The sequence below is a fragment of the Mycolicibacter heraklionensis genome (genome assembly GCF_019645815.1).
Classification (GTDB): domain Bacteria; phylum Actinomycetota; class Actinomycetes; order Mycobacteriales; family Mycobacteriaceae; genus Mycobacterium; species Mycobacterium heraklionense.
Genome location: NZ_CP080997.1, coordinates 2,575,686 through 3,037,058, shown reverse-complemented (window position 1 = coordinate 3,037,058; position 461,373 = coordinate 2,575,686). Strand labels below are relative to the sequence as shown.

The 461,373-nt window shown below is 68.2% G+C and carries 420 protein-coding genes, 4 tRNA genes and 1 pseudogene (2 of these 425 running past the window's edge); 279 read left to right on the top strand and 146 right to left on the bottom strand.

Annotation, left to right across the window (positions count from 1 at the left end; translation table 11 throughout):
• A protein-coding gene (locus K3U94_RS14285) for a helix-turn-helix domain-containing protein (RefSeq protein WP_220694133.1) crosses the window boundary here: on the bottom strand, positions 1-1,149 show its 5' portion. 69 nt of this gene lie to the left of the window's left edge; the window shows 1,149 of its 1,218 coding nt (coding positions 1-1,149); it begins with the start codon at positions 1,147-1,149; its stop codon lies beyond the left edge, outside the window.
• Positions 1,136-1,492: a putative quinol monooxygenase gene (locus tag K3U94_RS14280; RefSeq protein ID WP_230987123.1), complete on the bottom strand. Its 357-nt coding sequence runs from the start codon at positions 1,490-1,492 to the stop codon at positions 1,136-1,138. The genes K3U94_RS14285 and K3U94_RS14280 overlap by 14 nt, the downstream gene beginning before the upstream one ends.
• Positions 1,493-1,751: 259 nt before the next feature.
• Between K3U94_RS14280 and K3U94_RS14275 the strand changes: the two genes are divergently transcribed.
• The 4 genes from K3U94_RS14275 (at position 1,752) to K3U94_RS14260 (ending at position 5,548) form a co-directional block, all read left to right on the top strand.
• A complete protein-coding gene (locus K3U94_RS14275; RefSeq protein WP_220694132.1) occupies positions 1,752-2,090 on the top strand; it encodes an SCO3933 family regulatory protein in 339 nt (112 codons plus the stop codon).
• Positions 2,091-2,188: 98 nt separating this feature from the next.
• Positions 2,189-3,604 (top strand): FtsK/SpoIIIE domain-containing protein, encoded by a 1,416-nt coding sequence (locus K3U94_RS14270; RefSeq protein ID WP_220694131.1) that lies wholly within the window; start codon positions 2,189-2,191, stop codon positions 3,602-3,604.
• Positions 3,605-3,690: 86 nt separating this feature from the next.
• Positions 3,691-5,271 carry a replication initiator gene (locus K3U94_RS14265; RefSeq protein ID WP_230987618.1) on the top strand — a complete coding sequence of 527 codons (1,581 nt, stop codon included), beginning with the start codon at positions 3,691-3,693 and terminating at the stop codon, positions 5,269-5,271.
• On the top strand, positions 5,264-5,548 hold the full coding sequence (locus K3U94_RS14260) for a hypothetical protein (RefSeq protein WP_220696934.1): 285 nt from the start codon (positions 5,264-5,266) through the stop codon (positions 5,546-5,548). Before K3U94_RS14265 ends, K3U94_RS14260 begins: the two co-directional genes overlap by 8 nt.
• On the opposite strand, the gene K3U94_RS14255 is transcribed toward K3U94_RS14260, so the two are convergent.
• Both K3U94_RS14255 and K3U94_RS14250 read right to left on the bottom strand, forming a co-directional pair.
• The gene (locus tag K3U94_RS14255) at positions 5,470-6,909 is read right to left on the bottom strand and encodes a recombinase family protein (RefSeq protein ID WP_220694129.1); all 1,440 of its coding nucleotides are present in this window, start codon (positions 6,907-6,909) and stop codon (positions 5,470-5,472) included. The genes K3U94_RS14260 and K3U94_RS14255 overlap by 79 nt on opposite strands.
• A 9-nt stretch (positions 6,910-6,918) precedes the next feature.
• Positions 6,919-8,094 carry an HNH endonuclease signature motif containing protein gene (locus K3U94_RS14250; RefSeq protein ID WP_220694128.1) on the bottom strand — a complete coding sequence of 392 codons (1,176 nt, stop codon included), beginning with the start codon at positions 8,092-8,094 and terminating at the stop codon, positions 6,919-6,921.
• A 55-nt stretch (positions 8,095-8,149) separates the two neighbouring features.
• Between K3U94_RS14250 and K3U94_RS14245 the strand changes: the two genes are divergently transcribed.
• Genes K3U94_RS14245 through K3U94_RS14200 form a run of 10 tightly spaced genes read left to right on the top strand, consistent with a single transcriptional unit; the run spans position 8,150 to position 17,883 of the window.
• Positions 8,150-8,578 (top strand): VOC family protein, encoded by a 429-nt coding sequence (locus tag K3U94_RS14245; protein ID WP_220694127.1) that lies wholly within the window; start codon positions 8,150-8,152, stop codon positions 8,576-8,578.
• Positions 8,579-8,623: 45 nt separating this feature from the next.
• Positions 8,624-9,073 (top strand): hypothetical protein, encoded by a 450-nt coding sequence (locus tag K3U94_RS14240; RefSeq protein WP_220694126.1) that lies wholly within the window; start codon positions 8,624-8,626, stop codon positions 9,071-9,073.
• A 10-nt stretch (positions 9,074-9,083) separates the two neighbouring features.
• Positions 9,084-10,616 (top strand): class I adenylate-forming enzyme family protein, encoded by a 1,533-nt coding sequence (locus K3U94_RS14235; RefSeq protein WP_220694125.1) that lies wholly within the window; start codon positions 9,084-9,086, stop codon positions 10,614-10,616.
• Positions 10,617-10,652: 36 nt separating this feature from the next.
• Complete coding sequence (locus K3U94_RS14230) at positions 10,653-11,900, top strand: DNA recombination protein RmuC (protein WP_220694124.1); 1,248 nt, start codon at positions 10,653-10,655, stop codon at positions 11,898-11,900.
• Between the two features lie 9 nt (positions 11,901-11,909).
• Positions 11,910-12,566: a TetR/AcrR family transcriptional regulator gene (locus K3U94_RS14225; RefSeq protein ID WP_220694123.1), complete on the top strand. Its 657-nt coding sequence runs from the start codon at positions 11,910-11,912 to the stop codon at positions 12,564-12,566.
• A gap of 56 nt (positions 12,567-12,622) precedes the next feature.
• On the top strand, positions 12,623-13,444 hold the full coding sequence (locus K3U94_RS14220) for an SDR family oxidoreductase (protein ID WP_220694122.1): 822 nt from the start codon (positions 12,623-12,625) through the stop codon (positions 13,442-13,444).
• Between the two features lie 13 nt (positions 13,445-13,457).
• Positions 13,458-14,678, top strand: a complete 1,221-nt coding sequence (locus tag K3U94_RS14215; RefSeq protein ID WP_220694121.1) for an acyl-CoA dehydrogenase family protein — start codon at positions 13,458-13,460, stop codon at positions 14,676-14,678.
• Positions 14,675-15,451, top strand: a complete 777-nt coding sequence (locus tag K3U94_RS14210) for an SDR family oxidoreductase (protein WP_220694120.1) — start codon at positions 14,675-14,677, stop codon at positions 15,449-15,451. Before K3U94_RS14215 ends, K3U94_RS14210 begins: the two co-directional genes overlap by 4 nt.
• Positions 15,444-16,472, top strand: a complete 1,029-nt coding sequence (locus K3U94_RS14205) for a phosphotransferase family protein (protein ID WP_220694119.1) — start codon at positions 15,444-15,446, stop codon at positions 16,470-16,472. The genes K3U94_RS14210 and K3U94_RS14205 overlap by 8 nt, the downstream gene beginning before the upstream one ends.
• Before the next feature lies 1 nt (position 16,473).
• Positions 16,474-17,883 carry an MFS transporter gene (locus K3U94_RS14200; protein WP_230987121.1) on the top strand — a complete coding sequence of 470 codons (1,410 nt, stop codon included), beginning with the start codon at positions 16,474-16,476 and terminating at the stop codon, positions 17,881-17,883.
• A 22-nt stretch (positions 17,884-17,905) separates the two neighbouring features.
• Here the strand turns inward: K3U94_RS14200 and K3U94_RS14195 are convergent, their stop codons facing one another.
• The 3 genes from K3U94_RS14195 to K3U94_RS14185 form a co-directional block, all read right to left on the bottom strand.
• Positions 17,906-19,444 (bottom strand): FAD-dependent monooxygenase, encoded by a 1,539-nt coding sequence (locus tag K3U94_RS14195; RefSeq protein WP_267878325.1) that lies wholly within the window; start codon positions 19,442-19,444, stop codon positions 17,906-17,908.
• Positions 19,441-20,070, bottom strand: a complete 630-nt coding sequence (locus K3U94_RS14190) for a TetR/AcrR family transcriptional regulator (protein WP_220694117.1) — start codon at positions 20,068-20,070, stop codon at positions 19,441-19,443. Before K3U94_RS14190 ends, K3U94_RS14195 begins: the two co-directional genes overlap by 4 nt.
• 66 nt (positions 20,071-20,136) lie before the next feature.
• Complete coding sequence (locus tag K3U94_RS14185; RefSeq protein WP_220694116.1) at positions 20,137-20,877, bottom strand: dienelactone hydrolase family protein; 741 nt, start codon at positions 20,875-20,877, stop codon at positions 20,137-20,139.
• Between the two features lie 42 nt (positions 20,878-20,919).
• Between K3U94_RS14185 and K3U94_RS14180 the strand changes: the two genes are divergently transcribed.
• From K3U94_RS14180 to K3U94_RS14170, 3 genes are read left to right on the top strand one after another with little or no spacing between them, the layout of a single operon-like run.
• The gene (locus K3U94_RS14180) at positions 20,920-21,720 is read left to right on the top strand and encodes a thymidylate synthase (protein ID WP_220694115.1); all 801 of its coding nucleotides are present in this window, start codon (positions 20,920-20,922) and stop codon (positions 21,718-21,720) included.
• Positions 21,717-22,211, top strand: coding sequence for a dihydrofolate reductase (locus tag K3U94_RS14175; protein WP_047318506.1), 495 nt, complete (start codon positions 21,717-21,719; stop codon positions 22,209-22,211). The genes K3U94_RS14180 and K3U94_RS14175 overlap by 4 nt, the downstream gene beginning before the upstream one ends.
• Entirely contained in the window at positions 22,199-23,413 is a 1,215-nt protein-coding gene (locus tag K3U94_RS14170; RefSeq protein ID WP_220694114.1) for a winged helix-turn-helix domain-containing protein, read from the top strand. Before K3U94_RS14175 ends, K3U94_RS14170 begins: the two co-directional genes overlap by 13 nt.
• On the opposite strand, the gene K3U94_RS14165 is transcribed toward K3U94_RS14170, so the two are convergent.
• Together K3U94_RS14165 and mbp1 are read right to left on the bottom strand one after the other, a co-directional pair.
• Positions 23,406-24,128 (bottom strand): DoxX family protein, encoded by a 723-nt coding sequence (locus K3U94_RS14165; protein WP_220694113.1) that lies wholly within the window; start codon positions 24,126-24,128, stop codon positions 23,406-23,408. The two genes, K3U94_RS14170 and K3U94_RS14165, sit on opposite strands and share 8 nt — an antisense overlap.
• Before the next feature lie 30 nt (positions 24,129-24,158).
• Entirely contained in the window at positions 24,159-24,395 is a 237-nt protein-coding gene (gene mbp1 / locus K3U94_RS14160) for a microaggregate-binding protein 1 (protein ID WP_047318503.1), read from the bottom strand.
• A 216-nt stretch (positions 24,396-24,611) separates the two neighbouring features.
• On the opposite strand from mbp1, the gene K3U94_RS14155 reads away from it, so the two are divergent.
• Positions 24,612-25,313 carry a sensor domain-containing protein gene (locus tag K3U94_RS14155; protein WP_220694112.1) on the top strand — a complete coding sequence of 234 codons (702 nt, stop codon included), beginning with the start codon at positions 24,612-24,614 and terminating at the stop codon, positions 25,311-25,313.
• Here the strand turns inward: K3U94_RS14155 and K3U94_RS14150 are convergent.
• From K3U94_RS14150 to K3U94_RS14135, 4 genes are read right to left on the bottom strand one after another with little or no spacing between them, the layout of a single operon-like run.
• Positions 25,310-27,388 (bottom strand): FAD-dependent oxidoreductase, encoded by a 2,079-nt coding sequence (locus K3U94_RS14150; protein WP_267878324.1) that lies wholly within the window; start codon positions 27,386-27,388, stop codon positions 25,310-25,312. The genes K3U94_RS14155 and K3U94_RS14150 overlap by 4 nt on opposite strands.
• Complete coding sequence (locus tag K3U94_RS14145; protein ID WP_220694111.1) at positions 27,385-30,588, bottom strand: adenylate/guanylate cyclase domain-containing protein; 3,204 nt, start codon at positions 30,586-30,588, stop codon at positions 27,385-27,387. The genes K3U94_RS14150 and K3U94_RS14145 overlap by 4 nt, the downstream gene beginning before the upstream one ends.
• On the bottom strand, positions 30,585-31,091 hold the full coding sequence (locus K3U94_RS14140) for a hypothetical protein (RefSeq protein WP_047318499.1): 507 nt from the start codon (positions 31,089-31,091) through the stop codon (positions 30,585-30,587). The genes K3U94_RS14145 and K3U94_RS14140 overlap by 4 nt, the downstream gene beginning before the upstream one ends.
• Positions 31,088-32,518: a hypothetical protein gene (locus tag K3U94_RS14135; RefSeq protein ID WP_220694110.1), complete on the bottom strand. Its 1,431-nt coding sequence runs from the start codon at positions 32,516-32,518 to the stop codon at positions 31,088-31,090. The genes K3U94_RS14140 and K3U94_RS14135 overlap by 4 nt, the downstream gene beginning before the upstream one ends.
• Positions 32,519-32,633: 115 nt before the next feature.
• Here K3U94_RS14135 and K3U94_RS14130 point away from each other — a divergent pair, with 115 nt between their 5' ends.
• The 5 genes from K3U94_RS14130 to K3U94_RS14110 are packed head-to-tail and all read left to right on the top strand — an operon-like array spanning position 32,634 to position 37,744.
• Positions 32,634-33,284, top strand: a complete 651-nt coding sequence (locus K3U94_RS14130) for a hypothetical protein (protein WP_220694109.1) — start codon at positions 32,634-32,636, stop codon at positions 33,282-33,284.
• A complete protein-coding gene (locus tag K3U94_RS14125) occupies positions 33,281-34,330 on the top strand; it encodes a polyprenyl synthetase family protein (protein ID WP_047318496.1) in 1,050 nt (349 codons plus the stop codon). Before K3U94_RS14130 ends, K3U94_RS14125 begins: the two co-directional genes overlap by 4 nt.
• A 31-nt stretch (positions 34,331-34,361) precedes the next feature.
• Positions 34,362-35,126, top strand: a complete 765-nt coding sequence (gene thyX, locus K3U94_RS14120; protein WP_220694108.1) for an FAD-dependent thymidylate synthase — start codon at positions 34,362-34,364, stop codon at positions 35,124-35,126.
• Positions 35,127-35,157: 31 nt separating this feature from the next.
• Complete coding sequence (gene dapA / locus K3U94_RS14115) at positions 35,158-36,060, top strand: 4-hydroxy-tetrahydrodipicolinate synthase (protein WP_047318495.1); 903 nt, start codon at positions 35,158-35,160, stop codon at positions 36,058-36,060.
• A 7-nt stretch (positions 36,061-36,067) separates the two neighbouring features.
• A complete protein-coding gene (locus K3U94_RS14110) occupies positions 36,068-37,744 on the top strand; it encodes a ribonuclease J (protein ID WP_220694107.1) in 1,677 nt (558 codons plus the stop codon).
• 12 nt (positions 37,745-37,756) lie between these two features.
• Here the strand turns inward: K3U94_RS14110 and K3U94_RS14105 are convergent, their stop codons facing one another.
• The 3 genes from K3U94_RS14105 to K3U94_RS14095 are packed head-to-tail and all read right to left on the bottom strand — an operon-like array spanning position 37,757 to position 39,759.
• The gene (locus K3U94_RS14105) at positions 37,757-38,623 is read right to left on the bottom strand and encodes an SAM-dependent methyltransferase (protein WP_220694106.1); all 867 of its coding nucleotides are present in this window, start codon (positions 38,621-38,623) and stop codon (positions 37,757-37,759) included.
• A gap of 3 nt (positions 38,624-38,626) precedes the next feature.
• Positions 38,627-39,448 carry a mycofactocin-coupled SDR family oxidoreductase gene (locus K3U94_RS14100; RefSeq protein WP_220694105.1) on the bottom strand — a complete coding sequence of 274 codons (822 nt, stop codon included), beginning with the start codon at positions 39,446-39,448 and terminating at the stop codon, positions 38,627-38,629.
• Complete coding sequence (locus tag K3U94_RS14095) at positions 39,445-39,759, bottom strand: putative quinol monooxygenase (RefSeq protein ID WP_047318493.1); 315 nt, start codon at positions 39,757-39,759, stop codon at positions 39,445-39,447. Before K3U94_RS14095 ends, K3U94_RS14100 begins: the two co-directional genes overlap by 4 nt.
• 132 nt (positions 39,760-39,891) lie before the next feature.
• Here K3U94_RS14095 and K3U94_RS14090 point away from each other — a divergent pair, with 132 nt between their 5' ends.
• A complete protein-coding gene (locus tag K3U94_RS14090; RefSeq protein ID WP_220694104.1) occupies positions 39,892-42,450 on the top strand; it encodes an FtsK/SpoIIIE family DNA translocase in 2,559 nt (852 codons plus the stop codon).
• A gap of 9 nt (positions 42,451-42,459) precedes the next feature.
• On the opposite strand, the gene K3U94_RS14085 is transcribed toward K3U94_RS14090, so the two are convergent.
• A complete protein-coding gene (locus K3U94_RS14085; protein WP_220694103.1) occupies positions 42,460-43,821 on the bottom strand; it encodes a wax ester/triacylglycerol synthase family O-acyltransferase in 1,362 nt (453 codons plus the stop codon).
• 183 nt (positions 43,822-44,004) lie between these two features.
• Between K3U94_RS14085 and K3U94_RS14080 the strand changes: the two genes are divergently transcribed.
• A complete protein-coding gene (locus K3U94_RS14080; protein WP_047318490.1) occupies positions 44,005-44,514 on the top strand; it encodes a DUF421 domain-containing protein in 510 nt (169 codons plus the stop codon).
• Here K3U94_RS14080 and K3U94_RS14075 read toward each other — a convergent pair.
• Positions 44,511-45,059 (bottom strand): amino-acid N-acetyltransferase, encoded by a 549-nt coding sequence (locus tag K3U94_RS14075; protein WP_047318489.1) that lies wholly within the window; start codon positions 45,057-45,059, stop codon positions 44,511-44,513. The genes K3U94_RS14080 and K3U94_RS14075 overlap by 4 nt on opposite strands.
• Positions 45,060-45,090: 31 nt before the next feature.
• On the opposite strand from K3U94_RS14075, the gene pgsA (K3U94_RS14070) reads away from it, so the two are divergent.
• The 4 genes from pgsA (K3U94_RS14070) (at position 45,091) to pspM (ending at position 48,025) form a co-directional block, all read left to right on the top strand.
• On the top strand, positions 45,091-45,687 hold the full coding sequence (gene pgsA / locus K3U94_RS14070; RefSeq protein WP_047318488.1) for a CDP-diacylglycerol--glycerol-3-phosphate 3-phosphatidyltransferase: 597 nt from the start codon (positions 45,091-45,093) through the stop codon (positions 45,685-45,687).
• Between the two features lie 215 nt (positions 45,688-45,902).
• Positions 45,903-46,253, top strand: a complete 351-nt coding sequence (gene clgR, locus K3U94_RS14065; protein ID WP_047318487.1) for a transcriptional regulator ClgR — start codon at positions 45,903-45,905, stop codon at positions 46,251-46,253.
• Positions 46,254-46,359: 106 nt separating this feature from the next.
• Positions 46,360-47,184, top strand: a complete 825-nt coding sequence (gene pspA / locus K3U94_RS14060) for a phage shock protein PspA (protein ID WP_047318486.1) — start codon at positions 46,360-46,362, stop codon at positions 47,182-47,184.
• A 4-nt stretch (positions 47,185-47,188) separates the two neighbouring features.
• On the top strand, positions 47,189-48,025 hold the full coding sequence (gene pspM / locus K3U94_RS14055) for a phage shock envelope stress response protein PspM (RefSeq protein ID WP_220694102.1): 837 nt from the start codon (positions 47,189-47,191) through the stop codon (positions 48,023-48,025).
• Here the strand turns inward: pspM and K3U94_RS14050 are convergent.
• Together K3U94_RS14050 and K3U94_RS14045 are read right to left on the bottom strand one after the other, a co-directional pair.
• A complete protein-coding gene (locus K3U94_RS14050) occupies positions 48,022-48,444 on the bottom strand; it encodes a DUF5313 domain-containing protein (RefSeq protein WP_220694101.1) in 423 nt (140 codons plus the stop codon). The two genes, pspM and K3U94_RS14050, sit on opposite strands and share 4 nt — an antisense overlap.
• 10 nt (positions 48,445-48,454) lie before the next feature.
• On the bottom strand, positions 48,455-48,901 hold the full coding sequence (locus tag K3U94_RS14045; protein WP_220694100.1) for a limonene-1,2-epoxide hydrolase family protein: 447 nt from the start codon (positions 48,899-48,901) through the stop codon (positions 48,455-48,457).
• A gap of 42 nt (positions 48,902-48,943) precedes the next feature.
• On the opposite strand from K3U94_RS14045, the gene K3U94_RS14040 reads away from it, so the two are divergent.
• Together K3U94_RS14040 and K3U94_RS14035 are read left to right on the top strand one after the other, a co-directional pair.
• Positions 48,944-50,116 (top strand): glycosyltransferase, encoded by a 1,173-nt coding sequence (locus K3U94_RS14040; RefSeq protein ID WP_220694099.1) that lies wholly within the window; start codon positions 48,944-48,946, stop codon positions 50,114-50,116.
• A gap of 9 nt (positions 50,117-50,125) precedes the next feature.
• On the top strand, positions 50,126-50,320 hold the full coding sequence (locus K3U94_RS14035) for a DUF3046 domain-containing protein (protein WP_047318483.1): 195 nt from the start codon (positions 50,126-50,128) through the stop codon (positions 50,318-50,320).
• Here the strand turns inward: K3U94_RS14035 and K3U94_RS14030 are convergent.
• Positions 50,311-50,961: a TetR/AcrR family transcriptional regulator gene (locus K3U94_RS14030; RefSeq protein WP_047318482.1), complete on the bottom strand. Its 651-nt coding sequence runs from the start codon at positions 50,959-50,961 to the stop codon at positions 50,311-50,313. The two genes, K3U94_RS14035 and K3U94_RS14030, sit on opposite strands and share 10 nt — an antisense overlap.
• 69 nt (positions 50,962-51,030) lie before the next feature.
• Here K3U94_RS14030 and K3U94_RS14025 point away from each other — a divergent pair, with 69 nt between their 5' ends.
• From K3U94_RS14025 to recX, 3 genes are all read left to right on the top strand, one after another.
• The gene (locus K3U94_RS14025) at positions 51,031-52,254 is read left to right on the top strand and encodes an oxygenase MpaB family protein (protein WP_220694098.1); all 1,224 of its coding nucleotides are present in this window, start codon (positions 51,031-51,033) and stop codon (positions 52,252-52,254) included.
• Between the two features lie 178 nt (positions 52,255-52,432).
• Complete coding sequence (gene recA, locus K3U94_RS14020; RefSeq protein WP_220694097.1) at positions 52,433-54,574, top strand: intein-containing recombinase RecA; 2,142 nt, start codon at positions 52,433-52,435, stop codon at positions 54,572-54,574.
• Entirely contained in the window at positions 54,543-55,079 is a 537-nt protein-coding gene (gene recX, locus K3U94_RS14015; protein WP_220694096.1) for a recombination regulator RecX, read from the top strand. Before recA ends, recX begins: the two co-directional genes overlap by 32 nt.
• Before the next feature lie 10 nt (positions 55,080-55,089).
• Here the strand turns inward: recX and K3U94_RS14010 are convergent, their stop codons facing one another.
• The 5 genes from K3U94_RS14010 to K3U94_RS13990 form a co-directional block, all read right to left on the bottom strand.
• Positions 55,090-55,329 carry an Rv1893 family protein gene (locus K3U94_RS14010; protein ID WP_047318478.1) on the bottom strand — a complete coding sequence of 80 codons (240 nt, stop codon included), beginning with the start codon at positions 55,327-55,329 and terminating at the stop codon, positions 55,090-55,092.
• Between the two features lie 62 nt (positions 55,330-55,391).
• A complete protein-coding gene (locus tag K3U94_RS14005) occupies positions 55,392-56,204 on the bottom strand; it encodes an amino acid ABC transporter permease (protein WP_220696802.1) in 813 nt (270 codons plus the stop codon).
• A 68-nt stretch (positions 56,205-56,272) separates the two neighbouring features.
• Positions 56,273-56,950, bottom strand: a complete 678-nt coding sequence (locus K3U94_RS14000) for an amino acid ABC transporter permease (protein ID WP_047318477.1) — start codon at positions 56,948-56,950, stop codon at positions 56,273-56,275.
• Positions 56,947-57,777 (bottom strand): glutamate ABC transporter substrate-binding protein, encoded by an 831-nt coding sequence (locus K3U94_RS13995; protein WP_082133992.1) that lies wholly within the window; start codon positions 57,775-57,777, stop codon positions 56,947-56,949. Before K3U94_RS13995 ends, K3U94_RS14000 begins: the two co-directional genes overlap by 4 nt.
• Positions 57,777-58,535, bottom strand: a complete 759-nt coding sequence (locus K3U94_RS13990) for an amino acid ABC transporter ATP-binding protein (protein WP_275564530.1) — start codon at positions 58,533-58,535, stop codon at positions 57,777-57,779. The genes K3U94_RS13995 and K3U94_RS13990 overlap by 1 nt, the downstream gene beginning before the upstream one ends.
• Before the next feature lie 126 nt (positions 58,536-58,661).
• Here K3U94_RS13990 and miaB point away from each other — a divergent pair, with 126 nt between their 5' ends.
• Both miaB and K3U94_RS13980 read left to right on the top strand, forming a co-directional pair.
• The gene (gene miaB, locus K3U94_RS13985; protein ID WP_220696800.1) at positions 58,662-60,101 is read left to right on the top strand and encodes a tRNA (N6-isopentenyl adenosine(37)-C2)-methylthiotransferase MiaB; all 1,440 of its coding nucleotides are present in this window, start codon (positions 58,662-58,664) and stop codon (positions 60,099-60,101) included.
• A complete protein-coding gene (locus K3U94_RS13980) occupies positions 60,098-60,694 on the top strand; it encodes an Rv2732c family membrane protein (RefSeq protein WP_047318474.1) in 597 nt (198 codons plus the stop codon). Before miaB ends, K3U94_RS13980 begins: the two co-directional genes overlap by 4 nt.
• A gap of 22 nt (positions 60,695-60,716) precedes the next feature.
• Here the strand turns inward: K3U94_RS13980 and K3U94_RS13975 are convergent, their stop codons facing one another.
• Together K3U94_RS13975 and K3U94_RS13970 are read right to left on the bottom strand one after the other, a co-directional pair.
• Positions 60,717-61,172 carry an SRPBCC family protein gene (locus K3U94_RS13975; protein WP_220694095.1) on the bottom strand — a complete coding sequence of 152 codons (456 nt, stop codon included), beginning with the start codon at positions 61,170-61,172 and terminating at the stop codon, positions 60,717-60,719.
• Between the two features lie 81 nt (positions 61,173-61,253).
• Positions 61,254-62,585 carry a DUF349 domain-containing protein gene (locus K3U94_RS13970; RefSeq protein ID WP_220694094.1) on the bottom strand — a complete coding sequence of 444 codons (1,332 nt, stop codon included), beginning with the start codon at positions 62,583-62,585 and terminating at the stop codon, positions 61,254-61,256.
• A 477-nt stretch (positions 62,586-63,062) separates the two neighbouring features.
• Between K3U94_RS13970 and K3U94_RS13965 the strand changes: the two genes are divergently transcribed.
• From K3U94_RS13965 to K3U94_RS13925, 9 genes are all read left to right on the top strand, one after another.
• Positions 63,063-63,944 (top strand): DMT family transporter, encoded by an 882-nt coding sequence (locus K3U94_RS13965; protein ID WP_220694093.1) that lies wholly within the window; start codon positions 63,063-63,065, stop codon positions 63,942-63,944.
• 57 nt (positions 63,945-64,001) lie between these two features.
• Positions 64,002-64,919: a DMT family transporter gene (locus tag K3U94_RS13960; protein WP_047318470.1), complete on the top strand. Its 918-nt coding sequence runs from the start codon at positions 64,002-64,004 to the stop codon at positions 64,917-64,919.
• A 10-nt stretch (positions 64,920-64,929) separates the two neighbouring features.
• Positions 64,930-65,598 (top strand): class III extradiol ring-cleavage dioxygenase family protein, encoded by a 669-nt coding sequence (locus K3U94_RS13955; protein WP_220694092.1) that lies wholly within the window; start codon positions 64,930-64,932, stop codon positions 65,596-65,598.
• On the top strand, positions 65,595-66,500 hold the full coding sequence (miaA, locus tag K3U94_RS13950) for a tRNA (adenosine(37)-N6)-dimethylallyltransferase MiaA (RefSeq protein ID WP_220694091.1): 906 nt from the start codon (positions 65,595-65,597) through the stop codon (positions 66,498-66,500). The genes K3U94_RS13955 and miaA overlap by 4 nt, the downstream gene beginning before the upstream one ends.
• A gap of 4 nt (positions 66,501-66,504) precedes the next feature.
• On the top strand, positions 66,505-67,383 hold the full coding sequence (dapF, locus tag K3U94_RS13945; RefSeq protein WP_220694090.1) for a diaminopimelate epimerase: 879 nt from the start codon (positions 66,505-66,507) through the stop codon (positions 67,381-67,383).
• On the top strand, positions 67,380-68,789 hold the full coding sequence (gene hflX, locus K3U94_RS13940; RefSeq protein ID WP_220694089.1) for a GTPase HflX: 1,410 nt from the start codon (positions 67,380-67,382) through the stop codon (positions 68,787-68,789). The genes dapF and hflX overlap by 4 nt, the downstream gene beginning before the upstream one ends.
• Positions 68,790-69,004: 215 nt before the next feature.
• Positions 69,005-70,357, top strand: coding sequence for a DEAD/DEAH box helicase (locus K3U94_RS13935; RefSeq protein WP_220694088.1), 1,353 nt, complete (start codon positions 69,005-69,007; stop codon positions 70,355-70,357).
• Positions 70,358-70,438: 81 nt separating this feature from the next.
• Positions 70,439-71,599, top strand: coding sequence for an acyl-CoA dehydrogenase family protein (locus K3U94_RS13930; RefSeq protein ID WP_047318467.1), 1,161 nt, complete (start codon positions 70,439-70,441; stop codon positions 71,597-71,599).
• A 238-nt stretch (positions 71,600-71,837) separates the two neighbouring features.
• Positions 71,838-73,829 carry an LGFP repeat-containing protein gene (locus K3U94_RS13925; RefSeq protein WP_230987118.1) on the top strand — a complete coding sequence of 664 codons (1,992 nt, stop codon included), beginning with the start codon at positions 71,838-71,840 and terminating at the stop codon, positions 73,827-73,829.
• A 79-nt stretch (positions 73,830-73,908) separates the two neighbouring features.
• Here the strand turns inward: K3U94_RS13925 and lexA are convergent, their stop codons facing one another.
• Positions 73,909-74,595 carry a transcriptional repressor LexA gene (gene lexA / locus K3U94_RS13920; protein ID WP_047318465.1) on the bottom strand — a complete coding sequence of 229 codons (687 nt, stop codon included), beginning with the start codon at positions 74,593-74,595 and terminating at the stop codon, positions 73,909-73,911.
• 213 nt (positions 74,596-74,808) lie between these two features.
• Between lexA and K3U94_RS13915 the strand changes: the two genes are divergently transcribed.
• From K3U94_RS13915 to K3U94_RS13905, 3 genes are all read left to right on the top strand, one after another.
• Positions 74,809-75,309 carry a LysM peptidoglycan-binding domain-containing protein gene (locus tag K3U94_RS13915; protein WP_220694087.1) on the top strand — a complete coding sequence of 167 codons (501 nt, stop codon included), beginning with the start codon at positions 74,809-74,811 and terminating at the stop codon, positions 75,307-75,309.
• 145 nt (positions 75,310-75,454) lie between these two features.
• Positions 75,455-75,919, top strand: coding sequence for a transcriptional regulator NrdR (nrdR, locus tag K3U94_RS13910; protein ID WP_047318463.1), 465 nt, complete (start codon positions 75,455-75,457; stop codon positions 75,917-75,919).
• A gap of 37 nt (positions 75,920-75,956) precedes the next feature.
• Positions 75,957-76,442, top strand: coding sequence for a peroxynitrite isomerase (locus K3U94_RS13905; RefSeq protein ID WP_047318462.1), 486 nt, complete (start codon positions 75,957-75,959; stop codon positions 76,440-76,442).
• A 15-nt stretch (positions 76,443-76,457) separates the two neighbouring features.
• Here the strand turns inward: K3U94_RS13905 and K3U94_RS13900 are convergent, their stop codons facing one another.
• Complete coding sequence (locus K3U94_RS13900) at positions 76,458-77,435, bottom strand: proteasome assembly chaperone family protein (protein ID WP_047318461.1); 978 nt, start codon at positions 77,433-77,435, stop codon at positions 76,458-76,460.
• A 177-nt stretch (positions 77,436-77,612) separates the two neighbouring features.
• Entirely contained in the window at positions 77,613-79,028 is a 1,416-nt protein-coding gene (sthA, locus tag K3U94_RS13895) for a Si-specific NAD(P)(+) transhydrogenase (protein WP_047318460.1), read from the bottom strand.
• Between the two features lie 140 nt (positions 79,029-79,168).
• Between sthA and K3U94_RS13890 the strand changes: the two genes are divergently transcribed.
• The gene (locus tag K3U94_RS13890; RefSeq protein WP_220694086.1) at positions 79,169-80,224 is read left to right on the top strand and encodes a DUF4192 domain-containing protein; all 1,056 of its coding nucleotides are present in this window, start codon (positions 79,169-79,171) and stop codon (positions 80,222-80,224) included.
• Positions 80,225-80,235: 11 nt separating this feature from the next.
• On the opposite strand, the gene K3U94_RS13885 is transcribed toward K3U94_RS13890, so the two are convergent.
• The 3 genes from K3U94_RS13885 to K3U94_RS13875 all read right to left on the bottom strand — a co-directional run bounded on the left by K3U94_RS13885 (position 80,236) and on the right by K3U94_RS13875 (position 82,616).
• The gene (locus tag K3U94_RS13885; protein ID WP_047318458.1) at positions 80,236-80,928 is read right to left on the bottom strand and encodes an iron-dependent transcriptional repressor DtxR; all 693 of its coding nucleotides are present in this window, start codon (positions 80,926-80,928) and stop codon (positions 80,236-80,238) included.
• 168 nt (positions 80,929-81,096) lie between these two features.
• The gene (sigB, locus tag K3U94_RS13880; RefSeq protein ID WP_047318457.1) at positions 81,097-82,062 is read right to left on the bottom strand and encodes a sigma-70 family RNA polymerase sigma factor SigB; all 966 of its coding nucleotides are present in this window, start codon (positions 82,060-82,062) and stop codon (positions 81,097-81,099) included.
• A gap of 128 nt (positions 82,063-82,190) precedes the next feature.
• Entirely contained in the window at positions 82,191-82,616 is a 426-nt protein-coding gene (locus tag K3U94_RS13875; RefSeq protein ID WP_220694085.1) for a DUF3099 domain-containing protein, read from the bottom strand.
• Positions 82,617-82,681: 65 nt separating this feature from the next.
• Between K3U94_RS13875 and K3U94_RS13870 the strand changes: the two genes are divergently transcribed.
• A complete protein-coding gene (locus K3U94_RS13870) occupies positions 82,682-82,921 on the top strand; it encodes a DUF3039 domain-containing protein (RefSeq protein ID WP_047318623.1) in 240 nt (79 codons plus the stop codon).
• Here K3U94_RS13870 and K3U94_RS13865 read toward each other — a convergent pair.
• Positions 82,908-83,864, bottom strand: a complete 957-nt coding sequence (locus K3U94_RS13865; RefSeq protein WP_220694084.1) for a YihY/virulence factor BrkB family protein — start codon at positions 83,862-83,864, stop codon at positions 82,908-82,910. The genes K3U94_RS13870 and K3U94_RS13865 overlap by 14 nt on opposite strands.
• Before the next feature lie 74 nt (positions 83,865-83,938).
• Positions 83,939-84,133 (bottom strand): DUF7455 domain-containing protein, encoded by a 195-nt coding sequence (locus K3U94_RS13860; RefSeq protein WP_047318454.1) that lies wholly within the window; start codon positions 84,131-84,133, stop codon positions 83,939-83,941.
• A 120-nt stretch (positions 84,134-84,253) separates the two neighbouring features.
• Between K3U94_RS13860 and K3U94_RS13855 the strand changes: the two genes are divergently transcribed.
• Positions 84,254-84,619 carry a DUF952 domain-containing protein gene (locus K3U94_RS13855; protein WP_220694083.1) on the top strand — a complete coding sequence of 122 codons (366 nt, stop codon included), beginning with the start codon at positions 84,254-84,256 and terminating at the stop codon, positions 84,617-84,619.
• Here the strand turns inward: K3U94_RS13855 and K3U94_RS13850 are convergent.
• The 5 genes from K3U94_RS13850 to cei all read right to left on the bottom strand — a co-directional run bounded on the left by K3U94_RS13850 (position 84,570) and on the right by cei (position 89,176).
• Entirely contained in the window at positions 84,570-84,857 is a 288-nt protein-coding gene (locus tag K3U94_RS13850; protein WP_047318452.1) for a hypothetical protein, read from the bottom strand. The two genes, K3U94_RS13855 and K3U94_RS13850, sit on opposite strands and share 50 nt — an antisense overlap.
• Before the next feature lie 38 nt (positions 84,858-84,895).
• A complete protein-coding gene (locus K3U94_RS13845) occupies positions 84,896-85,972 on the bottom strand; it encodes a methyltransferase (RefSeq protein WP_220694082.1) in 1,077 nt (358 codons plus the stop codon).
• An 11-nt stretch (positions 85,973-85,983) separates the two neighbouring features.
• Entirely contained in the window at positions 85,984-87,501 is a 1,518-nt protein-coding gene (locus K3U94_RS13840; RefSeq protein WP_220694081.1) for an RNA polymerase sigma factor, read from the bottom strand.
• A 186-nt stretch (positions 87,502-87,687) separates the two neighbouring features.
• Positions 87,688-88,500 (bottom strand): polyphosphate--glucose phosphotransferase, encoded by an 813-nt coding sequence (gene ppgK, locus K3U94_RS13835; protein WP_047318450.1) that lies wholly within the window; start codon positions 88,498-88,500, stop codon positions 87,688-87,690.
• Positions 88,501-88,525: 25 nt separating this feature from the next.
• The gene (cei, locus tag K3U94_RS13830) at positions 88,526-89,176 is read right to left on the bottom strand and encodes an envelope integrity protein Cei (protein WP_220694080.1); all 651 of its coding nucleotides are present in this window, start codon (positions 89,174-89,176) and stop codon (positions 88,526-88,528) included.
• 170 nt (positions 89,177-89,346) lie between these two features.
• On the opposite strand from cei, the gene K3U94_RS13825 reads away from it, so the two are divergent.
• Positions 89,347-89,649: a DUF4193 domain-containing protein gene (locus K3U94_RS13825; protein ID WP_013829371.1), complete on the top strand. Its 303-nt coding sequence runs from the start codon at positions 89,347-89,349 to the stop codon at positions 89,647-89,649.
• Positions 89,650-89,674: 25 nt separating this feature from the next.
• Here K3U94_RS13825 and K3U94_RS13820 read toward each other — a convergent pair whose 3' ends face one another.
• On the bottom strand, positions 89,675-90,160 hold the full coding sequence (locus K3U94_RS13820) for a DUF3093 domain-containing protein (RefSeq protein WP_220694079.1): 486 nt from the start codon (positions 90,158-90,160) through the stop codon (positions 89,675-89,677).
• 25 nt (positions 90,161-90,185) lie between these two features.
• Here K3U94_RS13820 and dut point away from each other — a divergent pair, with 25 nt between their 5' ends.
• Together dut and K3U94_RS13810 are read left to right on the top strand one after the other, a co-directional pair.
• Entirely contained in the window at positions 90,186-90,650 is a 465-nt protein-coding gene (gene dut, locus K3U94_RS13815) for a dUTP diphosphatase (protein WP_047318447.1), read from the top strand.
• 36 nt (positions 90,651-90,686) lie between these two features.
• A complete protein-coding gene (locus K3U94_RS13810) occupies positions 90,687-91,502 on the top strand; it encodes a DUF3710 domain-containing protein (protein ID WP_434084871.1) in 816 nt (271 codons plus the stop codon).
• A gap of 224 nt (positions 91,503-91,726) precedes the next feature.
• On the opposite strand, the gene K3U94_RS13805 is transcribed toward K3U94_RS13810, so the two are convergent.
• A complete protein-coding gene (locus tag K3U94_RS13805) occupies positions 91,727-92,437 on the bottom strand; it encodes an alpha/beta fold hydrolase (RefSeq protein WP_220694077.1) in 711 nt (236 codons plus the stop codon).
• A gap of 106 nt (positions 92,438-92,543) precedes the next feature.
• Between K3U94_RS13805 and K3U94_RS13800 the strand changes: the two genes are divergently transcribed.
• Positions 92,544-92,915 (top strand): OB-fold nucleic acid binding domain-containing protein, encoded by a 372-nt coding sequence (locus K3U94_RS13800; RefSeq protein WP_024441567.1) that lies wholly within the window; start codon positions 92,544-92,546, stop codon positions 92,913-92,915.
• A 28-nt stretch (positions 92,916-92,943) separates the two neighbouring features.
• Positions 92,944-93,618, top strand: coding sequence for a DUF3159 domain-containing protein (locus K3U94_RS13795; RefSeq protein WP_220694076.1), 675 nt, complete (start codon positions 92,944-92,946; stop codon positions 93,616-93,618).
• On the opposite strand, the gene K3U94_RS13790 is transcribed toward K3U94_RS13795, so the two are convergent.
• Entirely contained in the window at positions 93,604-94,266 is a 663-nt protein-coding gene (locus tag K3U94_RS13790; RefSeq protein WP_047318444.1) for a potassium channel family protein, read from the bottom strand. The genes K3U94_RS13795 and K3U94_RS13790 overlap by 15 nt on opposite strands.
• On the bottom strand, positions 94,263-94,934 hold the full coding sequence (locus K3U94_RS13785) for a potassium channel family protein (RefSeq protein ID WP_200900628.1): 672 nt from the start codon (positions 94,932-94,934) through the stop codon (positions 94,263-94,265). Before K3U94_RS13785 ends, K3U94_RS13790 begins: the two co-directional genes overlap by 4 nt.
• 114 nt (positions 94,935-95,048) lie before the next feature.
• Between K3U94_RS13785 and K3U94_RS13780 the strand changes: the two genes are divergently transcribed.
• Complete coding sequence (locus tag K3U94_RS13780; protein WP_220694075.1) at positions 95,049-97,046, top strand: APC family permease; 1,998 nt, start codon at positions 95,049-95,051, stop codon at positions 97,044-97,046.
• On the top strand, positions 97,043-98,227 hold the full coding sequence (locus tag K3U94_RS13775) for a class I SAM-dependent RNA methyltransferase (RefSeq protein ID WP_220694074.1): 1,185 nt from the start codon (positions 97,043-97,045) through the stop codon (positions 98,225-98,227). Before K3U94_RS13780 ends, K3U94_RS13775 begins: the two co-directional genes overlap by 4 nt.
• A 22-nt stretch (positions 98,228-98,249) precedes the next feature.
• On the opposite strand, the gene K3U94_RS13770 is transcribed toward K3U94_RS13775, so the two are convergent.
• The gene (locus K3U94_RS13770; protein WP_220694073.1) at positions 98,250-99,539 is read right to left on the bottom strand and encodes an ArsB/NhaD family transporter; all 1,290 of its coding nucleotides are present in this window, start codon (positions 99,537-99,539) and stop codon (positions 98,250-98,252) included.
• An 8-nt stretch (positions 99,540-99,547) separates the two neighbouring features.
• Positions 99,548-99,991, bottom strand: a complete 444-nt coding sequence (locus K3U94_RS13765; RefSeq protein WP_047318439.1) for a CBS domain-containing protein — start codon at positions 99,989-99,991, stop codon at positions 99,548-99,550.
• Between the two features lie 47 nt (positions 99,992-100,038).
• Between K3U94_RS13765 and dxs the strand changes: the two genes are divergently transcribed.
• Positions 100,039-101,952, top strand: a complete 1,914-nt coding sequence (gene dxs, locus K3U94_RS13760; protein WP_220694072.1) for a 1-deoxy-D-xylulose-5-phosphate synthase — start codon at positions 100,039-100,041, stop codon at positions 101,950-101,952.
• A 33-nt stretch (positions 101,953-101,985) separates the two neighbouring features.
• Here the strand turns inward: dxs and K3U94_RS13755 are convergent, their stop codons facing one another.
• Positions 101,986-103,236 carry an HRDC domain-containing protein gene (locus tag K3U94_RS13755; protein WP_047318437.1) on the bottom strand — a complete coding sequence of 417 codons (1,251 nt, stop codon included), beginning with the start codon at positions 103,234-103,236 and terminating at the stop codon, positions 101,986-101,988.
• A gap of 1 nt (position 103,237) precedes the next feature.
• A complete protein-coding gene (locus tag K3U94_RS13750) occupies positions 103,238-103,819 on the bottom strand; it encodes a DUF3000 domain-containing protein (protein WP_024441578.1) in 582 nt (193 codons plus the stop codon).
• Between the two features lie 222 nt (positions 103,820-104,041).
• Between K3U94_RS13750 and hemE the strand changes: the two genes are divergently transcribed.
• From hemE to K3U94_RS13730, 4 genes are all read left to right on the top strand, one after another.
• Positions 104,042-105,091, top strand: a complete 1,050-nt coding sequence (hemE, locus tag K3U94_RS13745; RefSeq protein ID WP_220694071.1) for a uroporphyrinogen decarboxylase — start codon at positions 104,042-104,044, stop codon at positions 105,089-105,091.
• Positions 105,085-106,449, top strand: coding sequence for a protoporphyrinogen oxidase (locus K3U94_RS13740; protein ID WP_220696799.1), 1,365 nt, complete (start codon positions 105,085-105,087; stop codon positions 106,447-106,449). The genes hemE and K3U94_RS13740 overlap by 7 nt, the downstream gene beginning before the upstream one ends.
• 35 nt (positions 106,450-106,484) lie before the next feature.
• A complete protein-coding gene (gene hemQ, locus K3U94_RS13735; protein ID WP_047318436.1) occupies positions 106,485-107,186 on the top strand; it encodes a hydrogen peroxide-dependent heme synthase in 702 nt (233 codons plus the stop codon).
• A gap of 117 nt (positions 107,187-107,303) precedes the next feature.
• Positions 107,304-108,380 (top strand): histidine phosphatase family protein, encoded by a 1,077-nt coding sequence (locus K3U94_RS13730; protein ID WP_220694070.1) that lies wholly within the window; start codon positions 107,304-107,306, stop codon positions 108,378-108,380.
• Positions 108,381-108,389: 9 nt separating this feature from the next.
• Here the strand turns inward: K3U94_RS13730 and msrB are convergent, their stop codons facing one another.
• The 4 genes from msrB to K3U94_RS13710 form a co-directional block, all read right to left on the bottom strand.
• A complete protein-coding gene (gene msrB, locus K3U94_RS13725; RefSeq protein WP_047318434.1) occupies positions 108,390-108,800 on the bottom strand; it encodes a peptide-methionine (R)-S-oxide reductase MsrB in 411 nt (136 codons plus the stop codon).
• Positions 108,797-110,071, bottom strand: coding sequence for an arabinofuranan 3-O-arabinosyltransferase (gene aftC / locus K3U94_RS13720; protein WP_220696798.1), 1,275 nt, complete (start codon positions 110,069-110,071; stop codon positions 108,797-108,799). Before aftC ends, msrB begins: the two co-directional genes overlap by 4 nt.
• Before the next feature lie 69 nt (positions 110,072-110,140).
• Positions 110,141-111,724, bottom strand: coding sequence for an alpha/beta hydrolase (locus tag K3U94_RS13715; protein WP_220694069.1), 1,584 nt, complete (start codon positions 111,722-111,724; stop codon positions 110,141-110,143).
• 10 nt (positions 111,725-111,734) lie between these two features.
• Positions 111,735-112,517 carry a pyrimidine reductase family protein gene (locus K3U94_RS13710; RefSeq protein WP_220694068.1) on the bottom strand — a complete coding sequence of 261 codons (783 nt, stop codon included), beginning with the start codon at positions 112,515-112,517 and terminating at the stop codon, positions 111,735-111,737.
• Here K3U94_RS13710 and zapE point away from each other — a divergent pair.
• Positions 112,516-113,595, top strand: a complete 1,080-nt coding sequence (gene zapE, locus K3U94_RS13705; RefSeq protein ID WP_220694067.1) for a cell division protein ZapE — start codon at positions 112,516-112,518, stop codon at positions 113,593-113,595. The genes K3U94_RS13710 and zapE overlap by 2 nt on opposite strands.
• A gap of 169 nt (positions 113,596-113,764) precedes the next feature.
• Here zapE and K3U94_RS13700 read toward each other — a convergent pair whose 3' ends face one another.
• From K3U94_RS13700 to K3U94_RS13690, 3 genes are all read right to left on the bottom strand, one after another.
• Positions 113,765-114,301: a hypothetical protein gene (locus tag K3U94_RS13700; protein WP_047318431.1), complete on the bottom strand. Its 537-nt coding sequence runs from the start codon at positions 114,299-114,301 to the stop codon at positions 113,765-113,767.
• A 77-nt stretch (positions 114,302-114,378) separates the two neighbouring features.
• On the bottom strand, positions 114,379-115,125 hold the full coding sequence (locus K3U94_RS13695) for a Clp protease N-terminal domain-containing protein (protein WP_047318430.1): 747 nt from the start codon (positions 115,123-115,125) through the stop codon (positions 114,379-114,381).
• 40 nt (positions 115,126-115,165) lie between these two features.
• Positions 115,166-115,756 carry a DUF4352 domain-containing protein gene (locus tag K3U94_RS13690; RefSeq protein ID WP_230987116.1) on the bottom strand — a complete coding sequence of 197 codons (591 nt, stop codon included), beginning with the start codon at positions 115,754-115,756 and terminating at the stop codon, positions 115,166-115,168.
• A gap of 192 nt (positions 115,757-115,948) precedes the next feature.
• Here K3U94_RS13690 and K3U94_RS13685 point away from each other — a divergent pair, with 192 nt between their 5' ends.
• Positions 115,949-116,227 (top strand): hypothetical protein, encoded by a 279-nt coding sequence (locus tag K3U94_RS13685; protein WP_047318428.1) that lies wholly within the window; start codon positions 115,949-115,951, stop codon positions 116,225-116,227.
• Between the two features lie 64 nt (positions 116,228-116,291).
• On the opposite strand, the gene K3U94_RS13680 is transcribed toward K3U94_RS13685, so the two are convergent.
• From K3U94_RS13680 to K3U94_RS13670, 3 genes are all read right to left on the bottom strand, one after another.
• Positions 116,292-116,366, bottom strand: a tRNA-Val gene (locus K3U94_RS13680).
• A 17-nt stretch (positions 116,367-116,383) separates the two neighbouring features.
• Positions 116,384-116,454 (bottom strand) — tRNA-Cys (locus K3U94_RS13675).
• A gap of 30 nt (positions 116,455-116,484) precedes the next feature.
• A tRNA-Gly gene (locus tag K3U94_RS13670) sits at positions 116,485-116,557 on the bottom strand.
• 159 nt (positions 116,558-116,716) lie between these two features.
• On the opposite strand from K3U94_RS13670, the gene K3U94_RS13665 reads away from it, so the two are divergent.
• Positions 116,717-116,788 (top strand) — tRNA-Val (locus tag K3U94_RS13665).
• 157 nt (positions 116,789-116,945) lie between these two features.
• On the opposite strand, the gene K3U94_RS13660 is transcribed toward K3U94_RS13665, so the two are convergent.
• Entirely contained in the window at positions 116,946-117,725 is a 780-nt protein-coding gene (locus K3U94_RS13660; RefSeq protein ID WP_220694066.1) for an esterase, read from the bottom strand.
• A gap of 71 nt (positions 117,726-117,796) precedes the next feature.
• Here K3U94_RS13660 and K3U94_RS13655 point away from each other — a divergent pair, with 71 nt between their 5' ends.
• A complete protein-coding gene (locus K3U94_RS13655; protein WP_220694065.1) occupies positions 117,797-120,550 on the top strand; it encodes an AAA family ATPase in 2,754 nt (917 codons plus the stop codon).
• Positions 120,551-120,572: 22 nt separating this feature from the next.
• On the opposite strand, the gene K3U94_RS13650 is transcribed toward K3U94_RS13655, so the two are convergent.
• The 3 genes from K3U94_RS13650 to K3U94_RS13640 form a co-directional block, all read right to left on the bottom strand.
• On the bottom strand, positions 120,573-121,454 hold the full coding sequence (locus K3U94_RS13650; RefSeq protein ID WP_220694064.1) for a metal-dependent hydrolase: 882 nt from the start codon (positions 121,452-121,454) through the stop codon (positions 120,573-120,575).
• A gap of 75 nt (positions 121,455-121,529) precedes the next feature.
• Positions 121,530-122,150: a hypothetical protein gene (locus tag K3U94_RS13645; RefSeq protein ID WP_047318426.1), complete on the bottom strand. Its 621-nt coding sequence runs from the start codon at positions 122,148-122,150 to the stop codon at positions 121,530-121,532.
• A gap of 109 nt (positions 122,151-122,259) precedes the next feature.
• Positions 122,260-122,916 carry a DedA family protein gene (locus K3U94_RS13640; RefSeq protein WP_047318614.1) on the bottom strand — a complete coding sequence of 219 codons (657 nt, stop codon included), beginning with the start codon at positions 122,914-122,916 and terminating at the stop codon, positions 122,260-122,262.
• A gap of 112 nt (positions 122,917-123,028) precedes the next feature.
• Here K3U94_RS13640 and K3U94_RS13635 point away from each other — a divergent pair, with 112 nt between their 5' ends.
• Complete coding sequence (locus K3U94_RS13635) at positions 123,029-124,696, top strand: acyl-CoA synthetase (RefSeq protein ID WP_220694063.1); 1,668 nt, start codon at positions 123,029-123,031, stop codon at positions 124,694-124,696.
• A gap of 18 nt (positions 124,697-124,714) precedes the next feature.
• On the opposite strand, the gene K3U94_RS13630 is transcribed toward K3U94_RS13635, so the two are convergent.
• Positions 124,715-125,521 (bottom strand): enoyl-CoA hydratase/isomerase family protein, encoded by an 807-nt coding sequence (locus K3U94_RS13630; protein WP_047318613.1) that lies wholly within the window; start codon positions 125,519-125,521, stop codon positions 124,715-124,717.
• 231 nt (positions 125,522-125,752) lie between these two features.
• Here K3U94_RS13630 and fdxA point away from each other — a divergent pair, with 231 nt between their 5' ends.
• The 5 genes from fdxA (at position 125,753) to K3U94_RS13605 (ending at position 128,591) form a co-directional block, all read left to right on the top strand.
• Positions 125,753-126,097, top strand: a complete 345-nt coding sequence (fdxA, locus tag K3U94_RS13625) for a ferredoxin (protein WP_047318424.1) — start codon at positions 125,753-125,755, stop codon at positions 126,095-126,097.
• The gene (locus tag K3U94_RS13620; protein ID WP_220694062.1) at positions 126,094-126,828 is read left to right on the top strand and encodes a helix-turn-helix transcriptional regulator; all 735 of its coding nucleotides are present in this window, start codon (positions 126,094-126,096) and stop codon (positions 126,826-126,828) included. The genes fdxA and K3U94_RS13620 overlap by 4 nt, the downstream gene beginning before the upstream one ends.
• The gene (locus K3U94_RS13615) at positions 126,825-127,250 is read left to right on the top strand and encodes a hypothetical protein (protein ID WP_220694061.1); all 426 of its coding nucleotides are present in this window, start codon (positions 126,825-126,827) and stop codon (positions 127,248-127,250) included. The genes K3U94_RS13620 and K3U94_RS13615 overlap by 4 nt, the downstream gene beginning before the upstream one ends.
• A 46-nt stretch (positions 127,251-127,296) precedes the next feature.
• Entirely contained in the window at positions 127,297-127,635 is a 339-nt protein-coding gene (locus K3U94_RS13610) for a cupin domain-containing protein (protein WP_220694060.1), read from the top strand.
• Between the two features lie 65 nt (positions 127,636-127,700).
• On the top strand, positions 127,701-128,591 hold the full coding sequence (locus tag K3U94_RS13605; protein WP_220696796.1) for an NAD(P)H-dependent flavin oxidoreductase: 891 nt from the start codon (positions 127,701-127,703) through the stop codon (positions 128,589-128,591).
• A gap of 12 nt (positions 128,592-128,603) precedes the next feature.
• On the opposite strand, the gene K3U94_RS13600 is transcribed toward K3U94_RS13605, so the two are convergent.
• Positions 128,604-129,107: a DUF1990 domain-containing protein gene (locus K3U94_RS13600; RefSeq protein WP_047318420.1), complete on the bottom strand. Its 504-nt coding sequence runs from the start codon at positions 129,105-129,107 to the stop codon at positions 128,604-128,606.
• 64 nt (positions 129,108-129,171) lie between these two features.
• Here K3U94_RS13600 and K3U94_RS13595 point away from each other — a divergent pair, with 64 nt between their 5' ends.
• The 8 genes from K3U94_RS13595 to K3U94_RS13560 all read left to right on the top strand — a co-directional run bounded on the left by K3U94_RS13595 (position 129,172) and on the right by K3U94_RS13560 (position 137,439).
• Positions 129,172-129,786, top strand: coding sequence for a PaaI family thioesterase (locus K3U94_RS13595; protein ID WP_220694059.1), 615 nt, complete (start codon positions 129,172-129,174; stop codon positions 129,784-129,786).
• 92 nt (positions 129,787-129,878) lie between these two features.
• Positions 129,879-131,945: a threonine--tRNA ligase gene (gene thrS / locus K3U94_RS13590; protein WP_220694058.1), complete on the top strand. Its 2,067-nt coding sequence runs from the start codon at positions 129,879-129,881 to the stop codon at positions 131,943-131,945.
• Positions 131,942-132,517 (top strand): ATP adenylyltransferase, encoded by a 576-nt coding sequence (locus K3U94_RS13585; protein WP_047318417.1) that lies wholly within the window; start codon positions 131,942-131,944, stop codon positions 132,515-132,517. The genes thrS and K3U94_RS13585 overlap by 4 nt, the downstream gene beginning before the upstream one ends.
• Positions 132,514-133,188: a phosphatidylinositol phosphate synthase gene (pgsA, locus tag K3U94_RS13580; protein WP_047318416.1), complete on the top strand. Its 675-nt coding sequence runs from the start codon at positions 132,514-132,516 to the stop codon at positions 133,186-133,188. Before K3U94_RS13585 ends, pgsA (K3U94_RS13580) begins: the two co-directional genes overlap by 4 nt.
• Before the next feature lie 17 nt (positions 133,189-133,205).
• Entirely contained in the window at positions 133,206-134,129 is a 924-nt protein-coding gene (locus K3U94_RS13575; protein WP_230987615.1) for a phosphatidylinositol mannoside acyltransferase, read from the top strand.
• On the top strand, positions 134,129-135,253 hold the full coding sequence (locus K3U94_RS13570) for a glycosyltransferase family 4 protein (RefSeq protein WP_220694056.1): 1,125 nt from the start codon (positions 134,129-134,131) through the stop codon (positions 135,251-135,253). The genes K3U94_RS13575 and K3U94_RS13570 overlap by 1 nt, the downstream gene beginning before the upstream one ends.
• Positions 135,253-136,299 (top strand): NUDIX hydrolase, encoded by a 1,047-nt coding sequence (locus K3U94_RS13565; protein ID WP_220694055.1) that lies wholly within the window; start codon positions 135,253-135,255, stop codon positions 136,297-136,299. The genes K3U94_RS13570 and K3U94_RS13565 overlap by 1 nt, the downstream gene beginning before the upstream one ends.
• Before the next feature lie 126 nt (positions 136,300-136,425).
• The gene (locus K3U94_RS13560; RefSeq protein ID WP_220694054.1) at positions 136,426-137,439 is read left to right on the top strand and encodes an alcohol dehydrogenase catalytic domain-containing protein; all 1,014 of its coding nucleotides are present in this window, start codon (positions 136,426-136,428) and stop codon (positions 137,437-137,439) included.
• A gap of 13 nt (positions 137,440-137,452) precedes the next feature.
• Here K3U94_RS13560 and K3U94_RS13555 read toward each other — a convergent pair whose 3' ends face one another.
• Positions 137,453-138,241, bottom strand: a complete 789-nt coding sequence (locus K3U94_RS13555) for a Coq4 family protein (RefSeq protein WP_220694053.1) — start codon at positions 138,239-138,241, stop codon at positions 137,453-137,455.
• A gap of 75 nt (positions 138,242-138,316) precedes the next feature.
• On the opposite strand from K3U94_RS13555, the gene K3U94_RS13550 reads away from it, so the two are divergent.
• The 6 genes from K3U94_RS13550 (at position 138,317) to K3U94_RS13525 (ending at position 143,665) form a co-directional block, all read left to right on the top strand.
• On the top strand, positions 138,317-138,982 hold the full coding sequence (locus tag K3U94_RS13550) for a TetR/AcrR family transcriptional regulator (protein WP_220694052.1): 666 nt from the start codon (positions 138,317-138,319) through the stop codon (positions 138,980-138,982).
• 69 nt (positions 138,983-139,051) lie between these two features.
• Positions 139,052-139,969, top strand: coding sequence for a pyridoxal 5'-phosphate synthase lyase subunit PdxS (pdxS, locus tag K3U94_RS13545; protein ID WP_082133986.1), 918 nt, complete (start codon positions 139,052-139,054; stop codon positions 139,967-139,969).
• Positions 139,970-139,981: 12 nt separating this feature from the next.
• Positions 139,982-140,827: an acyl-CoA thioesterase II gene (tesB, locus tag K3U94_RS13540; protein WP_220694051.1), complete on the top strand. Its 846-nt coding sequence runs from the start codon at positions 139,982-139,984 to the stop codon at positions 140,825-140,827.
• A complete protein-coding gene (gene pdxT / locus K3U94_RS13535; RefSeq protein ID WP_220694050.1) occupies positions 140,824-141,420 on the top strand; it encodes a pyridoxal 5'-phosphate synthase glutaminase subunit PdxT in 597 nt (198 codons plus the stop codon). Before tesB ends, pdxT begins: the two co-directional genes overlap by 4 nt.
• A gap of 76 nt (positions 141,421-141,496) precedes the next feature.
• Entirely contained in the window at positions 141,497-142,858 is a 1,362-nt protein-coding gene (locus tag K3U94_RS13530) for an ABC1 kinase family protein (RefSeq protein ID WP_220694049.1), read from the top strand.
• Positions 142,859-142,909: 51 nt separating this feature from the next.
• On the top strand, positions 142,910-143,665 hold the full coding sequence (locus K3U94_RS13525) for a YebC/PmpR family DNA-binding transcriptional regulator (protein WP_220694036.1): 756 nt from the start codon (positions 142,910-142,912) through the stop codon (positions 143,663-143,665).
• A gap of 22 nt (positions 143,666-143,687) precedes the next feature.
• On the opposite strand, the gene K3U94_RS13520 is transcribed toward K3U94_RS13525, so the two are convergent.
• Entirely contained in the window at positions 143,688-144,299 is a 612-nt protein-coding gene (locus tag K3U94_RS13520; protein WP_220694048.1) for a TetR/AcrR family transcriptional regulator, read from the bottom strand.
• A gap of 909 nt (positions 144,300-145,208) precedes the next feature.
• On the opposite strand from K3U94_RS13520, the gene K3U94_RS13515 reads away from it, so the two are divergent.
• The 13 genes from K3U94_RS13515 (at position 145,209) to K3U94_RS13455 (ending at position 162,843) form a co-directional block, all read left to right on the top strand.
• The gene (locus K3U94_RS13515) at positions 145,209-145,517 is read left to right on the top strand and encodes a PE family protein (RefSeq protein WP_047318403.1); all 309 of its coding nucleotides are present in this window, start codon (positions 145,209-145,211) and stop codon (positions 145,515-145,517) included.
• Between the two features lies 1 nt (position 145,518).
• Positions 145,519-147,105, top strand: coding sequence for a PPE family protein (locus K3U94_RS13510; RefSeq protein WP_220694047.1), 1,587 nt, complete (start codon positions 145,519-145,521; stop codon positions 147,103-147,105).
• A gap of 140 nt (positions 147,106-147,245) precedes the next feature.
• Positions 147,246-148,826, top strand: coding sequence for a PPE domain-containing protein (locus K3U94_RS13505; RefSeq protein WP_220694046.1), 1,581 nt, complete (start codon positions 147,246-147,248; stop codon positions 148,824-148,826).
• Between the two features lie 45 nt (positions 148,827-148,871).
• Positions 148,872-149,165 (top strand): type VII secretion protein EsxS, encoded by a 294-nt coding sequence (locus K3U94_RS13500; protein ID WP_220694045.1) that lies wholly within the window; start codon positions 148,872-148,874, stop codon positions 149,163-149,165.
• A 17-nt stretch (positions 149,166-149,182) separates the two neighbouring features.
• The gene (locus tag K3U94_RS13495; RefSeq protein ID WP_220694044.1) at positions 149,183-149,470 is read left to right on the top strand and encodes a WXG100 family type VII secretion target; all 288 of its coding nucleotides are present in this window, start codon (positions 149,183-149,185) and stop codon (positions 149,468-149,470) included.
• Between the two features lie 159 nt (positions 149,471-149,629).
• Positions 149,630-150,595, top strand: a complete 966-nt coding sequence (locus K3U94_RS13490) for a TauD/TfdA dioxygenase family protein (protein WP_047318398.1) — start codon at positions 149,630-149,632, stop codon at positions 150,593-150,595.
• 54 nt (positions 150,596-150,649) lie between these two features.
• On the top strand, positions 150,650-152,491 hold the full coding sequence (eccA, locus tag K3U94_RS13485) for a type VII secretion AAA-ATPase EccA (protein ID WP_220694043.1): 1,842 nt from the start codon (positions 150,650-150,652) through the stop codon (positions 152,489-152,491).
• On the top strand, positions 152,488-154,092 hold the full coding sequence (eccB, locus tag K3U94_RS13480) for a type VII secretion protein EccB (RefSeq protein ID WP_220694042.1): 1,605 nt from the start codon (positions 152,488-152,490) through the stop codon (positions 154,090-154,092). Before eccA ends, eccB begins: the two co-directional genes overlap by 4 nt.
• A complete protein-coding gene (gene eccCa / locus K3U94_RS13475; RefSeq protein ID WP_220694041.1) occupies positions 154,089-158,048 on the top strand; it encodes a type VII secretion protein EccCa in 3,960 nt (1,319 codons plus the stop codon). The genes eccB and eccCa overlap by 4 nt, the downstream gene beginning before the upstream one ends.
• A 40-nt stretch (positions 158,049-158,088) precedes the next feature.
• Entirely contained in the window at positions 158,089-159,480 is a 1,392-nt protein-coding gene (gene eccD / locus K3U94_RS13470; RefSeq protein WP_220694040.1) for a type VII secretion integral membrane protein EccD, read from the top strand.
• A complete protein-coding gene (gene mycP, locus K3U94_RS13465; protein WP_220694039.1) occupies positions 159,477-160,886 on the top strand; it encodes a type VII secretion-associated serine protease mycosin in 1,410 nt (469 codons plus the stop codon). Before eccD ends, mycP begins: the two co-directional genes overlap by 4 nt.
• Complete coding sequence (gene eccE / locus K3U94_RS13460; RefSeq protein ID WP_220694038.1) at positions 160,883-161,881, top strand: type VII secretion protein EccE; 999 nt, start codon at positions 160,883-160,885, stop codon at positions 161,879-161,881. The genes mycP and eccE overlap by 4 nt, the downstream gene beginning before the upstream one ends.
• 311 nt (positions 161,882-162,192) lie before the next feature.
• Positions 162,193-162,843, top strand: a complete 651-nt coding sequence (locus K3U94_RS13455) for an LpqN/LpqT family lipoprotein (protein WP_157864280.1) — start codon at positions 162,193-162,195, stop codon at positions 162,841-162,843.
• Here the strand turns inward: K3U94_RS13455 and K3U94_RS13450 are convergent.
• Positions 162,840-165,065, bottom strand: a complete 2,226-nt coding sequence (locus K3U94_RS13450) for an arylsulfatase (RefSeq protein ID WP_220694037.1) — start codon at positions 165,063-165,065, stop codon at positions 162,840-162,842. The two genes, K3U94_RS13455 and K3U94_RS13450, sit on opposite strands and share 4 nt — an antisense overlap.
• 141 nt (positions 165,066-165,206) lie before the next feature.
• Entirely contained in the window at positions 165,207-166,193 is a 987-nt protein-coding gene (locus K3U94_RS13445; protein WP_230987614.1) for a bile acid:sodium symporter family protein, read from the bottom strand.
• Between the two features lie 675 nt (positions 166,194-166,868).
• On the opposite strand from K3U94_RS13445, the gene K3U94_RS13440 reads away from it, so the two are divergent.
• From K3U94_RS13440 to ruvB, 6 genes are all read left to right on the top strand, one after another.
• Positions 166,869-167,624: a YebC/PmpR family DNA-binding transcriptional regulator gene (locus K3U94_RS13440; RefSeq protein WP_220694036.1), complete on the top strand. Its 756-nt coding sequence runs from the start codon at positions 166,869-166,871 to the stop codon at positions 167,622-167,624.
• Between the two features lie 13 nt (positions 167,625-167,637).
• Entirely contained in the window at positions 167,638-168,447 is an 810-nt protein-coding gene (locus tag K3U94_RS13435) for a sulfotransferase family protein (protein ID WP_220694035.1), read from the top strand.
• A gap of 26 nt (positions 168,448-168,473) precedes the next feature.
• Positions 168,474-169,838: a DUF2252 domain-containing protein gene (locus K3U94_RS13430; RefSeq protein ID WP_220694034.1), complete on the top strand. Its 1,365-nt coding sequence runs from the start codon at positions 168,474-168,476 to the stop codon at positions 169,836-169,838.
• Between the two features lie 76 nt (positions 169,839-169,914).
• Entirely contained in the window at positions 169,915-170,472 is a 558-nt protein-coding gene (ruvC, locus tag K3U94_RS13425) for a crossover junction endodeoxyribonuclease RuvC (RefSeq protein ID WP_047321314.1), read from the top strand.
• Complete coding sequence (ruvA, locus tag K3U94_RS13420) at positions 170,469-171,059, top strand: Holliday junction branch migration protein RuvA (protein ID WP_047321315.1); 591 nt, start codon at positions 170,469-170,471, stop codon at positions 171,057-171,059. The genes ruvC and ruvA overlap by 4 nt, the downstream gene beginning before the upstream one ends.
• Positions 171,056-172,108 (top strand): Holliday junction branch migration DNA helicase RuvB, encoded by a 1,053-nt coding sequence (gene ruvB, locus K3U94_RS13415; protein ID WP_220694033.1) that lies wholly within the window; start codon positions 171,056-171,058, stop codon positions 172,106-172,108. Before ruvA ends, ruvB begins: the two co-directional genes overlap by 4 nt.
• Positions 172,109-172,114: 6 nt before the next feature.
• Here the strand turns inward: ruvB and gabT are convergent, their stop codons facing one another.
• Together gabT and K3U94_RS13405 are read right to left on the bottom strand one after the other, a co-directional pair.
• Positions 172,115-173,464 carry a 4-aminobutyrate--2-oxoglutarate transaminase gene (gabT, locus tag K3U94_RS13410; protein WP_109519712.1) on the bottom strand — a complete coding sequence of 450 codons (1,350 nt, stop codon included), beginning with the start codon at positions 173,462-173,464 and terminating at the stop codon, positions 172,115-172,117.
• A 40-nt stretch (positions 173,465-173,504) separates the two neighbouring features.
• Positions 173,505-173,825: a hypothetical protein gene (locus tag K3U94_RS13405; protein WP_047321318.1), complete on the bottom strand. Its 321-nt coding sequence runs from the start codon at positions 173,823-173,825 to the stop codon at positions 173,505-173,507.
• A gap of 181 nt (positions 173,826-174,006) precedes the next feature.
• On the opposite strand from K3U94_RS13405, the gene yajC reads away from it, so the two are divergent.
• The 6 genes from yajC to K3U94_RS13375 all read left to right on the top strand — a co-directional run bounded on the left by yajC (position 174,007) and on the right by K3U94_RS13375 (position 182,570).
• On the top strand, positions 174,007-174,315 hold the full coding sequence (gene yajC, locus K3U94_RS13400) for a preprotein translocase subunit YajC (protein ID WP_047321319.1): 309 nt from the start codon (positions 174,007-174,009) through the stop codon (positions 174,313-174,315).
• 194 nt (positions 174,316-174,509) lie between these two features.
• Positions 174,510-176,594: a protein translocase subunit SecD gene (secD, locus tag K3U94_RS13395; protein WP_047321320.1), complete on the top strand. Its 2,085-nt coding sequence runs from the start codon at positions 174,510-174,512 to the stop codon at positions 176,592-176,594.
• A 4-nt stretch (positions 176,595-176,598) separates the two neighbouring features.
• A complete protein-coding gene (gene secF, locus K3U94_RS13390; protein WP_220694032.1) occupies positions 176,599-177,930 on the top strand; it encodes a protein translocase subunit SecF in 1,332 nt (443 codons plus the stop codon).
• A 6-nt stretch (positions 177,931-177,936) separates the two neighbouring features.
• Entirely contained in the window at positions 177,937-179,595 is a 1,659-nt protein-coding gene (locus tag K3U94_RS13385; protein ID WP_220694031.1) for an ABC transporter substrate-binding protein, read from the top strand.
• Complete coding sequence (locus K3U94_RS13380) at positions 179,592-180,134, top strand: adenine phosphoribosyltransferase (protein ID WP_047321323.1); 543 nt, start codon at positions 179,592-179,594, stop codon at positions 180,132-180,134. Before K3U94_RS13385 ends, K3U94_RS13380 begins: the two co-directional genes overlap by 4 nt.
• 111 nt (positions 180,135-180,245) lie before the next feature.
• Complete coding sequence (locus K3U94_RS13375; RefSeq protein WP_047321336.1) at positions 180,246-182,570, top strand: RelA/SpoT family protein; 2,325 nt, start codon at positions 180,246-180,248, stop codon at positions 182,568-182,570.
• Between the two features lie 105 nt (positions 182,571-182,675).
• Here K3U94_RS13375 and K3U94_RS13370 read toward each other — a convergent pair whose 3' ends face one another.
• Positions 182,676-183,560, bottom strand: coding sequence for a peptidylprolyl isomerase (locus K3U94_RS13370; protein WP_220694030.1), 885 nt, complete (start codon positions 183,558-183,560; stop codon positions 182,676-182,678).
• Positions 183,561-183,669: 109 nt separating this feature from the next.
• Between K3U94_RS13370 and K3U94_RS13365 the strand changes: the two genes are divergently transcribed.
• The 3 genes from K3U94_RS13365 to K3U94_RS13355 all read left to right on the top strand — a co-directional run bounded on the left by K3U94_RS13365 (position 183,670) and on the right by K3U94_RS13355 (position 186,236).
• Positions 183,670-184,347 (top strand): MBL fold metallo-hydrolase, encoded by a 678-nt coding sequence (locus K3U94_RS13365; RefSeq protein WP_220696794.1) that lies wholly within the window; start codon positions 183,670-183,672, stop codon positions 184,345-184,347.
• Positions 184,344-185,609, top strand: coding sequence for a histidine--tRNA ligase (gene hisS / locus K3U94_RS13360; RefSeq protein WP_220694029.1), 1,266 nt, complete (start codon positions 184,344-184,346; stop codon positions 185,607-185,609). The genes K3U94_RS13365 and hisS overlap by 4 nt, the downstream gene beginning before the upstream one ends.
• A 72-nt stretch (positions 185,610-185,681) precedes the next feature.
• On the top strand, positions 185,682-186,236 hold the full coding sequence (locus K3U94_RS13355; protein ID WP_220694028.1) for an Rv2576c family protein: 555 nt from the start codon (positions 185,682-185,684) through the stop codon (positions 186,234-186,236).
• Positions 186,237-186,246: 10 nt separating this feature from the next.
• Here K3U94_RS13355 and K3U94_RS13350 read toward each other — a convergent pair whose 3' ends face one another.
• Entirely contained in the window at positions 186,247-186,588 is a 342-nt protein-coding gene (locus tag K3U94_RS13350; RefSeq protein WP_047321327.1) for a gamma-glutamylcyclotransferase family protein, read from the bottom strand.
• On the bottom strand, positions 186,585-187,130 hold the full coding sequence (locus K3U94_RS13345; protein ID WP_047321328.1) for a helix-turn-helix domain-containing protein: 546 nt from the start codon (positions 187,128-187,130) through the stop codon (positions 186,585-186,587). The genes K3U94_RS13350 and K3U94_RS13345 overlap by 4 nt, the downstream gene beginning before the upstream one ends.
• An 83-nt stretch (positions 187,131-187,213) precedes the next feature.
• Here K3U94_RS13345 and K3U94_RS13340 point away from each other — a divergent pair, with 83 nt between their 5' ends.
• Complete coding sequence (locus K3U94_RS13340; RefSeq protein ID WP_220694027.1) at positions 187,214-187,999, top strand: aldolase; 786 nt, start codon at positions 187,214-187,216, stop codon at positions 187,997-187,999.
• Between the two features lie 14 nt (positions 188,000-188,013).
• Positions 188,014-188,886 (top strand): dihydrodipicolinate synthase family protein, encoded by an 873-nt coding sequence (locus tag K3U94_RS13335; RefSeq protein ID WP_220694026.1) that lies wholly within the window; start codon positions 188,014-188,016, stop codon positions 188,884-188,886.
• Here K3U94_RS13335 and ypfJ read toward each other — a convergent pair.
• Complete coding sequence (ypfJ, locus tag K3U94_RS13330) at positions 188,883-189,758, bottom strand: KPN_02809 family neutral zinc metallopeptidase (RefSeq protein ID WP_220694025.1); 876 nt, start codon at positions 189,756-189,758, stop codon at positions 188,883-188,885. The two genes, K3U94_RS13335 and ypfJ, sit on opposite strands and share 4 nt — an antisense overlap.
• A gap of 506 nt (positions 189,759-190,264) precedes the next feature.
• Here ypfJ and K3U94_RS13325 point away from each other — a divergent pair.
• From K3U94_RS13325 to K3U94_RS13310, 4 genes are all read left to right on the top strand, one after another.
• Positions 190,265-190,564, top strand: coding sequence for a PE family protein (locus tag K3U94_RS13325; RefSeq protein ID WP_047321332.1), 300 nt, complete (start codon positions 190,265-190,267; stop codon positions 190,562-190,564).
• A gap of 14 nt (positions 190,565-190,578) precedes the next feature.
• Complete coding sequence (locus K3U94_RS13320; RefSeq protein WP_220694024.1) at positions 190,579-191,787, top strand: PPE family protein; 1,209 nt, start codon at positions 190,579-190,581, stop codon at positions 191,785-191,787.
• An 80-nt stretch (positions 191,788-191,867) separates the two neighbouring features.
• The gene (locus K3U94_RS13315) at positions 191,868-192,164 is read left to right on the top strand and encodes a WXG100 family type VII secretion target (RefSeq protein WP_047317297.1); all 297 of its coding nucleotides are present in this window, start codon (positions 191,868-191,870) and stop codon (positions 192,162-192,164) included.
• A gap of 14 nt (positions 192,165-192,178) precedes the next feature.
• Complete coding sequence (locus K3U94_RS13310; protein WP_047317298.1) at positions 192,179-192,463, top strand: WXG100 family type VII secretion target; 285 nt, start codon at positions 192,179-192,181, stop codon at positions 192,461-192,463.
• Between the two features lie 160 nt (positions 192,464-192,623).
• Here the strand turns inward: K3U94_RS13310 and K3U94_RS13305 are convergent, their stop codons facing one another.
• Positions 192,624-193,727 (bottom strand): ESX-1 system-associated protein, encoded by a 1,104-nt coding sequence (locus tag K3U94_RS13305; protein WP_047318077.1) that lies wholly within the window; start codon positions 193,725-193,727, stop codon positions 192,624-192,626.
• A 107-nt stretch (positions 193,728-193,834) separates the two neighbouring features.
• Between K3U94_RS13305 and aspS the strand changes: the two genes are divergently transcribed.
• Both aspS and K3U94_RS13295 read left to right on the top strand, forming a co-directional pair.
• The gene (gene aspS / locus K3U94_RS13300) at positions 193,835-195,604 is read left to right on the top strand and encodes an aspartate--tRNA ligase (protein ID WP_047318076.1); all 1,770 of its coding nucleotides are present in this window, start codon (positions 193,835-193,837) and stop codon (positions 195,602-195,604) included.
• Positions 195,605-195,651: 47 nt separating this feature from the next.
• The gene (locus K3U94_RS13295) at positions 195,652-196,065 is read left to right on the top strand and encodes a PaaI family thioesterase (protein ID WP_047318075.1); all 414 of its coding nucleotides are present in this window, start codon (positions 195,652-195,654) and stop codon (positions 196,063-196,065) included.
• 6 nt (positions 196,066-196,071) lie between these two features.
• Here the strand turns inward: K3U94_RS13295 and K3U94_RS24370 are convergent, their stop codons facing one another.
• Positions 196,072-196,500, bottom strand: a complete 429-nt coding sequence (locus tag K3U94_RS24370; RefSeq protein ID WP_200900618.1) for a transglycosylase family protein — start codon at positions 196,498-196,500, stop codon at positions 196,072-196,074.
• Positions 196,501-196,862: 362 nt separating this feature from the next.
• Here K3U94_RS24370 and K3U94_RS13285 point away from each other — a divergent pair, with 362 nt between their 5' ends.
• The 3 genes from K3U94_RS13285 to K3U94_RS13275 all read left to right on the top strand — a co-directional run bounded on the left by K3U94_RS13285 (position 196,863) and on the right by K3U94_RS13275 (position 200,282).
• Positions 196,863-197,705 carry a DUF3097 domain-containing protein gene (locus K3U94_RS13285; RefSeq protein ID WP_220694023.1) on the top strand — a complete coding sequence of 281 codons (843 nt, stop codon included), beginning with the start codon at positions 196,863-196,865 and terminating at the stop codon, positions 197,703-197,705.
• 103 nt (positions 197,706-197,808) lie between these two features.
• Entirely contained in the window at positions 197,809-198,918 is a 1,110-nt protein-coding gene (locus tag K3U94_RS13280) for an NDMA-dependent alcohol dehydrogenase (RefSeq protein ID WP_220694022.1), read from the top strand.
• A gap of 26 nt (positions 198,919-198,944) precedes the next feature.
• Positions 198,945-200,282: a replication-associated recombination protein A gene (locus K3U94_RS13275; protein ID WP_220694021.1), complete on the top strand. Its 1,338-nt coding sequence runs from the start codon at positions 198,945-198,947 to the stop codon at positions 200,280-200,282.
• Between the two features lie 80 nt (positions 200,283-200,362).
• Here the strand turns inward: K3U94_RS13275 and K3U94_RS13270 are convergent, their stop codons facing one another.
• Together K3U94_RS13270 and K3U94_RS13265 are read right to left on the bottom strand one after the other, a co-directional pair.
• The gene (locus K3U94_RS13270; protein WP_220694020.1) at positions 200,363-201,331 is read right to left on the bottom strand and encodes a histidine phosphatase family protein; all 969 of its coding nucleotides are present in this window, start codon (positions 201,329-201,331) and stop codon (positions 200,363-200,365) included.
• 139 nt (positions 201,332-201,470) lie between these two features.
• A complete protein-coding gene (locus K3U94_RS13265; RefSeq protein ID WP_220694019.1) occupies positions 201,471-202,127 on the bottom strand; it encodes a GntR family transcriptional regulator in 657 nt (218 codons plus the stop codon).
• Between the two features lie 67 nt (positions 202,128-202,194).
• Between K3U94_RS13265 and K3U94_RS13260 the strand changes: the two genes are divergently transcribed.
• From K3U94_RS13260 to aroQ, 14 genes are all read left to right on the top strand, one after another.
• Complete coding sequence (locus tag K3U94_RS13260) at positions 202,195-203,553, top strand: LLM class flavin-dependent oxidoreductase (protein WP_220694018.1); 1,359 nt, start codon at positions 202,195-202,197, stop codon at positions 203,551-203,553.
• A gap of 8 nt (positions 203,554-203,561) precedes the next feature.
• Positions 203,562-204,746 carry a CaiB/BaiF CoA transferase family protein gene (locus tag K3U94_RS13255; RefSeq protein WP_220696793.1) on the top strand — a complete coding sequence of 395 codons (1,185 nt, stop codon included), beginning with the start codon at positions 203,562-203,564 and terminating at the stop codon, positions 204,744-204,746.
• A gap of 19 nt (positions 204,747-204,765) precedes the next feature.
• Complete coding sequence (locus K3U94_RS13250; protein ID WP_220694017.1) at positions 204,766-205,671, top strand: HpcH/HpaI aldolase/citrate lyase family protein; 906 nt, start codon at positions 204,766-204,768, stop codon at positions 205,669-205,671.
• Between the two features lie 25 nt (positions 205,672-205,696).
• The gene (locus K3U94_RS13245) at positions 205,697-206,107 is read left to right on the top strand and encodes a secondary thiamine-phosphate synthase enzyme YjbQ (RefSeq protein ID WP_220694016.1); all 411 of its coding nucleotides are present in this window, start codon (positions 205,697-205,699) and stop codon (positions 206,105-206,107) included.
• Positions 206,108-206,191: 84 nt separating this feature from the next.
• Positions 206,192-208,876, top strand: coding sequence for an alanine--tRNA ligase (gene alaS / locus K3U94_RS13240; RefSeq protein ID WP_220694015.1), 2,685 nt, complete (start codon positions 206,192-206,194; stop codon positions 208,874-208,876).
• Positions 208,873-209,406 carry a Holliday junction resolvase RuvX gene (gene ruvX / locus K3U94_RS13235; protein WP_220694014.1) on the top strand — a complete coding sequence of 178 codons (534 nt, stop codon included), beginning with the start codon at positions 208,873-208,875 and terminating at the stop codon, positions 209,404-209,406. The genes alaS and ruvX overlap by 4 nt, the downstream gene beginning before the upstream one ends.
• Positions 209,399-210,673 (top strand): endolytic transglycosylase MltG, encoded by a 1,275-nt coding sequence (locus tag K3U94_RS13230; RefSeq protein ID WP_230987113.1) that lies wholly within the window; start codon positions 209,399-209,401, stop codon positions 210,671-210,673. The genes ruvX and K3U94_RS13230 overlap by 8 nt, the downstream gene beginning before the upstream one ends.
• A complete protein-coding gene (locus K3U94_RS13225; RefSeq protein ID WP_220694013.1) occupies positions 210,651-211,478 on the top strand; it encodes a shikimate dehydrogenase in 828 nt (275 codons plus the stop codon). Before K3U94_RS13230 ends, K3U94_RS13225 begins: the two co-directional genes overlap by 23 nt.
• A 10-nt stretch (positions 211,479-211,488) precedes the next feature.
• Positions 211,489-211,911: a prepilin peptidase gene (locus tag K3U94_RS13220; RefSeq protein ID WP_220694012.1), complete on the top strand. Its 423-nt coding sequence runs from the start codon at positions 211,489-211,491 to the stop codon at positions 211,909-211,911.
• Between the two features lie 127 nt (positions 211,912-212,038).
• On the top strand, positions 212,039-212,443 hold the full coding sequence (locus tag K3U94_RS13215; RefSeq protein WP_230987111.1) for a hypothetical protein: 405 nt from the start codon (positions 212,039-212,041) through the stop codon (positions 212,441-212,443).
• A gap of 114 nt (positions 212,444-212,557) precedes the next feature.
• Positions 212,558-213,784, top strand: a complete 1,227-nt coding sequence (aroC, locus tag K3U94_RS13210; RefSeq protein WP_047318063.1) for a chorismate synthase — start codon at positions 212,558-212,560, stop codon at positions 213,782-213,784.
• 3 nt (positions 213,785-213,787) lie between these two features.
• Positions 213,788-214,399: a shikimate kinase gene (locus tag K3U94_RS13205; protein ID WP_220694011.1), complete on the top strand. Its 612-nt coding sequence runs from the start codon at positions 213,788-213,790 to the stop codon at positions 214,397-214,399.
• Positions 214,400-214,404: 5 nt separating this feature from the next.
• Positions 214,405-215,502, top strand: a complete 1,098-nt coding sequence (gene aroB / locus K3U94_RS13200; protein WP_047318149.1) for a 3-dehydroquinate synthase — start codon at positions 214,405-214,407, stop codon at positions 215,500-215,502.
• Positions 215,499-215,948 carry a type II 3-dehydroquinate dehydratase gene (gene aroQ / locus K3U94_RS13195; protein ID WP_047318061.1) on the top strand — a complete coding sequence of 150 codons (450 nt, stop codon included), beginning with the start codon at positions 215,499-215,501 and terminating at the stop codon, positions 215,946-215,948. Before aroB ends, aroQ begins: the two co-directional genes overlap by 4 nt.
• Here the strand turns inward: aroQ and K3U94_RS13190 are convergent.
• Positions 215,909-216,622 carry a B-4DMT family transporter gene (locus tag K3U94_RS13190; protein WP_082133961.1) on the bottom strand — a complete coding sequence of 238 codons (714 nt, stop codon included), beginning with the start codon at positions 216,620-216,622 and terminating at the stop codon, positions 215,909-215,911. The genes aroQ and K3U94_RS13190 overlap by 40 nt on opposite strands.
• Before the next feature lie 33 nt (positions 216,623-216,655).
• Between K3U94_RS13190 and K3U94_RS13185 the strand changes: the two genes are divergently transcribed.
• The 13 genes from K3U94_RS13185 (at position 216,656) to K3U94_RS13125 (ending at position 230,900) form a co-directional block, all read left to right on the top strand.
• The gene (locus K3U94_RS13185; RefSeq protein WP_220694010.1) at positions 216,656-217,759 is read left to right on the top strand and encodes a M24 family metallopeptidase; all 1,104 of its coding nucleotides are present in this window, start codon (positions 216,656-216,658) and stop codon (positions 217,757-217,759) included.
• A 15-nt stretch (positions 217,760-217,774) separates the two neighbouring features.
• Complete coding sequence (gene efp, locus K3U94_RS13180) at positions 217,775-218,338, top strand: elongation factor P (protein WP_024442176.1); 564 nt, start codon at positions 217,775-217,777, stop codon at positions 218,336-218,338.
• Between the two features lie 2 nt (positions 218,339-218,340).
• Positions 218,341-218,886 carry a transcription antitermination factor NusB gene (gene nusB / locus K3U94_RS13175; protein WP_230987107.1) on the top strand — a complete coding sequence of 182 codons (546 nt, stop codon included), beginning with the start codon at positions 218,341-218,343 and terminating at the stop codon, positions 218,884-218,886.
• A 39-nt stretch (positions 218,887-218,925) separates the two neighbouring features.
• Complete coding sequence (locus tag K3U94_RS13170) at positions 218,926-221,664, top strand: aminotransferase class I/II-fold pyridoxal phosphate-dependent enzyme (RefSeq protein ID WP_220694009.1); 2,739 nt, start codon at positions 218,926-218,928, stop codon at positions 221,662-221,664.
• A gap of 172 nt (positions 221,665-221,836) precedes the next feature.
• Positions 221,837-222,577: a GntR family transcriptional regulator gene (locus tag K3U94_RS13165; RefSeq protein WP_047318057.1), complete on the top strand. Its 741-nt coding sequence runs from the start codon at positions 221,837-221,839 to the stop codon at positions 222,575-222,577.
• Entirely contained in the window at positions 222,574-222,801 is a 228-nt protein-coding gene (locus tag K3U94_RS13160; RefSeq protein WP_047318056.1) for a 4Fe-4S dicluster domain-containing protein, read from the top strand. The genes K3U94_RS13165 and K3U94_RS13160 overlap by 4 nt, the downstream gene beginning before the upstream one ends.
• A gap of 24 nt (positions 222,802-222,825) precedes the next feature.
• On the top strand, positions 222,826-224,187 hold the full coding sequence (locus tag K3U94_RS13155; RefSeq protein ID WP_220694008.1) for an ABC transporter substrate-binding protein: 1,362 nt from the start codon (positions 222,826-222,828) through the stop codon (positions 224,185-224,187).
• A 47-nt stretch (positions 224,188-224,234) separates the two neighbouring features.
• Complete coding sequence (locus tag K3U94_RS13150; protein WP_230987611.1) at positions 224,235-225,035, top strand: ABC transporter permease; 801 nt, start codon at positions 224,235-224,237, stop codon at positions 225,033-225,035.
• Positions 225,032-225,766, top strand: coding sequence for an ABC transporter ATP-binding protein (locus K3U94_RS13145; RefSeq protein ID WP_047318053.1), 735 nt, complete (start codon positions 225,032-225,034; stop codon positions 225,764-225,766). The genes K3U94_RS13150 and K3U94_RS13145 overlap by 4 nt, the downstream gene beginning before the upstream one ends.
• On the top strand, positions 225,763-228,474 hold the full coding sequence (locus tag K3U94_RS13140; RefSeq protein ID WP_220694006.1) for a fumarate reductase/succinate dehydrogenase flavoprotein subunit: 2,712 nt from the start codon (positions 225,763-225,765) through the stop codon (positions 228,472-228,474). The genes K3U94_RS13145 and K3U94_RS13140 overlap by 4 nt, the downstream gene beginning before the upstream one ends.
• A 6-nt stretch (positions 228,475-228,480) precedes the next feature.
• A complete protein-coding gene (locus K3U94_RS13135; RefSeq protein WP_220694005.1) occupies positions 228,481-229,059 on the top strand; it encodes a TetR/AcrR family transcriptional regulator in 579 nt (192 codons plus the stop codon).
• A 33-nt stretch (positions 229,060-229,092) separates the two neighbouring features.
• The gene (locus K3U94_RS13130) at positions 229,093-230,253 is read left to right on the top strand and encodes an acyl-CoA dehydrogenase family protein (RefSeq protein WP_220694004.1); all 1,161 of its coding nucleotides are present in this window, start codon (positions 229,093-229,095) and stop codon (positions 230,251-230,253) included.
• An 8-nt stretch (positions 230,254-230,261) separates the two neighbouring features.
• A complete protein-coding gene (locus K3U94_RS13125; RefSeq protein WP_220694003.1) occupies positions 230,262-230,900 on the top strand; it encodes an FMN-dependent NADH-azoreductase in 639 nt (212 codons plus the stop codon).
• 110 nt (positions 230,901-231,010) lie between these two features.
• On the opposite strand, the gene K3U94_RS13120 is transcribed toward K3U94_RS13125, so the two are convergent.
• Positions 231,011-232,213 carry a serine hydrolase domain-containing protein gene (locus K3U94_RS13120; protein WP_220694002.1) on the bottom strand — a complete coding sequence of 401 codons (1,203 nt, stop codon included), beginning with the start codon at positions 232,211-232,213 and terminating at the stop codon, positions 231,011-231,013.
• Between the two features lie 186 nt (positions 232,214-232,399).
• Here K3U94_RS13120 and pyrR point away from each other — a divergent pair, with 186 nt between their 5' ends.
• The 7 genes from pyrR to pyrF all read left to right on the top strand — a co-directional run bounded on the left by pyrR (position 232,400) and on the right by pyrF (position 241,149).
• Complete coding sequence (pyrR, locus tag K3U94_RS13115) at positions 232,400-232,972, top strand: bifunctional pyr operon transcriptional regulator/uracil phosphoribosyltransferase PyrR (RefSeq protein WP_047318048.1); 573 nt, start codon at positions 232,400-232,402, stop codon at positions 232,970-232,972.
• Positions 232,969-233,958, top strand: a complete 990-nt coding sequence (locus K3U94_RS13110; protein ID WP_220694001.1) for an aspartate carbamoyltransferase catalytic subunit — start codon at positions 232,969-232,971, stop codon at positions 233,956-233,958. Before pyrR ends, K3U94_RS13110 begins: the two co-directional genes overlap by 4 nt.
• Entirely contained in the window at positions 233,955-235,247 is a 1,293-nt protein-coding gene (locus K3U94_RS13105) for a dihydroorotase (RefSeq protein ID WP_220694000.1), read from the top strand. The genes K3U94_RS13110 and K3U94_RS13105 overlap by 4 nt, the downstream gene beginning before the upstream one ends.
• Entirely contained in the window at positions 235,244-235,762 is a 519-nt protein-coding gene (locus tag K3U94_RS13100; protein ID WP_220693999.1) for a PH-like domain-containing protein, read from the top strand. Before K3U94_RS13105 ends, K3U94_RS13100 begins: the two co-directional genes overlap by 4 nt.
• Positions 235,759-236,880 (top strand): glutamine-hydrolyzing carbamoyl-phosphate synthase small subunit, encoded by a 1,122-nt coding sequence (gene carA, locus K3U94_RS13095; RefSeq protein ID WP_220693998.1) that lies wholly within the window; start codon positions 235,759-235,761, stop codon positions 236,878-236,880. Before K3U94_RS13100 ends, carA begins: the two co-directional genes overlap by 4 nt.
• Before the next feature lie 91 nt (positions 236,881-236,971).
• Positions 236,972-240,316, top strand: a complete 3,345-nt coding sequence (carB, locus tag K3U94_RS13090) for a carbamoyl-phosphate synthase large subunit (RefSeq protein ID WP_220693997.1) — start codon at positions 236,972-236,974, stop codon at positions 240,314-240,316.
• A 2-nt stretch (positions 240,317-240,318) separates the two neighbouring features.
• Positions 240,319-241,149 (top strand): orotidine-5'-phosphate decarboxylase, encoded by an 831-nt coding sequence (pyrF, locus tag K3U94_RS13085; RefSeq protein WP_220696790.1) that lies wholly within the window; start codon positions 240,319-240,321, stop codon positions 241,147-241,149.
• A gap of 85 nt (positions 241,150-241,234) precedes the next feature.
• On the opposite strand, the gene K3U94_RS13080 is transcribed toward pyrF, so the two are convergent.
• On the bottom strand, positions 241,235-241,663 hold the full coding sequence (locus K3U94_RS13080) for a hypothetical protein (protein WP_220693996.1): 429 nt from the start codon (positions 241,661-241,663) through the stop codon (positions 241,235-241,237).
• Positions 241,664-242,449: 786 nt separating this feature from the next.
• Here K3U94_RS13080 and mihF point away from each other — a divergent pair.
• The 7 genes from mihF (at position 242,450) to metK (ending at position 248,512) form a co-directional block, all read left to right on the top strand.
• Positions 242,450-242,767 (top strand): integration host factor, actinobacterial type, encoded by a 318-nt coding sequence (mihF, locus tag K3U94_RS13075; protein ID WP_003932123.1) that lies wholly within the window; start codon positions 242,450-242,452, stop codon positions 242,765-242,767.
• 7 nt (positions 242,768-242,774) lie between these two features.
• Entirely contained in the window at positions 242,775-243,377 is a 603-nt protein-coding gene (gene gmk / locus K3U94_RS13070) for a guanylate kinase (protein ID WP_047318042.1), read from the top strand.
• Positions 243,378-243,444: 67 nt separating this feature from the next.
• Positions 243,445-243,765: a DNA-directed RNA polymerase subunit omega gene (gene rpoZ, locus K3U94_RS13065; protein WP_047318041.1), complete on the top strand. Its 321-nt coding sequence runs from the start codon at positions 243,445-243,447 to the stop codon at positions 243,763-243,765.
• Between the two features lie 22 nt (positions 243,766-243,787).
• Positions 243,788-245,041, top strand: coding sequence for a bifunctional phosphopantothenoylcysteine decarboxylase/phosphopantothenate--cysteine ligase CoaBC (gene coaBC, locus K3U94_RS13060; protein ID WP_047318040.1), 1,254 nt, complete (start codon positions 243,788-243,790; stop codon positions 245,039-245,041).
• Between the two features lie 92 nt (positions 245,042-245,133).
• Complete coding sequence (hpnE, locus tag K3U94_RS13055; RefSeq protein ID WP_220693995.1) at positions 245,134-246,492, top strand: hydroxysqualene dehydroxylase HpnE; 1,359 nt, start codon at positions 245,134-245,136, stop codon at positions 246,490-246,492.
• Positions 246,489-247,103 (top strand): TetR/AcrR family transcriptional regulator, encoded by a 615-nt coding sequence (locus K3U94_RS13050; RefSeq protein WP_230987106.1) that lies wholly within the window; start codon positions 246,489-246,491, stop codon positions 247,101-247,103. The genes hpnE and K3U94_RS13050 overlap by 4 nt, the downstream gene beginning before the upstream one ends.
• 197 nt (positions 247,104-247,300) lie before the next feature.
• A complete protein-coding gene (metK, locus tag K3U94_RS13045; RefSeq protein WP_047318037.1) occupies positions 247,301-248,512 on the top strand; it encodes a methionine adenosyltransferase in 1,212 nt (403 codons plus the stop codon).
• A 75-nt stretch (positions 248,513-248,587) separates the two neighbouring features.
• Here metK and K3U94_RS13040 read toward each other — a convergent pair whose 3' ends face one another.
• The 3 genes from K3U94_RS13040 to K3U94_RS13030 form a co-directional block, all read right to left on the bottom strand.
• On the bottom strand, positions 248,588-250,072 hold the full coding sequence (locus tag K3U94_RS13040; RefSeq protein ID WP_220693994.1) for a flavin-containing monooxygenase: 1,485 nt from the start codon (positions 250,070-250,072) through the stop codon (positions 248,588-248,590).
• Between the two features lie 69 nt (positions 250,073-250,141).
• The gene (locus tag K3U94_RS13035; RefSeq protein WP_047318035.1) at positions 250,142-250,528 is read right to left on the bottom strand and encodes a VOC family protein; all 387 of its coding nucleotides are present in this window, start codon (positions 250,526-250,528) and stop codon (positions 250,142-250,144) included.
• Between the two features lie 4 nt (positions 250,529-250,532).
• Complete coding sequence (locus K3U94_RS13030) at positions 250,533-251,459, bottom strand: alpha/beta hydrolase (RefSeq protein WP_220693993.1); 927 nt, start codon at positions 251,457-251,459, stop codon at positions 250,533-250,535.
• On the opposite strand from K3U94_RS13030, the gene K3U94_RS13025 reads away from it, so the two are divergent.
• Entirely contained in the window at positions 251,458-252,180 is a 723-nt protein-coding gene (locus K3U94_RS13025; RefSeq protein WP_220696788.1) for a lysoplasmalogenase, read from the top strand. The genes K3U94_RS13030 and K3U94_RS13025 overlap by 2 nt on opposite strands.
• A gap of 14 nt (positions 252,181-252,194) precedes the next feature.
• Here K3U94_RS13025 and K3U94_RS13020 read toward each other — a convergent pair whose 3' ends face one another.
• A complete protein-coding gene (locus K3U94_RS13020; protein ID WP_220693992.1) occupies positions 252,195-253,553 on the bottom strand; it encodes an alpha/beta hydrolase in 1,359 nt (452 codons plus the stop codon).
• 176 nt (positions 253,554-253,729) lie between these two features.
• On the opposite strand from K3U94_RS13020, the gene K3U94_RS13015 reads away from it, so the two are divergent.
• The gene (locus K3U94_RS13015) at positions 253,730-255,682 is read left to right on the top strand and encodes a primosomal protein N' (RefSeq protein ID WP_220696787.1); all 1,953 of its coding nucleotides are present in this window, start codon (positions 253,730-253,732) and stop codon (positions 255,680-255,682) included.
• Here K3U94_RS13015 and K3U94_RS13010 read toward each other — a convergent pair.
• From K3U94_RS13010 to K3U94_RS13000, 3 genes are read right to left on the bottom strand one after another with little or no spacing between them, the layout of a single operon-like run.
• Positions 255,679-256,365 carry a response regulator gene (locus tag K3U94_RS13010; protein WP_220693991.1) on the bottom strand — a complete coding sequence of 229 codons (687 nt, stop codon included), beginning with the start codon at positions 256,363-256,365 and terminating at the stop codon, positions 255,679-255,681. The genes K3U94_RS13015 and K3U94_RS13010 overlap by 4 nt on opposite strands.
• Positions 256,362-257,180, bottom strand: coding sequence for a universal stress protein (locus K3U94_RS13005; RefSeq protein ID WP_220693990.1), 819 nt, complete (start codon positions 257,178-257,180; stop codon positions 256,362-256,364). The genes K3U94_RS13010 and K3U94_RS13005 overlap by 4 nt, the downstream gene beginning before the upstream one ends.
• A gap of 38 nt (positions 257,181-257,218) precedes the next feature.
• The gene (locus K3U94_RS13000) at positions 257,219-258,208 is read right to left on the bottom strand and encodes an Acg family FMN-binding oxidoreductase (RefSeq protein WP_220693989.1); all 990 of its coding nucleotides are present in this window, start codon (positions 258,206-258,208) and stop codon (positions 257,219-257,221) included.
• A gap of 317 nt (positions 258,209-258,525) precedes the next feature.
• Between K3U94_RS13000 and K3U94_RS12995 the strand changes: the two genes are divergently transcribed.
• From K3U94_RS12995 to K3U94_RS12975, 5 genes are read left to right on the top strand one after another with little or no spacing between them, the layout of a single operon-like run.
• On the top strand, positions 258,526-259,647 hold the full coding sequence (locus K3U94_RS12995; protein ID WP_230987105.1) for a 4Fe-4S dicluster domain-containing protein: 1,122 nt from the start codon (positions 258,526-258,528) through the stop codon (positions 259,645-259,647).
• Positions 259,640-260,497, top strand: a complete 858-nt coding sequence (locus K3U94_RS12990; RefSeq protein WP_220693987.1) for an FAD/NAD(P)-binding protein — start codon at positions 259,640-259,642, stop codon at positions 260,495-260,497. Before K3U94_RS12995 ends, K3U94_RS12990 begins: the two co-directional genes overlap by 8 nt.
• Positions 260,498-261,253, top strand: coding sequence for an NADH-quinone oxidoreductase subunit B family protein (locus K3U94_RS12985; protein WP_220693986.1), 756 nt, complete (start codon positions 260,498-260,500; stop codon positions 261,251-261,253).
• On the top strand, positions 261,253-262,545 hold the full coding sequence (locus tag K3U94_RS12980; protein ID WP_220693985.1) for a Ni/Fe hydrogenase subunit alpha: 1,293 nt from the start codon (positions 261,253-261,255) through the stop codon (positions 262,543-262,545). The genes K3U94_RS12985 and K3U94_RS12980 overlap by 1 nt, the downstream gene beginning before the upstream one ends.
• A complete protein-coding gene (locus tag K3U94_RS12975; RefSeq protein ID WP_220693984.1) occupies positions 262,542-263,015 on the top strand; it encodes a hydrogenase maturation protease in 474 nt (157 codons plus the stop codon). Before K3U94_RS12980 ends, K3U94_RS12975 begins: the two co-directional genes overlap by 4 nt.
• Here K3U94_RS12975 and K3U94_RS12970 read toward each other — a convergent pair.
• Genes K3U94_RS12970 through acsA form a run of 5 tightly spaced genes read right to left on the bottom strand, consistent with a single transcriptional unit; the run spans position 262,997 to position 268,201 of the window.
• Positions 262,997-263,266, bottom strand: a complete 270-nt coding sequence (locus K3U94_RS12970) for an acyl carrier protein (RefSeq protein ID WP_220693983.1) — start codon at positions 263,264-263,266, stop codon at positions 262,997-262,999. The genes K3U94_RS12975 and K3U94_RS12970 overlap by 19 nt on opposite strands.
• 6 nt (positions 263,267-263,272) lie before the next feature.
• Complete coding sequence (locus tag K3U94_RS12965; RefSeq protein ID WP_220693982.1) at positions 263,273-264,448, bottom strand: dihydrolipoamide acetyltransferase family protein; 1,176 nt, start codon at positions 264,446-264,448, stop codon at positions 263,273-263,275.
• Positions 264,445-265,422 carry an alpha-ketoacid dehydrogenase subunit beta gene (locus K3U94_RS12960; RefSeq protein WP_220693981.1) on the bottom strand — a complete coding sequence of 326 codons (978 nt, stop codon included), beginning with the start codon at positions 265,420-265,422 and terminating at the stop codon, positions 264,445-264,447. The genes K3U94_RS12965 and K3U94_RS12960 overlap by 4 nt, the downstream gene beginning before the upstream one ends.
• Positions 265,419-266,405: a pyruvate dehydrogenase (acetyl-transferring) E1 component subunit alpha gene (gene pdhA / locus K3U94_RS12955; RefSeq protein WP_220693980.1), complete on the bottom strand. Its 987-nt coding sequence runs from the start codon at positions 266,403-266,405 to the stop codon at positions 265,419-265,421. The genes K3U94_RS12960 and pdhA overlap by 4 nt, the downstream gene beginning before the upstream one ends.
• A complete protein-coding gene (gene acsA, locus K3U94_RS12950) occupies positions 266,402-268,201 on the bottom strand; it encodes an acetate--CoA ligase (protein ID WP_220693979.1) in 1,800 nt (599 codons plus the stop codon). Before acsA ends, pdhA begins: the two co-directional genes overlap by 4 nt.
• 204 nt (positions 268,202-268,405) lie before the next feature.
• Between acsA and K3U94_RS12945 the strand changes: the two genes are divergently transcribed.
• Positions 268,406-271,012, top strand: coding sequence for a cation-translocating P-type ATPase (locus tag K3U94_RS12945; protein WP_220693978.1), 2,607 nt, complete (start codon positions 268,406-268,408; stop codon positions 271,010-271,012).
• Positions 271,013-271,067: 55 nt separating this feature from the next.
• On the opposite strand, the gene K3U94_RS12940 is transcribed toward K3U94_RS12945, so the two are convergent.
• The 3 genes from K3U94_RS12940 to K3U94_RS12930 all read right to left on the bottom strand — a co-directional run bounded on the left by K3U94_RS12940 (position 271,068) and on the right by K3U94_RS12930 (position 272,989).
• Positions 271,068-271,730, bottom strand: coding sequence for an SRPBCC family protein (locus tag K3U94_RS12940; protein WP_220693977.1), 663 nt, complete (start codon positions 271,728-271,730; stop codon positions 271,068-271,070).
• 164 nt (positions 271,731-271,894) lie between these two features.
• A complete protein-coding gene (hypB, locus tag K3U94_RS12935) occupies positions 271,895-272,641 on the bottom strand; it encodes a hydrogenase nickel incorporation protein HypB (RefSeq protein ID WP_220693976.1) in 747 nt (248 codons plus the stop codon).
• Between the two features lie 12 nt (positions 272,642-272,653).
• On the bottom strand, positions 272,654-272,989 hold the full coding sequence (locus K3U94_RS12930; RefSeq protein ID WP_220693975.1) for a hydrogenase maturation nickel metallochaperone HypA: 336 nt from the start codon (positions 272,987-272,989) through the stop codon (positions 272,654-272,656).
• A 156-nt stretch (positions 272,990-273,145) separates the two neighbouring features.
• Here K3U94_RS12930 and hypF point away from each other — a divergent pair, with 156 nt between their 5' ends.
• Genes hypF through hypD form a run of 6 tightly spaced genes read left to right on the top strand, consistent with a single transcriptional unit; the run spans position 273,146 to position 279,447 of the window.
• The gene (gene hypF / locus K3U94_RS12925) at positions 273,146-275,503 is read left to right on the top strand and encodes a carbamoyltransferase HypF (RefSeq protein ID WP_220693974.1); all 2,358 of its coding nucleotides are present in this window, start codon (positions 273,146-273,148) and stop codon (positions 275,501-275,503) included.
• Positions 275,503-276,234, top strand: a complete 732-nt coding sequence (locus K3U94_RS12920) for a hydrogenase assembly protein HupF (RefSeq protein WP_220693973.1) — start codon at positions 275,503-275,505, stop codon at positions 276,232-276,234. Before hypF ends, K3U94_RS12920 begins: the two co-directional genes overlap by 1 nt.
• The gene (locus tag K3U94_RS12915; RefSeq protein ID WP_220693972.1) at positions 276,231-276,893 is read left to right on the top strand and encodes a D-sedoheptulose-7-phosphate isomerase; all 663 of its coding nucleotides are present in this window, start codon (positions 276,231-276,233) and stop codon (positions 276,891-276,893) included. Before K3U94_RS12920 ends, K3U94_RS12915 begins: the two co-directional genes overlap by 4 nt.
• Complete coding sequence (gene hypE, locus K3U94_RS12910) at positions 276,893-278,005, top strand: hydrogenase expression/formation protein HypE (RefSeq protein ID WP_220693971.1); 1,113 nt, start codon at positions 276,893-276,895, stop codon at positions 278,003-278,005. Before K3U94_RS12915 ends, hypE begins: the two co-directional genes overlap by 1 nt.
• 19 nt (positions 278,006-278,024) lie before the next feature.
• Positions 278,025-278,297: a HypC/HybG/HupF family hydrogenase formation chaperone gene (locus K3U94_RS12905; RefSeq protein WP_220693970.1), complete on the top strand. Its 273-nt coding sequence runs from the start codon at positions 278,025-278,027 to the stop codon at positions 278,295-278,297.
• A 13-nt stretch (positions 278,298-278,310) separates the two neighbouring features.
• Positions 278,311-279,447 (top strand): hydrogenase formation protein HypD, encoded by a 1,137-nt coding sequence (gene hypD / locus K3U94_RS12900; RefSeq protein WP_220693969.1) that lies wholly within the window; start codon positions 278,311-278,313, stop codon positions 279,445-279,447.
• A gap of 37 nt (positions 279,448-279,484) precedes the next feature.
• On the opposite strand, the gene K3U94_RS12895 is transcribed toward hypD, so the two are convergent.
• A complete protein-coding gene (locus K3U94_RS12895) occupies positions 279,485-280,594 on the bottom strand; it encodes a S1C family serine protease (RefSeq protein WP_220693968.1) in 1,110 nt (369 codons plus the stop codon).
• 426 nt (positions 280,595-281,020) lie between these two features.
• On the opposite strand from K3U94_RS12895, the gene K3U94_RS12890 reads away from it, so the two are divergent.
• The 4 genes from K3U94_RS12890 (at position 281,021) to K3U94_RS12875 (ending at position 286,468) form a co-directional block, all read left to right on the top strand.
• Positions 281,021-282,004 (top strand): 1-phosphofructokinase family hexose kinase, encoded by a 984-nt coding sequence (locus K3U94_RS12890; RefSeq protein WP_220696786.1) that lies wholly within the window; start codon positions 281,021-281,023, stop codon positions 282,002-282,004.
• 224 nt (positions 282,005-282,228) lie between these two features.
• The gene (locus tag K3U94_RS12885; RefSeq protein ID WP_230987610.1) at positions 282,229-283,884 is read left to right on the top strand and encodes a sensor histidine kinase; all 1,656 of its coding nucleotides are present in this window, start codon (positions 282,229-282,231) and stop codon (positions 283,882-283,884) included.
• A gap of 126 nt (positions 283,885-284,010) precedes the next feature.
• A complete protein-coding gene (locus K3U94_RS12880; protein ID WP_220693966.1) occupies positions 284,011-284,895 on the top strand; it encodes a universal stress protein in 885 nt (294 codons plus the stop codon).
• A 70-nt stretch (positions 284,896-284,965) separates the two neighbouring features.
• Positions 284,966-286,468 carry a bifunctional aminoglycoside phosphotransferase/ATP-binding protein gene (locus K3U94_RS12875; protein WP_220693965.1) on the top strand — a complete coding sequence of 501 codons (1,503 nt, stop codon included), beginning with the start codon at positions 284,966-284,968 and terminating at the stop codon, positions 286,466-286,468.
• Here K3U94_RS12875 and K3U94_RS12870 read toward each other — a convergent pair.
• Positions 286,465-286,959, bottom strand: coding sequence for a MarR family transcriptional regulator (locus K3U94_RS12870; RefSeq protein WP_220693964.1), 495 nt, complete (start codon positions 286,957-286,959; stop codon positions 286,465-286,467). The genes K3U94_RS12875 and K3U94_RS12870 overlap by 4 nt on opposite strands.
• A 159-nt stretch (positions 286,960-287,118) precedes the next feature.
• A complete protein-coding gene (locus tag K3U94_RS12865; RefSeq protein WP_220693963.1) occupies positions 287,119-287,937 on the bottom strand; it encodes a class I SAM-dependent methyltransferase in 819 nt (272 codons plus the stop codon).
• A 256-nt stretch (positions 287,938-288,193) separates the two neighbouring features.
• On the opposite strand from K3U94_RS12865, the gene fmt reads away from it, so the two are divergent.
• From fmt to ribD, 4 genes are read left to right on the top strand one after another with little or no spacing between them, the layout of a single operon-like run.
• Complete coding sequence (gene fmt / locus K3U94_RS12860) at positions 288,194-289,126, top strand: methionyl-tRNA formyltransferase (RefSeq protein ID WP_220693962.1); 933 nt, start codon at positions 288,194-288,196, stop codon at positions 289,124-289,126.
• Complete coding sequence (locus K3U94_RS12855; protein ID WP_220693961.1) at positions 289,123-290,529, top strand: RsmB/NOP family class I SAM-dependent RNA methyltransferase; 1,407 nt, start codon at positions 289,123-289,125, stop codon at positions 290,527-290,529. Before fmt ends, K3U94_RS12855 begins: the two co-directional genes overlap by 4 nt.
• Positions 290,530-290,533: 4 nt before the next feature.
• Positions 290,534-291,211, top strand: a complete 678-nt coding sequence (gene rpe, locus K3U94_RS12850; protein WP_200900616.1) for a ribulose-phosphate 3-epimerase — start codon at positions 290,534-290,536, stop codon at positions 291,209-291,211.
• The gene (gene ribD, locus K3U94_RS12845; RefSeq protein WP_220693960.1) at positions 291,208-292,239 is read left to right on the top strand and encodes a bifunctional diaminohydroxyphosphoribosylaminopyrimidine deaminase/5-amino-6-(5-phosphoribosylamino)uracil reductase RibD; all 1,032 of its coding nucleotides are present in this window, start codon (positions 291,208-291,210) and stop codon (positions 292,237-292,239) included. Before rpe ends, ribD begins: the two co-directional genes overlap by 4 nt.
• 13 nt (positions 292,240-292,252) lie before the next feature.
• Here the strand turns inward: ribD and K3U94_RS12840 are convergent, their stop codons facing one another.
• Positions 292,253-293,788: an MFS transporter gene (locus tag K3U94_RS12840; RefSeq protein ID WP_220693959.1), complete on the bottom strand. Its 1,536-nt coding sequence runs from the start codon at positions 293,786-293,788 to the stop codon at positions 292,253-292,255.
• On the bottom strand, positions 293,788-294,486 hold the full coding sequence (locus K3U94_RS12835; RefSeq protein ID WP_220693958.1) for an LppX_LprAFG lipoprotein: 699 nt from the start codon (positions 294,484-294,486) through the stop codon (positions 293,788-293,790). The genes K3U94_RS12840 and K3U94_RS12835 overlap by 1 nt, the downstream gene beginning before the upstream one ends.
• A 41-nt stretch (positions 294,487-294,527) precedes the next feature.
• Between K3U94_RS12835 and K3U94_RS12830 the strand changes: the two genes are divergently transcribed.
• The 13 genes from K3U94_RS12830 to secG all read left to right on the top strand — a co-directional run bounded on the left by K3U94_RS12830 (position 294,528) and on the right by secG (position 307,741).
• Positions 294,528-295,136, top strand: coding sequence for a riboflavin synthase (locus tag K3U94_RS12830; RefSeq protein WP_220693957.1), 609 nt, complete (start codon positions 294,528-294,530; stop codon positions 295,134-295,136).
• Between the two features lie 96 nt (positions 295,137-295,232).
• Entirely contained in the window at positions 295,233-296,510 is a 1,278-nt protein-coding gene (locus tag K3U94_RS12825; protein WP_220693956.1) for a bifunctional 3,4-dihydroxy-2-butanone-4-phosphate synthase/GTP cyclohydrolase II, read from the top strand.
• Positions 296,511-296,993: a 6,7-dimethyl-8-ribityllumazine synthase gene (gene ribH / locus K3U94_RS12820; RefSeq protein WP_047318018.1), complete on the top strand. Its 483-nt coding sequence runs from the start codon at positions 296,511-296,513 to the stop codon at positions 296,991-296,993.
• A gap of 47 nt (positions 296,994-297,040) precedes the next feature.
• Positions 297,041-297,460, top strand: a complete 420-nt coding sequence (locus K3U94_RS12815) for a PH domain-containing protein (RefSeq protein ID WP_047318017.1) — start codon at positions 297,041-297,043, stop codon at positions 297,458-297,460.
• A 68-nt stretch (positions 297,461-297,528) separates the two neighbouring features.
• On the top strand, positions 297,529-299,487 hold the full coding sequence (gene uvrC / locus K3U94_RS12810; protein ID WP_220693955.1) for an excinuclease ABC subunit UvrC: 1,959 nt from the start codon (positions 297,529-297,531) through the stop codon (positions 299,485-299,487).
• The gene (gene rapZ / locus K3U94_RS12805) at positions 299,484-300,419 is read left to right on the top strand and encodes an RNase adapter RapZ (RefSeq protein WP_047318015.1); all 936 of its coding nucleotides are present in this window, start codon (positions 299,484-299,486) and stop codon (positions 300,417-300,419) included. Before uvrC ends, rapZ begins: the two co-directional genes overlap by 4 nt.
• 58 nt (positions 300,420-300,477) lie before the next feature.
• Positions 300,478-301,557 (top strand): gluconeogenesis factor YvcK family protein, encoded by a 1,080-nt coding sequence (locus K3U94_RS12800; protein WP_047318014.1) that lies wholly within the window; start codon positions 300,478-300,480, stop codon positions 301,555-301,557.
• Positions 301,548-302,531: a DNA-binding protein WhiA gene (whiA, locus tag K3U94_RS12795; RefSeq protein ID WP_036458526.1), complete on the top strand. Its 984-nt coding sequence runs from the start codon at positions 301,548-301,550 to the stop codon at positions 302,529-302,531. Before K3U94_RS12800 ends, whiA begins: the two co-directional genes overlap by 10 nt.
• A gap of 75 nt (positions 302,532-302,606) precedes the next feature.
• Complete coding sequence (locus tag K3U94_RS12790; protein WP_220693954.1) at positions 302,607-304,367, top strand: DUF3556 domain-containing protein; 1,761 nt, start codon at positions 302,607-302,609, stop codon at positions 304,365-304,367.
• A 49-nt stretch (positions 304,368-304,416) separates the two neighbouring features.
• On the top strand, positions 304,417-305,439 hold the full coding sequence (gene gap / locus K3U94_RS12785) for a type I glyceraldehyde-3-phosphate dehydrogenase (protein WP_220693953.1): 1,023 nt from the start codon (positions 304,417-304,419) through the stop codon (positions 305,437-305,439).
• Between the two features lie 7 nt (positions 305,440-305,446).
• Positions 305,447-306,682, top strand: a complete 1,236-nt coding sequence (locus K3U94_RS12780; protein WP_220693952.1) for a phosphoglycerate kinase — start codon at positions 305,447-305,449, stop codon at positions 306,680-306,682.
• Positions 306,679-307,464 carry a triose-phosphate isomerase gene (gene tpiA / locus K3U94_RS12775; protein ID WP_220693951.1) on the top strand — a complete coding sequence of 262 codons (786 nt, stop codon included), beginning with the start codon at positions 306,679-306,681 and terminating at the stop codon, positions 307,462-307,464. Before K3U94_RS12780 ends, tpiA begins: the two co-directional genes overlap by 4 nt.
• A gap of 43 nt (positions 307,465-307,507) precedes the next feature.
• Positions 307,508-307,741, top strand: a complete 234-nt coding sequence (gene secG, locus K3U94_RS12770) for a preprotein translocase subunit SecG (RefSeq protein ID WP_047318009.1) — start codon at positions 307,508-307,510, stop codon at positions 307,739-307,741.
• Between the two features lie 27 nt (positions 307,742-307,768).
• Here the strand turns inward: secG and K3U94_RS12765 are convergent, their stop codons facing one another.
• A complete protein-coding gene (locus tag K3U94_RS12765; protein WP_220693950.1) occupies positions 307,769-308,671 on the bottom strand; it encodes a universal stress protein in 903 nt (300 codons plus the stop codon).
• Between the two features lie 24 nt (positions 308,672-308,695).
• Positions 308,696-309,130, bottom strand: coding sequence for an Hsp20/alpha crystallin family protein (locus tag K3U94_RS12760; protein ID WP_047318007.1), 435 nt, complete (start codon positions 309,128-309,130; stop codon positions 308,696-308,698).
• 245 nt (positions 309,131-309,375) lie between these two features.
• On the opposite strand from K3U94_RS12760, the gene K3U94_RS12755 reads away from it, so the two are divergent.
• Together K3U94_RS12755 and ppsA are read left to right on the top strand one after the other, a co-directional pair.
• The gene (locus K3U94_RS12755; RefSeq protein ID WP_220693949.1) at positions 309,376-311,412 is read left to right on the top strand and encodes an erythromycin esterase family protein; all 2,037 of its coding nucleotides are present in this window, start codon (positions 309,376-309,378) and stop codon (positions 311,410-311,412) included.
• Positions 311,413-311,440: 28 nt separating this feature from the next.
• Entirely contained in the window at positions 311,441-313,732 is a 2,292-nt protein-coding gene (ppsA, locus tag K3U94_RS12750; protein WP_220693948.1) for a phosphoenolpyruvate synthase, read from the top strand.
• A 6-nt stretch (positions 313,733-313,738) separates the two neighbouring features.
• Here ppsA and K3U94_RS12745 read toward each other — a convergent pair whose 3' ends face one another.
• Genes K3U94_RS12745 through tkt form a run of 6 tightly spaced genes read right to left on the bottom strand, consistent with a single transcriptional unit; the run spans position 313,739 to position 320,639 of the window.
• The gene (locus K3U94_RS12745) at positions 313,739-314,137 is read right to left on the bottom strand and encodes an ATPase (protein WP_047318004.1); all 399 of its coding nucleotides are present in this window, start codon (positions 314,135-314,137) and stop codon (positions 313,739-313,741) included.
• Positions 314,138-314,169: 32 nt separating this feature from the next.
• Positions 314,170-314,916: a 6-phosphogluconolactonase gene (gene pgl / locus K3U94_RS12740; protein ID WP_220693947.1), complete on the bottom strand. Its 747-nt coding sequence runs from the start codon at positions 314,914-314,916 to the stop codon at positions 314,170-314,172.
• Positions 314,913-315,824, bottom strand: a complete 912-nt coding sequence (gene opcA, locus K3U94_RS12735; protein WP_047318140.1) for a glucose-6-phosphate dehydrogenase assembly protein OpcA — start codon at positions 315,822-315,824, stop codon at positions 314,913-314,915. Before opcA ends, pgl begins: the two co-directional genes overlap by 4 nt.
• Positions 315,821-317,377, bottom strand: a complete 1,557-nt coding sequence (zwf, locus tag K3U94_RS12730) for a glucose-6-phosphate dehydrogenase (RefSeq protein ID WP_047318002.1) — start codon at positions 317,375-317,377, stop codon at positions 315,821-315,823. The genes opcA and zwf overlap by 4 nt, the downstream gene beginning before the upstream one ends.
• A gap of 4 nt (positions 317,378-317,381) precedes the next feature.
• Positions 317,382-318,494, bottom strand: a complete 1,113-nt coding sequence (gene tal / locus K3U94_RS12725; RefSeq protein WP_047318001.1) for a transaldolase — start codon at positions 318,492-318,494, stop codon at positions 317,382-317,384.
• A 45-nt stretch (positions 318,495-318,539) separates the two neighbouring features.
• Positions 318,540-320,639 carry a transketolase gene (gene tkt / locus K3U94_RS12720; protein ID WP_047318139.1) on the bottom strand — a complete coding sequence of 700 codons (2,100 nt, stop codon included), beginning with the start codon at positions 320,637-320,639 and terminating at the stop codon, positions 318,540-318,542.
• 207 nt (positions 320,640-320,846) lie between these two features.
• Between tkt and K3U94_RS12715 the strand changes: the two genes are divergently transcribed.
• The gene (locus tag K3U94_RS12715) at positions 320,847-321,770 is read left to right on the top strand and encodes a heme o synthase (protein ID WP_220693946.1); all 924 of its coding nucleotides are present in this window, start codon (positions 320,847-320,849) and stop codon (positions 321,768-321,770) included.
• Here K3U94_RS12715 and K3U94_RS12710 read toward each other — a convergent pair.
• Complete coding sequence (locus K3U94_RS12710) at positions 321,767-322,246, bottom strand: NUDIX hydrolase (RefSeq protein WP_220693945.1); 480 nt, start codon at positions 322,244-322,246, stop codon at positions 321,767-321,769. The two genes, K3U94_RS12715 and K3U94_RS12710, sit on opposite strands and share 4 nt — an antisense overlap.
• A gap of 169 nt (positions 322,247-322,415) precedes the next feature.
• Here K3U94_RS12710 and K3U94_RS12705 point away from each other — a divergent pair, with 169 nt between their 5' ends.
• Complete coding sequence (locus tag K3U94_RS12705; protein WP_220696785.1) at positions 322,416-323,966, top strand: PPE family protein; 1,551 nt, start codon at positions 322,416-322,418, stop codon at positions 323,964-323,966.
• A 44-nt stretch (positions 323,967-324,010) separates the two neighbouring features.
• On the top strand, positions 324,011-325,621 hold the full coding sequence (locus K3U94_RS12700) for a PPE family protein (RefSeq protein ID WP_230987104.1): 1,611 nt from the start codon (positions 324,011-324,013) through the stop codon (positions 325,619-325,621).
• 33 nt (positions 325,622-325,654) lie between these two features.
• Here the strand turns inward: K3U94_RS12700 and K3U94_RS12695 are convergent, their stop codons facing one another.
• Positions 325,655-326,638 carry a quinone oxidoreductase family protein gene (locus tag K3U94_RS12695; protein WP_220693944.1) on the bottom strand — a complete coding sequence of 328 codons (984 nt, stop codon included), beginning with the start codon at positions 326,636-326,638 and terminating at the stop codon, positions 325,655-325,657.
• A 31-nt stretch (positions 326,639-326,669) separates the two neighbouring features.
• On the opposite strand from K3U94_RS12695, the gene K3U94_RS12690 reads away from it, so the two are divergent.
• The gene (locus tag K3U94_RS12690; protein WP_047317997.1) at positions 326,670-327,383 is read left to right on the top strand and encodes a DcsG N-terminal domain-containing protein; all 714 of its coding nucleotides are present in this window, start codon (positions 326,670-326,672) and stop codon (positions 327,381-327,383) included.
• Here K3U94_RS12690 and K3U94_RS12685 read toward each other — a convergent pair.
• The 4 genes from K3U94_RS12685 to mptB form a co-directional block, all read right to left on the bottom strand.
• Complete coding sequence (locus K3U94_RS12685; protein WP_220696783.1) at positions 327,339-328,274, bottom strand: COX15/CtaA family protein; 936 nt, start codon at positions 328,272-328,274, stop codon at positions 327,339-327,341. The genes K3U94_RS12690 and K3U94_RS12685 overlap by 45 nt on opposite strands.
• A gap of 75 nt (positions 328,275-328,349) precedes the next feature.
• Positions 328,350-329,141 carry an ABC transporter permease gene (locus K3U94_RS12680; RefSeq protein ID WP_220693943.1) on the bottom strand — a complete coding sequence of 264 codons (792 nt, stop codon included), beginning with the start codon at positions 329,139-329,141 and terminating at the stop codon, positions 328,350-328,352.
• Positions 329,138-330,076 carry an ABC transporter ATP-binding protein gene (locus tag K3U94_RS12675; RefSeq protein ID WP_047317995.1) on the bottom strand — a complete coding sequence of 313 codons (939 nt, stop codon included), beginning with the start codon at positions 330,074-330,076 and terminating at the stop codon, positions 329,138-329,140. Before K3U94_RS12675 ends, K3U94_RS12680 begins: the two co-directional genes overlap by 4 nt.
• Positions 330,073-331,764, bottom strand: coding sequence for a polyprenol phosphomannose-dependent alpha 1,6 mannosyltransferase MptB (gene mptB, locus K3U94_RS12670; RefSeq protein ID WP_220693942.1), 1,692 nt, complete (start codon positions 331,762-331,764; stop codon positions 330,073-330,075). The genes K3U94_RS12675 and mptB overlap by 4 nt, the downstream gene beginning before the upstream one ends.
• Positions 331,765-331,942: 178 nt before the next feature.
• Here mptB and K3U94_RS12665 point away from each other — a divergent pair, with 178 nt between their 5' ends.
• The 9 genes from K3U94_RS12665 to K3U94_RS12625 all read left to right on the top strand — a co-directional run bounded on the left by K3U94_RS12665 (position 331,943) and on the right by K3U94_RS12625 (position 340,984).
• On the top strand, positions 331,943-332,683 hold the full coding sequence (locus tag K3U94_RS12665) for a helix-turn-helix transcriptional regulator (protein ID WP_230987103.1): 741 nt from the start codon (positions 331,943-331,945) through the stop codon (positions 332,681-332,683).
• Between the two features lie 67 nt (positions 332,684-332,750).
• Positions 332,751-334,199: a Fe-S cluster assembly protein SufB gene (gene sufB / locus K3U94_RS12660; RefSeq protein WP_047317993.1), complete on the top strand. Its 1,449-nt coding sequence runs from the start codon at positions 332,751-332,753 to the stop codon at positions 334,197-334,199.
• Between the two features lie 72 nt (positions 334,200-334,271).
• Positions 334,272-335,393, top strand: a complete 1,122-nt coding sequence (sufD, locus tag K3U94_RS12655; protein WP_220696781.1) for a Fe-S cluster assembly protein SufD — start codon at positions 334,272-334,274, stop codon at positions 335,391-335,393.
• A 34-nt stretch (positions 335,394-335,427) separates the two neighbouring features.
• Positions 335,428-336,216 (top strand): Fe-S cluster assembly ATPase SufC, encoded by a 789-nt coding sequence (sufC, locus tag K3U94_RS12650; RefSeq protein WP_220693941.1) that lies wholly within the window; start codon positions 335,428-335,430, stop codon positions 336,214-336,216.
• 2 nt (positions 336,217-336,218) lie between these two features.
• A complete protein-coding gene (locus tag K3U94_RS12645; RefSeq protein ID WP_220693940.1) occupies positions 336,219-337,481 on the top strand; it encodes a cysteine desulfurase in 1,263 nt (420 codons plus the stop codon).
• The gene (gene sufU / locus K3U94_RS12640; RefSeq protein ID WP_220693939.1) at positions 337,468-337,977 is read left to right on the top strand and encodes a Fe-S cluster assembly sulfur transfer protein SufU; all 510 of its coding nucleotides are present in this window, start codon (positions 337,468-337,470) and stop codon (positions 337,975-337,977) included. Before K3U94_RS12645 ends, sufU begins: the two co-directional genes overlap by 14 nt.
• A gap of 4 nt (positions 337,978-337,981) precedes the next feature.
• Positions 337,982-338,323, top strand: a complete 342-nt coding sequence (locus tag K3U94_RS12635; protein ID WP_047317989.1) for a metal-sulfur cluster assembly factor — start codon at positions 337,982-337,984, stop codon at positions 338,321-338,323.
• A 2-nt stretch (positions 338,324-338,325) separates the two neighbouring features.
• Positions 338,326-339,150 carry an MBL fold metallo-hydrolase gene (locus tag K3U94_RS12630; protein ID WP_082133958.1) on the top strand — a complete coding sequence of 275 codons (825 nt, stop codon included), beginning with the start codon at positions 338,326-338,328 and terminating at the stop codon, positions 339,148-339,150.
• Positions 339,151-339,250: 100 nt separating this feature from the next.
• Complete coding sequence (locus K3U94_RS12625) at positions 339,251-340,984, top strand: amidohydrolase (RefSeq protein ID WP_220693938.1); 1,734 nt, start codon at positions 339,251-339,253, stop codon at positions 340,982-340,984.
• 24 nt (positions 340,985-341,008) lie between these two features.
• Here the strand turns inward: K3U94_RS12625 and K3U94_RS12620 are convergent, their stop codons facing one another.
• Positions 341,009-341,662, bottom strand: coding sequence for a DUF5666 domain-containing protein (locus tag K3U94_RS12620; protein WP_220693937.1), 654 nt, complete (start codon positions 341,660-341,662; stop codon positions 341,009-341,011).
• Between the two features lie 166 nt (positions 341,663-341,828).
• Here K3U94_RS12620 and trxA point away from each other — a divergent pair, with 166 nt between their 5' ends.
• The 4 genes from trxA to K3U94_RS12600 all read left to right on the top strand — a co-directional run bounded on the left by trxA (position 341,829) and on the right by K3U94_RS12600 (position 345,003).
• Positions 341,829-342,203, top strand: a complete 375-nt coding sequence (gene trxA, locus K3U94_RS12615) for a thioredoxin (protein WP_047317986.1) — start codon at positions 341,829-341,831, stop codon at positions 342,201-342,203.
• 26 nt (positions 342,204-342,229) lie between these two features.
• The gene (locus tag K3U94_RS12610) at positions 342,230-343,051 is read left to right on the top strand and encodes an enoyl-CoA hydratase (RefSeq protein ID WP_047317985.1); all 822 of its coding nucleotides are present in this window, start codon (positions 342,230-342,232) and stop codon (positions 343,049-343,051) included.
• A 26-nt stretch (positions 343,052-343,077) separates the two neighbouring features.
• On the top strand, positions 343,078-344,724 hold the full coding sequence (locus tag K3U94_RS12605; protein ID WP_220693936.1) for an ABC-F family ATP-binding cassette domain-containing protein: 1,647 nt from the start codon (positions 343,078-343,080) through the stop codon (positions 344,722-344,724).
• A 78-nt stretch (positions 344,725-344,802) separates the two neighbouring features.
• The gene (locus K3U94_RS12600) at positions 344,803-345,003 is read left to right on the top strand and encodes a helix-turn-helix domain-containing protein (protein ID WP_047317983.1); all 201 of its coding nucleotides are present in this window, start codon (positions 344,803-344,805) and stop codon (positions 345,001-345,003) included.
• 94 nt (positions 345,004-345,097) lie between these two features.
• On the opposite strand, the gene K3U94_RS12595 is transcribed toward K3U94_RS12600, so the two are convergent.
• Positions 345,098-345,661, bottom strand: coding sequence for a TetR/AcrR family transcriptional regulator (locus tag K3U94_RS12595; protein ID WP_047317982.1), 564 nt, complete (start codon positions 345,659-345,661; stop codon positions 345,098-345,100).
• 14 nt (positions 345,662-345,675) lie between these two features.
• On the bottom strand, positions 345,676-348,534 hold the full coding sequence (gene acnA, locus K3U94_RS12590; protein ID WP_220693935.1) for an aconitate hydratase AcnA: 2,859 nt from the start codon (positions 348,532-348,534) through the stop codon (positions 345,676-345,678).
• A gap of 132 nt (positions 348,535-348,666) precedes the next feature.
• Between acnA and K3U94_RS12585 the strand changes: the two genes are divergently transcribed.
• The 9 genes from K3U94_RS12585 to K3U94_RS12545 all read left to right on the top strand — a co-directional run bounded on the left by K3U94_RS12585 (position 348,667) and on the right by K3U94_RS12545 (position 357,580).
• Positions 348,667-349,218 carry an Rv1476 family membrane protein gene (locus K3U94_RS12585; RefSeq protein ID WP_220693934.1) on the top strand — a complete coding sequence of 184 codons (552 nt, stop codon included), beginning with the start codon at positions 348,667-348,669 and terminating at the stop codon, positions 349,216-349,218.
• Positions 349,219-349,471: 253 nt separating this feature from the next.
• Positions 349,472-350,908: an NlpC/P60 family peptidoglycan endopeptidase RipA gene (gene ripA / locus K3U94_RS12580; protein WP_082133956.1), complete on the top strand. Its 1,437-nt coding sequence runs from the start codon at positions 349,472-349,474 to the stop codon at positions 350,906-350,908.
• 10 nt (positions 350,909-350,918) lie between these two features.
• Positions 350,919-351,620 carry an NlpC/P60 family peptidoglycan endopeptidase RipB gene (ripB, locus tag K3U94_RS12575; protein ID WP_047317979.1) on the top strand — a complete coding sequence of 234 codons (702 nt, stop codon included), beginning with the start codon at positions 350,919-350,921 and terminating at the stop codon, positions 351,618-351,620.
• A 132-nt stretch (positions 351,621-351,752) separates the two neighbouring features.
• Positions 351,753-352,871 (top strand): chaperone MoxR1, encoded by a 1,119-nt coding sequence (moxR1, locus tag K3U94_RS12570; RefSeq protein ID WP_047318131.1) that lies wholly within the window; start codon positions 351,753-351,755, stop codon positions 352,869-352,871.
• Between the two features lie 62 nt (positions 352,872-352,933).
• Complete coding sequence (locus K3U94_RS12565) at positions 352,934-353,845, top strand: DUF58 domain-containing protein (protein ID WP_047318130.1); 912 nt, start codon at positions 352,934-352,936, stop codon at positions 353,843-353,845.
• A gap of 28 nt (positions 353,846-353,873) precedes the next feature.
• Entirely contained in the window at positions 353,874-354,881 is a 1,008-nt protein-coding gene (locus K3U94_RS12560; protein ID WP_047317978.1) for a VWA domain-containing protein, read from the top strand.
• Positions 354,882-354,937: 56 nt separating this feature from the next.
• Positions 354,938-355,696 carry a 3-oxoacyl-ACP reductase FabG1 gene (gene fabG1, locus K3U94_RS12555; RefSeq protein WP_047317977.1) on the top strand — a complete coding sequence of 253 codons (759 nt, stop codon included), beginning with the start codon at positions 354,938-354,940 and terminating at the stop codon, positions 355,694-355,696.
• A 33-nt stretch (positions 355,697-355,729) separates the two neighbouring features.
• Positions 355,730-356,539, top strand: a complete 810-nt coding sequence (gene inhA / locus K3U94_RS12550) for an NADH-dependent enoyl-ACP reductase InhA (RefSeq protein WP_220693933.1) — start codon at positions 355,730-355,732, stop codon at positions 356,537-356,539.
• Entirely contained in the window at positions 356,540-357,580 is a 1,041-nt protein-coding gene (locus K3U94_RS12545; protein ID WP_220693932.1) for a ferrochelatase, read from the top strand.
• A gap of 222 nt (positions 357,581-357,802) precedes the next feature.
• On the opposite strand, the gene K3U94_RS12540 is transcribed toward K3U94_RS12545, so the two are convergent.
• Positions 357,803-358,642, bottom strand: coding sequence for an Rv1486c family protein (locus K3U94_RS12540; RefSeq protein ID WP_220693931.1), 840 nt, complete (start codon positions 358,640-358,642; stop codon positions 357,803-357,805).
• Positions 358,643-358,721: 79 nt separating this feature from the next.
• Between K3U94_RS12540 and K3U94_RS12535 the strand changes: the two genes are divergently transcribed.
• Genes K3U94_RS12535 through K3U94_RS12525 form a run of 3 tightly spaced genes read left to right on the top strand, consistent with a single transcriptional unit; the run spans position 358,722 to position 360,699 of the window.
• Positions 358,722-359,156, top strand: coding sequence for an NfeD family protein (locus tag K3U94_RS12535; protein ID WP_047317973.1), 435 nt, complete (start codon positions 358,722-358,724; stop codon positions 359,154-359,156).
• A 14-nt stretch (positions 359,157-359,170) separates the two neighbouring features.
• The gene (locus tag K3U94_RS12530) at positions 359,171-360,319 is read left to right on the top strand and encodes an SPFH domain-containing protein (protein ID WP_047317972.1); all 1,149 of its coding nucleotides are present in this window, start codon (positions 359,171-359,173) and stop codon (positions 360,317-360,319) included.
• Positions 360,316-360,699: a DoxX family protein gene (locus tag K3U94_RS12525; RefSeq protein ID WP_220693930.1), complete on the top strand. Its 384-nt coding sequence runs from the start codon at positions 360,316-360,318 to the stop codon at positions 360,697-360,699. The genes K3U94_RS12530 and K3U94_RS12525 overlap by 4 nt, the downstream gene beginning before the upstream one ends.
• 22 nt (positions 360,700-360,721) lie before the next feature.
• On the opposite strand, the gene K3U94_RS12520 is transcribed toward K3U94_RS12525, so the two are convergent.
• The 6 genes from K3U94_RS12520 to K3U94_RS12495 form a co-directional block, all read right to left on the bottom strand.
• Positions 360,722-361,402, bottom strand: a complete 681-nt coding sequence (locus K3U94_RS12520) for an MIP/aquaporin family protein (protein WP_047317970.1) — start codon at positions 361,400-361,402, stop codon at positions 360,722-360,724.
• A 213-nt stretch (positions 361,403-361,615) separates the two neighbouring features.
• Positions 361,616-362,086, bottom strand: a complete 471-nt coding sequence (locus K3U94_RS12515; protein WP_220693929.1) for a nitroreductase family deazaflavin-dependent oxidoreductase — start codon at positions 362,084-362,086, stop codon at positions 361,616-361,618.
• A 30-nt stretch (positions 362,087-362,116) separates the two neighbouring features.
• Positions 362,117-362,683, bottom strand: coding sequence for a NifU family protein (locus K3U94_RS12510; protein ID WP_220693928.1), 567 nt, complete (start codon positions 362,681-362,683; stop codon positions 362,117-362,119).
• Entirely contained in the window at positions 362,680-364,593 is a 1,914-nt protein-coding gene (gene feoB / locus K3U94_RS12505) for a ferrous iron transporter B (protein WP_220693927.1), read from the bottom strand. Before feoB ends, K3U94_RS12510 begins: the two co-directional genes overlap by 4 nt.
• Positions 364,590-364,889 (bottom strand): FeoA family protein, encoded by a 300-nt coding sequence (locus K3U94_RS12500; RefSeq protein ID WP_220693926.1) that lies wholly within the window; start codon positions 364,887-364,889, stop codon positions 364,590-364,592. Before K3U94_RS12500 ends, feoB begins: the two co-directional genes overlap by 4 nt.
• Positions 364,890-364,970: 81 nt before the next feature.
• Positions 364,971-365,732 carry a TVP38/TMEM64 family protein gene (locus K3U94_RS12495; RefSeq protein WP_220693925.1) on the bottom strand — a complete coding sequence of 254 codons (762 nt, stop codon included), beginning with the start codon at positions 365,730-365,732 and terminating at the stop codon, positions 364,971-364,973.
• Positions 365,733-365,900: 168 nt separating this feature from the next.
• On the opposite strand from K3U94_RS12495, the gene mutA reads away from it, so the two are divergent.
• The 12 genes from mutA to K3U94_RS12435 all read left to right on the top strand — a co-directional run bounded on the left by mutA (position 365,901) and on the right by K3U94_RS12435 (position 402,244).
• Positions 365,901-367,808 (top strand): methylmalonyl-CoA mutase small subunit, encoded by a 1,908-nt coding sequence (gene mutA, locus K3U94_RS12490; RefSeq protein WP_220693924.1) that lies wholly within the window; start codon positions 365,901-365,903, stop codon positions 367,806-367,808.
• A gap of 5 nt (positions 367,809-367,813) precedes the next feature.
• Positions 367,814-370,111: a methylmalonyl-CoA mutase gene (scpA, locus tag K3U94_RS12485; protein ID WP_220693923.1), complete on the top strand. Its 2,298-nt coding sequence runs from the start codon at positions 367,814-367,816 to the stop codon at positions 370,109-370,111.
• Positions 370,112-371,101: a methylmalonyl Co-A mutase-associated GTPase MeaB gene (gene meaB, locus K3U94_RS12480; protein ID WP_220693922.1), complete on the top strand. Its 990-nt coding sequence runs from the start codon at positions 370,112-370,114 to the stop codon at positions 371,099-371,101. It begins immediately after the preceding gene.
• A gap of 60 nt (positions 371,102-371,161) precedes the next feature.
• On the top strand, positions 371,162-372,427 hold the full coding sequence (lipL, locus tag K3U94_RS12475) for an esterase/beta-lactamase LipL (RefSeq protein ID WP_047317963.1): 1,266 nt from the start codon (positions 371,162-371,164) through the stop codon (positions 372,425-372,427).
• A 38-nt stretch (positions 372,428-372,465) separates the two neighbouring features.
• Positions 372,466-373,182: a thioesterase II family protein gene (locus K3U94_RS12470; protein WP_047317962.1), complete on the top strand. Its 717-nt coding sequence runs from the start codon at positions 372,466-372,468 to the stop codon at positions 373,180-373,182.
• A 566-nt stretch (positions 373,183-373,748) separates the two neighbouring features.
• Positions 373,749-375,506, top strand: a complete 1,758-nt coding sequence (locus K3U94_RS12465) for an AMP-binding protein (protein ID WP_047317961.1) — start codon at positions 373,749-373,751, stop codon at positions 375,504-375,506.
• A 40-nt stretch (positions 375,507-375,546) separates the two neighbouring features.
• Positions 375,547-380,874, top strand: coding sequence for a type I polyketide synthase (locus tag K3U94_RS12460; protein ID WP_220693921.1), 5,328 nt, complete (start codon positions 375,547-375,549; stop codon positions 380,872-380,874).
• Positions 380,875-380,893: 19 nt separating this feature from the next.
• Complete coding sequence (locus K3U94_RS12455; RefSeq protein ID WP_220693920.1) at positions 380,894-385,675, top strand: type I polyketide synthase; 4,782 nt, start codon at positions 380,894-380,896, stop codon at positions 385,673-385,675.
• Positions 385,672-391,125 carry a type I polyketide synthase gene (locus K3U94_RS12450; RefSeq protein ID WP_220693919.1) on the top strand — a complete coding sequence of 1,818 codons (5,454 nt, stop codon included), beginning with the start codon at positions 385,672-385,674 and terminating at the stop codon, positions 391,123-391,125. The genes K3U94_RS12455 and K3U94_RS12450 overlap by 4 nt, the downstream gene beginning before the upstream one ends.
• Positions 391,125-396,557, top strand: coding sequence for a type I polyketide synthase (locus K3U94_RS12445; protein WP_220693918.1), 5,433 nt, complete (start codon positions 391,125-391,127; stop codon positions 396,555-396,557). Before K3U94_RS12450 ends, K3U94_RS12445 begins: the two co-directional genes overlap by 1 nt.
• A complete protein-coding gene (locus tag K3U94_RS12440) occupies positions 396,554-400,960 on the top strand; it encodes a type I polyketide synthase (protein WP_267878322.1) in 4,407 nt (1,468 codons plus the stop codon). Before K3U94_RS12445 ends, K3U94_RS12440 begins: the two co-directional genes overlap by 4 nt.
• Before the next feature lie 27 nt (positions 400,961-400,987).
• Positions 400,988-402,244: a phthiocerol/phthiodiolone dimycocerosyl transferase family protein gene (locus K3U94_RS12435; RefSeq protein ID WP_220693917.1), complete on the top strand. Its 1,257-nt coding sequence runs from the start codon at positions 400,988-400,990 to the stop codon at positions 402,242-402,244.
• On the opposite strand, the gene K3U94_RS12430 is transcribed toward K3U94_RS12435, so the two are convergent.
• Entirely contained in the window at positions 402,237-403,067 is an 831-nt protein-coding gene (locus tag K3U94_RS12430) for a class I SAM-dependent methyltransferase (RefSeq protein ID WP_047317957.1), read from the bottom strand. The genes K3U94_RS12435 and K3U94_RS12430 overlap by 8 nt on opposite strands.
• Positions 403,068-403,302: 235 nt before the next feature.
• On the opposite strand from K3U94_RS12430, the gene K3U94_RS12425 reads away from it, so the two are divergent.
• The 5 genes from K3U94_RS12425 to K3U94_RS12405 all read left to right on the top strand — a co-directional run bounded on the left by K3U94_RS12425 (position 403,303) and on the right by K3U94_RS12405 (position 408,769).
• Positions 403,303-403,983, top strand: a complete 681-nt coding sequence (locus K3U94_RS12425) for a flavodoxin family protein (protein WP_434084870.1) — start codon at positions 403,303-403,305, stop codon at positions 403,981-403,983.
• Positions 403,984-404,005: 22 nt separating this feature from the next.
• Positions 404,006-404,509: a DUF2505 domain-containing protein gene (locus K3U94_RS12420; protein ID WP_047317956.1), complete on the top strand. Its 504-nt coding sequence runs from the start codon at positions 404,006-404,008 to the stop codon at positions 404,507-404,509.
• A 58-nt stretch (positions 404,510-404,567) separates the two neighbouring features.
• Complete coding sequence (locus K3U94_RS12415) at positions 404,568-405,221, top strand: nitroreductase family protein (RefSeq protein ID WP_230987608.1); 654 nt, start codon at positions 404,568-404,570, stop codon at positions 405,219-405,221.
• A gap of 209 nt (positions 405,222-405,430) precedes the next feature.
• Entirely contained in the window at positions 405,431-407,179 is a 1,749-nt protein-coding gene (locus K3U94_RS12410; protein WP_220693914.1) for a hypothetical protein, read from the top strand.
• Positions 407,180-407,419: 240 nt separating this feature from the next.
• Positions 407,420-408,769 (top strand): hypothetical protein, encoded by a 1,350-nt coding sequence (locus K3U94_RS12405; protein WP_220693913.1) that lies wholly within the window; start codon positions 407,420-407,422, stop codon positions 408,767-408,769.
• 91 nt (positions 408,770-408,860) lie between these two features.
• Here the strand turns inward: K3U94_RS12405 and K3U94_RS12400 are convergent, their stop codons facing one another.
• Positions 408,861-409,943: a PE-PPE domain-containing protein gene (locus tag K3U94_RS12400; protein ID WP_230987101.1), complete on the bottom strand. Its 1,083-nt coding sequence runs from the start codon at positions 409,941-409,943 to the stop codon at positions 408,861-408,863.
• A gap of 159 nt (positions 409,944-410,102) precedes the next feature.
• Between K3U94_RS12400 and K3U94_RS12395 the strand changes: the two are divergent.
• Both K3U94_RS12395 and K3U94_RS12390 read left to right on the top strand, forming a co-directional pair.
• Positions 410,103-410,903: pseudogene (locus tag K3U94_RS12395) on the top strand (SDR family NAD(P)-dependent oxidoreductase); the annotation flags it as partial.
• An 87-nt stretch (positions 410,904-410,990) separates the two neighbouring features.
• Complete coding sequence (locus K3U94_RS12390) at positions 410,991-411,776, top strand: alpha/beta hydrolase (RefSeq protein WP_047318122.1); 786 nt, start codon at positions 410,991-410,993, stop codon at positions 411,774-411,776.
• 55 nt (positions 411,777-411,831) lie between these two features.
• On the opposite strand, the gene K3U94_RS12385 is transcribed toward K3U94_RS12390, so the two are convergent.
• The 5 genes from K3U94_RS12385 to K3U94_RS12365 all read right to left on the bottom strand — a co-directional run bounded on the left by K3U94_RS12385 (position 411,832) and on the right by K3U94_RS12365 (position 417,033).
• Positions 411,832-412,644, bottom strand: a complete 813-nt coding sequence (locus K3U94_RS12385) for a phthiotriol/phenolphthiotriol dimycocerosates methyltransferase (RefSeq protein ID WP_047317952.1) — start codon at positions 412,642-412,644, stop codon at positions 411,832-411,834.
• 70 nt (positions 412,645-412,714) lie between these two features.
• Positions 412,715-413,545, bottom strand: coding sequence for an SDR family NAD(P)-dependent oxidoreductase (locus tag K3U94_RS12380; RefSeq protein ID WP_220693912.1), 831 nt, complete (start codon positions 413,543-413,545; stop codon positions 412,715-412,717).
• Entirely contained in the window at positions 413,542-414,900 is a 1,359-nt protein-coding gene (locus tag K3U94_RS12375; RefSeq protein ID WP_220693911.1) for a cytochrome P450, read from the bottom strand. The genes K3U94_RS12380 and K3U94_RS12375 overlap by 4 nt, the downstream gene beginning before the upstream one ends.
• A 176-nt stretch (positions 414,901-415,076) precedes the next feature.
• The gene (locus tag K3U94_RS12370; protein ID WP_047318121.1) at positions 415,077-415,844 is read right to left on the bottom strand and encodes a phthiotriol/phenolphthiotriol dimycocerosates methyltransferase; all 768 of its coding nucleotides are present in this window, start codon (positions 415,842-415,844) and stop codon (positions 415,077-415,079) included.
• Between the two features lie 97 nt (positions 415,845-415,941).
• Positions 415,942-417,033, bottom strand: a complete 1,092-nt coding sequence (locus K3U94_RS12365) for an AurF N-oxygenase family protein (protein ID WP_200900615.1) — start codon at positions 417,031-417,033, stop codon at positions 415,942-415,944.
• A gap of 248 nt (positions 417,034-417,281) precedes the next feature.
• On the opposite strand from K3U94_RS12365, the gene K3U94_RS12360 reads away from it, so the two are divergent.
• The 3 genes from K3U94_RS12360 (at position 417,282) to K3U94_RS12350 (ending at position 422,465) form a co-directional block, all read left to right on the top strand.
• The gene (locus K3U94_RS12360; protein ID WP_047317949.1) at positions 417,282-418,769 is read left to right on the top strand and encodes a flavin-containing monooxygenase; all 1,488 of its coding nucleotides are present in this window, start codon (positions 417,282-417,284) and stop codon (positions 418,767-418,769) included.
• Positions 418,770-418,844: 75 nt separating this feature from the next.
• Positions 418,845-421,844, top strand: coding sequence for an MMPL/RND family transporter (locus K3U94_RS12355; RefSeq protein ID WP_220693910.1), 3,000 nt, complete (start codon positions 418,845-418,847; stop codon positions 421,842-421,844).
• A 147-nt stretch (positions 421,845-421,991) separates the two neighbouring features.
• A complete protein-coding gene (locus K3U94_RS12350) occupies positions 421,992-422,465 on the top strand; it encodes a hemerythrin domain-containing protein (RefSeq protein ID WP_220693909.1) in 474 nt (157 codons plus the stop codon).
• Positions 422,466-422,469: 4 nt separating this feature from the next.
• Here K3U94_RS12350 and K3U94_RS12345 read toward each other — a convergent pair whose 3' ends face one another.
• Positions 422,470-423,228 (bottom strand): lipase family protein, encoded by a 759-nt coding sequence (locus K3U94_RS12345; RefSeq protein WP_220693908.1) that lies wholly within the window; start codon positions 423,226-423,228, stop codon positions 422,470-422,472.
• Positions 423,229-423,510: 282 nt separating this feature from the next.
• On the opposite strand from K3U94_RS12345, the gene ileS reads away from it, so the two are divergent.
• The 4 genes from ileS to K3U94_RS12325 all read left to right on the top strand — a co-directional run bounded on the left by ileS (position 423,511) and on the right by K3U94_RS12325 (position 430,017).
• Positions 423,511-426,666, top strand: coding sequence for an isoleucine--tRNA ligase (ileS, locus tag K3U94_RS12340; protein ID WP_220693907.1), 3,156 nt, complete (start codon positions 423,511-423,513; stop codon positions 426,664-426,666).
• Positions 426,667-427,052: 386 nt separating this feature from the next.
• On the top strand, positions 427,053-428,279 hold the full coding sequence (locus K3U94_RS12335) for a PPE family protein (RefSeq protein WP_220693906.1): 1,227 nt from the start codon (positions 427,053-427,055) through the stop codon (positions 428,277-428,279).
• Positions 428,280-428,297: 18 nt separating this feature from the next.
• Entirely contained in the window at positions 428,298-429,626 is a 1,329-nt protein-coding gene (locus K3U94_RS12330) for a PPE family protein (RefSeq protein ID WP_220693905.1), read from the top strand.
• Between the two features lie 46 nt (positions 429,627-429,672).
• Positions 429,673-430,017: a DUF732 domain-containing protein gene (locus tag K3U94_RS12325; protein WP_220693904.1), complete on the top strand. Its 345-nt coding sequence runs from the start codon at positions 429,673-429,675 to the stop codon at positions 430,015-430,017.
• A gap of 7 nt (positions 430,018-430,024) precedes the next feature.
• On the opposite strand, the gene K3U94_RS12320 is transcribed toward K3U94_RS12325, so the two are convergent.
• Positions 430,025-430,591: a class I SAM-dependent methyltransferase gene (locus K3U94_RS12320; RefSeq protein ID WP_047317942.1), complete on the bottom strand. Its 567-nt coding sequence runs from the start codon at positions 430,589-430,591 to the stop codon at positions 430,025-430,027.
• Positions 430,592-430,648: 57 nt separating this feature from the next.
• Between K3U94_RS12320 and K3U94_RS12315 the strand changes: the two genes are divergently transcribed.
• A complete protein-coding gene (locus K3U94_RS12315) occupies positions 430,649-432,004 on the top strand; it encodes a DNA polymerase IV (protein ID WP_220693903.1) in 1,356 nt (451 codons plus the stop codon).
• Between the two features lie 12 nt (positions 432,005-432,016).
• On the opposite strand, the gene K3U94_RS12310 is transcribed toward K3U94_RS12315, so the two are convergent.
• Complete coding sequence (locus K3U94_RS12310; protein ID WP_047318117.1) at positions 432,017-432,478, bottom strand: hypothetical protein; 462 nt, start codon at positions 432,476-432,478, stop codon at positions 432,017-432,019.
• A gap of 2 nt (positions 432,479-432,480) precedes the next feature.
• A complete protein-coding gene (locus K3U94_RS12305) occupies positions 432,481-433,419 on the bottom strand; it encodes an asparaginase (protein WP_220693902.1) in 939 nt (312 codons plus the stop codon).
• A 33-nt stretch (positions 433,420-433,452) separates the two neighbouring features.
• Here K3U94_RS12305 and lspA point away from each other — a divergent pair, with 33 nt between their 5' ends.
• Together lspA and K3U94_RS12295 are read left to right on the top strand one after the other, a co-directional pair.
• Positions 433,453-434,043, top strand: coding sequence for a signal peptidase II (lspA, locus tag K3U94_RS12300; protein ID WP_412178176.1), 591 nt, complete (start codon positions 433,453-433,455; stop codon positions 434,041-434,043).
• Between the two features lie 22 nt (positions 434,044-434,065).
• Positions 434,066-434,971, top strand: coding sequence for an RluA family pseudouridine synthase (locus K3U94_RS12295; RefSeq protein WP_220696779.1), 906 nt, complete (start codon positions 434,066-434,068; stop codon positions 434,969-434,971).
• Positions 434,972-435,014: 43 nt separating this feature from the next.
• Here K3U94_RS12295 and K3U94_RS12290 read toward each other — a convergent pair whose 3' ends face one another.
• Positions 435,015-435,251 (bottom strand): dodecin family protein, encoded by a 237-nt coding sequence (locus tag K3U94_RS12290; protein ID WP_047317939.1) that lies wholly within the window; start codon positions 435,249-435,251, stop codon positions 435,015-435,017.
• Between the two features lie 136 nt (positions 435,252-435,387).
• Between K3U94_RS12290 and dnaE the strand changes: the two genes are divergently transcribed.
• Positions 435,388-438,939 carry a DNA polymerase III subunit alpha gene (gene dnaE, locus K3U94_RS12285; protein WP_047317938.1) on the top strand — a complete coding sequence of 1,184 codons (3,552 nt, stop codon included), beginning with the start codon at positions 435,388-435,390 and terminating at the stop codon, positions 438,937-438,939.
• Positions 438,940-438,971: 32 nt separating this feature from the next.
• Here dnaE and K3U94_RS12280 read toward each other — a convergent pair whose 3' ends face one another.
• The gene (locus K3U94_RS12280; protein WP_220693901.1) at positions 438,972-439,424 is read right to left on the bottom strand and encodes a PPOX class F420-dependent oxidoreductase; all 453 of its coding nucleotides are present in this window, start codon (positions 439,422-439,424) and stop codon (positions 438,972-438,974) included.
• Between the two features lie 54 nt (positions 439,425-439,478).
• On the opposite strand from K3U94_RS12280, the gene K3U94_RS12275 reads away from it, so the two are divergent.
• Both K3U94_RS12275 and K3U94_RS12270 read left to right on the top strand, forming a co-directional pair.
• Positions 439,479-439,865, top strand: coding sequence for a MerR family transcriptional regulator (locus tag K3U94_RS12275; protein WP_047318115.1), 387 nt, complete (start codon positions 439,479-439,481; stop codon positions 439,863-439,865).
• A gap of 272 nt (positions 439,866-440,137) precedes the next feature.
• The gene (locus K3U94_RS12270) at positions 440,138-440,863 is read left to right on the top strand and encodes a hypothetical protein (protein ID WP_220693900.1); all 726 of its coding nucleotides are present in this window, start codon (positions 440,138-440,140) and stop codon (positions 440,861-440,863) included.
• 10 nt (positions 440,864-440,873) lie between these two features.
• Here the strand turns inward: K3U94_RS12270 and K3U94_RS12265 are convergent, their stop codons facing one another.
• Positions 440,874-441,707 carry a class I SAM-dependent methyltransferase gene (locus K3U94_RS12265; RefSeq protein ID WP_220693899.1) on the bottom strand — a complete coding sequence of 278 codons (834 nt, stop codon included), beginning with the start codon at positions 441,705-441,707 and terminating at the stop codon, positions 440,874-440,876.
• A gap of 86 nt (positions 441,708-441,793) precedes the next feature.
• Here K3U94_RS12265 and K3U94_RS12260 point away from each other — a divergent pair, with 86 nt between their 5' ends.
• From K3U94_RS12260 to K3U94_RS12250, 3 genes are all read left to right on the top strand, one after another.
• Positions 441,794-442,591 (top strand): enoyl-CoA hydratase/isomerase family protein, encoded by a 798-nt coding sequence (locus K3U94_RS12260; protein ID WP_220693898.1) that lies wholly within the window; start codon positions 441,794-441,796, stop codon positions 442,589-442,591.
• A gap of 24 nt (positions 442,592-442,615) precedes the next feature.
• A complete protein-coding gene (fadD11, locus tag K3U94_RS12255) occupies positions 442,616-444,451 on the top strand; it encodes a fatty acid--CoA ligase FadD11 (protein ID WP_220693897.1) in 1,836 nt (611 codons plus the stop codon).
• A 63-nt stretch (positions 444,452-444,514) separates the two neighbouring features.
• Positions 444,515-445,003 carry a DUF488 domain-containing protein gene (locus tag K3U94_RS12250; RefSeq protein WP_220696778.1) on the top strand — a complete coding sequence of 163 codons (489 nt, stop codon included), beginning with the start codon at positions 444,515-444,517 and terminating at the stop codon, positions 445,001-445,003.
• Between the two features lie 7 nt (positions 445,004-445,010).
• Here K3U94_RS12250 and K3U94_RS12245 read toward each other — a convergent pair whose 3' ends face one another.
• Positions 445,011-445,229, bottom strand: a complete 219-nt coding sequence (locus tag K3U94_RS12245) for a hypothetical protein (RefSeq protein ID WP_220693896.1) — start codon at positions 445,227-445,229, stop codon at positions 445,011-445,013.
• Between the two features lie 90 nt (positions 445,230-445,319).
• Between K3U94_RS12245 and K3U94_RS12240 the strand changes: the two genes are divergently transcribed.
• The 3 genes from K3U94_RS12240 to K3U94_RS12230 all read left to right on the top strand — a co-directional run bounded on the left by K3U94_RS12240 (position 445,320) and on the right by K3U94_RS12230 (position 448,531).
• Complete coding sequence (locus K3U94_RS12240; protein WP_047317931.1) at positions 445,320-445,757, top strand: nitroreductase family deazaflavin-dependent oxidoreductase; 438 nt, start codon at positions 445,320-445,322, stop codon at positions 445,755-445,757.
• Positions 445,758-445,785: 28 nt separating this feature from the next.
• Positions 445,786-447,099, top strand: a complete 1,314-nt coding sequence (gene ilvA / locus K3U94_RS12235; protein ID WP_434084869.1) for a threonine ammonia-lyase IlvA — start codon at positions 445,786-445,788, stop codon at positions 447,097-447,099.
• A gap of 82 nt (positions 447,100-447,181) precedes the next feature.
• Positions 447,182-448,531: a threonine/serine exporter family protein gene (locus K3U94_RS12230; RefSeq protein ID WP_220693895.1), complete on the top strand. Its 1,350-nt coding sequence runs from the start codon at positions 447,182-447,184 to the stop codon at positions 448,529-448,531.
• A 1-nt stretch (position 448,532) separates the two neighbouring features.
• Here K3U94_RS12230 and glgX read toward each other — a convergent pair whose 3' ends face one another.
• The 3 genes from glgX to ripD form a co-directional block, all read right to left on the bottom strand.
• Positions 448,533-450,701: a glycogen debranching protein GlgX gene (gene glgX, locus K3U94_RS12225; RefSeq protein ID WP_220693894.1), complete on the bottom strand. Its 2,169-nt coding sequence runs from the start codon at positions 450,699-450,701 to the stop codon at positions 448,533-448,535.
• A gap of 50 nt (positions 450,702-450,751) precedes the next feature.
• Complete coding sequence (gene sucT / locus K3U94_RS12220; protein ID WP_220693893.1) at positions 450,752-452,962, bottom strand: acetyltransferase SucT; 2,211 nt, start codon at positions 452,960-452,962, stop codon at positions 450,752-450,754.
• Positions 452,963-453,034: 72 nt separating this feature from the next.
• Complete coding sequence (gene ripD / locus K3U94_RS12215; RefSeq protein WP_220693892.1) at positions 453,035-453,673, bottom strand: NlpC/P60 family peptidoglycan-binding protein RipD; 639 nt, start codon at positions 453,671-453,673, stop codon at positions 453,035-453,037.
• 159 nt (positions 453,674-453,832) lie between these two features.
• On the opposite strand from ripD, the gene bioA reads away from it, so the two are divergent.
• Genes bioA through K3U94_RS12195 form a run of 4 tightly spaced genes read left to right on the top strand, consistent with a single transcriptional unit; the run spans position 453,833 to position 457,511 of the window.
• On the top strand, positions 453,833-455,125 hold the full coding sequence (gene bioA, locus K3U94_RS12210) for an adenosylmethionine--8-amino-7-oxononanoate transaminase (RefSeq protein WP_220693891.1): 1,293 nt from the start codon (positions 453,833-453,835) through the stop codon (positions 455,123-455,125).
• A gap of 41 nt (positions 455,126-455,166) precedes the next feature.
• Complete coding sequence (bioF, locus tag K3U94_RS12205) at positions 455,167-456,324, top strand: 8-amino-7-oxononanoate synthase (protein WP_220693890.1); 1,158 nt, start codon at positions 455,167-455,169, stop codon at positions 456,322-456,324.
• The gene (gene bioD / locus K3U94_RS12200) at positions 456,321-457,001 is read left to right on the top strand and encodes a dethiobiotin synthase (protein ID WP_220693889.1); all 681 of its coding nucleotides are present in this window, start codon (positions 456,321-456,323) and stop codon (positions 456,999-457,001) included. Before bioF ends, bioD begins: the two co-directional genes overlap by 4 nt.
• Positions 457,002-457,004: 3 nt before the next feature.
• Positions 457,005-457,511, top strand: a complete 507-nt coding sequence (locus K3U94_RS12195; protein WP_220693888.1) for a 2'-5' RNA ligase family protein — start codon at positions 457,005-457,007, stop codon at positions 457,509-457,511.
• Here K3U94_RS12195 and K3U94_RS12190 read toward each other — a convergent pair.
• On the bottom strand, positions 457,504-458,079 hold the full coding sequence (locus K3U94_RS12190) for a TetR/AcrR family transcriptional regulator C-terminal domain-containing protein (RefSeq protein WP_220693887.1): 576 nt from the start codon (positions 458,077-458,079) through the stop codon (positions 457,504-457,506). The genes K3U94_RS12195 and K3U94_RS12190 overlap by 8 nt on opposite strands.
• Before the next feature lie 47 nt (positions 458,080-458,126).
• On the opposite strand from K3U94_RS12190, the gene bioB reads away from it, so the two are divergent.
• The 3 genes from bioB (at position 458,127) to K3U94_RS12175 (ending at position 460,048) form a co-directional block, all read left to right on the top strand.
• Positions 458,127-459,125, top strand: a complete 999-nt coding sequence (gene bioB / locus K3U94_RS12185; RefSeq protein WP_167344258.1) for a biotin synthase BioB — start codon at positions 458,127-458,129, stop codon at positions 459,123-459,125.
• Positions 459,125-459,364 (top strand): biotin synthase auxiliary protein BsaP, encoded by a 240-nt coding sequence (gene bsaP, locus K3U94_RS12180; RefSeq protein WP_220693886.1) that lies wholly within the window; start codon positions 459,125-459,127, stop codon positions 459,362-459,364. Before bioB ends, bsaP begins: the two co-directional genes overlap by 1 nt.
• Before the next feature lie 123 nt (positions 459,365-459,487).
• A complete protein-coding gene (locus K3U94_RS12175) occupies positions 459,488-460,048 on the top strand; it encodes a hypothetical protein (protein ID WP_220693885.1) in 561 nt (186 codons plus the stop codon).
• A gap of 59 nt (positions 460,049-460,107) precedes the next feature.
• On the opposite strand, the gene K3U94_RS12170 is transcribed toward K3U94_RS12175, so the two are convergent.
• Positions 460,108-460,644, bottom strand: a complete 537-nt coding sequence (locus tag K3U94_RS12170; RefSeq protein ID WP_220693884.1) for a hypothetical protein — start codon at positions 460,642-460,644, stop codon at positions 460,108-460,110.
• Between the two features lie 125 nt (positions 460,645-460,769).
• Here K3U94_RS12170 and K3U94_RS12165 point away from each other — a divergent pair, with 125 nt between their 5' ends.
• A protein-coding gene (locus K3U94_RS12165; RefSeq protein ID WP_047317918.1) for a DUF2567 domain-containing protein crosses the window boundary here: on the top strand, positions 460,770-461,373 show its 5' portion. 59 nt of this gene lie beyond the right edge of the window; 604 of the gene's 663 nt are visible here — the first part of the coding sequence; it begins with the start codon at positions 460,770-460,772; its stop codon lies off the right edge, out of view.

Below are 461,373 nucleotides of genomic sequence, written 5' to 3'. Positions count from 1 at the left end.
GTCGTCGATGAGTTCGGCGACGCGGGGGGATTCGGCGAGTTCTTCGGGGGCGATCTGCTCGGCTTTGACCAGGGCCAGCAGTGCGCCGCGCCCGGAGCGGGTGAGCAGGTGAGCGCGGGCGATGTCGATCAGGTAGCGGGCTTGGCGTTCCGGAGATAGATGCTCGGGGTGGCGGACGGCGGCGGCGCGGTCGAGGGCTTGCTGGCCGTTGCCGAGTTCGACGGCGACACCCACGGCGTGCATGGCGACGTTGGTGGGGCCGAATTCGGTGTCGTGGTGGTTGTGGTCGCCGCCCAGGACGCCGGCAAGTCGCCGTGCCACGGTCAGGCATTGTTCGCCCGCGTTGGTGTTGGCGTCGCGGGCGTGCAGGATCGCCAGCAGCAGGGCGCTGGAGCCCACCAGTGAGATCAGGGCGGGGTCGCCGCCGGCGATGATGGTGTCATGGTGTCGTGTTGCTTGGGTCAACACGTGGCGGGCCAAGGCTTGTTCGCTGGAGTCGAGCAGGGTGCGGGCCATGCGTAGTTGCCCGGCCAGGATCAGGGCGGGGTCGTGGGCTTGTTCGGCGGCGGTGATGGCACGGTCGGCGGCCACCCATCCAGCGCCGCGGTCGCCGACTTTGACCAGCATCGCCGCAGCGGCTTGGTAGGTCTGGGCGAGCAGCGGAAGAAGTTCGGGCCGTTGGGTTTTCGCAGCGGTGCGGGTGGCGTTTTCCAGGTCGCCGATGAGGGCGGCGATTGCTGGCCCCATGTCGCGGTAGGCGCTGGCGTGGATGCGCACCCAGATGGTTTCGGTGCGGTCCCGTAGTGATTGCACATCGCAGGGCGGGCCGTCGATGTTCGGCGTGATGATGTTGTCGGGGGCGGGGTGCCCGGCGATGGCCAGACGCAGCTGCTCCACATAGGGCCGGTTGCGGACGGTTTCGGTGTCGGGTCCCAGCGCGGCGTCGATGAACTCCTGGAGCGGGGCGCCCAGCAGCGCCGCGAGCTGACCCAGCACGGTGATGTCGACCAGCGCCAGTTCGTTGCGTTCGATCTGGGCGACCCAGCTGACCGATTTGTGTATCTGGCCGGCCAGCCGCTCGCGTGACCAGTTGCGCTCTTTGCGATAGCGGGCGACCAGCTCGCCGGCGGTGGGGTCAGCGCGGGGCACCGTCGCCTCGAAGCGGAGTGCCGGTGACGGCGCCGGCAATCGGGGTCAATGTCCACACCTCGGGCGGGCCGGCCAGGTGTTGGATCCGCTCGTACAGGAAACGACGGGTGTGCGGCGCGGCTTCGTGGGCCTGGAACGCCTCGGGGCTGCGGTAGCACTCGTAGAACACCCGCACCCTGGGCTGGCCGTCTTGGATGTGGCTCGCGTAGATGATCGTGTCGGGTTCCTCGGTGGTGATCGCGGCCAGCGTTTGCGCGACGAGTGCGTCGAAGGCATCCTCGTGTCCTGCGCGAACGCTGAACCTCACCAGCAGTGCGAACATCTGTCCCCCCAAGAGCGACACGGGCCTGGAACACCGTTGTCGCCTCGTTTGCGCGGTTGCCGCACACCTTACCCGGCGTCCTCGCCGGGGGTGACGACGATCAGCGCAGGAACCGATAGGGCGGTGGCGGCCCGCCGCGGGGTTGGTGGGCGCACAGTTCTGCACAGCCGCACTGTGTGTTTTCGTCCTCCGTTGCCGCCCGTGGCGGGTGTCGGGTTGCACTCGGTGGTGAGTCCAACAACACCGTTGGGTCGCTCACCGAAAAGAGGACACGACCATCATGAAACTGCGAATCGACACGACCGGTGTGACGTTTTTGTGCACCCGGATTCCCGAGCAGCGCACCAATTTCGACACCGGTGCCCCACGGACCGACAAGGCCACCGGGCAGGTGTTGTGGCAGGTGCAGCTGATCGCCCTGGACGCCACCGGCGGCGAAGTGCTGGCGGTCACCGTAGTCGGGGAACCGAAAGTCACTGTCGGTCAGCCGGTGGCGGTGGCCGGTCTGGTGGCTCTGCCGTGGTCCCAAGATGGGCGCTCCGGCATCGCGTACCGGGCCGAAACCATCACCGCCACCGAGCCCGGTGCAGCCGTCAAGGCGAGCCAGCCCGCCCGGTAACCGAGTGCTGGCCCGGCAGCCACCCACGACCAGTGCGTGCGTGTTGCTGCCGGGCCAGCCCCCCGACCATCTATCCGTCGCAGCGAAAGCAGACCGTCATGTCGAACACCCCAAACCGTAAGAGTCACAACAACAATCAATCATCCGACGAAGATTGGATCGGCGAGCTGATCTGGGCGGTGGTCAAAGCCGCCGGGCAACTGCTGTGGTGGGCGATCCTGTTCCCCATCGTCAGCATCCCCACCACGGTCGCGATCTGGGTCGGTGTCAGTCACGGCACCCGCGCCGGCGTGCTGACCGCCGCCATCGCGATCGGGGCATACCTTGGCTGGTCAGTGCTGGAACCGGACTCGTTCACCGCATGGGTGACCTCCCCGGTGCGGCAGCGGTGGCTGGCCTGGTGGCGTTATCACCGCACCTGGGAATCGGTCTGTGCCCTGCACGGGTTGACCGCCACACTGGGGCCACGCACCCTGGTTCCGGCCGTGCAATCGGTGCGCATTGGGCGTCACGCCGACGTGCTGACGGTGAAGGTGGTGACTGGCCAGTCGATCACCGACTGGCAGAAACGCGGCCCGGCGCTGGCGGCGGCCTGGCGCGCCGATCGGTTGACGATCCGTGCCGGCGCACCGGGGCAGGTGCGGATCGTCATCGGTCGCGGTGATGTGCTCAGCCAGCCGATCGCCCTGCCGATGCCGAAACCGGGGTCGGCGGTCGATCTGGGTGCGGTGCGAGTAGGGATCACCGAATCACGGCATTGGTGGACGCTGCCCGTGTTGGGCCAGCACCTGCTGGTCGCCGGTGCCACCGGCGCGGGCAAAGGTTCGGTGCTGTGGTCGCTGATCGCCGGGCTGGCACCCCAGGTGAGGACCGGGCGGGTGCGGTTGTGGGTGATCGACCCCAAAGGCGGCATGGAACTCGGTGCCGGCGCACCGCTGTTCACCCGGTTCTGCCACCACACCGGCCAACCCACCGCGGCACTGCTGGGTGAGCTGGTGGAGCTGATGGGCACCCGCGCCAACCGGTTACGCGGTCACACCCGCCTACACACCCCCACCATCACGGAACCGCTGATGGTGTTGATCGTTGACGAGATCGCCGCGCTGACGGCCTACGTCAGTGATCGCAAACTGCGCACCGAGATCGAACACCTGCTCGGCCTGCTGCTCTCCCAGGGGCGAGCGGTCGGCATCTGCGTGGTGGCCGCGGTGCAAGACCCCGCCAAAGACACCCTGCCGGTGCGGCAGCTGTTCACCGTGCGGATCGGGTTGCGCATGACCGAGGCCACCCAGACCGCGATGGTGCTCGGCCAAGGAGCACGTGATGTCGGCGCCGAATGCGACCTGATCGCCGATACCACCCCCGGAGTCGGGTACGTGATGATCGACGGCACCGCCGAACCGGTGCGGGTGCGGGCATTCCAGGTCACCGACCGCGACATCACCACGCTGGCGAGCACGTTTCGGGCACCGCGCAACGGCGGTGAGCATTCGCAGGGCCGGGGACCGCAGTGAACGTTGCCGCCGGTGTGGTGGGTGGCCCGGTGATCGCCCTGCCGGGCCTGCCCACCACCATCGACCCCGCACCCGTGATCACCGAAATGGTTCGCCGCGCATCCTCGCCCCGGTTCGAGGCGTGGTGGCGGCGGGTGGAATCGGTCGGCTACTGCGCCCATCCGATCCAGCTGGTCGGCGCCGACATCAGCGGGGGCCGTCATCAGGTGTGGACACGCTGCAACAACCGCCGCGCCACCGTCTGCCCGTCGTGTTCGGACCTCTACGCCCGCGACACCTGGCAGCTGGTGCACGCCGGGGCCGCCGGCGGCCACCACAATGTGCCGATCGAGGTCGCCGCCCGCCCACAAGTGTTCACCACGCTCACCGCGCCGGGCTACGGGGCAGTGCACAACGCCACCGGCACCGTCTGCCACCTCCGACCCGGCGGGTCGGGCGCCAAGTGTCGGCATGGAAACACCATGCACTGTAACGCTATTCATGCTGCCGATGATCCGGTTGTGGGGCAACCGCTCTGCGGTGACTGCTATGACTACCTCGGGCATGTGTTGTTCGCCTGGCATCTGCCGGAGTTGTGGCGGCGCTTCACGATCGCACTCCGCCGTGCCGTCGCAACGCAGTTGAAAGCCATTGGCGTGTCCTCTAAATCGGTGCGGGTGAGTTTCGTCAAGGTCGTCGAGCTGCAAGCGCGTGCCATCCCGCACATTCACGCCCTGATCCGCCTGGACCCGCCCGACGATCCCGCCACTGCATCGGGTGACCACGACAATGACGGCCCCGCCGCCGCGTGCGGTGGTGGGGAGCCCCGTTGCATAGCCGACCATGATGGCCGCTGGTCGTCACCGATCACCGCCGGCGAACTGGCCGCACTCATCCAGCACGCGGCTCGCCACGTCCACATCGATGCGCCCGCCGACGGCAGTAACAACAGGAACGGGAACAGAAACAGGTACAGGAACAGGAACAGGAACAGGAACGGTGATTGTGGGTCAGATGGTGCGCGGGTGGTGCGGTTCGGCACCCAGATCGACAGCCAACCCCTGACACCCGAAACACACACAGTCACAGGCGATCCCGTCGGTGCTGCGATATCTCGGCTGTCGCCGCGTCGGGTGGCGGGCTACCTGGCGAAATACGTCACCAAGTCATTGCACGACTTCGGCATTACCGCCCGACGCCTGTCAGCAGAAGCAATCCGCGACCTGGAGGTCAGCGAGCATGTGCGCGCGATTCTGTCCACCATCGCCGAACTGGCTGAGCACCCCGGCGCGGCGGTGGCGGGGATCGGGCGCTGGCTGCACACCCTGGGCTATCGCGGGCACATCACCACGAAATCCCGGCACTACTCGACCACCCTGGGCGCCTTGCGGACCACCCGCGCCACCTGGACCCGCCAGCAGGTGAGGCAAGCGATAACGGAACGGAATGCACCGCAACCCGTCGATAGGGCAACCGGCACCGGGCGGGACACCGCCGACGTGATCGACCCCGATGCAGTGGCATGGGAGTTCGACCAGGCCGGACACACCAGCGCCGGGGATTGCGTCCTGGTCATCTCCGCAGCCCTGCGCCACATCACCGCCCGCATCACCGCCCTGACAGAAACCCGCACCCGTGCCCGAACCGGCCGCTTGTGGTTGGCACCGCCTGGAGCCGGTGATGGCTGAGGTCACAACCGGCACCACGGCCAGCGACACCGGCAACAAGAGCAACCGGGTGGTGCCGTTGCATGAGCGAGCCGAGTTCGTCGCTTGGCTGATGGCCTCCTGTCAGGAGCAGCAGGTGCCGGTCACCGTGACCGATCCGGCCGTCATCGCACGCATCGCTGTCCTGCTCGGGCCGGCATCCCCGCCGCGGGCAGCCGGTCATACCCGCCAGACGGGCCGTACCCGGTCGATGTCCAAGCTGCGTGCACCGGGGGTGCCCGGGGCGATCACCGCGTGATCGAGCACCGCTTTGACGATCACCTGCTGGCGACCCACATCCAGATCAGCCCACTGCTCGCGCAGGACACCACCGGTACCGGCCAGCTCGAAGACGGCGGTGGTATCGGTCGCCGCTGCGATGTCCCGGCGAGCCGCAGTAATGCGCTCGGTGATCGGATCACGCGCAGCAATCCACTCTCGGGCGGTGATCGCCCCCTGGGCATACAATCCGGCCAACTCATCCAGGCGCCCCTGATCGGCTTCCACCTGCGCAGCCAGGGCAGCCACATCGGCATCGGTGCTGGCTTTGCCCGCCAGCGCATCGGCCAACTGTGCCGAATCCAACCGGGCCAGCACCGCCTCGGTCAACAGTTCCTCGACCGGGGCGGCGACCACCGTCAACCGGCCACACCCACCATGATCCGGGCCGCGCAAACACACATAACGCCGAGTGCGATTATCCGGATTACGATGCCGCGCTTGCGAATACAGGCGGTTGCCGCAACGCCCGCACCGCAGCATCCCCGACAACACATACGTGCGTGCTGATCTGGTCTTGGTCACCGACCGTGCCGCCATCCGTGCCAACACCCGATCCCGCTCCGCTGGCGTGATGATCGCCGGCCACACCGCCGCACCGATCACCTCCCCGCGATGCTCCCGCAACCCCGCAATACGCCCCGAACACAACACCTGCCGCACCGCCCCGGTATGCCAGGACTTCGCGACCGCCGGGGTGACACCGGTCTCGTTGAGCCACACCGTCAACGACCGCAACGACTGACCGGCCAGGTAGCGGTCCACCATCTGGCGCACCACAGCGGCCTCGGACTCGCGCAGCGTGATCTTGTCGTCCTCATAGCCGAACGGGCGCACCGACCCGTGCGGCAACCCCGCCTCGGCATTGGCCAACATCTTCCGCCGGATGCGCGCCGACTTGCGGCCTGATTCCTTGGCGGCGAACGCAGCGAAGATACGGGCCATGAACAACCCATCGTCATTGCCCAGGTCGATGTCGGCGGTCACCGTCGCCACCTGCGACACCCCGACCGATTCACACAGGGCGACGAACTCCTCCAACTCCACCGGACGCCGATGCAGCCGGTCCAGGTTGTAGACGATCACCGCATCCCGCAAACCGGCTTTCAGATCAGCCAGCATCCGGGCGTACTGCTGACGGGGCTTACCCGAAAACGCTGACACATCGTTATCCACGTACTCATCGCCGACCGACCACCCCCGATCCGCGGCCAGCTTGCGGCAATCATCCAACTGCCGCGCCACCCCCAACCCCGTACCCTCGGCATCCGCTGAAATCCGGGCATAAATCGCCGCCGACCCCACCCCAACCCGCTGACCAGTGGTTTTCCTCGTAGACATGGGGGTAGTTTAACGAAATCTGACCTTGGCCGGGTGGGTGGCCCCCCGCGGGTGGGCCACGGCGTGGTCGATGTCGCAGTGGGTCGCAGGCCGGTCGCAGCCCGGGAATCGGCAGGTGAGGTCGCGGGCGCGAATGAAGGCAGCCATCGCTCGTGAGGGACGGTACTGGGGCTCGGCAGGCAGATCAGAAGGGTCTCGGAGGGGTTTGACGCCGGCGCCCCGGTTGACCAGGTGCGCCAGTAGCTGCGGGGGAACGGTGCCCCCGCCGATGATGTGCCCGGAGGCTGCTGGGCGTGTCTGAGATGTCGGAGCCAGGGGTCCTTCGCCGTCGCCGAAACGCGAGTCGGCCACGGTGTCCAGTGCGGCTTGGTCGGCGAGGACGTAGACGGTGACGTTGGTCGCGCGGGCGTCGACGCCGGCTGCCGGGCAGTCGCTGTTGCCGCAGGCGCAGGCCAGGTTGTCGGCACCGGTGGCCAGGGCACCGAGGGCGTCGGCGCGGCGTTGGGCGAGAGTGCGAGGATCGTCGTCGCAGACGGTATGGGCCAGTTGTGTCAGGCGCCGGTCGAGTGCGGCGCCATCAGTGGAGAGCAACCGGCCCCACAGCGCAGTGGTGCCGTTTTCGCTGTTGCGGGTATCGACAACCACTTCGCGGCCGCGGGCGCCTCGCTGGTAACGCCGAATGGCTTCGGGGTCGTGCCGGTCGATGAGGGCATCGATGGCGGCAGCAGTTTTGGCCGCGGACAGCGGTCCTAGGCCGGTGGCGATCTCGGCGAGTTCGGTGTCGATGACATGCAGCACGTAGGGGTCGGTGATCAAGGTCGTGCGCCAGACCATCGTGGCGACGAGGCGGGTGCTGATCGCCCCGTCGAGAAACAATGCGGCGACCTTCGGCAGGCGGTCCCGCAATGCCGAGGCGAGATACATCTGCGAGGACGCCATACCGTGGCTGATCTGCTCGGCGGCGGCGACCTCGGCGGCTGCGGCATCCCAGTAGTCGCATGACCAGCGTGACCGGTTCACCGCATCGACCCCGCGGGTGCGCCGTGCCACCAATTCGCCGATGACGGCCAGCCGGCGCGCAGCTGCGGCGGCCTCCAGTCGGGCCCAACGCGAGATGGCCGCCACCAGGGCCTTGTCGTCGGCCTCGGCCAACGACTCCGGCTCCAGCGCCTTCGATTCGAACATACGTGCGATTCTAGCGAGGGGGTCCGACACGGCGCTGAGTCTTAGGCTCGGCCGCATGGAGCAACAGGTGCACTTCGTCACCATCGCGGCCACCGATCTGGCCGCGACCAGGAATTTCTACGCTGCGCTGGGCTGGCAGCCCCTGTTGGACGTCGAGGGCGAGATCGTCTTCTACCAGGCGGCGCCGGGCCAGGTGCTGGGCTTTTTCGACGCCGACAAGTTCAACGAAGACTTGGCGCTGCCCGGCGATCATTTCCGGGTCTCGGGGATCACCGTGGCGCACAACGTCGGCAGTCCCGACGCCGTCATCGCGCTGGCCGACGCCATGGCCGCCGCGGGCGGTGTCGTCATCAAACCGCCGCAACCCGGCCAGTTCGGCGAGGTATTCCACGCCCACGTCCAAGACCCCAACGGACTCATCTGGGAGATCGCCCACAACCCCGGCTGGCGGATCGCGCCCGATGGCACGGTAAGTCTCGGCTGACGTCGTAGGGTGGCCGGGAGCAACGGGAAAGGAACCCCCACGACGATGCCCTCACTGCTGAGTACGGCGCTGGGCGCGGCACCGATCTTCGGCGGAGCTCTGCTGACGGCGGCGGCCGGGCAGCTCAAAGGCCCGGACGTACGCGCGCTGATCAAACAGGACCTCGATCTGCTTGACCGGCTTCCCGCGGAGCAGACGCAGCGGCGAGCGGATTTGCAGCGCACCATCGATGAGCGCATCGACGACTTGGTAGCCGCCTCCGATCGCGCCAGGGCGCTGCGGGAGGCGGCGCTGTCCTATCAGGGCAACTGGCGCGACGTGGTCTTCTTCGTGTCCTCGCTGCTGTTCACCTATGTCTGGTGGCACGTCAACCATGACCGCGGCAATTGGCTGCCGATGTTCGTCGTGCTGATCCTCGCGTGCATCGTGTCCGCGGCCTACGCACTGCGCGGGACGTTCCGGGTGGTGACGCACGGCTGGCGGCGTCGGCGATGACGGGCTGCTCATGACACACGTCGTCGAAATAACGCGGAGCCACAACCCTTTTCCGGCGGCCGGGCTGATTCGCGACCACAACGGTGTCGCGCACTACCAACAGCTGCCGGCGACGCTGCTCCATGTGCTGGCCGAGCAGGCCGAGCAGCGGCCCGACAGTGAAGCCGTGGTCGAACTCGGGGGTGACCGGCTGACCTACCGGCAGTTGTGGCAGCGGGCCGCGCGGGTGGCCGGCGGGCTGCGTGCCGACGGCCTGACGCGCGGTGACCGGGTCGCGTTGCGCTACCCGGCGGGGCTGGACTGGGTGCTGGCGTTTTGGGGCACGCTGATGGCCGGCGGAATACCGGTGGCCGTCAATACCCGCTCGGCCGCACCGGAAGTCGAGTTTGTGCTCACCGATGCCGGAGTCAGCGTGGACCTGGCGCCCGGCACCGCACTGCCCGACGGCCAACCGTATGTGGTGGACGGGCTCGAAGCGGGCGACACCGCTGCGCTGTTCTACACCTCCGGCACCACCGGCAGCCCCAAGGGAGTGCCCACCACCCACGAGGCGTTTGTGACCAACGCCGAGAACATGATGCGCACCTTGGGCCGGCCCCGGGCGCTGGGCGAGGAATACCGCACGCTGATCTCGGTCCCGCTGTTCCATGTGACCGGCTGCAACTCTCAACTGCTGGTCGCGGCCTACACCGGCGGTACGGCGGTCATCATGGGATCGCTGAATCTTCCCGAGTTGATCGCAACGCTTCCCGCACAACGGATCTCATCGATGGTGACGGTACCGGCGATCTACTCACTGCTGCTTCGGCATCCCGAATTCGCCGCGGTCGACGTGAGCGGGGTGCGGTGGGTCGGCTACGGCGGGGCGCCGACGGCACCGGCGCTGGTGCGGTCGCTGCGCGAGGCATTCGGCGCGGCAACGGTGTTCAACGGCTACGGCATGACCGAGACCGCCTCGCTGATGACGGTGCTGCCGGACTCCGACGCGGTGGCGCACGCGGACTCGGTCGGCTACGCCGTGCCCTCGGGAGACATCGGCATCGTCCCGCTCGGTGATGACCCGAGCACCGGTGAACTGGTGGTGCGCGGGGCGAATGTGATGCGGGGCTACTGGAACCGGCCGGAGGCGACCGCCGCCACGATCATCGACGGCTGGCTGCACACCGGCGATGTGGTGCGCGTCGACGAGGCCGGCCGGGTGCACATCATCGACCGGCTCAAAGACATCATCAACCGCGGCGGCGAGAACGTCTCCAGCGTCGAGGTGGAAGCCGCACTGTTGTCGGCGCCCGGCGTGGCCGACGCGTGTGTGCTCGCGGTGCCCGACGAGGTGATGGGGGAGAAGGTCGGCGCGGTGCTGCTCGGCGACCAGCACGAGATCGACGTGGGCGCGGTACTGGAGTACTGCCGCGGCCAACTGGCGGACTTCAAGGTGCCGCAGTACATCAGCGTGGTGACCGAGGCGCTGCCACGCACCGCCAGCGGCAAACTGCTCAAGGCGCAGCTGCGCGAGCAGGTGCGATGGGGCTCGCCGCTGCGGTAACCGGGAAATGTCGGTGGGGCGCGTTACCTTGCCGGCATGGACACAGCACTGCTGATCCTCCTCACCTCACTGGCGCTACTGGCGGTGATCCTGCAGGTGGTGGTGCTCGTGCGCCCCGCCGGCGGGGCGATCTCGCCGGAACAGCTCGCCGCGCTGCGCGGTGACAGTGAACGCGTGGAGCGAACCCTGCGCGAAGAGCAGCATGCCGGGCGTGCCGAACTCGCGCAGGCATTCCACCAATGGCAGCTGACCCTGCACCGCTTCGGATCGACTCTGCAGGGAACACAAGACAAGCTGGGCGCCACGCTGGATCGCCAGCTGCGGAGCCTGCAGACCGAGAACACCGCGCAACTGGAGAAGATGCGCGCCACGGTGGACGAAAAGTTGCAGGCCACGCTGGAAACCCGCTTGGCGCAGTCGTTTACGCAGATCTCGGAGCGCCTGGAAGCCGTGCAACGGGGCCTGGGCGAAATGCAGACGCTGGCCACCGGGGTGGGTGATCTGAAGCGGGTGCTGACCAATGTCAAAACCCGCGGCATCTTCGGCGAGACGCAATTGGCCGCGCTGCTGGCCGAGACGCTGACGCCCGAGCAGTACGCCACCAACGTCATCACCGTGCCGGGTTCGAACGCCCGGGTGGAGTTCGCGATCCGATTGCCCGGCGCCACCGGCGCTCGCGAGGTGTTGTTGCCGATCGACGCCAAGTTTCCGCGTGAGGACTTCGAGCGCCTACTCGACGCACAGGAGCACGCCGACATCGCCGGGGAGGCCGCCGCGCGTCAGGCGCTGATCCGGCGGATCGAAGCCGAGGCCGGCGATATCTGTGACAAGTACCTCGAGCCGCCGCACACCACGGACTTCGCGATCCTGTTCCTGGCCACCGAGAGTCTGTACGCCGAGGTGCTGCGTCAGCCTGGGCTGTTCGAGCAGATTCAGGCCAAGTACAACGTCACGCTGGCCGGACCGACCACCTTGGCCGCGCTGCTCAACAGCCTGCGGATGGGCTTTCGCACCCTGGCGATCGAACAGCGCAGCAGCGAGGTCTGGCAGGTGCTCGGAGCGGTCAAGACCGAATTCGGCAAGTTCGCGGCGGTGCTGGAGAAGACCCGCAAGCAACTCGACACCGCTCGTAACACCATCGACACCGCCGGAGTCCGCACCCGCGCCATCGAACGCAAGCTGCGCGGGGTGGAGTCGCTGCCCGAACGAGAGGTCGAAGCCTTGCTCGGTGAACTCGGCAACGACTCGGAAGAAGTCAGTGAAGTTGACATCGAATTCAGTTAGTCTGCCCGGATGGATGCCGTCCCGGCCGCCCCGGCCCGCCAGTTGCCGGCCACGGTACGCGGGGCACGCACCCGGGCGGGGCTGGTCGCCGCGGCGCGCAAGGTCTTCGAGCGCGACGGCTACCTCGACGCCAAGCTGACCGACATCACCAAGGCTGCCGGTTGTGCGACCGGGTCGTTCTACACCTACTTCGCGAACAAAGAAGAGATTTTCGCCGCGGTCCTCGAGCAGGCCCAGCAGGACATGATGCATCCGGGCATGGGCCGCGTCAGTGACTCCGACGACCCCTATGCGGTGCTGGAAGCGAGCAATCGCGCCTATTTGGAGGCGTATCGGCGCAATGCACAGTTGATGGGGCTGCTCGAGCAGGTGGCCCAGATCGATCCGAAATTCCGTGCCTTCCGCGCGCGGCGAGCCGACGCGTTCGTCCAACGCAATGCCGCCGGCATCGCCGATCTGCAGGAACGCGGAATCGCCGCCGCCGATGTCGATCCGCTGCTGGCGTCGCGGGCACTGTCGGGGATGGTCAGCCGACTGGCATACGGCACCTTCGTGGGTGAGGAGGCCGCGCACAGTTCGGGCACCGACTTTGAGGCCTTGGTCGCGACCGTCACCCGGCTGTGGGCCAATGCCCTGCAATTCCAAACCACCAAAAGTCGAACATGAGATCGGATTCAACTAGTGTCACTGCCGCTGCGCACTGAAGAACGGGGTCGTTGCTTATGAAGGTTGCCGAGCGGGTCGCGATCGTCACCGGTGGCGGTGGCGGCATCGGTGGAGCGCTGGCCGCGGCGCTGGTCCAGGCCGGGGCGAAAGTGGTGGTCGCCGACCTCGACGCGGACGCCGCGGCGGCGGTAGCCGAGGCGATCAACGCCGAGCATCCCGGCGCTGTGGTCGCTCGCGGCGGCGACGTTTCCGACACCGAGACCATTCGCGAGCTGATCGCGTTGGCGCAGGAGCGGTACGGCCCGGTCGACTTCTACTTCGCCAACGCCGGGATCACCGGTGCCCCCGGCCTGCCCGGCGAAGCCGACTGGGACCAGGCCATCGACGTCAACCTGCGCTCGCACATCCGCGCCGCGCAGCTGCTGATTCCCGACTGGGTAAGCCGCGGGGAGGGATACTTCGTCTCGACTGCATCCGCCGCCGGACTGCTCACCCAACTCGGCGCCGCCACCTACTCGGTGACCAAGCACGCGGCGGTCGGATTCGCCGAATGGCTCAACATCACCTACGGCGACCAGGGCGTGCGGGTCAGCTGCCTGTGCCCGATGGGTGTCAACACCAAGTTGCTCTACGCCGGTGAACAATCCGGCGACCGGCTGGGCGATCTGGCCACCCGTGCGGTCACCACCGCCGGTGAGGTGCTGGAGCCCGCCGACGTCGCCGCGGAGGTGCTCGCCGCCATCGACGACGAGCGTTTTCTGATCCTGCCGCACCCGGTGGTGCTGGAGATGTTCCGGCACAAGGCAGGCGATTACGACCGTTGGCTGCGCGGCATGCGCCGCTACCAGCGCGGCCTGCTCGACTCCGAAGTGTCCTAGGTGAGGAGCCTGTATGTCCCTGTTTGAAATGTCTGAGCGCGCAACGAAATACCAGACGGATCTGCTGGAGTTCATGGACGAGTGCGTCTATCCGGCCGAGTCGGTCTACGAGACGCAGATGGCCGAATCCGGCAATCCGCACTTTCAGCCGCCGATCCTGGAGGAGCTGAAGGCGCAGGCGCGCCAGCGCGGTCTGTGGAATCTGTTTCACCCCCACCCGGAATGGGGTCCGGGCCTGACCAATCTGGAATACGCGCCGCTGGCCGAGATCATGGGCCGCAGCCCGCATCTGGCTCCCGAAGCCTGTAACTGTAGCGCGCCGGACACCGGCAACATGGAGGTGTTAACGCTGTTCGGCAGCGACGAGCACAAGGAGCGCTACCTCAAGCCGTTGCTGGAGGGCACCATCCGGTCGGCATTTGCGATGACCGAGCCGCAGGTGGCCAGCTCGGACGCCACCAATGTGCAGCTGTCGATGGTGCGCGACGGCGACGGCTACGTGCTTAACGGCCGGAAATGGTTCGCCTCCAACGCCTTGCATCAGAACTGCAAGGTGATGATCGTGATGGGCAAGACCGATCCCGACACCAATGTCTACCAGCAGCAGTCCATGATGGTGGTCCCCATCGACGCCCCGGGCGTTACCGTCATGCGCGGGCTGCCGGTCTTCGGCTACCAGGACCGCGAAGGCCACGCCGAGATCGACTTCAAAGACGTTCGGGTGCCCGCCAAAGACGTGCTGAAGGGTGAGGGTGAGGGGTTCGCGATTGCCCAGGCCCGGCTCGGCCCCGGCCGCATCCACCACTGCATGCGGGCCATCGGCATGGCCGAGCGGGCCCTGGAGCTGCTGTGCAGGCGGGCACGGTCACGGGTCGCGTTCGGCCGGCCGATCTCCGACAACGCCAACATCCGCGACTGGATCGCCGAGGCGCGCATCGACATCGAGATGATCCGGCTGCTGACGCTCAAGACCGCCTACCTGATGGACACCGTCGGCAACAAGGCGGCACAGGTCGAGATCGCGGCGATCAAGGTCGCGGCGCCCAACATCGCGCTCAAGATCGTCGACCGGGCCATCCAGGTGCACGGCGGCGGCGGGGTCACCGAAGACTTCCCGCTGGCCGGGTTCTGGGCCCACCTGCGCACCCTGCGGCTGGCCGACGGCCCCGATGAGGTGCACAAGCGTGCCATTGCCCGCCAGGAGCTGCACAAGTACCGCGAGGACGCCCGATGACGACACAGGATTTCGCGGGGCGCACCGCGGTCATCACCGGCGGCTCGCGGGGGATCGGGCTGGCGATCGGGCAGCGGCTCGCCGAGGCGGGCGCCAACGTGGTCCTGACCTCACGCGACCAGGAGAGTGCCGACGCGGCGGCGGCCCAGGTCCAAGGCAACGCGCTGGGTGTGGCCGCCCATGTCGCCGACGACGACGCCGCCCAGCGCTGCATCGACCTGACCCTGGAACGGTTCGGCAGCATCGATGTCCTGGTCAACAACGCCGGCACGAACCCGGCATTCGGACCGCTGATCGACCAGGACCACGCCCGGTTCGCCAAGATCTTCGACATCAACCTGTGGGGGCCACTGTTGTGGACGTCCTGCGCGGTCAAGGCGTGGATGGGCGAGCACAGTGGCGTCGTGGTGAACACGGCCTCCATCGGCGGGATGAGTTTCGCGCCGCTGATGGGCATGTACAACGCCACCAAGGCGGCGCTCATCCATGTCACCAAACAGCTTGCGCTGGAGCTTTCGCCCGGCATCCGGGTCAACGCGATCTGTCCGGGCGTGGTGCGCACCAAGCTGGCCGAGGTGCTCTGGAAGGAACACGAGCAGGGGCTCTCGGGTGCCATACCGCTGGGCCGGATCGGTGAGCCGGGTGACGTGGCCGACGCGGTGTTGTTCCTGGCATCGGACGCGGCGAGCTGGATCACCGGACAGACCCTGGTCATGGACGGTGGCCAGATCCTCGGCGACGCAACCGGATTCCGGGCAGGTCTCGGTGGCTGAGGAGCCACTGGGGATCGACCCGGCGGCTGCGACCGCGTGGATCACCGAGCTAGGCCTGCCGGTGCGCGGGCCGCTGAGCTTCGAGCGGATCGGGATCGGACAGTCGAATCTGACCTACCGGGTGTCCGACGGCGCCGGCCACAGCTGGGTGCTGCGCCGGCCCCCGCTGGGAACATTGCTGGCCTCGGCCCACGACGTGGCCCGCGAAGCCCGGATCCTCGCGGCGCTGGACGACACCGACGTCCCCACCCCGAAGGTGTACGGGCTGACGCGGGACGCAGAAGACACGCCGTTGCTGCTGATGGAGTTCATAGACGGCGTGGTGGCCGACCGGATGTCGGTGGCGCAGTCGCTTTCTCCCGAGCGGCGTCGGCAGATCGGGCTGTCGATGCCCAAGACGCTGGCCAAGATTCACGCCGTCGACATCACCGCGGTGGGCCTCGATGATCTGGCCAGCCACAAGCCCTACGCCCAGCGTCAGCTCAGACGCTGGGCCGGGCAGTGGGAGAAGTCCAAGACGCGAGAGCTGCCCGCACTCGATGACCTGACCCGGCGTCTGACCGCCGCTGTTCCGCCTCAGCAGGAACTGACTCTGGTGCACGGGGACTTTCACCTGCGCAACGTGATCACCTCACCGGAGAGCGGCGAGGTGATCGCGGTGCTCGACTGGGAGTTGTCCACTCTCGGCGACCCGCTGGCCGACATGGGCAGCCTGCTCGCGTACTGGCCGCAGGTCGGCGAAGAGCACATCGCCGGGGAATTCATCATCAGCACCCTGGAGGGCTTCCCGGACCGGGCCGAGTTGGCCCGGGTCTATCTGGAAGAGACCGGACGTGACGCGGCGTCGCTGCAGTACTGGCATGCGCTGGGGCTGTGGAAGGTCGCGATCATCGCCGAGGGCATCGTGCGGCGGGTGCTGGACAACCCGGCGAACAAGGCCGCCGCGGGCACCCCGATCACCGCGTGGATCGATGCCCTGGCGGACAAGGCGTGTGAGGTCGCCGACGAGGCGGGTATCTGAGGTGAGCACGTCGTATCGCGCCGGCGCCGCCGCCGGCGGGGCCGACCTCGTCGACGGTGTCCCGCGCCGGAGAATCGCGGTGGCGGCGATGGTCGGCACCACGATCGAGTTCTACGACTTCTACGTCTACGCGGCGGCCGCGGTCACCGTCTTCCCGCAGCTGTTCTTTCCGAAGGGCAACCCCACTGCGGCGCTGTTGGCCTCGTTGGCGACGTTCGGCTTGGCGTTCGTGGCCCGACCGCTGGGCTCGATCCTGTTCGGGCACTTCGGTGATCGGCTGGGCCGCAAATCCACCCTGGTCGCCTCGTTGTTGCTCATGGGTGTCGCCACATTCCTGATCGGTGTGCTGCCCACCTACCACCACATCGGTCTGCTGGCCCCGGTGCTGCTGGCTGCCCTGCGGTTCTGCCAGGGCTTGGCGCTCGGCGGTGAATGGAGCGGTGCCGCGCTGCTGGCCACCGAGACCGCCAAACCGGGCCGCCGGGCGACGGCGGGCATCTGGCCGCAACTGGGTGCGCCCCTGGGCTATCTGATCGCCACCGCGATCTTCCTGATCCTGTTCGCGTGGCTGGGACCGGTCGCCGGCGGCGCGGCCCCGGACGGTGCCTTTCTCACCTGGGGCTGGCGCATTCCGTTTCTGCTGAGCGCCGTCATGGTGGCCGTCGGACTGTATGTCCGTCTGCGGCTCACCGAAACCCCGGTCTTCGCGCAGGCGATCGCCACCGGCGCGCCGGTGAACGCTCCGATCGCCCAGTTGCTGCGGAGGAGCTGGCGCCGGCTGATCATCGGCACGTTGGTGATGGTGGTGCCCTACACGCTCTTCTACACCGTGACCACCTGGAGTCTGAGCTACGGCACCGCCAAACGCCCACCCGAGGGCTTCGGACTGGGCTACGGCTACGCCGACTTCCTCGGACTCCAGCTGATCGCCGTGCTGTTCTTCGTCTGCGTGCTGCCCATCGTCGGCAGGCTGGCCGACCACTTCGGCCGGCGCCCGTTGCTGCTGATCTTCACCGCCGGAATCATGGTGTACGGGACCACTTTCGGCGCATTCTTGAAGCCGACCGCGTCCACCGGCGCGATGCTGGCCTTCCTGATCATCGGGATGACATTGATGGGGTTGGCGTTCGGTCCGATGAGTGCGGTGCTGCCCGAACTGTTCCCGACCAATGTTCGCTACACCGGTTCCGGCGTCGCCTACAACGCGGCGAGCATTCTGGGGGCGGCGGTGGCGCCGTTCATCACCACCTGGCTGGCCGCCAGCCACGGCGTGGCCTGGGTGGGCGGCTATCTGTCGACGGCGGCCGCCCTATCGTTCGTCGCGCTGCTGGCGATGCATGAGACTCGGGATACCGAGCTGCATGACGTCGGAGTCGCCGACCACGTCGGTGACGCCCTGCACCCCGGCTGATCTTCGCGGATGCCTGGCGAGGTCAGGGGCGTGGCGCGCCGAACCAACGGCTCAGCGCGGCCTCCAGGGAAGGCCGCCGGCTGGAGTCGAAGTCATCGGTCGCCCAGGCGACGTAGCCATCGGGACGGATGAGCATGGCCGCAGCCGGGGGCTCGGACATCGCAGCCGTGGTGGCGTCGACCCGATCGGCCCACGGCCGTGCGGCAGCTGCTGCGGTGCCGTCGGACAGGTCGAGCAGCACCGCACGACCACGGTGCAAAAGTTCGGCGACCCGGCTGCCGTCGTCGAAGGTGAGGCCGGGGACATGCCAACCGGACAATCGGTGGTCGTCGCCGACGTCGTAACGGACATCGCTGCCGGCGAGCAGTTCAGCAAGATGTGCCGACACCGCCGGGATCGCGGTCAGTTCACCGAAAAGCTCCCGCAGCGCGGCGACATGCGGTCCGGGAGATATCAGTGCGGTCTGGGCCATCGAGTGCATCATCACCCGCTGTCCCAGCGGCTGACGCTCGGACTCGTAGGTGTCCAGCAACCCGTCGGGCGCCCAACCGTTGATCTGAGCGGCCAGCTTCCAGCCGAGGTTGGCAGTGTCCTGCAATCCCAGATTCAGACCCGGGCCACCCATTGCGCTGTGGACATGAGCGGCGTCGCCCAGGAGCAGCACCCGTCCAGCGCGGTAGCGCTCGGCCTGGCGGCTGTTCTGCCCGTCGATCCGGCGCAACGCGTGCGGGCCGGGCCCGGGCGGCTCGGCGAACGCGACGTCGACGCCCAGGATGCGCTGCAGGCTTTGCCGGAGCTCGGCAAGCGTCATCGGGCCGGTGTCCCCCGACCGGCCGAACTCCAGTGTGCCCAACAGTGACCGATCGGGTTCGAGCTCGCCGAAGATCACCATTCCGTTGTCAAACCGGTTGTGGCCATGGGCGATCCGACCGAATCCCGGTATCCGAAGGCTGCGATCGGCGGCGCGCAGGCGCTCCGGGATGTGCACATGGGCCAACCGGGAAACCGTCGGCGCCGTGGTCCCAGGAAAGGCGATTCCGGCCGTCTTGCGCACGATGCTGTGGCCGCCGTCGGCGCCCACCAGATAGCCGGCGCGCAGGACGTAGTCGCCGTCGGGGGAGCTGACCTTAGCCACCACTGCGTCGTCCCGGGTGGCCAGGCCGGTGAGCCGGTGGTCCCAGCGAACGTCGACGCCGAGCTCGCCGGCCCGCTCCAGGAGGCGGCGCACCAACTGCGGCTGGGCCACCGGGAGTAGATGCATCGGGTTGGGCCGGGCGCCGGTGAAGCTCATCGACAGATCCAGGGCCATCCCGGAGAACATCCACGCGGGGACGGGCTGTGGGGGACCGGCTACGCCGCTGAACCTGTTGTAGAGCCCTCGCAGGTCGAGCATCCGAACCACTTGCCCGACAAGGCCATTAGCCTTGGGTTCCGAGCTGGGGCCGGGCAGCTGGTCGAGCACCACGGGGTGGACTCCGGCCAGGGCGAGCTCGCACCCCAACATCAGCCCGTTGGGCCCGGCGCCGGCGACGACCACGGGGTGCTCTGCTGCAGCGGTCACGCTTCGGCCTTCCTGTCGGCGGGTGCGGGAAGCCCCGCGGCGACGTCGGCGAACGCGGCGCGCAGCAACCGCGGGTAGGCGACCGGCGGGTCCAGCATCACGTAGCTGTCCATGGTGGCCTCGACGACCGCGTGGACCACCGCTGCGGCGAGGCGCGGAAAGGTGTCACGCTCCGAATCGGTGCCGGTGCGCTCGGCGATCGCCGTGGCGAAGTCGTCGAACAGGGTGCGGGGAAAGGTGTTACGGAGGTCGCTGTTCGCCAGCATCGTGCGGAGCGCGGCAAGTTCGACGCGGTTCGGTGGCCTGTTCGCGTCACCGGTTGCGGCGGCGAAGTCGTCTTGGATCGGCCCGAGGATGGCTTCGGTGATCGATGTCCACAGCGGCTCGTGATCGGGACGCTCACGTAGCAGGGCGACACTGCGGCGCAGACGCTCGGTCTGCCGGTAGGCCAGCGCTTCGTACTTGGTGGAGAAGTAATTGCTGAACGTCCGCAGTGACACTCCGGCGAGACCTGCGATGTCTTCCCGGGTCACGTTCTCCAGACCGCGATCGAGGGCCAGTTGGAGGGTGGCGTCGGAGAGGGCACGACGGGTGTCGGCTTTCTTGCGTTCACGCAACCCGGTCATGCCGCCAGCGTACAGAAATATTGCCCACTAGGCAAAAATGCCTTTAAGGCAAATAATGGACCGGATCTATCCGGTCAGCGTGGCGCCGAACACCTGCCGCATCGCCGCCCAGTGCCGGGCCGCGGCGTCGGCGTCATAGGGCGCGTTGTCGGGCACCGCGAAACCGTGCGCGGCCGGATAGAACTCCACGGTGTGCGTGACGCCCGCGGCGCTGAGCGCCTCGTCCAGGGTCGCGGCATGCGCCTGCGTGAACGACGCGTCGTTCTCGGCGCCGGCCACATAGACGGTGGCCGTCATCCGGTCGGCCAGCAGGTGGGGACTGTCCGCGGCGTCGGTGACCAAGCCGCCGCCATGGAACGACGCCGCCGCTGCCACCCGGTCGGGCACGTGCCCGGCGACCACGACCGACGTGCGTCCGCCCATGCAGTAGCCGCACACGCCGAACTTCTCCCCGCGCACTTCGGGCCGGCCGGACAGATAGTCGAAGAACGCCTGGGCGTCGGTGGCCATCCGGTCCGGGGTCACCTGCCCGATCATCGAGAACAGCCGACCGCGCTCCTTGGCGTCGGCGAACACCGTGGCCATGTCGAACGGCGCCCAGCCGGGCTGCCGGTAATACACATCGGGAAGCAGCACGGCGTAGCCGTAGCCGGCCAGTTCGGCGGCCATCTGGTCGAAGGCCGCCCGGACCCCGCCGGCGTCGGGATACATCACGACGCCGGGCCAGGGCCCGGGCCCCTCCGGCGTGAACAGGTGAACGGGGCAGTCGCCGTCGGGCGTGGTGATGGTGTCGGTGATCGTGGGCATGGCCTCCGTTGTACTCCGACCGATCGCCGCTAAGCTGGCGGCGTGCCGATCGCGACCCCGTACGAGGATCTGCTGCGGTTGGTGCTTGAGAGCGGAACCCCGAAGGCGGACCGTACCGGCACCGGCACCCGCAGCCTGTTCGGCCACCAGTTGCGCTACGACCTGGCCGCCGGATTCCCGCTGATCACCACCAAGAAGGTGCACCTGAAGTCGGTGATCTACGAGCTGCTGTGGTTTCTGCGCGGTGACTCCAACATCGCCTGGCTTAACGAGCACGGGGTCACCATTTGGGACGAATGGGCTAGCGCGACCGGTGATCTCGGGCCGGTCTACGGCGTGCAGTGGCGGTCTTGGCCGACCCCATCCGGAGAACACATCGATCAGATCGCGCGCGCGGTGGAGTTGCTGCGCACCGACCCGGATTCGCGCCGCATCATCGTCTCGGCGTGGAACGTCAGCGAACTGGACAAGATGGCGCTGGCGCCCTGCCACGCCCTGTTCCAGTTCTACGTCGCCGACGGGAAGCTGTCCTGCCAGCTCTATCAGCGCAGCGCCGACCTGTTCCTCGGCGTGCCGTTCAACATCGCCAGCTACGCGCTGCTCACCCACATGATGGCCGCGCAGGCCGGGCTGGGCGTCGGTGAGTTCGTCTGGACCGGCGGGGACTGTCACATCTATGACAATCACGTCGATCAGGTGCGCGAGCAGCTGTCCCGGCAGCCCCGGGCATACCCCAAACTGGTTCTGGGGAAACGTGATTCGATCTTCGATTACACCTACGACGACATCGAGATCTGCGACTATGATCCGCACCCGGCGATCAAGGCGCCCGTGGCGGTATGACGATCAGTCTGATCTGGGCTCAGTCGAAGTCCGGGGTGATCGGCCGTGCCGGTGGCATCCCCTGGCGGGTGCCTGAGGATCAGGCCCGCTACAAGCAGCTCACCGTGGGCCACACCGTGGTGATGGGGCGGCTGACCTGGGAATCGCTGCCCGCCAAGGTCCGGCCGTTGCCGGACCGGCGCAATGTCGTGCTCACGCGACAGCCGGACTATGTCGCCGACGGCGCCACCGTCGTGCCGACCCTGGAGCAAGCCCTCGACGGCGACGACATCTGGGTGGTGGGCGGCGCGGAGATCTACGCGCTGGCGTTGCCGCTGGCCAGCCGCTGCGAAGTGACCGAGGTCGATATCGACCTGCCGGTGCAGGACGGCGACACCGTGGCGCCCGTGCTCGACCAGTCCTGGCAGGCCAGCACCGGGGAGTGGTTGACCAGCCGAACCGGTCTGCGCTACCGCTATCTGACCTATCACCGGACTTCGTGCCGGTCCTGACCGTAGCGCAGGCGCGCCGAATCGCCGTTGCGGCACAGGGTTTCACGCAGACCAAGCCCGCTGCGACTGTCGCCAGGGCGCACCTGAAGCGGCTGGTCTCCCGCATTCAGGTACTGCAACTCGACTCGGTGTCGGTGGCGGTACGTGCCCACTACGCGCCGGTGTTCAGCCGGCTCGGCCCCTATGACCGGACCGTGCTGGACCGTGCCGCGTGGAGCCACAGCGCTCGCTCGCCGCGGTTGTTGGTCGAGTACTGGGCACACGAGGCGGCGCTGATGGCCGTCGAGGACTGGCCGCTGTTGCGGTGGCGGATGCGGCAGTACACCCACGGCCGGTGGGGCAACGTACGACCCAACCCTGAGCTGGCCGACGGCATCGTCGCAGCGATCTCCGAGTTGGGCCCGGCCACCGCCGGCGAGATCGAGGAGCACCTGGCCGCCGGCTCGGGTCGGGCGGGCAGTGGGCCCTGGTGGAACCGCAGTGACACCAAGTGGGTGGCCGAGGCGCTGTTCGCCGCCGGAGTGCTCACCACCGCCACCCGGGTCGGGTTCGCCCGGCACTACGACCTGGTGGAGAACGTGCTGCCGGCCCAGGTGCTGGCGCGAGAGGTCGACGACGACGAAGCGGTACAAGAGCTGGTCCGCCGCGCCGCCGGCGCGCTGGGGGTGGGGACCGAGGCCGACCTGCGCGACTACTTCCGGCTGTCGGCCGCCCAGGTGAAACCGGCGATCGCGAAGCTGGTGGCCGCCGGCGAACTGGAACCCGTACAGGTGGATGGCTGGAACGCTGCCGCTTATCTGCTTTCCGGGCAGTCGATTCCGCGAACCGACCGCGGCACCGCGCTGCTCTGCCCGTTCGATCCGCTGATCTTCTTCCGGCCGCGGGTGCAGCGGCTGTTCAATTTCTTTTATCGCATCGAGATCTATACCCCGGCGCCCAAACGCCAGTACGGCTATTACGTGTGGCCGTTCCTGCTGGACGGGGAGCTGGTGGGCCGGGTGGACCTCAAGGCCGACCGGCAACACGATGCCCTGCACGTGGTCGGGGCGTTCGCCGAAGAGGGCCGGTCGCGCGGCCGGGTGGCCGAGGCGCTGATCGGCGAGCTGACGTCGATGGCGTCCTGGCTCGGGCTGAGCCAGGTGAGCGTGGGGGAGCGCGGGGACCTGGCAGCCGAGCTGCGCCGGCGGGTGCTCGTCAACTGAACAGGCGCCGCCGGGCGCTGCCAGCCAGTGTGGTCGCGCCTTCTCGGGCCGCCTGCGCCAGCTCGGTTCCGCGGTCGGCGGCGACTTCGGCGAGCTGTGCTCCCCGTTCGCCGGCCGACTCGAGCAACGGTCCGGCCTTCGCACTCACCCGCTCGGCGAGTTCGCGACTGTGTTCCAGGCCGGTCAGCAAGCCTGCGCTCACCTTGTCGCCGACTGCCTCCAGCGCGGTATCACCGGACGTGGTGGGCAAGGCGGTGGCGGCCCGCCGATAGGTGCGCCGCGCGGCCCGACGGGCCCGCCAGCCCAGCGAAGGTTTTCCTTCGGTGTCGGCGGCGGCGATCATCAGTCCGCCGATCAGGCTGACGTCGGTCAGGAACGCTTGGCGCTGCTCGGTCCTGCGGTGCGCGTCGGACTCCGCCCAGAACATGTGCCCCCCTGCGCTGCCCGGGACGACCGTGCATGCCAGCACCGCGGCCGCAACCCGCGGCAGCCTGCCGCTGGCCAGCAAAGCGCCACCGCCGATCTGCACCAGCGCGTTGGCTTTGGCGAATGCTTCGACGTCGGTGGGCACCTTCGCCGCTATCTCGTCGGGCAGCTGTTTGAGTCCGTCGAACGCCGGACGGGCCGTCTGCCCGGCTTGCTGCGGCCGGCGCAACGCGTCCACGCCTTGACCGATAAACGCTGCCGCGAGCAGTGGACGGGCGATCTTTCGCATCAACACGGGAGCCCCTTGTCGCCGGTGGGATTACTGTTCGGCACGCTCGCGTGCCTCGTCCGCAGCGGCCTTGGCGCGGGCCTTTTCGGCCTCCGCTTCCTTGGCCGCAACCTCGCGTTGAGCTTCGGCCTTGTCCTGCTGCGCTTGGCCTTCCCGCTTCAGTGAGTCGTCACCGGTCACTGTGCCTAGAGCTTCTTTGGCTTTGCCCTTGACATCTTCGACAACGCCTTTGATGCCGGCCTCGGGCCCACTGTCCTGGTCGCTCATGGGGTGTGTCTCCCTCCTTCGGCGGGCCGGGGTGGCCGCCGATTGGCTCGGGATACCCGCCGATGCTTACGACGTAAACTTCGATCGTCCGGGGCCGTCGCCCCGGCGGTGAGACCGGCGAAGCGTCCCGGACGGCGCTAGGGTGGCGACGGGAGCTGATCGGCGACGCTGATGACTGGCGCGCTGATCCGGGGGTCGGGATGTCGGGGTGATCGCATGCGGGTTTCTTCTGCGTGGGTACTTGTTGTCGCGGGCGCTGTGCTGGCCGCCGGGTGTGGCCGCCCGGGGGGCGTCTTGAAACCGGCCGCCACCACCCCTACGTCGCCGACGACGACCCATGCCGTCGCGCCCGTCGCCGAGGACGCCCTGCGCGCTCTGCTGCTCACCCCCGAGCAGATCAATCCGATCATGGCGGCGACCGACATGGCCGTCACTCGCACCCACACCGCCCTGTCCGATGACAGCGCCACCATGCAACCGCAAGAATGCCTGGCCATCGACGGTGCGGCCCAGGCCCCGGTATACGCCGACAGCGGCTACACCGGGGTGCGGGAGCAGGCGCTCAGTGAGGGCGACGACTTCGAGCACTTCGTCGAGCAGGCCGTCGTCGCGTTTCCGTCAGCCCAGCAGGCCGCCGCATTCTTCGCCGACGCCGCCCGACAATGGCCGGCCTGCCACGAATACAGCCACCTGCAGAGCGGCACCACCTGGACCGCCGGGCCCATCGTCAACGCCGACGGCATGCTGAGCACCGTCGCGACCCAGGACAACGCGGGCAACGACGTGAGCTGGGCCTGCGGGCGGGCGTTGACCGTGGCCAACAACGTCGTGGTTGATGTCAACACCTGCAGCGCGGACCCCAAGGACTCCGCGGTGGTCATCGCCGGGCAGATCGCGGCGAAAGTACCGAACGGCTAGGGCAGGTACAGGCCGCGAATGCGGTGGTACCGGTGCCGTCCCGCCAGGGCGTTCGCGGCCTGCAGGCCCGACATGACGGCCGCCTCGATGCACCCGGCGTTCATTCCGGAGTCGGTCCAATCGCCGGCCAGAACCAGGTTGTCGTAGCCGCTCTCGTCCGCGCGCAGCCGGTATCGGTCGGTGCCGGGGATCGACTGCACATACCGGTCCGAGGGGTCGACGTTGACGCTGACATGCTGGGTTTCCACTGCGGCGCAGCCGGTTTCGCCGTCGGCGCCGCTGAGCAACCGCCAGTCGAATCCGTCTTCACCGGCCGCGCCGGGAAGGAACCGGTGCAGGTGCTTGTCGAGGTGGTCGGCGACCTGCCGATGGACCCGCTGCTGGTGTCGGTGCAGGTAACCCGGCCCGACCTCGTCGGTGGGCCAGGCCGCATCCAGGGTGCCGCAGAAATAGGCCACCGTTGCGGGGCGATCCTGCTCGGGCCAGTCTTCGGCCCACAGAGTCTGCGGCATGGACGCCCAGGTCTCGAACGGGGGAACGTAGGCACTGAGCGTCACGCCCGGATCGTTCCAGCCCAGCGCCGGTTCGCACGCGCGCAACCAGATCTGGAAGGCCTGGGTGGCGACGGTTTGTATCTTCGTGGTCATCTGCCGCCACTCCGGCTGGTCTTCGATCAGCTCCGCAGCGACCACCGGCAGCATGCCCAGGGACACGGCCAGGACGATGTGGTCGAAGTCGACACCTCGCCGCAGCACCCGGGACTCGGCGTCGGGGCTGTCCGACCAATGGGTTTCCAAGGCATGCCAACCGCCCTCGGGGATCTGGTCGGGCGTGGCGAGTTGGTTGGTCAGCGGAGCGCTGGGGAACACCGGCAAGCCGTGCACCGTGGTCAACGGCTGGTAGCCGGTGAGGCCGTCGGCGAGCCGCACCTGCCGGCCAAACGTGATGGTGTCGACCGCTTGTCGCGCGGCGTCCAGCTGCAGCGCGTCGAGTCGGTGGAAGAACTCGAACTCCACACCGCGCCGCCGCAACGCCTGGTACAGCGGAGCGATGACGACGTCACCCATCCCGGCGGTCATCTTCCAGAAGATCGACCCCTGGTAGCCGAACAGCACCTGACCGGTCAGAAAGACCGCCAGCCCGGCGGCGAACGCCGGCTGGCCGGGATCGGCGTCGCGGTACCCGAAGACCAGGTCGTACATGCCGCGCACCAGCGCGAATTCGGTGACGTCGGGGTGTGCACCGTGGCGCAGGATCCAGTCGTTGAAATCTTCGTCGTTGATGGCCCGCATCCCGCGTGGGTCGGTCACCAGGTGGTCGGCAAGGATTCCGCGGATCACCGCGGTCATCAGAGACAGCAGCAGCCACGACCGTCGATGGTCGGGCCGCCGCTCGTAGTCCAGCGCGGCGCGCGCCGCCGCCACCGCGCCGTCGATCACCGCGGACAGGCCGCTGCGGGCCGTCTGCGGATCGCCCAGCGCAAGCAGTGCTGCCAGCGTCGCGTCGATGACCGCGTCGATCCATCGCTCGGTGGGCGGCGGGTCCGGGTGGATGGACAACGTGAGTCCGGGAACGACGGTGCCGCGCAGGGATTCGGCGAAATCGCGGACCAGTCGCAGCGCCCGGACGGTGAATTCCACCACCGTCATCTCCAGGCCGGTGCCGTCCGGGTCGCCGGGCAGTCCGTCGGTGCGGGTGAAGCTGCCCAGCCAGACCAACCAATCGCTGCCGACCCGGTCGGCCAGCCCCACGTTGTCCGCCGGAATCAGGGCCTGGTCCCAGGTGCTGATCGGCGCTGCCGGATCGGTTGTGGCCCGGTCGAGTTCGGCATAGCACTCACGAAGCAGAGTGAAGGCGTTCTGGTAGGAGCCCAGCCAGATGTGCAGGCCGTGCTCTTCGATGCGGCCGTGCCGGCCACGGCTGGAAGCGCCTTTGCCGCCGAGACGCCAACCGCGCTGGTAGACGGTGATGGAGTCGAAGCGGTCTCGCCAGCCGGGTTCGCTCAGCCGCCAGGCGGCGCTCAGCCCCGCCATACCGCCGCCGAGGATGGCTACCTTGCCACCCGGCCGATTCACCCGAGTAGCGTTCTGGCTCGATCCAGCTGCGGCCAGTCGCTGCCGGCTGGGAAGCGTGCCACCGTCTCGGCCAGCAGTTCGCGTGCGGAATCGCCCTGCAGATCGACCAGGTCCATCGCCGCTTGCAGTTCGTAAACGTGCGCCGCCTGCCGGCGTGCCGTTTCGATGGCGCAGTGCAGGTCGGTGGCGCGGGCCTGCGCGTCCCCGGAGGTGTGAGAGCGCAATCGCAGCAACTCGGCGCGGTAGAAGTTCACCGCGGTCTCGTCGGCCAGTGCCAGCGCGCCGTCGAGGCATTCGCGTGCCCTGCTGGTGTCGCCGGCGGCCAGCAGCAGCCGGGCCAGCACGCCGTCGTAGTAGGTGGAGAACAGTTTGACCTCGGCTGTCCGCAGCGCCGCCCCGAGCGCGGTCATGGTCGCGATGTGCGGTGCCAGCCGGTCAGGGCCGGTGTCCTGGCCCGAAAGCGCCGACAATGCGTCGATAGCACCCTGTTGAGTGGTGGCGATCATCGTCCAGTACTCGAAGCCGTGCCGTTCGGCCTGCGCACGCAGGGCTGCGACCACGTCGCCGGCGCGGTCGAGCAGGCCGGCTTCCATACACATGAAGACTTCGGTGAACCGCTGATAGCAGTGGCTGAACGGTCCCTGCGGAAACCCGATATCCCTTGCCCGCCGGACGGTTTCGGTGAACTGCTCGTCGGCGCCGGCAAGATCGCCTTGGATGAATCGCGCCATCGCCAGGTGCATGTGCATCGACGCGAGCGCATCGCTGGGGATGAACCACAGGGATTCGAAATCGGGCAGCTGCGCGTCTTTCATTGCCGCGACGGCTTCCTCCAACAGCGCCCGGGCTTTGCCGAAGTCACCGAGAAACCAGGCGACCATGCCGAATGCGGCGGCATTGGTCGGCCCGAACAACTTCTGCTCGTTGGGTCGCTTCGATCGGGCGTACTCGGCCACCCGCAGGGCGCGGCGCAGATCACCTCGCGGCAGGTAATAGGCCCACAACGCGGTCATGGTCGACAGGAAGCCGTCTTGGCGCGGGTCGGTGGCGCCGAGCTTCAGGCAGCGTTCGAAGTCCTTGGCGGCCTTGGGGCTGGCAGTTCCCTCCACGGCCGAGGTGAGGAAGCCGCGCCGAAGCCGGCACAGCACTTCGCGGCGATCGCGGGACGCTCCGACCGGGGCTCGGCGCAGCTGCTCGATGGCCTGGGTGAGGCAGACGCGGGCCTCGTCGAGGGCGCCGCGCTGCCGGGCGTCATGCGCCGCCTTCTGGTGGGCGTCGGCGGCGGCCTCGAATCGCTCCGCCACCCGGTAGTGCAGAGCGACCAGATGCCAATCCGGATTGTCCGAATCGCCGACCAGGGTGTCGGCGACCCGGCCGTGCAGTTGGTGCCGGACACTCGGCGGCGGCAGCTCGTAGGCGACCTCGCGGAGCAGTTCATGTCGGAAACGCCAGCAGTCCTTGGTTATCGGCTGGAAGACCCGCGCGGCCACCAGCGCCGCAACGGCGTCATCGAGATCGGCCTCGGTCATGTCCAGGACGGCTTTGAGCATGGCCCGATCGAATTCCCGGCCGATGGTGGCGGCCGCTTCGACGACCTGGATCGTGTTGCTGCTGGCCCGAAGCCGCGAGAACAGCGGCTCATACAGGGCGTCCGGAACCCGCGCCCACCCCGCTGCGTCGTGCGGCTGCTCGTGCAGCTTGGCGACCACCTCTTCGATGTACAGCGGCACGCCGTCGCAGCGTCGCCGGACCTCGGTGTGTTCCGCGCCGGACAAGGCGGGATTCAGCGCGGTGATCAACTCGTCGGTCTGTGCTGCCGTCAACGGTGCGAGCTCGAAGGCCTTGAGCTGGGGGAGGTCCGGCAGCGAGCTGAGCTCGCGGGCGGTCAACACCACCAGCAGCGTGCCCGGGTCGGCTGCGAGCAGCGAGGCGACCACGTCACGCGTCGACGGGTCGAACCACTGCAGATCTTCGGCCAACAGGACCGCCGGGCCCTGGCCTGCGCAGGCGAGCAGGTAACGGACGACGGCATCGATGATCTGCCCGTAGAGCTTGGCGCCCTCGACACGGGTGGGCTGATAGCCGCCTTCGGCCGGGATCTCCAACGCGGCCGCCAGCAACGGCACCGTCGCGACCGGATCGAGTCCGCGCGCGGCGACCTCGTCTTCGAGCAGCCGCAGCCGGTCGGCCGGTGCCGTCGTCCGCTCGATCCCGGCCCGCTGTTCCAGCAGCGTACGAACGGGGTGGAGCCCGGCGTCGGCGTGAAACGGCGATCCGATCAGGGCGAGCACCGGCCTGCCGGACTGCTCGGCCAGATCCGCTGCGGCGGTGGCCAACCGGCTCTTGCCCATGCCCGCCTCGCCGCTGAAGCAGACCCCCGGAACACTCAGCGTGCCGTGCCGGGCGTGATTCCAGGCCTCGTGCAGGTGAGCGAGCTCGACGTCGCGGCCGACCAACTGCCCCAGCGGGACCCGCGAGCGGCCGACGTGCTCCTTGACGACCCGGTAGTGTTCGACCGGCTCGTCGATGCCTTTGACCGGTTGGGCGGGTTGGGCTTCGAGCTCGAAGTGGCCGGCCACCAGCGGCGCCACCGCCGCAGACACCACGACACCTCCAGGGGGCGCCAGGCCCGATACCCGAGAGGCCAGGTTGGCGCCCAGGCCGTACACGTCGTCCTGCGCCACATCGAGATACACCATGCCCCGATGCACGCCCACCCGTACTGAGATGTCGAAGCCGAAGCGCGCTCGCACCCGATCGCTGAGCCGGTCCACTTCGCGGGTGATGTCCAGGCCGGCCTGCACCGCTCGCCGGACGTCGTTCTCATGGGCGCTGGGGTGGCCGAACACGGCGAGCAGACCGTCGCCCTTGGTGGAGAAGACGTGGCCTTCATAGCGGTTGACGATCTCATCCACCTGCTGGCGGTAACGACCGATCACCGTCCGGTAGATCTCCGGCTCGATGCGGGTCGACAACGCGGTCGAGTTCACCACGTCAGCGAAAAGTATTGTCAGCCGCCGTAGTTCACCAGAGCCGGCGAGCGGCGCGCAGAGCAGGTCTTCGGCGTCCTGATTGCCGGTGTCGACGGTGAGCACCTGCTCGGCGAGCGCGCTGGCGGTGGCACGGTCGCCGCTGTTCGCCGCCTGAATCGCTTGATCCAGCAGGTCGTCGATCTCGTCGGGCTCGTCGGTGATGCTCATAGGTCGACGACGACGTCCATTTCCTGGGCCTGCCCGGATCCGGCCGGCAAGCAGGTCAACCGAATTCGGCCGCGGTAGGTGCCGCTGACGTAATCGGGTCCGCGTACCCCCACCCGGAATCGGGTGGCGAAGGTCCGCAGCACGCCCGGCACCAACACCATCGCCTGCGGGGGAATGGCGTACGAGGTTCCGATGGCGACGAACGGTGCGGTGATCGACAGCATCCGCTCGCATCCGGTGCCGGGGGGAGCCTCGAGGAAGTCGGAGAGTTCGACGTCGTCGGCGCACTGCGAGCCGCACTGCGACATCAGCGCGTCGGACACCTCATAACCTGCGGTGGCCGCGAGGTTGATCAGCCGGCGAACCGCCTGTGCCCATTGCGCGGAACCGAACGCGCCCTCGCCGATCCGGTGGTCGGCGTCGAGCACGATCGCGCCGGCCTCATCGACCAGCTGCCGAGACGCCTGGGCGTACCGGTGGATGCCTTCGTTGATGTCTCTCATGTGCCGCCGCCCTGGGGTGGTGTGCGCAGCCGCTGCAGGTAGCGCCACGGGTCGGTCGCCAGCCGGGCGGACAGATCGGCGGCGAACGCGATGGACTCCTCAACCGGCCGCACGCCGCCCGCACATTTGGCGGCCAATGCTGCACTGCGCTGCGACATCTCGTCGATGCATTCATTGAGCATCTCGATCGCCACTGCGACAGCCCGCTGCGTCGGGTCCGGTTGGGCCGGCGGGGCCGGGATCTTCGGCTGGCCGGCAGCCGGCGTAGACGGTTCCCACGCTGTCCAGCCCACTGGACCGTCCTTGGCCCGTTTGGCCACTCCGCCGAGCAGCATCTCGACGCCTTGGTCGCCGTAGCCCAGCACGCAGGCGAACAAGGCGGTGGGGAACCAGCCCAGGTCGCGGAAGCCGACGACTTTCCTGGTGCGCACCTGCACACCGTGCAGCGTCGGATCGCCGGCCGTCGACGTCATCCTGATGAAGCCTTCATCGATCACCATGGCGCCGTCGCCGTGTTCCCCGGGCGCCGGGTCGTCGTCGAGCATGTAGTTGACCCACGCCGTGGGTGGGGACACCGGCTCGCCGACCCCCGGCCCCTTCCAGTACTTCAGCGGCGTCAGCATCTGAGGCATCCCGACGATCCCGCACGTGGTGCTGAAGTGCTCGAGGACCCGGCTCCAGCCGTCCGGGCGGATCGGCATCGCGTCCATCGAGCAGAAGAACGGCAGGCAACGCGCCCAGTTCAGCGGGTCGATGACGTCCTTCAAATCATTGAGCGACACCTTCGTGCTGGTGAAGTCGGTGGTCAGCACGACGCACAGCCGGCCCCGCACCCACTTGGGTTTGGCGTTGCACAGCGGGACCATGGCGATGTCGGCCTTTACCGACCCAGACAGCACCACCTGCGACCAGTCGCTGCGGCCGTTGAAGTCGTGCCGCAGCAGATCGAGCAGCTCGCCGCCGTCAGTCCCGGCCAGGGCGAGGGTCTGGCTGAAGGCCGCGTCCCACTCGCTGGGCGGGTAGTAGGCGGGCAGATGACTCAGCGCACCGATCGCATACACCATGCGGGACAACACAACCGGTGTCAGCTGCGCGGCCCCTGGTGCGTCGGCGGCAGCGGCTTGGCCGGCGTCTGTCATCCGCCGGGACAGTGCCGGCGTCGACCCCTGGTTCCGCAGTACGGTCAGCGCCTCGCCCAAATCGGGCACGGCCGGTGATTCCGGCCGCTCGGGATCGGTCGGGTCCGACCGGCGCAGGAAGCCGAGCAATTCGTCGTACCAGCCCGCATTAGCACCGGTGCTGCCCGGAAGATAACGCTCGACGATAGCTTCGATTTCCGGGTCTGAGGTGTTGATGACCGCTTGATCGAGAGCGCCGTAAAGCGCCAGCAGAGATTGCGCCGCAGTTGCCATATCGGTTGCCGCCATTGCGTCTCCGATCACCCAAGTAAGCAGGTAGTATACGGCGGTCGGGTTGATTCTCGGCAGCCCCGAAAGTGAATTCTTTTGCAGAGCACAGCTGATTTCCTTAAGGAGGGAATCGGTGTCGGACAAAGCGCTCGGTGACGGCACCATCGACGACTTACCCTGGGCATCAATTTTTGATCCCGCCGCGAATGCGCGAGCACTCAATGCGATCCAGGCCGAGGGCTTCCGTGCTGCCCGCCGAATCATCGACGAATTCGCTCAGGCAGTTGCGGCGCCGCGCGACGGTGCCGCCGCCGCGGATCCCACCGGTCCGCCGGACCTCGAACGGTTCACCCGAGCCTGGTGGTCGACGGCCGGGCAGTTCCTGCTGCGGTCGTCTCCGGCGCGGCCGCAGGGTGACGCGGGGACCGTGACACTGGACGTCAATGACCCGGCGTCGAAGGACGCCGTCAGACTGGAAGTCACCGGCCCGGGCTCGGCCACCGGCGAGGTCTGGTTGCACAACCGCGGGACCGACGACCGCGCGGCGGTCCGGCTGCGCTGTAGTGAGTTGCTCGGCCACGGCGGCCAGGTGATCGGGGCCGGCGCGGTGCGGCTGGACCCCGCCGCGGTGCCGATGCCGCGCCGGTCCAGCCGTGGCGTGCAGATCACCGTCGACGTCGGCCCTCAAGTGTGTCCCGGCACCTATCGCGGCACCCTGCTGGCGGTCGGGTATCCCGATCTGTGGCTGCCCGTGGTGCTCACCGTCGCGGCGCGGGAATCGTGACTGACATCGCCGACCGCGCATCGGTGGCCGCGGTCGATGAGCGACTGGGTGAGGTCGCCAGGATGGTCCGCCGTTCGATGCTCGACGCGCTGCCCGACGGTGAGCCTGCCAAGTGGCTATACGCACCGCTGCGGGCTTATCCGCAGCGGCCGGGTAAGGCGCTGCGGCCCGCGCTGTGCCTGTCGGCCGGCCGGGCCTTCGGCGCGGACACCGACGCCTTACTCGGTATCGCCGTGGCGATCGAGTTGCTGCACAACGCTTTCCTGGTGCACGACGACATCGCCGATGGCAGCGAAATGCGCCGCGGCAGGCCGACCTTGGGAGCCCTGTACGGCATGGCGACGGCGATCAACACCGGTGATGCGTTGGCGTTGGTCGCCGGGCAGGTGCTGCGGCGCGCGACCCGGCAGCTCGACCGAGACCTGGCCGAATTGGTGTGGGCCGAGTTCGACACGATGGCGTTGCGGACCCTGGAGGGACAGGCGATCGAAGTCGGCTGGCAGGCCGACCAGGTGGACGACCTGCGGCCCGAGGACTACCTGAACCTGATCCTGCACAAGACCTGCTGGTACACCACCATCCATCCGCTGCGGGTCGGGGCGATGGTGGGGTCGCGAGGCACCGCGGAACTGGGGACGCTGGTGCGGTTCGGGTTTCATTTCGGTGCGGCGTTTCAGATCCGCGATGATCTGCTGAACCTGGTCGGCGACGAACGGGTCTACGGCAAAGAGATCCTGGGCGATCTTTACGAAGGGAAGCGCACACTGCCGCTGGTCCATCTGCTGTCGGTGGCGCGGACACCCGACCGGGACCTGCTGGCGGACTACCTGCGCCGCAGTCGATCGCAGCGCTCAGCCGAGCTGGTGGCGCGGGTGCGCACCATGATGGACGACTACGGCAGCATCGCGTTCACCCGTGAGTACGCCGAGGGCATTCTGCTGGCGGCCCAGGAGTACTTCGAGCAGGCGTTCGCCGATGCCCGCCCCGGCCCGGATCTGGACTTCCTGCGCTCGCTGGTGCCTTACGTGTGGGCGCGGTGGCGCTGACACCGGCCCGGCACGCCTTAAGGTGAGTGCCGTGGCCGAGATGGCGCCGCTGCGCGTGCAACTGATTGCCAAGACCGAGTTCACTCCGCCGCCGGACGTGCCGTGGAGCACCGACGCCGACGGCGGTCAGGCCCTGCTGGAATTCGCCGGCCGGGCCTGCTATCAGAGCTGGTCAAAACCCAACCCGCGAACCGCCACCAACGCGGCCTACCTCAAGCACATCATCGACGTCGGGCATTTCTCGGTGCTCGAGCACGCCTCGGTGACCTTCTACATCACCGGCATCTCGCGGTCGGCCACCCACGAGCTGATCCGGCACCGGCATTTCTCGTTCTCCCAGCTGTCGCAGCGCTACGTGCCGGAACCGGACTCGCGGGTCGTGGTGCCGCCCGGCATGGAGGACGACCCGGAGCTGCAGCGGATCCTCACCGAAGCCGCCGACGCCAGTCACGCCGCCTACGCCGAGCTGCTGGCCCGCCTGGAAGCCAAATTCGCTGCGGGCCAGCCGACCGAGACCATGGGTGCGCTGCGGCGCAAGCAGGCCCGGCAGGCCGCTCGTGCCGTGCTGCCCAACGCCACCGAGACCCGCATCGTGGTGACGGGCAATTACCGGGCGTGGCGGCATTTCATCGCGATGCGGGCCAGCGAGCACGCCGATGTCGAGATCCGCAGGCTGGCCGTCGAGTGTCTGCGACAGCTCACCGACGTGGCCCCCGCGGCGTTCGGGGACTTCCAGATCAGCGCGCTGGCCGACGGCACCGAAGTCGCGACCAGTCCGCTCGCCACCGAGGTCTGAGCAACTCCAGGGGCCAGGTAATCTTAGGGCCGTGAGCAGCAGCGGATTCGACGCCAAGGCGCAGTTCGGCACCGTGCTGACCGCCATGGTGACCCCCTTCGGCGCGGACGGCTCGGTGGACACCGACGCCGCCGTACGCCTGGCCAATCGCCTCATCGACGCCGGTTGCGACGGTTTGGTGATCTCGGGCACCACCGGCGAGTCGCCGACCACCGCGGATTACGAGAAGCTCACGCTGCTGCGTGCGGTGGTCGAGGCGGTCGGTGACCGCGCTCGCATCATCGCGGGCGCCGGCAGCAACGACACCGAGCACAGTGTGCGCCTGGCTGAGGCCTGCGCCGGGGTCGGCGCGCACGGCCTGCTGGTGGTGACGCCGTACTACTCGCGGCCGTCGCAGGCCGGCCTGTTGGCGCATTTCACCGCTGTTGCCGACGCCAGCGCGCTGCCGGTGATGCTCTACGACATCCCGGCCCGTTCGGTGGTGCCGATCGCGCCGGACACCATCTTCGAATTGGCCGAACACCCCAACATCGTCGCGATCAAGGACGCCAAGGGGGACCTGCACGCCGGAGCGCAGATTATGGCCGAGACTGACTTGGCCTACTACTCCGGCGATGATGCCCTCAACCTGCCGTGGCTGGCTATGGGCGCCACCGGATTCGTCAGCGTGATCTCGCACTTCGCGGCCGGCCAGCTGCGCGACATGCTGACCGCCTTCGCCGCCGGCGACGTCGAGACCGCCCGCAAGATCAACGTCTCGATCGCGTCGCTGTCCAACGCGATGGGTCGCGTCGGCGGGGTGACCTTCGTCAAGGCCGGTCTGAGGTTGCAGGGTTTCGAGGCGGGCGACCCCCGGTTGCCGATGGTGCCGGCAACGGCCGCCGAGGTCGACGAACTTGCCATCGACATGCGCGCCGCGTCCGTTCTCGGGTGAGGTGCGGGTGACTGAGGATCTCACCCCGCCGGGGCCGCTGACCGAAGGAGGGCTTCGCGTCACCGCGCTCGGCGGTATCAGCGAAATCGGCCGCAACATGACCGTTTTCGAGCACCTCGGCCGGCTGCTGATCATCGACTGCGGCGTGCTGTTCCCGGGCCACGACGAGCCCGGCGTCGACCTGATCCTGCCGGACATCCGCCATATCCAAGACCGGCTCGACGACGTCGAGGCGCTGGTGCTGACCCACGCCCACGAGGACCACATCGGCGCGATCCCGTTCCTGCTCAAGCTGCGGGCCGACATCCCGGTGGTCGGCTCGAAGTTCACCCTGGCCCTGGTCGCCGCCAAGTGCCGGGAACACCGCATCAAGCCGGTCTTCGTCCAGGTTGCCGAAGGTCAGCGCAGCACCCACGGGGTGTTCGAATGCGAGTACTTCGCGGTGAACCACTCCATCCCGGATGCACTGGCGATCGCGGTGCACACCGGCGCGGGCACCGTGCTGCACACCGGCGACATCAAGCTCGACCAGCTGCCTCCGGACGGACGTCCGACGGATCTGCCCGGGATGTCGCGCCTGGGCGACAAGGGCGTGGACCTGTTCCTGTGCGACTCGACCAACGCCGAGATTCCCGGTGTCGGTCCGAGCGAGAGCGAAGTCGGCCCCACCCTGCACCGGCTGATCCGCGGCGCCGAGGGCCGGGTGATCGTGGCCTGCTTTGCCTCCAACGTGGACCGAGTGCAGCAGATCGTCGACGCCGCGGTCGCACTGGGCCGCCGGGTGGCCTTCGTCGGGCGATCGATGGTCCGCAACATGAGCATTGCCAAGGATTTGGGCTTCCTGCGGGTGTCGGACTCGGACCTGGTGGACATCGGGGCGGCCGAGATGATGCCGCCGGAGAAGGTGGTGCTGGTCACCACCGGGACCCAGGGCGAACCGCTGTCAGCGCTGTCGCGGATGTCGCGCGGTGAGCACCGGTCCATCACGCTGACCGCCGGTGATCTGGTGGTGCTGTCGTCGTCGCTGATACCCGGCAACGAGGAAGCCATCTACGGCGTGATGGACGCACTCGCCAAAATCGGTGCCCGAGTGGTCACCAACGCCGCCGCCCGGGTGCACGTCTCCGGGCACGCCTACTCCGGCGAGCTGCTGTTCCTCTACAACGGGATTCGGCCCCGCAATGTGATGCCGGTGCACGGCACCTGGCGGATGCTGCGGGCCAACGCCGCGCTGGCCGTCCGTACCGGGGTGCCGGCGGAGTCGATCCTGTTGGCCGAGAACGGGGTCAGCGTCGACCTGATTGCCGGACAAGCCCGCATCGCCGGGGCGGTGCCGGTGGGCAAGATGTTCGTCGACGGTCTCGTCGACGGCGACGTCGGCGATGCGACGCTGGGGGAGCGGTTGATCTTGTCCAGCGGGTTCGTCGCGATAACGGTGGTGGTGCGCCGCGGGACCGGCAAGCCGGTGGCCCCGCCGCACCTGCATTCCCGCGGTTTCTCCGAAGACCCCAAGGCGCTGGAGCCGGCAGCGCGCAAAGTCGAGGCGGAGTTGGAATCCCTTGCCGCAGAACAGGTTACCGATCCGGTCCGGATCGCCCAGGCGGTGCGCCGCACGGTGGGTAAGTGGGTGGGCGAGGTCTACCGGCGTCAGCCGATGATCGTGCCGACGGTGATCGAGATCTGAGCCGGCCCGGCCTCAGAGCTTCTCGGCGTACACCGACCATTCCAGGTCGCTGGCGTCCAGGTCGCGGCCGGTGGGCTCGACGTAGCGCTGGAGAAGTTGTTCGGGTCCGGCCTGCTCGATCAGTCGCCAGCCGTATTCGGCGAGAAAATCCGCCACCTGATCGGGCTGCAGCCCGAAGTGCCACAGCTTCTTGACCACCCTGCGATACAACCGCTGCGAGCCGTACAGATTCTTACCGTCGATGAAGTCGCGGCGGACGTAGGTGAACACCAGTCGGCTGCCCGGTGCCGCCGGGCGCAGGCCCTCCATGGTCCGGCGGACTCCGGCCTCGGTCAGGTACTGAGTCACCCCCTCACAGACGAAGAACGTCCGAAACGCCGTTCGATAACCGTGCTCGACCAGTGTGGTCAACAGATCGTCACGCTCGAAATCCAGTGCCACCAACCGAACCGACAGCGGTAGGGCGCCCAACGCCCGGCGCACCGTGGCGGCCTTGCGGGCGATATTGACCGCCTGGTCCACCTCGAACACCGGAATGCGGGTCCGCCGGGCGAGTCGATAGGCCAGGGTGTCCAGGCCGGCACCGAGGATCACCACGGCGTCGATGTTCTCGCCGGCCTCATCGATCCGGTCGGCGATGAACCGCTTGCGGCAGGTCAGGTTGACCCACAGGCCCGGCCCGGAGCGATCCATCGCGGCGATGACCCACTTGCGCAGCAACGCGGGCCGCGTCGCCGCCACCAGCCAGCGGATTCGGGCAGGCAGGAACGCCGCCGCGAGGTCGTCGTCGACCAGCCGGCGGCTCGGCGGCTCGTGCTGTTCGACGGCTGCCAGCAGCATCGGGCCGTAGGCCGTCTGTGCTGCCGGGTTGCGTGCCACGGGTTACCTCTTGTTGATGAAGCCGGCGTCCACGGGCAAGGTGATGCCGGTGACGTAGCGGGCCGCATCCGATACCAGCCAGGCCACCGCATTGGCGATGTCCTCCGGTTGCAGCACCGCTACCGGCAGCGCATTGCCCATGTCCGGGGGCGTCCCGGTTTCGGCGGTGAGCCGGGCCAGCCAGCCCCGGACGTAGTCGTTGTTGATCATGGGCGTGTCGACACCCGCCGGGTGCACCGAGTTCACCCGAATGCTGTGCTGCGCCAGCAGGTTCGCGTACACCCGCATCAACCCGACCAGGCCGTGCTTGGCTGCGGCGTAACCGATGGCCCCCGCGTCGTGACTGCCGATGCCGGCCAGGCCCGCGGCCGAACTGATCAGCACGATCGACCCTCCGTCGCCTTGGTCGATCATCGTCGGGATCGCCGCCTCGATGGTGTGGTAGACACCGGTCAGGTTGACGTCGATGACGTCACGCCAGCCGTCGGCCGCGGCCATCGGGGCGATGCCGGCGTTGGCCACCACGACGTCCACCCGGCCCAGCTCATCGAGGCCGGCCTGCAGGGCGGCGCCCAGCGCCGCCTGGTCACGCACATCGGCCTGCCGGGCCACGATGCGCGCACCGGTGTCTTCGACCAGCTTGACCGTGGCCGCCAAGTCCTCGGCGTCCGCCAGCGGATAGGGCACGCTGGCGATCTGCCCACACAGGTCGACGGCGATGATGTCGGCGCCATCGGCGGCCAGCCGCAGGGCATGGGCGCGGCCCTGGCCGCGGGCCGCGCCGGTGATCAGCGCGACTTTCCCCTGCAGGGGCCGGGCTGTCACGGTCGCAACTGGCCCTTGGCCGGGTCGCCTGCGGGCACCGGGGCGAGCATCTTGATATCGGGCGCGCCGACCAGGTGCTCACTGAGGCTGCCGAACAGCGTGCCGATCGCCGGGGCCGTCGAGTGCGCCTTCAGCGCGTCGGCGTCGGCCCACTGCTCCACGAACACGAAAGCGCCGTCGGCTTCGTGCAGGGAGTACAGCTGGCAGCCCGGTTCGTCGTGCACCTCTGCCACCGCCTTGGTGCAGATCTCACGGACGGCCTCGACCGATTCCGGCTTGACGGCGAAGGTGGCGACGACGACCACGGGCATATGCGGCTCCTTGGATGAAAGGGATTCACCGGCCACCCTACCCAGCCCCCAGCCGGATGCGCGGTGAACCGATCGGCCGGGGCCAGTGTGGCTTATGGTGCAGATGGGGTAATTGCGACTAGGCTTGCCGACATGGCTAGTAAGACCGCTACTAGTAGGGCCCCCGCGCGTTCCGGCGCCCGAACGACCAGGGCCAAAGCCGGTCCCAAGGCCGCCAAAGGTGGATCGCGGCCCGCCCGGTCCCGCTCGGCGGCCAAGCCCCGCCGCGCCACCCGGCAGCATTCGGGTCCCGTGGCGCTCGGGATGGCCTGCGGGCGCCTCGCCCGCGCCACCTGGCTGATGGTGGCCAAGGGCGCCGGCAGCGCGGCACGCTCGGTGGGCCGTGCCCACGACATCGACCCCGGCCATCGCCGCGACGGCATAGCACTGGCTTTGCTGGGATTTGCCGTGGTGACCGCCGCCAGTTGCTGGTTGGACGCCGCCCGGCCGCTCGGTGCGTGGGTCGACACCGGCCTGCGCACCGTGATCGGCGGCGCGGTGGTGTTGCTTCCGGTGCTGGCCGCGGCCGGCGCCGTGCTGCTGATGCGCACCGAACCCGCCCCGGAGAACCGGCCCCGGCTGATCCTCGGGTCGGCCATGATCGGGCTGCCGATCCTGGGTCTGTGGCACCTGTGGTCGGGTTCCCCGCAGAGCCCCGACGGCCGTCTGCATGGCGCCGGTTTTGTCGGGTTCGCGATCGGTGGGCCACTGGCCGACGGACTCACGGCGTGGATCGCCGCACCGCTGTTGTGCATCGGCGTGCTGTTCGGCGTCCTGTTGCTGACCGGGACCACGCTGCGCGAGGCGCCCGAAACCTTGCGCACCATGTTCCGCGGTGACTACGGCGACGACTACTACGACGATTACGACGACTACGACGATCAGGCGTACTACGACGACGAGCCCTACGAGGACGCCGATTTGGGTGCGTCGGCCGGCGGCACCAGCCGGTTCGGAGCCCTCGAGCCAGACGTCACCGACGACACCCCGGACTGGCAGTCGCGCACCCCGCTGGACAACTACCCGCTCGACGAAGAGCCCGCTGCTGCGCCGCCCCCGGTGAAACCCGCTCGCCGCAAGACGCCCAAGGAACCCAAGACCGCCAAACCCACCGACACCACCGTCGTGCTCGACCGGGTGGTGGAGGGCCCCTACACGCTGCCGGCGCTGAGCCTGCTGGTCGCCGGCGACCCACCGAAGACCCGCACCGCCGCCAACGACCAGATGGCCGACGCCATCACCTCGGTGCTGGAGCAGTTCAAGGTCGACGCGGCGGTCACTGGCTGCACCCGCGGTCCCACCGTCACCCGCTACGAGGTGGAGCTGGGTCCCGGGGTGAAGGTCGAGAAGATCACCGCCCTGCAGCGCAATATCGCCTACGCGGTGGCCACCGAGAGCGTGCGGATGCTCGCCCCGATCCCGGGCAAGTCCGCCGTCGGTATCGAGGTGCCCAACACCGACCGCGAACTGGTGCGGCTGGCCGACGTGCTGACCGCGCCGTCCACCCGCGGCGACCACCACCCGCTGGTGATCGGGCTGGGCAAGGACATCGAGGGCGACTTCATCTGCGCCAACCTGTCCAAGATGCCGCACTTGCTGGTGGCCGGCTCCACCGGCTCGGGTAAGTCCAGCTTCGTCAACTCGATGCTGGTGTCGCTGCTGGCGCGGGCCACCCCGGAAGAGGTCAGGATGATCCTGATCGACCCGAAGATGGTGGAACTCACTCCCTACGAAGGTATTCCGCACCTGATCACCCCGATCATCACCGAGCCGAAGAAGGCCGCGGCCGCGCTGGCCTGGCTGGTCGAGGAGATGGAGCAGCGTTACCAGGACATGAAGGCGTCCCGGGTGCGCCACATCAACGACTTCAACGCCAAGGTGCGCTCCGGGGAGATCACCACACCGCTGGGCAGCGAACGGGTCTACCGGCCCTACCCCTACATCCTGGCGGTCGTCGACGAGCTCGCCGACCTGATGATGACCGCCCCCCGCGACGTCGAAGACGCGATCGTGCGGATCACCCAGAAGGCCCGCGCTGCCGGCATCCATCTGGTGCTGGCCACCCAGCGGCCGTCGGTGGACGTCGTCACCGGCCTGATCAAGACCAACGTGCCGTCCCGGCTGGCGTTCGCCACCTCGTCGCTGACCGATTCCCGAGTCATCCTGGACCAGCCGGGCGCGGAGAAGCTGATCGGCATGGGCGACGGCCTGTTCCTGCCGATGGGCGCCAACAAGCCGATCCGGCTGCAGGGTGCGTTCATCTCCGACGAGGAGATCCAGGCCGTCGTCAGCGCCTGCAAGGACCAGGCCGAACCCGAGTACACCGAGGGCGTCACCGCGGTGAAGCCCAGTGGGGATCGGGCTGACGTCGACCCCGACATCGGCGACGACATGGAGGTCTTCCTGCAGGCCGTCGAGCTGGTGGTGTCCAGCCAGTTCGGCTCCACCTCGATGCTGCAGCGCAAGCTGCGGGTGGGCTTCGCCAAGGCCGGGCGGCTGATGGACCTGATGGAGACCCGCAGCATCGTCGGCCCCTCCGAGGGCTCCAAGGCCCGGCAGGTGCTGGTCAAACCGGATGAGCTGGCGGCGACGCTGATGGCCATCCGCGGTGGCGGCTCACCCGACGACGATGGCGGCGACGACGAGTTCTAGGCGGGCCGGCTACGCGCTGTGTACCAGGGTGAGCCCATGCCAGTCGCGCAGTGGCTTGCGGCGTTTGCTGCGCGCCACCAGCCGGGCCACCGCGGATTCCAGCCCGCGGGCCAGCTCGTCGACACCGGCGAACTCGAAGTCGGCCAGCACCCCGATGAAGAGGTTCCCGGCGTAACTGAGGATCGACACGCCGGTGCGAAGCTGCATCGCGATCGGTGGCACCGGCAGCACTTGAACCACGTCGCAGCCCATGATCTGCAACGGCTCCACCGGGCCGGGGACACTGGTCGCCAACGCCACGACGCCGCGCTGGGGGAACCGGCCGAGCAACCGCGCCGCCCAGGACGACAACGAGACAGGGAAGAGCCCGGCCGCCGACATGACCGCGCGCCCGGCGTAGCGCTGCCCGCCGACCTTGGCCTGCGACAGTCGGTAGCGCACGGTCAGCAGCCGCTGAACCGGGTTCGACTCCTCGATCGGCAGACTCGGCAACAGCAACGAGACCCGGTTGTCGGGCTCGGGTGCTTCCGCAGACCTCATCGATACCGGCACCAGGGTGCGCAGCGAATCGGGTTGGGGCACTTCACCGCGCCGGATCATGAAGTCGCGGTAGCTGTCGGTCAGAGCCGCCAACACCACGTCGTTGACGGTCACGCCGAAACGTTGGCAGATCTGCTGGACATCGTCGAGCGAGACCCGCGCGGCGCTATAGCGGCGCCGGCTGGTGATCGGCCCGTTCGGTGACGACGCGGCCGGTTGCAGCACACCGGCTGCGAGCTCAACGACGCCGCGCAGGTTGTAGAGCCAATGCACCGGGTTGAGGTCCAGCAGCGGTCGGCCGTGCGCCGGTCGCGCCGTATCGTGCGGCGCTCCGGCGGCCGGTGCACGGTGGTGGGTGACGCCGTTGTCCGATAGGCCGGTGAGCATGTGTGCGGTGGCGCTGGCGTCGGCAATGCAGTGGTGGACCTTCATCAGCAGCGCCCAGCGGTCACCGCTGAGCCCGCCGATCACCCAGATCTCCCACAGCGGACGGTCGCGGTCCAGCCGCCAGGACATCACGTCGGCGACCACCCCGTGTAGCTCGGCGTCCCCGCCTGGAGTCGGCACCGCGACCCGACCGATGTGGTGGGCGATGTCGAAGTGGGGGTCGTCCACCCATTCCGGTGCGCCCAGATCCAAGGCATGGCGCACCAGCCGCTGCCCGAACCGGGGGCACCCGCGCAGACGTTCGGCCAGTGTCGCCACCAGCTCGGAGTGCTCCGGCAGCGGCCCGTCCAACACCGCCAGTGTTCCGGTGGCCATGCTGACGTTGTGGTCGGAATCCTCAACGCCCAGGAAGCCGGCGTCCAAGGGGGTCAGGTGCTCGGCCATGGCTACCTCCAGTTATCTGCAACTGTCAGTATCACTATCGCTTGTCCGGGCGGTGCCGCGGCAGGGCCGGAAGTCCCCAGCTGGGCGCGCTCGACGTGCGCCGGACACGGACCGGACACGGACCGGCCACACACCAGACACCGGTGGTTTTCCCGGGCCGGGTTGTGCGCGTAATCTCGCCACGTGGATTGGGCACGACTTTTCTCTTTCGACACACCTCCGTCGGAGATCTTTATCCGCGGAACTGTCATCTACATCGCGATTTACGCATTGCTGCGGGTGGTATTGAAACGTGAGGCGGGCACCAACGGCATCACCGATCTGATCGTTGTCGTGCTGATCGCCGACGCGGCGCAGAACGGCATGGCCGGCGGCTACCGATCGATCAGCGACGGCATCCTGCTCGTCGGGGTGATCATCGGCTGGTCCTACCTGCTGAACTGGATGGCGCACCGCTGGCCGTCGGTGGCGAGGCTGCTGCGGCCGGGGCCGCTGCTGGTGATCTACGAGGGCGCGTTCCTCTACGCCAATATGCGCAAAGAGATGATCACCGAGGAGCAGGTTCGCGAGCAGGCTCGCAAACAGGGGATTGCGGACCTTTCCGTCGTCCGTGAGGGCCGGATGGAATCCGACGGGCAGTTCAGCTTTCTCGTCGGCGCGACACGCCGGATCCGCGACATGGTCGCCGACTAAAGGATCAGCAACATCCGGGTGTTGCCCAGGGTGTTCGGCTTGACGTAGCTCAGGTCCAGGAACTCGGCCACGCCGACGTCGTAGGAGCGTTGCATCTCCTCGAACACCTCGGCAGTGACCGGCGTTCCGTCGATCTCGGTGAAGCCGTGCCGGGCGAAGAACTCGGTCTCGAAGGTCAGCACGAACAGCCGCTGCAACTCGAGCTCGCGGGCGACCTGCAGCAGGCGGTCGACGATGGCGTGTCCGATACCGCGACCGGTCAGGGTCGGGTCCACCGCGATCGTGCGTACCTCGCCGAGGTCCGACCACAACACGTGCAGGGCACCGCAGCCCACCACCTGCCGATCGGCGTCTTCTGCCACCCAGAATTCCTGGACCGCCTCATACAGCGTGACCAGGTTCTTTTCCAACAGGATCTTGCCGGCGTAGATGTCCACCAACTTCTTGATCGCCGGAACATCCGAGGTGCGCGCGCGCCGAACCAGGGGCTGCCCCGCCGGTCGATCCGCCGCAAGATTCACAGCTGCACAGTATCGGTTTCTCATTTCGGGCTGGGCAACAGATAGTCTGACTGCCGTGTCGGGGCAGCCTAAAACCGGTCCAACGGTGACGCATGTCCCGGTGGTCAATCTTGCGAACGCGTTGACCGTCCTGCGGTTGGGACTTGTTCCGGTCTTCTTGCTGGCGCTGTTCGCCGAGGACGGCCACGATCCGAAGACCCGTATCGCGGCGTTCGTCATCTTTGCCGTTGCCATCATCACCGACCGGCTGGACGGCACTCTGGCGCGCAACTACGGCATGGTCACCGAGTTCGGCACGCTGGCCGACCCGATCGCCGACAAGGCGCTGATCGGCGCAGCGCTGATCGGTCTGTCGATGCTGGGTGACCTGTGGTGGTGGGTGACGGTGCTGATTCTGGTCCGGGAGATCGGGATCACCCTGCTGAGGTTCGCCGTGCTGCACCGTGGCGTGATCCCAGCCAGCCGCGGCGGCAAGCTCAAGACACTGGTGCAGGCCATCGGTATCGGGCTGCTCATCTTGCCGATGGAAGGCCCCTGGCTGGTGACCGCCTGGACGGTGATGGCCGCGGCGGTGATCCTGACGGTGCTGACCGGCGTGGACTACGTGGTTTCGGCGGTCACTGACCTGCGCAGCGGATCGGGCGCAAGCTGACCCGAATGAAACCGGCGGTTCAGCGACGCTCGACGGAGGAGAGGCGAAGCTGGGACCGCCGAATGAAACCGGCGGTTCAGCGAGGCTCGACGGAGGAGAGGCGAAGCTGGGACCGCCGAATGAAACCGCCGTTTCGGGAACCCTTACGGGCGTAGCGCGCGTTGACCTTGGTGACTGTCAGATTTCCAGGGTTGACCCGTAAGGGGGAGTGCACGATGACGACATTGCTGCGGGAGTCGGTCGGCGAGGTGCTGCGCCAAGCCCGGACTGCCCAGGGCCGCACGCTGCGTGAGGTGTCGGACTCGGCGCGGGTCAGCCTCGGTTACCTCTCCGAGGTCGAACGGGGCCGCAAGGAAGCGTCCAGTGAGCTGCTCAACGCGATCTGCGCGGCGTTGCGGATCCCGTTGTCGACGGTGCTCTTCGACGCCGGAACCCGGCTTGCTCAGGCGGAGCGGGCCGAACTGAGCGCGCGGTCCGCCCGCAGCGGCGCAGTGACCCGCATCGATGCCGGCACCAAGGTGGTGATCCCGCCGATTCGTACGCTGGCATCGGTGGCCTCGGCGTGACGCGCCCGGCCTGAACACCCACCCGAGCACCGTTGACCCGATAAATTGATCACCGGTACCGGCGGTAGTGCGACAACACTGGAAAACAAGCAGACGGAGCTGACTGATGGCCAACCCGTTCGTCAAGGCGTGGAAGTACCTGATGGCGCTGTTCAACTCGAAGATCGACGAGCACGCCGATCCCAAGGTGCAGATCCAGCAGGCGATCGAAGAGGCGCAGCGCCAGCACCAGGCTCTGACCCAGCAGGCCGCGCAGGTGATCGGCAACCAGCGGCAGTTGGAGATGCGGCTGAACCGGCAACTGGCCGACATCGAGAAGCTTCAGGTCAACGTGCGCCAGGCCCTGACCTTGGCCGACCAGGCCACGGCCGCCGGGGACGCCGCGAAAGCCACCGAGTACACCAACGCCGCGGAGGCGTTCGCGGCCCAGCTGGTCACCGCCGAACAGAGCGTCGAAGACCTCAAGGCGCTGCACGACCAGGCGCTGTCGGCGGCGATGCAGGCCAAGAAGGCCGTCGAGCAGAACGCCATGGTGTTGCAGCAGAAGATCGCCGAGCGCACCAAACTGCTCAGCCAACTCGAGCAGGCCAAGATGCAGGAGCAGGTCAGCGCCTCACTGCGCTCGATGAGCGAGATCGCCGCTCCCGGAACCACTCCCAGCCTCGACGAGGTGCGTGACAAGATCGAACGGCGCTACGCCAACGCGATCGGAGCGGCCGAGCTGGCGCAGGGTTCGGTGCAGGGCCGGATGCTCGAGGTCGAGCAGGCCGGTGTGCAGATGGCCGGCCACTCCCGGCTGGAGCAGATCCGGGCGTCCATGAGGGGCGAGTCGCTGCCCGCGGGTGGAGCCGCCACCGCCCCCGGCCAGGCCACCCCGGCCACTCCGCAGTCCGGCGCCAATCCCACTCCCGAGAACCCGCTGGGACGCTAGTCAGGTGGCCGCCGTGCTCCGAGGCAGCGCTCGGCACCCACTGCTGCAGCGCGCCGTAGACCGTGCCAGCGAGGCTGCCGACATCCTCGCCGACAAGCTGGGTGCGATCGCCGACCCGCGGGCCAGGATGCTGCGCAAGCGCCGGTGGGCGCTGCGGCTGGGCCTGTTCTTCGCTGCCACCTGCGGATTCTGGACGCTGGTGACGGCCGTGCTGGCATCGTGGTCGACGCCGGTGTGGGTGCTGCTGATCACCGGGCTGGTGGCCGCGGGGGCGGCGGCGCCGGCGACGCTGTTGTTGCTGCGCTACCGCTGGCTGCGCGCGGCGCCGTTGCCGGCCGTGCGGTCCACCGCCGCGCGGCGCCTGCCGCCGCCCGGCTCGGCGGCACGACCGGCGATGTACGCCCTGGGCGCCTCCGAGCGCGGGATGATCTCGCTGCTGGGCGTGCTCGAGCGCGGCCGGCTGCTGCCCGCCGACGAGATCACCGAACTGACGGCCGCGGTCAACCGCGCCGCGTCGACCATGGCCGCCACCGCGGCTGAGGTGGTGTCCATGGAGCGCGCCGTGCAGCACAGCGCCCAGTCACGTCAGTACCTGGTGCCGACCATTAACGCGTTCACCGCTCAGCTCAGTGCCGGTGTTCGCCAGTACAACGAGATGGTCACCGCCGCAGCGCAATTGGTGGCCTCGGCCAACGACGGCGCGTCGACGTCTACCGGCGATCCGGCGAACTCTCCGATGTCGCAGCGGCGCTACCGTGAGGAGCTGGTCGGCGCGACCGAGAAGATGCTGGGCTGGGCGCAGGCATTCGACGAACTGGCTGAGTTGCCGCGGGTCGTCTAGATATCGTCGCTGCGCTGATCGACCGATTCCGGCCGCGGACCGTAGCGTTCGACGTAGGACCGGTGAATGTGGGCGTCGCGCTGGCGCTTGCGTGCGTTGGCCAGCTCCGGGTCCAGACCGTGCATCCGCAGCATGTGCGTGCGCCATACCTTGTTGAGCGCGTGCGCGAACAGAATCACCATGAACCAGATCGGAAACGTCATGCTGAAACGCGTCATGAAGTCTGTCGGAAAGAACCAGAACGGGATCAGGATGAGCGTCGTCGGCACGGCGGCGCGCAGGATCATCCGGACCGTGGCACCCGGGCCGGCCAGGTCGTTGCGGACCCAGTCCAGCAGCTCTGGGGGCAACGGGCGTCCGTAGCAGTACCGGAGGTACTGGATCGGGCTTGGGCGCGCAGGCTTCGGACTTTGACGCACAGAGCTGACCCTAGAACGTCGGTCGCAGCGCCGGGAACACGGTGGCCGCGACCGCCCGCAGCGTCGCCTTGAACATGTCGAAGAAGTCGAAGTAGTCGCGCCACAACGTGATACGTCCGTGGTGGACCTCGAAGACCCCGCACACCCAGAACTGCAGCCGCAGCGGTCCGAATGTCAGCGCGTCGGTGCGCTCGGTGAGCACCGCCGAGCCGTCGGCGGCGATGCGGTGGGTCTTCACGTCGAATGTCCCCCGGCCAGACAAGCGCCGGAACACCGCGACGGTGGCGCTGCGGCCGTAGATGGTCGGCATCCCGACGTTCTGGTACACCACGTCCTCGGCGAGTGCCGCGGCCGCCGTGTCGAGATCGTCGTCGCGCAGGGCGTCGAGGAAGGTCTCTACGGTGCGGATGTTGGCGGCGGCCTCGACAGCGCTGGGCTGGCCAGTCAGTTCGGTCATGCCTGCCACCCTAGGCCTGTGGGGCTGTGGCACGGTAGGCCGATGCGAGTCGTAGTGGTAGCCGGCCCAGATCCCGGTCACGCGTTCCCGGCGATCGCGCTGTGCAAGCGCTTCGTGGCGGCCGGGGACACGCCGACGCTGCTGACCGGGGTGCAGTGGCTCGACACCGCGCGTGCTGCCGGGGTGGACGCCGCGGAGCTGCTGGGACTCGATCCCACCGCGGCCGATGACGACGCGGACGACGGGGCAAAGCTGCATCACCGCGCGGCGCGGATGGCGGTGCAGAACCGCGATCAGCTGAGGGCTCTGGCGCCCGATCTGGTGGTCTCCGACGTGATCACGGCCTGTGGGGGAATGGCCGCCGAGCTGCTCGGCATCGGCTGGGTCGAACTCAGCCCGCACCCGCTGTACCTGCCGTCGAAGGGACTGCCGCCGATCGGCAGCGGGCTGGCGCCGGGAACCGGGGTGCGCGGCCGGCTGCGGGATGCGGTGATGCGCTCGCTGACGGCACGCTCGGTGCGCAGCGGTCTGCGCCAGCGCGCCGAGGCGCGGGTCGGTATCGGCCTGCCGGGTCACGACCCCGGGCCGCTGCGGCGCCTGATCGCCACCCTGCCCGCACTCGAGGTGCCGCGGCCGGACTGGCCCGCCGAGGCCGTCGTCGTCGGGCCGCTGCACTTCGAGCCCACCGAACAGGTGCTGGCCGTGCCGCCGGGTTCCGGCCCGCTGGTGGTGGTGGCGCCGTCCACCGCATCGACCGGGGCCGCCGGGCTGGCCGAGCTCGCCCTGGAGCATCTGGTGCCCGGTGCCGGACTGCCCGACGGCGCCCGGCTGGCGGTGTCGCGCCTGGGTGGCCCGCCGCTGGAGCTGCCGTCGTGGGCCGTCGCCGGGCTGGGTCGCCAGGACGAACTGTTGACGCACGCCGATGTGGTGGTCTGCGGCGGCGGGCACGGGATGGTGGCCAAGACGCTGCTGAGCGGGGTGCCGCTGGTGGTGGTGCCCGGTGGCGGCGATCAGTGGGAGATCGCCAATCGCGTGGTGCGCCAGGGCAGCGGGCGGCTGATCCGGCCGTTGACCGGGCCGGCCCTGGCCGAGGCGGTGGGCGCCGTCTTGGCGTCGCCGAGCTACCGCGACGCCGCGCGGCGGGCCGCAAGCACTGCCACCGACGTCGCGGATCCGGTACGGGTGTGCCACGACGCACTGTCGGGCACTGGGTAGGTTGGGTGAGTGCGCCTGACCGAATTCCACGAACGGGTCACGGCGCGTTTCGGTGCCGCTTACGGCACCTCGGTGCTGGCAGACCACGTGCTGGCCGCGGTGGGCGGACGCACCGCGGCGCAGGCCATCGAGGACGGTGTGGAGCCGCGTGATGTCTGGTGGGCGCTGTGTTCCGACTTCGACGTGCCGCGCGATCAGTGGTGAGGCTGATCGCTGCGCGCCACGATGCTGCGGACCAGGGCGACGGACAGGTCTGAGCAGACCGCGGCCAGTTCGGTCGTGCTCTCGACCGGGTTCGCGAGCCAGGTTTCGATGATCTGGTTGACGCCGCCGACGATGAACAGCGCACCGCGGCGTAACTCCTCGGGCGCGAGGTCCTGACCGTCGAGAACTCCCGGGGCATGTTCGACGATGGCGTCGGTGATCATGTCGAGGATGCCCGCACGATGCTCGTTGAGCCCCGGGATCGCGGACAGGTCGCTGGTGGCGATGCGGTGGATGCAGGGGTCGGCGGCGATGAGGTCGAGAAAGGCCGTCAGCGCGGACCGGAGTTTGTCCGAGAGCGTGCCGGGGTCGCCGACGCCGGCGGTGACCATCGCTTCGAGCAGCTGGTCGCGGACGTCGTCGGAGACCGCAAAGAACAGCGCGTCCCGACTGGGAAACTGCTCGTAGAAATAGCGCGGGGTGAGCCCCGCGGCCGTGCACACGCCGCGGACCGTGACCTCGCCGATGCCCGATTCGCCCCAGATCTGGCGGCCGGCAGCCAGCAGCTTGCTACGGCGCTCGGCGCGGCGGTCCACCGCGCTGATGCCGCCGTAGTCACGCACCACCTCAGGGCGTTTCATTGACATCACCCTACTCGCGGCCCTAAATTCGGAATACGGATGTTATCCAAAATAGCTGGAGGCCGCCCGATGAACGCACCCGCACCGGTCATCCCTACCCGCCATCCGGTGAGCCCGGGCCCGATTCCGTCCGGTATTCGGATGATCGCGACGGCGATGGGTATCGCCAAGCCCACGGCCGAGCAGTGGGATCGGATCGGTGCTGCGCTGACCGTCGGCGACGAGCCGATGGCGCGGCTGGTCGAGTGGATGTCGAGTGCCGGCACCAACGAGACCCGCCCGATCTTCGAGCGGGTACTTGCCGACGGCCTGGCCGCCGTGCCGGACGCGCCCGAGCCGCTGCGGGAGTTCTTCGGCGAGTTCGAGCCGATCCCGGACTGGGTGGATCTGGACCGGGTGCGACGCGGCCAGCGGGTGCTGTGCCGGGGCGGCGCCGACGGCACCTACATCGCGCGGGACGTCTCGTTCCTGGGCGGCTACCAGTTCTCCTCGTTCAACCAGACCCTGCTGCGCACCGGTGTGCTGGAGAAGGGCTCGAACAAGCGATTCGCCGAGACCCTGCAATGGGCACTGGACATCACCGCCGAAGGGGGCCTGGACCCGCTCGGCGTGGGCTATCAGGCCACCATCCGGGTGCGTCTGATCCACGAGTACGTCCGCCGGCACGTGGCCGCGCTGCCGGACTGGCGCGCTGACGAATGGGGCCTGCCGGTCAACCAGACCGACATGGCCGCCACCCTGGTGGGAGCCCTGATCGCGCCACCCATCGGCGGGGTGGGATTCGGACTGCTGCTGTCTCGGCGCGACTGTGACGACATCGCGCATATGGCCCGCTATGTCGGCTGGCTGATGGGGCTTCAAGACGAGTGGCTGCCCCGCAACTTCCGGGACGGGGTGCGCATCCTCTACCACACCCTCGGTGCGCTCTCGAGACCCGACGAGACCACCAGGCAGCTGGCGGTGCCGATGGCCGACGACCCGCTGGCCTGGCATTACCGCCGATTGCCCGGATTGCGTCGGCGCATCGCGCGAGCTCAGCATCTGTCGGTGACGAGCGGCTTTCTGGGGCCGCGGACGATGCGCGAGCTGGGTCTGCCGCCCTACGTGCCGCCGTGGTACCAGTTGGTGCGTATGCCGGTCAACCTGGTCCGCAGCGCGGCCCTGCTGCTGCCGGGTGGGGCGCGGCGCGCGGCCGTTCGCGGCCGGCGCGAGCAGGAGGCGTTCATGCGCACCATGATGGGTGCCGACGACACCACCATCGGAGCTTCCGCGCACGTCATGGCGGTGGCCTAACCTCGCGTGGAAAGTCGGCACGCCGACACGCCGCGTGTCTGACTTGATTCGAACATTCGTTCGCCTACTGTGGAAGCAGTTCGTTCGGCCTGACGGGTCTGTCAGACCCCGTCGCTAGCGTCACGGCCAACCGACCGAGAACCGGTCAACCGAACTACCGAACCACAGGAGAGGCATCATGGCGCAAGCGCCCGATCGCGAAAAAGCACTCGAACTGGCGATGGCCCAGATCGACAAGAACTTCGGCAAAGGCTCGGTGATGCGCCTCGGGGACGAGGTGCGTCAGCCGATCTCGGTCATCCCGACCGGCTCGATCGCCCTGGACGTGGCTCTGGGCATCGGCGGCCTGCCCCGGGGCCGGGTCGTCGAGATCTACGGCCCGGAGTCCTCCGGCAAGACCACCGTGGCGCTGCACGCGGTGGCCAACGCCCAGGCGGCCGGCGGGATCGCGGCGTTCATCGACGCCGAGCACGCACTGGATCCCGAATACGCCAAGAAGCTCGGCGTGGACACCGATTCGCTGCTGGTGTCCCAGCCCGACACCGGCGAGCAGGCGCTGGAGATCGCCGACACGCTGATCCGCTCCGGCGCACTGGACATCCTGGTCATCGACTCGGTGGCCGCCCTGGTGCCGCGCGCGGAGATCGAAGGCGAGATGGGGGACAGCCACGTCGGCCTGCAGGCCCGGCTGATGAGCCAGGCGCTGCGCAAGATGACCGGCGCGCTGAACAATTCGGGCACCACCGCCATCTTCATCAACCAGCTGCGGGAGAAGATCGGGGTGATGTTCGGGTGCATGAACTACAGCACCCGCGTGACTCTCGCCGACGGAACGACAGAGAAGATCGGCAAGATCGTCAACAACAAGATGGACGTCGAGGTGCTGTCCTACGACCCCGACACCGATCGCGTGGTTCCGCGCAAGGTGGTCAACTGGTTCGACAACGGACCCACCGAGCAGTTCTTGCAGTTCACGGTTGAGAAGTCCGGTGGGAACGGCAAATCGCAGTTCGCCGCGACGTCCAACCACCTCATTCGCACTCCGGGGGGCTGGACCGAAGCCGGTGAGATCATCGCCGGCGACCGGGTTCTGACCGCGGAACCGCACCTGCTCAGCGACCAGCAATTCCAGGTTGTGCTTGGTTCGCTGATGGGCGATGGGAGCCTCTCGCCCAATCGACGCGACCGCAACGGCGTCCGGTTCCGGCTGGGGCACGGCGCCAAGCAGATCGAGTACCTGCAGTGGAAGACCGCGCTGATGGGCAACATCGGCCACTCGGTGCGGGAGAACGCCAAGGGGGCGACTTTCGTCGACTTCAAGCCACTGCCCGAGCTGGGGGAATTACAGCGCGCGGTGTATCTCGGGGACGGCAAGAAGTTCCTCTCCGAGGACTATCTCAAGGCGCTCACTCCGCTGGCGCTGGCCATCTGGTATATGGACGACGGTTCATTCTCCCTGCGTTCCAAGGGATTGCAGGAACGCACCGCCGGCGGCAGCGGGCGCATCGAGATCTGCGTCGAGGCGATGACGGAAGGCACCCGGACCCGGTTGTGCGACTATCTGCGCGACACCCATGGCCTGGATGTGCGCCTGCGTTCGTCGGGCTCGGCAGGTAAAGCGGTGCTGGTGTTCTCGACTGCGGCGACCACCCAGTTCCAGGAGATGGTGGCGCCTTACATGGCCCCGTCGATGGAGTACAAGCTGTTGCCGCGATTCCGGGGTCAAAGTGCCGTGACACCGCAGTTCATCGAGCCCACCCAACGGCTGGTGCCGTCTCGGGTGCTGGATGTGCACGTCAAACCGCCCACTCGCTCGATGCACCGCTTCGACATCGAAGTGGAGGGCAATCACAATTACTTCGTCGACGGGGTGATGGTGCACAACTCGCCCGAAACCACCACGGGTGGAAAGGCTTTGAAGTTCTACGCCTCGGTGCGCCTGGATGTTCGGCGGATCGAGACCCTCAAGGACGGCACCGACGCGGTCGGCAACCGCACCCGGGTCAAGGTGGTCAAGAACAAGGTCTCGCCGCCGTTCAAGCAGGCTGAGTTCGACATCCTCTACGGCCGGGGCATCAGCCGTGAGGGCTCACTGATCGACATGGGTGTGGACCAGGGCTTCATCCGTAAGTCCGGCTCCTGGTTCACCTACGACGGCGAACAGCTGGGGCAGGGCAAGGAGAACGCCCGCAACTACCTGCTGACCAACGTCGACGTGGCCAACGAGATCGAGAAGAAGATCAAGGAGAAGCTCGGTATCGGCGCCGTGCTGACCGATGAGCTGGCCGATGAAGTCCTGCCCGCCCCCGTCGACTTCTGAGCCGGTCGAGGCAGCAGGGCCCAAACGCGAGGAGCAGGCGAAGTCACTGTGCCTTCGCCTGCTCACCGCCCGGGCCCGCACCCGCGCCGAGCTCGCCGGCCAGCTGGCCCAGCGCGGCTACCCCGACGACGTCAGTGACCGGGTGCTGGACCGGCTGGCCACCGCCGGCTTGATCGATGACGCCGATTTCGCCGAACAATGGGTGCGGTCCCGGCGCGAGCACGCGGGCAAAGGGCGCAAGGCGCTGGCCGCCGAGCTGCGCACCAAAGGCGTCGACGAGGACGTGATCGCCGGAGCGCTGGACGGCATCGACGCCGCCGCCGAGCGTGACCGGGCCGAGCAACTGGTGCATGCCAAGCTTCGCCGGGAGACGCTCGGCGACGACGACGTGAAGATCACCCGCCGGCTGGTGGCTATGCTCGCCCGGCGCGGTTACAGCCCGTCGATGTCCTATGACGTGGTCAGCACCGAATTGGCCGCTGAACGAGAACGTCGCCGGGTGTGAGGGGTCTCCGCTAGGCGTCTTCCTCGGCCTCGGCTGCTTCGGCCTCGTCCTTGCCGGTGAAGGCTTCCCGGGTCCGCTCCACGGCGTGCGTGGCGATCTCCATGGAGTCCGCGACGATCGCGTTCACGCCGCCGGAGACGTCGCCGCGAATGATGTCGCTGGCGTCCTCGACGATGTCCGAGGCCTTCTCTACGGCGTGAGCGGCGATGTCGCGTGCGGCGTTGAATGCGTCCTTGGGGGTGATGGCCATCCGAGTCTCCTGTCGTAGCTGTCGAGTCTGACTCTAGACGCCGGGCACCGTGCGCGCAGTGTCTAAACGACCCGGGCGCCGGGGGTGCCCTCCGGCTCGATTGTGGCCGCCTCCAAGGCGGAGTGGCGGGCCCGGCGCAGCCGGCGCTCCAGCCCGATGGCGCCGGCCGACAGCACCAGGTTTCCGCTGATCATCAGTGCCGCGATCACCAGCAGTGCGGGCAGGTAATTGCTGTACTGGGAGCCGACGACGGTGCCTTGGCGCACCATCTCGACAAACGTGATCTGGTAACCGATGGCGGTGTCCTTGAGCACCACCACCAGTTGCGAGACCAGCACCGGCAGCATTGCGGTGACGGCCTGCGGCAGCAGGACCAGCCGCATCGACTGGCCCCAGCCCAGCCCCAGTGCGGCGGCCGCCTCGCCCTGCCCGCCGGGCAGGGCGTTCACTCCGGCTCGCACGATCTCGGCGATGACGGCTCCGTTGTAGAGGGTCAGGCCGGTGACCACCCCGGCCAGTGCGATCTGCTGCGGCGGGAATGCGTTGAGCAGGCCATAGACGAAGTAGGCGAAGATCATCATGATCAGCACGGGAATCGCCCGGAAGAATTCCACCACCACCGCACAACTCCAGCGAACCGGCCTGGCCTGCGACAGCCGGCCGACTCCGAGGCCGACCCCGAGGATCAGCGCGAGACCGATGGACCAGGCCGCCGCGGTCAGCGTGCCCACCACCCCGGGCAGCACATAGGTCCGCCACAGGTCCGCGGTCAGAAACGGCGTCCACTTCTCCGCGGCCAGTTGGCCTTTGGCTGACATCCGCGAGTACAGCACCCAGCCCAGCAGTCCGGCCGCCAGGACCGTCGCCACTGACATGGCGCGGTAGCGGGCGCGGGCCCGCGGCCCCGGAGTGTCGAACAGCACCGTCGCGCGGGGTGCGGGCCTCACCGCGACACCGCCCAGCGCCGGCCCAGATATCCGAACAACAGGCCCAGCGGCAGGGTGAGCACGACGAAGCCGGCGGCGAACACCGCACCCACCCCGAGCAACGCCGCGGTGTTCTCGGTCATCGACTTCATCAGCAGCGCCGCCTCGGCGACCCCGATCGCTGAGGCCAGCGTGGTGTTTTTCGTCAACGCGATCAGCACCGAGCCCAGCGGGATGATCACAGCCCGAAAAGCCTGGGGAAGCAAGATGATCCGCAGATTCTGGGTGAAGCTCAGTCCCAGCGAGCGGGCGGCCTCGGCCTGCCCGATCCCCACGGTGTTGACACCGGAGCGCACCGCCTCGCAGACGAATGATGCCGTGTACACGCTCAGCCCGAGCACCGCCAGCCGAAAGTTGCTGTCGTCGATCGACGTTGGCGACTGCGGGTCGGTCAGGGTGACTCCCAGTGTCTGGGCCAGGCCGAACGAGCACAGCAGCAACAGCAGGGTCAGCGGGGTGTTGCGCACCAGATGGACGTAGCCGCCGCCGAGCCACCGCAGCACCGGCACCGGAGCCAGTCGCATCGCAGCCAATCCGGTGCCCAAGACCAGCGCGAGAGTGCCGGACAACACCGCCAACTCGACAGTGACGGTGAAGGATTGGAGGATCTGGCCCCGATACTCGTCGAACATCATCGGCTGATCGGGGGAGGCTCGGGCACCGCGAACCCGGCGGGGCCGAAGTTGTCCACGAACGCCGCCCGCCACGAACCGTCGCGTTCCATCTCTTCGAGGGCGTCGTTGATCCGCTGCCGCAACCCGTCGTTGCCCTTTTGCACGCCTATCCCGTAGAGCTCTTCGGAAAATCGCTCGCCCACCAGCTTGAAGGCTCCGGGGCTCTGGGCGGCGTAGCCGGCCAGGATCACATCATCGGTGGTCACCGCGTCGATCGCACCGTTGCGCAGGGCCTCCACACAAGCCGAGTAGGTGTCGTAGCGCTGCAGCTGCACGCCCGGGTAGCGGTCCTTGATCCGCTGGGCCGGGGTCGAGCCCGACACCGAACACAGTTTCTTGTGTCGCTGCAGCGACGCGGTACCGGCGATGTCGGTGTTGTCGGCGCGCACCAACAGCGACTGCCCGGTCAGCAGGTAGGGACCGGCGAAGTCGACCTTCTGGCGCCGGGAATCGGTGATCGAATAGGTGGCCACCAGGAAATCGACCTGGCCGTTGCGCAGCAGCATCTCGCGCTGGCCGGACGGGGCTTCGATCCAGGTGATGCGGTCGGGCGGGTAACCCAGCCGGGCTGCCACGTAGCGGGCCACGTCGACATCGAATCCGCTGAGCGTGCCGTCGGGCCTCTTGACGCTCAATCCGGGCTGGTCGAACTTGACGCCGACGGTGATCTTGCCGCTGTCATGGGGCGCACACGCACCGCAGAGCGCAGCCAGTGCCGACGCCAGAAGTGACGCCAGAAGTACGGCACAGACCCGTGCCAGCACGTGCAGGGTTCGCGCCGTCAGCATCAGTGGTCGAGGACCTTGGCGAGAAAGTCTTGGGCGCGTGCGGATTTCGGAGCGCCGAAGAACTCCGCGGGGGCGGATTCCTCGACGATGGCACCGTCGGCCATGAACACCACCCGATCGGCTGCGCGGCGGGCGAAGCCCATTTCGTGGGTGACCACCACCATGGTCATCCCGTCGTCGGCCAGCGTGGTCATCACATCGAGCACTTCGCTGATCATCTCCGGGTCCAGGGCGCTGGTCGGCTCGTCGAACAGCATCACTTTCGGGTTCATCGCCAGTGAACGTGCGATCGCCACCCGCTGCTGCTGTCCGCCGGACAACTGGGCCGGGTGTTTGCCGGCCTGATCGGCCACCCCGACCCGCTCCAGCAGGGCCATCGCCTGGCGCTGCGCCTGGACCCGGGACATCTTGTGCACCTTCATCGGTGCCAGTGTGACGTTGTCCAGGATGGTCTTGTGCGGAAACAGGTTGAACGACTGGAACACCATGCCGACCTGGGCCCGCAGCCGGGCCAGCGCCGCGCCTTCAGCCGGCAGCGGCTGCCCGTCGACGGCTATCGCGCCGGAGTCGACGACTTCGAGTCGGTTGATGGTGCGGCACAGGGTGGACTTGCCCGAGCCCGACGGGCCGAGGATCGCCACCACCTCGCCGCGGGCGACCTCGAGGTTGATGTCTTTGAGCACATGCAGGCCGCCGAAGTACTTGTTGACGTCTCGGATGGCGATCATCGGCACCGGATCCGGTCCGCCGCTGGTCATGGGATCTGACCCTACCCAGGAAGCCACCGCGGAGACGCCGCTATCGGCCGGGTCACTCCCACCGACTCGGGCGTCACCCGCCGCCGTACCATAGACCGGGTGAGTTCGCCGGCGATTTCCGAACAGATGCGCACCTACGAGGTGCGTACCTACGGCTGTCAGATGAATGTTCACGACTCCGAACGCATTGCCGGCATGCTGGAGGCGGCCGGTTACCGCCGCGCCTCCGCCGACGCCGACGCCGACCTGGTGGTGTTCAACACCTGCGCGGTGCGGGAGAACGCCGACAACAAGCTCTACGGCAACCTGAGCCACCTGGCCCCCAACAAGCGCAGCAACCCCGACATGCAGATCGCTGTCGGCGGCTGCCTGGCGCAAAAAGACAAGGACAGCGTGCTGAGTCGCGCGCCGTGGGTGGACGTCGTCTTCGGCACCCACAACCTGGGGTCGTTGCCGGCGCTGCTGGAGCGTGCCCGGCACAACCGGAGCGCCCAGGTCGAGATCGTCGAATCGCTGCGGGAGTTCCCGTCGTCGCTGCCCGCCGCCCGGGACTCGGCCTATTCAGCCTGGGTGTCCATCTCCGTCGGCTGCAACAACAGCTGCACCTTCTGCATCGTGCCGTCGCTGCGTGGCCGCGAGGTGGACCGCAGCCCCGACGACATCCTCGCCGAAGTACGGGCGCTGGCCGCCGAAGGCGTCCTGGAGGTGACCCTGCTGGGCCAGAACGTCAACGCTTACGGTGTCTCGTTCGCCGACCCGGACCTGCCGCGCGACCGCGGTGCGTTCGCGTCGCTGCTGCGGGCCTGCGGGGACATCGACGGCCTGGAGCGGGTCCGCTTCACCTCCCCGCATCCCGCCGAGTTCACCGACGACGTCATCGAGGCGATGGCGCAGACCCCGAACGTCTGTCCCACACTGCACATGCCGCTGCAGTCCGGCTCGGACCGGGTGCTGCGGGCGATGCGCCGCTCCTACCGGGCCGAGCGCTACCTGGGCATCCTCGACCGGGTCCGGGCCGCCATCCCGGACGCGGCCATCACCACCGACCTGATCGTCGGGTTCCCCGGTGAGACCGAGCAGGACTTCGCCGAGACCCTCGAGGTGGTGGCCGCGGCCCGGTTCTCGGCCGCGTTCACCTTCCAGTACTCCAAGCGGCCCGGAACCCCGGCCGCCGAGCTTCCCGATCAACTGCCCAAAGAGGTTGTCCAGCAACGCTACGACCGGCTGATCGAGCTGCAGGAACAGATCTCGTGGGACGAGAATCGGGCCCAGATCGGGCGCACCGTCGAACTGCTGGTGGCGGTCGGTGAGGGCCGCAAGGACGCCCAGACGGCGCGGATGAGCGGCCGAGCGCGCGACGGCCGGCTGGTGCACTTCGCTCCGGGAACCGCGCAGGTGCGTCCCGGCGACGTGGTGACCACGACGGTGACCGGTGCGGCGCCGCACCATCTGCTGGCCGACGGCGCTCTGCTGAGCCACCGGCGCACCAGGGCCGGTGACAGTCATGCCCAACCAGCGCCCGGTGTCGGACTGGGCATGCCCAAGATGCCGGAGGTGGCGCGATGAGCGGCCGCGGGGACAACCAGCACGACTTGGAGGCCTACCGCGCCGACATGGAAGCCGCCGAACGGCGCGTCGCCGGGGAAATCGACCCCGGCGGCCGAGGGCTGGTCGTCGCGATCTGCGTATTCGTGCTGCTGGGGTCGTTCCTGTTGCCGCACACCGGCTCGGTCCGCGGCTGGGACGTCCTGTTCCCCGGCGACGGCACCGACGAAGCCCTGGTGACGCTGCCGTCGCAGCTGTTCATGTGGTTGGCGTTGGTGTTCGGGGTGGGGTTTTCGCTGCTGGCCTTGGTGACCCGGCGCTGGACGGTGGCCTGGGTGGCGCTGGCGGGCTCGGCGGTGGCCAGCGCCGTGGGGCTGCTGGCCGTGTGGGCCCGGCAAACCGCCGTACAAGGCCACCCGGGCCCGGGCTTCGGACTGATCCTGGCCTGGATCACGCTGATCGTGCTGACGTTTCACTGGGCGCGCGTGGTCTGGTCACGCACCGCGCTGCAGCTCGCCGCCGAGGCCGAGCGCAGGCAGAGCACCGCGCAGCTGCAGTCACGAAACCTGTTGGACGACCTCAGCCGTCCCGAGGACCAGCCGCCGGGCGAGTAGGCCCGTCCTCGGCACGGCTTGATCAGCGTCGGGGCACGTCTCCGCGCCAGGCACCGGTTTCGGCGGGCTGGTTCTCGATGAAGTCCTTGAACCGCTTGAGATCCGCATGGACCCGGTGGTCGAGGATGTTCAGCTTGTCGGCCACGTTCTCCAGGACGCCATCGGGGTCGATGTCCATCTGAGTGGTCACCCGGGTGGTGCCGTCATCGATCTTGTGGAACGTGACCACGCCGCCGTGGCTCGGCCCGGTGTCGGATCGCCACGCGACCCGTTCTTCGGGATGTTGCTCGGTGATGGTCGCGTCGAACTCGCGCGACGCGGGACCCACCTTGATCTTCCAGTGCAAGTGGGTGGGGTCGCGCTGTTGTACCTGTTCGACGCCCTCCATGAACTTCGGGAACGACTCGAACTGCGTCCACTGGTTGTAGACCGTCCGGATTGGGCGCTTGACGTCGAGTGCTGCGGTGATATTGCTCATCTGCCACCTCCAGTGAGTTGGTTGTTGCCGTCACTGGGGGTGGTAGCCCGAGGTCGCCGATGCTCAAACATCGGCCGGTCGTCAGCGCCGGTTGAGCGCCTGCTCGGCGGCCTGGGCCCATTGCCGCCACTGCTCGGCGTTGGCGCTGGCCTCGGCGGCCTCCTTGGCGCGGCCCGCAGCCTGTGCCTTGAGTGCCTGACGTTCGAACTGTTCGGCGCGGATACGGAACTGCGCGGCCCGCGCTTCGGCTTCGGGGTCCACCACGGCTGCCTCGGCGGCGGCACCGGCGTCGCGCACCTTTTTCTCCACCGCCCGCAGTCGCCGTTCCAGCTCGGCGGAACGTTCCCGGGGCGCCTTGCCGAGGGCATCCCACTTGGTGACGATCGAGCGCAGGGCGGCACGCGCGGCGTTCTGGTTGGACGGGTCGATCCGCTCCGCCTCGGCCAGCAGGGCCTCCTTGGCGGTGGCATTGGCTTCCAGCTCGGCGTCACGTTCGGCGTTCGCGGCGTTCCGGGCGGAGAAGAACGTGTCCTGGGCGGCCTTGAACCGCTGCCACAGTGCCTCGTCGACGTCCTTCGAGGCCCGCCCGGTCGTCTTCCAGGTGGCGAGCAGCTGCCGGAACGTGGCGCTGGTCGCTGCCCAGTCGGTGGAACCGGACAGTTCTTCGGCGCGCTTGCACAGCCGTTCCTTCTCCTCGCGCGCCCCGGCCCGGCCGCGGTCGAGGTCGGCGAAGTGCGAGCCGCGCCGCCGGTTGAAGCCGTCCCGCGCCGCGGCGTAGCGCTTCCACAGCGCGTCATCGACCTTGCGGTCCAGGCCGGTGATCGTGCGCCACTCGTCGAGAATGGCCCGCAGCCGGTCGCCGGTGGCCTTCCACTGCGTCGAGTTCGCGGCCAATTCCTCGGCTTCGGCCGCCAGCGCCTCCTTGCGTGCGGTCGCCGCCGCCCGCTGCTCATCGCGCTGCGCGCGCCCGGCTGCGGCGACGGTGTCGGCGTGGTCGCTGACCGCCGCGATCCGCGCCGCCAGCGCCTCGATGTCACCGAGCACGCTGGCCGTCGGCAACTGCTCGGCCAGTGCCGCCGCGGATGCCTTGATCTTGCGGGCGTCACCGCTGCCGGATGTCAACCGCTCCTCGAGCAGGGTCACTTCGGTGCTCAGGTCGTCGTAGCGGCGGCCGAAGTGGGCGAACGCGGCCTCAGGGTCACCGGCCTGCCAGGAGCCGATCTGCCGCTCGCCGGTCGAGGTGATGAGCCACACCGTGCCGTCATCGTCGACCCGCCCGAATCGATGCGGATCAGCGGTGCGCGGCCCGATGACGACCGGGGCAGGCCGGGCACCCGGTTTGGGTCCGGGGCGGGGCCCTGGACGCGGACCCGGGCGTGGGGCGGGGGCGGACGAACCGCTGTCAGTGGTCATCGCTGTCGTCACCTAACCCTTCGCGGGATAACCCGCGCATCTGCCGCGCACCGCGGCGCCTTCGATCTGCCTAGAAGCATTCAAGAGTATTGAAGCAGTTGCCCGCCACACTGCGCCGCCAACTCGGCGGTTCAGCGAGGCTCGACGGAGGAGAGGCGAAGCTGGGACCGCCGCATGAGCACCGCGGTTCAGCGAGGCTCGACGGAGGAGAGGCGAAGCTGGGACCGCCGCATGAGCACCGCGGTTCAGCGAGGCTCGACGGAGGAGAGGCGAAGCTGGGACCGCCGCATGAGCACCGCGGTTCAGCGAGGCTCGACGGAGGAGGGGCGAAGCTGGGAGCGCCGCTTGGACTGGGCGGTTCAGCGAGGCTCGACGGAGGAGAGGCGAAGCTGGGACCGCCGCATGAGCCGGGCGGTAGCCTGTCCGATCGCCACCGGTGTAATCCGCGGCACCCGCAGACTCCCGAGGAGGCCGGCAATGGCGAAAGAGACCGTCGCCGTGCTGCTTGCACTGGGGGCGGCGCTGTTCAGCGCGATCAGCGACGTGATCCAGCAGCGCAGCGCCCACCGGGTTGGTGACCAGGGGATCGGAGCCGCAGCGCTGTTCGCCCGGCTGTTGACCGACCGGCGGTGGTGGGTCGGCACCATGTCAGGCCTGGTGGGTTTGGGTCTGCAGGCCGTGGCTCTGGGACTCGGGTCGGTACTGCTGGTGGAGTCGGTGCTCGTCACGTCGCTGTTGTTCGCGCTGCCGCTCGGGGCCCGCCAAGCCGGTCGCCGCCTGGGGCGTTCGGTCTGGCTGTGGTCGGCGCTGCTGGTGGCGGCCGAGTCCATCATCATCACCGTCGGTCATCCCACTGCCGGACAGGCTCGGGCCTCGCTGGAGTCCTGGGTCTGGGTCATCGCGGTGCTGGCGCCGACCGTGTTGCTGTGCCTGATCGGGGCGCGGGCCTACGCGGGACGCGCGGCGGCGGCCGTGCTGCTGGCGGCGGTGTCGGCGATCTCGTGGGGCATCTTCGCGGTGCTGACCAAGGGAGTGGTCGACTTGATCGGCCACGGCCCGCGCGCGTTGCTCGCGGCACCGGAGCTGTACGCATGGGGAGCCGTCGCCCTGGCCGGCGCGGTATATCAGCAATCGTCGTTTCGGGCCGGCTCCCTGACAGCCTCGTTGCCGACGATCACGGTGTTGGAGCCCATGGTGGCCGCGACGCTGGGCATGGTCCTGCTCGGCGAGGTGCTCAAGCCCGGCCGCGATGCCGTGTTCACCCTGGCGTTGGCGGTGGCCACGCTGGTCGCCGCGGTCGCGGCGCTCTCGCGTGACCAGGCGGCCACCGCGGGCGACCCGGCCGTCGCTGCGGCCTAGCGGTTACCCGGCGGGAAGGTGAACAGCGGGTATCGTTGCCCCTCTGAGGAGGGGGTCATGTCGACAGGAAACGTCCTAGCGGCGTTGCTCGCGCTGTGCGCTGCATTGGCGTCCGCGATCGGCGACGTGATCCGCCAGCGGTCGGCCCAGGAGATCACCGACCAGCAGGTAGGCCACCTGGAGCTGTTCTGGCTGTCGCTGCGCGACCCGCGGTGGTGGGGTGGCGGTGCTGCGGCGGTGGCCAACTACGCCCTGCAGGCGGTGGCGCTGGCGGTCGGTTCGGTGATGCTGGTCACCGGTTTGCAGGTGACCGCGCTGCTGTTCGCGCTGCCGATGTATGCCTGGCTGACCCATCGCCGGGTGACCAACTGGGAATGGATCTGGGCCATCCTGCTGGCGTCGGCGCTGGCGGTGGTGGTGGTCGTCGGCGACCCGACCGAAGGCAAGCGCCACGCGCCGGCGATCACCTGGATCATCGTGTCGGTGGTGCTGGCGGCGGTGCTCGTGGGCTGTGTGCTGGCCGCCCGGATCTACAAGGGCCGGCCGGCCGCGGCGGTACTGCTGGCGGTGGTGGCCGGTACCTCGCTGGCGGTGTTCGCCTTGCTGACGAAGGTTCTGGTAGAGGTGCTCAAGGCCGACGGCGTCGCCGCGGTGCTGCGGGCACCCGCCCTGGCGCCCTGGCTGGTGGCGACGCTGGCCGGGATGATCTTCCAGCAGTCGGCGTTTCGGGCCGGTGCGCTGACCGCGTCCATGCCGACCATGACCGTGGCCAAACCGCTGGTGGCCAGTGCGCTGGGCGTACTGCTGCTCAACGAGACCATTCAGGCCGGCGGCGCAGAGGACGTTGCGGTCATCATCGGGGTGGTGCTGATCGTGATCGCCACGGCGGCACTGGCCCGCGGTGAGGCAGCCACTATCGTCGCCGATGCCGGCGCCGACCTGGCCGAGCCGGTGGCTGCGCCGACCAGCAGCTAGCTTGGGTGCCGTGCTGGGACCGATCGCGATCATGCCGTCGGCGCCGGTGCTGGTGCCCGAGCTGGCCGGCGCCGCCGCCGAGGCCGCCGAGTTGCGGGCCGCAGCGCTGGTCGCTGCCCGGTCGCTGCCGGCCCGCTGGGTGGCCGTCGGTGCCGGACCGGATGCGGTGTACGGGCCCGACAGTGCCGGCAGTTTCGCCGGATTCGGCGCCGACGTCGCGGTGCGGTTGTCACCGGGCGCCCAGCACCCCGTCGATCTGCCGTTGTGTGCACTGGTCGCCGGATGGGTGCGCGGTCAGGTCTGTCCGGACGCCGAGGTGGTGGTGCACTGCTGCGCCGATCCGGGCGCGGCGTTGGCCACCGGTGGGCGGCTGCGCGCCGAGATTGACCGAGGTGGCGAGCTCACCGGCGTGCTGGTGCTTGCCGACGGCGCCAACACCGTGACCCCGGCAGCCCCGGGCGGGCACCACCCGGCCGACGTCGAGTGCCAGCGCGCCCTGGACGACGCGCTGGCTGGTGGCGACGTCGCCGCACTGACCGGGTTGCCGCCGCAGGTCGTCGGGCGGGCGGGGTTCGCGGCCCTGGCCGGGCTGGTCGGCACCGCACCGCGCGGTGTCACACAGCTCTACCGCGACGCCCCGTACGGAGTCGGCTACTTCGTGGGGGTGTGGCAGCCGTGAGGCCGATCGCGGTCGTCGGGCCGACCGGCACCGGCAAATCACAACTGGCGCTGGACCTGGCCGCGCGGTTGGGCGGCGAGATCGTGAACGCCGACGCCATGCAGCTCTACCGCGGCATGGACATCGGCACCGCGAAACTGCCGCCGGCCGAGCGGGGTGGCATCCCGCATCATCAACTCGATGTGCTCGACGTCGTACAGACGGCGACGGTGGCCCGCTATCAGCAGGCCGCGGCGGCGGATGTCGAGGCGATCATGGACCGCGGCGCGGTGCCGATCATCGTCGGCGGGTCGATGCTCTATCTGCAGGCCCTGCTCGACGACTGGTCCTTCCCGGCCACCGATCCGGTGGTGCGAGCCCGCTACGAGCAGCGGTTGGCCGAGGTCGGGGTCGCCGCGATGCATGCCGAACTGGCCGGCGCCGACCCCGCTGCCGCCGCGGCAATCCTGCCCACCGACGGCAGGCGGATCGTGCGGGCGCTGGAGGTGGTGGAGCTGACCGGGCAGCCGTTCGCCGCCTCCGCACCCACTATCGGCGCGCCGCGCTGGGACACCGTGATTCTCGGATTGGACTGCGACACAGTCATTCTCGATGAGCGATTGGCGGCCCGCACCGACACCATGTTCGCTCAGGGGCTGGTCGCCGAAGTCCAGGGACTGCTGGAGTCGGGGTTGCGGGACGGGGTCACCGCCGCCAGAGCATTGGGCTACGCCCAGGTGATCGCCGACCTCGACGCCGGGGGCGACGGCGCCGGCGCCCGGGAACCGACGTTCATCGGCACTCGCCGCTACGTACGCCGGCAACGATCCTGGTTCCGCCGCGACCACCGCATCCAGTGGCTCGATGCCGCGGCCGGCGGCCTGCTGGACGCCGCGCTGGCCGCGGTGCGGCACGTATCCTGAGCACATGCTTTTCGCCAAGGGCCACGGCACCCAGAACGACTTCGTGTTGCTGCCGGACCTCGACGCGGCACTGGAGCTGACTCCTGCCGCGGTGGCCGCGCTGTGCGACCGCCGCCGTGGGCTGGGCGCCGACGGTCTGTTGCGGGTGACCACCGCCGGCGCGGCGTCGGCCGCGGGGGTGCTCGACCAGCTGCCCGAAGGGGTGGCGCCCGGCGACTGGTTCATGGACTACCGCAACGCCGACGGCTCGGTGGCCGAGATGTGCGGCAACGGCGTCCGGGTCTTCGCGCACTACCTACGCGCCGCCGGCCTGGAATCCCGCGATGAGTTCGTCGTCGGCTCGCTGGCCGGGCCGCGACCGGTGATCGTGCACCACGCCGACGACGTGCGTGCCGACGTGACCGTCGACATGGGCAAGCCGAACCTGCTCGGGAGTTCCGGCCCGGCATTCGAGGTACTGGTCGGCGGGCGGCGGTTCGCGGGTCTGGGCGTCGACGTCGGCAACCCGCACCTGGCCTGTGTGGCTCCGGAGTTGTCCGAGGCCGAGCTGGCCGCCCTGGATGTCGGGGCGCCGGTGTCGTTCGACACCGCCCAGTTCCCGAACGGGGTGAACGTGGAGATCCTGACCGCGCCGCGGGACGGCGCGGTAGCGATGCGGGTGCATGAGCGCGGCGTCGGCGAGACCCGCTCGTGCGGCACCGGCACGGTGGCCGCCGTCGTGGCGGCCCTGGCCCATACCGGAGCCTCGACCGGCACGCTGCGGGTCAACATCCCCGGCGGGCAGGTCAGCGTCACCGTCACCGAGGCCGGCAGCTACCTGCGCGGTCCGTCGGAACTGGTGGCGCGTGGCGACATCGCTCCGAGGTGGTGGGCGGCGCAGTGAGCCACCCCGACTCGAGGCAACAGCCCAGCACCGGTGAGCTGAACCTCGACGACCGCGCTGCGCTGCGCCGGGTCGCCGGGCTGTCCACCGAACTCGCCGACATCTCCGAGGTCGAATACCGCCAACTGCGCCTGGAGCGGGTGGTGCTGGTCGGGGTGTGGACCGAGGGCACCGCCGCCGAGGCCGACGCCAGCATGGTGGAACTGGCGGCGTTGGCCGAAACCGCCGGCTCAGAAGTGCTCGAGGGTCTGATCCAGCGTCGCGAACGGCCCGACCCGGCCACCTACATCGGCTCCGGCAAGGCCCAGGAGTTGCGGGAGATGGTGCTGGCCACCGGCGCCGACACCGTCATCTGCGATGGTGAGCTGTCCCCGGCGCAGCTGACCGCACTGGAAAAGGCGGTCAAGGTCAAGGTGATCGACCGCACCGCGCTGATTCTCGACATCTTCGCCCAGCACGCCACCAGCGCCGAAGGCAAGGCGCAGGTGGCGCTCGCGCAGATGCAGTACATGCTGCCGCGGTTGCGCGGCTGGGGTGAGTCGATGTCGCGGCAGGCCGGTGGGCGGGCCGGCGGCGCCGGCGGCGGGGTCGGCACCCGCGGTCCGGGTGAGACCAAGATCGAAACCGACCGGCGCCGGATCCGGGAACGGATGTCCAAGCTGCGCCGCGAGATCAAGGCGATGAAGCAGGTGCGCGACACCCAGCGTAGCCGCCGCCGGCACAGTGACGTCCCTTCGGTGGCGATCGTCGGCTACACCAACGCCGGCAAGTCCAGCTTGCTCAACGCACTGACCGGTGCCGGAGTGCTGGTTCAGGATGCACTGTTCGCCACATTGGAACCCACTACGCGCCGTGGGCAATTCGACGACGAGCGGCCGTTTGTGTTGACCGACACAGTCGGGTTCGTGCGGCATCTGCCCACCCAGTTGGTGGAGGCGTTCCGTTCCACGCTGGAGGAGGTCGCCGACGCCGATCTGCTGGTGCATGTGGTCGACGGCTCCGACCCCGCGCCGCTCGCGCAGATCAGCGCGGTGCGCGAGGTGATCTCCGAAGTTATCGCCGAACATGATGGTCGGTCTGCCCCGGAACTTTTGGTGGTCAACAAGATTGATGCCGCCGGAGATCTCGCGTTGGCCCAGTTGCGCCGCGCCCTGCCGGAAGCGGTGTTCGTCTCAGCGCACACCGGCGAGGGCATCGACGCGTTGCGCCAACGGATGGGCCAGCTGGTGGCGCCGGTCGACACCGCGGTCGATGTCGTCATCCCTTACGGTCGTGGTGATTTGGTGGCCAGGGTGCATGAACAGGGCCGGGTGCAGCAGGCCGAGCACGGCGAGGGCGGTACCCGCATCCGCGCGCGGGTTCCCGCCGCGCTGGCGGCCAGTCTGCGGGAATTCGCCGCGTTTTAGGCATTCTCGCGCCGGTGCGATAGGCTGGTGCTCACGCGTCGTGGAACGCTTACTCACCGCCGTCGCGGCCCCCTGGTGCCGATTCAGCTGGCGTGTGGAGCTCTTCTCGCGGCGAAAGTTATTGCCAGCAGGCAATTTCGCCAACCCCTGTGTTGCAGACAGATCGGCGCCGTCGTGGCGCCTCTGCCGCACAGCCGATGCCGGAAAGGCATGTCATGACTACCAATTCCTTCGCCGACCTCGGCGTGCCCGCCGCACTTGTCGGTGTGCTCGCCGACCGCGGCATTGCTGCTCCTTTTCCCATCCAGGTCGCGACCCTGCCCGACAGTCTGGCCGGCCGTGACGTGCTCGGCCGGGGCAAGACCGGCAGCGGCAAGACGCTGGCCTTCTCGCTGCCGCTGGTAGTTCGGCTGGCCGGCGAGAAGCGGCGCCCAGCCCGGCCGAGCGGTCTGGTGCTGGCCCCCACCCGCGAACTGGCCACCCAGATCGCCGCAACGCTGGAACCGTTGGCGGCGGCCAGTGGGCTGAAGGTGACAACCATCTTCGGCGGGGTGGCGCAGAGCCGGCAGGTGGCTGCGCTCAACGCAGGCGCCGACATCGTGGTGGCCTGCCCGGGCCGGCTCGAGGACCTGATGAAGCAGCGGCTGATCACCCTGGACGCGGTACGTATCAGCGTGCTGGATGAAGCCGACCACATGGCCGACCTCGGCTTCCTGCCCGGGGTCACCCGTATTCTGGCCGCCACCTCCGAAACCGGTCAGCGACTGCTGTTTTCGGCGACCCTGGACAACGGCGTCGACAAGCTGGTACGGCGTTTCTTGCGGAATCCGGTGTCGCACTCCGTCGATGAACTCGACGCGCCTCCTCCGGCGATGACCCATCACGTGTTCCACGTCTCCGGGCTGCAGGACAAGAAGGACCTGGTACAGCTGCTGGCATCGGGCACCGGTCGACGAATCCTGTTCCTGCGTACCAAACATCAGGCCCGCAAGCTTGCTCGGCAGCTCACCGAGTCCGGCGTGCCGTCGGTCGATCTGCACGGCAACCTGTCGCAGCCGGCCCGCGAGCGCAATCTCGCGGCTTTCGCCGACGGGGACGTCCGGGTGCTGGTGGCCACCGACATCGCCGCGCGTGGTGTCCACGTCGATGAGGTCGAATTGGTGGTGCACGTGGATCCGCCCGCCGAGCACAAGGCTTACTTGCACCGTTCCGGGCGCACGGCGCGGGCCGGCAGCGCCGGAGACGTCGTCACCGTCGTCCTGCCCGAGCAGCGCAGGGAGACCCAGGTGCTGTTGCGTCGCGCGGGTATCTCCGTCGCTCCGCAACAGGTGGCCGCCGATTCGGTTTCGGTACTCGAGTTGGTGGGGGAGGTCGCGCCGTTGCGGGCGCCGGCCCCGGTGGCCCCGAAGGCCCCGCCGGGCCGTGCCAAGACGTCGCCGGGCCAACCCGGCCGCCCGCGGCGCCGCCGTGGCGGTGGCGGTGCTCAGCAGCCGGCTGGCCAGGTCGACGCCCGGCGCCGGCAGCGGGGCGGTGGCCGGGCCTCGGCGGCCACCACGGCCGGGCGCTAGCGCCGACACCCACCACTGAGCTGCCCAACCATCCGGTTGGTCTATTCTCGTCGGAAAGATCCGTCGACCGGAGGTCAGGCAATGAGTGCCGCAGTGAAGTACCAGCGAACCCTGTTCGAGCCCGAGCACGAGCTGTTCCGGGAGTCGTTCCGCGCCTTCCTGGACCGGCACGCTGCTCCCTACCAGGAGGAGTGGGAGAAGGCCAAGATCGTCGACCGCTCCGTGTGGCTCGAAGCCGGCAAACAGGGCTTCCTGGGCATGGCCGTCCCGGAGGAGTACGGCGGCGGCGGCAACCCGGACTTCCGGTACAACACGATCATCACCGAGGAAGTCACCGCGGGCCGCTACAGCGGCCTGGGATTCAGCCTGCACAACGACGTCTGCGCGCCGTACTTGCTGGAACTGTGCAACGAGGAGCAGAAGCAGCGCTGGCTGCCCAAGTTCTGCACCGGTGAGCTGATCACCGCGATCGCGATGACCGAGCCGGGCACCGGCAGCGACCTGCAGGGCATCAAGACCCGCGCCGTCAAGCAGGGCGACCACTACGTGCTCAACGGCTCCAAGACGTTCATCACCAACGGCATCCACTCCGACCTGGTGATCGTGGTCGCCCAGACCGACCCCGACAAGGGCGCGCAGGGGTTCTCCCTGCTGGTGGTCGAGCGCGGGATGGAGGGCTTCGAACGGGGCCGGCACCTGGACAAGATCGGTTTGGACGCCCAGGACACCGCCGAGCTGTCGTTCACCGACGTGCACGTCCCGGTGGAGAACCTGCTCGGCCAGGAGGGCATGGGCTTCATCTACCTGATGCAGAACCTGCCGCAGGAACGGATCTCGATCGCGATCATGGCCGCCGGCGCCATGGAGGCGGTCTTGGAGCAGACGATCCAGTACACCAAGGAACGTAAAGCGTTCGGCAAGCCGATCGGCAGCTTCCAGAACAGCCGGTTCCTGCTGGCCGAGCTGGCCACCGAGGCAACCGTGGTGCGGATGATGGTCGACGAGTTCATCAAGCTGCACCTGGATAAGAAGCTGACGGTGGAGCAGGCAGCGATGGCCAAGTGGTACTCCACCGAGAAGCAGGTGCACCTGATCGACCGCTGCCTGCAGCTGCACGGCGGATACGGCTACATGCGCGAATACCCGGTCGCGCGGGCTTATCTGGATGCCCGCGTTCAGACCATTTACGGCGGCACCACCGAGATCATGAAAGAGATCATCGGCCGCAGCCTCGGCGTCTAGCCGAGGCAACCGGGAACGATTACGGCGCCCAACTGGGTGCTGCAAGGGGCGCTACCTGCAGGTTTGGTAGCGCCCCTCGTTCCGTTCCGGGCGCCGGCTTTCGCATCATTTCAGCATCGGGTGGGTATCTGTTTCCGCAATATCGATGACTTGGCTTCGAAACACGGGCCGATTGCGGGAAAGTCTATGCCGGAAACATTTGCGTCGATAACGTCGATAATGATGCCTGGGAGGGCTGGTGACTAGTCGGAAAGATCGGTTCGGCAAGACGGCGGTGCGCATGGCGCTCGGCCTGGCAGCGACGGTCACCGTGCTCTTGTCGGTGCAGACCGCCGCGGCGACGCCCGACAGCGATGCCCACGACGCCATCACGGCGGCATGGCAGGCGGCCGGCGGCGACGGATCGCCGCTGGGCGCCCCCAAGGGGGATGTGCACCCGGCCGGCGTCGGGTTCGCCCAGGACTTCGCCGGTGGCACCGTCTTCTTCACGCCCGAAACCGGCGCCAAGGCGCTCTACGGCGCGATCCTGGACAAGTACGAGGCGCTGGGCGGCGCGGCGGACAACGGCCTCGGATTCCCCAGCAGCGACGAAGTGCCCGGGCTGGTCCCCGGCAGTCGGGTGGCCATCCTGTCCGGCGCCGACAACCCGGTGATCTTCTGGACGCCCGAGCACGGCGCTCATGTGGTGCGCGGACCGATCAACGCCGGCTGGGACAAGCTGGGCAGCTCTACCGGTGCGCTCGGCGTGCCGGTCGAGGACGAGAGCTACGACGGCGCCGTCGTCACCCAGAAGTTCAGCGCCGGGACACTGTCCTTCGACAGCGCGACCAGGACTTTCACCACGGTTCCGCCCGAGCTGGCGGCGCAGCTGGCCGATCTACAGGCCCAGGTCGACCCGACAGCGGCCATCGACCAGACCTGGCGAACCGCCGGCGGTCCCGCCGGAGCGCTGGGGGCCAAGCAGGGCGGCCAGTACGCGATAGGCGACAACGGCGGCGCGGGCCAGGACTTCGCCCACGGCAAGGTCTATTTCAGCCCGGTCACCGGAGCCAACGCGGTCGAAGGCGACGTGCTGGCCAAATACGAGTCGCTGGGCGGGCCGGCCGGCAGCGATCTGGGCTTCCCGATCACCAGCACGGCTGACGGAGCCATCGCAGGCAGCAAGTTCAACTCGTTCGCCGCCGACGACGAGCCGGTGATCTTCTTCAGCCCCGACAACGGCGCCTTCGTGGTGCGCAGCGCGATGAAGGCGGCCTGGGACAAGCTCGACGGCGCGTCTGGAAAGCTGGGCGCCCCGGTGGGTGACCAGACCGTCGACGGTGACGTGGTGTCGCAGAAGTTCACCGGCGGATCGATCGCCTGGAACCAGGCCACCAACACGTTCAGCACGGAACCGGCCGACCTGGCGCAATCGCTGTCGGGCCTGCAGATTCCCGGGACCAACCTGCCTGACGGCAGTAAGGCCACATCGACCGGCGTCGCCAAAGAGACGCACTGGAACTGGCTGTGGGTGCTGATCCCGGTCGTGGTACTGGCGGTGCTGGGCGCGCTCGCCGGGGCCGCGATGTGGTGGCAGCGGCGCCGGCCGGCCGCGGTGCTGCCGGGCGCTCCGGTCGCGGTGCCGGCTCCGGTCGCCGACGACTACGACGACGATGACGAGCAGTGGGCCCACCACGACCGGCGCGAGGACCACCGCGAGCACGAGGGCACGGTCCGGTTGCCGAGCCGCTATGGCGCGTCGCCGTATGCGTCCGAGCCCGAGCTGCCGGTTTCGTCGATCCCGGATGCGCCGTGGCTGCACTACGGCGAGCACGAGTCCGAGCCGGAAGCCGACGACGATGACGACGCCGACACCGCGCCCACCCGGGTGGTGACCGAAGAAGATTTCGGCACCGGTCGGCATGCCGTGGGCCACGGCGGTGCCGGGCCGGACCCGCGCGGGTTCGGCTCTGTCGCGGAGCCCCGCAGGTTCGGCGGTGGTGCGGACACGCGCACCTTCGGCGGTAGTGCGGACACGCGCACGTTCGGCATGGACGAATCGGTACATCCGGTGATGCACCTGCCGCTGGACGACCCGTACCAGCAGCCGACCGGCTACCCGATCAAGGCGAACATCGGCTCGGGGCTCTACTACACGCCGCAGAACGCCCTGTATGACGACACCCTCGCCGAGATCTGGTTCGCCACCGAGGACGCGGCGCGGCTCAACGGCTTCACCAGGGCCGGCTGAGCGCCGCGGCGCGGCACTCGTACTGACAGCCGCGGAAAAACCTTGATCCCCGTGTAGGCCAGCGGATCTCCGGTGTTGGTCAGATCTTGCGGATGACGGTCACGACCTTGCCCAGCACCACCGCGTCGTTACCGGGAATGGGATCGAAAATGGGGTTGTGCGGCATCAGCCAGACCTGGCCGCCGGTGCGTTTGAACGTCTTGACAGTCGCCTCGCCATCGATCATGGCGGCCACGATGTCGCCGTTGTCGGCGACGTTCTGCTGGCGCACCACGACCCAGTCGCCGTCGCAGATCGCGGCGTCCACCATCGATTCGCCGACCACCTTCAGCAAGAACAGTTCACCTTCACCGACCAGCTCGCGGGGGAGCGGGAAGATATCCTCGACGGCTTCCTCGGCCAGGATCGGCCCGCCGGCCGCGATCCGGCCCAGAACCGGAACGAAAGTGGGCTCCGGCAGTGCGTCGGATCCGGCGAATTCCGTCCGCTGCGCGGCCTCAGCGGCGCCGGCCGCGTCCTCCTGGCTACGGACATCGACAGCGCGGGGACGGTTGGGGTCACGGCGCAGGTAGCCCTTGCGCTCGAGCGTGCGCAGCTGGTGAGCGACCGAGGAGGTCGAGGTCAGTCCGACGGCGTCGCCGATCTCGCGGATGCTCGGCGGATAACCCCGCTCGTTCACCGAAGCGCGGATCACGTTCAGGATCGTGCGTTGCCGGGCGGTGAGCGCTGAGTCCGGGCTCGCCGGGTTACTGCTGCTGTCACTCATAGGGGCGAATCTAGTCGCATCGCTGCGATTAATCAAACATGTGTTCGAGGTGTGTCGCGCGGACGTTCGAAACGGTCGGCGACTTGTCGGACCCTTTCGCTAATGTTTTCGACAACGATTCGATCACATGTTCGGACATCGAACATACAATCGATTAGTATTCGAACAGTCGAGCGAACAGGGTCGCCGACGCCGAGTGAGGGAGAACCGCACATGATGCTCATCGACACGATCGCTCCGACGTTCGAGCCGGCCGGGTACGAGCGAGCCCGGCAGCCGCGCGGTCCCCGGACGCCGGGTCGCGCGTACCCGATCCGCACCCAACCGGCACGGCTGGTCCGGCAGCGCCCGGGAGGCGCCCCGCTACGCCACCGCGGTTCCGGGGTGCTGATGTCACGTGCTCCGCACCGGCCGCAGCCAGTCAAGGCCATCACCCCGGCGACCACCGTCGTGCTGGCCCTTCTCGCGGCCGGGATCACGGTGTGGCTCGGGCTGATCGCGCAGTTCGGCGCGGCAGCGGCCGGCAGCGCCTCCGCCGTGCCCGACCAGCTCGGTGTGGTGCGCGTCCAGAGCGGGGAGAGCTTGGCGCACCTGGCGGCCCGCGTCGCACCGGACGCGCCGGCCGGACAGGTCATCGAGCGCATCCGCGAGCTCAACAGCCTGGAGTCGGTGGCCCTGGACGCCGGCCAGACGCTGATCGCGCCGTTGGGCTGAGGTCGAAGTGTCGGTTCGGTCGCCGCTTGCAGCCACTGCGGGGCGCCGCGGGCAACCCGCGCAGGTACGCTCGCAGTTGTCCCAGTGGTCCACGGTGCCTCAGCTGTCTGAGGGCCTGGGTTCCCGGCACGGCGAAGGAGCGGCAATGCACTGCCCGTTTTGCCGCCATCCAGACTCCCGGGTGGTGGATTCCCGCGAAGCCGATGAAGGACAGGCCATCCGCCGCCGTCGTTCCTGTCCGGAATGCGGCCGCCGTTTCTCCACCGTGGAAACCGCGGTGCTGGCGGTGGTCAAACGCAGTGGCGTCACCGAGCCGTTCAGCCGTGAGAAGGTCATGCGCGGGGTGCGCCGGGCCTGCCAGGGTCGCCAGGTCGATGACGACGCGCTGAACCTGCTGGCGCAGCAGGTGGAAGACGCTGTGCGAGCGGCGGGTTCGCCGGAGATTCCCAGCCACGAGGTGGGCCTGGCGATTCTGGGTCCGCTGCGCGAGCTCGACGAAGTGGCCTATCTGCGATTCGCCTCGGTGTACCGGTCGTTTTCCTCGGCCGCCGACTTCGAGCGAGAGATCGCGGCCCTGCGCGAACACCGCGAGATGCCCAGCACCAGTTGAGCGGTGCGGGCCGACCCCCGCGCACTAGGCTGGCGGCATGGCACCCGAGTTGCATCCCAACCTTGTGGAGCTGGCCCCGCTGTTGGGCACCTGGTCAGGCCGAGGATCCGGGGTGTATCCCACGATCGCGTCATTCGACTACCTCGAAGAGGTGGTGTTCTCACACGTCGGCAAGCCGTTCCTGGTCTACGGCCAGAAGACCAAGTCACCCGTCGAGGGCCTGCCTCTGCATGCTGAAGCCGGCTACCTGCGGGTGCCGCAACTGGGCCAGATCGAGTGGGTGCTGGCGCACCCCAGCGGCATCACGGAGATCGAGGTCGGCAGCTACACGGTCACCGCCAATGGCGTGGAACTGCAAATGTCGGCACCGACGATCGGGCTGGCGCCGACCGCCAAAGAAGTGACCGTGCTTCGCCGCCACTATCGCCTCGACGGCGACGAGTTGTCTTACACGCTGGACATGGGGGCAGTTGGCCAGCCCGCGCAGAACCACCTCACCGCCACGCTGCGTCGAACCGGGTAGCGCGCGGCACGGACCTCAGTCGTCGCCGTCGAGGTTTTTCTTCGCCTCCTGCGCCAGGAAGCGCTCGAACTCGGCGCCGAGCTCGTCGGCGCTGGGCAGTTCCTCGTCGCGCGACAGCAGCGACCGGTTCTCCTGGGCGGTGATGAACGCGTCGTACTGGCGTTCCAGGGCCGTGACCACCTGGGCCACTTCGGCGCTCGCCTCGACCTGCTGGTCGATCTTGGCGCGGATCTCGGCCGCGGCGTCGCGGAGCTCGGTCAGCGGCAGCTCCAGGGCGCCGGTCTGGGCGGCCTGCTTGAGCAGCGCCTCGGCGGCCTCGGGGTAGTCGGTCTGGGCCACGTAATGCGGCACATGCACGGTGAAGCCGACGACCTCATGGCCGTGCTGCGCCATCCGGTACTCCAACAAGTTGGACGCGCTGCCCGGAACCTGAACCTCGGTGATCCAGGGGGTGAATTCGCTGATCAACTCACGGTTGTTGGAATGCGCGGTCAGGGTCACCGGCCGGGTGTGCGGAACGGCCATCGGGATCGTGCCCAAGCCGATGGTCCGGCGCACCCCGAGCTGTTCGGCCAGCAGCCGCACCGCGGTGATGAAGCGCTCCCACTTCAGGTCGGGCTCCATGCCCGCCAGCAGCAGAAACGGGGTGCCCGCACTGTCCCGCAACGCGTGCAGGCTGAGCTCGGGCTCGGTGTAGTGGGTGAAGTGGTCGGACTTGAACGTCATCAGCGGCCGGCGCGACCGGTAGTCGAGCAGGTCGTCGATCGCGAACGACGCCACCAACTCGCTGTCCAGCTTGCTCTTGAGGTGCTTGGCGGCCAGCCGGATCGCGTGGCCGGCGTCGGAGAAACCCTCCAGCGCGTGAATCAGGACCGGCCCCTCGCCGTCCGCCGACATCAGCTGCGGCGCCGGAACCTCCAGCTCGTACATGCCGCTCTGGTCGGCCTGGTAGTGCCGGCCCCGGTCGGGACCGTTGTCCGGGTAGTCGGCCATGGTCTTCTGCCTCCTCATTGTGCGGACCGCAATGGGTCGCACCGTCTATTTTCCCCCACCGGGGGCCGCGCGCCGAAAACGGTGCGCGCATGTGGTGGACAACGTACGTGGGTACCGCGGGCATTCCGTGGCGCCGGCGGCGTTCGCTGAGCGATGAAAAAGTCTGCCGATGGTGCCTCAACTGCGGAATTGCTGCAAGGCCCGCATTTTATTCATCACGTCCAGTGCGGCGTTCTTGTATGCCTCGGAGAACGTCGGATAGTTGAACACCGCGTCCACCAGGTATTCCACCGTGCCGCCGCATCCCATGACGGCCTGGCCGATGTGCACCATCTCGGTCGCATTGGTGCCGAAGATGTGCACGCCGAGCAGCGACAGGTCGGTCGTCGACACCAGCAGCTTGAGCATTCCGTAGGAGTCACCGGCGATCTGGCCGCGGGCCAGCTCCCGGTATCGCGCCACCCCCACCTCGTAGGGGATCGCGCTTCGGGTCAGCTCCAATTCGGTCGCCCCCACATAGGAGACCTCGGGGATCGAGTAGATCCCGATCGGCTGCAGGTCGGTGATCCCGTCGGTCGGTTCGCCGAACGCGTGGTAGGCGGCCAGCCGGCCCTGCTCCATCGACGTTGCCGCCAGCGCCGGGAAACCGATCACGTCACCGACCGCGTAGATGTGGTCGACCGAGGTCTGGAACATCTCGTCGACGACGATGCGGCCCCGTTTGTCGGCCGCCAGGCCGGCGTTGGCCAGGTCGAGGTGGGCGGTGTGGCCTTGGCGCCCGGCCGAGTACATCACCGTCTCGGCGGGAATCTGTTTGCCGCTGGCCAACGTGGTGACGGTGCCGCTCGAACTGACGTCGACAGCGGTCACCTCCTCACCGAACCGGAAAGTGACGGCGAGGTCGCGCAGGTGAAAACGCAGCGCCTCGACGACCTCCGGGTCGCAGAATTCCAGCATCGAGTCCCGTTTCTCCACCACCGTCACGCGGGTGCCCAGCGCAGCGAACATCGAGGCGTACTCGATCCCGATCACGCCGGCGCCCACGACCACCATCGACGCCGGGATGAATCGCAGGTCGAGGATCCCGTCGGAGTCCAGCACCCGTTCCTCGTCGAACGTGACGCCGGCGGGGCGGACCGGCTTGGTTCCGGTGGCGATGACGATGTAATCGCCTGTGATAGTGGTCTTTTCGGCGCCACCGTGACCGTCGACGACAATGGTGTGCGGGTCGATGAACCGGCCGTGTCCCAGCAGCAGATCGACCCGGTTACGCATCAGCTGGTTGCGCACCACCTCGGTTTCCTTGCCGATCACATGCTGGGTGCGCGCCAGCAGATCCGCGGGAGTGATCTTGTCCTTGACCCGGTAGCTGGCGCCGTAGAGGTCACGCTGATTCATCCCGGTCAGGTACAGCACCGCCTCGCGCAGTGTCTTGGACGGGATGGTGCCGGTGTTCACGCAGACGCCACCGATCATTCGGCCGCGTTCGACCACCGCGACCGACTTACCGAGTTTGGCCGATGCGATGGCCGCCTTCTGCCCCCCTGGACCTGAACCGATCACGATGATGTCGTACTCGCGCTTCGAATCCATGACACTGACACTTACGCTCATTCGTCCGGTCATGCATCTCGAACACCATCTGTTCACAGTTGCCGGTTCATCCCCAACCTGGTGGGCGGCGAGGCGCGGACGCGCCCCCGATGACGGGGGAGGTCGTCAACGTTGCTGCCATGACAACGAAGCAACCGGAATTCACGCTGAATCGGCCCGGAGCCCTTATCGCTGCGCTGCCGGCCATCCTCGGCTTCGTGCCGGAGAAATCCCTGATCCTGGTGGCGGTCGACGGGGGTGAACTGGGCTCGGTGCTGCGAGTCGACCTGTCCGACGCGCTCGTCGACACCATCGGCCGGCTCGCCGACGTCGCCGCGGCCGCCGCTCCGGCAGCGGCCATCGCGGTGATCGTCGACGCCGCGGGCGCGTGCTGCCCGGTCTGCAACGACCAGCACCGCCGGCTGATCGCTGCGCTGACCGAGGAGTTGTCCGGCCACGGCATCGTGCTGCTCAGCGCGCACGTGGTGGACCAGGTGGCCCACGGCGGACGGTGGCACTGCGCGGACGGCTGCGGTGCCGGTGGACCGGTCGACGACCCGGAGGCGTCGCCGCTGGCGGCCGCCGCCGTGCTGGAAGGCAGGCGGCTCTATGCCCGGCGTGCGGACCTGCAGGCGGTGATCACCCCCGATGACCCGGCACGCTGTGCCGCGGTGTCCGCAATGATCGGGGACTGTGCGGCGCAGTGGGCGGCGGGGGAGGGCGACACCCGGGATCGGGCCCGCCGCGACGTCGAGCAGGTGCTGGCCGCCATCGTTGCGCTGGCGGGCGGCCGGGAGCCGACCGCCGCGGAGCTGGCCCGGCTCGGCTGCCCGCTCACCGATGTACTGGTCCGGGACACCCTGTGTGCGTTGGCAATCGGCGATCACGCTGTCGAAGCCGAGCGGCTCTGGTCGGCGTTGGCCCGGGCACTGCCCGAGCCGTGGCGGGCCGAGGCGCTGGTTCTGCTGGCGTTCAGCGCCTACGCACGCGGCGACGGGCCGCTGGCCGGGGTGTCACTGGAGGCCGCCTTGCGCGGCGAACCAGGGCATCGGATGGCGGGCCTGCTCGACACCGCGTTGCAGTCGGGGCTGCGGCCCGAGCGCATCCGCGGACTGGCGGACACCGGTTATCGACTGGCGAAGCAGATCGGGGTGAAACTGCCTGGGCGGCAGGGGTTCGGCCAGCAAGCCGGCTGAAGCGGCGGTGCTCAGACCTTCTGGACCTTCACGGCATGGGCCATCTCGTAGGGCAGGCTCACGTCGGTGTGGCCGGGAATCACGATGGTCACGCCGTCGTCGCCATCGGTCTGGACGGTCACCCTGGCGTTGGGCACCACACCGGCTTCCTTCAGCCGGGTGATCAGGTCGATGTCGCCCTGGACGTGCTCGGTGAGCTGGCGGACCACCACCGCCACCGGGGAGCCGGCCGGCAATTCAGTCAGCCGTACCAGGTCGGAATCCCAACCGGCGGAGCCCGCGCCGAATCCGAGGTCCGGCAGGCCGGGGATGGGGTTGCCGAACGGCGACGTGGTCGGGTTGTCGAGCACCTGAACCAGGCGTCGCTCGACGTCCTCGCTCATTACGTGCTCCCAGCGACATGCCTCGGCATGCACCTCTTCCAGCGGCAGCCCGATGATGTCGACGAGCAGGCGCTCGGCCAGCCGGTGCTTGCGCATCACGGAGACGGCCAGCGTGCGGCCCTTCTCGGTGAGCTCGAGGTGACGGTCGCCGGCCACCTTCAGCAGACCGTCGCGTTCCATCCGGGACACCGTCTGGCTGACGGTCGGCCCACTTTGTTCCAGCCGCTCGGCTATCCGCGCGCGCAGCGGGGTGACACCCTCTTCCTCAAGGTCGTAGATCGTCCTGAGGTACATCTCGGTGGTATCAACCAGGTCATTCATTCGGCACCTTCCGTCGCAGCTGAGTCTACTTCGACAGCCAAGTACACGGTGAGCAAGCGACGCCCGGCGCTCCGGCGATAACGCACGTCCGGCGGGCCACCGAGATCGGCGGCCCGCCGGAGCGCGGGACAGACGGGCCGGGGCCGCCCACGGCGGACCCGGCCTGCGTCAGCTGGCGTACGAGCGCAGCCGGTCGGCGCGCTCGCCATGGCGCAGCTTGGCCATCACCTCGCGCTCGATCTGGCGGACCCGCTCGCGGGACAGACCGAACAGCTTGCCGATCTGGTCCAGCGTGCGGGGCTGGCCGTCGTCGAGGCCGAACCGCAGCCGGATCACCTGGTGTTCGCGCTCATCGAGGGTGGCCAGCACACTGCGGATGTCGGTGTGCAGCAGCTCGGAGATCACCGCGTTCTCCGCCGACATCGCCTCGGAGTCCTCGATGAAGTCACCCAGCGGGGCCTCCTCGTCGGAGCCGACCGGCATGTCGAGGCTGACCGGGTCGCGGCTGTGCTCGAGCAGGTCGTTGATCTTCTCCGCCGGAATACCGGATTCGGCGGCGAGCTCCTCATCGGTGGCCTCCCGGCCCAGCTGCTGGTGCATTTCCCGCTTGATCCGGGCCAGCTTGTTGACCTGTTCAACCAGGTGGACCGGCAGCCGGATGGTGCGGCTCTGATCCGCCATCCCCCGGGTGATGGCCTGGCGGATCCACCAGGTCGCGTAGGTGGAGAACTTGAAACCCTTTGCGTAGTCGAACTTCTCCATCGCGCGGATCAACCCCAGGTTGCCCTCCTGGATCAGGTCCAGAAGCGGCATACCCCGGCCGGTGTAGCGCTTGGCCAGCGAGACCACCAGGCGCAGGTTGGCTTCCAGCAGGTGCCGGCGGGCGGCCTCACCATCGCGTACCACCGCGGCGAGTTCACGCTTGCGCTTCTCGCCGAAGCGCTTGCGGGTCTCGAGCAGATGCTGGGCGTACAGCCCGGCCTCGATCCGTTTGGCGAGTTCCACCTCGTCGGCGGCATTGAGCAATGCTGTCTTGCCGATCCCGTTGAGGTACACCCGCACCAGATCTGCGGCTGGGCTCTGCGCGTCCAGATCGCCGTCGATCCGACTGGTGGTGGCATCTGCCTTTGCCATTGCGGCCTCCCGTTGATCGGCTTCAGCTGTCACACGTGTCAACGCCCGACACGAGTGCAGAGTTCCCGGCCGATCGCTTTTCCACACCACTTGACGTGCGGAAATACGGCGATGACTTTGAGAATGTGCTAAGAACCGGTACCGTACGGCGCTTCGCCGGTGGCGCTGCCGCCCGATTCCGGGCGCTCCGGCCGTTCCAGGGCGGGGCGGGTGCCGGTGGGGAAAAGCGGAGTTCTCGTGGGTGCCGCGTCATACCGGCGGGGCTCTTCGGCGCTGCGGGGCGGCCGGTCGTTGGCGATCAGCACTGCCATCCACGGCAGCGGTATCGACGCCACCAGGATCAGCAGGGAAACCAGGCCGTTGTGCCATATTCCGTAGGCGATCGCGGCGAGGATCAGCGCAGGCACCCGGAACGCCATCAAGGTCAGGTACTTGCGTACCCGCTCGCGGTGCTGCTGCTCGTAGGACGGGGCGGCCGCAGTGATCAGGACCGGTCGACCGTCGTCGTCGAAACCCAGCTCGGGGCCGTGCTTCATTACTCCACTGTCCCACACGACGGATTTGGTGGCACGTGGGGTTTTGGATCATCTCCAGTTCTGGGCACAATGGGGACATGGGCATAGAGACCGACACCCTCGAACGCACCGATTCCGAGGAACGCGTCGACGACGGGACCGGCGGCGACACCCCGAAGTACTTCCACTACGTCAAGAAGGACAAGATCGCCGAGAGCGCGGTCATGGGCACCCACGTGGTGGCGCTGTGCGGTGAGGTCTTCCCGGTGACCAAGTCGGCCAAGCCGGGCTCCCCGGTCTGCCCGGACTGCAAGCGGATCTACGCGACTCTCAAGCAGGGTTGACCGGGTCGGCGGCGCCATTGTCGGGGTCGGTACGCCCCCGTCCTGACACCACCCAGGTACGCAGCTGGTGCAGGTGGGTGGCCTGCGCCGGCCACTCCTCTTGGACCGCCGCGTTCAGTTCCGCGCCCAGCATGATGGCGAAGCCCAGCAGGAACGCGAACAACAGGAAGGCGATCGGCGTCGCCAGCGCCCCGTAGGTGTAGCCGGTGCTGGTGATGTAGCGCAGGTAGATCCGCAAGCCCATGGTCGCCACGACGAACACCGTGGTGGCCAGCAATGCGCCGAACACCAAGCGATGCGAGGGCAGGGGTTTGGGCAGCGACACCCGGTAGAGCACGGTGACCGCCAGCAGCAGGCCCAACACCAGCGCCGGGTAGTAGCCGAACCGCAGCAGGTCGGTCCACCGCTCCGGCAGGTGCTCGGCCACCGCATGCGGGCCCAGCGCCAAGAACGGGGCCGCAGCAACGGCGATCACCAGCATCGCGACATAGAGGCCCAGCGCAAAGAAGCGTTGCCGCACCGGATGGCGCAGCGGGGTCTGATCGTGGGCCTCGACCACCGAGTCGACGAACGCCGAGATCGCCGACGACCCGGCCCACAGCGAAATCACGAATCCCAGCGAGACCACCTCGCCGCGGGCATTGGCCACGATGTCCCGCACGGTCGGCTCGATGATCTCCACCACGACGTTCTTGGAGAAGAAGCTGCTGGCCATGCCGATCAGGCGATCCTGGATGGTGGCCAGCGTGTCCGGTCCGAACAGCGGCGCCACGTAGGACAGGCTGCCCAGCATCCCCAGCAGCAGTGGTGGCAGCGACAACACCGACCAGAACCCCGCCTGTGCCGATTCGGAGAAGATCGAATCGTCCCAGCTCTTGACCAGGGTGCGACGCGCGATGCGGAGCAGGTGATGACGGGAAGGTTTGGGGATCTGGTCACTCATGACCAGCCCAGCATTCCTGACGGGCGCTGCTATTGCACAATCGGCGCAGACGGTGTGTTGCCTGCCGGCTCTGGTTACGCCTCAGCGGCTGCGCTGACCTGAATCACGGCGGCCAGCTCGATCAGCTTGGCTTCGTGTTCGTTGGCGTGGTGCTGGCAGAAGAGAAGTTCGGCACCGGAGGGCAGCGTGGCTCGTACCCGTGCGGCGGCGCCGCACCGGTCGCATCGATCAGCCCGAGTGAGTTCGGGACTGGTCAGAGTCGCGTTCATGGGCTCCTCCGTTTCTCGCGGTTGTCCTCAAGTGTGTCAGACGCTTGCACGTTCGGCGTTGTTCCCCGGTTCGGCTGTGTCGTGTCTCACCTCGCGACGGGGTGCGGCAGGATGGGTGACATGACGCAGTCCGCGAACCCGCACGGTGTCTTGGTCCACCTGTGCAGTGCCGGCGACTGGGCGCAGGCGCAGGTGACTGGGGCGCTGCGTCCGGAGTCGTTGAACAGTGTGGGATTCGTGCACATGTCGACGCCCCAGCAGGTGCACCTGCCCGCCAACCGGCTGTATCGAGGCTGCACGGATCTGGTTTTGCTGCAGGTGGATCCGGCCAAAGTCGGTGCGCCGGTGCGCTGGGAGCCGGGCGTGCCAAGCGATCCGGAGGCGATGCTGTTCCCGCATCTGTACGGGCCGTTGCCGGTTGACGCCGTGATCGGTGTCAGTGATTATCGGCCCGGTCCGGACGGCGTGTTCGGCCCGGCTGGTTGAGGTTGATCGGGGTGGTCGGCTTGGCCGCGGACGCCCGAGTGAGTTCGCTACGGGCGAACGTCGTTTGCGCCTTGTTGATCAAAACTGCGGGCACGCGCGGCCAGGCGGCGGCGACCGCGTTGATCGCGTCGAGCACAGCGGGATTCAGATCGGCCTCGGGCGGCACCCGGTGGCCATGGGTGGCCGCGCGCTTCAACAACGCGGCGAAAGTCGCCGGCGACGCGTCATCGGTCGGCATGCTGGGCGATCCTACGCCGCGGTGCCGGCCTCGGCGTCTCAGACAGCCCGGGCCTCGACGATCGCCAGCGGGCTGGTGGTGGGCACCACGCGCTGCAGCTCGAATCCCGCCTGGGACAGCAACTCGGCGTACTCGCGCCGGGTGCGTTCCTGTCCGCCGGCGGCAACCAGCATCTCCAGGTCGAGCACCAGGCCCAAGTGGGCGGGCGCTCCCTCGGGCAGCACCATCTCGAACAGCAGCACCTTGCCGCCGGGCGCGATGGCGGCCCGGACATTGCGCAGAATTGCCAGGGACTGTTCGTCGTCCCAGTCGTGGATGACGGTCTTGAGCAGATAGGTGTCGCCGCCGGCGGGGACCGAGGAGAAGAACGATCCGCCCTGGATGTCGCAGCGTGACGCCACGTCCGCCACCGTCGCGTCGGCGGCGGCCACCACCTGCGGCAGGTCGAACAGCACACCGCGAGCGTCGGGCGCCTGACGCAGTACCGCGGCAAGCAGTGCGCCATGGCCGCCACCCACATCCACGATCAGCTTGCTGGCGCTGAAATCATATGCGGGGACAGCGCTTTCGATCGCCACGGCCGACGCCCCGGTCATCGCGTCGTTGAACACCTGCGCCAGTTCGGGATCGGTGTCCAGGTAGGAGAAGAAGGGCATGCCGCGAACCTTGCCGACGGCGGTCTCGCCGGTGCGCACGGAGTGTTCCAGGTGCGACCAATGTTCCCGGTGCGCCGGGTGGCCGACGAACGCGATCATCGGGGCCACACTGGCCGGATTGTCAGAGACCAGGGCGCGCCCGGTGCGGGTCAGCGCGAACCGGCCGTCGCGGCGCAGCTTGAGCACCGAGTTGCTGGCCAAGGCGCGCATCAACCGGTAGGTGGCGCGGGGGTCGGTGCCCACTCGGTGGGCGACCTCGTCGGCGGTCAGCGGACCGGCGGCGAGCGCATCGGCGATCCCGAGTCGCACCGCGGCACTGAGCGCCTGGGTCAGCCATCCGCCGAACCCCAGCTCCACGACGGCGACAGAGGCGGGGACGGTCGCCTGGCGCAGGCGCTGCAGACCGCCACGAAACGCGTTGACGGCACTGAGTACTGCCGCCGGGGGTGTCTTGGCCATGTCGCTGCAGGCTAGTCGAGGTAGTCGCGCAGGACCTGAGACCGGCTGGGGTGCCGGAGTTTCGACATCGTCTTCGACTCGATCTGACGGATGCGCTCCCGGGTGACGCCGTAGACCTGACCGATCTCGTCGAGGGTGCGCGGCTGGCCGTCGGTGAGGCCGAACCGCAGCCGCACCACACCGGCCTCGCGCTCGGAGAGCGTCTCGAGCACCGACTGCAGTTGGTCCTGGAGCAGGGTGAACGAGACCGCGTCGACGGCGACCACGGCCTCACTGTCTTCGATGAAGTCGCCCAGCTGCGAGTCGCCCTCGTCGCCGATGGTCTGGTCCAGCGAGATGGGCTCGCGGGCATACTGCTGGATCTCCAGCACCTTCTCCGGGGTGATGTCCATCTCCCGGGCCAATTCCTCGGGGGTGGGCTCGCGGCCCAGGTCCTGCAGCAGCTCGCGTTGGATGCGGCCGAGCTTGTTGATCACCTCGACCATGTGGACCGGGATGCGGATGGTGCGTGCCTGGTCGGCCATGGCCCGGGTGATCGCCTGGCGGATCCACCAGGTGGCGTAGGTGGAGAACTTGTAGCCCTTGGTGTAGTCGAACTTCTCCACCGCGCGGATCAGACCGAGGTTGCCCTCCTGGATCAGGTCCAGGAAAGCCATTCCGCGGCCGGTATAGCGCTTGGCCAGCGACACCACCAAGCGCAGGTTGGCTTCGAGCAGGTGATTCTTGGCGCGATCGCCGTCCCGACAGATCCATGCCATGTCACGCCGGTAGGCGACCGCCAGCTTGTCGCCCTTTTCGGCGTGCTCGGCCATCTTCTGCGTGGCGAACAGGCCGGCTTCGATCCGCTTGGCCAGCTCGACTTCCTCTTCGGCGTTGAGCAGCGCCACCTTGCCGATCTGCTTGAGGTAGGCGCGGACCGAGTCGGCCGACGCGGTGAGCTCGGCGTCCTTGCGGGCCTGCCGCAGCGCTTCGGACTCCTCTTCGTCCCAGACGAAGTCGCCTGAGGCCTTGTCCTTCTCGCTGGGCTCGGTGATCTCGTCGTCGTCGCCTTCCTCGCCCTCGTCGGCCGAGTCGGCGGGCGCGGTCGCCGCGGTGTCGTCGCCGTCGGCAGCCGCCTCGGTGTCGTCGTCGAGTTCGTCCAGGCTCAGGTCGGCCTCGTCGATGTCGTCCACACCGGGCTCGCCGTCCAGCTCGACATCGGTGTCGAGATCCTCGGGCGCCAAGTCGGCATCGGCGTTCTTCGCGCCTGCCTTGGTGGCTTTGGCGGCCTTCTTCGCCGGGCCCCGGGTCGACCGGGTCGCGGGCTTGGCCTCGCCGTCGGCGCCGGCGCCGCGCGCCGTCGACTTGGTGGCCTTCTTGGCGGGCGCTGCTGCCTTGGTGGCCTTGGCCGCGGTCCGCTTGGCGGGTGCTGCAGCGGCAGACTTGGCGGGAGCCTTGGCAGGCGACTTCACGGCGGCTTTGGCGGGCGCCTTGGTGGCGCTGCCCTTCTTGGGCTCCTCAGTCGCCGGCTGTGCCTTGCTCGCTGCCACGTCCACCCCTTCGGTCGGACTGACTTCCGGGTTGCAGCGTTGTGCGCAACCGAAAGTGTCGGGTATGTCGAATGTCGGCTCTATTTCAGTTGGTGATCAACTGGGATAGTCGCCGCTATCGGTTAGGCGGCCGCCGTCGACCATTGTAACGACAGGGCGAGGCGGTAATCGCCGAGCGGGCGTTATTCAGCGGGTCACGTCGGCCGACGACGCCATCGCGGCCCCGACAATCCCCGCGGTGTTCTGCAGTGTCGCGGCGACCACCGGAGTCCGGTTGGCCAGCAGTGGCACCCACCGATCGGCTTTGCGGCTGATACCGCCGCCGACGATGATCAGATCCGGGCAGAGTGCGTCCTCGATCGCCATCAGCACCATGGTCACCTGTTTGGCCCACTTCTCCATGGACCAGTTCTTCCGCTCCTTGACCGACGCGGCGGCCCGGTGCTCGGCTTCTTTACCGCCCACCTCGATATGTCCGAGTTCGGTGTTGGGCAGCAGCTTTCCGTTGTGGATCACCGCCGAGCCGATCCCGGTCCCGAAGGTGAGCAATACGACCACGCCGCTGTTGTTCTTGCCTGCCCCGAAGCGCTCCTCGGCGAGCCCGGCGGCGTCGGCGTCGTTGAGGATGACGATCTGCTGGCCGTCGAGTTCGGCGGCGATCGTGTCCTGCGCGTTCAGTCCGATCCAGGACTTGTCCACGTTGGCGGCCGTCTGCACGACGCCGTTGACCACCACGCCCGGATAGGTGACGCCCAGCGGGCCGGTCCAACCGAAGTCCCGGACCACAGCGGCGACGGTCTGGGCGACCAAGGCGGGAGTGGCGGGGCTCGGCGTGGGCAGCTTGAACCGCTCACCGATCAGCGCACCGGTGTCCAGATCGACGACGCCGCCCTTGATACCGCTGCCGCCCACGTCGACGCCGAAGCCGCGTCGTTGCCGCCGTGCGCCGGCAGTCGGACGGTCCTCAGTCGGGGAAGGGGCGGGGTCGGTGCCGGTCATGGATCTCCTCTTCGGCGATCGGTCGTCAGCAGGTGCCGGAGTGAATCTTGGTCAGCAGCGCAGGGTCGGGCAACCCGGTGGCGTCGGGGCGCAGGCCGGCCAGCGCGGCCTCGATGTCATCGCTGTGGGCCAGGCTGACGAAGTCGCTGCCGACCGCCAGATCCACCGAATCGTCGGCGCGGTCGTCGCGGAACAGCTCTGTGCAAGGCGCCACCAGCCAGAGCGCCGCCGCGGCGGCTTGGCCCGCCGGGCCGAAGCGGATCTGGCCCTGGCAGTCCAGCCGGTCCTCGATGTAGATGGGGTCGTTGGCGGCGGTCGGCTGGGCGAAGCCGTCGTCGCGTAACGCATCGGCGACGTCGGCGGCCTGTCCGGCGCGGCCGCTGGCGTTGAGGACCCGGGCCTTGATGTCGGCCAGCTTGGCCGGGGTGGTGCTGATCATCGCGGCGCGCGGCACCTGGGTGCCCAGCCGCGGCTGGGCCGGCTCGGTCGGCGCCGGTGGGGCATTGCAGACCGCGACCTCATGGATGTCGGCCGGCCGGGTGAGCGCCACCGCCCATGCCACCGCGGTCAGCAGCGCCAGCGCCGCCAAGGCGTAGGCTGCCGGTCGGTTGTTGCGTCGCCGGAACGGCCGACCGTGTTTGTCGAACTCGGTACCGGTAGTGATTTGCGCGACCACGTACGCACTCTAGAGGGCGCGCGCGCGGACGATGACCGTGGTCAGCAATGCAATGTGACGCAAATCACACTTGATCCGACCGCGATCCGGGCACGAATCATTTGGTGGATGCGTTCGACGCTGGTACAAAGCTCGCGCAGGCTTTCGAGGGGACTTGAGGGGAGAAGACCATGGCTACCGATTACGACGCCCCGCGTCGCACCGAGACCGACGACGTTTCCGAGGATTCGTTGGAGGAACTCAAGGCGCGGCGCAACGAGGCGCAGTCCGCCGTGGTCGACGTCGACGAGTCCGAATCGGCCGAGTCGTTCGAGCTGCCCGGCGCCGACCTGTCCGGTGAAGAGCTGTCGGTGCGTGTCGTTCCGAAGCAGGCCGACGAGTTCACCTGCTCGAGCTGTTTCCTGGTGCAGCACCGCAGCCGTCTGGCCAGTGAGAAGAACGGTGTGATGATCTGCACCGATTGCGCGGCCTGACCAGGCCTGTCCCGCTCAATCCTGCTTAGGTGCGCAAAGCCGCCAGCATCCGCTGTGGGTTGCGGCAGCTGACCAGCCAGTACGGCGTCGGGTCGTCGGGATCGTTGAGGACGACCAAGATCATGGGCCCCACCCAGCCGCGATGTAGGACGTATGCCGCCGGATCGAGCTGGCGGCCCAGTGCTGCGGACTTGGCCGTCCGCGGGACCTCGGCGGAGCGTGCGATCACGGTCGCGGGCAGGTGCGCGTCACCGGCCCACAGCTGCGTTTCCCCGCCGTTCTCGATGACCTGCACCTTGATGCGCCCCAGCCACAGCAGGGCGGCGACGGTGACCGCGAAGAACACCGCGAACGGCAGCCAGCCGGGCAGCGTGCGCAGGCCCAAGCGGACTTCGTAGGCCATCAGGCCGTTGCCCAAGAACCCCAGTGGCCACCACCACCACGGCACCCACAGCTGTTCGCTGTAGCGCACTGTCTGCGATGCCCGATGGTTCAGGCGCGATCCCGACATCCGGCTAAGAGTAGTCTTGCGCCTCGTGTCACCCAGTCTTGCGGTTGTTCGCTTGGATCCGGATCTTCCACTGCCGAGCCGTGCTCACGCCGGCGATGCCGGCGTCGACCTCTTCAGTGCGGTCGACGTCGAGTTGGGCCCGGGGCAGCGCGCCCTGGTGCCCACCGGGATCGCGGTGGCAATTCCTTTCGGCATGGTCGGCCTTATCCACCCTCGGTCGGGTTTGGCTGCGCGGGTGGGCCTTTCGATCGTCAACAGTCCCGGAACCGTCGACGCGGGCTATCGTGGTGAGATAAAGGTCTCGTTGATCAACCTGGACCCGGCGACGCCGATCGAGATCCACCGCGGCGACCGGATTGCGCAGTTGCTGGTGCAGCGAGTCGAGCTTCCGGAGCTGGTGGAGGTGGCGTCGTTCGACGAGGCCGGGCTGGCCCCGACGACCCGCGGCGCCGGTGGTCACGGCTCCTCAGGGGGGCACGCGAGTTTGTGACGGCTAGTGATGACGAAGTGACGAAGATGGGCGGCTGTGATGGCATTCGGTAGGGGTAAAGGCAAAGGCGAGGCCGACGAGCCGATGAGCGCCGGGCCGGAAGCCTACGGAGAAGGGGACGAGTTCGTATCCGAGTCGGAAGAGCTGGAGGGCCCCTTCGACATCGAGGACTTCGACGACCCTGCGGCGGCGACGACGGCCCGGCTCGACTTGGGCTCGGTGCTGGTGCCGATGCCGCCGGGCGCTCAGGTCCAGGTCGAGTTGAGCGAGGCGGGTGTCCCCAGCGCGGTGTGGCTGGTGACGTCCCACGGCCGGTTCAACATCGCGGCCTACGCCGCACCCAAGTCGGCGGGTCTGTGGCGTGAGGTGGCCGGTGAGCTGGCCGAGGCGCTGCGCAGGGACAACGCGAACGTCAGCATCGTCGACGGCCCGTGGGGCCGGGAGGTGCTCGGTTCGGCGACCGGGGCGGTCCGGTTCATCGGGGTCGACGGCTACCGCTGGATGGTGCGCTGCGTGATCAACGGTCGGCCCGAGACCATGGAGGTGCTCGCCCAGCAGGCGCGAGAGGCGCTGGCCGACACCGTCGTCCGCCGCGGCGACACGCCGCTGCCGGTGCGTACCCCGTTGCCGGTACGACTGCCCGAGCCGATGGCCGAGCAGTTGCGAGCGGCTGCGGCGCAGCAGGCCGCGGCGCAGCAGGCGGCGGCCGAGCAGGCCGCCGTGCAGCAGGCAGCCGCGCTGCAGGAGGCCACCATGTTCGGTGGAGGCGGAGACATACCGCCCGCGCCGGCCGCTCGCCGCAGCGTGGAGGGTTCCGCGATGCAGCAGTTGCGCACTATTACCGGCGGTTAGCGAGGCTCGACGCAGGAGAGCCGAAGCTGGACCGCCGAATCAACACCGGCGGTTAGCGAGGCTCGACGCAGGAGAGCCGAAGCTGGACCGCCGAATCAACACCGGCGGTTAGCGAGGCTCGACGCAGGAGAGCCGAAGCTGGACCGCCGAATCAACACCGGCGGTTAGCGAGGCTCGACGCAGGAGAGCCGAAGCTGGACCGCCGAATCAACACCGGCGGTTAGTCAATCCGCCAGCGCCATCGTCAGCGCGGTCACGCAGGCGGTGCCCAAGGCGGTCGGGTCGGCGCCGATCTGGTCCAGGGTGACGGTGCATAGCGCCGCGCGCGGCACGGCGGCGGCCCATTCGGAGGCCGTCTGCAACGGATGGACCGCGTCGTCGACCGCGGCGGTCACTCCCATCGGCACGGTCAGGGCCGCCAGCTCGGCGTGCGTCGGCGCGACATAGGCCGCGGCCTCCTCTAAAGCGTCGGGCAGCTGCGGCCACTGAGCGGTCCACGAGCGGGTCAACTCGTCGCCGAGCCACCCCGGGCTCGATGCCAGCATCTGGGCCACCACCACCGCCAGACCGTCGTTGCGCAACTGCTCGGCGCTGTAGCGCGCGGCGTGGGCGGCGGGTGCGTCATCGGGGGCGCCGGTCCAGGCCGGCAGCGCGGCCAGCACTCCGACCACTCGCTCGGGATGGCGCAGTGCCCACGCGGTGGCCACCGCCGCGCCGATCGAGACACCACCGGCGAGGATCGGGCCGGATTGCGCGGCCGCCGCATCCAGCGCCTCCAGATAACCCTCGATGAGTCGGCCCGGCTGCGGGCGATGCGTCACCAATTCGGCACCCACCTGCTGCAACGGACGCCGAAACGCCCGGCCGATGTAGTCGTCGTCGGATCCGGTCCCCGGCAGCAGAACGGCCGTCACGCCGCGCAGAACCAATGCCACCTCTTGATCGTCTCGGGCGTTGTCAGCCACCCCGTGGGCAGGTCATGTGGCATTAGGTAATCAACAGGTCTACCGTAGCGTGCGCATACGGATGAGGGAGAGGGCAATGGCTGCTCCGAAAGGGTACCTGCGCCGGCTGACTCGGCGATTGACAGAAGATCCCGAGCTGCGTGACGTCGAAGAGTTGTCCGATGAGGCGCTCAATACCGGCGCGCAGCGCGCGATCGACTGCCAACGCGGCCAAGAGGTCACCATGGTCGGGGTACTGCGCAGCGTCGAAGCCAACGCCAAGGGCTGCGTGGGCGGCGTCCGCGCCGAGCTGTTCGACGGCACCGACACCGTGACGCTGGTGTGGCTGGGGCAGCGACGGATCCCCGGAATCGACTCCGGCCGCACGCTGCGGGTGCACGGCCGGCTGGGCAAACTCGAAAGCGGCTGCAAGGCCATCTACAACCCCCACTACGAAATCCAGCAGTGATCGCGCCTCCGGTCGGGCCGGCGCAGCGATGAGCGAGGACTACAGCGCCGAGGGCGCCCAGGGACCGCAGCGGCTCCTGGAGCAGATCGGTGGGCTGGCCGGAGTGATCTACTCCTCGTTGCCGATCGTGGTGTTCGTGCCGGCCTCCAGTCTCTTCGGACTGCGCGTCGCAGTCCTGGCGGCGTTGGGGGTGGCCGCGGCCGTGTTGGTGTGGCGCCTCATCCGGCGCCAATCCAGCCAGCCGGCGGTATCCGGCTTCCTCGGGGTGGCCGTCTGCGCCCTGATCGCCTATCGGATGGGCGACTCGAAGGCCTATTTCCTGCTCGGAATCTGGATGTCGCTGGTGTGGGCGGTGGTGTTCGCCGCGTCGATGGTGATCCGCCGCCCGGTGGTCGGCTACATCTGGTCGTGGGCCAGCGGCCAGCCCCAGACCTGGCGCGAGCTGCGGGTGGCGATCTACGCCTACGATCTCGCCACGCTGACCTGGGTGCTGGTGTTCGGCTCTCGTTTCGTGGTCCAGCGACTGCTGTACAACGCCGATCAGACCGGCTGGCTCGGAGTGGCCCGCATCGCCATGGGCTGGCCGCTGACCGCGGTGGCGGCGGTGGCCACCTACCTGGCGGTCAAGTACGTGCAGCGCGCACTGGACGAACGGCCTGTCGCGGGCGAGCCCGAGCGCGAACCCCGGTCAGTGGGCCGGTAGCAACAGCGCGCGCAGTTCGGTCTCGACGCCGCTGGACGCGACGAACAGCAGCTCGTCGCCGCCCTCGAGGGGCTCGTCGTCCTGCGGCACGATCACCCGTGTCCCGCGCAGGATCGTCACGAGCGCAGCGTCGCGAGGCAGGGTCAGCTTGCGCACCGGCTTGCCGCCCCACGGGGTGTCGTCGGGCAGCGTGATCTCCAGCAGATTGGCCTGACCCTTGCGGAACTCCATGAGCCGCACCAGGTCTCCGACCGCGACGGCCTCCTCGACCAGCGACGCCAGCATGCGTGGCGTGGACACCGCGACGTCCACCCCCCAAGCGTCGGTGAACAGCCATTCGTTGCGGGGATCATTGACCCGGGCCACCACCCGGGGCACCGCGAACTCGGTTTTGGCCAGCAGCGACAGCACCACATTGGCCTTGTCGTCGCCGGTTGCCGCGATCACCACATCGAAGGTCTCCAGGTGCACGGTCTCCAGCAGGCTCAGCTCGCAGGCGTCGCCCAGATGCCACTGCGCATCGGCGATGTCCTCGGTGTCGACGTGTTCCGGGTTGCGCTCGATCAACGTCACCTGGTGGTCGCTGTCGAGCAACTCGCGTGCAATGGATCGCCCGACCGCGCCGGCCCCGGCTATCACGACCTTCATTTGTCCAGGTCTTCGCTGGGCGGCAGGGCGGTGATGGCGATCGCTTCGGCGACCCGGCCGGACACCGCCACGATGTACACCTGGTCGCTGGCCTGAATCACCGTCTTGGGCTCGGGCAGGATGCCGGTGCCGAATCGGATCAAGAACGCCACCCGGGCATTGGTAGCAGCCTCCAGATCGGTGACGGGGCGACCGATCCAGTCCTCGTGCAGGACGACCTCGGCCACCGCGACCGTGCCGGTGGGATCACGCCACTTCGTGGTCACGCTTTCCCGGGTCAGGGCGTCGAGCAGCCGGTCGGTGGTCCACGGCACGGTGGCGATGGTCGGAATGCCCAGGCGTTCGTAGACCGCGGCCCGCTTGGCGTCGTAGATACGGGCGACCACCCGCGAGACGCCGAACGTCTCCCGGGCCAGCCGCGCGGCGATGATGTTGGAGTTGTCACCCGAGGACACCGCGGCAAACGCAGCGGCCTCCTCGATGCCCGCTCGCAGCAGTACGTCGCGGTCGAAGCCCATGCCGAGCACTCGCTCACCGTTGAACTCCGGGCTGAGCCGGTTGAACGCGGTGCTGTCTCGGTCGATGATGGCGACCTCGTGGCCGATCCGGGACAGCCCGTCGGCGACCGAGGCGCCCACCCGGCCGCAACCCATCACAACTACCCGCACGTGCTGTGTCCCTTCAGGTCCTCTGGGCCGACTTTCGGCTGGTTATCGACTGCAGTAGTGCCCGTATTCGGTGAACGCTACCGCCAGTGCCCGGCTGGCTTACCCTTGGCTCTCGTGTCGAAGATTTCCACCGCTGCTCGGCGCTTGGTTCTGGGCCGGCCCTTTCGCAGTGATCGGCTGAGCCACACGCTGCTGCCCAAGCGCATCGCCCTGCCGGTATTCGCCTCCGACGCGCTGTCCTCGGTGGCCTACGGACCCGAAGAAGTCTTTCTGGTGTTGTCGGTGGCGGGACTCGCGGCCTATCGGATGACCCCGTGGGTCGGCCTGGCTGTCTCCTTCGTGTTCATCACGGTGGTGGCCTCCTACCGCCAGAATGTGCATGCCTACCCCTCCGGCGGCGGCGACTACGAGGTGGTCACCACCAACCTGGGCGCTACCGCGGGTTTGACCGTGGCCAGCGCGTTGATGGTGGATTACGTTCTGACGGTTGCGGTCTCGATCTCGGCGGGAATAGCCAACATCGGCTCGGCGATACCGTTCATCGCCGACCACAAGGTCGTGTTCGCGGTGGGCACCGTTGTGTTGGTGGCGGCGGCCAATCTGCGCGGCATCCGCGAATCGGGCACCGCGTTCGCCTTCCCGACGTACGCGTTCATGATCGGTGTCTTTGCGATGCTGGGCTGGGGGCTGTTCCAGATCTTCGTGCTGGGCCACCCGCTGCAGGCCGAGTCGGCGGCGTTCAAGATCCACTCCACTCATGGTGAGGTGGTCGGCGTGGCCCTGGTGTTCCTGGTGGCGAAATCGTTCTCCTCGGGGTGTGCCGCACTGACGGGGGTGGAAGCGATCAGCAACGGCGTGCCCGCCTTCCGCAAGCCCAAGTCGCGCAACGCCGCCACCACGCTGCTGATGTTGGGTGTGATCGCGGTGACACTGATGATGGGCATCATCGTGCTGGCCCGCGAGACCGGGGTGAAGATCGCCGCGCGCCCGCACGAACAGCTGATCGGGGCGCCGGCGGACTACGAGCAGAAGACCCTGCTGGCTCAGCTGGCCGAGACGGTGTTCCGGGGCTTTCCGCCCGGTCTGTGGATCATCGCCGGGGTGACTGCGCTGATCCTGGCGCTGGCCGCCAACACCGCGTTCAACGGTTTCCCGGTGCTGGGCTCGATCCTGGCGCAGGACCGCTATCTCCCGCGTCAGCTGCACACCCGCGGTGACCGGCTGGCGTTCTCCAACGGCATCGTGTTCTTGGCGGTGGTGGCCATCGCCTTCATCGTGGCATTCGGGGCGGAGGTGACCGCGCTGATCCAGCTCTACATCGTTGGGGTGTTCGTCTCCTTCACGCTGAGTCAGATCGGCATGGTGCGGCACTGGAACCGGTTGCTGCGCAACGAAACCGACCGAGCGGCCCGCGTCAAGATGATGCGCTCCCGGGTGGTCAACACCATCGGCTTCATCGCTACCGGGACGGTGTTGGTCGTGGTGATCATCACCAAGTTCGTGGCCGGCGCGTGGATCGCGATCGTCGCCATGTCGGTGCTGTTCGCCATGATGAAGATGATCCGCCGGCACTACGACACCGTCAGCCAGGAGCTGGCCGAACAGTCCGCCGTGCTGGACGACCAGGCGGTGCTGCCCAGCCGCAACCACGCCCTGGTGCTGGTGTCCAAGCTGCATCTGCCGACCCGCCGCGCGCTGGCCTACGCGCGGGCGACGCGTCCGGACGCCCTGGAGGCGATCACCGTCAACGTCGATGACACCGAGACCCGGGCCCTGGTGCGGGAGTGGGAGGATAGCGAGATCACCGTTCCACTCAAGGTGATCGCATCGCCGTACCGGGAGGTCACCCGGCCGGTGCTCGAATACGTCAAACGCATCAGCAAGGAGTCGCCGCGCACCGTGGTGACCGTCTACATCCCCGAATACGTGGTGGGCCACTGGTGGGAGCAGTTGCTGCACAACCAGAGTGCGTTGCGGCTCAAGACCCGGCTGTTGTTCATGCCGCAGGTCATGGTCACCTCGGTGCCCTGGCAGCTGAACTCCTCGGAGCGGCGCAAAGTCTTGGAGCCGCACCACGCTCCCGGCGACACCCGGAGAGGTTTCCTAGAGTGATCGACCAGGAATTGGTCTTGACAACCGGGGCGCCGGCGAATGGCGGCAGTTGTGTGGCCCGCCCCCCGGACTCCGGCGGTCGGGTGGTTTTCGTGCGGTACGCGCTGCCCGGCGAGCGGGTGCGGGTGCGGATCACCGCCGAGCGGGGCTCGTACTGGCACGGTGAATGTGTCGAGGTGCTCGAACCCGCGACCGGCCGCATCGACTCGCTCTGCCCGATCGCGGGGGTCGACGGTGCCGGCTGCTGCGATCTGGCGTTCGCCGACCCGGCCGCGGTGCGCGCCCTCAAGGGTGAGGTGGTGTCCAACCAGCTGGCCCGGCTCGGTGGCCACGAGTGGCAGGGCGAGGCCGAACCGCTCGGCGATGACGGCCCGACGGGCTGGCGCAGCCGGGTTCGCCTGGAGGTGGGCGCCGACGGGCAGGCCGGCTTTCACCGCTACCACAGCGATGAGCTGGTCACCGACCTGCGATGCGGTCAGCTGCCGACCGGCATGACCAAAGGACTGGCCGAGCAGAGTTGGCGGCCCGGCGACCACGTGCACGTGGTCGCCGACGACGACGGTGTCCGTCACGTGGTGAGCACCGGCCGTGACCATCGGCCGGAGGTCGTCGAAGGCGACTATCACGCCACTCAGTGGGTGGGCCGGCGCCGCTGGCAGATCCCGGTGACCGCGTTCTGGCAGGCGCACCGCCGCGCGGCCTCGCTGTACAGCGCGCTGATCGCCGAATGGGCGCAGCCTGACCCCGGCAGCACCGCCTGGGACCTCTACGGCGGAGCGGGAATCTTCGCCGCAGCGCTGGCCGAGCAGGTGGGGGAGTCCGGCCGGGTGATCAGCGTCGACACCTCACGGGCCGCTACGGGCGCCGCACGGGCGGCGCTGGCCGATCTGCCGCAGGTATCGGTACGCACCGACTCGGTGCGCCGGGTGCTCGGCGCCGAGCGTGCGGCGGCCGGAGTCGCGGTGTTGGATCCGCCGCGCGCCGGTGCCGGTCGCGAGGTCATCGACCTGCTGGCGGCCGCGGACGTGCCGCGTGTGGTGCATATCGGTTGTGAGGCGGCGGCTTTCGCCCGCGACATCGGCCTGTATCGCGGGCACGGCTACACCGTCGAGCAGATCCGGGTGTTCGACGCGTTCCCCTTGACCCATCACGTGGAGTGCGTGGCGTTGTTGACGCGCTGACTGCCCGGCTCGCGCGCCGGCCTCAGCCGAACACGAAATAGCGCAACCACAGATACACCGCAGACAGTGTCACCGAGACGGCGGTGACCAGAATCCCTTTGCGGGTGAACTCCCAGAACGAGATGGGATTGCCGGCGCGCCGGGCGATCCCGAGCATCACCACGTTGGCGCTGGCCCCGACCGCGGTCAGGTTGCCGCCGAAGTCGGCGCCCAGCGCCAACGCCCACCACAGCGCGTCGGGGTGCAGGTTGGTGGGCAGGGTGGTGCTGAGCTCGGCCACGATCGGCGTCATGGTCGCGACGTAGGGGATGTTGTCGATGATCCCAGACACCGGCGCGGACACACCCAGGATTCCCATCGTGGTCAACAGCGCGTTGCCGCCGGTCACCTCGGTGGCGGCCTTGGCCAGGGCGGCGATTGCGCCGGTGTCCACCAGGGCGCCGACCATTACGAACAGGCCGGCGAAGAACAGCAGCGTCTCCCACTCGACGCCGGACAGGTAGTCCGAGCGCTCCAACTTCGAGACCACGATCAGCACCCCGGCGCCCAGCAACGCCACCACCGACGGCTCCAGGTGCAGCGCCGAATGCCCGATGAACCCGGCGAACACCGCGGCGAGCACCAGGCCGCACTTGATCAGCAGGCTCCGGTCGCGGATCGCCTCGCCCTCTTCCAGTGCCATCACGTCGGCGACCCGCTCGGCTTCGACGACGAACGATCCCGGAAACAGCCGGGGCAGCATGGCGATGAATACGACGATCACGATGGCGACGATCGGCGCCAGGTGTAGCAGGAAGGAGTTGAACGACAACCCCGCTCGGCTGGCGATGATGATGTTGGGTGGGTCGCCGACCAGGGTGGCGGCGCCGCCGATGTTGGAGGCGAACACCTCGGCCATCAGAAAGGGCGCGGCGTTGATGTCGAGGCGGTCGCAGACCAGCAGGGTGACCGGGGCGATCAACAGCACCGTGGTGACGTTGTCCAGCAGCGCCGACGCCCCCGCGGTCACCAACACCAGCAGGACCATGATCCGCAGCGGGGAACCCTTGGCGCGCTTGGCAGCCCAGATCGCGATGTACTCGAACACACCGGTCTGGCGCAGCACGCTGACGATGATCATCATGCCCAGCAGCAGGAAGATGACATCCCAGTCGATTCCGGTCTCGCGGGAGTAAAAGATGTCGTCCGACGAGATGACCGGCAGGATGACGACGGCCGCCGCGCCGGTCAACGCCACCAGGGTCTTGTTGAGCCGGTCTGCGGCGATGAACGCGTAGGCGATCAGGAACACCGCGACCGCGATGAATGCCATCCGCGGGATCAGACTTTCAGCGCCGCGGCAAGCAGCCGCGATGCGGTGATCACGCCCGTCAGCTCGCCGTCCTTGACGACGGCCAGCAGGGGGCTGCGAAAGCGGGCCATGGTGGCGGCGACTTCGATGATGGTCTCGTCGGCGTGGACGGCCGGCACGTCGCTCAGGTGCTCGGGCAGCACGTCGCGCACCGTCTTGCCCCGCAGCTTCTCGGCCGCACGGTCCGCCGCGTTCTCACTGAGTACACCCGCCAGGGCGGGGTCGTCCTGGATGTAGCCCGGCACGATGAAGCGCACCACCTGGGAGGCCGGCAACACCGCATAAGGCTTGCCCGCAGCGTCGGTGACGACGAGGCCGGGCAGCCGGTGCTCAGCGAGCAACCGGGCCGCGTCCAAGGCGTCGGAGTCGATGGCCACCACCGGGAATTCCTCGGCGATCTGTTCGGCGTGCACACGACGACGATACGGTGGCCACCTCCGGCCATGCGTAGACTGGCCGGATGCTTGAAGGGATCCGCGGCCCCGCCGATCTGCAGCACCTTTCGCAGGCTCAGCTGACCGATCTGGCGGCGGAAATCCGTGAGTTCCTGATCCACAAGGTCGCCGCGACCGGCGGGCATCTGGGCCCCAACCTGGGTGTGGTGGAGCTGACCCTGGCGCTGCACCGGGTGTTCGACTCGCCCCACGACCCGATCATCTTCGACACCGGGCACCAGGCCTACGTGCACAAGATGCTGACCGGGCGCAGTCGCGAGTTCGACACTCTGCGCAAGAAGGGCGGGCTGTCGGGTTACCCGTCGCGCGCCGAGAGCGAGCACGACTGGGTGGAGTCCAGCCACGCCAGCTCGGCGCTGTCCTACGCCGACGGCCTGGCCAAAGCCTTCGAGCTGACTGGGCACCGCAACCGGCATGTGGTGGCCGTCGTCGGTGACGGCGCGCTGACCGGCGGGATGTGCTGGGAGGCGCTGAACAACATCGCCGCGGGCAACCGCCCGGTGGTGATCGTGGTCAACGACAACGGCCGCAGCTACGCGCCCACCATCGGTGGCTTCGCCGACCACCTGGCCGCACTGCGGCTGCAGCCCGCCTACGAGCGCCTGCTGGAGCGGGGCCGAACCGCGATCCGCGGGATGCCGGTCGTCGGCGAACTCGGCTACCAGGTGATCCACAGTTTCAAGGCGGGGCTCAAGGATGCGCTGGCACCGCAGGCGCTCTTCACCGACCTGGGCCTGAAGTACCTGGGCCCGATCGACGGTCATGACGAGGCCGCGGTGGAGTCCGCGCTGCGCCGCGCCCGGGGCTTCGGCGGGCCGGTGATCGTGCACGTGGTCACCCGCAAGGGCAAGGGCTATGGCCCGGCCGAGAACGACGAGGCCGAGCAGATGCACGCCTGCGGGGTGATCGATCCGCTGACCGGCTACGCCACCGAAACCGCTGGGCGCGGCTGGACGGCGGTGTTCTCCGACGCGCTCATCGAGTACGGCACCAAGCGCCGTGATGTCGTCGCCATCACTGCCGCTATGCCCGGCCCCACCGGGCTCGCGCCGTTCGGGCAGCGCTTCCCGGACCGGATGTTCGACGTCGGGATCGCCGAGCAGCACGCACTGACTTCCGCGGCCGGGCTGGCGATGGGCGGCCTGCACCCGGTGGTGGCGGTGTATTCGACGTTCCTCAACCGCGCCTTCGACCAGCTTGTGATGGACGTCGCGCTGCACAAGCTGCCGGTCACGCTGGTGTTGGATCGGTCCGGGATCACCGGGCCCGACGGTGCGAGTCACAACGGTATGTGGGATCTGTCGGTGCTGGGGATCGTGCCCGGCATCCGGGTGGCCGCGCCTCGCGACGGCGTCCGACTGCGCGAGGAGCTCGGCGAAGCGCTCGACGTCAACGACGGCCCCACCGCCCTGCGATTCCCGAAGGGGGATGTGGGCGAAGACATTCCCGCCATCGAGCGGCGCTCCGGGGTGGACGTGCTCGCGGTCCCGGCCGACGGGTTGCCCCAAGACGTCCTGCTGGTCGCGGTCGGCGCCTTCGCGCCCATGGCGCTGGCGGTGGCCGACCGGCTGCACAACCAGGGCATCGGGGTGACGGTCGTCGACCCGCGGTGGGTGCTCCCGGTGCCGGAGGTGCTCGTCGAGATGGCCGGTGCGCACAAGCTGGTGGTCACCTGCGAGGACAACGGCGTGGCCGGCGGTATCGGCTCGGCGGTGTCGGCGGCGCTGCGGCGTGCCGAGGTCGACCTGCCCTGCCGCGATGTCGGTCTGCCGCAGCGTTTCTACGACCACGCCTCGCGCGGTCAGCTGCTGGCCGAGGTCGGCCTGACCGCACAGGATGTGGCTCGCCAGATCACCGGCTGGGTGGCGGCGATGGGCGCCTCCAACTGCGTCGACGAGGTCAGCGAGCGGCTGGAGTAGCCGGCCCGACCGGGCGCGCAGAACCCGGCCCGGCTACGGGTGGCCGAGAGCCGCCGTCAGCACCGGCACCGTCAGCTCACGTTGCCAGGGGCGTGCGCCGCCGGCGGCCAGGAACTCCTCGATCACCACCGCGGTGTTTGGTGTCGCCGGTTTGAAGTCCCAGCACAGTCGGCGCACCAGGTCGGGGGTGAGCAGGTTCTCGGTCGGCACCTGCACCTGTTCGGACACGGCAGTCAGGGCGGCGCGGGACGCCTCCAACCGCGCGGCCGCCTCGGGTTTGCGCCGCGCCCAGCGCGACGGCGGCGGTGGACCGCTGGTGGACTCCCCGGCTTCCGGCGGCTCGGGGTTGTCGCGGGCCGCGGCCAGCGCCGCCAGCCAGGTCGCCGCGCTGCGACGTTGTTTGGGCCCGCCGAAGACCGGCAGGGCGAGCAGCTCGTCAACGGTGGTCGGGTTGGCGACGGCCGCGGCGATGATCGCCGAGTCGGGCAGGATGCGTCCGGGCGCGATGTCTCGGCGCGCTGCGATCTGGTCGCGCACCGTCCACAGCTCACGGACGGCGGCTAGGCCGCGCCGATCGCGCACCTTGTGGATGCCCGACGTGCGCCGCCAGCGGTCCCGGCGCGTCGTGGTGGTGAAGTCGGTGACTCGAAGGTGATTGAACTCCTGTGCCGCCCAATCGGTTTTGCCCTGCTCGGACAGCACCTCAGCGATCGCCTGGCGCAGTTCGATGAGCACCTCGACGTCGAGCGCCGCATAGTTGAGCCAATCCGCCGGCAGCGGCCGCTTCGACCAGTCCGCGGCGCCGTGCCCCTTGGCCAGACCCAGCCCCAACAGTCGCTGAACCATCGCGGCCAGGTTCACCCGGTCGAAGCCGGCCAGTCGCCCGGCCAGCTCGGTGTCGTACAACGCTTTGGGCCACATGCCGACCTCGGCCAGGCAGGCCAGGTCCTGGTCGGCGGCGTGCAGAATCCACTCGTCGTCGTCGAGTACCTCGGCAACCGGGCGCAGCAGGGCAGCCGGATCCTCGCCGGCGCCGACCGGATCGATCAGCACCGTCCCGGCACCGGCACGGCGGATCTGGATGAGGTAGGCCCGGTTGGAGTAGCGGAAGCCTGATGCCCGCTCGGCATCCACCGCGAACGGGCCGTGACCGCCGGCCAGGAGATCGGCGGCGGCACCGATCTGCGTGCGGGTGACCGACACCTCCGGCACCCCCTCCGCAGGATGCGGCAGCGGTGTCGGCTCGGGCTCTTCGGTGGCCGGTTCGGTGGTCTGCTCGGACATCTCAGACGCGGGTTCGCGAGCTCAGATCAGTGATTCCGACCGGCGGTAGGCCCGCGGCGTGTTCCAGCACCTCGCAGAACGCCTGGACATGGGTGCCCAGCTCCGGGGTGGTCGCGGTCCACGATGCACGCAGTTCCAACTGGTGTCCCCGCGGCGGCCCGGAGATGTCGCCGTACCGAACTGAGGTGGTGGCGGTGACGGTCCCGCCCAATGCGGTGACGTGCTCGGTGCGGGCGCCCAGCGCCTCGACCAGCCAACTCCACGCGACTTCGGGGAGTAGCGGGTCGATCGCCTCGTGCGGATCCAGGTCGGCCTGGATGAAGGCCACCATCCGCATGGTGCCGTCCCAGGCGTCGGTGCCGTCGGGGTCATACAGCAGGATCAGCCGGCCGAAGGCATCGCCGTCGGAGTCCTCCGGGACGAAGTCGGTCTCGGGATGCTTGACCTCGGCGCCCAGCGCGTAGCTGTAGGGCGCCAGGCGCTGCGGCGGACGGATCGGGCCCAATTCGATTTCCGACCGCACGGTTGCGGCGTGCATCGTCGCCACCGCTTCCCGGAATGGGGCAGGCTCGGCTGATGTCACGGGTGCCGCTCCTTAACTGGTCGCTGTGCGCCGCGTCGCCAGCGGCCGGCACCCAGGATTCTGTTGTGCACCGCCGCGACGCGGGTCACCGAATCTCACGCTAACCCCCGGCGCCGGTCGGCGCAGACAGGCGCGCCGAATTGGCAAGCGGAAGCCGGGGGACCGCCGCATGAAACGGCACGGTTCGGCCTGCCGCAATCGGGCGTGGCAGCATTGAGCACGATGAGTGCCCGTCGTGAACTGCCTGATTCCCCGTACCTGACCGCCGCTGCCGGCCGGCAACCCAGCCGGGTGCCGGTCTGGTTCATGCGCCAGGCCGGCCGATCCCTGCCCGAATACCGTGAGCTGCGCGCGCAGCACAGCATGCTGGCGGCCTGTTTCGACCCCGAACTGGTCTGCGAGATCACCCTGCAGCCGGTGCGCCGCCACGACGTCGACGCGGCGATCCTGTTCTCCGACATCGTGGTGCCGCTGCGCGGCGCCGGGGTGGATCTGGACATCGTGCCCGATGTCGGTCCGGTGATCGCCAACCCGGTGCGCAGTGCGGCCGATGTCGCAGCCCTGCGGCCGTTGGACCCGCAGCAGGTGACGGCCGTCGCCGCGGCGGTATCACTGCTGGTGGACGCGCTTGGCACGGTGCCGCTGATCGGCTTTGCCGGCGCGCCGTTCACCATGGCCTCCTACCTGGTCGAGGGCGGGCCCAGCCGGACTCACGCCCGCACCAAGGCGATGATGCTGGCCGACCCGGACAGCTGGCACGAGCTGATGACCCGTCTCACGGACCTGACCATCGCGTTTCTGACGGTGCAACTCGACCACGGTGTGGACGCGATCCAATTGTTCGACTCCTGGGCCGGCACGCTGTGCCTGGCTGACTACCAGCGTTTCGTAGCACCGCACAGTGCCCGGGTGTTCGCCACCCTGGCCGACCGGGACGTGCCGATGACGCACTTCGGGGTGCAGACCGGCGAGCTGCTGGGCGCCATGGCCGACGCGGGTGCCACGGTGGTGGGTGTGGACTGGCGTACCTCGCTGACCGACGCCGCCGCCCGCGTGGGTGCCGGCACCGCCCTGCAGGGCAACCTGGACCCGGCGGTGCTGCTGGCGGGCTGGCCGGTAGTGGAGCGTGCCGCACGGGCCGTCGTCGCCGACGGCCGCGCCGCTGTGGCCGCCGGAGCGTCGGGGCACGTGTTCAACCTCGGCCACGGCGTGCTGCCGGAAACGGACCCCGGGGTGCTGACCGACCTGGTATCGCTGGTTCATTCATTGTGACCACGTCGTACTGCGTCGTCGGGGGCGGCATCTCCGGTCTGGCCGCCGCCCACCGGCTGCGGGCGACGCTCGGCGACGCAGTCGACATCACCGTGTTCGATCCGGCCGACCGGCTCGGCGGGCTGTTGCGCACCGAGACCCTGGGCGGGATCGGCGTGGACGTGGGCGCCGAGGCCTTCGTCGCCCGCCGGCCCGAAGTGCCCGCCCTGCTGGCCGAGCTCGGTTTGGCCGATCGGCAGCGCGGTACCACCGGGGTGCGGCCGTTGCTGTACAGCCGCCGGCTGCTGCATCGGTTGCCGCCGGACACGCTCAGCGGGATTCCGTCGTCGCCGGAGTCGATGGCCGGGCTGGTCGACTCGGAGACCCTTGCCCGGATCGCCGGTGAGCCCACCCGCCCGTTGGCGTTCGAACCGGGCAGTGATCCGGCGCTGGGTGCGCTGGTGGCCGACCGGTTCGGTGCACAGGTGGTGGCCTGCTCGGTGGATCCGCTGATCGGCGGGGTGTACGCGGGTTCGGCGGCGACGGTCGGGCTGCGCTCGGCGGTGCCCGGCCTGGCCACCCTGCTCGATGAAGGCGTGCCCAGCCTGACCGAGGCGGTGCGGCGGGCACTGCCCACGACGACCGGCGTACCGGTCTTCGGCGCAGTCACCGGCGGATATCAGGTGCTGGTCAACGCGCTGGTGCGCAGCGCCCGGCTGCGCTGGGTGCAGGCGGCGGTGACCCAGATCGACCCGGTCGGCGACGGATGGCTGTTGCGGGACACCAGTGGCGGCCACCACCGCGCCGACCGGGTAGTCGTCGCGGTGCCCGCCCCCGTGCTGGCCCGGCTGGCCACCGGGTTCGCTCCGCGTGCCGCGGCGGCGGCCAGCCGGATCGGCAACGCGTCGTCGGTGGTGGTGGCGATGGCGGTACCCGCCGGCGCGGCGTTCCCGAACAACTCCGGGGTGCTGGTTGCCACCGGGGAGCGGTTGCACGCCAAGGCGATCACCCTGACCTCGCGCAAATGGGGCGACCGCGGCTACGGCGGCAGGGTCGAGGTGTTGCGGTTGTCCTTCGGCCGGTTCGGCGATTCCCGCACCAGCGCCTCCGACGCGGAGCTGGTGGGGTGGTCGGTGCAGGACCTGGAGGCCGTCTTCGGCGTCACGGTGGACCCGATCGACGTGCGCGTGCAGCGCTGGCCTGCGGCGATGCCGCAATATCGGTCCGGCCATGCCAGCCTGGTCGCCGGGCTGCGCGCCGCGCTGCCACCGACCGTGGCGGTCGCCGGCAACTATCTCGACGGCATCGGAGTACCGGCCTGCATCGCTGCGGCTGATCGGGCAGTGGCGGCCGTGATCAGCGCCACCCCGGCGCCCTAGCGACCTTCACAGCGCATCGTGGCAGCATATGGGCCATGGCGCACCTCGACTACGACAAGCTGAACTCCACCCTCCGCTACGTGATGTTCTCGGTGTTCTCGGTGAATCCGGGTGGACTCGACGCAGGTACTGAGACCCGCGAGGCGATCGCCGACCAGGCCGCCACCTACTTCAAGCAGCAAGAAGAGCGCGGCGTGGTGGTCCGCGGTATCTACGACGTCGCCGGTCTGCGTGCGGACGCCGACTTCATGATCTGGACCCACGCCGAGCGCATCGAGGACCTGCAGGCCACCTACTCCGGGTTCCGCCGCACCGCGCTGGGCCGGCTCTGCGAGCCGGTGTGGAGCAGCGTGGCGTTGCACCGGCCGGCCGAGTTCAACCGGAGTCATGTCCCGGCGTTCATCGCCGGTGAACCGGCAGGCGCCTACGTCTGCGTGTACCCCTTCGTGCGGTCGCTCGAGTGGTACGTCCTGCCCGAAGAGGACCGTCGCAGGATGCTGGCCGAGCACGGGATGGCGGCCCGGGAGTACAAGGATGTCCGGGCCAACACCGTGCCCGCGTTCGCGCTCGGTGACTACGAGTGGATCCTGGCGTTCGAGGCGCCCGAACTCGACCGGATCGTCGACCTGATGCGCGACCTGCGTAACACCGAGGCCCGCTTGCACGCGCGGGAGGAAACGCCGTTCTTCACCGGCCCCCGGGTCGAGGTCGAGCAGCTGGTGGCCGCACTTCCATAACAGCCGACGCGACAGCTGTCGCCATCTTGTGTAGATAGCAAACATAAGATATCTTCCGGGACGCTAATTATTTTCTAAGGCTGCGCCTTGGTCCCGTCCTCACGGAGGTGTCGAACGATGCTCGGTCGATCCCAGACAGCTAGCTCGACACCCCGCTTCGCGGCCGCCGGCACCGCGCTGCTGACCGCCGGCCTGCTCGCCGCGAACCCGGCGGCAGTCCAGCTCCCCGCGGTCCAGCTCGCCGATATTCTGCTGGCCGCCCAAGACATCGTCATGGACATCGTGCGGCATGCCGAAGACGCGCCGCCGGGCAACGAGCGGGTCACGTTCGCCCCGAGTTTTCCCGGGGCCGGAATCAGTGCCAATGGAGAACAGGAAGCGCTCGACACGGCGCAGAAACTCCTCGACGAGATCGGCCTGGGCAAGGTCGCCGGAATCTTCTCCGGTCCCGACACCGACGCGCAGGAAACCGCCTACCCGTTTGCCGACCTCATGGGCATCTCGCACGACGACATCAGAATCTTGTACGGGCTGACCGAGGTCGACGGTGGCATCTACTCCGACCTGCCCAACCTCAGCCCCGCCGGGATCCTCTACGCCCTGTCCAGCGCGCTGTGGACGTTGGCCCTGCCGTCGGTGCTGCCTATCCCGGGCGCCCTGGACTACAACGGCCTGATCGTGCTCGAGAAATACAACGAAGCGATCGACGCCGTGTACAACCACGCGATGGACAACCCCGTCATCGGCGACAACGGGGCGATCAACGAGGCCGTCTTCAGCAGCTCCGCGGTCACCATGATCTGGGTGATGAACACCGTCAAGAACCCCGACATCGAAGTGCTGCTCAAGGGCCTGTTCGACGTCTCCTCGACCGGCGTGCCGCAGCCGCTGCCCAACGCGGGCATCGTCGAGCTGACCGGCAACCCCGAGGACGGCTGGACGCTGGTCAACTGGGCCGGACAACCCGTCTCGACGGACATGGGCCTGCTGGGCGACGGATTCCTGCTCTGGCGCGAGCTGGTCCTGCCGCCGCAGCTCGCCGCGTACAACCTCCTCGAGGCGACCCTGTCCGGGGACCCGACCAGCATCGGAAACGCCTTCGTGGACGGCGCGGAGAACATCGGTGCATCGCTTGAGCAGGTTCCGCTGTTGACCTACAACGTTTTCGAGGACATCTTCACCGGGCAGTGGTGAGCCCGGCGGCTATGACGACGGCACCAGCCGCAGGCAGATGCTGTTTATGCAGTAGCGCTGGTCGGTGGGGGTGGGGTAGCCCTCGCCGGTGAACACGTGGCCCAGATGGCTGTGGCAGGACGCGCACAACACCTCGGTGCGCTGCCTCCCCAGCGAGTTGTCGGCGCGCAGGATCACCGCGTCGGAGTCGGCCGGGTCGAAGAACGACGGCCAGCCGCAGTGCGAGTGGAATTTCTCTGTGCTGCGGAACAATTCGGCACCGCACGCCCGGCACTCGTAGACACCTTCGGTGGTGGTGTCGGTGTATTCACCGGTGTTCGGCGGCTCGGTTCCGGCGCGGCGCAGTACGGCGAATTCCTCGGGGGTCAGTTTCGCGCGCCACTCGTCGTCGGTGAGTGACACCGTCGGTTCGGGGGTCATGCTTCCACGGTAGCCTTCGCCGGCCCGGCCGCTAGCCATGCCGGATCGATCCCGTCGTCCAGGCGGCCCTGTTCGCGGGCGTCGAGGTAGCGGTAGCACAGCACGGTGCACACCACGATCAACAGCAGCGACCAGCCGTAGGTGATCTTGAGGTAGTCCAGCGGCCGCCCGATGTTCATCCACCGGAAGATCAGCCACTTGTCCAGGGTCATGAACCCGTAGACCCCCAGCCACGCCGGCCAGTTGCGCAGCACCGAGTTCGGCAGCACCACGGTCATCAGGAACGGGAACAGCACGATCGAGTAGTAGCCCTGTCCCAGCGACAGCACCAGGAACGACGCGGTCAGCAGCACCCCCGAAGAAGTCAGCATCCAGAACCGCGGGTCGCGGGTGCGGTAGTAGCGGTAGAGCAACCAGAGGCTGACGGCGGCCAGAACGGTGAACAGCACCCGCATGAACAGGATCAGACCCGAGGGCAGCCCGAAGAACACCCCGTTGCCCAGGATCGAGGAGTTGAAGTAGTCGCGGGTGCCCAGGATGTAGGGCACCGTCTGGGTGAAGTAACTGCGCGGATCGCTGGTCAGCGGGAACGCCGCCACGTTGAACAGCACCGGCACCCCGATCGCCCCGACGAACGGCCGCCACTGCCGGCTCAGCAGCGGTAAGAGCAGTAGCGGCGCCAACACCGGTTTGACCACCAGGGTCAGCCCGACCGCGACACCGGCCCACCACTGGCGGCTCTCCCGGCCGTCGAGCAGCCAGCGGAAGAACAGCACTTCGGCCAGCAGGATGACGCCGTTGATGTTGGTGAACACCAGTGTGCTGCTGACACTTTCGGTGAGGAACATCGCCGCCAGCAGGGCCGGGGCCGCCACCGAGGTCAGGCGCAAGCCGAACATCCGCAGCAGCAGGTAGGCGGCCAGGACGATCGCGATCGTGTTGGTGGCGATGAAGGTGTACCGCGACAGGGTTTCCGGCAGGTACCCGAACGGGGACATCAGCAGGGTGCCCCCGGGGGAGTACAGGTAGTGCGGATCGACGTAGTCGAAGTGCTCGTTGTAGATGTCCAAGCCGTGCCGGAAGTTCAGCACCGCCCGGTACACCGGTTTGAAGTCGTCGGTGATGTTGCCGTTCAGCGGCAGTATCACGGCGCGGTGGATCAACGACATGATGGCCACCGGCCACAGCACCGAACGCAGTACCGTCGCGGTGCTCGGCGGGGACGTGGGGGGCCGGAATGCGGCCAGCAGGGCGGTGTTCGCCCGGTGCATCAAGGAGTCGGCTGCCGTCACCAGCGAACCGTACCCCGGACCGGGCTCGGGGGCCCGGATCAGGTTGGGTCAGGCCGGGCAGTACACATCGGTGTCGGGCAGCTTGCCGCTGTCGAGGTAGCCGATCAGCGGCGGCAACGTGCACGCCGAGTACACCGCGGCGCCGTGGCCGATGCCCTGCCACATCACCCGCTTGCTGGCCGACCCGGCGTTGATGACGGCCGCGGCGGTGGCCGCCACGCCCTCCTCTCCGACGATCGGATCGTTTTGCGCGCCGAGCAGCAGCACGTCGATCTTGAGTTCCTTCGGCAGGTCGGGGGTGCTGCTGCTGGGCCAGCTCAGGCACTGTGCCATCGCCAGCGCGCCGACCGCGCCGAACTGTGGGTACTCCTTGCCCCAGGCGACCACCAGCTCCCGGACCCGATCGGGCGTGGGCCGGTTGAGCGCGTCGGCGCACGAGTTGATGAAGTGCCCGTCGCTGCCGGTGGTGCCTTGGGCCCGGTTGATCAAGTTGTTCAACAGATTGGCGTCGCCGGAGTTGGCCGAGGCCAGTGCCTTGGCCAACTCGTTGGTGGTGTTGACCCGATCGCCGGTGGGATAGCCCAGGGCCGTGACGATCGCGTTGGTCACCGCGGCCACCGAGGCGCCGCCCGGACCATGCCCGGAGCGCGCCGCGCCCAGCAGCGCGTCGACGGCCCCCTTCGGGTCCGGGCCCAGCGCACAGCTGACCGCGACGCACTGCGCGGCGAACGCCTCGAAGGCCGCCTGCTGGCCCTTGACCCGTTCCTCGGCCGCGGCCTCGGCGGCGACTCCGAGGGGGATGGGGGAGTCCAGCGCCAGCCGGGCCACCTTCCCCGGATGAGAGCCGGCGTACGCCAAGGCGATCTGGGCGCCGTTGCCGATACCGAGCAGCGACAGCGCGGGAATGTCCCAGATGCTGCGCAGTCGTTCGAGATCCGTGGCGGCGTGGGTGTTGTCGTAGGAGGACTCACCCGGCGAGATGGAGTCGGTGCAGTCGGTGGTGGCCTCCTGAGTGACCGTGCCCAGGCTGGCCACCGGGTCGTCGCCGGGGGTGAACTGCGCCTGGTTCCACATTTCGTCGCGCTGGCTGCGATTGCGGCAGTCCACCGGGCTCGACATTCCGATGCCGCGCCGGTCCACGGCGACGACCGGGTGGCTCTTGAGCACGTCCGCGCCGGCCCGCGCCAGCCAGATCGGCAGCTGCAGCGACGACGGCAGATCCCAGCCGGTGGTGAACACCACGGGGCCGGCGTCGCCCGGGGTCTGCACGGACCGGGCCCGCACCACCCCGATGCTGATCGCCCCGGAGCCGCCGCCGAGGGGGTCGATGTCGGCGTCGTAGCTGGCGCAGTCCAGCCGCACACCGGGCGTGGCGGGCACCGCGGCGTCGCCGAAGACCCGGGCGGTGCAGTCATGCCACGGCAGGTCGTTCTTGGGCACCTCCACCGGAGGGGGTCCGGCGTGGTCCGAGGTGGACTCGGGTTGGCCCTGGGCCCCAGCGCCGGAGTTGGTTGCAAACCGCGGGTTGGCGGCCAGCCCGGGCGCGCATCCGGCCAGCAGGGGCGCGGACCCGGCCAGTACGGCCGCAGCCGTCACCACCGCGATCCGGGCGAACCTCGAAGAGCTGGTCATGCCTGTCACCTTATAGGCGCGCGCTTTTGACGTAGCGGCCGTAGAGGTAGCCGGATTCGTCGGCGAGCAGATGCGCGCAGCGCATCGGCGTGGTCAGCTCGCCCGGACCGGTGGCGATACGGCGGGCCAGGCCGCCGACCAGATAGGGGGCCAAGGTCAGGCAGAGCTCGTCAAGCAGCTCGCGTTCGATGAACGACCCCAGCAGGGTCGGTCCGCCTTCGGTGAGCACTCGAAACTGCTCGCGCTGCGCCAACGCGGCCAGCAGCACGGCCTCGTCCACCCGCCCGGGGTCATCACCGGAGCAGTCCAGGACGTCGGCGTGCCCGGCCAGCCGCCGCCGAGTGTCGTCGGCGACCGCGGAGCAGGTCAACACCAGCGGTGCCAGTTCGGTGTCGTTGAACACCCGCAGGTTGCGGTCCAGCTGTCCCGACTGGGTCACGATCGCCAGCCGGGGTACCTCGGACTGTCCGCGGTCGCGGCGGCCCTGGCGCTGCGCGACGCTCAGCCGCGCTCCGCCGTAATTCTCAACCCGTACGGTGCCCGCGCCGACCACGACGACGTCGGCCAGCGCCCGCAGCAGCATGAACAGGGACCGGTCGCCGGGCCCGGCCAGTCCACCGGACGTGCCGGCGACCGTCGCGCCGCCGTCGATGCTGCCGATGAAATTGGCCCGCACCCACACGCGCGGCTCGCTGGTTTCGGGATAGGCGTACAGCCGGCCCAGTTCGGCGTCGTCGACGGGCGCCGTGGAGCCCAGCAGGGTGAATCCGGGGTCTGCGCTGAGGTCGGACATGGCCTCGATTGCACCATGTGACTACAGTTCGTGCGTGCCCAATCCAGCCGCCGAGTCGATCGACCACCTGGTGGACAGGCAGCCGGCGGTCTCTCCGGAACGGTTGATCGCGCAGCTCAAACCGCCCCCGACGTTCGCCGGGGCCAGCTTCGCCAGCTACCGCCCGGACCCGGCGCAACCCAGCCAGGCCGCCGCGGTGACGGCGTGCACCGCGTTCTGCACGCAGGCGGTCACCCGGCGCGCCGGACGGCGCAAGCTGCTGGGCAAGCGCGAGGTGTTGCCGGGCGTGGGTATCTACCTCGACGGTGGTTTCGGTGTCGGCAAGACGCACCTGCTGGCCTCGGTCTACCACGCGATCACCGACACCGCGGCCGCTGAGCCGCCTGGCACGGCGTTCGCGACGTTCATGGAGCTGACCCAGTTGGCCGGGGTGTTCGGCTTCACCGAGTGCATCGAATTGCTCGGCGGCTACACCGTGGTGTGCATCGACGAGTTCGAACTCGACGATCCCGGCAACACCACCTTGGTGTCGCGGCTGCTGTCCGAACTGGTGGCGCGCGGGGTCTCGATTGCCGCGACATCGAACACGTTGCCCGAGCAGCTCGGCGAAGGCCGCTTCGCTGTGCAGGACTTTCTGCGCGAGATCAGTGCGCTGGCAAGCATTTTCACCCCGGTTCGGGTTGACGGCCCCGACTATCGGCACCGGGACCTGCCGCCGGCGCCCGAACCGCCCTCAGCGCAACAGGTCACGCAGCGCGCCGCGGCGCGGCCGGGAGCGACGCTGGACGACTTCGACGGGCTGTGCGCCCACCTGGCCACCATGCATCCGTCGCGCTACCTGACGCTGATCGAGGGCGTCACCGCGGTGTTCCTCACCGGTGCGCACGCCATTGAGGACCAGAACGTGGCGCTGCGGTTGGTGGCACTCACCGATCGCCTGTATGACGCGGGCATCCCGGTGGTGGCTTCCGGCGCCAAACTCGACCAGATTTTCAGCGCCGAGATGCTGGCCGGCGGTTACCGCAAGAAGTACCTGCGGGCCACCTCGCGACTGCTCGCGTTGAGCAGCGGGGGTTAGCGAGGCTCGACGAAGGAGAGCCGAAGCTGGACCACCGCATCAAACCCGGGGGTTAGCGAGGCTCGATGAAGGAGAGCCGAAGCTGGACCACCGCATCAAACCCGGGGGTTAGCGAGGCTCGACGGAGGAGAGCCGAAGCTGGACCACCGCATCAAACCCGCGGGTTAGCTCACAGATTCCACTGCGCCAGGCGCAGTCCGGTGTTGCGCGACAGCATCACCACGTGGGTGACCAAGCCGCGGTAGACATCCCAGTAGACACCGCCGTTGACGGTGGAGCCCGCGGGAGCGTTGGTGAGCACCGCATCCAGGGTGGTGGGGTCGTCGGTGTGCTTGGACACGTAGGCGTCGCCGCCGGGCGTGACACCGTCGAAGGTGACTGAGGCCGCCATGATGTAGGGGTTGGGCACCGCGATCGGGTGGATGGTCACGTTCGCCCGCCACGGACCGCCCTGGTTGCGCCAGCGCGGCGTGCCGTTCGCGCCCCAGCCCGGGGGGATCTCGCTGGGCACCACGTCGTGGACGGTGACATCGGCGACGATCGGGCCGAACGCCTCGTCGTGGTATTGGATGCGCAGCGTGTCGCCGAGGCGCCCGATCGGCGCCTCCGCGGTGGTGGTCGGCGTGGCGTGTCCGGCGGCGGGCGTCAGCAGGGCAGCCAACGCGGTGACGACGGAAGTGACCAGGGCCAGAATCCAGCGATGCATCTGGGCATGATGGCACATCGGGATCGCGGGTGCAGCAGCCTTGGCCTGGCGGGTTCGCAGACCGGCGGTTTCGCCGGTCAGTTCGTGGTTTCCGTGCCGGGAGCGGCCAGGTTCGCGGTGATCGCCTCCAGGGCTTTGGCCAGGTCGGCTTCGGCCCGCTCGCGGTCGACCCCGGCGCGATGCAGGGGACCGGTGTCATCCTCTGCTTCCAGCAGCGCCAACAGGAGGTGCTCGGTGCCGATGTAGTTGTGGCCGAGGCGAAGTGCGGTGCGGAAAGTCAACTCCAGGGCCTTGCGGGCCGGACCGCTGAACGGAATCAAGGCGGGTGATTCGGCACCGCCGGGCGGCAGGGTGACCGAGGCCGCGAGGGCGTCGGGGTCGACGCGCTGGGCGGTGAGCAATGCGGTGGCCAGGGCGTTGGGATCGTGCAGCAGCCCCAGCACCAGATGGTCGGGGGTGATCTCGGCGTTGCGTGCCCGGTGGGCGGCGTTCTGGGCCGCCACCACCGCACTGCGTGCCCGTGGGGTGAAGCGAGCGAAGCCCTGTTCGGGATCGAGCGTGGCGGCCTCGGGGCGCGGGACGAACTTCTTCTGCGCCGCTTGCTTGGTGACGCCCATGCACTTGCCGATATCGGTCCATGACGCTCCGGATCGGCGTGCCTGGTCGACGAAGTGCCCGATCAGATGGTCAGCGACTTCGCCGAGGTGCTCGGCGGCCAGCACGGCATCGGTCAACCGCTCGAGCGGGTTGTCGTGCACGCCGGTGATGGCGTTGATGAGGTCGTCGAGACGGACCGACTGGGTGAGCGGGGTGGGATCGACCATGCCGTCAACACTAGGTTGACGGGATGGTTTGCGTCAACCGTTAGTTGACGTTGGGGGCCGGCGTGGCTCGGGTGGGGGAGGGAAGAAGCCATTCCCCGAAGCCTTCGGCGAATCCCGACGACGGCGCGTACCTGACTTTCGCCGGGCTCACACCGGCCGGCAGCGCGAAGACCACGCAACCGGTCGCGGACTCGCCCGGGGCGATGTGGAACATGCCGGAGTCGAAGTTCGTGCATTCGCCGACATCTTTCAGATCCGGCGCGTAGCGCCGGCCGTCGGAACCGAACGCCCAGACGTTGGTGTTGACGTCGCCGTTCATGGTTGCGGTTCCCGGGTTGGCGATCGTGAACTGCGTCGCGACATAGGTGACGCCCGGATCGCCGGGGCCGGGCTTGACGGTCGCGGGGTTGATCACCTTCTCCAAGGTGACGGTGACGGTGCTGCCGTCGACGCGGGTGAGGGTCAGGGCGTCGCCGGCGTGCCCGGCGGGTTTCGGCGTTGCCGTACCCGATTCGCCGGATGTGGCGGCCGAGGGAGGCCCGCTCGTCTGATCGGTGTGGCCCGAACACGCCGCCGACAAAGCGGAGGCTGCCAGGGCGAACACCGACAGGGCGACGATGGGTCGATTCATGGGACCACCTTTCGCGACTTTTCCCGGTTCGTGCGGTGCTACCGATTGTGGTGCCTGCCGGCTCGTGGTCTCGGCCCGGCCCAGAATTCCGGTAGATCTGCGCAAATGCAGCTTCGCGAAGTGTGATCTTCGTTATAACTGATCTGTAGGCGCAGCTAACAAAGCGGCGCACCGTTCACAAAGGGGTACACCATGCTCGAATCGCTGATCGCAGGGGCTATCGGGGGCGCGCTCGGGGGCAAAGGGGCCGACATGTCGGCAAAGATCCCCAGTCCGGGCGGGCTCGGGAGCTTGATCAGTGGTGGCCTCGGTGGCTTGGCCGGCGGTGGCCTCTTGAACAGCATTCTCACCAGCGGTGCTGCCGGTGGGTTCGACCTCGCCAACGCGGCCGGCAGCCTGGTCGGCGGCGGGGTGCTGGGCACCATCGTCACCGCGCTCGTCGGCATGGTGGTCAAGGCCAACAAGAGCTAGTCCGCCGAACCGAAAAACCCCTGTCGTCACGCGGTGGCGGCAGGGGTTTTTGCTGTGTTGAGCCTGGTGCGCGGTACTGGGATTGAACCAGCGACCTCTTCCGTGTCAGGGAAGCGCTCTCCCGCTGAGCTAACCGCGCTTAGAGCCTTGGGACGGAGGTGGAGACGGGAATCGAACCCGTGTGCACGGCTTTGCAGGCCGTTGCCTCACCACTCGGCCACTCCACCGCAAGGGGTTGATGCCACTTGACACCCTCGAGCGGATGACGGGATTCGAACCCGCGACCCTCACCTTGGCAAGGTGATGCGCTACCAACTGCGCTACATCCGCGTGCCACGGGCGAGATCGTCGCCCGTCGCGATGCAGAACATTAGCGGACACATGTGAGACAACACAACTTTGCATGTCAGAGCGGCGAGTCGCGCGAAAGTGGGCCTGCGCATTGATGCTTAGCGGGCACGGCGTGCTAGTGTTCGTCCTCGTTCATCCGGTCTCGTAGCTCAGGGGGAGAGCGTCCGCCTCACACGCGGAAGGTCGCTGGTTCGATCCCAGCCGGGACCACAAAAGAGCCGCCTGCAAGCAGGTGGCTTTTCTTGTTTTCGGGGCGTGTGCCAGGTGCCGCAAAGTTGACGCAACGTGACACATCAGCTTCGTAATCCGCCTGCGCCGGAGGTTGATACGGTTCGTGTCCGTTCCGGCAAACCCGAGTCCGGAGCTGTCAGGCGATCATCGGGTCGATCGCCGACCGGGGCACCAGCACGTGTAACGCCCCCGACGAAGCGGGCAACAAGACGCCCTGGTCGAAGAAGAAGATCACCCCGTCGTTGACCACCGCGAAATTCTGATAGTTGGCGGGGTCATACAGCGCGGCTTGCGCGAACGGCAACGGTGGTGGCGCCGTGGTGGACGTGGACGTGGACGTGGAGGTAGTCGACTGTCCTGATTGCGTGGGCGCCGGTGCCAGCTGCTGCTGCAGTTCCGCCTGGACGATCGGCGCGACGGTCTTCAGCGGATCATCCACCTGCCACAACGGCGCATGTTCCTTGTCGTCCGATGCGGCCGCGAAGGTGATCGCCTTGCGATAGGTCTGGTCCCAGTTGAACGCCTTGTACGTCGTCTGTGGCTGGGCCCCGCCGACGTTTTGGTCCACCGTGAACACCACCGCTTGCGTGCCGCGCGGGGGAATCGACGAGGTGTACTCCGTCGGCTTGATGCTCAACTTGGCTGGTGCGCTGCCGGGCGCGCCAGACTTGGCCGAGTTGAGGAACGCGTCGCGTGTCTGGGCGATGTACTCGGCAACCGACTTCTGATCCGGGTAGTTCAGCGGCATGCTGATGTCGACGCTGTACCCGGCGTCGGAGAGCTGGATCTCACACGTGCGGCCGGTATTGCCGCCTTTGAGCTCGGCGCAGTAATCCTTCGGGGCCGCCACAGCCACGGCCACGCAACCGAACATGACGGCAACCGTGACGACCACGGCCAGGCTGAAAGAGCGCATGGGTGATACCTCCTAGCAAACGCGGCAACGCGCCGTGCCCAAAGATTAACCCGCGGTGCGAGGATGAAACGGTGTCAACGACGGTGCCGCGCGCGGAGACGCGGGCAGTGTCGGATTTGCTGGCACGTGCTCGACCGGGGCCTGCGGCGTTGGTGGTCGAGGGACAGGCCGGCATCGGCAAGACCACGCTGATGCTGAGCGCCACCGAAGCAGCTCGCTCTCAAGGATTTTCGGTGCTGTCGGCGCAGGGATCAGTGACGGAGGTCGAGTATGCGTTCGCCGCGGTTGCTGATTTGCTCGACGGGATCGACGACACGGTGCTGGGTGAACTGCCCAGTCAGCAGCGCCTTGCGCTGGACCGGGCACGAGGCGACCTGACCCCGGGTGTGCCGGCCATCGATGAACGGGCGCTCGCCGCTGCGTTCTGCGCGGCCGTCGAGCGCCTCAGCGCGAGATCGCCGGTGTTGCTGGCGGTCGACGACGTCCAGTGGCTCGACCCTTCCAGTCGTGCGGTAATCGGGTTCACCGCCCGGCGTCTGTCGAAGGGGGCGGCGCTTCTGGTCACGGTCCGCGTCGGTGAGTCCAATCTCGCTGACTTGGCTCAGTGGTTGACCTTTCGCAACCCCGCGGTCGCCACGCGTGTCCGGATGGGCCCGTTGGATCTGGACGGCGTGCACGATCTGATCGCCGCACGGTGGGGCCGCACGCTGCCGCGCCCGGCACTTAAGCGGGTCCATGGCATCTCAGGCGGCAACCCGATGTTTGCGCTCGAACTGGCCCGCGCCGAGCTGGACATGCCAGGAGCCGCGGCCGATCTGCCGGACAGTCTGGCCGCCCTGGTGTGCCGCCGCCTCGAACGCTTAGGCGACGACGCGCACGCGGTGCTGTTGGCCGCGGCCTGCTCTGCATCGCCGACAGCGGAGGAGCTGAGTCGGGTCACCACGCTGTCACCCGAACGTGTGGTGGAGTCGATCGAAGTCTGCGAGAAACTCGGTGTGGTCACCCTTGACGGTCACCACGTCCGATTCGCCCATCCGCTCTACGCCAATGGCGTGTCCGCCAACGCTTCTCCGGCGCGCCGTCGCGCCACCCATCGAGCCCTGGCTGGTGTCGTCGCCGACTCCGGGCTACGGGCACGTCACCTGGCGTTGGCGGCGACAATCAATGACGCGGGCACCCTGGCTGAGATAGACGCGGCTACCGACACCTTGACGGCGCGGGGCGCGCTGGCCGCCGCTGCCGAGCTGATCGACTTGGTCCTGGACCGCGGTGGTGATAGTCCGCAGCGTCGTATCCGCTCGGCGGAACTGCACTTTCGCTCGGGATCGATAGTGCTGGCGCGCACCCATCTGCAGTCCGTACTCGCCGATCAGCCACCTGGGCCGTTGCGTGCCTTGGCGCTGGCGCACCTGGGCGCGGTAAAGGCTTACGACGACGACTTGTCCGGCGCTATCGAGGCGCTGTCGGCGGCCGCCGATGAGGCTGCCGATGCGCCCATGCTGAGACTCGTGTGCCTCTTGCGTTTGTCCTTGGCGCTGGCCATCGCCGGCCGGATGAGCGCGACGATCGAACACGCTCAGCGCGCCATCGCGTTGGCTGAGGAACTCGACGCGCCCGGGCTGCGCAGCCAGGCATTGGCGATTTGGGTGACGGCGACGTTCATCTGGGGCGGGGGTGTCGACCGTCAGGCGTTGCAGCTGGCCGTGCAGCTCGAAGACCCCCGCAGCGGTGCCACCACGTTCTTGCGCGCGCGAGCCACCGAAGCGGTGATCTCGGCGTACGTCGGTGACCTCGAGACCGCCGACGCCCAGATACACGCGGTTCGCCACGGCATGACTACCGACGGCAGCGAGGTGGATCTCGTCTGGGTCGACAATCGCATTGCCGCGGTGGCGATCTGGGCGGGCCGGTACGACGACGCGGGCCGCGCCGCGCACGCGGCTGTGCAGCGTGCCGAACAACTCGGTGGGCGGCTGTCCTGCGCTACCGCATGGACCAAACGCGCGGCCGTCGCGGCATTCCAGGGGCGCGCTGCCGATGCCCGCGCCGACGCCGGCGCTGCGATCGAGGCGGCCCGCGCCGTCGGCGCGCTTCGCCAACTCAAGGAACCGACCAGAGTCCTGGCCTTCCTCGAGGTATCCCTTGGTGACTACGCTGCGGCGCTGGCCGTCCTACGGCCGCTGCTCGACGAATTCGATCCGCCCCACGAACTGGAGATCGAGGGCGGCGAACATCTTCCCGACGCCATCGAAGCGCTCACCTCACTCGAACACGTCGCAGAGGCCGAAGTGCTGGTCGACGCACTCGAGACGCACGGCGCGGACCGTGATCGTCCCTGGATGCTGGCGGTCGGGGCACGCGGGCGGGCCGCGGTGCTGGCCGCTCGTGGCGACCTTGCCGCAGCACTCCGCGCCCTGGAGCGCGCCATGGCGCACCACCAGCGGCTTCCGATGCCCTTCGAGCAAGCGCGCACGCAGCTGCTGTTGGGCCAACTTCAACGCCGCCGGCGCCAACGGGGGAGCGCGGCCACGACTCTCACCGCCGCGCTCCATGCCTTTGAGGAGCTCGGCGCGCCGTTCTGGGCGGAGCGGGCGCGGGCGGAGTTAGCTCGACTGAGCGGCGCGCGCGGTGATGGCCAGCGACTGACTCCCGCCGAAAGACGCGCCGCCGTTCTCGCGGCTCACGGTTTGACCAACCGCGAGATCGCCGCCGAACTGTTTCTGTCAGAGAAGACCATCGAGAGCACGCTGTCGAGTGTGTACCGCAAACTCGGCATCCGCTCGCGCGCCAGACTGGCTGCGGCGCTGAAAGCGAACGACGGCTAGCGACGCAGGCCGCCATGAGCTTTCAGCGCAAATGGTCGTTGAGGGTGCCCCCGGCGCCGAACAGGCGCGAGCGCCAATGGTCAAGTAGTGCAACGGTATCCACGTCTTCGGGGTGAAATCCCGGGCGCAGGTACACCGCCGCGTCCCGCAGAAATCCACGGAAGAACGGCCCGCGGTACAGGTCGGCGATTCCCCGCAACGCCCGCCGCGGTTGCCGGCGTGCCACCGGGTCGCGGCCCAGCGAGACAAGCAGTCCAAGTGCGATGAGCGGAACCGTGGCGGCGATCACCACCGCCATCGCCGCGATCCGGATCGTCTCGGAACCCCCGACGGCGCGATAGAGGTCAAAGGCCACCGACTTGTGCTCGAGTTCTTCCACCGCATGCCAATTCAGCAGGTTCCATACCTCGGGCGTCCCCGGGATGGCCTGGATCTCGTCAGTGGAAAGAATGCGCTCCGCCAGGACCGCGGTGTAGTGCTCCAGCGCCGCGGTCTGGGCCAGGTGCACCATGGCCGGGGTGCGTTCTTCGGCGCGAATCCGCCAGCGGTGCACCGCCTCCGAGTCCTGCCAGCGGATCGGATAGCCCTTGGCCGCGAGCACCGCGTTGAGCCGGCGGTGCTCCTGGCCGTGTATGGACTCCTGACCGATGAACCCTGCCACCTGCTTTTTCAGCACCGGGTCGGTGACGCGATCGGCAAAGCGGCGCACCGATCGGATGAAAGATTCCTCGCCCGCCGGAAAGCCACCGGACAACCCGGCCAGGAAGTGGCTGAGCACCATGTCGTCGTCGGCGAAATACTTGCCGTAGCCGTCGCTGCTGTCGAAGCCGTCGTCGAAGCGGAAACGGATCCGCCGAGTCTTCGGATAACTCGGGGCCGGGCGCGGTCGCCGTCGGCGTGTCATGAGGCCGAGCGTAGCCAGCGCCACGCGTTCGGGCGTGCCGAAGTTTCGCGGGTCAGTCCTCGCGCCTGATGGGGCCTACGCCATCTCGGGCACGTTCAGGTGGGCGATCGCCAGATCGAATTCGGCGACTTCCAGTATCTCTGCGCCGGCATCGTTGACGGCCCGGGCCCAGATCGCCTGCTCGCCGCTGCGACTGGCCACCAGCGCCGCCCGGTCGTCGAAGCTGACCGATGACACCGCGCGGCCCGAATGGCGGTCCACCAGCAGGGTGGTGCTGCAGAAGCCGTTCAGATCCTCCAGCTCAGGCATCAGCGCCAGCTTGTAAGTGTCGATCATCCGCTCGCAGCCCGCCGGGTCGGTCCGCAGCCAGGTGACGCGCACGCCCGCATGCCGCCGAGACCGATGATCGCGGCGCGCCGCGGCGATCTCCCAGCGGGTGATCTCGGCGGTGGCGTGGAAGATCTCGGCGGCGCGGTCGCACATCTGCTGAGCGGCGGCCTCGCTTGCTCGCAGGGTGTCTTCATCCAGCCAGGATGAGGTGACGATGCACCGGCCGGCGTCGCGGTCGACCAGCATGGACATTCCCGCGCAGCCGTCCATATCGGCCAGGGCCGGCATCACCACGCCGCGGACGTGGGTGATCCCCTCATCGAGGAAGGAAGGATGGGCGTGAATGGTGGTTGCACGCGCGAACATAGGGGCCTCCGAGTGATCGGGGCGACGCCCCGGCGGCGCCGCCGGTCTCCCTTCCACCATGCTCTCGCTTCGGTGCGGGGACAACCCTTATTCGCCCCCAATTCGCTGGCTATTCGGTGACCGGGTCCGGCTCGGCCCGATGTTGGGCGTCCAGTTCTGCGATCCGGGCGCCGACGCGGCCCCTCAGCGCGAGGGCCGCGATCAGCCCGGCGAGCAGCGCGATCAGCAGCGCAACCCAGGAGAACCGGGACAGCCAGTGCTCGGCCGCGACCCCGGCGTAGTACACCAGCGCGGTGGTCCCCCCGGCCCAGAAGATCGCGCCGGTCACATTGGCGACCAGGAAATGCGGGTAACGCATCTTCAACGCTCCGGCCAGCGGGCCGGCCAGGATGCGCAGCAGTGCCACGAATCGGCCGAAGAACACCGCACTGGCGCCCCAGCGGCCGAAGGACTGTTCGGCGAAAGCGATGTGGCCGGGACCGAAGTGATTCGGAAATCGCCGGCCCAGGCGGTCGAAGAGCGGCATACCGAATCGCCGGCCGATCGAATAGCCGATCGAGTCACCGATCACCGCGCCGATCACCGCCGCCACCGCGACCCCGACCGGGTCGACCGCCAACTCATGCCGTGACGACAACAGCGCCGCTCCGACCAGCATGAGCTCGCCCGGCAACGGGACGCCCAGGCTCTCTATCCCGATAACCGCGCCGACGAGCAGATAGACCAGCACGGGCGGGATCGAGTACAGCAGGACATCCACCGACATGCGGCCAAGCATGCCTGACGTCGGGCGGGAAAGCCCGTCGCGACCGTCGGCGGTCGAATAGGCGTCACCTAGTAGCGTTACCCAGGCGTTGCGATCGAATCGAGGAGCGGCAGTGGAATTCAACCTCGCCCAAGTGTTCTCGGCCGTGGCGGCGGCCGTGCCAGAGCGGGATTGCATCGTCTTCGGCGACCGTCGATTCAGCTACCAGCAGATCGAGGACCGGTCCCGCCGGCTGGCGCGGGCCCTGCACGAGCGTGGCCTGGGGGTGCGCCACGAACGCTCCGAGCTGGCCGGCCACGAATCCGGGCAGAGCCACCTCGCGCTGTACCTGGCCAACGGCAACGAGTATCTGGAAGGCATGCTCGGCGCCTACCACGCCCGGGTCGCGCCGTTCAACGTCAACTACCGCTACGTCGCCGACGAACTGGTCTACCTGCTGACCAATGCCTCCGCCGAGGCGATCATGTACCACGCCCGGTACGCGCCCACGCTGGCCGAAGCGTTGCAGCAGGCCGGTGACCGGCTGCCCGCGATGCCGCTGATCCACGTCGAGGACGACTCCGGCAACGAGCCGCTGCCCGGTGCGGTCCGCTACGAGGAGCTGCTGGACGCCACTTCCGCCGAACCGTTGGGCCTGGCGCTGTCCCCGGACGACCTATATCTGCTCTACACCGGCGGCACCACCGGCATGCCCAAGGGCGTGTTGTGGCGTCAGCACGACATCTTCGTCGGCGCCATGGGCGGCCGGGAGTTCGGCACCGGTGCCGTGCCCACCACGGTGGAGGAGATCGTCGACCGCGCCTGCGCCGCCGTGCCGGCAGGCTCGATGACAGTGGCGCCGTTGATGCACGGCGCCGCCCAGTGGGCCGCCTTCATCACGCTGCTGGGCGGGCGGCCGTTCGTGATGTCGGCGACCACCGACCGGTTCGACCCGGTGCGCACGTGGGAACTGGCGGCCAAGGAGCGAGTCATCTCGCTGTCGATCGTCGGCGATGCCTTCGCACGTCCGCTCGCCGACGCGCTGGCAGCCGGTGGCCCCCAGCTGGCTGAGGCGCTGTCGGGACTGTTCGTGCTGGCCAGCGGCGGTGCATCGCTCACCGTCCCGGTCAAGCAGCGGATGGTGGATCTGCTGCCGCAGCTGTCGATCCTGGACGCCGGCGGTTCTTCGGAGACCGGGGCGCAGATGGGACAGACCACCAGCCGCGATGTGGCCTCCACCGGCCGATTCACCCCGAACCCGGGCGCGGTGGTGGTCAGCGAGGACATGACCCGCATTCTCAAGCCCGGCGACGACGAGATCGGCTGGCTGGCGCAGCAGGGACATGTGCCGCTGGGGTACCTGGGCGACCCGGAGAAATCCGCGCGCACCTTCCCGGTCATCGAGGGGATCCGGCACTCGGTTCCCGGTGACCGGGCTCGCTGGGACGCCGACGGTGGGATTGAGCTGCTGGGCCGCGACTCGGTGACGATCAACTCCGGCGGCGAAAAGATCTTCGCCGAGGAGGTCGAAGCCGCGATTGCGCACCATCCGGCCGTCTACGACGTCGTGGTGGTGGGCCGGCCCAGCGAGCGGTGGGGCAACGAGGTGGTCGCGGTGGTGCAGTTGGCGCCCGGCGCCGACGCCGGGGCTGAGGACATCGTCACCGAGGCGGCGAACCACATCGCGCGCTACAAGCTGCCCAAAGACGTGGTGTTCTGCGCCCAGGTGCAGCGCTCGCCGTCGGGCAAGGCCGACTACCGCTGGGCCAAGGAGCAGGCGCTCGCCGCGCAACGAGTCTGAGCGGCGGCGCCGGCTGACTCAGCCGAACTGCGGCTTGCGCTTCTCCCGGATGGCGGCCAGGCCCTCGTGCACGTCCGGACCGGAGAAACCGAGGAACTCCAGCCCCAACGCGGTCTCGAAGGCCGGCGCGAACTGCCGATACCAGTAGTTGAGGCTGTGCTTGGTGAAGCGGATCGCGTCTTGGGCGCCGTGCGCCAGGTCGTCGGCGATGCGGGTCGCGGTGGCCAGCACCTCGTCGTCGTCGACGCACGTGGAGACCAGGCCGATCCGCTCGGCCTCCTCACCGTGCAGGGTCTCGCAGGTCAGCAGGTAGTACTTGGCCTTGGCCATGCCCACCAGCAACGGCCAGCAGATCGCCGCGTGATCCCCGGCGGCCACCCCGAGCTTGGTGTGGCCGTCGATCAACCTGGCGGTGCGCCCGGCCACCGAAATGTCCGAGAGCAGTGCCACCACCAGGCCCGCGCCCACGGCGGGCCCGTTGATCGCCGAGATCACCGGCTTGGAGAAGTTGACCATGTTCAGCACCAGGTCGCGGGCCTCCCGCAGCACCTGCATCCGTCCGGCGTGATCGCCGACGATCTTCTCGATCAGCTCGAAGCTGCCGCCGGCGGAGAACGCCTTGCCCTCACCGCGGACCAGTACCGCGCGCACGTCGTCGTCGCGGTCGATCACCGGCCACACATCGGCGAGGTCGCGGTGCATCTGCGGGCCCACCGAATTGAGTCCGGGCGCGTCCAGCACCAGCTGCAGCACGCCGTTGTCGCCGGGCTCGAACCGAAGACTGGGGAAGTCGGAGGAGGCACGGTAGCGGGGTGCATCAGTCATCATTCGTTTCTACTCGACGGCCTGCGCGCCGCCCCCGCCAGGTCTCGCCTGTCGCGCTCGGGGAACCGTTCCGCCGGAGCTGCTGATTTGTGTGAATCCTCAACGAACGCAATGGTTCTCGTGTTGGTAGGGCAGCTGCTGCGGGGCGGCGTCGAGGTGTCGCCTTCGGCCCTTGAGATTTAGGTTCGCCTTTCTAGTTTCTACAAAATCCCTTGTGTAAACTCTGTGCCCATGGCATATGTGATCGGGAAGCCGTGCGTTGACGTGATGGACCGGGCCTGCGTGGAGGAGTGCCCGGTTGACTGCATCTACGAAGGCGGTCGAGCCCTTTACATCCACCCGGATGAGTGTGTGGACTGCGGAGCCTGCGAGCCGGTGTGCCCGGTCGAGGCCATCTACTACGAAGATGACCTCCCGGACGAGCTCCAACCGCACCAGGCCGACAACGCGGCGTTCTTCGCCGAGGCCCTGCCGGGACGCGACGAGGCGCTCGGCTCACCCGGTGGCGCCGCCAAGATCGGTCCGCTCGGCATCGACACCCCGCTGGTGGCCAGCTTTCCTCCCCAGGGGGAGTGACCGACATCGCCAAGCCGCCTGTGCCACCTGGAGGACGTCGCCTCGACGTTCTGCGGCTGGTACAGGCCGCCGACGAACCACTGAGCATCGCGCAGATCGCCGACCAGTTGGGGGTGCACCCGAACACGGTGCGTTTTCACCTGGACACCCTGGTTGAGGAAGGCCGGGTCGAGCACACCGAACCCGACCACAAGGGGCGGGGACGGCCGGCGCTGATGTTCCGGGCCATTCGGCAGATGGACCGGGGCGGAACCCGCCGGTTCCGGCTGCTCGCCGAGATCCTCACCATCGGTTTGGCCGCTGACTCCGATCCCAGCGGCAAGGCGTTGGCTGCCGGCCGGGCATGGGGTCATCGGCTGCGGCCGCTGCATCCGCCGTCCGGGCCGGTGGACGCCGAGGAATCCACCGGCCATCTGCTCGAGATGCTCGATGAGTTGGGTTTCGAACCCGAACGCCTGGAACCCGATGCCACCGGAGCAGAGCAACTCGGGTTGCGGCACTGCCCGTTCCTGGAGCTCGCCGAGAACGCCGCCGACGTAATCTGCCCGATCCATCTGGGGCTGATGCAGGGTGCGCTGGAGGCTTGGGAGGCGCCGGTGACCGTCGACCGACTCGACCCGTTCGCCAAACCCGATCTGTGTGTGGCGCATCTGAAATCGGCGACCCTCAACGGAATCCCGGTGGACCCGTCACCTCCCACCGCGGTGCGTGCGGAAGGGGCCACCGGGTGAGTGTCGGCGCCTCGGTTGCGATCGCAGCGACATTCGTCTGGCTGGGGATGGTGACCGCGATTTCGTTCATGGAGGCGCCGCTGAAATTCCGGGCGCCCAACGCGACCGTCCCGATCTGCCTCAGCATCGGCCGGTTGGTGTTTCGGGCGCTCAACACCGCCGAATTCGTGCTGGCCGCGGTCATCGCGGTCGCGTTCGTGAGCGAGCGGCCGACGGCCGGCATCGCTGTGACGTACGCGGTCGCCCTGGCGATGCTGGTGGCGCAGGTGTTCGCGGTGCGCCCGGCTCTGGGCCGCCGCGCTGATCAGGTGCTGTCCGGGTTGGAAGCGCCCCGCTCGCGTGCGCACTACGCCTATGTCGCACTGGAGCTGATCAAGGTCGCCGCGCTGGTGCCGTTGGGCATCCTGCTGCTGTCTCGCTGAACTGTCCCACACCGTTTCACCCGCTCACCGAGCCGAAGGAGTACCGATGGAATCGACCTCGCTGAATGTGTTGGCCGACGAGAAGCTCGCCGAGGCCATTCAGCACCACAGCGGTCGCGCGGCCCACACCGTCTACGGCGGTTCGGTGCATCACCTGCGCCAGACCCTGGTCGCACTGCAGGCCGGCCAGTCGTTGGCCGAACACGACAGCCCGGGGGAGTCGACCCTGCAGGTGTTGCGCGGTCGGGTGCGGCTGACCGCCGGCGACGACAGCTGGGAGGGCGCGGCCGGCGAGTTCGTCACCCTGCCGCGCACCCGCCACGCGCTGGAGTCGCTGGAAGATTCGGTGGTGCTGCTGACTGTCGCCAAGAGCGCCTCGCACTGAGCGTGCCGCTGAGCACACCCTGGTCGCAGGGGACCGGTCTGCGGCTGCCCATCCTGAATGCCCCGATGGGCGGGGTGGCCGGTGGTCGGCTGGCCGCCGCCGTCACTGCGGCGGGCGGGCTGGGCATGATCGGGATGGGCAGCACCGCCACGGCGGCATCGCTGGCCACCGAGCTGGCCGCGCTCGGGGACGTACCGCGGTTCGGGATCGGCCTGGTGGACTGGGTGATCCGCGATCGGCCTGACCTGCTCGAGGCGGCACTGGCTGCCCGCCCGACGCTGCTCTCGGTCAGCTTCGGGGCCGACCTGTCCTGGGTTCAGCGCGCCCACGCGGCCGGGATCCTGGCTGCCACTCAGGTCTATGACCCCGAGACCGCCCGACGTGCCCGGGACGCCGGTCTGGACGTGCTGGTGGCGCGCGGAGCCGAGGGCGGCGGCCATGGCGAGATCCGGCTGGCCACGCTGCCACTGCTCGACGCGGTCCTGGACACCGTCGAGGTTCCGGTGCTGGCCGCCGGCGGGATCGCCGGGCCGCGCAGCCTGGCGGCCGTGTTGGCCGCCGGTGCCGCCGGGGCGTGGCTGGGCACGGTCCTCTCGGCATGCCCCGAGGCCCTGACCGGCGACAGTGCCCGAAACGCGCTGATCGCGGCCGCCGGCACCGACACCATGACCACTCGGGTCTTCGACGTCGGACAGCGGCTGCACTGGCCGGCGCGGTTCCCGTCGCGGGTGCTGCGCAACGACTTCGCCGGGCGCTGGACCGGCCGCGAGGACGCGCTGGCCGGTGATCGGGAGGCGGGTGCGGAACTGGCCGCCGGGATTGCCACCGGCGATCAGCGCGTCGCCCCGGTCGATGCGGGTCAGGGCGTGGGCATGCTCACCGGCAGCCGTCCGGTGGCAGTGGTCCTCGACGAGTTGTGCTCTGGAGCGCAACGCCTGCTGTCGCGCTGGAACTGACCCACCGGAGCGTCACACCGCTCGCAGATAGCGTTTGGCGATGGTGCGCTGCGCCAGCCGTCCGAGCGGTCCGGCCGCCCTGATCCACCAGGTGGCGGGCCGGGAAAACGCCCGTACCTGCGCGTACACCGTCTCATCGGCCGGGTCGTAGCGCACCGAGAACAGCTCCTCGCCGGATTCGGGATGCCCGGCCAGCGTGCCGTAGGCGAAGCCGCGCCGGTCGGGCTCGGACACGACGTAGACCACCCGGCACGGCGCGCTCAGCACACCCAGCCGAACCCGCGCCACCGCATCCACTGCGGCGATATCGCTGTCGGCGTCCACCCGCACACCCAGCCCGGCGCCGCGCAGCATGCCCCAGCGCAGCACCGCGTCGCCGGCCTGCTCGAAACGCCGCCGTCCCTTACCGATCGGGGCGGTCAGGTCGAGGTGGTGATACCCGGCGGGCAGTGTTGTCGCGGTGGCGCCCACTTCGGCGTAGGTGAGCGGCAAGTCACGCAGCGTGCTCAAGTCCACGGCCCAACCATGCCATCGCGGGCGCGCCGCCGGCACCGCAATCGCCGGAACGTTAAATAGGGGGGTGAGTGCCCCACACGCCGGCGGTGGCTTCAACCCGCCCGAACCGACCGACAAGGGCGGGCCGGACTACGGCCGGTTCCTGGACAATGTGCGCGCCCTGCAGGACCACGCGCGCGCCGCTGACGCCCCCGCCGAGGTGATCAGCCGGGCCGCCGACGCGCTGCAAGAGGTGTGCGACCTGCTGGCCCCGTTCGACACCGACGAATGGTCCTCACCGTCCGGGCGGCGGCTGGACCTGCCGATGCGCGGCAACCTGCTGGCGGTGCCGATGAAGCTGAAGAAGGACGGCGACGGACGGTTGCGCGGCTGGGCCCGGTTCCGGCGATTCCACCTGGGGCGCAACGGCGCCGCGCACGGCGGGGCCATCGGGCTGTTGTTCGACTCGGTGCTGGGAACCGCATCCTGGCTGCTCACCGGCGGCCCCTATCAGCGCACCGCCTACCTGCACCTCAACTACCGCCAGATCGTCCCGATCGACAAGGAGCTGCAGGTCGAGGCGTGGGTCAGCCGGACGGAGGGACGCAAGATCTTCGTCGAGACCAGGCTGTGCGACGGCGACACCGTGCTGACCGACGGGGAAGCGTTGTTCGTGGTGCTCAAACCCGGCCAACCATGACGCCGGTGTACTCCCGAACGGTTCGCCACCAGCGCCCCGATAGCATGGTCGCGGACGTTTCTACCCCCTAGCACCCCCTTGGAGACCACGTCATGAGCGCGCCCGCCATCCCCGCCCCGGCAAGCCCGATCCGGGTTCCCGCCGGGACCACCGCGGCCGCAGCGGTGCGCGCGGCGGGCCTGCCCGACCGGGGCGCGCCGGATGCCATCGTGGTGGTGCGCGACGCCCAGGGCCGGCTGCGCGACCTGAGCTGGATTCCCGAGGTCGACGTCGAGGTGACCCCGGTGGCGGCCGACACCGACGACGGCCGCAGCGTGATCCGGCACTCCTGCGCCCACGTGCTGGCCCAGGCGGTCCAAGACCTGTTCCCGGCCGCCAAACTCGGCATCGGCCCGCCGATCACCGACGGCTTCTACTACGACTTCGACGTACCCGAGGCGTTCACTCCCGAGGATCTGGCCAAGCTGGAGAAGCGGATGCGCGCCATCATCAAAGACGGGCAGCTGTTCTCCCGGCGGGTCTATGAGTCCAAGGACGCCGCCCGCGCCGAGTTGGCCGGCGAGCCCTACAAGCTGGAGCTGGTGGACGACAAGTCCGGCGACAGCGACATCATGGAAGTCGGCGGCGACGAGCTCACCGCCTACGACAACCTGAATCCCCGCACCCGGGAACGGGTTTGGGGTGATCTGTGCCGTGGCCCGCACATTCCGACCACCCGGTTCATCCCGGCTTTCAAACTCACCCGGTCCTCGGCCGCCTACTGGCGCGGTGACCAGAAGAACGCCAGCCTGCAGCGCGTCTATGGCACCGCGTGGGAATCGCAGGAGGCTCTCGACCACCACCTCGAAGTGATCGAGGAGGCGCTGCGCCGCGACCACCGCAAGCTCGGCGTCGAGTTGGACCTGTTCAGCTTCCCCGACGAGATCGGTTCGGGCCTACCGGTTTTCCACCCCAAGGGCGGGATCATCCGCCGGGAGCTGGAAGAGTACTCGAGGCGCAAGCACATCGAGGCCGGCTACCAGTTCGTCAATACCCCGCACATCACCAAGTCCGAACTCTACGAGACCTCCGGGCACCTTGAGTGGTACCGCGAGGGGATGTACCCGGCGATGCACATCGACGCGGAATTCGCCGAGGACGGCACCCTGCGCAAACCCGGCCAGGACTACTACCTCAAGCCGATGAACTGCCCGATGCACCACCTGATCTTCCGGTCGCGTGGGCGCTCATACCGGGAACTTCCGTTGCGGCTCTTCGAGTTCGGCAGCGTCTACCGCTACGAGCGTTCCGGCGTGGTGCACGGGCTGACCCGGGTGCGCGGGATGACCCAGGACGACGCGCACATCTACTGCACCCGGGAGAGCATGCGCGACGAGCTGACCTCCCTGCTGCGCTTCGTGCTGGACCTGCTCGCCGACTACGGCCTGGACGACTACTTCCTGGAGCTGTCCACCAAAGACCCGGAGAAGTACGTCGGCTCCGACGAGGTGTGGGAGGAGGCGACCGACACGCTGCGCGAGGTCGCCGAGGCGTCCGGGCTGACCCTGGTGCCCGACCCGGGCGGTGCGGCGTTCTACGGGCCGAAGATCTCGGTGCAGGTCAAGGATGCCCTCGGCCGCAGCTGGCAGATGTCGACCATCCAGCTCGACTTCAACATGCCCGATCGCTTCGAGCTGGAGTACACCGCCTCCGACGGCACCCGCCAGCGGCCGGTCCTGATCCACCGGGCGCTGTTCGGCTCGATCGAACGCTTCTTCGGTGTGCTGACCGAGCATTACGCCGGTGCTTTCCCGGCCTGGCTGGCGCCGGTTCAGGTGGTCGGCATCCCGGTCGCCGACCAGCACATCACCTACCTGGAAGACGTTGCCGCGCAACTGCGCAGCCACGGGGTACGGGTCGAGGTGGACGCCAGCGACGACCGGATGCCCAAGAAGATCGTCAATCACACCAACCAGAAGGTCCCGTTCATGCTGCTGGCCGGCGACCGCGACGTCGAGGCGGGTGCGGTCAGCTTCCGGTTCGGTGACCGCACCCAGATCAACGGGGTGCCGCGCGACGAGGCGGTGGCCGCCATCGCCGGCTGGATCGCGGCACGAGACAACACCGTGCCGACCGCGGAGACGCTCAAGGTGGGTCTCGGGGAGGGTGAGGCCCAATGAGCGGCGACCAGCCGGGCGAGGAGACGATCGTCGACACCGGGGCCGGTGAGCCCGACCGGCTGGAGCGGCTGTGGACGCCGTACCGGATGAACTATCTGGCCGAGGCGCCGCTGAAGCGTGCGGATTCCGGGTCGTCGGCCCGATCCACTCAACCGTTCACCGATATCCCCACGTTGTCCGATGAGGACGGGCTGGTGGTGGCACGCGGCGAGCACGTCTACGCGGTGCTCAACCTCTACCCGTACAACCCGGGACATCTGATGGTGGTGCCCTACCGACGGTTCTCCGAGTTCGAAGACCTCACCGATGATGAGGGCAGTGAGCTGATGGCGTTCATCCAGAAGGCGATCCGCGTCATCAAGGCCGTCTCACGCCCACACGGCTTCAATGTCGGGATGAACCTCGGTGAGTCGGCCGGCGGGTCGCTGGCCGAACACCTGCACGTGCACGTGGTGCCCCGCTGGGGCGGTGACGCGAACTTCATCACGATCGTCGGCGGCTCCAAGGTGATCCCGCAACTGCTGCGCGACACCCGCCGGCTGCTCGCCGACGAGTGGGCCAGACAGCAATGAGCAGACTGCCGTTCCTGTCGCGGGCAACGTTCGCCGGCATCACCACGCCAGTGGCGCGCGTCCTGTTGCGCGCCGGCCTGACCGCCGACATCGTCACCATGGTGGGCACCGCCGGCGCGGTGCTGGCAGCGCTGACGCTGTTCCCGACCGGTCAGCTGTTCGCCGGCACCCTGGTGGTCTGGTTCTTCGTGCATTTCGACATGGTCGACGGGGCGATGGCCCGGCAAAGCGGCGGCGGCAGCGCGTTCGGCGCCGTCCTGGATGCCACCTGCGACCGGATCAGCGACGGCGCGGTGTTCTGCGGGCTGGCCTGGTGGGCGGCGTTCGGTCTGGACGACCCGCCACTGGTGGTGGCGACCCTGATCTGCCTGGTCACCTCGCAGGTGATCTCCTACATCAAGGCCCGCGCGGAGGCCAGCGGGCTGCGCGGTGACGGCGGCTACATCGAACGTCCCGAACGGCTGATCATCGTGCTGGTCGGCGCCGGCTTGTCCGGCCTGCCGGTCTTCCCGCTGCCGTGGGCGCTGCCCGTGGCGATGTGGCTGCTGGCGGTGGCCAGCCTGATCACCTGCGCCCAGCGGCTGCACACCGTGCGGACCTCGCCGGGCGCCGTGGAGCCGTTGCCACCGGTGGCCGACGGCTCCGATGGTCAGGAAACCACGGGACCGTGACCTTCATCCCGAGCGGGTTGCGAGTTCCCGGGCTCAGTCAGCTGGACGCCTGGGCCACCGACGCCGGTTTCGCCGCGGGCTGGATGTTGGTGCGTGCGATGCCGGAATTCCTCGCCCGCAACGCGTTCGACGCGGGCGCCCTCTTCGCGGCCCGCGGCGGGGGTCCCGAGCAGCTGCGCAAGAACCTGGCCCGGGTGATCGGGACGGCGCCCGACGACGTGCCGTCGGAGCTGATGCGGGCCTCGCTGGCGTCCTACGCCCGGTACTGGCGGGAGGCGTTCCGGCTGCCGACCATGGACCATGCGGCGCTGGCGGTGCAGCTGCACGAGTCGGTGCGTGGCCGTGACAACGTGACAGCGGCGCTGGCGGCCGGTCGCGGGGCCGTGCTGGCACTGCCGCACAGTGGCAACTGGGACATGGCCGGGGTGTGGCTGGCCCAGACCCACGGCGGATTCACCACCGTCGCCGAGCGTCTCAAACCCGAGTCGCTGTATCGGCGGTTCCTCGCCTTCCGGGAGAGCCTGGGCTTCGAGGTGCTGCCGCTGTCCGGTGGACCCCGGCCGCCGTTCGAGATCCTCGCCGAGCGACTCTGCGACAACGGCCTGGTGTGTCTGATGGCCGACCGCGACCTGACGCGCAGCGGCGTACCGGTCGACTTCTTCGGTGAGTCCACCCGGATGCCGGCCGGGCCGGCCAAACTCGCTCTTGCGACCGGTGCGGCGCTGTTGCCGGCGCACTGCTGGTTCGAGGGCGCCGGGTGGGCGGTGCGGATCGGGCCGCCGCTGGACTGCTCCAGCGGCGATGTCGGTGTCATCACCCAGGCGCTGGCCGACACCTTCGCCGAGGGCATCGCGGCGTACCCGCAGGACTGGCACATGATGCAGCCGCAGTGGATGGCAGATCTTCCCGAATCGCGACGGGCGCGCTTGGGGGAGACCTGATGCGCATCGGCATGGTCTGCCCCTACTCGTTCGACGTACCGGGCGGGGTGCAGGCCCATGTGCTGCAGCTGGCGGAGGTGCTGCGCGCCCGCGGACATGAGGTCAGCGTGCTGGCGCCGGCATCGCCGGACGTCGCACTTCCCGACTACGTGGTGTCGGCCGGTAAGTCCGTCGCGATCCCGTACAACGGCTCGGTGGCCCGACTACAGTTCAGCCCGGCCGCGCATCGCAAGGTCAAGAAATGGTTGGCCAAGGGCGATTTCGACGTATTGCACCTGCACGAGCCCAACGCCCCGAGCCTGTCGATGATGGCGCTGAACATAGCCGAGGGGCCCATCGTGGCCACCTTTCACACCTCGACGACAAAATCGTTGACGCTGAGCGTGGTGCAGGGCCTACTGCGGCCGATGCACGAAAAGATCATCGGCCGCATCGCGGTCTCGGATTTGGCCCGGCGCTGGCAGATGGAGGCCCTGGGGTCTGACGCGGTGGAGATCCCCAACGGGGTCGACGTGGCCGCGTTCGCCACGGCGCAGCCCCTGCCGGGTTATCCGCGAGCGGGGCGGACGGTGCTGTTTCTCGGCCGCTACGACGAGCCGCGCAAGGGAATGGCGGTGCTGCTGGGAGCACTTCCGGCGCTGGTCGAGAAGTTCCCCGATGCCCAGGTGCTGATAGTCGGCCGCGGCGACGAAGACGAATTACGCCGTAACGCAGGGAAACTGGCAAGCCATCTGCGCTTCTTGGGGCAGGTCGACGACGCCGAGAAGGCGTCGGCGCTGCGCAGCGCCGACGTGTACTGCGCGCCCAACACCGGCGGCGAGAGCTTCGGCATCGTGTTGGCCGAGGCGATGGCCGCCGGCACCGCGGTGGTCGCCAGTGACTTGGACGCCTTCCGCCGGGTGCTCAACGACGGGGCGGCCGGCCGGCTGGTGCCGGTCGACGACTCCGCGGCACTGGCCGCCGCCCTGATCGAGGTACTCGACGACGACACGCTGCGGGCGTCGTATGTGGCGGCGGGCACCGAGGCGGTGCGCCGCTTCGACTGGCCGGTGGTGGCCGATCAGATCATCCGGGTCTACGAGACGGTCGCCGGGGTCGGCAGCAAGGTGACGGTGGGCGACTGATGGGGCTGACCATCGTGGCGACCGTATTGGTGCTGGTCGGGGTGGCGGTGCTGGCCGCCGCGGTGGCCTGGGCATACCAGACCGCCAGCCGGCTCAACCGGCTGCACGTGCGCTGCGAGCTGTCGTGGCAGGCGCTGGACGGGGCGCTGGCTCGTCGCGCGGTGGTCGCCCGGGCCGTCGCGATCGACGCCTACGGGGATGCGGTGGCCGGCCGCCGACTGGCTGCCCTGGCCGATGTTGCCGAGCGGGCACCGCGCGACGCGCGGGAGGCCGCCGAGAATGCGCTGTCGGCCGAGCTGGCGATGGTCGATGCCGAGTCGCTGCCGCATGTGATGGTTGCCGAGTTGGCCGACGCCGAAGCTCGGGTTCTGTTGGCACGCCGGTTCCACAACGACGCGGTCCGCGACACCGTGGCACTGCGTGAACGTCCGCTGGTCAGAGCCCTGCACCTGGGTGGAACAGCGCCGATGCCAACGTATTTCGAGATCGTCGAGCGGGCGGGAATGGTTGCCCACGGTGGTCGCGGCGTGCTGGACCCGCGCGTCTCGGCGCGGGTGGTGCTGCTCGACGAAGCCGGATCGGTGCTGCTGCTGTGCGGTCACGATCCGGCGCTGCCGGATGATGCGGCAAGCCCCGCGCCACGTTGGTGGTTCACCGTCGGCGGGCAGGTGTTGCCTGACGAGCCGCTCGCCGACGCGGCGGCCCGCGAACTGGCCGAGGAGACCGGTCTGCAGGTCGACCCGGCCGAGCTGATCGGACCGATCTGGCGCCGCGACGCGGTGTTCGAGTTCAACGGTGAGCGCATTGACAGCCAGGAGTTCTTCTTCGTCTACCGCACGGCGCGGTTCGAGCCGTCTGGGGTCGGCCGGACCGGGCTGGAGCATCGCTACCTGCACGGTCACCGCTGGTGCGGTGCCGCAGAGATCGCGGCGCTGGCGGCCGGCGGTCAGAAGGTCTACCCGCTGCAACTGGGCGATCGCCTCGCCGAGGCCGCTCAGTCGGCCGACGGCGCAGACCGGCAACCGGTGCTGCGCCGCATTTCCTGACCGCGGGCCGGCCACCGCGAGCGGGTGGGAGGGTGCCCCCGCACCAGCGCCACCGTGTCCGAATACGGGGCTTTTGTGTCTGCTCGCGCCGTGGATGGGCGTCCGGTCGCGGCATAGGATCCGGCCATGGCCTCTCACCGCGTTGTCCAGGTAGCGTCCGCGGGCGCACCGCTGACTCTGGTCGATGTCGACACCTCCCAGCCGGGCCCCGGCCAGGTCCGTATCGCCGTCGCCGCCTGCGGTGTCTGCGGCACCGACCACGCCTTCGTCAACGGTGACTTCCCCGGAATCACCTGGCCGCTGACGCTCGGGCACGAAATTGCCGGCACGATCGCCGAACTGGGGTCCGGCGTGACCGACTGGCAGGTCGGCGAGCGGGTTGCGGTCGGCTGGTTCGGGGGGCACTGCAATCACTGCATCCCTTGCCGCAAAGGCGATTTCATCCACTGCGCCAATGGTAAGGTGCCCAGCTGGCACTACCCGGGCGGCTACGCCGAATCGGTGACGGTTCCGGCCAACGCACTGGCCCGAATACCCGATGAGTTGTCCTTCGTCGACGCCGCACCCATGGGCTGCGCCGGAGTCACCACCTACCACGCGCTGCGATCGACCCGGGCGCGGCCGGGGGACCGGGTCGCGGTGCTCGGCCTGGGTGGATTGGGGCACCTGGGCGTGCAGTTCGCCCGGGCGATGGGCTTCGAGACGATCTCGATCGCGCGTGGAGCCGCCAAGGAAGCCGACGCCCTCGCGCTCGGCGCCCATCACTACATCGACTCGACCGCCGGGGACGTCGCGCAGGCGATGGCGGCACTCGGGGGTGTGTCGGTGGTGCTGGCCACGGCGGCCAATTCACGAGCGATGGCTGACACCCTCGGCGGGCTGGCGCCGCGGGGGGAACTCGTGATCATCGGGGTCACTCCCGAACCGCTACCGATCGCGCCCGTGCAGCTGATCACCCCGGGGCTCAGCGTCACCGGCCACCCGTCGGGCACCGCTCGCGATATCGAGGAGACCATGCGCTTCGCGGTGTTGTCCGGGGTGCGGGCCCGCATCGAAGAACGGCCGCTGGCCCAGGCCGCCGAGGCCTACGCCGCCATGGCGGAGGGGCGGGCGCGCTACCGCATGGTTCTGACGGTCTGACCGACGGCCGGGTTCAGGCGGCGGGCAGCGTCGCGTCGTAGTCCCAGCGGGTGGGCGGTTTCATGCCCGGCGGCATCCAGCCGATGAACATGTGACCGGCCGGGTGGGCGCGCCGCGTCGGCATGACGCCCAACGCCTCCCGAACCTCGTTGATCGGCTGGTCCAGCAGCTCCTCGTAGGGGGCCGCCATCAAGTTGTCGGCGCGCTGGCCGCGCCGGACCGCTTCGCGGAAGTAACGGATCTTGCGCCCCGGCGAAGCGGGGATAAGGGGTCCGAGCAGCCCCAGGGTCAGCGTTTTCAGGGCACCGGAGGGTTCCATCTGGCCGCAGTGGAACCCGAGATTGCCGAACTCTCCGCCCATATCCGGGCCGTAACCGCCCAAGGTGTGGAACATGTCGTGCAGGGCGGTGCCGCGCCGCATCATGAAAAAGAAATCGTCGTCCCAGCCGCGGCGCTCGGCGATCGGCCGGATCACGGTGTCCACGTCGAACACGCCGGCGTCCAACCGGTTGGTGCGCAGGAACGACCGGTAGGCGTGGCCGAGCGAGCCTTCCGGCAGTGAGGCCAGGTAGTCGTCATCACCGAGCAGCGCCAACAGATCCGGCTTCTCGGCGAGCAGCCGCCGGCCATTGGGATGTGCCCGCAATTGGTGATAGCTACGGGCCAGGATCGGAGCCGCCAGGCCGACGATCAGTTCGAAGGCGGATCCGCCGTTCTTGCCGGGATTGGCCAGCAGACGCCAGGAGCCGAACACGGCCCGCCAGTCGCGTTGCTCGGGAACACCGGTGATCGTTGCAGCCATGCCGAATCCCCTCATCGGAAATGCGCCGGAATGCACTGGGGCTAATAATAGACATATGGGTAAGAATGTCCATATATGCGGGGCGGGGCCGGGATGACGGGCCGGCGACGGGGTCGACCGCCCGGCGGAGGCAATCCTCCCGAGCACGCCCGAGAACTGCTCTTGGACGCTGCGGAGCGGTCCTTCGCCCGCCGTGGCTACCGAGCCTCGACGATGCAGGCCATCGCACGGGAAGCGGGTTACACCCGCGCGGTGATCTACCGCCACTTCGCCACCCGTGACGAGCTGCTGGACGCTCTGGTGGTGAGGGTGGCCGGACGCAAGATCGCCGAGATCACCGCCCGGCTGCAGGCGGCGACAGATCCCGCCACGCTGGTGACGGAGTCGCTGGTCATCGTGGCCACCGAAGTTGGCCATGACCCACTGCTCCGGGTCATTTCCGAGCACACCGACGAGGGCAACGTCGCCGCCCTGATCGCCCGGTCGGCAACGCTGGGCGAGTTGCTGGCCGGACTCTACGAGATGGGATTCCGGCAGGCCGGCCCGCAACTGCGAGCCGGCCTGCATTCGGGCGACGCGGCCCGGTTCGTGCTGTCGACCGCACTCGGATTGCTACTGGGCCTTATCCCCGGCGTCCATGACGCCGACCAGGTCCGCCGCTATGTGCGGGTGTTCGTATTACCCGCGCTGCTCGCCGATCCGCCGCCGGCGGGGCCGGTGTTCACCGCGCAGCGGTACTGAGCGGGAAAACGGCTGCCGTCGGCCCACTACACTGAGCGGGTATTACAGGCCAGCAAGGAGAAGCATTCAGTGGACAGCGCGGCGCAGAACGGTTCGGCACCCGACGGACAAACGGGTACTGCGCGAGTAAAACGCGGCATGGCCGAGATGCTCAAGGGCGGCGTCATCATGGACGTCGTCACCCCGGATCAGGCCCGCATCGCCGAGGCCGCCGGCGCCGTCGCGGTGATGGCATTGGAGCGGGTGCCCGCCGACATCCGTGCCCAGGGCGGGGTTTCGCGGATGAGCGACCCGGACATGATCGAGGGCATCATCGCCGCGGTCACCATCCCGGTGATGGCCAAAGTGCGCATCGGGCACTTCGTCGAGGCGCAGATCCTGCAGAGCCTCGGCGTGGACTACATCGACGAGTCGGAGGTGCTCACCCCCGCCGACTACACCCACCACATCGACAAGTGGCAGTTCACCGTGCCGTTCGTGTGCGGGGCGACCAACCTGGGTGAGGCGCTGCGCCGGATCACCGAAGGTGCGGCCATGATTCGTTCCAAGGGCGAGGCCGGCACCGGCGACGTGTCCAACGCCACCACGCACATGCGGTCCATCGGTGGCGAGATTCGCCGGCTCTCATCGCTGTCGCAAGACGAATTGTTCGTCGCCGCAAAGGAACTGCAGGCGCCCTACGAGCTGGTGGCGGAGGTGGCCCGGGCCGGCAAGCTGCCGGTGACGCTGTTCACCGCCGGCGGCATCGCCACCCCCGCGGATGCGGCGATGATGATGCAGCTCGGCGCCGAGGGCGTGTTCGTCGGCTCCGGCATCTTCAAGTCCGGAGACCCGGCGGCGCGCGCCGCGGCCATCGTCAAGGCCACCACCTTCTACGACGACCCCGATGTGCTGGCCAAGGTGTCGCGCGGGCTGGGCGAGGCGATGGTCGGCATCAATGTGGAGGACATCGCGCAACCGCACCGGCTTGCCGAACGCGGCTGGTAGAAGTTTCATAGCGTGGCGATCGAAGAGATCCTCGATCTGGAGCAACTCGAGGTCAACATCTACCGCGGCAGCGTGTTCAGCCCGCTCTCCGCGGACAACCAGCGCACCTTCGGCGGGCACGTCGCCGGTCAAGCACTGGTGTCGGCGGTGCGCACCGTGGACCCGCGTTACCGGGTCCACTCGCTGCACGGATATTTTCTGCGTCCAGGGGATGCCAAGGCGCCCACGGTGTTCCTGGTGGAGCGGGTCCGCGACGGCGGTTCGTTCTGCACTCGGCGGGTCAACGCCATCCAGCACGGCGAAACCATCTTCAACATGTCGGCGTCCTTCCAGACGGAGCAACGGGGCATCGAGCACCAAGATGTGATGCCGGACGCACCCGACCCGAGGGATCTGCCCGACATCGGTGCGATGAAGGCCTTCGACGACGAAGGCTTCAAGGCGTTCGCCGAGTGGGATCTGCGCAAGGTGCCCCGCGAGCAGTTGCCGCACATACCCGGCAAGGTCGCCGAGCAGCAGGTCTGGTTTCGCCACCGCGACCCGCTGCCCGACGACCCGGTACTGCACATCTGCGCCCTGGCCTACATGAGTGACCTGACCCTGCTGGGCACCTCCTGGGCGATCCACCCGGGCGAGCGCGACCACCTGCAGGTGGCGTCGCTAGATCACGCGATGTGGTTCATGCGCCCGTTCCGGGCCGACGAATGGCTGCTGTATGACCAGTCGTCGCCGTCGGCGGGAGCCGGTCGGTCGTTGACTCAGGGCAAGATCTACAACCGATCCGGGGACATGGTGGCCGCCGTCATGCAGGAGGGGCTGACCAGATACCCGTCCGGATACCAGCCGACCGGCCAGTGAGCGGCCCGCACATCGGCGTGCTCGCACTGCAGGGCGACGTCCGGGAACACCTCGCCGCCCTGAGCGCGGTGGGTGCCGATCCGGTGCCGGTACGCCGCCGCGGCGAACTGGACGCGGTCGACGCGCTGCTGATTCCCGGCGGCGAGTCGACCACCATCAGTCATCTGTTGCGCGAGCTGGAGCTGGTGGACCCGCTGCGGGCCCGGCTGGCCGACGGGATGCCGGCCTACGGGTCCTGCGCGGGAATGATCCTGCTGGCCAGCGAGATCATCGATGCCGGTGCGCCGGGGCGCGCCGCCATTCCGTTGTCAGGGATCGAGATGGCCGTGCGGCGCAACGCTTTCGGCCGCCAGGTCGATTCTTTCGAGGGTGACGTTGCCTTCGACGGTTTGGAGGAGCCAGTGCACGCGGTGTTCATCCGGGCCCCCTGGGTGGAGCGGATCGGCCCCGGTGTTGCGGTGCTCGCCGAGGCCGCCGGGCATCCGGTTGCGGTGCGGCAAGGTCGCGTATTGGCCACCTCGTTTCACCCGGAGGTGACCGGCGACCGGCGTATTCACCGGCTCTTCGTCGACATTGTCGCCGGCCAGGCCTGACCGTCGCACCCCGCAGCCGGCCGCCATGGGGCGACCGGGAATACCGTTGCCGGGACCGGCCAGGCATGATGTGCGCATGGCAGATCTCGCGCGGGGCGGATTTCGCCGCGCAGTAAAACTGGCGAGCCTCCCGGCCGGAGTAGCAGGTCGCGCGGCGCTCGGTGTGGGCAAACGGATGACCGGCAAGACCAAAGACGAGGTCAACGCCGAACTCCTGGAGAAGGCCGCCGACGAGATGTTCAAGGTGCTCGGCGAGCTCAAGGGCGGCGCCATGAAGGTCGGCCAGGCGCTGTCGGTGATGGAGGCCGCGATTCCTCCGCAGTTCGCCGAGCCATTCCGCGAGGCATTGGTCAAGTTGCAGAGCGAGGCCCCACCGCTGCCGGCCGCCAAGGTGCATCGGGTGCTCGACGCGCAGCTCGGGACCAAATGGCGTGAGCGGTTCGCGTCCTTCGACGACACCCCCGCCGCCTCGGCGAGCATCGGGCAGGTGCACCGGGCGGTCTGGAAGGACGGGCGCGACGTCGCCGTGAAGATCCAGTATCCCGGTGCCGACGAGGCGCTGCGCGCCGACCTCAAACTGATTCAGCGGTTCAACTGGGTCGCCAAGCAAGTCGTTCCCGGCGCGGACGTGGACCGGCTGGTCTCGGAGATCAACGACACCCTGGAAGCCGAACTCGAATACCGTCAGGAGGCCGACAACCAGCGGGCCTTCGCCAAGGCCTTCGCCGGGGACCCGAAGTTCTTCGTGCCGGCGGTGATCGCCAGCGCGCCGAAAGTGATCGTGTCAGAGTGGATCGAAGGCCGGCGCCTGTCGGCGATCATCAGCAGTGGCACCAAGGAAGAGCGGGACTCCGCGTGCGCGCTGCTGCTGGAGTTCACCTTGAGCTCACCGGCGCGGGTCGGGCTGGTGCATGCCGACCCGCACCCGGGCAACTTCATGGTGCTGCCCGACGGTCGGCTGGGCGTGATCGACTTCGGCGCGGTGGCCGAACATCAGGGCGGCATCCCCCCGGGATTCGCCGAACTGCTGTGCTGGGCGCGTGACGAGCAGTGGGACGAGGCGATCCGGCTGCTCAAGCAACTCGGGTTCATGCCGGCCGACTATGACCTGACCGCCGAGCAGCTGGTGGAGTACATCCAGCCGCTGTGGCCCTACATCGACCCGCTGCGCTCGGGGGAGTTCCATTTCACCCGCAAGTGGTTCCAGAAATCCGCGCTCGTCACCACCGACCCGATGGCGGAAGGCTTCGCCGACCGATTCAAGATGGCTCGCCGGTTGACCATTCCGGCCGGTTACGTCATGTTGCTGCGCACCCTGGGAGGCTTACTGGGGGTCGCGGTGCAGCTCGACGCGCACGTCGACTACGCCGCCCTGATCGAGCGATGGGCGCCCGGGTTCTTCCCGCCCGGTCAGCCCCCGGCGCGCGACCAGGACTGACACGTAGACTCGTCGCGCAAAGTTTTGACGCAACAGTGAGGTAGGCAACCGATGAGTGGCCATTCCAAGTGGGCTACCACGAAGCATAAGAAGGCTGTGATTGATGCTCGTCGTGGCAAGAATTTTGCGCGGTTGATCAAGAATATCGAGGTTGCGGCGCGGGTTGGTGGTGGGGATCCGTCGGGGAATCCGACGTTGTATGACGCCATTCAGAAGGCGAAGAAGAGTTCGGTGCCCAATGACAATATTGAGCGGGCGCGGAAGCGTGGTGCGGGTGAGGAAGCTGGTGGGGCTGATTATCAGACCATCACGTATGAGGGGTATGGGCCCAACGGGGTGGCGGTGTTGATTGAGTGTTTGACCGACAATCGCAATCGGGCTGCCAGTGAGGTGCGGGTGGCGATGACGCGTAATGGCGGTCAGATGGCTGATCCTGGCTCGGTCGCCTATTTGTTCAGTCGTAAGGGCACGGTGACCCTGGACAAGAATGGGTTGACCGAGGATGACGTGTTGGCGGCGGTGTTGGATGCCGGTGCTGAGGATGTCAATGATTTGGGGGAGAGCTTCGAGGTGATCTCCGAGCCGGGGGATCTGGTGGCGGTGCGCAGTGCGCTGGTGGAGGCGGGGATCGACTACGACTCTGCCGAGGCCAGTTTCCAGCCGTCGGTCAGCGTCCCGGTCGATGTCGAGGGGGCCCGCAAGGTGTTCAAGTTGGTCGAGGCACTTGAGGACAGTGACGACGTGCAGAACGTGTGGACCAACGTCGATTTGTCCGACGAAGTGCTCGCCGCCCTCGAAACCGAATAAGCGATCCCGGGGCACGCCGGTTTTAGCTCACCGGGAATGCAATCCGGTACACGTCTTTGGGGCTGGCTTTCAGCATTCGCGCGATCTCACCGTTGAGGCTTTGCCGTAGCTCGGCCGGCGATAGGTCTTCGATCCCCGCTGCCGAGCGCAGGAACGGCTCGAACAACTGCCAACCCAGCTGGAGCGCTATCACATTGGCGGCGGCAAGACGACCCGTGAGTTCCTCGTCATAGCTGTGTCGGACGTGCTTCACCAGATTTGCTGCGATGGGGAATCGCTCCTGGAGCTGCCCGACCGGGAAACCGTCGAGGATGGCGCGGGCCAGCACTCGCCACTGCAGCTCGGCCTTAGCCGCGATCACCTCCGCCGACGCGCCGGCCTGCGCCGCTGCAGAAACCTCGTCGGCCAGATGATTCAGAACCGCCTTGACCAGCTGATCTTTCGTTCCCAGGTACCGGAACACCAGTCCATGGTTGACCCCCGACCGAGTGCCGATGTCGCGAATCGACGTGGCCGCCGGCCCACGTTCGGCGAACAGGTCGGCCGCATGGATCAGCACCGCGGCAACGGCTTCTTCGCGCGCCGCCGAAGCGTTCTCGTCGACTCGGGCACCTGTTGCATTCTTGTCAGCCACATAGCTACGCTAGTCGCACTACATCGGTGTAGTCGATTGACTAGCGAGCGCGCGTCGCGGCGAGCCGCAGCGGGCTCGCCATTGATCCGCCAATTCATGGAGGTCCTGATGGCCGCTCCGAGGCGGGCCGCCGGCCGAGTCCTGCCGGACGGCCAGGAATCGCGGGATCGTCAGCTGAACCGCCAGGGGCGATGTCGCCGCTGCTTTCCGTGACGTCACGGGGCGGGTACAGGTTGACCGCAAGCGGGCACCCATACCAATATCGCCGTATCCGGCACCCCGCACCCTGACTGCGCTGCCAATTCTCCGGGCCTTTCGCGGCCCTTACTTTCGATGCCCATCTTCGCGGTCTGCCCGACGGGTCTGATAGCGAAGGCGGCCGGATCTTCTTGCTCGCCGCTGAGATCGGCGGCGCCGCGCAGCTCCTTGGCGGGCACCCTCATGCCGTCGAGGGCATCACGCTGTCCGCGAACCTGACATACCGATCGACATGCGACAGATAGTCGCGTGACGGCGCTAAAGCGTTGCGGAACAGCGTAATTCGTTACATCATTCTCCCCGATGTTCATCCACCAGTTCGACTAAGGCTGCCCTGACATGGGGATCGGCACGAAGAGCGCCGCGCTCATCGCGCCCGATCGCCAAGTGCCGGTGGGCCTTTCGGAGACTGCTGATTCAAACTCAACGCAAGTTGCTTCCAGGGATTAACATAACCGTGTTGGATGATGAAAACGCTTCTACAGCAACATAATTCGTTAGACTGACGCAATTGACGTATGTCGGGTGTCTGGCGCCGACAGGTAGGCCGCCTCGCGTCGGTGGTCGACACGTATTCGGCGCTGGTGGTCGTATGAGTACCCACGAGGCAGTTGCCAAGGATTTGTCACCCAGTTCGGAAGGAGATTGGTCATGCCGCTACATGTCGTCCCCGAAGGACTGGCCGCCGCCTGCGCACGGGTAGAGGCGCTCACCGCGAGGCTCGCCGCAGCGCATGCCGGTGCGGTGCCCGTGATCACCGCGGTGGTGCCCCCGGCCGCTGACCCGGTATCGCTGCAGAGCGCGGCCACGTTGAGCACCTTCGGTGGGCGGCATGCTGCGGTCGCGGCCCAGGGCACAGCGGAGCTCGGGCTTTCCGGTCTCGGCGTCGGCGAGGCGGGCGTCAACTACGCCGTCGGTGACGCCGCAGCGGCGTCTGTCTATCCGAACTGGGGCGGTTGACATGACCGCGCCCGCTTTCATGGCGTTGCCGCCGGAGGTGCACTCCGCATTGCTGAGCAGTGGGCCGGGCCCGGGTCCGGTGCTGGCGGCGGCCGGGACATGGAATGCGCTCAGCGCCGAATATGCCTCGGTGGCCGCAGAACTCAGCGAGGTGCTGACAGCGGTACAAGCCGGTGCCTGGCAAGGCCCCAGCGCGGAATCGTACGAGGCTGCCAATGCGCCCTACCTGGCGTGGCTGGCGCAGGCCAGCGCCGACAGTGCCACGGTGGCCGCCCAGCATGAGACCGTGGCCGCCGCCTACACCGCCGCCTTGGCGGCGATGCCGACACTGGCGGAATTGACCACCAACCACACGGTTCACGGAGTATTGCTGGCGACGAACTTCTTCGGGGTCAACACCGTCCCGATCGCCCTCAACGAGGCCGACTACGCGCGGATGTGGGTTCAGGCCGCCACCACGATGAGCACCTACCAAGCGGTCGCGGGTTCCGCTGCGGCCTCAACGCCGGAGACCCCTGCGGCGCCGGCGATCCTCAAGTCGGCGGCGTCGGCGGAGACCTCGGATCCGGCGGACCCATGGGGCCCCGCCCATACCTGGAACGATCCCTTCCTGGAAGGTATCGCGCAGGTGCTGCGGTACGTGGGGGTCAACTGGGAGCCTGGGTCCGGCACTATCAACGGGCTGCCTTACTCCACATTCACCAACCCACTGACCGGCTTGTATTGGGTTAAGAACACCGTGACCCTCATCCAAGAGGTCGACTACGTCATTGCGAATGTGGGGGCTCACCCGGAAGTCGCCCTGCTCCTGCTCAACCCGGCGACCCTCTCGTCGTTCCTGATCGCGCACCCGCTGGTAGCCATCGAACTGGGTGCCGCAATATCCTCTAGCCTCACCGCTCCCTTGGGGAGTCTGAGCGCGTTCGCGGCACTGGCAGCTCTGCCATGGCTGTCCGACGTACCCATTCTGGTCGACGCGGTTCCCGACGCCGTCGCGGCGCCCGTCCCGTCGGTCACGACGGTCTCCAACCTGCACGTGGTGAGCGTGGCGGGGTCGGTGCCCGCTACGGGATCCCCCGCGGCCGGGCTCCCGGCGAGCGCTTCCGCCGGCGCAGGGGCGCCGGCACCGGCGCCTGCGGCAGTCGGGGGAGCGGGAGCCGCGTTGCCCTACTTGATCGGCTTCGGTGGCGGTCCTGGGATTGGCTTCGATTCGAGCAACAAGACCGGAAGCGGCACCGGCGCACGAGCCAAAAGCCCGGCATCAGACTCCGCGGCAGAGGAATCCGCCGCACGCCGGCAGGCACGGAGGCGCCGCCGCCGGCGAACGCAGTTGCACGACCACGGCGACCAGTTCGCCGACATGAACGTGGACCCCGAATGGGCGTCGCCGGACGACAGCCCGAATGCCTCGCACGGCAGCGCAGGACAGCTCGGGTTCGGAGGCAGCGTGGTCAAACACGATGTGCGAGAAGCGGGTTTGACCACCCTCGCCGGTGATTCGTTCAGTGGTCTTCCGACTGAACCGTTGATGCCGAGCACCTGGACCGGTCAGTCGGGCGAAGGGGTGGATCACCGACCCGACCACTGATCGTCGGTGAACGCAAGGCAATCGATGTCGAAATGGAGATGGACCGTGAGTTTGTTGGGTGCGCCTGTTCCGCGGTTGGTGGCGGAATCGGCGTTTGGGGCCAAGGGCCGCGCTGAGCTAGCCGAACCGGGGTGGCCAGCATGACCGCGCCGGCGTGGATGGCGTTGCCGCCGGAGGTCCATTCAACATTGTTGAGCAGTGGGCCGGGCCCGGGCTCGGTGCTGGCGGCGGCCGGGACCTGGAACACACTGAGCGCCGAGTACTCCGCGGTGGCCGCGGAACTCAGCGAGGTGCTGACAGCGGTACAAGCCGGTGCCTGGCAAGGACCGAGCGCGGAATCCTACGTGGCCGCCAACGCGCCCTACCTGGCGTGGCTGACGCAGGCCGGCGCCGACAGTGCCACGGCGGCCGCCCAGCATGAGACCGTGGCGGCCGCCTACGTCACCGCGTTGGCGGCGATGCCGACGATGGCTGAATTGGCTGCCAATCACGCCGTTCACGGGGTGCTGCTGGCGACGAACTTCTTCGGGGTCAACACCGTCCCGATTGCACTCAACGAGGCTGACTACGCACGGATGTGGGTCCAGGCCGCTACCACGATGAGCACCTACCAGGCGGTCGCGGGCTTGGCTGCCGCGTCAATCCCGCCGACCCCGGCAGCGCCGGCAGTCCTGAAGTCCGAGGCTTCGGCGGGGCCCGCGGATTCGTCGGACCCGTGGGGCCCTGCCCACACCTGGAATGACCCATTCTTGGAAAGCGTCGCGGATGTGGTGCGTTCGGTCTTCGGTCTCAGCTGGGATCCGGTGACGGGCACCATCGACGGGCTGCCCTATAGCAGCTACACCAACCCGTTGTCGCTGGCTTGGTGGCTTAAGAACACGTTGACCCAGATCCAGGAGATCGACTACATCGTCGCCAATCTTTCGACGAACCCGGAAGTGGGCCTGCTGCTCCTGAACCCGGTGACCCTCGCGCCGTGGTTGCTCGCGCATCCGCTGACCCTCATCGAGGTGAGTGTCGCGGTCTCCTCCAGCCTTGCCGCGCCGTTGGCCAGCATGAGCGCGCTTGCGGCACTGGCAGCGCTGCCACGGCCGTTCGACCTGCCCATGGTGATCGACGCGGTTCCCGAAGCCGTCGCGGCGCCTACCGCACCGGCCACGACCGCGTCGAACCTGCACGCGGTGAGTGTTGCCGGGTCAGTGCCGGCCACCGGATCTCCCGCAGCCGGCCCGCCGGCCAGCGTGCCCGGCGGTGCGTCACCTCCGGCGCCGCCGGCGCCTGCCACCGCCCCGGGATTCGCCTTTCCGTACATGATCGGATTCGGCGGCGGTCCCGGTACCGGATTCGATTCGAGCAACAAGACCGGCAGCGGCACCGGCTCACAGGCGAAGAGCCCGGCAGCGGCATCTGCCTCGGAGGAATCGGCCGCGCGACGGGCGTCGCGGACGCGGCGCCGGCGGCGGACACAGATTCGCGAGCACGGCGAGCAGTACGCCGACATGAACGTCGACGTGGACGCCGAATGGGGCGGCCCGATCGCCTCGCAGGGCAGCGCGGGCGGGCTCGGGTTCGGAGGAAACGTCGTCAAACACGGTGTGCGAGAAGCGGGATTGGCCACCCTGGCCGGCGACTCGTTCAATGGCGTTCCGAGTGAGCCGCTGCTGCCGGCCAGCTGGACCGGCCAGTCGACCGAAGGAGTGGATCACAACGCAGAGAGCTGATCGTCGTTGAACACAAGGCAATCGATCTGGATAGGGAGATAAGCGATGAGTTTGTTGGATGCGCATATTCCGCAGTTGGTGGCGTCGGAGTCGGCGTTTGGTGCCAAGGCGGCGTTGATGCGGTCGACGATGGCGCAGGCGGAGCAGGCGGCGTTGTCGGCGCAGGCGTTTCATGTGGGTGAGGCGGCTGCGGCGTTTCAGGGGTCGCATGCGCGGTTTGTGGCGATGGCGGCGCGGGTGAATGCGTTGCTGGATATGGCGCAGGTCAATCTGGCGGATGCCGGTTCGACGTATGTGGCGGCCGACGCGGCCGCGGCGAGCACCTACACCGGATTCTGACGAGAAGGGATGATCTGATGTCACAGATTCTGTACAACTACCCGGCGATGCTGGCGCATGCCGCGGAGATGAATGGCTATGCGGGCACGTTGCAGGCGGTGGGTGCCGATATCGCCAGTGAGCAGGCGGCGTTGCATGCCGCGTGGCAGGGCGATACCGGTCTGACGTATCAGGCGTGGCAGGCGCAGTGGAATCAGGCGATGGAGGAGTTGGTGCGGGCCTATCACGCGATGGCCACCACACACGAGACCAACACCCTGGGGATGCTCGCCCGCGACACCGCCGAAGCCGCCAAGTGGGGCTGACGTAGGGCCGGGCGCATCGAAGACGCCCGCCACCGAACATTCATCTGACCGAAAAGAACTTTGCCGCAACAAACTCGGCAGGCTGGCGTGCTGGATTCCACATCCGCACGTCGGCTTCAACCTCTCAAAAACTAGCTAGACCAACAAAGGAGAAGTCTCATGTCCAGCCAATCGCTGTCCGCCCGTTCCGACTTGGATGTGGTGAAACTCGGTGAATACATCGGCGCCCGAGTCGACGGAGTCCAGCTGGGCGGTGACTTGGACAACGAGACCGTCACCGCGATCAACGACGCGTTGGTCACCCACAAGGTCATCTTCTTCCGCGGGCAGCATCATTTGGACGATGTCAGCCAGTTCGAGTTCGCCCAGCTCCTGGGTACCCCGACGGCCCCGCACCCGCTGCTGAAGGGCGAGGGCGCCATTCTTCCGATCGACTCGTTCGGCGGCACCAGCGCGAACAGCTGGCACACCGACGTCACGTTCGTGGATCGGGTTCCCAAGGCGTCGCTGTTGCGGGCCGTGGAGCTGCCGTCCTACGGCGGAACCACCCTCTGGGCGAACACCGTCACCGCCTACGAGCAGCTGCCCGACCCGCTGGCTCGGCTGGCGGAAGAGCTTTGGGCGGTGCACAGCAACGCCTTCGACTACACGCAGCTCGACTTGACGGACTCCAAGCAGCTCGAGAAATACGCCGATCTGCTGCAGTCGGAGGAGTTCCAGGCATACGTCCAGACGTTCAACTCCACCACGTACGAGACGCAGCACCCCGTGGTGCGCGTGCACCCAGAGAGCGGGGAACGCTCCTTGCTTCTGGGCAACTTCGTGCAACGCATCGCCGACGTCAAGCACTCCGAGTCACGCCTGCTCTTCCAGCTGTTCCAGGAGCGGATCACTCGGCCGGAGAACACCATCCGGTGGAACTGGCAGCTTGGCGACCTGGCGATCTGGGACAACCGGGCCACCCAGCACTACGGAGTCGCCGACTTCGGGCAGGAGCACCGGCGGCTGCACCGAATCACCCTCGCCGGCGACATTCCGGTCAGCGTCCACGGTGAACACAGCCGCGTCATCCAAGGCGACGCTTCGGCGTACTCCGTCATCGGGGAGCCTCGAGCGGTGGCGTAAGCCGCCACCAAATCGTTTCGGGCCGTACAGCTTTGAGTGGGAAGTGATTCGAGGATGAGTAATCGAGACGTGGGTGTGCTGGAGGCACGCACCCTCACACCCAGGGTGGATGGCGACATCGTCAGCCGGTTCGCCACCTGCAGTCGGGCGCTGGGCATCGCGGTCCATGGTCGGAAACGGCCCGCCGACCTGGCCGCGGCCCGTACCGGCTTCGCCGCGCTGACCCGTATCGCACACGAACAATGCGATGCGTGGATCGGCCTGGCGGCCGCTGGTGACACGTCGCCACGAGTGATCGAGGAAGTCTGGCGAACCGTGCCGACGGTGGGTGCTCTGCAGCGGCAGCTCGACCTGAAGCCGGGCGCGCTCGGCTTCCATTACGACTCGGGACTTTACTTGCAGTTCCGTGCCACCGAACCCGATGACTTTCGGCTGGCATACGCCAGTGCGCTGGTTGCGGCCGGCCGATATGGCGAAGCGAATCGGATCGTCATCGAAATCGCCGAGCGCAGGCCTGGCTTCCGCGACGCGCGCTGGATCGCCACGGTGATCCACTATCGCGCCGAGCGGTGGTCGGATGTGGTGAAGCTGCTGACTCCGATCGTCAACGACCCCGAGCTGGACGAGTTGTTCGCCCACGCCGCCAAGATCGCCCTGGGAACTGCGCTGGCGCGGCTGGGCATGTATGCCCCGGCGTTGTCCTACCTGGAGGAGCCCGAGGGCCCCATCGCGGCGGCCGCCACCGACGGGGCGCTGGCCAAGGGGCTGATCCTGCGGGCTCAGGACGATGAGGAGACCGCGGCCGAGGTCTTGCAGGATCTCTATGCCGCCAACCCGGAGAACGAGCAGGTTCAACAGGCCTTGTTGGACCACAGCTTCGGGATCGTCACCACCACCGCGGATCGGATCGCCGCGCGCACCGACCCCTGGGACCGCGGCACCGAGCCGACCGAAGCCGACTTCATCGATCCCGGTGCGCATGAGCGTAAGGCCGAACTGCTGGCCGAGGCCGAACGTGAGCTCGGCGAATTCATCGGCCTCGACGAGGTCAAGGATCAGGTGCAGCGGCTGAAAAGCTCGGTGGCGATGGCTATCCGGCGTGAGCAGCACGGTCTGGCGGTAGCCCAGCGCGCCCACCATCTGGTGTTCGCCGGTCCGCCCGGGACCGGTAAGACCACCATTGCCCGCGTGGTGGCCAAGATCTACTGCGGCCTGGGGCTGCTGAAGAAGGAAAATGTGCGCGAGGTGCACCGTGCCGACCTGATCGGCCAGCACATCGGAGAGACCGAAGCCAAGACCAACGCGGTCATCGACAGTGCTCTTGATGGTGTGCTGTTCCTCGATGAGGCCTACGCGTTGGTGGCCACCGGCGCCAAGAACGATTTCGGACTGATCGCCATCGACACGCTGCTGGCACGGATGGAGAACGACCGTGACCGGCTGGTGGTGATCATCGCCGGTTACCGCGCCGACCTGGACCGGTTCTTGGACACCAACGAAGGTCTGCGGTCGCGCTTTACCCGCAGCATCGACTTCCCGTCCTACACAGCGGCCGAGTTGGTCGAGATCGCCACGGTGATGGCGGAGCACCGGGACAGTGTCTTCGAGCCGAGTGCGCGAGAAGACTTGCAGGCGCTGTTCGGTCAGCTGGCCGAGGCGTCGCATCCCGACGCCAACGGCATCGCCCGGCGCAGCCTGGACATCGCCGGCAACGGCCGGTTCGTGCGAAATCTCGTCGAACGCTCCGAGGAGGAGCGCGAATTCCGGCTTGACCATTCCGAACAAGCCGGCACCGAGGCATTCACCGATGAGGAGCTCATGACCATTACTGCCGAAGATGTTCGTAACTCGGTGGCGCCGTTGCTGCGTGGCCTGGGCCTGGAGGCCAAGGTATGAGCGCACAGCCGGACCGGTCCGATTTCGCAGAGGACGGGCGGCGCTCGTTCGCGTCGCGCACCCCGGTCAACGAGAACCCGGATCGGGTCGAGTACCGGCGCGGGTTTGTCACCAAGCATCAGGTCAGCGGTTGGCGGTTCGTGATGCGGCGCATCGCGGCGGGTCTTGCCCTGCACGACACCCGGATGTTGGTGGAACCGCTGCGATCCCAGTCCCGTGCGGTGCTGATGGGGGTGGTGCTGCTGGCCACCGGGCTGGCCGGCAGCTTTGCCCTGTCTCTGATTCGCCCGGGAGGATCAGCCGGCAACGACCCGGTGCTGGCTGACCGTTCCACCTCGGCGCTGTATGTGCGGGTCGGAGACCAGCTGCACCCGGTGCTGAACCTGACCTCCGCGCGGCTGGTTGCGGGCCGCGCGGTGAACCCCACAGCAGTGAGAGCTGCTGTGTTGGACAACTTCCCGCGGGGCAACCTCCTGGGCATTCCGGGTGCGCCGGAACGGTTGGTGCAAAGCGCCGACACCGACGCGAACTGGACGGTGTGCGACGCGGTGTCCGGCAGTGCCACGGGCGTGACGTTGATCGCCGGGCGATTGGACACCGACGGAAGTCGCGCTGACGCCTTAGGTGCGCAGCATGCGGTGCTGGTCGATAATGGTTCCGGCGCATGGCTGTTGTGGGACGGCAAGCGCAGCCGAGTCGACCTCGGCGACCGGGCCGTCACTGGCGCACTGGGCTTGGACACGGCTGCGTCGAAGCCGCGGCCGATCGCTCCCGGACTGTTCAACGTGATTCCGGAGGCGCCGGCATTGGTGGCGCCGGTGATCCCCGGTGCGGGGACCCCGCTGCCGTTCGCATTGCCGGTGCCGGTACCCGTCGGCTCGGTGGTCGTCGCGCATGAGATCGACGGCAGTTCCGACAGCGCGTTGCGCTATTACGCGGTGTTGGAGGATGGGTTGCAGCCGATTTCGGGTGTGGTTGCGGCGGTGTTGCGTAATACGGATTCGCAGGGTTTGGAGCGGCCGCCGGTGTTGGGTGCGGATGATGTTGCGCGGTTGCCGGTTTCGCGGCAGTTGGATGTGTCGCGTTTTCCTGAGCAGCCGGTGAAGGTGGTGGATGCGGTGTCGGCGCCGGTGACGTGTGCGCATTGGAGTAAGCCTGCGGGGGCGAGTACGAGTTCGTTGACGTTGTTGTCGGGTTCGACGTTGCCGTTGCGTGAGGGTGTGCGGACCTTGGATCTGGTGGGTGCTGGTGTGGGCGGGACCGCCGCCCGGGTCGCCTTGGCCCCGGGCAGTGGCTATGTCGCGCAAAGCGTGGGGCAAAGCCCAGCATCGTCGCCGGCTGGGTCGTTGTTTTGGATTTCGGATACCGGTGTGCGCTACGGAATCAGTAGCGAGAGTGGTGGTGACACGGTTTCCGCTCTGGGTTTGAGTGAGCCGGCTGTGCCGATTCCGTGGTCGGTGTTGTCGCAGTTTGCTGTGGGTCCTGCGTTGTCGCGGTCGGATGCGTTGTTGGCGCATGACGGGTTGGCGCCGGATGGGCGTCCGGGTCGTCGTGGCACCGCTGAGTTGGGTGGGGTTTCTAGTGTTGGAGAGTCGCGATGAGTCGTTTGATTTTTGAGGCCCGTCGTCGGTTGCCGGTGCCGCCTGTGGATCGGGGCACGATCACGGTTGAGCCGCCGCCGGAGTTGCCGCGGTTGGTTCCGGCGTCGTTTTTGCAGCGGGCGTTGCCGGTGGTGATTGTGATTTTGATTGTGGGCATGGTGATTGCCATGGTCGCTACGGGGATGCGGTTGGTGTCTCCGGTGATGTTGTTCTTCCCGTTTGCGTTGTTGGTGGCGGCGGCCGGGATTTATCGGGGTGGGGATAAGAAGGCCCGCACGGTGGAGGTGGATGCTGAGCGGGCGGATTATCTGCGGTATTTGTCGGTGGTCCGGGACAATATTCGGGGGTCGGCGGCTAAGCAGCGGGCGGCGGCGGAGTGGTCGCATCCCGATCCGGCGGATTTGGTGGCGGTGCCGGGTTCGCGGCGCCAATGGGAACGTGATCCGCATGATGAGGATTTTTGGTGGTGCGTACCGGCTAAGCATGCGGTGGGGTTGGCCAGTGCGGTGCGGGTGGCTGATACCGCTGATGAGATTGATTTGGAGCCGGTGTCGCACAGTGCGTTGCGCGGTCTGTTGGACACCCAGCGCACGGTGCGCGATGTGCCGGTGGGTGTGGATCTGACGAAGGTGTCGCGGGTCACGGTGCTCGGTGAGGGCGCCGATGCTGCCGCCGATGTCCGGGGTGCGGTGCGGGCGTGGGTCGCTCAGGCGGTGACGTGGCATGACCCGACGGTGTTGGGGGTGGCGTTGGCGTCGCCGGAGTTGGAGAGCCCGGCGTGGTCGTGGTGCAAGTGGTTGCCGCACGTCGATATTGCTGGTCAGGCCGATGGGGTGGGCCCGGCCCGGTATTTGGCGGGCAGCGCGGAGGAGCTGTCGGTGTTGTTGGCGCCGGTGTTGGCGGCCCGCCCGGCGTTTAGCGGTGAGGCCGGTGAGACGAGCCGGCATTTGTTGGTGATCATCGATGACCCGGATTTTGATGTGGCGGCTTCGGTGTTGGGGGCGGCGCGGGCCGGGGTGACGATTGTGCAGCGCGGCGTGGTGGCGCCGAGTCGGGAGCAGTATCCCGATCCTGAGCGCCCGATCCTGCGGATCAGCGCGGGTGGGGGTGCGATTGATCGCTGGCAGACCGGGGGTTGGCAGCGTTATGTCGATGCCGCGGACTCTTTGGGGGCGGCGGAGGCTGCGCATCTGGCGCGACGGTTGTCGCGGTGGGATTCCAACCCGACGCATGCCGGGTTGCGCTCGGCCGGCACCCGGGGGGCGACGTTCACCACGTTGTTGGGGATCAGCGATGCCTCGCAGTTGGATGTGCCGGCGTTGTGGGCGCCGCGGCCCCGCGAGGAGGAGTTGCGGGTGCCGATTGGGGTGACCGCGACCGGGGAGCCGTTGATTTTTGATCTCAAGGATGAGGCCGAGGGCGGGATGGGCCCGCACGGGTTGATGATCGGTATGACCGGCTCGGGTAAGTCGCAGACCTTGATGGCGATCCTGCTGTCGTTGTTGACGACGCATTCGGCGGATCGGTTGATCGTGATTTACGCCGACTTCAAGGGCGAGGCCGGCGCCGATATTTTCCGGCACTTCCCGCAGGTGGTGGCGGTCATCTCCAACATGGCCGAGAAGCGCTCGCTGGCGGATCGGTTCGCTGACACCCTGCGCGGGGAAGTCGCGCGGCGGGAGTTGTTGTTGCGTGAGGCGGGCCGGCGGGTGCAGGGCAGTGCGTTTAACTCGGTGACCGAGTATGAGGCGGCGATCGCCGCCGGGCATGATTTGGCGCCGATCCCGACACTGTTCATCGTCGCTGATGAGTTCACCCTGATGTTGGCTGATCACCCCGAGTACGCCGAGCTGTTCGACTATGTGGCGCGTAAGGGGCGGTCGTTCCGGATCCATATTCTGTTCGCGTCGCAGACGTTGGATGTGGGCAAGATCAAGGACATCGACAAGAACACCTCGTATCGGATCGGGTTGAAGGTCGCCAGCCCGAGTGTGTCGCGCCAGATCATCGGCGTCGAGGACGCCTATCACATCGAGTCGGGTAAAGAGCACAAGGGTGAGGGGTTTTTGGTGCCCGCTCCGGGGGCGGCGCCGATCAAGTTCCGCTCCACCTATGTTGACGGGATTTATGACCCGCCACGCCAATCGCGGGCGGTGGTGATGCATGCCCTGCCGGAGCCGAAGTTGTTCACCGCGGGGGCGGTGGATTCGGGGGCCGACAGCACGGTGGTGCAGGTCGAGGAGGAGACCCTGGGACCGCCACGCAAGCTGATCGCCACCATCGGGGATCAGTTGGCCAACTACGGGCCCCAGGCCCCGGCACTGTGGTTGCCGCCGCTGGACGAGCCGATCCCGCTGGCCGCCGCCCTGGCCCGGGCCGGGATCGGGGAGCGGCAACTGCGGTGGCCGTTGGGGGAGATCGACAAACCCTTCGACATGCGCCGCGATCCGCTGGTGTTCGACGCCCGCTCCGCGAGCGGGAACATGCTCATTCACGGTGGCCCCAAGTCGGGCAAGACCACGGCGTTGCAGACGTTCATCCTCTCGGCGGCCAACCTGCACTCACCGCGGGAGGTGAGCTTCTACTGCCTGGACTACGGCGGCGGGCAGCTGCGGGCCTTGGAGGACCTGGCCCATGTCGGCAGTGTCGCCTCGGGGCTGGAGCCGGAGAAGATCCGCCGCACCTTCGGGGAACTCGAACAACTGCTGACCGCGCGTCAGCAGCGCGAAGCGTTCCGTGATGGCAGCATCGGCTCGCTCAACGACGGCTACGGTGAAGTGTTCTTGGTCATCGACAACCTGTATGCGTTCAGCCGGGACAACACCGACCAATTCAATACCCGTAACCCGTTGCTGGCCAAGGTCACCGAACTGGTCAACGTCGGGCTGGCCTACGGCATCCACGTCATCGTGACCACCCCCAGCTGGCTGGAAGTCCCGCTGGCCATGCGGGACGGGCTCGGATTGCGCCTGGAGCTCAAACTGCACGACCCGCGCGACAGCAACGTCCGTGTTGCCGGGGCGCTCACGCGTCCGGCCGAAGCGGTGCCGGCCAACCAGCCCGGTCGTGGTCTGACGATGGCCGCCGAGCACTTCCTGATCGCCCAACCCGATCTAGGCCAGATCGCCGAGCTCAACGCCCGCCACCCCGGGCTGGCCGCACCGCCGGTGCGGTTGTTGCCCACCAACCTGGCCCCCGAAGAGGTCGGGGCGCTCTACCCGGCACCCGAACACATCGTGATCGGGGTGCGTGAAGAGGACCTGGCCCCGGTCGAGGTGGACTTCACCGCCAACCCACTGCTGCTGGTGCTCGGCGACGCCAAGTCCGGCAAAACCACCCTGCTGCGCCACCTCATCCGCACCGTGCGCGACAACAACACCGCCGATCAGGTGGCGTTCACCGTGATCGATCGCCGCCTGCACCTCGTCGACGAACCCCTCTACCCGGACAACGAGTACACCGCCAACGTCGACCGGGTCATCCCCGCCATGCTCGGCCTGTCGGCGTTGATCGGCTCCCGACGCCCCCCCGCGGGCCTGTCGGCGGCGGACCTGGCCGCCTGGCGCTACGACGGGCACACCCACTACCTGATCATCGACGACGTCGACGCCATCCCCGACACCCCCGCACTATCAGGGCCCTACGCCGGGCAACGGCCCTGGACCACCCTGATCGAGTTGCTCTCCCAAGCCGGCGATCTGGGCCTGCGGGTCATCGTCACCGCACGAGCCACCGGCTCAGCACACGCCCTGATGACCAACCCACTGCTCCGACGACTCAACGACCTACAAGCCACCACCCTCATGCTCTCCGGCAACCCCGCCGACAGCGGCAAAATCCGCGGCCAACGCTTCAGCCGCCTCCCCGCAGGACGAGCAATCCTGCTAGCCGACAACGACGAACCCACCTACCTCCAACTAGTCAACCCAACATTCAGCCAAACCTTGACGCGCTAGGAGAAGAACCCATGTCCCTTCTGAAGCTGAGGACCTCGTGATGGCCAACGCTGTGATACCGATCGTGCGGATAGCTGTCCTGGCCGAGAGCCGGCTGACGGAGATTGCTCTGCCCGCGGACCTACCGCTGCGCGAAATCCTGCCCACCGTCCAGCGTTTGGTGGTGCCAACCGCCTCCGATGAGGCCCAAGACAGTGCCGGCGACACCAACCGGCTCAGCCTCGCGCCGATCGGTGGCGCACCGTTCAGCTTGGACGCCAGCCTGGACACCGTCGGCGTGGTCGACGGAGATCTGCTGGCCCTGCAACCGGTGCCTTCCGGCCCGACGGCGCCCGGCATCGTCGAAGACATCGCGGATGCCGCGGTGATCTTCTCGGCCTCTCGGCGCACGCCGTGGGGACCGGGGCACATCCAGCGCGGGGCAGTGGCGGCCGTCGTTGGACTGGTCTTGGCGGCGACATCGTTGGCGGTTGTCTATCGGGTGGCGACCGGGGCGCCGGCAGGACTCTTCGCGGCCGGAGCGATCGCCGTGCTCACCGCCCTTACCGCCTTGGTCGCACGTCCACCGCATGACGGGGTGTTGTCGATCGCCGCACTGGCGCCGATTGCCGCTGCGCTGACTCTCGCGGTGCCGGGGCAATTCGGGCCGGCGCAGGTGACGCTGGGAGCCGCCGGGGTTGCCGCGTGGTCGCTGATCCGTATCGTCGGTTCGCACCGCCAACTCGGATTCTTCACCGCCACAACCGTGCTCGGTGCGGGGGTCGCACTGGCGGCCGCGGTCGAGACGGTGTGGCAGCTGCCGCTGAGCACGCTCGGCGGCGGTCTGATCGTCGCGGCGTTGCTGGTCACGGTCTCGGCGCCGCAACTGTCCGCGCTGTGGGCACGGTTCCCGCTGCCCGTGATCCCCGCGCCGGGTGATCCGACCCCGGCGGCGCCGTCGCTGCGGGTGCTGGAAGACCTGCCCCGGCGGGTACAGGCCGGTGACGCCTTCCAAACCGGATTCATCGCCGGTGCTGCGCTGCTGAGCGCTCTCGGCTCGGTTGCCATTGCCGCTCAACCCGAAACGGTTCCGGCAGGGGGGTGGTACGTGGTGGTGGCGGCCGCTGCGGCGGCCGCGCTGCGGGCACGGGTGTGGGATTCGTCGGCGAGCAAACTGTGGTTGCTGGCTCAGCCTTACCTGGTGACAGCGGGATTGTTCGTGCTCTACGCCGCAACGGGCCGCTACCCGGCTGCGCTGATCGCTGTGGCGGTGCTCGCCGTCCTGACGTCGGCATGGGTGTTGGCCTCGGCGTTTCCGGCCGTCGCCGACCCGCACAGCTATTCGTTGCCGGTGCGCCGACTGGTCGGCTTCCTCGCTTCGGGTCTGGACGCGTCACTGATACCGGTGATCGCCTACTTGGTCGGCATTTTCGCCTGGGTGCTCAATCGATGATCGGTTCCCGAATCGCTCAGGGCTGCAGGGCGATCCGGCTCGGCGGTCTGGCTGGGGTGCTCGCCGTGGCGCTGTGGTCGGCGCCGCCGGTCTTGGCGATCACCCCGCCGACCGTCGACGTCGACGCGGTACCGCCGAGCGGGACGCCGGGACCGGTGCAGGCCACCCAGCAGAACGGTGAGTGCAGTATCACCGGGCTCATCGGCGGGACTGATGTGAGTGATCCCTCTCCTGGGCAGCGGCAGCTTGATCTTCCTGCGGCATGGCAGTTCTCGCGCGGCGACGGCCAGACGGTGGCCGTCATCGACACCGGGGTGCGGCCCGGCCCACGGCTGCCGGCCGTCGATGCGGGTGGCGACTACATCGGTACCACCGACGGTCTCACCGACTGCGACGGGCACGGAACACTGATCGCCGGACTCATCGCCGGCCAGCCCGGCGACGACGGCTTCGCCGGTGTCGCCCCGGCGGCACGGCTGCTGTCCTTACGGGCGATATCGGCAAAGATCACGCCGACAGCCTCGCACGGTGATCCCGAGCTGACGCGCGCGTCCGCCGACGTCACGGCGCTGAGCCGCGCGATTGTGCACGCGGCCGATCTCGGTGCCGGGGTGATCGTCGTTTCGGCAGTGCACTGCCTGGCCGCCGACCGCGCCATCGACCAGTCCGAACTCGGTGCGGCGATCCGCTACGCGGCAGTCGACAAAGACGCTGTCGTGGTCGCCGCCGCCGGTGACAGCGGCGCCACCGGTTCCGTCGCGGGCGGAAGTGCCTGCCAATCCAACCCGCTGACGGATCTGAGCCGGCCGAACGACCCGCGCAACTGGGCTGGCGTCACTTCGGTGTCGATCCCGTCGTCCTGGCAGCCCTATGTCCTCTCGGTTGCCTCGGCCACGCCAAGCGGCCAGCCCTCGAAATTCACGATGTCCGGACCGTGGGTGGGACTTGCCGCGCCGGGCGAGAACATCGTGTCGGTGAGTAACCGCGACGACGGCGGTCTTGCCAACGGGCTGCCCGGTGCCCGGCAACAGTTGGTGCCGCTCAACGGCACCGGCTATGCGTCCGGTTACGTGGCCGGTATCGCGGCGCTGGTCCGCAGCCGGTACCCGGAACTGAGTGCAGCGCAGGTGATCCACCGGATCACTGCGACCGCGCACAACACCGCCCGGGCGCCGTCCAACCTCCTTGGTGCCGGATCCGTTGACCCCGTGGCCGCACTGACCTGGCAGCTGCCCGCCGGATCCGCCCCGGGCTCGGAGCCGGCGAAGCGGGCGGTTCTGCCGCCGGAGCCGGCACCGAAGAACTACACGCCGCAACTCGTCGCACTCGGCGGCGTGGCGGCGCTGGCATTGGCCGTCGGGGGCGCCGCAATCGTGGCGCGCCGGAGAAAGGAGAGCACCCTGTGAGCACCCACCGATCACCGCTGCCCGGTACGGGGCGAATCACCCTGGTGCTGTTGGCCACTGCGGCCGCAACCACGGCCTATCCCTGGCAGTCGGCGCGCGAGCGCTGGGTGCTGGGCATCGGAATCGCCGTCGCGGTCGCGTTGTTGGCGCAGTGGCGCGGTTTGCCGCTGCCCACGATTCTGCGACGCCGCGCATCGATCAACCGCCCCAAACAAGGGGAACGCCGAGCAGGCAGAACCGTCACCGACCCGCGGGTCACCGTGCTGCTGAGGGTCGCAGCGCCGCAGGAAGACACCGACTCGCTTCCGCTGCCGCTGATCGCTCGCTATCTGGACCGTTACGGCCTGCGGGCCGACGCGATCCGGGTCACCAGCCGAGACGTCGGTGATCATGCCGGTGCGCGCGAGCGGACCACGTGGATCGGCCTGACGTTCGCCGCTGTCGACAATCTCGCGGCGCTGCAGGCACGTTCCCCGGGCATTCCCCTGCACCAGACCGCTGTGGTGGTGGCACGGCGCCTCGCCGATCACCTCCGCGAATCCGGCTGGGCGGCCAACGTGGTCGAGCCCGACGACATCCCAGAGCTGGACACCGCAGGCTCCCGCGAGACCTGGCACAGCGTTGTCCAGGAGGACGGGGATCACCTAGCCGCATACCGGGCTGCGCCCCGCCAAGACGTGCCGGAGCTGCTCGCGAAGGTCTGGTCTTACCCGGCGCCTGAAACATGGACGGCCCTGGAGATCGCCGGCATCGGCGACGATCAGACACTGGCCTTCGCTGCCGCATTCCGCACCGGCGCCCAACCCGGCGGTGGTGGACCGCTGCCCGGGCTCAGCCCGCAACCGGGAAACCAGCGGGCATCGCTGGCGGCGCTGAATCCGTCGTCGGTCCATCGCCTGGACGGCCATGCCGTCGTGGCCCGCGACTGGCTGACTCGGCTCCGGTGGCCCAGCAGCACCGCGCGGCGGTCGCCGACTGATGCCGCTGTGGGCTGAACAGCAGCTGGCCTTGACCGCGGCTGGCCGTCGAATGCATTGGTGACTCTGCCGATTCAACCCGAATGCCGAGGCCGAATTGCCGCGAAGGTGCACTATTGGCTACGGCTGATTCCTCACCTGAGCGGGCCATCGAGCGATACCGCCGAGCGGCCACCGAGTCGGTCGGCCCTGGCCTGGCGGCAAACGGGGGTGGCTATTCTTTGCCGATGGACAGCCAAACAGCCGGCAGCCAAGGGCCATCCTCCGAGGAACCGCCAGAGCAGCCGGTAAGTGACGCTGCCACCCAGCCTGCACGACCGTGGCTCCCAGTGGCCATTGGTGCCGCCGCCCTCGTTATGGTCATTGCCCTGATCGCCGCTGCGCTGGTCGCCGCTGCGCTGATTGTGAGTCGCCGCGGCCATGAGCCCGAGTCACTTCATCCACCAAAGAGTGGCGTGTCTGACAGCTCGTTGTCGAGCAGATGCAGCCCCAGCACGGTGCCGCTCGCCAGCCTCGATCACCGCACTGCCGACGAGCCCAGGCTGGCGCTGCCCCAACCGCCCGGCTGGCACTTGGACCCCGCACAGAGACCGCCGGCAGTTCGGGCGGTGATGCAAGGTCCGGGAAGTGAGGCCAACCGCTACCAGCCGAACGCCGTTGTGACACTGGAGAACCTCACCGGGACAGCCGGAACTCCACAAGAAGCACTCGATTGGGAAATCGAGGGGTTATCCAAGATCGGCGTTCTTCTTGACCGCATCCCCAGCACTGTTTGCGGCTACCCCGCCGTGACGCTGACCTACGACATGGGGCTGGCCAATCACGAGGCTACCTGCCTGATCGTTGCGGGTCGGGACAGCGACGACAAGCTCTGGGCGGCCGTAGTCACCGTTCAGGCTTTCGGTCCAGATCATCCGGCCTACGTGAGTGAAAAGTACGCGATACTCACTGGCTTCCAGTTCGCCTTCGCCGGCGACTAATCGGACTGCAGGGCGACGCGCAGCGCGTCGATCTGGTCGAGTTCGGCTTGCCCAGCCTGCACGTGGACTGCATGCAGAGAGCCGTTCCAGGCGAACGGCGGCTGATAGTCATCGGCTACCGGCAGGCCGCGGTCGTAGCCGAGGGTGAGGTGTGTGCCCCCGTGCTGCCAGATGAACGGAAGCGCATGGTCGGTCGCCGCGGTCGCGACAACGGCGCCGTCCACGACGGCGTCGATCGCGGCGCCGCCGGACACCAGGCGCAGTACGCAACCGACGAGGTGGCGCCCCGGCGGCAGTGGCCGGTCCGATTGAAGCTTCACGGTTCCGCTGGGCAATGCGACGGCGACCTGGAGCCGGCCGTCGATGACGTAGCCGGCCAGGCCTCCGTTGCGATCGCCGATGGCGAACAACACCCCGCTCGGAATATCTTGCGGAACATCGACATCGGCCAGGATGTGTCCTCCGCCGGCCAGCATGGGCAGTGCCTCGTCGAGCACTGGACCGGCTTGCGGGTACAGCGTGGTCTTGAGGCCGATCGGATATGGCGGCTGTGCTGCGGCGGCCAGCCGCCCGATCAGCGAGTCAAGCAGCGGTAAAACGTTGTTCACCGCAGCTTCGTTCGACCACTGTTCCTTGAGCTGCTCGACGACGTCGGGATGGTGGTCTGCGAGATCGTGAGACTCCGAGAAGTCGTCGTCGAGGCGGAACAGCGACCACCGATCGGTGTCGAAGTCACGGCTTCCGGTGAGCAGCAAGTCTTCATCCATGACGCCGACCGGAACGTGGTCGGTGGTGGCTTTCCAGCCGTCGGCGAAGATCGCCCGCGAACCCATCATTTCGAAGTACTGCACCGAACGCGGGTTGGGTGCAGCGGGATCGGTGAACGACGGCAGCAGGCTGGCGCCCTGAACGGGCTGTTGTGCAATCCCGTCGACGGACTCCGGGACGGTCACCCCGCACGCCTCGAGCACGGTCGGAAGGACGTCGATCGCATGGGCGAACTGTCCACGGACGCCACCACCCTCACGAATCTTCTTGGGCCAGTGCGCGATGAACGGCACTCGGGTACCGCCGAGCCAGGTGTAGCGCTTCCACAGCCGAAAGGGCGTATTACCGGCCCACGCCCATCCCCATGCGTAGTGCGGGTAGGTCAGTGGTCCGCCCCAGTCATCGAGCTGCGCGAGGTTCTCGGCGAGGTCGTCGCGCACCCGATGGGTGAACCGATGCTCGTTGACGGTTCCGGATACGCCGCCCTCGGCGCTGGCGCCGTTGTCGGACATCAACAGGATCAGCGTGTTGTCAAGTACCCCAAGGCGTTCGAGGGCATCAACCACCCGGCCGATCTGCGCGTCGGTGTGGCTGAGGAAGCCGGCGTAAACCTCGTGCATTCGGGCATACAGCCGTCGTTCGTCCGCGCTGAGGTCATCCCAGGCAGGCACCCAAGGCGGTCGGGGGGTCAAGGCGGTCGTGGCCGGGATGACGCCGGACTCCACTTGACGAGCGAACAGTTGGTCTCGCCAGCGGTCCCACCCGACGTCGAACCTGCCGGCGTAGGCGTCGGCCCACGACCGCTCCACGTGGTGAGGTGAGTGCATGGCACCCGGGGTGAAGTAGAGGAAGAACGGCTTGCCCGGGGCGCTGGCCTGTTGGCTGAGCACCATCCGGATCGCTTCGTCGGCGAGGTCTTCGGTCAGGTGGTATCCCTCATCGGGCCGGGCGGGTGGCTCGACGAACGAATTGTCGCGAACCAGTTCCGGCGCCCATTGATTGGCGTCGCCCCGCAGAAAGCCGTAATAGCGTTCGAATCCCAATCCCAGCGGCCATTGGTCGTAAGGTCCCGCCCCGCCACGTTCACCGCGCGGCACCAGATGCCATTTGCCGGTGGCCAGAGTGCTCCAGCCCGCGTCGCGCAGGATGCGTGGCAGCGTTGCTGCCGAGCGGGGAATGTGCGCGGTGTAGCCCGGATGCGTGGTGGGCAGATCGGCGAGGAACCCCATTCCGACTGCGTGGTGGTTACGGCCGGTCAGCAGCGCCGCCCGAGTCGGCGAGCACAGGGCGGTCACATGAAACCGGTTGTATCGCAGGCCGCCGGCAGCCAGGCGGTCGATCGCCGGCGTCGCGATATCCGAACCGTAGCAGCCGAATTGAGCGAATCCGAGGTCGTCGAGCAGGATCACCACGACATTGGGTGCATCCTGTGGTGGGCGCTGGGCCTGACTCATCTCGGTGTCGCCTTTCACTTTGACCTGCCAGTAGTCAAGTGACTACTTTTGTCGAGAACATTATTGAGTGCTACCGCGGATCGCAAGGTGCAGTGGGAAATTCGCTGGACCAAACGCCGTTCGCGGCGCTGCCGGAGCGTTCTAGCCGGCTACCGCTTCGGACGCCGGCCGCGCATCGTCACCGGGCTTCGGCGACAGCGCCTGGCCCGTTGCGTCGACGGCGCCGGATTGGGGCACCTTACGGTAGGCGGGATCGAGGCCGCGCACCGTGGCGACAAGCAGCAGAGCGATAACCGGCGCTATGACGCCGTACAGCGCCGGCACCGTACCGATTTCTGCGCTGTCGAGGAGCTGCGGGCTCAGCGCTATCGCGGTGGCCACCATCGCGTTGTGCATCCCGATTTCGAGACTGATGGCGATAGCCTGCCGCGGGGCGAGTTTCATCCACCGCGGCACGAGATAACCAACAGTCAGGCTGACGGTGGCGAACGACACCACGGCGCCGGTGAGGGCGCCCAGGTTGGTCAGCAGTGTCGTTCGACCACCAGCGATCGCCGCCACAGAGACGGCTACCAGCAGCGTGGCGGCGGCGACGCGGACCGGCCGCTTCAAGCGACGGGCCAGGTCGGGGAAGCGTTCGCGAATCGCGACACCGACTGCGGTGGGGACGATCACCAGTCCGACCACTGCGACGAACTTGTCCAGCTGAAGGGGGATACTCCTGCCCTCCCCGGTGAACCAGGTGATTGAAAACGCCAGGATCGCCGGTAGGGAGGCGATCGAGATGACGGCGTTGATCGCGGTGAGCGTGAGATTGAGTGCAAGGTCGCCATTGACCAAGTGGCTGAAGACGTTGGCCAACAGGCCGCCGGGTACGGCGGATATCAGCATCAGCCCCACCGCGAGCTTCGGCGGGAGGTTGAATGCTTCGGCGATCAGCAGGCAGAACGACGGCAGCACAATCGCCTGGCAGATCAAGGCGACCGCGAGCGGGCGCCTCAGTGCGGCGGCCCGCCGGAAGTCGGCGACGGTGAGGGTCATTCCCAGGGCGAGCATGGCCGTCACGACGACCAATGGGAAAAACCGGTTATCCATGGGCGCTCCGCGATGTTCGTGCGCAGCCGCCATGACGGTCAAGCGGTCCTCGGCGTCGGCGCGATGATGCAGTGATTGCCCAGCTTGCCGCAACCGGCCGAACTCGGGACCGCAGAACGAGGCGCCGGAAGGGCTGGATGCAACGACGACGCGACGCGCTGAGCAAATGGATCCAGGGCTTTCCCCGCACCTTCGGGGCAGCTGCGGGACGCTTCGGTTTACTTGCGACGTCCCGATCGCCGACGGTCTGCGCGTCATCGCACCCCGCGTCCCATGATCGCCGCTGAGACTGCGCCTCACATCGCGGCCACCAGCTTCGGATGCAGTGTATTCCTCAGTGCGCCAAAGCAATACCAGCGCTTAGGCAGGTCAGGCGGGAGATGGCCACCGCACAGCGGCCCCGCACGGGCGCGCTGCGGTAACCGCATTGCGTTGGCTCGCCGGCTCGGAGCGGCGGCTCCAGAATGACGATGTCCGCGGCCCCGGCCTCTTCCGTCCCGATGGCCACGGCCGTCGGCTGGCTACACCCGGTTGGCATCGTGAACAGGCTGGAATCCTTTTGAGCGGAATCAGTAGCCGAACCGCCTAGTCGTGCCACCGAAGCCGGGCCGAGATCTGCGCTGCGACGTTGTGTGCAGTTGCTGCCGGACCGCGCGCGTAGACTCACCGGGCGAACTTTTGATCAGGAACAGTGAGGTGGGGCGGGTTATGAGTGGCCATTCCAAGTGGGCTACCACGAAGCATAAGAAGGCTGTGATTGATGCTCGTCGTGGGAAGAATTTTGCGCGGTTGATCAAGAATATTGAGGTTGCGGCGCGGGTTGGTGGTGGGGATCCGTCGGGGAATCCGACGTTGTATGACGCCATTCAGAAGGCGAAGAAGAGTTCGGTGCCCAATGACAATATTGAGCGGGCGCGGAAGCGTGGTGCGGGTGAGGAAGCCGGTGGGGCTGATTATCAGACCATCACCTATGAGGGTTACGGGCCTAATGGGGTGGCGGTGTTGATTGAGTGTTTGACCGATAACCGTAATCGTGCCGCCAGTGAGGTGCGGGTGGCGATGACGCGTAATGGCGGTCAGATGGCCGACCCGGGTTCGGTCGCCTATTTGTTCAGCCGTAAGGGCACGGTGACCCTGGACAAGAATGGGTTGACCGAGGATGACGTGTTGGCGGCGGTGTTGGATGCCGGTGCTGAGGATGTGAACGATTTGGGGGAGAGCTTCGAGGTGATCTCCGAGCCGGGGGATCTGGTGGCGGTGCGCAGTGCGCTGGTGGAGGCGGGGATCGACTATGACTCTGCCGAGGCGAGCTTTCAGCCGTCGGTCAGCGTCCCGGTCGATGTGGAGGGGGCCCGCAAGGTGTTCAAGTTGGTCGAGGCGCTTGAGGACAGTGACGACGTGCAGAACGTGTGGACCAACGTCGATTTGTCCGACGAAGTGCTCGCCGCTCTCGAAACCGAATAAGTAGGCCACACCGGTGCCCGCCATTCATTTCATCTCGGGGCTGCCGCGCTCGGGTTCGACCCTGCTGGCCGCGTTGCTGCGGCAGAATCCGAGGTTTGAGGCCGGGATGTCGGGCCCGCTGGCCGGGCTGTTCGGCGCACTGCTCGGCGAGATGAGCGCCCGCAACGAATTCTCGGTGTTCATCGACGACGCGAAGCGGGAGCGGATCCTGCACGGGCTGTTCGACAGCTTCTACGCCGATTGCGACGCCGAAGTGATCTTCGATACCAACAGGGGCTGGTGCGGCTGGATGACGGCGATCTCGCGACTGTTCCCAGACGCCAAGGTGATCGCCTGTGTGCGCGAGCTGCAGTGGGTCGTCGACAGCATCGAACGGCTGATCCAGCGCAATGTCTTCACACCGTCGTCGATCTTCGGTTTCAATCCCGGCGGCACCGTTTACACCCGCGCCAACGGCGTGGTGGCGCAGGACGGGCTGGTCGGGGCGCCCTACGACATGCTCAAGCAGGCCTGTTACGGGGCGCAGCGGGACCGGCTACTGCTGGTGCAGTACGAGACCCTGACGACCGACCCGCAACGCACGATGCGCGCCGTCTACGAGTTCATCGGCGAGCCGATGTTCGAGCACAACTTCCACGACATCGACTTCGACGTCACCGACTTCGACGAACGCGCCGGCACCCCGGGGCTGCACACCGTGCACAGCGAGGTCCAGGCCCGGCCGCGCGAGACGATCTTGCCGCCGGACCTGTTCAACCGCTTCCTCCGCGACGCGTTCTGGCGCGATCCGGCGGCCGTGCCCGCGGGTTTACGGGTGGTGTAGCCGAACGACGGTCCTACACTGACGCCGTGTCGGCGAAGGAGCGGCGGGAGTACGGCAGATCCCGGCGGACGGTGCTTCCACGATCCGCGCTCGGGGGATACGAGCCGTCCTCGCGACGCGCCGACCCGATAGCGCTGCTGGAGGCGCAATCCCGGTCCCGCGTGCCGGAGCTGGTGCCCATCCGGTACGCCCGCATGGCGGCGTCGCCGTATGCGTTCTTCCGGGGCTCGGCGGTGATCATGGCCGCCGATCTCGCCACCGGCCCGCACACCGGATTGCGTGCACAGCTGTGCGGGGACGCGCACCTGTCGAACTTCGGGTTGTTCGCCTCCCCGGAGCGGCAGCTGATGTTCGACCTCAACGATTTCGATGAGACGCTGCCCGGACCGTGGGAGTGGGACGTCAAACGGTTGGTGGCCAGTGCAGCCGTCCTTTGCCGCAGCAGGGGATTCGGCCCCGCCAAGCAGGAATCGGTCGTGACCGCGTGCGCCGGGGCCTACCGCAATCAGATGCGGGAACTGGCCCGCCTCGGCGAGCTCGATGTGTGGTACGCGCAATCGGTCATCGACTCCGTACTGCTCGGCACCGTCCAACCGGTCTACGCCAAGGAAATCCGGCGCACCGCGGTCGGTGCCCTTTCCCGCGGCCGACAGCAGGCCGTCGACAAACTCACCCGATCGCACGACGGCCGCCGGCGCCTGATCAGCGATCCGCCCCTGATCGTGCCGGCCGGTGACTTGGTGAGTGACGCCGTGGCGCGGCTCTACGACAAATACATGCGGAAGCTGTTCCGGGACTACGTATCCAGCCTTCCCGACGATCGGCGGGTGCTCGCGCGGCGGTACCGCTACATCGAGACGGGCCGCAAGGTTGTCGGCGTGGGCAGCGTCGGAACCCGCACCTGGATCGTGTTGCTCGAGGGCCGCGGCAGCGGAGACCCGCTGCTCATGCAGGTCAAGGAGGCCCGCCCCTCGGTGCTGGAACCCCACCTCAAGCGCAGCCGCTACCCGAACGCGGGAGAGCGGGTGGTGGCCGGGCAGCGGCTGATGCAGGCCACCAGCGACATCCTGCTGGGCTGGCTGCACGCCATCGGCCCCGACGGTCACCATGGCGACTACTACGTGCGTCAACTGTGGGACATGAAGGGGTCCGCCGACGTCGAGTCGATGAGGCCCAAGGTGCTGACCGCCTACGTGCAGGCGTGTGGGCAGGCACTTGCCCGGGCGCACAGCCGTTCTGGCGACCGGGTCGCGATCGCGGCCTATCTCGGCAAGGGCGATAACGCCGACCGGGCACTGACCCGGTTCGCCATGGCGTACGCCGAACAGAACGAACGCGATTACCAGGCGCTGCGGGCCGCCGCGGACAGCGGCCGCATCGCCGTGGCATGAGGCGTGTCGCAGCCCATTGGTGTCACCGGACCCCACTAGACTGTCGAACAGTTGTTCGGTGCTGGAGAGGAATCGGATGCGGGTGATGGGCGTCGACCCTGGGCTGACGCGGTGCGGGCTGTCAGTGGTCGAAGGCGGACAGGGCCGTCAGGTCACCGCTTTGGATGTCGACGTGGTGCGCACTCCGGCCGATCAGCCGCTGCCGCAGCGGCTGCTGACCATCAGTGACACCGCCGAGCACTGGCTTGACACCCACCGCCCCGACGTCATCGCGATCGAGCGGGTGTTCTCCCAGCAGAACGTCTCCACCGTGATGGGCACCGCGCAGGCCGGCGGGGTGATCGCGCTGCAGGCCGCCCGACGCGGCATCACCGTGCATTTCCACACCCCCAGCGAGGTCAAAGCCGCGGTGACCGGCAACGGTTCGGCCGACAAGGCGCAGGTGACGACGATGATCACCCGAATCCTGGGGCTGCAGCAAAAGCCGACTCCCGCCGACGCCGCGGATGCGCTGGCGCTGGCGATCTGTCACTGCTGGCGGGCCCCGATGATTGCCCGGATGGCTGCCGCCGAGGCACTGGCCGCCGAACAGCGGCGTAAGTACACCGCCAAGCTCAAGGCGGCCCGGGCATGATCGCGTCGGTACGCGGCGAGGTCATCGACATCGCCCTGGACCACGCCGTGGTCGAAGCGGCCGGCGTCGGTTACAAGCTGATGGCCACCCCGGCGACCCTGTCGACGCTGCGCCGCGGCAGCGAAATCCGGTTGATCACCGCGATGATCGTGCGTGAAGACTCGATGACCCTCTACGGATTCCCCGACGGGGAGGCCCGCGATCTGTTCCTCACGCTGATCGGGGTTTCGGGTATCGGGCCCAAGATCGCGTTGGCCACCCTGGCGGTCTACGACGCCGCTGCACTGCGCCGGGCGCTCGCCGAAGGGGACGTCCCCGCATTGACCCGGGTGCCCGGGATCGGCAAGCGCGGCGCCGAGCGGCTGGTGCTGGAACTGCGCGACAAGATCGGTGCGGTGGCGACGTCGGACGGCGCCGTGTTCAGCGGTCACGCGGTGCGCGCCCCGGTGATCGAAGCCCTGATCGGGCTTGGCTTTGCCGCCAAGCAGGCCGAAGAGACCACCGACAAGGTACTGGCCGACGCCCCCGACGCGACCACCTCCGAGGTGCTGCGGACCGCGCTGAGCCGGCTGGGGAAGACCAAGTGAGCGAACCGGCCGAACCGGACGAGCGCGAGGTGTCCCCGGCGCTGACGGTCGGGGAGGGCGACATCGACGCCGGCCTACGTCCGCGCAGTCTGGCCGAGTTCATCGGGCAGCCCCGGGTACGCGAGCAACTGCAACTGGTGATCGAGGGCGCCAAGAACCGCGGCGGCACACCCGATCACATCTTGCTGTCCGGCCCGCCGGGGCTGGGCAAGACGTCACTGGCGATGATCATCGCCAGTGAACTGGGCAGTTCGTTGCGGGTGACCTCCGGGCCGGCGCTGGAACGTGCCGGCGACCTTGCCGCGATGCTGTCGAACCTGGTCGAGCATGACGTGCTGTTCATCGACGAGATCCACCGCATCGCCCGGCCCGCCGAGGAAATGCTGTACCTGGCGATGGAGGACTTCCGCGTCGACGTCGTGGTCGGTAAGGGCCCCGGCGCCACCTCGATACCGCTGGAAGTGGCGCCGTTCACCCTGGTCGGCGCGACCACCCGATCCGGTGCACTGACCGGTCCGCTGCGCGACCGGTTCGGGTTCACCGCGCACATGGATTTCTACGAGCCGGCCGAACTGCAGCGGGTGCTGGCACGCTCAGCGAAGATCCTCGGGATCGAACTGGGGGCCGAAGCGGCGGCAGAGGTCGCGCGGCGCTCCCGCGGCACGCCGCGGATCGCCAACCGGCTGCTGCGCCGGGTGCGTGACTACGCCGAAGTGCGTGCCGACGGGGTGATCACCCGCGACGTGGCCAAGGCCGCCTTGGCGGTCTACGACGTCGACGAGCTGGGCCTGGACCGCCTCGACCGCGCGGTGCTCTCCGCGCTGACCCGAAGCTTCGGCGGCGGCCCGGTCGGGGTCTCCACGCTGGCGGTTGCGGTGGGCGAGGAGGCCGCCACCGTCGAAGAGGTCTGCGAGCCGTTCCTGGTGCGCGCCGGAATGGTGGCGCGCACTCCCCGGGGCCGCGTCGCGACGCCGGCGGCCTGGACGCACCTGGGCATGGTTCCCCCGGCGGGGGCCGGTGGGCTGGGGCAGCCGGGGTTGTTCGAGTAGGTGCGGCTAGAGCTTGCCCAGTTCGGCGGCCAGCACGTCCAAGCCCTCCGACAGCAGTGCGTCGCTGATGGTCAGCGGCGGTAGCAGACGCACCACATTGCCGAAGGTTCCGCAGGTCAACACGATCACACCCGCCCGATGACATGCTGCCGCCAGGGCGCTGGTCAGGGCCGGGTCGGGTTCGGTCGTGTCGGGTCGCACCAGCTCGACGGCGATCATGGCGCCGCGGCCGCGAACGTCACCGATGCGGTCGTCGTCGGCCTGTAACCGGCCCAGCCGCTCGAAGATCAGCCGCTCGATCTGCCGGGCCCGGCCCACCAGGTCGTCGGCCTCGACGGTGGCCAACGCCCCCAGCGCCGCAGCGCAGGCCACCGGGTTGCCACCGAATGTGCCGCCCAGGCCGCTGACGTGCGGGGCGTCCATAATGTCGGCGCGGCCGGTGACCGCTGCCAACGGCAGGCCCCCGCCGATGCCCTTGGCGGTGCAGATCAGGTCCGGCGCCATCCCGGCCGGGCCTTCGTGGTCACAGGCGAACATCGCCCCGGTGCGCGCGAAACCGGTCTGTACCTCGTCGGCGATGAACACCACGTCGTTGTCGCGGCACCACGCCAGCAGCGCGGGCAGAAAGCCCGGCGCCGGGACGATGAACCCGCCCTCGCCTTGGATCGGTTCGATGACCAGAGCCGCCAGATTGTGGGCGCCGATCTGGTTCTCCAGGATGCCGATGGCCCGGTCGGCGGCTCGTTCCCCGTCGCTGCCCAGCTCTTTGTCGATCAGGCTGTCACGGTAGGGGTAGGACGCCGGCGCACGGTAGATGTCGGGCGCGAACGGGCCGAATCCGCTCTTGTACGGCATCGACTTGGCGGTCAGGGCCATGGTCAGGTTGGTGCGGCCGTGGTAGCCGTGGTCGAACGCCGCCACCGCGGTCTTGCGGGTGTAGGACCGGGCGATCTTGACGGCGTTCTCCAGGGCTTCGGCACCGGAGTTGAGCAGCACCGAACGCTTCTCGAAGTCGCCCGGGGTGATCCGGTTCAGTGCTTCGGCGACGGCCACATATCCCTCGTAAGGCGTGACCATGAAACAGGTGTGGGTGAACTCGGCGACCTGCTGCTGCGCCGCCTCCACCACGCGGGGCGCGGCGTTACCGACCGTGGTCACCGCGATTCCCGAACCCAGGTCGATCAGCCGGTTGCCGTCGACGTCCTCCACGATGCCCCCGCCGGCCCGGGCCGCGTACACCGGCAGCGTGCTGCCCACCCCCCGTGCCACGGCCATCGCGCGGCGCCGCGCCAGCTGCACCGAGCCGGGGCCGGGGATCTCGGTGGCCAGGTGACGACTCTGCAGCAGCGGCGGCACTGACATGGGGCGGGGCCTCCTTAGCGGTCCTTGCCGCGGGTCAGATCTGGCCGAGCGGCCGGCAGGCGTTGCCGAATGGTTGCCAATATTCGCCGGGCGGGCAGGCCAGCGGTGTCGGTCCCTGGCCCAGCGGCATGCAGGTGTTGGTGCTCGGCTCCCAGTACTGGCCGCCGGGGCAGGCCAGTGGTGTCGGTCCCTGGCCCAGCGGCATGCAGGTGTTGGTGCTCGGCTCCCAGTACTGGCCGGCCGGACAGTTCAGCGGCTCCGCGGATCCGATGGCGGGCATGGCGATCGCTCCCACTGCCAGGGGAGCCGCTGCGAAGGCAACGGCGGTCGCCAGACCACACGCGAAGTTTTTCATCGGCCAACCTTCCCTCGAGAATCCTGACCCCCTGTCACCGACAGCCTAGGGGGTGGACGGCGGTACCGACGCGCGGTCGCCGGACACAGTGGCACACTGTTGTCATCACAGTGGCCCGCCACACCTCGGGTGGTCCGGTGCCGGAGACTCATTCGAACAAGTCGAAAGATCGGTTGTCGTCATGGAAAACATGGTTGCCTTCCTGCCGCTGCTCCTCGTCATGGGCGCGTTTATGTTCTTCGCCTCGCGGCGGCAGAAGCGCGCTATGCAGGCCACCATCGACCTGCACGAGTCGCTGCGGGTCGGCGACCGGGTGCACACCACGTCGGGACTGCAGGGCACCATCACCCGCATCACCGAGGACGACGTCGACCTGGAGATCGCAGACGGTGTGGTGACCACCTGGATGAAGCTGGCCGTTCGGGACAAGATCGAGCCGGAGGAGTTGACGGCCGAGGCCGCAGTCGAAGAGGCCGTAGAGGGCGCTTAAACAGCTCGCCGCCATCTGGCCAGCCGTCTGACACCCCCGACGCGCGGAACGCCCGCCCAACGATCGTCCCGGCCAGCCGGGCACGTACCCTTTTGCGGGTGCAGTGGTACTGATCGCTGCGGGCGGTCCGGGCATGGGCCAGCCCCGACGATCACGACAGCGCATTGCGCAATGAGCGAAGGAGACTCAACAACGTGGCATCGCCTTCGGCGCCGGTGCACCCTGCCCGCAACCTGGCGGTGTTCCTGGCATTGCTCATCGGCGTCTACCTGCTGGTATTCCTGACCGGAAACAAGCTCGCCGAACCCAAGCTCGGTATCGACCTGCAGGGCGGCACTCGTGTGACGCTCACCGCGCGCACCCCGGACGGCTCCACGCCGACCCGTGACGCGCTCAACCAGGCGCAACAGATCATCAGCGCCCGGGTCAACGGGCTCGGTGTGTCGGGCTCTGAGGTCATCATCGACGGCAACAACCTGGTCATCACGGTGCCGGGCAGCGACGGCAACGAGGCCCGCACTCTCGGCCAGACGGCCCGGCTCTACATCCGGCCGGTGATCAACGGCGTGTCGGTGCAGGAAGCTCAGGCAGCTGGCCGGATGCCCGGTCTCGGCGGTGGCGGCATGCCCGGCGTCCCGGGCCTGCCGCCCGGCGCCGGTGGTGGTGCTCCTGGCTTGCCCCCGGGCCTTGGCGGTGGTGGTGCTCCCGGTCTGCCTCCGGGCCTTGGCGGTGGTGGTGTTCCTGGCCTGCCTCCGGGCGCCGGCGGCGGTGCCCCTGGCCTGCCTCCGGGCTTCGGCGCGGGCGGGCAGGGCTTGTTCGGCGGGAACGGCGGGGCCGTCCCGCAGCAGCCGCTGACTCCGCCGGCCCAGCCGCGGCCGTACCCCCAGGAGCCGACCCCGACCCCGGGCACCACCACGGCGAGCCCCGAACCTGAAAGCCCCAGCGAGACCGCCACTCCCGGCACTTCGGGCGTTCCGGAGCCCACGGCACCGGGATCGTCGGCCGAAACGCCGGCACCTGGTGCGCAGATGCCCGCCTTGCCGGGGCTGCCCGGACTGCCGGGTCTGCCAGGTATGCCCGGCCAGGGTGATCAGGCCCAGGGCCTGGCAGCCCGTATCGCCGCGGAGAAGCGGCTGCGGCAGAGCGACAACAAAGTGGTGCAGGCGCTGGCCCTGCAGATCCAGGCCGGACGGTGCGACAAGGAAGACATCCTTGCCGGCAACGACGACCCGGACCTGCCCTTGGTGACCTGTTCGCAGGACCACCAGACGGCCTACCTGCTGGCGCCCTCGATCATCAGCGGCGACCAGATCGCCGACGCCAGCTCGGGCATGGACCAGCGCAGCGGCTCCAACATCGTCCAGGTGCAGTTCAAGAGCGGCGCGGCCGACGTCTGGGCCGACTACACCGCCGCGCACATCGGCACCCAGACCGCGTTCACGCTGGACTCACAGGTGGTCAGTGCACCGCAGATCCAGGAAGCCATCCCCGGTGGCCGCACCCAGATCACCGGCGGCTCACCGGGATTCACCCCGGATGCGGCGCGCCAGCTGGCCAACGTCTTGAAGTACGGGTCGCTGCCGCTGTCGTTCGAAGCCTCCGAAGCTGAAACCGTCTCGGCCACACTGGGAATGACGTCGCTGAAGGCGGGTCTGATTGCCGGCTCGATCGGTCTGGCGCTGGTGCTGGTCTATTCGCTGCTCTACTACCGAGTTCTCGGCGTGCTGACCGCACTGTCACTGGTGGTGGCCGGTGCCATGGTGTACGCGATCCTGGTGTTGTTGGGCCGGTACATCAACTACACGCTCGACCTGGCCGGTATCGCCGGTCTGATCATCGGTATCGGCACCACCGCGGACTCGTTCGTGGTGTTCTTCGAACGCATCAAGGACGAGATCCGCGAGGGCCGGTCGTTCCGATCGGCGGTGCCGCGCGGGTGGGCGCGGGCCCGCAAGACGATCGTGTCCGGCAACGCGGTCACCTTCCTGGCTGCGGCGGTGCTCTACTTCCTGGCGATCGGCCAGGTGAAGGGCTTCGCATTCACGCTGGGGCTGACCACGATCCTCGACCTGGTGGTGGTGTTCCTGGTGACCTGGCCACTGGTCTACCTGGCATCCAAGTCGCCGACGCTGGCCAAGCCGTCCTACAACGGTCTCGGTGCGATTCAGCAGGTCGCACGCGAACGGCGGGCGGTAGCCAGATCGGGAGGCGCAACGGGCGGCAAGTCCGGAGCCAAAGCGCGCACGCGGGTAACCGCCCAGTCGACGGAACAGGGATAGCCAGATGGCCAAACCGAACACCAGTAGCGGCACGAAGCGCGCGACGAAGTCCGCGAAAGGCGACGCCGCAGCCGTCGAGCTCACCAAGAGTCGGACCGCCGTCGATGAAGGCGCCCGCAAGAAGGCAACCTCGACCAAGGCGCCGAAGCACGGTTTCCTGTCGCGGCTCTACACCGGCACCGGTGCTTTCGAGGTCATCGGTAAGCGGCGGATGTGGTACGCGATCAGCGGCGCGATGGTCGCGATCGCGATCGTCAGCATTCTGGTCCGCGGCTTCACCTTCGGCATCGACTTCGCCGGCGGCACCAAGGTGTCCTTCCCGCGCGGAGACACCAGCGTCACCCAGGTCGAAGAGGTGTTCCGCAAGAGCGTCGGCAACAGCCCTGAGTCGGTGGTCGTGGTCGGCAACGGCAACTCGGCGACGGTGCAGATCCGCGCCGAGACGCTCACCAACGAGCAGACCGAGAAGTTGCGCGACGACCTGTTCGACGCCTTCCAGCCCGTCGGCCCCAACGGTGAGCCGAGCAAGCAGGCGATCAGTGACTCGGCGGTGTCGGAGACCTGGGGCGGGCAGATCACCCAGAAGGCCGTGATCGCCCTGGTGGTGTTCCTGCTGCTGGCGTCGCTGTACATCACCGTGCGCTACGAGTGGTACATGACCCTGTCGGCCATGATCTCGATGGTCTTCGACATTCTCGTCACCGCCGGGGTCTATTCGCTGGTCGGATTCGAGGTCACACCGGCCACCGTCATCGGCCTGTTGACCATTCTCGGGTTCTCGATCTACGACACCGTCATCGTGTTCGACAAGGTCGAGGAGAACACCCACGATTTCGAGCACAAACCCAAGCTGACCTACGCCGAGCAGGCCAACCTGGCCATCAACCAGACCTTCATGCGGTCGATCAACACCAGCCTGATCTCGGCGTTGCCGATCATCTCGCTGATGGTGGTCGCCGTGTGGCTGCTGGGAGTGGGCACGCTGCAGGACCTCGCGCTGGTGCAGTTGGTCGGCGTCGTCGTCGGCACTTATTCATCGATCTACCTGGCCACACCGCTGCTGGTCACGCTGCGGGAACGCACCGAGCTGGTGCAGAACCACACCCGCCGGGTGATGCGGCGACGCAATGCCGCGGCCGGTTCGAAAGTGGCACCGGCCGGCAGCGAAGGCACGGGCGGCACCGAGGACACCGGAGACGACGAGGACACCACTGGCGGCGGAGACGAAGCTGCGGTGGCGACGGCGCCGAGCGCCCCGGCTCCCGGTGCAAAGCCGGTCCGCCCCACCAGCCGGCGCAGCCAGCGTCCGACCGGCAAGCCGGGCGCCGGTCGGTAACCGGCGATGGCGGCCCGCTGTCGGCACGCTGCGGCCTTGCTGGTGGCGATCGTCACCGGCCTTGGCGTCTGGTCGGTCCCGGCGTGCACCAGTGCCACCGTCGACCAGATCGACTACGCCGTCGACGGCGGTCTGATCACCTACAACAGCACTACGGTGGCCGGTGCGGCGTCGGCGGGGCCCCAGGCGTTCTCCCGCACCCTGATCGGCTTCGGCTACCACGGGCCGGACGGCCAGATCGTCACCGACCACGACTTCGGCAGCATCTCCGTGGTGGGCCGCGCCCCGCTGGTGCTGGACTATCAGATCGCCGACGCGGCCGTGTACTCCGACGGCAAGCCCATCACCTGCGACGACCTGGTGCTGGCGTGGGCGGCCCAGTCCGGCCGGTTCCCGGGGTTCGATGCCGCAAGCCGGGCCGGCTACCTCGACATCGAGAACATCGAATGCCAGCCCGGTGCCAAGAAGGCCCGGGTGTCGTTCTTCGCGGACCGCAACATCGTCGACTACGAGGAACTGTTCACCGCGACCTCGATGATGCCGTCGCACATCATCGCCGACAAGCTCGGTGTGAACACCACCGACGCCGTGCTGGGCAAGCTGGGTCCCGCCGAGGAGGTCATCGCCAAGATCGCCGACGCCTGGAACACCACCTGGCAGCTCGACCGCGGCGCTGACCTGCGGCACTTCCCGTCGTCGGGGCCCTACAAGATCGACTCGGTGCTCGACGGAGGCGCCGTGGTGCTGGTGGCCAACGACCTGTGGTGGGGCGCCAAGCCGGTCACCAAGCGGATCACGGTATGGCCGCAGACCAACGACATCGCCGACCGGGTCAACAAACGCGTCATCGAGGTCGTCGACGTCGCAACCGGGTCCGCCGGGTCGCTGATAACCCCGGATGACTACCAGAGCAGCGACAGCCCCTCGGGCGGCATCGAGCAGCTCATCTTCGCCCCGTCCGGCCCGCTGTCGGAGACTCCCGCGCGCCGGGCGGTGGCCTTGTGCACCCCGCGCGACGTCATCGCCCACGACGCCGGCGTTCCGGTGGTGAACTCCCGGCTCAACACCGCCATGGACGACGCCTTCGACCAGGCCGAGAACGTGCCCGAGGCCGAACAGTTCACCCACGCAAACCCCGACGCAGCTCGTGACGCCCTGGGCGGCAAGCCGCTGACGGTGCGCATCGGCTACCGCGGTCCCAACACCCGGCTGGCCGCGGTGATCGGGGCGATCAGCAGTTCGTGCGCGCCCGCCGGCATCACCGTCACCGAGGTGGCCTCCGATGCCATCGGCCCGCTGGCTCTGCGCGAAGGGCAGATCGACGTGTTGCTCGCCAGCACCGGGGGATCCACCGGCAGCGGGTCGAGCGGATCGTCGGTGGTGGACGCCTACGAGTTGTTCAGCGGCAACGGCAACAACCTGTCCGGTTACCACAACGATCAGATCGACGGCGTGGTCTCCGCGCTGGCCGTCACCGCCGACCCCGCGGAGATGGTCCGGCTGCTCGCCGAGAGCGCCCCGGTGCTGTGGGCCGATATGCCGACGCTGCCGCTGTACCGACAGCAGCGCACCCTGCTGTCGTCGAAGAAGACCTACGGTGTGGCCGCCAACCCCACCCGGTGGGGCGCGGGCTGGAATATGGACCGCTGGGAGCTGCAACAGTGAACCAGGCCGGGCCTGCGGCAGGCCCCGGTCAGATCATCGCGTCGCTGATCCGTGAGGTGGCGGACTTTCCCACACCGGGAATCGCCTTCAAGGACCTGACTCCGGTCTTCGCCGACGCCGCCGGACTGGCCGTGGTCACCGATGCGCTGGCTCGAGCCGCTGCCGGCGCTGATCTGGTGGCCGGTATCGACGCACGCGGGTTTCTGCTGGCCGGGGCGGTCGCCGACCGGCTCGGGGTGGGCGCGCTGGCGGTCCGCAAGGGCGGCAAGCTGCCACCGCCGGTGCTCTCGGAGCACTATCAGCTCGAGTATGGAACCGCTGTGTTGGAGATTCCGGCCGACGGAATCGAGTTGGCCGGGCGGCGGGTGGTGATCCTCGACGACGTGCTGGCCACCGGCGGTACCCTGGCCGCTACACGGCGATTGTTGTGTCGGGCGGGAGCCGAGGTGGTTGCGGCGGCGGTGGTGCTGGAGCTGGCGGGGCTGGGCGGACGCGCCGCCGTGGCACCGTTGCAGCTGGCCAGCCTGCACCGGATTTAGTCGATATTCTCGTGATCGGAGGTGAGCACAGTGGGCCCTGAACAAGGCTTAGCGCAAGGCTCCGAGCCGGGCTCCGACGAAGCTCGGCACAACGCCGACACCAGCCAACCGGTGGCGGTGTCGGAGGCCATCGCCCAGGACTCGCCCACCGAGCGCACCGACCTGCTCAAGGTCCCGACCAGCGCCTCCCGGCGGGTGCGGGCCCGAATTGCCCGACGCATCACCGCCCAACGTGGCGCGCTCAGCCCGGTGCTGGAGCCGCTGGTGGCGGTGCACCGGCAGTACTATCCGAAAGCCAATCTGGCGCTGCTCCAACGCGCCTACGAGGTCGCCGAGCAGCGGCACGCCACCCAGCTGCGCCACTCGGGGGACCCCTACATCACCCACCCGGTGGCTGTTGCCACCATCCTGGCCGAGCTGGGCATGGACACCATCACGTTGGTGGCCGCGCTGCTGCACGACACCGTCGAGGACACCGGCTACACCTTGGAGGCGCTGGCCGGTGAGTTCGGCGACGAGGTCGCTCACCTGGTCGACGGGGTGACCAAGCTGGACAAGGTGGTGCTGGGCACGGCCGCCGAGGCCGAGACCATCCGCAAGATGGTCATCGCGATGGCGCGTGACCCGCGGGTGCTGGTGATCAAGGTGGCCGACCGGCTGCACAACATGCGCACCATCCGCTTCCTGGCGCCCGAGAAACAAGCCCGCAAGGCACGCGAGACACTGGAAGTCATTGCGCCGCTGGCACATCGGCTGGGCATGGCCACCGTCAAGTGGGAGCTCGAGGATCTGTCGTTCGCGATCCTGCACCCCAAGCGCTATGAGGAGATCGTGCGGCTGGTGGCCGACCGCGCGCCGTCACGCGACACCTACTTGGCCAAGGTGCGCGCCGAGATCGTCAACACGCTGGCGAAGTCGAAGATCACCGCGACCGTCGAAGGCCGGCCGAAGCACTACTGGTCGATCTATCAGAAGATGATTGTCCGCGGCCGCGACTTCGACGACATCTACGACCTGGTGGGGCTGCGGATTCTCTGCGACGAGATCCGGGACTGCTACGCCGCCGTCGGCGTCGTGCACTCGCTGTGGCAGCCGATGGCCGGCCGGTTCAAGGACTACATCGCCCAACCGCGCTACGGGGTCTACCAGTCGCTGCACACCACCGTGATCGGTCCGGAGGGCAAACCGCTGGAGATCCAGATCCGCACCCGGGAGATGCACCGCACCGCCGAATACGGGATCGCCGCCCACTGGCGTTACAAAGAGGCCAAGGGCCGCAACGGTGTTCCGCACCTGGGCACCGCCGCCGAGATCGACGACATGGCCTGGATGCGCCAGCTGCTGGACTGGCAGCGGGAGGCGGCCGACCCGGGTGAGTTCCTCGAGTCGCTGCGCTATGACCTGGCCGTCAAAGAGATCTTCGTGTTCACGCCCAAGGGTGACGTCATCACCCTGCCCACCGGCTCCACACCCGTCGACTTCGCCTATGCGGTGCACACCGAGGTCGGTCACCGCTGTATCGGTGCCCGCGTCAACGGCCGGCTGGTGGCGCTGGAGCGCAAGCTCGAAAACGGGGAAGTGGTCGAGGTTTTCACCTCGAAGGCGCAGAACGCCGGGCCGTCGCGGGACTGGCAGCAGTTCGTGGTGTCGCCGCGGGCCAAGGCCAAGATCCGCCAGTGGTTCGCCAAGGAGCGTCGCGAGGAGGCCCTGGAGTCCGGCAAGGACGCGATGGCCCGCGAGGTGCGCCGGGCCGGTCTGCCGCTGCAACGACTGGTCAACGGCGAGTCGATGGCGGCGGTGGCCCGCGAACTGCATTACAGCGATGTGTCCGCGCTCTACACCGCCGTCGGCGAGAACCACATCTCGGCGCACCACGTGGTGCAGCGGCTGGTGGCCCAGCTCGGTGGGGTGGACCAGGCCGAGGAGGATCTGGCCGAACGCTCCACGCCGCTGACCATTTCGCGCCGCGAGCGTCACACCGACGACGTCGGTGTTGCGGTTCCCGGCGCCACCGGCGTGTTGACCAAGCTGGCCAAGTGCTGCACCCCGGTGCCCGGCGACGAGATCATGGGTTTCGTCACCCGCGGCGGCGGGGTGAGCGTACATCGCACCGACTGCACCAATGCCGACGCGCTGCGCCAACAAGACGAACGGATCATCGAGGTCAAGTGGGCGCCGTCGCCCTCGTCGGTGTTCCTGGTCGCCATCCAGGTCGAGGCGCTGGACCGGCACCGGCTGCTGTCGGACATCACCAAGGTGCTCGCCGACGAGAAGGTCAACATCTTGTCGGCCTCGGTCACCACCTCACGGGACCGGGTGGCGATCAGCCGGTTCACCTTCGAGATGGGCGACCCCAAGCATCTGGGCCACCTGCTCAACGTGGTCCGCAATGTCGAGGGCGTCTACGACGTCTACCGGGTGACGTCGGCGGCTTGATTTCTTCTTTCTTCCGCGAGTGTGCGTGTCCCCGGCCCGACACGCCGGTCGGCAACCGGGAATACGCACGCTCGCGCAAGACGGGCAGTGCCCGCTCGGTCACGCTTAGTCGGGCAGCACCGACTTGACGGTCACCTTGGTCGCCGGCGGGCCGTCTTCACCGCCGCCCTGCACGCCGGCCGCGGCGATCTTGTCCAGGGTGGCCAGGCCGTCGTCCTGAATCTTGCCGAACACCGTGTACTGCGGCGGCAGCATCGAATCCTTGTAGACCAGGAAGAACTGGCTGCCGTTGGTGCCGGGTCCGGCGTTGGCCATCGCCACCGTGCCACGAGGATAGGTGACCGGCTGCTGGGCTGCGGGGTCGCCCAAGGAGTACTGGTCGGTGGGGTACTCGTTGTCGAACTCATAGCCCGGGCCGCCGGTGCCGTCGCCGGCCGGATCCCCACATTGCAGCACGCTGAGCATCGGCGATGTGGTCAGCCGGTGGCACTGGGTGTCTTTGAAGAAGTCCTTGGCCGCCAGGCTGATGAAACTGTTGACGGTGCAAGGGGATTGGGCGTTGTTGAGCATCAACCCGATGGGGCCCTGGTCGGTCATCATCGACACGCTGACCTCGGCCGGGTCGGTCGGGACCTTGCCGGACCGCGGCGGCTCGACGGCCTTGGTGGCCGGACGCGCCTTGGGGTACTGGCAGTCGGCGCCCAGCTGCGGCGATGCGGTGAACTTCGGCAGCTGCCCCGCCGCCCCCGGCGTCGCGGAGGATTCCGCGGACTCCGAGGTGCTCGAGTCCGAGGAGCCGCTCGCGTTGACGTTGCCCGGATCGTTGTCGCGCAGCACCACGAACACCACCCCGGCGATCAGCAGTACCGCCGCCGCGGCGCCGAGGATCATCAGCAGCCGGCGCTGCTTGCGGGCTGCCTCGGCACGCTGCTGCACCTGTTGGTCCAGATTGCGCTTGGCGGCGGCACGCCGCTCTGAGTTCGTGGGCACCGGCGGTAACCTCCTGGCTCGCGGACTGAGTCGGGCCTCAAGTCTGCCAGAGCGCGCCTGCGCCGACCGCGTCACCGCCGGCCGGGCGCGCAATGGGAAACTGGTCGGCGTGTTGGTCACCGGATTCCCCGCTGGAATGCTGGCGTGCAACTGCTATGTGTTGGCGCGGCGGCAGGGCTCTGACGCGATCGTCGTCGACCCCGGGCAGCGCGCGATGGCCAGGCTGCGGCGTGTTCTTGACGAGAATCGACTGACGCCGTCCGCGGTGTTGCTCACGCACGGCCACATCGACCACATCTGGTCGGCGCAGAAGGTGTCCGACACCTACGGCTGTCCCACCTACATTCACCCCGAGGACCGATTCATGCTCACCGACCCGCTGCGCTCCTTCGGCACGGTGCCCGGGCAGGCGTTGTTCGGCGTGTTGAGCAAAGCGATGTTCGCCGAGCCCAAGCAGCTGATCGAACTGGATCGCGATGGCGACAAGATCGGGCTGGGCGACACCACGGTGACTGTCGACCACACGCCCGGGCACACCCGCGGCTCGGTGGTCTTCCGGGTCGAAGGTGATGCCGCGGAGGTGGTGTTCAGCGGGGACACTCTGTTTCAGAACTCGGTCGGCCGCACCGACCTGCCCGGAGGCAGCGGCCGTGATCTGCTGACCTCGATCGTCGACAAGCTGCTGATCCTCGACGACGCGACCGTGGTGCTGCCCGGCCACGGACCCAAGACCACCATCGGCGCGGAGCGCCGTTACAACCCGTTCCTAGAAGGGCTGAGTGCGTGAGCACCTTTGCCGCACCCAAAGGGGTGCCCGACTACGTTCCGCCGGCCTCGGCCGGTTTCGTCGCGGTCCGCGACGGACTGCTGACGGTTGCTCGCCGCGCCGGTTACGGCGACATCGAGCTGCCGATCTTCGAGGACACCGCACTGTTCGCCCGCGGGGTGGGGGAGTCCACCGATGTGGTCTCCAAAGAGATGTACACGTTTGCCGATCGCGGCGACCGGTCGGTGACGCTACGGCCCGAGGGCACGGCAGGCGTGATGCGCGCGGTGATCGAGCACGGCCTGGACCGCGGTCAGTTGCCGGCCAAGCTCTGCTATGCGGGGCCGTTCTTCCGTTACGAGCGCCCGCAGGCCGGCCGTTATCGGCAGCTGCAACAGGTCGGGGTCGAGGCGATCGGGGTGGACGATCCGGCGCTGGACGCCGAGGTGATCGCGGTCGCCGACGCCGGCTTCCGCTCGCTGGGCCTGGACGGCTTCCGGCTCGAGATCACCTCGCTGGGTGACGACACCTGCCGACCGGCTTATCGAGAGTTGTTGCAGCAGTTCCTGTTCGGGCTCGATCTCGACGAGGAGACCCGCCAGCGCGCACAGCTGAACCCACTGCGGGTGCTCGACGACAAGCGCCCGCACGTGCGTGAGATGACCGCTGACGCCCCGGTCATGCTCGACCACCTCTCCAATGCGGCCAAGGCACACTTCGACACCGTGTTGGCGCACCTGGACGCGCTCGGGGTGCCCTACGTGATCAACCCGCGGATGGTGCGTGGCCTGGACTACTACACCAAGACCACCTTCGAATTCGTGCACGACGGATTGGGCGCGCAGTCGGGGATCGGCGGCGGCGGCCGCTACGACGGGCTGATGCGTCAGCTCGGGGGACAGGACCTGTCTGGGATCGGCTTCGGGCTCGGCGTGGACCGCACCCTGCTCGCGCTGGCCGCCGAGGGCAAGGCCGTGGGGCAGACCACCCGATGCGATGTGTTCGGAGTGGGCCTGTCCGAGGCGGCCAAACTGCGGCTGGCCGTGATCGGCGCGCAGTTGCGGGCCGCCGGGGTACGAGTGGACCTGGCTTACGGGGACCGCGGCCTCAAAGGAGCGATGCGCGCCGCCGACCGCTCCGGGGCGGTCATCGCCCTGGTTGCCGGGGACCGCGACCTGGAGGCCGGCACAGTCGGCGTGAAGAATCTCGCCACCGGGGAGCAGGTCGACGTGCCGATCGACGGCGTTGTCGCCGAGGTGCGCAGGCGGTTGAGCAGCGCCTGACAGCGTGGGTGCGGGCGTGCGGGGCAGCTGCTGGACCTCGTCGGAGCCGGCCCTCCGGTAGCGTGGCGCGGTATGACGATCATGCGGAACGTGACAGTCAAGTTCGGCACGGTGTTGCTGATGGCCGCCGCCGGAGTGGCAGCCAGCCATGCGACGTCACTTGCGGACCCGGAGACCAGCCCAGCATCGCCGACCGAGAACCCGGCGGCATCGCCCACCGAGAATGCGGCGCCGTCCCCGACGCCCGCCCCGACCGAGAATGCGTCGGAGCCGTCGGCCGACGCCCCGAAGAAGTCCACGACGGGCGGCCACGAGGTCACCTACACCATCACCGCCACCAGTGACCTGACCGGCAACATCTCCTACATCAAGACCGACCCGCCCAGCATGGCCGCCTACAACGCCAACTCCTCGGAGTACCTCGAGACGGTGCGGGTGCCGATCGGCGGGGGACAGCCGGTGGTCTACACCACCACGCTGGCCGATCCGAGCCAGTGGGCGCTGGTGACCGCCAGCGGAGGCTTGCGCACCAACCCGGAGTTCCACTGTGAGATCGCGGTCGACGGCGAAGTGGTGGTGTCACAGCAGGGCGGCAGCGGAGTGTCCTGCGCTACCCGGCCCTGGTGAGCGATCCGGCTCAGCCGGCGAACACGTACACCCAGGCTCGCGCACCGGAGCGCAGGGGCACCGAAATCCGCCGGTAGGCGTCGACTTCGTACTCGTCGGCGGCCGCCAGCTGGGCGGCGCTGATCGCGAACACCGTGCCGGGGACACAGGCGTCATGCGCCTCCGACGGACGCAGGATCGGATGACGGTCGCTGCCACTGACGGCCACCACGTGCGGGTCGGTGATCGTCACGTAGTCCAGGTCATAGCCGACGATCGCATCGGGCCGGCCATCGAGCTCGTGCCCGAACGTGCTGCGCTGCACCTCGGGTAGCTGCAGCGTGCCGTAGGAGAACAGCAGCTCTGTGCTCATTGCGAACTCGTCTCGGCAACGACGAGCACCTCGGCGGGCTGGCTTCCGACGGTGCGGATGCGATGGCTGATCGACGCGTCGAAGTAGGCGCTGTCGCCGGCGGCCAGGGTCCAGGTGGCGTCGCCGTACTCCAGCTCCACAGTCCCGGCATGGACGAATACGAACTCCTGGCCCTGATGGAGCGTGTGCAGCGGATCGACTTCACCGTCTCCGCGGCGGTCGGCGTGCCCGGAGGGGCGAACCACGAACGGGGACATCGACTTTCCCAGCATGTTCGCGGCTATCGCGCGGTAGCGCTGCCGATCCTGGCCGCGGTCCGCGGCCCGGTCTACGGCGATCATGTCCTGGTGCCCGCGCTCGGAGAACAGTTGCGCCACATCGACGTCCAGGGCCCGCGCCACCTTGATAGCCGTCGCGATGGACGGCGTACTGCGACTGCGTTCGATCTTGGACAGGTAGCTCTTGGTCAGTCCCGTGCGCTCGGCGAGTCCTTCGAGGGTGAGGCCTCGCTGCTTGCGAACGGTGCGCAGCAGTTCCGTCATGGACCCATGATGACACAGCAGATGACACAAGGTGTCCTATCGCATATAGTCGTGTCATCATCTCCCGTGACCGAGGAGCTGCCATGGGCACCACATTCGACCATTCCAAATCCGATCTCATGCAACGCGCGGAGCAACGCTTCGCGGAGAACTTCGCCGGAACCCAGTGGTCCACTCGCCAAAAGCTGGCGCTGACCTGCCGGGCGCTGTCCGACCGTGGACATGACTCCGGCCTGGCCGGGCAGATCACCGCCCGGGCCGAGGCCCCGGGCACCTACTACACCCAGCGGCTCGGTCTCGGGTTCGACGAGATCACCGACGCTAATCTGCTGCTTGTCGACGAAGACCTGAATGTCATCGAGGGCGAGGGTATGGCCAACCCCGCCAACCGTTTCCACAGCTGGATCTACCGGGCCCGCCCGGATGTGCAGTGCATCGTGCACACCCATCCGTTTCACGTCGCAGCGCTCTCCATGCTGGAAACCCCGCTGGTCGTCTCGCACATGGACACCACACCGCTCTACGACGACTGCGCCTTTCTGCCGCTCTGGCCGGGGGTTCCGGTCGGAAACGAGGAGGGCGAGATCATCTCCGCGGCCCTCGGCGACAAGAAGGCGATCCTGCTGGCGCACCACGGCCAGATCGTGGCCGGCGCCAGCGTGGAGGAGGCCTGCTCACTGGCGGTGCTGATCGAGCGCGCCGCCGCACTGCAACTGGCTGCCATGGCCGCCGGGACCATCAAGGAGCTCCCCGAGAAGCTGGCCCGCGAAGCCCACGACTGGACGCTGCTGCCCAACCGCAGCCAGGCCAACTTCGCCTACTACGCCCGCCGCGCACTGGCCGGGCACCCCGACGCGATCACCCGATAAGCAAGGAGTCCCTCGTGGCAGCACAGTTGCACGGCGTTATCGGCTATCCGGTGACACCGTTCCGTGACGGCGGCATCGACACCGTGGTCCTGGCCACCGTCATCGACCGGCTGATCGAGGCCGGGGTGCACGCCATCGCCCCATTGGGCAGCACCGGCGAGCTCGCCTACCTCGACGAGGGTGAATTCGACACCTGCGTCGACGCCTCGATCGACGCAGTCGCCGGACGGCTGCCCGTGCTGGTGGGGGTGTCGGACCTGACCACCGCAGGTACCGTGCGCCGCGCCCGCTATGCCGCGCGGGCCGGCGCCGACGCGGTGATGGTCGCACCGGTGTCGTACTGGAAACTCTCCGAACGCGAGATCATCGCGCACTACGCGGCCATCTCGGACGCCATCGACATCGACATCGTGGCGTACAACAACCCGGCGACCTCCGGGGTCGACATGAGTCCGGAACTGCTGGTCGGCATGTTCGAGAGCATCGAGCACGTCACGATGGTCAAGGAGTCCACCGGCGACCTGAGCCGGATGCAGCGGATCGCCGAGCTGACCGGCGGGCGGCTGCCGTTCTTCAACGGCAGCAACCCGCTGGTGCTCGACGCGCTGCGTGCCGGCGCCGCCGGCTGGTGCACCGCGGCGCCCAATCTGCGTCCGCAGCCGTGCCTGGAGCTCTACACCGCGGTCACGGCCGGTGAGCTGGACCGGGCCCAGGCGCTTTACCACGAACTCAAGCCGCTGCTGGAGTTCATCGTGGCCGGCGGCCTGCCCACCACGGTCAAGGCCGGCCTGGACATGCTCGGGGTACCGGCTGGCGAACCGCGCCGCCCACTGTTGCCGCTCGACGAGGCCGGCCGTGCCGAGCTGCGCGGGCTACTCGCGGTTTAGCCCAAGTCGCTGGCGGCGAAGGTGTCGCACTGGTTGGGGTCTCCGGTCTGATAGCCGACGGTGAACCAGTGCTGACGCTGCGCCGACGCGCCGTGGGTCCAGGACTCCGGATTGACCCGGCCGGTGGCGGCCTCCTGGATGCGGTCGTCACCCACCGACGACGCCGCCGACAACGCATCGCTGATGTCCTGGTCAGTGAGCGGCTTCAGGAACGGCACCCCGGTGCCCTCCTGCTTGGTCACCGACGCATAGTGCGCCCACACCCCGGCGTAGCAGTCGGCCTGCAGCTCGGTGCGCACGCCGGCACCGGACGCGCCCTGGGCTCCGGTTTGAGCCCGGCCGAGCACGCCGAGCAGGTTCTGCACGTGGTGGCCGAACTCGTGGGCGACCACGTACTCCTGCGCGAGCGGCCCGCTGCTGGAGCCGAACCGGTCGACCAGCACCTTGAAGAAGTCGGTATCGAAGTAGGCGGTCTGGTCCGCGGGGCAGTAGAACGGTCCGACGGCACTGCTGGCCGCCCCACAGGCGGTGGACGTCTGTCCGCTGAACAGCTGCACGCGCGGACGGGTGTACCCGCGCAGCAGGTCTGACCACACCGCATCCACCGAGTTGGCCGTGGCGACCACCCGGCACTGCACGTATTTGTTGGCGTCTTGGCCGGTCCGGCACTTATCGAGGTCGAAACCCGGTGCCGTGTACTGGCCCGGATCCACGGGCTGTTGGCTGAGCACATCGCCGGGATCGGCCCCCAGCAACAGCGCCACCACCAGGATCACCAGGCCGGCCACGCCGCCACCGATCGCCATCCCACGGCCGCCGCCGCCTGAGGAGGTGGTGCTGGTATCGATCTGCATACCCTCGTTGAAGGTCATCGCACGCTCCGTGGGGTTGTCCGTAGGTTGATGGGGGCCTGCCGGCCGATTTGGGCACCTTAGCTTCGCACACCGGCCCCCGCCCCCAGGCCCGGTTCAGCCCGGTTCGACGCCACAAATCCGCGCCTTGGCTAAGTGAATAGAGCGTTGTCTGACCAGATCCCAAACCTTTACTGAATGTTTGTCGCGCCGCTGTACCGCGTGGTCGCGGCGGTGTTACGTTCTGCATCCGGCCGCAATCGGACTCTTCCCGCGACGGCCGCCGCAGCTATCTGCCCTAACTTGCAAGAGAGGTTGTCTGCTCGGTGAACGTGTCAACTCGTGCTTCCAGGGACCGGTGGTGCGCCGGCCGCGAGTTCTCGTTCGTCTCGGCAGCCCCAGCTTTATCAGACCGTTATTACAACTGTCCGCTAGAGTGATCTACGTCAAGTATTGACGCAGACTTCGAATACCCAACACTCCCACCCACACTTCAACTAGACGCTTGCACGCCCCCAGGAGGAACAATGTCGTTCGTAACCGCTCAGCCAGAGATTCTGACGGCGGCCGCCGGAAGCCTTTCCGGTATCGGCGACTCGATGACCGCGGGGGTCTCCGCCGCTGCTGCTCCCACCACGGGTGTCACGGCGCCCGCCGCCGACCTGGTGTCGGCGATGACGGCTGCCCAGTTCTCGGCCCACGGGTCCCTGTTCCAGGAGCTCAGTGCGCAGGCGGCGGCGGTGCACCAGCAGATCGCGGCCACCTTGGGTAGCAACGCGAACGCTTACGCCCTCGCCGAGGCTGTCAACGCCGCGGCCGCCGGCTGAAGCGGGGCGTATCGATGAGCTTCAGTATCTTTCCACCGGAGATCAACTCCGGGTTGATCTATACCGGGCCCGGTTCGGGTCCACTGCTGGAGGCCGCGGCAGCGTGGACCCAGCTCTCGAGCGAGTTGATGACGTCGGCAACAGCGACGCACTCGGTGATCGCGAACCTGGACTCGACCTGGACCGGGGTCGGCTCGGCTGCGGCGACAGCCTCGACCGCCCCCTATGTGGCCTGGCTGGAGCAGGCCTCGGCCACTGCCGCAACGAACGCCGCACTGGCCACCCAGGCGGCCGGGCTGTTCGAGGCGGCGCGGGCCGCGTCGGTGCCGCCCGCCGTGATCGCGGCTAACCGGGCGATGCTGCTGGCCTTGATCTCGACCAACTTCTTCGGCCAGAACACCCCGCTGATCCAGGCCACCGAGCACCAGTACGAAGTGATGTGGGCGACCGACGGCGCCGCGATGGACACCTACAGCGCCTCGGCCGAGGCCAATAACAACGCGCTGCAGCAGCCCTCGGCGGTGCCGCAGTCCGCACAGGCGACCACGCCGGGGTCGGCCGAAGGAGGTCCGCAGCCCGGTACCGGAGTCCCTGGCAACTCGGGCTACGACTTCACCACAGTGGGTAGTTACCTCAACGCGCTCGGGCTCGACACCAGCGTCTTGCCGTCCAGCATGGACACCTTGATGGCCACCCCGATGAGCCAGCTGAACTCCGCGATTTCACCGCTCACCGGGGCTTCCTCCATCGGCATGATGGGCGTGCGTTTCCTGATGATGCTGCCGCAGCTCGCCCGGATGGGGGCAGTAGGCGGTACGGCGGGCGCCTTGGCGGGACAGACCGCCGGCGCGAGCGGTGCCGGCACTTTGATGACCCAGATCGGCGACTTCGTCAACGACAAGCTGCAAGGCGCCGTCGGCGTGCTCGCCGGCCACTTCAGCTCGGCCACCAACGCGATCTCCGCCAAGCTCGGCCAGGCCGCCTCCATGGGCGCACTGAAGGTGCCGGGAGCCTGGGCGACGGCCGCCGACGGCATGGTCCGCGCCGCCCCGGTGCTGCCCGCCACCACGGTCAGTGCCCCGATCCAGACCATGTCGGCGGCCTCCGGGCTGCCGGGCGGCCCGTTCGGCCACGCCATGATGGGCGCGATGGCCGGGCGTGGAATGGGCGCGATAGCCGCCAAGGCCCCCAAAGTTATGCCCCGTTCGCCGGCTGGCGGGTAGCGGAAGGGGCCTGAACACACACGTGTCCGCCGGGTCGGCGCCCGGCATCACAACGAATTCCGAGCAAGAGGGAGAAAAACATGGCAACACGTTTTATGACTGATCCGGACGCGATGCGTTCGATGGCGGGCCGTTTTGATGTGCATGCGCAGACGGTGGAGGACGAGGCGCGTCGGATGTGGGCGTCGTCGACCAACATCTCCGGTGCGGGTTGGGGTGGTCTGGCGGAGCGGACGTCGATGGACACCATGGGTCAGATGCAGACCGCGTTTCGCAACATCGTGAACATGCTGCACGGGGTGCGGGATGGGCTGATTCGCGACGCTAACCACTACGAGCAGCAGGAAGCTGCTTCTCAGCAGATCCTGTCGAGCTAGAAGGAGAACCGCAGATGTCGATTAACTACCAGTTCGGTGATGTGGATGCCCACGGTGCGTTGATTCGTGCCCAGGCGGCGTCGTTGGAGGCTGAGCACCAGGCGATCGTGCACGATGTGCTGGCTGCCGGTGACTTCTGGGGTGGTGCGGGTTCGGTGGCGTGCCAGGAGTTTGTGGCGCAGTTGGGCCGCAACTTCGCGGTGATCTACGAGCAGGCCAACTCTCACGGTCAGAAGGTGCAGTCGGCGGGCAACAACATGGCCAACACCGACGCCTCGGTGGGCTCCAGCTGGGCCTGATCCAAGCCAGTTTCGATCAAGAAACCGGCGCAGCCCGCAGGCTGCGCCGGTTTCTTGCGTTCTAGGGGGAGAGCGAACGGGCGCCGGGTTTGATGGGCCGGACCGAAAGTGGCCGGGGCGGATTCGCCCCGGCCACTTTCGGCGTGTTACTGCACTGTCGTTACCCCGTCGTCGCTGCCGCCGAGCAGGCGCCCAGCACCGTGGTGGACAGGAATGTCGCGGCATTGGCCAGATAGTTGTCGGTCGGGTCGTAGGTCGGCAGCGCCAACACGAACGCCCGCCGGTACTGGGCGGACAGCTCCGCGAAGTCCTGCAGGGTGGGGTTGTTGCTGCGGCGGCCCAGCTGCTGCATCTTGTTGGCCAAGCTGATCATGATGGGCCCGACGGCCAGGTTGATCGCCTTCTGCTGCGGGTTCCAGTAGGTCCCGGGGATGCTGGGGTCGATCCCGTGCCATTCGGCGGCATCGACACCGAACTTTTCCAGCGTGGCCTTCCAGTCCGCGCACACCGGATTGGACCCGGTCAAATAGCGCTGCGGGTTGGCGGGGTTGCCCGGCGAGGCGGTCTTGGTGGGTGAGGCCTGCGCTTCGACCAGCGGCGCGCGGGTCGCTGCCGATCCGTTGTTGGCGGCTGCGCAGATCGCGGCCAGCGCCGAAGCGGCGCTGTGCGCGGTACCGGCCAGAGCAGCGTCCCGCTCGGTGTAGGTGGGAATGTGCTCGACGAAGGTCCGGGCATAAGCGATGAACTGCTCGTAGAGTTCTCGCATCACCCGGTGCGGAGTCAGCTTCACCAGACCCACGGTCTGGGCGGCAGCGTTGCGCACCACCTGGCCGGCGGCCAGGTACTGCTTCTTCTGCTCGTCGTTCCACGCCGACGCCGGAATCGACTGATCGCGCTCGTTCCACTTGCCCTGTCCGAGCATCGACAGCGTGCTGGACAAATTGCCGCTGATCGATATCCACGCGGTGCAACTGGGGTCATTCATGATGATCGAGACCGGGCCGGTGTCGTCCGCGCTGGCGATGCCCGAAGCCGCCGCGTTGCGGCTGGAGGCCGAGCCGTCCAGCGAACCCTTACCGGGGTCGCCGCCCATCAGCACCACCGCGACCAACACCAGCGCAACCACCGCCAGCACGACTACCGCGGCCAACCCCCATTTGAGGCTCTTGTTCTGCTTAGGGGCAGCGACTTCGTCGTCGTCGTAGTCCTCGTCCTCGTCCTCGTCGTCGTAATCAAAGTCGAGGTCATCACTGCCATTGGTCACAGTGAGCCAGCTTAAAGCACCGACCGGCGCGGGGCAGTGCCACGAAGGGCCTCTAGACTTGGCGACCGTCAAACCGTTATCGAACCATCCGCACCAAGGGGGTATTTGTGCTGCGCAGCCACGACGCCGGCTCACTGCGGGCCACCGACGCCGGGCGCAGCGTCACGCTTGCCGGTTGGGTGGCGCGCCGACGTGACCACGGCGGTGTCATCTTCATCGACCTGCGCGACGCCTCCGGGGTGGCGCAGGTGGTATTCCGCGACGCCGCTGTTCTGGAGCAGGCGCATCGGTTGCGGGCGGAGTTCTGCGTAGCGGTCACCGGTGGTGTCGAGGTCCGCCCCGAGGGCAATGAGAACCCGGACCTGCCCACCGGGGCCATCGAGGTCAACGCGACCGAACTGACGGTGCTCAACGAGGCCGCGCCGTTGCCGTTCCAGCTCGACGAGTCGGCCGGCGAGGAGGCCCGGCTGCGCTACCGATACCTGGATCTGCGTCGTGAAGACGGCCCCGGTGCTGCGCTGCGGCTGCGCTCCAAGGTGAGCGCGGCCGCCCGCGCCGTGCTGGCCGCCCACGACTTCGTGGAGATCGAAACCCCCACGCTGACCCGCTCTACCCCCGAGGGGGCGCGCGACTTCCTGGTTCCGGCGCGGCTGCAGCCCGGTTCGTTCTACGCGTTGCCGCAGAGCCCGCAGCTGTTCAAGCAGCTGCTGATGGTGGCCGGTATGGAGCGCTACTACCAGATCGCCCGCTGCTACCGCGACGAGGACTTCCGCGCCGACCGTCAGCCGGAGTTCACCCAGCTGGACCTGGAGATGAGCTTCGTCGACGCCGAGGACGTGATCGGCGTCGCCGAACAGGTGCTCAAGGCGCTGTGGGCACTGATCGGCTACGACCTGCCGTTGCCGCTGCCCCGGATGACCTACGCCGACGCGATGCGCCGGTTCGGCTCTGACAAGCCCGACCTGCGGTTCGGTTTGGAGCTGGTGGAGTGTACGGAGTTCTTCTCCGACACCACGTTCCGGGTGTTTCAGGCCCCCTATGTGGGCGCGGTGGTTATGCCGGGCGGGGCGTCGCAGCCGCGCCGTACCCTCGACGGCTGGCAGGAGTGGGCCAAACAGCGCGGCGCCAAGGGCTTGGCGTACGTGCTGGTCGGCGAGGACGGAGAGCTGTCCGGACCGGTGGCCAAGAACCTGACCGACGCTGAGCGCGCCGGGCTGGCCGGGCACGTCGGTGCCGCACCGGGGGACTGCATCTTCTTTGCGGCCGGACCGGCTAAGCCGTCTCGGGCCTTGCTGGGGGCCGCTCGTGGCGAGATCGCCCGGCGTCTGGGCCTGATCGATGAAGGAGCCTGGGCGTTCACCTGGGTGGTCGACCCGCCGCTGTTCGAGCCCGCCGGGGACGCCACCGCGGCCGGTGACGTCGCGGTCGGCGCGGGCGCCTGGACCGCGGTGCACCACGCGTTTACCGCGCCCAAGCCGGGGCACGCCGACAGCGTCGAGTCCGATCCCGGCGCGGTGCTCGCCGACGCCTACGACGTGGTCTGCAATGGCAACGAGATCGGCGGCGGCTCGATCCGTATCCACCGCCGCGACATCCAGCAGCAGGTCTTCAAGGTGATGGGGATCGATGAGGCGGCGGCGCAGGAGAAGTTCGGATTCCTGTTGGACGCCTTCAGTTTCGGCGCGCCTCCGCACGGCGGCCTGGCGTTCGGCTGGGATCGGGTGGTGGCGTTGCTGGCCGGAGTCGACTCGATCCGCGAGGTCATCGCGTTCCCGAAGTCCGGCGGCGGCATCGATCCGCTGACCGACGCACCGGCGCCGATCACCGCGGCTCAGCGCAAGGAAGCCGGCATCGACGCGGTGCCCCACCAGCGCTGAGGCGCAGGCGCTAGACAGCGGCCTGACGGTCGGCAAGGCTGACGGGTATGGATTCGGCCGAGTTCGCCCGATTGGTGGTCGCCAACATGCCGTTCGCGGCGGCGCTGCAGATCGAGATCGCTGAGCTGTCACCGCAAGAGGTTCGCGCGACCATGGCGTGGGCGCCGGAGCGCTGCACCACCGGCGGGATGCTGCACGGGGGAGCGTTGATGGCGTTCGCCGACACCGCAGGGGCGGTGTGCGCGGTGGTCAACCTGCCGCAGGGCGCCAGCACGTCGACCATCGAGTCGAAGACCAACTTCTTCCGCGCGGTGCGTGACGGCGCTGTGACGGCGACCAGCATTCCGCTGCACGTCGGGCGCACGACGATCGTCGTGCAGACCGACCTGAGCGACGACAACGGCAAACTGGTCGCCAGGGTCACCCAGACCCAGGCGGTGCTGTCGCCGAAGCCGCAGTAGCCGGACTCACCAGAACGGTTTGAGCAGCTGGCGCATCGCCGGCGGCACCCAGCCTTTCACCGACGACGGGAATACCCGTCCCGGTCCGCATTTCGGCCACGCATACGGGCCCTGCTCGTCGAGAACCCGAGTGGCGACGGCGATCTGTTCTTCCCGCGATGCCTTCGCCGGCGATCCCACACCGCCGAATGCACGCCAGGTCGACGGTTTGAACTGCAGCCCGCCATAGAAACCATTGCCGGTATCGGCGGCCCAGTTGCCGCCCGATTCGCATTGTGCGACCGCATCCCAGCCCATCGCCACGTTATCCGCGTGGGCCACTCCTGCCGAGGACAGCAGCGTGCCCACAATCCCCCCGGTGATCAGCCCGGACGTGGCCCAAGTCAGCTGCCGCCGTCCGAACTGCACGACACGCCGTGCCGTGTTCCGGTACATATCACAACCTCCGTGATAGGTGTCTATCAGTGAGGTTTCCGAGCATAACGCGATAAATGATGAAATTGCACATTTTGGTCACCTAAAGATGCAAATGAGTTTGTTGTTATAAGTTGAGGTAAAAGTAAACAACAGTTGTTTGAGTTAATGAAGTTGTGATTGTTACGTATGTTGCGAGAGATCTCTTAGAAATTAAGAGAATTTTGAGTTACTAATGTTGCTGAAGTGACTATTGAGGTCAGAGTGGTAGTTGGGCGATCCCGGCGCGCGGGCGCCCCGAGCTGACCCAGCCGAGAAAAAATCGCTGGAATCGCGCGCCCGGTTCCCCGGGGGCATGGCCAGACGCCCCTAGGCTGCCTCGGGTGGCCGACCGCTATGGAACCGACATCCTCTCCAACAACCCGCACGCCGCCCGCAAAGTCCGCTCGGTGGAGGTGCCGGTGGAACGCGGCATGGTGGTCGAAGACGCCCAGAGCGGCTACGTCGGGGCCGTCGTGCGGATCGCCTACGGTCGGATGGACCTCGAGGACCGGCACGGACGCACCCGTGGATTCCCGGTCGGCCCGGGCTACCTGATCGACGGCAAGCCGGTGATTCTGACCGAGGCCAGGCCCACGGCGCCGGCGGCACCCGCCCGAACGGCGTCGGGTTCGGTGGCGGTGCGGGGCACCCGCGCCAAGGTCGCACTGGCCAGTCGGATCTACGTGGAGGGCCGCCACGACGCCGAACTCGTCGAGCAGGTCTGGGGTGAGGACCTGCGCATCGAGGGTGTGGTGGTCGAGTACCTCGGCGGCATCGACGACCTGGCCGGCATCGTCGCCGAATTCCAGCCCGGGCCGGGCCGACGCCTCGGGGTGCTGGTCGACCACCTGGTCGCCGGCTCCAAGGAGACCCGCATCGCGGAGGCGGTGCGCCGTGGGCCGGGCGGTGCGCACACCCTGATCGTGGGACATCCCTACGTCGATATCTGGCAGGCCGTGAAGCCGGGGCGGCTGGGATTGGAGGTGTGGCCGAAGATCCCGCGCAACGTGGAGTGGAAGCACGGGATCTGTGCTGCACTGGGCTGGCCGCACACCGGCCAGGCCGACATCGCCGCTGCCTGGCAGCGCATCCGGGGCCGGGTGCGGGACTGGACCGACCTGGAGCCCGAGCTGATCGGCCGGGTCGAGGAGCTGATCGACTTCGTGACCCAATCCGGCGGTTAGCGAGCCTCGACGCAGGAGAGGCGAAGCTGGACCGGCGTGACGATCCGGTTGAATCCGGCTGAATCGGGCCACCGGGGCCGCCTGAGCGAGTTGGATGGCGGGCATGAAAACAATTGCCGCCGTGGCCCATGCGCCCAACCAGCCTTTCGAGATCATGGAGTTGGACCTCGACGGGCCCGGCCCGGGCGAGGTGCTGATCAAGTTCACCGCCGCCGGGCTGTGCCATTCGGACTTGCACCTGGCCGACGGCGACTGGCCGGCGCGGTTCCCGATCGTCGGCGGGCACGAGGGCTCCGGGATCATCGAGGACGTCGGCCCCGGGGTCACCAAGGTCAAACCGGGCGATCACGTGGTGTGCTGCTTCATCCCCAGCTGCGGCACCTGCCGGTACTGCTCGACCGGACGGCAGAACCTGTGCGACATGGGCGCCACCATCCTGGAGGGCTGTATGCCCGACGGCACGTTCCGATTCCACTCGGGTGGAACCGATTACGGCGGGTTCTGCATGCTGGGCACCTTTGCCGAGCGTGCGACCGTCCCCCAGCAGTCGGTGGTCAAGGTCGACGACTGGCTGCCGCTGGAGACCGCGGTGCTGGTCGGCTGCGGGGTGCCGACCGGCTGGGCCACGGCCAACTACGACGGTGGGGTGCGCGCCGGGGACACCGTGGTGATCTACGGCATCGGCGGGGTCGGCATCAACGCCGTGCAGGGCGCCGCGCATGCCGGCGCCAAGTACGTGGTGGCGGTCGACCCGGTGGCGTTCAAACGCGAGACGGCCTTGAAGCTGGGTGCCACGCATGCGTTCGCCACCGCCGACGAGGCGATGGTCAAGATCGCCGAACTCACCTGGGGGCAGATGGCCGACCAGGCGCTGATCACCGTCGGCGACCTGGACGAGGCCGTGACGACGGCGGCGTTCAACACGGTCGGTAAGGGCGGCACCGTCGTCGTCGCCGCCCTGGGCCGCATGGACGACCTCAACGTGCAGGTCTCCGGCACCCAGCTGGCACTGTTCGGCAAAACCATCAAGGGCACCCTGTTCGGCGGGGCCAACCCGCAGTACGACATCGTGCGGCTGTTGCGCCTTTATGACGCCGGCCAGCTCAAGCTCGACGAGCTGGTCACCCGCCGCTACACCTTGGAGCAGGTCAACGAGGGTTACCAGGACCTGCGCGACGGCAAGAACATCCGCGGGGTGATCGTGCACCGCTGACGTCACGGTGCTCAGGCGGGAATGGTATGCCTGAAGGCGTGTCCGATGGACTGTTCGACCTGACCGGCGCCCCGGCGCATGAGCCGCATGAGTCCGGTGCCACCTCCACGCCGCTGGCGGTGCGGATGCGTCCGGCGTCCCTCGACGAGGTGGTCGGCCAGGATCACCTGCTGGGGCCGGGCTCGCCGCTGCGCCGGCTGGTCGACGGCTCCGGGGCGGCGTCGGTCATTCTCTACGGTCCGCCGGGCACCGGTAAGACCACGCTGGCCTCGCTGATCTCCGGCGCCACCGGGCGGCGCTTCGAAGCGTTGTCGGCGCTGAGTGCCGGGGTCAAAGAGGTGCGCGCCGTGATCGACACCGCCCGGCGCGCGGCGGCGTACGGCGAGCAGACGGTGTTGTTCATCGATGAGGTGCACCGGTTCTCCAAGACCCAGCAGGACGCGTTGCTGGCCGCGGTGGAGAACCGGGTGGTGCTGCTGGTGGCAGCCACCACCGAGAACCCGTCGTTCTCGGTGGTCGCCCCGCTGCTGAGCCGGTCGCTGATCCTGCAGCTGCGTCCGCTCGGCCCGGAGGACATCGCCACGGTGGTGCGTCGCGCCATCGACGACGAACGCGGCCTGGGCGGACGCGTCGAGGTGGCGCCCGACGCCGTCGATCTGCTGGTCCGGCTGGCCGCCGGGGACGCCCGCCGGGCCTTGACCGCACTGGAAGTGGCGGCTGAGGCGGGCGGGCGGGTGACCGTCGAGATCGTCGAGGGATCCCTGGATCAGGCCGCGGTTCGCTACGACCGCGACGGCGACCAGCACTACGACGTCATCAGCGCGTTCATCAAGTCGGTGCGCGGCTCCGACGTCGATGCCGCACTGCACTACTTGGCCCGGATGCTGGTGGCGGGGGAGGATCCGCGGTTCATCGCCCGCCGGCTGATGATCCTGGCCAGCGAGGACATCGGGATGGGCGACCCGACCGCGCTGCAGACCGCGGTGGCCGCTGCGCAGACCGTCGCGCTGATCGGTATGCCCGAGGCGCAGCTGACGCTGGCGCACGCCACCGTGCACCTGGCAACCGCGCCGAAGTCCAACGCGGTGACCACCGCGCTGGGCGCGGCGATGGCCGACATCCGGGCCGGCAAGGCTGGGGCGGTTCCGGCGCACCTGCGCGACGGGCACTATGCGGGCGCGCAGTCGCTGGGCAATGCGGTCGGCTACCGCTACGCCCACGATCATCCGGACGGCGTTGTGCCGCAACAGTATCCACCCGACGATCTGGTCGGTGTGGACTACTATCAGCCCACCGGCCGGGGAGCTGAGCGCGAGATCGGCGGGCGGTTGGCGCGGTTGCGGGCGATCATCCGTCGCCGCTGATCACCAGGTGCCGGCGGCGAGGTCGGCGAACAGGTTGTTCAGCGTGTCGGGCATTGCTTCCAGCGCCGCGGAGATGCCGGTCAGCCCGTCCTGGAATGCCGCGGCGAGCGCCGCCGAGTCCCGGACACCAGGGCGTCCAGGACGTGGTCGACCGCCACCTGCGGCGGCAGCACCAGGTCACGCCAGATCAGGAAAAGATCACCCAGCACGCCCGGATTCTCCGGGACCTGCTGTCCGGCCCAGCTCAGCAGCGTCCAGCCGTCCTCGGGGTTGCCCGCGAGCTGGATCAGTCCGGCGTTCGGGACCAGTCCGGGCGACCCGCCGTTTTGCAACGACGAGATCAGCTCGTTGACCAGCGCCGTCGGATCGGGGTTCTTCACATTGAGCATGGTCCAGATCATCATCGAGGCTTCGCTGGTGTAGCCCACGGCGGTGATATTGCCGTCGTCTCCGACGACCGGATTGGCCAGCGCGGCGGCGTACATCGCGTTGACGGCCTCGGTGTAGTTGTCGTTGACGACCACTCCGTTGTATTCGTCGGCACCCGGAATCGGAAAGGCGTTGACCAGACCCAACATCCATAGCACCACGGCCACGTCGTAGTAGATGCCGCCGAGGCTCAGCACCGGCTGGTTGGCGAAGATTCCGCCGTCGACCTCGACCAACCCGTTGAGGATCTGCGGCTGCAGGTCCTGCAGCGCGGCGAATGGCACCGCGGTTTCCTGGGCGTCGGTGTCCGGCCCGGAAAACAGCCCGGCTACGTGGCCGGGACCGCCGACCTGGCCGAAGATCTGGTTGGCGGTGTCGATCGCCTGCTGCTTGCCCAGGTCGCTGATCCCTGCCCCGGGGAACTCGGGGGAGAACGGGATCCGCGAGTTGGCGGGCGCCAGGTCCTCGGCGTGCCGGACGACGTCGATGACGATGTCCTGGGCGGTCAGCGCGATGTCGGCGATCACGGATGCCGGCAGCAGGGGCGGCGGCGCTGCGATCGGGGCGATGAGGCCGGCGCCGATCAGCGCGATTCCCGCGGCGGTGCAGCTAGAGCGCATCTCCGGCATTTTGGGCCCCCAGTCGTCAGCTATGGCACGGCATCGGCTAATGAAAAACCCAGGTGACGGTAGCAATGCGAGTCGGGGACGACCGCAGCTTTCAGTGGCCGCGGCGGGTATTGCCAGCAAACGCGCAGGGTCAGCCTGCGCCGCCCTGGCCCAGCCAGTCGGCGAGTGAGCGTCCGGCGTCCAGCACGTGTCGCTCGGCAATGGCGCGCGCGGCTTCGGCGTCGCGTTCGGCCAGCGCCCGCACCAGCTTCTGATGGTCTTCCAGCGAATGGTGCTCGTGTTCGGGGAACACCGTGAGGAAGTTCGTCGGGACCACCCGCGCCGCGTGCCGAATCTGGATGAGCAGCTGGGGGGATTGGGCGGCGCGGTGAATCTCTTGGTGGAACTGCCAGTTGGCGTCGCCGATACCGTCCGAGCCGCGCAGCGCCTCGACGTCGGCGGCCAGCGTGCGCAGGCGATCGACCTCGGCGGGGGAAATCCGCTCGGCGGCCCAGGCCGCGGCTTGACCGGTCAATACCCCAAGGATGGTGAAGCTGTCCAGCACGTCCTCGGGGCGGATCCCGATCACCGTGACACCGCTGCGCGGTGCGACCTCCACCAGGCCCTCATAGGAGAGTTCGAGCAGCGCCTCGCGCACGGGCGTACGGCTGGTGGCGAACTCCGTGGTGATGGCGTCCAGATCCAGGCGGGTGCCGGGCGCCAGCTCGCCGGTGAGGATGCGGTTGCGCAGCTCGCGGGCGGCACGCTCGCGCACCGTGCCCCCGATGTCGACATTGTTGGCCGCCACAGGCGAATCGTACACGCTTTGAAATCCAATAGTTGATATCTGATATATCAGATGGTAGGTATTGGGCATGACGAAACGGACCGACAAGATGGCGCTGGTCGCCTTCATGCAAGCCGGCAACGCCTCGGTGTACGCCGGATCGTGGCGCCACCCGGCCAGCGAGCACGGCTATCTCGACGCCTCCTACTACGCCAAGATCGGCCGCCAGCTCGAAGAGGGCTGCTTCGATCTGATGTTCTTCGACGACCGGCTGGCGATGCCGGGCATCTACGGTGGTTCGGTCGCCGAAGCGGTTCGCTACGGGGCGCGGCCGGTGAAGCTCGATCTGTCCGTCGTGCTCGGCGTTCTCGCCCAGGCCACCTCGAAGATCGGCCTGGGTGCCACGTACTCCACCAGCTATTACCCGCCGTTCCACGTGGCCCGCACCTTCGCCAGCCTCGACCACCTCTCCGGCGGCCGGGCGGCGTGGAACGTGGTGACCTCGGTCAATGACAGTGAGGCCCAGAACTACGGCCTGGAAAGCCACCTCAGTCACGACGAACGCTACGACCGAGCCGATGAGTTCCTCGATGTCGTCGCCGGGCTCTGGGACACCTGGGAAGACGGCGCGATCGTGGCCGACCGGGAGGCCGGCATCTTCGCCAACCCGTCCAAGGTGCACGAACTCAACCACATCGGTGATTACTTCTCCTCGCGCGGCCCGCTGACGGTGCCGCGTACCCCGCAGGGCCGGCCGGTGATCCTGCAGGCCGGGTCGTCCGGTCGAGGCCGCGACTTCGCGTCACGCTGGGCGGATCTGATCTTCACCGGAGATCCGGGCATCGAGGTGGCGCGCAGCCACTACGCCGATCAGAAGGAACGCATCGGTGACTCCGGTCGTGATCCCGCCACGGTGAAGCTCTGCCCGATGGCCTACGCGGTGGTCGGCGAGACCGAGGCCCAGGCCAAGGACCGCGAACAGATCCTGCTCAACGACCTGGTGCACCCGATGGCGTCGTTGACGCTGCTCTCCGAGCTGATGAACTACGACTTCGCGCAGCACAACCTCGATGACCCGATCACCGACGAGCTGATCGCGTCGGCGTCGGGAATCCGCGGTCTGGTGCAGAATCTGCGCACCCACATCGGCGGTGACACCGTCACGCTGCGCGACCTGGCCGGACATCGGGCCACGCTGCTGCAGGGCCCGCGCTTCGTCGGCACCGGAGCCCAGGTCGCCGACCAGATGGCGGAGTGGTTCCACAGCGGCGCCTGCGACGGCTTCGTCTTGGCCGCAACGCATTCGCCGGGATCCTACGAAGACGTGGTCCGGATGGTGGTCCCCGAGCTACAGCGTCGCGGACTGTTCCGCACCCACTATGAGGGCAACACCTTGCGCGATCATCTGGGCCTGCCCCGGCCCGCCGCGACCGCCGTACCGGCATGACCGGCGCGATGCTCGAAGGCGTCCGGGTGCTCGACCTGGCCACCCTGGCGGCGGCGCCGCTGGTGGCCACCTACCTCGGTGAGTTCGGTGCCGACGTCATCAAAGTCGAGCAACCCGGGACCGGCGACCCGATCCGCAGCTGGGGCAACCAGCGCGATGGCGTCGGGCTGATGTGGAAGTCGGTGTCGCGCAACAAACGCTCCATCACCTGCAACCTGCGGGTGCCCGAAGGCCAGGGGTTAGTGCGCAAGCTGGTGGCCCATGCCGATGTGGTGATCGTCAACACCCGCCCGCAGACGCTGCGCGGCTGGGGGTTGGACTACGAGGCGCTGCGCGCGGTCAACGACCGCATCGTGATGCTGCACATCACCGGCTTCGGGCTCTCCGGTCCGAAAAGCGAGCGGCCCGGCTTCGGCACCCTCGGTGAGGCCATGAGCGGGTTCGCCAACATCACCGGTGAAGCCGACGGCCCGCCCACGCTGCCGCCGTTCATGCTGGCCGACGGTGTCGCGTCGCTCAACGCCGCCTACGCGGTGATGATGGCGCTGTATCACCGGGACGTGCACGGTGCTTCGGGTCAGCTGATTGACGTCAACCTCATCGACCCGCTGGCCCGCCTGCTGGAGCAGACCCTGCTCGGCTACGACCAGCTCGGGCTGGTGCCGACCCGGGCCGGCAACCGCTGGGATATCTCGGCGCCGCGCAACACCTACCGCACCGCGGACGGCCGCTGGCTGGCGATGTCGGGCAGCTCACCGGCGCTGGCGCTGCGGGTGTTTCGGGCGATCGGGCGGGCCGACCTGGTCGACGACGCCGATTTCTCCGACCCGCAACGCCGGTTGGCCCGTGCCCGAGAAGTCGACCAGGTGGTCGCCGATTGGGTGGCGAGCAAAACCCTGGCCGAGGCGATGGCCGTCTTCGACGCCGAACAGGTCGCGGCCGCAGCGGTGTACGACATCACCGACCTGGTCGCCGACGAGCAGCTGGCGCATCGCGAGGTGTTCGTGAAGGTCGGTGACGACGAACTCGGCGCCATGACCGTCCAAGCACCGGTGCCGCGCTTCTCCGCGGTGACCGGGCGCGTCGAACACCTGGGCCCGCGCCTGGGAGAGCACAACACCGAGGTTTATCGCGAACTGCTCGACCTCACCCCGTCCGACATCGACGACCTGCACGCCCGCGGCGTGCTCTGACACCGAGGAGAAGACACCCATGCTGTTGCGCCGTTCCGAGTTGGCCGTGCCCGCTGCCAACGACCACATGTTCGCGCGTGCGGCCGCCGCGCAGGCCGACCTGGTCTTCCTCGACCTCGAGGACGCGACCGCGCCCGCCGAGAAAGTCGGCGCCCGCGCCAAGGTGATCACCGCGCTGAACGAACTGGACTGGGGACGCACCGCGCGCGCCATCCGGATCAACGGTCTGGACACGCAGTGGTGCCACGACGACATCATCGAGGTCGTCACCGCTGCCGGGGCCAACCTGGACACGATCGTCGTCCCCAAGGCCTGCACCGCCCGCGACGTCTGGTGGGTCGACCTGCTGCTCACCCAGCTGGAGGCCAAACTCGGTCTGGAACGCCAGATCCGCCTCGAAGTGCTGATCGAGGAGGTCGAGGGACTGGCCAACGCCGAGGAGATCGCCACGGCCAGCCCGCGGATCGATGCGCTGATCTTCGGGGTCGGCGACTTCTCGCTGTCCCAGGGCGCGCGGGTGGACACCAACTTCGTGCCGATCTGGGACTACCCGGGCGACTTCTGGCATTACGCCCGCAACAAGGTGCTGGTCGCGGCCCGCATTGCCGGCATCGAGGCCATCGACTCGCCCTACCCCGACTACGCGAACCTGGACGGCTACGAGTCGGAAGCCCGCCGGTCTGCGCTGTATGGCTACACCGGCAAGTGGGCGATCCATCCCACCCAGATCCCGGTCGCCAACACGGTGTTCTCGCCGACCGCCGAGGAGGTCGCGCTGGCCGAACGCAACATGGCCGCCTACCGCGAGGGCGAGGCGAGAGGGCTGGGCGCGGTCGGGGTCGATGGCGTACTGGTCGACGCCGCGCACGTGAAGATGGCGCAGAACACCCTGGCGCGGGTGGCGCTGATCGACGGCAAGCGCTAAGCGGGTTGGCTCCTACCCTGGAGCTATGAACACCGAAGTGCTCGACATCGACACGGCCCGGCGTCGCACCGTCGATCTCACCGAGCAGGTGCGGTCGTTCTGCGCCGGCCACGGCGACGGGTTGTGCAACGTCTTCGTACCGCATGCCACGGCCGGGGTGGCGATCATCGAGACGGGTGCCGGGTCCGACGCCGACCTGGTCGACACGCTGGAGCGGCTGCTGCCACGCGATGACCGCTACCGGCACGCACACGGCTCGCCGGGACACGGGGCCGATCACGTGCTGCCGGCGATCGTCGCGCCGTCGATCACGGTTCCGGTCGCTGACGGGGAGCCGCTGCTGGGCATCTGGCAGTCGGTCGTCCTGGTCGACCTGAACCGCGACAACCCTCGTCGCAGCGTGCGACTGAGCTTTGTCGGCGCCGGCGCCACCTGAGGATCCTTGCCTGCAGAGAACGCGATCGGCAGCCCGGTACTGTAGTGCCGTCTAAACGGGCGAGACGGCGGGAAGCGATAGATAGTGCAGACACACGAGATCAGGAAACGCTTCCTCGATCACTTCGTGAAAGCGGGCCACACCGAGGTGCCGAGCGCTTCGGTGATCCTTGATGACCCCAACTTGTTGTTCATCAACGCCGGCATGGTGCAGTTCGTGCCGTTCTTCCTGGGCCAGCGCACTCCGCCGTACGCCACCGCCACGAGCATCCAGAAGTGCATCCGTACCCCGGATATCGACGAGGTGGGCATCACCACCCGGCACAACACCTTCTTCCAGATGGCCGGCAACTTCTCGTTCGGCGACTACTTCAAGCGCGGGGCGATCGAGCTGGCCTGGACGCTGCTGACCAACAGCGTCTCCGACGGCGGCTACGGACTGGACCCCGAACGGCTTTGGGCCACCGTCTATCTCGACGACGACGAGGCCATCGCGTTGTGGCAGGAGATCGCGGGATTGCCGCTGGAGCGGATCCAGCGCCGCGGCATGGCCGACAACTACTGGTCGATGGGCATCCCCGGACCCTGCGGACCCTCGTCGGAGATCTACTACGACCGCGGCCCGGAGTTCGGTGTCGACGGCGGCCCGGTCGCCAACGAGGACCGCTACATCGAGATCTGGAACCTCGTGTTCATGCAGAACGAGCGCGGCGAGGGCACCTCCAAGGAGGACTTCGAGATCCTCGGGCCGCTGCCGCGTCAGAACATCGACACCGGGATGGGCATCGAGCGGGTGGCCTTCCTGCTCCAGGGCGTACACAACGTCTACGAGACCGACCTGGTAAGGCCGGTTATTGATCTGGTCGCCACCCGCGCGCCGCGTGGCTATAACACCGGCAACGACGCCGACGATGTGCGTTACCGGATCATCGCCGACCACTCCCGCACCGCGGCCATCCTGATCGGCGACGGCGTGAGCCCCGGCAACGACGGCCGCGGCTACGTGCTGCGCCGGCTGCTGCGCCGGGTGATCCGCTCGGCCAAGCTGCTGGGCATCGAAGGGCCGATAGTCGGTGACCTGATGGCAACCGTGCGTGACGCCATGGGCCCGTCGTATCCGGAACTGGTCACCGACTTCGACCGGATCAACCGGATCGCGGTAGCCGAGGAGACCGCGTTCAACCGCACCCTGACCTCGGGCTCGAAGCTGTTCGAGGAGGCGGCAGCAGCCACCCGATCCGCCGGGATCACCGTGCTGTCCGGCAGCGACGCCTTCGCTTTGCACGACACCTACGGGTTCCCGATCGAGCTCACCCTGGAGATGGCCTCGGAGGCCGGACTGCAGGTCGACGAGGCGGGGTTCCGGACGCTGATGGCCGAGCAGCGACAGCGCGCCAAGGCCGACGCCGCCGCGCGCAAGCACGCCCACGCCGACTTGAGCGCCTACCGGGACCTGATCGACGCCGGACCCACCGAGTTCACCGGGTTCGACGAGCTCACCACCGACGCCCGCATCCTGGGCATTTTCGTCGACGGCAAGCGAGTGCCGGTGGTGTCCCACGAAGACGTCGCCGCAGATCGTGTCGAGCTGGTGTTGGACCGCACCCCGCTCTATGCCGAAGCCGGTGGGCAGATCGCCGACGCCGGAACGATAAGGGCCGGAACTGCCCAGGCCACGGTCACCGACGTGCAGAAGATCGCCCAGACGCTGTTCGTGCACCGGGTCGCCGTCGAGTCCGGCGAATTCGTCGAGGGTGACACGGTCACCGCCGCGGTGGACCCGGCCTGGCGCAAGGGCGCCACCCAGGGCCACTCGGGCACCCATATGGTGCACGCCGCGCTGCGGCAAGTATTGGGGCCCAACGCGGTTCAGGCCGGCTCGCTGAACCGGCCGGGCTATCTGCGGTTCGACTTCAACTGGCAGGGCGCGCTCAGCGATGAGCAACGCCGCCAGGTCGAGGAGGTCACCAACGAGGCCGTGCAGGCCGACTTCGAGGTGCACACGTTCACCGAAGAACTCGAGAAGGCCAAGGCGATGGGCGCCATGGCCATGTTCGGCGAGAAGTACCCCGAGAAGGTGCGGGTCGTCGAGATCGGCGGGCCGTTCTCGCTGGAGCTGTGTGGCGGCACGCACGTGCACAACTCGGCGCAGATCGGCCCGGTCACCATCCTGGGCGAATCGTCGGTGGGTTCCGGGGTGCGCCGCGTCGAGGCCTACGTCGGGCTGGACTCGTTCCGGCACTTGGCGAAGGAGCGGGCGCTGATGGCCGGGCTGGCCTCCTCGCTGAAGGTGCCCTCGGAGGAAGTTCCCGCCCGGGTGGCCAACTTGGTGGAGCGGCTGCGCGCCGCCGAGAAGGAACTGGACCGCGCCCGGTTGGCGAGTGCGCGAGCGGCTGCCTCGAATGCCGCCGCCGGCGCTGAACAAATCGGTAACGTGCGCCTGGTGGCGCAGCGGATGTCGGGTGGTGTCGGCGGTGGCGACCTGCGTTCGCTGGTCGGCGACATTCGCGGCAAACTGGGCGAGGAGCCGGCAGTGGTGGCGCTGATCGCCGACGGCCCAGACAGCGTGCCCTATGTGGTGTCCGCCAACGCCGCCGCGCAAGACCTCGGGTTGCGAGCAGATGACCTGGTCAAAGACCTGGCGGCGGCGGTCTCCGGCCGCGGCGGCGGCAAGGCCGATCTGGCGCAGGGCTCGGGTAAGGACTCCACCGGGATCGATGCCGCGCTCGCGGCGGTGCGCGCGGCGGTCGCCCGGAGCGCGCCGGCGTGACCCCACCCCACCATCGCACCCCGGACCGGCCCGGCGGGCGGGACGATCCCGGCCGCGGAAGACGGCTCGGGGTGGATGTGGGCAGTGTGCGTATCGGGGTGTCATGTAGCGACCCCGATGGACTGTTGGCGACCCCGGTGGAGACCGTGCGACGACACGCATCCGGTTCGCACTTGCGCCGGCTGGCCGACCTGGCCGACGAATACGACGTCGTCGAAGTGGTGGTGGGGTTGCCCCGCACCCTGGCCGACCGGGCGGGCTCGGCCGCCGAGGACGCCATCGCGGTTGCCGACGCCCTGGCCCGGGTGCTGGCCCAACGCCGTCGGCCCGCCCCGGTGCGGCTGGCCGACGAGCGCCTGAGCACCGTCAGCGCGGCGAGGTCCCTGCACGCGGCCGGGGTGCGCTCCAAACGTCAGCGTTCGGTGATCGACCAGGCTGCCGCGGTGACGATCCTGCAGAGCTGGCTCGACCAGCGCCGGGCTCTGGCCGCACCGGCCCCGGGAGTGCCGACGGAGGACAACAGTGCCTGATGAAGAGCCCGGGGCGGCTCACGACCAGCCCGGGAAGAAGGCCAAGCCGGTGGCGGTCGGGCCGCCGCGGCGGCGGATGAGCCGGACCGAGCGGGCCCGTGAGACCCGGCGCCGGCGCCAGCACAACCGGCACCGCCGGGTGGCCCGCGGCCTCGGCGTCGCGTTGGTGGTGCTGGTCGCGATCGCCGGCGTTTTCCTGGGCTCCAAGTTCTGGCACTCCAGCGGTCCCGTCCTCGACTACACCGGCGACGGCGGCCAGCAGGTGCTGATCGAGGTGCACGAGGGCGACTTCACCACCGCGATCGCCGAAACGATGCTGGACGCGGGGGTGATCGCCAACGTCGGAACGTTCCTCAACGCCGCGCAGGGCAACGCCGCCATCGCGGCGATCCAGCCCGGCTTCTACCGGTTGCGGGCCGAGATCCCGGCCGCCACCGCGGTGCAGCAGCTCGCCGACCCGGACAATCGAGTGGGCAAGCTGGTGATCCCGGAGGGCCGTCAACTCGACGACACCACCGACATGAAGACCGACCGGGTGACCCCGGGGGTGTTCACGCTCATCGCCGAGGCCAGCTGCCTGGACCTCAACGGCGATCGCACCTGTCTCAAAGCCCCAGATCTGCGTCGGGCCGCGGAGACCGAGACGCCGCAGGCACTGTCCGTGCCGGAGTGGGCCCTCGGGCCGGTCACCAAGATGGGTCGCGACCACCGCCGCATCGAGGGCCTGATCACGGCGGGCACCTGGAACGTCGACCCGACCGCACCGGCACCCACCGTGCTCTCGAAACTGATCAGCCAGAGCAGCGCGCAGCTGGACAAGTCCGGCCTGCCCGGCACCGCCGAACAGTTGGGCATGACTCCCTACGAAATGCTGGTGGTGGCTTCGCTGGTACAACGCGAAGCCCTGCCGCACGACTTCGCCAAGGTAGCCAGGGTTATCGACAACCGGCTGGGTGAGCCGCAGCGGCTGGAGTTCGACTCGACGGTCAACTACCCGCTGGACCGCCAGGAGGTGGCCACCACCGACGCCGACCGGGCCAAGGTCACGCCGTGGAACACCTACGCCTCCGACGGTCTGCCGGCCACCCCGATCTGCTCACCGGGAATGGACGCCCTGCATGCCGCCGAGCATCCCGAGCCCGGCGACTGGCTGTACTTCGTGACGATCGACAAGGACGGCACCACTCTGTTCACCCACAACTACCAGCAGCACCTGAACAACATCGAGATGGCGCTGGACAACGGTGTCCTCGACAGCTCCCGCTGACCCCGGGCCACGCCGGGCCGCGGTGCTGGGCTCGCCGATCGCCCACTCGCGGTCACCCCAGCTGCACCTGGCGGCCTACCGGGCGCTCGGCCTGCAGGACTGGACCTATGAGCGCATCGAGTGCGGCGCCGAGGAGTTGCCGGCGCTGGTCGCCGGTTTGGGGCCGGAATGGGTCGGCGTCTCGGTCACCATGCCGGGTAAATTCGCGGCCCTGGCGTTCGCCGACGAACGCACCCGGCGCGCCGAGCGCATCGGCTCGGCGAACACGCTGGTACGCACCGCAACCGGGTGGCTGGCCGACAACACCGACGTCGACGGGGTGAGCGGGGCGCTCGGTTCGGTGTCGGGGTCAGCGATCGTGCTGGGCTCCGGCGGCACCGCCCCGGCCGCGGTGGTGGCGCTGACCGAACTGGGCGCCAGCCACATCACGGTGGCCGCCCGCAACGCCGACAACGCCGCCCGGGTGGCGGCGTTGGCCGCCGAAGTCGGTGTGCCGGCGCGCGTCTGCACGCTCGACGACCCCGACCTGGCCGCCGCAGCCGCCGACGCCGCGGTGCTGGTCAACACGCTTCCGGCCGATGTCGCCGCCGGATATGCGCCGGTCCTGGCCCGCGTGCCGGTGCTGCTGGACGCCATCTACGACCCGTGGCCGACGCCGCTGGCAGCTGCGGTGAGCGCCGCCGGCGGCACGGTGATCAGCGGACTGCAGATGCTGCTGCACCAGGCGTTCACTCAGGTCGAGTTGTTCACCGGTCGGCCCGCGCCCCGCGCGGAGATGACTTGCGCGGTCGCCGACCTCGCCTGAGCATGGCGCCATGGTGGTCGCGGGCCTGGTGGTGGCGTGGCTGTCACTGCTGAGCGGTTACGACATCCGGCAGCGCCGGCTGCCGAACTGGTTGACACTGCCTGCGGCGGTGCTGGTCCCGGCGGTGGCGGCCGCGGCGGGCCGGGGGCCCGCGGCGCTGGCCGGCGCGGCGGCTCTGACCGGGGTCTATCTGGTCGTTCACCTGATCGCACCGGCCGGATTGGGGGCCGGCGACGTCAAGTTGGCCGCCGCGCTCGGGGCGCTGACGGGTTCCTTCGGAGCTGACGTGTGGCTGCTGGCCGCGGTGTCCGCGCCGCTGCTGACCGGGCTGTGGGGGCTGTCGGTGGCCATGGCGGGTGGCGGGCGGACGGTGCCGCACGGACCGTCGATGTGCCTTGCCAGCGCGGTGGCGGCGGGTCTGGGGATGCTGTGAAGCTCAGGGAACACAAATTAACGTCGAGTGTGACCTTGTCAGGAAACGTTTGCCGCTCAGCCCATTATTAGGTAACATTGACCGTATTGAACTGCTGCTGACCGGTGCGTAGCCAGAGGGGGTGACCGTGAAGCGAGCTGTGATTGGGGGCGCGGCGGCTGCCGCGGTTATCGTCGGCGGCACCGTACTCGCCAGCAACATGGCGTCACCGTCCCTGCCTGACGTGCAGGTTCCGGCGATCCAGCTGTCCAGCGCCGAAGGAAACGACGCCACCGTGCAGTGGCTGGACCTGTTCGCGCAGACCTCGGCCGCCAACGCGGACTCCTTCGGCGGCTACCTGCTGGACCCGAGTGCCGCTGTCCCACCCGGTGAATCGCCCCTGGTGCTGATCGACCCGGAGGCCTCCGCGGAGGACTTCGACCAGATCCTCGACGGCATCGTCGGCAATGCCGGCAGTCAGCTCAACGCGGTGACCTCGCCGAGCAACGGACCCGACGCCGTCACCTACCTGATCCTCAAAAACGGTTCCTGAACCCGGCCAAGCCGTGGCGGGCGGGACCGAATCCCGGTTGTCGCTGCCCTGAGCGGCCGGTGTGCGCAACCGTTAACTCCTCCAAGCCCGGGCGGGCCTGACCGGCATGGGAAGATGGGACACGTGTTGCGTTGGATAACCGCCGGGGAATCGCACGGTCGCGCGTTGGTGGCCATGGTCGAGGGCATGGTCGCCGGAGTGGCCGTCACCTCGGCTGACATCGCGGACCAGCTCGCCCGCCGGCGCCTGGGCTACGGCCGCGGGGCCCGGATGAAGTTCGAGGCCGATGCGGTCACCGTCCTGTCGGGTGTGCGGCACGGTGTGACCCTGGGCGGCCCGATCGCAGTCGAGATCGGCAACACCGAATGGCCCAAGTGGGAGACGGTGATGTCGACCGATCCCGTCGACCCGGCCGTGCTGGACAGCGAGGGCGGTGCCCGCAACGCGCCGCTGACTCGGCCACGGCCCGGCCACGCCGACTTCGCCGGCATGCTCAAGTACGGCTTCGACGACGCCCGCCCGGTGCTCGAACGTGCCAGCGCGCGGGAGACGGCCGCCCGGGTGACCGCGGGCACCATCGCGCGGGCGTTCCTGGACCAGGCTCTGGGTGTTCAGGTGATCTCCCACGTCATTTCGATCGGCGCGTCCGATCCCTACGACGGTCCGGTGCCGCAACCGGCCGACCTGGCCGCCATCGATGCCAGCCCGGTGCGTGCCTTCGACGCCGGCGCCCAGGAGTCCATGATCGCCGAGATCGAGGCGGCCAAGGCCGACGGCGACACCCTGGGCGGCGTGGTCGAGGTGGTCGTGTCGGGCCTGCCGATCGGCCTGGGGTCGTTCATCAGCGGTGATGACCGACTCGACAGTCAACTGGCTGCCGCGATCATGGGCATCCAGGCGATCAAGGGCGTCGAGATCGGCGACGGTTTCACCACCGCCCGCCGGCGCGGCAGCGCGGCCCATGACGAGATGTACCCGGGTCCCGACGGGGTGGTGCGTTCCACCAACCGGGCCGGCGGGCTCGAAGGGGGCATGACCAACGGCCTGCCGTTGCGGGTGCGTGCGGCGATGAAGCCGATCTCCACGGTGCCGCGGGCACTGGCCACCGTCGACATGGCCACCGGAGAGGAAGCCGTGGCGATCCATCAACGCTCCGACGTGTGCGCGGTGCCGGCCGCCGGTGTGGTGGCCGAAGCCATGGTGGCGTTGGTGCTGGCCCGCGCCGCGCTGAACAAGTTCGGCGGAGACTCGCTGACCGAAACCCGGCGCAACATCGAGGCCTACCGGCGTTCGGTGGCCGATCGCGTGCCGGCGGGCGACCAGGAACGGGCATCGGGATAGCCCATGGCACCCAAGGCGGTTCTGGTGGGATTGCCCGGGGCGGGCAAGTCCACGATAGGACGGCGCCTGGCCAAGGCCCTCGACGTGGAGATGCTCGACACCGATGCCGCCATTGAGGCCCGCACCGGTCGCACCATCGCCGACATCTTCGCCACCGACGGCGAACCGGAATTCCGTCGCATTGAAGAAGAGGTGATTCGGGAAGCGCTCGCCGAGCATTCCGGTGTGTTGTCGCTCGGCGGGGGAGCCGTCACCACCCCCGGCGTGCGCGAGGCGCTGGCCGGACACACCGTGGTGTTCCTGGAGATCAGTGCCGCCGAAGGCGTGCGGCGCACCAGTGGCAGTACGGTACGGCCCCTGCTCGCCGGTCCCGGCCGGGCCGAGAAGTTCCGCGAGCTGATGTCGCAGCGGGTGCCGCTGTACCGGAGGCTCGCGACCATCCGGGTCAACACCAACCGGCGTAACCCGGGTGCGGTGGTGCGCTATATCGTGTCTCGGCTGGAGGTCGGCGCACCCGCCGGCCGGACGCACCCGCGACCGGCGGCACCGACACCCGCCGACTCGCCGCCCACACCCGCCACCCTGGCCGCCCGACAGACCGGAGGACGCAAGTGACCGACATTCCCGAGCCGATCACCGTGACGGTGGCCACCGACCCGCCGTACCCGGTGGTGATCGGTAAAGGCCTGCTCGGTGATCTCGCCGGGTTGCTCGCCGGGCGCAACAAGGTCGCGATCCTGCACCAGCCCACGTTGGAAGCCACCGCCGAGGGAATCCGAACGTACCTGTCCGACAAGGGGATCGAGGCGCACCGCATCGAGATCCCGGACGCCGAGGACGGCAAGTCGCTGCAGGTGCTCGGTTTCATCTGGGACGTGCTAGGCCGCATCGGTCTGGACCGCCGCGACGCGCTGGTCAGTCTCGGCGGCGGCGCCGCCACCGACGTCGCGGGATTCGCCGCGGCGACTTGGTTGCGCGGCATCTCGATCGTGCATGTGCCCACCACCTTGCTGGCCATGGTGGACGCCGCAGTCGGCGGCAAGACCGGCATCAACACCGAAGCCGGCAAGAACCTGGTCGGTGCGTTTCACCAGCCCGCCGCCGTCGTCGTCGACCTGGCCACCCTGGAGACGTTGCCGCAGCGCGAGATCGTCGCGGGAATGCCGGAGATCGTCAAGGCCGGCTTCATCGCCGATCCGGTGATCCTGGACCTGATCGAGGCTGATCCGGTGGCGGCGATGGATCCGGCGGGGGAGGTGCTCGGCGAGCTGATCAGGCGTGCCATCACCGTCAAGGCCGAAGTGGTCGCCGCCGACGAGAAAGAGTCGGATCTGCGCGAAATCCTCAACTACGGCCACACTTTGGCGCACGCCATCGAAGCGCTGGAGCACTACCAATGGCGCCACGGCGACGCGGTGTCCGTCGGGCTGGTGTTCGCCGCCGAGCTGGCCCGCATCACCGGGCGTCTCGACGACGCGACCGCGGACCGGCATCGCTCGATCCTGCTGTCGCTCGGGTTGCCGGTCAGCTACTACGAAGACGCGCTGCCGGCGCTGCTGGAATACATGATGGGGGACAAGAAGACTCGGGCCGGGGTGCTGCGGTTCGTGGTGCTTGACGGTCTGGCCAAGCCGGGACGGCTGGAAGGGCCCGACCCGATGCTGCTGGCGGCCGCCTACGACGAGGTGGGGCGGCGATTCCGATTGGAGCGGCGATGAACCGGATCAACGTCATCAACGGCCCCAACCTGCAGCGGTTGGGCCGGCGTGAGCCTGATGTCTACGGCAGCACCAGTTATGCGGACCTACAGGCGCTGATCGAGCGGGAAGCGGCCGAACTCGGGGTCGACGTCGTGGTGCGCCAGAGCGACAGCGAAGCCGAGCTGCTGGAGTGGATTCACTCCGCAGCCGACGCCGCCGAACCGGTGATCCTCAACGCCGGTGGCCTGACCCACACCTCGGTGGCCCTGCGGGACGCCTGCGCCGAGCTGCCCGCCCCGCTCATCGAGCTGCACATCTCCAATGTGCATGCCCGCGAAGACTTTCGGCGACACTCCTACCTGAGCCCGATCGCCAATGGCGTGATCGTCGGCTTCGGGGTGCGCGGTTACCTGCTGGCGCTGCGCTACTTGGCCGAGTCGTCGGGCGCCGAGTCTTCGGACTGAACCTCGGTGCCGCCGTTGTCCTCGATCACGGGGATTTCGGTAGTGGCGTCGGCATCGGCGGGGAACTCTTCGGTGGTGAAGCCCGCCGAGGGGCCGGCCAGGGTCGCGTCGGCGGCGGGTGCGGCGGCCTCGGTCTGCACGGCGCCGGTCTCCTCGGCGGCCACCACGGGAGCGCCGACGGTGGCGAACACGTCGGTCGCCGGCTGGCTCTCCTCGGCGGCGGCCGGGACCGGGCGACGTTCCGGATGCTTCTCGTACTCCTTGTCGACGGCGCGGCGCCCGAGCGCCACGCCGGCCACCGCCACCACGAACACCAGCAGCGCGGTGAAGGCCGCGAAGCTGGTCAGCTCGTTGAAGAAGCTGCTGATGTAGAGCGCCTTGTCGAACTGGCCGATGACCCACGAGACGAACCCACTGAGCAGCCCGGCGACCAGTCCCGCACCCAGCCAGGTCATCGCGAGGTCATCGCGCCGGTCCGGGTCGGCGTGGGCCTTGGCGTCCTCACGGCCGTCCGAACGGCCCCAGATGAACACGCCGATCGCGAACAAGATCATCAACACCAGGCTGATCAGACCTGCCTGCGCCTCGAAGGCGTTGATCAGCACCCCCTGGATGAGGCGGATCACGACCATCAGTGCAGCGAAGACCAGCCCGCGCAGAAACCACTTGCTCATGGGGCCACAGCGTAGCGAGTACCGTCACACCGCGTGACACATTCCTCCCGTCGGGCGCGTCTGAGTGCCGAGATCTGCGCCGCAGACCTGGACGCGATGCTGGTCACCGACCTGATCAACGTGCGTTATCTGTCCGGGTTCACCGGGTCGGCCGGGGCGCTGCTGGTCTATGCCGACGACCGGCCGGCGGTGCTGGCGACCGATGGCCGCTACCGCACCCAGGCCGCCCGGCAGGCCCCCGACCTGCAGGTCGCGATCGAACGCAGCGGGCCCCGCCACCTCGTCACGCAGGCCGCGGCGGCCGGCGCGCGCCGCATCGGCTTCGAGGCTCACGTGGTGACCGTGGACGGCTTCGACGCGCTGTCGGCGGCGCTGTGCGGGGTCGACGACGCCGTTGAGCTGGTCCGGGCGTCGAACACCGTGGAGGCGCTGCGCGAGGTCAAAGACGCCGGCGAAGTGGCCCTGCTGCGGCTGGCCTGCGAGGCCGCCGACGCGGCCCTGAGTGATCTGGTGGAGCGCGGCGGCCTGCGGCCGGGGCGCACCGAACGTGAGGTCCGCCGGGAACTGGAAGCCCTGATGCTCGACCACGGCGCCGACGCCGCGTCGTTCGAGACGATCGTGGCCGCGGGCCCCAACTCGGCGATCCCGCATCACCGACCCACCGACGCCGTGCTGGCCGCCGGCGACTTCGTCAAGATCGACTTCGGCGCACTGGTGGCCGGCTACCACTCCGATATGACCCGCACCTTCGTGCTGGGGCCGCCCGCCGACTGGCAACGCGAGATCTACCAAGTGGTGCGGGCCGCGCAGCGGGCGGGTCGAGAGGCGTTGCAACCGGGTGCGGACCTGCGTGCGGTCGACGCGGCCGCGCGCACGGTGATCGCGGAGGCCGGCTACGCCGAGACCTTCGGCCACGGCCTCGGCCACGGGGTCGGGTTGCGGATTCACGAAGCGCCCGGAATCAATGCGGCGGCCGACGGTACACTGCTTGCCGGTGCTGTGGTGACCGTAGAGCCCGGCGTCTATCTGGCTGATCGTGGCGGGGTCCGTATCGAGGACACGCTCGTGGTCGCTGATACTGCCGGGCAGGCCCCGGACCTGCTGACTCGGTTCCCCAAGGAACTGACCATTCTCTAGGAGACGTGAACGACCGTGGCTTCAACTGCTGACTTCAAAAACGGGCTGGTGCTGGTGATCGACGGCCAGTTGTGGCAGATCACCGAGTTTCAGCACGTCAAGCCGGGCAAGGGTCCGGCCTTCGTGCGCACCAAGCTCAAGAACGTGGTCTCGGGCAAGGTCGTGGACAAGACCTACAACGCCGGCGTGAAGGTGGAGACCGCCACCGTGGACCGCCGCGACGCCACCTACCTGTACCGCGACGGCAACGACTTCGTCTTCATGGACAGCGAGGACTACGAGCAGCACCCGCTGCCCGAATCGCTGGTCGGCGACTCGGCGAACTACCTGCTGGAGAGCATGCTGGTGCAGATCGCCTTCCACAACGGGGTGCCGCTGTACCTGGAGCTGCCGGTCAGCGTCGAGCTGGAGGTCACCCACACCGAGCCCGGCCTGCAGGGCGATCGGTCCAGCGCGGGCACCAAGCCGGCCACCATGGAGACCGGCGCCCAGATCAACGTGCCGTTGTTCATCAACACCGGAGACAAGCTGAAGGTCGACACTCGCGACGGCAGCTACCTGGGACGGGTCAACTCCTGACCATGCCTGCTGGCAAGCCGGTTAAAGGCCGGCACCAGGCCCGTAAACGCGCCGTCGACGTGCTCTTTGAGGCCGAGGCCCGGGGACTGACCCCGGCCCAGGGCGCGGAGCTGCGAACGGCACTGGCGAGTGAGCAGCCCGATGTGTCGCCGCTGCCCCCGTACACCGTCACGGTGGCCCGCGGGGTGACCGAGCACGCCGCCCATATCGACGACCTGATCACCTCGCACCTGCAGGGCTGGAAGCTGGAGCGGCTGCCGGCCGTGGACCGGGCGATTCTGCGGGTGGCGATCTGGGAGTTGCTGCACGCCGACGACGTGCCGGAGCCGGTCGCCGTGGACGAAGCGGTGAAACTGGCCAAGGAGCTGTCCACCGACGAGTCGCCCGGGTTCGTCAACGGCGTGCTCGGCCAGGTGATGCTGGTGACACCGCAGTTGCGGGCCGCCTCACTGGCGGTGCGGGGGGCGACAGCGTCTCTCGACCCCGACCCCGACCCCGACCCCGACGCCGACGTCGACGCGGAGCCGGACCCCGACTCAGCGGACTGAACCCGCCCCGCGCCGCCGCAGCACGGGCACACTTGCCCTATGGGCGAGGGCTGGGACGCACCGAATCGGAGACTGCGGGTATCGGCGTTGGCGGCGGTGGCCAACCCGTCGTATTCGCGTCTCGATACCTGGAACCTGCTCGACGACGCCTGCCGGCAACTGGCCGAGGTCAACCGGGCCGGCCTGGACACCACCCACGAAGCCGCGCGGGTGAAACGCCTGCTCGACCGGCTCGGCGCCTACGAGCGGTACTGGCTGTTCCCCGGCGCGGCCAACCTGGCGGCCTTCCGCGGCTACCTGGAGTCGATGGCGACGGTGTCGCTGTCCGAGCGGGTGTCGCTGGTGGTGCGGTTGCTGTCGGACTACGGTGACCGGGCGGCGCTGTTCGATCTCGGCTTGCCGCTGTCTGAACAGGAACTGGTGGCCCAGGCTCGGCAACAGCAGTTCTATACCGTGCTGCTGGCCGACGACTCGCCGGCGGATGTGCCCGAGAGCCTGGTGGAAAGCCTGCGCCGGCTGCGCAGCCCCGATGACGACGTGCAGATCGAACTGCTCGTGGTGTCCAGCGTCGAGGACGCCGTCACCGCCGTCGCGCTCAACGGTGAGATTCAGGCCGCGATCGTGCGGCACGACCTGCCGCTGCGGTCACGCGACCGGGTGCCGCTGATGACCACCCTGTTGGGTGCCGACGACGACCCGACGAACGTCGGCAGCGGCCGCGACGCCATCGAATGCGGCGAGTGGATGCGTCTGCTGCGACCGCACATCGACCTCTACCTGCTCACCGACGAATCGATCGCCGCCGACACCGCAGACGAGCCGGACGTCTATGACCGAAGTTTCTATCGGCTCAACGACGTCACCGACCTGCACAGCACCGTGCTGGCCGGTATCCGGAAGCGCTACGCCACACCGTTCTTCGATGCGCTGCGCGCCTACGCGGCCGAGCCGGTGGGGCAGTTTCACGCGCTTCCGGTGGCGCGCGGCGCCAGCATCTTCAACTCCCGTTCGCTGCAAGACATGGGAGAGTTCTACGGCCGCAACATCTTTATGGCCGAGACCTCGTCCACGTCCGGCGGCCTCGACTCGTTGCTCGACCCGCACGGCACCATCCGAGTGGCGATGAACAAGGCCGCCAAGACCTGGAACGCCGACCACACCTATTTCGTCACCAACGGCACCTCGACTGCCAACAAGATCGTCGTGCAGGCCCTGACCCGGCCCGGCGACATCGTGCTGATCGACCGGAACTGCCACAAGTCGCACCACTACGGGCTGGTGCTGGCCGGTGCCTACCCGCTGTACCTGGATGCCTACCCACTGGCGCCGTTCGCGATCTACGGGGCGGTGGCACTGCGCACCATCAAACGTGCCCTGCTCGACCTGGAGGCCGCCGGCCAGCTGCACCGGGTCCGGATGCTGTTGCTGACCAACTGCACATTCGACGGAGTCGTCTACAACCCCCGCCGGGTCATGGAGGAAATCCTGGCGATCAAGCCGGACATCTGCTTTTTGTGGGATGAGGCGTGGTACGCGTTTGCGACCGCGGTGCCGTGGGCCCGGCAGCGCACCGCGATGGTCGCGGCCGAAGGGCTGGAGGCCACGCTGGGCTCGGCCCACTATGCCCAGGAATATCAGGCGTGGCACGACAGCATGGAAGGCATCGATCGCGACCAGTGGAGCGAGCACCGCCTGCTGCCGCACCCGTCGGCGCGGGTGCGGGTGTATGCCACTCACTCGACCCACAAGTCGCTGTCGGCGCTGCGGCAGGCCTCGATGATCCACGTCCGGGATCAGGACTTCAACGCGCTGGCCCGGGAGTCGTTCGCCGAGGCGTTTCTGACCCACACCTCGACCTCGCCGAACCAGCAGCTGCTCGCCTCCCTGGACCTGGCCCGCCGGCAGGTGGACATCGAAGGCTTCGACATGGTCCGGCGGGTCTACGACATGGCCTTGGTGTTTCGCCACCGGGTCCGCAAGGACCGGCTGATCGGCAAGTGGTTCCACATCCTCGACGAGAGCGATCTGGTGCCCGACCGATTCCGGGAGTCGACGGTCAGCTCCTACCGGGAGGTGCGTCAGGGCGCGCTGGAGGAGTGGAACGAGGCCTGGCGGTCCGACGAGTTCGTGCTCGACCCGACCCGGGTCACCCTGTATGTCGGTAAGACCGGGATGAGCGGCTACGACTTCCGCGAGAAGATCTTGATGCAGCGGTTCGGAATTCAGATCAACAAGACGTCGATCAACTCGGTGCTGTTGATATTCACCATCGGCGTCACCTGGTCCAGCGTGCACTACCTGCTCGACGCGCTGCGCCGGGTCGCCGGCGAACTGGACCGCGCCTGGAATGCGGCCAGCACCGACGACCGCGCGCTGCAGCGCCGCCGGGTCACCGAGATCACCGAGGACCTGCCGCCGCTGCCCGACTTCAGCGCGTTCGCGCCGGCGTTCCGTCCGGGCGGCACCAGCCCGATCGGCGACATGCGTGCCGCGTTCTACGGCGGTTACGAGGAGGCCGACCGCGAGCACGTGCTGCTGGGGGACGCCGGCCGCCGGGTCGCCGACGGTAAGACCCTGGTCTCGACCACCTTCGTCGTGCCATACCCGCCCGGCTTCCCGGTGCTGGTTCCCGGTCAGGTGATCTCCAAGGAGATCTTGTACTTCCTGGCCGAACTCGACGTGAAAGAGATCCACGGCTACAACCCCGAACTGGGGCTGGCCGTGTTCACTCCGGAGGCCCTGGCCCGCTATGCCCGGGAACCCGGCGTCGCCGATTAGCCTCACCGCGATTGTTACCCGGGCCGTGGGCGCCGCGGCGGCGCAATGTGCCCGCACCGAGCGGTTTCCGCTGGCAGCCCGCAGCGCTTGGGTGGCGCAATGAGTTTCGCCCCCCGATCAGCGGAATTCCCAGGTCTGGGGTGGCCGAGGCGGCGGCCTTTAGCGTGTCTGCATGGCCGAAGCCCGCGTCGCATCGCAGCCGATTCGCCGCGCGGACCGGGCGCGGCAGGTCGCCGACGTGCTGCGCCATCAGATCCACGCCGGCGCCTACGACGAGGGATTGCCCGGCGAACCGGAACTGGCCACTGAGTTCGTCGTCTCCCGCAATATCGTTCGCGAGGCACTGGCCGCCCTGAAGGCCGAAGGGCTGATCCACCGCGGGCCGAGAACGGGCACCCATGTGGCGCAGCACAAATACGACCACGGACTTGACGCCCTGCGCGGCCTGCAGGAGACCTTCGATGCTCAAGAAGTGCGCAACGAAGTGCGGGTGGCGACGACGGTGGGCGCCCCGCCGTCGGTCGCCCGGCGGCTGGGACTCGGTGTCGGCGCCCAGGTGGTCTTCGTCGAACGGCTGCGCTACCTGGGTGATGTGCCGCTGAGCCTGGACCAGACCTATCTGGCGCCCGATATCGGTGCGGCCGTACTTGCCCATCCGCTGGAGTCCACCGACGTGTTTCCGTTGATCGAACAGATCAGCGGGCAACGCCTGGGCGACGCGACTTTGGCGCTGGAGGCGATTCCGGCCGACCCGCACACCGCGGCGATCCTGCAGCTTCCCGGCGGCGCGGCGCTGCTGATGCTGGAACGGCTCACCAGCCTGGAGGACGGCCGGCCCGTGGATCTCGAATACATCCGGATGCGCGGTGACCGCGTCACCATGCGCGGCACCCTGACAAGGAGCTATCCATGACACTGGTCAACGGCCGTGCCGACGTCCCCGTGACGATCGACGAATCACTGTGCATCTCCGGCTGCACGCTGTGCGTCGACATCTGTCCGCTGGATTCCCTGGCGATCAACCCGGACAACGGCAAGGCCTTCATGCACGTCGACGAATGCTGGTACTGCGGACCGTGCGCCGCACGCTGTCCGACCGGTGCTGTCACCGTCAACATGCCCTATCTCATTCGCTGAATGCGTTGACCATCAAGGTTTTTCATGAAGAGATCCCTCGTCCTGCTGACCAGCGTCGTCCTCGCCGCGGCCGGATGCTCGCTGGACTCCACGACGGCGGGTGATTCCGTCGACGTGGTGGTGGGCTACCAGTCCAAGACCATCAACACCGCGACCGCCGGTACGCTGCTGCGCGCCCGCGGCTACCTGGAGCGTCGGCTCGCCGACATCACCGACCGGACCGGAACCCGGTACCGGGTCGACTGGCAGGACTACGACACCGGGGCGCCGATCACCGCCCAGATGCTCGCCGAGAAGATCGACATCGGCTCGATGGGCGACTACCCCATGCTGGTCAACGGCGTCCGGACCCGGGCCAACGAACAGGCCCGCACCGAGATCGTTTCGGTGACCGGTTACCACCCCGCCGGTGCGCTGAACATGGTGGTGGTGGCGCCCGACTCCGATGCGGCCACGCTGGCCGATCTGGCCGGCGCCAAGGTGTCGGCCAGCGTGGGTTCGGCCGGCCACGGCACCCTGTTGCGGGCTCTGGCGCGCACCGGAACGGGCGTCGAGGTGCTCAACCAGCAGCCGCAGGTCGGCGCCTCAGCACTGGAATCCGGTCAGGTCCAAGGCCTGTCACAATTCGTGGCCTGGCCCGGCCTGCTGGTGTACCAGGACCGGGCCCGCCTGCTCTACGACGGCGCCGAACTCAACTACCCGACCCTGCACGGGGTGGTCGTGCGCCGCAGCTATGCGCGGGCCCACCCGGAGGTGCTCGACGCGTTCCTGCAAGCCCAGCTGGACGCCACCGACTTCCTGAAACGCAAACCGTTGGAGGCGGCCCGGATCGTCGCCGAGGGCAGCGGGCTGCCGCAGGAGGTCGTCTACCTCTACAACGGGCCGGGCGGCACCTCGTTCGACGCCACTCTCAAACCGCAGCTGGTCGCTGCGTTGAAGAACGACGTGCCCTACCTCAAGTCGATCGGTGACTTCGCCGAGCTGGCCGACTTCGACGTGGACGGGTTCGTCAATGACCAGCCGCTGCGGGCTGCGTTCGCCGCGCGAAAGCTGGACTACGACAAGGTGCTCGCCGCGATCGACAAACCCACGACGGTCGGCGGCGAGCTGTGGCTGGACGGATCCGAAACGACCGTGACCGTGCCGGACGCTGACACCCTGCTGGACGCCGTGCGGGCCGCGACCGCCCGCGGCGATCACCTTCGGGCGGCCTATGTCCACGACGCCGAACTGGGCACCCGCTGGTTCGCCGACAAATCCGCGTGGGTTCGCGACGGTGCGCACTACCTGCCCTTCGACACGACCGCGGGGGCGCAACGCTATGTCGCCGCGCATCCGGGCGGCATCGTGCTGGACTACCGGCAGGCCCTGGCGGGTGCGGCGTGACCGCGGTCCTGACCGGTGCCCCGGCCGCGACTGCTCCGGTCGACGCAGTGCCGCCGCGCCGGGCACGGAAACCACGGTGGTCATGGTTGCTGCGGCTGGCGTCGGTGGCGGCCGCCCTGGGGCTGTGGCAGTTGCTGACCGTCGCCGACGTGCGGTGGTGGCTGCGGTTCGACACGCTGCCCACCGTCGATGAGGTCTTCACCACGCTGGTGCGCCGGCTGGCCACCGAGGCGTACTGGCTCGATCTGGCCCAGTCGCTGATCCGGATCCTCACCGGATTCGGCCTAGCGGCGACGGTCGGCGTCGCCACCGGCATCCTGCTGGGCAGATCGCGGGTGGCCGCAGATGTCGTTGGCCCGCTCACCGAACTGATCCGGCCCATCCCGGCCATCGCGCTGGTTCCGGTCGCGATCCTGCTGTTCCCGGCCAGTGAACAGGGCATCGTGTTCATCACGTTCCTGGCCGCCTTCTTCCCGATCTTGGTCAGCACCCGCCACGCGGTGCGTGCCCTGCCCACGCTGTGGGAGGACTCGGTCCGCACCCTGGGCGGCGGACGCTGGGATGTGTTGAGCCAGGTGGTGATTCCGGGCATCGCGCCGGGCGTGTTCGGCGGCCTGTCGGTCGGCATGGGGGTGTCGTGGATCTGCGTGATCTCCGCGGAGATGATCTCCGGGCGCCTCGGAATCGGATATCGCACCTGGCAGGCCTACACCGTGCTGGCCTACCCGGACGTGTTCGTCGGCATCATCACCATCGGCGTGCTGGGGTTCGCCACCTCGGCTGCGGTGGAGACGGTCGGGCGCCGGCTTACCCGCTGGCTGCCGCGCAGCGAGGAGAACCGGCGATGACGGTTGGCATGAGCCTGACCCTGGACCGGGTCCGGCTGTCCTACACCGACTCTCCGGTGATCGACGAGCTCAGCTTGGCCGTGCGCCCCGGCGAGATCCTGGTGTTGACCGGTCCCTCCGGCTGCGGCAAGTCGACGGTGCTGCGCGCACTGGCCGGATTGCTGCTCCCCGAGCAGGGGCGGGTGCTGGCAGACGACGCCGCGGTGAGGACCACCTCGCGAGACCGTGGCGTGGTGTTCCAGGACAACGCGCTGCTGCCGTGGCGTTCGGTGCGCTCCAACATCGAGCTCGCGCTGCGGCTGCGCGGCGTGCCGCGCACCGGGCGACGGACCGAGGCCGACCGGTGGATCGCCGAGTTGGGGCTGACCGGCTTCGGCGACTACCTGCCGAAAAGCCTCTCCGGCGGGATGCGGCAACGGGTTCAGTTGGCCCGCGGCCTGGCCGGCGCACCCCGGGCGGTGATGATGGACGAACCCTTCGGGGCGCTGGACAGCGCCACCCGAGCTGCCATGCAGGCGCTGCTGATCGACACCTGGCGATCCCACCCGACCACGATCGTGTTCGTCACCCACGATGTCGACGAGGCACTGGCGCTCGGCGACCGGGTGGCGGTGCTGGGGCGCGCCGGACAGCCGTTGCGGGCGCTCATCGAGGTCCCCGAACCACGCAGCGGCCGAGCCGAACCCGGACTGCGTGCCGCCGTTCTCGCCGCATTGGAGCACTCATCATGACGCAGACGTCCTTGCAGATGCCGGATGTCGCGACACCGCTGCGGCTGGACTGCGATGTGCTGGTGATCGGCGGGGGCACCGCCGGCACCATGGCTGCGCTCACCGCCGCCGAACACGGCGCGCAGGTGCTGCTGCTGGAGAAGGCTCACGTACGGCACTCCGGGGCGCTGGCGATGGGCATGGACGGCGTCAACAACGCGGTGATCCCCGGCAAGGCCGAACCCGAGGACTACGTCGCCGAGATCACCCGTGCCAACGACGGAATCGTCAACCAGCGCACCATTTATCAGACCGCCACCCGGGGCTTCGCCATGGTGCAGCGGCTGGAACGCTACGGGGTGAAGTTCGAAAAGGACGAGCACGGCGAGTACGCGGTGCGCCGCGTGCACCGCTCCGGGTCCTACGTGCTGCCGATGCCCGAGGGCAAGGACGTCAAGAAGGCGCTTTACCGGGTGCTGCGGCAACGCGCGATGCGCGAGAAGATCCGCATCGAAAACCGGCTGATGCCGGTGCGGGTGCTCACCCGGGACGGCCGGGCGGTGGGGGCCGCGGCATTGCACACCCGCACCGGCGAATTCGTGGCCGTCGGCGCCAAGGCGGTGATCCTGGCCACTGGGCCGTGCGGGCGACTCGGGCTGCCCGCCTCGGGGTACCTCTACGGCACGTATGAGAACCCGACCAATGCCGGCGACGGCTACTCGATGGCCTATCACGCCGGCGCCGAGCTGTCCGGCATCGAATGCTTCCAGGTCAACCCGCTGATCAAGGACTACAACGGCCCGGCCTGCGCCTACGTGGCCAATCCGTTCGGCGGCTATCAGGTGAACGCGCTGGGGGAGCGATTCGTCGACTCCGACTACTGGTCCGGGCAGATGATGGCCGAGGTCAAGTCCGAGGTCGACTCCGCGCGCGGGCCGATTTACCTCAAGGTGTCGCACTTGCCGGACGAGACGCTGTCGGCACTGGAGAACATCCTGCACACCACCGAGCGGCCCACCCGCGGCACCTTCCACGCCAACCGTGGCCATGATTACCGCACCCACGACATCGAGATGCACATCTCCGAGATCGGTTTGTGCTCGGGGCATTCCGCATCGGGAGTGTGGGTCGACGAGCATGCCCGCACCACGGTGCCCGGGCTGTACGCGGCCGGAGATCTGGCCTGCGTGCCGCACAACTACATGATCGGGGCCTTCGTGTTCGGCGATCTGGCCGGTGCGCACGCGGCCTCTACGCTGGCCGAAATCACGGCACCGCAGGAGCTTCCGGCTGATCAGCTCGCCGAGGCACACGAGCTGATCTATCGCCCGTTGCGTCACCCCGACGGCCCACCGCAGCCGCAGGTGGAATACAAGCTGCGCCGGTTCGTCAACGACTATGTGGCGCCGCCCAAGACGGCTGCCAAGCTGTCGCTGGCGGTGCAGACCTTCGAGCGGATGCGCGGGGAGATCGCCGAGATGGGTGCGCGCAGTCCGCACGAGCTGATGCGCGCGGTCGAGGTGTCCTTCATCCGGGACTGCGCGGAGTTGGCGGCCCGCTCGTCGCTGACCCGCACCGAGTCACGCTGGGGCCTCTACCACGACCGCGCCGACCTGCCCGGCCGTGACGACGCGCAGTGGGGTTATCACCTCAACGTGCGCAAACGTGCCGACGGCGCAATGGAATTCCTCAAGCGGCCGGTCGCCCCCTACTTCGTGGCCGTCCCCGAACTGGACGGACTGCCGCCGGCCGACCAGTCAGTGCATGCGGTGTCGCAGCCGCCGCTGCTGGGTGGCCAGGCCCCCACGACCGCGGGGTCGCGGGTTGCGGCACCGGCCGCGGCGCACCCGCCGTCGCCCCGGATCGCGGCGGTCGTCGCGCTGGAGGAGCCGACACTGGCCGATCTGGCGGGCTTCCTCGCCGATTCCGATCCGCCGGTGCGGCGGACCGCGGTCGCCGCGTTGAGTGAGCACACTCCCGACGGCTACGCCGCTGCGCTGTTCGGCGCGCTCGCCGACGCTGACGCCGCGGTACGCCGGACCGCCGCCGACGGGGTGCGTGAACTGGTCGAGGTGATACCCGACCCGTCGGCGGCCGGTCCGCGGCTGAACTCGCCGGACCCGGTGGTGCGGGCCTGCGTGGTGTACCTGCTGTCCAGCCGCCGTAGCGGAGACCCGGCGGACTACCGGGCCGCACTGGCCGACCCCGACCACCGGGTGCGCATCGAGGCGGTGCGTGCGTTGGTCTCGGTCGACGATGCCGCGACGGTGGCGGTCGCCGCCGGCGACGGCAACCGCGAAGTGCGCATCGCAGCGGCCAACGCGTTGGCGACGTTGCGTGCCGGGGCCGATACCGTGCGGGTCCTGATCGGCGACTCCGACCCGCTGGTGCGTGCGGCGGCACTGGCCGCGCTCGGTGAGATCGGCTGTGGGCCGCAGGACCTGGCCGTCGTCACACCGGCGCTGCGCGAGTCGGCGTGGCAGGTGCGGGTCGGGGCGGCCCGCGCCCTGGCCGGCGCGCACGCCGAGGCGGCGGTGCCGCTGCTGACGGTCGCGCTCGAGGACCCGCATCTCGACGTGCGCAAAGCCGCGGTGCTGGGGCTGACCCGCTGGGCCGAATCCGACGTCGCTGCCCGCGATGCGCTGCGGATCGCGGTCAAGGACAACGACGCCGACGTGCGCGCCTACGCGCGGCGGGCCTTGCAGGAAGCGGCCAGGTCAGTACGCTGACTGGCCATGGCCACGTCCGACGCTGTTGGCGGGCCGGGTGGCAATCCCCGGCTGTCCGTGCAGGACTGGGTGCAGGCCGGCTTCCGGATTCTGGCCGAGGACGGGGTCAAGGCGCTGACCATCGACCGGCTCTGCAAGCGGCTCGGGGTCACCAAAGGCAGCTTCTACTGGCACTTCGCCGATATGAAGACCTACCGGCAAGCCCTGACCGACACCTGGGCGGCTGCGCGTGACTCCGACCGCGACGACTTCGATGCGCTGGCCGCGCTACCACCCCGGGAGCGGTTGTCCCGCATGATGACCTCGCTGGTCGGGCCCGCCCATTGGATGCTCGAACGGGCGATGCGGGAGTGGGCGCGCTCGGAGGACAACGTTGCCGCGGCGGTGCGCAGCTCGGATCTGCGGGTGCTCAAGGCGGTCCGGCAGGTCTTTCTCGACGACGGTTTCGACGCGGACGAGGCAGAAATGCGGGCCAACGCCACGTTCGCCACCGGGATCGGGATCCTGCACCTGTCCGGTTCGCGGCCGAGCCCGCGTGCGGTGGGCTGGCGGGAGCAGTTCCTGGACGTGATGCTTCGGCACTGACTTCCATACCAAAAGGTATGGTACGGTCCGGACATGACGACCGCTGCGGACTCGCGTGTGACGGAGGAATTCATCGCCGGCCTGGCCGAACGTGCCGCGGAAGCCGAAGAACTGCGCCGGCTTCCGGCCGACACCATCAGCGACTATCGCAAGTCCGGGCTGGCCGGCCTGCTGCTGCCCGCGCGCTACGGCGGCCAACAGGCCGACTTCCCGCAGATCTTCGACCCGGTTCGCCGGATGGCGCACGGCTGCGCATCGAGCGCCTGGACGCTGGCGTTCTACACGCTGCACAACTGGATGCTGGCGCTCTTCGGCGAGCAGGCCCAGGACGAGGTGTTCGCCGACGGGCCGGTGCTGTGCCCGGCGCCGCTGGCCCCCACCGGCCGCGGTGTGCCCGACGGCGACGGGATCCGGCTTTCCGGGCGGTGGTCCTGGGCCACCGGGGTGATGGATGCCGACTGGATCATGGTCGGAGCGATCTGCGGGCCCGACGACGCTCCCTACCCGGCGCTGGCTCTACTGCCGGCAAGCGACATCGTCGTCGAGGATGTCTGGCACACCGCCGGGATGCGGGCGACCGGATCCAACGACGTGGTGATCAGCGATGCCTGGGTGCCGCAGCACCGCCTGGTCACGGTGGTCGACATCTACTCGGGAACGGCGCCGGGCGCCGCGCTGCACGACTCCTCGGCCTATCGGTGGCCGATGGTTCCGGCGCTGGCGCTGGTCGCCGCGATGCCCGCCCTCGGCGCGGCCGAACGGGTGGCCGATCTGTTCGCGAAGCGCCTGGGGGAGCGGGTTATGGCGTATTCCGGTGCCGCGCAGAAGAATCAGCCTGCCGCGCAGATCCGGCTCGGTGATGCGCGGGTCAGGCTGCGTGCCCTGCACGGGTTGTTCGACAACACCGTCAGCGGGATCCAGGATGCGGTGGACGCACGTGAACGGATCAGCCGCTCCATGCGTGCCGACGCCCGGGCGGCGGCCGCTCACATCGTGCACGAATCCCGCGCCGTGATCGCCGATCTGCTCGAAGCCTCCGGCGCCAGCGTGCACTTCCTGACCAACCCGATGCAGCGCGCCAAGCGTGACGTCGACATCATCTGCGGGCATGTCGTTTACGACTACGACACCGCACGCGAACTGTCCGGGGCACTGGAAGTCGGCGTCAAGATCTCGCCGATCTCGATGATCTAATGGCCGCCATGAAAACCCTGTGGGTCCAGGCGAGCCCGAAGGGAGAACATTCGCTGTCGTCGGCGCTGGCCGAGGCGTTCCTGCAGGCCGCGCCCGTGGCCGCGGTCGGCGACGTCGAACGGTTCTCGGTGTGGACCGATGAGATGGTGATCTTCGGGCGGGATGCCGCCTTCGCCAAGTTCGCGCCGCTCTACGGCGAACGCCGGACACCGGAGCAGAAGCAGATCTGGTCGAAAGTGCTGGCCGAGATTGAGCGGGTGCGCTCATTCGACCGGCTGGTGGTGTCGTCGCCGATGTGGAATTGGCATGTGCCGCATGCGTTGAAGGCCTGGATCGACGTCATCGTGCAACCGATGGCCAGCTTCACGGTCAACGAACGCGGGGAACACGTGGGCACGTTGGGCGACGGCAAACCGGTGCAGCTCATCTTGACCCGTTCCAGCGCCTACGACGGCACCCGTCACGACCTGCAGGACTTCCAGCGGCCCTACCTGGAGTACGTATTCACCATGTTGGGCTACACGGTGCAGACCCTGGTGTTCGAGCCGACCACGCGCTGGACCGCCGAGGAGCGCGAACAGATGCGCGAGGCCGCCCTTGAGAGGGCGCGCCTGGCCGGGAAGAGCCTCGCGGGGGAGAGCCGCTAGCGCAGAAACGTGCCGAGTGTGCGGTTTGGTCGGCGAAATCGCGTTCTGGCCTACCAAACCGCACACTCGATGCACGCCTGAGGCTCAACGGGTTTGCCGTCGGCCCAGACTCACAAGCCCAGGGCCGCGTAGGTCCGGCGGACGAACTTCGGCTGCGCGACCCGCAGTTTGGCGATCGAGGTATTGCCGGCAACCGCGACGGCCATGTCGGTGGACAGCGTCGGGGAGTTCTGCACCAGATAGATCAGGATCAGGTCTGCGGCCGGATCGGCCTGCCACCAGGTCCCGTAGGCTCCCGGCCAGCCGAACGCGCCCGCACCGCCCGGCCCGAACAGCGGCTGGGACTTCGCCGGGTCCGTCACCACCGACAGGTTGAGCCCGAACCCGCGTCCCATCCAGAACGGGGCTCCCAGGAACGGGTGCCGCTTCTGGTCGTCGGTGAGCTGATCGGTGCGCATTGCTCGGGCCGACTCGGCTGAGAGCACCCGGGTGCCGTCGAACATGCCGTCGGCCAGCAACATCCGGGCGAACGCCAGGTAGTCGTCGGCGGTGGACATCAAGCCGCCCCCGGCGTTGGGAAACGCGGGCATCGCGATCGGCACGGGCCCCATCGCATCGTCGCGCAGGGTGTCTCCGTCGACGCGATACATGGTGGCGCTGCGCCCGCGTGCCTGCGGAGTGACACAGAAACCGGTGTCGGTCATCCCCAGGGGGCCAAGGATCCGTTCCTCGAGCACCTGTGGCAGCGGCTTGCCCTCGATCCGCGACAGCAGCACGCCCAGCACGTCGGTGCCGTGGCCGTAGGTGACTCGCTCACCGGGCTGGTCCACCAGGGGAAGCGCCGCCAGCGCGGTCAGCCAGGCGTCGGGCCCACGGCCGAAGGGCAGCCGCTGGTACTCCCGCGCGATCGGACCGGGTACGGAAAAGCCGTAGCCGATGCCACAGCGGTGCGTCATCAGATCGTCGACCGTGAGCGCCCGCCGCGCCGCGGTGGTGGCCTCCAGTGATCCGGCTGCGTCGAGGAGCACCCGCGGTGCGGCGAACTCCGGCAGCCAGTGCGCGATCGGGTCGGTGAGCCGCAGCCGGCCTTCGTCGACCAGGGTCATCGCGGCGGCGATGGTGACCGGCTTGGTCATGGAGGCGATCCGGAACACCGTGTCGCGGGTCATCGGCAGGCCGGCGCCGACATCGCGATGGCCGATCTCGTTGACCTGCAGCACCGAGCCGCGCTGCCAGACAAGTGTCACCACGCCGGCGAGCAGGCCGGTGTCGCAGGCTTCGCGCAGCGGCGCCTGGTTGGGGTCGAGGTTCACCCGCTCAGGCTAACGGCGGGCCTCATGTGCCGAGAGTGCGTGTCCGGGGTCGACACGCCGCGGTCGACCGCGATTCTGCGCACACTCGCGCCGGACCAGCGGCTGGCGGATGCTAGGCTACGCGGCAGTTCGACATCCTTTAACGATCCGTCCTGCGAGGCGGAGAAGGAGGTCCTGCGGTTTCGCATGGGCGCTGCCGGTAATTCCAGCACCGACCGGGAATTGATGTCCTCGGCGGATGTGGGTCGCACTGTTTCTCGTATCGCACATCAGATCATCGAGAAGACCGCTTTAGACGACCCCGACAGAACCAACGCCCCGCGAGTCGTGCTGCTGGGCATCCCCACCCGCGGCGTCACCCTGGCCCAGCGGCTGGCCGGCAAGATCAGCGAATTCTGCGGCGTGGACGTCGCGCACGGCGCACTGGACATCACCCTCTACCGCGACGACCTGATGCGTCAGCCCCCGCGGCCCCTGGAGCCCACCTCTATCCCAGCCGGCGGCATCGACGACGCGTGCGTGATCCTGGTCGACGACGTGCTCTTCGCGGGCCGGTCGGTGCGCGCGGCGCTGGACGCGCTGCGCGACGTGGGGCGGCCCCGGATCGTGCAGCTGGCCGTCCTGGTGGACCGCGGCCACCGCGAGCTGCCGATACGCGCCGACTACGTCGGCAAGAACGTGCCGACATCTCGCGGCGAAAGCGTGCATGTCCTGCTGGCTGAACATGACGGTCGCGACCAGGTGGTGATTACCCGATGAGCACCAGGCATCTGCTGGCGGCCGGCGACTTGAGCCGTGATGAGGCCACCGCGATCCTCGACGACGCCGACCGCTTCGCTCAGGCGCTGGTGGGGCGCGAGGTCAAAAAGCTGCCCACTCTGCGCGGGCGCACCGTGATCACGATGTTCTACGAGAACTCCACCCGGACCCGGGTGTCGTTCGAGGTGGCCGGCAAGTGGATGAGCGCCGACGTGATCAATGTGTCCGCGTCGGGATCTTCGGTCAGCAAGGGCGAGTCGCTGCGCGACACCGCGCTGACGTTGCGGGCCGCCGGTGCCGACGCGCTGATCATCCGCCACCCGTCGTCGGGCGCGGCGCACCTGCTCTCGGAGTGGACCGGTGCCGCCGATGCGACCGGCCCGTCGGTGATCAACGCCGGTGACGGTACCCACGAGCACCCCACCCAGGCGTTGCTGGACGCGCTGACGCTGCGGCAGCGCCTGGGCGGCATCGAGGGCCGCCGCGTCGTCATCGTCGGCGACATCGTGCACAGCCGGGTGGCCCGCTCCAACGTGAGCCTGCTGGCGACGCTGGGCGCCGAGGTGGTGCTGGTGGCGCCGCCGACCCTGCTGCCGGTCGGGGTCGCCGAGTGGCCGGTGACGGTCTCGCATGACTTCGACGCCGAGCTGCCGGCCGCCGATGCGGTCCTGATGTTGCGGGTGCAGGCCGAACGGATGACCGGCGGGTTCTTCCCGTCGACGCGGGAGTACTCGGTGCGCTACGGGCTGAGCGAGAAGCGCCGGGCGATGCTGGCCGACCACGCGGTGGTGCTGCATCCGGGCCCGATGTTGCGCGGCATGGAGATCTCCTCGTCGGTGGCGGACTCGTCTCAATCCGCGGTGCTGCAACAGGTTTCCAACGGGGTACATGTGCGCATGGCGGTGCTGTTCCATCTGCTGGTGGGTAGCGAGTCCGCGGGGCCGGCGACGGATTCGGGGTCGGCGGGAGAGGAAGCAGCGCTGTGAGCGTGCTGATTCGCGGAGTGCGGTGTTACGGCGAAGGCGACCAGGTCGATGTCCTGGTACAGGGCGGCCAGATCGCCCAGATCGGTGCGGGCCTGTCCGTCCCGGACGACTGCGAGATCGTCGACGCGCCCGGGCAGGTGTTGTTGCCGGGCTTTGTCGACCTGCACACCCATCTGCGTGAACCGGGACGCGAATACGCCGAGGACATCGAAACCGGCTCGGCGGCAGCGGCTCTGGGCGGCTACACCGCGGTGTTCGCGATGGCCAACACCGATCCCGTCGCCGACTCCCCGGTGGTCACCGACCATGTCTGGCAGCGCGGACAGCAGATCGGCCTGGTCGACGTGCACCCGGTCGGCGCGGTCACCGTCGGATTGGGCGGCACCCAGCTGACCGAGATGGGCATGATGGCCGCCGGTACCGCGGGCGTTCGGATGTTCTCCGACGACGGTGTCTGTGTGGACCACCCCCTGGTGATGCGTCGCGCGCTGGAGTACGCCACCGGCCTGGGGGTGTTGATCGCCCAGCACGCCGAGGAGCCGCGGCTGACCGTCGGGTCGGTCGCCCACGAGGGGCCCAACGCCGCCCGGCTGGGCCTGGCCGGCTGGCCGCGCGCCGCCGAAGAGTCGATCGTGGCCCGGGACGTCCTGCTGGCCCGCGACGCGGGCGCCCGCCTGCACATCTGCCATGCGTCCACGGCCGGAACGGTCGAACTCCTCAAATGGGCTAAAGAGCAAGGGATCTCGGTCACCGCCGAGGTCACCCCGCACCACCTGATGCTCGACGACAGCCGGCTCGCCGGCTACGACGGCCGCAACCGGGTCAACCCGCCGCTGCGGGAGGCGTCCGACGCGCAGGCGCTGCGCCAGGCATTGGCCGACGGTGTCATCGACTGCGTGGCCACCGACCACGCCCCGCACGCCGAACACGAGAAGACCTGCGAGTTCGCCGCCGCCCGGCCCGGGATGCTCGGCCTGCAGACCGCACTGTCGGTGGTGGTGGCCACGATGGTGCAGACCGGCCTGCTGACCTGGCGCGACGTGGCCCGCGTGATGAGCGAGCGGCCGGCGCAGATCGTCGGTCTGCCCGATCAGGGCCGCCCGCTGGAGGTGGGCGAGCCGGCCAACCTGACCGTGGTCGATCCCGACACGACCTGGGTGGTCACCGGCGGGCAGCTGGCCAGCCGCTCGGACAACACCCCCTATGAGGAGATGACGCTGCCGGCGACCGTCACCGCGACCCTGCTGCGTGGTCGGATCACCGCCCGGGACGGGAAGAGTCCGGCATGAACACCCCCACGTTGATCGGCTCGCTGGTCTTCGCTTTTCTGCTGGCGGTGCTGATCGGCGTGGTGATCCGGCTGATGATGCGCGGCTGGCGCCGCCGCGGCCAGCTGCAGGACGCGCTGATCGGCACGCTGCCGACAGTGCCCGACACGGTGGGTTCGCCCACCGTGGAGGCCACCCGCGGGCAGTACCTGGGTTGCACGCTGGCCCCGAAGTGGAACGACCGGGTGGTGGTCGGCGACCTGGGCTATCGGACCAAAGCGGTGCTGACCCGCTACCCCGAGGGAATCATGGTGCAGCGCAGCGGCGCCCGGCCGATCTGGATTCCTCAGGAGGCGGTGATCGCGGTTCGCGCCGAACGCGGCATCGCCGGGCGTGCCATCCCGACCCGAAATCAGAACGGAGTGCTGGCCATCCGATGGCGACTGCCGTCGGGCACCGAGATAGACACCGGCTTCCGCGCGGACGACCGCGCCGAGCACAGCCGCTGGTTAGAAGAAGAGGAAGACGACAGATGAACGCGCGTGCGGTGCTGGTTCTCGAGGACGGCCGGACGTTCACCGGAACACCGTTCGGGGCCCTCGGACAGACCCTGGGTGAGGCGGTGTTCTCCACCGGGATGTCCGGCTACCAGGAGACCCTGACCGACCCCAGTTACCACCGGCAGATCGTGGTGGCCACCGCCCCGCAGATCGGCAACACCGGCTGGAATCGCGAGGACGGCGAGAGCCGCGACGAAAAGATCTGGGTGGCTGGCTATGTGGTGCGCGACCCGTCGCCGCGGGCGTCGAACTGGCGGGCCACCGGCACGCTCGACGACGAGCTGGTCCGTCAGGGGATCGTCGGTATCGCCGGTGTTGACACCCGCACCGTGGTGCGCCACCTGCGCAATCACGGCTCGATGAAGGCCGGGGTGTTCTCCGGTGACGCGCTGGCATCACCGGAGGAGTTGGTGACCCGGGTCCGCGAGCAGCCGTCGATGCTCGGCGCCGACCTGGCCGGGCAGGTCAGCACTGACGCGGAATACGTGGTGGAACCCGAGGGGGCCCACCGGTTCACCATCGCCGCGCTGGACCTGGGTATCAAGACCAACACGCCACGCAACTTCGCCCGCCGCGGAATCCGCAGCCACGTGCTGCCGTCATCGGTGGATTTCGCGCAGATCGCCGAGTTGAAGCCCGACGGGGTGTTCCTGTCCAACGGACCCGGGGACCCGGCCACCGCAGCGGCGATGGTGGCGTTGACTCGCGAGGTGCTCGGCGCCGGAATCCCGCTGTTCGGAATCTGTTTCGGCAACCAGATCCTGGGGCGTGCGCTGGGGCTGAACACCTACAAGATGACGTTCGGCCACCGCGGCATCAACATCCCGGTGATCGACCACGCCACCGGCCGGGTGGCGGTGACCGCGCAGAATCACGGATTCGCACTCGAAGGCGAAGCGGGCCAGCGCTTTGACACCGACTTCGGTCCGGCGGTGGTCAGCCACACCTGCGCCAACGACGGCGTGGTCGAGGGCGTCAAGCTCGCCAACGGCCGGGCGTTCTCGGTGCAGTACCACCCCGAGGCCGCGGCCGGACCGCACGACGCGGAATACCTGTTCGACCAGTTCGTCGACCTGATGGAGACCGGGCAGTGAACAACATTGCCGCGAGTGTGCGTGTTTGCACACGACACGCCGCGGGCGAGCGCACATCTGCGCACGCTCGCGCAACACGAGGAGAGAGCTAGTGCCGCGCCGTACCGACCTGCGCCATGTTCTGGTGATCGGCTCCGGGCCGATCGTGATCGGCCAGGCCTGTGAGTTCGACTACTCCGGAACCCAGGCCTGCCGGGTGCTCAAGGCCGAGGGCCTGCAGGTCAGCCTGGTCAACTCCAACCCGGCCACCATCATGACCGACCCCGAGTACGCCGACAACACCTACGTCGAGCCGATCACCTGGGAGTTCGTCGAAAAGGTCCTGGCCCAGCAGGCCGAGCGGGGCAACAAGGTCGACGCCCTGCTGGCCACCCTGGGCGGGCAGACCGCGCTCAACACCGCGGTGGCCCTGCATGAGCACGGGGTGCTGGAGCGCTACGGCGTCGAGCTGATCGGCGCCGACTTCGAGGCCATCCAGCGCGGCGAGGACCGCCAGCAGTTCAAGGACATCGTCGCCAAAGTCGGCGGCGAGTCGGCCCGTTCCCGGGTCTGCTACACCATGGCCGAGGTCACCGAGACCGTCGCCGAACTCGGGTTACCGGTCGTCGTTCGGCCCTCCTTCACCATGGGCGGCCTGGGCTCCGGTCTGGCGGCCAGCCTCGACGAGGTCGAGCGGATGGCCGGCGACGGACTGGCCGCCTCGCCGACGGCCAATGTCCTGATCGAGGAATCCATCTACGGGTGGAAGGAATTCGAACTCGAGCTGATGCGCGACGGCAACGACAACGTCGTGGTGGTCTGCTCGATCGAGAACGTCGACCCGATGGGCGTGCACACCGGTGACTCGGTGACCGTCGCACCGGCCATGACGCTGACCGACCGGGAATACCAGCGGATGCGTGATCTGGGGATCGCGATCCTGCGCGAGGTCGGGGTGGACACCGGCGGCTGCAACATCCAGTTCGCGGTCAATCCGCATGACGGCCGGCTCATCGTGATCGAGATGAACCCGCGGGTGTCGCGATCGAGTGCGCTGGCCTCGAAGGCCACCGGCTTCCCGATCGCCAAGATCGCCGCCAAGCTCGCGATCGGCTACACCCTCGACGAGATCATCAACGACATCACCAAAGAGACCCCGGCCTGTTTCGAGCCGGCGCTGGACTACGTCGTGGTCAAAGCACCGCGCTTCGCGTTCGAGAAGTTCCCCGGCGCCGACCCGCGGCTGACCACCACCATGAAATCGGTGGGCGAAGCGATGTCGTTGGGCCGCAACTTCATCGAGTCGCTCGGCAAGGTGATGCGCTCGCTGGAGACCGATCGCGCCGGGTTCTGGACCAAACCCGACCCCGAGGAAGACTCGCCCGCCGCCGCCCTGGAGCGGCTGCGCACGCCCACCGAGGGCCGGCTCTACGACATCGAGCTGGCACTGCGGCTGGGCGCCACCGTGGAACAGGTTGCCGAGGCCTCCGGGGTGGACCCGTGGTTCGTCGAGCAGATCAACGGCCTGGTGGCGCTGCGCACCGAGGTCGTCGACACCCCGGTGCTCGACGCGGACCTGCTTCGGCGCTGCAAGTACAGCGGCCTGTCGGATCATCAGATAGCTGTACTGCGCCCGGAACTGGCCGGCGAGGACGGGGTGCGGCTGTTGCGGAACCGGCTGGGCATCCACCCGGTGTTCAAGACCGTCGACACCTGTGCCGCGGAGTTCGAGTCCAAGACGCCGTACCACTACAGCACTTTCGAGCTCGACCCCGCCGCCGAGACCGAGGTGGCCGCGCAGGACACCAAACCCAAGGTGCTCATCCTGGGTTCGGGGCCCAACCGGATCGGTCAGGGCATCGAGTTCGACTACAGCTGCGTGCATGCCGCGATCACCTTGAGCCAGGCCGGGTTCGAGACGGTGATGGTCAACTGCAACCCGGAGACGGTGTCCACCGACTACGACACCGCCGACCGGCTCTACTTCGAACCGTTGACGTTCGAGGACGTGCTCGAGGTGTACTACGCCGAACAGCAGTCCGGGCAGGGCGGCCCCGGGGTGGTCGGGGTGATCGTGCAGCTGGGCGGGCAGACCCCGCTGCGGCTGGCCCAGCGGCTGGCCGACGCCGGGGTGCCGATCGTCGGAACCAGCCCGGAAGCCATCGATCTGGCCGAGGACCGCGGTGCGTTCGGTGACGTGCTGACCACCGCCGGGCTGCCGGCGCCGCGCTACGGCACCGCGACGACGTTCGAGCAGGCCAAGCGGATCGCCGCCGACATCGGTTACCCGGTCCTGGTGCGCCCGTCGTACGTGCTGGGCGGGCGGGGCATGGAGATCGTCTACGACGAAGAGACCCTGCAGGGCTACATCACCCGGGCCACCCAGCTGTCACCGGAGCACCCGGTGCTGGTCGACCGGTTCCTGGAAGACGCCATCGAGATCGACGTCGACGCGCTGTGCGACGGCACCGAGGTCTACATCGGCGGCATCATGGAGCACATCGAGGAAGCCGGCATCCACTCCGGTGACTCGGCGTGCGCGCTGCCGCCGGTGACGCTGGGGCGCAGCGACATCGAAAAGGTGCGTCGTGCCACCGAGGCGATCGCCCACGGTGTCGGGGTGGTGGGGCTGCTCAACGTTCAGTTCGCCCTCAAGGACGACGTGCTCTACGTCCTGGAGGCCAATCCGCGGGCCAGCCGCACCGTCCCGTTCGTGTCCAAGGCCACCGCGGTACCGCTGGCCAAGGCCTGCGCGCGCGTCATGCTGGGCGCCACCATCGCCGAACTGCGGTCTGAGGGCCTGTTGGCGGCCACCGGGGACGGCGCCACCGTCGGCCAGAACGCCCCCATCGCGGTCAAGGAGGCCGTGTTGCCGTTCCACCGGTTCCGTCGCGCGGACGGCTCCGGCATCGACTCGTTGCTCGGCCCGGAGATGAAGTCCACCGGTGAGGTGATGGGCATCGACCGCGACTTCGGCACCGCGTTCGCCAAGAGCCAGACCGCGGCCTATGGATCGCTGCCCGCCCAGGGCACGGTCTTCGTGTCGGTGGCCAACCACGACAAGCGTTCCCTGGTGTTTCCGGTCAAACGGCTCGCCGACTTGGGCTTCCGGGTTCTGGCCACCGAGGGCACCGCGGAGATGCTGCGCCGCAACGGGATTCCGTGCGATGTGGTGCGCAAGAACTTCGAGGAGCCCAGTCCCGACCGGCCGGTCCTGTCCGCGGTGGACGCGATCCGGGCCGGTGAGGTGGATCTGGTGATCAACACCCCGTACGGAAACTCCGGTCCTCGGGTGGACGGCTATGAGATCCGCTCTGCCGCGGTCGGTGTGAACATCCCGTGCATCACCACGGTTCAAGGTGCGGCCGCGGCGGTGCAGGGCATCGAGGCCGGCATCCGGGGCGATATCGGGGTGCGTTCCCTGCAGGAGCTGCACAGCACCCTCGGCGGGCAGTAGTGATACCGGGGTTCGGTGCACGGCTGGCCGAGGCGACGGCGGCCCGCGGGCCGCTGTGCCTGGGCATCGACCCGCACCCCGAATTGCTGGCCTCGTGGGGCCTGCCCGCCACGCCGGACGGGCTGGCGGCGTTCAGCGAGACCTGCGTGACGGCGTTCGCCGGGTTCGCGGTTGTCAAGCCGCAGGTGGCGTTCTTCGAGGCGTACGGGTCGGCCGGGTTCGTCGTGCTGGAGCGCACCATCGCGGCGCTGCGCGAGGCCGGTGTGCTGGTGCTGGCCGACGCCAAGCGCGGTGACATCGGCTCGACCATGGCCGCCTACGCAACCGCCTGGGCGGGCGAGTCGCCGCTGGCCGCCGATGCGGTGACGGCCTCGCCCTACCTGGGTTTCGGGTCACTGCAGCCGCTGCTGGAGACCGCGGCGGCCCATGGGCGGGGTGTCTTCGTGCTGGCGGCCACCTCCAACCCGGAGGGGGCGAGCGTGCAGCGAGCCCAGGGCGAGGACGGCCGCACGGTGGCTCAGGCGGTCGTCGACGCGGCCGCGGCAGCGAATCGGGCCGAGAGCGTGGCGGGACTGGGCTCAGTCGGGGTCGTGGTGGGCGCCACGCTGCGCGAGGTGCCCGATCTGAGCGCACTGGGCGGTCCGGTGCTGGTGCCGGGCGTTGGGGCCCAGGGCGGACGCCCAGAGGCCCTTGCCGGGCTGGGAGGGGCCGCCAAGGGCACTTTGCTGCCGGCAGTCTCGCGGGAGGTGCTGCGTGTCGGCCCGCAGACTGGCGCGCTGCGTGCCGCGGCCGAACGGTTGCGGGACGCCGTGGCCTACTTGGCTGCGGGATAGCTCCGGAGACCCAGCGAGGCTCGACGCACCAGGGCCTGCGGGGGCGCCCGTTCGGGGGGCGCCGCCGCAGGCCCTGGATTGTCAGCTACCGGCCGCCGAAGTTGACTCCGCCACCGGCGTTCGTGCTGTAACCGCCGCCGAAGGGCCCCATGTTGACGTTGGCGTTGTTGTTCTGTCCGCCGCCGGCGCCGATTCCGTTGGGGCCGAAGTTGAAGCCGCCGTTTCTGCCGACATTCATGCCGCCGCCGAAGGGCCCCATGTTGACGTTGGCGTTGTTGTTCTGTCCGCCGCCGGCGCCGATTCCGTTGGGGCCGAAGTTGAAGCCGCCGTTTCTGCCGACATTCATGCCGCCGCCGAACGGCCCCATATTCACATTCACGCCGCCGTTGTTGCCGGCGCCACCGGTGATTCCGTCATTGGGTTCGGCGCTGGCTGCGCCAATCCCAAAAGCGCCGAGGGTCAACACCGCGGCCGTTGCAAGAGCCCACCGGCCAGCACGGCCAACTGTCGTCATTGTCATTGTCATGAATTCCCACTTTCTCTACCGAAACGGTATTCAGCGGAAATGTTCATAGTCATACCCCCCATAAACACCCCCGGGTGGACCACCCACCTGGCCGGAACATTAGGTAGCCAACCCACGACTTCGGCCGTTTAAGTGTAAAAACTCCCTGAATTGTTGCTGTTAGTCCATCGGGTTCCCGGTTTTTCGGGTTCTTGCTGCGCCACTTACGCCTTCGCATAGCAATAACGGGCTGCGGGCTTACGGGGTATTCAGCTGCCAGCGAATGGCGGGGTCCGCGAGAGGCTGGCATGCGAATTCGGTCGCCAAACCCCCTCCCGGACGTGGTCCCCGGGTGGCCGATGGATCAAGCCGGCGCCGGCGTTCGTCGCGATGGATCCCCCGGTAGGTGGCCGAAGCCGCCCTCGACACGCCCGACACGCCGCGAGGTGCGAAGTCAATGGCATGAATGTCCGGTCCCATCCCGAAGTCCACCGCCGTGCCCACGGCGCGGCGTCCCATCCGGCCGGCGAGAAGAAGCAAAAGGCTAGTTCAGAGTGGTTTTTCGGGTCGCGCCGCCGGGGATCGCGCTTCACCCCGGGAGGGCAGACCGATCGTGGCTGACTCGGGTAGATGGCGCGCGCCCGGACCCCATACGCTGGGCATTTGTAGCCGGAAACGGGGGGGTGGGGTTAGATTTCGTCAGACGGCGTGGGTACGGTCGTCGTCTCTGGCCGAAGTACCTGGCCGGGACAAGGAAAACATCGACGTTGTCGATGATGACGAGACGGAGGAATCGTGGCCCTTCCCCAGTTGACCGACGAGCAGCGCGCCGCCGCGTTGGAGAAGGCGGCGGCCGCGCGTCGGGCCCGAGCGGAGCTCAAGGACCGGCTCAAGCGTGGCGGCACCAATCTCAAGCAGGTGCTCAAGGACGCCGAGACCGACGAGGTCCTTGGCAAGATGAAGGTGTCTGCGCTGCTGGAGGCGTTGCCGAAGGTCGGCAAGGTCAAGGCGCAGGAGATCATGACCGAGCTGGAGATCGCCCCCACGCGCCGGCTGCGTGGCCTGGGCGACCGGCAGCGCAAGGCGCTGCTGGAGAAGTTCGACTTCTCCTGACCCGGCAGTGAATACCGGTGGAGGGCCGGGCAGCGGGCACGCGGGACGCGTCGTGGTGCTGTCCGGCCCATCCGCGGTCGGTAAGTCGAGCGTGGTCCGGTGCCTGCGAGAGCGGGTTCCGGACCTGTATTTCAGTGTGTCGGCCACCACCCGGGCACCCAGGCCGGGGGAGGTGGACGGCGTCGACTACCGATTTGTTACGCCGGCGGAGTTTGACCGGCTGGTTGAGCAAAATGAGCTCCTGGAGTGGGCCGACATTCACGGCGGGCTGCAGCGGTCAGGTACTCCGGCGGCCCCCGTCCTAGCCGCCACCCGCTCCGGCCGGCCCGTTCTGATCGAGGTCGACCTGGCCGGGGCCCGGGCCATCAAGAAGGCCCTGCCGGAGGCGGTCACGGTGTTTCTGGCCCCGCCGGATTGGGAGACGCTGCAGGCCAGACTGGCCGGCCGCGGCACCGAATCCGCGGACGTCATGCAACGCCGGTTGGCCACCGCACGCACCGAGTTGGCGGCACAAGGAGACTTCGACGCGGTCGTGGTCAACGGTCGATTGGAAACCGCCTGCTCAGAATTGGTATCCTTGCTGGTGGATACCGCATCGGGCGCGGTCTGATTTGCCCGGACGACAACCAGCAGGCGCGACCCGCCCCCAGCCAAAGAGCTTCAGGAGATTGTCTTAAGTGAGTACCTCGCAGACCGACTCGGCCGTGGTGACCGACGCCGACGAGTTCGACCCGGCGTTGATCGGCGGTTACGACACGCCCCTCGGTATCACCAACCCGCCCATCGACGAGCTGTTGCAGCGGGCGTCGAGCAAGTACGCGCTGGTGATCTACGCGGCCAAGCGGGCGCGGCAGATCAACGACTACTACAACCAGCTCGGCGAGGGCATCCTCGAATACGTCGGACCGCTGGTCGAGCCCGGCCTGCAGGAGAAGCCGCTGTCGATCGCGCTGCGTGAGATCCACGCCGACCTGCTCGAATACACCGAAGGCGAGTAGCCGGAGCCGGGCAGGACGGGTCATGCCGGTGGGCCAGAAACGGGTCGTCGTCGGTGTCTCCGGAGGCATCGCCGCATACAAGGCGTGCACCGTGGTCCGCCAGCTGGCCGAGGCCGGCCATTCGGTTCGCGTCGTCCCGACGGAGGGCGCCCTGCGGTTCGTCGGGGCAGCCACCTTCGAGGCGCTGTCCGGCCAGCCGGTGCACACCGGGGTCTTCGACGACGTCCCCGGCGTACCCCATGTGGCCATCGGTCAGCAGGCTGACTTGGTGGTAGTAGCCCCGGCCACCGCCGACCTCTTGGCCCGTGCGGTTGCCGGCCGCGCCGACGACCTGCTGACCGCCACCCTGCTCACCGCCCGATGCCCGGTGCTGTTCGCCCCGGCCATGCACACCGAGATGTGGCAGCATCCGGCCACCGTCGCCAATGTGACGACGCTGCGGGAACGCGGCGCGGTCGTCCTGGAGCCCGCATCGGGCCGACTGACCGGCACCGACACCGGCCCCGGCCGGCTGCCCGAGGCCGAGGAGATCAACACCTTCGCGTCGCTGCTGCTGGAGCGGGCCGATGCGTTGCCCTACGACCTGGCCGGGCAGAAGGTGCTGGTGACCGCGGGGGGCACTCGCGAGCCGATCGACCCCGTCCGCTTCATCGGCAACCGCAGTTCGGGCAAGCAGGGCTACGCGGTGGCCCGGGTGGCCGCCCAGCGCGGCGCCGAGGTCACCCTGATCGCCGCGCACACCGCGGGCCTGATCGATCCGGCCGGGGTCCACGTGGTGCACGTCAGCTCCGCCCAGCAGCTCCATGACGCGGTGTCCAAGCACGCCCCCGAGGCGCACGTGCTGGTGATGGCTGCTGCCGTCGCCGACTTCCGCCCGGTGCGGGTGGCGCAGGCCAAGATCAAGAAGGGCCCCGACAGTGCGGGGGAGCCGACCATAGAACTGGTCCGCAACGATGACGTGCTGGCCGGCGCGGTACGTGCCCGCGCCGACGGGCAGCTGCCCAATATGCGGGCCATTGTCGGCTTCGCGGCGGAGACCGGCGACGAGAACGGCGACGTGCTGTTCCACGCCCGGGCAAAGCTGCGCCGCAAGGGATGTGACCTGTTGGTGGTCAACGCGGTCGGGGACGGCCGGGCATTCGAGGTCGACCACAACGACGGGTGGCTGCTGGCTGCGGACGGAACGGAGTCCGCCCTGGAGTCGGGCTCCAAGACGTTGATGGCCAGCCGCATTGTGGACGCGGTCGTGGCGTTCCTCGGCGGCAGCCGCGACTGACGCGCCCCACCACCGCAGGGCTGTCGGACCGTTGACCCCGCGTCCCTCCTGAGCTAACTTTCGAGCCGTAAGTTAGTCGAGAGGGGCCGGGCATGGACGATCGACGCTACGTGGTGATCGGCGGTGGCCTGGCTGGACTGGCCGCGGCGGTCTGGTTGGCCGAGGCGGGTAAGAAGGTCACGCTGCTGGAGCGGCGCGGCCGGCTCGGCGGGCGCACCCAGGCGATGCAGGTGCCGGGCATCGCGGACCTCGCGGACAACGGCCAGCACGTGATCGCCAGCGGATACGACCACCTGTTTCGCTACCTGACCAGCGTCGGGACCCGGTCGATGGTCGAGTTTCCGACCGGCGGAACGCTGCGCTGGCCCGGCGGGGCCACCACCACCCTGGTGACTCGCGGACTGGGCGCGGTGCGAACGCTGTTCGGGCCGCACCCCGACGCGAGCCTGCTCGACCGGCTGCGGACCGCTGCTGCGACGGTGCGCCTGGCGGGCGAGGCGCTGTTTCAACCCGCCGACTTGCCCGATCTCAGCACCGACCAGTGGCTCCGACGCGTCGGGATGCCCGCCCGGGCCCGCGAGGCGGTGTGGGACTGGCTCGCGCTCGGAATCGCCGCCGAGCCGGTGGACCGCGGTTCGGCCAAAGTCTTCGCCGATGTTCTGGCGACCGGCATCCGACTCGGGCTGCGCCACCGCAGTGCGGTGACGATCGGTTATCCCACCACCGATCTCGACACGCTCTATATCTCCGGCGCGCTCGCCGTTTTCGACCGGCTCGGCGTCGACGTGCGCTACCGCGCAGTGGCCCGGCGAATCGTTGTGGAGGACAACGCCGTTCGCGCCGTGCAGTTGGCGGACGGCACCGAAGTGGCGGCGGATGCGGTGGTGTGCGCGGTGCCGAACTCGAATATCGCCGGCTTGCTCGACGATCTGCCCGAGCATGCCGAAATTTACGCGGCTGCAGAAAAATTGCATTACACACCGATCGTGAGCACCAACCTCTACCTGGACCGGCCGCTGGGCACCGAAGCGGCGATGGAGTCGGTGATCGGCGGCACCGGCGTCATCGACGAGGTGTTCGACCGGCAGCGGATGCAGCGCCGCGATCCAAACGGCGCCTGGCTGTATTGCCTGACCACCAGCGGCGCCTACGAGCAGATTCACCGGTCCAACGAGCAGATCGTGGCCGAGCAGATGGAGATGCTACGCCGCTACTATCCGGCCGCGGCCGAGGCGAATGTCGTTGCTGCACAGGTGGTCAAAATGCCCAAAGCCACCTTCTCGCAGGTGGTGGGCACCGATGGGCTGCGCCCGGATCAGCGCACCTCGGTGCCCAGCCTGGTGCTCGCCGGCGACTGGACCCGTACCGATTGGTCGGCGACCATGGAGAGCGCCGCGCAGAGTGCGGCCCGCGCCGTGGAGTTGCTGCTCGAGCTGCCGGAATCCCCATGAGCGCGCGCCCGGAACCGAAGCGGCGGATGTCGGCACAAGCCCGGCGGATGCAACTGCTGGACCACGCCCGCGACATCGTCGCCGCCGAAGGTTTCGCCGCAGTGACCATCGAACGGGTGGCCCGCGCCGCGCAGGTGACCCGGACCGTCGTGTATCAGAACTTCGGCGATCTGGCCGGACTGATGACGGCGCTGCTCGACCGCGAATCGGCGATCGCGTTCGCCGGAATGCGCAGCGTGGACGGTCCGCTCGGAGACGACCCGGATGCGCTCGGCCGCGGCATCCTGGCCTATCTCCATGCGGCGCCCACCAGTTGGCGCATCATCCTCAGCCCGCCGGCCGGCGCCCCGCCGCAGTTGGGGGCCCGCACGGAAGCGGGTCGTCGCTATGCACGGACCATTGCCGCCGGGCGGCTGTCCCGGTTAGCGGGCCACCCGATCGACGCCGACGGTGTGACGATGCGGCTGTTGTTGTCCGCATTGGAAGAGCTGGCGCTGCTCCATCTCACCGACCCGCGGGCACACCCGGACGAATTGGTACTGAGTTATCTGCGGTCACTGGTCGGCTGGGCGGTCCGGGTCGAGACGGCGACGCCGGCGCCAGGACGGTAGAGTAGGCGCTCGCAGGGCCGAGTCGTTCGGGATTCTCGTCGTGGGGGATGTTGTCGAGAATTGGACGCGGGGGCAGCGCAACCAGCAACCGCCCCGTGGCACGGGGGGTGGGCAGCGGGCTGCCAGGCTCTCCCGAGGACCGCACGGCTATATTAGCCCGAGCTAACTTTTGGATCGATTACCCGGAAGGCGACATTGTGAGCGAAAAGGGACGGCTGTTCACCAGTGAGTCGGTGACGGAGGGCCACCCCGACAAGATCTGTGACGCCATCAGCGACTCGGTGCTCGACGCACTGCTCGCCGATGACCCTCGTTCACGTGTTGCGGTGGAAACCCTGGTCACCACCGGCCAGGTGCACGTGGTCGGTGAGGTGACGACCAGCGCCCGCGAGGCGTTCGCCAACATCACCAACACCGTGCGCGAGCGCATCCTGGAGATCGGCTACGACTCGTCGGACAAGGGCTTCGACGGTGTGACCTGCGGGGTCAACATCGGGATCGGCGCACAGTCGCCCGATATCGCCCAGGGCGTCGACACCGCCCACGAAGCCCGCGTCGAGGGCGCGGCCGACCCGCTGGACTCCCAGGGCGCCGGCGACCAGGGCCTGATGTTCGGCTACGCGATCGCCGACACCCCGGAGCTGATGCCGCTGCCGATCGCACTGGCGCACCGGCTGTCGCGCCGCCTGACCGAGGTCCGCAAGAACGGCACGCTGCCCTACCTGCGTCCGGACGGCAAGACCCAGGTCACCATCGAGTACGAGGACGACGTCCCGACCCGGCTGGACACCGTGGTGATCTCCACCCAGCACGCCGACGGGATTGACCTGGTCAAGACCCTGGACCCCGATCTCCGGGAGCATGTGATCTCCACCGTGCTCGCCGAGCTCGGCCACGAGACCCTGGACTCCTCGTCGACCCGTGTGCTGATCAACCCGACCGGCAAGTTCGTCGTCGGCGGGCCGATGGGTGACGCCGGCCTGACCGGCCGCAAGATCATCGTCGACACCTACGGCGGCTGGGCCCGCCACGGCGGCGGCGCCTTCTCCGGCAAGGACCCGTCAAAGGTCGACCGCTCGGCCGCGTACGCGATGCGCTGGGTGGCCAAGAACATCGTCGCCGCCGGCCTGGCGCAGCGCGTCGAGGTTCAGGTGGCCTACGCCATCGGCAAGGCCGCGCCGGTCGGTCTGTTCATCGAGACCTTCGGCACCGCCACCGTCGACCCGGTCAAGATCGAGAAGATCGTGCCCGAGGTCTTCGACCTGCGTCCGGGCGCGATCGTGCGTGACCTGGACCTGCTGCGCCCGATCTACGCACCGACCGCAGCGTACGGTCACTTCGGCCGCACCGACATCGACCTGCCGTGGGAGCAGCTGGACAAGGTCGACGACCTCAAGCGCGCCATCTAATTTTGCCGAGCAGACGCATAGGCCCCCATTTCCGGCCGGATTTGGGGGCTTTTGCGTCTGCTCGCGCAGTAAAACTCAGGCGGTGAACCGGTAGTCGTCGAGATCGAACCGTCGGCTGCGCCAGTAGGCCTCCACGGTGGTGGTGGGCCGCAGCGGAACATCACCGTTTTTGTCGAAGTAATAGCTGTTGGCCGACTTGCAGCTGTCCTGCCAGAACACCTGCCGGTGCCGTTTGCTCATCATCTCGTCGAAGTAGCGGGCGTTGGCGGCCTCGGAGATCTCGATACGGGTCGCGCCGCGGCCGCGGGCGCGCTTCAGGCATCGCACGATGTGGTGGGTCTGTGCTTCGACCAGCGCGAAGTACGACGACCCGACGTAGCCGTAGGGGCCGAACACGCTGAACATGTTCGGGAATCCGGGAATGCTGACGCCCTCGTAGGCCTGAAGTCGGTGCTCGTCCCAGAACTGGCTCAGGGTCTGCCCGCCGGCCCCGGTGACGGCGAATGTCGGAATGTTGTCGCTGTCCATCACCTTGAACCCGGTGGCCAGGATCAGCACGTCGGCCTCGTGAGCCGTGCCGTCGGCGGTGACCACGCCGGTGGGGGTGATCCGTTCGATCGGATCGACCACGAGCTGCACGTTGTCGCGGTTGAACGTCGACAGGTAGGTGTTGTGGAAACCCGGGCGCTTGCAGCCGACCGCGTAGCGCGGTGTGAGCTGCTTACGCACGACGGGATCGTGCACCTCCCTGCGCAGATACGCCCGACCGGCCGACTCCATCCGCTTGGCCAGCGGAAACACCGTGAAGTACTGCGCCGCGATCGGGAAGGTCGCCTCGACGAAGGCCTGGCTGGCCAGCCGCTGCAGTGCTTTGCCGCCGGGAAGCCGCATCGCCCAGCGCATCGGAGCGGCCAGCGGCACATCGAACTTCGGGAAACACCAGATCGGCGTCCGCTGAAAAACGGTGAGCGAGGAGACAATCGGCGCGATCTCCGGGATCACCTGCACCGCAGAGGCTCCGGTGCCGATCACCGCCACTCGTTTGCCGGTCAGGTCCTGCGAGTGGTCCCAGCGCGCGGTGTGGATCGTCACTCCGGCGAACGTATCGACGCCGGCGATGTCGGGCAGGTTCGGCGTGGTCAGCACGCCGCTGGCATTGATCAGATACCGCGCGGTCACAGGACCGCCCGGATCGGTCTGCACCCGCCACCAGCCGCGTTCCTCGTCGAACTCCGCCGAAAGCACCTTGGTGCCGAACCGGATTCGCGAGCGCAGGTCGTACTTGTCGACGCAGTGCTCGGCGTAGGCCTTCAGTTCCCGGCCGGGTGCATACGTGCGCGACCAGTCCGGGCTCTGCTCGAACGAGAACTGGTAGGAGAACGACGGAATATCCACTGCGATACCGGGATAGGTGTTCCAATGCCAGGTGCCGCCCACCCCGTCGCCGGCTTCGATGATCGAGAAGTCCGACATCCCGGCACGGTCGAGGTTGATCGCCGCCCCGATTCCGGAGAAGCCGGCTCCGACGATCAAAATCTCGTGGTCGGGTTGCTCGGTCACGCTCTGCTCCTCGTCGCTGGTATCGATCGAGGTCGACGGTAGCGCGCACGCCGAGGGATCGGGGTCGTGTTACGGCAAATCCTGCGGCCCCAGCCGCCACGGCGGATTCCGGCGGGCCTCGCCGGCATGAAACAGGCACAGCCGATGCCCGTCGGGATCATTCAGCCGGGCCTCTCGCCACAGCCACGGCATGTCGGTCGGTGGCTGGGTGAACTCAACCGAACCGCGCAACCGCTGGTATTGCTCGTCCAGGTCGTCGGCTTCGAAGTAGATCAGCACCTGCTCACCGGCCGCGACGTCGCTGACGCGCTCCACCGAAAAGGTGCTGTCCCCGGACGGGCATTCGAACCGTAGGTAGTCGTCCGTCTTGACGATCAGCCGCAGACCCAGCAGCAGGTAGAACCGCTCGGTGCGGTCCAGGTCGGTGCTGCCGACGGTGATCTGGTTCAGCCGCATCGCATCACGCCAGGGCGGCCCGCAAAGCGGCCAGCCCGCGATCGGCGGCCTCGGTGGCGGACGGGATCACGCCGGCGTAGCCGAGGTAACCGTGAATCTGGGTCTCGGCGTTGTGCACCTGCACCGGGACCCCGGCCGCGGCCAGCAACTCGCCGTAACGGATGCCGTCGTCGCGCAGCGGATCGTGGCCGGCGACGGCGATGTAGGCCGGTGGCAGGCCGGCCAGATTCTCAGCGCGTGCCGGGGCCAGCATCGCCGGCGGGTTGGTCAGGTCGAGGTGTCCGGCGTAGGCCAGCGTCAACGCCGCGATCGCGTCGCTGTCGATGATCGGTGCGTGGGCATTCTCGGTGAACGACGGCAAGCTGCCGTCGTACGTGGTGGCCGGGTACCACAGCAGCTGGAAGGCGATTGCCGGTCCACCGGCGTCACGGGCCAGCTGGGACACCACCGCGGCCAGATTGCCACCGGCCGAGTCCCCGGCCACCGCCAGCCGGCCCGGATCCACCCCCAGTTCGGCGGCGTGTGCCGACACCCACTCGGTGGCCGCCAACGCGTCCTCGACAGCGGCCGGAAACGGATGCTCGGGGGCCAGCCGGTAGTCCACCGACACCACCACCGCACCCGCATCGACGGCATGCATGCGGGCGGTGCCGTCGTGGGTGTCGAGGTCGCCGGCGACGAAGCCGCCGCCGTGGAAGAACACCACCACGGGCGCGGCACCGGATTCGGTGCCCGCCGGCCGGTAGATGCGTATCGGCAGTGCGCCGCCCGGTCCGTCGATCACCCGGTCCTCGCTGGGCAGTTCCGGGTGTATGGGGCGATGTGGCAGGTCACGCATCGCGCGACGCGCCGCTTCGGCGCCGTCGTCGAGTGTCAGTCGGAACGGGATGGCGTCCAGTACCTTCAGCACTATGGGGTCGATTGCTGGCATAGAAACACCGTACGCAACCCGACGAGTCTTCACTGCCTGGGCTGCGGCGGGATGGCTCGGAGTGGCTTACGGCATCTTCCTGACGGTGGTGGCGTTGCGCTCGGGGCCGGGAGAGGCGCTGACCGGACAATGGGTCGGGCAGCCGGCGTTCAAGGCGGCGATGGCGGTGCTGTTGGTATTCGCCGCGGCCGCCCACCCGATCCTGCGGGAGGCGCGCTGGCTGATCCCGGCCCTGATCTTCTCGGCGACCGGCGACTGGCTGTTGGCCATCCCGTGGTGGGAACCGTCCTTCGTCGCGGGTCTGGCCGCGTTCCTGGTGGCGCACCTGTGCTTTCTCGGCGCGCTGCTGCCACTGGCGGTGGTGTCGCGCGGCCGGCTGATCGGGGCGGGCCTGGTCGGGGTGAGCTGCCTGGTGCTGTTGGCATGGTTCTGGCCGGGCATGGTGCGTGAGGGCATGACCGTGCCGGTGACGGTGTATGTCTTGGTGCTCGGCGCGATGGTGTGCGCCGCGCTGCTGGCCAAGCTGCCCACGCCCTGGACCGCGATCGGCGCGGTGTGCTTCGCGGTGTCGGACGCCATGATCGGAGCCAGCCAGTTCGTCTTGGGCAATGAACTGCTGGCGGTGCCGATCTGGTGGGCCTATGCGGCGGCACAGCTGCTGATCACGGCCGGGTTCTTCTTCGGCCGGTCCACCGGCACCGAACAGGCGGCGGCGGACTGAGGTCCGCCCGCCGGTCAATGCCGGTGGCCTCCGGTCCCGGGGCGCAGTCGTTCCGGGTCGAAGGCGGGCAGTCGGTGGCGGTGCGGCGCGGTCATGTGGTGGCTTGCCAGCGCATCGCCGTGGCCCGAGGCGATGTCGCCGATGCTGAACAGCGACTCGCCGCCGGGGTCGAAGTAGGAGCTGTGGCCGGTCATCGGCAACGTCACGCCACGGGTTTCGGCTTTGAATCGAACGGACCCGTAACCGTCGGCGGCCGGGTCGACGCCCAGGCCAACTGTCGCCGAGGTTCCGGGCAGCGGCAGTTGCGGCTCGCCACTGAAACCGGTGATCGGATCCGAGGATGCCGCCCCCGCGTACACGTGTCCTCCGGCGGGCAGGTGAAAGTCGTTGGCGCTGTGGGCTAGGTCGGTTCCCGGTGAGCCCACGAGCACCACGTCGTCAGCGCGTAACCCCGATGACGCCGCGGCGTCAGCCACCGCGGTCGAGCCGTAGGAATGGCCGATCACGGTGACGTGTGAGGAACCGATGTGCGACGCAGCCAGGGCGCTGATGTCGGCGGCCAGGAGCCGGCCCCCGGCCCGGGCGGCGGCCGGTTGCGTCACCGTCCGGTCGAGCAGGCTGTCCGGCGCGCGATACCCCATCCACATGATCACCGAATTGGTGCGGTCCGGATCAGACCGGACCACTTCCCGATACACAGTGCGCCCGTCCGGGTGCGACAGGTAGCCGTCGCGGACGCTGCTGCGTGCGCCGGGCACTAAGACGGTGACGTTGTCGGCGGCGTCCGGATCGCCGATTGCGATCGCGGCGCGCCCGCGCCCGCCGAACGCCGCCGGTTCGTAGGTGAGCAGCAGCACCGGGTCCGCGCCGTCACCGGAGTTGACCGCGAGCCCGTCGCGGACCCGCAGCGCGTTCTGGTAGCGCACCATCTCGGCGGCGCTGATCGCCGAGGTGGCGTCGGCCACTCGGCGAATGTCGTCGGCCAGCGCCTGCCGGTTGATCCGGTCGCGCAGCCGGGCCGGGACGCCGTAACCGGCACCGGCCGACCGCAACAGCCTCGTCTGGAGCCGGTTGTCGGCGACCGCGTCGGCGATCACCCGGTAGATCTCCCGGGCCTTGGCGGCCAGGAAGAGCTGGAACTGGCGGGCGCCCGCCGGGGTGTCCCACACCGGTTCCCGGTGATCGGCCAGCGCGTCACGGATCTCGCCGTGGATCGCGTCGAGGTGTCGGCGGCTCGCGCGGGCGTGGTCGGCGGCGTCGCGGACCGTGGCACCCAGCACACCATCGGCCGCTCCCGCAATCTGCATCCGTGAGACGAGGTCCGCCTCACGGCCTCGGGCCGCGACCGCGTGGGTCCCGCACTGTTCGGGCATACCGCAGCAAGGTAATTCAGCGCAGCCGGGAGCGTGCTCGCCGATGCACAGCCCGCGTCGCCTGTGGTCCGCCGTCTGCCGGGGGCGGCGGCGTCTGCTAGACCTGCGGGGTGAGCGTCGACAGCGAACCCGGCGAGCCCGGGGAACCGGGCGAACCCATCGCCCGGGTGCTGCCGATGCTCTCGGTGCCGCACCTGGACCGTGAGTTCGACTATCTGGTCACACCAGAGCAGTCCGAGGAAGCGAAGCCCGGGGCGCGGGTGCGGGTGCGCTTCCACGGCCGGCTGGTCGATGCCTTCGTCTGGGAGCGCCGCGCCGACACCGACCATGTCGGCCGGCTGGGCCGGCTGGAGCGGGTCGTCTCGGCCGAGCCGGTGCTCACCGGCGAGGTCCGTCGGCTGGTGGAGGCGGTGGCGGCGCGCTACGCCGGCAGCCGGCCCGACGTACTGCGGCTGGCGGTGCCGCCGCGGCACGCCCGGGTGGAACGCGAAGCGACGACGCCACCCCTACCGCCCCCGAACGAGCTTGTCGCCCCGGTCGATCCCGCGGGCTGGCAGCGGTACGGGGCGGGCGGATCGTTCCTGGCCGCGCTGGGCGAAGGCCGGGCCGCGCGCGCAGTGTGGCAGGTGCTGCCCGGGGATACCTGGACTGACCGGTTCGTCGACGCCGCCGCCCAGACGATCCGCGCCGGCCGCACCGCCCTGGCGATCGTGCCCGACCAGCGGGATGTCGACGCGCTGCACCGTGCCGCGACGTCCCGGATCGACGAGTCGGCGGTGGTGGCGCTGTCGGCGGGCCTGGGTCCGGCCACCCGTTATCGGCGCTGGCTGTCGGTGCTGCGCGGCGGGGCACGGCTGGTGATCGGCACCCGCAGTGCGGTGTTCGCCCCGCTGGCCGATCTGGGGCTGGTGATGGTCTGGGACGACGGCGACGACTCGCTCGCGGAGCCGCGGGCGCCCTATCCGCATGCCCGCGAGGTGGCGATGCTGCGGGCGCACCTGGCGGGTTGCGCCGCCCTCGTCGGCGGGTTCGCCCGCACCGCCGAGGCGCACGCCCTGGTGGGCAGCGGTTGGGCGCACGACGTGGTGGCACCGCGGGCGGTGTTGCGCACCGCCGCGCCGCGGGTGGTGGCCCTCGACGACACCGGATATGCCGAGGAGCGCGACGCCGCGGCGCGCAGTGCCCGAGTGCCGACGGTCGCCCTGCAGAGCGCGCGCAGCGCACTGGCGGCCGGAGCGCCGGTACTGGTGCAGGTGCCCAGGCGTGGTTACGTGCCGTCGCTGGCCTGCGGTCGCTGCCGAACGATCGCCCGCTGCCGGCACTGCACCGGACCGTTGTCCTTGCCGGAGCGCGGTGGTGCGGCACTGTGCCGGTGGTGCGGCCGGGTCGATCCGGCCCTGCGGTGTGCGCGTTGCGGCTCGGATGCCGTGCGTGCGGTGGTCATCGGTGCCCGGCGCACCGCCGAGGAACTCGGCCGCGCCTTCCCGGGCACCCCGGTCGTCACCTCGGCCGGTGACACCATCGTCGACCGCATCGACGACGGCGCAGCCCTGGTGATCGCCACGCCCGGCGCCGAACCGGTCGCCCCACACGGCTACGGTGCGGCGCTACTGCTGGACAGTTGGGCGCTGCTGGGCCGTCAGGATCTGCGCGCCGCCGAGGACACCCTGCGCCGCTGGATGGCCGCGGCGGCCTTGGTACGCGACCGCGGCTCCGGCGGGCTGGTGACGGTGGTCGCCGAATCGTCGATTCCGACGGTGCAGGCCCTCATCCGGTGGGATCCGGTCGGCCACGCCGACACCGAGTTGGCCACCCGCGCGGAGGTGGGGCTGCCGCCCGCGGTGCACATCGCGGCCCTCGACGGTGACCCGGAATCGGTGACGACCCTGCTGGAGCAGGCGAGGCTGCCCGACGGCGTCGACCTGCTCGGGCCGGTGCCGCTGCCGCCGGGGGTGCGGCGGCCGGCCGGTGTCCCCGACGAGCTGAATGTCATCCGGATGCTGGTTCGGGTGGGCCGCGATCACGGCCTGGCGCTGGCCTCGGCGCTGCGCCACGGCATCGGGGTGCTCAGTGCGCGTGGGTCGCACCACCCGGTGCGGGTGCAGATCGACCCGCTGCACGTCGGTTAGCCGTCAGCCGGGCCCGACTGCGGGAGCCGGGAGCCGAATACCGCGGCCTGGGTACGGCGATGCATGTCCAGCTTGGCCAACAAACGCGACACGTAGTTCTTGACGGTTTTCTCGGCCAAGTACATGCGCTCGGCGATCTGCTTGTTCGTCAAACCCTCGGCCAACAGAGCCAGCAGTACTCGTTCTTGTTCGGTGAGCTTCGACAGGGGGTCGGGTGCCTCTGTGCCTTTGCGAAGTCTGTCCATCAGCACCGCCGCGGCGTGATTGTCCAGCATGGAACATCCGGCGCCGACGTCCTTGATGGATCGTGCCAACTGCATACCTCGGATGTCTTTGACGACGTATCCGCTGGCGCCGGCCAGGATCGCGTTGAGAGTCGCCTCGTCGGAGCTGTCCGAGGTCAGCATGAGACAACGCAGATTCGGTACCCGGGAAAGCAGGTCACGGCACAGCTCGATGCCGTTGCCGTCGGGAAGTCGCACGTCTAACACCGCGACATCGGGCTGCAGTGCGGGGATCCGCGCGACCGCTTCACGAACCGACTCTGCTTCACCGACGACTACCAGCTCAGGGTCGGAACTGAGCAGCGAGATCAGACCGCGTCGGACCACCTCATGATCATCGACCAAGAAGACCTTCAGCGGGCGCCCTGCGGTAACCGGTTGAGCGTCAAGGGAACTCATAACCACCGCCTCCGATCACATATCATTACGGTACATCCGGCGGCTTCCAGGACCGCCCGGCCGGCGGGCCCCAACAGAACATCCAACGGGCCGGGGCGTCGCGGGTCCAGCACCACCAGTTGGATCGGTACGGCGTTTCGTTGCAGGTGCTCCAGATAGTTGAGCATGCCGTTGTGGTCACTGACCAGCTCCACATTCAGATCCGGATGCTTTTTTCGCCAGTGCGCGACCCGGCGTTCGAGCTCTGTGGCCAGCCGCTGGTCTGATGGGGTGGCGGTGTCGTTCGGCCGGGCAGGTCGGGGCTGGTGCCGGGTGAAGACCCGCAGGGGCGAGGCACGAAGCCGTGCCTCGGCCACGCTGAGTTCGAGAACGCAGTCGGTCGCCGACGAGCCGTCCACGACGGCGAGCACCAGGCCGGTTCTACCCGTTGCGGAGTTGCCGGTCCGCGGCACGATCGCAACCGGACAATGTGCCGCGGTCGCCACTGCAGACGCAGTGGATCCGATGCGTCCCCGCAACGCGTGATGGAATCCGATGGAGCCGACGCAGACCACGGCCGCCGCTCGAGAAGCCTCCGCGAGCGCGGCCACCGGGCGGCGATGGACAATCTCGGCCTCCACCGTGACCGGTTTCCCCAGCGATTTGATCGTCCTGGCTGCGTTGCGGATCGTCTTCTCGGCGGACGCATCCTCAGGGTCTGTGCTGGTGTCATCGACTGCGCACAGCAGCCGCAGGGGGACGTCGCGATCGACGGCTTCGTCGACGGCCCACAGGGCGGCCTGCGTTGCCGCGCGTGAGCCGTCGACACCGACCACAACGCTTGCGGCGGTGGATAACTCGGACACGACGGCTCCTATCTACCGTGAATCGACAGGACGTCATCGAGCGGACGACGCCGGGTGCGGGGCGCTGGTTCTTCGGTGGCGGGCGCGTGTCCGACCCGGACCAGGATCTGCGGAACGGCGTTGCGACCCACCAGCGTCTCGACGATTTCTCTGGCGACCTGTACTTCGGTGAGGTGGGTCAGCGGGCAGGTGGCCAGGGCGGCCATGGTGCATTCCAGCAGTAGCGCGGAGAGGCACTCACCGGTGGCCAATGCGTCGGCGCGGGAATCGGACTCGGTGGACAGCACCACAATCGTCGCCTGGTCCTGGCCTATCTCGGCCCGCCGGTCAGGGTGGTCGAGGGTGGGAGTGGGAAACCTGCGCCCGACATCGACCCTGCCGGCCTCGGTGGCTGAAGCCAACGAACTGTACGGGACGCCCGTGGAGGCCTCGAACGGCACTGTCCATCGGTGCAATTCGGCGTGGTAGAGGGAATCGTAGAGACGCAGCGACTCGGTGAATTGTGATGCCTGCGCCAGCCGCGGGCGCACACGATCCGGGAGTACGTCGAAGAGCACCCCGTAGTGAGCGAGGCGGTTGCGCAGGATGGGTTCGAATGATTCCCAGTTCGGTGGAGGTGCAAACGGTAGTCGGTCACTGCGCCGTACCCAGATCACGTCCGCACGGCAGCGATGGCCGTCCGTGACGTAGCCCATCCGGTCGAATCGGATCGATGCGAGATGGTTGGGATCGTTCGGATTGGGAAATCGGTCGACGTTGGCGTGCAGGCCCGCCGAGGCCGTAGCCGCCCGAAGGTGATCCAGCGCCGCGCCACAACCGATGACCGCTTCACGTCCGGCACGGTCGGACGGCAGTACCCGGCTCGGGTCGAGGAACAACTGCAGCTCGTCGGTCTCAACCACCCACCGCCACGGCTGGATATTGTGCAGAGAGGGGGCACGGCACGCCGCGCGTACGGCATCCCGGATCACGTCGATCTCCACCCGCTCGGTAGCCATCTCGACCTCCGATCTCTACCTGAATTCCATGGTTCTGCGGCATCCCACCTGGGTGTTAGGGCCGTTGGTCCTCTGGGGCCCGGCGTTGGGCCCCCGGGCAGCGTCGAATTCTCTGCCGTCGAGGCGCTCAATCGCCGGCGCGAGTGGCTGTGAGTCGGCAGTGCGCCTGCTGGGCCGCCGCGGTGCTTGATCGAAAGATATTGATCAGCACTGTTATTCGATAGCTGATGCGCTGCGGACGGCAATGGCCGGAGCAACCAATAACCGGCCGGTTGACGGATCTTGTCGGGCACACCGCAGCGGGGGATGATAGGCACGTGGATTCACGGGGTGCCAGCCCCGCCGCGTTGTTCGACACGGCTGCCCTGCACCGCCTCGTCGATGTGCTGATCGAGCGCGGTTATCGCGTGGTGGGTCCCACATTGCGGGACAGTGCGATAGTGCTGGCCGAACTCGATTCGGCCGACGACCTCCCGCGCGGGTGGGGTGTCGAAGTGGCGCCCGGCCATTATCGGGTCCGTCGCCGTAACGATCAGGCGGTATTCGGGCACTCCGCCGGGGCCCAGTCCTGGAAGCAGTTCCTGCATCCGCCGCGGCGGCGATTGTGGTCGGCCAGTCGCGATGGTGTCAGCGAACCCGAGGAGCAGCCTCCGCGCTACGCGTTCCTAGGGGTCCGCGGATGCGACCTGGCCGCGATCGCCACGTTCGACCGTGTGCTCGGTCGTGCGGAGTACCCCGACAACTCCTATACCCGTCGCCGTCGGCAGATCTTCGTGGTCGCGGTGAACTGCACGGAACCCGGCGGCCTGTGTTTCTGCGCATCGATGGGCACCGGCCCGGCGGTGGGGCCGGGCTATGACCTCGCGCTCACCGAGCGCCTCGACGGAGACACTCCCCGCTATCTGGTGGAAGTCGGTAGCGCGGACGGAGCCGACGTGCTCGCGGCGATACCCCGGCGCAGCGCCAGCAGCGCGGAGATCGATGCCGCCCGTGCCGAAGTCGATGCCGCTGTGCACAAGATGGGCCGGGCGATGCCCGATACCGACATGCCGAACCTGCTGGTCGCCTCCCGCGAGTCACCGCAATGGGAGGAGGTGGCAAGCCGCTGCCTGACCTGCGGAAACTGCACGATGGTGTGTCCGACCTGTTTCTGTACCAGCACCGAAGACATCAGCGACCTCAGCGGCGACAACGCCGAACGCTGGCAGCACTGGGCGTCGTGCTTCGAGATCGACTTCTCCCACATCCACGGCGGCAGCGTCCGCCAATCCGGCGCATCGCGGTACCGGCAGTGGTTGACGCACAAGCTGGGCACCTGGCATGACCAGTTCGGGATGTCGGGCTGTGTCGGCTGCGGACGCTGCATCGCGTGGTGTCCCACCGGGATCGACATCACCGAAGAGATGAACAAGATGGCGCAGGCGGCTGATGATGACTGACCACGCCGCCGACATCTCGCCGGCCCATCGGCCGATGGCTCCGGTCCCGTACCGGGTTCGCAGCCGTGTCGTGGAAAGTCCGGAGTCGGCGACGCTGTGCCTGGAACCGATCGATCAGGCGTTGCGGGTGCCCCGGCCGGGGGAGTTCATGATGCTCTACGCGTTCGGTGTCGGCGAGGTGGCGATCTCGATCAGTGGTGATCCGACCGTCACCGACGGCTCGATCACCCACACCATCCGGGCGGTCGGAGCGGTCAGCCGGTCACTGCACGATTCCGAGCCCGGCAGTGTGGTTGGGGTGCGGGGGCCGTTCGGTACCACCTGGGGGCTGTCCGAGGCCGTCGGCCGGGACCTGGTGATGGTGGCCGGTGGGGTGGGGTTATGCCCGCTGCGCCCGGCGGTGCTGGGGGCGCTGGCGGAGCGGGGCCGCTACGGCAAGATCATGCTCATCGTGGGTGCCCGCTCACGAAAAGACTTCCTGTTCGCCGCCCAGCTCGGGGACTGGGCCGCGGACCCGCGAGTCGACGTTCATCTCATCGTCGACGCGCCCGCGTCGGGCTGGTCCGGCGAGGTCGGCCTGGTGACCGAGCCGTTGCGCCGGTTGACCCTCGACCCCGACCGGACCACCGCATTCCTGTGCGGCCCGGAGCCGATGTTGAGATTCGGAGCTGAGGTGTTGCTGACCAAAGGTGTTGCCGCCAAGAACATCCGGGTCTCATTGGAGCGCAATATGCAGTGCGGGATCGGCTGGTGCGGGCACTGCCAACTGGGACCGCTGCTGCTGTGCCGGGACGGGCCGGTGGTCGGGTACGACATTGCGGGCCCGCTGCTGGCGGTCAAGGAGCTGTAGATGAGCCAGACCAGGTTGGCGGTGTGGAAGTTCGCGTCCTGTGATGGATGCCAGCTGACGCTTCTGGACTGCGAAGACGAGCTGCTGACGCTCGCCGATCACGTTGAGATCGCGATGTTCGCCGAGGCATCCAGCACCATGGCCGCCGGGCCGTACGACGTGTCGCTGGTCGAAGGCTCGATCACCACCGCCGCCGATGTGCGGCGCATCCATGAGATCCGGGAGCAGTCCCAGGTGCTGGTCACCATCGGCGCCTGCGCGACCGCCGGGGGAGTGCAGGCACTGCGTAACTTTGCCGACGTCGCCGAATTCGCCTCGGTGGTCTATGCCAAGCCGGACTACATCGACACCCTGGCCACCTCCACGCCGGCGTCGGCCCACGTCACCGTCGACTACCAGCTGCAGGGGTGCCCGATCGATCGCGGTCAGCTGCTGGACACTCTGGCGGCGTTGCTGATCGGTCGCAAACCGCGGCTGCCCGCCAAGACGGTGTGCACCGAATGCAAGCTGCGCGGGGTGACCTGCGTGATCGTCGCCGACGGCATCCCGTGTCTGGGTCCGGTGACGCACGCCGGTTGCGGCGCGTTGTGTCCGCGGCATCATCGTGGCTGCTATGGCTGCTTCGGCCCGTCGGCGGCGCCGGCCACCGCCACGTTGATTCCGCTGCTACGCCGTGACGGAATGTCCGACGGCGACGTCGAACGGGTGTTTTCAACCTTCAACGTGGCCACGTTCGCCACCGAGCGGGGCACGTAGTGAACGCCGACTCCCGCACGATCAGCGTCGGCGCACTGACCCGTGTCGAAGGTGAAGGCGCCCTGCACATCCGGCTCGAGAATGGCGCGGTGCAATCGGTAGAACTCAACATCTATGAGCCGCCGCGATTCTTCGAGGCGTTTCTGCGGGGCCGCTCCTACACCGAACCCCCAGACCTGACTGCTCGAGTCTGCGGTATCTGCCCGGTCGCGTACCAGGTCAGCGCCTGCAATGCGATCGAGGCCGCCTGTGGCGTGGAGGTCGATCCAGACCTGGTCGCCCTGCGCCGGCTGCTGTACTGCGGTGAGTGGATCCACAGCCACGTCCTGCACATCTACCTGTTGCACGCACCGGATTTCCTCGGCTATCCCGACGCGATCGCCATGTCACGCGATCAGCGAGACGTAGTCGAGCGGGGACTGCGGCTGAAGAAGGCCGGCAACCACCTGATGGAGTTCATCGGCGGGCGAGCGATACACCCGGTCAATGTGCGGTTGGGCGGGTTCTATGCGGTGCCGACCCGAAATCAGTTCGCCCCGCTGGTCGACGAGCTGCGCGCAGCGCTGGACGATGCGCTGGCCACCGTCAGCTGGGTCGCCGGTTTCGACTTTCCTGATATCGACCTCGAACACGAGCTGCTGGCGCTGTGCCAGCAGGACCGATATCCCATCGAAAACGGCAGCATCGCGCGCAGTGCCGGACCGGTGTTTGCGGTGTCAGACTTCACCGATCACATCGTGGAGTCGCAGGTGCCGCACTCCACCGCGCTTCAGGCGACGCTGGACGGCGGGTGTTATCTGACTGGCCCGCTGGCCCGGTATTCGCTGAACTCCGCGGCCCTGTCGCCGATCGCTTCCCAGGCGGCTGCCGCTGCCGGATTGTCCGGCGAGTGTCGGAATCCGTTCCGCAGCATCATCGTCCGCTCTGTCGAAGTGGTTTACGCGATCGAGGAGGCGCTGCGGATCATTGACGGCTATCAGCGGCCGGCGCGGCCGTTCGTCGACGTGCCGGCCCGCGCGGGTGTGGGACACGGTGTCAGCGAGGCTCCCCGCGGCCTGCTGTATCACCGATACCGGATCGGAGCGGACGGACTGGTATCGGCGGCGACGATCATCCCGCCCACGTCCCAGAACCAGGCCGCTATCGAAGCCGACCTGGCCCGGGTGGTCAACGACAACTCGGGGTTGGACGATTCCGCCATGACCGACTTGTGCGAGCGGGTGATCCGCAGCTACGACCCGTGCATTTCCTGTTCGGCGCACTTTCTGACCTTGACCGTTGAGCGGACGTGAATTCCAGCATCGTTGTCATCGGGTTGGGCAATTCCTATCGGCGCGACGACGGCGTCGGTATCGTGGCCGCCTTGGCGCTGGCCCGGTCCGCCGGGCCCGCCGTGCGGGTAGTCACCGGTATCAGCGATTCGACGGGTCTGCTCGACGCCTGGGCGGGAGCAGCGCTGGCCGTGGTGATCGACGGCGCCGTCACGACCAAGGCAGCGCCCGGCCGGGTCCGTCGCTGTCGGGCAGATGAGCTGGTCGCCGGGCACGGGCGGACCAGTTCGCACAGCCTGGATCTGGCCGGTGCGTTTGCGCTGGGCCAGGCACTGGACCGGGTGCCCGATGCGCTGGTGGTGCTCACCGTCGAGATCGCGGACATCGGGTACGGGACGGGTCTGAGCCCGGCGGTCGCGGCCGCGGTGCCGAAGCTGGTCGCGATGGCAGCAGCCGAAATCGAGCGGCCTGACTACCTGCCCGGGCGCTGAGTTCCGGCGCGGTGGGCCTCGACGTAGCCGATCACGTCGGTCAGCGTCCGTAGCGATCGGTAGTCGGATTCGGGGATGCTGACGTGCAGCTGTTTGTCGATGCCGAGCAGGAAGTTCAGCCAGTCCATCGAATCGAGGTCGACCTGGTTGCGCAGCGGTTCGTCGTCACGGATATCGGCGGGGTCGATTTCGGGGGCGATGCGACTCAACACCGCCAAGACCACCTGTCGGGTATCGAGATCTGCTGTCATCGGTGCTCACCCCTCCAGAAGATCGGGCTGCTGGAGCAGCTCATTGATTGCGGCCAGGAACAAAGCGCCCCGGTGGCCGTCGCTGGCCCGGTGATCAGCGGCCAGGGTCGCCTGCACGGTGGTGGCGATCCGGATTCCTCCGTCGACCGCGCAAACCCGCTGGGCTGGTTTGCCGAACCCGACCAGCGCCACCTGCGGCGGGTAGATGACACCAAAGACCATGGCGACACCCCGGTCGCCGAGGTTGGTGACCGTGATGGTGGGGTCCGACATCTCCGAGCTGCGCAGCGAGCCGAGTCGAGCCCGCGCGACCAGGTCGGTGAGCTCATTCATCAGGTCGTTGAGTGGCTTGTTGGCAACGTCATGCAGTGCCGGGGCGACCAGGCCGCCGCCCCGCAGCGTGATCGCCATCCCGACGTGAACCGCGGTCGCGGCATGGAACTCGTCATCACGCCAGAAGCCGTTGAACTCGCCGAACCGCTGCGCCGCCAGTGCGACGGCCTTGACCTGCAGGATGGCCGGCAGCAACCGTTCGGTGATGGGCCGTTGCGCATTGCGCTCGGTCAGCCACGCGAGCGCAGTGTCCAGCACCACTTCGTCGGCGAGATAGTAGTGCGGGATCTCCCGCTTTGATCGGCTCATCGCCGCCCCGATGGACCGGCGGACCTGCGCGGCCCGGTCAGTGGTGGCCTGCTTGCCCGTTGGCGCTTGGGCAGACGCCGCAGCGTGTTCGACGTCGTGGATGGTGACGGCGCCTTGTGGACCGGTGCCGCGCAGGGTTTCAACGTCGATGCCGGTCGCGTCGGCCAGTCGGCGGGCCGCGGGCGACACCCAGCGGCGCCGATCGTGCGTCGGGTGTGTCTGACCTACCGGCGGCGGGGTGGGCGGCGCTGCGGGACCGGCGGCTGGGGTGACCGGGCCTGCTGGTTGTGCCGTTGCGGCCTCACCGGGTTCCAACAGCGTCGCCAGCGGCGCGCCGACCTGCACGGTCTCGCCGACTCCAACCATCAGCTCGCCGACCGTTCCCTCCTGCCAGCATTCGACTTCGACTGCGGCCTTGGTGGTCTCGACCACCGCGACCACCTGGCCGCGGGTCACTGTGTCGCCGGGCTTGATGAGCCATTCGTTGAGCGTGCCCTCGTCCATGTCGGAGCCCAATGCGGGCATCCGGAACGTGATCATGGCTGTTGTCCGAACAGGTTGCGGACCGCGCTGACCACCTGCGCTGATTGTGGCAGCGCGGCCTGCTCGAGATGCCGCGAATACGGGATCGGGACTTCGGCGCTGCAGATCCGGGCAATCGGCGCGTCGAGGTCGTAGAAGGCCTCCTCGACGATACGAGCACTGACTTCGGCTGCCAGACTTCCGCTGCGCCAGGCCTCGTCAACAACGACCGCGCGCCGTGTCTTCTGGACCGATTCAACAATGGTGCCGACGTCTAAGGGGCGCAGTACCCGCAGGTCGATGACGTCGCACTCAATGCCGGCAAGCGACAGTTGTTCGGCGGCGTCGAGAGCCTTGGGAAGACCGCCGCCGTAGGCGATGATCGTCGCATCAGATCCGCTGCGGCGTACCGCGGCGCGCGCGATATCGGTCTGAGCAAGTGTGTCTACTTCTGCCGAGGCGTTGTAGAGCTGGACGTGCTCGAAGATCACCACCGGATCGGGGTCTGCCAGCGCTGCGCCGAGCATGCCGTAGGCGTCCTCGACGGTAGCCGGCGCCACCACCGTGATGCCCGGGATGTGGGCGTACCACGGCTCGAGACTGTGCGAGTGCTGGGCGGCAAGTTGCCGCCCAGCCCCGGTGGCCATCCGGATGACCAGCGGTACCGAGAATTGGCCGCCGGACATATGTCTCAGTGCTGCAGCGGTATTCACGATCTGATCGAGCGCCAACAGGCTGAAGTTCACGGTCATGACTTCCACGATCGGATGGAGCCCGCCCACTGCCGCACCGATCGCGGCACCGACGAACCCCAGCTCCGACAGGGGGGTGTCGCGAACCCGGTCGGGTCCGAACTCTGCGAGCAGTCCCTTGGTGACGGCGTAGGTTCCGCCGTAGCGTCCGACATCTTCACCCATCAGCAGTACCCGCGGATCTTCGCGCAGCGCATCGCGAATCGCGTCGTGCACGGCTGTGCGGTAGCTGATCTTCATGACCGGGCCTCGGGACGGGCCGCCGACGGCGTCAGCACGTCGCGCTCAAGATCCGCGACATCCTCCCAGGTACCGGATTCGGCGAACGACACGGCGGCAGCGACCTCGGTGTCCGCCGCGTTCTCGATGTCGGCGACGTCGGTGCCGCTCAACGTGCCCTCGTCCAGGCAGCGTTGGGTGAACAACCCGATCGGGTCGCGTTCTCGCCACCGTTGGACTTCGTCCTTGTCTCGGTACAACTCCGGGTCGAACATCGAATGCGGCCGGAAGCGATAGGTGCGGAATTCGATGAAGAACGGGCCGCCGGTGCTGCGGATGTGGTCGACGCCTTGTTGCGCGGCGCAACGACATGCCTCGACATCCATCCCGTCGACCGCCAGCGTCGGGACCCGATATGACGCGGCCTTGACGGTGAGATCCGTTTGGGACTGCGCTCGCGCCAGCGCAGTGCCCATCGCATACAGGTTGTTCTCACAGCAGAACAGCACCGGCAGATTCCACAACACGGCCATGTTCAGCGACTCATGAAAAACGCCTTCGGCCACCGCGCCGTCCCCGAAGTAGCAGGCGGTCAACCGGTTGCGCTGCAACGCGTCGTCAGCCATCGCCAGGCCCACCGCCAGCGGCAGGCCGGCACCGACGATCGCGTTGCCGCCGTAGAACCGTCGGGACGCATCGAAGAGGTGCATCGAGCCGCCGCGACCTCGGCAGCAGCCCTCCTGCTTGCCGAACATCTCGGCCATGATCCGAGTCATCGGTACACCACGGAGCAGTGCGTGGGCGTGCTCGCGGTAGGTCGCCACCACCGCGTCCTCATCGGTGAGGACGCCCAGCGAGCCCGCTGCGACGGCTTCCTGACCGACATAGAGGTGCAGGAAGCCCCGAATCTTGGCTTCGCCGTACAGCTCTGCGCACTTCTCCTCCATGCGGCGAACACGGATCATGTCGGACAACAGCGCACGGGCCAGCGGGGCATCGGTCATGACGGCACCTCCCGGGGAGCCGGATCTGGAAATGACTCGACGGTGGAGGTGTCACCAGACGGCAGACCGAGTTCACGCGCCTTGAGCAACCGGCGCATGATCTTTCCGCTGCTGGTGTGCGGCAGCCGGTCGGTGAACTCGATCTCTTTGGGTGCTACCGCGGCTCCGAGTCGCTTACGGGCATGGCCTAACAACTCCAGCCGCAGTGCCGCATCGCCGACGTAGCCGTCCTTCAGCGTGACGAAGGCTTTGACGATTTCACCGACCGTCGGATCGGGCTTGCCGATGACGGCTGCCTCGGCCACCGCCGGATGGTCGGTCAGCGCACTTTCCACCTCGAACGGGCCGATCAGATGCCCGGCGGACTTGATCACGTCATCGGCGCGGCCGATGAACCAGAAGTAACCGTCGGCGTCCTTTGTGACGAGATCCCCGGTCAGGTAGTAGCCGTCGGCGAAACACTGGCGATACCGATCGTCGGCGTGCAGATATCCCCGGAACATCGACGGCCAACCCGGCTTGAGCCCGAGTTCGCCCTCGACCCCAGGCTCATCGATGACCGACACCGTGCCGTCGGCGTTGTGGCGCAGCACATATGCGTCTATGCCGGGCAGCGGGCGACCCATCGAACCGGGCTTGATGTCGAACGCCGGAGTGTTGGCGATCATGATGCCGCCGGTCTCGGTCTGCCACCAATTGTCGTGAATGGGCTGTCCCAGTACCTGTTTCCCCCACCACACCGCTTCCGGGTTGAGTGGTTCGCCGACACTGGCGATGAAACGTAACTGCGGGAAGCGGAATCGGGAGGGCAGTTCGGTGCCGGCCTTGATGAGCATCCGGATAGCGGTGGGAGCCGTGTACCACACCGACACCTTCTCGGTCTGCAGGATCCGATACCAGCGCTCGGCGTCGAACTCTGCTTCGTCGACGATGGACGTGACTCCGTGCAACAGCGGAGCGATGATCCCGTAGGACACCCCGGTGACCCAGCCCGGGTCCGCGGTGCACCAAAAGATGTCGGTCGGATGCAGATCGAGGGCATACAACCCGGTCAGATAGTGCATTGCGGCCGCACCATGCACATGCAGGGCACCTTTGGGGGTCCCGGTGGTGCCGCTGGTGAAGTGCAACAGCGCTGGGTCTGTTGCAGTCGTCGGGGCAACCGGAGTCGTCTCGTCGGCACCGTCCATCCGGTTCCAGAAGCTCAGCGTGCCGCCCGGGTCATCATCCGGCGCACCGTCATCGACTACCAGGACATACCGCACCGAGGGCAGTCGGTCGCGGATCTTGGCGATCTTGCGCTCATAGATCGCCCGGGTAGTCACCAGCATGTCGGCCTGGCCGATATTCACTCTGGTGGCGATCGGCTCCGGACCGAAGGCCGAGAACAGCGGCGACACGACATTGCCGTTGCGAAGCGCTCCCAGGATGCTGACGAACAACTCGGGGGAGCGGCCCATGATCGTGAACACCCGGTCACCCTTGTTGAGGCCCAGGGAACGCAGCACCCCGGTGAAGCGCCGGGAAAGCCGCGCCAGCTCGGCATAGCTGAGATCAGTTGTGTCCAACGAGCCGTCTCGGCTGTCGTCGCCGACGAATCGCAGCGCGGTGCGCGCGGCGGCAGGGCCGGTGAGGTGTCTGTCGAGGGCGGCATAGCCGATGTTGTAGCGGCCCGGGCCCATGCCCTCGCACAAGCTGGGCAGCTGTGACCAGCGGAATTGGGCTCGAACGCGATCGTAGTCGTTCCAATTCGGCCGCACCTGACAGTCGTCGGGCGCCTTGTGGATGAGTTTCATGGCAGATCCGTTCAGTCCTGCCTTCATCGTGGTGCCGGAACGCGTGGCCGAACAGGGGCCAAGGTCATCTCGCGCCCGGAGCCCAAGGTCGCCGCCGGCGCCAACCAAAGGCCCTGGATGGGCCGTTCGCGTGGCTGCACGATCGAACCAGCGGGTGATCGCACGCAGACAGACGTGGATCGACCGGCAGAAGGGGACAGGCCGATGGACCAACCGGTTGCAACGTGGTCGTCGGAATTCGAGCCGGTCTGCACCAACACCGGACTGGAGAGTCGCGAGGTTGCCCGTCGCCTGCTGGTGTATGGCCCCAACGAGTTGCCGGCAGTCGGGCGCAACCGGTGGGCGGCCGCGCTGATGCGCCAGTTCACCCATCCCTTGGCATTGCTGCTCTGGCTGGCGGCATGCCTGGCCTTGGCGTCGGGATCGCCGGTGCTGTCCATCGCGATCATCGCGGTGATTGTGCTCAACGCGGCGCTGGCCTTCGTGCAGGAAGAACATGCTGAACACGCCGTCGAGGCACTGAGCGCATACCTGCCGCAACGAGCCTGGGTGTTGCGAGACGGGCGCCGCATGCAGGTATTGGCCCGCGAACTGGTTCCCGGGGACGTGCTGTTCATCAGCGAGGGAGACCGTATTTCAGCGGATGCCCGACTCATCGACGGGGAAGTGGAAGTCGACATGTCCGCGCTCACCGGTGAGTCCACTTCGGTCGAACGGTGTGCGGGTCCCGTCACCGAAACCGACCGTGCACTTGATGCACCGGCACTGGTGTTCAGCGGGACCATCTGTGTCGCCGGGTCGGCGATCGCCGTCATCCACCACACCGGCAGCCACACTGAACTCGGGCGTATCGCGGCACTGTCGCGGCGGGTGCATGCCGACGTCAGTCCGCTGGAGCGCCAGGTCCGTCGGGTGGCGTGGCTGATCGCGGGAATCGCGATCGGTGTGGGCGTGCTCTTCCTTCCACTCGGGATCGCCGCCGGCCTGAGCCTGGGCGCTGCGTTCATGTTCGCCGTCGGCCTCCTGGTGGCCAATGTCCCCGAGGGTCTGCTGCCCACGGTCACCTTGGCGCTGGCAGTCGGCGCGCGAACGCTGGCGCGCCTCGGTGCGGTGGTCAAACGACTGTCGTCGGTGGAGACGTTGGGCTGCACGGCGGTGATCTGCACCGATAAGACGGGAACTCTGACCCAGAACCGGATGCAGGTGGTCGAGGTGATCGCCGAATCGGAGGCCGAGACGCTGATCACGGCGGCCGCGCTGTGCACCACGGCCGGTATCGAGGCCGGATCGGCCGGGGACCCCACCGAAATCGCTCTGTTGGAGCATGCCGTTGCGCAGGGCATCGCTGTCGATCCGGCGGTGCGGGACAGCCGGCGGATCAAGCTTTTCCACTTCGAGCCGCATCTGATGCGGATGTCGACCCTGGACCAGGTCGGTGACCGAAAGGTCCTGCACGTCAAGGGTGCACCCGAGCAGCTGTTGCCCCGCTGCCGGCTGGACGAAGACACGCGGCTGGTCTGGCAGCGGCGAGTCGTGGATCTGACCGAGCGTGGGCTGCGCGTCCTGGCGGTCGCCGAACGGGACCTGACCTCGGAGAACGATGACATCGATCGACGCGCTGCCGAGCAGCGGCTGGAGCTTCTCGGCTTGGTGGGCATCCTTGATCCACCCCGACCGGAAGTCGCCGAGGCGGTTCGGCAATGTCATACCGCTGGAATACGGGTGCACGTGGTCACCGGCGACAATGGCCGAACCGGCGCCGAGATCGCGCGACGAGTGGGTATTTGCGTCGAGCGGGTGATCGACGGTGCAGAGCTTGACCGGATGAGCGACCACGACCTCGACGAAGCCCTCAGCAGCGGAGGCGAGATCGTTTTCGCGCGAGCCATACCGGAGGCGAAGCTGCGCATCGCCGATGCGTTGCACCATTTGGGCCTGGTCGTGGCCATGACGGGCGACGGGGTCAACGATGCACCGGCACTGCGCCGCGCCGACATCGGAGTCGCGATGGGCCGCGGCGGGACCGACGTTGCCCGCGAGGCCGCAACGTTGGTGATCACCGACGACAACTTCGCCACCATCACCGCCGGTATCCGAGAGGGACGGCGAGTGTTCGCCAACGTCCGCAAGTTCGTCATGTACATCTTCGCGCACGCCATTCCCGAAGTCGTGCCGTTCCTGGTCTTCGCACTGTCCGGTGGGATGGTTCCGCTGCCACTGACCGTCCTGCAGATCCTGGCCGTCGATCTGGGTACCGAAACACTTCCGGCCCTTGCGCTCGGTCGTGAACCAGCCGAAGCCGGACTGATGGAGCAGCCGCCCAGGCCGACTTCGGAGAACGTCATCACTCGTCAACTGCTTTGGCGCAGTTGGGGATTGATGGGAACAGTATCGGCGGTACTGGTCATGGTCGGGTTCTCCACCGTGCTCGCCCGCGGCGGCTGGCATCCGGGTGCCCCCACCGGGCCGGGTGCACCATTGCACCACGTCTACCTGCAGGCCACCACGATGTCTTTCGCGGCGATCGTCGCCTGCCAGGTCGGCACCGCATTCGCATCACGAACGGCGTGGTCGTCATTCAGATCCATCGGGTTCATGACCAATCGCCTGTTGCTGGGCGGCATCGCCTTTGAATTGGCCTTCGCCGCGGCCGTCGTCTATCTGCCGCCGCTGCAGGCGATCTTCGGTTCCGCCGGACTCGCCGGCTGGATGCTGCTCATGCTGGTGCCGATGCCGGTGCTCGTGTGGGGCGTCGACGAACTGTATCGCTGGTGGCTGCGACGCCATGCGAAGACGGTTCACGACGACTGAGGCGGTGACACCGGAGCGCCCGGCTGGGTGGCCGCTCCCACTTCGGCCGGACCGGTCACATTCGGTGCGGGTTCGGTGCGGGCACGGCGGCGACGGGCGTCAGTCGCGGTGCCTCGGCGTGCCGCTTGATGCCGTGCAACACGGCCCGCATCGTCAGTGCGGCTACCGGCCTGACCAGCTCCATCCCGACCACGGCGCCCGGGTGGCGCAGGGCGGCCCGGCTCCGGACCAGAAGGCGGCTGCGGTTCTCCCCCTGCGGTACCAGAAGAAACGACCACACCGCCAGCGGAAGACCGGCTGTGGTTCGCAGCACCAGGCACTGATCCGGCACAACCTCGGCGATGGCCAACGACACTCCGTCGTCGAGCCCCAGCCAACCCTCTGGCGCGACCCGTATCGGGTCACCCACGACGGTCTGCTGCCATTTCGGATGGACTCGTTTGACGTTGTGAAAATTCAAGCCCCACAGCGCCCCCAGGCCTTCGGGCAGGTACAGGCCGCCCCGGTCCAGGCCGATCTGTGCCAGCCACGGCCATACCGCGGAAGGCGGCACCTCGATCCAAACCGCCTCCGTCATCTGCACGGCGGGGTCGTCCACCAACTCGTCCCCGGGGAACCGCTGCTTGCATTCCCCCTTGGTTGCGCCCCAGTCGCGGAAATACCGCCGGACCGCATACAACAACGCCAAGGGGGCGATGTGTTTCACGGTCGTGATCATGCCTCTGAGTCTGGTCCGCCCGGCGATCCCGCGGCAGAGTCGATGGTCCCGGATCGCGCATGCGACCGTCCTTGCGCGGCGGGTTCCAGCTGAGACTTTGGCCCCGATGGCCGGGGGACCTCTGCTGTCGGCGAATGGCCGTTGTGCCGCCGGAGCAGGGCCCGCTACGTGGTCGCCAGCGTGAACCGCCGCAGCCATTGGAACCACGCATCCATCCCGGCGCCCGTTCGCGCACTGATCGGCAGGATCGTCGCGGCGTCGTTCACCTCGCGGACGCGGGAGACGTAGGTGGCGATGTCGGCGTCCAGGTAGGGGACAAGGTCGATCTTGTTCAACAGCACCAGATCGACCGCGCGGAACATCACGGGGTATTTCAACGGCTTGTCGTCGCCCTCGGTGATCGAGTACACCATCGCCTTGGCGTGCTCGCCGACATCGAACTCCGCCGGACAGACCAGGTTTCCGACATTCTCGATGATCACCAGGTCCAGCGCGGCCAGATCCAGGCCCTGCAGCGCGCAACTGACCATCGGCGCGTCCAGGTGGCACTCGCCGCCGAACCCGTTGCTGGTGTTGAGCAGCGATATCTGAGCGCCCCGACCGCCCAGCTTGGCCGCATCCAGATCCGTGGCGATGTCGCCTTCGACCACGCCGACGGAGAATTCGCCGGCCAGGCCGTCCAGGGCCGCCTGGAGAAGGGTGGTCTTGCCGGCCCCCGGGGAGCTCATCAGGTTCAGCGTCCGAACCCCATGGCGCTCAAAGGTCTCCCGATTGGCGGCGGCCCGGAGATCGTTCTCGGCCAGTATCGCCTCCAAGACGTCGATACGCTGCGAACCGGTGCTGTAGCCGCTGTGATCCCCGTGGTCGTGGGTGTGCGCCGTTGCGTCGTCGTGGCGATGAAACCTTCCCATTTCCAGGTCCTTTCACGAAACGTCGAGCGAGGTCACCAGGAACTCCTCACCGCACAGCACCTCGACATCGGCGCTGCGGCAGTGCGGGCACAGAAGTGACCATCGGGAGGTGATGGTGGCCTCGGCGCCGCATTGCCGGCAGCGCACCGCCGCGGGAACGAGTTCCAGTTCGAGTTCGGCGTCAGGCAGGGCTTCGAAGTCCCGGACCACGGTCCAGCAGAATGACAATGACTCCGGGACCACCTGACGCAGCGCGCCGACCCGCACCCGGACGACGTCGACATGAAGGCCGCCGGAATGCCGTCTGACCGCGCCGGCGATGGCCCGGCACAGCGACATCTCATGCACGGCGACGGGTCGGCTTCCCTGCGGCCATGGACACCGTTGTACACCCACACCGCCATGGGCGGTAGACCTGCGAATCCGGGCAGCGCGGTGGTCGCCACACGCCTAGAATCGGACTTTCGAGCTACCGGGCGCGCTGTCAGTCGGTAGGAGGTTGGCATGCCCAACGTCTCGCTTCCGTCGCGAACCGATCCGGTGCGCCTCAGGTTCGCCGTGACCGGCGTGGTTCAGGGCGTCGGATTCCGTCCGTTCGTGCACCGGATCGCCAGCGAGTTGGGGCTGGCCGGATTCGTCGGCAACGAGTCGGGCGCGGTCTTCATCGAGGCCCAGGGTGATCGCGCGCGTCTCGATCAGTTCGACACCCGGTTGCGCCAGGAGGCGCCGCCGCTGGCCCGAATCTGCACGGTGTCCGCCGCGGAGATGGCGGTCGACCCGGCGGGCGGCAACGGCTTCGCGATCGTGGACAGCAGGGTGGCGGCCGGATCCACCTCTCCGATCCCGCCCGATACCGCAACGTGCGATGCGTGCCTGGCGGACCTGTTCGACCCGCGCAACCGGCGATACCGGCACCCCTTCGTGACCTGTACCAACTGCGGCCCGCGGTTCACCATCATCCGCGCACTGCCCTACGACCGGCAGTCCACCGCTATGGCGGGTTTCGCCATGTGCCGGCAATGCTCCGTCGAATACCACGATCCCGCCGATCGCCGCTTCCACGCCCAGCCCATCGCCTGTCCGGACTGCGGACCTGCGTTGTGGTTCCGCTCGGCCACCGGCCGACTGGACGGGTCCGACGCCGCGCTGGCCGCAGCCCAGCGGGCACTGGCCGATGGTGCTGTCGTTGCGATCAAGGGGATCGGCGGATATCACCTGGCCGGCGCCGTCGACGACCAGGCAGCGGTCGGAGCACTACGAACCCGAAAATCACGCAATGCCAAACCCTTTGCGATGCTCGTCCGTGATCTCGAGGCCGCCCGTCGCTATGCGTTCGTCGACGACGACGAGGCAGCCGTGCTCGGCGGCCCCGCCCGGCCCATCGTCTTGCTGCGCCGGCGCGCAGCGGCGCCGATCGCCGACGCCGTCGCGCCCGGTAGCCCGCTGCTCGGACTGATGCTGCCGTATTCGCCGATCCACCATTTGCTGCTCGCCCCGGTCCCGGGTGCGGGCGCACCGGCCCCCGACGCGCTGGTATTGACCAGCGCCAACCGTTCTGGGGAACCCATCTGCTTCACCGATGACGATGCCGAGCAACGCATCCCGCCGCTCTGTGACGCACTGCTGACCCACGACCGGCCGATCGAGCAGCCGTGTGACGACTCGGTGGTGCGTGTCGTGGACGGTCGGGAACTACCCGTCCGCCGATCCCGCGGGTATGCGCCATTGCCCGTCAACCTGCCGTGTGACGGCCCGCCGGTGCTGGCGGTGGGCGGCGAACTGAAGAACACGTTTTGCCAAACCGACGGTGCGCGGGCATTCATGTCCGGTCACATCGGCGACATGGCCGGCTACGAGACACTGCGCGCCTTCGAACGTGCGGCCGGCCGACTGGCAGCAACCCGGCACCGACCGGTGCGACTGGCCGCCGACCTGCACCCGGGGTACCGGACCCGCGGTTGGGCCGAACGCCATGCCGGTGATCGTCCCCTCGACCTGGTTCAGCATCACCATGCGCATGTGGTGGCGCTGCTGGCAGAACATGGGCGACTCGGCCAGCCGATCATCGGAGTCTGCTTCGACGGCACCGGCTATGGCACCGACGGCACGATCTGGGGCGGGGAGATTCTCGCGCTCGGCCCCGACAGCCACCGGTTCACCCGGGTCGCCCATCTGCTACCGGTGCCGCTGGCGGGCGGCGACGCGGCCGTGCGCAATCCGTGGCGGATGGCGCTGGCCCAACTCTGGGTCGCCGGAGTCGACTGGACTGCGGATCTGCCGCCGACAATGGCGTGCACCCCTGCCGAATTGCGGGCTGTCCGGTCTCAGTTGGCCGGCGGAACGGGTTGCGTGCCGTGTTCGAGCATGGGCCGGTTGTTCGACTCGGTGGCCTCACTGCTGGGCGTCCGCCAGCGCATCGAATACGAAGCGCAGGCCGCTATAGAACTCGAAGCGCTGGCCGAATCGGCCGGTGGTTCCGGGGAGCGGATCGCACTGCGGTTGGTGGTGCGCCCCGACGGGGTGATCGACCCCACCGGGATGGTGCGGGCCCTGGTGGCGGCGTTACGCGACGGATCCGCCCCGGCGGCGCTGGCGGCGGCATTCCACGAGGCTGTGGTCGAAGCCGTCGTCGAGACCGTCAACCGGGTTGCCGGGGCGGTGCGGGCGGTGGGTCTCACCGGCGGCGTATTCCAGAACGCGCTGCTGCTGCGCGCCTGCCGGCGACGGCTGCAGCAGGCGGGCTTCGAGGTGCTGACGCACCATACGGTCCCACCCAATGACGGCGGTCTGGCGCTCGGTCAGGCGGCGGTGTCGGTGCTGACCGCGCTGGCCGAGCAATCCGATCGCGCGGAGCGCCGCTGATGACCGTTGCCGACACGGACCCCGGATTTGACCCCGATCTTGCGACCGACCTGGCCGCCACCGCGCTCGACCTGGCCAAACGGTTCGCGGCGGGTGCCACCTTGTGGGCTACCGCACCGACCTGGGAGCCGCATGCCGCGCACATCGCGGTCGAATTCGTCCACCCGGTGATCATGGGAAAGCGTGCATTGCCGGCCGTCGCGCTGACCGGACCCGACCTGGTGGATCAGGTGCGACTCTCGGTCAGTACGGGCGACATCGTGATCGCGGTGGCCGACGCCGACTGTGCCGAGGTGCTGTCGGTGATGCGGCGCGCCCCGGCGTGGGGGGTGACGACCGTCTGGATCGGCAGCGGGACCCGGCCACCCGCCGGCGCCGCCGATCATGTGCTGTGGCTGGAGGATCCGGACCCCAGTGCGCCGACGAACGGCAGTTTCGTTCTGCTGTACCACCTGCTGTGGGAATTGACCCACGTCTGTTTCGAGCACCCCGGGGTGTTGAAGTCCACGGCAGGCACCGCCGCCGTCTGCGTCACCTGCAGTGACCAGGGCCGCCTCGGTGAGGTGGTTTCCGAGGCGGCCGACGGCACCGCCACCGTGCGCACCGCCGCGGGCATCGAGACGGCCGATTCCGCGCTCGTCGCCCCGCTTGTGCCGGGTGACCTGGTGCTGGTGCATGCGGGCACGCTCATCGGCTTGGCCGACGGCGAGGACATGGAGCGGAACCGATGACCGGCGAGCCCACCGACTTCCTGTACCCGTTCATCGACGAAAAGGAGCAGGACCCGCTCGCGTTGCTTGCCGACCTGGCCCGCTCGGCGAGGGCCAAGGCAGCGGAAAGCCTGGACTTGCGGCGCGCGACTGTCGATGCCAACGCAGAACTTCTCACGAGCGCGAGCGCCGAGATGGCTCGCCGGTTCGGCGCGGGAGGCCGATTGTTCACCTTCGGCAACGGCGGAAGCTGCACCGATTCCGCGACTTTGGCGGCATTGTTCGCCAGGCCGCCACTGGGGAAGCCGCTTCCGGCATGGACGTTGGCCGCTGATCAGGCCGCGTTGACCGCACTGGCCAACGATGTGGGTTTTGCGTTGGTGTTCGCCAGGCAGCTGATCGCTCGCGGCCGGCCGGGCGACATCGGTGTCGCATTGTCCACCAGCGGAAACTCGCCGAATCTGCTCACCGCGCTGGCCGAGGCTCATCGCCGTGGCATGTACACGGTCAGCTTCGCCGGCTACGCCGGGGGCGCGTTCGCCGACAACCCCGATGTGGACGCCTGCTTCGTGGTCCGGTCCCAGAGCGTGCACCGCATCCAGGAGGCGCAAGGGTTCTTGGGCTACCAGCTGTGGTCGGCCGTGCAACGTCGGTCCGAGGTGAAAAGGCTGGTCTGCTGATGAGCGGGTCGACAGACGAGTACAACCCGGCGGGGCCGAAGTTCACCGAGCGCGAGGTGATCGAGCGAATCGAATCATTTCGCAGACGGCGACCCCGACTGCTCGACGAGCATGTCACCCTGGCACACGGTGCCGGCGGCAAGGCGTCGGCTGCGCTGGTCGAAGCCGTGTTCCTGGAGGCGTTCGGCAACCCCCTGCTGGAGCCGCTGGGGGACGGGGCGGCGATCACCCTGCCCGGCGGCGAACAGGTGGTATTGACGACCGACTCGTTTGTGGTGCAACCCAGGCGGTTTCCCGGCGGATCTCTCGGTGCGCTTGCGGTACACGGCACCGCCAACGATCTGGCGGTCTCCGGTGCGGTGCCGCGATGGATCGCGGCGGCGTTTGTGCTCGAAGAAGGATTGCCGATCATCGAGCTGAAGGCGACCGTGGCCGACATGGCGGAGGCTGCCGCGGCTGCGGGCGTACAGATCGTGACCGGCGACACCAAAGTGGTACCCAAGGGCGCGGCGGATGGGATGTTCATCACCACGACCGGGCTGGGCATCATTCCGGCCGGGCGTGCACTGTCGGCTCAGTCGGTCCGAGTGGGCGACCAGGTCTTGCTGTCGGGAGCCATGGGCGATCACGGCGTGGCCGTGATGCTGGCCAGGGGAGATCTGGACATCGACGCCGACGTGAACTCCGACTCGGCCTCGGTGAGCCCGCTGGTGGAGTTGCTGATGTCCGCCGCACCGTCGACGCGCTGGCTGCGCGACCCGACCCGCGGCGGGGTGGGCACCGTGTGCAACGAACTGGCGCAGGCATGCGGGCTGGCCGTATTGCTCGAGGACGACCGACTGCCCGTGCACCCCATGGTCATGGGTGCGTGCGAGCTGCTGGGCATCGACCCGCTCTACGTCGCCAACGAGGGCAAGCTCCTCGCGGTGGTAGCACCGGAACAGGCCGAGGATGCGCTGGCGGCGTTGCGGTCGCATCCGCTCGGTGCCGATGCCGCGCAGATCGGCGAGATCGTCGCCGAACCCGCCGAAACCGTCATGGTGCAAACCGGATTCGGCGGTCGCCGCATCGTCGACATGCTGGTCGGCGACCCGCTGCCCAGAATCTGCTGAGGTCAGGAGGTACCGCCGAATGTGTCTCGGTATTCCAGGTCAGATCACCGAAATAGTCGACCCGGAAGGCTATTTGGCCCAGATCGACGTCAACGGGGTGCGGCGCGTCATCAGCGTGCGGCTGTTGGAAGGCGACTTGCCCACCACCGGCGACTGGGTGCTGGTGCACGTTGGCTTCGCGATGGCCAGAATCGACGAGGCCGAGGCGCTGCTGACGCTGGAGGCCTTGCGGCAACTCGGGGACGCCTACGCCGCCGAAGTGGACGGCTTCGACTCCACCTCGATCGTGTGACAGGGGACCCGCAGTGAAATTCGTCGAGGAATTCCGGGACCCGGGCGCGGCCCGCAAACTGTTGGTCGCCATCGAGAAGCTGGCCGGCGACAGCGCGGCCGGCCCGCCGCACAAGTTCATGGAGATCTGCGGCGGACATACCCACAGCATCTACCGGCACGGCATCGAACGACTGCTGCCGCGAAACGTCGAACTCGTTCACGGGCCCGGCTGCCCGGTCTGTGTGATTCCGATGGGCCGCGTCGACGACGCCATCTGGCTGGCGGGGCAACCCGATGTGATCTTCACCTGCTTCGGCGACATGATGCGGGTGCCCGGCTCGAACGGCTGTTTGCTGGACGCCAAAGCCCGCGGTGCCGACGTGCGGTTCGTCTACTCGCCGCTGGACGCACTGAAGATCGCGGTGAACCAACCACACAAGCAGGTGGTGTTCTTCGCGATCGGCTTCGAGACCACCGCGCCGTCGACAGCGGTGACCCTGATGCGGGCCCGGGAACTGGGCCTGACCAATTTCAGCGTGTACTGCAACCATGTGATGATCGTCCCGCCGATCAAAGCGATTCTGGAGTCGCCGGACCTTCGGCTGTCCGGATTCATCGGACCCGGTCACGTGTCGACGGTGGTGGGGGACAGGCCCTACCGATTCGTATCGGAAGTCTATCGAAAACCCTTGGTGATCACCGGGTTCGAGCCGCTGGACATTCTGTCTGCGGTGGCCATGCTGCTCACCCAGCTGCGGGAGGGACGCTGCGAGATCGAGAACCAGTACGCACGGGTCGTTCGTCGCGGCGGCAACCCGGCCGCTCTGGCATTGATGGCGAAGGTGTTCGCGTTACGCCCGCATTTCGAATGGCGGGGTCTGGGATTCATCGCGCAAAGCGCCCTTCGGCTGGCTGACGACTTCGCCGACTTCGATGCGGAGGTGCGTTACTCGATGCCGGGGATCCGGGTTGCCGACCCGAAGGCGTGCCAGTGCGGTGAGGTCCTCAAGGGGGTGCTCAAGCCCTGGGAGTGCAAGGTGTTCGGTACGGCGTGTACCCCGCAGACCCCGATCGGGACGTGCATGGTGTCCCCGGAGGGCGCGTGCGCGGCGTACTACAACTTCGGCCGGTTGCGCCGTGCCGACGTCAAACAGGTGGGTCTGGGGTAATCGCGACGCGCGGGCTGTGTTTCGGCCGCGGAGAAGGCTAAGCGGACCAGGGTGGCTGTCGACGGGACATGCCTTGGCCCAGTGCGGAGATTCCCGGCGGATTTCCCGGTGTGTCCGTCGCAGCGCGCGTGGTCAGGTCGGAGTCGAGAACGGTATCCAGCGTTCGCCGCGTGCCAGCGGAGTCGACGTAGCCGGTCGCCACGATGTCGCCCGGTGCCTTGGACATGATCGCGGCAACCAGCGTCTCGGCGTTGGTTATCACCCGGCCGTCGATGTTGGTGATCACCGTGCCCGGATACAGTCCGGCCGCGGCCGCGGGACTGCGCGGCGATGTTGCGATGACTACCGCACCGCGAGTTCCGGAACTGGTCGTCTTCACCTGCACGCCGAGCCAGGCATGTGCGGCTGTTCCGCTGCTGATCAGCTCGTTAGCGATCCGCATGACCGGGTCGACGGGCAGAGCGAATCCGACTCCGGGTAGGGCGATCAACGAGTTCAGGCCGACCAGCCGGCCGTTGGTGTCGATCAAGGCTCCACCTGAACTCCCGAATGTGGTGGCGGCGTCGGTCTGGATGGTGTCAAGGACAGTGGTTCGGCCGTTGCTGTCTACGAGCAGGGGAACGGCACGGTGCAAGGCGCTGATAACGCCTCGCGTCACAGAACTTTCCAGCCCCAGGGGTGATCCCACCGCCGCCACCGTCTGCCCGACCCTCAGGGCAGTCGACGAGCCGAGTGTGATCGGCGAGAGGCCCGAAACATGTTCTGCGCGAACAACGGCCACGTCGGTCACCGGGTCGGTGCCCACTATGGTCAACGGCACGGTTCGGCCGTCGGCGAATGTGGCCACCAGCGGGTCGGGGCCGGTGGTTCGGGTGCGGGCCGGCAACACATGGCTGCTGGTCAGAATCAACCCGTCGGCGGTCAAGACGATGCCCGATCCCACGGTCGACGGCCGGCTGGCGTCAGTGTCGAGCCTGATGATGCTGGGTATGGCCCGCGCGGCAGCCTGATCGAGCGCGGAACCGTGGAGATCGACGACGGGCAATGCGCGGGCGTCGCAGTGCGGGCGCTCGGCCGGCTCGATGACCGACACGCTGACCGCACCGATCGCCGCCGAGGCCGCGGCCAACACCAATGAGCCGGCCACGGTTCTCCATCGGCGATGGTGCCCCACCGGCCGTCTGGTGCTGATGTGGATCATGGCGAGTCGGACAGCTCTGGTAGCAGCGACCGGGGCGGTGTGCGGGCGGGAATGTCCTTCATGTTGCTCCCTTTCGGACTTGATACCTCCGATTCGACTCTCCTGTCCGGCCCTCGGCGAGGGCCGGAAGCCCCTATGCTGTATGGGTATTCGTCGTCAGCTGGGCTGGCTTCCGTCAGCCTTCGGTGCGCGCGGGCGACGTCAGGATTCACGGAATGTCGCGTTCGGCAACCGGCGACGAACGGCCCCGCGAAACCGGGACTTCGGCCCCTTTCGTGCTGCGGCGTCTGCGGGTTGGATCGGTGCCATCAGTCGTCGAGCAAGAGGAGACGACGCCATGAAGAAGTGGCGATGACCGGCGGATCCGACGTCATGAAGACGCCAGCCGATTCCACCGCGAACGCCGCACCGATCGTCACGTTGACCATGAACCCCGCACTCGATATCACCACCAGCATCGACCGGGTGCAGCCGACGGAGAAGTTGCGTTGTCAACCCGCGCGTTACGACCCGGGCGGCGGCGGTGTCAACGTTGCCCGGATCGCGCACGTGCTCGGCGAACCCGTGTTCGCCTTGTTCGCTGCCGGCGGGCCCAGTGGCGGTCTGCTGGCCACATTGCTCGGCGAGGCCGGCGTACCGTTCCGCCGAGTCCCGATCGCGGAGGCGACGCGGGAGAGCTTCACCGTCAACGAGCAATGCACCGGGCAGCAATACCGGTTCGTTCTTCCCGGTGCCCGACTGACCGTCGCCGAACAGGAGAAGTGCCTGGACGAGCTGCGCGAAGCCGCGACCTCGGCGCGGTTCGTCGTTGCAAGCGGCAGCCTGCCACCGGGCGTGCCCGCCGACTTCTACCAGCGGGTCGCCGACTTCTGCCGGCAGCTGGACGTACCGCTGATCCTCGACACATCGGGCGGAGGATTGCGCCACATCCGGTCGGGGGTCTTCCTGCTCAAGGCCAGCGTGCGCGAGATGTCTGAATGTGTTGACCGCGAACTGGTCACCGAGGCTGATCAGCTGGCTGCCGCCTACCAACTCATCGACCAGCGGCGAGCCCATGCGGTGGTGGTGTCGCTGGGCTCGCACGGCGCGCTGCTTGCCACTCCCGAGGGAGGCTATCGATTCTCGGCGGTGCGGATGCGGGGCGGCAGCGGTGTCGGAGCGGGCGACGCGATGGTGGCCGCGATCACGGTCGGCTTGAGCCGGGGCTGGCCGCTGGTCAAGTCCGTGCAGCTGGGCATCGCGGCAGGCGCCGCCATGCTGATGACGCCCGGTACCGCGGCCTGCAGCCGCGCGGCGGTGGAAGAGCTGTTCGCACTGGTCGCCGAACCGAGTGCGGTGACCAACCGCTCCGCCTGAGACGCCAGGGCGCCCGTCGAGCCGAGCCGCACGCCAGCCAGGGACACCGAACGAGGTATCGCCTGTCGGCCGCGGTTGTGCCAGCATATTCATGGACGTGCTGTACCGGTGGCCACCGGTACAGCAAAACAGTCTGTTCGCTCCCCGGGAGAGTGAATCGGATGGTCGGCGGCGACAGTGAATCGGCGTTCAGCGGACTCGGCAATCGGGCCCTGTTCGATCGGATGCATCAGCAGCTCGATGAGCTTGCTGTCGCGCGTGATCAGATGGAGCAGCTGCTCACGCTCATCGTCGAGATCGGGTCTGACCTTGAGCTCCAGACGACACTTCACCGAATCGTGGTTGCGGCGATGAAGCTGACCTCGGCACGGTACGGCGCCTTGGCGATCCGCGGCCCGGAGGGCAACCTGATCGAGTTCATTCACGCCGGCTTGGACGAGGAGACGGTGCGGCGGATCGGGCACCTTCCAGTCGGCAAGGGTGTCTTAGACGTCTCGCTGGTCCAGCGCCATCCGCTACGTCTGGCTGATCTGACCACGCACCCGGCGGCAGTCGGCTTCCCCCAACACCATCCTCCGATGTATGCGCTGCTCAGCGTGCCTCTTATCACTCAAGGCGCGTTGTTCGGCAATCTCTACCTGACGCACGATGAGCCGGACCGCATCTTCACCGAATCCGACGAAAGGATTGCCTGCGCGGTAGCGATGGCGGCCGCGGTCGCCGTCGAGAACGCACGAATGGTCGACCACTTGCGCGCTTCGACGCAATGGATCGCGGCCAGCCGCGACATCACCACTGCGCTGCTGTCCGACGCAGCGGCTCCGACCAGGCCACTGCAGGTGATAGCGGAGCGGGTATGCGAGCTTGCCGACGCAGAGCAAGCGATCGTGATGGTGCCGATCGATCCCGATCTTCCCGTTGCCGAGGTTGCCGAACTGACCGTCGCTGCCGCGGCCGGTGCGCATGCAGCCGAGGTCATCCACCAGCGGATCCCGGTGGACGGTTCCACCACCGGCAGCGTCTTCCGCTCCGGCGCACCGCTGATCACCGAGGCCTTCCACGTCCCGATCCCAGGATTCACCGACGTCGGGCAGCGTCCGGCGATTGTGGTGGCGCTGCGCTTCGACGGCGGAACGCTCGGGGTGCTGGCCATCGCCCGGCGTGCCGATCAGCAGCCCTTCGACGAGGCCGACCTGGACCTGGTGTACGACTTCGCCCATCGTGCTGCCGTTGCCCTGGTGGTGGCCGGTGGCCGGGAGTCCGCCCGCGAACGCGATATTCTGGCCGATCGCGAACGAATCGCCCACGACTTGCATGACCACGTCATCCAGCAGTTGTTCGCCGCCGGGCTCGATTTGCAGGCCACCCTGGCTCTCACGCACTCGCCGGAGGTGGCCGCCCGGCTGGACGGCACGATCGATGACCTCCAAAGCGTCATCGCCGAGATCCGTACCACCATCTTCCGGCTCAAATCCCGGTCGGCCCTCGAAGGAGGGGTCCGCAGACGAATGCAGGACATCGTTGCCCGCTTGACTCAGAACCGGGACATCGTCACCACCGTGCAGGTCGACGGGCCGATGACGATCATTGGCGCCGAACTCGCCGAACAGGCCGAAGCGGTGCTCATGGAAGCGGTCAGCAACGTCTGCCGTCACTCCGGTGCCACCGAGGTGACTGTCGAGATCACCGTGGCTGACGTGCTGAGCATCGTCGTCACCGACAACGGCCGCGGGATCCCCGCCGGCAATCGCCGTCGCAGCGGGCTCGACAACATGGTGGCTCGCGCGGAGCTGGTAGGCGGCACCTGCGAGATCACCTCGCCGCCCGAGGGCGGCACCCGGGTGCACTGGACTGCGCCACCGGCCGCTCGTTCGGATTGATGGGTCGTATCAGGGGCCAACGGCTCCGCTGCTGAGGTCCAACGACTCCACCGAATCCTGCGAGCCCGCCGTACATTTAGGTGGAGCCGGCCTGGCCGGGCGGTCGAATCTTTGGGAGGTCGCGCGATGTCGGAAGTGGGATTCACACGCGGAATCGTGGTGGGTGTCGATGGATCGCCTGAATCCGACGCGGCGGTGACCTGGGCGACGCATGAGGCGATCATGCGCCAGTTGCCGCTCACCTTGCTGCACGTGGTGACGCCGCTGGAGTCCGGCTGGCCCCCTGGGCCGATGACCGAGGGGATTCCCAGTTGGCAGGCCGACGAGGCGAAAAAGGTCCTCGCACGGGCGCGCAACGTGGTCGACTCCAGCCGGGGCGACGCCGCGGCGCCCGAGGTGCACGCCGAGATGGCCCATTCCCAGGTGGTCTCGACATTGATCGGTGCCACCAAAGACAGCTGGATGACTGTCGTCGGCTCGACGGGGCTGGGTGCCATCGGCCGCCTGCTGCTGGGCTCGGTGAGCACCAGCCTGATTCACCACGGGCACGGCCCGATCGCGGTCATCCGCACCGATCGCGATTACCCGAAAGATGCACCCGTGGTGGTCGGAATCGACGGTTCACCGGTATCGGAGAAGGCGACGGCGCTGGCTTTTGACGAAGCCTCTCGCCGTGGAGTGCCGCTGATGGCGTTGCACGCCTGGAGTGACGTCGGGGTCATGCCGATCCTCAACATGGACCGGCGCGATTACGAAGTTCAGGGACACGAAATCCTCGCCGAACGGCTCGCGGGTTACCAGGAGCAATACCCGGATGTCGTCGTCGAGCGGCGGGTGGTTTGTGACCAGCCCACCCGCTGGTTGGTCAAGGCGGCCGAGCACGCTCAACTGATGGTGGTCGGCAGTCACGGCCGCGGCGGCTTCGCCAGTCAACTCCTGGGTTCGGTCAGCTCCGCGGTCGTCCAGGCCGCCGGGATTCCGGTGATCGTGGTCCGCCCCGACGCGAAATGACCTGCGATCATGCCGGGGGCGGCCCGTTGACCGCCCCCGGACTTGGCCGCGATGGTTAACACTGGATGCCATGGAGTTCGCGACACACGGCGACACGGACGCGCCGAAAGCGGCGCCCTACGTCGCGGCCTACGAAACCCACTCCGGCGTGGTCGTCTTGGCCGGCGACCGGGCCTACAAGGCCAAAAAGCCGGTGCAGACCGACTTTCTGGACTTCCGGACGGTCGAGCAGCGCGAAGAGGCGTGCGCGCGGGAAGTCCAACTCAACAGCCGAATCGCCCCCGACAGCTATTTCGGGGTTGCCCACCTCAGCGGCCCGTCCGAAGCAGCAGCGCCCGAACCGATCATCGTGATGCGGCGCTACCACGACGACGACCGGTTGGCTTCGATGGTCAAACGCGGCGAACCGGTCGAACCCGTGCTCGACAGCATCGCCCGCGTGCTGGCGGACTTCCACGATCGATCCGACCGCAGCCGGCGAATCAACCGGCAGGGTGAGCCCGACGCGATCCACCAACGGTGGTTCGACAACTTCCCCACACTGCACCGCCACGCCGACACCGCGGTGCCCGCCGAGACGGTGCGGCGCGTCGAAGACCTCGCCGCCGCATACCTCGCCGGTCGGGCCGATCTGTTCGCTCAACGGATCGACGAGGGCTGCATCGTCGACGGCCACGCGGACCTGCTCGCCGACGACATCTTCTGGACGGACAACCGGCCGGTGCTGCTCGACTGCTTGGAGTTCAGTGACGACTTGCGCTTCGTCGACCGCATCGACGACGCCGCTTTCCTTGCCATGGATTTGGAGTTCCTCGGGCGCAAGGACCTCGGCGACTACTTCCTGGCCCGCTACGCCGCCTACTCGGGCGACACCGCGACGTCGTCGCTGCGGAATTTCTACATCGCCTACCGTGCGACGGTGCGGGCCAAAGTCGACTGCGTGCAACTGACACAGGGCAAGTCGGGGGCCGACGCAGCCGCGTCCCGCCATTTGGCCATCGCTCTGAGCCACCTCGAACGCGGTGCCATTCGGCTGGTGCTGGTCGGTGGCGGTCCCGGAACCGGAAAGTCGACGCTGGCCCGAAAGCTCGCAGAACAGGTCGGGGCTGTGGTGCTGTCCACCGATGACGTGCGTAAGGAGTTGCACGAGGCCGGGCAGCTCAGCGGCGAGCCCGGTGACCTTGACGCTGGACTGTATGCACCCGCCAATGTCGCTGCCGTCTACCAGGCGATCCTGCATCGGGCGGGCCAGTGCCTGGCCAGCGGTCAGTCGGTGGTCCTCGACGGAACCTGGCGAGATGCGCAGGTCCGGGCCGAGGCCTGCCGCCTGGCCGCCGACAAGCATGCGGTGACCGCCGAGATCCAGTGTGTGGTGCCGGTTGATGTCGCCGCCGACCGAATCAGAAGCAGGGCACCGGGCAACTCCGACGCGACACCGCAGATCGCCGCCGCGCTGGCCGCTCACGATTTCGAGTGGGACACGGCGCATCGCGTCGACACGTCGCAACCGCTCGATGATTGCGTCCGGGAGGCTCAGGAGCTGTGGCGCGCCGCGATCCGGCGGCAGAGTTAACGCACCCAGATATCGACGTCGTCCACCTGCACTGCGGGTTCCCCGCCAGCCGCGGTGAACGCGGTAAGGGCGTGTACCAGCCCGCGGCGCTCCTGTACCGGCAACGTCTCCACGATGCGGGCGATTGCGCCACGCCGCTGGGCGGTGACCTGGCGCACGACATCCCGCCCGCGTGGTGTGAGGTCCGCGACCAGTTCGCGTCGTGATGTGGGGTGCGGAAGTCGATCGATCAGCCCCGCGCTGACGAGTCGGTCGACCATGCGCCCGGTCGTCGAGGGCTGGACGCCAAGCAGGCTCGCAAGCGTCGCCAGGTTCATTGCACCGTGGTTGGAGAGGATCACCAGTGTCCGGAACTGGGGGAGCGTGATGGCCTCGTCCACGTGGGCGATTGAGTGCGCCGAGATGGCCACCAACAGTCGCGATGCGGTGAGCAGTGCATCGGTGATCGCATCGACGGATTCGTCGTCTGCCGCCACGTCGGCCATGGCCATCAGCACTTTCCTCGGTTCAGGTCCAGCCGGACAAGCTTAGTTAGTAAGAGCTATTGTTACATAGCAATACTGTTGCAATAAGCATGATTTGAGCGGCAGGGTGGGCCCGGGCGGGGAATGCTGTAGGCCGGACTACGTCATGCAGTCGATCCGGGCAGTTCATCGCTTTCGTGCGGTGAGAAGCAGGTACTGCCAGCCCATGACTCCGTGGTGCAGATGATGTTGAGCGAGTTCGATGAGTTGGGCGTCGAGAGCGGCGACCAGCGTGGGATTGTCACCGATGGTGCGGTAGGCGTCGATGGTCGGACCGTAGTGGGTCTTGAAGTAGTCATGAACTGCCTGGGCGGTGGCAAAGCGTTCCACCACCAGCATGCATCGCCGGGCTTGGATGATGGTGGCTCGGTCGCCAAAGAGATTGCCGACGTAATCGTCCCGTCCCCACAACGCCGCCGGTGGGACGCCCGGAGTCTGGGTGGGGCGATAGGGCCTGATCGCCGCCAGCATCCGGCCGAAGAACCCCTCCGGAGTCCAGCTCGCCAGCGCAATCGTGCCGCCGGGGCGGCAGACCCGGATCAGCTCGTCGGCAGCACGCTGGTGGTCAGGGGCGAACATCACCCCGATCCCCGAAAGGACCGCGTCGAACTCGTTGTCGGCAAACGGCAATGCCTGTGCATCGGCCTCTTGCCACTCGATCTCCAGGTTGTGCTCGATCGTCCGCAACTGCGATCGTTGCAGCAGTTCCGGGGTGAGGTCGCTGGAGACGACCGCTGCGCCCGTCATTGCGGCTGGGATCGAGACGTTGCCGGATCCGGCCGCCACATCGAGCACACGATCACCTGCGCTGATACCGCTGGCATCGACGAGCACCGGGCCGATCGGAGCCATTACCTGTTCGGCCATCAGGGCGTAGTCGCCCATCGCCCACATATTCCGGTGGATCGTCAGGGTGTCCGACGTGGTCGGGTAGTCAACGGTCATCTGAGCCTCCTGTCGAAGGGGACGTGTTCTACCGACGCCGTTGTCGCGCGGCCCGTCGCGCCGAGGCGAGATCTATACCGCTGACTACAGTGATAGTTGCCTATAGTTGCTATACGCAATAGTAGTCATCTACCAATGTTCTGTGGGGTGTCTGTGCCCGCATGGGGACGGCGCGCGTCGATGGGGCCTGCGCGCATTTGGCCGGGCCCCTCCCGTGCTGACGAAACGCCCTCAGCGACTTCCCTAAACTGTCCCGGTGCGCATTGTCTTCGCCGGCACCCCGGAAACCGCGTTGCCGTCGTTGCAACGGCTGATCGACTCGCCGCGCCACGACGTGGTGGCGGTACTCACCCGGCCCGACGCGGCGTCCGGCCGGCGGGGGAGCCTGCAGCCGTCTGCGGTGGCTCGCCGCGCCCTGGACCACGGTATTCCGGTGCTGCGGCCGGCCCAGCCCAACGCACCGGAGTCGGTCGCCGAGCTGGCCGAACTGGCGCCGGAATGCTGCCCCGTGGTCGCCTACGGGGCGCTGCTGCGCGACGCGTTGTTGGCGGTGCCGACGCACGGCTGGGTCAACCTGCACTTCTCCCTGCTGCCGGCCTGGCGGGGTGCGGCCCCGGTGCAGGCGGCGATCGCCGCCGGCGACCAGGTGACGGGTGCGACGACGTTTCGCATCGAGCCGGAGCTGGACTCCGGGCCGGTATACGGTGTCGCGACCGAGACGATCCGGGCCGATGACACCGCGGGTGAACTGCTGGCACGGCTGGCGGTCTCGGGTGCCGAACTGCTGGCGGCGACCCTCGACGGAATCGCCGACGGCGCGCTACACGCGGTGCCGCAGCCGAGCGAGGGGGTCAGCTATGCGCCGAAGATCAGCGTCGAGGATGCACGGGTGCGCTGGGACCTGCCGGCCGCGGTGATCGAGCGCCGGATCCGCGCCGTGACCCCGAATCCGGGCGCCTGGAGCATGATCGGTGACCTGCGCGTCAGGGTCGGTCCCGTCGGCCTTGCCGACGATGGGCCAGAAGGACTGTCACCCGGGGATATTCAAGTCGACCGGCGACACGTGTGGGTCGGCACCGGGTCAGAGCCGCTGCGGTTGGGCCAGATCCAGCCACCCGGAAAGAAACTCATGGCGGCCGCCGACTGGGCCCGTGGTGCCCGGCTCGGCTCGGAGGTGCGGGCGTCATGACCGGACCGCAACGAGGCCAGCGCCGGCCGCAGCGCCCCCAGGCCGGCCCGCGCAAGCCCCGCCGGAAACCGCTGGACCCGGCGCGCCGCGCCGCATTCGATGTGCTGCAGGCGGTCTCGCAGCGCGATGCCTACGCCAACCTGGCGCTGCCGGCGCTGCTGGCCGAGCGCGGAATCACCGGCCGCGACGCCGCTTTCGCCACCGAACTGACCTACGGCACCTGCCGGGTCCGCGGACTGCTCGACGCGATCATCGGCGCGGCCGCGCAGCGCTCACCCGATACCATCAACCCGGTGCTGCTGGACCTGCTGCGGCTGGGCAGCTATCAACTCCTTCGCACCCGCGTCGAGCCGCACGCGGCGGTATCGACCACCGTCGAGCAGGCGGCCATCGAATTCGACTCCGCACGAGCAGGTTTCGTCAACGGTGTGCTGCGCACCATCAGCACCCGCGACGAGCAGTCCTGGACCGCGGAACTGGCGCCGAACGCCGACAGCGACCCGATCGGCCACGCCGCGTTCGTCCGAGCCCACCCGCGCTGGATCGCGCAGGCATTCGCTGACGCGCTGGGGGCCGCCGCCGGTGAGCTCGATACGGTGCTGGCCGCTGACGACGAGCGCCCCCGGGTGCATCTCGCGGCCCGACCGGGCGCCCTGACTGCGGCCGAGTTGGCCGCCGCGGTGGGCGGCGAAGTCGGCCGGTATTCGCCCTACGCCGTCTATCTTCCCGGCGGCGACCCCGGGCAGCTTGACGCCGTGCGCGCCGGTCAGGCCCTGGTCCAGGACGAGGGCAGCCAGCTGGTGGCACGTGCCCTCACGCTGGCTCCGGTCGAGGCCGACACCGGCCGGTGGTTGGACCTGTGCGCCGGGCCGGGCGGCAAGACCGCGCTGCTGGCCGCCCTCGGCGCGCAGACCGGAGCGCGGGTGACCGCGGTGGAGCAGGCGGCGCACCGGGCCGCACTGGTCGCCGAGAACACCCGGGGCCTGGGCGTAGAGGTGCTGACCGCCGATGGCCGCGAGTCCGGTCTGGAACCCGGCTTCGACCGGGTGCTGGTCGACGCGCCCTGCACCGGTCTGGGCGCCCTGCGCCGGCGGCCCGAAGCCCGGTGGCGCCGTCAGCCCGCCGACATCCCGGTGCTGGCGAAACTGCAGCGTGAGTTGCTGGCCGCGGCGATCGGTCTGACCCGGCCGGGGGGAGTGGTGCTGTATGCGACCTGCTCGCCGCACCTGGCCGAGACGGTCGGTGTGGTGGCCGACGCGTTGCGGCGGCATCCGGTGCGCGCGTTGGACACCCGGGAACTGTTCGCGCCGGTCGACGCGCTCGGAGACGGCCCGCACGTGCAGCTGTGGCCGCACCGGCACGGTACCGACGCCATGTTCGCTGCGGCGCTACAAGTAATCTGAGCCCATGTCACGAGCCATGATCGCGCCGTCGATCCTGTCGGCCGATTTCGCCCGCCTCGCCGATGAGGCCGCCGCTGTGAAGGGCGCGGACTGGCTGCACGTCGATGTGATGGACGCCCACTTCGTTCCGAACCTGACGCTGGGCCTGCCGGTGGTGCAGAGCCTGCTGGCGGCCACCGACATCCCGATGGACTGCCATCTGATGATCGAGGATCCGGGTCGCTGGGCGCCGCCCTACGCCGAGGCCGGCGCCTACAACGTGACCTTCCACGCCGAGGCCACCGACAATCCCGTCGCCGTGGCCCGCGACATTCGCGCCGCGGGCGCCAAAGCCGGACTCAGCATCAAGCCCGGCACGCCGCTGGAGCCCTACCTGGAGATCCTGCGGGACTTCGACACCCTGCTGGTGATGTCGGTGGAGCCCGGATTCGGCGGACAGTCCTTCATCCCCGAGGTGCTCAGCAAGGTCCGTGCGGTGCGCAAGCTGGTCGATGCCGGGGAGTTGAGCATCCTGGTGGAGATCGACGGCGGCATCAACGCCGACACCATCGAACAGGCCGCCGCGGCCGGCGTCGACTGCTTCGTCGCCGGCTCTGCCGTCTACAGCGCCGCGGACCCGGGCGTCGCTGTTGAATCACTGCGCCGCCAGGCATTGGCTGCGTCACCGCATCTGCGCGCATGAGCACCAGGCCGGCCGCCGAGCATGCCGTCGACCATGACGCAGCGATGCTGCTGGCGATCGAACAGGCGCAGCGGGTCAAGGGCAACACCTATCCGAATCCTCCGGTGGGCGCGGTCATTCTGGACGGTGACGGCCGGGTGGCCGGCGTCGGGGGGACTCGCCCGGCCGGTGAGGCGCACGCCGAGGTGGTGGCGCTGCGCCGGGCCGGCGACCTGAGCGCCGGCGGTACGGCGGTCATCACGCTGGAACCGTGCAATCACCACGGCAAAACCCCGCCGTGCGTGGATGCGTTGCTGGCCGCCGGGGTGGCGCAGGTGGTCTACGCCGTCGACGACCCCAACCCGGACGCCGGGGGCGGGGCGCGGCGGCTGGCCGATGCGGGCGTGCGGGTGATCTCCGGTGTGCAAGCCGCGGCCGTGAGCGCCGGTCCGTTGCGGGAGTGGCTGCACAAGCAACGCACCGGCCGGCCGCACGTCACCTGGAAGTACGCCACCAGCATCGACGGTCGCAGCGCGGCTGCCGACGGATCCAGTCAGTGGATCACCAGCGAGGCCGCCCGGGCTGACCTGCACCGTCGTCGGGCGGCAGCCGACGCCATCGTGGTCGGCACCGGCACCGTGCTCGTCGACGATCCCACGCTCACGGCCCGGCTACCCGACGGCACCCTGGCCGATCGTCAACCGCTGCGGGTGGTGGTCGGGGAACGCGAGATCTCTGCGGACGCGCACGTGCTCAACGACGACTCGCGCACCATGGTGATCCGCACCCACGATCCGGCCGAGGTGCTGCGGGCGCTTTCCGACCGCACCGACGTGCTGCTCGAGGGTGGGCCCACGCTGGCCGGAGCGTTCCTGCGGGCCGGAGCCATCGACCGCATCCTGGCCTACGTGGCGCCGATTCTGCTGGGCGGGCCGGTCACCGCCGTCGACGACGTCGGCGTGCCCAACATTGCCCGGGCATTGCGCTGGCGCTTCGACACCATGGAGCAGATCGGCCCCGACCTGCTGCTGAGCTTGGTGCCGCACTAACGGCTGGGCCCGCTCACCGCGCGATGGCGGCCTCCGGCTCGGGCACTTCGGGGTCCTCGGCGGAATCGCTGTTACTGCCGATGAAGAGCCCGAGCACCGCACCCACCACACAGATGATGGCGGTGATCCCGAAGATCTCGCCGTACATCTCCGCGAATGCTTCCCTGGAGTTGTGTGCAACGGCTTGCATCTTCTCGACCAGGTCGCCGCCCGCTTTGGACTTACCCGCCAGGATCTGGTTGAACCGGTAGAGGCCCCACGCCGACAGCGCGGCCATGCCGATCAGCATCCCGGTCATCCGGGCCACCACCACACCCGCCGCGGCGATGCCATGCTCCCGCGGCGGCACCGCCCGCATCACCGCTGAGGTCAGCGGTCCGATCACCAGGCCCAAACCGAACCCGGCCAGCAGCTGGTCGGTGTGTGCCGCCGGAAGGCTCAGGCCGAGAATCTCGTGATGGTAGGCCATCAGGTCCACCGGCCACTTCGAGATCAACCAGTAGCCCACGGCGGCGATCAGCAGCCCGGCGAACGTCACCAGCCGGTCACCGACCATGGTGGCGATCGCGCCGCCCACCACGGCGCCGACGGGCAGTGCGGCCAGGAACCACAGCAGCAGCATCGCCGCCTCGTTCTGGGTCTTTCCGAGCACGCCCTGGCCGAACAGTTCGACGTCAACCAGGGTGACCATCAGCGCGGCGCCGGCGCAGAGCGAGGAGCCCAACGCGGCCAGAAACGGGCCCATCCGGGCGCCGGTCGGGTCGAGAAGCTTCGTCGGTGACCTGATCTCCCAGACCGTGAACGCCACCAGCGCGATCGCCGCGAACAACAGGTACGCCACACCGTGGTCGGGAAGCGCCTGCTTGGCGCTGGGGTCGGGGTTGTACAGGCCGATCGTCAACAGTCCCAGGATCACCGCCAGCAGCAGCCCGCCGACCACGTCGACGCGCTCCCGGGGGCCGTCCGTGGACTGCGAGGGGAGACTGAAGTGGATCAACACCATGGCCAGCAGGGTCAGCGGCACGTTAATCCAGAACACGTCCCGCCAGCTGGTCAGCACCCAGACGATAAAGATGCCGTACAGCGGTCCCAGCACACTGCCCAGTTCCTGGGCGCCGGCGATCCAACCCAGCACCGCCGACCGGCGGCGCTCTGCCCACAGGTCAGCACCGAGGGCAAACGTCACCGGCAACAGCGCCCCGGCCGCGATGCCCTGGATGGTGCGCCCAGCCACCAGCATCGACAGGTCGGCCGACAGAGCCGTCACGACCGATCCGATGGCGAACGTGGCCAGGCTGACCTGCAACAGCAGCTTGCGGCCGAACCGGTCCGAGGCCCGGCCCAGCAGCGGCATCGCAGCGATGTAGCCCAGCAGGTAGCAGGTGATGATCGGCGTGAGCTGCTGGATCTTGTTGATCGGGATGCCGACACCGGCCGGCTGCGGAGCCATGATGTCGCGCATGATCGTGACCACGACATAGGTGTCGAGGGCACCGAGCAGGACGGCGAGGCTGCCGGCGCCGATCGCGAGTGTGCGGTTGACCCGCATTACGCTCCCGCCGGCTTCTCAATCGTGACCGGTGCGTTCCAGTTCGACAGGGTCATCTGGATGGCGTTGCCCGCGCTGGGGTCGAGCTGGGCCTGAACCAACTGGTGGTCACCGTCCTCCTGGATCCAGACCGTGGCGGGCGTCGGTGCGGTGGCCTTCAGCTGCGGCGCCAGCGAGTTCACGGAGTCAGCGGGCGCGTTGCCGGTGACGCGGACGGCCTTCTGGCCGTTGATGGTGTCGCGGCCGGCGGACTTGGTGTCGGTCAGGTTGGACAGCATGTTGGCCAACCCCTTGTCCGGGCTCAGGATCGCGGCCACGTCGTAGATCTTGTCGGCGGCGCCGTAGTTGTCGTAGTCATCGCCGGTGATCGCCGCGTACAGGTCACCGTCGATGACGATGAACTTGGCGTCGACGTCCGAGCCCAGCATCATGATCGTCGCGCTGCCCTTGGCCGCGGTGGTCGGCTGGGTGGTCAGGTCACCCTCGAGGGTCTTGACCGGAAGGTTCTTGATCTGGCCGGTCACCGAGAGCGCCAGATGCGCACTCTGGAGGTTGGCGGTGGTGGTGGCCGATTCCTTGACCAGCGTCGTCGCGTCCGGCAGCGGTCCGCCGGCATCCTTGGAAGAACAGCCGGCGAACAGCGCGGCGGCAGTGGTCGCGGTGGCCAGGGCAATGAGAAGTCTGCGCATGGGGGACATCGTATAGAGGCCGCCGGGCAGGCGCGGTCTAGCCTGGTGCGATGTTCACCGGAATCGTCGAGGAACTGGGCGAGCTGGTCGGCCGTGAGGACCTCGCCGACGCTGCGCGCCTGGTCATCGCTGGCCCCACCGTCACCTCCGACGCCCGCCACGGCGACTCGATCGCCGTCAACGGGGTGTGCCTGACCGTGGTCGATGTGCAGCCCGGCGGTCGATTCAGCGCCGACGTGATGCGCGAGACGCTGGATCGGTCCAGCCTCGGATCGTTGCAGGTCGGCAGCCCGGTGAACCTGGAACGTGCGGCGGCCCTGAACAGCAGGCTGGGCGGGCACATCGTGCAGGGCCACGTCGACGGCACCGGGCGGGTCCTGGCCCGCACCCCGGGGCAGCACTGGGAGGTGGTGCGGATCGGGCTGCCGGCGTCGCTGGCCCGTTACGTGGTGGAGAAGGGCTCGATCACCGTCGACGGGACCTCGCTGACGGTGTCCGGGCTCGGCGCTGATCCCGATGACTTCTTTGAAGTCTCGCTGATTCCGACCACGCTGGAGCTGACCACACTGGGCCGGGCCGCGGTCGGCACGCTGGTCAATCTCGAGGTGGACGTGATCGCCAAGTACGTCGAGCGACTGGTGACAAAGCCCACGGAATGAGTCCACGGGGCGAACCGTGGGTCCGGGGTGGTTCATACTGGTTGGGCGGGTTGCGCCGACGGGGCGCTTTCCGACGGCGAAACCAAGGTGGCACAGATGACGAAGTTGGACACCGTCGAGCGGGCGGTTGCCGACATCGCGGCCGGCAAGGCCGTCGTCGTCATCGACGACGAGGACCGCGAGAACGAAGGCGATCTGATCTTCGCCGCCGAGAAGGCCACCCCCGAGCTGGTGGCGTTCATGGTCCGCTACACCTCCGGCTATCTGTGCGTGCCGCTGGACGGCGCCATCTGCGACCGGCTGGGCCTGCTGCCCATGTATGCGGTGAACCAGGACAAGCACGGCACCGCCTACACCGTCACCGTCGACGCGAAAAACAACGTCGGAACCGGGATTTCGGCTTCTGACCGGGCCACCACGATGCGCTTGCTGGCCGACCCGGCCAGTGTCGCCGACGATTTCACCCGCCCGGGCCACGTGGTGCCACTGCGCGCCAAGGACGGCGGGGTGCTGCGCCGGCCGGGCCACACCGAGGCCGCGGTCGACCTGGCCCGGATGGCCGGCCTGCAGCCCGCCGGCGCGATCTGCGAGATCGTCAGCCAAAAGGACGAGGGCGCCATGGCCCAGACCGAAGAGCTGAGGGTCTTCGCCGACGAGCACGGCCTGGCCCTGATCTCCATCGCCGACATGATCGAGTGGCGCCGCAAGCACGAGAAGCACATCGAGCGGGTCGCCGAGGCCCGCATCCCGACCCGGCACGGCGAGTTCCGCGCGGTCGGCTACACCAGCATCTACGAGGACGTCGAGCATGTCGCGCTGGTGCGCGGCGAGATCGCCGGGCCGCACAACGACGGCGACGACGTGCTCGTTCGGGTGCACTCGGAGTGCCTGACCGGCGACGTGTTCGGCTCCCGGCGCTGCGACTGCGGGCCCCAGCTGGACGCGGCGCTGGCGATGGTCGCGCAGGAGGGCCGCGGGGTGGTGCTCTACATGCGTGGGCATGAGGGCCGTGGCATCGGGCTGCTGCACAAACTGCAGGCCTACCAGCTGCAGGATGCCGGTGACGACACCGTCGACGCCAACCTCAAGCTGGGTTTGCCGGCCGATGCACGCGATTACGGAATCGGGGCGCAGATCCTCTCGGACCTCGGTGTTCGTTCGATGCGGCTGCTCACCAACAACCCGGCCAAGCGCGTCGGGCTGGACGGCTACGGGTTGCACATCATCGAGCGGGTACCGCTGCCGGTGCGGGCCAATTCGGAGAACATCCGCTACCTGCTGACCAAGCGAGACCGGATGGGCCACGAACTGACCGGCTTGGAGGACTTCGACGACTCCTCGTTGCTGCCGGACGAATTCGGTGGAGCGCTGTAGATGAGTCCTGCCGCAGGAGTGCCGGACATGCCGGCGCTCGACGCCTCTGGTGTGCGTCTGGCGATCGTGGCCAGCACCTGGCACACCCGTATCTGTGATGCCCTGCTGGCCGGGGCCCGCAAGGTGGCCGCCGACGCGGGCATCGCCGAACCGACAGTGGTGCGGGTGCTCGGGGCGATCGAGATCCCGGTGGTGGCACAGGAAGTGGCCCGCAACCATGACGCCGTCGTCGCGTTGGGTGTTGTGATCCGCGGTGCCACACCGCATTTCGACTATGTATGTGACGCAGTGACCCAGGGCCTGACCCGGGTGTCGCTGGATGCGGCTACCCCGGTGGCCAACGGCGTGCTCACCGTCAACGACGAGGAGCAGGCGCTGGACCGCGCCGGGCTGCCGGATTCGACCGAGGACAAGGGTGCTCAGGCAGCGGCCGCAGCACTCAGTACGGCGCTGACCCTGCGCGAGCTTCGCGCCGTGCTGTGACGCCCGGGGCCGGATCCCCGCGCTGGGATCTTCAGGTACGTCCGCGCATGATGCGCTACGGCCTATGGACGGTCGCCATCCTGATCGTGACCATCCACGTCGTGGTGAGCTTCTTGCTGACGATCCGCGCCAGCGGTGTGATCTTTCGTACCTACGACCGGGTGGCAGTGGTGGTGCTGGGCGTCATCGTGGCCGGTGCGCTGCTGCTGTTGACGCGGGCCCGCGTACGGGCGGGCGAGTCCGGGGTGTCGGTCCGCAATGCGCTCGGGGACCGGTTGATTCCCTGGTCTCAGGTGGTCGGCGTGTCCTTCCCGCCCGGCAAGCGCTGGGCCCGGCTGGAGTTGCCCGACGACGAGTACATTCCGCTGGTGGCCATCCAGTCCGCGGACAAGGAGCACGCCGTCGAGGCCATGCGGGCCTTGCGGGCCCTGGTCGCGCGCTACCGGCCCCCCGGCGAGCAGACGTGAAAGCACCCTATTTTGCATGAAATCCGCGACTTTCACGTCTGCTCGCCGCAGAAAGTAGCCTGGAACCCGTGCCAGACCCCGCGACCTATCGCCCGGCGCCCGGGTCCATTCCCGTCGCGCCCGGCGTCTACCGGTTCGTCGACCCGCACGGCCGGGTCATCTACGTGGGCAAGGCGAAAAACCTGCGGTCCCGGCTGACGTCGTACTTCGCCGACATCGCCGGCCTGCACCCGCGGACCCGCCAGATGGTGACCACCGCCGGCAAGGTGGAGTGGACGGTGGTCAACACCGAGGTCGAGGCTCTCCAGCTGGAATACAACTGGATCAAGGAGTTCGACCCGCGCTTCAACGTCCGCTACCGCGACGACAAGAGCTACCCGGTGCTGGCGGTCACCTTGAACGAGGAGTACCCGCGGCTGATGGTCTACCGCGGGCCGCGCCGCAAGGGGGTGCGCTACTTCGGTCCCTACTCGCACGCCTGGGCGATTCGCGAAACCCTGGACCTGCTGCTGCGGGTGTTTCCGGCCCGCACCTGCTCGGCCGGGGTGTTCAAGCGGCACCAGCAGATCGGCCGGCCCTGCCTGCTGGGCTACATCGGTAAGTGCTCGGCGCCGTGCATCGGGCGGGTGAGCGCCGAGGAGCACCGGCGGATCGTGGACGACTTCTGCGACTTTTTGGCCGGCAAGACCGACCGGTTGGTCCGCAGTCTGGAGCAGCAGATGCTGGCCGCCTCCGACGAACTGGACTTTGAGCGGGCCGCGCGCTTGCGCGACGACGTCGCCGCGCTGAAACGGGCGCTGGAAAAGCAGGCCGTGGTGCTCGGTGACGGTACCGACGCCGACGTGGTGGCATTCGCCGACGACGAGCTGGAAGCGGCGGTTCAGGTGTTTCACGTGCGCGGTGGACGGGTGCGCGGACAGCGCGGCTGGATCGTCGAGAAGCCCGGCGACCCCGGCGACGCCGAGAGCTCCCTGGAACAGCTGGTCGAGCAGTTCGTCACCCAGTTCTACGGGGACCAGGCCGAATTGGAAGGTGCGGCCGACGAACCCACCAACCCGGTGCCGCGCGAGGTGCTGGTGCCCTGCCTGCCGGCCAACTCAGACGAGCTGACCAGCTGGTTGTCGAAGCTGCGGGGTTCGCGGGTCTCGCTGCGGGTGCCGCTGCGCGGGGACAAGCGGGTGCTGGCGGAGACGGTCGAGCGCAATGCCAAAGATGCACTGCAGCAACACAAGATGAAACGGGCCGGGGATTTCACCGCCAGATCCGCTGCGCTGCAGAATATTCAGGAATCCCTGGGCCTGCCCGACGCTCCACTGCGCATTGAGTGTGTCGACATCAGTCATGTGCAGGGCACCGATGTGGTCGGGTCGCTGGTGGTGTTCGAGGACGGCTTGCCCCGCAAGTCGGACTACCGCCACTTCGCGATTCGGGAGGCCGCCGGTGAGGGACGGTCCGACGATGTGGCCTCGATCGCCGAAGTGACACGTCGTCGGTTCCGCCGGCACCTGGACGCCGAAATTCTTGCCCCGGAAGGAAAATCGCGTAAGTTCGCCTACCCGCCGAACCTCTACGTGGTGGACGGCGGTGCGCCACAGGTCAATGCCGCGGCCGCTGTGCTGGCCGAGCTCGGTATCACCGACGTCGCCACCATCGGACTGGCCAAACGATTGGAAGAGGTGTGGGTGCCGTCTGAGCCGGACCCGATCATCCTGCCGAGGCAGAGCGAAGGGCTCTACCTGTTGCAGCGCATTCGCGACGAGGCGCACCGGTTCGCCATCACCTACCACCGGAGCAAGCGCTCCAAGCGGATGACGGAGTCGGTGCTGGATGCGGTGCCCGGGCTCGGCGAGCACCGGCGCAAGGTGCTGATCTCCCATTTCGGTTCGGTGGCACGGCTGAAAAGGGCTACCGTCGAAGAGCTCACCTCGATCCCGGGGATCGGCGCGGCGACCGCCGCCGCTGTCCTTGAGGCGCTGGGAGCCGACGGCGCGGCGGGCGCCGCTGAACAGCAACGGATGTCGGGATGACCACGGAATCACCGAAAGGCGTGCGGGAGCGCGATGTCGCCGGCCCCGGAGACGGCGCAGGCATCGACGTCGTCCTGGTGACGGGTCTGTCCGGCGCGGGGCGCGGCACCGCGGCGAAGGTACTGGAGGACCTGGGCTGGTACGTCGCCGACAACCTGCCACCGGACCTGATCACCCGCATGGTGGACCTGGGGTTGGCGGCGGGTTCCCGGATCACCCAGCTGGCAGTCGTGATGGATGTGCGCTCGGCCGGTTTCACCGGAGACCTGGACTCGGTGCGCACCGAACTGGCCACCCGCGGCATCAATCCGCGCGTGCTGTTCATGGAGGCCAGCGACGACGTACTGATTCGCCGCTACGAGCACAACCGCCGCAGCCACCCGCTGCAGGGCCAGCAGACCCTCACCGAGGGCATCGCCGCCGAGCGGATCATGCTGGCGCCGGTGCGCGCGGTGGCCGACCTGGTCATCGACACCTCGGTGCTCAGCGTGCGCGAACTGCGGGAGAGCATCGAGGAGATGTTCGGCGGTGATGCGGTCAGCGCTCCCACGTCCATCACGGTCGAGTCCTTCGGCTTCAAGTATGGGCTGCCGATGGACGCCGACATGGTCATGGACGTGCGCTTCCTGCCCAACCCGCACTGGGTCGACGAATTACGCCCGCACACCGGTCAGCATCCGGCGGTGCGCGACTACGTGCTGAGCCAGCCGGGCGCCGATGAGTTCCTCGCGGGCTATCACCGGCTTCTGGCCCTGATGGTCGGCGGCTATCGACGAGAGGGAAAGCGGTACATGACCCTGGCCATCGGGTGCACCGGCGGCAAGCACCGCAGTGTGGCCATCGCCGAGGCCCTGGCGCGACTGCTGGACGCCCAGGACGACAACGACGAGCTGTCGGTGCGGGTGCTGCACCGGGATCTGGGCCGCGAATGAGTTGCGCCGGCGACGATGCAGAGCGGAGCTTGCGGAGCGATGAGGAGGAGCGGCGCCAGTGAGCGTTGAGCCCGCGAACGGCAACCCGAGCATCGTCGCGCTCGGTGGTGGGCACGGCCTGTACGCGACGCTGTCGGCTGCCCGCCGGCTGACTCCGCACGTCACCGCGGTGGTCACCGTCGCCGACGACGGCGGCTCCTCGGGCCGGCTGCGCGGCGAACTGAACGTGGTACCGCCCGGGGATCTGCGCATGGCACTCGCGGCGCTGGCGTCCGACACCCCGACGGGCCAGCTGTGGGCGACCATCTTGCAGCACCGGTTCGGCGGCAGCGGCGCCCTCGCTGGGCATCCGATCGGCAATCTGCTGCTGGCCGGTCTCAACGAAGTGCTCGCCGACCCGGTGGCCGCACTCGACGAACTCGGCCGGATGCTGGGCGTCAAGGGGCGAGTGCTGCCGATGTGCCCGATCGCGCTGCAGATCGAAGCCGACGTGTCCGGGCTGGAAGCCGACCCTCGACTGTTCCGGCTGATCCGGGGGCAGGTCGCCATCGCGACCACCCCGGGCAAGGTACGCCGGGTGCGGCTGCTGCCCGGCAACCCGCCGGCCACCCGCCAAGCGGTGGACGCCATCATGTCCGCGGATCTGGTGGTGCTCGGCCCGGGCTCGTGGTTCACCAGCGTGATCCCGCATCTGCTGGTGCCGGGGCTGGCCGCGGCGCTGCAGAACACCACGGCCCGACGCGCCCTGGTGCTCAACCTGGTGGCCGAGCCGGGGGAGACCGCGGGATTCTCCGTCGAGCGCCACCTACACGTGTTGGCTCAACACGCGCCCGGATTCACCGTGGACCACATCATCATCGACGCAGGCCGGGTGCCCAGCGAGCGTGAGCGTGAGCAGCTGCGGCGTGCCGCCAACTTGTTCGGTGCCGAGGTTCGGTTCGTGGATGTGGCCCGACCTGGTACACCTTTACATGACCCAGGAAAGTTGGCGGCGGCGCTAGACGGGGTTCGGAGCATCGACGCATCGACGTTGACCGTTCCGACGCCGGTAGCGACGCAGGCCGAGGGCGGGGGCCGGCAATCCGGCGTGAGTGGACCGAGCGGGCTCGGGCCGGGAGGTGACAAGTCGTGGCGATGACGGCCGAAGTCAAGGACGAGCTGAGCCGTCTCGTGGTCAGTTCGGTGAGTGCGCGCCGCGCCGAGGTCGCGGCGCTGCTGCGCTTCGCCGGCGGACTGCACATCGTGGCCGGTCGGGTCGTGGTCGAAGCCGAGGTGGACCTGGGGGTCATCGCGCGGCGGCTGCGCAAGGACATTTTCGACCTGTACGGCTACAACGCGATCGTGCACGTGCTGACGGCCAGCGGAATGCGTAAGAGCACCCGCTACGTGCTGCGCGTGACGAAGGACGGTGAAGCTCTGGCCCGCCAGACCGGGCTGTTGGACCTGCGCGGGCGCCCGGTGCGCGGCCTGCCCGCCCAGGTGGTCGGCGGCAGCGTCGCTGATGCCGAAGCTGCCTGGCGGGGAGCGTTTTTGGCGCACGGTTCGCTCACCGAGCCGGGTCGCTCGTCGGCTCTGGAGGTCGGCTGCCCGGGCCCGGAGGCCGCCCTGGCGCTGGTCGGCGCGGCCCGCCGGCTCGGGGTCAGCGCCAAGGCCCGCGAGGTGCGTGGTGCGGACCGAGTGGTGGTGCGCGATGGTGAGGCGATCGGGGCGCTGCTGACCCGGATGGGCGCCCAGGACACCCGGCTGGTCTGGGAGGAGCGCCGGATCCGCCGTGAGGTGCGTGCGACCGCGAACCGGCTGGCCAATTTCGACGACGCCAACCTGCGCCGCTCCGCGCGGGCGGCGGTGGCCGCGGCGGCGCGGGTGGAACGCGCACTGGCGATCCTCGGCGACACCGTGCCCGATCATCTGGCTTCGGCCGGCAAGCTGCGCGTCGAGCACCGGCAGGCATCCCTGGAGGAACTGGGCCGGCTGGCCGACCCGCCGATGACCAAAGACGCGGTGGCGGGGCGGATCCGGCGGCTTTTGTCGATGGCCGACCGCAAGGCCAAGCAGGACGGTATTCCCGACACCGAGTCCGCGGTCACCCCGGAGCTGCTCGAAGACGCCTAGCGGAGCCGAAACCACTTCCCGCGCCTGTTCTTACCGCTATAACAGAACGGGCACACGGCAGGGAGTGAGGACAGCATGGGGTTCATCAAACCGTCGGTTCCCGATGTCGACCCCGAAACGTGGCGCGCCACCCCGTGGGCGACCCGGGTCCAGGTCTGCAGCAGGCACTGGGCCGAACAGGGTTTCGGCACCCCGTCGGGGGTCTACCTGATCTATCTGCTCAAGATCGTGGCCTACGCCGTAGGCGCCGCGGCGGTCATCGCACTGACCCCGGGGCTGGGCGAGCTCGGCCGCATCGCCGACTGGTGGACACAGCCGATCGTCTACCAGAAGCTCGTTGTCTTCAGCCTGCTGTTCGAGATTCTGGGCCTGGGCTGCGGATCGGGTCCGCTGACCGCCCGCTTCTGGCCACCCATCGGCGGTGTCCTGTACTGGTTGCGGCCCAATACAATCCGATTGCCGCCCTGGCCGGGCAAGGTTCCGCTCACCCGCGGCGACACTCGCACCGTGGTCGACGTCGCGCTGTACGCCGCGGTGTTGGGCTCTGGCATCTGGGCGTTGCTGTCACCGGGGCAGGGCGACCCCGGCCCGGCGGGCCTGCTCGACCCGCTGCTGGTGGCGCCGATGATCGTCGCCCTGGTCCTGCCGGGTCTGCGGGACAAGACGATCTTTCTGGCCGCTCGTGCCGAGCATTACGGCCTGACCTTGCTCGTCTTCTTCTTTCCGTATGTGGACCAGATGGCTGCGTTCAAGCTCATCGTCCTTGGATTGTGGTGGGGTGCGGCCACATCCAAGCTCAACCACCACTTCCCGTATGTGGTCGCGGTGATGACGAGCAACAATGCCCTGCTGCGCTCGAAGATCTTCACCGGCCTCAAGCACCGGATGTACCGCGATCACATCAACGACCTGCGGCCCACTCGGATACCGCAGCTGATGGCACACGTCGGGGGCACCACAGCCGAATTCGTCGTGCCGGCGCTACTGGTGCTCGTTGCCGGCGATCACCCGTGGCGGTGGTTCCTGATCGCGTTCATGGTGATCTTCCACCTCAACATCCTGTCCAACCTCCCGATGGGAGTCCCGTTGGAATGGAACGTCTTCTTTCTCTTCTCGCTGTTCTTCCTGTTCGGGCAGCACCCCGAAGTCAGCGTCTACGACCTGAGGTCGCCGCTGTTGATGGCCATCTTGTTCACCGGGCTCATCGTGATCCCGGTGGCCGGAAACATGTTTCCGCAGCAGATTTCGTTCCTGCCGGCCATGCGCTATTACGCCGGAAACTGGGCGGCCAGCTTCTGGTGCTTTCGAGACGGCGCCGAGGACATCGTGGAGGCCAACGTGGTCAAGAGCTCGGCGCTGGTCATCAGCCAGTTGGCGAAGTTCTACGACCAGGCCACCGCCGATCTCGTCGCCGACAAAGTCCCGGGGGCGTTCCGGGCCATGCACCTGCAGGGCCGCGCACTGAACGGACTGTTGCCCCGGGCTTTAAACGGCGAGGCCAACGTGGCCGACTACAACATCCGCGACGGCGAGATCATCGCCGGCCCGCTGATCGGGTGGAACTTCGGCGAAGGCCACCTGCACAACGAGCAGCTGCTCGCGGCGGTGCAGCGCCGCTGCCACTTCGCCGAGGGTGACCTGCGGGTGATCGTGCTCGAAGGCCAACCCATCCATCGGCGAGAACAGGCCTACCGGATTGTCGACGCCAAATCTGGGCTGATCGAAGCGGGTTACGTGGCGGTGGCCGACATGCTCAGTCGCCAGCCGTGGCCCGAGCCGGGCGACGAGTTCCCGGTCCGCCGTACCGAGGGGCCTGTGGGGCGCATCACGCATTAGGCTGACGGCGAACACACCAGCAATCTCAAGTAAGACAGAGGAGAGACCAGTGACGGTCCGGGTAGGCGTGAACGGCTTCGGCCGCATCGGGCGGAACTTCTTCAGGGCATTGGACGCGCAGAAAGCCCTGGGCAACAACACCGACATCGAGATCGTCGCGGTCAACGACCTGACCGACAACGCCAGCCTGGCGCACCTGCTGAAGTTCGACTCCATCCTGGGCCGGCTGCCCCACGACGTCAGCCTTGAAGGCGACGACACCATCGTCGTCGGCAACACCAAGATCAAGGCCCTGGAGGTCAAGGAAGGCCCGGCGGCCCTGCCCTGGGGCGACCTCGGTGTCGACGTCGTCGTCGAGTCCACTGGTATCTTCACCAACGCCGCTAAGGCCAAGGGTCACCTGGACGCCGGCGCCAAGAAGGTCATCATCTCTGCGCCGGCCACCGATGAGGACATCACCATCGTGCTGGGCGTCAACGACGACAAGTACGACGGCAGCCAGAACATCATCTCCAACGCGTCGTGCACCACGAACTGCCTCGGCCCGCTGGCCAAGGTGCTCAACGACGAGTTCGGCATCGTCAAGGGCCTGATGACCACCATCCACGCCTACACCCAGGACCAGAACCTGCAGGACGGCCCGCACAGCGACCTGCGTCGCGCCCGCGCCGCCGCGATCAACATCGTGCCCACCGGTACCGGCGCCGCCAAGGCGATCGGGCTGGTGCTGCCCGAGCTGAAGGGCAAGCTGGACGGTTACGCGCTGCGGGTGCCGATCCCCACCGGCTCGGTCACCGACCTGACCGCGGAGTTGAGCAAGTCGGCGTCGGTCGCGGACATCAACGCCGCCATGAAGGCCGCCGCCGAGGGGCCGATGAAGGGCATCCTGAAGTACTACGACGCCCCGATCGTGTCGAGCGACATCGTCACCGACCCGCACAGCTCGCTGTTCGACTCGGGCCTGACCAAGGTGATCGACGACCAGGCCAAGGTGGTCTCCTGGTACGACAACGAGTGGGGCTACTCCAACCGGCTGGTCGACCTGATCGCCCTCGTCGGCAAGTCGCTGTAACGCGATCGTGGCCGTCAAGTCAGTCCAAGACCTGATCGCCGAGGGTGTAACGGGGCGGGGCGTGCTGGTGCGCTCCGACCTGAATGTCCCGCTCGACGATGGAAAGATCACCGACCTGGGCCGGATCACCGCGTCGGTGCCCACGCTGCGCGCGTTGGTCGACGCCGGCGCCAAGGTCGTGGTGACCGCGCACCTGGGCCGCCCCAAGGGCGGTCCGGACCCCAAACTGTCGCTGGCGCCGGTCGCGGCCGCGCTCGGCGAGCAGTTGGGCCGGCACGTCCAGCTGGCCGGTGACGTGGTCGGCACCGATGCCCTGGCCCGCGCCGAAGGCCTGACCGACGGCGACGTGCTGCTGCTGGAGAACATCCGCTTCGACCCGCGGGAGACCAGCAAGGACGACAACGAACGCCTGGCTCTGGCCCGGGCACTGGCCGAGCTGGTCGCCGCGCCGGACGGTTCGCCGGGGGCCTTCGTCTCCGACGGATTCGGTGTGGTGCACCGCAAGCAGGCCTCCGTCTACGACATCGCCACGCTGCTTCCGTCGTACGCCGGGACGCTGGTCGCCGCGGAAATCCAGGTGTTGCAGCAGCTGACCGAGTCGACGGAGCGGCCTTATGCGGTGGTGCTGGGCGGGTCGAAGGTCTCCGACAAGCTGGGCGTGATCAAGTCGCTGGCGACCAAGGCCGACAGCATCGTGATCGGCGGCGGCATGTGCTTCACCTTCCTGGCGGCCCAAGGCCTTCAGGTCGGGACCTCGCTGCTGGAGGCCGACATGGTGGACACCTGCCGGCAACTGCTCGATGACTACGCCGATGTGCTGCGGCTGCCGGTGGACATCGTCGTCGCCGATAAGTTCGACGCCGACGCCACGCCGCGAGCAGTGGCGGCCGATCGGATTCCCGACGACATGATGGGCCTGGACATCGGGGGCGACTCGGTGATCCGGTTCGCCACGCTGTTGTCCAACGCCAAGACCATCTTCTGGAACGGCCCGATGGGTGTTTTCGAGTTCCCCGCGTTCGCCTCCGGCACCAAAGGCATCGCCGAAGCGATCGCGAGCGCGACCCGCAAGGGCGCCTTCAGCGTGGTCGGCGGGGGTGACTCCGCTGCCGCGGTACGCGCGCTGGGCCTGCCGGAGGACGGCTTCTCGCATATCTCCACCGGCGGCGGGGCGTCCCTGGAATACCTTGAGGGCAAACCACTGCCAGGCCTACAGGTACTGGAAACCGGAGGGTCGTCATGAGTCGTAAGCCGCTGATCGCCGGCAACTGGAAGATGAACCTGAACCACTTCGAGGCGATCGCACTGGTGCAGAAGGTGGCTTTCGCGCTGCCGGACAAGTACTTCGACAAGGTCGATGTCACGGTGCTGCCGCCGTTCACCGACCTGCGCAGCGTGCAGACCCTGGTCGACGGGGACAAGCTCCGGCTGACCTTCGGCGCCCAGGACCTGTCGCAGCACGACGCGGGCGCCTACACCGGGGAGGTCAGCGGCGCGTTCCTGGCCAAACTGGGCTGCACCTTCGTCGTCGTCGGGCACTCCGAACGGCGCAGTTACCACGGTGAGGACGACGCGCTGGTCGCCGCGAAGGCCGCCGCCGCCCTCAAGCACGGCCTGACCCCGATCATCTGCATCGGCGAGCACCTGGAGATCCGGGAAGCCGGCAACCACGTCGAGTACTGCCTGGAGCAGTTGCGCGGCTCGGTGGCCGGGCTGAGCGCCGAGCAGATCGGCGCGAGCGTGATCGCCTACGAGCCGGTGTGGGCGATCGGCACCGGCCGGGTGGCCAGCGCGGCCGACGCACAGGAGGTGTGCGCGGCCGTACGCGGCGAACTGGGCAAGCTCGCCTCGCCCAAGATCGCCGACACCATCCGGGTGCTCTACGGCGGTTCGGTCAACGCCAAGAACGTCGGCGAACTCATCGGCCAGCCCGATGTGGACGGCGGCCTGGTGGGCGGCGCGTCGCTCGACGGTGAGCAGTTCGCGATGCTGGCGGCGCTGGCCGCCGGCGGGCCGTTGCCGTGACCCAGCACCGGGGCCGGCACAGGGCGAACGGTAGGGTAGCGGCATGATCTTGACGCTGCAGATTCTCTTGGTGATCACCAGCCTGCTGGTGATCCTGCTGGTGCTGCTGCACCGCGCCAAGGGCGGCGGCCTGTCGACCCTGTTCGGCGGCGGCGTGCAGTCCAGCCTGTCCGGCTCCACCGTGGTCGAGAAGAACCTGGACCGGTTGACCTACTTCGTCATCGCCATCTGGTTGATCTCGATCATCGCGGTGGGCCTGCTGATCAAGTACAGCTGACGGCCCACCGCACCCAGATCGAGCGGGTCAGCCCGCCCGCGCCACGATCACCGGCGTCTGGGACGCGTGGACCACGGCGTTGCTCACCGAGCCCAGTAGCATCCCCGCGAAACCACCCCGGCCATGGCTGCCGACGACGACCAGCTGCGCCGACTTGGAATGATCGATGAGGTGCCTGGCCGGGCGGTCGAGTACCAGTAGGCGATGTACCGTCACGTCTGGGTAGCGCTCCTGGAAGCCGGCCAGGCATTCCGCCAGTACTGCCTCGGAGCCGCCCGTCAACGCAGCCCACTCCGCATCGGGAAGTGCCAGCGCGGACCCGTCCACGCTGGCGTGCACGGCGATCAAGTCCACGCCACGCCATGACGCCTCGTCGAAAGCGATCTCGGTGGCGAGCGCGGACGTCGGGGATCCGTCGATCCCCACGACCACCGGCAGCCGGTTCGGCTGGGCCGCGGTGGCCGCCCGGCCGTGGATGACTGCGACCGGGCAGTGCGCATGGCGCACCAACTCCGTAGTGACCGATCCGAGCAGGATCTCACCGATCATGCCCAGACCACGCGGGCCGACCACCATCAGGCGCGCCGCTTTGGACAGGTCCACCAGGGTCGGCACCGCAGGGCCCTCGATCACCTCACCGCTGACATCCAGCGGGCGGCCAGGAGTTTCGGCCTCCGCAGCCCGGGCGAGGTCGATCGCGTCGGAGATCACCCGCTGTCCCTCGGCGACCCGCTCCTGTTGCACAGCGTCCAGGCCGGCGGCGGAGACGAACTCCACCGCGGCGTGGGGCACCGGCGGAACTGCGTGCACGATGCTCAGCGCGACATTGCGCAGCTTCGCCTCGCGGACGGCCCACCGGATGGCCTCACGCGAGGCCGGCGATCCGTCGACCCCGACAATAATTCCGGAACCCGCTGTGGTACCAGACATTTCGACTCCACTCCGGCAACCAGCTCAGCTGGTGGCCTGTACCTTGATGTGCTTTTCGGCTGGGGTCGCCGGCTCGCTGACCGCCACCGAAACGGTCAGGATGCCTTTGTCGTAGCTGGCTTTGATGTCGTCCTCGTCGGCGCCCGCCGGCAGCGTGACCGACCGGACGAAGGAGCCGTAGGAGAACTCCGAGCGGCCCTTGACCTCTTTGCTCTCGGTGCGCTCGGCCTTGATGGTCAGCTGACCGTCATGCACGGTGACGTCGACGTCCTTGGCCGGATCGATGCCAGGCAGCTCGGCGCGCACCACGTAGTGGCCCTCCTCCATCTGGTCTTCCAGCCGAATCAGGTTCCCTTCCAGCACGGGCCAGCGCCCGGCCCAGGACGGGAACCCGCTGAACAGTTCGGACAACTCCGGGAGCAGCGACCGTGGCTGCCGCCGGGTTTGCAGGTCGTTCATGGTTTGTCCTTCCTCTCGTTGGGATACTTCCGATTCCACTCGCCCCGAAACTCTCCGGGCAGGGCCGGAAGTCCTCTGTGGGTAGGGATGCTCGTCGTCAATCGGGGCACGGTCGGCGGCACTGGGCGACGCTGACGAACGGCCCCGCCGGGCGGGGACTTCGGGCCCTGGCATCGGGAGGTGGCCCCGGAGCACAGTGGTGTTGTGCGGCGGCGACCGACCGAGGCACGACGGCGGTGACGGAGATGACCGAGACAACGGATGTCAGAAGCCCACGGGCGCGGCGACTGTTTCGCGACCGTCGCGAAGCCGGACGTGTGCTGGCCGGACTCTTGACGGCCTACCGGGGCCGCGACGACGTGATCGTGCTCGGTCTGGCGCGGGGAGGCATCCCGGTGGCCTGGGAGGTCGCGGCCGCACTCGGGGCGCCGTTGGACGCCTTCATCGTTCGCAAACTGGGTGCGCCCGGCCACGAAGAGTTCGCGGCGGGAGCGCTCGCCAGCGGCGGCCGGGTGGTGCTCAACGACGACGTGGTGCGCGGTCTGCGGATCAGCCCCCAGCAGCTGCGTGACATCGCTGAGCGGGAAGGCCGTGAGCTGGCCCGGCGCGAGTCGGTCTACCGGGACGGGCGGCCGCCGGTAGCCGTTGCCGGTAAGACCGTCATCCTGGTCGACGACGGGCTGGCCACCGGCGCCAGCATGCTCGCGGCCGTGCAGGCGCTGCGGGACGCCGAGCCCGCACACATCGTGATCGCCGTTCCGGCGGCTCCCGAATCGACCTGCCGGGAATTCGCCGGTCTGGTCGACGACGTGGTGTGCGCCACCATGCCCACCCCGTTTCGTGCGGTCGGCGAGTCGTTCTGGGACTTCAGCCAGGTCAGCGACGAGGAGGTCCGCACGCTGTTGGCCACCCCGGCCACCCGCGGGGAGCCGGGGCCCACCGCGGTCGAGGCGATTCGCGGGGCCGCGATCGATGCCCCGGCCGGTGTCCCGCCGCGGGCGATGTTGGAGGAGCTGATCGGCGACGCCCGCATCGTGCTGATCGGTGAGAGCTCGCACGGCACGCACGAGTTCTACGCGGCACGCGCGGAGATCACCCGATGGCTGATCGAGGAAAAGGGGTTCTGTGCCGTTGCCGCCGAGGCGGACTGGCCGGACGCCTACCGGGTCAACCGCTATGTTCGCGGCTTGGGGGAGGACACCGACGCCGATGCGGCGCTGAGCGGATTCGAGCGTTTCCCGGCGTGGATGTGGCGCAACACCGTGGTCCGTGACTTCGTCGACTGGCTGCGCGCCCACAATGAGCGCTCCGGATCCCCCGGCCGGCAAGCCGGATTCTACGGATTGGACCTCTACAGCCTGCACCGTTCGATGCAGGCGGTGATCAGCTACCTGGAGACGATGGACCCGGCCGCGGCGACCCGCGCGCGACGCCGCTACGCGTGTTTCGACCACACCGGCGCCGACGACGGTCAGGCCTACGGATATGGTGCGGCGTTCGGCGCTGGACCGTCCTGTGAGCGGGAGGCAATCGAGCAACTGGTCGAGTTGCAGCGCAACGCACTGAGCTACGCCCAACGTGACGGACTGACCGTTGCGGACGCGCTCTTCGACGCCCTGCAGAACGCGCACACCGTCCACAACGCCGAGGTGTACTACCGATCGATGTTCAGCGGTCGGGTCACCTCGTGGAACCTACGCGACCAGCACATGGCGGAGACCTTGGACGCGCTACTGGCCCACCTCGACCATCGTATCGACGCCCCCGGTGCACCGCCCGCCCGAATCGTGGTGTGGGCCCACAATTCTCATGTCGGTGACGCCAGGGCGACCGAGATGTCCGGCGACGGCCAGCTCACACTCGGTCAGTTGGTGCGCCAGCGGTACGGCGATGCGGCGCGGCTCATGGGCTTCAGCACCTACAGCGGCACCGTCACCGCCGCCAGCGAGTGGGGCGGGCCCGCCGAACACAAGGTCGTGCGGCCGGCGTTGAACGGCAGCATCGAAGAGCTCTTGCACGCCACCGGCAAAGCGGAGTTCGCCGTGTCGACGCTCGCCCCGTCCGAGGCGACCGCCGCGCTCGGCGCCGTCCGGTTGAACCGCGCCATCGGCGTGATCTACCAGCCCGCCACCGAACGACAGAGCCACTACTTCCACGCCAGGCCCGCCGACCAGTTCGATGCGATCATTCATATCGGCACCACCCGCGCCCTGGAACCTCTAGAGGTCACGAGCCTTTGGGTTTCCGGGCAGAACCCGGAAACCTATCCGAGCGGCCTGTAGCAGCCCGGTCAATGACACAGGAGTGGCAATGTCGACCCACCTCGAAACCCGCAGCTGTGTCCGGGACTTCGCAACCCTACGGTCAGCCGACGCCGATGAGGCCGGCGGAAAAGGAGCCAACCTGGGGGAGCTGGTGGCGGCCGGGCTTCCGGTCCCGCCGGGCTTCGTGCTGCTGCGCAGCGGCTACCTGACGTCGCTGCAGGCCGCCGGCGTTGACGGCGAAATTGCGCGGCTGCATCGCGCGGCGCTGGTCCAGGTCGACGACAGCGACCAACTGACCGAACTGTGCCACAAGATGCAGCAGCTGGTGGCCGTAGCGGGCATCGCAGAGCCGGTTCGTGCCGAGTTGGTCGAGGCCTACCGTCGGCTGGGACCGCAATGCGGTGTCGCGGTGCGCTCCTCGGCGACCGGCGAAGACGGCCGGGACGCGTCGTTCGCCGGGATGAACGCGAGCATCACCAACGTGACCGGCGAGGAAGCTGTCGTCGATGCGGTGCTGCGCTGTTGGGCCTCGCTGTTCAGCCCTCGGGTGGTCACTTACCGGGCCAGCCGAGGGTTCACCGCCGACCCCGCGATGGCGGTGGTGGTGCAACAGATGGTCGCGGCCGAACGATCCGGCGTCGCGTTCACCAACAACCCTGGCACCGGAGCACCCGATCAGGTAGTGATCGAGGCCGCGGTCGGGCAGGGCGAAGTGGTGGTGTCTGGAAAGGTCCAGCCCGACACCTACGTCGTCGACAAGCAGACCCTGGCGGTGCTGGACACCAGAGTCGGCCACCAGGCGTTCAAGATCGAGCGCGGTCCCGACGGCCACGACGTCACGGTGGCGCTGGAGCCCGACCAGGCCGACGCCCGTGTCCTCGATGACGCGACGGTGAGTCGCATCGCCGAACTCGCCGTAGCGGTGGAGGACCACCACGGCTGCCCCCAGGATGTGGAGTGGGCGATCGAGTCCGGCCGGGTCTGGCTGGTTCAGGCCCGGCCGATCACGACGGTCGGCGGCCACCGGGCCGACGCCGCGCCGACAGCGGGAATCCTGCTGCGCGGTCTGCCTGCGGCTCCGGGTTCGGCCACCGGCCGGGTGCGCATCCTGCGTTCTCCGAGCGACGGCGACCAGCTGCGCGACGGCGAGATCCTGGCGGCCCCGATGACCAACCCGGACTGGCTGCCGACGCTGCGCCGGGCCGCTGCATTGGTGACCGAGGCCGGCGGCATGACCTGCCACGCCGCGATCGTGGCGCGCGAGCTGGGGGTGCCGTGCGTGGTCGGAACCGGCAACGCCACCACCGTGTTGCAGAACGGCCAGTCGGTGACCGTCGACGGCAGCCAGGGACTGGTCACCTCCGGCGTTGAGTCCGCGGTACGCGTGTCAGCGCCCTCGGCGCCGCCGCCGCAGGTTGGCGGCGGTGGTGAGGTCACCGGCACGAAGATCTACGTGAACCTCGCGATGGCCGACTCGGCCGAAGCCGTCGCCGCGCAGGATGTGGACGGCGTCGGTCTGTTGCGCGCCGAATTCATGCTCACCGAAGCGCTTTCCGGCCGACACCCGCGCGACCTGATCGCCCACGGCGAGCAGGCCACGCTGGTCGACGCGATGGTGACCTCCCTGAGCCGGATCGCCGCGCCGTTCGGCACCCGGCCGGTCGTCTACCGCGCCACCGACTTTCGCACCAACGAGTTCCGCGGACTGCGCGGCGGCGAGGCCTACGAGCCGGTGGAGCACAATCCGATGATCGGCTACCGGGGCTGCTACCGCTACGTGCGTGAACCCGATGTCTTCGCCCCGGAGCTCCAAGCGCTGGCCCGGGCCCGCGAACAGCACCCGAACCTGCACCTGATGATTCCGTTCGTGCGGACCCGCTGGGAATTGGAATCGTGCCTGGCGCTGGTGGATGCCAGCCCGCTGGGATCGCAGCGCGGTCTGCACCGATGGGTGATGGCCGAGGTGCCGTCGGTGGTGTACTGGCTGCCCGAGTACATCGGGCTGGGCATCGACGGCGTCTCCATCGGCAGCAACGACCTGACCCAACTGATCCTCGGGGTCGACCGCGACTCGGAGGTCTGCGCGGAACTGTTCGACGAGTCCGACCCGGCGGTGCTCGACGCGATCGCGCGGATCATCGAGGTGGCCCGGATGCACGGCGTCACGTCATCGCTGTGCGGCCAGGCGCCGTCCACCGACCCGGCGTTCGCCGAGCACCTGGTCCGGATGGGGATCACCTCGGTGTCGGTGAACCCGGACGCCGCGGCGGCGGCACGCCGGGCGGTGGCCGCCGCCGAGCGTCGGCTGCTGCTGGATTCGGCGCGGGGGGATCGCTGAGCGCCGTCAGCGCACCACCCGATTCCGCATGGCGTTGAACATGCCGCGCACGGCGTTCTCCGTCGCCGCCAGCGGCGACATCGCCGTCTCGCCGACTTCGACCAGGTAATCGATCCGGCTGACGATGGCCTCCACCGGTTCGATCAGCGTTGCCAGTCGTCGGGCCAGGTCGTCGAGACCGGCCATCGTCGCCTCCAGGTGATCCAGACCGTTGCCGAGGCGTTCGACAGTGGCGTTGAGATTGGCCAGCGAACTGTTCAGCTCGTTCATGGTGTTGCCCAGGCCATTGAGGACGTCCTCGAGCTGCCCGACGGTCACGTCGGCGTTCAGCGCCGCCTGAGCCAGGGTCTTGAGCCGCTTGCGTTCCGTGCCGGTGCCCGAGCTTCTGTCTGCCATGTCGCTCATTATGGCGCGGCGATGCGTCTCGCCGAGCGCAGCTAGTCAGATTGCGCGGGCAGCTCCGCGGCAGCTGCCTCGTCGAGCAGCCATACCGTCTGCTCACGCCCGATCGCACCGGCGGCCGGCATCGACACCGGGTCGGCTCCGCCGACCGCGGCGGCGACCGCCTCGGCTTTGGCCGCCCCAGCCACCACCAGCCACACCTGGCGGGAGCGCCGGATCGCCGGCAGTGTCAGCGTGATGCGGCGCGGCGGTGGCTTGGGCGAGTCGGGCACCCCGACCACCAGGCGAGTGGTCTCGCGCACCGCATCGGTGTCGGGGAACAGTGAGTTGACGTGGCCCTCGGGGCCCATGCCCAGCAGGTGCACGTCGAAGTCCGGCGCGGGCTGGCCAGGCTCGGCGTTGGCCGCCAACACCTCCTGGTAGCCCCGCGCGGCGGCGTCGAGGTCGTCGCCGTATGCACCGTCGCTGGCCGGCATGGCGTGCACGTTGGCAGCCGGGATCTCGATGCGGCCCAACAGGGCTTCGCGCGCCTGCCTGTCGTTGCGATCGGCGTCGGCGGCCGGAACGAAGCGGTCGTCACCGAAGAACAGATGCACGCATTCCCAGTCGATCCGCGCGGCATGCTCGCCGAGGCGATGCAGCAGCGCGATGCCGTTGCCGCCGCCGGTCAGCACGACCAGTGCCCGGCCCCGGGCGGCGATGGCCGATTCGACGGCATCGGCCAGCCGGTCACCGGCGGCGGCGACCAGCGCGTCGGCGTCGGGGTAGGTCGCGACGATCACAGATACTCCACTTCTTCGAGGCCGGTCAGCGCGGCGCCGTAAATGACGTCGGGATCCAGTCGGCGCAGATCTTCGGCCAGGCACTCCGCGGTCACCCGGCGGGGCAACGGCACCAGAGCCGCCGGCTTTCCGGTGCGGCTCAAGGTGGCGGTGACCCCGTCCTGGGGGCGGCTCAGTGTCACGGTCTCGCTGTCGCGCGTCAATTCGATCTTCAATTCGCCGACCGCGCGATGAACCGGCCCGTCGATGCGACTGACCAGCCAGCCGGCCAGGATGTCCAGCGCCGGTTCGGTCGCCAGCCCGGAGACCACCGCCGAGCGGATCGGCTCAAACGGCGGCTGATCCAGCGCGGAGGCGAGCAGCGCCCGCCAGTAGGTGATCCGACTCCACGACAGGTCGGTGTCGCCGGCGGTGTAGCCGTCTCGGCGGCTCTTGATCGCTGCCCGGGGGTCGGGGGCATTGGTGGCGTCGGTGATCCGCCGCAACGCCAGGGACCCCAGCGGGTCGGTGGCCGGTGCCGCCGGCGCGACATCGGGCCACCACGCGACCACCGGGATATCGGGCAGCAGGAAGGGCACGACGACGGCCTCGGCGTGACCGGCCAGCGGGCCGTACAGCCGCAGCACCACCACCTCGCTGGCGCCGGCATCGCCGAACATCCGCAACTCGGCGTCCAAGCGGGACTCACCGGAACCGGCGTCTCCGCTGACCACCACGATCACCCGACTCGGGTGTTCTTGGCTGGCGATGTTGGCCGCGTCGATGGACTCGTCGAGCAGCGCGTCGGTTTCCAGTGCCACGATCAGCGTCAGCACCCGACCCGTCGTCGCCGCACCGACCTGCTCGCGGATCGCATTGAGCTTCTTGTTGATCGCGGTGGTGGTGGTGTTCGGCAGCTCGATGATCATGGGCGCCGCCATTCCCGGCCGGAGCGCTCCAGCATCTCGAACGACGACTGCGGCCCCCAGCTTCCGGCGACATACGGCTCGGGCTTGCCGTGCTCGGCCCAGTTTTCGAGTACCGGATCGAGTATCTCCCAAGACAATTCGACCTCGGCGTTGACCGGGAACAGGGAGGGCTCACCCAGCAGCACGTCCAGGATCAGCCGCTCGTAGGCCTCCGGTGAATCCTCGGAGAACGTCGACCCGTAGGAGAAGTCCATGTTGACGTCGCGGACCTCCATCAGGTGGCCGGGCACCTTGGAACCGAACCGCAGCGTGATTCCCTCGTCCGGCTGCACCCGGATCACCAGCGCGTTCTTGCCCAATTCGTCGGTCATGGTGTCGTCGAAGGGCAGATGTGGTGCGCGCTTGAACACCAGCGCGATCTCGGTGACCCGCCGGCCCAGGCGCTTGCCGGTGCGCAGGTAGAACGGCACACCGGCCCAACGCCGGGTGTCGACCTCCAGGGTGATGGCCGCAAAGGTCTCGGTCCGCGAATCGTGGGCGAAGCCCTCCTCGTCGAGCAGGCCCACCACGTGCTCGCCGCCCTGCCACCCGGCGGCGTACTGGCCGCGGGAGGTGGTCTCATCCAGTGGCTGCGCCAGCCGGGTGGCCGAGAGCACTTTGATCTTCTCGGCCTGCAGTTCGGCGGGGGAGAAGTTCACCGGCTCCTCCATCGCCGTGAGGGCCAGCAACTGCAGCAGGTGGTTCTGGATGACGTCCCGGGCAGCGCCGATGCCGTCGTAGTAGCCGGCTCGCCCGCCCAGGCCGATGTCTTCGGCCATGGTGATCTGCACATGATCGACGTAGTGGGCGTTCCAGATCGGGTCGAACAGCTGGTTGGCGAAGCGCAGCGCCAGGATGTTCTGGACCGTCTCCTTACCCAAGTAGTGGTCGATCCGGAACACCGACTCCTCGGGGAACACGCTGTTGACCACGCTGTTCAGCTCGACCGCGCTGGTCAGGTCGTGGCCGAACGGCTTCTCGATCACCACCCGGCTCCATCGGCCGTCCCGCGGCCGGGCCAGTCCCGTCGAGTGCAGCTTCTCGCACACCACCGGGAACGCCCCGGGCGGAATCGACAGGTAGAACGCATGATTGCCCCCGGTGCCGCGCTCGGCGTCGAGTTCCTCCAGGGTCTGCGCCAGCCGGGCAAACGCCTCGTCATCATCGAATGTGCCCGTGACGAACCGGAATCCGGATGCCAGCCGGTCCCACACCACCTGACGGAACGGAGTCCGGGCGTGCTGTTTGACGGCCTGGTAGACCACGTCGGCGAAATCCTCGTCGGCCCAGTCGCGGCGGGCGAACCCGACCAGTGCGAAGGTCGCCGGCAGCAACCCGCGGTTGGCCAGGTCGTAGATCGCCGGCATGAGCTTGCGCCGGGCCAGATCACCGGTGACCCCGAAAATCACCACGCCGCAGGGGCCGGCGATGCGGGGCAGGCGTTTGTCTCGCTTGTCTCGCAGCGGGTTCTGCCACCCCGAGGGGGTGTTGTGCGCTGCCCCGGCGCCGGCCATCAGATCACTTGGCCTCTTCGAGCTGCGTTGCCGTGGCGTCCAGCAGTTCGCCCCAGGATGCCTCGAACTTCTCGACGCCCTCGTTCTCCAACACCAGGAACACGTCGGTCAGATCGACGCCCACCGCAGCGAGTTGGTCGAAGAGCTGTTGGGATGCCGGCGCGGTGCCGGCGATGGTGTCGCCGGTGATGTCCCCGTGGTCGGCGACCGCCTCCAGCGTCGGCTCGGGCATGGTGTTGACGGTGTGGGCCGCAACCAGCTCGGTGACGTACAGGGTGTCCGGGTAGTCCGGGTTCTTCACTCCGGTCGACGCCCACAACGGGCGCTGCACGCGTGCACCGTCGGACGCCAGCGCGGTGAAGCGCTCGCCGCCGAAAACCTCTTCGTAGGCGGCGTAGGCCAACCGGGCGTTGGCCAGACCGGCCTTGCCGCGCAGCGCCAGGGCCTCGGCCGAGCCGATCTTCTCCAACCGGGCGTCGATCTCGGTGTCCACCCGGGACACGAAGAACGACGCCACCGAGTGGATCTTGGCCAGGTCGTGTCCGGCGGCCTTGGCGGCCTCCAGGCCCGCCAGGTAGGCGTCCATCACCTCGCGGTGCCGCTCGACGGAGAAGATCAGCGTGACGTTGACCGAAATCCCTTCGGCCAGTACCGCGGTGATAGCCGGCAGACCCGCTTTGGTGGCCGGAATCTTGATGAACAGGTTCGGCCGGTCGACGATCTTCCACAGTTCGACGGCCTGAGCCACGGTCTTGTCGGTGTCATGGGCCAGGCGGGGATCGACCTCGATCGACACCCGGCCGTCCACGCCGTCGGACGCCTCCCACGCCTGAGTCAGGACCTCGCACGCGTTGCGCACGTCGTCGGTGGTGACGGTGCGGATCACCGCGTCCACGTCGGCGCCCCGAGCGGCCAGCTCGGCCAGCTGCTTGTCGTAGGCGTGGCCCTTCTCCAGTGCCTTCTGGAAGATGGTGGGGTTGGTGGTCACCCCGACCACGCTGCGGGTGGCGACCAGGTCGGCCAGGTTGCCCGACGTGAGCCGGTCGCGGGACAGGTCGTCGAGCCACACCGAGACGCCGGCGGCGCTGAGAGCGGCAAGCTTGGGATTCTGAGTCATGGTGCGCTCCTTCTCAATCGAGAGGTCAGTCGGTTCCGATTGACGTCAGTTGTCCAGGGTTCTCTCGGCTGCGGCGACGACGGCCTCCGCGGTCAGGCCGAACTCACGGAACAGGGTTTGGTAGTCGGCGGATTCGCCGTAGCGCTCGATCGACACGATCTCGCCGGTGTCGCCGACGATCTTGTGCCAGCACTGTGCGATGCCGGCTTCAACGGCCACCCGAGCCGACACCGACGGCGGCAGCACCGCGTCGCGGTAGTCGGCCGGCTGCGATTCGAACCACTCCAGACACGTCATCGACACCACGCGGGCGTGGATGTCCTTGGCCGCCAAGAGTTTCTGCGCCTCGACCGCGAGCTGGACCTCGGAGCCGGTGGCGATCAGCACCACGTCGGGGTCCTCGCTACCGGCGGCTTCGAGGCCGCCCAGCACGTAGCCTCCGCGTGCGACGCCTTCGGCGTCGGTGCCCTCGAGGATCGGCACATTCTGCCGGGTCAGGATCAGCCCGACCGGCCCGCTGTCTGCGCCGCGGGCCAACACGGTGCGCCAGGCGTAAGCCGTCTCGTTGGCGTCCGCCGGACGCACCACCGACAGCCGGGGGATGGCACGCAATGCCGCCAGGTGCTCGATCGGCTGGTGCGTCGGGCCGTCTTCGCCGAGCCCGATCGAGTCGTGCGTCCATACGTAGATCGGGTCGATGTCCATCAGCGCGGCCAGTCGCACCGCGGGCCGCATGTAGTCGGAGAACTGCAGGAACGTGCCGCCGTAGGCGCGGGTCGGCCCGTGCAGCACGATGCCGGACAGGATCGAGCCCATCGCGTGCTCGCGGATCCCGAAGTGCAGGGTGCGGCCGTAGGGGTCGGCGGTGTACTCGCCGGTGGAGATCGACGACGGCCCGAACGACTTGACGCCGTCCATGGTGGTGTTGTTGCTGCCCGCCAGATCGGCTGAGCCGCCCCACAATTCGGGAAGCTTGGCGCCTACCGCATTGAGCACCTTGCCGGACGCGGCGCGGGTGGCCACGGCCTTGGAGCCGGGCTCCCAGTACGGCAGCTCGGCGTCCCAGCCGTCGGGCAGTTCACCGGCGAGCAGCCGGTCCAGCAGCGCCTTGCGCTCCGGCTCGCGGGCCGCCCATGACTCGAACTGCACCTGCCAGTCCGCGTGGGCCGCCTTGCCGCGGGCCACCAGCCCGCGGGTGTGGGTGATCACGTCTTCGCGGACGTCGAACGCCTTGTCCGGGTCGAATCCGAGTGCGGACTTGGTGGCGGCCACCTCGTCGCCGCCCAGCGCCGAACCGTGGATGGCGCCGGTGTTCATCTTGCCCGGCGACGGGTAGCCGATGATGGTGCGCAGCGAGATGAACGACGGCTTGTCGGTGACGGCCTTCGCGTTGGCGATCGCCTCCTCGATGCCGGTCACGTTCTCGCCGCCCTCGACCTCCTGGACGTGCCAGCCGTAGGCCCGGTAGCGGGCGGTGGTGTCCTCGCAGAGCGCGATCGCGGTGTCGTCCTCGATGGAGATCTTGTTGTGGTCGTAGAACACGATCAGATTGCCCAGCTGCTGGACGCCGGCCAGCGAGGACGCCTCACTGGTGACGCCTTCCTGGATGTCGCCGTCGGAGGCGATCACGTAAATGAAGTGGTCGAACGGGCTCTCGCCCGGCGCGGTGTCCGGGTCGAACAGGCCGCGCTCGTAGCGAGCGGCCATCGCCATGCCGACCGCCGAGGCCAGCCCCTGACCGAGCGGGCCGGTGGTGATCTCCACGCCCTTGGTGTGGCGGAACTCCGGGTGGCCCGGGGTCTTGGAGCCCCAGGTGCGCAGTGCCTCGATGTCGGCCAGTTCCAGCCCGAAACCGCCCAGGTAGAGCTGGATGTAGAGGGTCAGGCTGGAGTGACCGCAGGACAGCACGAACCGGTCGCGGCCCAGCCACTCGGTGTCGGAGGGGTCGTGGCGCATCACCCGCTGGAACAGCGTGTAGGCCAGCGGCGCCAGGCTCATCGCGGTGCCCGGATGGCCGTTGCCGACCTTCTGCACCGCGTCAGCGGCCAGCACCCGGGCGGTGTCGACTGCGACGGAGTCGATCTCGGCCCAGTCTGCGGGGTGGTGCGGGCGGGTAAGAGCGGAGATCTCAGCAGCAGTGGTCACGAACTTCGGGTCCTCATCTTCGAGATAGGTCTTCACAACAAGCCGGGTTGGTTCTCAGCCTAATGCGGGCACGCGCGGTGTTGCAGGTCGGCGTCGTCGTGTGGATTCGCCGTGAATTGACCCTGCGATTCGGCCGACCTGGCCAGGCGGTCTACCATCGTCCGTAGTAGAAGCTGGCGTCGCAGCTGCCATCCTAGGAGTCATCACGTGAGTATTCGCGAGCGCGCTGAGCCGCGCCGAATACGCGCTGTGCGTAGCACGTTGTTGGCCTACCTGTCGCTGACCAAGCCCCGAATCATCGAGTTGCTGCTGGTCACGACCATTCCGGCGATGCTGCTGGCGGACCGTGGCACGGTCAATCCGCTGCTGATCTTCAACACGCTGATCGGTGGGATGCTGGCTGCCGCCAGCGCCAACGCGCTGAACTGCGTGGTCGACGCCGACATCGACAAGGTGATGAAACGCACCGCGCGCCGTCCGCTGGCTCGCGACGCAGTTCCGACCCGCAACGCCCTGGTGTTCAGCCTGGCGCTCGGTGCCGGCTCGTTCGTCTGGCTGTGGCGCACCACCTATTTGATGTCGGGCTTGCTGGCCGTGGCCACCATCGCGTTCTACGTGCTGGTCTACTCGATGATGCTCAAGCGGCGTACCTCCCAGAACGTGGTCTGGGGCGGGGCGGCCGGCTGCATGCCGGTGGTGATCGGCTGGTCGGCGGTCACCGGCACCATCGGCTGGCCCGCGCTGGTGATGTTCCTGGTGATCTTCTTCTGGACGCCGCCGCACACCTGGGCGCTGGCGATGCGCTACAAGGAGGACTACGCGGCCGCGGGGGTGCCCATGCTGCCGGTGGTCGCCAGCGAGCGTGTGGTCACCCACCGGATCGTTCTCTACACCTGGGCGACTGTGCTGGCCACGTTGGCGCTGGTGCCCGCCGCGGGCTGGCTGTACGCGGCGGTCGCGGTGGTGGCTGGTGCGTGGTTCCTGGCGATGGCCCACCAGCTGTACGCGGGCGTACGTCGTGGTGAGCCGATCAAACCACTGCGGCTTTTCCTGCAGTCCAACAACTACCTGGCGCTGGTCTTCTGCGCGCTGGCGGTGGACTCCGTCATCGGCCTGCCCACCCTGTTCTAGGCCCCCTCGCTCCATTCGAACCGGGTTTCCCGGCCCGGGTCGAGCGCGGCGCTGATACGCATCCGCATCCGCTCGGGCATGTCGGGTAGAGCGGTGCACGGGTACCAGCGCGCGTCGGTGCTCTCGTCGTCGGCGGGGTAGGGCTCGCCCGCCACCCAGCGCATCACGAAGACATGGTCGAGGTACTGCGCCTGATCGCCGTTGACGTGGGTGATGGGTGGGGTGACGTGCACCCAGGCCAGCCGCTCGGGCGCCGCGGTGACACCGGTCTCCTCGGCGACCTCCCGGACGGCGGCGTGAGCCGGCTCTTCTCCTGGGTCGACGATCCCGGTCACCGGCGCCCAGATGCCGTTGTCGGCGCGTTCGACGAGTAGCACGTCGTCGCCGCGGATAACCACTGCCGTCACACCGATCAGCCACAGCGGGGCATGGCCGATGTGGGTGCGGAGGTCGACGATGAACTGCGGAGTTGGCATGTGACTGATCGTGCCAGTCGGGTCATTCACATCACGCCGTCATCTGAGGCAACGCGGAGGTGGTGTCTCTTGCGTTGACCGTCGCAGCGGGTATTCAATTGTCGATAATGAAAATCATGTTCAACAGTCCGTTGAGCGGTCGGCCGTGACCGCCCCGGCGCCGGCATGGATGGCATCTCCTCCGGAGGTGCACTCTGCCTTGCTGAGCGCCGGAGTGGGGCCCGGCCCACTGCTGGCTTCCGCGTCCGCGTGGTCGGCGCTGGGAGCCGAGTACATCGACGCCGCTGATGAACTCCTGGCGCTGCTGGGGTCGGTGCAGGCCGGGGCGTGGCAAGGTCCCAGTGCGCAGGCGTATGTGGCGGCTCATGCGCCGTACTTGGCGTGGCTGACGCAAGCGAGCGCTGACAGCGTGGCGACCGCGGCCCAGTACGAGACGGCTGCCGGGGCCTACGTCAGCGCGTTGGCCGCCATGCCGACGCTGCCGGAACTGGCCGCCAACCACGCCACCCACGGGGTATTGGTGGCGACGAATTTCTTTGGGATCAATACGATTCCGATTGCGCTCAACGAGGCCGACTACGTGCGGATGTGGGTGCAGGCCGCGGCGACGATGGCAACGTATCAAGCGGTCAGCGGCGCGGCGGTGGCCTCGGTGCCGCACACATCGACGGCGCCCCCGATCGTCAAGGCCGATGCGCAACCCGCCGATGACGACGAGGGCACCGACCCCACCGTCAACGATCCGCTGGACCAGCTGATCGCCAAGATTCTGCAGACCGCCAGCAACGGGCAGATCAACTGGGATCCCGCCCACGCGATGGTGAACGGGATTCCCTACGACGAGTACGTCGATCCCAACCAGCCGATGTTCTGGCTGGTGCGGGCCCTGGAACTGTTCGAGGACTTCCAGCAGCTCGGCGTGAATTTCCAGCAGAACCCCGCGCTGGCGTTTCAGTATCTGGTTCAGCTCGCCGAGTTCGACTGGCCGACGCACCTCGCCGAGATCGGCTCCTGGCTGGCCCAGTCGCCCCAATTGTTCGCCGCCGCGGTCGGCGTGCTGATCGCTCCGGTGGGCGCGGTGGGAGGTCTCGCGGGGCTGGCCGGGTTGGCCGGCCTTCCGCAGCCTCTCGCGCCGCTGCCGCTGGGCACCGCTCCCGATGCCTTTGCCGGGTTCGGATCGGCCTCAGCGGGAGCGCCGGCACCGGCGATTCCGTCTGCGCCGGCCCCGGCCCCGGCTCCGGCGCCGGCCCCCGCGGCGGCTGGCGTCAGCGGCCCCGCGCCGGCGCCGCCGCCCTCGCCGCCGGGCGCCGCGCCGTTCTTCCCGCCGTATCTGCTGGGTCCGCCCGGCATCGGCACCGGGTCCGGCATGCCCGTCGGCGCCGGCGCGTCACGCAAGGCCTCCGAGCCGCGCGGTTCGGAGGCTGCCGCTGCGGCCACCGCGGCCGAGCGCGACCAGCAGCGGGGCCGACGTCGCCGGCGCACCAAGCTGCACCGGCCCGGCGACGCCGTCATGGACCTCAACGTCGAGGTGACGCCGGACTGGGGCGATCCGGCTGACCCGAGCGTGACCGCGTCGTCCCACGGAGTGGCCGGATTCGCCGGAACGGTCGCCCGCGACGGTGCCCCGGCCGGGGGATTGACGGTGTCTTCCGGCGGTGCCTTCGACGACACGCCGCGCCTGCCCTTGCTGCCGGGCAATTGGCCGGACGAAAACGGGTAGGAGTTCGGGAACCCGAAACTATAGATTCGCTAGAGTGAATTCTTGTGTTCGGGCCGATGTGGATGGCGTCACCGCCTGAGGTGCATGCCACGCTGCTCAGTTCCGGTCCCGGCCCCGGCCCGCTGCTCGCTGCCGCGGGCGCGTGGTCGTCGCTGAGCACGGAATACACCGCAACGGCGCAGGATCTGACCGCCCTGCTGGCATCGGTGGCGGCCGGGCTGTGGCGCGGTGTCGCCGGTGAGCAGTACCAGTCGGCGCATCTGCCGTATCTGGCGTGGCTGTATCGGGCCGGGGCCGACAGCGCCCGGATGGCAGCCGCACACGAACAGGCGGCGGCGGCTTATGCCGCCGCGCTGGCGGCGATGCCGACCCTGCCGGAGCTGGCCGCCAATCACGCCACCCACGGGGTGTTGGTCGCGACCAACTTCTTCGGTATCAACACCATTCCCATCGCCCTCAACGAAGCCGACTACTTCCGGATGTGGGTGCAGGCCGCCACCACGATGGCGACCTATCAGGCGGTCTGCGAAACCGCGGTCGCAGCGGCCCCCAGCGTTACTGCCACGGTCCCGATCCAGAAATCGGCCGCGTCCTCATCGACGTCGGAATCGTCGGGCAATCCGCTGCAGGGGTTGCTGGACTTCCTCGATCCGATCCTGAAAAGTCTGGGCATCCAAGACGGTGTGACCGCGCACGATCCGATGATCTCCAACGCCCTGACCACCGCCGTCTCGCACTTTCTGCAGAACTTCGGCATCAATTGGAATCCCGCTGCCGGCACCCTCAATGGCCAGGTCTACGACTACTATTCCAATGCCGCGCAACCGATCTGGTACCTGGCGCGGTCCCTCGAGCTGTTCGAGGACTTCCTCAACATCACCCAAGACCCGAGCCAGATCATTCCGGCGCTGCAATACCTTGCGGCGCTGGCGCTCTTCGACTGGCCGACCCACATCGCCCAGTTGGCGACGACGATCAGCCAGTCCCCGGCGCTGTTCGTCGCCGCGGCAGGTGCGGTGGTGGCCCCCGCCGGCACTCTGGGCGGCCTCGCCGGTCTGGCGGGACTGGGTCTGCCGGCACCGGGGGTGGTCGCGGCTCCGGCGCCCCCGGTGTTCGCCGCCGACGTACCCGGCGTCGCGGTCGGACCGGCCGTGATGACACCGCCGGCCAGCCCGCCCGCCGGGCCGCCGGCCGGCGTTCCGGCCGGCGCGAGCCCACCGGCTCCGGCAGCCGCGCCGCCGGCGGCCGTGCCCGCGAGCGCGCCGCTGGTGCCCTACCTCGTCGGCGGCGGGCCCGGAATCGACTTCGGGTCGGGGTTGGGAGCCCATGCCAGCGCCGCGGACAGCGCCAGGAAGAAGTCGCCGACGCCCGAGACCGCCACAGCGGCCGCGGCAGCAGACGCCCGTCGGTCCAAGCGCCTTCGCCGGCGCAAGACCAGACCGGGCCACGACGATGCGGTGATGGATCTGACGGTCGGAGTCTGCCCGGACTGGGGACCGACACCGGCGTCGGATCACGGCGCCGGAGATCTGGGACGCGCCGGGGCGGTGCGCACCGACCAATCCCGGCCGACCGGGCTGACCCGGCTGGCGGGAGACGAGTTCGCCGATAGTCCCCGGCGGCCGCTGCTGCCCGAAACCTGGGGTGAGCGCTAGGCCGATCGCCGCTGGGCCGGCGGCGGTGACCCGCTAGGCGTCGAGCACGATCGAGCCGACCGTGTGGCGGCCCTGCAGATCGCGGTGGGCTTGGGCCGCGTCGGCCAGCGGGTAGTGCCGGCTCACCGTCACCGTGACCGTGCCGTTCCCGACAGCCTCGAACAGCTCGCCCACGCGCCAGGTGAATTCCGGTGCGGTTCGGGTGAAGTGAGCCAGGTTGGGGCGTGTCAGGTAGACCGATCCCGCGGCATTGAGCCGCTGCGGGTCGACGGGCGGCACCGGGCCGCTGGCCGCGCCGAACAGCGCCAAGGTGCCCCGCACCGCGAGGCTGGCCAGGCTGGCGTCGAACGTCGTCGCACCCACCCCGTCGTACACGGCGGCCACCCCGCCGTCGGCCAACTCCCGGACCCGGGCGCCGAAGGCCGCGGCGTCCCCGGGGTCCGAGCCGGGGTAGTCGAGCACTTCCACGGCGCCGGCTTGCCGCGACAATGCGGCCTTGGACGGATTCGAGACGGTGGTGATCACCCGGGCGCCGAGCGCGGTGGCCCATTGGGTGAGGATCAGGCCCACCCCTCCGGCGCCGGCATGCAACAACACGGTGTCGCCGGGCTGCACTGGATACACCGACTTGATCAGATAGTGCGCAGTCAGGCCCTTGAGCAGCGCGGCCGCCGCCACACCGGCCTCGACGCCGTCGGGGATCAGCGCCGTCAAAGACGCTGGTGCCGTGCAGTATTGGGCGTAGGCGCCGGTCGCAGCCGCCGTCACCACGCGATCACCCACCGCCAGTGCGGTCACTCCCGCGCCCACCTCGGCGACCGTTCCCGCGGCCTCGTTGCCGACCACGAACGGCAGCTCAGCGGGGTAGATCCCGGAGCGGAAATACGTGTCGATGTAGTTGACCCCGGCGGCCTCGACCCGGATCAACACCTCACCGGAGGCAGGGGAGGGCTGTGGTCTGTCGACATAGTTCAAAACCTCGGGGCCGCCTGTCGCGGCCACTTCCACGGCGTGCATGGTGACTATCATCTCCGAATGTGAGGTCTGCATGAAGCTGGCCCGGCCCGACATCTTCCATCCGCGCATCGTGCTGGCGGTCGATCCGCGGGGCGGCCATCACGACGGTGTCGAGCCATCTGCGGCTGCCGATGACGACGCCGGCCTGGTCGCGGCGCTGCGTCACCGTGGGCTGCACGCCCGCCGATTGCCCTGGGACGACGCCGAGACGCTGGAAGCGGACCTGGTGATTCTGCGAACGGCCGGTGGCGACCCCGCCCGGCAGGCCGAATTCATGAACTGGACGACGCGGGTGGCCCACCTGCTCAACCCGCCCGAAGCGGTGGCCTGGAACGCCGACCGCCGCTACCTGGCGGACCTGCAGTGCGACGGGGTGCCGACGTTGGCGGGACGGCCACCGGCCGAGGTGAGCGCGCTGGTGTTTTTCGGCGCCGGTCGATCGCACGCCTTCGGCGCCGCAGGGTCCGACCCGGACTTCGAACTGTGGGATGTCGGCCGTGCCGCTCTCCGGTCGGCCGCCGAACGCTTGAGCATCCGGCTCGAAGAGTTGCTCTACGCGCGGGTAGACCTAGCCGGGAGCGCCCCGGATGTGCGCCTGATCAGCTTGGATTTGATTGCGCCGCAACTGGGTTTCGCCGAGCTCGACGCCGACGAACGAGACCGCGCGCAGCGCCGGTTCGCCATCGAGGTCGAGGCCGCGCTAGAGCGACTCGGGCTGGGTCCGCTCTCGCAGCGACGCCCATAGCGCCGCGGTCGCGCCGGTGACCAGCACCGCTCCCGCCACGTGCAGGGTGACCAGCACGGCGGGAACACCGGTGAAGTACTGCACCACGCCGATCAGCCCCTGAACGAAGGTCAGGACGGTCACCACCGCCAGCCGGCGGATCACCGGCTTGGCCGCCTGCACCGCAGCCAGGCCGAAGGCCAGGCCCACCAGCAGTCCGAGGAATCCGATCAGCAGTGACTCGTGCAGGTGAGCGAGCGTGGCGACCTCCACCTTGAGACGGGCCACCGTGCGGGCCGCGCTCTTGTCGCCGGCGTGTGGCCCGGCGGCGGTCACCAGGGTGCCGGTCACCAGCACCGCGGCCAGCGTGACGGCGCACAGTGCGGTCAACCCGCGCAACGGCGCCGGCACCCGATAGCGCACCACCGCCGACTCGTCGTCGGACTGGCCGACTTTCGCGTAGAACTGCACCGCCAGCCACACCATCAGCATGGAGACCAGCAGATGCACGGCCACGGTCCACCACGCCAGCCCGGTGCGTACCGTGATCCCGCCGATCACCGCCTGCAAGACCGTGGAGCCGGGCATCAGCCAGGCATAGACCAGTACTTCAGTACGCCGTCGGGCTCGGATCACGGCCAGCACGGCCAGCGCCGCGGTGATCACGACCGCGAAGGTGACCATGCGGTTGCCGAACTCGATGGCCTGATGAATCCGCGGGACTTCCGAGACGGCGACCGGGACGTAGCTGCCCGGGAAGCACTGCGGCCACGTCGGGCAACCCAACCCCGACGCGGTGACGCGGACGATCGCGCCGGTGACCGAGATGAATCCCTGGGTGAAGACGACGGCGGCGGCCAGCCATCGCTGGGTCCGCAGGCCCGGTTCGGGCAGCAGGTCCACCAGGCGCATCAGGAACCGTCCCACGGGCCTGATCGTAGAGGATCGGTAACTACATCCCGTAGTAGGTCAGCTGGAGTAGTCGGGTCAGCTGAACCGGAACCACCGCACCGCACCGACGGCGGCCAGCAGACCCCACACCGTCACCACCGCGATACCGAACCAGTCGACCGAGACGCTCAGTGCCTGTGCCAGCGCCTCGGTGAGCGCCCCCGAGGGGGTCAGCCGGGCGAGCCAGCGGACCGTGCCGGGAACCAGGTCGGTCTCCACGGTCAGCGCGGAGAACCCGCCGAACACGAACCACATCAGGTTGGCGCCCGCCAGCACAGTCTCGGCGCGCAGGCTCCCGCCGAGCAGCAGGCCCAACGCCGCGAAGCAGGCGGTCCCCAGCGCGATGACCACCGCCCCCAGGCCCAGGCCGGCCAGGGTCGGCCGCCAGCCCAGCGCAGCGCCGATCGCCCCGAGCAGCACCGACTGCAGCAGAACCACGGTGGCCACCGACAGGGATTTGCCGGCAATGACGCCCCACACCGGTAGCGCCGTGGCGCCCAATCGTTTCAGCGCCCCATAGCGCCGGTCGAACGCCACGGCGATGGCCTGCCCGGTGAACGCGGTGGCGATCACCGCCAGGGACATGATCACCGGCAGCACGGTGGTGGCGCGTTCGGCGTGGCCCTCGCCGAACGGGCCCAGCGGCAGCACCGTCAGACCGATCAGCAGGGTGATCGGAATGAACATCGTCAACAGCAGCTGCTCGCCGTTGCGCAGCAGCAGGGTCAGCTCCAACCGGTACTGCGCGGCGAGCATCGCCGGAACCCTGGCCGGGCGAGGGTCGGGGGTGAAAGTGCCGGGCGCGAAGACCTGCTGGTCGGTACTCATGGGCGTAGCTCCCGTCCGGTCAGCTCCAAGAACACGTCCTCGAGGCTGCGCTGCTCGACCCGCAGCGCGGTGGCCAGCACGTCCAGGCGCGCGCACCAGGAGGTCACGGTCGCCAGCACCTGAGGGTCGACCGTTCCTTCGACGAGGTATTCACCGGGCAGCACCTCGCTGGCCCGATAGCCCTCGGGCAACGCCGTGATCAGCAACGACAGATCCAGCCGCGGCGGCGCGGTGAACCGCAGCTGCCCCTGCGCCCCGCTGCGGGTCAACTCCGCCGGTGTGCCAGCGGCGACCACCGCGCCGTGGTCGATGATCAGCAGCCGGTCGGCCAGCTCTTCGGCCTCGCGCAGGTGGTGCGTGGTGAGCACCACGGTCACGCCGTCGCGGCGCAAGGCGTCGATCAGCTCCCACACCAACAACCGGGCGTGGGCGTCCATGCCCGCGGTCGGCTCGTCGAGGAACACCAGTTCCGGCCGACCGACCAGGGCGCAGGCCAACGCCAGCCGCTGCTGCTGCCCGCCGGAGAGCCGGCGATAGGTGGTGCGCGCCGCATCGGTCAGGCCCAGGGTGTCCAGCAGCCACTGCGGGTCCAGCGGGTTGGCCGAATACGACGCCACCAGCTTCAGCATCTCGCCGGCGCGGGCGGCCGGGTAGCCGCCGCCGCCCTGCAACATCACGCCGATGCGCTCCCGAAGCCGGTCATTGTCGGCGACCGGGTCCAAGCCGAGCACTTCGATGGTTCCGGCGTCCGGGCGGACGAAGCCCTCGCACATCTCGACCGTGGTCGTCTTCCCGGCGCCGTTCGGGCCGAGTAGCGCGAACACTTCGGCGGTCTGTACGTCGAAATCCAGGCCGGCGACCGCTTCGATCGCAGACGGACCGGTCCCGTAACGCTTGCGCACCCCGCGCAAGCGCACCGCGACAGCTGAGTTCACGGAGAATCAGCGTAAGCGTCGGTGGCGGCGGCCGACCGCGGGGTCGGTTCCTCGGCGGGTGCGTCGCCGGCCTGGGGCTCGGCTTCGGCCGGCAACTCGCGCCACGGCAGGCGCCGGTAGGTCAGCAGGAACAACCCCAGTACCACGACGGCGCTGGCCAGGGTGGCGTCCACGATCTGGAACAGGGCGAAACGGTCGCCGTTGGCGGTCGGGCCGAAGATGCCCACCACCAGCGTCACCGCGATCACCGCGATCCGGAAGTTCGGGCGGGTCGCCCAGGCGGCCAGCGGGATGATCGCCCACAGCAGGTACCACGGCTGGACCACCGGGAACAGCAGGACGGTGATGCCCAGCGCAACGCCGAGCCCACCGACCGGATGCAGCCGGCCGTTGAACACCACCAGCAGCAGCCACACCACCAGGACCGCGATGATCAGCACACCGATGGCACGGGTCAGCGACAGCACCGCGGTGGTGTGATCACCCAGACCCAGCAGGATCCCGACCTGGCCGGTGCCCAGGGCGATCAGCGTCGGCGGCGACATCCAGCTGCGCACCACGTTGGCCGTGCCCAGGGTGAAGACCCAGCCGAAGCCCAGCCCGCTGGCCCAGCCGATCAAGCCGGTGACCGCCGCCGCCAGCGCGGCCATGCCCGTACCGGCCAGCAGAAACGCCCGCAGATCGCCGCCCCACCGCCAGCCCAGCGCCATGGCGACGAACCCCAGAGCCAACAGCGATGGCAGCTTGACCTGCGATGACAGCGTGATCAGCACCGCCCCGGCGAGCAGTTCGGCCAGCGGCGCCCAGTCGTGGGGCTCTGGCCGCGTCCGCAGCGACGGCAACAGCGGCTGCGCCGCGGTGATCCCGCGTAACGCGAACTCCGTGCCGGTCAGCATGAGTCCGAGCATCAACGCCTCGTTGTGGATGCCGGCGACCAGATGCATCAGCAACAGCGGATTGGCCGCACCGAGCCACAGGGCGCTGACCTCGGCGACCCCGCAGCGCGCTGCCAGGCGCGGCACCGCCCACACGATCAAGCCGACCCCGAGCAGCACCACCACCCGGTGGCACAGCACCGCGGTGACGATGTTTTCGCCGGTCAACGCCGAGATACCCCGGCCGATCCACAAGAAAAGTGGCCCATAGGGCGCCGGCGTCTCCCGCCAGAGGCTCGGGACGGAGAGGGTGAAGACGTGGTCAAGGCCCAGGGCCGGCGCCGGCCCCACCCGGTAGGGGTCCAGGCCCAGCCGAGAGATCTGACTCTGCGCCAGGTAGGAGTAGACGTCTTTGCTGTACATCGGCGGGGCGACCAGCAGCGGCAGCATCCACAGCAGCAGGGTGCGGTCGAGCTGGCTGCGCGACATCCGCCGCTTGCCCAGGGCGAACCGGCCCAGCATCAGCCACGCCAGCGCCATCATCACCGCGCCGGTGGTGGTCATGGTCAGGGCCACCGTGGCCAGCCGAGACGGCAGGTTGAGCAGCCGGACCCCGAAGGTCGGGTCTTGCACCACCGGCCGCGCACCGGCCCCGAGCGCACCGATGGCCATCAGCACGGTGCCGGTGGCGCCGAACAGCCGGGTTCGCCGCAATGCGACCAGCTCAGCGGCGTTCAGCGGGGAGCCGACGGTGCGCTCGTCGCCGTGCAGATGCGCGATCGACGTGCTCAGCGAGTGCCGGCGGGCTGCCATCCCAGCAGCGTAACGGCCGCTCTGCGATGCCTGGGGACGCCCGGCGCCGCGCGGGATGTGATCAGCGCAACGGCCGATCCCGGCCGAACTGAGGTAACCCTTTCTAGACCGGGCTCTGGAATTGCGTCACACTGGTGTTGTGAAAATCGAGGCCTCCAACGAGGGCGAGGTGAATGTCATGCCGGTAACTGAGCTCGCCGGCGGCCACGACACCCGTCACGCCGTGGTGCGCCTGCTGATGGAATCCGGATCGATCACCGCGGGGGAGATCGGCGCCCGGTTGGGCTTGTCGGCCGCCGGGGTGCGTCGCCACCTCGACGCCCTGATCGAGATGGGTGACGCCGAGGCACATGCGGCGGCATCCTGGCAGCAGGTGGGGCGTGGGCGTCCGGCGAAACGGTTCCAGCTAACCGAAGCCGGCCGCGGCAAGCTTGGTCACCGTTACGACGACCTCGCGGTGGCCGCCATGCGCCAACTGCGCGAGATCGGCGGTGAGGACGCGGTGGTCGACTTCGCGCGACAGCGCATCGACACCATCCTGGCCAAGGTCGCGGCCGTCGCAGCCGGCGACGGCACCGACGACGACGGTGACCTGGAGACCACCGCACAACGCATCGCCGGCGCACTGACCGAGGCCGGTTACGCCGCGACCACCGCGCGGGTGGAGGGTGGCGTACCGGCGGTGCAGATTCTGCAGCACCACTGCCCGGTGGCCAACGTCGCCAAGGAGTTCCCGGAGTTGTGCCGGGCCGAGCGGCAGGCGATGGCCGAAGTGCTGGGCACCCACGTGCAGCGGTTGGCGACCATCGCCGACGGCGGCTACGTCTGCACCACCCATGTGCCACTGACCAACCGAAGCGCCAAGGCCGGGAAGGCCGGCAAGTCCAGCACCGCCGGGACCGTCAAAAAACAGCATTAGCAGCACCGATCGACCTTCGGCGCACACCCTGCGCCGAAGCCATCACGAGCACCGAAGGAGTGTCACCATGACACTGACGCCGGAGGCCACCGCAGCAGCTGCGGAGCCGACCACCCAGGAAGAGACCATCGCGTCGCTGGGCCGGTACGAATACGGTTGGGCCGACACCGATGTCGCGGGCGCCGCCGCCCAGCGCGGGCTGTCCGAGGCCGTGGTGCGCGACATCTCGGCCAAGAAGAACGAGCCGGAGTGGATGCTGCAAGCCCGCCTGCGGGCCTACCGGACGTTCATGAAGAAGCCGATGCCCAACTGGGGCTCGGACCTGTCCGGTATCGACTTCGACAACATCAAGTACTTCGTGCGGTCCACCGAGAAGCAAGCCCAGACCTGGGACGACCTGCCCGACGACATCCGCAACACCTATGACCGGCTGGGCATCCCGGAGGCCGAAAAGCAGCGCTACATCGGGGGCGTCGCGGCCCAGTACGAGTCCGAGGTGGTCTACCACAAGATCCGCGAGGACCTGGAAGCCCAGGGCGTGATCTTCCTCGACACCGACACCGCGCTCAAGGAACACGAGGAGTTGTTCCGGGAGCACTTCGCCACGGTGATTCCGGCCGGGGACAACAAGTTCTCCGCGCTCAACACCGCGGTGTGGAGCGGGGGATCGTTCATCTACGTGCCCAAGGGCGTGCACGTCGACATCCCGCTGCAGGCCTACTTCCGGATCAACACCGAGAACATGGGCCAGTTCGAGCGCACCCTGATCATCGTCGACGAAGACGCCTACGTGCACTACATCGAGGGCTGCACCGCGCCGGTCTACACGTCGGACTCGCTGCACTCTGCGGTGGTGGAGATCGTCGTCAGGCCCGGCGGCCGGTGCCGCTACACCACCATCCAGAACTGGTCGGTCAACGTCTACAACCTGGTCACTAAGCGGGCCCGGGCCGAGGCCGGGGCCACCATGGAGTGGGTCGACGGCAACATCGGCTCGAAGGTCACCATGAAGTACCCGGCGGTGTGGATGACCGGCGAGCACGCCAAGGGCGAGGTGCTCTCGGTGGCGTTCGCCGGCGAGGACCAGCACCAGGACACCGGCGCCAAGATGCTGCACCTGGCGCCCAACACGTCGTCCAACATCGTCTCCAAGTCGGTGTCGCGCGGCGGCGGGCGGTCCTCCTACCGGGGCCTGGTGGAGATCCACAAGGGCGCGCACGGCGCGAAGTCGAGCGTGAAGTGCGATGCGCTGCTGGTCGACAACGTCAGCCGCAGCGACACCTACCCCTACGTCGACATCCGTGAGGACGACGTCACCGTCGGCCACGAGGCCACCGTGTCGAAGGTCAGCGAGAACCAGCTGTTCTACCTGATGAGCCGCGGCCTGACCGAGGACGAGGCGATGGCAATGGTGGTGCGCGGCTTTGTCGAGCCGATCGCCAAGGAACTGCCGATGGAGTACGCGCTGGAGCTCAACAAGCTGATCCAGCTGCAGATGGAAGGCTCGGTGGGCTAGGTGACTTCGACTGGTTTGACGTCCACCCCGGCGGCCAACCTGACCCAGGCGGCCGAAGGCTTCCACAAGGGGATGCAGTTCACCTCGTTCGACGTCGAGGCATTCGAGGTGCCGCACGGTCGCGATGAGGTGTGGCGGTTCACCCCGTTGCGCCGGCTGCGCGGTCTGCACGACGGTTCCGCGGTCGCTGACGCGTCCGCCGCCATCGAAGTCCTCGGCTCGGATGCCGTTCGGATCGAGACGGTCGCGCGCGGCGATCACCGGCTGGGGGCCGCCGGAGCTCCCGCGGACCGGATTGCGGCCCAAGCCTTCTCGGCGTTTCGCGAGGCGACGGTAGTCACCGTGCCCAAGGAAGCCGACGTCGAGGAGCCTATTCGGATCACTGTCACCGGCCCCGGAGCGGGAGCGACGGCCTACGGCCATCTGCAGCTGCGTGCTGAGGAACTGTCGCGGGCAACCGTCGTGATCGACGTGCGAGGCAGCGGAACCTACGCCGACAACGTCGAATTCGTGGTCGGCGACGCCGCACAGCTGACCGTGGTCTGGATCGCCGACGCCGCCGCGGACCTGGTGCACGTCACCATGCACCACGCGGCGCTGGGCAAGGACGCGGTGCTGCGCCACAGCGCCGTGCAGCTGGGCGGCGAATTGGTACGCCTGACCGGGCGGGTCCGGTTCGACGGCCCGGGTGGCGACGCCGAAATGCTCGGCCTGTACTTCGCCGACGACGGCCAGCACCTCGAATCGCGGCTGCTGGTCGACCACGCCCAGCCCAACTGCCGCTCCAACGTGCTCTACAAGGGCGCGCTGCAGGGCGACCCGGATTCTGCGCTCCCGGACGCCCACACTGTCTGGGTCGGAGACGTGCTGATCCGCGCGACGGGCGTCGGCACCGACACCTTCGAGGTGAACCGCAACCTGGTGCTGGCCGACGGTGCCCGGGCCGACTCGATTCCGAACCTGGAGATCGAGACCGGGGAGATCGTGCAGGCCGGACACGCCAGCGCGACTGGCCGATTCGATGATCTCCAGTTGTTCTACCTGCAGGCGCGCGGCATCCCCGAAGAGCAGGCCCGGCGCCTGATCGTGCGCGGCTTCTTCGGCGAGATCATCGCCAAGATTCCGGTGCCCGCGGTGCAGGAGCGCCTCACCGAGGCCGTGGAGCGTGAGCTCGCGGTCACCGAGAACAAATAAACCCGAACGCATCACCTAAGGACACGAATCAGCAATGAGCACACTGGAAATCAAGGATCTGCACGTGAGTGTGTCGCCCGGCGGCGCCGGCGACGACGGCGCGGCGACCATCCCGATCCTGCACGGCGTCGACTTGACGGTGAACTCCGGTGAGACCCATGCCCTGATGGGGCCCAACGGGTCCGGCAAGTCCACGCTGTCCTACGCGATCGCCGGGCACCCCAAGTACATCGTGACGTCGGGTTCGATCACCCTCGACGGCCAGGACGTGCTGGCGATGACCGTCGACGAACGTGCGCGCGCGGGCCTGTTCCTGGCCATGCAGTATCCGGTCGAGGTGCCGGGGGTGTCGATGTCGAACTTTCTGCGCACCGCGGTGACCGCGATGCGCGGTGAGGCGCCGAAGCTGCGGGCCTGGATCAAGGAACAGCGCGCCGCGTTCGCCGAGTTGGGCATCGACTCCGGCTTCGCCGAACGCAACGTCAACGAGGGGTTCTCCGGCGGGGAGAAGAAGCGCCACGAGATCCTGCAGCTGAGCCTGCTCAAGCCGAAGATCGCGATCCTCGACGAGACCGACTCCGGCCTGGACGTCGACGCGCTGCGGGTGGTCAGCGAAGGGGTGAACCGCTACCAGGAGACCGAACACGGCGGCGTGCTGGTGATCACCCACTACACCCGCATCCTGCGCTACATCCAGCCGCAGTTCGTGCACGTCTTCGCCGGCGGGCGGATCGTCGAGTCGGGCGGACCGGAACTCGCCGACGAGCTCGAAGAGAACGGCTACGAGCGCTTCACCGAGCAGGCCGCAGCGGCGGAGGCCTGAACATGACACTCTCGGTCAGCCGTCCGGCGGTGCCGGACCTCGACGCGATTCGGGCGGATTTTCCGATCCTGAACCGTGTCATGCGCGGCGGAAGCCGGCTGGCCTACCTGGATTCCGGCGCCACCTCGCAGCGGCCGCTGCCGGTGCTCGACGCCGAGCGGGAGTTTCTGCTGAACTCCAACGGGGCGGTGCACCGCGGGGCGCACCAGCTGATGGAGGAGGCGACCGACGCCTACGAGGACGGCCGGTCCGCGATCGCGCGCTTCGTCGGCGCCGACCCGGACGAGCTGGTGTTCACCAAGAACGCCACCGAGTCGCTGAACCTGTTGTCCTATGCGCTGGGCGACAACCGCTTCGAGCGGGCCGTCGGCCCGGGTGACGTCATCGTCACCACCGAGCTGGAACACCACGCCAACCTGATTCCCTGGCAGGAGCTGGCGCGGCGCACCGGTGCGACCCTGCAGTGGTACGAGGTGACGCCCGACGGGCGCATCGACCTGGACTCGCTGGAACTCGACGAGCGGGTCAAAGTCGTTGCTTTCACCCATCACTCGAACGTGACCGGCGCACTGGCCCCGGTCGAAGAGCTGGTGTCGAGGGCCCGCGCGGTGGGTGCACTCACTGTGCTGGACGCCTGCCAGTCCGTTCCGCACCAGCCGGTCGACTTCCACGCGCTGGGTGTGGACTTCGCGGCGTTCTCCGGGCACAAGATGCTGGGGCCCAACGGGATCGGGGTGCTCTACGGCCGGCGGGAGCTGTTGGCGGCGCTGCCGCCATTCCTCACCGGTGGATCGATGATCGAGACGGTCACGATGGTGGCAAGCACCTACGCTCCGGCGCCGCAACGTTTCGAGGCAGGCACGCCGATGACCTCGCAGGTCGTCGGGTTGGCCGCGGCCGCTCGCTATCTCGACGCGATCGGGATGGATGTGGTGGCGGCTCACGAACGTGAGCTGGTGGCCGCCGCACTCGAGGGACTCGCCGGCATTCCCGGGGTGCATATTGTCGGGCCGACCACCACGATCGACCGCGGCTCGCCGGTGTCGTTTGTGATCGACGGGGTGCATGCGCACGACGTCGGGCAGGTGCTCGACGACGACGGTGTCGCGGTCCGGGTGGGCCACCACTGCGCAATGCCGTTGCACCGCAAGTTCAATGTTGCTGCCACCGCCCGAGCCTCGTTCGCGGTGTACAACACCCACGAGGAGGTGGAGCGCCTGCTGGCGGGTGTTCGCCGGGCCGTGGAATTCTTTGGGGGAGTGTGAGACGTTGCGTCTTGAGCAGTTCTATCAAGAGGTGATCCTCGATCACTACAAGCATCCGCAGCATCGCGGTCTGCGGGAGCCCTACGGCGCGCAGGTGCACCACGTCAACCCCACCTGCGGTGACGAACTGACGCTGCGGGTGGCGCTGTCGCCCGACGGTACGCAGATCGCCGATGTCTCCTACGACGGGCAGGGTTGCTCGATCTCGCAGGCGGCGACCTCGGTGCTGGCCACCCAGGTGATCGGTTTGACGGTAGAGCAGGCGTGCGCGACGTTCGACGCCTTCCACGAGATGGTGTCGTCGCGGGGCACCGTGGAAGGCGACGAAGAAGTGCTGGGCGACGGCATCGCGTTCGCCGGGGTGGCCAAGTACCCGGCGCGAGTCAAGTGCGCGCTGCTCGGCTGGATGGCGTTCAAAGATGCGCTGGCGCAGGCACTTTCCAAGGCAGAAGAACAGACGTTGGCATCCGTCAGTGTCTCTCAACCCAGGAGATGAACCGATGAGCGAATTGGGACCGGACGAGCTGCTCGCCGAAGTCGAGGAATCGATGCACGACGTCATCGACCCCGAGATCGGCATCAACGTCGTAGACCTCGGCCTGATGTATGACCTGTCGATCCGCCAAGACGATGGCGGTCCGACCGCCGTCGTCACCATGACGCTCACCTCGCCGGCCTGTCCGCTGCAGGACATGATCGCCGAGCAGGTCGAGAACGCCACCGTGGGCGCCGGCCTGGTCAAGAAGGTCGACCTGTCCTGGGTCTGGGAGCCCGCCTGGGGACCGGACAAGATCACCGATGAGGGCCGCGAAATGATGCGCGCAGTCGGTTTCACGGTCTGACCGTGCCCGCAGCCGAGTTCTGGCTGTGCCGGACCTGCGGTGTCGAACACGATGCGACGCCGCCGGTGTGTGCAATCTGCGAGGACGACCGGCAATGGGTGCCGCCGGACGGCCAACACTGGGCCACCTTGGACGGCTTGGCCGCCGAAGGCATGCAGTCCTACGCCTTCGAACTGGAACCCGGGCTGATCGGGATCGGCAGCAATCCGCCGCTCGGTATCGGTCAGCTGGGCAAGCTGGTGTGCACGCCGAGCGGCAATATGCTGTGGGATCCCCCGGGATTCGTCGATGACACCGCGGTCGCCGCGGCGCTCGAGCAGGGCCCGGTGCTCGGGGTCGTCGCCAGCCACCCGCACATGTTCGGCGCCCAAGTGGAATGGGCCCGTCGACTCGGCGGGGTGCCGGTGTACGTCAACGCTGCCGACAGCCAATGGGTGATGCGTCCGGACCCGGCGATCCGGTACTGGTCCGGCCGGCTGGAGCTCGCACCCGGGTTGAGCGTGATTCAAGTCGGCGGCCACTTTCCGGGCAGCTCCGTCGCATGCTGGGACGCCGGTGCCGAGGGGCGCGGGGTGCTGCTGGTGGGTGACACCGTCTTCCCGAACCCCGACCGGCGCACCGTGGCGTTCTTGCGCAGCTACCCGAACCGGATTCCGCTGTCGGCTGCCGTCGCCCAGCGGATGGCCGCAACGTTGGAGGGGTTGCGCTTCGACCGCATCTACGGGCTGCACACCAACACCATCGACACCGATGCCGTGGCCGCGGTCCGGTTCTCGGCGGACCGTCACGCCGCGTGGGCGCGCGGCGACCACGACGACCTCACCTAGCGCGGGACCGGTCAGCGTTGTCACCACTCCCGGCCGGCGGTCCGGGCGATGGGCGCTGCAATACTCGTCGCGTGACTGTGACGGAAAACGAGCGGACACGGTGACGACGAGCAGGCGGCGGTTCATGGCCGGGATGGCGGCCGCGGCCGCGGGCACCGCGGTCGGCGGGCTGGCTGGTTGCGGTTCGCGGGGACCGGGCGCCGACACCATTTTCATCGGCGGTCCGGTGGTGACGGTGGCGCCGGGCCCTCCGGAGGCTGAAGCGCTCGCGGTCACCGGCGGACGGATCAGCCAGGTCGGCACGGCCGATGAGGTGCTGCGACTGCGGGGGTCGGGAACCACCGTCGTCGACCTGCGCGGCCGGGCGCTGCTGCCGGCGTTCGTGGAGCCGCATGGTCATCCCTTCGAGATGGGCTCCACACTGGCTCCGCCGGCCATCGACGTGCGTCCCTTCACGGTCCCCACTGCGAACGGGGTGTTCGCGAAACTGGCCGAGGCCGTGGCCGACACGCCCAAGGGCCAGCCGATTCTGCTCAACGGGGTCGATCCCTTGCTGCAGACCGGGCTGCAGCCCTTCAGCCGTACCGAGCTGTCCCGGCTCGCCCCGAACAACCCCGTGGTGATCATTTCCAACAGCGGCCATGCCGCCTACGGCAACACTGCCGCGTTCACCGCGGCCGGTATCACCAAAACCACCCCGAACCCCGCCGGGGCGCAGTACATCCACGGTCCCGACGGACAGCTGACCGGCGAGGTGCGCGAGGCGGCGGCGGTGATGGCGCTGGTTGCGCCGTTCTCCGGCGCGATCATGGCCAACGCCGGGGACAACCTGCGCTGGGCCTACGCCCAACTCGCCCGCGCGGGAATCGCCACCGCCACCGAGCATTCCTACGACGCGCGTGCGCAGTCCGAGGTGTTCGGCAAGCTCGCCCAGCAGGCCGACTGCGCGGTGCGGGTCCGCGCCTACGAGATCGGCACCCCAGAGCTGGCTGCGGACCCGAAGAACGTCCGTGGCAGGCGGGCCCGCGCCGACGTGCTGTTCGACAAGATCGGGATGAAGATGTGGGCGGACGGTTCGCCCTGGCAGGGCAACATCTTCACCACCTTCCCGTATCTGACCAACGCCACCACAGCGGGCATGGGCTTGGGGCCCGACCACCGCGGCCGGATGAACTACCCGCCCGAGCAGATCCAGGACCTGACCAAGGCCTTCGTGGATCAGCACTGGCAGGTTTCCTGCCACGTCCACGGTGACGCCGCGATCGATGTGGTGCTGGACGCATTCGAACAGGCGCGCACACCCCCGGCGTTACGGCCCCGGATCGAACACGTCGGGGCCATGCGGCCCGATCAGTTCGCGCGGGCCGCGAACCTCGGGATCACCCCGAGCCTGTTCATCGAACACATCTACTTCTGGGGAGATGTGCTGGTGGACAAGCTGTTCGGCATGGAACACGGGTCGCACTGGATGTCGGCTCGGTCGGCGCTGGACGCCGGCCTGCGGCTGTCGTTCCACAATGACGGCACCGTCACCCCGCCCAACCCGATCGGCAACATCGCCACCGCGGTGAACCGCATCGCCAAGGGCAGCGGCCGGGTCCTGGCTCCCGAACAGCGCATCGGCGTCGACGCGGCGATCAAGGCGCAGACCCTCAACGCCGCCTGGCAACTACGGCTGGACACCGAGATCGGCAGCCTGGAACCCGGCAAGTACGCCGATCTGGTGGTGCTGTCACACAACCCACGTCGGGTCCCGCCGGCCGACCTGCGCGACGTGGCCGTGGAGGCCACGTACCTGATGGGCCGGCAGACCTACGGGAAGGTGCTGGGGTAGCGGGGCGGGTTGCGCCGAGGCCCGCTAGGCGGGCGGCTCGGGGCAGTTGCCGTCGCCGGCCCACACGGTGACCCGGGCGGCCTGCAGCACGCCGTCGCCGTCCTTGGTCCCGCCGGCGGCGACACACTTTCCAGCGCTGATCGACGGTGCGCTGACGGTGATCATCCGGCGGAAGTGGGTGCTGTCGTTGAGTGTGACCGTGGTCGGCCCGGACGGGCCGCTGACGGTGAGTGTGTCGCCGGCAACGGACTCGACCACACCGCGGACGCCACGGTGCGGCTTCGGGGGCGCCGGGGCGTCGGCCGCCGCGGCGGGCCGCTGCGGGCACTGGCCGTCGACCGTGGTGCTGATCGCCACGAACTTCGCGGTGATGGCCCCACCGTCGGAGGCGGCGCCGTCTTGGGCGCCTCCGGCCTTGATGCAGGTGCCGGCGGTGATCTCGCCGCGCTGCGCGGGCACCGACTCGAAAATCCGGGTGCCGTCGGTCAACGAAACGGTGGTGGTGCCGGACGACCGGGTCACTTCGAAGGTGTTGCCGGATACCGAGGAGACCGAACCCATCACGTGGTCGCCCTGGGCGTGAGCCAATGCCGGGACGAACAGTCCGGCCGCGAACAGCGCCGTCGCTCCGGTCAGTGCGCGAACCGTTTGGGTGGGTGTGCTCGGGCGGGGGGACATCGGCAGTCTCCGTTCGTTGATATCGGCGGCGGCGGGTGCCGTCGACCGGTGCTACCACCGTCGAGGGTCGAGTTAGCGAGCAGCTAGCTTCCCGCTGTGAGCGCGCTGTGTAAGCAGCTGTGCAGGGGCCGGGAACACCACGGATGTTCCCGGCGTTGAGTCGGTCATGGCAACTCAAGACCTCACCGCAGCGAAATTCGAAGAAACCATCGCCGACAACGACATCGTGCTCGTCGACTTCTGGGCGTCCTGGTGCGGGCCGTGTCGGTCGTTCGCGCCGACGTTTGCGGCCGTCTCCGAGAAGCACCCCGACGTGGTGTTCGCCAAGGTCGACACCGAAGCCGAGCAACAGCTGGCCGCTGCCGCCCAGATCCGCTCCATCCCCACCCTGATGGCGTTCAAGAAGGGCACGCTGGTGTTCAACCAGGCCGGCGCACTGCCTGCCGCGGCGTTGGAGAACCTGGTCCAGCAGGTCAAGGATCTCGACGTCGAGGCCGCATTGGCCGAGCAGGCCGCGCAGGGCAAGCCCGACCAGGTCTGAGGGCGCGCACGCGATAGCGTGCATCCGTGTCTTCCGAATCCGAGTTCGTCCTCGTTGAACGTCCCCGTCCGCACGTCGCGCTGATCACGCTGAACCGCCCGGAGCGGATGAACTCCATGGCGTTCGACGTGATGGTTCCGCTGCGTGACGTGCTGGCGGAAGTCAGCTACGACAACTCGGTGCGGGTGGTGGTGCTGACCGGGGCGGGCCGGGGGTTCTCCTCCGGCGCCGACCATAAGTCCGCGGGTTCGGTGCCGCACGTGGCCGGACTGACCCGGCCCACGTTCGGATTGCGGTCGATGGAGCTGCTCGACGACATCATCCTGGGGCTGCGGCGCCTGCACCAGCCGGTGATTGCCGCCGTCAACGGGGCGGCCATCGGTGGCGGTCTGTGCCTGGCGCTGGCGGCCGACATTCGGGTCGCCGCGTCGGGTGCCTACTTTCGGGCGGCCGGCATCAACAACGGGCTGACCGCCAGTGAGCTGGGCCTGAGCTACCTGCTGCCCCGGGCGATCGGTGCGTCGCGGGCCTTCGAGATCATGCTCACCGGCCGCGACGTCGACGCCGCCGAGGCGGAGCGAATCGGCTTGGTCTCGCGGGTGGTGGAGACGGCGGACCTGCTGGACACCTGCTACGACATGGCCGAGCGGATCGCCGGTTTCTCCCGCCCGGGGGCCGAATTGACCAAGCGGACGCTCTGGAGCGGACTCGACGCCGGTAGTCTGGAGGGGCACATGCAGGCCGAGGGGCTCGGACAGCTCTACGTGCGCCTGCTGACCAGCAACTTCGAGGAAGCCGTCGCTGCGCGCGCCGAGAAGCGCCCACCGGCCTTCACTGACGATAAGTAGCACCACCACGACAGGAGTACGCGCGCGTGATTACCGCAACGGGCCTGGAGGTCCGCGCCGGAGCGCGCACCCTGCTCGACTCGGTGGACTCGGTGCTGCGGGTTCAGCCCGGCGACCGGATCGGTCTGGTCGGCCGCAACGGCGCCGGCAAGACCACCACGTTGCGCATCCTGGCCGGTGAAGGTGAGCCGTATGCGGGCACCATCACCCGCACCGGTGAGGTCGGCTACCTGCCGCAGGACCCCCGGGAAGGCAACCTCGACGTCCTGGCCCGCGACCGGGTGCTCTCGGCACGCGGCCTGGACACCATCCTGGCCGACCTGGAGAAGCAGCAGGTGCTGATGGCCGAGGTCGTCGACGACGCGGAGCGGGACCGAGCCATTCGTCGCTACGGGCAACTCGAAGAGCGCTTTGCCGCACTGGGCGGCTACGCCGCTGAGAGCGAGGCGGGCCGGATCTGCACCAGCCTGGGCCTGCCCGACCGGGTGCTGACGCAGCCGCTGCGGACCCTGTCCGGTGGCCAGCGCCGCCGCGTGGAGCTGGCCCGGATTCTGTTCGCGGCCGGCGAGGGAGGCGCCGGAGGCGCCGGTTCGGGAACCACCTTGCTGCTCGACGAACCGACCAACCACCTCGACGCGGATTCGATCGGCTGGCTGCGTGACTTCCTGAAGAACCACAGCGGGGGACTGGTGCTGATCAGCCACGATGTGGACCTGTTGGCCGACGTGGTCAACCGGGTGTGGTTCCTCGACGCGGTGCGCGGTGAGGCCGACGTCTACAACATGGGCTGGCAGAAGTACCTCGACGCCCGTGCGACCGATGAGCAGCGTCGCCGCCGGGAGCGCGCCAATGCCGAACGCAAGGTCGCCGCGCTGCGCAACCAGGCCGCCAAACTGGGCGCCAAGGCAACGAAAGCCGTTGCGGCGCAGAATATGCTGCGTCGTGCCGACCGGATGCTGGCGGCGCTGGATGAGGAACGGGTCGCCGACAAGGTCGCCAGGATCAAGTTCCCGACCCCGTCGGCTTGCGGGAAAACCCCGCTGATGGCGTCCGGGCTGACCAAGGTGTACGGCTCGCTGGAGATCTTCACCGGTGTCGACCTGGCCATCGACCGGGGCTCACGGGTCGTGGTGCTGGGTCTCAATGGGGCCGGTAAGACCACCCTGCTGCGACTGCTCGCCGGCGTCGAAACCCCCGACGCCGGCCAGCTCGAGCCCGGATACGGTTGCAAGATCGGCTATTTCGCCCAGGAACATGACACCATCGACAACGCGGCGACGGTGTGGGAGAACGCAGTACATGCAGCTCACGCGTCCGCGCATTTTTCCGAGCAGGATCTGCGGGGACTGCTGGGCGCGTTCATGTTCACCGGGCCGCAGCTGGAACAACCGGCCGGCACGCTGTCCGGCGGTGAGAAGACCCGACTGGCGCTGGCCGGGCTGGTGGCATCCACCGCGAACGTGCTGCTGCTCGACGAGCCGACCAACAACCTCGACCCGGCGTCGCGCGAGCAGGTACTCGACGCGCTGCGCAGTTACGCCGGCGCGGTGGTGCTGGTCACCCACGACCCGGGCGCAGCCGAGGCGCTGGACCCACAGCGCGTGGTGTTGTTGCCCGACGGCACCGAAGACCACTGGTCTGCGGACTACCGCGACCTGATCGAGCTCGCCTGATTCACTCAAAGTCGCCCGGTATCGCCGAGGCATTCCTACGCTGAACCCGTTGAGTCGGCGAGGGGATGGTGAGGGGACGTGGCGACGACGACGAAACCGAACAAGCAGCGCGATCGTCAGCTGGTCGAGTTGCGCAACGCCTATGAGGGCGGGGCGAGTATCCGGACCTTGGCGGCGTCGACCGGCCGATCGTACGGCTCCGTGCACAGCATGCTGCGGGAGTCGGGCGCGGCGATGCGCAGCCGCGGCGGGCCCAACCACCGCACCCGGTCCCGCTAGCGTCGCCCCTGAGCGCGAGCGCGCGTGTCTGCACACGACACGCCGATCGCGGTCGGCATTCTGCGCACCCTCGCGGTGCACTGATCAAGCGAAATCAGCTCTGCCGCACCGAATCCTCGACCAGGTCGAGGACCGCCGAAAGCCGCTGCGGATCTTCGCCAGACGCCAGCCGCGCGACGAGGCCGTCGAGCACCAGATCCAGATAGCAGTGCAATACGTCTGCGGGGACGTCGTCGCGCAGCCTACCGGCCTGCTTCTGGCGATTAAGCCGATCCGTTGTCGCAGCAGCCAATTCGGCTGACCGCTCCGCCCAGCCGCGGCTGAATTCCGGGTCGTGGCGCAGCTTGCGGGCGATCTCCAGCCGGGTGGCCAGCCAGTCGAACTGCTCCGGCGCCGCCAGCATGTCCCGCATCACGCCGATCAGGCCCTCGCGCGAGGCGACATCAGCCATCCGCTCCGCATCTTCGCGCGCCAACTCGAAGAACAGGGTGTCCTTGTCGCGGAAGTGATGAAATATCGCCCCCCGCGACAGCCCGATCATCTGCTCCAGTCGCCGCACCGTGGCCCCGTCGTATCCGTAGGCGGCGAAGCACCTGCGTGCGCCATCGAGGATCTGGCGGCGCCGGGCCGCCAGGTGATCCTCGCTGACCCTGGGCATCAGGTGATCGCCGTCTACGCGGTCGTACTCGATTTTCCCCCGCGAGCGGGAGGTGCCCCCAACATGTTGCGCAGCACGTACTGCAGGATGCCGCCGTTGCGGTAGTAGTCGGCCTCACCGGGGGTGTCGATGCGCACCACCGCGTCGAATTCGACCTTGTCACCATTTTCCTTGGTGGCGGTGACCTTCACCGTCTTGGGCGTCTTGCCGGTGTTGAGCTCTTCGATACCGACGATGTCGAAGGTCTCGGTGCCGTCCAGGCCCAGTGTCTTGGCGGTCTCGCCGGCCGGGAACTGCAGCGGGATCACGCCCATACCGATCAGGTTCGAGCGGTGGATGCGCTCGAAGGACTCGGTGATGACGGCCTTGACGCCCAGCAGCGTGGTGCCCTTGGCCGCCCAGTCACGCGACGAGCCGGAGCCGTATTCCTTGCCGCCCAGCACGACCAGCGGGATGCCGGCCTTCTGGTAGTTCATGCAGGCGTTGTAGATGAACTCCTTCGGGCCGCCCTCCTGGGTGAAGTCCCGGGTGTAGCCACCTTGGGTGCCCTCCAGGCCGATGGTGTCCAGCAGTCGGTTCTGCAGGCGGATGTTGGCGAAGGTGCCGCGGACCATGACCTCGTGGTTGCCGCGACGGCTGCCCAGCGAGTTGTAGTCCTTGCGCGCCACACCGTGGGCGTCCAGGTAGTCCGCTGCGGGGGTGCCGGGCTTGATCGGGCCGGCCGGGCTGATGTGGTCGGTGGTGACCGAGTCGCCCAGCAGCGCCATCACCCGGGCGCCCTTGATGTCGGAGACCGGGTCGGGCTCCAGCGCCATGCCGTCGAAGTACGGGGCCTTGCGCACGTAGGTCGACGCCTCGTCCCAGGCGAACGTGTCACCGTCCGGGGTCGGCAGGTTGCGCCAGTTGTCGTCGCCCTTGAACACGTCGGCGTAGGACTTGCGGAACATGTCCTGGTTGATCGCGGACTTGATGGTGTCGTCGATCTCCTGGGCCGACGGCCAGATGTCGCGCAGGTACACGTCGTTGCCTTGCGCGTCCTTGCCCAGCGAGTCGGTCTCGAAGTCGAAGTCCATGGTGCCGGCCAGGGCGTAGGCGATGACCAGCGGCGGGGAGGCCAGGTAGTTCATCTTCACGTCGGGGGAGATGCGACCCTCGAAGTTGCGGTTACCCGACAGCACGGCGGTGACGGTCAGGTCTTCCTCGTTGACCGCCTTGGAGATCTCCTCGGGCAGCGGGCCGGTGTTACCGATACAGGTGGTGCAGCCGTAACCGCCCAGATAGAAGCCGAGCTTCTCCAGGTAGGGCCAGAGGCCGGCCTTCTCGTAGTAGTCGGTGACCACCTGGGAGCCCGGTGCCATGTTGGTCTTCACCCACGGCTTGGACGACAGGCCCTTCTCGACGGCGTTGCGGGCCAGCAGGGCCGCGCCGATCATCACCGACGGGTTGGAGGTGTTGGTGCAGGAGGTGATACCCGCGACGGCGACGGCGCCGTGGTCGAGGATGAACTCACCGCGCTCGCCCTTGACCCGGATCGGCTTGCTCGGCCGGCCGTCGGCGCCGTTGGCGGCGGACTGCACGTTCACAGCACCGTCGTCGGCGAAGGACAGCGAGACCGGGTCGGAGGCCGGGAAGGACTCCTCGATGGCCTCGTCGAGCTTGGTCTCCGGCGCCGGGTGCTGCTCTTCGACGTAGTTGTGGATGTCTTTGCGGAAGGCGATCTTGCTCTCCGACAACAGGATCCGGTCCTGCGGACGCTTCGGGCCGGCGATCGACGGGACCACGGTGGACAGGTCCAGCTCCAGGTATTCGGAGAAGGCCGGCTCGTGGTCCGGGTTGTGCCACATCCCCTGGGTCTTGGCATAGGCCTCGACCAACGCGAGCTGCTCGTCGGTGCGGCCGGTCAGACGCAGGTAGTTGATGGTCTCTTCGTCGATCGGGAAGATCGCGCAGGTGGAGCCGAACTCGGGGCTCATGTTGCCCAGGGTGGCGCGGTTGGCCAGCGGCACCTCGGCGACGCCCTTGCCGTAGAACTCGACGAACTTGCCCACCACGCCGTGCTTGCGCAGCATGTCGGTGACGGTGAGCACCACGTCGGTGGCGGTGACGCCCGGCTGGATCTCGCCGGTCAGCTTGAAGCCGACGACGCGGGGGATCAGCATCGACACCGGCTGGCCCAGCATGGCGGCCTCGGCTTCGATACCGCCGACGCCCCAGCCCAGCACGCCCAGGCCGTTCTGCATGGTGGTGTGGCTGTCGGTGCCCACGCAGGTGTCGGGGTAGGCCTGACCGTTTCGCACCATCACGGTGCGGGCCAGGTATTCGATGTTGACCTGGTGCACGATGCCGGTGCCCGGCGGGACGACCTTGAAGTCGTCGAAAGCGCCTTGGCCCCAACGCAGGAACTGGTAGCGCTCGGCGTTGCGCTGGTACTCCAGCTCGACGTTGCGCTCGAAGGCGTCGGCGGTTCCGAAGACGTCGAGGATGACGGAGTGGTCGATGACCATCTCGGCGGGTGAGAGCGGGTTGACCTTGTTCGGGTCGCCGCCCAGCGCGGTGACGGCCTCACGCATGGTGGCCAGGTCGACGACGCACGGCACACCGGTGAAGTCCTGCATGATCACCCGGGCCGGGGTGAACTGGATCTCGATGCTCGGCTCGGCGGCCGGGTCCCAGTTGGCGATCGCGTTGATGTGCTCTTTGGTGATGTTGGCGCCGTCCTCGGTGCGCAGCAGGTTCTCGGCCAGCACCTTGAGGCTGTAGGGGAGCTTCTCGGTGCCCGGGACGGCATCGAGGCGGTAGATCTCATAGTCCTTGTCACCCACGCTCAGGGTGTCGCGGGCTCCGAACGAATTCACCGAATCTTTGCTGGTCACTTCAACTCCCCGAGATCGAGTTCTCCTCCATCGACGGGTCCGCGCCGACGGGCGCCATAACCCTAACAGTACGATTGTCCTGTATAAAGTAAGGTTCACCTCACTTGGCCGGGGTTGATACCGTCTTCAACCGTGACGATCCAGCACCCGCCGGCCTATATCCCCGGCGAGCTCTGCATCACTGTCGGCCTCGACCCGGCCGCCCCGCCCGACGACTGCATGGCACTGGTCAAGGTTGCTGTCGCCGCCGACGGGGTGAGCGCACCGGCGGCCGACGTGCCGGCGCTCCGCGAGGTGGTGGCGCAGGCCGGCCGCGACGGTATCGACCTCAAGATCGTCGAGGTGGCCCGAAATCCCGGCATGGACACCGCGCTGCGCGACGTCGCCACCGTGGTCGGCTACGACTATCCGGATTCCACTGTTCTGGTCGTTAGTACCAACTATGTCGGCAGCTACAGCGGCCAGTTTCATCGGTCCAAGCTGGAGGCCGCCGAGGATCACGCCAAGACCGGCGACCCGGTGGTCTCCGCGCAGAATTTCGTGCATGAATTAGCCACCCCGGATCTGCCCTGGACGGGCCTCACGGTGGTGCTGCTGGTGGGGGTGGCGGCGGCGGCTGTCGGGACCCGCTTCCTGCAACGACGCAGCAAACAGGCTGCCGAACGCTCCGACGTCGCCAACTAGCGGCCTTACCTCCGAAAACCCGGAAACTAGGCGATTAATTGTCGCCCCGTTGTCGGCTGCTGCAAATAATTAGGTCACCGAATGGTCACAACCGGCTTAATTACAATAATGTAGTTTGTTACGAACGTTTCTCCAGTGACTGATGTGACGTATGGTCTCAAAAGGCGCAGCTGTTGTATCTGTTGTTTCTGTGCTTTTGCCACCGGCCGAAGCACGGCGCCGCCTGCTGAGAGTCCGAGGAGATCCAAGCCGAATGAGACGCATCCGTTGTGGCTCCGATGGCTCTGCTTTCCGGCTGGCGGCCCGGTTCGCCCGACCCGCGACGGTGTCGGTACTCAGCGCTGCGATGCTGCTGGGCACCCCGGGGCTGGCGACAGCCCAACCCGCGCAGGACCCCGACGGCATCGCCGCGCTGATCGCCGACGTCGCCGACGCCAACCAACAGTTGCAGAACCTGGGCGCGCAGATCGCCGAGGAGAAGGAAGGGGTCAACAAGGCCCTGGTGGATCTGCAGACCGCGCGCGACGACGCCGCCGCCGCCCAGCACGAGGTGGACGCCGGCCGGCAGGCGATCGCCGAGGCCGACGCCGCGATCGCCGCCGCGCAGCGACGGTTCAACACTTTCGCCGCGTCGACGTACGTCAACGGGCCCTCGGACAGCTACCTGACCGCGGCCAACCCGACGGAGATGATCGCTACGGCCGCGGCCGGCCAGACCCTGGCGCTCAGCTCGCAGCAGGCGCTGGACAACCTCAAGCGGGCCCGCATCGAGCAGGTGAACAAGGAATCGGCCGCTCGGCTGGCCAAGCAGAAGGCCGATCAGGCGGTCGCCGACGCGCAGTCCAGTCAGGATGCCGCGGTGGCCGCGCTCACCGACACCCAGCGCAAGTTCGGCGAACAGCAGGGCGAGATCAACCGGCTGGCCGCACGACGTAACGAGGCGCAGGCCAAACTGGCCGCCGCCCGCGGCCACGATCAGCCTCAGCAGGGGCATCCGCCGGCCGGCGCCGCAGGCGGTGATCGGTGGGGAAACCCCGCCGGTCCGGTCGCCGGCCCCACGGCCCCCGCGCCCGCGCAGTGGGATGGTCCCTGGGACCCGACCCTGCCGATGGTGCCCAGTGCCGACGTTCCCGGCGACCCGATCGCCGTCATCAACCAGGTGCTCGGGATCTCCCAGACCTCGGCGCAGGTGACGGCGAACCTGGGCCAGAAATTCCTGCAGTCCCTCGGGCTGGCCAAGCCCGACGACACCGGGATCAACAACGGCAAAATCCCGCGGGTTTACGGCCGGCAGGCCTCCGAATACGTGATCCGCCGTGGCCTTTCGCAGCGCGGCGTGCCCTATTCCTGGGGCGGCGGCACCGCCGCGGGGCCAGGACGCGGTATCGGCTCCGGTGCGGGCACCGTCGGATTCGACTGTTCCGGGCTGATCCTCTACGCCTTTGCCGGGGTGGGCATCAAGCTGCCGCACTACTCGGGTTCGCAGTACAAGATGGGCCGCCAGATCCCGTCGGCGCTGGCGCGTCGTGGCGACGTCATCTTCTACGGACCCGGTGGCAGCCAGCACGTGACGCTCTACCTCGGCAACGGCCTGATGCTGGAGGCCCCCGACGTGGGGCAGACGGTGAAGGTGTCGCCGGTCCGCAAGAGCGGCATGACGCCCTACGTAGTCCGATACATCGAGTACTGACGGCGGTGCAATGCAACTGAGTTCCTTACGACTATCACGCCTCATCGGATCGTTGCTGGTGGCGATCCCGGTGCTGGTCGGCCTGGCCGGACCGGCCGAAGCGGACCCGGGGTGGGACCCCACCCTGCCGGCGACGATCAGTGCCGGCGCGCCCGGTGACCCGCTGGCGATCGCCAACGCCTCGTTGCAGGCCACCGCGCAGGCCACCCAGACCACGATGGACCTGGGCCGCAAGTTTCTGTCCGGCCTCGGATTCAACGTCGGCGACGAAGCCGTCGGCAACGTGTCACCGGGCAAGCGGGTGCACGGCAAGCAGGCCATCGAGTACGTGATTCGTCGCGGCGGCTCACAGATGGGCGTGCCCTACTCCTGGGGCGGTGGTTCGCTGACCGGTCCCAGCAAGGGAGTCGACTCCGGTGCGGGCACGGTCGGTTTCGACTGTTCGGGCCTGATGCGCTACGCGTTCGCCGGTGTGGGCGTGCTGATCCCACGCTTCTCCGGCGACCAGTACAACGCCGGCCGGCATATTCCGCCCAGTCAGGCCCGTCGTGGAGACCTGATGTTCTACGGCCCCGGTGGCGGCCAGCACGTCACCATGTACCTGGGCGGCGGGAAGATGTTGGAGGCCTCGGGCAGCGCCGGCAAGGTGGTCGTCAGCCCGGTGCGGACGTCGGGGATGACGCCGTATCTGACCCGGATCATCGAGTACTGACGCATTCGGGACGGGCCTTACGTCGACGGATGCTGCGAACCCTGGAATAGTGAAACGAGGGCACAACGCTGCCCCTCGGCCGTGCGCCGTGCAAGCAGTTGTGTCTGACCGACCTTTGTGGAGGATTTGTCGATGACGTCATCGGATGGGACGCCCGCGGGCGCCAGCGGTTTCCCCGGCTCGGCCGGTGCCGAGACAGGCACAGTCGGCGGTAGCGGGCTCGCCGCCGACGTACACGCGCTGGAGCGGGCCATCTTTGAGGTCAAGCGCGTCATCGTCGGCCAGGACCAGCTCGTCGAGCGCATCCTGGTCGGCCTGCTCGCCAAGGGCCACGTGCTGCTCGAAGGCGTGCCCGGTGTCGCCAAGACCCTGGCCGTGGAGACCTTCGCCAAGGTGGTGGGCGGGAGCTTCGCCCGCATCCAGTTCACTCCGGACCTGGTGCCCACCGACATCATCGGTACCCGCATCTACCGGCAGGGCCGCGAGGAGTTCGACACCGAGCTCGGCCCGGTGATGACCAACTTCCTGCTGGCCGACGAGATCAACCGTGCACCGGCCAAGGTGCAGTCGGCGCTGCTGGAGGTCATGCAGGAGCGCAAGGTCTCCATCGGCGGCAAGAGCTTCCCGCTGCCCAACCCGTTCCTGGTGATGGCCACCCAGAACCCGATCGAACACGAGGGTGTCTACCCGCTGCCCGAAGCGCAGCGCGACCGGTTCCTGTTCAAGATCAACGTCGGCTACCCCTCGCCGGAGGAGGAGCGCGAGATCATCTACCGGATGGGTGTCACCCCGCCGGAGCCCAAGCAGATCCTCGGCACCGGCGACCTGGTGCGGCTGCAGACGCTGGCGGCCAACAACTTCGTGCACCACGCCCTGGTGGACTACGTGGTTCGGGTGATCACCGCGACGCGGCAGCCCGAGCAGTTCGGCATGCCGGACGTGAAGAACTGGCTGTCGTTCGGCGCGTCGCCGCGTGCCTCACTGGGCATCATCTCCGCATCCCGGGCGCTGGCCCTGGTCCGTGGTCGCGACTACGTGATCCCGCAGGACGTCATCGAGGTCATCCCGGACGTGCTGCGGCACCGCCTGGTGCTGTCCTACGACGCACTCGCCGACGAGATCACGCCGGAGATCGTGATCAACCGGGTGCTGCAGACGGTGCCGCTGCCTCAGGTGAACGCGGTTCCGCAGCAACAGCATTCGCCGGCACCGGGTGCCCCGACCGCAGCGGCAGTGGCCGGCGGTCGGTGAGCGACCCCGACACCGGGGCTGGATCGATTCAGCCACCCGAAACCAGCACCACGCCGCCGTCGATGCTGCGCGGAGGAATCCGCGACCCGAAGCTGGCGGCGGCCCTGCGCACCCTGGAGCTGACGGTCAAACGCAAGCTCGACGGGGTGCTGCACGGAGATCACCTCGGCCTGATTCCCGGCCCGGGCTCCGAGCCCGGCGAGTCCCGGCTCTACCAGCCCGGCGACGACGTGCGGCGGATGGACTGGTCGGTCACGGCCCGCACCACCCATCCGCACGTCCGGCAGATGATCGCCGACCGCGAGCTGGAGACCTGGTTGGTGGTCGACATGTCGGCCAGCATGGATTTCGGCACCGCCACCTGCGAGAAGCGTGATCTGGCGGTGGCGGCGGCCGCGGCCATCGTCTACCTCAACAGCGGTGGCGGTAACCGGCTGGGCGCATTGGTGACCAACGGCGAGCGCGTGCTGCGGGTGCCGGCCCGCTCCGGGCGCAACCACGAGCAGACCCTGCTGCGCACCATCGCGACCATTCCGCGGGCCCCGGTCGGGGTGCGCGGTGACCTGGCGGCGGCCATCGACGCCCTGCGCCGCCCCGAACGCCGGCGCGGCATGGCGGTCATCATCAGCGACTTCCTCGGCCCGATCAACTGGATGCGCCCGTTGCGGGCGATCGCCGCCCGCCACGAGGTGCTGGGCATCGAGGTGCTCGACCCGCGCGATGTGGAACTGCCCGATGTCGGTGATGTGGTGTTGCAGGACACCGAGTCCGGAATCACCCGCGAGTTCACCATCGACGCCAAGCTGCGTGACGATTTCGCCCGGGCCGCGGTGGCCCACCGCTCCGACGTCGCCCGCGCGCTGCGCAGCTGCGGCGCGCCGTTGCTGGGGTTGCGGACCGACCGGGACTGGATCGCCGACATCGTCCGATTCGTCGAGTCACGCCGGCGCGGGGCGCTGGCGGGGACGCCGTGAACTCGACCCGTACACAGACAGGTCTGCTATGACATTGCCGCTCCTCGGGCCGATGACGCTGTCGGGCTTCGCACACCCGTGGTTCTTCCTGTATTTGTTCGTGATCCTGGGCCTGGTCGCGCTGTACATCCTCGTGCAGGTGGCGCGGCATCGGCGGATCCTGCGGTTCGCCAACATGGAGCTGCTGGAGAGCGTGGCGCCCAAATCGCCGACGCGCTGGCGACACCTGTCGGCGATCCTGCTGATCAGCTCGTTGCTGCTGTTCACCGTGGCGATGGCCGGCCCCACCCACGACGTCCGGATCCCGCGCAACCGCGCGGTGGTGATGCTGGTGATCGACGTCTCGCAGTCGATGCGGGCCACCGACGTCGCCCCCAGCCGGCTGGCGGCCGCGCAGGAAGCCGGCAAGCAGTTCGCCGACGAACTGACGGCGGGCATCAACCTGGGGTTGATCGCCTACGCCGGCACCGCGACCGTGCTGACCTCGCCGACCACCAACCGCGAAGCCACCAAGGCCGCGATCGACAAGCTGCAACTGGCGGACCGCACCGCCACCGGTGAGGGCATCTTCACCGCATTGCAGGCGATCGCCACCGTGGGCGCCGTCATCGGCGGCGGCGACACCCCGCCGCCGGCCCGCATTGTGCTGCTCTCCGACGGTAAGGAGACTGTGCCGTCCAACCCCGACAATCCCAAGGGGGCGTTCACCGCGGCGCGCACCGCGAAGGACCAGGGGGTGCCGGTGTCGACGATCTCGTTCGGCACGGCCTACGGCTACGTCGAGATCAACGAGCAGCGTCAACCGGTGCCGGTCGACGATGACTCACTGAAGAAGATCGCCGACCTGTCCGGCGGCAGCGCCTACACCGCCTCCAGCCTGCAGCAGCTCAAAGAGGTGTACTCCACGCTGCAGGACCAGATCGGTTTCGAGACCATCCGCGGTGACGCCAGCACCGGCTGGCTGCGACTGGGCGCGTTCGTCCTGGCGCTGGCCGCACTGGCGGCACTGCTGCTCAACCGACGGCTGCCCGCCTAGGCCGCACGAGTGGCCCGCGCCCTCAGCGCGGAGTCTACGGGTCGGTTCGATAGGTTATGCCGGTGACAGATGCCGCAGAATCCGCTGAAAACCCCGTCAAGCCCGCGTTCGTGTCGCGTTCGGTCCTCGTCACCGGTGGAAACCGAGGCATCGGACTGGCGATCGCGCGGCGACTGGCCGCCGACGGCCACAAGGTGGCGGTGACGCACCGCGGTTCCGGCGCCCCTGAGGGACTGTTCGGGGTGGTGTGCGATGTCACCGACAACGACGCCGTCGACCGGGCGTTCAAAGAGGTCGAAGAGCACCAGGGGCCGGTGGAGGTGCTGGTGGCCAACGCCGGCATCTCCAAAGACGCGTTCCTGATGCGGATGACCGAGGAGCGCTTCGAAGAGGTCATCAACGCCAACCTCACCGGCGCCTTCCGGGTCACCCAGCGGGCGTCGCGCAGCATGCAGCGCAAGCGCTTCGGCCGGATCATCTACATCGGATCGGTCTCTGGCATGTGGGGGATCGGCAACCAGGCCAACTATGCGGCGGCCAAGGCGGGTCTGATCGGCATGGCCCGGTCGATCTCTCGTGAGCTGTCCAAGGCCGGCGTCACCGCGAACGTCGTTGCGCCCGGCTACATCGACACCGAGATGACCCGGGCCCTCGACGAGCGGATCCAGGAGGGTGCGCTGGACTTCATCCCGGCCAAGCGGGTCGGCACCGCCGAAGAGGTCGCCGGTGCGGTCAGCTTCCTGGCGTCTGAGGACGCCAGCTACATCGCCGGCGCGGTCATCCCCGTCGACGGCGGCATGGGCATGGGCCACTAGCGACTCGTTCAGTTTCAAGATAGGGGACTTTTCATGGCAGGCATTCTCGAAGGCAAGCGGATCCTGGTCACCGGGATCATCACCGATTCCTCGATCGCGTTCCACATCGCCAAGGTGGCGCAGGAGGCCGGCGCGCAGCTGGTGTGCACCGGCTTCGACCGACTGCGGCTGATCCAGCGGATCATCGACCGGTTGCCGGAGCCGGCGCCGCTGCTCGAACTCGACGTGCAGAACAGCGAGCACCTCGACACCCTGGCCGACCGGATCACCGAGGTGATCGGCGAAGGCAACAAGCTCGACGGTGTGGTGCACTCCATCGGCTTCATGCCGCAGACCGGCATGGGTATCAACCCGTTCTTCGACGCGCCCTACGAGGACGTCGCCAAGGGCATCCACATCTCGGCCTACTCCTATGCCTCGCTGGCCAAGGCGACGCTGCCGATCATGAACCCCGGCGGCGGCATTGTGGGCATGGACTTCGACCCGACCCGGGCGATGCCGGCCTACAACTGGATGACGGTGGCCAAGAGTGCCCTGGAGTCGGTGAACCGGTTCGTGGCGCGCGAGGCCGGCAAGGTCGGCGTGCGGTCGAATCTGGTTGCGGCCGGGCCGATCCGGACGCTGGCGATGAGCGCCATCGTGGGTGGCGCCCTCGGTGAGGGCGCCGGCGAGCAGATTCGGCTGCTGGAGGAGGGCTGGGACCAGCGGGCCCCGATCGGCTGGGACATGAAGGACCCGACGCCGGTGGCCAAGACCGTCTGCGCGCTGCTGTCCGACTGGCTGCCGGCCACCACCGGAACGGTCGTCTACGCCGACGGTGGCGCGCACACCCAGTTGCTCTAAATGGAGCTCGACGCCGTCCTGCTGCTGTCCTTCGGCGGACCCGAAGGCCCGGAGCAGGTGCGGCCGTTCCTGGAGAACGTCACTCGGGGGCGTGGCGTGCCGCCGGCCCGGCTCGACGCGGTCGCCGAGCACTACCTGCATTTCGGCGGTGTGTCGCCGATCAATGGGATCAACCGCGCGCTGGCTGAGGCGATGCGTGCCGAAATGCCCGGCCTGCCGGTGTATTTCGGCAACCGCAACTGGGAGCCTTACGCCGAGGACGTCGTCGCGGCGATGGCGGCCGACGGCGTACGACGCGCCGCGGTGTTCCCGACCTCGGCCTGGGGCGGATATTCGGGCTGTGACCAGTACGCCGAGGACATCGCCCGGGCGCGGCGGGCGGTCGGGGAGCGGGCACCGGAGTTGGTGAAGCTGCGCCAGTACTTCGACCACCCGTTGTTCGTGGCGATGTTCGCCGAGGCGATTGCCACGGCCGCCGACAGCCTGCCGGCCGGTCTGCGGGAGACCGCCCGGCTGGTGTTCACCGCGCATTCCATCCCGGTGAGCGCCGACGCACGCTACGGCCCGCAGCTTTACAGTCGCCAGGTCGCCTACGCGACGAGTCTGGTGGCGGCCGCCGCGGGCTACCGCGACTACGACCAGGTGTGGCAGTCGCGCTCGGGGCCGCCGCAGGTGCCCTGGCTGGAACCTGACATCGAGGCACACCTGGCGGCCCTGACCGACGCCGGCGTGCGCGCTGTGATCCTGTGTCCGATCGGCTTTCTCAGCGACAACATCGAGGTGGTCTGGGATCTCGACAACGAAGTCCGGACCCAGGCGCAGGCGGCTGGAATCGCCTACGCGCGAGCGGCCACCCCGAACGCCGATCGGCGGCTGGCCCGGCTGGCCCGCGGCCTGGTCGAGGAACTGCGCGACGGCACCGCACCCGTACGTGTCGCCGGTCCGGCGGAACTGGGTTGCGGCTTCGGCGTGAACGGGGCGCCGTGCGGTTCATCGCACTGCGTCGCGGACGTGGGCCCGGTGTCCTCGAAGTCCAGGTAGGCCGCTAGGTCGGCGTGCCCGGATTCCGTCATGGTCCCGGTGCTGTGGGCGGGTTTGATGGCGCCGGAATAGAGCGATAGGAGAGTTGCCCGCCTTAGAGCGACAACGACGCGGTACGGGGGCGTGCGGCTGCGAGGTGTCGCTCAGAGGCGGGCAACGATCTCCATGGTTCGGCCGGGGCGCGGCCCACCCCAACCCGGTTCCGTCTTCACCGACGGTGCACTACGCCCGCCAGGCTGAGTGCAGAATCTCGGTCACGGCGGCGCTGCGCGCCGAGCGCACCACCGCCGTCAGCGGCGCAACCGCATCCGCGGCGCGCTGCACCGCGGCGGATGACTGGGCGCTGGCGGTCAGCAGGTCGGCGCTGACCGTGATGATCGCCTCGACGTGCGCGGCGCTGTGCAGAACACGCACCGCACGGTTCGGCGCATGGTCCGGAATCCGGTGCAGGAGCACGGCTTCCACCATCTGTTCCACCCGCAGGCGCGGATCCTCCACGCCGTAGTCGGCCCAGCGCGAACCGGTGGAACCCAGCGCTTCGGCGGCTGTCCGCACCGCCGACCGCAACGCGTATTCGGCGTCACCGAGATTGTGCTGTTCGCTCACCGGCAAGCTGGTCAGCGGGAACACGGTCCAGCACAGCTCGGCGGCGTAGTCCTCGCTGGCGTCGGCGTCTTCCGAGTACGCCGGCACCAGCCCGATCGGTGGCGAGGCGTCAGACGACCCGATCAGCACGGCCTCACCGGCGAGGATCGCCTCCTGCGCAAAGATCGTCCCGGCAGGCAGTCCGCGGACGTCGCCGGGGACCGGAAACACCGGTCGGATGCCGTCCCCGGCGGCCGACGGTCCCGCGCCGCGCACCAACTGCAGCAGGGCGGCCGCTCCGCCGTCCGTCCCGCCGGCCCACGCCAGGCCGGACTCGCCGATGCTGATCGCGTCATAGACGGCCACCGATTGCACTGGCGCCCAGGCCGATAGTGCGTCCAACACGTCATCGGGTGCGGCCCGGCCGGCAAGCCAGGCGTTGGCCCACACCGACAGCGAAGTACTCGGGCACCACATGATGCAAGGCAGTGTAGTTGCCCGCGCTGTCGCTGCCGGACCGCACAGGTTCAGGCGGTTCTCGGGCTATCCTGGCCGCATGCCGACTGCCCTGATCTGGTTGGTCTTCGCACTCGGGCTCGCAGGAGCCGAGGCCCTCACCGGCGACATGTTCCTGCTGATGCTCTCCGGTGGTGCGCTGTCGGCGGCGGCCGCCAGCTCCCTGACCAACTGGCCGCTCTGGACGGACGGTGCGGTCTTCCTGGTGGTGTCGGTGCTGCTGCTGGCACTGGTACGCCCCGCGCTGCGCCGCCGGCTGTGGGCAGGGACGGGCGCCGAAACGGGGGTGCTGGCACTGCAGGGCAAGACCGCCCTGGTGCTCGACCGCGTCGAACAGCATGGCGGCCGGGTGAAGCTGAACGGCGAGGTGTGGACCGCCCGCCCGCTCACCGACGGCGACGTCTTCGAACCGGGTGAGCAGGTCACCGTGATGCACATCGACGGCGCTACCGCGGTGGTCGGCAAGATCCTGTAAAGAAAGGAATCGTCATGGAAGGCGTCACAACCGGGCTGTTATTGCTGGCCGTGCTGGTGGTGTTCGCGGTGATCGTGGTCGCCAAGTCGGTCGCGCTGATCCCGCAGGCCGAGGCGGCGGTGATCGAGCGACTCGGCCGCTACAGCCGCACCGTCAGTGGTCAGCTGACCCTGCTGGTCCCCTTCATCGACCGGGTGCGGGCCCGCATCGACCTACGTGAGCGGGTGGTGTCGTTCCCCCCGCAGCCGGTGATCACCGAGGACAACCTGACCCTCAACATCGACACCGTCGTCTACTTCCAGGTCACCAACCCCAAAGCCGCGGTTTATGAGATCAGCAACTACATCGTCGGTGTGGAGCAGCTGACCACCACCACGCTGCGTAACGTGGTCGGCGGCATGACGCTGGAGCAGACGTTGACCTCCCGTGAGGTGATCAACAGCCAGCTGCGCGGTGTGCTCGACGAGGCGACCGGGCGCTGGGGTCTGCGGGTGGCCCGGGTGGAGCTGCGCAGCATCGATCCGCCGCCGTCGATCCAGGCGTCGATGGAGAAGCAGATGAAGGCGGACCGGGAGAAGCGGGCCATGATCCTGACCGCCGAGGGCCAGCGCGAGGCCGCGATCAAGCAGGCCGAGGGGGAGAAGCAGGCCGAGATCCTGACCGCCGAGGGAGCCAAGCAGGCGGCGATCCTGGCCGCGGAGGGCGAACGGCAGTCCCGGATGCTGCGGGCCCAGGGTGAGCGGGCCGCCGCGTACCTGCAGGCGCAGGGGCAGGCCAAGGCGATTGAGAAGACTTTCGCGGCGATCAAGGCCGGCCGGCCCACGCCTGAGTTGTTGGCTTACCAGTATCTGCAGGTGTTGCCGGAGATGGCGCGCGGTGGGGCCAACAAGGTGTGGGTGGTGCCCAGTGATTTCGGTACCGCCCTGCAAGGGTTCACCAAGCTGCTGGGTGCTCCCGGCGAGGACGGCGTCTTCCGCTACCAACCCTCGCCCGTCGATGATCACCCGGCTCAGTCGGCGGACGACAGTGACGAGGTCGCCGACTGGTTCACCACCAAGACCGATCCGGCGATCGCGCAGGCGGTCGCCAAAGCCGAGGCGGATGCCCGCAAGCCGGTCGAGGGCGGGGTGCTGCCACCGCAGCTCGACCCCGGACTGGCGTGAGTGCGCTGACGGCACGGCCGACCTACGCGGCGCTGGCTGCGTTTCTGGCGGGTGACGCCGTGGCGTCGGCGATCCCGGTGCCCTACGTCGCCAAGAACATGGATGCCATGCGGATTCCCGAGGAGTTCCGCTGGGCGGTCCCGGTGGCCAAGGCCGCCACCGCCCTGGGACTGGCATCGGTGTTCCGCTTTCCGGGTGTCGCCCGGGTCACCACCGGGTTGTTGACGTTGTATTTCGCCGGGGCGCTGGGCATCCACCTGCGGGTGCGCAACCGGGTCGCCAACATCGTGCCCGCGGTGGTGCTGCTGCTGGTGTTCGCCGCGATGACGGTCCAGGGCCCGCACACCGCCGGGGGCGGGGTACGGGCCCTGGAGTCGTAGCTTCGGGTTATTTGGGGGTTTTCTACCCTCTGCGGGAGGCGGTCGTGTGCTCGTCGAGGGTGGTCGCCTTGTAGGCGTAGGCAGCCACGACCGCGCCGAGCAGCTGGGCGATCAGGTACACCCAGAGGAACTTCCAGGCGAAGATCCCCGACAGCATCAGGCCGAAGGTGATGGCCGGGTTGAACGCGCCGCCCGAGATGGCGCCGACCGCCACCACGCCGACGGTCACCACGAATCCGATCGCCAGACCGTAGAAGCTGTTGCCGGCGCTGTCTTTGCTCGTCGCGGTGTGCAAAACGACGTAGCACAGCGCGAATGTGAATACCAATTCGGCCAAGAATGCCGGCCAGACGGTGCCGGTCAGATCAAGAGTGCCGCTGGCGTACTTGTCGTGCCACAACCCGAATCCCACCCCGAACGCTGCGAGCGCACCGACCAACTGCGCAACGATGTAGGGCCCCAGATCACCCAATGGCAGTGCACCCCGCAAATACGCGGCCACTGAGACGGCCGGGTTCAGGTGGCCGCCCGAGATGTGCCCACTGGCGTACACCATCACCATCAGCACCGAGCCGATGCCCAGCGCGGTGGCGGCGACGCATTCGGTGCCGGACAAGACGATGCCGAGCACAGCGAACATGAAAACGAACGTGCCGATCATTTCGGTCAAATATTTGCGCACCGCGGCGTTCCGATCAGCCATTGATCCGGTCCCTTCAATCCGTCGAGCACCTGTCCAATTTGTGCTGTGCCAGCACATGGCACTAAGGAAGACTTTAACGGGGGACGGGTCTTCGGCTCGCTATTTATGGACGCCTATACACCGAATTGTTGCTGGATTGACGAGGACTTTGTGTTGTTTGCCAGCGCGCGGCCACCGCATCCACGACGGGTTCGCCGGCTGGGAAGGCGAAGGCTAGGACCTCAGGCGTAATTCGACCATCGGCAGTGCCGTGTCCGTCGGGGTCACCGGCGCGCCCAGGGTCTGCTCGAGCACCGCGCGGAACTGCTCCCAGCTGCGGGGGTGACGTTGGATGTAGTCGGCGAGCACTCGGTCGGCTTCGGACTGCTCGAGCACCCGGGCGGTGGCCGGCGCCGGGGCGCGGCTTCCGGCGTAGACCCGCACCCGGGGGTTTGCGGTGATATTGCGAAACCATTGGGCCCGATCACCGAAACCGGAGGCCACCACATAGCTGTCGGCGCTGCGATGGTCGATGACCTCCAGAACGACATGGCGTCGCGCGCCGCTCGTGCGTCCGATGTGTTCGAGCATCAGCATCCGCCCGCCGAGCAGCCCGCCGAGTCGTGCCCGGTACAGCCAGATCGGGGCGCGTACCAGCCAGCGGGTCCGCAACAGTCGATTGGCGGCGTAGGCCATCCCGGACATACTCAGCAGACTAATACGGGCCCGGTGCCCTCAGCGGACGAGCAACTTCAACAGCTTCTTGCCCATCGAACTGGCGGCCGATGCGCTCTCCGCCGACACCATGACTTCGTCCCCGAACCGTCGGCGCAGCTCGCATTGCAGTCTGTCGTGAAGCGTCGATGCCGACGCGGGGCAACCGTGGCAGGCTCCGGACGTCCGCACCCGCACCTGGTCACCGGTCACACCGACAAGCTCGATCGCCCCCCCGTGCGACGCGGCGAGTTCGCCGATCGGCCCACTGAGCAGTTCCTCGGCCGCCCGCGCTATCTCGCTGGTGCGCTCGGACGGCTCCACTCGCCAGCCCGCCGGCTCCCGAAGAGCTTCGTCGAGTGCGACGCGGATCTCCTCACCACGGGCCCGCCAACTCTGCTGGGCGCTCAGCGTGATCGTGATGTCGGCGCCGCCGACGGTCAACTCGTCGATCACGCCGTCGGCCTGCAACTGACCCAGCCGGCCCGGCGCGAATCGAACCCGCCCGCGGGCGGGCATGCGGTCGTGGACGACCACCCAGCGCACCCGCTGCAGGTCCCCGGTCGCCACCGCATGCATGGGGATCATGCGCCCAAGCCCGACGCGATCGACCGGGCGACGAATGCCATCACCCACGCCAGAACGAACATGTAGCCAAAAGCGAAGCCAGGCCATCGCCAGGAATTGGTCTCCCGGCGCATCACCGCGACGGTGGACATGCACTGAAGCGCGAACATGAAGTACACCATCAGGGCGATGACCGTCGGCGCGGTGAACACCCGCTGGCCGTTGTCGTCGGTCATCGACACCAGCGCCTGGTGCGGGGCGGTGGGGTTGGTCGCCGCCGACACCTGGCCGAGCGTGGACACGAACACCTCCCGCGCCGCCAGCGACCCGACCAGCGCGATGTCGGTGCGCCAGTCGAAGCCCAGAGGTGCGAAAACCGGCTCGATCGCCCTGCCGACGCCGGCGGCGTAGCTGTGGTCCAGCACGTAGGCGGCGGCATCGGGTGGCGGCAGCGCTGCCGTCTCGGCGCCGCGGGTGGGCAGATTCATCAACACCCACAGCACCAGCGATGTGGCCAAGATGACGGTTCCGGCCTTGCGCAAGAAGATCTTCGCCGCATTCCACATCGCGATGAGAACGGCGGTGGGAGACGGAAAGCGATACGGCGGCAGTTCCATGGTGAACGGCAGCAGGTCGCTGCGCAGAATCGTCGACTTGAACACCGACGCGGCCAGCAGCGCCGAGGTACCACCGCCCAGGTACAGCAGGAACATGGTCACACCCTGCGCGCTGAAGCCCCACCAACGCGTCTGCGGTGCCACCAGGAGCCCGACGAGCAGGGTGTAGACCGGCAGCCGCGCGGAGCACGTCATCAACGGCGCACTGATGATGGTGGCGATCCGGTCACGCGATGACGGCAGTGTCCGTGTCGCCATGATCCCGGGGACCGCGCAGGCGAACGAGGAAAGCATGGCCACGAACGCGCGACCCTCCAGCCCGGTTCTGGCCATGACACGATCCATCAGGAACGCGGCACGCGACATGTAGCCGATGTTTTCCAGCAGTGCAATCAGCAAGAACAGCAACACAATCTGCGGAATGAACTGCAAGACGGTGCCGACACCGCCGATCACACCATCGCCGATCACGCCACCGAGCACCGTGCCGCCGAGGTGGCTGTTGACCTGCGATCCCAGCCAGTCGAGTCCCGCGGCGATCCGGTCCTGCAGCGGGGCAGCGAGGGTGAAGATGACCTGGAAGAACGCGAACATGACCGCGAAGAAGATGACGATGCCCCATAGCGGGTGCAGTACCAATCCGTCGATCCGGGCGGTCCGCTGATCCCGATGCGGGGCAACGTATTCAGCGGCGGTCAGCACCGAGGCGCCCCAGGCGTCGAGTGCCTCGGCCTCCGGCGGCGGCAGTACCGCAGGCCGCGGCCAGGTGTCACTGGTTCCCAGCAGTGCGCGTAGGCCCTCGATGCCGGAACCGCGGTTGGCGATAACGGCAACGACCGGCACCCCCAACGCGGTGGCGAGAGCGTCCATAGCGATTCCACCTCGGCGCGAACGCAATTCGTCGGTCATGGTGAGCACCAGCACGGTGGGAAGGTCCAGACGCAGCACCTGGCCCACCAAGGTGATCGAGCGGCGCAGCGTCGTGGCGTCGGCGACCAACACGATCGCGTCGGGCCGGCCGATCCCGTTGATCCCGCCGCCCAACACGTCGGCGACAACCTGTTCGTCCGGACTGATCGGGTCCAGGCTGTACGTGCCGGGCAAGTCTTCGACCGCCACGTCGACATCACCGACGGTCACCACCCCGACACTGCGCCCTACCGTGACGCCCGGATAGTTGCCGGTCTTGGCGCGCAGCCCGGTCAGGTGATTGAACAGGCTGGTTTTGCCGGCGTTCGGGCTGCCGACCAGGGCTATCCGCCGTGCGTGCGTCACGTCGACGGTAGTGGCCATGCCGTCGTGGCAGTCGGTCATCGCCGGCCGCCGGAGGCATCGATTTTCGGGTCGATCTCGATCAGCTGGGCTTCGCGGCGCCGCAGACACAGTTCGGTGTCTTGCACGCGGTAGATGGTGGGATCGCCCAGCGGTGCCCGGCGGATCACATCAACGCGGGCGTCCGGGCGGAATCCGAGCTGGCGCAGCCGGTTTGCCACCGCCTGCGAGGCATGCGGCGCGGCACCGGTGATGGTGGCCTGCTGGCCCGGAGCCAAGTCGGCGAGCACGGTCGCCGATTCGGTTCCCTGCGACGACCGCCGCCGCCACCTGCGCATCAGACGCCCTAACGTTAGATCGGCTTACTGTTGCAAGGTACGCCTGATTGTCCGGTTACGTCATCGGACGATTCGCCGCGGTCAGCTGACGGTCACCGCGTCGGCCGGGTCGAGCTCGTGGGCTTCGGGACCGGCCGCGGGGCGGTGCGCACGGTGCGAGCGCACCTCGTAGACCAGCAGCGCCACCCCGACTGCGGCGGTGCACGCCGACACCGCGAACAGCAGCGGGCTCACCTCACCGGTCAGGGCGTCGCCGAGCACCACCACCGCGGCGGTACCCGGCAGCAACCCGACCAGGGTGGCCACCGTGTAGGGCGCCAGCCGCACCGCCGAGGCCCCGGCCGCGTAGTTGATCACCGAGAACGGGATCGCCGGAATCAACCGCAGTGACACCACCGCCGGCCAGCCACGTCGGCGAAGCCGGGCGTCCAGTGAGTCGAGCCGCGGATGACGCACCACCCGGCTCAACTGCCAACCGAACACCCGCATCAGAACCAGCACGCCCACAGCGCTCAGCGCGCTGGCCACCACGGCCAGCACCACGCCCAGCCACGGGCCGAACAGCAGACCGGCGGCCAGCGTGAATGCGGTCCGCGGGAACGGGAACACCGTGACAACGGTGTGCGCGACCAGAAACGCCAACGGAAACCACGGCCCCAACGTCTGCGCCCAGTCCCGCACCTGCACAGCGGTGGGCACCGGGACCAGCAGCGCAACCGCGACCAGGGTGAGGATTGCTGCCGTCGTCAATGCCAGCCGCCGCAGCGCGACCTGGCGCGCGGTGGCGATGAAGGCCGACCAGGCGCCGCGCAGCGCTTGCGGGACTCGGGTCGCGGCGGGCATCACGGCATCCAAGACTACGGGCCGGGGGTGAACTCTTCGCGTCGCTCAGACGGAGTTTCTTCGCTCGGTACACCTCACCCGGCTCGCCCGATCGGCATCATTTAGCCTGGTTGACACATGTCGGGTAGCGATTCAACAGCTACTCGCGAGTAACCACAGGAGTCGCCGGTGTCAATCGACGTGTCCGCCGAACCCGCCGGCATGGAGCAGGCCCGTGCCCGCTGGCGTGCCGCCGTGGCCGGGGTGCTGGCCAAGAGCGCGCGCCGCGAGCCGGCCGATATCGACGCCGAGACCAGCGGTGAGCCCGAGCGCCTGTTGGACACTCCAGTGGAGGGGTTGGCCGGGCAGGGCGGATTCGCCATCCGTGCGCTCTACACCGCGTTCGATGCGCTGCCGGAGCCGCCGTTACCGGGTGACTGGCCCTACGTGCGCGGTGCCGACGCCCGGCGTGACGTCAACACCGGATGGAAGGTCGCCGAGGTCTTCCCCGCTGACGGTTCGGCATCGGCGGCCGACACCAACGGCGCCGTCCTGAGCGCCCTGACCGACGGGGTCAGCGCACTGACCCTGAAGGTCGGCGATGCGGGCGTGCCGGCCGCCGAGCTGCGGCGAGTATTCGACGACGTCTACCTGGACCTGGTTCCGGTGCTCCTGGACGGGGCGGGAGCCGGCGACTACAGCGCCGCCGCCGAGACCATGCTGGCGTTGGTCGACGCGCTTGACCCGGACAACCGCGCCAACCTGTCGGTCGATCTGGGCGCCGACCCGTTGACCGCGCCGCTGGTGGATCGCGCGGCGCCGGCGGTCGACGAAGTGATCGCGGTGGCGTCGCGGGCCGTCGGGCAGCCGGGGGTGCGCGCGATCGCCGTCAACGGCCCGGCCCTGCACAACCTGGGCGCCGGTGCGACCGGGGAACTGGCGGCCGGGCTGGCCGCGGCCGTGACCTACCTGCGCCTGCTCACCGACGCCGGCCTGTCGATCGCCGACGCCGCCCGCCAGATCAGCTTCCGGATCGCCGCCGACGACGACCAATTCATCACGATCGCCAAGATTCGCGCGGCGCGCCGACTCTGGGCGCGGGTCACCGAGGTGGCCGGGGCGCCGGAAGCGGGCGCCGCCATCGTCCACGCTGAGACATCGTGCGCGATGATGACGCAGCGTGACCCATGGGTGAACATGCTGCGCACCACCCTGGCCGCCTTCGGCGCGGGTGTCGGCGGGGCGGACACCGTGCTGGTGTGGCCGTTCGACACGGTGATTCCGGGCGGACAGCCCGGCACCTCGGCAACGTTCTCGCGGCGGATCGCGCGCAACACCCAACTGCTGCTGCTCGAGGAGTCGCACTTGGGCCAGGTGCTGGACCCGGCCGGCGGGTCATGGTTCGTCGAAGACCTCACCGAACAGTTGGCGCAGCAGGCGTGGCGGCAGTTCCAGGAGATCGAGGCACTCGGCGGATTCACCGCCGCCCGCGAGCACATCGGTGAGCGGATCGCCGAGGTTGCCGCCGCCCGGGCTGACGACATCGCACACCGGCGCAGCGCGATCACCGGGGTCAACGAGTACCCGAACCTCGATGAGCCGCCCCTGCCGCCGTCTGCGACGCAGAAGGCCCCGGCCGGCGTTCGGCGCTATGCGGCGCAGTTCGAGGCGTTGCGTGACCGCTCCGACGCCTACCTGGCGCGCACCGGTGCGCGGCCGCAGGTGCTACTGCTGCCGCTGGGGCCGATGGCCGAACACAACATTCGGACCACCTTCGCCGCCAACCTGCTGGCCTCCGGTGGCATCGCGGTGATCAACCCGGGCACGGTGGACGCCGAGCGGGTGGCCACGGCTGTCGCGGAGGCCGGCTCACCCGACGTGGCGGTGCTGTGCGGCAGCGATGCCCGCTACGGGGCCGAAGCAGCCGCGGTCATCGGGGCGGCTCGTACCGCCGGAGTCGACCGGGTCTACCTGGCGGGGCCGGCCAAGGCATTAGCCGGCAACTCCGACACCGATCCGAAGCCCGACGACTACCTGACCATGAAAATCGATGCGGTGCAGGCGTTGTCGGACTTACTGACTCAATTGGGGGCCTGAGAGCCATGACCACGAGCACCTCACACGGCACGCTCGGCAGCTTCGCCGAGGTAGCGCTGCACGGTGAACAGGGCACGGCGCCGGTCGCTGAAGTCTCTGCGCGCGCGGTCGCCGAGCACGTCGCCGCCGCGGCGGCCGCGCACGGCTACACACCCGAGCAGCTGGAATGGCACACCCCGGAAGGGATTGTGGTCAAGCCGGTGTACACCGCCGCCGACCGTTCCACCGCGGTCGCCGAGGGTTACCCGCTGGACAGTTTCCCCGGTGAAGCGCCGTTCGTGCGCGGGCCCTACCCGACGATGTATGTCAACCAGCCGTGGACGATCCGCCAATACGCCGGGTTCTCGACCGCGGCGGACTCCAACGCGTTCTACCGCCGCAACCTCGCGGCCGGTCAGAAGGGTCTGTCGGTGGCGTTCGACCTGGCCACCCACCGCGGCTACGACTCCGACCATCCCCGAGTGCAGGGTGACGTCGGGATGGCCGGGGTGGCAATCGACTCCATCCTGGACATGCGCCAACTGTTCGACGGGATCGACCTGAGCGCGGTCAGCGTCTCGATGACCATGAACGGTGCCGTGCTGCCGATCCTGGCGCTGTACGTGGTGGCCGCCGAGGAGCAGGGGGTACCGCCGGAGAAACTGGCCGGCACCATCCAGAACGACATCCTCAAAGAGTTCATGGTGCGCAACACCTACATCTACCCGCCGAAGCCGTCGATGCGGATCATCTCCGACATCTTCGGCTACACCAGCGCGAAGATGCCGAAGTTCAACTCGATCTCGATTTCGGGCTACCACATCCAAGAGGCCGGTGCCACAGCGGATCTCGAGTTGGCCTACACCCTGGCCGACGGGGTGGACTACATCAAGGCCGGCCTGGACGCCGGTCTGGACATCGACAAGTTCGCGCCCCGGCTGTCGTTCTTCTGGGGTATCGGGATGAACTTCTTCATGGAGGTCGCCAAGCTGCGCGCGGGCCGGCTGCTGTGGAGTGAGCTGGTCGCGCGGTTCAACCCGAAGAGCGCGAAATCGCTGTCCCTGAGGACACATTCGCAGACCTCGGGATGGTCGCTGACCGCCCAGGACGTCTTCAACAACGTTGCCCGTACCTGCATCGAGGCAATGGCCGCGACCCAGGGCCACACCCAGTCGTTGCACACCAACGCCCTCGACGAGGCGCTGGCGCTGCCCACCGACTTCTCCGCCCGCATCGCCCGCAACACCCAGCTGTTGCTGCAGCAGGAGTCGGGTACCACCCGGCCCATCGACCCGTGGGGCGGCTCCTATTACGTGGAGTGGCTGACCCATCAGTTGGCGCAGCGGGCCCGAGCGCACATTGAGGAGGTCGAGGCGCACGGCGGTATGGCCCAGGCCATCAGTGACGGGATTCCGAAGCTGCGCATCGAGGAGGCCGCCGCGCGCACTCAGGCCCGGATCGACTCCGGGCGTCAGCCGCTGATCGGCGTCAACAAGTACCAGGTCGCCGAAGACCAAGAGATCGAGGTGCTCAAGGTCGAGAACAGCCGGGTGCGCGCCGAACAGCTGGCCAAACTCCAGCAGTTGCGCGCCGAGCGCGACGAGGCGGCCTGCCAGGCCGCGCTGGCCGAGCTGACCCGGGCGGCTGGCGCGACTGGACCGGCCGGGGAGGATGGGCTGGGTAACAACCTGCTGGCTTTGGCTATCGACGCCGCCCGGGCCAAGGCCACCCTCGGCGAGATCTCCGATGCACTGGAGAAGGTCTACGGTCGCCATCAGGCCGAGATCCGTACGATCTCTGGCGTCTACCGTGATGAAGTCGGGAAGGGCAGCAACATCGCTAGCGCAACCGCCCTGGTGGAGAAGTTCGCCGAGGCCGACGGTCGCCGGCCCCGCATCCTGGTGGCCAAGATGGGCCAGGATGGGCACGACCGCGGCCAGAAGGTGATCGCCACCGCGTTCGCCGACATCGGCTTCGACGTGGACGTCGGCGCCCTGTTCTCCACCCCCGACGAGGTGGCGCGCCAGGCTGCCGACAACGACGTGCACGTGGTCGGGGTGTCGTCGCTGGCCGCCGGGCACCTGACACTGGTACCGGCGCTGCGCGACGCGCTGGCGCAGGTGGGCCGGCCCGACATCATGATCGTGGTCGGGGGAGTCATCCCGCCCGGCGACTTCGACGAGCTCTATGCCGCCGGGGCGACCGCGATCTTCCCGCCCGGCACCGTGATCGCCGACGCCGCGGTGGATCTGCTGAAGACCCTCGCCTCCCGGCGAGGCTACGAGCTCGCCGACCAGGCAGAACCGGCCGCAGACCAGAAATAGATGGCCGACAACGTGTCTGACACCGTTGCCGAGTTGGCGGCGGCGGTGCGCTCCGGCGACCGCTCCGTGCTGCCCCGGGCTATCACCCTGGTCGAGTCCACCCGCGCCGACCACCGGCAGCAGGCGCAGGAACTACTGCTGGCCTTGCTGCCGGACGCCGGCGGGGCCCGGCGAGTGGGCATCACCGGCGTTCCCGGCGTGGGCAAGTCGACCACCATCGAAGCGCTCGGCATGTACCTGATCGAGCAAGGCCACCGGGTGGCGGTATTGGCCGTGGACCCGTCGTCGACGCGCACCGGTGGGTCGATCCTGGGGGACAAGACCCGGATGCAGCGGTTGGGAGCGCACGAACGCGCCTACATCCGGCCGTCGCCGACGTCGGGCACCCTGGGCGGCGTCGCCAAGGCCACCCGCGAGACGGTGGTGCTGTTGGAGGCCGCCGGTTTCGACGTGATCCTCATCGAAACCGTCGGCGTCGGCCAGTCCGAGGTCACGGTCGCCAACATGGTCGACACCTTCGTGTTCTTGACGCTGGCCCGCACCGGCGACCAGTTGCAGGGCATCAAAAAGGGTGTGCTGGAACTGGCCGACATCGTGGTGGTCAACAAGGCCGACGGCAAGCACCTGGCCGAGGCGCGGATGGCCGCCCGGGAGTTGTCGGCCGCGATCCGACTCATCTACCCCCGTGAAACTCTTTGGCGTCCACCGGTTTTGACGATGAGTGCGATCGAGGGCACCGGGCTGTCGGAATTCTGGGACACCGTGGAGCGGCATCGGCAGACGCTGATCGACGCCGGCGAGTTCGACGCCCGCCGCCGGGCGCAGCAGGTGGACTGGACCCGCCAGCTGGTGCGCGACGCGGTGCTCGAACGCGCGCTGTCGTCCCCGGCGGTGCGTGAAGTACGCGCCGAGGTGGAGCAGCAGGTACTGCGCGGAGAACTGACCCCCGCGCTGGCCGCCCAGCGAATCCTCGGAGCCATCTGGGATTAGTGGCACGCGCGTGCGGTAATCCGACTTACGTCCGACGGCCGGCGCGGTAGATTCCCAACCATGACACAGCATCTCAACGTTCGCCGGTCAGGACTTCCGGCGAACGTGCACGGCGCGGCCGACCCGAACTTCGCCTGCGCTGTGCGCGCCTTCGCCGCGATGTTCCCGGGCCGCCGCTTCGGTGGCGGGGCGCTGGCGATCTACCTCGACGGACAGCCCGTCGTGGACGTGTGGACCGGGTGGTCGGACCGGGCGGGACAGGTGCCGTGGTCGGCCGACACCGGCGCGATGGTGTTCTCGGCGACCAAGGGTGCGGCCTCCACGGTCATCCACCGCCTGGTCGACCGGGGACTGATCGACTACGACGTGCCGGTGGCGCAGTACTGGCCGGAGTTCGGTGCGAACGGCAAAGGCGCGATCACCGTCCGCCAGCTGTTGGGCCACCGGGCGGGGCTGACCCACCTCAACGGTGCCGGCAGGTCAGACCTGCTGGACCATGTGACGATGGAAGCCCGGATGGCCGCCGCGGCGCCGGGACCCGAACGCGGCAAACCCGCCTATCACGCGCTGACCTACGGCTGGCTGGTGTCCGGGCTGGCCCGGGCCGTCACCGGTGTCGGCATGCGTGAGCTGTTCCGCACCGAGCTGGCCGGGCCGCTGGGTATCGACGGACTGCACCTGGGCCGGCCGCCCGCCGACGCGCCCACCGTCGCCGCGGAGATCATCATGCCCCAGCGCAGCCGACGGAACGCGATCGTGGACCTGCTGGCGCCCCGGGCTGCCGCGACGCTGAGGTACGGGGGCCTGGGCGCCTTCTACTTCCCCGGGGTGATGGACACCGTCCGCGGCGGCATCCCCTTCCTGGACACCGAGGCCGCCGCCCTCAACGGGGTGGCCACCGCCCGCGGGCTGGCCCGCCTCTACGGCGCACTGGCCAACGGCGGGCAGATCGACGGCACCCAACTCCTGTCGCGCCGGCTGGTGGCGGGCCTGACCGGCCCGCGGACCATCGAGCTGGACCGCACCATCGGGGTTCCGTTGGCGTTCCACCTGGGCTATCACGCGATCCCGTTCGGGCCGGTGCTGCCCGGATTCGGTCACGTCGGACTGGGCGGTTCCATGGGCTGGGCGGATCCGGCCTCCGGGCTGGCGATCGGCTTCGTGCACAACCGGCTGCTGACCCCGTTCGTGGCGCTCGACCACGCCGGTTTCGTCGGAACGGCCGCGCTGATCCGCCGGGGCGTCGCGCAGGGACGCCGGCACGGCTACACCCCGATCCCGCAGCTGGGGGAGCCGTTCGCAACTTCGGATGCCGCGACCGGCTAGTGGTCCGTGGGTCCCGGTGCCGCCGGTAGGGTTGCCGAGTGACTGACCGTACGCCGAAGCTCTACATCTTCCCGCATGCCGGCGGATCGCCGCAGTACTACGTTCCGTTCTCCAAGACCTTCACCACTGATGTCAAGCGCATCGGAGTTCAGTACCCGGGCAAGGGCGGAACCCACGACCTCGGCGCCTTCACCAGCATCGAAGACCTCGCCGACCAGGTCTGCAAGACAGTCGCGCCGCCGGCCCCGTCCGACGGGCCGGTCGTCTTCTTCGGACACAGCATGGGTGCGCTGTTGGCGTTCGAAGTGGCGCGCCGATTCGAGGCCGACGGCCACCGGATCGCCGCGCTGTTCGTGTCCGCGGCCGGCGCACCGGGACGAGCCGGCTACGACAACATCCCCGAGTCCGACCGCGGCCTGCTGGAGGCCGTCAGCACCATGACGGGAGTCAATCCCGAATTCTTGGAGAACGAGGAGTTCGCGGCCAAGATTCTCCCGACCCTGCGCGGCCTGAAAGCCATCGCGAACTATGACTGCCCGCCCGAGGCAAAGGTGTCCTGTCCGATCTTTGCGTTCCATGGTGACGAAGATGACGTCGCCACCGAAGAAAAGGTGGGGCCCTGGGCGGAGCGCACCACCGCCGAATTCAGCGCGCGGGTGTTCACCGCACCCGGTCACCACTTCTACCTCACCGAACACCTGCCGGAACTGGTCGGCGATATCGAAAAGAAGATCGCGCAGTACTGCCAGGGCTGACCGTCCAGCCCGGCCCGGAATGTGAATAGGCACTTGGTGCCGAAGTTACTCGTGATGCGCGCAAATGACTTCTCCGCTACTATGGCGGATCTGCTGCGTTTGCGCTGTACGCGGGCCATAAATTGCCTGTCAGCAGCGCGTCCGTGGTAGCCTCCGCGGGAGGGAAACGCCTGGGATGTCGGGGTCCAAGGAGTTTTAGCGCAGGTTCCAAACATCCAGAAGGGGTACCCGTGTCGTTGGTCGAATCATCCGCACCGGCCGTGTCGGCCGGGCGATCTCGGCGCTCGGAGCTCCCCGCCCCCGTCTCCACCCGGCACGGCGAGCAACCGACCTGCGCTGAGGCTGACGTATCCAGCTGAGCAACTCCGCTAGGGATGCCCGCCAGATCTCATCCCGCGGGGGGATCCATCCCAAATGTCGCTAATCCAATTGCATACCTCCGCTGTGCAGGGACCTTGCGCAGCGAAACCGTCAGCTCGAACAGCAAGTGCAACGACTCTCGACGGGGCCGAAGTACTCAGCAGGTGAGGTCCACGGACCTGACAGCATAAGGAGAAGACAACGCAATGTCGGTAACTGAAACGCACATCCCGACCCTGTTGGCGAACCTGGAACGGGACAAGCCGGACGAGCCTGCCTACACCTTCATCGACTACGACGTCGACCCCGCCGGCTACCGCGAGACCGTGACCTGGTCGCAGCTGCGCAACCGCGTGCGGGTAGTGGCGGCAGAGTTGGCGACCTGCGCCTCTCCGGGAGACCGGGTGGCCATCCTGGCCCCGCAGAGCCTGGAGTACATCGTCGGGTTCTACGGAGCTCTGGAGGCGGGCATGATTGCCGTCCCGCTGCCAGTGCCGATGTTCGGTGTGCACGACGAGCGCGTGTCGGCGGCACTACGGGACAGCTCTCCGGCCGCAATCCTGACGACCTCCGCGGCCGTCGGTGACATCGCCAGCTCGATCAAGGGACTGGGCGGCAAGGCGCCGGTGGTGATCGAGGTCGACGCCCTGGATCTGGACTCCGAGCCGTTGGCGGCACCCAACGCGACCGCCCAGACCAAGGTCGCCTTCCTGCAGTACACGTCCGGTTCGACCCGGACCCCGGCCGGCGTCATGGTCACCCACACCAACGCCGTGTCGAACATGCGGCAGATGGCTGACGACACCTTCGCGCTGACCGGCGGAAATGCGCCGGAAGGGCTCAACCTGGTGTCGTGGATGCCCTTCTACCACGACCTGGGCCTGCTCGGCACCGTCATCTACCCTCTGGTCCTGGGCGTGCCCACGGTGCACATGAGCCCGATGGCGTTCCTGGCGAAGCCTGCCCGCTGGATGCAAGAGCTCGCCAAGGCTCCCATCGGTTTCACCGGTGGGCCGAACTTCGCCTACGAGCTGGCCGTGCGGCGGACCTCCGACGAGGACATGGCCGGGCTCACCTTGGCCAACGTGCACACCTTCTGTCTCGGTGCGGAGCGGATCCACGCCGCGACGCTGCGACGCTTCGTCGACCGATTCAGGAAGTTCGACGTGAACCCGGCAGCCCTGCGCCCCGGCTACGGGCTGGCCGAGGCCAGCGTTTACTTGACGTCGAACACACCCGGCACCCCGCCGCCGACCGCGCGGTTCGACTACACCAAGCTGGCCGCCGGTACGGCCGAGCCGAGTGGTGCCGAGGGTGGCGTCGAGCTGGTCAGCTGCGGTGTGCCCCGAGCCTGCACCGTGCGTATCGTGGACCCCGAAACCCAGACCGAAAACCCGGAAGGCAAAGTCGGCGAGATCTGGACGCACGGCCCCAACGTCGCGGCGGGCTACTGGCACAACCAGCAGGCCACCGAGGCTACCTTCGGCGGCAAGCTCGTCGACCCGACGCCGGGGACGCCGCAGGGGCCCTGGCTCATGACCGGCGACCTCGGTGTCATCTCCGGTGGCGAGCTCTACATCGTCGGCCGGATCAAGGACCTGCTGATCGTCGACGGGCGTAACCACTACCCGGACGACATCGAGGCCACCGTTCAGGAGATCACCGGTGGGCGTGTCGCCGCGGTCTCCATCCCGAACAGCCAGTCCGAGCAGCTTGTTACGATCGCGGAGTTCAAAAACAAGGGGGGTTCCGATGAGGAGATCCTGGACAGGCTGACCGAGGTACGTCGCAAGGTGACGGCCGCGCTGTCCAAGGCGCACGGCCTGGTGAGCGGCGACCTGGTCCTGGTGTCTCCGGGTGCCATCCCGATCACTACCAGCGGCAAGATCCGCCGCTCCAGCTGCGTAGAGATCTACCAGCGTGATGGGTTCGACCGACTGGATGCTACTGCTCGGTCTGTATGACAGATGACGAGCTGCTCGCGCGGCTCTCGGGGAGGTTGAGTTGAGCGAGAAGAGTGCTGCGCCGGTCGGGGGGCCGGATCGTCGGGCGATTGTTGCTGAGGCGCTGCGCAAGATTGATGATTTGACGGCGCGGTTGGCGGTTGCTGAGGCGGGGGATACTGAGCCGATCGCGGTGGTGGGTGTGGGGTGTCGTCTGCCTGGTGGGGTGGATGGTCCGGCCGCGTTGTGGCGGTTGTTGTGTGATGAGGGTTCGGGGATTGTTCGGGTTCCGGCGGATCGTTGGGATGCCGATGCGTTGTTTTCGTCGGATCATTCGGTGCCGGGGACGATTTGTTCTCGTGAGGGCGGGTTTTTGACGTCGTGGCAGCCGGCGGAGTTTGACGCGGAGTTCTTCGGCTATTCGCCGCGTGAGGCTGATGCGATGGATCCTCAGCAGCGGTTGTTGATGGAGGTGGCCTGGGAGGCGTTGGAGCATGCCGGGATCACCAAGGAGGCGATCCGGGGCACTCAGACCGGCGTATTCGTGGGCATGACCACCAACGACTACGCACTCAATATCGTCGGCAATATCCGCGCCGAAGAAATCGATCCCTATGCCCCCTTCGGTAATGCGCCGAATTTTGCGGCGGGGCGGTTGTCGTATTTCTTGGGTGTGCATGGTCCGGCGATGATGGTGGATACGGCGTGTTCGTCGTCGTTGGTGACGATTCATTTGGCGTGTGCGAGTTTGCGGCGTCGGGAGTCGGATCAGGCGTTGGCTGCCGGGGTGAATTTGATGTTGACCCCGCAGAACAGCATTGCGACCTCGCGGTGGGGGATGTTGGCCCCGGATGGGCAGTGCAAGACCTTTGATGCCGCCGCTGATGGTTATGTGCGTTCTGAGGGCGCTGGGGTGGTGGTGCTCAAGCGGCTCTCGGATGCGCAGCGTGATGGTGACCGGGTTTTGGCGGTGGTGCGGGGTTCGGCGGTGAATCAGGATGGGCCGTCGTCGGGTCAGACGGTGCCGTCGGGTCCGGCGCAGCAGAAGGTGGTGCGGGCGGCGTTGGCGTCGGCGCGGTTGGAGCCGGCCGATATTGACTATGTCGAGGCGCATGGCACCGGGACGGCGTTGGGTGATCCGATTGAGTTGGATGCCTTGTCGGCGGTGTTTGGTGAGCGGGGTTCCTCGGCGCCGTTGGTGTTGGGGTCGGTGAAGACCAATTTGGGGCATCTGGAGTCTGCGTCGGGTGTTGCCGGGTTCATCAAGACGGTGTTGTCGGTGCAGCAGGGTTTCATCCCGCGGCATCTGAACTTCTCCCAGTTGACACCCAACGCCGGTGTCGGGGCCTGGAACTTTGTGGTGGCAGCTCGGGCGATGGATTGGCCGGCGGTGTCGCGTCCGCGTCGGGCGGGGGTGTCCTCGTTTGGGGTGTCGGGCACTAATGCGCATGTGATCGTGGAGCAGGCCCCAGATGCTGAGGTTGCTGCGGCGGCTCCGGCGGTGCCGGTGAGCACGTTGGTGGTGTCGGGGAAGTCGCCGGAGCGCATCGCGGCCACCGCCGGGGTGCTCGCACAGTGGATGGCCACCGACGGCGCCGACGTCGCGCTGCCCGACATCGCCCATGCGCTCAACCATCACCGCACCCGCCATCAGAAGTTCGCCACCGTCGCCGCCCGCGATCGCGAGCAGGCCCTTGCGGGGCTCACGGCACTGGCCGCCGGTGAATCCGCACCAGGCGTGGTGGAACCCGCTGCGGTGCTGCCCGGTCCAGGCACTGTCTTTGTGTTTTCGGGTCAGGGTTCGCATTGGGTGGGGATGGGTCGTCGGTTGTTGGCCGATGAGCCGGTGTTTGCTGCGGCTGTTGATGAGTTGGAGCCGGTTTTTGTTCGGCAGGTGGGTTTTTCGCTGCGTGAGGTGATTGAGCAGGGTCGTGAGATTTCCGGTGATGCGCAGGTGCAGCCGGTGATCATGGGGTTGCAGTTGGCGTTGGCGGCGTTGTGGCGTTCTTATGGGGTGGTTCCGGATGCGGTGATTGGGCATTCGATGGGGGAGGTGTCTGCGGCGGTGGTGGCCGGGGCGCTGACTTTGGAGCAGGGTTTGCAGGTGATCGGGGTGCGGTCGGCGTTGATGTCGCGCCAGGCCGGTCAGGGTGCGGTGGCGTTGTTGGAGTTGGATGCCGCGGCGACGCAGGAGTTGTTGGCGGGGTATCCCGGTGTTGAGGTGGCGGGGTATTTGTCGCCGCGGCAGACGGTGGTGGCGGGTGCGCCGGCGGATGTGGATGCGGTGATCGCTGCGGTGGCTGCGAGTGAGCGGTTTGCCCGGCGGGTGAACATGGAAGTGGCCTCCCATACCGCGTTCATGGATCCGATCCTTGATGAACTGCGCGCCGAACTGGCCGACCTCACCCCCCAAATGCCACAAATCCCGTTCCTGTCCACCGTGGTGGATCCGCTCGGGCCCACGCCGGTGCTCGACGCCGGCTACTGGGCCGACAATGTGCGCCAGCCGGCCCGGGTGAACCAGGCGGTTGCCGCCGCAGGCGACAAGTACGGCACATTCATCGAGATCAGCCCGCACCCGATCCTGACCCACACCATCGACGAGATCCTGGAAGGGGTGCCGCACTGCAGCGTCGCCACTTTGGTGCGCGACGGTGATGACACCGTCGCCTTCCACCAGCATCTCAACGGTGCGCATCCGGTGAGCCCTCGTGAGCTGCCGCACCCGTCGGGGCCCTACCCGGTACTGCCGACCACCCCGTGGCGACACACCCACCACTGGCTTATGGTCGAAAGTTCCATCACCGCAGCAGAATCCGCGCCCCGACCGGGCCTGCTGCTGGGCACCCACATCAAGGTCGGCAGTACACCGGCCCTCCACCTGTGGCAAGCCCGGCTGTCGCCGGAGACCAAGCCTTACCCCGGCAGCCACCGCAACAACGGGGTGGAGCTGGTCCCGGCGTCGGTGCTGCTGCAAACCCTGTCGGACGCCGCGCTCGAGGTCAGCGGGCATTCGGCGGTCAGCGACATCCGTTTCGAACACCCGATCATCGTTGACCGGCCGCGGACCATCCAGGTGGTCGCCGACGCCGACTCGGTGACGGTGTCGTCGAAATCGGTGACCGACGACCCGGCCGCCCGCTGGGTCAAACACCTCAGCGCCCGGATCACGCCACTCAACGAATCCGGTTGGCCCGCTGCTGATTCCACACTTACCAATGACCCCGGCGGAACCTCCTTCGATGACGACGCGGTGACCGCGCTGTGGCTCACCTGGGGCAGTGAGGGCCGCCCATTCGAGTGGTCGCTGACATCGGGCCGGGCCGGCGCGACGGAATTGCGTGCCGACGTCGCATCCGCCCAGTCCGGCACGGCCGCGCTGCTCGACGCCGCGCTGCACGTTGCCCGCCTGGTCGACAACGCCAACCCGGAGCTGATGGTGCCGGCGGCGGTCGACGATGTCCGTTTCGGAGACGCGCCCGCCGACGGCCGGGCCCGCGTCACTGTGCACCGGCGCGACGGCGGCGACGGCGAACTCATCGTCGACATCGCCGTGACCACGGCCGACGGCGCCCGGTGTGTCGACATCCGCGGGCTGCGCTACACGGCGCTGGGCTCGGCCACCTCGGCCGACGACCCGAGCTCGATTGCCCACGCGATCGACTGGCAGCCGTGGGATGCCGAACTGCAAGCCCCGGGCCAGCCGGGAAGCCTGACGGTGGTCGGTGGCGGTGCTGCCGCCGACCGTCTGCGCGACAGACTGAGCGCGCTCGGTCACCACGGTGTCGGGATCACCGAGGCGCAGAACGTCGTCTACGTCGCCGACCCCGGCCCCGCAGGCGAGTCCGACCTGGACTGCACGGCTCGGCTGACCGGCGAGGTGGCCGACCTGGTGGCCACACTGGCCGACCGCGACGCTCACCCGCCGGCCCTGTGGATCATCACCCACGGCGTCCACGAGGCCGCCTCCGCCGCTGCGGTGCGGCAAAGCTGCCTGTGGGGTCTGGCGGGCGTGATCCGGGCCGAGCAACCGCAGCTATGCGGTGGGCTGGTGGACCTGCCCAGCGATGACACCGCCGATGCAGCCGCATGCGCTGCGGCGCTGTCCGGCGTCCTGCGCACGCCGGCCAAGTCCATCCTGGTGTGGCGGGACGGGCAGTTCTTGACACCGGCGTTCACGCCGATCTCCGGTCCGCCGCAGCGCGAGCCGATGGTGTGCCAGCCCGACGGCGCCTACCTCATCACCGGCGGCATGGGAGCGCTCGGCCTGCTGATGGCCGGATGGCTGGCCGACCGCGGTGCCCGGCGCCTGGTCTTGGCCGGCCGCAGCGCCCTGCCGCCCCGGCGCGACTGGGACTCCGAGGAGATCGAGGCCGGCGTTCGGAACAAGATCGCCGCCATTCGGGCCTTGGAGCGGCGCGGCGTCACTGTTGACGTGGCCGCTCTCGACGTCGGGTCCCGGCCTGCGGTGGCCGACCTGTTGGCCCGGCGCGACGCCGCCGGCGCGCCGCCGATCCGCGGCATCATCCACGCCGCCGGTATCACCGAGGGCCAACTGCTCACCGAGGTCGACGCCGAGCGGCTCCGCGACACACTGTGGCCCAAGGTCGCAGGTGCCCAGGTACTCAACGAGCTCTTCCCGCCCGGAAGCCTGGACTTCTTCTTCATGACCGCAGCCGCCGGGGCGGTGTTCGGGGTTCCTGGCCAGGGTGCCTACGCGAGCGCGAACGCCTACCTGGACGGCTTGGCCCGTGCCCGCCACCAGCTGGGCTGCCACAGCGTCAGCCTGGACTGGGTGGCGTGGAAGGGCCTGGGCTTCGGGGCCGAGGCACATGTCGTGCTGCACGAACTCGAGCGGATGGGCTCGCGGCCCATCACCCCGGCGGAAGCCTTCGCCGCCTGGGACCACGTGGAGCACTATGACGTCGCGCAGGCCGTGATGGTGCCGTTGCCGTCCTCGGGCGCGGTGGCCGCCGATGCCGGCGACGCAGGACCGGCTCGCGACTGGGCGCAGCTGCCCGCCGATGAGATACTGAGCGAGCTGGAAGTCGGGTTGCGCAGCATTCTCGCGCGTGAGCTTCGCATGTCGGAGGCGGAACTACAGCTGGACCGGCCGTTCGCCGAACTCGGTCTGAACTCCGTGATGGCGATGGCGGTCCGGCGCGACATCGAAGCGCTGGTCGGCATGGAGCTGTCGGCCACCATGCTGTGGAACCACCCGACGACTGCGGCACTGGCGGCGCACCTGACCGGCAAGCTGCTGCCGCAGGACGATGTCGGCGGCGACGCGGCGGCCACCACCGGTGAGCTGCCTGAGTCGGCCGACAGTGTTTTGAATGAGCTGTTCGACAGCGTGGAATCGGCTCCGGCCGGATGGGACGGGATCTAGTGGGAATTGAGTTCCCCGCATGACCGCAGCATTTGACGAAGAAGCACTGCGCCACTGGCTGGCTGACTATTTGGTCACCAACATCGGATGCAGTCTCGAGGACATCGATTTCAACGCGTCTCTCAACGATCTGGGCGTCGGTTCCCGCGATGCCGTGGTGCTCTGCGGCGAGTTGTCCGAATTGCTGGGCCGCAAGGTCTCACCGGTGGAACTCTGGCAGCACCCCTCGGTCGCGGAATTGGCCCGGTTCCTCATCGAGCCCGAATCCGCGGACGACGAGTTGGCGCCCGAGCCCGGGCGGTTTGGCACCGACGAGCCCATCGCGGTGATCGGTCTGGGTTGCCGCTTCCCCGGTGACATCAACTCGCCGGAAGCGCTGTGGCAGTTCCTGCTCGACGGCGGCAACGCGGTGACCGAAGTGCCCGCCGAGCGCTGGGCGCCGTTCGACGACGGGTCAGCGGGGACCAGCAGTGCGATCGCCCGCACCACTCGCTGGGGCTCGTTCCTGCGCGATATCGCCGCATTCGACGCCGAGTTCTTCGACATCTCCAGCCGCGAAGCGGTCAAGATGGACCCGCAGCAACGGCTCCTGCTCGAAGTGGCGTGGGAAGCTTTGGAGCACGCGGGAATTCCGGCGACATCGTTGCGGCGATCGCAGACCGGCGTGTACGTCGGGGCCAGCATCACCGAGTACGGCTGCCACGCGTCCTCCGATCTGCAAAGCGTGGACGCCTGGAGCAACGCCGGTGGCGCACTGAGCATCATCGCCAACCGGCTGTCGTATTTCCTGGACCTGCGCGGACCGTCGGTGACGGTGGACACCGCGTGCTCGTCTTCGCTGGTCGCGCTGCACCTGGCGTGCCGGAGTCTGCGGACCGGGGAATGCGAGACCGCGATCGCCGGCGGCGTGAATCTGCTGATGTCCCCTGCGGTGTTCCGCGGGTTCGACCAGAGCGGGGCATTGTCGACGACCGGTGCGTGCCACGCGTTCGACGCCGACGCCGACGGATTCGTTCGCGGTGAGGGCTGCGGTGTCGTGGTGCTCAAGCGGCTGTCCGACGCCCGCCAAGACGGCGACCGGGTGCTGGCGGTGGTGCGCGGATCGGCGATCAACCAGGACGGCCACTCCAACGGCCTGCTGGCGCCGAACCCGGCTGCCCAGATGGCGGTCCTGCGGTCGGCCTACGCCGACGCCGGCGTCGCCCCGCAGGAAGTCGACTACGTCGAAACCCACGGAACCGGAACCCTGTTGGGCGACCCGATCGAGGCCAAAGCGCTGGGCACGGTGCTGGGCCGGGGCCGTTCCCCCCAGTCGCCGCTGCTGCTCGGCGCGGCCAAGTCGAACCTCGGGCATCTCGAGGCCGCCGCGGGGATGGTCGGTTTCATCAAGACGGTGCTGGCCGTGCAACGCGGGCGTATCCCGAAGAATCTGCATTTCAACACCCCGAACCCGCACATCACCTTCGAGCAGATGCGTTTGAAGGTCGTTGCCGAACACCAGGAGTGGCCCTCGTCGGATCACCCGCGGCGAGCCGGGATCTCGTCGTTCGGTTTTGGTGGCACCAACGCGCACGTCGTCATCGAGCAGGCGCCGCCCGCCAAAGTCACTGCGCGCGAGGTAGATCCGGCAGTGACCACCCTGGTGGTTTCCGGACGGACCCCGGAGCGGATCGCTGCGACAGCGAGCGACCTGGCCGACTGGCTGGAAGGCGACGGCGCCGGTGTCGAACTGGCCGACGTCGCGCACACGCTCAATCACCACCGCGCCCGGCAGCCCCTGTTCGGCACGGTGTGCGCCCGCGACCGGGGCGCTGCGGTCAACGGCTTGCGGTCACTGGCGGCCGGTACCTCGGCGGAGGGTCAGGAGTGCGGAGTCACCGGTCCGCACGACGGCCCGTGCGGGCCCGGCACCGTCTTCGTGTACTCCGGCCAGGGTTCGCACTGGATCGGAATGGGCCGTCAACTGCTCACCGACGAACCGGCGTTCGCCCGGGCATTGGCGGTGCTGGAACCGGCCTTCGTCGAACACGTCGGGTTCTCGCTGTGGCAGGTGATCTCCGCCGGTGAACCGGTCAGCGGTGACGCGCAGGTACAGCCCGTCCTGATGGGGCTGCAGCTGGCGCTGACCGAGCTCTGGCGCTCCTACGGGGTACACCCCGACGCGGTCATCGGCCACTCGATGGGCGAGGTCACCGCCGCGGTGGTCGCCGGTGCACTGAGCGCGGCCGACGGATTCCGGGTCATCGCGGCCCGTTCTCAGTTGATGTCGCGGCAGGCCGGGCAGGGCGCGGTGGCGCTGCTGAACCTGGACGCCGAAGCGACCGAGGCCCTGCTGGCCGACTACCCGGATGTCAGTGTGGCGGGCTACCTCTCGCCGAAACAGACCGTGGTTGCCGGCCCGGTTTCGCCCGTCGATGCGGTCATCGCCGCGGTCAGCGGACAGAACAAGTTCGCCCGGCGGGTCAACATGGAAGTGGCCTCGCACACCGCGTTGATGGACCCGATCCTGCCGGAGTTGCGGGCGGCACTGGAGGGCCTGACGCCCGAAGTCGCCACCATCCCGTTCTTCTCGACCGTCACCGAAGCCGCCATGCCGGCCGGCGGCATGCCGATGCTGGACGCCGACTACTGGGTGAACAATGTTCGTCAGCCCGCGCTGCTGACCCAGGCGGTCAGTGCGGCGGCGGGCGAGTACACCACATTCGTGGAGGTCAGCGCCCACCCGATTCTCACGCACGCAATTGCTGACACCGTGGAAGCCCTGGGCGGTCACCACCACAGCGTCGGAACTCTGGTACGCGACGGCGACGACGCGGTCAGCTTCCACACCAGCCTCAACCGCACGCACACCACCCAACCCCCGCAGACCCCGCACCCGCCCGAACCGCACCCGGTCCTGCCCGCGACCCCGTGGCAGCACAGCAATTACTGGATCGAGACCGCGGCCGTCCGACACCCCGCCGTCCCTGCCGGTGCCGGAGCGCAACGCTCCGCCGGCAGCCCGGGTGCGGTGCCACAGGACTGGTGGTGCGAGCTGACCTGGCCGGCTGCCGAAGCAGAGTCCGGCGAGACCGTCGCCGAGCAGTCCTGGCTGGTGATCGGCGGCCAGGAGTTGAGTGCCGAGATCGGCGCGAAGCTGGGCGGCGGCGTGACTGCGCTGGACGCGTCGGTGCTGACCGCCGACGGTGACCGTGCGGCACTGGCCACGGCCTTGGGCACTACCACTCACGTGCTGTTCGCGCCGTCGACGGACGCGACGGATCTGAGCGCTGCACCGGCCTACGCGGCGTTCAACGCGGCGCGGCGCCTGGCCACCGCGATGGCGGAGCAGACGTCGAACCCGGCGAAGCTGTTCCTGCTGACCCGCAACGCGCAACCTGTCGGCGATGGCGACCGGGCCAACCCCGCGCACGCCGTGCTGTGGGGGCTGGGCCGCAGCCTCGCGCTGGAGCACCCGGAGATCTGGGGCAGGGTGGTCGACGTCGACGAATCGGTCCCCGCAGCACTGGTCGCCGGATACCTGCTCGCCGAGGCCAGCGCCGCCGACAACGAGGACCAGGTGGTCTACCGGGCCGGTGTCCGCCGGGTCCCACGCCTGCTCGGTGGCCGTCCCACCGGCGCTGCACCGGTTGAATTCGACGCCGGCAGTAGCCATCTGGTGATCGGAGCCACCGGCAACATCGGGCCGCAGCTGGTGCGGCAACTGGCGGCCAGTGGAGCCAAGACCATCATCGCGGTGTCCCGGCGCCCGGGCTCAGTGCTCGACGAGTTGGCCGCCGAGTTGGCCTCGGCCGGAACGACACTGGTGACAGTGGCTGCCGACGCGGCCGACGAGACCGCGATGGGTGCGCTGTTCGATCGGTTCGGCGCCGACCTGCCGCCGCTGGAAGGCATCCACGTGGCCGCCTTCGCCGGTGGCCCGGTGACCCTGCGGGACATGACCGACGACGACGTCACCACCATGTTCCGCCCGAAACTCGACGTGGTCGCGGTGCTGCACAAGCTGTCGCTGCGGCAGCCGGTGCGGTATTTCGTGTTGTTCTCGTCGATCTCCGGCATCACCGGGTCGCGCTGGCTGGCGCACTACACGGCGACCACCACCTTCCTGGACACCTTTGCCTACGCCCGCCGCGCGGCGGGCCTGCCGGCTACCGCGATCAACTGGGGATTGTGGAAGTCGTTGACCGACACCCAATCCGATGTCGAACGCCAGGTGACTGTCGACTCCGGGCTGGAGCCGATGGCCGACGATGTCGCCATCGGGGCGCTGCCGCTGGTGATCGGCGCACACAACGCGGTGCGGCACACGGTCGTCGCGGCGGACTGGCCGCGGCTTGCCGCCGCATACCGCACCCGGGCGGCGCTGCGCATCGTCGATGAGCTGCTGGTCGCCGGCGCACCGGCCGATGGACCCGCGGCGGTCAGCACCGAGTTCCGCCGCGCTCTGGCCGAGACGGAACCCGAACAGCGTGCGGAGCTGCTGCGCGACCACGTCACCGATCAGGTCGTCGCCGCCATGGGACTGGGGTCGCGCCACGCGCTGGATCCGACCGCCGGATTCTTCCAATCCGGCATGGATTCACTGATGAGTGTCACCCTGCAGCGGTCACTTTCGGACAGCCTCGGCGAAACTCTGCCGGCCGCAGTGGTGTTCGACTACCCGACCATCGACGCACTGACCGGATACCTGGCAACGATCCTGCCCGAGCTGGTCGAGGTCGCCGAGCAGGACAGCGCCGACGCCTATGACGACATGAGTGATGACGAGCTGCTCGCGCAGCTGTCGGAGAGGTTGAGTTGAGCGAGAAGAGTGCTGCGCCGGTCGGGGGGCCGGATCGTCGGGCGATTGTTGCTGAGGCGCTGCGCAAGATTGATGATTTGACGGCGCGGTTGGCGGTTGCTGAGGCGGGGGATACTGAGCCGATCGCGGTGGTGGGTGTGGGGTGTCGTCTGCCTGGTGGGGTGGATGGTCCGGCCGCGTTGTGGCGGTTGTTGTGTGATGAGGGTTCGGGGATTGTTCGGGTTCCGGCGGATCGTTGGGATGCCGATGCGTTGTTTTCGTCGGATCATTCGGTGCCGGGGACGATTTGTTCTCGTGAGGGCGGGTTTTTGACGTCGTGGCAGCCGGCGGAGTTTGACGCGGAGTTCTTCGGCTATTCGCCGCGTGAGGCTGATGCGATGGATCCTCAGCAGCGGTTGTTGATGGAGGTGGCCTGGGAGGCGTTGGAGCATGCCGGGATCACCAAGGAGGCGATCCGGGGCACTCAGACCGGCATTTTCGTCGGCCTGACAACCAACGACTACGCCGTCCTCGCAGCCGAGAAGCTCAACCCGCGCGACGCCGACCCGTACCTCTCGTTTGGCAACGGACCGAATTTTGCGGCGGGGCGGTTGTCGTATTTCTTGGGTGTGCATGGTCCGGCGATGATGGTGGATACGGCGTGTTCGTCGTCGTTGGTGACGATTCATTTGGCGTGTGCGAGTTTGCGGCGTCGGGAGTCGGATCAGGCGTTGGCTGCCGGGGTGAATTTGATGTTGGCTCCGCAGAACAGCATTGCGACCTCGCGGTGGGGGATGTTGGCCCCGGATGGGCAGTGCAAGACCTTTGATGCCGCCGCTGATGGTTATGTGCGCGGCGAGGGTGCTGGGGTGGTGGTGCTCAAGCGGCTCTCGGATGCGCAGCGTGATGGTGACCGGGTTTTGGCGGTGGTGCGGGGTTCGGCGGTGAATCAGGATGGGCCGTCGTCGGGTCAGACGGTGCCGTCGGGTCCGGCGCAGCAGAAGGTGGTGCGGGCGGCGTTGGCGTCGGCGCGGTTGGAGCCGGCCGATATCGACTATGTCGAGGCGCATGGCACCGGGACGGCGTTGGGTGATCCGATTGAGTTGGATGCCTTGTCGGCGGTGTTTGGTGAGCGGGGTTCCTCGGCGCCGTTGGTGTTGGGGTCGGTGAAGACCAATTTGGGGCATCTGGAGTCTGCGTCGGGTGTTGCCGGGTTCATCAAGACGGTGTTGTCGGTGCAGCAGGGCTTCATCCCGCGGCATCTGAACTTCTCCCAGTTGACACCCAACGCCGGTGTCGGGGCCTGGAACTTTGTGGTGGCAGCTCGGGCGATGGATTGGCCGGCGGTGTCGCGTCCGCGTCGGGCGGGGGTGTCCTCGTTTGGGGTGTCGGGCACTAATGCGCATGTGATCGTGGAGCAGGCCCCAGATGCTGAGGTTGCTGCGGCGGCTCCGGCGGTGCCGGTGAGCACGTTGGTGGTGTCGGGGAAGTCGCCGGCGCGCATCGCGGCCACCGCCGGGGTGCTCGCACAGTGGCTTCAGACCGATGGCGCTGGTGTGGCCCTGCCCGACATCGCAGAGACCCTGCGGGAGAACCGAAGCCGCTTCAAGTACACCGCGGGCGTATGCGCTCGCGACCGCGCTGCCGCGCTGGCCGGACTGACCGCACTCGCCGCCGGCGAGTCTGGCCCCGGCGTCGTCGAGCCCAAGTCGCGGCCGGCGACATCTCGGCCGGTCTTTGTGTTTTCGGGTCAGGGTTCGCATTGGGTGGGGATGGGTCGTCGGTTGTTGGCCGATGAGCCGGTGTTTGCTGCGGCTGTTGATGAGTTGGAGCCGGTTTTTGTTCGGCAGGTGGGTTTTTCGCTGCGTGAGGTGATTGAGCAGGGTCGTGAGATTTCCGGTGATGCGCAGGTGCAGCCGGTGATCATGGGGTTGCAGTTGGCGTTGGCGGCGTTGTGGCGTTCTTATGGGGTGGTTCCGGATGCGGTGATTGGGCATTCGATGGGGGAGGTGTCTGCGGCGGTGGTGGCCGGGGCGCTGACTTTGGAGCAGGGTTTGCAGGTGATCGGGGTGCGGTCGGCGTTGATGTCGCGCCAGGCCGGTCAGGGTGCGGTGGCGTTGTTGGAGTTGGATGCCGCGGCGACGCAGGAGTTGTTGGCGGGGTATCCCGGTGTTGAGGTGGCGGGGTATTTGTCGCCGCGGCAGACGGTGGTGGCGGGTGCGCCGGCGGATGTGGATGCGGTGATCGCTGCGGTGGCTGCGAGTGAGCGGTTTGCCCGGCGGGTGAACATGGAAGTGGCCTCCCATACCGCGTTCATGGATCCGATCCTCGATGAACTGCGCGCCGAACTGGCCGACCTCACCCCCCAAATGCCACAAATCCCGTTCATTTCGACTGCGGTGGATCCCGCGGGACCCACGCCGCGATTGGACGCGGAGTACTGGGTTGCCAATGTGCGCAAGCCCGCATTGGTCATTCAGGCCGTGACCGTGGCGGTGGCGGACCACGACACGTTCATCGAGGTCAGCCCCCACCCATTGTTGACCCACTCGATCATCGAGACGGCCGAAGCCGCCGTCGCCGAACCGGTGACGGTGGCCTCGACCCTGCGCCGGGGCGACGACGAAACACTGAGCTTCCATGTTCAGCTCACCGAACTCGGCCGGCACCACAGCGGCACCGGCGACGCCAAGGCCGGCGGATTCGCCGAACTGCCCAACACACCCTGGCAACACAGCCTGCATTGGCTCCACGTGCCCGGACGGGCCGGCCAGGCATCGGACGTGCATCCGCTGCTCGGCGTACACGTCGAGATGCTCACCGGCGGCGACCACATGTGGCAGAACGACCTTCGTGTTGAGGCCATGCCGTGGCTGGCCGACCAACCGGTGCACGGACAGGCTGTTGCGTCCGCGGCGGCAGTGATCGAGATGGCCGTGGCGGCAGGCAGCCAGGCCCTCGGCAGACCGGCCGAGTCGATCTCGGTGACCGACCTGAAGATCGAACAGCCGCTGGTGCTGGAGCACGGGACGCAGGTCACCACCCAGCTCAGCGGGGCCAACGGCCAGACCCGGGTCGAGATCCACGCCCGCCAGGGCGACGAAGCCTGGACCCGGCACGCGGTTGCCGACATCGCAGCGGCGCCGGCGGATCGGGTGGGCCCGGAGTCCCAAGAGGACTCCGCGGACAGTGTGCTCACCCTGCCCGACGACGTGGCCACCCATCCCGCGTACCGCCTACACCCGGCCTTGCTCGATGCCGGGCTGCGGCAGCTGGCGGCGGGCATCCCGGCCGATGACGCAGAGCACAGCGGTTACGTGCCGGCGGCGGTGGCCGCGGTGCGGGTGTTCGCACCTGTTGGACGCCAGGTGCGTTGCCACACCGAGGTGAGCAGTCACGAGGACAAGGTGGCCGTTGGCCGAGTGGTCCTGACGGATGACTCGGGCGCCGTCGTTGCCGAACTCACCGGCGTCGAACTGCGCCCGCTCGATCCCCGCTCCCTGCGGGTGCCCCTGGGCCAGAAGCTCTTCGCCGCCGAATGGGCTCTGTCGTCGGCACCGGATGTCGCCGGGGCGGTCGACGGCAGCTGGCTGGTGCTTTCCGAGCCGTCTGCCGGAGAACTCGCCGCGCAGTTCGGGGCACGCCTGGCCGGGCCGAATCGCAAGGTCGTGACCGGCCGGTTCGCCGACGAACCGGCCCTGAGCGAGGCGGTTGCACGTACCGCCGCCGATCCCGCACACCCGCCGGCCGGCATCGTGGTCTTCCTTGACCGGGCCGGGTTCGACGGGTCCGACCCGGACGGCGCACTGGCTCGCGCCCGTGAGCTCATCTGGACGGCCGCGTCGACGGCCCGCGCAGCGGTTGAGGGCTGGCCGGAAGCGTCCGGCGACCACAAGCCGCGGTTGTGGCTGGTCAGCCGCGGTGGGCTGGCCTTCGGGAGCGACGAGCCCGGCGACCCGGCTGTCGGTGCGCTGAAGGGCGTGGTCCGCACCTGGCGGTTCCCCGGCGAACTCGCCCGGGTCCTGGCCGACGAACCCGACCTGGGCGCCACCCTGGTGGACCTGGACGCATCGGGGGACACCGCGGCCCTGGTCGACGCCTTGCTGGCGGAACTGGGCGCTCCGCTGCGCGACGACGTGATCGCCTGGCGCGGTGGGCAGCGCTACACGGAACGCCTCACCCGGGCCGCGCTCGACGGCGCCGGGGACACCGCGGGGACCGCTGAAACTGCCCAAGCCAAGGTCCGGGCCGACGGCTCCTACCTGCTCACCGGGGGTCTGGGCGGACTGGGCACCGTGGTAGCGCGCTGGCTGGCGGCCCGTGGCGCCGGGCGAATCGTCCTCAACGGCCGCAGCGAGCCCTCCGAACAGCAGCGTGCCGTCCTCGATGAACTGGCCGCCGCCACCGAAGTGGTCTTCGTAGCCGGCGACATCAGTTCGCCCGGGGTGGCCGAGCGTCTGGTGGCCGCCGCGCAGGAGACCGGCAAGCCGCTGCGTGGTGTGGTGCATGCCGCGGGCGTGCTGGGCGACGGCCTGGTGACGGCCGTGAGCCGGGAGAGCCTGGAGAGCGTGTGGTCGGCCAAGGCCGTCGGCGCCGCGCGGCTGCATGCCGCCACCGCGGCCACCCCGCTTGACTGGTGGGTGGGCTTCTCCTCGATGGCCGCGCTGCTGGGCCTGCCCGGCCAGCTCGGATACGCCACCTCCAACGCCTGGTTGGACGCGCTGATGGCGTGGCGGCACGCGTCGGGCCTGCCCGCAACCGCCATCAACTGGGGCCAGTGGTCGGATGTGGGTCTGGGCCGCTCGATGACGCTCAGCGTCCTCGATCCGATCAGCCCCGACGAAGGCATCGAGGCGCTGGACGCCGTGCTGGGTGCCGACGCCGGCCTGATCGGCCCCCGGGTCGGGGTGGGACGCCTGCGTATCGACCGTGCAGTCGCCACCTCGCCGGAGTTCCGTGATCTGACCTTCTTCGAGGACCTCGTCGCTGAGGCCTCTGAAACCGGAGTGACGGGCGGTGCTGCTGCGACCGGTGAGCAAGCCGGTGCCGGCGCGTCGGCGGCAGGCGTGCCGGACTGGTCGACCATCCCGGCCGACAAGCGGCACGAGGAATTGGTGGTCAGGCTGCAGGCTATTCTGGCCCGCGAACTTCGGACATCCGCGACAGCGGTCGATGTGGATCAGCCGTTCCCGGAGATGGGGCTCGATTCCATGATCGCGATGACGGTTCTGAAAGAGACACAACAGTTGGTGGGGGTGGATTTGTCGGCGTCAATGCTGTGGAATCACCCCAGCATCTCAGCGTTGACGACACACCTGGTGGGACTGCTGGCGTCGCGTTATGCGGAGCCGGACAGCACAGCGGGCCAAGACGACGATGATTTGGGGTTCGGCTCATCCGGCGGCGTGCTGGATGAGTTGTTCGATCAGGTCGAGTCGGCTTCGACCGGTAGCGAGAGCGGTATTTATTGATGACGACGATCTTCAACAGGATGTCGGCCATGAGCGCCGACAAACGGGGGGCGCTGACCGAACAGTTCGATAAGGCGTCGCGGATCGCCGCCGCCGAACCGATCGCGGTCGTCGGGATCGGCTGCCGCTTCCCGGGTGGCGCCGCGGGCCCGGACGCCTACTGGGAGCTGTTGGAGACAGGGCGCGACGCCATCACCGAAATCCCTTCGGATCGGTGGGACGCCGACGAGTACTACGACCCGGACCCGTTGGCCCCGGGCCGGATGTCGTCGAAGTGGGGCGGCTTCATCGACGATGTCGCCGGATTCGACGCGGACTTCTTCGGGATCTCCCCGCGCGAAGCCGAGGCCATGGACCCGCAACAGCGGTTGATGCTCGAGGTCGCCTGGGAGGCCCTCGAACACGCCGGGATGTCGCCGGAAACCCTGTCGGGCATCCGTTCCGCGGTGATGATGGGTGTGTATTACACCGAATACCAAGGGATTTCGGCAGCCAACCCAGACGCGATCGACGGCTACTCGGCCACCGGTAACGCCCACGCCGTCGCCGTCGGCCGGATCGCCTACCTGTTGGGTCTGCGCGGTCCCGCGGTCGCGATGGACTCGGCGTGCTCGTCGTCGCTGGTCACCATTCACATGGCCTGCCAGAGCCTGCGCATGCGGGAGAGCGACTTGGCCCTGGCCGGCGGCGTCAGCCTCATCCTGCGGCCGGAAACCCAGATCGCCATGGCCAAGTGGGGAATGCTGTCACCACGCGGCAGGTGCCACACCTTCGACGCCGGAGCGGACGGATTCGTGCGCGGCGAGGGCGCCGGGATCGTCGTACTCAAGCGGCTCACCGACGCCATCCGCGACGGCGACCGAGTGCTGGCGGTGGTGCGCGGCTCGGCGATCAATCAGGACGGCAAGTCCAACGGCCTGACCGCGCCGAACACCATCGCCCAGATCGACGCGATCAGCCGGGCGCTGCGCAGCGCCGACGTTGCGGCGAACTCGGTGAACCTGATCGAAACCCACGGCACCGGAACGTCTTTGGGCGATCCCATCGAGTTCGAGGCGCTCGCCGAAGTCTACGGGCGCGGCGCCGACAAGTGCGCGCTGGGAGCGGTCAAGACCAACATCGGCCACCTGGAGGCGGCCGCCGGGATCGCCGGCTTCATCAAGGCCGCACTGTCTGTGCAACGCGGACAGATTCCGCCGAATCTGCACTTCTCCAAGTGGAACCCGGCGATCGACCCGTCCCCGACGCGGCTGTTCGTCCCCACCGAGATGACACCTTGGCCGGCGGCCGAGGGCCCACGGCGCGCTGCGGTGTCATCGTTCGGGCTGGGCGGAACCAACGCGCACGTGGTGCTCGAGCAGGGGCCGGACCCGGTACCGGCGCCAGCACCGGCCGAGCCGGTCGCCACGCTGGTGATCTCGGGCAAAACCGAAAAGCGGGTAGCGGATTGGGCTGCCACGCTGGCCGATTGGATCGCCGGTCCGGGCGCCGCTGTGCCGCTGGCCGACATCGCCCACACCCTCAACCACCACCGCAGCCGGTACGCCAAGTTCGCCACGGTCTGCGCGCGCGACACTGAGCAGGCGCTGGCCGGGTTGCGGGCGGTCGCCGGCGGATACCCGGCACCCGGCGTGGTCGGCACGCATGCCGCGTTGCGCGGCAAGGGCACCGTCTTCCTGTACTCGGGCCAGGGATCCCAGTGGGCCGGCATGGGCCGCCAGCTGCTGGTCGACGAGCCGGCATTCGCCGCTGCCGTCGACGAACTGGAGTCAGATTTCGTTGCGCAGGTGGGGTTCTCGTTGCGTCAGGTCCTCGAATCCGGCGAACCGGTGGTCGGTATCGACCGCATCCAGCCGGTGCTGGTGGGCATGCAGCTGGCATTGACGGCGCTGTGGCGCTCCCACGGCGTCGAGCCGGACGCGGTGATCGGGCACTCGATGGGGGAGGTGGCTGCGGCCGTGGTGGCCGGTGCACTGAGCCCCGCGGATGGTCTCAAGGTGATCGCCACCCGGTCCAAGCTGATGGCCCGATTGAGCGGCCAGGGCGCGATGGCGCTGCTGGAGCTGGACGCCGACGCCGCCGAGAAACTGGTCGCCGAGCACCCCGACATCACGGTGGCGGTGTACGCAGCGCCGCAGCAGACCGTGATCGCCGGGCCGCCCGACCAGGTCGACGCGGTGGTGGCGATCGTCGACGCCCAGGGCAAACTGGCCCGGCGCGTCGAGGTGGACGTGGCGTCGCACCACCCGACGGTGGACCCGATCCTGGGCGAGCTGCGGACCGCGCTCGCCGACCTCAAACCGTCGGCGCCGAAGATTCCGCTGATCAGCACCGTCGGCCAAACCGGCAGCGACACACCGGCATTCGATGCGGACTACTGGGTGCACAACCTGCGCAACCCGGTGCGCTTCAGCCAGGCCGTGACCGCGGCCGCCGCCGGGCACGCCACCTTCATCGAGGTCAGCCCGCATCCGCTGCTCAGCCACGCCATCAACGGCAACCTCGAAACGGCGCGGCCTGCCGGTGACAGCCAGGTGACGGGCACGCTGCTGCGCGAGCAGCCCGAAGCGCTGAGCTTTCACACCAACCTGGCGACCGTCGCGCCGCCGTCCTCCGATGCCCCGCAACCCGACGGTGGGATCGGGCGCGCCGACCTGCCGCCGCGGCCGTGGCAGCACGTCCGGTACTGGGCGGCGCCGACCGCCGCCAGCCGCCACACCGCCGATGCGCATCCACTGCTGGGCATCCACGTCGAGTTGCCGGCCGGTCACGGCCATGTCTGGCAGGCCGACGTGGGCACCGACCTCGTCGCGTGGATGGCCCACCACAAGGTGCACGGCCAGGTCGTGATGCCCGCCACGGGCTTCGCCGAGATGGCGTTGGCCGCGGCCGGTGAAGCATTGGGCCTGCCGCCGTCCGCCGTCGCTGTCGACCGGGTCGAGGTCGAACAGATGCTGCGGGTCGACGAGCGGACCGAGGTCACCACCCGGTTGCTGCACGACGCCGACGGGTCCGATGAACTGCGCATCGAGATCCATTCCCGCCCAGCCGGCGGCAGCTGGTCGCGGCACGCCGTGGCCCGCGCCGCGGCGGCGCAACCCGCGGCCGCGGCGCAACGCCCGGCCCCCACCGGCGGCGGTACCGCGCTGTCACCTGCCGACCTGTACACGGCGCTGCGCCGCACCGGTCTGCAGCACGGGCCGGCGTTCGCCGCACTGACCCGGATCGTGCGCAAGCCCGGTGGCGCCTCGGAGGCCGAGATCGTGCTGCCCGACGAGGCGACTGCGCACCGTGGCTACCGGATCCACCCGGTGATGCTGGACGCGGCCCTGCAGTGCCTGGCCGCGGCGCTGCCCGACGAGTCGTTGATGGGTTCGGCCGGGATGGAAGAGGCCACCTACCTTCCGGTGGCGGTCGAGAACATCCGGGTGTTCGGCGACGTGGGCCGCCGGGCCCGCGGGCACGCCGAGCTGACCAGCCACGACGACGGCGGAATCCTGGGCCGGGTCACGCTGACCGACGACACCGGGACGGTCACCGCCGAGCTGTCCGGAATCTATCTGCAGCGGGTGCAGCGCCGTACCGTGCCACTGCCCTTGAGCCAGAAGATCTTCGACACCGAGTGGGTCGACGCCGCCGCCCCCGCGCAGCCGCCGGCCGCAGCCGACGGCAGCTGGCTGGTGCTGACCGACGGTTCCGAAACCGAAGCGCTGGCAGCCGATTTCGCCGCCCGCTTCGGCTCGGACAGCCGCCGGGTGATCACCGCGGACCTGACCAGCGAACCCGCGGTGCGGGAGGCGTTCGCGCAGACCGCCGACGACCCGGACCGGCCGCCGGTCGGGGTGGTTGTGCTGGCGGCCCGAAGCGCCTTCGACGGCACCGAGAATGGCGATGCCCCGGCGCGCGGTCGCGACCTGGCCTGGTCGGTCGCCTCGACGGTGCGCACCATCGTCGGCGGCTGGCACGGCACCGCGCCGCGCCTGTGGCTGGTGGGCCGCAACGGCCTGACCGTGGATGCGCAGGAGCCGCATGAGTTCGGCGACCCGTCGATCTGCGCACTCAAGGGCCTGGTCCGGGTGCTGGCCTATGAGCACCCCGACCTGCACACCGGTGTGGTCGACTTGGACGCGTCGGCGGACCCGGTGGCGTCGCTGATCACCGAGTTGGGGCTGGCGAGCACCGACGACGTGGTGGCCTGGCGCGGGGAGCGCCGCTACGCCGAACGTCTCAAGCGCGCGAACTTGACACCCACCGGCGCCCCGACCGTGCGGTCCGACGGCGCCTACGTACTGACCGGTGGCTTGGGCGGTATCGGGTTGGTCGTCGCCCGGTGGCTGATCGACCACGGTGCCGCGCGGATCGTGCTCAACAGTCGTTCACAGCCTTCCGAAGAGCAGCGCGCGGTGTTGGCCGAGCTCGAGCAGCGGGCCCAGATCGCGGTGGTGTCCGGGGATCTCGCCGCACCGGGTGTGGCCGAGAGCCTGGTCGCCGCCGCCGAGCAGACCGGGCTGACGCTGCGCGGTGTCATCCACGGTGCTGCGGTCATCGACGACCAGATCGTGGTCGGTATCGACAAGGACACCCTGGGCCGGGTGTGGGCGCCCAAGGCCGCCGCAGCACTGCGCCTGCATGTCGCGACGGCCGGTAAGGAACTGGACTGGTGGGTCGGGTTCTCCTCGACCTCGTCGCTGCTGGGGGCGCCCGGCCAGGCCTCTTACGCCGCGGCCAGCGCCTGGCTGGACGGCCTGGTGGCGTGGCGGCGGGCCGCCGGGCTGCCGGCGATCACCATCAACTGGGGCCAATGGTCCGGCGTCGGTGTCGCCCAGGAGCTCAAGTTCAGTGCGCTGGACCCGATCAACCCCGACGAAGGCATGGAAGCCCTCGAGGCGATTCTGGGCGGCGATCTGTCCCGGATCGGCGTTGCGCGGCTGCGGCTGGACCGGGTGGCCGCGGCCTTCCCGGAACTGCAGCAACTCGGGTACTTCGCGACACTGGCCGAAGAGCTCGACCTCGACGACGAGGACGACGACTGGCCCGGTCCGGAAGGCCTGAAGCAGCTCAGCGCGGCTGAGGCCGCCAAAGCCGTTGTCACACGGTTGGGTTCGCGGATCATGGCGATCATGGGCTACCCCAAGGGCAGCGTCATCGACCCCGCTCGGCCGTTGACCGAGCTGGGCATGGACTCGCTGATGGCGGTGCGCATCCGTAACACCGTTCGTGGCGACTTCGGCGCGGAGCCCCCGGTGGCACTGCTGCTGCAGGGCGCCTCACTGACCGACCTGGCTGCCGATCTGGCCCGCCAACTCGGCCTCGCTGAGGAGGAGCGGGCGGACGGCGCCGACGGTGCCAGCGATGTTCGTAGCCGAGCCCAGCAGCGTGCCGCGGCACGTCAGCGGGCGGCGGCACGGCGAAAAGTAGGAGATCGTTCGTGACCAACAACGAAGTGCCGCCCAACGCGATTGCGGTTGTCGGCATGGCGGGCCGCTTTCCGGGCGCCCGCACGCTGTCCGGATTCTGGAACAACCTGCGCAACGGCACCGAATCCATCGTCACGCTGTCCGAAGACGAGTTGCGCGCCAATGGTGTGAGCGACAAGGCACTGGCGAACCACAACTATGTGCGGCGGGCCGCACTGCTGGAGGGCATCGACGAGTTCGATGCGGGCTTCTTCGGCTTCACCCCGCTGGCCGCCCGCACCATGGACCCGCAGCACCGGCTGTTCCTGCAGACCGCGTGGCACGCCCTGGAGGACGCTGGCTACCGGCCCGGCGAGATCGAGGGATCGGTCGGCGTCTACGGGACCAGCACCACCAGCGGCTACCTGCTGCACAACCTGATGTCGCACTACGACCCGAACCTCATCATCGGTCAGGGCGTCAGCTTCGAGATGGTCAACCTCTCGTTGCAGAACGACAAGGACTACCTGGCCACCCGGGTGGCCCACCAGCTCGATCTGCACGGCCCGGCACTGTCGGTGCAGACCGCCTGCTCGTCGGCGCTGGTCGCGCTGCACCTGGCCTGCCAAAGCATCCTCAACGGCGAATGCGACATGGCGCTGGCCGGTGGCTCGTCGCTGCGGGTCCCGCATCACGTCGGGTACTGGCACGAGCCGGGCTCGATGGTGTCGGCGACCGGGCACTGCCGGCCGTTCGACGTGCGGGCCGACGGCACGATTTTCTCCAGCGGTGTCGGCGTGGTGGTGCTCAAGTCGCTGGACGCGGCGGTCGATGACGGGGACCAGATCCACGCGGTGATCCGGGGTTCGGCTCTGAACAACGACGGCGGCACCAAGATGACCTACGCCGCGCCCACCGCAGCCGGCCAGGCCGACGTGATCGCCGAAGCGCACGCGGTCGCCGAGGTCGACGCGTCCACCATCAGCTACATCGAGTCGCACGGCACCGCCACCCCGCTGGGTGACCCGATCGAAATCGAGGGCCTGCGACAGGCTTTCGCGGTCTCCGAGGAACAGCGGTCCGGCCCCTGCTACGTGGGCTCGGTCAAGTCCAACATCGGGCACCTGGAGTCGGCAGCCGGTATCGCCAGCCTGATCAAGACCATCCTGTGCCTGAAGCATCGGGCGATTCCCGGCACGCTGCACTACACCAGCCCGAATCCCGAACTGCATCTCGAGGACGGGCCGTTCCGGATCCGCGGCGAGTACGGGCCGTGGGAGTGGGACGGAATCCGGCGCGCCGGGGTCAGCTCGTTCGGTGTGGGCGGCACCAACGCGCACGTCATCGTCGAAGAGTGGCCCGAAGAAGAGACGGCGGTGCCGGCGGCACCCAAGCCCGGCCCCGAGGTGCTGCTGCTGTCGGCGCGTACCGCCGAGGCACTGGCGCAGGGGCGCAAGGAGTTGGCCGCTGAGCTTTCTGGCGGTGACGAGGCCGAGGCGCCCAACCTGCCGGATGTGGCGTACACGCTGGCCAACCGCCACCCGCACAACCTGCGGCTGGCCGCAGTCGTCGCCGATCGCGCCGACGCGGCGGCGGTACTGGGTGCCGAGGAGAGCGAGAACGTCTTCATCGGCGAGGGCGTGGACCTCAAAGAGGTGGGCGCCGACGCCACTGACCGGGTGGTGTTCCTGTTTCCGGGACAGGGCGCCCAGCACATCGGAATGGCGCGGGGGCTCTACGACAGCGAGCCGGTGTTCGCCGAGTACTTCGACCGCTGCGTCGCCGGCTTCGACGCCGAGCTGGGCTACGACCTGCGGGCGTTGATCTTCGACGGCTCCTCGCGTGACCTGGAGCGCACCGACCGCACCCAGCCGGCGCTGTTCACCGTGGAATACGCGCTGGCGAAGCTTGCCGAGAGTTACGGGGTGCGTCCGGCCGCGGTGGTCGGCCACAGCATCGGCGAGTACGCCGCGGCTACCGTCGCCGGGGTCTTCGACCTCGACACCGCGATCAAGGTGGTGGCGATGCGGGCCCGGCTGATGCACGCCGCGCCGCGCGGCGTGATGGTGGCGGTTCCGATCAGCGCCGACGCCGTCGGTGCTTACCTGACCGGTGACGTGGACCTCGCCGCGGTCAACGACCCGGACGGCTGCGTGGTCGCCGGGAGCGAAGCCGACATCCGCGAGTTCTCCGAGGCGCTCAAGCAGGCCGGGATCAACGCGCGTCGGGTGCGGACCTCGCACGCATTCCACTCGCGCCTGATGGACTCGATGATCTCGGAGTTCACCGCATTCCTGTCCCGCCAGACCCTGAACGAACCGCAGATCCCGCTGCTGTCGAACTTGACCGGCACCTGGTTGGCGCCCAGCGAGGCGACCAACCCGGCGACGTGGGCGCGCAGCGTGCGGGCCACTGTCCGGTTCGCCGACGAGATCGACACCGTGCTGAACGACCCGCACCGCGTCTTGGTCGAGGTCGGCCCAGGAGCCACGCTGACCGCGTCGGCGGCCCGCAACCCGAAGTTCGCGGGTGGGCATCGGGCGGTCCGTTTGATGCGTCACCACGCCCAGAACCGCGACGACCGCGACACGTTCCTGCTGGCGCTCGGCCAGCTCTGGGCTGCCGGTGTCGAGGTGGACTGGTCTCCGCTACACGGTGAGTATCAGCCCAAGCGCGTCATGGTTCCCGGCTATCCGTTTGAGCGCCAACGGCATTGGCTCGAGCACAACGCCGGCGCCACCTGGGTGTCGGGCGCCGGAGGCGGTGCCGCCACGGGCGCGCAGAGCAACGGTGCTGCGGGTGGCGGCTCGGCCGGGTCTTCCATGGAAGAGACGCTGCAACGCATCTGGGCGGTCTGCCTGGGTGTCGGCTCGGTCGATCGCACCGCCAACTTCTTCGACGTCGGCGGCGACTCGCTGGTGGCGATCAGCGTCGCCATGGCCGCCTCCCACGAGGGGCTGGACCTGACCCCGCAGGACCTCTACGACAACCCGACGGTGGCGGCGCTGGCCAAGGCACTGACCGCCCGCTACGCCGCCGGTGGGCTGGGCCGCCAGTCGCTCGGCGAGGTGGAGCACCCGCCCGTGCCGCCGAACATCACCTACTTCCTGGAAAACGGTGTTCGCGAACACGGTCGCTGGCGTATCCCGTTGATCCTGCGGTTGCGGCCCGACGTCTCGGTCGACGACGTCGCAGCCGTGCTGACCGCGGTGGTCAACCACCACGACGCGCTGCGGCTGCGGATCACCGAGCGGGCCGGTACCTGGGAGCAGCGGATAGTCGAGCCCGGCGAGTTCGGGGAGATCAGCACCCACTCACTGCCCGAGGGGCTGACCGCCGAACACGACGCGGTGCGTACGCTGCTGGCCGAGCACATCCGCGACCAGGACCTGTCCAGCCCGCCGCTCACCGCACTCTACGTCCGTGGCGCCTCGGGTGACGTGTGTTACCTGGCGCTGAGCCTGCACGCAACCGTCGGCGACGAGGCCTCCCGCGACATCCTGGTCACCGACATCTTCACCGCGTTCGGCCAGAAGCTCGGCGGCAACGACATCGAGCTGCAGCCGGTCGGGGTCGGATGGGCCGAGTGGTCGCAGCGTTGCGCCGGACTGGCCACCCACCCGGCGGTGCTGGAAAGTCGCGAATTCTGGTTGAAGGCAACGAAGTCGGCGACCCTGCGGTTGGCCGCCGATGTCGCCGAGCCACCGGCTGCGGCCGACCTGTCCAAACTCACCACGACGCTGCCCGCCTCCGACACCAGCGAGATCGACGATGCGCGTCGGCGGCTGCGGCTGCCGATCAACGAGATCCTGCTGGCCGGGCTGAGCCGGGCGGTGGCATCGGCAGTCGGCGAGGGCACCATTGCCGTCGACATGGGGGGAGCGGGTCGTTCGGTGCTCAAGCCCGAGGTGGACCTGCGCCGCACCGTGGGCTGGTTCACCACGCTCTACCCGGTCGCGCTGGCCTGCTCCGCCGAGGGCCAGGCAACCGCGCGGCAGCTGCTGGACTCGATCCACGAAACATTGGACGGCGTACCGCATTACGGGATCGGCTACGGCCTGCTCCGCTACCTGTACGCACCGACCGCGCGACTGTTCGGCGCGGTTGCCCCTGCCGATATTCACTTCGCCTACGTCGGAGCGATTCCCGAGCCGCCCTCGCTCGGCGACGCTCCCGTGCAGTTCGACCCCGACACCGCGATGCCGGTGCGCGAGGCGATACCGGGGCTGGGGCACGCGCTGGAACTGCGGGCCTATCGCACCGGCGGTGTGCTGTACCTCGATTGGTGGTACGACAGCCGCCGGGTCGAGGAGTCCGTGGTGCGCGCGATCGCCGACGGGTTCTCCGCGGCGGTGATGGACCTGGTCCGCGCGGCGCTCGCCGAAGAGGACATGGCCTCGCAAGGCGAAGACGAAATGACCTTGGTCGAGCTGTCTTAGGCCTTCTGATTTAGGAGAGAACCGAAAGTGTTTGCCACGTCGGTCATTCGGAAGCTGGCGATCAGTGAGGAGATGCTGGCCGAAACCCACAATTTCGTGGGCCTCGCCGCACACGTCACCGGTCCGGTCGACATCGATCTGCTCTCGGAGGCCTACGAGGCGCTGCTGGAGGCGCATCCGATCCTCACCGGGCGCCTGGAGCGCCTGCCCGACGGGCGCCACCAGTTCGTCACCGACGACCTGATGCCCGACGGCATCGAGGTCATCGAACTCGACGGACCCGACGCGCAGCCACCCGCCCCGCACTTCGACCAGACGGAGTCGCTGGTGGCGATGCGGGTGATCATCCGCGACGGGCAGGCCCAGCCGACGCTGTACGTGCACCACGCCGTCGCCGACGGCCACCACATGTATGCGCTGATCGAAGAGATGCTGTCCTTCTACACCGACCTGGTCACCACCGGCCGGATCGGTGCGATCAACGTCGAACCCGCTCCGCTGTCCATCGAGGCGGTGCTGGCCGATCGGGGGATCGAGAAGCAGCAGCGCTCCGGGATCGAGCGGTTCATGCCGGCGCTGTTCGCCTACGACCTACCGCCCACCCGGCGGGCCGTCGGACAGGAGACGCCGTCGTCGCCGGTGCTGGTGCCGATGGCGTCGTGCCGGCTGACCGAAACCCAGACCGACAACGTGGTCGCGTTCGGCCGGGCCCACGACCTCAGCCTGCACGCGGTGCTGTCGGCCGCGGTTTTGATCGCCGAATGGCAGCTGCGCGGCAAGCTGAGTATCCCGGTGCCCTACGTCTACACCGTCGACTTGAGATACTTTCTGTCACCGCCGGTTTCGGCCACCGGATGCACCAACCCGATCGGGCTGGCCACCTACCTCGCCGAGGTCGACGCCAAGACCGACCTGGTCGAGATGGCTCGCGACATCGCCACGAACTTCCAGAAGGACCTCGACGAAGGCGTGATCCAACAGTCCCGGTTGCACTTCAGCCCGCAGTACGTCGGAAACCCGCCGGGCCTGCCCGACGTCGTCGTACTGAGCAACAACGGTCTGGTTCCCCCGGTGCGGACACCACCGGGGGTAGAGGTGACCACGACACACGGCGAGCTCTATTTCGCGGTGAGCGCCGGTATCGACATCTACTTCACCCAGATCTTCTCCGGGCAGCTCAACATCGAATACCACTCCCACGGGCCGGCGCCGGAGCGCTCGGTGGAGGCGATTCGCGCGCTGCTGTGCGATATCGCCGATCAGCACGCCGCCGGCGTCAGCTGACCGGGCCGAAGGCGTAGCGGTGGTACTGCAGCATTCCGCGCAGCGGCCGCACCGCCCGAGCCAGGCGGCTGGAACGCCGGAACCCGGCCGGGACCCGACTGAAGGTCTCCGCATCGAAGAAATTCGCCGCCGCCAGCAGCCGAATGCCGGTGACCTTGTCCAGAATGTCGCTGGGATCGTTGACGGCCCAGTGCAGGGTGGCGCCGGACTGTCGCTGCAACCGATGGGTCTTCTGGGTCTTGATCCCGAACCAGTTGTAGAAGTCGATCTGCAGTTCGCCGGCCGGGAACCGGTCGACGATGCTCTGCAGCAGTGCCACACCGTCGGCCTCGGACAGGTACATGCTGATGCCCTCGGCCAGCAGCAGGACCGGGCGATCGGTGGGAATATCGTCGAGCCACGACGGGTCGGTCGCCGACGTCGCCACCAGGTGGTAACCCGGGCGGTCGGGGTAAACCTGCTTGCGCAGCGCGATCACCGGTGGCTGGTCGACGTCGTACCAGGCCACCTCGGGCCCTGGATCGATCCGGAAGACCCGGGCGTCCATACCGCAGCCGAGGTGAATGACGGTCGCATCCGGGTGGCTGGCCAGGAACTGGCGCGCCCAGATGTCGTACTGGGCGGTTCGCACCGTCACCAGGGGAGCCCAGCGGCCGGGAGCCTTAAGGGCATCCCAGTCGAAGTCGATGCGCTCGACCGCCTCTCTGGCGTACCGATCACCCAGCACGGGGGAGTCGAAATCGGCGTCGAGTGCCTTGAGGTAGAGCGTCGTCAGCATGGTTGCCGCGGCGCCGTGCAGGTCGACGGGGATCTTGTCTGCCACGTCGGCGAGCCTAATACGCTTGACGGGCAGTCGATGCACCGCACGGTCGGACCCGGCGGTTCAGCGAGGCTCGACGGAGGAGAGCCGAAGCTGGGACCGCCGCATGAACCCGGCGGTTCAGCGAGGCTCGACGGAGGAGAGCCGAAGCTGGGACCGCCGCATGAACCCGGCGGTTCAGCGAGGCTCGACGGAGGAGAGCCGAAGCTGGGACCGCCGTATGAATCAGGAGGCACAGATGGCTGTTGAGTCCAGCGAGCGCAGCGGGCGAGCGCCGCGGATCCTGTTGTTGTACTACAGCTTCTCCGGGCAGTCCCTCAAGGTCCTCGAGGCCGCCGGCGAGGTGTTCGCACAGCGGGGCTGCGAGGTGGTCAAAGCAGGCATCGAATTCACCGACCCGCACTACTCCCAGCGTTTCGCGCAGTTCCCGCTGCGCCGGGTGTGGCCGGACATGCTCAGCGTGCTCAAGGCGCAGCAGCGGGGCGAGACGGGGGAGATCCGCACTCCCGACGCGGTGCGCGACGGTGAGTACGACTTGATCTGCATCGGCTCGCCGACCTGGTGGAAAGCGCCCGCCATGCCGATCAGGTCGTTCCTGAAATCGGATGAGGCACGCAAGCTGCTGGACGGCAAGCCGTTCGTGGTGTTCACCGTATGCCGCGAGTTCTGGCAGGAGAACTATGCCGAGGTGTGCCGGCTGGGCGAGGAATGCGGCGGTCGCTATCAGGACGAGATTCACCTCACCTATCCCGGCGACCCGCTGCGCTCGATGCTTGCGTTGACCAGCTACCTGGGCAGCGGCCGCTACCGGGAGCGCTACCTGGGGCTGCGCCTGCCGCCCACCAACGTCCAGCCCGAGCAGCTCGACAAGGTCCGCAAGTTCGCCGCGGGCCTGGTGAGCCGGTTGTTCGGCAAATGAGGCAAATGAGAGGCCAGCAGTCATGCCCCGTTCCTTTGAGGTGACATTCGCCTCACCTGCATCCGTCGAGCAGGTACACGGTGCCTTCGGGGACCGCTCCTATTGGCTGGCCCGGCTTGAGGCCTTTGGCGGAAGCAAGACCCTCGATTCCCTCGACGTCGACACGGCCGGCCGGGTTCAGGTGGTGGTGACCGAGGACCTGCGCCACGGCGCGTTACCCGGCATGTTGGCCAAGGTGTATCGGGGTGACCTCAACATCGTCACCACCGAGGTGTGGACGCCGGCCGGCGACGGCCGGGTCGATGGCGAGATCGCCGTCGCGGTGACCGGCGCCCCAGGGTCGGGCACCGGAGCCGCGGTACTCGAGCGCGACGGCACCGGCTCGAGGCTGGCGCTGACTGGCACCATCCGGTTCAAAGTGCCATTAGTGGGTGGTCCAATTGAGACCTTCCTTGCCCGTGAATTCGCGCAAGGTATTCCGGAGATCCAACGCTTCACCACGACCTGGCTGGGTGAAAATGCCTGAATCCGAGTTCACTTACACTCACGTGCCGACAACTGCCGAGGCGTTGGCCCGGCTGGACATGCCGCTGGCGGAGGCCATGATGACCCAGCGCGCGATACGCAGGGTGTACTCCGATCCGGTCGATGACGCGGTGGTGCTCAAGTGCATCGAGCTGGCGCTGCGCGCCCCCACCGGAAATGACGGACAGAACTGGGAATTCATCGTCGTGAAGGATCGCCGCGTCAAGGAAGAATTGGCGAAACGTTATCGGCAGGCGTGGAAAATTCAGCGCGACGTGGTATTGCGGCGAAAAATCAAGACCGATGAATCGATCGCCGGTATTGCGCGGGCAATGGAGTGGCAGATTGACCATTTCGCCGAACTGCCGGTGTTGGTGGTGGCCTGCCTGCGGCTGGGTGCCCGGGAGGGCCGACTGCCGGTGGTGCGCATGCCGCACATCGCGGAATCCGCCTACTGGGGATCGATCTACCCAAGCGTGCAGAACCTGCTTCTCGCTGCCCGTGCCATGGGCTTGGGAGCGTCTCTGATCACCCTTCCGCTGTGGAATCAGCGTGCGGTGCGGCGCATCCTGCGACTGCCGCACGCGGTCACGCCCTGTTGCATCGTGCCGCTCGGTTGGCCCCGTGGTCGCTACGGCCCGACCACCCGCAAGCCGGTCGGCGAGGTCGCTCATCTCAACGGCTATGGCGATCTCGCGTGGCGAGATAGCTGAATGCGAGCTTTTGATCAGCCTTTGCGCAAGATTACGTGGAACTGAGCGGAAAACATTCCTCAAGTGATGTAAGTTAATCACTGCTCGCTTAGACACCACGGCTGCGGCACCTATATGCTGTCACGGTCCGTGGGGGACTATGAGGGGGATGTGTGATTAATGGGGGGACGCGTCAGCGTCGGTACACAACGGGCGGAGCGCATCGAGCGGTGCCGCAGCGACGATTCGCGATCGCCGGGGGCCCGGTGGCCATCCCGCAGCGCCGATCCGCGACTGCCGGCGCGCATCGTGCGGCGCCACAGCGTCGATCTGCGACTGCCGGTACCCGCCTGACGGCGCCCCAGCGTCGGTACGCGACAGCTGGCGCCGCCGTCGCCGCAGCGACCGCCGTCGCGGCGGTCACCCCGCTCTCGCCGGTCGCCCCGTGGGCTTCGGACCTGAGCGCCGCCGAGCGGGCCGTGATGCTGGCGGCCGAGGCGTCGTTGCTCAACATTCCGTTCAACCTGTTCCAGGATTTCGTCAACATCCCGTACAACGAGGTGCAGGCCACCAACGTCTTGGCGAACTCGTTCTTCTTCACCGGCAACTGGTTCACCCCGAGTGCCACCAATATCTGGGGTGAGGACCCGGGCGACCCGGGCCACTTCATGGCGATCATGGACTTCATGCTTCCGTTCGCCCCGCAGCTCTCCGGTGCCTTCGACCCGGCGATCGATCCGGATGCGTTGGCCAACGGCACGGCGGGCTGGGGCCAGCAGTTCGCGATGTTCGCCGCGGCCCTGTTGCCGATCAGCGCGTCGTGTGACTCGATCCAGTGTTACCCGATGTCTCCGGTCGAGCCGATCACCGGGATCACCGGTTTGGACGCGACGTTGAACTTCTTCCTGAAGTTCACCAATTTCCCTAACGACGACAATCAGCTGGACCTGTTCAAGTACTGGCTCAAGGTGCCGATCCAGGACATGTTGAACGGCTACAAGTTCCCGGACAGCCCGTGGAGTGACCCCGACAACCCGACCTCCGGCGGCATCGCCAACCCGGATGCCGGCGTGGGTGAGGGCGGGGCCGTGCCGGGCTCACCGCTGGACGCGGTCCCGGGCAGCGAGGCCCAGCCTGGGTTCGGCTACCCGGGCACGCATCCGCTCCTCAATCCCGACGGCAGCGTCTACCTCGACGAGTACGGCAACCAGGTCAATCTGATGCCGTGGGCGGGCCTGACCTTCAAGCTGGACCCGTTCGGGCCCCTCGGGCGGTGGTTTGACAGCCTGATGCAGCCGGTCGACTGGAGCGTCAACGGCGACGACCCGCTCACCGGCTTCCACTTCGGTAGTTCCGACGACGTCTTCCAGGCCATGAAGGCGCTGATCGCCGGAATGGTGGTCGACTTCAACCCGTACGTCGCCGGCAGCCCGCTGTGCCCGGGACTGTGCAACATGCCGCCGATCGCCCCGCCGTGGGGAGTGACCAGCCTGGACCTCGTCAAGTCGATCCAGGCCATCGGCGCCCCCAACCCACTGATCCAGCAGTGGATCGACCTGACCGAGCAGACAGGGGAGAACGCCGTCGGCAATGCCAACGGCGGGACCGACGAGCAGATCCTGGCCGGTATCTCTGCTCTGCAGACCGGGATGTTCACCTTCGACGCGGACACCCACAACCAGATCATCGACATGCTCGCGGACATCAACCCCTATCTGCCGGCCCTGGCCGTCAATGGCGGGATCTTGACCGACCCGGGCCTGCTGGGGCCGTGGCCGATCAACCCCGAGACCGGTTACTACATGCCGCCGACTTGGAACCCCGACCTGCCGCTGGACGAGCAGGAGATCGGTGACTTCGGCGGCAAGAATTCGCTGCTGCTCTGGGACGATTTCCTGCGGTTCCTCGACCCGAGCGGCGGACTCGTCACCGATCTCGACGCGCTGTGGAGCGAGCTCGCGAGCTGGTTCCCCTTCTAGATCGACTCCGCGTCAGCGCGACCTCACGGCAGCCCGGCCCGTTCACACGGCCGGGCTGCCGTGCGTTTCGGGGCGCTAGCGCCTCGATTGCCCGATCGTTCTCATGCCAAATACAGCGTCTGCATCGATTGCCGACATGTGACTCTCGATTTGCGCTCAGGTAACACTTTGGTAGATTGCATGAACCGTACGCGGCCGAGCCGCGTCGGTACTTACTTTAGCGTGTTGGAGGAAATCGGGATGGTTGCAGCCTTGCGTTCGTACTTTTCCGCGGGGCTGGCTGTCACCACCGCTGGACTCATCGCCGTCGCTCCGGGGGCGCCCGCGCTTCCGGAGCTGCCCACGGTGCACTTGGATCCGCAGCTCAGCGCCGGCGAATCACTGTTGAACGTTCCGCTGAACCTGTTCCAGGCACTGGTCAACATTCCGGCGAACGAGATCCACGCGATGGACACGCTGGCGAAGTCGCTGTTCTACAGCGGCCCGTGGATGGCCGGAAGTCCGACGAACGCCTGGGGCGAGGACCCCGGCGACATGGGGCACTTCGAGGGCATCCTTCAGATGATGTTCCCGTTCCCGGAGATCTCCGGCGCCGGTCATGAGGGGGACCGACTCTTCCCCGGCCTCGGGCAGCAGCTGTCCATGCTGGCCAATGTTCAGATTCCGATCGATCTGAGCTGTGCGGGTCTGGACTGCCTGCCGGCCATGCCGACCAGCCCGCTCACCGGCTTCACCTGGATCGACCAGTCCCTCTGGAGCGTGCTGATCGCTCTGGGCCTGCAGAATTTCCCGCTGATCCAGAACTGGTTCCAGATCCCGTTCTCGGACATGACGGACGGCAACGAGTTCTACTTCGACCCCAACGGGCCAGGCATGGTCAACATCGGCTACGCCAACGACATGTACTACTGGGAGGGCACTCGCACCCTGGCGGAACTGGGGCTGAACCCCGAGGACTACCCCAATATCGACCCGGACGCCCCACTGATGCCATGGGCGGGCAGCTACTACGCGATGGACTTCAGCACGCCGTTCGTCAACTTCTTCGACAGCCTGATGCAGCCGTTCGACGTCGACAAGTTCAACCTGCCAGACCCGATCGAGTTCGCGCGCACACTGCAGTCGCTGATCGCCTCATCCCTGCTGGCCTTCAACCCGTTCATCCCGGGCAGCCCGCTATGTCCCGGGCCGTGCCTGCTTCCCGAGCCCGGCGGCAACATCTTCAACCCCGAGGACTGGAACACCCCCAGCTTCTACTGGCTGGTGAAGATCGTGGACGACCTGTGGCCGGGCAACCCCGTCATCGGCGAATGGATGGACGCCTACGACGAGGGCACCGCTAACATCTCCAACCCAGAGATGATCGACACGCAGGCGTGGTTGTGGCGCCTGGGCACCGTGTTGCTCGACATCAAGAACCCGCTGCCGCCCGACCCGGTCATCGACACCACCGGCTTCCTGCCCACACCCGAGCAGCTTCAGGCCTTCTTCGGTGACTACTGGTACAACATCTTCGACAACTCCGGGATCATCGGGCCCTTCGACATCCAGGGTCTGTGGGACGCCGTCTTCAACGTCACCCCGGAGTAGGGGCTCGCAGCGCCCACAGGCCAGCCGGTATCCAACGGCCTTGGGCGGCTTGAGATTCGGCGACGCCCAGCGGTAGCGGCGTATCTGCGTGCTAGGTGCCGATCAGACCCGACAGGTCCGGCAGGTAGGGGTAGAGGTCCGGCAGCGCGGACTGCGGCAGCAGACCCAAGTCGACCTGTGCGGCCGTCCAGCCCTGCTCGACACCGAGTTGGAGATTCTGCGACACCAGGTCCCAGTCGATACTCGGCATGCCCCACGACATCGGGGTGACGATATCGGCGGGATCAGAGCGGTCATAGCCCAGGTCGATCAGCACCCGCAGCGCGGGCTGAATCAAGTCGGCCATTGCCGGCCCGAACAACGGGAACTGTCGCACTGACTCGAGCAGCGGCAGGTTCATGGTCGGGATCAGGTAGATCGATGTGTCACCGTCATACCCCTCGGACATCGGAAGCTTCACCGCGTCAGCCATCGCGCTCGGGTCCCAAGAGCTGGGGTAGCCGGTGATCAGGTACGGATGCAGATAGAGGTAGCCCATCATCGAATTCGCCAGCGCCAGCAGATTCAACGGATACTTCGGGAAGTCGGTGGCGCCGCTGTACTCGAAGTTGTAGATGTCGGTGGTGTACGGCGTATCGACGGGGGTGGGCGGGAGGCTGCCGAAGTCGAGCGGAAAGCGGGTAAAGATACCGCCGTTGGGCGAGTTCAGATCCTCGACCAGCACGAAATGCAGATTCGCCGGGTCAGGTACGCCCGCGCCGGCCTGGGCGAGGTCGATCATGGCCTGAGTGGCGATCGCCGTGGTCGAGGAGACGCCGAACACCGTCACCGGCCCGTCCTCCAGGTGACGCGCAATGTCCTGGTTCAGGGTCTTGGCGGCGTCGAGAAGGCTCTGTTGGTAATCGGAGGGATTCAGCGGTTCGACGACCGGGGTGTAACCCGGATACACCGACTGCCCCGGAAACGGATTGGCGGGATTGATGAACAGGTCCATCACCCGTTGGTCGTAGACCGCACCGGGATCGGGCGTCAGGACGTAGCCCATGATCAACGCCGTGCCGTTGCTCTCCCCAAAAGCGAACGATGCGTTGAACATCGAGGTCAGCCCCATCAGGCCGGCACAGCCCCCGGCCAAAACACCGGCCGTCAACCATCGATAGCTGGAATGCGTCATCTGATCCCCCATTTATCTCAGACACATGCTCGTGTCAGCGTACACAGGAGTTTGACCCAGCGCGCGCCGAGGTGCCCAAACCCCTAGGCATACCCATAGGCGCTGGTCGGCCGGCGCGGGTTTGCTGGCCGCAGGCGCCACGGGAGATAGGCTGAGCCCGTGGCTCTTCCAGCTCCCGGCGACGACCGCGCGGCGATAGTCACCGGCGCGTCATCGGGGATCGGTGCGGCGATGGCACGCGAGCTCGCGCGGCGCGGCCACCAGCTGATTCTGGTCGCGCGCAGCGCCGACCGCTTGCACGCCCTGGCCGATGAACTGAGCGCGCTACACCTGCCACCGGTACACGTGCTGCCCACGGACCTGGCCAACCCGACCGAGCGAGCCGCAATGCCGGGTCGGATCGCCGATCTCGGCTTGGTGCCGGAAGTGCTGGTCAACAACGCCGGTGTGGCCATGGTGGGGCTGGTCGCGAAGACGGAGCCGGAACGGCAACTGGGCCTGATCGAGATTGACGTGGCCGCTGTCGTCGACCTGTGCACCCGGTTCCTACCGGGCATGGTCGCGCGGGGACGCGGCGCCGTGCTGAATGTGTCATCGGTTGCCGCGTTCGGCCCGCTGCCGGGCCAGGCCAGTTACGGCGCCGCCAAAGCCTTCGTGGCGTCGTACACCGAAAGTTTGCGGAGCGAACTGCGGGGCACCGGTGTCACCGCCACCGTGTTGTGCCCGGGACCGGTGGACACCGGATTGGATGTCGCGGCCGGGTTCCGGGCGGGTGAGCGCAGGCGGGTGCTGCCCGCAGTGATGTGGAAGTCCGTGGACCAGGTTGCCCGGGCGGCCGTCGACGGCATGGCCGCAGGGCGAGGCCGGGTGACGCCGGGATGGGCGAATCGGCTGCTCGTGGGCGTCTACCGTGTCGTGCCGCACGGCCCGCTGCTACCGTTGCTGGCACGGCGCACGCCACTGTCGACGCGTAAAGCCGGGACGGGGAAGGCCGGGCTATCGTCGAAGTCAGTCAGGGGCAGGTCGCTGGACAGGGGGAGCAGTGTCGTGCTTGAGGTGATCGATAAGGGCTGCGTCAGCGAGGCCCATCCTGTTCCTTTGCTGTTCGTCCACGGTGCGTGGCACGCCGCGTGGTGCTGGGACGAGAATTTCCTCGGATATTTCGCCGATCTCGGCTACCGCGCGCTGGCCGTCAGTTTCCGCGGCCACGGCAGCAGCACCAACGACAAGCCGCTGCGAACCTGTAGCGTCGAGGACTACGTCCAAGATGTCCGATCGGTCGCCGACGAGCTGCCGGTCCCTCCGGTGGTGATCGGTCACTCGATGGGCGGGCTGATCGTGCAGAAGTACCTGGAGAGCCGGCCGGCGCCGGCCGGGGTCCTGATGGCCTCGATTCCCCCGCAGGGCAATTACGGGTCGAGTCTGCGTTGGCTGCGCAATCGGCCGTGGCACGCCATCAAGATGGCAGTCACCGGAAAGGCGCTGCCCTACATCAACACACCGGAGCTGGCCCGGGAGAAGTTCTTCTCCGAGACCACCCCGGAGCACGCTGTGCTGGAATGCGCGGCACGGCTTCAGGAGGACAGCGCGCGAGTCAGCGTCGACTGCTTGATGCTCAACCTGCCACGTCCGAAGCGGGTGAACACGCCCCTGCTGGTGCTGGGCGCCGAAGAGGACGGTGCGCACACCTGCAAAGAGGTGCAGGCCACCGCACATGCCTACGGCACCGAGGCCGAGTTCTTTCCAGGCATGGGCCACAACATGATGCTCGAACCGGGCTGGGAGGCCGTGGCCGAACGCATTCACCGCTGGCTCGGTGCCCGCGGACTGTAAGGCCCGTCTACAAAGCCGTCGGGCCTGATCGGCCCGCCGCCTAGTCCTTGGTGAACTAGTCCTTGGTGAAGTGGTACAGGCGGTAGACGAACTCGCCGTTCTTCAGGGCGCCGTTGAAGGTCCAGTCGGTCGCGGCGCTGGCGAAGCGGGCCAGACCGCCGTGGTGGGCGATCATGTCCTGCTTGCGGGCCAAGTTCTTCTCGTTTCCGCGCAACACGTCCATGCTGATGTCCTCTTGCACCACCAGCCGCAACCCGGTGGCGGCCAGCTCGGCGTCCCACTGGGCCAACTCACTGCGGCGGCGGAAATCGGTGTAGAGGAAGTGCCCGCCGGGGGCCAGCACCCGCGCCGCGCCGTTGAAGAAGCGTGCCGGGTGCGGGTACAGGTGCGATGCCTCCACCTGGAACACCACGTCGAACGAGCCGTCCTCGAAGGGCAGGTTCTCGGCGTCGCCCTGCACGAAGTCCATCCCGGGCAGCTGGTGGCGCTCCCGGCAGAACTCGATGGCGGTCTCGTTGAGGTCCAGGCCGGTGTAGGAGGCGGGCTTGAAGGTGCGGGCCACATACGACGCGCCGCCCCCGTGACCACAGCTCACTTCAAGCACCTTCTTGCCGGCCAGATCAGCCAGGGCGGCGGTGCGGTGGTACTGCTGGATGAAGAACCGGTTGGGCTCGTCGGAAGGCTCCAGCGGCACCGCCATCGGCGGGTCCTCTTCGTAGCCGTAGTTGAGGAACAACCAGTCGTCGCCGCTGAGCATCTTGGTCTGGGTAGAGAACCGCTTGGTCACGAACGACGTGAACAACAGGTGGTAGACGAACGGGTTCGTCATGACGCGGTGGGATACCGGATTGAAGATCAGGCGGTTCATCGTGACCATCGAAAAAGTATCTCACGATTCTGGAGACCCCGCCGTGCCCGGGTCGCCGACGGCGACGTAGTCAGTCGTGTAGACCGCGCATCACGATTCGGTCCCACATCCGATCGGTCAACACGGCTCGCGCCAGCACGGTGGCCTTGCCGGAGAGCCCAACCACGTAGCGCGGTCTGGGATTTTTGGCCCGGACCACGCGCAACACGGCACGGGCGACGACATCGGGCTCGATCATCACGCCACGCTTGGCAGAGAGCTGGCGGGTGTTGTCGGCGTAGCGGATCTTGAAGCTGCGGTAGGGATCATCGTCGGCGTAGGACGGTTGCGCCTCCTGCTGCGAGGTGACGAACGGGGTCCGCACCGCCGTCGGGTCCAGCAGCACCACCCGCACCCCGAACGGGGCGACTTCGGCGCGCAGCGACAGCGACAGCGCCTCCATGCCGTACTTGATCACGTGGTAGCCACCGGCTCCCGGACTGGCGAACCGCCCGCCGGTACTGCCGATGTTGACGATGACGCCGGACCTGCGCCGGCGCATCCCCGGCAGGACTGTCTGGATTAAGTGAAGTGTCGCAACCACATTGGTCTCGAACAGGCTGCGCAAGTCATCGAGAGCCACTTGTTCGAGCGGACACGTCAGCGGAAATCCCGCGCTGTTGACCAGGACATCGACCCCGCCGTGGTCCGCGGTGATCTCCGCGACAAGCCGATCCACCGCGGCCTCATCGGTGACATCGAGGGCGCGCGCGGTCAGCCCGCGTGACGCAAGGCGTTGCAGCGCTTCGGGATTGCGTCCCACCGCGAAGACACGGTAGCCGGCGGCCTGCAGCCGGTCGGCGGTCGCCTCGCCGATCCCGCTCGTCGCTCCGGTGACCAGCGCTACCGGCTGGCCGCTCATCGGGTGCCGGTGTGCCCGGACGGTGCGGCCGCGGGGTCCACGCCCGCCTCGGCGGGCACCAGCTCGACGGGCAAGTGCTCCAGGCCGCGCATCGTCGCATTGACCAGGTGGCGGTGCTCCCCGGCCAGCCTGATGGCCTTGACATGGGGGATGAGCTGCGTCAACACCCGGCTCACTTCGATGCGGGTCAGATGGGTGCCCAGGCAGTAATGCGCGCCGCCACCGAAGGCGAGGTGGTCGGTCGGATTGCGGTCCAGGTCGAACGTGTCGGGATCCGGGTAGTGCGCCGGGTCGCGGTTAGCGGCCGCGTAGAGCACCAGCACCCGCGCACCAGCCGGGATGGTGTGGTCGCCGACCCGATAGTCGCGGGTCGCGGTCCGGTAGAACCCCTGCACCGGGGAGACCAGCCGCAGCTGCTCTTCGATGGCTGCGGGGATGAGCTCGGGGTGTTCGCGCAGCCGGGTGTAGACGTCCGGGCGCTGCGCCAGCGTCAGAAACAGACCCGAGATGAGGTTCGTGGTGGTCTCGCTGCCAGCGCCGACCAGCATCGACGCGGTCCAGAACACCTCGTCGTCGGAGAGGGTGTCGTCCCCGCTGGGCGCCGCCAGCATGGAGATCAGGTCGTCGCCGGGCTCAGCGCGGCGCGCCTTGATCATCGGGTAGAGGCTGCGGTACATCGCGGCAACCGCCTGGCTGGAGCGCATGTTCATCGTCATCCCGCGCAGGTTCAGCGGTGCGAACGCGGCCTCATTGATGGTGTCCGCCCATTCCAGGAACTGGTGGCGGTCTTCCTGCGGTATCGCCAGCATCATGGTGATCAACCGGTTCGGAAGCGGCTTGGCCAGGTCGGCCACGATCTCGACGCGCCCGCGCTTGATCATCGCGGCGACGAGTTCGTCGGCGGCGCGGTTGATGTTGATCTCCCACGACTTCATCGCCCGGGGAGTGAACGCCCGCGACACCGACCGGCGCAGCCGGGTGTGCACCGGCGGGTCGGTGGCGTTCATAGTCTGCAGGTGCACCCGGAACCGGGCCTGGCTCTCCGCCGAGGACAACGCCTCGTCGTCGCGCAACGCCTGCCGGACCTCGTCATAGCCCGGAATGATCCAGATGCCGCGCTTGCGGCTGTACCAGACCTTCGGACCGTTGAACAGCGTGCGATATCCCGGGTAGGGGTCGTGCATCGTCTCGAGCGCGAACGGGTCGAAGTCGGTCAGCGGCGCGGTTTCGCGGCCGGTCAGGGCGTACCGGTAGGCGGTCGCCCGGTCGCGGACCACCCCGATAAGCCCGTCGGTGCCGATCTTGAGCAGACTGGCGCGAAAACGAAGCCGACGCGTCAGGTCCTTCTGATCCATCTGGCAAGCCCCTCATCACGATCGTCGGGTTGGGAGCGCGACTGGCCCGCGATCGGCCAGTAGCCGCCACCCTAACCCGGTTGCCTCCGTCGCCTGAAGGGACGTCGGTCACCAAAGAAGCGCCGGAGCACCGGGACGTCAGTCCCGATCCGCTCCGGCGCTTCGACGCGGCGTCCTCAGTCCTTGACGAGGTCGAAAATGCGGTAGGTGATCTCGCCCCGGTCCAGGTCGCGGTAGAACAGCGACCCCTCCACCACGGCGAACTCCCGGGCGAAGCGGCGCAGGAAGAACGGCATCCGCTCGTTGATCAGATCGTTGGAGCGCGGCGAGTTGGCCGCCAGGCCGCGAACGACCTCCCGGCTGATGTCGCGCTCGTTGACCAGCCGCAGCGGCGGGGTGGCCAAGGTCTGCTGCCAGGACTCGATGTCCTCTTTGGCGCGGAAGTCGGTGTGCAGGAAGTGCCCGCCCGGACGCAGCACCCGTCCCACCTCACGGACGAACTGCGCGAAGTCGGGGTAGATGTGCGAGGCCTCCACGTTGACCACCGCGTCGAACGAGTTGTCGCCGAACGGCAGGTTCAGTGCGTCACCCTGCACGAAGTCCAAGCCCGGCACCTGGTGACGCTTCTGGCAGAAGGCGACGCCGTCGGGGTTGAAGTCCAGGCCGGTGTAGGAGGCGGGCTTGAGGGTCCGAGCCAGGAAAGATGCGCCGCCGCCGTGGCCGGAGCTGACTTCCAGCACCTTCTTGCCGGTCAGGTCGATCTGGGTGGCGGTCTGGTGGTAGAGCTGGATCGAGTACCGGTTCGGCTCGTCGGCCTCATCCAGCTTCAGGCCCAGCGGGGGGTCCTGCTCATAGCCCCAGTTGAGGAAGACGACGTCGTCGTGTCCCATCCGCTTGGTCATGAACGGGTACCAGTATTTGAAGGCCTTCTTGTACAGCGGCATCGCCGAGATGCGGTAAACCAGATCGGCGCCGACTTTTTCCAAGGTCTCAGATGGGGAACGCACCATACCGAAAGTATGGCACAGCTGGAAGCGGGCTTTAGACCTCGGTGAGTTGCACCGGCAGCTGCGCCCGTTGCGGTTCACCGCGGTACCGCGACGGCGCTCCGTCGATCTTGCAGATGCGCCACATCAGGCGCGCGGCGGGATTCATCAGTCCGAGCCCGTGGCACACCATCCGAACGTCGGCGAACATGTCCCGCCACGTCTGGCGTGCTTCCGGAGTACCGAAGAACCACTGCTTGCGCGCCGACTTCGGAACACCGAACTCGCGGAAGAACTTGCGGGGCGGCACCACCATCGCCTGGCCGAGCATCCGCATGACCACGGGCACGTACAGCGAGAGAAAGAACCGGCTGCTCCACCACAGTCGAGGCACCCGCCGCTCCAGGTACTTGTGGGCGAACGAGATGTGCCGTGCCTCTTCGGCGACGTGGATGCCGATCATCCGCCGGATGATCGCGGGCACGCTGTCCTCTTCGCGAAGGGCAAGGGTCTGCAGGTAGTCGAACGGGACCTCGCCGGCCAGGACCCCGAAGAAGAACGAGTTGGGCAACGGCCCGGCGTACAGCGGCACTAATGGGGAGAGCAGCCGCAGCCACCGCGGCATACCGGGCACATCGACTCCGATGCGGTTCACCAACTCCTGGAACATCAGAGTGTGGTTGCATTCCTCGATGCACTCGTGCAGGCAGTAGCGGTACTCCGGCGAGCCGTTCGGCACCCAGAACGTGTAGTGCATGAGGCCCCGCACCAGAATGCCCTCGAACTGCACACCGACCTTGGCCATGTTGGCCTGGCGCCACATGCCCATCGCGATCTTCTTCTCCAGGGGCTGCGCCTGATACCAGGGGTGGCGGCCCAGTGGGTCCGCTCCCGACAGCACCCAGCGGGGGTCATCCGCTTTGACCGCGAGTTCGGGATCATTCCAGTCGATGTCGACATACGGGTTGAAGTTGCGTCGCACCGAGCTTTCGGACAGCGTCGCCAACGTTTCTCCGTAAGAGACGTCGTCCCCGACGTACATGGCGTTCTTCAAGCGTCTGACCAGGTACAAACCGGCATAGGGTACCGAGGCGATCGCCAAAATGCCGGCCAGCAACCAGCAGATGTCGATCACGACGGTCGGCATTGGAACCATCCTCTAAATTCCGGGCCCCCTGGCCCCCAGAGTCGCACCCATCCTGGGGTGGGACAGCCGAAGCTTACCGTCAAGTTTGGCAAAACAGTAAGGTTTGCCCGTTCACTTGAGTGTGATCGGCATCATGTTGGTATCAGGCGGCGGCCATTACTTTATCTTGCCGCGGCGGGACCCCCGAAAATGGGGCTGACCTGCGCGCACAGCGACATATTGCGGCCTTGGGGTAGCGTGTTCTCCTTATGGGGACCCAGCAATACGACGCCGTCATCGTGGGCGCGGGCTTCGGCGGCATCGGCACGGCTATCCAACTCAACAAGCTGGGCTACGAGAACATCGTCATCGTCGACCGCTTGGACGGTCTTGGTGGCACCTGGCGGGTCAACCACTATCCGGGCCTGTCCGTCGACCAGCCGTCGACCACCTATTCCTATTGGTTCGAGCCCAACCCGTACTGGTCGCGGCTGTTCGCGCCCGGTAACGAGGTCCAGGCCTACGCCGAGCATGTCGCGAAGAAGTACGACGTCGAGCGCTTCATGCGCTTCAACACCACGGTCGACGGCGCCCAGTGGGACGAGGACGCGAAGGTATGGCGGACGTCGCTGGCCGGCGGCGAGACGCTGACGTCGCAGTTCCTCATCGTCGCCACCGGCTTCCTCTGCCAGCCGAAGATCCCGGACATCCCCGGCATCGACACCTTCGCCGGCCACATCGTGCACACCGCGGAGTGGGACCACGACTACTCGATGGCCGGGCGCCGCGCGGCGGTCATCGGAACCGGCTCCACCGGGATCCAGGTGATCCCCGAGCTGGCCAAAGAGGTCGCCGATCTGACGGTGTACCAGCGCACCCCGATCCTGGTGACGCCCAAGTCCGACGTGGTCTTCCCGCCCGTGGTGCAAAGGATGTTCGCCCGGGTGCCGTTCACCCAGCGCATCGTGCGGTGGCTCACCGACAACACCACCGACTTCATGATGGTCCTGACCATGTGGCGCTACCGGCGCTTCAAGTTCGTCAACAAGGCGATGGCGGCCCAATCGGCGCTGCATCGGCGTCGGGCGGTGCGGGATCGCGAACTCGCCGAGAAGATGCGGCCCGATTTCGACTTCGGCTGCAAGCGTCCGTCGATCTCCAACGACTACTACCCGACGTTCGCCAAGCCGAATGTGCATCTGGTGACCGAGGGGATCGAGCGGATCGAACCCGACGGCATCGTGGCGCGCGACGGCACCAAGCGCGAGATCGACACCCTGGTGCTGGCGACGGGATATGACGTGTGGGAGGGCAACCTGCCGGCGATCGAGGTGATCGGTCGCGGCGGGCGCAACCTGGGCAAATGGTGGCGTGAGACCCGTTTCCAGGCTTACCAGGGCATGACCGCCCCGCAATTTCCGAACTTCATCAACATGTCCAGCCCGTTCTCGTGGGTCGGGCTGTCCTGGTTCAACACCGTCGAATACCAGACCCGGCACATGAACCGGTTGTTCAGTGAGGTGCAGCGGCGCCAGGCGCAGACGTTCGAAGTCACCGAGGAAGCCAACACCCGGTTCTACGAGCGGATGATGAGCCTGCTGGACAGCTCGGTGTTCCACCTCGGCAACTGCGCGACGTCGAATTCCTACTGGTTCAACCAGAACACCGGGGAGGCTCCGCTCTTCCGGCCGACCTCGGTGCGCAGCGCTGTGAAGGAGCAGGACCACTTCCCGCTCTCGGACTATCTGATCGGATAGTTTCCGCTGCTACGGTCCTGAACAGGGGGTTACAGTGATCGTTTGGGCACATTGTCAGGTGAGGGGCCGCAGAAAGTGACGCGTACACACCACCTGAACCACGACCGGTCGTCCGCGGCCGCATTCGTCCGCCGGTTCGCGTGGCCGATCATCGTCGGCTGGGTGGCGATCACCGCGCTGGTGAGCATCGCGGTCCCGCCGCTGGAGCAGGTCGCCAAGGAACACCCGGTGTCGTTGAGCGCCAAAGACTCACCGTCGATTCAAGCGATGGCACGGCTGGGGCACGACTTCGCCGAGTCCAACACCGACAGCGCGGCGATGATCGTCATCGAAGGCGACGAGCCCCTCGGCGACGCCGCTCACCACTACTACAACGAGCTGATCGCCCAGCTCAACGCCGACACCAAACACGTCCAGCACATCCAGGACTTCTGGGGGGACCCGCTCACCGCGGGAGGCGCCCAAAGTTCGGACGGCAAGGCCGCATTGGTTCAGCTGAACCTCGCCGGAAACCAGGGTGAGGCGCTGGCCAACGACTCCGTCGAGGCGGTCCGCGACGTCGTGGCCCGCACACCGGCGCCCCCGGGGGTGCGGGCCTACGTCACCGGCCCGGCGCCGATGGTCACCGATATGAACACCAGCGGCGACCGGGCGGTGCTCAAGATCCTGGTGGCCACCGTCTCGGTGATCTCGCTGATGCTGCTGCTGTTGTACCGATCGATCAGCACCGTCGCGCTGCTGCTGGCCGTCGTCGGGGTCGAGCTGGCGGCGGCGCGCGGCATCGTCGCGTTCCTGGGGCACAACGACCTGATCGGGTTGTCCACGTTCGCGATCAACATCCTGGTGACCTTGGCGATCGCCGCCGGCACCGACTACGGCATCTTCTTCATCGGCCGCTACCACGAAGCCCGCCATGCCGGCGAAGACCCGGAGACGGCGTACTTCACCACGTATCGCGGCGTCGCCCATGTGGTGCTGGCCTCGGGCCTGACCATCGCGGGCGCCACGTTCTGCCTGAGCTTCACCCGGTTGCCGGTGTTTCAGACCATGGGTGTGCCGTGTGCGGTCGGCATGCTGGTCGCGGTGGCGATCGCGCTGACGCTGGTCCCAGCGGTGCTGGCTGTCGCCACTCGCCGCGGGCTGCTCGAACCGCGGCGCAAGATGTCCGACCGAGGCTGGCGCAAGGTGGGCACAGCGATCGTGCGCTGGCCCGGCCCCATCTTCGTGGCCGCCTGCGCGATCGCGCTGGTCGGCCTGCTCGCGCTGCCCGGCTACAAGGTGAGCTACAAGGACCCGTCGTTCATCCCGCAGGACACGCCGGCCAACCTCGGCTGGGCGGCCGCGGCGCGGCACTTCCCGGAATCGCGCCTGCTGCCGGAGGTGCTGCTGATCGAATCCGATCACGACATGCGCAACTCCGCGGACTTCCTGGTGCTCAACAAGCTGGCCAAGAGCGTGTTCGCCGTCGAGGGTGTCGCGATGGTGCAGGGGGTGACCCGCCCGGAGGGCACTCCGCTCGGACACACCTCGATTCCGTTCCTGCTCAGCATGCAGAACGCCGGGCAGATGCAGAACCTGGACTTCGTCAAGAACCGGGTGGCCGACATGCGCCAGCAAGCCGACGATCTCGAGGGAACCATCGCGTCGCTGCAGCGGATGTACGCGCTGATGCAGCAGCTGGGTGCTAACACCCATCACGCGACCGGGGTCTCGCAGGAGGCGATGGACCTGGCCCAGCAGGTGCGCGGCAACATCACCGACTTGAACGAGAACTCGAAGTCGCTTCGCGAATCCGTTGAGAAGCAACAGAATTGCGGCAGTGATTCCACCTGCTTGTCGCTGCGGGCGGCGTACGCGTCGATGGACGGCACGATGCTGCTCACCGACAAGATCAACGAGCTGGCGCCCGACATGAGCAACATCGATGTGGTGACGCCTCAGCTGCTGGCAATGATGCCGGCGCAGATCGCAGCCTTGCGCAGCCTGCAAACCATGATGCTCACCTTGCACAGCACCATGTCGGGCATCATGGCGCAGATCGAGGAGGTCGGCGGCGACTCGGCGGCGATGGGTCAGGACTTCGACGCGGCGAAAAGCGACGACTCGTTCTACCTGCCCCGCGAGGCTTTCGACAACCCGGACTTCAAACGCGTGATCCAGCTGTTCCTGTCGCCGGACGGGCATGCGGCGCGCTTCTTCATCACCCACGACGGCTACCCGGCAACTCCGGAGGGCATGGCGCGGGTCAACCTGATCAAGAAGGCCGCCGCCGAGTCTTTGAAGGGCACCCCGCTGTCGAGCGCCAAGATCTATGTGGCGGGCACCGCCGCGCTCTTCAACGACTTGCAGGGCAGCGCCGACTACGACCTGCTGATCGCCGGAATCACGTCTCTGGCAATCATTTTCATCATCATGCTGTTGATCACTCGCAGCTTCATCGCCTCAGTGGTGATCGTCGGGACTGTCCTGGCGTCGCTGGGGGCGTCGTTCGGCCTGTCGGTACTGCTGTGGCAGTACATCTTCGGCATCCACCTGCACTGGCTGGTGATGGTGATGTCGGTGATCATCCTGTTGGCGGTGGGCTGTGACTACAACCTGCTCCTGGTCGCTCGGTTCAAAGAGGAGATGGGCGCCGGACTGAAGACCGGCATCATCCGGACCATGGGCGGCACCGGCAAGGTCGTCACCGCTGCCGGGCTGGTGTTCGCCTTCACCATGGCGTCGATGCTCGTCAGTGACCTGCGGGTGGTGGGCCAGGTGGGCACCACGATCGGCCTCGGCCTGCTGTTCGACACGCTGGTGGTGCGCTCGTTCATGATGCCGTCGATGGCGGCGCTGCTGGGGCGGTGGTTCTGGTGGCCGCTGAACGTGCGGGAGCACCCGGCGCGGGCGGTGTCGGTGGCGGTGCCGGTTGCCGCGGGAGGCAAATCCGACGAGCATGACCGGACCTTCGAGGACATGGTGGCCACGGCGTTCCCGGAGCTGTCCGCTCGGCCTGCGAAGGCGGCGGACGAAGACCGGCCCACCGAGGTGCTGGCCGCGATTCAGCCGCCGGAGGACGAGACCGACCACTGAGCTGGGGCTGAACCGGCTCTGGTCAGTGCGCCACCGTGTGGGCTAGATTTAAACGAGTCCTGATTGTAGAAATCATTCGCGGGTCTGACGCGGCGTTCAACGGTGCCCGCCGGGGTCGCTGGACCGGTCCGGAGGGGAGCGCCACACATGTCCGATGCAGCCCTTTCTGCCGCTTTGGAGCGTGAGCATCTGCAGATCGACGCCGGAATCAGAGCCTTCCTGCAGGACCTCGAGGGCGGCAGCGTCGACGCCGACGGCCTCAGCGCGACCTTGGCTGTGCTGCGACGCCACATCTACCTGGAGGAACAGCTGCTGTTCCCGCCGATCAGCAGGGGCGCCCACATGATGGCGGTCTTCGGGATGATCCGGGGCCATGGCGAGATCTGGCGCACCATGAACGCGCTCGACGACCTGGCCCGCGCCGGCGCGGACCATGCCACGCTACGAGGCGCCTGCTGCCGGCTGCTGGACCAGCTCGCCGACCACAACAAGGTGGAGGAGCCGGTGATCTACTCGGCCGCCGACACTGGGTTGGCACCGGAAGTGGCCGCAGCAGTGGCCGAATTCCTTGCTGCCGGACGGATGCCCGAAGGCTGGACCTGCGCACGGGGAGCGGCCTGAGCCGTCAGGCTTCGCCGGCGATGAGTGCCGAGAGGCCGGCGTGATAGGCGGCCAAGCTGTGCCGCCAGCCGATGTCGACCGCGCCGCCGCTGTCCACGGCGATCTCGGCGCCCACGTGCACATACGGCGCGGGCGGCACCAGCGGGACGATGTCGAGGAAGTTCACCACGCGGTAGCAGCATTCGATGGCGGCGTCGAAAGCGGCCTTGAAGTCGGCCACGCCGACTCGCGGGCCACCGAATGTGGTCAGCCGCGGCTCGAGGGTGTTCGGTGGCATCCCCTGGGCGACATCCGGGGCGGCCAGGACGGCCAGGGCGGCACCGAGGCTGTGCCCGGTGATGAGAATCTGGCGGCACTCGCTGGTCGTAGCGGGCAGGTTGGCGACGATGGCCGCGCGAACGCAGCCGTAGACCTCCTGGAAACCGGCGTGCACCTGCCCGAACCCCCGCACCGGCGCGTAGGGCGCCGGGACGAAGTCGAAATCGGCGATCCAGTCCGCCACATCGGAGCTGCCGCGAAAAGCGAGGAACGCGGTGCCACTGGCGGTGTCACGGCCCATCAACCCGAAGATGTTGGTGTCCTTGGCCATCGCCTTCGCTGGATGCTGCTCGGGCAGGCCGGCCAGGTATGCCGGGTCGGCCTCGATCAGCGCAGTCCGGGTGAAGCCGGGCGGCAGTGTGGGCGCAGCGCCGGACATCACGGTGTAGGCCGCCGATGCCAGGGGCAGCACCACGTCGCGGGCGTACGACGGGCTGAATGCCACGTTGATCAGTGTAGAAGTCCCAGCCCTGCCGGCACGGGTCTTGGTGGCAGGCCTTAGACTTCCGACCAACGGCATCGATCCGGCCATCACCGGGGAGCCTTCGGAAGAACCGCCGGACTACTCCTGGGGAACGGCTCAGTAGAACCGAACGGGACGGCCCGTCACAGCCCGACATCGAGCGGTCGCGCCCCAGGACGGGTGTGCGGCAAGCGGGGTGGTACCGCGGCGCTCGCGCAACCGCGCGGCGTCGTCCCCGGGCCGGGCCCTTGGGAGAAACACACCGTGAGCGAACGCAGCTATCCGAAGCCGGCCGCCGGCGCCCCCGACTTCCCGGCAGCCGAGGCCGAGGTCCTCGACTACTGGGGCGCCGACGACACTTTCCGGGCCAGCATCGCCCGCCGTGACGGCGCGCAGGAGTACGTGTTCTACGACGGGCCGCCGTTCGCCAACGGCCTGCCGCACTACGGACATCTGCTGACCGGCTACGTCAAGGACATCGTGCCGCGCTACCGCACCATGCGCGGCTACAAGGTGGAGCGCCGGTTCGGTTGGGACACCCACGGGCTGCCCGCCGAGCTTGAGGTGGAGCGCCAGCTCGGCATCACCGACAAGTCGCAGATCGACGCCATGGGCATCGCCGCGTTCAACCAGGCGTGCCGGGAGTCGGTGCTGCGCTACACCTCCGAGTGGCAGGCCTACGTCACCCGCCAGGCCCGCTGGGTGGACTTCGACAACGACTACAAGACCCTCGACCTGCCGTTCATGGAGTCGGTGCTGTGGGCGTTCAAGCAGCTCTGGGACAAGGGCCTGGCCTACGAGGGCTACCGGGTGCTGCCGTACTGCTGGCGCGACGAGACCCCGCTGTCCAACCACGAGCTGCGGATGGACGACGACGTCTACAAGAGCCGCCAAGACCCGGCGCTGACCGTCGGGTTCCGGATCGTCGGCGGCGGACCGGCCGGTGATCTCGAGGGCGCTCACCTGTTGGTGTGGACCACCACCCCGTGGACACTGCCGTCCAACCAGGCGGTCGCGGTCAACCCGGACGTGACGTATGTGCAGGTCGCGGCGGGGGAGCGACGATACCTGCTGGCCGAGGCGCGACTGGGCGCCTACGCCCGCGAGCTCGGTCTGGGCGAGGGCGACGAGCCCCAGGTGCTGGGCAGCTACCGCGGCTCGGAGCTGCTCGGGCTGCAGTACGCGCCGCCGTTCCCGTACTTCATGGACTCGCCGAATGCCTTCCGGGTGCTGGCCGCGGACTTTGTGTCCACCGAGGACGGCACCGGCATCGTGCACCTGGCGCCGGCCTACGGCGAGGACGACAAGAACACCACCGACCCGGCCGGAATCACCCCGGTGACGCCGGTGGACGCCAAGGGCCGCTTCGACTCGACCGTGCCCGACTACGCCGGCCAGCACGTCTTCGACGCGAACAAGGCGATCATCGCCGACCTCAAGAACGGCACCGGCCCGGCCGCGGCCAACGGCGCGGTGCTGGTGCGCCATGAGACCTACGAGCACCCGTACCCGCACTGCTGGCGCTGCCGCAACCCGCTGATCTACAAGGCGGTATCGTCGTGGTTCGTCCGGGTCACCGAATTCCGGGACCGGATGGTCGAACTCAACGAGCAGATCACCTGGTACCCCGAGCACATCAAGGACGGGATCTTCGGCAACTGGCTGCGCGGTGCGCGCGACTGGTCGATCTCCCGAAACCGCTACTGGGGCACCCCGATTCCGGTGTGGAAGTCCGACGATCCGGCCTACCCGCGGATCGATGTCTACGGCAGCCTGGATGAGCTGGAGCGCGACTTCGGGGTGCGGCCCGACAATCTGCACCGGCCCTATATCGACGAGCTGACCCGGCCCAATCCCGACGACCCGACCGGCCGTTCGACGATGCGGCGGATCCCCGACGTGCTGGACGTGTGGTTCGACTCCGGGTCCATGCCGTATGCCCAGGTGCATTACCCGTTCGAAAACTCCGAATGGTTCGACGGCGGCGCGGGGCAGGCAGCTCACTACCCGGGTGACTTCATCGTCGAATACATCGGCCAGACCCGCGGCTGGTTCTACATGATGCATGTGCTGGCGACCGCGTTGTTCGACCGACCGGCGTTCAAAACCTGTGTGGCGCACGGCATTGTGCTGGGCAGCGACGGGCAGAAGATGAGCAAGTCGTTGCGCAACTACCCGGACGTGAGCGAGGTGTTCGACCGCGACGGCTCCGACGCCATGCGCTGGTTCCTGATGGCCTCGCCGATCCTGCGCGGCGGGAACCTGATCGTCACCGAGGCGGGCATCCGGGAAGGCGTGCGCCAGGTGATGCTGCCGCTGACCAACGCCTACAGCTTCCTGACGCTGTATGCCCCGAAACCCGGTGTCTGGCGCACCGATTCGGCACACGTGCTGGATCGTTACATCCTGGCCAAGCTGGCGTCGCTGCGCGACGACCTGACCGAGGCCCTGGACGTCTGCGACATCTCCGGTGCCTGCGAGCAACTGCGACAGTTCACCGAAGCACTGACCAACTGGTATGTGCGGCGCTCCCGGCAACGGTTCTGGGACGAAGACGCCGACGCGATCGACACCCTGCACACCGTGCTGGAGGTCACCGCGCGGCTGGCCGCGCCGTTGCTGCCGCTCACCACCGAGGTGATCTGGCGCGGTGTCACCGGGGAGCGGTCGGTCCACCTGACCGACTGGCCCGAGGCCGCCGATCTGCCCGCGGACGCCGCGCTGGTCGCGGCGATGGACCAGGTGCGCGAGGTGTGCTCGGCTGCGTCGTCGGTGCGCAAGGCGCACCAACTGCGGGTCCGGTTGCCGCTGCCCAAACTCACCGTCGCCGTCGACGACCCGCAGCGGCTGGCACCGTTCACCGACCTGATCGCCGACGAGCTGAATGTCAAGGCGGTCGAGCTGACCGACGACATCGCCGGCTACGGGCGATTCGATCTGGCGGTCAACGCGAAGGTGGCCGGTCCCCGCCTGGGCAAGGACGTGCAGGCCGCGATCAAAGCGGTCAAAGCGGGCGAGGGCGTCGTCAACCCGGACGGCACGCTGAGCGCCGGGACGTTGACCTTGCTCGAGGGCGAGTACACCTCCAAGCTGGTGGCCGCCGACCCGGAGTACACCGTCGCGTTGCCCGAAGGCGCCGGCCTGGTGGTGCTCGACAGCGCCGTGACGCCCGAACTGGAAGCCGAGGGCTGGGCCAAGGACCGCATCCGGGAACTGCAAGAGCTGCGCAAAAGCAGCGGCCTGGAGGTGTCCGACCGGATCAGTGTGGTGATCGCGGTGCCCGAGCAGCGGCTGGCCTGGGCGCAGACTCATGCCGAGTTGATCGCCGGAGAAATCTTGGCGACCAGTTTCGAATTCGGCGACCCGACCGATTCCGTGGAAATCGGGGACGGCGTGCGGGTGTCCATCACCAAGGCCTGACACTTCGGCGTCGGAATTGCGACTCCGGCCAGGGCTGACTTTCTCGCGGCCAGATTCTTATGGTCGACCGCGGCCGGTGGCCGGGGCCTGCGTCGTTCGCTGTTGACGGCTCGAACACGGCATTCATGCAGTATGTGGTGGTAAAAAACGCCTCCGCCGAGGTGCGCAGGCACCGCTGGTGCGGGGGGTGAAACATCGGTGAAACAGCCCTGAACTGCCACATCAGCCACTTCAGGGGCAGTTCTTCCCCGATTAACCTTCAGGCCATACGAACAGTTGTCTGCGGTTGGTTCTGACCCACCCGAATTGTCAGGAAGCTGGCAAGCCGTTGCGTGACGCAACTCGGGTGGGTCGGTTCATTACTTGGCTAGAGGGGCAGGGGATTCATGGATTTCGGGGCACTCCCGCCGGAAGTCAACTCCGCGCGAATGTACGCCGGCCCGGGCTCGGCACCGCTGCTGGCCGCCGCGGCGAACTGGTCGGCGATGGCGACGGAGCTGCACTACACCGCCACGTCGTACGCCTCGGTGATCGCTGAGCTGGCGGACTCGGCCTGGCAGGGCCCCTCAGCCGCGTCGATGACGGCGGCAGCGGGACCGTACGCGGCATGGCTGAAGGCCACCGCGGTGGGGGCTGAGGAGACGGCGCTGAAGGCCACCGCTGCCGCCGGTGCCTATGAGGCCGCCTACGCCGCCACCGTGCCGCCGCCGGTGATCGCCGCCAACCGCACCCTGCTGGCCTCGCTGGTCGCCACCAACTTCCTGGGACAGAATGCCCCGGCGATCGCGGCCACCGAAGCGCAGTACGGCGAGATGTGGGCCCAGGATGCGGCCGCGATGTACGCCTACGCCGGCTCGTCGGCAACCGCCAGCCAGCTGGCCCCGTTCAACACCCCGCCGGAGACGACGAACGGCAGCGGCCAGATCAGCCAGTCCGCGGCCGCCTCCAGCGCGGAGTCGAGTCTGCCCGACTTTCTGGACAAGATTCCGAACGCCCTGCAGAACATGCTGAACATGACGCCGACCCAGATCGTGGACGACTACCAGGCGATCATCAAGACCCTCACCGGCGTGATCAGCACGGCCAACGGCCCCTACGGCCTCAACCTCGCCAGCTCGGCGCGCAGCATCTACCAGATGGCCATCAGTATCCCGTCGGTGGCCAACGGACTCGGAAACCTGACCAGCACGCTCAACCCCAAGCCGATCGTCGGCGCCTTGTCGCCGTTGCTGTCCAGCCCGCTGCTGAGCGGCTCGCACGCCGTCCCGGCGGCGGTGTCGGGCGCCGTGGGCCGGGCCGGCCTGATCGGGGCGTTGTCAGTTCCGTCGACCTGGGCCAGCGCCGTTCCTGCGGTCAAGGCCGCGACCGTGGCGTTGCAGGCCAGTGTGCTCGAAGCCGCCCCGGCGCTCGCGGTGAACGGCGAGGGTGTGCTGGCCGGCCAGATGGCGCTGTCGAGTCTGGCGGGGCGGGCTATCGGCACACCGATACGGCAGGCAGCGGGAGCCACCACCACCCGAGCCATCAGCGCCATCACCCATGTCACCAATAACCAGACGGCACCGGATATCGCCACCACCGCCACCGTCATCGTCATCCCGCCGATCGCGAAGTAACGAAAGCAGGTCGCGTTCATGGTTTTTCAGAGTTTCGCAGCGCAGCCCCCCGAGGTCATCTCCGGCCAGCTGTATTCAGGACCGGGCGCTGACCCACTGTTCGCCGCCGCGGCGGCCTGGTCGGGGCTGGGCGCCGAGTTGCACGCCGCCGCAACCTCTTACCAGGCGGCGCTGGCCAGCCTCAGCGGCGGCTGGCAGGGGCCGGCGGCGGCGGCCATGGCGGCCGCCGCAGCGCCCTATGTGACGTGGCTGTCGACCACCGCGGCGCAGGCCGAGCAGACCGCCGCCCAGGCGACGGCCGCAGCCGCCGCCTATGAGTCGGCCTTCGCCGGAATCGTGCCGCCGCCGGCGATCGCCGCCAACCGCAGTCAACTGGCGTCGCTGGTGGCCACGAACATTCTCGGACAGAACAGCACGGCGATCGCCGCCGTCGAGGCGGAATACGGCCGGATGTGGGCGCAGGATGTGGCCGCGATGCAGGGCTACGCCGGTGCTTCGGCGGAGGCGACCAATCTGACCTCGTTCACCGCGGCGCCGCGGACCACCAACAGCGACGCGGGGAGCGCGGACGCCACCGCGGAGCCCGACCTGATTCAGGTGATCACCAAGGAGATCAACGATCTGACCTCGGCCTATAACACCGGGTGGCAGAACATGATCGATGGGGCCCTCGGCACCACCTATGGGCATTCGTTGTGGGAGAGCCACCTCTCCCTGGCTAACGGCGTCAGCGGCCAGACCGGGTGGGTCAACGCCACGCATGCCAGCACCAACCTGGGCATCACCCAGTTCCGGTCCGGGTACAAGGCAGTGGTCCCGGTGATTCCGAAGTCGGCGCTGGGCGGCCTGCACAGCTCCGGATTGACCGCGGGCACCGGCCTGACGAGGGCCGCCGGGGCCGCGGCGGGCAGCGCGATGCGCGTAGGGGCGCTCTCGGTGCCGCCGAACTGGGCCAGCGCCACCTCGGCGATCCAGCTGGCCTCCACGTCGCTGCCGCAGACGGCGCTGGGCGCTGCTCCGGCAGCGGGAACCGTGCCGGGCATGCTCGCCCCGGCGGCCCTGGGCAGTGCGGCCGGGGGTGCACTGGGTGCGCCGGCCACCCGAACGGTGGCCCCGGTCGCCCGGGTGGTGTCGACCAATATCAAGGACCGCGAGGCGCCGGTCCCACTCGACCAGGTCATCGCGCAATTGCAGCAGACGCCGGATGTGGTGCAGCATTGGAACGTCGACCAGGCCGGCCTCGACGAGCTGGTCGCCAAGCTGTCCCTGAAACCGGGCATCCACGCCGTGCACGTCCTCGACGACGAGGACAGTGCGCTTGCCGGATCGCAGTCCGCGCTCGGCTGACGCATCCCCGATGCCTCACGACTTCGGCCGCCCCAGGAGGACCCCTATGAAGCTGTTGTTCGTCCCGCTCGTCGCCGCCGCGGCGCTTGTCCTCGCCGCACCCGGGCACGCCGACCCCAATGCGGTGGAGGTGAGCACGGTCGACAGTACGGAGTTCATCACCTCGCTTCGGCAGGTCGGGATCATCTTCGACGACCCGGCTCAAGCGGTGGCCGCCGCTGAAGCGCTCTGCGGGTTGGCGGCCAACGGTGAAACAAGTCTGGAACTGCTGAACGACATCACCGAAGCCAACCCCGACCTGACCGTCGCCGACGCGGCCCGGTTCGCGGCGATCTCGGCGAAAACCTACTGCCCACACCAGCTCAACAAGGGTGGCGGAGGGTCGAAGTAGCGCTCCGTCAGGGCTTGACGGCCAGCCAGCGCTGTTGCCCGCCTGCGGTGGCCACCGCCACGTCGCGGAAACCTATGCTGCGCAAGCGGTCCGGCAACGCGTCGGGGGAGACGGGGTTGTAGGTATCGCGGAAATGCATCAGCTGGAACACCGTCGAGTGCACACCGTCGCTGCCGGCGAAGACCGCGCCGGGCCGCAGCACACGGAAAGCCTCGGCGAATAGTCGGTCCTGCAACGCGGGTGTCGGAACGTGGTGCAACATCGTGAAACACACCACTGAACTGAACTCGTCCGACGGCAGACCGGTATCGGTGCCGTCGCCGTTGATGATGTGGGCGCGCGAGCCGTACTTCGCCTGCAGGCGTTCGGTCATCGGCGGGTCGATCTCGACGGCCGTCAGCCGGGGCGTCATGTCCACCAGACACCGCATGTTGGCTCCATAGCCCGGGCCGATCTCCAGGGTGCTGTCGCCGAGGTCGACGTCTGCCAGCGCCCACGGCAGGAGTTCGCGCTCGACGCTGCGCGCCCAGTACCGGGAACTGCAACACAGCCGGTGAACCAGATTCATCGCCATCGTCTCGACACTAGTCGGATGCCGTCCGGAGCCGGCGCGCCCAATAGGCTGAACGCCGTGGACGCCCGATGGGTCCTGCACCTGGATATGGACGCGTTTTTCGCGTCCGTCGAGCAATTGACCCGCCCGACGTTGCGGGGCCGGCCGGTATTGGTCGGCGGGCTCGGCGGCCGCGGTGTGGTGGCCGGGGCCAGCTACGAGGCGCGGGTTTTCGGCGCCCGATCGGCGATGCCGATGCACCAGGCGCGTCGGCTGGTGGGCGCCCCGGCCGTGGTGCTGCCGCCTCGTGGCGCCGTGTACGGCATGGCCAGCCGTCGGGTTTTCGAGACCGTGCGGGCGGTGATCCCGGTCGTCGAGCAGCTCTCCTTCGACGAGGCGTTCGGTGAACCGGCCGAGCTGGCCGGCGCAAGCGATGCGGAGGTCCTGCGGTTCTGCGAACACCTTCGCCGCCGGGTACGCGACGAGACCGGCTTGGTGGCGTCGGTCGGGGCGGGTTCGGGCAAGCAGATCGCCAAGATCGCCTCCGATCTGGCAAAGCCGGACGGGGTGCGCGTCGTCAGCCGCTCCGAGGAACGGCTGTTGCTGGACGGGCTTCCGGTGCGCCGGCTGTGGGGGATCGGTCCGGTCGCCGAGGAGAAGCTGCACCGGCTGGGCATCGACACGATCGGCCAGCTCGCCGCGCTGACCGACAACGAGGTCGCCGATATTCTGGGCGCCACCATCGGCCCGGCACTGCACCGACTGGCCCGGGGGATCGACGACCGGCGGGTCGCCGAACGTGCTGAGGCCAAACAGATCAGCGCCGAATCGACCTTCGCGGTGGACCTGACCACCTTGGACCAGCTGCGCGCTGAGATCGGTCCGATCGGTGAACACGCCTACCGCAGACTGCTGCGCGACGGGCGCGGCGCTCGCACCGTGACGGTGAAACTCAAGAAGGCCGACATGAGTGTGCTGACCCGATCGGCCACGCTGCCCTATGCGACCACCGACGCCGCCGCGCTCACGGCGGCGGCCGGCCGGCTGCTGCTCGATCCGCAGGAGATCGGCCCGATCCGGCTGCTCGGCGTGGGGTTCTCCGGGCTGACCGATGTCCGGCAGGAGTCGCTGTTCCCGGATCTGGAGTTTCCAGACCTGGGAGTCATCGCGCCCGAAATGACGGCGCGGGAACCACTATCCCCGCCCACCACGGCGCCGTGGCGGGTCGGTGATGACGTCAGCCACCCTGACCTCGGCCACGGCTGGGTGCAGGGAGCCGGCCACGGGGTGATGACGGTCCGGTTCGAAACGCGCGGCTCGGGCCCCGGTCCGGTGCGGACGTTCCCCGACGACGAGCCCGAGATCAGCCGCGCTGACCCCGTCGCGAGCCTGGACTGGCCGGACTACGTCACGCGCCCGGAGGAACCCGGCTAGCGGTGCGGGTCGTCACCACAGCACGCCGTAGACGCTGGACAGGGTGAAGCCATGGTGGCCATAGCCTTTGCAGGTCACCGTGCCCTGGTAGCCGACTGCGCAGCTGGAGCCCCAGTTCTCCAGTCGATGGCCCTCCGGCAGCACATCCACGTCCCGGGTGAACGAGGCGATGTCGCCATGGCGGTATGCCGCGGGCACCCCGCCGACTTCGAGCACGGTCTGGTTGGTGCCGGCGGGAGCGTCCATCGGCACCGCATCGCAGCCGATCGGCCCGCCATTGGGGCCGATACCGCACGAGCGGCCGTCCGGAGTTCTGAAGAAGACCCAGTAGAAGTCGGTCGGCGATGAGTACCGGCCGGTGGCGACGGGGTAGTCGTCGATGGCGTCCGCCCCGGGCGGCGGCTCGGCCCGAACCGCGGCGGCAGTCCCGACCGTGAGAACGGCGGCGCCCACGAGGGCGAGAATCCTGGCCATGGTCAGCCCCACCGGTCGATGACCTCGCCGACCGGCTGCCCGGCCGCAAGCGCCGCCATCAGCAGGATCCGTGCCTGCGGCGGCCGCAGCCGCGGCACCATCAGCGCACCCGCCGCCACCAGGGCCCGGCCGGGACCGTAGTCCGCGCCGATGCGGCCATCCGGAACCCGGCTGGACACCGCGACCACGAGTCCGGCCGCGCAGTGCCGGCGCACCCCGTCGATCACCGCCGACGTGGCGTTGCCCGACCCGAGTGCGGACAACACCACCCCGCGCGCACCGGCGGCGGCGCAGGCGTCCAGAGCGACGGTATCGGCGCCCGCGTACAGCGCCACGACATCCACCCGCGGCACGGTGTCCGTCGCGCCGAGGTAGGGCCGAGTCTTGTCGCCGGTCAGGCTGACTCGGCCGTCGGCAACGGTGCCCAGCAGCGGACCGGTGAAGCCGGTCAGCCCGGTGATGGTCGCCTTCTGCAGACCCAGCGGGGCCAGCACCCGCCCGGCGAAGCACATCAGCACCCCCAGTCCCCGGGCGGACGGGTCCGCGGCCAGCGCCAGGGCGTCGCGCAGGTTGCCCGGCCCGTCGGCGTCGGGGGCGTCCGCGCCGCGCTGGGCCCCGGTCAGCACGACCGGAGCGTCGCCGGTGTAGCCGAGTTCCAACCAGAGCGCACCCTCTTCGCAGGTGTCGGTGCCGTGCGTGACCACCACCCCGTCGGCGCCGCCGTCCACGGCCGCGTTAACCGCGGCGAGCAGCGCAGCCCAGTCGGCCGGACCCAGCTCCGAGCTGTCCCGCGCCATCAGGTCCACCACCGTGACGTCTGCCGCGCCGGTGTCTGCCAGCAGGTCCGAACCGCTGCGGGCGGGCCGCAGCGCCCCATCGCCCTGGGTGCTGCAGGAGATGGTTCCGCCGGTGGTGATGACGGTGATGCGCTTGGACAGCATGCGGCGATCATGCCGCACCTGGGTTAAGGGATGATGGGGGGCGTGAGTGACGAGACAACCGACTCGACCGAGACGGAGGTGGACCCGGCCCCGGCGCCTGAGGCGGAGCCGCCCGCCCCGCCCCGCCGGCTGGGACTGCTGCTGTCGGTGGCCGCGGTGGTGCTGGTGGCCGACGTCGTCACCAAGGTGCTCGCGGTGAAGATGCTCACCCCCGGCCAGCCCGTGCCGATCATCGGCGACACCGTGACCTGGACCCTGGTCCGCAACTCCGGCGCCGCGTTCTCCATGGCCACCAGCTACACCTGGGTGTTGACGCTGATCGCCAGCTCGGTGGTGCTCGGCATCATCTGGATGTCGCGCCGCTTGGTGTCGCCCTGGTGGGCGATCGGTCTGGGAATGATCCTCGGCGGGGCGCTGGGCAACCTGGTGGACCGGTTCTTCCGGGCGCCCGGGCATTTGCAGGGCCACGTGGTCGACTTCTTGTCGATCGGCTGGTGGCCGGTGTTCAACGTCGCCGACCCGGCCGTGGTGGGCGGCGCGATCCTGCTGGTCGCGCTGTCGGTGTTCGGCTTCGACTTCGACGCGGTGGGCCGCCGACGCGCGGGCGACGGCGAGCAGGCCTGATGCGGCTGTGACCGAACGATCCATGCCGGTCCCCGAGGGACTGGCCGGTATGCGTGTCGACGCCGGGCTGGCCCGCCTGTTGGGCCTGTCGCGCAATGTGGTCGCGACGCTGGCCGAAAACGGGGACGTGGAACTGGACGGCGTCGCTGTCGGCAAGTCCGATCGGCTGGTCGCCGGTGCGTGGCTGCAGGTGCGGCTGCCTGAAGCGCCGCCGCCGCTGGAGAACACCCCGGCCGAGGTCGAGGGCATGACGATCTTGTACTCCGACGCCGATATCGTCGCCGTCGACAAACCCGCCGGGGTCGCCGCGCACGCGTCCGTGGGGTGGACCGGGCCCACCGTGCTGGGCGGCCTGGCCGCAGCCGGGTATCGGATCACCACCTCCGGGGTCCCGGAACGTCAGGGCATCGTGCACCGCCTGGACGTCGGGACCTCCGGGGTGATGGTGGTGGCGATCTCCGAACGCGCCTACACCGCACTCAAACGCGCGTTCAAGGCGCGCACCGTGGAGAAGCGCTACCACGCACTGGTGCAGGGCCATCCGGACCCGTCCAGCGGGACCATCGACGCACCGATCGGGCGGCATCACGGACCGGACTGGAAATTCGCGGTGACCGCCGATGGACGGCACAGCATCACCCACTACGACACGGTGGAGGCGTTCGTCGCCGCGAGCCTGCTCGACGTGCACCTGGAAACCGGCCGCACCCACCAGATCCGGGTGCACTTCTCGGCCCTGCGCCATCCGTGCTGCGGTGACCTCACCTACGGGGCTGACCCGACACTGGCGCGCAAGCTCGGACTAGAACGCCAGTGGCTGCACGCCCGCTCACTGGCCTTCGCCCACCCCGGCGACGGGCGGCGCATCGAGATCACCAGCGAATACCCGGCGGATCTGCAGCACGCACTGGACGTTCTGCACCGCTGACTCAGGGCTTGCGGGCCTCGACGAGCACCCGGCAGCGATGCCGTTAGCTGGATTCGTCGGCCGGCTTGGCTGACTTCGGCGGCCGGATCTTGAAGGAGATGCGCAGTTTGGTGCGGTAGATGATGCCGCCTTTGTCGTCGAGGGTGAGGTCCTGCTCGACGACCTGGGCGACGCGGATGTCGTCGATGGTCTGCTTGGCCCGGTGCACCGCTTCGGCCGCGGCGTTCTCCCAGGACGACGGGCTGGTCCCGATGATGTCGATCACCCGGTACACGCTCATGTATGACTCTCCTCGCTTTCGCCGAACCTCAACGTAGTGCACCGCGGCGGCCGCTGTCCCGGGAAACGACAGCCGAGGAGACACGACCGGCGACACGCCCGAAAGCGTCGGTGCTCGGCCATAGACTGGCGGTCCTATGGACAGTTCATCGTCGCGGTCCTTCGTGCACCTGCATAACCACACCGAGTACTCGATGCTCGACGGCGCGGCGAAGATCGCCCCGATGCTGGCCGAGGCGCAGCGCTTGGAGATGCCCGCGATCGGGATGACCGACCACGGAAACATGTTCGGCGCCAGCGAGTTCTACAACGCGGCGACCAAGGTCGGCATCAAGCCGATCATCGGGGTGGAGGCCTACATCGCCCCGGGCTCGCGTTTCGACACCCGGCGGGTTCATTGGGGCGACCCCGGCCAGAAGAGCGACGACGTCTCCGGCGGCGGCTCCTACACCCACCTCACCATGATGGCCGAGAACGCCACCGGGTTACGCAACCTGTTCAGGCTGTCCTCGCTGGCTTCCTTCGAGGGCCAGCTCGGCAAATGGTCGCGGATGGACGCCGAGATCATTGCCGAGCACGCCGAGGGCATCATCGCCACCACCGGCTGCCCGTCCGGTGAGGTGCAGACCCGGCTGCGCCTGGGCCAGGATCGCGAGGCGCTGGAATCGGCCGCCAAATGGCGGGAGATCTTCGGCGCGGAGAATTACTTCCTCGAGGTGATGGACCACGGTCTGTCCATCGAGCGCCGGGTACGCGACGGGCTGCTGGAGGTCGGCCGCAAGCTCGGCATCCCGACGTTGGCCACCAACGACTGCCACTACGTCACCCGCGACGCCTCGCAGAACCACGAGGCACTGTTGTGCGTGCAGACCGGCAAGACACTGTCGGATCCCACCCGGTTCAAGTTCGACGGCGACGGCTACTACCTGAAGTCGGCCGCCGAGATGCGCGCGCTCTGGGACGACCAGCTGCCGGAGGCCTGTGACTCGACCCTGCTGATCGCCGAGCGGGTGCAGTCCTATGCCGATGTGTGGGCTCCGCGCGACCGGATGCCGGTGTTCCCGGTTCCCGACGGCCACGACCAGGGGACCTGGCTGCGCCACGAGGTGCAGGCCGGTCTTCAAAGGCGCTTTCCCGCAGGTGTGCCGAGCGAGTACACCGATCGTGCTTCGTACGAGATCGACGTCATCTGCGGCAAGGGATTTCCGTCGTACTTCCTGATCGTGGCGGACCTGATCAACTACGCCCGTTCGATCAACATCCGGGTGGGCCCGGGCCGAGGGTCGGCCGCCGGGTCGCTGGTGGCCTACGCGCTGGGCATCACCAACATCGACCCGATCCCGCACGGCCTGCTGTTTGAACGCTTCCTCAACCCGGAACGGCCGTCGGCGCCCGACATCGACATCGACTTCGACGACCGTCGCCGCGGTGAGATGGTGCGCTACGCCGCCGAGCGGTGGGGCAGTGACCGGGTCGCTCAGGTGATCACCTTCGGCACCATTAAAACCAAAGCAGCGCTGAAGGATTCAGCGCGTGTGCACTACGGCCAGCCGGGCTATGCGATCGCCGACCGGATCACCAAGGCGCTGCCTCCTCCCATCATGGCCAAGGACATCCCGCTGTCGGGCATCACCGACCCGAACCACGAGCGGTACAAGGAAGCCGCCGAGGTTCGTGGGCTGATCGACACCGACCCCGATGTGCGCACCATCTACGAGACGGCGCGTGGCCTGGAGGGCCTGGTCCGCAACGCCGGCGTGCACGCCTGCGCGGTGATCATGAGCTCCGAGCCGCTGATCGACGCGATCCCGTTGTGGAAGCGCCCGCAGGACGGTGCCATCATCACCGGCTGGGACTACCCGTCGTGTGAAGAAATCGGCCTGCTGAAGATGGACTTCCTGGGCCTGCGCAACCTGACGATCATCGGCGACTGCCTGGAGAACATCAAGGCCAACCGGGGAATCGACCTGGATCTGGACACCTTGCCGTTCGATGACCCGGCCACCTACGAATTGCTGGGCCGCGGCGACACCCTGGGCGTGTTCCAGCTCGACGGCGGCCCCATGCGTGACCTGCTGCGCCGCATGCAGCCCACCGAGTTCAACGACATCGTCGCCGTGCTGGCGCTGTACCGTCCCGGCCCGATGGGCATGAACGCCCACAACGACTACGCCGACCGCAAGAACAATCGCCAGGCCATCAAACCCATCCACCCCGAGCTCGAAGAGCCGCTGCGCGACATCCTGTCCGAGACCTACGGCCTGATCGTCTACCAAGAGCAGATCATGTTCATCGCCCAGAAGGTGGCCTCCTACACCATGGGCAAGGCCGATGCGCTGCGTAAAGCCATGGGCAAGAAGAAGCTTGAAGTGCTCGAAGCCGAATACAAGGGCTTCTACGAGGGGATGACCGCCAACGGCTTCTCCGAGAAGGCCGTGAAAGCTTTGTGGGACACCATTCTTCCGTTCGCCGGCTACGCGTTCAACAAGTCGCACGCGGCCGGATACGGCCTGGTGTCGTACTGGACGGCGTACCTCAAGGCCAACTACCCGGCCGAATACATGGCCGGGCTGTTGACGTCGGTCGGTGACGACAAGGACAAGGCCGCGGTCTACCTGGCCGACTGCCGCCGGCTGGGGATCACCGTGCTGCCACCCGACGTCAATGAATCCGAGCTGAACTTCGCCTCGGTGGGGGAGGACATCCGTTACGGGCTGGGCGCGGTACGCAACGTCGGCGCCAACGTCGTCAGCTCGCTGATCAACACCCGGACAAGCAAGGGCCGATTCACCGACTTCTCCGACTACCTCAACAAGATCGACATCGCGGCTTGCAACAAGAAGGTCACCGAATCCTTGATCAAGGCCGGCGCCTTCGACTCGCTCGGGCATCCGCGCAAGGGGCTGTTCCTGGTGCACACCGACGCGGTCGACTCCGTACTGGGCACCAAGAAGGCCGAAGCGGTGGGGCAGTTCGACCTGTTCGGCGGGGGAGACGGCGAAAGCTCCGGAACCGATGCCGTTTTCGGCATCAAGGTGCCCGACGAGGAGTGGGCCGACAAGCACAAGCTGGCCTTGGAACGGGAGATGCTCGGCCTCTATGTCTCCGGGCATCCGCTCAACGGCATCGCGCATCTGCTGGCTGCCCAGGTCGACACCCAGATCCCGGCGATCCTGGAAGGTGACGTCGCCGCCGACACCCAGGTGCGGGTCGGCGGCATCCTGGCATCGGTGAACCGCCGGGTCAACAAGAACGGACTGCCCTGGGCCTCGGCACAATTGGAGGATCTCACCGGCGGCATCGAGGTGATGTTCTTTCCGCAGACCTACTCCGCCTACGGAGCGGAGGTCGCCGACGACGCCGTGGTGCTGGTCAGTGCCAAAGTGAACATCCGCGACGACCGGATCTCACTGATCGCCAACGAGCTGGTGGTGCCGGACTTCTCCGCCAACGCCGCGGATCGTCCGCTGGCGGTGAGTCTGCCGACCCGGCAGTGCACGATGGACAAGGTCAGCGCGCTCAAGCAGGTGCTGACCCGCCATCCCGGCACCGCGCAAGTGCAGCTGCGGCTGATCAGCGGGGAGCGCATCACCGTGCTGGAACTGGATGCCTCGCTGCGAGTGACGCCGTCGTCGGCGTTGATGGGGGATTTGAAGGCATTGCTCGGCCCGGGCTGCTTGGGCGGGTAACCGACGAACGCGGCATCCGGCCGGAATGCGTGCTACCGCGCGAGCGGGTCCACCCGGACGATCACACTGTCCGGCCACAGGTTGCGGGTTCGGGCGCGCCGCCACTTCTCCCGGAGCGGCAGATCCCGATGCACATTGGTGACGCCGGGTACCGGGATCATCGGCACCACGTTCCACTGCCAGCCGTACCGCCGGTGCAGGGTGCGGTTGGCGGCTTCGGCCTCATCGCCGGACAGAATGGCGGCCCGGCCCAGTAGCGCCGCCGCCGGCTGACGGCGCCGTCCGCGGTAGTCGCAGGCGGTCAACTCGACCTCGGGGCGCGCGGTCAGCCGTCGAGTCTTTGGCCCGACCTTGGTCCGAAACAGCACGGTGCCGCCCTCGACTGCGAACCACACCGGGGTGTCCATGGGCGTGCCGTCGCGGCGGAAGGAGCGCAGCAGCGCGTAGCGCGCGTCCCTCAGATCTTCCAGTGGTAGGTGGTGCATGCCACCAGGGAACAACTTAGAGTTGACTTCAAGTCAAGTCCTCTGGAGGTGCCGTTGGCCGGACGGTTGACCATCGGCGAGGTCGCTCACCGCAGCGGCGTCGCCGCGACCACCTTGCGCTATTACGAGCGGATCGGTCTGCTGGCCGCTCCGGTTCGGGTGGGCGGCCAGCGCCGCTATGACGGTGCGGTGCTGGCCCGGCTAGAGGTGATCGGCCTGTGCAAGACGGCGGGGTTCACGCTCGACGAGATTCAGCTGCTGTTCGCCGACGATGCACCCGGGCGCCCGGCCAGTCAGGCGCTGGCCAAGGCCAAGCTCGCCGAGATCGACGCCCAATTGGAGTCATTGTCACGCGCCCGCGCGGTCATCGAGTGGGGAATGCGGTGCACTTGTCCGTCCATCGATGCGTGTACCTGTGGAATTCATCCGCCGCAAGTCTGAATCTCAACGTTACGGTTAGATCTGTTTCCTATAACAACATCGCATAACTGGTGTAACGTCTGAAACTTCTCGCACAACAGGTGTGGCCTCGGGGGGAGGTAGAGACTGTTGAGGGCTGTGCGGAGCCGATTTTGGCGGGCGCACTGACGCAAATAACCGAACTTTACCCAAGAGTAGAATTAGCATAGGATATCAATGCTGTAACACAGGCGTAACGCAACACGCCTGTTGATTCACAGCAATGTATGAGCTTGAACAACACGGAGGCAGTCATGTGGGTTTCGCGTCGTCTTCTCAACCTGCTCGGGATGGGCGCTGCCGCCGCGTTCGCCGCGCTGGTGATTCCGGTGTCAACCGCCAACGCGGCGGGGGACCCCTTCCTGGACGGCGGCCCGTACGAGACCTGCGACGGCGCGGTCTGCATGGTGATGGGTGACATACTGGATGGTGGCTGGACCTACCAGGGCGTTCGCCCGTTCATCACCGACTGGAAGGGCGACCAGCCCTACACAATCACCTACACCGACGGCGACAACACGATCGACGCCGGGACTTACAACATCAAGATCGAGGACTACTGGAACTCGTTCTTCTCCACCAAGGCCTACCAATTCGGTGACTTCAACGCCAATCCCAACCTGCCCGCCGACTTCGATCTCAGCAGCCTGGGCAACTTCGGATACCTGTCCGGATCCTCGGTCTACGAGGTCAACATCGGTGACTTCAGCAACCTGACGATCAACGGCGTGGGGCCGCACGACCTGAACTACTGGGTGGTGTCCAACGGCGACTTCTCCTACAACGTGGTGACCGACCCGATCAACTTCGCGTCGGCCGCCTACATCACGGTCGGCGACGACGACCCGATGTTCTTGTGGAACAGCCTGTTCCACTCATGGATCCCCGAGGTGCCGGACTATCTCATTCCCAACGACCCGTTCGCCAGCCTCGACTTCGACCCGTCGCAGTACCTCAGCGACGCGATCGGCAGCTTCTAACTCCTCAGCTTCAGAACTTGTAGCGCAGCACCCGGGCCTTGCCGGCCACCGACTTGAATCGGCCGGCAAGCCGGGTGATTGCGCGGGCCGGGCCGGGAAACGAATCCACCTCGGCGGCATGTGCCAGGCAGGCCTGTTCGACCAGGCGCAGGCGCGGCTCCCAGCGCTCCGGGGTGTGCGGGTCGGTGAAGCCGGGGTTGGCCCAGACATGGCGCAGCACGCTGAACATGCCCCGCGGCGCCAGCTTCATGCCCAGCCAGCTGAGCGCCCCGACCCGGCCATAGTCGTTGAACGCCAACTCGCCGGTCACGAAATGGTCGATGGCGTGCCCGATCAGCCCAACGACCTGCGGCTCGGTGAGAAAGGCGAACAGTCCGTCGGCGATCACCATGGTGGGCCGGCCGACCGGGATGCCGGCTGTCCAGTCCGTGCCGGTCAGATCGGCGGCGATCACGTGCTCCGCGCGCTGAGCCGGCACCACCTTCTCGCGCAGCGCGATCACGTGCGGCAGATCGATGCTGTACCAATCGACTCCGGCCGGCGGCTTCACCCGAGCCAACGGCTCGTTGAGCCCCGCGCCGAGGTCGACCACCACGGCGTCGGGATGCGCAGCCGTGTATGCGCGGACGCGCTCGTCGAGCATCTTGGCGCGCAGCGCGGTTTGTCGCACCACGCTCGCCGGAATCCGGAATGCCGGGAAATCGTAGTCGATCAGGCCGACGACCCGGTCGGAGAACTCGTCACCGAGAATCGGGGAGGGGGCACGACAGTCGAGTGCGCGGGCGTAGGCCGTGAGGAACGCGGTCTGCTCGACCAGACTGAACTCGGTGACGGCAATCGACATGGGCTCACCGTAAGCGATGTCGACCGCGGGCACCCGTAACGGCAAACCCGCGGCTCGGTCGGGGCGGCGCCACTAACGTCGACGCCATGGAAACCGCCACGGAAATTCTGCAGGCCTCCACCATCGCGGTGGCAGCCGACGGCCCACTCGGCTCCATCACGCTGAGTCGCCCGGACAAACTCAACCCGCTGAGCACGACGACCCTCGACGAGTTGGTGGCGGCGGCCCGCTGGTTCGATGCCCGGCCCGCCGTCAAGGTGGTGGTGGTGGCCGGCAGCGGCCGGGCGTTCTCTGCCGGCGCCGACCTGGCCACGTTCGTGGCCGCCGCCGACGGGGCCGGAGCGCTGCGAGAGGCCGCCGACGCCGGCCGGCGGATGGCGGACGCCGTCGAAGCCATGCGGGCGGTCACGGTGGCGCGGCTGCACGGTCACTGCGTAGGCGGCGGCGTCGTGTTGGCCGCAGCGTGCGATCTGCGGGTGGCCGCCGAAGACGCCCGGTTCTCCATTCCGGAGGTCGACCTGGGTATTCCGCTGGCCTGGGGCGGTATCCCGCGGTTGGTCCGCGAGATCGGGCCGGCGCTCACCAAGGAACTGGTGATGACCTGCCGCCCGTTCGGAGCCGCCGAGGCCAAGGCAATCGGCTTCCTCAACCGGGTGGTGCCCGAGGCCGACCTCGACGCCGAGGTCGACGAGTTGGTGCGCCAGCTGGTCAGCAAATCCGCACTCACGTTGGGCGGCACCAAACGGCAGGTCAACGCGGTGACCGAGGGCATGGTGGTAACCGCGCGCAGCTGGAATGAGGCCGATGCGGTGGTAACGGCCGTGCACGATTCCGAGTCCCAGGCATCAGCGATGGCATATCTGGAACGGGTCAGTCGCCGCTGAGGCGGTCGCGAACAGGAGAAACAGATGACTCAGACATCGCCGGTGGCCACCCTGTGCGAGGCGTTTCAGCGCACGGCCGCCATCGACCCGGACGCGGTCGCGGTGCGCACGGTCGGCGGGACGCAGACCCTGACCTGGCGCGACTACGCCGAGCAGGTGCGCCGCGTGGCGGCCGGCCTGGCCGGGCTCGGGGTGCGCCGCGGCGACACGGTGTCGCTGATGATGGCGAACCGGATCGAGTTCTACCCGCTGGAGGTCGGGGCCCAGCATGTGGGCGCAACGTCGTTCTCGGTGTACAACACCCTGCCCGCCGAGCAGCTCGGCTACCTGTTCGGCAACGCGGGCACCAAAGTCGTGATGTGCGAGCAGGCCTATGTCGAGACGATTCGGGCCAGCGGAGCGGAGATCGAACACATCGTCTGCGTCGACGGGCAGCCCGACGGCACCTTGTCGATCGAGGACCTGGTGGCCGCCGGCGACGACGACTTTGACTTCGAATCCGCTTGGCGAGCAGTACAACCCGACGATGTGGTGACGCTGATCTATACCTCCGGGACCACCGGCCTGCCCAAGGGGGTGGAGATGACGCACACCAATCTGCTGTTCGAGGCAGCTGCTCTCGACGCCGTGCTCGGGGTGCGCTTCGGAGACCGGATCACCTCCTACCTGCCCTCGGCGCACATCGCCGATCGAGCCATGGCCCTCTACAACTCCGAGATCGCCGGAGTGCAGGTGACCGTGGTACCCGACGCACGCCAAATCGGTGCGGCGCTGCCGGATGTGCGGCCCACGATTTGGGGTGCGGTACCGCGGGTGTGGGAGAAGCTCAAGGCGGCAACCGAATTCGCTGTCGCGGGGGAGCCGGACGACAATCGCCGCGCCGCGTTGCAGTGGGCGCTGGCAGTCGGCGCGAAGCGGTCCGCGGCGCAACTGGCCGGTGAACCCGTTCCCGACGAGTTGGCTGCGGAGTGGGCGCAGGCCGACGAGCTGGTGCTGTCCAAGCTTCGAGCGAAGCTGGGCCTGGACGAGCTGCGGTGGGCGGTGTCGGGCGCGGCGCCGATCCCCAAGGAGACCATCGCGTTCTTCGCGGGCCTCGGGATTCCGATCTGCGAAGTCTGGGGTATGTCGGAGCTCAGCTGTGTGGCGACGACCGTTCATCCACGCGACGCCCGGCTCGGTACGGTCGGAAAGTTGTTGCCCGGACTGGAAAGCCGCATCGCCGACGACGGGGAGTTTCTGGTGCGCGGCCCCCTGGTGATGCGGGGCTACCGCAAAGAGGCGGCCAAGACCGCCGAGGCGATCGACGCCGACGGATGGCTGCACACCGGCGACATCCTCGAAGAGGATGCCGATGGCTATCTGCGGGTGGTCGACCGCAAGAAGGAACTGATCATCAACGCCGCAGGCAAGAACATGTCGCCGGCGAACATCGAGAACGCCATCCTGGCGGCCTGCCCGATGATCGGGGCGATGGTCACCATCGGTGATTCCCGGCCCTACAACACGGCGCTGATGGTCTTCGACGCCGACTCGGTGGCGCCGTATGCCGCTGCCCATGGACTGTCGGCGGCGACACCGGCCGCGCTGGCCGCTGATCCGAGGGTGATCGCGCAGATTGCGGCGGGCGTGGCGGAGGGCAACGCCAAGCTGTCACGGGTGGAACAGATCAAGCGCTTTCGGGTATTGCCTGCACTCTGGGAACCCGGTGGCGACGAGGTCACTCTGACGATGAAGCTCAAACGGCGGCCGATCGCGACGAAATACGCCGAGGAGATCGAAAGCCTCTATGCCAGCGAGCCGGGACCCCAGGTGCATCAGCCCCGAGTCCCCGAAGCGGCCGCACCGACCTCCGCACTCTGACAGGAGAACGCCACGTCGCCAACGGTTTTCACGTTCGGCCACGGCACCGCGGACCGGGGCGCAATCAGCGCGCTGCTCCTTCGTGCCGGTGTGCAAGGCCTCGTCGACGTGCGCACCGCTCCGGGGAGCCGGCGCAATCCTGACACTGCGCGTGAGGAGATGCAGCGCTGGCTACCCGAAGCCGGTATCGGCTACCGGTGGGAACCGCGGCTCGGCGGCTGGCGACGGATCAAGGGGCAGAGCCCGGATATCGGCTTGCGCAATGACTCGTTCCGGTCCTACGCGGGCTACATGCGCTCGGAGGACTTCCAGTCCGGAATCGATGAGCTCGTGGCCGAAGCGGCAGTTGAACAGGTTGCGGTGATGTGTGCCGAAACCCTGTGGTGGAGATGCCATCGCAAGCTGATTGCCGACTATCTCACGCTGGTGCGCGGAATCGAGGTGCGGCACCTGATGCACGACGGCAAGCTGCTGGACCACCGCCCGACCGCCGAAGCCCGAGTTGCTGGCGATGTCCTGGTCTATGACGGCCCGGCTGGCGAGCCCGAATAGGCTGCGCTCAGCGTTGCGACGGACGTCGCGGATGTTGCAGGCCCAGTACGAGCCACACCGCGGCACAGGCACCCGCGGCGGTCAGCACCGCAGCCGCGGCGTTGGATGTGACGGCGCCCACAATCAGCAGGGTGACCAAGCCGATGCCCAGCGCAACCAATTTGTAGGCCGGCCAGGGCACGCCGGCGATGGGCACTTGCTGCCCGAAGAGCTCGGCGGTAGTCATAGATTTAACGGTACGCGATAACCAATTGTTAGGCCAGCCGAAATCTGTTGGTCGGATCATCGTGTCGGGTCGCCGGACTACGCTGGCGGAATGCCTCTGAGCGGAGAATACGCACCCAGCCCGTGGGATTGGTCTCGAGAGAACGCAGAGAAGTACATGGCCTCCGGTGGCACCGAGGGCACCGAGATGCAGGGCATGCCGGTGGTGCTGCTCACCACCGTCGGAGCCAAGACCGGCAAGCTGCGCAAAACGCCGCTCATGCGGGTGGAGCACGAGGGTCAGTACGCGATCGTCGCCTCGCTGGGCGGCGCCCCGAAGAACCCGGTCTGGTACTACAACGTCGTCAAGAACTCGCGGGTCGAACTGCAGGACGGCACCGTCACTGGCGACTACGACGCCCGCGAGGTATTCGGCGACGAGAAGGCGACGTGGTGGGAACGTGCGGTGGCGGCCTACCCGCCGTACGCGGAGTACCAGGAGAAGACCGATCGCCAGATCCCGGTGTTCGTGCTGACCCCGGTGGGCTGAACCCCCTGCTGGGTGACACCATATTGCGGTGTCCGCCGAACTGCGCCAGAACCGAAGTGGCTCCAATTCAGGCCCCGCGCAGGGCCCGTTGAAGGGTCCGTTGACCGCGGCCGACATCGACGCGGCGGCCAAGCGGATCGCCGGCGTGGTCGCCCCCACCCCGTTGCAGCACAGCGACCGGCTCTCAGAGCTGACCGGTGCCGACGTGTATCTCAAGCGCGAAGACCTGCAGTCGGTGCGGTCCTACAAGCTGCGCGGCGCCTACAACCTGCTGGTCCAACTCAGCGAATCCGAGCTCGCCGCCGGCGTGGTGTGCTCGTCGGCCGGCAACCACGCGCAGGGATTCGCCTACGCCTGCCGGGCGCTGGGTGTCCACGGCCGGGTCTACGTGCCGGCCAAAACCCCGAAGCAGAAGCGTGACCGCATCCGCTACCACGGCGGCGAACTCATCGAGCTGATCGTCGGCGGCGCGACTTACGACCTGGCCGCGGAGGCGGCCCTGGCCGATGTCGCCCGCACCGGTGCCACCCTGGTGCCGCCCTACGACGACCTGCGGACGATGGCGGGCCAGGGCACCATCGCGGTGGAGATCCTCGACCAGCTCAACACCGAACCGGACCTGGTGATCGTGCCGGTCGGCGGCGGCGGCTGCATCTCGGGCATCACCACCTACCTGGCGGAGCGCACCGCCAACAGTGCCGTGCTGGGCATCGAACCGGCCGGAGCCGCCTCGATGATGGCTGCGCTGGCCGCTGGGGAACTGGTGAGCCTGGACCATGTCGACCAGTTCGTCGACGGGGCGGCCGTCCGGCGCGCCGGTGCGTTGCCGTACGCCGTGCTGTCCGGAGCCGGCGACATGGTGTCGGTGACCACCGTCGACGAAGGTGCGGTGTGCACCGCGATGCTCGACCTGTACCAGAACGAGGGGATCATCGCCGAGCCGGCGGGCGCCCTGTCGGTGGCCGGCCTGCTGGAGGCTGACATTTCCCCGGGTTCGACGGTGGTGTGCCTGATCTCCGGTGGCAACAACGACGTCTCCCGGTACGGCGAGATCCTGGAGCGCTCGCTGGTGCACCTGGGCCTCAAGCACTACTTCCTGGTCGACTTCCCCCAGGAACCGGGGGCGCTGCGGCGCTTCCTCGACGAGGTTCTCGGGCCCGGCGACGACGTCACGCTGTTCGAGTACGTCAAGCGCAACAACCGGGAGACCGGTGAGGCCCTGGTCGGCGTGCAACTGGGGTCGGCCGCCGATCTCGACGGACTGCTGGAGCGCATGCGCACCTCGGAGATCCACGTCGAGCCACTGGAGCCCGGCTCTCCGGCGTATCGCTACCTGCTGTAGAGACGCGGATCCGCCGCAGCAGGTGAGCTCCGGGCGCCGAACGGGTAGCCGACGCCTCATGGTGTCATCGGAGACAACGCGCATGGATGAAACCGACGTCCGGCGGGTTCTCGATATCGCCCTGCGATTCGGGCAGCTGCTGTTGGGCTCACAGGCGGGAACCGCCGACGTCGCCTCGAGCATGCTCGCCATCGCCACCGCCTACGGGCTGCCGCAGACCCAGGTGGACATCATGGCGAACTCGATCCGGGTGTCGGTACCGCGAGGGGTGCCGGGCGCCCCGGTCACCGCGATGTATCTGGTGCAGTCGCGCTCACTGGACTACACGCGGCTGCAGCTGGCCACCGATCTCGCCGAGCATGTCGTGAACACGACGCCCGATCCCGAGTGGGTGCAGCAGCAGCTGGACATCGTGAACCGGGCCGCCCATCCCTATCCGCGGTGGGTCGCCACCGCCGGCTGGGCGGTGATGGCCGGTGGCTTCGCCGTACTGATCGGCGCCGGTCCGCTGGTGGCCCTGGTTTCGGCGGTCACCACCGCCCTGATCGACCGGATCGGCCGTGTCCTCAACGGCTGGCAGCTGCCACTGCTGTTCCAGCAAGTCGTCGCCGCCGCGGTGGCGACCGGGGTCGCCATCAGCCTGCACGCCGCCGGCTGGCTGCCCGACGGAACCCCGGTATCGCCGGTGGTGGCCGCCAACATCGTGGTGCTGTTGTCCGGGCTGGCCACCGTCGGCTCGGTGCAGGACGCGATCACCGGCTACCAACTCACGGCCGTCTCGCGGGGCATGGACATCCTGCTGCTGTCGGTCGGCATCCTGGTCGGCGTCTCGATCGCGGTGCAGATCGGCGGGGCGTTCGGAGTGCAAGTCCGGGTGAGCCCGGAGATGCCGGTCGCGGCGCTGAGCGTTCCGGTGTACCTACTGGCCGGCGCGATCGGTGCGGCCGCCGCCGCTGTCGCGGGCTATGCGCAACTCAAGGCGGCCCTGGCGGCCGGACTTGCCGGGGCGACCGCAACGTTGCTGTTCTTCGGGCTGCAACTGGTGCAGGCCAATCCGATCGTGAGCTCATTTGCGGCCGCCGCGGCGACCGGTCTGGTCGGCACCCTGCTTGCGCCCCGGCTGCGTGTCACGCCGCTGGTGATCATCATGGCCGGCATCATCCCGCTGGTTCCCGGGCTGACCCTGTTCCGCGGCTTCGTGCAACTGGTCAACGGGCAGCCCAACGCCGGAGGCTCACTGGGGATGGCCGCCGGGCTGGCACTGGCCCTCGGCGCCGGCGCGGTGTTGGGGCCGCTGTTGGCGCCCTCGGTGCGGCGCGAACTCAGCCGCTACCACCTGCGCGGGCGCGGACATGCCACGCGTCGCATCCGCAGCCCGTATCGCATTCCGCAGCTGGCCGGTATTCGTTACTTCGGGCGCCGGGCGGCCTAGCTCACCGGCTCTTGCGCAGGACCGTCAGCGACCGTCCCGTCACCGTCACGGCCTGGCCGGCGTCCACCACCAGGTCGGTACTGCCGTCCGGATGAGCGGTGTCGATCACCGCGGTCCAGACCTGCGCGTAGTCGGTATTGGGCGTGACGAAGTCCACCGGTGTGTCACCGGCGTTGAAGCACAGCAGAAATGAGTCGTCGACGATCCGCTGCCCGCGGGCATCCGGCTCCGGTAGCGCTTCGCCGTTGAGGAAAACCATGACGCACCTGCCGAATTCGCTGCCCCAATCCTCCTGGGTCATCTCGTGGCCGGCCGGGGTCAGCCAGGCGATGTCACGCACCTCGTCGCCGCCACGGATCGGCCGGCCCTCGAAGAACCGGCGCCGGCGAAACACCGGGTGCGCGGTGCGCAGCGTGGTCAGGGCCCGGGTGAACGCCAGCAGGTCGGCGTTGCGCTCGGCCAGCGTCCAGTCCATCCAGGACAACTCGGAGTCCTGGCAGTACACGTTGTTGTTGCCCTGCTGGGAGCGGCCCATCTCATCGCCGTGCAAGATCATCGGGGTGCCCTGGCTGATCAGCAGGGTCGCCATGATGTTGCGGACCTGATGGGCCCGCAGGGCCAGGATCGCGGGGTCGTCGGTCGGGCCCTCGACACCGCAGTTCCACGACCTGTTGTGACTCTCACCGTCACGGTTGTCCTCGCCGTTGGCTTCATTGTGCTTCTCGTTGTAGGACACCAGGTCCGCCAGCGTGAAGCCGTCATGGCAGGTGACGAAGTTGATGCTGGCGCTGGGACGCCGCCCGGTCGCCTCGTACAGGTCCGAGGAGCCGGTGAGGCGGGAGGCGAACTCACCGAGGGTCTCCGGCTCGCCGCGCCAATAATCCCGCACCGTGTCTCGGTACTTGCCGTTCCATTCAGTCCACAGCCCGGGAAAGTTACCCACCTGGTAGCCGCCCTCGCCGACGTCCCAGGGCTCGGCGATCAGCTTCACCTGGCTGACCACCGGGTCCTGTTGCACCAGGTCGAAGAACGCGGACAGCCGGTCGACGTCGTGCAGCTCCCGAGCCAGGGTGGAGGCCAGGTCGAAGCGGAAGCCGTCGACGTGCATCTCGGTCACCCAGTAGCGCAACGAGTCCATGATCAGCTGCAGGGTGTGCGGATGACGGGCGTTGAGACTGTTGCCGGTGCCGGTGTAGTCGGTGTAGTGCCGCAGATCGTCCTCGTCGAGACGGTAATAAGCGGCGTTGTCGATACCGCGGAAGTTGATCGTGGGGCCCAGGTGGTTGCCTTCGGCGGTGTGGTTGTAGACCACATCGAGGATCACCTCGATCCCGGCCTGGTGGAACGCTCGAACCATCGCCTTGAACTCGGCCACCGCACCGCCGGCCTGGCGGCTGGCCGCGTACTCGTTGTGCGGTGCGAAGAAGCCGAAGGTGTTGTACCCCCAGTAGTTCCGCAGGCCCAGCTGCAGCAGCCGCTGATCGTGCAGGAACTGGTGGACCGGCATCAGCTCGATGGCCGTGACGTTCAGCGACTTGAGGTGGTCGATGATCACCGGGTGCGCCAGCCCGGCGTAGGTGCCGCGCAGTTCGGCGGGAATGCCCGGGTGGGTCTGGGTCATGCCCTTGACGTGCGCCTCGTAGATAAGCGTCTGGTGGTACGGGGTGCGTGGTGACCGGTCGGCCGCCCAGTCGAAGTAGGGGTTGATCACCACGCTGGTCATGGTGTGGCCCAGCGAGTCGAGCCCGGGGGGCGGCGCACCGTTGTCGGGATCGGCGAGGTCGTAGGAGAACAGCTCCGGACCGAAGTCGAAAACGCCGTGAAAGGCCTTCCCGTACGGGTCCAGCAGCAGCTTGCCGGGATCGCAGCGCTGGCCCGCGGCCGGGTTGAACGGTCCGTGCACCCGGAAGCCATAGTGCTGCCCGGGCCCGACGCCGGGCAGGTAGGCGTGCCAGACGTAGCCGTCCACCTCATCGAGACCGATCCGGGTCTCGGCGTGGTCGCGGTCGTCGATCAGGCAGAGCTCAACACGCTCGGCCACCTCGGAGAACACCGCGAAGTTGGTGCCCGCTCCGTCGTACACCGCGCCCAGCGGATAGCTGTTTCCGGGCCACACCGTAGGCGCGGACGGCTCTGGTATGGGCTCGGGGCCCGACTCAGCCGACGACACCGCTCGACCTTATCCGCTTTCCCGGCATCCGCCGCCGAGCGTGGCCGGGTTCACCACCAGCCGGTGGCCACACCCATCTGGCGACCGAGCTCTCCGGTCATGGTGCGCATGTAGGTCGCCGACAGGTGATGAGAGTCGTGATAGACCAGCACATTCCCCTCGACCGCGCGGCAGATCTCTTTGTCGCAGACGGCGTCCGAGAGGTCCAGCGGCTTGAGCAGCGGGAATTTGCCGACGAAGTCCAAGGTGGGATTGCGCTCGACGAGCACCTCGGAGCGTTTGATGCCGCAGGATTCCGCGTCGCCGCCGGAGGCCAGGCAGTCCGCCGGCTGAAACGGGTCGCCGTCGCGCACCAGCCACGGCGTGTCACGGACTCCCAGGATGGGAATGTGGTTGTCCGACAGCTGCTTCCAAATCCCGATGTAGGTTCCCGGCATCACGTCGCCGGGTTTGATGTTCCACGGCCGGGTGGCGGTGGTGAACACGAAGTCCGGGTGGTCGGCGATCAACTTGTTCATCGTCTTGCCCACCCACTCGTAGCACTGTGGGTAGGGGGCGTTGTTGCCCATGATCAGCGGGACCTTCTCGGTGGACAGCGGGCAGCCCATCTTGAGGTAGGTGACGACTTTGAAGTGGTGCCGCTGGCCGAGGATGTCCAGCGCGGGCAGCCAGTGCTCGGCGTGCGATCCGCCGGCGAGCGCGACGGTCCGGGTCGCCTCTTTGTCGCCGTAGGTGCAGTTGATCAGGTCCGGGTTGGTGAAGTTGCTGATACAGCCCTCCCGCGTGGAGCGCGGCAGGTCCTTCTTGGCCTCCAGGATGGTGGGCCGCATCCGCAGTTTGGGGACTCGCTTGTGCTTCAGCAGAGCGCGGGCGCCGGGGTAGTCATCCTTGCTGAGTTTGACCAGCTCGGTGCCGCTGGCGCGTTGCACAGTGACATGCTCTCGCCAGGAGAACGACGTCGCCGTCAACGCGACCCCCAGCAGCACCACCGTCGAACCCAGCACCGACGTCGGACGCCGCCACCAGCCGGCTGCGGGCTTGCGCCACCGCGGGCGCAGCACCGCCGCAGCGCCCGCACCGGCCGGCTTGCGGTAGCGCAGCGGATCTTCGACGAACCGGGTGGTCAGGTAGGCCAACACGCCCGACACCAGCAGGATCACCGCGCCGTCCAGCAGACTCGCGTGCCGATGGCCGCTGTAGGACAGCCAGAAGATCAGCAGCGGCCAGTGCCAGAGGTACAACGAGTAGGCCATCGAGCCGAGCGTCACCAGCGGCGCCGCCGCCAGCCACCGGTTGGGCCACGGGAGTTTGGCACCGGTGCTCGGGTGGGCTTGCCGGTTGGCCCCGGCCAGGATGAACGCCACCGTGGCGCCGACCGGCACCAGCGCCCACGGGCCGGGGAACTCCCGCACCCCTTCGATCAGTGCCCCGCAGCTCAGGATCGCCGCCAGCGCCAGGGTGGCGACCACAGTGCGCAGCCACATCGGCCAGCGGATGTAGGGGACCAGTGCCCCGACCAGCGCGCCGATCAACAACTCCCAGGCGCGGGCGAAGCTGTTGTAGTAGGCCAGCGACTGATTGGCCTGGTGCGCGACGATCGCATACCAGAACGAGGCCACCGTCAGTGCCGTGAGCAGCACGACGAACGCGGCCCGCAGGTGCCGGCCGAGCACCCGGCGGAACAGGAAGGCACAGCCGAAGACCAGCAGCAGGAAACTGAGGTAGAACTGGCCCTGCACCGACATCGACCAGATGTGCTGCAGCGGGCTGACGGCCTCCCCGGCCTGCAGGTAATCGGCGGCGCTGCGGGCCAGTTCCCAGTTCTGGTAGTAGCCGAGGCTGGCCAGGCTCTGGTCGGCGAAGGTCTCCCAGCGGGTCTGCGGCTGGATCAAGATGGTCAGCACTGCACAGGCGGCCAGCACCACCACCAGGGCGGGCAGCAGACGGCGGACCAGGCGGGTCAGGTCGGGGATCGGCGACAGCGACGAGGCCGGGTTCAGCGCGACCCGCAGCAGTTTGCCGCCGAAGAAGAAACCGGAGAGCGCCAGGAAGACGTCCACCCCGCCGGACACCCGCCCGAACCAGACGTGGAACACCGCCACCAACGCGATGGCGACGCCCCGCAGGCCATCGAGGTCATGCCGGTAGAAGCCCTCTTTGCGGGTGCCCAGCACGGCGGCCGGCCCGGGGGCCGGCACCGAGCCGGACGCGGGTTCCGCAACAGGTGTTACCGCCGGTCGGGGCGGGGACAGGGCAATCATGATCGCCCGACAATCTACCTAACCGGCCTGGGGAAACCGCACTGGAGAGCGTTGTGATGTCGACCGAGTCGGTCAGGAGCCGAGCACCCGGGTCAGGTAGGGGACCATGTTGGAGGTGCGGGCCGGCGAGACGGTGACGGCGGGGCTGGTGCCCTCGATCATCTGGTTGTTGCCCAGGTACAGCGCGACGCTCTGGGTTCCGCCCGGGCCGTAGCACAGCAGGTCGCCGGGACGGGCTTGCGCGGGCGGGACCTTCTGGCCGACGCTGCACTGCTCGCCGGAGGTGCGCGGCATTCTGATCCCGGCACCGGCGAACGCGTACTGGATCAGGCCGGAGGCGTCGAAGCCGACAGTGGTGGTGTCCGGGATGTCCTCGGTGGGTGCCAGCGTGGTGCCCGGCAGACCCGGGGTGGCGCTTGCCGGCATCCTGGGGCCGCTGGGTGTGCTCGGGAGGCTGGCGCGGCCGGTGATGTCGGTCAGCGAGCTGCGGGTGGTGGCAGCCCGGGCCCGCGCGCTGTTGGTGGGCCCGTTGACGTCACCGCCGCCGTAGACGAAGGGCACACCGCGCTGTGACAGGGCACGTTGGATCACGCGTTCGACGAGCTGGTTCTGGCCGGTCTGTGACAGCGGGTCGGCGTAGGCGGGCGCGGCACTCAGCGCCGGGGCCAGGGCCGCCGCCAATGCGATCGCGGTAGTGCAGACGCGTTTCATCTTCGAACAACCCCCTTCTGGGCCGATATTCACGGCAGTATCACTCGTCACTTCTGTCACAGAGCCTACCGGCGTTTACGCGCAGTCAGCCGTCCCGGGAGAGATATTGCGCAACCTGTGACCCAACGGTTACGCCGGCGGCCACTACTGTCGTCAGGCATGCCCGCGTTGAGTCCCGACCAGATCAGCGCGATCGACGCCGCACACCTGTGGCACCCCTACAGCACGATCGGCGCCGAATCTCCTAGGCCCATGGTGGCGCTGACCGCCCGGGGCGCCTACCTGACCCTGGCCGTCGACGGCTCGCCGGTCGACGTACTCGACGCGATGAGCTCCTGGTGGACCGCGATCCACGGCCACGGCCACCCCGAACTGGATGCCGCGCTGACGGCGCAACTGGGCACCATGAGCCACGTGATGTTCGGCGGGCTCACCCACGAACCCGCTGCCCGGCTGGCTCAGCTGCTGGTGGAGATCACCCCGGCGGGGCTGGACACGGTGTTCTTCTCCGACTCGGGTTCGGTGTCGGTGGAGGTAGCGGTCAAGATGGCGCTGCAGTACTGGCGCGCGCGCGGCCGCGGCGCCAAACACCGGCTGATGACCTGGCGCGGCGGCTATCACGGGGACACCTTCACCCCGATGAGCATCTGCGACCCCGACGGCGGCATGCACTCGCTGTGGCGTGATGTCTTGGTGGCTCAGCTGTTCGCCCCGCAGGTGCCCCGCGAGTACGACCCGGATTACAGCGCGGCGTTCGAGGCGCAGCTGGAACAACACCGCGATGAGGTGGCGGCCGTGGTCGTGGAACCGGTGGTGCAGGGCGCCGGCGGTATGCGTTTCCACGATCCGCGTTACCTGGCCGACCTGCGCGACGCCTGCACTCGCCAGGGCGTACTGCTGATCTTCGACGAGATCGCCACCGGATTCGGCCGCACCGGTGAGCTCTTCGCCGCCGACCACGTGGGCGTGAGCCCCGACATCATGTGTGTCGGCAAGGCCCTGACCGGTGGCTATCTCAGCCTGGCTGCCACCCTGTGCGGCACCGAGATCGCCCACACGATCAGCGGCGGCGAGGCCGGCGCACTGATGCACGGGCCGACGTTCATGGCGAACCCGCTGGCCTGCGCCGTCTCGGTGGCCAGCACCGAGCTGTTGCTGCGTCAGGACTGGCGCGCGTCGGTCGCCGGGATCGGCGCCGGGTTGACCGCCGCCCTGGCACCCGCGCGTGAGCTGCCCGGAGTCGCCGATGTTCGGGTCTGCGGCGCCATCGGGGTCATCGAATGCCGGGAGCCGGTGGACCTGGCCGTTGCCACGCAAGCCGCGCTGGCCCACGGGGTGTGGCTGCGCCCGTTCCGCAACCTGGTCTATGCGATGCCGCCCTACGTCTGTACGCCCGAGGAGATCGCCCGGATCGGCAGCGCGATGGTGGGCGTCGTGCATGCCTTAGCCTGAACGGTGTTCAAGTCGTCTCGAGACCGCACAGGGAGCGCCGCGTGACCCGCACCGATGTGTCGCCACTGGCCTGGCTGGCCGAGGTGGAGCAGCGGCGTCGCCAGGCCGGCCTGCGACGTTCACTGCGGGTGCGGCCCGTGGTCACAGGCGAACTGGACCTGGCGTCCAACGACTACCTCGGCCTGGCCACCCACCCGGCTGTCATCGCCGGCGGCATCGAGGCGCTGCAGACCTGGGGCGGCGGCGCCGGGGGGTCGCGTCTGGTGACCGGCAACACCGAACTGCATCAGCAGTTCGAACAGCAGTTGGCCGATTTCGTCGGCGCGCCAGCGGGTTTGGTGTTCTCCTCGGGCTACACCGCCAACCTCGGTGCGGTGGTCAGCCTGTCCGGTCCGGGTTCGCTGTTGGTGTCCGACGCCTACTGTCACGCATCTCTGGTGGATGCCTGCCGGCTGTCGAAGGCGCGGGTCGTCGTCACCGGTCACCGTGACGTGGATGCGGTCGGCGCCGCACTGGCGGGCCGGACCGAAGAACGCGCCGTGGTACTCACCGAGTCGGTGTTCAGCACTGACGGTGCGCTGGCCCCGCTGCGGCAGCTGCACGAGGTGTGTCGCCGGCACGGCGCGCTGCTCATCGTCGATGAGGCGCATGCGCTGGGCGTGCGCGGCACCGGTGGGCGCGGGCTGGTGCACGAAGTAGGGCTGGCCGGGGCGCCCGATGTGGTGATCACCACCACGTTGTCCAAGGCCCTGGGCAGTCAGGGCGGCGCGGTGCTGGGGCCCGTTGAGGTTCGCGACCACCTCATCGATGCCGCCCGCACCTTCATCTTCGACACCGGCCTGGCCCCGGCGGCGCTCGGTTCGGCGTCGGCCGCCCTGGATGTGCTGGTCGCCGAGCCGTCCCGCGCCGGCGACGTACTGCGGCACGCCAGCGTGCTGGCCGAGATCTGCGGGCTGGACCACCAGCCGGAATCCGCGGTGGTCTCGGTCATTCTCGGCGAGGCGGAGGCAGCGGTGGCCGCCGCGACCGCCTGCCTGGATGCCGGGGTACGGGTCGGCTGTTTCCGGCCGCCCACCGTACCGGCCGGCACGTCGCGGCTGCGGTTGACCGCGCGGGCTTCGCTGACCGCCGATGATCTGGAGCTGGCGCGACGGGTGCTGCGCGACGTGCTGCGCGACCATCCCGCCTTGTCGTCATGACCGTCCTGGTCATCACCGGCACCGGCACCGGGGTGGGCAAGACGATCGCCACCGCTGCGCTGGCCGGCGCCGTCCGGCAGGCGGGCCTGGCCGTGGCGGTGTGCAAGCCGGTCCAGACCGGCACCGCCGACGGCGACGACGACCTGGCCGAGGTCGGCCGGCTGTCGGGAGTCACCGAACTGTTCGCCGCCGCCCGCTACCCGGCGCCGCTGGCCCCGGTCGCCGCGGCCGAACAGGCCGGCATGGCGCTGCCGACCCGGGCGGAGCTGCTGGCGCTGATCCGCGACGGCGACCAGCCGGGGCGACTGACCCTGGTGGAGGGCGCCGGCGGCCTGCTGGTCGAGCTGGCCGCCGACGGCGTCACCCTGCGTGATCTGGCCGTCGACCTCGGCGCCGCCGTACTCGTGGTGGTCGACGCTGAGCTGGGCACCCTGAACCACACCGCATTGACCCTGGAAGCGCTTGCCGGGCAAGGATTATCGTGCGCCGGATTGGTGATCGGCAGTTGGCCGGCGCAACCCGGTCCGGCCGCCACCAGCAATCGCGGGGCATTGGCCCGGCTGGCGCCGGTGCGCGCCGTGCTGCCGGCAGGGGCCGGGGCGCTGGGTGCCGCGGACTTCGCCGCCATGAGCACTTCAGCGTTCGACACCGACTGGGTGCGCACCCTGGCGGGCTGAGCGGTGGTGCACTCGATCGAGCTGGTCTTTGACGCCGACACCGAGACCGCGGTCCGGCGGATCTGGACCGACCTGGCCGCCGCCGGGGTGCCCAGTCAGGCGCCGGCCGCCCGCCCGCACGTCACCCTGGTGGTCGCCCAGCGCATCGATCCGCAGGTCGACGCCGCGCTGTCGACGGTTGCCGACCTACTGCCGATGGACTGCACCCTGGGCGCGACGCTGATCTTCGGCCGTTCCCACGGGGTGCTGGCACGGCTGGTGGTGCCGACGTCGGCACTGCTGGAGCTGCACGAGCGGGTGTACCGGTTGTGTGCGCCCCATCTGATTCCCGGCCCGATGGCCAACGTAGCGCCCGGCCAGTGGACGGCGCACACCACGCTGGCCCGCCGGGTCGGTCCGGCTCAGTTGGGCCGGGCTCAGCGCATCGCCGGCCGGTCCGACATCACCGGGCGGTTTGTCGGGCTGCGACGGTGGGATGGCAACGCGCGCAACGAATATCCGATCAGCTGACGATGAGCCCTGCGCGCGCCGCCAAGCCGTCGATCAACAACCCCAGCCCGAATGCGAACGCACTGCTGGGGTCGGCCTCGGGCGTGATCTCGGCGGCGCCGGCGGCGTCCCACTGCAGGCGGGACTGCTCATCGGCGGTGAATCCCAAGACGTAGTAGACGACGGTGCGGGCGACCTGCCCGGCCTGATCGGGGTGCACGCCCGCGGCCGTCGCCGCCTCCGCCAGCAGCGCCAGGATGTCGGTGGCCGCCCGGGACTGGCCCGCCGCCATGCTGGCCGACACCAGTTCGGCGCCGTCGGTGTGGGACAGCAGCGCATCCCGCAGTCGCTCGCCCACGGTCTGGATTCGCCACTGCCAGCTGCCCGGGCCGGGGTCTGCACAGGCGGGAGCCAACACGCGGTCGGCGACCGCACCCAGTAGCTGCTGCTTGTTGGCGAAATGCCAGTACAGCGCGCTGGGGCTGACATTGAGCTCGCGCGCCAGCCGGCGCATCGACAGATCGGCGATGCCGTAGTCGTCCAGGATGGTGGTCGCCGCGGCGACCACGTCAGGTTTGTGCAGCTGCACCCCGCTAGCCTAACCTGAACACCGTTCAAGTCTTGAGGGGAGCACGCGTGACCGACGACATCCTGGCATTGGCCCGGGAACAGGTACTGGAGCGCGGCGAGGCGTTGCGTCGGGATCAGGTTCTCGAAGTGCTGCAGCTGCCCGACGACCGACTCGACGAGCTGCTGGCGTTGGCCCACGAAGTCCGGATGCGGTGGTGCGGCCCGGAGATCGAGGTCGAGGGCATCATCAGCCTGAAAACCGGTGGCTGCCCGGAGGATTGTCACTTCTGCTCGCAGTCCGGGCTGTTCTCCTCACCCGTGCGCAGCGCCTGGCTGGATATTCCCAGCCTGGTCGAGGCGGCCAAGCAGACGGCCAAGACCGGCGCCACCGAATTCTGCATCGTCGCCGCGGTACGCGGGCCCGACGAGCGACTGCTGGCCCAGGTCGCCGCGGGTATCGAAGCCATCCGCAACGAAGTCGACATCCAGATCGCCTGTTCGCTGGGCATGTTGACCCAGAGGCACGTGGACAAGCTGGCCGCGATGGGCGTGCACCGCTACAACCACAACTTGGAGACCGCCCGGTCGCACTTTCCCAACGTCGTCACCACCCACACCTGGGAAGAGCGCTGGGAGACCCTGCGCATGGTGGCCAAAGCCGGCATGGAGGTCTGCTCCGGCGGCATCCTCGGCATGGGCGAGACGCTGGAGCAGCGCGCGGAGTTCGCCGCCGATCTGGCCGAGCTGAACCCCGACGAGGTACCGCTCAACTTCCTCAACCCGCGCCCGGGCACCCCGTTCGGCGACTTGGAGGTGCTGCCGGCCGCCGACGCGCTGCGGGCCGTCGCCGCGTTCCGCTTGGCGCTGCCGCGCACCATGCTGCGCTTCGCGGGCGGCCGGGAGATCACGCTGGGCGACTTGGGCGCCAAGCAGGGCATCCTGGGCGGTATCAACGCCATCATCGTCGGCAACTACCTGACCACCCTGGGCCGGCCGGCCGAGACCGACCTGGAACTGCTCGACGATCTGCAGATGCCGATCAAGGCACTCAACGCCACCCTGTGATGGTGCGCGACCTGCCCGCTCCGGTTGGAGCCGGCGTCTACAACGTCTACACCGGGGTACAGATCGACGATCCCGCCGGGGCATCGCTGCCCACGGCCGCCCAGCTGGGCCTGGAGCCGCCGCGATTCTGCGCCTCCTGCGGACGCCGGATGATGGTGCAGGTGCGCCCGGACGGTTGGTGGGCCAAGTGTTCGCGGCACGGCCTGGTGGATTCGTCGGAACTGGAAGCGCAGCGGTAGCCGGTCCCTTGACGACCCGATGGGTGACGCCGATCGCTGAATCGATAGGGAAACACCCGGTTTATCTTTGCCGTCGGGCCTCCTAACGTCGGATGCGTTCACGAGCAACCGGAGGAACGCATGATGAAAACCAAGGTCAAATATTCATCGTCGCTACCGCTGACTCTGGCGATCACCGGATTGGCCGCCGCCTTTCCGGCGCCGGCGGTAGCCGATGACCTGCCCTACGGCCCCGACACCTGCGTGCAGGGCTTTGTCTGGCGCGAGGCACGTGGCGGCGACGACGTGTGCGTAGCGCCAGGAATCCGGGATGACACCGCCCGACAGAACGCGAGTGCCGCCCAAAACCGCGAGCCGAATGGCGGCGCCTACGGCCCGGCCACCTGCAAGGCGGGTTTCGTGTGGCGCGAGGCATTCGACGGTGACACCGTCTGTGTCGACCCCGGCGTTCGAGACCAGGCAAAGCGGGACAACGCCGCCGCCCAATCCCGGTATCAGCGCAATCACCCCGATCCGCAGCCGCGAGAGCGGCACGAAGACAACGAACCGCCGTCCGGTGCCCCCGCCGGCACCGCGGGCAGTGGCGATCCGCTTGACGGGCCCAACGCCTGCAACCCGAGCCAATTTCAGCAGCAGGCGGGCCAGAAATACGACACCGACGCCTGCATGCTCGCCCCGGATTAATCCCCGATCCCTGCCGGGTCCCCACAGGCAACTGCGGCGAGCTGCCGCTGCCGAGGCCGCTAGGACGGGACCTTCGGTGCGATCTTGTGCGCCAGGTCCACCGCGGCCGCGTTGGCCTCTTCGGCCGACAGTCGTAGCACCGCCACCTGCACCGTGTTCGACCGGTCGCCGGCCGCGAACCCGACTTGCCCGGAACCCATGTAGCGCATGCCGTCGGGTCCGGGGGTGAAGCCGTACACCGGATCGACGGGCGGCAACGTGTTGTTGGGCGCGGTTCCGGGATTACCGATTTCCAGCGACACCGATTCGTAGGTCTCCCGGTTCTCCCACGTGCATTCGCCCATGTCCGGACGGATCGACGTGGACTTCCCCTGCACCGTCGTACCGAGCAGCGCAGCGATGTCCTGGGCCGGCACCATCGCGCAGGCGTCGATGGGTGCGGCAGCCGCGCTCGAGACGTTCCTGTCGGGTTTGCTGTCGCGCTTGCCGGCATCGCTGTCGCGCGCGCCTGATCCGCAGGCGACCGCCCCGCACAACACCGAGCACAGCAGCAACGGCACCAGTCTTGCCGCCCCGGGCTTGTCGAGTTCGACCATGAGCCGACCGTATCGATTCGGCCAACGGCGGTGAATCAGGCGTTTCCCTACGAATTGGGGGCGCCCGGATGGGTCCGGGCGGCCCGGTAGGGTTGGTCGACCGTTCGAGGGGAAGGTGTGGGCAGGTGGTTGAACCGTCGGCAGTCGGCGAGGTCGCTCGACGAGAGCCTGCCCCACGTACCACCCGGACTCGGGCGTTCTTCTTGATGGCGGCCGGGCTGACCGCCGTCGGCCCGCCGGTGGGCGCGTTGTGGGCGTGGGTGGCCCCGCCCATTCACGGCGTGGTGGCACTGACCCGCAGCGGAGAACGGGTGCAGGCCTACCTGGGCAACGAAGCCGAGCACTTTTTCATCGCACCGTGCCTGCTGCTCGGACTGTTGAGCGTGGTGGCGGTGGTGTCGGCCACGCTGGCCTGGCAGTGGCGGGCGCATCGGGGACCGGGCATGATCGCGAGCCTGTCGGTGGGGCTGAGCGCCGGGGCGGCGCTGGCGGTGCTGACCGGCACCGTCCTGGTGCACCGCCGCTACGGCACCATCGACGTGGATGCCGCACCGGTGAGTCCCGACCACCGGGTGCACTACGTGGCGGAGGGACCGCCGGTGTTCTTCGGGCACACGCCGCTGCAGATTGCGGCCTCACTACTGTTGCCGGCAGCCACAGCGGCGCTGGTGTACGGCCTGTGCGCCACGTGGAGCACCCGTGACGACCTCGGCGGCTATCCGCCAGAAC

Bases quoted from the DNA above. Each gene is read 5' to 3' on its own strand.
- K3U94_RS14275 (WP_220694132.1), top strand. From the start codon at position 1,752: ATGAAACTGCGAATCGACACGACCGGTGTGACGTTTTTGTGCACCCGG.
- K3U94_RS14270 (WP_220694131.1), top strand. From the start codon at position 2,189: ATGTCGAACACCCCAAACCGTAAGAGTCACAACAACAATCAATCATCC.
- K3U94_RS14265 (WP_230987618.1), top strand. From the start codon at position 3,691: ATGGTTCGCCGCGCATCCTCGCCCCGGTTCGAGGCGTGGTGGCGGCGG.
- K3U94_RS14260 (WP_220696934.1), top strand. From the start codon at position 5,264: ATGGCTGAGGTCACAACCGGCACCACGGCCAGCGACACCGGCAACAAG.
- K3U94_RS14255 (WP_220694129.1), bottom strand. From the start codon at position 6,909: ATGTCTACGAGGAAAACCACTGGTCAGCGGGTTGGGGTGGGGTCGGCG.
- K3U94_RS14250 (WP_220694128.1), bottom strand. From the start codon at position 8,094: ATGTTCGAATCGAAGGCGCTGGAGCCGGAGTCGTTGGCCGAGGCCGAC.
- K3U94_RS14245 (WP_220694127.1), top strand. From the start codon at position 8,150: ATGGAGCAACAGGTGCACTTCGTCACCATCGCGGCCACCGATCTGGCC.
- K3U94_RS14240 (WP_220694126.1), top strand. From the start codon at position 8,624: ATGCCCTCACTGCTGAGTACGGCGCTGGGCGCGGCACCGATCTTCGGC.
- K3U94_RS14235 (WP_220694125.1), top strand. From the start codon at position 9,084: ATGACACACGTCGTCGAAATAACGCGGAGCCACAACCCTTTTCCGGCG.
- K3U94_RS14230 (WP_220694124.1), top strand. From the start codon at position 10,653: ATGGACACAGCACTGCTGATCCTCCTCACCTCACTGGCGCTACTGGCG.
- K3U94_RS14225 (WP_220694123.1), top strand. From the start codon at position 11,910: ATGGATGCCGTCCCGGCCGCCCCGGCCCGCCAGTTGCCGGCCACGGTA.
- K3U94_RS14220 (WP_220694122.1), top strand. From the start codon at position 12,623: ATGAAGGTTGCCGAGCGGGTCGCGATCGTCACCGGTGGCGGTGGCGGC.
- K3U94_RS14215 (WP_220694121.1), top strand. From the start codon at position 13,458: ATGTCCCTGTTTGAAATGTCTGAGCGCGCAACGAAATACCAGACGGAT.
- K3U94_RS14210 (WP_220694120.1), top strand. From the start codon at position 14,675: ATGACGACACAGGATTTCGCGGGGCGCACCGCGGTCATCACCGGCGGC.
- K3U94_RS14190 (WP_220694117.1), bottom strand. From the start codon at position 20,070: ATGACCGGGTTGCGTGAACGCAAGAAAGCCGACACCCGTCGTGCCCTC.
- K3U94_RS14185 (WP_220694116.1), bottom strand. From the start codon at position 20,877: ATGCCCACGATCACCGACACCATCACCACGCCCGACGGCGACTGCCCC.
- K3U94_RS14175 (WP_047318506.1), top strand. From the start codon at position 21,717: ATGACGATCAGTCTGATCTGGGCTCAGTCGAAGTCCGGGGTGATCGGC.
- K3U94_RS14165 (WP_220694113.1), bottom strand. From the start codon at position 24,128: ATGCGAAAGATCGCCCGTCCACTGCTCGCGGCAGCGTTTATCGGTCAA.
- mbp1 (WP_047318503.1), bottom strand. From the start codon at position 24,395: ATGAGCGACCAGGACAGTGGGCCCGAGGCCGGCATCAAAGGCGTTGTC.
- K3U94_RS14155 (WP_220694112.1), top strand. From the start codon at position 24,612: ATGCGGGTTTCTTCTGCGTGGGTACTTGTTGTCGCGGGCGCTGTGCTG.
- K3U94_RS14145 (WP_220694111.1), bottom strand. From the start codon at position 30,588: ATGAGCATCACCGACGAGCCCGACGAGATCGACGACCTGCTGGATCAA.
- K3U94_RS14140 (WP_047318499.1), bottom strand. From the start codon at position 31,091: ATGAGAGACATCAACGAAGGCATCCACCGGTACGCCCAGGCGTCTCGG.
- K3U94_RS14135 (WP_220694110.1), bottom strand. From the start codon at position 32,518: ATGGCGGCAACCGATATGGCAACTGCGGCGCAATCTCTGCTGGCGCTT.
- K3U94_RS14095 (WP_047318493.1), bottom strand. From the start codon at position 39,759: ATGCCCGTGGTCGTCGTCGCCACCTTCGCCGTCAAGCCGGAATCGGTC.
- K3U94_RS14090 (WP_220694104.1), top strand. From the start codon at position 39,892: ATGGCTAGTAAGACCGCTACTAGTAGGGCCCCCGCGCGTTCCGGCGCC.
- K3U94_RS14085 (WP_220694103.1), bottom strand. From the start codon at position 43,821: ATGGCCGAGCACCTGACCCCCTTGGACGCCGGCTTCCTGGGCGTTGAG.
- K3U94_RS14075 (WP_047318489.1), bottom strand. From the start codon at position 45,059: ATGAGAAACCGATACTGTGCAGCTGTGAATCTTGCGGCGGATCGACCG.
- clgR (WP_047318487.1), top strand. From the start codon at position 45,903: ATGACGACATTGCTGCGGGAGTCGGTCGGCGAGGTGCTGCGCCAAGCC.
- pspA (WP_047318486.1), top strand. From the start codon at position 46,360: ATGGCCAACCCGTTCGTCAAGGCGTGGAAGTACCTGATGGCGCTGTTC.
- K3U94_RS14045 (WP_220694100.1), bottom strand. From the start codon at position 48,901: ATGACCGAACTGACTGGCCAGCCCAGCGCTGTCGAGGCCGCCGCCAAC.
- K3U94_RS14040 (WP_220694099.1), top strand. From the start codon at position 48,944: ATGCGAGTCGTAGTGGTAGCCGGCCCAGATCCCGGTCACGCGTTCCCG.
- K3U94_RS14030 (WP_047318482.1), bottom strand. From the start codon at position 50,961: ATGAAACGCCCTGAGGTGGTGCGTGACTACGGCGGCATCAGCGCGGTG.
- K3U94_RS14025 (WP_220694098.1), top strand. From the start codon at position 51,031: ATGAACGCACCCGCACCGGTCATCCCTACCCGCCATCCGGTGAGCCCG.
- recA (WP_220694097.1), top strand. From the start codon at position 52,433: ATGGCGCAAGCGCCCGATCGCGAAAAAGCACTCGAACTGGCGATGGCC.
- recX (WP_220694096.1), top strand. From the start codon at position 54,543: ATGAAGTCCTGCCCGCCCCCGTCGACTTCTGAGCCGGTCGAGGCAGCA.
- K3U94_RS14010 (WP_047318478.1), bottom strand. From the start codon at position 55,329: ATGGCCATCACCCCCAAGGACGCATTCAACGCCGCACGCGACATCGCC.
- K3U94_RS14005 (WP_220696802.1), bottom strand. From the start codon at position 56,204: ATGTCAGTGGCGACGGTCCTGGCGGCCGGACTGCTGGGCTGGGTGCTG.
- K3U94_RS14000 (WP_047318477.1), bottom strand. From the start codon at position 56,950: ATGATGTTCGACGAGTATCGGGGCCAGATCCTCCAATCCTTCACCGTC.
- K3U94_RS13995 (WP_082133992.1), bottom strand. From the start codon at position 57,777: ATGCTGACGGCGCGAACCCTGCACGTGCTGGCACGGGTCTGTGCCGTA.
- K3U94_RS13990 (WP_275564530.1), bottom strand. From the start codon at position 58,535: ATGACCAGCGGCGGACCGGATCCGGTGCCGATGATCGCCATCCGAGAC.
- miaB (WP_220696800.1), top strand. From the start codon at position 58,662: ATGCGCACCTACGAGGTGCGTACCTACGGCTGTCAGATGAATGTTCAC.
- K3U94_RS13980 (WP_047318474.1), top strand. From the start codon at position 60,098: ATGAGCGGCCGCGGGGACAACCAGCACGACTTGGAGGCCTACCGCGCC.
- K3U94_RS13975 (WP_220694095.1), bottom strand. From the start codon at position 61,172: ATGAGCAATATCACCGCAGCACTCGACGTCAAGCGCCCAATCCGGACG.
- K3U94_RS13970 (WP_220694094.1), bottom strand. From the start codon at position 62,585: ATGACCACTGACAGCGGTTCGTCCGCCCCCGCCCCACGCCCGGGTCCG.
- K3U94_RS13965 (WP_220694093.1), top strand. From the start codon at position 63,063: ATGGCGAAAGAGACCGTCGCCGTGCTGCTTGCACTGGGGGCGGCGCTG.
- K3U94_RS13960 (WP_047318470.1), top strand. From the start codon at position 64,002: ATGTCGACAGGAAACGTCCTAGCGGCGTTGCTCGCGCTGTGCGCTGCA.
- dapF (WP_220694090.1), top strand. From the start codon at position 66,505: ATGCTTTTCGCCAAGGGCCACGGCACCCAGAACGACTTCGTGTTGCTG.
- K3U94_RS13935 (WP_220694088.1), top strand. From the start codon at position 69,005: ATGACTACCAATTCCTTCGCCGACCTCGGCGTGCCCGCCGCACTTGTC.
- K3U94_RS13930 (WP_047318467.1), top strand. From the start codon at position 70,439: ATGAGTGCCGCAGTGAAGTACCAGCGAACCCTGTTCGAGCCCGAGCAC.
- lexA (WP_047318465.1), bottom strand. From the start codon at position 74,595: ATGAGTGACAGCAGCAGTAACCCGGCGAGCCCGGACTCAGCGCTCACC.
- K3U94_RS13915 (WP_220694087.1), top strand. From the start codon at position 74,809: ATGATGCTCATCGACACGATCGCTCCGACGTTCGAGCCGGCCGGGTAC.
- nrdR (WP_047318463.1), top strand. From the start codon at position 75,455: ATGCACTGCCCGTTTTGCCGCCATCCAGACTCCCGGGTGGTGGATTCC.
- K3U94_RS13905 (WP_047318462.1), top strand. From the start codon at position 75,957: ATGGCACCCGAGTTGCATCCCAACCTTGTGGAGCTGGCCCCGCTGTTG.
- K3U94_RS13900 (WP_047318461.1), bottom strand. From the start codon at position 77,435: ATGGCCGACTACCCGGACAACGGTCCCGACCGGGGCCGGCACTACCAG.
- sthA (WP_047318460.1), bottom strand. From the start codon at position 79,028: ATGGATTCGAAGCGCGAGTACGACATCATCGTGATCGGTTCAGGTCCA.
- K3U94_RS13890 (WP_220694086.1), top strand. From the start codon at position 79,169: ATGACAACGAAGCAACCGGAATTCACGCTGAATCGGCCCGGAGCCCTT.
- K3U94_RS13885 (WP_047318458.1), bottom strand. From the start codon at position 80,928: ATGAATGACCTGGTTGATACCACCGAGATGTACCTCAGGACGATCTAC.
- sigB (WP_047318457.1), bottom strand. From the start codon at position 82,062: ATGGCAAAGGCAGATGCCACCACCAGTCGGATCGACGGCGATCTGGAC.
- K3U94_RS13865 (WP_220694084.1), bottom strand. From the start codon at position 83,864: ATGAGTGACCAGATCCCCAAACCTTCCCGTCATCACCTGCTCCGCATC.
- K3U94_RS13860 (WP_047318454.1), bottom strand. From the start codon at position 84,133: ATGAACGCGACTCTGACCAGTCCCGAACTCACTCGGGCTGATCGATGC.
- K3U94_RS13855 (WP_220694083.1), top strand. From the start codon at position 84,254: ATGACGCAGTCCGCGAACCCGCACGGTGTCTTGGTCCACCTGTGCAGT.
- K3U94_RS13850 (WP_047318452.1), bottom strand. From the start codon at position 84,857: ATGCCGACCGATGACGCGTCGCCGGCGACTTTCGCCGCGTTGTTGAAG.
- K3U94_RS13845 (WP_220694082.1), bottom strand. From the start codon at position 85,972: ATGGCCAAGACACCCCCGGCGGCAGTACTCAGTGCCGTCAACGCGTTT.
- ppgK (WP_047318450.1), bottom strand. From the start codon at position 88,500: ATGACCGGCACCGACCCCGCCCCTTCCCCGACTGAGGACCGTCCGACT.
- K3U94_RS13825 (WP_013829371.1), top strand. From the start codon at position 89,347: ATGGCTACCGATTACGACGCCCCGCGTCGCACCGAGACCGACGACGTT.
- K3U94_RS13820 (WP_220694079.1), bottom strand. From the start codon at position 90,160: ATGTCGGGATCGCGCCTGAACCATCGGGCATCGCAGACAGTGCGCTAC.
- K3U94_RS13800 (WP_024441567.1), top strand. From the start codon at position 92,544: ATGGCTGCTCCGAAAGGGTACCTGCGCCGGCTGACTCGGCGATTGACA.
- K3U94_RS13795 (WP_220694076.1), top strand. From the start codon at position 92,944: ATGAGCGAGGACTACAGCGCCGAGGGCGCCCAGGGACCGCAGCGGCTC.
- K3U94_RS13790 (WP_047318444.1), bottom strand. From the start codon at position 94,266: ATGAAGGTCGTGATAGCCGGGGCCGGCGCGGTCGGGCGATCCATTGCA.
- K3U94_RS13770 (WP_220694073.1), bottom strand. From the start codon at position 99,539: ATGGCATTCATCGCGGTCGCGGTGTTCCTGATCGCCTACGCGTTCATC.
- dxs (WP_220694072.1), top strand. From the start codon at position 100,039: ATGCTTGAAGGGATCCGCGGCCCCGCCGATCTGCAGCACCTTTCGCAG.
- K3U94_RS13755 (WP_047318437.1), bottom strand. From the start codon at position 103,236: ATGTCCGAGCAGACCACCGAACCGGCCACCGAAGAGCCCGAGCCGACA.
- hemE (WP_220694071.1), top strand. From the start codon at position 104,042: ATGAGTGCCCGTCGTGAACTGCCTGATTCCCCGTACCTGACCGCCGCT.
- hemQ (WP_047318436.1), top strand. From the start codon at position 106,485: ATGGCGCACCTCGACTACGACAAGCTGAACTCCACCCTCCGCTACGTG.
- K3U94_RS13730 (WP_220694070.1), top strand. From the start codon at position 107,304: ATGCTCGGTCGATCCCAGACAGCTAGCTCGACACCCCGCTTCGCGGCC.
- msrB (WP_047318434.1), bottom strand. From the start codon at position 108,800: ATGACCCCCGAACCGACGGTGTCACTCACCGACGACGAGTGGCGCGCG.
- aftC (WP_220696798.1), bottom strand. From the start codon at position 110,071: ATGCACCGGGCGAACACCGCCCTGCTGGCCGCATTCCGGCCCCCCACG.
- K3U94_RS13715 (WP_220694069.1), bottom strand. From the start codon at position 111,724: ATGACCAGCTCTTCGAGGTTCGCCCGGATCGCGGTGGTGACGGCTGCG.
- zapE (WP_220694067.1), top strand. From the start codon at position 112,516: ATGGCCTCGATTGCACCATGTGACTACAGTTCGTGCGTGCCCAATCCA.
- K3U94_RS13710 (WP_220694068.1), bottom strand. From the start codon at position 112,517: ATGTCCGACCTCAGCGCAGACCCCGGATTCACCCTGCTGGGCTCCACG.
- K3U94_RS13700 (WP_047318431.1), bottom strand. From the start codon at position 114,301: ATGCATCGCTGGATTCTGGCCCTGGTCACTTCCGTCGTCACCGCGTTG.
- K3U94_RS13695 (WP_047318430.1), bottom strand. From the start codon at position 115,125: ATGGTCGATCCCACCCCGCTCACCCAGTCGGTCCGTCTCGACGACCTC.
- K3U94_RS13690 (WP_230987116.1), bottom strand. From the start codon at position 115,756: ATGAATCGACCCATCGTCGCCCTGTCGGTGTTCGCCCTGGCAGCCTCC.
- K3U94_RS13685 (WP_047318428.1), top strand. From the start codon at position 115,949: ATGCTCGAATCGCTGATCGCAGGGGCTATCGGGGGCGCGCTCGGGGGC.
- K3U94_RS13660 (WP_220694066.1), bottom strand. From the start codon at position 117,725: ATGCGCTCTTTCAGCCTGGCCGTGGTCGTCACGGTTGCCGTCATGTTC.
- K3U94_RS13650 (WP_220694064.1), bottom strand. From the start codon at position 121,454: ATGACACGCCGACGGCGACCGCGCCCGGCCCCGAGTTATCCGAAGACT.
- K3U94_RS13645 (WP_047318426.1), bottom strand. From the start codon at position 122,150: ATGTTCGCGCGTGCAACCACCATTCACGCCCATCCTTCCTTCCTCGAT.
- K3U94_RS13640 (WP_047318614.1), bottom strand. From the start codon at position 122,916: ATGTCGGTGGATGTCCTGCTGTACTCGATCCCGCCCGTGCTGGTCTAT.
- K3U94_RS13630 (WP_047318613.1), bottom strand. From the start codon at position 125,521: ATGACTGATGCACCCCGCTACCGTGCCTCCTCCGACTTCCCCAGTCTT.
- fdxA (WP_047318424.1), top strand. From the start codon at position 125,753: ATGGCATATGTGATCGGGAAGCCGTGCGTTGACGTGATGGACCGGGCC.
- K3U94_RS13610 (WP_220694060.1), top strand. From the start codon at position 127,297: ATGGAATCGACCTCGCTGAATGTGTTGGCCGACGAGAAGCTCGCCGAG.
- K3U94_RS13605 (WP_220696796.1), top strand. From the start codon at position 127,701: ATGGGCGGGGTGGCCGGTGGTCGGCTGGCCGCCGCCGTCACTGCGGCG.
- thrS (WP_220694058.1), top strand. From the start codon at position 129,879: ATGAGCGCGCCCGCCATCCCCGCCCCGGCAAGCCCGATCCGGGTTCCC.
- K3U94_RS13585 (WP_047318417.1), top strand. From the start codon at position 131,942: ATGAGCGGCGACCAGCCGGGCGAGGAGACGATCGTCGACACCGGGGCC.
- pgsA (WP_047318416.1), top strand. From the start codon at position 132,514: ATGAGCAGACTGCCGTTCCTGTCGCGGGCAACGTTCGCCGGCATCACC.
- K3U94_RS13570 (WP_220694056.1), top strand. From the start codon at position 134,129: ATGCGCATCGGCATGGTCTGCCCCTACTCGTTCGACGTACCGGGCGGG.
- K3U94_RS13565 (WP_220694055.1), top strand. From the start codon at position 135,253: ATGGGGCTGACCATCGTGGCGACCGTATTGGTGCTGGTCGGGGTGGCG.
- K3U94_RS13560 (WP_220694054.1), top strand. From the start codon at position 136,426: ATGGCCTCTCACCGCGTTGTCCAGGTAGCGTCCGCGGGCGCACCGCTG.
- K3U94_RS13555 (WP_220694053.1), bottom strand. From the start codon at position 138,241: ATGGCTGCAACGATCACCGGTGTTCCCGAGCAACGCGACTGGCGGGCC.
- K3U94_RS13550 (WP_220694052.1), top strand. From the start codon at position 138,317: ATGCGGGGCGGGGCCGGGATGACGGGCCGGCGACGGGGTCGACCGCCC.
- K3U94_RS13530 (WP_220694049.1), top strand. From the start codon at position 141,497: ATGGCAGATCTCGCGCGGGGCGGATTTCGCCGCGCAGTAAAACTGGCG.
- K3U94_RS13525 (WP_220694036.1), top strand. From the start codon at position 142,910: ATGAGTGGCCATTCCAAGTGGGCTACCACGAAGCATAAGAAGGCTGTG.
- K3U94_RS13515 (WP_047318403.1), top strand. From the start codon at position 145,209: ATGCCGCTACATGTCGTCCCCGAAGGACTGGCCGCCGCCTGCGCACGG.
- K3U94_RS13510 (WP_220694047.1), top strand. From the start codon at position 145,519: ATGACCGCGCCCGCTTTCATGGCGTTGCCGCCGGAGGTGCACTCCGCA.
- K3U94_RS13505 (WP_220694046.1), top strand. From the start codon at position 147,246: ATGACCGCGCCGGCGTGGATGGCGTTGCCGCCGGAGGTCCATTCAACA.
- K3U94_RS13500 (WP_220694045.1), top strand. From the start codon at position 148,872: ATGAGTTTGTTGGATGCGCATATTCCGCAGTTGGTGGCGTCGGAGTCG.
- K3U94_RS13495 (WP_220694044.1), top strand. From the start codon at position 149,183: ATGTCACAGATTCTGTACAACTACCCGGCGATGCTGGCGCATGCCGCG.
- K3U94_RS13490 (WP_047318398.1), top strand. From the start codon at position 149,630: ATGTCCAGCCAATCGCTGTCCGCCCGTTCCGACTTGGATGTGGTGAAA.
- eccA (WP_220694043.1), top strand. From the start codon at position 150,650: ATGAGTAATCGAGACGTGGGTGTGCTGGAGGCACGCACCCTCACACCC.
- eccB (WP_220694042.1), top strand. From the start codon at position 152,488: ATGAGCGCACAGCCGGACCGGTCCGATTTCGCAGAGGACGGGCGGCGC.
- eccCa (WP_220694041.1), top strand. From the start codon at position 154,089: ATGAGTCGTTTGATTTTTGAGGCCCGTCGTCGGTTGCCGGTGCCGCCT.
- eccD (WP_220694040.1), top strand. From the start codon at position 158,089: ATGGCCAACGCTGTGATACCGATCGTGCGGATAGCTGTCCTGGCCGAG.
- mycP (WP_220694039.1), top strand. From the start codon at position 159,477: ATGATCGGTTCCCGAATCGCTCAGGGCTGCAGGGCGATCCGGCTCGGC.
- K3U94_RS13450 (WP_220694037.1), bottom strand. From the start codon at position 165,065: ATGAGTCAGGCCCAGCGCCCACCACAGGATGCACCCAATGTCGTGGTG.
- K3U94_RS13445 (WP_230987614.1), bottom strand. From the start codon at position 166,193: ATGGCGGCTGCGCACGAACATCGCGGAGCGCCCATGGATAACCGGTTT.
- K3U94_RS13440 (WP_220694036.1), top strand. From the start codon at position 166,869: ATGAGTGGCCATTCCAAGTGGGCTACCACGAAGCATAAGAAGGCTGTG.
- ruvC (WP_047321314.1), top strand. From the start codon at position 169,915: ATGCGGGTGATGGGCGTCGACCCTGGGCTGACGCGGTGCGGGCTGTCA.
- ruvA (WP_047321315.1), top strand. From the start codon at position 170,469: ATGATCGCGTCGGTACGCGGCGAGGTCATCGACATCGCCCTGGACCAC.
- K3U94_RS13405 (WP_047321318.1), bottom strand. From the start codon at position 173,825: ATGAAAAACTTCGCGTGTGGTCTGGCGACCGCCGTTGCCTTCGCAGCG.
- yajC (WP_047321319.1), top strand. From the start codon at position 174,007: ATGGAAAACATGGTTGCCTTCCTGCCGCTGCTCCTCGTCATGGGCGCG.
- secF (WP_220694032.1), top strand. From the start codon at position 176,599: ATGGCCAAACCGAACACCAGTAGCGGCACGAAGCGCGCGACGAAGTCC.
- K3U94_RS13385 (WP_220694031.1), top strand. From the start codon at position 177,937: ATGGCGGCCCGCTGTCGGCACGCTGCGGCCTTGCTGGTGGCGATCGTC.
- K3U94_RS13355 (WP_220694028.1), top strand. From the start codon at position 185,682: ATGACGATCATGCGGAACGTGACAGTCAAGTTCGGCACGGTGTTGCTG.
- K3U94_RS13350 (WP_047321327.1), bottom strand. From the start codon at position 186,588: ATGAGCACAGAGCTGCTGTTCTCCTACGGCACGCTGCAGCTACCCGAG.
- K3U94_RS13345 (WP_047321328.1), bottom strand. From the start codon at position 187,130: ATGACGGAACTGCTGCGCACCGTTCGCAAGCAGCGAGGCCTCACCCTC.
- K3U94_RS13340 (WP_220694027.1), top strand. From the start codon at position 187,214: ATGGGCACCACATTCGACCATTCCAAATCCGATCTCATGCAACGCGCG.
- ypfJ (WP_220694025.1), bottom strand. From the start codon at position 189,758: ATGACCTTCAACGAGGGTATGCAGATCGATACCAGCACCACCTCCTCA.
- K3U94_RS13325 (WP_047321332.1), top strand. From the start codon at position 190,265: ATGTCGTTCGTAACCGCTCAGCCAGAGATTCTGACGGCGGCCGCCGGA.
- K3U94_RS13320 (WP_220694024.1), top strand. From the start codon at position 190,579: ATGAGCTTCAGTATCTTTCCACCGGAGATCAACTCCGGGTTGATCTAT.
- K3U94_RS13315 (WP_047317297.1), top strand. From the start codon at position 191,868: ATGGCAACACGTTTTATGACTGATCCGGACGCGATGCGTTCGATGGCG.
- K3U94_RS13310 (WP_047317298.1), top strand. From the start codon at position 192,179: ATGTCGATTAACTACCAGTTCGGTGATGTGGATGCCCACGGTGCGTTG.
- K3U94_RS13295 (WP_047318075.1), top strand. From the start codon at position 195,652: ATGGATTCGGCCGAGTTCGCCCGATTGGTGGTCGCCAACATGCCGTTC.
- K3U94_RS24370 (WP_200900618.1), bottom strand. From the start codon at position 196,500: ATGTACCGGAACACGGCACGGCGTGTCGTGCAGTTCGGACGGCGGCAG.
- K3U94_RS13280 (WP_220694022.1), top strand. From the start codon at position 197,809: ATGAAAACAATTGCCGCCGTGGCCCATGCGCCCAACCAGCCTTTCGAG.
- K3U94_RS13275 (WP_220694021.1), top strand. From the start codon at position 198,945: ATGCCTGAAGGCGTGTCCGATGGACTGTTCGACCTGACCGGCGCCCCG.
- K3U94_RS13270 (WP_220694020.1), bottom strand. From the start codon at position 201,331: ATGCGCTCTAGCTGCACCGCCGCGGGAATCGCGCTGATCGGCGCCGGC.
- K3U94_RS13260 (WP_220694018.1), top strand. From the start codon at position 202,195: ATGACGAAACGGACCGACAAGATGGCGCTGGTCGCCTTCATGCAAGCC.
- K3U94_RS13255 (WP_220696793.1), top strand. From the start codon at position 203,562: ATGCTCGAAGGCGTCCGGGTGCTCGACCTGGCCACCCTGGCGGCGGCG.
- K3U94_RS13250 (WP_220694017.1), top strand. From the start codon at position 204,766: ATGCTGTTGCGCCGTTCCGAGTTGGCCGTGCCCGCTGCCAACGACCAC.
- K3U94_RS13245 (WP_220694016.1), top strand. From the start codon at position 205,697: ATGAACACCGAAGTGCTCGACATCGACACGGCCCGGCGTCGCACCGTC.
- K3U94_RS13220 (WP_220694012.1), top strand. From the start codon at position 211,489: ATGGTGGTCGCGGGCCTGGTGGTGGCGTGGCTGTCACTGCTGAGCGGT.
- aroC (WP_047318063.1), top strand. From the start codon at position 212,558: ATGGGACACGTGTTGCGTTGGATAACCGCCGGGGAATCGCACGGTCGC.
- K3U94_RS13205 (WP_220694011.1), top strand. From the start codon at position 213,788: ATGGCACCCAAGGCGGTTCTGGTGGGATTGCCCGGGGCGGGCAAGTCC.
- aroQ (WP_047318061.1), top strand. From the start codon at position 215,499: ATGAACCGGATCAACGTCATCAACGGCCCCAACCTGCAGCGGTTGGGC.
- K3U94_RS13190 (WP_082133961.1), bottom strand. From the start codon at position 216,622: ATGAGCAAGTGGTTTCTGCGCGGGCTGGTCTTCGCTGCACTGATGGTC.
- nusB (WP_230987107.1), top strand. From the start codon at position 218,341: ATGCCTGCTGGCAAGCCGGTTAAAGGCCGGCACCAGGCCCGTAAACGC.
- K3U94_RS13170 (WP_220694009.1), top strand. From the start codon at position 218,926: ATGGGCGAGGGCTGGGACGCACCGAATCGGAGACTGCGGGTATCGGCG.
- K3U94_RS13165 (WP_047318057.1), top strand. From the start codon at position 221,837: ATGGCCGAAGCCCGCGTCGCATCGCAGCCGATTCGCCGCGCGGACCGG.
- K3U94_RS13160 (WP_047318056.1), top strand. From the start codon at position 222,574: ATGACACTGGTCAACGGCCGTGCCGACGTCCCCGTGACGATCGACGAA.
- K3U94_RS13155 (WP_220694008.1), top strand. From the start codon at position 222,826: ATGAAGAGATCCCTCGTCCTGCTGACCAGCGTCGTCCTCGCCGCGGCC.
- K3U94_RS13145 (WP_047318053.1), top strand. From the start codon at position 225,032: ATGACGGTTGGCATGAGCCTGACCCTGGACCGGGTCCGGCTGTCCTAC.
- K3U94_RS13140 (WP_220694006.1), top strand. From the start codon at position 225,763: ATGACGCAGACGTCCTTGCAGATGCCGGATGTCGCGACACCGCTGCGG.
- K3U94_RS13135 (WP_220694005.1), top strand. From the start codon at position 228,481: ATGGCCACGTCCGACGCTGTTGGCGGGCCGGGTGGCAATCCCCGGCTG.
- K3U94_RS13130 (WP_220694004.1), top strand. From the start codon at position 229,093: ATGACGACCGCTGCGGACTCGCGTGTGACGGAGGAATTCATCGCCGGC.
- K3U94_RS13125 (WP_220694003.1), top strand. From the start codon at position 230,262: ATGAAAACCCTGTGGGTCCAGGCGAGCCCGAAGGGAGAACATTCGCTG.
- pyrR (WP_047318048.1), top strand. From the start codon at position 232,400: ATGGGCGCTGCCGGTAATTCCAGCACCGACCGGGAATTGATGTCCTCG.
- K3U94_RS13110 (WP_220694001.1), top strand. From the start codon at position 232,969: ATGAGCACCAGGCATCTGCTGGCGGCCGGCGACTTGAGCCGTGATGAG.
- K3U94_RS13100 (WP_220693999.1), top strand. From the start codon at position 235,244: ATGAACACCCCCACGTTGATCGGCTCGCTGGTCTTCGCTTTTCTGCTG.
- carA (WP_220693998.1), top strand. From the start codon at position 235,759: ATGAACGCGCGTGCGGTGCTGGTTCTCGAGGACGGCCGGACGTTCACC.
- K3U94_RS13080 (WP_220693996.1), bottom strand. From the start codon at position 241,663: ATGACGACAGTTGGCCGTGCTGGCCGGTGGGCTCTTGCAACGGCCGCG.
- coaBC (WP_047318040.1), top strand. From the start codon at position 243,788: ATGCCGGTGGGCCAGAAACGGGTCGTCGTCGGTGTCTCCGGAGGCATC.
- hpnE (WP_220693995.1), top strand. From the start codon at position 245,134: ATGGACGATCGACGCTACGTGGTGATCGGCGGTGGCCTGGCTGGACTG.
- K3U94_RS13050 (WP_230987106.1), top strand. From the start codon at position 246,489: ATGAGCGCGCGCCCGGAACCGAAGCGGCGGATGTCGGCACAAGCCCGG.
- K3U94_RS13035 (WP_047318035.1), bottom strand. From the start codon at position 250,528: ATGCGGCTGAACCAGATCACCGTCGGCAGCACCGACCTGGACCGCACC.
- K3U94_RS13030 (WP_220693993.1), bottom strand. From the start codon at position 251,459: ATGCCAGCAATCGACCCCATAGTGCTGAAGGTACTGGACGCCATCCCG.
- K3U94_RS13020 (WP_220693992.1), bottom strand. From the start codon at position 253,553: ATGCCCGAACAGTGCGGGACCCACGCGGTCGCGGCCCGAGGCCGTGAG.
- K3U94_RS13015 (WP_220696787.1), top strand. From the start codon at position 253,730: ATGCTCTCGGTGCCGCACCTGGACCGTGAGTTCGACTATCTGGTCACA.
- K3U94_RS13010 (WP_220693991.1), bottom strand. From the start codon at position 256,365: ATGAGTTCCCTTGACGCTCAACCGGTTACCGCAGGGCGCCCGCTGAAG.
- K3U94_RS13000 (WP_220693989.1), bottom strand. From the start codon at position 258,208: ATGGCTACCGAGCGGGTGGAGATCGACGTGATCCGGGATGCCGTACGC.
- K3U94_RS12990 (WP_220693987.1), top strand. From the start codon at position 259,640: ATGACTGACCACGCCGCCGACATCTCGCCGGCCCATCGGCCGATGGCT.
- K3U94_RS12985 (WP_220693986.1), top strand. From the start codon at position 260,498: ATGAGCCAGACCAGGTTGGCGGTGTGGAAGTTCGCGTCCTGTGATGGA.
- K3U94_RS12970 (WP_220693983.1), bottom strand. From the start codon at position 263,266: ATGACAGCAGATCTCGATACCCGACAGGTGGTCTTGGCGGTGTTGAGT.
- K3U94_RS12965 (WP_220693982.1), bottom strand. From the start codon at position 264,448: ATGATCACGTTCCGGATGCCCGCATTGGGCTCCGACATGGACGAGGGC.
- K3U94_RS12960 (WP_220693981.1), bottom strand. From the start codon at position 265,422: ATGAAGATCAGCTACCGCACAGCCGTGCACGACGCGATTCGCGATGCG.
- pdhA (WP_220693980.1), bottom strand. From the start codon at position 266,405: ATGACCGATGCCCCGCTGGCCCGTGCGCTGTTGTCCGACATGATCCGT.
- acsA (WP_220693979.1), bottom strand. From the start codon at position 268,201: ATGAAACTCATCCACAAGGCGCCCGACGACTGTCAGGTGCGGCCGAAT.
- K3U94_RS12945 (WP_220693978.1), top strand. From the start codon at position 268,406: ATGGACCAACCGGTTGCAACGTGGTCGTCGGAATTCGAGCCGGTCTGC.
- K3U94_RS12940 (WP_220693977.1), bottom strand. From the start codon at position 271,730: ATGATCACGACCGTGAAACACATCGCCCCCTTGGCGTTGTTGTATGCG.
- hypB (WP_220693976.1), bottom strand. From the start codon at position 272,641: ATGGGAAGGTTTCATCGCCACGACGACGCAACGGCGCACACCCACGAC.
- hypF (WP_220693974.1), top strand. From the start codon at position 273,146: ATGCCCAACGTCTCGCTTCCGTCGCGAACCGATCCGGTGCGCCTCAGG.
- K3U94_RS12920 (WP_220693973.1), top strand. From the start codon at position 275,503: ATGACCGTTGCCGACACGGACCCCGGATTTGACCCCGATCTTGCGACC.
- K3U94_RS12915 (WP_220693972.1), top strand. From the start codon at position 276,231: ATGACCGGCGAGCCCACCGACTTCCTGTACCCGTTCATCGACGAAAAG.
- hypE (WP_220693971.1), top strand. From the start codon at position 276,893: ATGAGCGGGTCGACAGACGAGTACAACCCGGCGGGGCCGAAGTTCACC.
- K3U94_RS12905 (WP_220693970.1), top strand. From the start codon at position 278,025: ATGTGTCTCGGTATTCCAGGTCAGATCACCGAAATAGTCGACCCGGAA.
- K3U94_RS12890 (WP_220696786.1), top strand. From the start codon at position 281,021: ATGAAGACGCCAGCCGATTCCACCGCGAACGCCGCACCGATCGTCACG.
- K3U94_RS12885 (WP_230987610.1), top strand. From the start codon at position 282,229: ATGCATCAGCAGCTCGATGAGCTTGCTGTCGCGCGTGATCAGATGGAG.
- K3U94_RS12880 (WP_220693966.1), top strand. From the start codon at position 284,011: ATGTCGGAAGTGGGATTCACACGCGGAATCGTGGTGGGTGTCGATGGA.
- K3U94_RS12875 (WP_220693965.1), top strand. From the start codon at position 284,966: ATGGAGTTCGCGACACACGGCGACACGGACGCGCCGAAAGCGGCGCCC.
- K3U94_RS12870 (WP_220693964.1), bottom strand. From the start codon at position 286,959: ATGGCCATGGCCGACGTGGCGGCAGACGACGAATCCGTCGATGCGATC.
- K3U94_RS12865 (WP_220693963.1), bottom strand. From the start codon at position 287,937: ATGACCGTTGACTACCCGACCACGTCGGACACCCTGACGATCCACCGG.
- K3U94_RS12855 (WP_220693961.1), top strand. From the start codon at position 289,123: ATGACCGGACCGCAACGAGGCCAGCGCCGGCCGCAGCGCCCCCAGGCC.
- rpe (WP_200900616.1), top strand. From the start codon at position 290,534: ATGTCACGAGCCATGATCGCGCCGTCGATCCTGTCGGCCGATTTCGCC.
- ribD (WP_220693960.1), top strand. From the start codon at position 291,208: ATGAGCACCAGGCCGGCCGCCGAGCATGCCGTCGACCATGACGCAGCG.
- K3U94_RS12840 (WP_220693959.1), bottom strand. From the start codon at position 293,788: ATGCGGGTCAACCGCACACTCGCGATCGGCGCCGGCAGCCTCGCCGTC.
- K3U94_RS12835 (WP_220693958.1), bottom strand. From the start codon at position 294,486: ATGTCCCCCATGCGCAGACTTCTCATTGCCCTGGCCACCGCGACCACT.
- K3U94_RS12830 (WP_220693957.1), top strand. From the start codon at position 294,528: ATGTTCACCGGAATCGTCGAGGAACTGGGCGAGCTGGTCGGCCGTGAG.
- K3U94_RS12825 (WP_220693956.1), top strand. From the start codon at position 295,233: ATGACGAAGTTGGACACCGTCGAGCGGGCGGTTGCCGACATCGCGGCC.
- ribH (WP_047318018.1), top strand. From the start codon at position 296,511: ATGAGTCCTGCCGCAGGAGTGCCGGACATGCCGGCGCTCGACGCCTCT.
- K3U94_RS12815 (WP_047318017.1), top strand. From the start codon at position 297,041: ATGATGCGCTACGGCCTATGGACGGTCGCCATCCTGATCGTGACCATC.
- rapZ (WP_047318015.1), top strand. From the start codon at position 299,484: ATGACCACGGAATCACCGAAAGGCGTGCGGGAGCGCGATGTCGCCGGC.
- K3U94_RS12790 (WP_220693954.1), top strand. From the start codon at position 302,607: ATGGGGTTCATCAAACCGTCGGTTCCCGATGTCGACCCCGAAACGTGG.
- tpiA (WP_220693951.1), top strand. From the start codon at position 306,679: ATGAGTCGTAAGCCGCTGATCGCCGGCAACTGGAAGATGAACCTGAAC.
- secG (WP_047318009.1), top strand. From the start codon at position 307,508: ATGATCTTGACGCTGCAGATTCTCTTGGTGATCACCAGCCTGCTGGTG.
- K3U94_RS12765 (WP_220693950.1), bottom strand. From the start codon at position 308,671: ATGTCTGGTACCACAGCGGGTTCCGGAATTATTGTCGGGGTCGACGGA.
- K3U94_RS12760 (WP_047318007.1), bottom strand. From the start codon at position 309,130: ATGAACGACCTGCAAACCCGGCGGCAGCCACGGTCGCTGCTCCCGGAG.
- K3U94_RS12755 (WP_220693949.1), top strand. From the start codon at position 309,376: ATGACCGAGACAACGGATGTCAGAAGCCCACGGGCGCGGCGACTGTTT.
- ppsA (WP_220693948.1), top strand. From the start codon at position 311,441: ATGTCGACCCACCTCGAAACCCGCAGCTGTGTCCGGGACTTCGCAACC.
- K3U94_RS12745 (WP_047318004.1), bottom strand. From the start codon at position 314,137: ATGAGCGACATGGCAGACAGAAGCTCGGGCACCGGCACGGAACGCAAG.
- opcA (WP_047318140.1), bottom strand. From the start codon at position 315,824: ATGATCATCGAGCTGCCGAACACCACCACCACCGCGATCAACAAGAAG.
- zwf (WP_047318002.1), bottom strand. From the start codon at position 317,377: ATGGCCGGCGCCGGGGCAGCGCACAACACCCCCTCGGGGTGGCAGAAC.
- tal (WP_047318001.1), bottom strand. From the start codon at position 318,494: ATGACTCAGAATCCCAAGCTTGCCGCTCTCAGCGCCGCCGGCGTCTCG.
- K3U94_RS12710 (WP_220693945.1), bottom strand. From the start codon at position 322,246: ATGCCAACTCCGCAGTTCATCGTCGACCTCCGCACCCACATCGGCCAT.
- K3U94_RS12705 (WP_220696785.1), top strand. From the start codon at position 322,416: ATGGCATCTCCTCCGGAGGTGCACTCTGCCTTGCTGAGCGCCGGAGTG.
- K3U94_RS12695 (WP_220693944.1), bottom strand. From the start codon at position 326,638: ATGCACGCCGTGGAAGTGGCCGCGACAGGCGGCCCCGAGGTTTTGAAC.
- K3U94_RS12690 (WP_047317997.1), top strand. From the start codon at position 326,670: ATGAAGCTGGCCCGGCCCGACATCTTCCATCCGCGCATCGTGCTGGCG.
- K3U94_RS12685 (WP_220696783.1), bottom strand. From the start codon at position 328,274: ATGCGCCTGGTGGACCTGCTGCCCGAACCGGGCCTGCGGACCCAGCGA.
- K3U94_RS12680 (WP_220693943.1), bottom strand. From the start codon at position 329,141: ATGAGTACCGACCAGCAGGTCTTCGCGCCCGGCACTTTCACCCCCGAC.
- mptB (WP_220693942.1), bottom strand. From the start codon at position 331,764: ATGGCAGCCCGCCGGCACTCGCTGAGCACGTCGATCGCGCATCTGCAC.
- K3U94_RS12665 (WP_230987103.1), top strand. From the start codon at position 331,943: ATGCCGGTAACTGAGCTCGCCGGCGGCCACGACACCCGTCACGCCGTG.
- sufB (WP_047317993.1), top strand. From the start codon at position 332,751: ATGACACTGACGCCGGAGGCCACCGCAGCAGCTGCGGAGCCGACCACC.
- sufD (WP_220696781.1), top strand. From the start codon at position 334,272: ATGCAGTTCACCTCGTTCGACGTCGAGGCATTCGAGGTGCCGCACGGT.
- sufC (WP_220693941.1), top strand. From the start codon at position 335,428: ATGAGCACACTGGAAATCAAGGATCTGCACGTGAGTGTGTCGCCCGGC.
- K3U94_RS12645 (WP_220693940.1), top strand. From the start codon at position 336,219: ATGACACTCTCGGTCAGCCGTCCGGCGGTGCCGGACCTCGACGCGATT.
- K3U94_RS12635 (WP_047317989.1), top strand. From the start codon at position 337,982: ATGAGCGAATTGGGACCGGACGAGCTGCTCGCCGAAGTCGAGGAATCG.
- K3U94_RS12620 (WP_220693937.1), bottom strand. From the start codon at position 341,662: ATGTCCCCCCGCCCGAGCACACCCACCCAAACGGTTCGCGCACTGACC.
- trxA (WP_047317986.1), top strand. From the start codon at position 341,829: ATGGCAACTCAAGACCTCACCGCAGCGAAATTCGAAGAAACCATCGCC.
- K3U94_RS12595 (WP_047317982.1), bottom strand. From the start codon at position 345,661: ATGCCCAGGGTCAGCGAGGATCACCTGGCGGCCCGGCGCCGCCAGATC.
- ripA (WP_082133956.1), top strand. From the start codon at position 349,472: ATGAGACGCATCCGTTGTGGCTCCGATGGCTCTGCTTTCCGGCTGGCG.
- ripB (WP_047317979.1), top strand. From the start codon at position 350,919: ATGCAACTGAGTTCCTTACGACTATCACGCCTCATCGGATCGTTGCTG.
- moxR1 (WP_047318131.1), top strand. From the start codon at position 351,753: ATGACGTCATCGGATGGGACGCCCGCGGGCGCCAGCGGTTTCCCCGGC.
- K3U94_RS12565 (WP_047318130.1), top strand. From the start codon at position 352,934: ATGCTGCGCGGAGGAATCCGCGACCCGAAGCTGGCGGCGGCCCTGCGC.
- K3U94_RS12560 (WP_047317978.1), top strand. From the start codon at position 353,874: ATGACATTGCCGCTCCTCGGGCCGATGACGCTGTCGGGCTTCGCACAC.
- fabG1 (WP_047317977.1), top strand. From the start codon at position 354,938: ATGCCGGTGACAGATGCCGCAGAATCCGCTGAAAACCCCGTCAAGCCC.
- inhA (WP_220693933.1), top strand. From the start codon at position 355,730: ATGGCAGGCATTCTCGAAGGCAAGCGGATCCTGGTCACCGGGATCATC.
- K3U94_RS12545 (WP_220693932.1), top strand. From the start codon at position 356,540: ATGGAGCTCGACGCCGTCCTGCTGCTGTCCTTCGGCGGACCCGAAGGC.
- K3U94_RS12540 (WP_220693931.1), bottom strand. From the start codon at position 358,642: ATGTGGTGCCCGAGTACTTCGCTGTCGGTGTGGGCCAACGCCTGGCTT.
- K3U94_RS12535 (WP_047317973.1), top strand. From the start codon at position 358,722: ATGCCGACTGCCCTGATCTGGTTGGTCTTCGCACTCGGGCTCGCAGGA.
- K3U94_RS12530 (WP_047317972.1), top strand. From the start codon at position 359,171: ATGGAAGGCGTCACAACCGGGCTGTTATTGCTGGCCGTGCTGGTGGTG.
- K3U94_RS12520 (WP_047317970.1), bottom strand. From the start codon at position 361,402: ATGGCTGATCGGAACGCCGCGGTGCGCAAATATTTGACCGAAATGATC.
- K3U94_RS12515 (WP_220693929.1), bottom strand. From the start codon at position 362,086: ATGTCCGGGATGGCCTACGCCGCCAATCGACTGTTGCGGACCCGCTGG.
- K3U94_RS12510 (WP_220693928.1), bottom strand. From the start codon at position 362,683: ATGATCCCCATGCATGCGGTGGCGACCGGGGACCTGCAGCGGGTGCGC.
- feoB (WP_220693927.1), bottom strand. From the start codon at position 364,593: ATGACCGACTGCCACGACGGCATGGCCACTACCGTCGACGTGACGCAC.
- K3U94_RS12500 (WP_220693926.1), bottom strand. From the start codon at position 364,889: ATGCGCAGGTGGCGGCGGCGGTCGTCGCAGGGAACCGAATCGGCGACC.
- K3U94_RS12495 (WP_220693925.1), bottom strand. From the start codon at position 365,732: ATGCCCGCCGCGACCCGAGTCCCGCAAGCGCTGCGCGGCGCCTGGTCG.
- scpA (WP_220693923.1), top strand. From the start codon at position 367,814: ATGACCACGAGCACCTCACACGGCACGCTCGGCAGCTTCGCCGAGGTA.
- meaB (WP_220693922.1), top strand. From the start codon at position 370,112: ATGGCCGACAACGTGTCTGACACCGTTGCCGAGTTGGCGGCGGCGGTG.
- lipL (WP_047317963.1), top strand. From the start codon at position 371,162: ATGACACAGCATCTCAACGTTCGCCGGTCAGGACTTCCGGCGAACGTG.
- K3U94_RS12465 (WP_047317961.1), top strand. From the start codon at position 373,749: ATGTCGGTAACTGAAACGCACATCCCGACCCTGTTGGCGAACCTGGAA.
- K3U94_RS12455 (WP_220693920.1), top strand. From the start codon at position 380,894: ATGACCGCAGCATTTGACGAAGAAGCACTGCGCCACTGGCTGGCTGAC.
- K3U94_RS12445 (WP_220693918.1), top strand. From the start codon at position 391,125: ATGACGACGATCTTCAACAGGATGTCGGCCATGAGCGCCGACAAACGG.
- K3U94_RS12425 (WP_434084870.1), top strand. From the start codon at position 403,303: ATGGCTGTTGAGTCCAGCGAGCGCAGCGGGCGAGCGCCGCGGATCCTG.
- K3U94_RS12420 (WP_047317956.1), top strand. From the start codon at position 404,006: ATGCCCCGTTCCTTTGAGGTGACATTCGCCTCACCTGCATCCGTCGAG.
- K3U94_RS12415 (WP_230987608.1), top strand. From the start codon at position 404,568: ATGCCGCTGGCGGAGGCCATGATGACCCAGCGCGCGATACGCAGGGTG.
- K3U94_RS12405 (WP_220693913.1), top strand. From the start codon at position 407,420: ATGGTTGCAGCCTTGCGTTCGTACTTTTCCGCGGGGCTGGCTGTCACC.
- K3U94_RS12400 (WP_230987101.1), bottom strand. From the start codon at position 409,943: ATGACGCATTCCAGCTATCGATGGTTGACGGCCGGTGTTTTGGCCGGG.
- K3U94_RS12385 (WP_047317952.1), bottom strand. From the start codon at position 412,644: ATGAACCGCCTGATCTTCAATCCGGTATCCCACCGCGTCATGACGAAC.
- K3U94_RS12380 (WP_220693912.1), bottom strand. From the start codon at position 413,545: ATGAGCGGCCAGCCGGTAGCGCTGGTCACCGGAGCGACGAGCGGGATC.
- K3U94_RS12375 (WP_220693911.1), bottom strand. From the start codon at position 414,900: ATGGATCAGAAGGACCTGACGCGTCGGCTTCGTTTTCGCGCCAGTCTG.
- K3U94_RS12370 (WP_047318121.1), bottom strand. From the start codon at position 415,844: ATGCCGCTGTACAAGAAGGCCTTCAAATACTGGTACCCGTTCATGACC.
- K3U94_RS12365 (WP_200900615.1), bottom strand. From the start codon at position 417,033: ATGCCGACCGTCGTGATCGACATCTGCTGGTTGCTGGCCGGCATTTTG.
- K3U94_RS12360 (WP_047317949.1), top strand. From the start codon at position 417,282: ATGGGGACCCAGCAATACGACGCCGTCATCGTGGGCGCGGGCTTCGGC.
- K3U94_RS12350 (WP_220693909.1), top strand. From the start codon at position 421,992: ATGTCCGATGCAGCCCTTTCTGCCGCTTTGGAGCGTGAGCATCTGCAG.
- K3U94_RS12335 (WP_220693906.1), top strand. From the start codon at position 427,053: ATGGATTTCGGGGCACTCCCGCCGGAAGTCAACTCCGCGCGAATGTAC.
- K3U94_RS12330 (WP_220693905.1), top strand. From the start codon at position 428,298: ATGGTTTTTCAGAGTTTCGCAGCGCAGCCCCCCGAGGTCATCTCCGGC.
- K3U94_RS12325 (WP_220693904.1), top strand. From the start codon at position 429,673: ATGAAGCTGTTGTTCGTCCCGCTCGTCGCCGCCGCGGCGCTTGTCCTC.
- K3U94_RS12320 (WP_047317942.1), bottom strand. From the start codon at position 430,591: ATGGCGATGAATCTGGTTCACCGGCTGTGTTGCAGTTCCCGGTACTGG.
- K3U94_RS12310 (WP_047318117.1), bottom strand. From the start codon at position 432,478: ATGGCCAGGATTCTCGCCCTCGTGGGCGCCGCCGTTCTCACGGTCGGG.
- K3U94_RS12305 (WP_220693902.1), bottom strand. From the start codon at position 433,419: ATGCTGTCCAAGCGCATCACCGTCATCACCACCGGCGGAACCATCTCC.
- lspA (WP_412178176.1), top strand. From the start codon at position 433,453: ATGGGGGGCGTGAGTGACGAGACAACCGACTCGACCGAGACGGAGGTG.
- K3U94_RS12295 (WP_220696779.1), top strand. From the start codon at position 434,066: ATGCCGGTCCCCGAGGGACTGGCCGGTATGCGTGTCGACGCCGGGCTG.
- K3U94_RS12290 (WP_047317939.1), bottom strand. From the start codon at position 435,251: ATGAGCGTGTACCGGGTGATCGACATCATCGGGACCAGCCCGTCGTCC.
- dnaE (WP_047317938.1), top strand. From the start codon at position 435,388: ATGGACAGTTCATCGTCGCGGTCCTTCGTGCACCTGCATAACCACACC.
- K3U94_RS12280 (WP_220693901.1), bottom strand. From the start codon at position 439,424: ATGCACCACCTACCACTGGAAGATCTGAGGGACGCGCGCTACGCGCTG.
- K3U94_RS12270 (WP_220693900.1), top strand. From the start codon at position 440,138: ATGTGGGTTTCGCGTCGTCTTCTCAACCTGCTCGGGATGGGCGCTGCC.
- K3U94_RS12265 (WP_220693899.1), bottom strand. From the start codon at position 441,707: ATGTCGATTGCCGTCACCGAGTTCAGTCTGGTCGAGCAGACCGCGTTC.
- K3U94_RS12260 (WP_220693898.1), top strand. From the start codon at position 441,794: ATGGAAACCGCCACGGAAATTCTGCAGGCCTCCACCATCGCGGTGGCA.
- fadD11 (WP_220693897.1), top strand. From the start codon at position 442,616: ATGACTCAGACATCGCCGGTGGCCACCCTGTGCGAGGCGTTTCAGCGC.
- K3U94_RS12245 (WP_220693896.1), bottom strand. From the start codon at position 445,229: ATGACTACCGCCGAGCTCTTCGGGCAGCAAGTGCCCATCGCCGGCGTG.
- K3U94_RS12240 (WP_047317931.1), top strand. From the start codon at position 445,320: ATGCCTCTGAGCGGAGAATACGCACCCAGCCCGTGGGATTGGTCTCGA.
- K3U94_RS12230 (WP_220693895.1), top strand. From the start codon at position 447,182: ATGGATGAAACCGACGTCCGGCGGGTTCTCGATATCGCCCTGCGATTC.
- sucT (WP_220693893.1), bottom strand. From the start codon at position 452,962: ATGATTGCCCTGTCCCCGCCCCGACCGGCGGTAACACCTGTTGCGGAA.
- ripD (WP_220693892.1), bottom strand. From the start codon at position 453,673: ATGAAACGCGTCTGCACTACCGCGATCGCATTGGCGGCGGCCCTGGCC.
- bioA (WP_220693891.1), top strand. From the start codon at position 453,833: ATGCCCGCGTTGAGTCCCGACCAGATCAGCGCGATCGACGCCGCACAC.
- bioD (WP_220693889.1), top strand. From the start codon at position 456,321: ATGACCGTCCTGGTCATCACCGGCACCGGCACCGGGGTGGGCAAGACG.
- bsaP (WP_220693886.1), top strand. From the start codon at position 459,125: ATGGTGCGCGACCTGCCCGCTCCGGTTGGAGCCGGCGTCTACAACGTC.
- K3U94_RS12175 (WP_220693885.1), top strand. From the start codon at position 459,488: ATGAAAACCAAGGTCAAATATTCATCGTCGCTACCGCTGACTCTGGCG.
- K3U94_RS12170 (WP_220693884.1), bottom strand. From the start codon at position 460,644: ATGGTCGAACTCGACAAGCCCGGGGCGGCAAGACTGGTGCCGTTGCTG.